The sequence below is a fragment of the Clostridium perfringens ATCC 13124 genome (assembly GCF_000013285.1).
Classification (GTDB): domain Bacteria; phylum Bacillota; class Clostridia; order Clostridiales; family Clostridiaceae; genus Sarcina; species Sarcina perfringens.
The window spans coordinates 576,716-1,038,088 of record NC_008261.1 but is presented as its reverse complement, the minus strand read 5'-3'; the positions used below and the strand labels follow the sequence as shown (position 1 = coordinate 1,038,088).

Sequence of the window (461,373 nt, the reverse complement as noted above, 5' to 3'; positions counted from 1 at the left end):
TCTATCTTTAAATGATAATGACTTGAAAAATTCTATAAATAGTTTAGAGAGAACCTTTGGAAATACATATTTATCCTTAATGGTTATTATATTTATTGCTTTCTCATACATTATAACCTTAATATTATCTATAATAACTAAAATTATATGTAGTATAAGAAATAACCCTATTAGATTTTTGGAAATAATAAAACTAAGTACTTATGGAATAACTCCATGCTTAGTATTATTAGCATTACTAAATTTATTAAGCTTAAATATGCTCATTACTCTTCCCCTAAGCTTCTTAGTATCAATAATATATGTTTACTTTGGAATAAATTATTTAAATAGAAATACTTTTTAAATATTATAAATAGATTCTATTTTAAATATTTATTATTATATAAATATTTAAATCCTAATTGTATATCTATGTGTTCTCCTATATCTATATAAAAAAACAAAAGTTTAAAACTTTAATATAAAAAATAACAAGGTGATTGATAAAAAATTATAAGACTTATAATTTTTTTATACAACCACCTTATTATTTTACCTTAAATTAATACAACTATAGTCTCAATATTTAATTAATATTTAAATAAATATATCAAAGTTATTACTTATTATTATCTGCTAAAAATTCATTAGCATATCTTACAACACCACTTATATTTTTTAAAGCTTCTTCATTTAATTCTATTGCCATAAAGTTTTCTTCTGGCACTTCAAAAGGAGCTTTTATTCCAAAATCTCCAGCTTTTTTAAATCCAAATTTAGGATAGTATTTATCATGTCCTAAAACTATTATTGAATCATATCCAAGTTCCTTAGCCATTCTCATACCTTCTCTTATAAGCTCTCCTCCAATTCCAATACCTTGATATTTAGGTAACACTGAAACTGGTGCTAAGGCTAAAGTTTCATATTTTTCTGTTTCATTTTCTATATTAGCTTTAGTTAATAATATGTGTCCTACTATTTCCCCTTCTCTTTCAGCAACTAAAGATAAACCATCAATAAAGTTTTCTCCCTTTCTAAGTTTACTAACTAAAACATGTTCCATATGATCACTGTACTCAGCATCTTTAAAGGCTTCTTCTACTAAAAGCTCTACTGTTTTATGATCTTCTTCTAACTCTTTTCTAACAATTACTTTCATAACTATAACATCCTTTCTCATATGTTTTATTCTTAAATTTAAAAATTAAGATATATTTTATATAAAATAATCACTTTTAAATTTAAGAACCATCTATGTATTTGCTTTCATTTATAGTATTTCAAATAAAAATAAATTTATATATATTAACCTTTTATTCATTTGAAGTTTTCTTACTATTAACAACAATATTTTAACCTTTCGGAAAACCTTGTAAAAATGAACACTTTAAAGAAAAACAGATGACCACAGAGGCTATTTATTTCTATTAAAGAATTACCTCTTTAATCCTTATTACTCTTATTTTATATAGTTTGCTCTTAATATTTATTAAGATTATAATTAAAATATACAGTAATTTACTATAAAATATAATTTAAAATTCATAATTTTTTATTTCTATATAGTAGACATATGAGGTCTGCTATTTTCTTTATAGCTAAATTACCTTAATTTTAGGAGATATTATTTATTTAATAAAAATATAATCAAATATAGTCTAATATGACATAATATAATCACAAAAGGAAGTGATTATATGAGCAAACATTATAAACCTAAAGAATTTGCAGAATTATTAAATGTATCAGTTATTACATTGAAAAGATGGGATAAGGATGGAAAATTAAAAGCATTTAGAACTACTACAAATAGAAGGTACTAAACTTATGAACAGTATCTTTAGTATATAGGAATAGGTAAAGAAACAGATAGTAGAAAAATAGTTATTTATACACAAGTTTCAACTTCTAACCTAAAATGTGATTTAAAAAATTAAATTGAATTTCTTAATAATATGCTAATACTAAAGGAATAATATTAGATGAAGTTATTAAGGCTTTAAGAAAAAGATTAGAGAGGATGAAGAAGTTGAAAAAGGCATACAAGATGGAGATTAATCCTACTGATAAGCAAAAATCTAAAATACACCGAACTATTGGTGTATCAAGATTTATATATAATTTCTACATTGCTCGTAATAAAGAAATTTACGAGAGAGAAGGAAAGTTTGTTAGTGGAATGGATTTTTCAAAGTGGTTAAATAATGAATATATTCCTAATAATCAAGAAATGAAGTGGATTAAAGAAGTATCTTCAAAAGCTACTAAACAAGCTATTATGAATGGAGATAAATCTTTTAGAGATTTCTTTAAAAAAGCTAAAGGCTTTCCAAAATTTAAAAAAAAGAAAAATCAAGATGTAAAAGCTTATTTTCCTAAGAATAATAAGACTGATTGGACTATTGAAAGGCATAGAGTCAAAATACCAACTTTAGGATGGATAAGATTAAAAGAATTTGGTTATATTCCTGTAAATTCAATAGTCAAAAGTGGTACAGTAAGTCAAAAAGCTGATAGATATTATGTATCTATATTGGTTGAAGAAACAGATATAAAAATATCTAATCCCAATAATGCAGGCGTAGGAATTGATCTAGGTATTAAGGAATTTGCTGTATGTAGTGATGGAATTAAGTTTAAAAATATAAATAAAACATCTACTGTTAAAAAAGTAGAAAAGAAATTAAAAAGAGAGCAAAGAAAACTTTCAAGAAAATATGAAAGTTTAAAAATAAGAAATAAAAATATAAAAGAAGGGAGAGCTACTCGTCAAAATATTCAAAAACAAATAATCAAAGTACAAAAACTTCATCAGAGATTAACAAATATACGAACTGATTATATAAATAAAATAGTATCTTCAATTATAAAGCAAAAACCAAGCTATATAACAATTGAAGATTTAAATGTTAAAGGAATGATGAAGAATAAGCATTTATCTAAAGCTATTGCAAGTCAGAAGTTCTTTGAATTTAAAACTAAGTTAACAGTTAAATGCAAAGAAAATCATATAGAACTTAGAATAGTGGATAGATTTTATCCATCATCAAAGACTTGTAGTCAATGTGGAAAGGTTAAGAAAGATTTAAAACTATCAGATAGAATTTATAAATGCGATTGCGGATTTACTATTGATAGAGATTTAAACGCAAGTATTAATCTTAAAAATGCTAAAGAATATAAGATAGCTTAAAATCAAAAGCACTTATATATGTACGGAGGGCTAATTTCGGAATTTAAGCCTTTGGAGAGCCATACAAAATCGTAGTAGCTTAGGCAAGGCGAGGCTTTATGAAGAAGGAAATTTCTCAATATGGATATGTTTGACCATATTTTGAGTAGCAGAGTGATATTTTGGAATCGAAAAAGAAGATCTTGAGAAGTGTTTTATTAATAGCACTAGGTTCAAGCATCTTAGCCTTTGGTAGCTATAACTTTAACTATCAAAATAATGTAACAGAGGGTGGAGTCTTAGGCTTATTACTTTTAGTAAAAAATGTTTTTGATATATCTCCATCTATAACAAACTTAATAATTGATTTTTCATTATTTGCAATAGGTTCTAAATTCTTTGGCAAAAAATTCTTAGCATGTTCAATATTTGCAACTTTTTGCTTCTCAGTATCCTATAGATTTTGGGAAAGCATAGGATTTTTAACACCTAACTTTACTAATAATATGCTAGTTGCTAGTGTTTTAGCAGGTATTGGAGTTGGTGTTGGTGCTGGAATAGTATTACGTGGTGGTGGTGCTTCTGGTGGAGATGATGTAATAGCCTTATTAGGTAATAAATTTACTCCTCTTAAGGTACAACATGTCTACATGTTAACAGATGCCATTGTTTTATTAATGTCTTTAGTTTATTTAGACTTTAAGCAAATATTCTTCTCAATAATAGCAGTATGTATAAGTGGTAAACTAATAAGCGTAATCTATGAATACAAAAATGATGGTATTGATACTAAAGATGAAAATAAAGAAGCTGAAGTTTTAGAGAAAAATGGTTCTCTTACAGTTTAATAATATATAGAATTTAAATTAAATAGTAAAAAGAGCATGTATTAATGTTTTAAACTTATTACATGCTCTTTTATATCTTCTATATTAAAATTTAACATATAGTATTATTTTAAATTTTTTAATTTCTATGTGTATTAAAATAATTTTAATTGTACACTAGATCTTCATTATTTAAAAATTTACTATTTTAACTTTTTTCTCATCATTATTAATTCCTTTGGAATTTCATACCCTCTCTTATTATAAAAGGCTTCAGCTGTGCTTCCTTTCATAGTCCAAAAGTGAATTACTCCCACTTCCTTTTCCATAAGTATATTCTCTAAAGCGTTTAAAAGTTTCTTTCCTGTTCCTTTCCCCTGTGAACTTGAATCCACAAAGAATTCCTTAACACAAAAATGCTCTCCATCATACCATTGCTCTAAATTTCCTAAGATAACGCCTTCTATTTTTTCATCATTTCTTAAAACAGCACCCCTAAATCCTGGAGTTAAAACCACATCATTAAGTCTTTTTTTAGCATTTTCAAAATCCCAAGGTTCATTCCATGGTTCCTTACTAAAGGTTTTAACAAAAAGCTCAGCACATTCATTTAAGTCTTCTTTTTTAAACTCATATATATTACTCATAATTCTTATACTCCCATTATTTTAAAATTCAACTAGAATTAAATTAGGAGATGAGTTTCTTCATCCCCTAATTTAATTATTATTCTATAATTTATATATAATATTAAAGATTATATTTTTCTAATATTTCTTTTTTAAACTCTCCATTTTCATAGAAAAGTTCTCCATCTGCATATATTCTTCCACCATTTCTCATGTCACAAAGCATGTCCCAATGAAGTGATGATCTATTTTTACCACCAGCCTCTGGCATAGAATCTCCTATAGCCATATGAACTGTTCCTCCTATTTTCTCATCAAATAGCATATTTCTAGTAAACTTCTTAATTCCATAGTTTGTACCTATAGCTACTTCTCCAAAATGGCTTGCTCCTTCATCAGTTTCTAATAAAGCCTTTAATAAATCTTCTCCTTTTTTAGCTTTATATGAAACAACTTTACCATCTTTAACTTCAAGTTCTATACCTTCTATTTCCTTTCCTGCATAAATCCCTGGGAATGAAAAAGTTATGTGTCCATTTATCTTATTTTCAACTGGTGATGTAAATATTTCACCATCTGGGAAGTTTACTCTACCATCACAATTTATCCACTTTCTTCCCTCTACTGAAACCTTAATATCAGTTCCTTCTGCTAAAATATGAAGTTCTTTTTTAGTATCTAAATATTTAACCCATCTTTCTTGTTCTTTGCTTACTCTATTCCATTCTGCCACAGGATCTTCATCGTCTAAAAGTCCTGCTCCATAAACAAAATCTTCATATTCACTAAAACTCATTGAAGCTTCCTGTGCATCTGCATATGTAGGAAATTGAGTTCCACACCATCTTAAAGAACCATCTCCCATTCTTCCTGAATAGAACTTTCTCCATCCCTTTTCTCCAGCTCTGCTATCTTTTATTTTTTCTGAATCTATATTGCTAAAGGCTCTAGTATTTCTAGCTCCCCATGCACTTAACCAAACATCTGCCTTTTCAAGCATAGTTTCCATCATTAAATTCCCTGATAATAATTGATCCTTTGTAGAAAATTTAAGTCTTGCCTCCTTAGCTTCTTCTGATTCTAAAATATACTCAACATGAGCTCCTACCTTAGTAGCTTCCTTTACTACTTCAGTAAGCCAAGGATTTGCAACCTCATTACAAGATACAAAAACAAAGTCTCCTTCCTTAACTCCTGTTGAATAATTTACAAGCAGTTTAGCTAACTTATTTAATCTTTGATCTGCCATATATATCCCTCCTAAACATACAAATTTATATATTTTAATTTTTGAACTCTATTTTAACTTACTATTTTTTATTAATAACAATAAATTTTTAAAACTAGTTTTCTAATTTTCGCCTAATCTTTTTCTTTCTTTAATATTTAAATTTAAAAAATAAAAATTATAAGTAATAATAATTAAAGGTGCTAAAAGTGCCGTAATATTAGAGTAATTTTTATAATATATATTTTTTAAAAGTAGTATTGCCATTATTATAGAAAGAATAATATTTAATACAAATAATACCTTTATTCTCTTTTTAGATAAAATCTTCCCTTTAGCCAAACCTTTTTCTCTCTCCATAAAATCACCAATTTGTTTCTATCTATTTCATAAGTTTTATCTATCAATTTTATTATACTCCTATAAAAATTTGTAAACTATATAAATATAAAAGAAGGTGGAAGAATTATTCCATCTTCTTTTATAAATCTATTCATATGTTAAATTATATTTCCCTTGTTTCATTCTTTAATAATTCTTTTTCCTCTTCATCTAAATATGGTGATAATAAATCATAAACCTTTTTATGATAATTATTTAGCCAATCCTTTTCCTCTTCATTTAATAAGCTTATATCTAATCCTTCTAAATCTATTGGACAAAGTGAAATAGTATCAAACTTATAAAATTCTCCAAACTCTTCTGAATAAGTATCTTTAACAACTACCATTGTATTCTCTGTTCTTATTCCATGTTTTCCTTCTCTATAAACTCCAGGTTCATTAGTTATAATCATTCCTGGCTCTAAGGCAACCTTATTTGGTACTGGACTTATGCTTTGTGGTCCTTCATGAACATTTAAGAAAAATCCAACTCCATGACCTGTTCCACATTTATAATCAATTCCTTCATTCCATAATGGTTCTCTAGCTTTTATATCAAGGGCTGATCCAGTTGTTCCCTTTAAGAATTTAGCTCTCATAAGGCCTATATGCCCTTTTAAAACTAGAGTATAATCTTTTCTCTCTTCCTCAGTTAATTCTCCTAAAACAAAAGTTCTTGTTATATCTGTAGTTCCATCTAAGTATTGTCCACCTGAATCTATTAATAAAAATCCTCTTGGTTCTAAAGTGTAATCACTCTCTTTAGTTGCTGAATAATGCATCATAGCACCATGTTCTTTATGCCCTGCTATAGTTTCAAAACTAATTCCTTTAAATAACTTATCTAAACTTCTAAGCTCTTCTAACTTATCTGAAGCTGATATTTCACTTATTTCTATCTTTCCAATGTTATCCTTAAGCCATTTCATAAACTTAACCATAGCTAATCCATCTCTAACTTGACACTTTCTTAAGTTATCTAATTCAACTTCATTCTTAATAGCCTTAAACTTAGTTGTTATGTTTCCAAATTCCACAATATTATTTTTATCCTTAATGCACTCGTATAAATAAGCACTTATCTTATTTGGATCAATTAAAATCTTTCCTTCTAAATTACTAATATCCTCTCCAATTTTCTCATATGATTTTAAAGTTACCCCTTCATTTAAAAGTTCTTCCTCCATTTTAGAAGTGAACTTTGATTTATCTACATAAAGATATGCTTCATTTTCTTTAACTAAGGCATAGCTTAAAACTACAGGATTGCATTTAACATCATTTCCTCTAATATTATAAAGCCAAGCTATGTCATCTAAAGAAGCTATAATATAATTATTAGCGCCTAGCTTTTTCATTTCCTCTCTAACTTCTCTTAATTTTTCTTTCGCACTTTTTCCACAGTACTTAACTTCATGTAAAAATGCCTTTTCCTTAGGAAGAGATGGTCTCTCTTTCCAAACCTCATCTAAAAGGTCCTCATCTATTTTTATATTAATATTATTTTCTTTCTCTAATTTTTTAAAATCTTTATATTCTCCTACGGAAAATACCTTTCCATCAAAAGCAATAGTTTCTCCTGCCTTTGCATTTTCTTTAAGCCATTCTAATAAGCTTGGCCATCCTGGAATTCTCATTTTAAACATTTCAATTCCAGAACCCTTTAACTCCTCTAAAGCTTGTATGAAATATCTACCGTCAGTCCACAAAATATCATTTTCTAAACCAACAAGTAAAGTTCCTGCTGACCCTGTAAAACCTGACATATATGCTCTCCCCCTATAATGTTCGCATACATATTCACTTTGATGAGCATCCTCACTAGGAATTATATAATAGTCAATTCCTTTATCCTTCATAATTTTTCTTAATTTTTCTAATCTTTCAGTCACCTTCATAATTATAGCCCCCTATTTTTTAATCTAAATTGTAATTTGATTTAACTTTTCAAACCTCAATTTAATTTTCTGCTTTCAATAATAGTAACACAAAAATATTCTCCTAAAAATACCAATTAATAAAAATTAATTAACTTTATAAGTATAACTTATTAATGTTATTAATAAGTTCTCTTAAAAAATTACATAATCCCTTATAAAATTACAATATAAAACATATATATTGGCTACATTATGAAAAAATTGTAAATATACCTTTAAAAAAGGAATTATCTTATGTAAATCAATTATTTTTTTATTATAATGTAAGCATATTACATTTATTTTAATGTTTATAAAAAATAGATAAGAGAGATTCTTTATGAGAAAATTTTTAAAATCTGCTATAGAGTATTTAGCAAAAGATCTTGACTTGGACAAAGAATTATTAGAGCAAATTCAATATGTTGTAATTGTATTGACCTTTGAATTTATTAAATGTATTTCTGTAATTCTAATTGCTGGAATACTTGGATATTTCAAAGAGAGCTTAATAGTAATTCTTAGCATGTGCTTTATAAAGCCATTTATTGGTGGATATCATGAAGATAGCCAATTAAAATGTTTTATTGCAACATTAATTATTACAACAAGTATAATCATGCTTGTTACTTTTAACAAGCTAAATCTATTTAGCATTGTTATTTTAAATTTGTTTAGTATTTTTAGTATTTATAATAAAGCTCCAGTAATAGATAGTAGATTTCCATTGACTAAAGAACATTTAATTAAAAAAAATAAAATATTAAGTGTTACAAACTCAAGTATTCTTTTTTTAATAACCTTAATATTTTTCAAAATTTCATGGATTTCTCAAACAATAACGTGGACTTTATTAATACAAACATTACTATTATTTAATAAGTATAAAAGGGAGGATTCTTAAAATGAGAAAATCAATATTATCAATGTTAGCATTATTAACTACATTAACTATCAACGCTTCAACTACTTCTTTTGCTACTATAGGATTAGAAGAAATGCCTGAGTCTATGAAAAAATCTAGATAAAAATGAATAAAACTATATTTTTAGCTGATACGATAAACACTTTTTTACAATGTGTATTATTTATAAGCACAATAAATTTATGTAGTAAAGAAGATTGCAAAAAACCAAAGTCAAAGATGTTATTTTATATATTTCTTTTGTGGACAATGATATCACTAACAACTTTTTTTATGGGAAATTCCAGTGTTGCAACATTAATTCTTCATTTAGTAATGTTAATCATTGGAGGTCTAATATATAAAGATGATTTTTTAGCTGCTGCTATTGGATTTAGTTTGATTTATTCATTCATTGTTATAACCTTAATAATTTCATCTTTTCTATATAATGTCTTATCCCAAAATATATCATTAATAAATAAAAGTAATATATTTTTCATAACTATAATGTATTTTCCACAGTATATACTTGCCTTTTTAGTTTTATATAAAAAGAAAGGTATATACTCACTTTACAAAACTATAAAGTCTAGGAATAGCTCAATTATCTATTTAATACTCTTTACAATAGTACTAGACTTTATAGCTTCATTTAATGCTATTATTAATGCAAAGGATAATCCTATATTTACAGAAATAATATTAACTTTATTATTCATATTTATAATATTTATAATAATATATTTTTCTAACATAGAGAAAAAATCCAAAGAAATTGAACTACTAAATTCAAATTTAGAACAGAATATTAGCTCATTAAGAAAATTAAAACATGATTATGGCTCTCAAATTTCTTATTTATATGGATTACATCTTATGGGGAACTATGAGAAATTAGGAGAATTATTAAAAAACATAATTGATGGTAATGATAATATTATTAATAATATTGTTGTATCTAATGACACTTCAATTATATCAATGATAGTAAATACTATTAATCTAAAAGATATTACTGTATTTATAGATGAAAATGCTGATTTATTAGAAACTAATGTAAACGAATTAGACTTTCAACGTATAGTTTCTAATATATTAAGAAATTCTATTGAAGCTTTAGATGGTAGTGGTTCAATAAAAATTAATACTTATTATAGTTTTAATTATTTTGTGTTAAAAATCCAAAATAATGGTCCTGAAATTCCAGATAAAATATTAAATAAAATATTTGATAGTGGATTTACCACAAAAGAAAATAAAGAAAGTAATAATGGATTTGGACTAGCTATAGTAAAGGAGTTAGTAGAATCATATAATGGAAAAATTCAAGTAAGTAGTACTGATGAATTCACTGAGTTTACAATATACTTACCTACAATAAAATAAGAAAAGAAACAGAGTTCTATCCTCTGTTTCTTTTTAAACTTTATTTTATAATTATATTAAGTTTTTTATTACTTTAATACCTTCTAGGGTTTCATTTTTAATTCCACCTGGAAACTTTTCTTCAGTTTCAAATTCAAACCCTGCCCATCTATATAACCTAATTGCTTTATAACTCCAAGTCTGAGTTGGTATGTACATATCACAATCTCCTTCAATAGCTATCATAAGTTTAACTCCTTCTGAGATAAGAGCTTTTCCTAATCCTTTTCCTTGATATTCTGGCTTCACAGCAACCCACTCCATAAATGGATGTCTTCTTTCCCCTGTATATCTCCACCAAGCTGTAAATGTAGCAATTTTTTCCTCATTATTATTTTCTATAAATATAGTTCTTCTTTCTAACTCATCTATATAAGGTAAATATTTGTTTTTAAAATATTCTTCTCCATCTTTAGCATTTTCAAATTCCAGTACAGATTTTTCTATTTCTGCCCAAGCTTTTTCATCACCTTTTTTAAACTTAACAAATCTAAAACCCTCTGGTAAAATTTCATCTTTTAATTCTTTTCCCTTTTCTCTCTTTAAAATTATTTTAAAAAATTCTATACTTTTATCTAACATTTATATCTCCCTCCAGATAAACCATATAACCTATTTAAACTTAATTTTTATCCTTATAGCTACTCATTAATAAGACTATAAGTAATTTCTTACACCTTTCTATATTTAATTTTATCATTAAACTTATAATTTTAATATTACACTACTTTTTTTCATTCTTTATATCTAGATATTAATTGATCCAAAGAAAATAATAATTTAATTAAGTAAATACCTCTTCAACTTAGTATTTGTATATCTACAGAAATCCATATTAATTTGTAGATATTAATTATGATATTATTGAACTCACTCATAAAAAAGTATTACAGATTCATAATATTGAAACCACTCCATATAAAAATTACAATTATGGTGGTTCTTCACTTTATGCTACAATATCTTATAATAGTATATGTAGTTAAGTTTTTTAATAAAAATATGGTGATTTATATGTAATACTTTATATGAGCATAATAATTTAGCTACGACTTATTAATTTAATGATTTAAGTTGAAATTAATTAAATAAAAGTAATAAAAGCTGTAATTAATTTGAGGTGTTTTAAATGGATATATGTGTTAGACCTGTATGGGCTGAAATAGATTTAGATATAATAGCAAATAATATGAAAGAAATAAGAAACCTAGTTGGTGAAAAGGAAATAATAGCCGTTGTTAAGGCTAATGCTTATGGTCATGGAGCTTTAGACATAGCTTCCACTCTTTTAGAAAATGGTGCTTCTAGATTGGCAGTAGCTATAATCACAGAGGCTGATGAACTTAGGGATGCTGGAATAACTGCACCTATTATGATTTTAGGTTATACTCCTATAAATTTTGCTGAAAATTTAATCAATAATGAAATTGAACAAACAGTTTATGATGTGGAATATGCTAAGGAATTATCTGACTTTGCCTTAAAGCTTGGCAAAAAAGCTAAAGTACACATTGCAATAGATACAGGAATGGGTAGAATAGGCTTCCTTCCAAATGAAGAGGGATTAAATAAAGTTTTAGAAATCTGCTCTTTACCTGGAGTTGAGGTAATAGGCCTATTTACTCACTTCTCAACATCAGATGAAAAAGATAAAACTTATACTTATGAACAATTTTCAAAATTAACTGCTTTTAATAAAGCTTTAGAAGACAATGGAATACACATTCCTTTAAAACATGCTTCTAATAGTGGGGCTATTATGGATTTACCAGAAACTTATTTAGACGGAGTTAGATGTGGAATTATTTCTTATGGATACTATCCATCTGAAGAAGTAAAAAAAGAAAACTTAAAACTTAAACCAGCACTTACATTAAAAACTAATGTAGCCTTTGTTAAAGAGTTAGATGAAGATATGTATGTAAGCTACGGAAGAACTTATAAAACTGAAAAGAAAAGTAAAATTGCCACTCTTCCAATAGGATATGCTGATGGATACTCAAGACTTCTTAGTGGGAAAGCCAAAGTTATAATAAAGGGTCAATTTGCTAATGTTATAGGAAGAGTTTGTATGGATCAATGTATGATTGATGTAACTCATATAGAAGATGTTAAAATTGGCGATGAGGTAATTCTTTTAGGGGAAGAAAATGGATTAAAATTTGATGCTAACGATATGGCTGAAATTATGGGAACAATAAACTACGAAATACTTTGTATGATCAGCCACAGAGTTCCTAGAATATATAAAAAGAATAATGAAATAGTTAAGGTAATAAACTATATTTAATAAAAATAGGAGTGTATTAAAAGTTATTTTAATACACTCTCTTAATTTAGTCATTAACATTTTAATGAACTATAACCTAATTTAATCATAATTATTTCTAGAACTAATTTTTTATTTTGTTTTTTCCTTATCATTAAACACTATTATCATTCCTAAAATAGCAAATATCACACTAGTGGATGTAACAAAACCATCTGCAGATATCCATGACATAAATGAAGCTAAAAAAACATATATTTCTGAAAAAATTAATCCTAAAATTGGACTTAATAAAATTATAATATACCCCATTAATCCTCTCCTATAATTAAACCGATTTTTCTAAAAATCTATTATTAAACAATTTTTTTCTTTTTATTATATCTTTAAAATAATTAATTTCTGTTTAACTAAACCTCCCCTATTATATATATGCTCCCTTAAAAAATAAAATTCTAATAAAAAACAAAAGAAGCTGTATAAATATAGTTAAATAAATTAAACTTAATTGTACTTAGCTTTTTAATACAGCTTCTTTTCATATAAAAAAATATAATTATTTAATTTTTATTTTATCTTTCAGTTCTTAAAGTTATGGATTCTTTTGAAGAAAGCTCTCCATTATTATATTTTGCTGCAATTTTAAAGTTATATATAGTATGTCTATTTAATCCTTTAAACTTATAGGTAGTCTCATCTTTTCCTAATTCAGCTACTTTTTTACCATCTTTATATAGTACGTATCCTTCTAATCCAAATGAATTTTCAGGTGCGCTCCACTGAACAGTTACAGTTTTCTTTGAAATATTAGTTGCTTTAAAATCTCTTACTGGGCATACTATAACTTCTGAGGAATCAATAGCTTTTAAAGCTTCTTCTATTACAATCTTTAATTCACCTAAAACTTTATCCACATCTACTTTTAATGAATTTTCATCATTTTTAACTCTTTCAGCCTCTAAAATAGCATCTTCTAACTTTATTTTTATTCCTTCAAGATGCTCAAATCCTTTAAGTTTTTCTAAAACATCATATGCTCTTTCTATCTCAGAATTTAATTCATCTTTATTAGGAACTTTTGAAAGTTCAAAATTAGCTTCTGCTTCAGTTAAATCAGAGATAGCCTTATTTATATCCTCTTCATTTGCACCTTCATTGTTTAATACCTCCTTAGCTTTATCTAAAGCTTTTTTAAGTTCTTCTATAGCATTAGGAATATATACTCCTTCTGCATTTTCTAATTTACTTTCTATTGAAGATATTATCTCTTCTAATTGTGCTTTATCAATTACATTAACTGATTCAACGAAAGTATCTATAGCTTCTTTTAAAGTCTTTGTTATATTTCTAATCTCTTCTAAGCTTGTAGAACTTTCAAAACCTTCCTCAGCAATTCTTATAGCTTCATTTAAAGCATCTACAGCTTCCTTAGGATACTGTCCATTTCCATTTCCCACTACTGCATTTTCTACTTTTTCCTTAGCTAAAAGTACCATTGATTTATATGCAGTTTCAGCACTTACAGCATCATAGTATGAATCTAATGTATTTTTTAACTCATCATAAGCTGTGTCTATTTCACTTTGTGAAACTTGCTTTTTATTGTAAACTTCTTTAGCCTCATTATTTTCTAACTTTAGCTTTTGAATTTCTGCATTTACTATAGCTTTTTCATTATAGTTCATGCTATTCATAAGACTTGGTAATATTTCATTTAGTAAAATATCAACATCACTTATTAAAGCTGCAAGTTTAGTTCTGTTTATTTGAACAAATCCCTTATAGAATTCATTTAAAGCTGATTTTAAAGTGCTCATAACTTCATTAGCCTCTTTTGAATTTATATCATTTCCTAAAGCTAATTTTGCCTCATTTATAGCATTTCCAAGGGATTCCTTAGCCTCTTCAGTATAGTTTCCAGCCATATCCCCAACTACTGCACTATTATATATATCTTCAACTACTCTTATATAAGAAGCTAAACTTGAAGTAGAATCTCCTTTATAAATTTTGATTTCTCCAATTTTAACATTCTCACTATTAAAATTAAATCTTACAAATCTTCCTATTTTTCCTGACTTTAATATATTAGAATATACAGCTTTATTCTCTTCATTGTTGTTCTCATCAACTATCTTTGTCCATTCTGTTCCATCATTAGAAATCTCTATAGAGTATTTTAATGGAGAATTTCCCTTGCTTACTATATCTATTGCGGATATATCCTTTTCCTTACTTAAATCAAAAGTTACAGACTTTTCCTCTTCTTGTCCTGGAACCCAAAGAGTATTTTCATTTCCATCTCTTAAATTATTTGCTTCAGAATTATTTGAAGTTACCTCAACCTTAGTTTCATCTTTCATAGCTAGGTTTTCTGGAATTGCAAATACATTTAATTCAGCAGCTGAAGCAAATCCTCCAACCCCTTCTAAAGCTACAAGTTTAACATGAGTTGCCTTTGTACTATTAAATTTTAATGTTTTTAAACTTCCACTATCATCCCAATTTCCTTCAGATATTTTTCTAAAATTATTTCCATCCTCACTTACATGAAGCTCATATTTAGTTATATTTCCATTTTTAGCACCACTTCTTGGTAAGTAAGTAAACTTATTAATTTCGTAACTCCCTCCAAGTTCTAAAGTAATACTTTGTGGTAACTCTTCTACAGGATTATATTTTGTATGCCATATAGTATTTTCCTTTCCATCAATAGCAAACTTAGCTAAGCCTTCATTTCCTACATCAGGATGCTCTGATGTTGCTGTAGCTTTCATATTTCCTTGAGGTAATGCTATGGAAGCTTGTTCAACTTTATTTATAGCCTCTTTACTCATAGCTTTAATTTCTGCAATAGCTGCCCAAGCTTGATCAAATGAACCACCTGGAGCTTTTCCTGTAATAGTAGCATGTATTTTACTTATTTCTTTTTTTACAGGAATATTATATGACTTTTTATTATCCTCTGTATTAGAAGTCATATCCAATACTGTTTCTCTATTTCCACTCTCATCTTCAACTTCCACTTTAAATTGGAATCTAAATCCTTCCTTTTCAAAATGAAGCTCTAAGAAATCTACAAAATTATTTCCTTCTAAGTCAATTGTGGCATTAGCTGGCATAGCTCCATTATCACTTATCCAAAGGGAACTTAAATCTCCGTCTGTAATATTAGATAAAGGATTTCCACTTTGAGAATTAGAACCACTTACATTTTTATTTTCTGCTATATTTACATAATTAGCTGGTTTTTCTTTTGACATGGCCTTTACTTCTGCAATAGCTGCCCAAGCTCCTGGATGTTGTCCACCTTCTGCTTTTCCTGTCATAGTAACATGAACTTTATTTATATCTTTTCCTACAGGTATTTTATATGATTTTTCATTATCTTCTTTATTTGAAGTCATATCTAATACATTTTCTTTATTTCCATTTGCATCTTCTACTTCTACTTTAAATTGGAATCTAAGTCCTGGCTTTTCAAAGTGAAGCTCTAAGAACTCAACATTTTCTGTTCCTTGTAAATCGATAGATGTAGTTGCTGGAGTTTTTCCACCATTACTAACCCAAAGAGAATTTAAATCTCCATCTGTAATATTAGATAATGATTTTCCATTTTCAGCCTCTGCTCCAGTAACTGTTTTTCCTAAAGCAACGTTAGTATACTCATCTTCCTTTTCTTTTCCTCCATATACCATTATTTCTGCTAATTCTGGTATTTTATATGATGGACTTAGGTTTAAATCTACATTAGTTAATGAAACCTTAACTTTTTGAGCCTTTCCAGTAAAATCAACCTTTTCAATGACTCCCTTACTAGAATAATCCTCAGATTTATCTGATACTATTTTCCACTGTCCACTTTCATCCATAACCTCTACTTTGTATGCTACAGCCCTATCACCAGCCTGATTTCTAAAAGCAAATTCTATTCCATCTACACTTTTAACTCCTTGTAAATCTACAGTTACACTTGCAGGATATCCCTCCCTATCAGCAATCCACATAGTTCCTGTATTTCCATCTGTAATGTTACTTAAAGGATCGGCTTCAGTTTCTTCATGAGTTTCACTACTTACAGGCTTTCCTAAAGCAATATTAACTCTTTCAACTGATTCATTTTCACCTAATATTTTATCCATATTAGTTACTGAATAACTTTCCATGGCTATCTTAGCAAGTTCTCCTAAGTTTTCATTAGAAGCTTCTGTAGGATAAAGCTTATCTGTATCACTCTTCTTGTTTACCCAGTCATACTCCATCTTAAACCAATCTATATTAGGGGCTTTAGCTCCTCCATCTAATTCAGCTTGTAATCCATTTATCCATTTTTCCCATCTAGCATAATAATAATCCTCAGTTAATCCTGACCATTGTCTATTAGAATAATCTTTAAGCCCACCACCGTCAGCATTATTTCTTGAACCCCAAGTTGTTACTAAAGCTCTAGCATTAAATTCAAATAAGTCCTTAGTCCAATCATCAGAGTCCTTAAGCATAGTTCTAGCATCTTCAATCCAATTTCCTATTAAGAATTCAGGTCTAGTTGATAATACTCTCTCTTGAAGCTTTATAAGTTCTAAAAACTTTCCTGAAACAAATTTAAATTTCTCTCCATTTCCATTATTATAAGCATTACACATAACCTCATAATATTCTTGAGCTGAGTTAGCTAATAATTGTTTTAATATATCAGCAAAGTCATAAAGGAATGCATCACTATCTTTGAATTCATCATAGTTCTTTGCAAATATTTCAATAGCTTTTTCAAATTCACTCTTATCATAAACTATTTTTGAATGTCCCCAAGTTGAAGCACTTTTTATTCCAAAGCCTGGTCTTGCATTTATAATAGACTCAGCAGCACCTTGGTAATAATCATTTCTCTTTTTGTAAGCAGTGTCTAATATAATATTCCAAGCCTCTAAAATCTCTTTATTAGTCTTACCATATCTTCTTTCAATATAATCTTCAGTCCATGTTCTAAAGTTTATTTGATCTCTAGTCCAAGCCATGTCAAATAAAAGTTCATACGCTAAAGGATTTGTATTTATAGCCTCTGGTGTAATACCTATACCAACCATATGCTCTGAATTAGCTAAGGCTTTAGGAATTTCTGTTGCAAGTTTTTCTGGTGCTGCATCCATTCCCATTCTTCCTCCAAAATTATGAAGCATATTCCAAATCCATGGTAAATCTCTTTCCTCTAATCTATTCCAGTCTGGACTTACCTCTGAGAAAAGATCTAATACCATAGCTTGGTCTTTTTTAGTTAATCCTTCTAACTTATTATTACTAGGATTTCCTTGCCAGTTTTGTATAACCCAAACTGCATCATTATCATGCTCTATCATCTTATTTTGAATTATTTCATATATCTTTCCATTATCTAAATCACCAGTATTTCCTCCCTCATGGAATGGATCTACTCCATAGAAGTTAGTTACATCTCCAAACACTTCTTTTTGCTTTTCATAGAAAACATCTGCAACCTTTTGGAAATAATCTGCCTCCCCTTCATTTACATATGTTTTAAGCATATCTGGTCTATCAAAGCCACACCATCCCCCTTGAGAAATAGTTTGTGCTTCTTGATTTTTTTCCTTAAAGTCTCTTGGAACCATACCTGAGTATCCTTGAAGAACAGGATTTATTCCAAAACTTTGCATTCTATCATGCATTTTTCTTCCAAGCTCTGCTCTTTGCTCAAACCAATCGTTAGGAAGTGGACCTCCAAATCCAGTCATATTTTGCATATAGAACCAAGCAAAATATGCAGGTCCTGAAATAAATTCTTTAACCTCTTCATCGCTATATCCAAATTCATTTAAGGTTCTTCTTAAAACCTCTTCTTGTCCAATTATATCTAAAACTAAGTTAACCCCATTCATAGCACACCAATCTAGGAATTCTTCATATTGATCCCAATCCCAGAAAGACATTGTATAAGAATAGGTACAAAAGTTTAATGCATATCTATGCTCATATGGAGTATCTATAACTACTCTCTCCCCAACAGAAGGCATTGTTTCAGGCATTTTTAAATTAGACCCCATTATTGGATTGTAACTTACATTACAATAATTTTTTAAATAATAGTTAAATCCTGATGCTAAGGAAACACCATTATTCCCCTTTATTAAAACCTTTCCATCTCCTGAATCAGAAACCTCAAAAACATCATTTCCATTTAATTGATCTCTTATTTCAAAAATAAACTTGTCTTTAAATTCTCTTCCTATTACTCTACCAACTAAATTCTTTATTTCATTTAAAGTTTTTTCATTGGCATAGGCACTATCACTATTAAACTTTTCATATTCAGTAGCCCAAGGGGTTTCACTAAAATTACTTGTAGCAATTTTCTTAACTTCCGGTAAACTCTCTCCTGTATTTTTACCAAATACATTTATTTCAGCTATATTCACCCTATCACTATTACTATTTTGGACTACATCAATTCTAATCTTTCCTGCCCTTACGTTATCAATGGTATGCATATTACCATTACTGTCTGATACATTATCATTATTTTTATATGCTATTTTATTAAAGTTTTCTCCATCTTCTGAAGCATATATATTATATTTATAAACAGCTTCATCCTTATTAAATATTTCAATTTTTGATAATTCGTAAATTCCACCTAAGTCAACTTCTATCCATTTATAATCATTTGAAGATTCCCAATAGGTAGATAAATCACCATCTATGGCTAAATCAGCTGTATTGCCCTCAGTATTTCCCTTTGCAGTTACAGTAACCCCTTCCGTAATTTCAACACCAGTTGATGCCCTTACCTTAATTGCACTTGGATTAACTAATCCAAATACAAAAGTACTTGCTAAAACATAAGCCATTTGCTTTTTAAATTTTTTACTAAACAATTTAAAATCCCCTTCACTATAATATATTCAATAAAACTACTTTTTGTTGTGCTTTACTATTATATTAATATGTTTAGTAAGTTAAAAAAATGTATGTTATTACAAAAAACTAGATGTTCCTACAAAAAATAACTAAATATTTAATTCTCATCTTAACCAAAATAAACAAAAAATATTTTTAATCCATAGTACTAAGCTTTTTTCATAAAAACTAAATTTTTAATCACTACCACTTAATTAAAAGTAATAGCAAAAATTAAAGCTTATAGCTAACTTTAAACTTATTAAAATTAGCTACAAACCCTAACTATTTAAATCAAAATATTTTATTATTTTTTAATTATTGTGGTCCCATATATGGGTTATTTCTAGTTTTATCTTTTCCAAGTTTTCTTGATTCCTTAGAGTATCCTATTTCATTAGCAGTTTCATTTTTCATTTTCTCTACTTCTTTTTTAGTTTTTTGACTAGTCTTTTTGTTATCTTTGCTGTTTTTATTATTTTTATGAGACAAAGTTAAACACTCCTTTCAAATTAAGTTCTTAATTAGTATTTAACTTTAATAACTCATATATCCTTAAAACAACTTTCCAAAACTGCTTACTATTTCCTAAAAACCACTAACACTTTACTTCCTTAAATTCATAATCCTTAGTTACATCATTTACCCATTTTCCACTAATTACCCTATATACACTAGTAAGAGATTTTAATATTTCATCACATTTTATAACTAAGAATACTAAGGCAACTGGAAGTTCTAAAACAAAGGCTACAAAAAACCCACCTGGAATAGCAACAAGCCACATAAAAATAAGATCATTTATCAAGACAAACTTAGCATCTCCACCACCTCTAAGTACACCCATCATAAAATTACTTGCAAGAGATTGAAATACTATTATTCCTGAAGTTACAGTCATTATTTCCATAGCTATTAATTTTGTTGAATAAGATACATTATAGAAATTAACAACAAATGGTTTTATAAGTAAAATCATAAGTCCTGATATACACCCCATAACAACACTGAAAATCCCTATGCTATAAGCATATTCCTTTGCTTTTTCTTTTTTCCCTTCTCCTATGGTATTTCCTATAATTACTGCTGTTGCATTAGACATACCAAATATAAAAACTGTTACAAATTGATGAGCAACTCCATTTATACTATTAGCAGCTACAACCTCTGTTCCCATTCTACCAACTATTACAGATATCATAGAAGCTCCAATTGCCCAAAGTAATTCATTACATAAGACAGGAGTACATAATCCAACATAATCTTTTAAAATCTCTTTATCTAGCTTTAATAAATGTTCTATTTTAAGACCAATCTTTCTTTCATATATAAACATAAACACTAAAACTATTGAAAACTCAGTAATTCTAGCACAGACAGTAGCTATGGCAGCTCCTCTTATTCCAAGTTCGGGAGCACCTAAATTTCCAAATATAAAAATCCAGTTTAATATTGAATTTACCACTAAAGAAGCAGTATAAACTATAATTGATATACTAACAGTTTTTACTGAACGAAGCATCATTATTGTACAGTTTGTAATAGAATAGAACAAATATCCTATGCACACAATTCTTAAATAACTTGCTCCAAAATCTATAACAGCCTTATCAGTTGTGAAAATTCCCATAAAGTATTTTGGTAAAAATAATGCTATAAATATGAAAATACCAGTTATTAATAAACACACCCTATACATTATGGCCAAAATCTTATGAATTGTTTTTACATTTCCCTTTCCCCAATACTGAGAAATCATAATATTAGATCCCCCAGCTAGTCCAAACATTAAAATTGTAAGTACAAAAAATAAATTATTAGCTATAGAAACTGCTGATAGTTGAATTTCCCCCAAAGCTCCAACCATCAAAGTATCTACCATACTTACCATAAAGGTTATTAAATTTTGTACTGCTATTGGCAAAGCAATACTAAAAAGTAACCTATAAAATCTTTTGTCTCTAGTTATAATCATAATTAGCCCCCTTACTAAAAATATATTCTTATAAAAGTCAATGTACATTATAGCATTCTGTACTAACTTATAATACGTGTTTAAATTTAACAATATATGAATATTAAAGCAATTTTATTAATATTTTTATTTTCAAATTAATTCTTAATTAAAAAAAGCCCTAAGTTTTAAACTTAGAGCTTTAAAATCTAAACTAAATTATCATTTGCATAATAATAATTTCCATTTATAACTTCCATATCTTTTAATTTTTCAGAATCGATATAAGTTCCTGGTATATAAGTATATTCTATTAGTTTGTTTTTCCCTAGCTTGTCAGAATATTTAGTAAAAGCTAGCATATACACATCATTTATTTCTGAGGTGTATGTTTTTTCTGGTGCATAAGCATTCATCTCTTTAAAAAAATCGCTTACATCTTGGTATGGAGCTATTAAATAAACCTCATCCCATTCAAAAGCTATATTTTTATTTAAAGAAATTAAATCTAGCTTTTTATCCTCTTCACCTTCTATAATACTTATAACTTCTTTGTTTAATGACTTATTTTCTCCAACATAGTCATTATGATACAACCCTAGATATACTATAGATATTAAAAATATTATTACTAAAGTTGTAATAGAGATAGCAACCTTTTTCTTCATACAGACCACCTCTCAAAAATAAAATTTCCTTTTAAAAAAAGTAAGATATATTTTACTATATCTTACTTTAATTTTACCACATATTACATAATCATTATATACTTCAAAATAATTTAATATTATAACTACTTTTATACTTAAATTAATAATAATTTTATTTTCTTGCTTTTTGTATTTTCACTTTTTTACCCTTTATAGTAACTTCCTTAAAGCTCTTTAAAACTTTATCACCTTTTCCATTTAATATGTCAACATAAGAAAAACCATCTTGAACATCTATTATTCCAATATCTTCTCCTGTTAAACCTGGTAAGTTACTAAAACATCCAACAATGTCAAAGGCTCTTATTTTCTTTTTCTTTCCGCCATTAACATGTATTTTAACTATATCAACATGAACTTCTTTCTTAGGTTTCTTACTCTCTTTTAATTGAACCTTTTGACTTTCCTTAAATATTTTTCTTCCAGCTTTAACTTCTTCATCAGAAGGAAGACTTGCTTTTCTTATTTCATAGCCAATATATTCTTCAACATTCTCTAAATATTTCTTCTCATAATGATTTACAAAGGTAATAGCCTTTCCTTCTCTTCCTGCTCTACCGGTTCTTCCTATTCTATGAACATAGCTTTCTGTTTCCATTGGAACCTCATAGTTTATAACAAGTTCTATGCTATCTACGTGAATTCCTCTAGCCGCTATATCAGTACAAACTAAAACTTTAAAGTGCTTATCTCTAAAGTTTTCCATAACCTCAATACGCTTCTTTTGCTCCATATCCCCATGAAGCTCATTACAAGTTATTCCCTCATCCTTAAGCATTTTGTAAACAGACTTAACCTTATTTCTTGTATTACAAAATACTATAGCACTCTCTGGATGATAAGAATAAAGGCATTTCCATAAAGCTTTACCCTTATTTTTCTCCTCTATTTCAATTGCACTTTCTTCTATTCTATCTCTATTGAATACTTTTGATTTAACCTCTAAAAGCATAGGATTTCTCATATACTCTTCACATATTTCCTCTATTTCCTTAGAAAATGTAGCAGAAAATAATGCAGTGGTTTTATTTAATCTTAATTCTCCTAATATGTCCTTTATTTGATCAATAAATCCCATTGAAAGCATTTTATCAGCTTCATCTATAACTACATAGTTAACTTCACTTAAGTCTAAAGTTCCTCTTTCCATATGATCAAATACTCTTCCTGGAGTTCCTACTACTATATGTACTCTTTGTTTAAGCTCTCTAATTTGCTCATTAAAAGGTTGTTTCCCAAATATAGCCGCACATCTAACCTTTTTTATTCTTCCTATATTAGAAAGTTCATCTTTAACTTGAATTGCTAACTCTCTAGTTGGTGTTAAAACTAGACACTGAACCTTTTTTTCTTCAATATTTATCTTTTCACAAACAGGTATTCCAAAACTTGCAGTTTTACCACTACCAGTTTGAGATTTAACTATTATATCTTCACCCTTTAATAATTTTGGAATAGAAGCTTCCTGAACCTCTGATGGATTTTTATATCCTAAATTATTAAGCGCTTTAATAATATCATCACTTAAATTTAATTCATTAAATTTCATATATTGTTTTTATCTCCTTTTTTAAAACTTTATTAGTCTTCTTATAGTTATACCATATATTCATTTTTTCTACTAATTTTAATTTTTAAAATCCTAAGAAAATAGGATAATACTACATTTTTCCATATATCATAAAGAGGGAAACAGTCAAAATTCTTAATATTAAAAAAATAACATAATACTATGTTTTCTCCTTTATTAACTTATATATTTTAAAATATCTTATTATAAAGATTTTTCTTTATAATAAAAAAGTGAACACAAACAATATATTTTTTATTGCTTATGTTCACTTTAAACTATCTATTGTAAGTAAGTATTAAATTTTATTTTCACTATATAAGGCTGTATCAAAATATAATAATAAAAATTATAAACAGTATGAAGAGAACATATAGATGAGCTTTAGAATTTAAATTATTACGTAGAAAATATCACGTAAAAAAGCTGAGACTGTTAATTCCTTAGGAATACAATCTCACAAAGTTCGATTGCATAAGTTCAAGAATCCAAATTCAAAATTTGGACTTTCACTTAAGTTTCGAAGCTTTAGTGATATTTTCGAAGTAATGATTATAAATTCTTAGCGAAATCTAGTAATTCTCGGAATATGTTTATAATTTTTATAAAAAGTTATTTTGATACACGCCCATAAACTTTATTTTAAAAGTCTAACTACATTTTCAGTTGTTAATTCTAAATTTCTACTTCCTTCTTTTAAAGCTTCATCTAAAGTTGAAACTCCAGTCATTATACTAAATATACTCTTTATGCCTATTTCATAAAGGTCTTCTATTCCCTCTCCAACTTTTCCTGAAAAGGCAATTGTAGAAACTCCATTCTCCTTAGCCACAGTAGCAACTCCCATTGGTGTTTTCCCGTATATAGTTTGATCATCTATACTTCCTTCACCAGTAAATACAAAGTCTGCTCCTTTTACCTTTTCAGCTAACTCTGTATGTTTTATTACAAGCTCTATACCTCTTTTTAATTCTCCACCTAATAGTAATAAAGCGGCACCTAATCCTCCAGCAGCACCAGAACCTTCTATATGTGAAACTTCTTTTCCTAGGTCTTTTTTTATTACTGAAGCGTAATGAGCTAAATTATTGTCTAATTCTTTAACAATCTCTTTAGTTGCTCCCTTTTGAGGACCAAATACTGCTGAGGCTCCTTTTTCCCCTACTAATGGATTAGTTACATCACAAGCTACTTCTATTGATACTTCCTTTAGTCTTTCATCTAAAGAACTTAAATCAATACTTTCTATATCCTTTAATGCTCCTCCTCCAAAGGCTATTTGATTTCCATCCTTGTCTAAAAGTTTTCCACCTAAGGCTTGAAGCATTCCACATCCTCCATCATTAGTGGCACTTCCACCTATTCCTATAACTAAATGTTTTATTCCTTGATCTAATGCAGCCTTTATAAGCTCTCCAGTTCCAAAAGTTGTTGTTATTAAAGGATTTCTTTCTTCTCTCTTAACAAGTTGAATCCCTGAAGCACTAGCCATTTCTATGACAGCAGTCTTTCCATTACCTAAAACTCCATAAAAAGCTTCCACCTTGTTTCCTAAAGGTCCAGTAACATTTACTCTTTCTATTCTTCCAAAGGTAGCATGAACTAAGGCTTCTACAGTTCCCTCTCCACCGTCAGCCATTGGAACCTTTATGCATTCTGCATCTTTAAAGACCTTTTTAATTCCTCTTTCCATAGCATTACAGGCTTCCATTGAAGTCATACTTTCCTTAAATGAATCTGGTGCTAATACAAATTTCATCTTTATTTCCTCCTACTAGATTTTATCTTAACTTTTCATTTTAAAATCCACTGTGCTTTTACTAAAAACTCTTTTTTAAATCATAATTCTTAAAAGTTAATAAATTTCATACTAAGTTTAAATTAAACCTTATTAAAAATTTTCTTTATTATAAAGTAACAAAATATTTCTACCTTAGTGATAATAATCATATAGTTAACACTTTTCTTTATTTATTAAATAACTATTTTAATATTATTCCAAATATTATAGTTGATACAATTGTCATTGTTAATCCAACTAAAGATTCATATGGTATAAGTTTAAGTCTTTCCTTCATGTCCATTGAAACACTTCCACCAGTAGCGTGGAAGAAGCTTCCATGAGGTAAGTGATCTAAAACTGTAGCCCCAGCATGTATCATAGCTGCTGTAGCAAGTGGTGCCACTCCTAATTGAACAATTGTTGGTCCAAATACTGATGTAGCCACCGCTGTTCCTGAAGTAGTAGAAGCAGTTGCCGCTGACATAAGTATTCCTGAAACTGGAGCTAACATAAAGCTTGGTAATCCTAAAGCGTTTATTCCACTTATAATAACATCCTTTAATCCTGAGTTAGCAATTATTCCCGCTAAAGTACCTGTACCTATTAAAAGTATAGCTACTCCACTCATCTTAGCTAGTCCATATGTTGCATATTTGTTAATATGCTTAATTTTTCCCATAGCTAGTATTCCGCATATACCACCTACTGGTAAAGCTATTAATGGATCTATAGCAATGCCTGCTATTGGTCTTAACATTAATAAGATTATTGCTACTAATGGTCCAACCATCGCTGGTAAAAATCCAGGCATATCTGTTAACTCTTTCATATGTTCATCAGATTCTACTAAAGAACCTTTTTGTTTTATTCTACTTGCTAATATACATGTAATTATAACTCCAAATATAGCTGGTACTATACCTGCTATCATAACGTTAGTTAATGAAACTCCTAAATTATCTGCTGCCGCAATGGTATTTGGGTTTGGAGACATTATATTTCCTGCCTTACCTCCACCAACCATGGCTAATAATATAGCTGGTTTACTTAAACCTGATTTGTGAGCTATTGCTAAAGCTATTGGAGATACTGTTATTACTGAAACGTCTACAAAAACTCCAACCATTGTTAAAACCATGGTAGCTATTGCTAAGGCTATAAGAGCTCTTGATTCTCCAATCTTCTCAACTATTGTCTCTGCAATCTTGGCTGCCGCTCCGGATTCAATTAAAACCCCAGCTAGTACCCCTGCTGTAAGTATTCTAAGGATAGCAGGCATCATATTTTTGGCTCCATCCATCATTAAATTAACTGTCCCTGTTAGTCCTGCTCCACCAACAAGTCCACCTATTAAAGCTCCTAATATAAGTCCGTATGCTGGATGAACCTTTTTTATGATAAGAGTGATTGCAATAACTAATGCAATTACTGCACCTAAAGCTGTAACTGTTACATTCACAATAAATTCCTCCTTCTTATTAAACTCATTTATTCTTATTTATATTGACGATTTTCATTGTATAAGTTTTCATATTCAAAATCATTATTTAATATCACTAAAATAAAAAGGTTTTCTTTATGCAAACGCACAAAGAAAACCTTTTTTTATTTTAATTGACTTACTATATATGCAATCAAAAATTGAAATAAATCTAAATAATTATCAAAGCTTAAGCCTGTTATTTCTTCAATTCTCTCTAGTCTATAATTCAATGTATTTCTATGTATATGTAAGGATTCTGCGGTCTTTTTTCTCTCTCCACTATGCTTCATATAAGATATAAAGGTTTCTAATAATTCTTCTCCCATATTTTCCTCTAATATCTTGTTTTTAATAATTTTCCAATCCTCTTCATCTAAAAAATTATCTAAGTAACTAAAAACCTTTACTTTTTTATAATCATAAAAGAACTCATTTTTATATAATTTACTTCCTATATCTACTGCTTCCACTGCCTCATTCATAGATTTTGATATAATTTTATGTTTTGAGCTTAATCCTATCTTAGAATTTGTGTCACTCATAATTTCCTTTAATTCTTTTAACCTCTTAAAGAGCAAATTATTATCTAACAAAATTACAACTATTCTATTTGAAGTTAAATTTATATAGTACTCATCTTCTTTTATGAACCTTTTTATTTTTTTAATTATTTCCTTAAATTGATCTTTCTGAAACTCCAATACAAGTATTATTCTATCTAATGATATATCAATACCTACATTGGCTCCCCTTTGAATAAATTCTAAGTCATAGGCCTCTTTTGAATACAGCCATTCATAAATAAATTCCTCTTTCAATCTTTCTTTAACTATATGTTTATTCAAAGTGTATTCTTGATTTATTAAAAGTTCAGCAGTAACAGTTACAAGCTGTGTAAATTGCCTAACATTTTTAGGATTTCCTGTTATACCAATAACCCCTATAGCTTTTTCTCTAAAAAATATAGGTGAATTAACTCCAGATTTCACCTTATCCCCATCCTTAGATATTTCAACCACCTTTTTTACCCTTAAGGCTTCTAAAGCACCATTATGTATCATTCCTATTCTACTTGAATCACCACTACCTATTATTACTCCCTTATGATTCATTATGTTTACATTGTAAGGAATAACCTCCATCATTTTATTAACTATATTTTGAGCTAGCTCCCTATTTAACATTATATTGCGCTAAGTATATCCCCTGCTTAAACTTAGCTCCTCCTCTCTTTGAATCTCCCATAATTACACCTTGGAGTATTCTCTATAAGCTTAGATAAACTGATACTAGCAAAATATTTAAACATTTACAATACTTAAAATAAAAAAGGATATGTATCAAAACTAGATAATAAAACTTATAAAAAATATAATCTATTAATTCTCATAATATACTTAAAAGTTTTATTAAAAGTTATTTTGATACATACCATACTATTTTACATATAGTTATTTTCCTACTTGCTATTATTTATTTTCTTAAGGGTAAAATATCCTATAAAGCTAATTTGTATATTTCAAGGATGTCCTCTGTGTTTAATTCTACAAAATGACCTACTGTATGCTCATCATTATCTGTGCATTTTTTAGCCATTTCTTCTAATCTATCTTCACCTATTTCTAACTCTTTTAAAGTTACTGGAAGATTTATTGATTTGAAGAATTCTTCAAGTTTCTTAATTCCTTCTAAGGCAACCTCTTCCTTAGTTTTATCTTCAACTTGAACATCAAATACTCTAGTAGCAAATTGATTGAATCTATCTAAATCATGTTTATAAACAAACTTCATCCAAGCTGGGAATATAACAGCTAATCCTGCTCCGTGAGTAACATCATATATTCCACTTAATTCATGTTCTATATTATGTGATGCCCAATCTGTTTCTCTTCCTGTGCTTAAAAGATTATTATGTGCTATTGTTCCAGCCCACATAACCTCTGCAAAGCTATCATAGTCTTCCTTATTTTTTAATACCTTAGGAACATTATTTATTACTGTTTTCATTGTTCCCTCAATTAATCTATCTATAAGTTCAACATTCTTTGTATTTGTAAAATATCTTTCCATTAAATGTGCTAAAATATCTGCACTTCCAGCTGCTATTTGATATTCTGGTAAAGTAACACATAGTTCTGGATTTAACATTGAAAATTTAGGATATAAAAGTGGTGATCCTGTTGATCTCTTATACCATCCATCTTCATTAGTTATAACAGTTCCTGAACTTGATTCACTTCCTGCCGCTGGTATTGTTAATACTGTACCTAATGGTAAAGCTTTTTCTATTTTAATATTCTTAGTAAAGAAATCCCATACATCTCCATCATAAGGAACACCAAGAGCTATGGCTTTAGCTGAGTCAATAACACTTCCTCCTCCAACTGCAAGTATAAAATCAACTTTACTATTTTTACAAAGTTCTATTCCCTTTTTAACTAAACTTAATCTAGGATTAGGCTTAACTCCTCCAAGTTCTATTACATGTAATCCTGCTTTATTTAAAGAGTCTAAAATTCTATCATATAACCCATTTTTTCTAATACTTCCTCCACCATAATGAAAAAGTACTTTACTAGCTCCTAAGCTTTTAATCTCTTCTCCAACAGAGGATTCAACCCCTCTACCAAAGTTAATTTTAGTAGGATTATAAAAAATAAAATTATTCATTTAACTCACCCTTTCTCTTTTTTCCATATTATTTAAATTAATTACGTTTACAATATTATATATCACTTTTTATTTTAAGTAAAAGATTCTATAAATATATTTTAAAACTCTAATTATGTTTAAAATATGTATATTCACATAAATTTAAAATAAAAACCAACAATATAATAGGAAAATATTGAAATATACATTTTAAAGTATATAATATATTTAAATTATTCTTATGAGAGGTGATTAATTTGATAAATCATAAAGGAACAAAATGCATTTCAACGGAAAGAATAACTCTTAGACCTTTTTGTTATGATGATGCTGAAAATATGTTTAAAAACTGGGTAAATGATCCTGAAGTTACAAAATATCTGTCTTGGACTCCTCACGGAAATTTAAATGTGACTAAGGAATGCTTAGATAATTGGATTAAAGCCTATGAATCTGATGAAAACTATCACTGGGCAATAACCTTAAAAGAAAATCCAAATGAGGTTATTGGAAGTATTGGTGCAGTATTTATTGACAATTATTTAGAACAAGCTCACATAGGTTATTGTCTTAGCAAAAAATATTGGAATAAAGGAATAGTAAGTGAATCTTTAAAAGAAGTTCTTTCTTATTTATTTCAATGTGGTTTCACAAGAATAGAAGCAATACACCATGTTCTTAATCCTGCGTCTGGACAAGTTATGAAAAAATGTGGCATGAAATTTGAGGGCATACTTAGAAAAGCTAGAAAGGATAATAAAGGTGAATTTTTTGATATAGCTCAATATGCTCTATTAAAAACAGATTTAGAGTAAGTACTATAAAAATTCAGTAATACAATTTTTAATCAAACAAAAAAGACAACCCTCCCTCAAAGGTTGCCTTTTCCTTATACCTAATTTCCCCCTTGGCAAGCTATGCTTACCATTTTCTTTAAGTAATTAGAAGTGTTTCTTTTAATTCCCTTATTATCTGTTAGTATTATCCTTCTATATAAATATTACTTAAATTCTTAATTATAATTTAAAGTTTAAAGTTTTTTAAAGGTTTTAATACTCTTTAAATTCTTAACTACTTTAATGTTACTTTTAAAGTATGAACCTCAAATGGTTTAAATGTAAGGTGCATTGTTTCTTTGTTTAATTCCTTTCCATCTATGCTATCTTCTATTAAGTTAACCATTTCTATATTTTCATATGGAACATTTATATTAACTTTAGCCTTAGCATCTTCTCCATGACACTCATATAATCTGATTATCATTTGGTCACCATCTTCAGCTTTTTTAATTGTATCAATTATTACATTTTCACAATCTATTGAAGCCATTGCTTCTTTAACTAGGTTTTCACCTAAGTTTTCACTATAAATTACTTGTATTGGAGCATTAACTTCATGAGCTTCATGAACAACATTTCCTTCAATATAGTCTCCTCTGTGTGGGAATAAGCAATAAGTAAATTCATGCTCTCCTCTATCAGCATTTGAATCTGGATATCCTGGACTTCTTAATAGATTTAAGTCTATTTTAGTTTCTGAGACATTGTGTCCATACTTAGAATCATTTATTAAAGCAACTCCATAATCCCTTTGTGATAAATCTATCCATCTTTGAGCACATATTTCACCCTTAGCCATATCCCATGAAGTATTTCCATGAGTAGGTCTCTTTATTGTACCAAATTGTATTTCACAATCTGCCTCTCTAGTATAAACATTAGTATTGAAAGATGTTCTAAGCATCTTACCATTTTCTTTCCAATCAACCTTTGTTTTAAAGTCGATTCTCTTACTACCTTCTAAAATGCTTATTTCTTGTACTAAAGTAGAATCTCCATATTTATAATTTTGCTTAATAGTTGCCTTTGGTCCATCTACAATAACTTCTGATTTTACTAACTCAAAAATTTCAGATGGTCTATCTTCATAAACTCCTGAGAAGTCCCAAGCATCTCCATTATCTTCATAAACTCTAAGTTCATTTCCTTTTTCATCTCTTAAGACTTCTTTATTTAATTCTTTATCAAAAATTCTTGCAATTGTTCCATTTTCATTAAACTCAACTTTAACTAATCCATTTTCTAAGTTATTTTCTGAAACTTTTAAAGTTGAAATTTCACAATATGGCTCAATTTCTTCTTTTCTGATTGTTTCTCCACTTAAAGAGTTTAAGTTAATCTTTGTCCATCTATCATAAAGCTTAATCCATTGCTCTCTACTCCATGATAAAGAGTTTACTAATATAGCTCCCTCTTCTTTGCTATCTGCACTTTCTAAAATATCTCTATATAACTTTTCAGTCATTCCTTCTACCTTAGCAAGCATCTTTTCATAGGCTTCTACTGACTCGTCATAAACTCTTCCTATTGATGATCCTGGTAAAATATCATGGAATTGATATAAAAGAACTTCCTTCCAAACTTTTTCTATTTCATCTTGAGGATATTCTCCCTTTCCTAAAACTTTAGCTTGCATTGCTGCTAACTCTAAGTTCTTAAGAGCTATTTCCATCTTTCTATTATATTTTTTATTCTTACCATGTGTAGTGTAAGTTCCTTGGTGTTTCTCTAAATATAACTCTCCACTCCACACACTGTATTTATCTATATCTTTTTCTATTCTCTTAAAGAAATTGCTTGAAGGTTCTTGCTTAACAGGAGCTATTCCATTTATATTTCTTTCTCTTCTTAATCTCTCTAAATGCTCTTCTCCTGGGCCACCGCCTCCATCACCAATTCCAAATAGCATTAAGCATTCATCTGATAAGCCTTTATCTAAGAAGGCTTTCTCTGACTTAGCAACAGCCCTTGGTGCAGCTGAACTATTATAAGTTCCCTCTGGTGGCATGTGTGATAATACTCTACTTCCATCTAATCCTTCCCAAACAAAGGTATGATGTGGAAATTGGTTATAATTGTTCCATGATAATTTAATTGTCATGAAATAATCTACACCACTCTTTTTAAGAATTTGTGGAAGAGCTGCTGAATATCCAAATACGTCTGGAAGCCATAAAGTATCCATTTCCTTTTTGAATTCTTCTCTAAAGTATCTCTTTCCATATAATAATTGTCTTACTAAAGATTCTCCTGATGGAACATTAGTATCTGGTTCAACCCACATACCTCCTTGAGCTTCCCATCTTCCATCTTCTATTCTTTCTTTAATTCTTCCATATAAATCTGGATAGTATTCTTTCATCCACTGATAAATTTGAGGTTGGCTTGCTCCAAATACATACTCAGGATATTTTTCCATATTAGCTAAAACTGTTGAATATGTTCTAGCTCCCTTTCTTATAGTTTCCCTTATTGGCCATAACCAAGCTAAATCTATATGAGCATGTCCAATAGCTGAAACTGAAAGTGAAGGATCTCCACCTTTTTTATCTAATTCTTTCTTTAAAATTTCTCTGGCTTTTTTAACTTCTTCTTCATTTAAGATTGTAACTTCTTGTTGAGTAACAACTCCGTCCTTTAAGAAATCACATCCACTCATTCCAGTTTTAATACTTAATACCTTTGATGCTTCATAAAGAGCATTTAATATAGTATTATATCTAGCACTATCTTCTGGTAATTGATTCATAAGTTCATGTAAAACCTCTACATCATAGTAAAGAGCCTTTACTTCTTCATTACAAGTTGCAATATATGCATCTTTTATAATTCCATTATCTCTATATTTACCAAACAAATCGTTACATGCACAATCTGCCCATATATCTATAACTTCTCCACCTTCAGCTCTCTCAAACATAGGAACCTCTCTCTTACCTGGCATTCCTAAGCTTAAATCAAACTCTGAATTTAAAGTTGTAAGCCCTCTCATAGGATTTCCATTCTTATCTACCACAAAGGCTTCCCCACTTATATCTATTAAAAGGACAATCTTTTCTCCTTCATAACTTTTAGGTACTTCTCCCTTAAAGTTAAACCAACCACAGTCCCAAAGTTCTCCCCAAGACTCTCCTATAATTCCTTTTTTATGCTCTCCAGTTAGTCTATTTTCATAACTTACTGGCTCCTTAGTTATATACATATCTATTTCTAAAGGCGCAACCACATTGTATATTGCCTTTTCTAGCTTCTCACACAAACCGTTTACAATATTCTTGCGTTCATTTATCTGAAATAACATTCATCTCACCCCTTGATAAATTTAAAAATCATAAAATAAATCTTTAGAATCCTACCTTAATAATTAAATTAATGGGCTTCTTTTCTTTCGATTCATCTAAATTCTCTATTTTAAAGATATCTTATAAGCAATTAAGTGTAAAGTGGACAAATATTAGTTTTATAGTTCATATTTTTAATAATTGAAATTCAATTTAAAATCTCTTAAATTATAATTTTAACTTTTAAATTTAGATTATATTTTTAACAGTTTAATTTCTATATTCTTTAAATAACTAAAATTAAATTCAAATAAAACTTTTTAATTTTATATTTTAAACTTTTCTTCTAAAAATAATTTTTATCCTAGAAATAAAAAAGGTATAAAATAAATAAGACCAAGGATAGGAAGAAATCTTAAAACCTAAACCTTGATCTCAATTTATTTAAAAAGGATTAAAATAAATCTTTTATAGGTAATATGCTAATTTGCGGAAGAAGTTAATTCTATAAAACAATATAATTTAATCCTTATTAAATACTATAATTAGAATTTATCGCAAACTAGTTCAAAGTATGCTTTTGGATGATGACAAACAGGGCACTTTTCTGGTGCTACTGTTGATTCTAAAATAAATCCACAGTTTTGACATCTCCATAATTGTTTTTCATCTTTTTTAAATATTTCACCATTCTTCAATAGATTATATAATTCTAAATATCTTTCTTCATGGTGCTTTTCTATTTCTCCTACTTTTTCTAATATGAATGCTATTTCATTAAAACCTTCTTCTCTTGCTTCCTTAGCAAACTCAGCATACATATCTGTCCATTCATAGTTTTCTCCACCAGCTGCATCCTTTAGATTATCTAAAGTTTCTCCAACTGTACCATCATTTAAAAATTTAAACCAAATCTTTGCATGAGCCATCTCATTATGAGCAGTTTCTTCAAAGATATCAGCTATCTTATTATATCCTTCTCTTCTAGCTTTCTCTGCATAGAAAGTATATTTATTTCTAGCTTGTGACTCTCCAGCAAAGGCTGTTAAAAGATTCTTTTCTGTTTTACTTCCTTTTAAATCCATGAACTCCACCTCAAAATTTAATTTTATAGTCTATCGATCTTATTTCTAATAAACATCAATACAATTTAATTTTTCCCTTTTTGAGGTTTTATATTCTAAATTTAAAGTTAAAATTTTTAGCTAAAATAAAACAAACTTCTCATTAATAAATACATAGTAAGGTTGAATTAAAAAATCTATAAATAATTTCAATTTATTAAGCTTTTATATAATACGTATTTCCTCTTTAGTTCTATTATTAATTAAATAAACTTCCATATTATCTCTATGGACTTCATTTAAGTTATAGAACATTCTTGACATATAAAACTGATCATGCTTTGAATCCTTATTATATCTTTCATCAATACTACTATATTTTCTTATGGCTAACTCAGTAAACCCAACCCATTTTTCTAAATCAAAACTTCTTTCATAATCTCCACTTATTAACTTTACGGAATATTGATTTGCAATTCTTTTACATTCCTCTTCATCCTTATTACCAACAAAAATATACAGTAATGAACCAAATTCAAAATTTGATAAACTACGAATTTCAAAATCAACATTATCAAAAGTAATTTTTTTATTTAAACTTAAATAATCTTCATCTGTTAAATAAACTTCTTCTTTTATGGATACAGACTTCGCTATATAACTACCATCAGCTGATCTAGCATTAATTGAAAAGCTTAAATTTGCAGGTGAATCCTTATTTTCTTTAGCAATTATTTGTCCAGTTGAAATAATACGTACACTAGAATATTCCCATCTTCTTTCAACATCATTTGAAGATATATAAAATTCTCTCCCTTTAAAGTTCACATTTCCAGTAATATTAACATCTGTACTGTTTATATATCCTCCATCAATCTTTTTTACTGAATAATCAAATAATGCATAGTCTTCAAATACTTTTACTGAATTTATGGTTATATTGTAATCTAAAAACTCTAGTGTGTATGGAAAACCTCCACTTAATTCATTTTCTTTTTCTAATTTTCTATTTACTTCTAAAATTTTTTCAAAGTTACTTGTTTTTTTATTTGATTCATCTTTTAACTTAAATCCAATAAAAATGACTATAGAAAATAAAACTATTCCAATTAATGAGTACACTATCACTCTCTTTGATTTCATTGAAAACTCTCCTTACTATTTCATTTTCTACATGATATCATTTTTTTATATCGTAACTTTAAATCTACTGTTAAATTTATACAAACATAAAAAATGCTTAATAAAGGTATAATATTTCCTTTATTAAGCACTTAAATACAAATTAATTATTTTAGTAAGACCTATTAAATATTTTCTATAAATAATTTATCTAATTGTTTTTCACTTGAAAAGCCTAAATCTTTTAAAGCCTTGTCTATAGCATTTAGGACATAGGTTATATCTTCTATATTTGCATTTTCCCCCATGTGTCCAATTCTTAATAATTTATTTTCATATTTATCTAAGGATGTTGAAATTAGTACATTATATTTTTTATTTAGATGATTTCTTAAGTTTAAAGCACCTATTTCTTCTGGTATTTCCACAGCTGTAACTGTATTTGAATATCCATTTTTTAAGAATAAATCTAATCCATATTCTTTTACTGCCTTTCTAGTTGCTTCTCCAATTTTTCTATGTCTTTCAATAACTTTTTCTTTTCCTTCTTCTAGAATATTGTCTATAGCAACCCTAAGAGAAATAATATCACTTATTGGCATTGTATATGGAAACCACTTATCTTTGTAATAATTTTTCCATATATTCAGATTGCAATAAAAACCTACAATAGGTGTTTCTCTATTTTCCATAACCTTTCTTGCATCATCACTTATACTAACCATAGTAAGTCCTGGCTCTGCTGAAAATGCCTTTTGAGAGCCACCTAGGGCTATATCAATTTGCCATTCATCAACTTTAAATTCTTCTCCTACCATAGCAGAGACAGAATCAACAACTGTCAAAATTCCATAACTCTTAAGTAATGGACAAATTTTATCAACAGGATTTAATACTCCCGTTGGAGTATCACAATGAACAACTGTAGCATATTTAAAATCATTATTATTCTCTAAAAACTTAGATAAAGCTTCAACATCAATCTCTTTAGTATAATCTCCTGAAAAATAAGTTACTTCTCCCCCATACATGGTTACAAAGCCATCAAACCATCTTCCATATAGCCCATTATCTAAAACTAAAACCTTATCTCCTTTTTCAGTTAAGGATGCACAGGCAGCTTCTAACCCTAAAATTCCTTCTCCAGAAAGTATATAGCAATCATTTTTAGTATTTATAATTTCTCCAAACCTATCACAAGTTTCCTTATAGAACTCAACAAAATCCACATCAACATCTGGATTTGTAGTTTTTAAAGCTCTTGCTCTTCTTACATTTTCTCTTAAATTAGTAGGCCCTGGTGTATAAATAGTTTTATTACAATTCATAATTCATTCCTCCAAACACTCTCATTTTTCTCTTGTATAAAAAAATAACACAACTATTCAAAATCACCAATAGAATCGATACAATACAAAAATTAAAAAGGGATGTATATAAAAGTAACTATTAAATAAAATTCAAAAATAAAAACTTTTATAAATTTTGATATTTCCCTTTACACCAAACTCTTAATTTCGTGTTTTTATTATAAAAGGTATTAGTATATAATTAATTTATAGAAATACATTTAAACTAGGAGATGATTTTATGATAAAGCATATAGTAATGTGGAAATTAAAAGATGAAGCTGAAGGAAACTCTAAAGATGAAAACGCTAAAATAATAAAAAACTCACTAGAAGATTTAAAAGGAAAAATTAATGAAATAGTTGATATTGAAGTAGGAATAGATGTTAATAAATCAGAGCAAGCTTATGATGTGGTTTTATATTCAACATTTAATTCTTTAGAGGATTTAGATTCATATCAAAAGAATCCTGACCATGTTAAAGCAGGTTCTTTTGTAAAAAAAGTAGCATCATCAAGAGTTGTTGTAGATTACGAAGTTTAAGTTCATAACATAATAATAAAGCTTACAAACAATATTAAGAGAATATCTAGATGAACTTTAGATTTTAAATTATTAAGTAGAAGATATTGCTTTAAAAAGCTGAGACTGTTAATTTCTTAGGAATACAATCTCTCAAAGTTCCACTTTATAAGTTCAAGAATCCAAATTAAAAATTTGAACTTTTACTTAAAATCTAGTAATTCTCTTAATATGTTTGTAAGCTTTATAAAAAGTTATTTTAATCCAATTTATTAATTTACTCTTTCAAAAATTAAAATCTCTTCTAAGGGTGAATTAAATTCTTTAATCCTTGGCCCTATAATAAATTCATCATTTTTATATTTCCATTTTCCCTTTGGAAAGTTTACTATTCTTTTTCTAGCTCCCTTTTTTATATTAGGTGCTATCATATATTTTTCTCCTAACATAAATTGGTCTTTAATTTCTTCTAAATTTTCATTTGGAAATTCATACTCCATATATCTAACTATTGGCTCTCCACTTCTACTAGATTCTTTTGCTAACTTATAAATATATTCTGAGTATTTAACATGCTCCCAAGCTGCTTTTTTACAAATTTCAAAATTTTCTTTAGATAATACTCTCCAAGGTGCTGCTGAAAATTGCATCATTGGCATAAGGGCTGCACATTGAGCATACCTTACAAACAATTCTTCATCTAAATTAGAACTATTTTCTAAAAAGTTAAGATATTCTCCCCCTCCAATCATATCAGGACAAGTATATGAATATCCTAAAATCCCCTGTGCTAGCTGATTAGGAATAAGTGATGAAACACCATTATATTCCCAACTATGATTTTTATCTGCTAACCTTTGTACTAAAGGTAATCCTGCACATTGAAAACAAGCTCTAAACTCATTAAATTCATAGTTTACTCCTAATAAAGCCCAAAGCTTACTATGTTCATTAGCCTCTATTTTCTTATATGTTAAGTCATTATTACTATAAAAACTAGCATCTCCAGCATCAAATTTAAATCCATCAACTCCATATTCTTCAATCAAAAAATCATTTTGATCTAAATACCATTTAACTGCCTCAGGATTTGTTAAGTCTAGTACTGCTGAATAACCATTCCACCATTTTTTTATTGAAACAGAGCCATCTTTATTTTTTACTAAACAATCTCTATCTCTTAAATATCTAAATTCTTGTGTATCAGGAGTAATAAAGGGACATGTCCATAGCATTACCTTAAAACCTAACTCATGTAATTTATTTATCATTCCTTTAGGATTTTTAAACTTTTCACCATTAAATTTCCATCTTCCATAATAATCACTCCATCCATCATCAATCATTATTATTCCCTTAGGCATACCATTTTCTATTATAGAATTAGCATACTCTAATATTTTTTCCTCTCTTTGATCATATAAAAGTTCAATCCAAGTATTATATTGTGGTTTAGTGAAAAAACGCTTAGGTGGTACTTTACCATTAGGCTTAAAAAATTTATTTGCTGCATGTAAAAAAGCTTCTTTTAAAGTTTCTCCCTCTTCATACAATTGTGGAACAGATTTTTCACTTAAGATTTCTATAACCCCACTATAAACTTTTAAAACAAATCCTGAATCACACCATATATATCTTCCTTTATTAGAAAGTAATATTGTATTAACCTTATTAGGACTCTTATTTGGATAGATATCCACTTCATATTTAGAATTAAAATTAAGTGGATATTTTATGCCATCATTAACCACAGGCCCATACCAATATTCATTTTCATACATTTTAAAAATATAACTTTTTAACTTCCCCATATAACCTACCCTCTCAATTTATTGAATTATACTTTTATAAAAACATAATTTGTAAAATTTATCAATAATTATATTTTAGCTTTTCTTTTCATTTTAAGTTAATTTATATCTAGAAAATATAAAGTTATTTTTTATTAATTTATACAAGGAGTTTAATATGAATAATAGGGTAAATATAAATTATATTTTAAATAGAATATAATTTAAGGAGCTTGATTAAATTCAAGCTCCTTAACTATTTTTATTATATTATTTTTGCTTTAAAGCATTTTTTACTGTTGATTTATATCCAGTATATGTTGCATAGAAATATCCACCATAAACAATTACCATTATTAAGGCAGTTACTAAGGATGAACCCCCTATATCTGGTCTATTAAACATAGTTAGGAATCCATTTACAACTTTTATTGCTACTACTGAGTGAACTAAAGCTACAACTAATGGTAATCCAAAATAAATACTAACCTGTGTAAATATTGATTTATTTATCATCTTTTGAGATACACCAATTCTTCTTAAGGATTTATATCTATCAATACTATCGCTAGCCTCTGATAATTGTTGAAGAGCAAGGACAGCAGTACTTGATATTAAGAATATAACTCCTAAATATATTCCTATAAACAATACTATATTTGTCATTCCATTATTATCTTCATAAATACGTGCTTTTGTATATCCATTTACAAAACCATATTTACTTGAATCAACAACTCCATCTCTATATTCATTGAATAATTTTTGTACTCTTTCTTCCTCATTTGAATTTTTAGGGAAGTTTAGATTAATTTTATTTGCAATAGGCTTTAAATTAGAAACAATATTATCTGGCACTATTAAAGTGAAAAAGTTATTTGTCATTCCAGTACTTTCAAATGCCTCTTTTATAACTTTTTCCTCTCCAATTAAGGCATTATTGGCAACCTTATATTCCTTACCATCAATTTCTATTTTCTCATTGTTTTTAAGAATATTTTTTAAAGTATTCTCTACTTCACCTAAGTTAGATGAAATTAATACTTCGTTATTAGCTAAACTTACTGGTTTTTCACCACTTAAAGCTCTTATATCATTATATGAACTTATACTTATGGCATTTGTTCCCTTATAAGTCATTGCTTCTACTATATCTTTTATATTTTTACCTTCTGCATTTTTATTTAATAAGCTTTCTAAATTAGTTTTTTCTAATTTATATTCATTATATGAAACAATTTTATCCTCTGGATTAAATTTAAATCCTAACTCTCTTATTGATTCTTCAGCAGTTTTTATTTTACTATCCTCATCAATGTAATAAGTAGCAGATGCATCAAAAGGAGTTGTATTTTCTAATCCTTTTTCTAAGGCATTTTTAAAACTTAAACCAGTTGCTAATGTACTTATTGTTAAGAATAACATAAGACATATTACTGTCATTGATAAAAAGTTAGTATTTATCTTGCTATTCATTTGTCTTAATACAAAAATATTTAATCCTTTTAAGTAAACATTCTTATTTCTTTGTAAAACATATAAAACAAATCCTGCTAAACTAAAGAATAAAAGTAATGTTCCTAAAACTCCTAATACTATTGACCCTAAGAACATACTATTTGTAGGATCTAATCCAACTTTAATTACTAATTTATACGCAACTCCTAATAATCCTAAAGATATAAAGAAGATTATTGCTGTTAATATTGGATTTTTTATTTTTATATCCTCATTCTTCTTTGCAGCTGTTAACATATCTATAAGTTTATACTTTGAAATTACAAAAGTATTAAAGATCATAACTAAGATAAAAATTATACCAAAGTATAAAACAGTTTTTAAAATAGCATCAGTTTGATAATAAGAATTTATAATTACTTAGAGATACTTCAAATAATTTAGATGCAAAGGCAGATATTCCTTGAGAAACTATTATACCTACTCCTAAGCCTACAACTAATGATATAATTCCTACTAGAGCTGTTTCATATGTAAGTATTTTTGAAATTTTGTTTTTTCCCATACCAAGGGTCATATATATACCTAATTCTTTTTTACGCTTTTTAACTAAAAAGTTATTTGCATAAAGAATTAATCCACCTAAAACACAAGATATAAATACAGATATTCCAGATATTAACCTTTGTAATATGTTTATATATTCAGCCTGTCTTTTTCCAAGTTCTAAAAAGGCTTTTTGATCTCCTATGGAGTTAAATGCATAGAATATACATACTCCAAGAGTTAATGTTAGAAAATATATTGAATAATCTTTAAAGCTCTTTCTAACATTGTTTAAAGCAATCTTAAAATACATCCCTATCATCCCCTCCAAGAAGTGTTATAACCTCAATAATTCTATCGAAAAATTCCTTTCTTGAATCTGTTCCTCTTACTAATTCATTAAATATTTTTCCATCTTTTATAAATAAAATCCTATGAGCATAGCTTGCTGTAAAAGCATCATGAGTTACCATAAGTATTGTAGCTTCTAAATCCTTATTTAAACTTTCAAAAGAATCTAAAAGCATTCTAGCTGACTTTGAATCTAAAGCTCCTGTTGGCTCATCAGCTAAAATTAATGATGGATTAGTAACAATTGCTCTAGCTGAAGCAACCCTTTGTTTTTGTCCACCTGATATTTGATATGGGAACTTATTTAATATTCCATCTATTCCTAAACTCTTTGCAACTTTTTTAATAAGAGCATCTATTTCCTTAGGCTTTTTACCTTGTATTGTTAATGCTAAAGCTATATTTTCATAAGCTGTTAAGGTATCTAATAAATTAAAATCTTGGAATATGAATCCTAACTCATCTCTTCTAAACTTCTCTAGTTCCTTTGATTTTAATTTTGTAATATCCTTTCCATTAATAACTATACTTCCTGTAGTAACATTATCTATAGTTGATATACAATTAAGCAATGTTGTCTTACCACTTCCTGATGGTCCCATTATTCCAACGAACTCACCCTTATCAACCTTAAAGTTAATATTGTCTATTGCTTTTGTTATGTTATCTTTGTTTCCATAATACTTTTCTATATTTTCAACACTTAAAATATTTTTCATATCCTGTTCCTCCTCGTTTCATCTTACAATGTTATTTTATCCTCTTTAATAGAAATCACATATTTATTTATCTTTCATGAACCTTACAATGTTGTAAGATTTCCTTAGAAGAAAATATTTAATAAATAATAGAAGTTAAAATAAAAAATGATTATGATATTCAATATATTATTATAAAAATTACACAAAAAGAAATAACTCTACTTAAACCTTATAAGTAGAGTTATTTCTTAACTTAATTTCTTTTATATAATCTTAAGAAATCATCTTTTAATATCTATATCTATTATATCCACCAAGTGAAGTATTATCTTTATCGAACCAAGAATCTAAAAGTTCAAACCAGTTACCAACTTTATTTATTTTTGGATCTAATCCATCTTTACACCATGATAGTTTTCCATATCCACTTCTTAATCTATAAGCATTAGTGTCTAAAGGATTGTACCATCTTTGAATAGCCCAATGTGGTATCGCTTGTCCAGAATATTGATCATAATAATTTCTATTACCATCAGGAAGGAAAATACTTATACCATTTTTCCCTTCTTTGAAGCCTTTAAAGTCATTACCTGCAAATGAATATAAAATTAATTGGTCAACATTTTTCATAACATTCTTTGATAATTTTTTAGTAGTTTCATTAAATTCATCACTTAAACTAATTTTTTCACATAAATCATATAAATCAAAGTATGGATATTCAATCCATTCATATTCATCATAATTCTTAAAATAGTGCATAGTTGGTGCATTTTTTCCTGTACCTCTTAAGCTTTCAATAGCATCTTTTTTATTATTTTTACTTAAATTTCTAGCTAAAGTATCAACTGATTTTTTAACTTTTTCAATTTTTGAAAGATCGTAGCAACTTAGTTGTTGATCTGTTACTCCACAGCTATTTACAGAATCACGCTGCTCTTCTACAAATAAGGCACCAAGTTCATTATTTGTAACTGTAGATGGATCAAATATTTTTTCTTTTCCTCCTAAAGTAGAATCAACTTCTCCATTGTCACCTTTAGTAGATCTTAAACGAGAAAATATTTTGTCATAAGGATATCCAAAACCCCAAACAACTGGTGCTGATGCTACAAGTGTTTTAGCTTCAAAACTTCCATTATTAGGTCTATATTGATAAGCTACCTCTGAATTTCCCATTAGACAAGCATCAAATACTAAAACATCAACAGATTCATCCTTAGTTAAAACATCTGAAATTTCACCAGTATAAAGACAATCTTTGTTGTTACTATCATCCCAGCATATTGCCTTATTTACAGTACTAGCTCTATCTTTATCATCCTTAGCCCCACCACCATGGTTAGACATGATTAACATATACTTATCAGCTTCATAGTTCTTTTTACAGAATTTAATGAATTTTTTTAAAGTATTAGCATCTCCCATGTTAGCTTCATAATTACTTGTAGTAGTTATCTCTGGAAATTCACTTTTCCCACTAATTCTTTCAGCAGAATTTTCACCTATTTTATAAAGTCTTGTGTCTTCAAAATTAGAACCTAACACTTTTGAATCATTAGAATAACCAGGAATTCTATCAACTAATACTATAATATTTAGATTAGGATTATTTTTATAACCCTCTTTCATTTCTTCAATATCATTAAGTATGTACTCTTCTAGGTTATTATCACAATCAGCATATACCATAACCGTTAGTTTTTTATCACCTTCAGTCTTTTCGGCCTCTTTAATTTTCTCTGATACAGTTTTATGCTTTTGTCTTGGAGCAGCACTTACTGTTGAAACTCCTCCTAATAGAACGCTACCAATGGTAATAGTAGCCATCAATAATGATAACTTTTTCTTAAACATATACATCCCCCTCTGAAAATTAACATTAAGTTAACATTAAGTTAATACTAATTTAATATTAATTTAATATATGAAATTTTCAATACAATTTGCATAACTGGTCAAAATTTATACATAACTGGTTATAATAATCTATTATTTAAGTTTATAAATATACAAAAAGCATTTAATTTTTGGGGATATTATGAATAGCAAAAAATTCATAAATAATTTTTTAGCTATTCAGTAATATATTTATTTACTAAAACTAAATAAAAGACTAGAGTTTTATCTAGTCTTTTATTTTTATTGATATTTACCTTATATATTAAAATTTAATAAGTTAATACAGTATCTTTAATTTTTAAACTTTGTCTAAACTGCTCTGCTTCTGGTTCTTTTTTAAATTCTACAGTTTTATCAAAATTTTCTTTAACCACTTTTTCTATTTCCTCTAAAGTAACATTGAAAAACTCCCTTCTTTGATTCACCATATTTAATTTCTTATAACAACTTATTTTTAATATAATTATATAAAATAAAAAATACCGCATACTCAATTTGAATAGTACGGTATAAATAATTCTTAATTTATTAAAACATATTCCTATTATCTTCAATAAAATCTTTTTGTTTATTCAAATATTCAATTAATGGTCTTACATTATCATTTGTAGATTCACCTAAAGCTTTTTTATATTCAGTTGAACTTTCGCCATTCATATATTTAAATGGTAATCTATTATCAAGCAATTGTTTTAAGAATATAAATCTACCAATTCTCCCATTACCATCTTGAAATGGATGTATTCTTTCAAATACCAAATGAAATTTTGCTATTTCTTCTAAAGTTGCTTCTTTTAAATTATTAAATCTATTTATTAAAACATTAAGTTTATCTTCAACTTCCCAAGGATTCGCAGTTTCAAAATTAGCTCCTAATATTTTATTAGCATATTTTTTAAAAACTCCTGCTAATCCTAAATCATATAATCTAGTTCTATACATTAAACTAGCATGCCACTCTTTTAGCATTTCTAAAGTTAAAGGTTTATCTAAACTATCAATAACTAAATCAAATGTATAAAATGAATTAACAGTTTCCTGTACATCATCTAATGTATGAGTTCCTGTAACTATATTTTTTTCCATAAGCATTTGTAAAGCTTCTTTTGTAAATGTACTTCCTTCTATTTTATTAGAATTATAAATAAAATCATATTTTAATATCTCATTTAATGAATTATGAATTCCCTTAGTTTCCTTTAATATTTTTAGAAATTTCTCATAATGTTCATTATTCATTTTAATCTCTACACCTCCATTAACTAAATTCTCATATGTTCTTTCATTTTAAAGTTTATAATACATCCATTAATAATTATAATGCTATTATCTTACTCAATTACTTTTACTAAACTCTTGAGATTATCTAAGTTTCTAATATCTAAATATCATATTTTATTTATAGTATTTCGGACTCTTTATTTTTAGGTTTAAGAACACTAAATATCATATAGTTAATCTAAAAATACAATTAGTTTTCATTATTTAAACTAATTGTATTTTTAAATTCAAATTTATTTCATTAATTCGCTATTATGGCATCTCCTATTGGGAAAATTATGCTAACTTCTGTTCCTTCATTCTCTTTTGAAGTTATTTTTAAGCCTAACCCTAATTTATCACAAAGATTTTTGCATAGGTATAACCCCATGCCTGTAGATTTAGTAAATCTTCTTCCATTTTCTCCAGTAAAGCCTTTTTCAAAAACTCTACCTAAGTCTTTATTAGGTATTCCAACACCACTATCTTTTATTTTAAGAGTTATGCTGTTTTTAGATTTATTTGCAAATATTTTGACTCTACTATTTTTGGAACTATATTTTATTGAGTTATTTATAACTTGATTTATTATAAATTCAACCCATTTTTCATCACTATAAACCTTGTAATCTAAATCTTCTAAGTATATAGCTATTCTCTTATTTATGAAATCCCTAGAATTTTTCTTAATTACATTTCTTACACTTTTCCCTAAGGAAAATTCTTTTACAATATAATCTTTGCTAACATCTGTACTTCTAGCATAATATAAAGCTTGATCTATGTATTCTTCAATTTTCTTTATTTCCTTTTTGATATTTTCACTAGACTCACTCTCATTATTTTCTAAAATAAGCCTAGTAGAAGCTATTGGAGTTTTTATCTCATGAACCCATGTTTCTATATATTCTCTATATTCTTTTTGCTCAAGTATATATTTTTTAACATGCTCATGCATATCTTTATCAGTTTCTTTTAAAACCTCATATAAAAATTTACCATGATAGAAATTTGGTTCTTCTATTACCTCAGGTAATAGGTACTTTCTGTCTAATTTATCTAAAGTAATGCTTATGTTATCATAAAATTTTTTACTCTTGTAAAAATCTAAAATTATATATGTAAAAAGAGGAATAAACCAAAAGCATCCTATTAAGAATATTATTCCTGAACCAACATTGCCTATGAACAATAAAACTGCTATAGTAGCAAAAATTATAAAGTTTACAATTAAAAAGAATATTTTTTCCTCAAAGTAATCCCTTAGTTTCATGGCATAATATACCCTAATCCCCTTCTAGTTTCTATAGCACCTTTTACTCCAACCTCTTCTAATTTTTTTCTAAGTCTAGTTACATTTACTGAAAGTGTGTTATCATCTACAAAAATATCTGAGTTCCACATATAATCCATAAGATCTTCCCTTGAAACAACATTTCCTTTATTTTTTAAAAGATGTGATAATATCTTAAGTTCATTTTTAGTTAACTCTTCTTCTTTTCCTCTGCAAGAAATTGTTCCATTAGATAAATTAAGCTTTAAATCACCATATGTTAAAACTTCTTGCTCTGATAAAGAATAGGTTCTTCTAAGTAATGAGGCTATTCTAGCTAATAAAACTTGAGTATTATAAGGCTTTGTTATAAAATCATCAGCTCCTAAATTCATGCTCATAATTTCATCCATATCACTATCTCTACTTGTAACTATTATTATAGGCACATTAGAATCTTTTCTTATTTCTCTACAAATATGATATCCATCAAAATAAGGTAAGTTTATATCTAATAGGATTAAATCTGAATTATTTTCTTTAACATACTCTAATATATTTTCAAAATCTGTTGGAGCTAAAACTTCATATCCATATCTAGTAAGAAGTTTTGTAAGTTCTTCTCTTATGGTATCTGTGTCTTCAATTATAAGAATTCTCTTCATACTAACCAGTCCTTCCATTATAATTAATTTTATAATATTCTTTCTTAACAGATAAAATTTTAAAGCTATATATTAAGCTTTCTTAAAGTATTACGATTTTATTGTCTTTAATTTATTATATAAAAAAAACTGTATTAAAGCACTTTTTAATTTAAGTTACCTAATACAGTCATAATGAAAAATACTATTAATTACACAATATAGTTTCTATAAATTTTTAATCTATAAATTATACAAGATGTGCTTCCTTTTAATATGTTTGATATTGCAATGCTCCACCAAACTCCATTTATCCCTAAAAACTTTACTAAAACTAAGGCCATAGGAATTCTTAACATAGTAAAGATTATACTTATGGCTGATGGTATTTTAGGAAGTCCTAATCCTGAGAATACCCCATTTGATATCATCTCAAAACTACTAAATATCTGAACTATTCCAAGTACTCTTAAATAACTGCTTCCAATTATTATTGTAGCCTCATCCTTAACAAATAATCCTACTAATAATCCTGGAATACAAATAAATAAGGCTGAAACAAGTACTGAGTATATAGCTCCTAAAAGCAAGGCTTTCTTATACCCTTCATTTACTCTATTTAGTTTCTTTGCTCCATAATTTTGTCCTGTAAATCCTGCTATAGCCCCGTTTAATCCTCCAATTACCATAAAGCTTACAGATTCTATTTGAAGCCCTATTTTCTGAGCTGCTATAGCATCTGCTCCAAAGCTAGCTATAATTCTAGCTAATATAATATTCACTAAGGTAAAAAGTACCCTTTGAGATGCCATAGGAAATCCTAATCTAGCTATTTCTCTTACTTTTTCATAGTTTATTTTCTTTTTTAAATCTATTTTAAATATTCCTTTTCCATAATATATATACATAAAAAACATAAGTATATTGGCAAGTAAGGTTGCCACTGCTGCTCCAAAAACACCAAGTTTAAAGGTATATATTAATATTGGATCTAATATCATATTTAAAATTATACCTGTAGCACTTATTTTTAAAGCTAATTTATTATTACCAAAGCTAGCTAATATTCTAGTAAAAAGATAATTAAAAAAGCTAAAAAATAATACTGGAGCACTTACAGCTAAATATATATAAGAATCTCTTTCAACTAAGGGATCATTTAAATTTAAAAATCCTATGAATCCTTTTCCAAAAACCACTAATACTAATGCATATATTAGTCCTATAAGAAAATTCATTATAATACCATTTCTTATATAATCCTCTGTCTCTATTTCATTTTTTCTCCCTACTTCATGAGAAACCTTAATTCCAGTTCCCGTAACTACTAAGGCATTTATAGAATATCCTAGTCCTAAAAAAAAGCTTGAAGAGCCAATACTAGCCACTGCACTACTTCCAAGACCTCCAACCCAAAACATATCTATAAGCCCATAAGCAAACTGAAGGAATGAACTTCCCATAATAGGAAGAGCTAAGGTGGTAAGGACACTTAGTACCTTACCCTTGGTTAAATCTATTTTCTTCATTTACCCTTTCTCCTATTTAAATTTGCCCATTTTTTATACGACTTACTAAATCTTCTACCTTTTCTTTTATTTTATCTCTTGTGTATATAAACTCTTCATCACTCTTTCCACTTGGATCCTCCAACCCCCAATCTTCCCTATGCTTGCAAGGTAATGTTGGACAGGAAACATTACATCCCATAGTTATAACTATATCCACCTCTGGAATTTCTCTTAATAATTTTGGTTTTTGAGTTAATTCCATATCCACTCCAATTTCTTTCATTATTCTAACAGCATCTTGATTTATTTTATCTCTTTCCTCAGTACCTGCGGAATAACTTTCAAAGACATTTAATCCTAGTATTTTCCCAAAGGCTTCTGCCATTTGTGATCTACAAGAATTGTGTACACATATAAAGGCTACTTTTTTCATAATTCTTCCCCTTTTACTAAACTATTTTTCATAATAAACTAATATCTTTTTAAACATTTTAATTCTAATTAACTTAAACTAAGTTTCACCATTTATCATATTTCCTAAATAATTCATACTAATCTAAGCATGTTATTATTTCCATAAAAAATAATATAGATTTATTTGCATTATTTAAATTTAAACTATAATGATTCCAAGTTCCTTCTTTTCTACATTTAACAAGTCCACATTCACTTAAAATCTTCATGTGATGTGATAAGGTAGATTGAGATATATCGAAAAACTTCAATATTTCACAAGCACACTTTTCTCCACTTGATAACAAATCTATTATTTTTAATCTATTTGAATCTCCCAAAGCTTTAAAAACCCTTGAATTTATTTCAAACTTATCCTCCATATTTCTTCACTTCCTAATACTAAAACTTTTTATAACTATATTTCATTATAATTATATATCGACAATTGTCAATGTTATATATTTTGAACTTAGGGATAATCCTCAAAATATATTTATAGTTTTTATTTCATTTTTAAATCTCCAATTTAAAAACAACTAAAAAAGGTTGCAAAGTTAAATTAACTTATACAACCTTTTTATTTCTTCTTTTATGGATTTTTTAGAAAAAAGATTACTAGGAGTTATTATCTCTGACACATTATATAAACTGTTGTTTCCTTATTTATTGAATATAAATGAACTTGTCTTACTTGATTATGAAGCATTACCTATGGTGGTATTTACTTATTTTGTAGTTACATTTTTTATTATCTTCTATGCATAATTCCTTTAGAACTATTTAATAATACTTCTACATACTTCTTATTCATATAAGGTAAATTTATTTCCTCTGAATTTTCACTATAATAATCAATTACAATTTTGCCTATATTATTTTTTTCTTGTATGGGATTTGTATTAAAGCCTACAGCTTGTATGTCCTTCCCCTTAAGAATATGTATTGTTCTAAAGAATCCTCCTGTTACTGCACGAACTTTATTTTCCTTAATCTTAAGATTTATATTTCTTCCTTTTAAAATTGATGAAGGAATTGTTATAAGACTAATTATATTAATAAGCAATACCCATTTTACTTTTAATATTAAATAGGCTACTAAAGATATAATAAATACTATTAAAACTGGTTTTAGAATCATAAATATCTTTCCATGTCTTATTCCTTCTCCATCACCTTCTATGCTCCACTGAGGTATAAATTCTCTTATTATATTTTGAACTTCTTTGTCATTTCCTATGGGATACATTATTATCTGCTCTTTTCCTTCTCCAGAATAGCCTTTTATAACTACATTTATTTCATATCTTTTTAAAAGTTGTCTTAAAGGATTTGATTTTAATTTTATAAGCTTTATGCTATTTTCCTTAAAAGAAAATTCCTTTGTGCTAAAGAATCCATATTTTATTTTTATATTTTCTCCTTCTTTTAAAAGGGTAAAATTATAATATTTTATAAAATAATATACTGTAGCTATGGCTTTTAATATAATTAAAGCTACGATTAATCCAACTATTGCAAATATAATCCCTATTTTTGAAGCCTCATTTGCAATATACCCATTTATAACACTATCAACATACTCTGAATTTATAAATTTTTCAATCTTACCCCAAGCATTAAATATAAAAATAATAGCTATAAATAAATTAAAGCTTGTAAATCCATATAAAATTAAATCTTTATTGCTTATTTTCTTTTCTTTAATATTTACTTTTTCACTCTTATTTATATGTACCTTTTCACTCTCATTTATATTTTCCCTATTATTTAAAGTAATATCATAATCCTCTTTTAACTTTTCAACTTCAGAATCTAAAAAACTTTCTCTAAATATATTCTCCTTCAAGTCAAAGCCTTCATTTACTTCATTATTAAGCTCTTTATTAAATTCTTTGTTAGTTCCAAAGGCAAAACTCTTAAGCAAAGCTATATCTTCATCACTTAAGCTCATTTTAATATCTTCTTCTCCAACCTCTCTAGAGGGACTTTCAATTTTTACAATCTTATATCCTAAAATTCTCTCTATTAAATTTTGAGAAATATCCATAGATTTAAAGCTCTTCTTTGGAATTATTGTAGTATTTTTAGAAAAAACTCCCTTATGATAATGAGCTTCATCTCCTTTTAAAAGCATATACTCTTTCTTCCAACTAAGAATTGAAATTGCAATTCCTAAAAGTACTAAAACTATTATTAAGATGTAAACCCATTGTTTTAAAAATACTACAAATATAAGACCTAATCCAAAATCACTTATCATTCCCTTAACTATATTATAAAGTAGACTTCTTACACTATTTTTTATTTCCCTGTTATTAAGGCTCTCTTTTTCATAATTACATTGACTTATTTCTTTATTAGCTAATTTTTCATTCATAATTATGCCTAAAGCTCCTCTCTAACGTTTTCATTAATCTTAATCCTTAAAAACTCTCTAATCTTTTCAACTTCCTCTTTATCAAGATTAGGAATCTTATAGCTTCCCCCAGCAGTTCCTATCTTTACATCTGCCAAATTAAACTTTCTATTTACTGGCCCTTCACTTAAGTTTATATTCTGAATTCTAACTATAGGAATAGTTACACTTCTTTTGAAAAAAACTCCCTCAGTGAAGAATATCTCTTCCTCATCTATTCTGTAACTCCACTGTTTGTATTCAAAAAAAGGCTCAATATAAGCACTTAAAACTGTTATCCCTATAATTATAAAGCTTAAAATATTCACTATTCTCATGTGATTATTCAAAATATAATCAGCCCATTGGATATCCATCTTAGGTAAAACAAATATAATTCCTAAATAAATAATCACTAATACAATTAACCCTATTGTTCTCCCTAAAATCCATGACTTAATAGCTTTATTGCTTAGCTTTTTGTCCATTAGTCCATCCCCCATTCAAATTTTGTTAACTTTTCCTTAAAATATCATAATTAGTCTTATTAAGTCAATTTAAAACCTAAGAATTAAGCAAAGTTTAAGAAAGAATCTATTGTAATATAAAAAATCACTTTCCTAAGTATTTATATAGAAGCTTTTTTCTTCTATCTACCTAAGAAAGTGATTAAACTCTATCTTTTTGTCTTCTAAATATAAATATTAAATATAATATTGTGCTTGAGCACTATACATAGTTTCATACTCATTGCCTTTATCTTTTACAAGTTCATCATGAGTTCCATATTGAATAAGTTTTCCTTTTTGAAATACTGCTATGTTATCACAAAATCTACAGCTAGATAATCTGTGAGAAATATATATTGTTGTCTTTTTTCCTATAAGTTCATTAAACTTACTATATATTTCATACTCAGCTTTTGGATCTAAAGCTGCCGTTGGCTCATCAAGGATTACTATTGGTGCATTCTTATAAACTGCCCTAGCTATGGCTAATTTCTGAGCTTGTCCCCCAGAAAACTCTATTCCACCTTCATCAAAGTTTTTATATATAGGAGTATTTATTCCCTTTGGTAACTTTTCTAAGTCTTTTCCAAAGCCACTCTTTATTAGAACCTCTTCTATTTCCTCATCCTTAACCTTATTAAAATCATTTAAAGCTATATTTTCCTTAATTGAAAAGGACATTAGTTTAAAATCTTGAAATACTACTGATAGAAGTTTCATATATTCATCATAATCATATTCATTTATATTAACTCCATTTAATAGAATTTCCCCCTCTGTTGGCTCATAAAGTCTTGCTAAAAGCTTTATAAAAGTGGTTTTTCCAGCACCATTTAATCCAACTACTGATAATTTTTCACCCTCATTTATTTTTATTGAAACATTTTTTAAGGTGAATTCTTTACTTCTTGGATATTTAAAGGATACATTTTTAAACTCAATATTAACCTTTTCTAAATTTCCAATCTTCTTACCTTCTTTAGTGTGTTTAGATTCTATATTTTCAAACTCCATAAAAGCCTGAAGATATCTACACATTTGTCTTATAGTTACATAACTTCCAAAAAGATTAGATATGGATTTACTAAAATTTATGGCAGCATTTGTGTACATTGTAAAGTCACCAATTCCTATACTATTTATTAAAACTTTATAAGTTATATATCCATAAACTATAACCATTTGTAATTGTAATACTATTTCATTTAATCCCTCATACACACCTAATTTGCTAAACATCTTAATAAATGCATTGGTACTATTTATATTAAACTCATCTAATTTCTTTACAAATAAAGGGGCTACATTATAAAGTCTTATATCCTTACCTGCTGAAAAATCATTTATTGTATTAATATAATACCCAAACTCTCTATTTAGTGGAATTAAGGAATCAAAAAATTTATGCTGTAACCTTTGAGATTTCTTATACATAAATGAACTTAAAAGAACAATTAAAATTATTAGGGCTATAATAATCCAATCAAGAGTTAAAATAACTCCTATTAATCCAATTATTTTAAGTATTTCAGTTAATCCCTTAGATATATTGTAAGTAAGTTGCCAAATAGCTCCCTGATTTCTTATGGGAAATAAGGCTCTTTCCTTTAAGTTTAAAATCTCTGGATCTTCAATATTTTCAAAATCTAAGTCCATAACTTTCTTTCCTATAAGCAAATCAAAACCTGCTACTACCTCTTCGTTTTTAATATTACATTTTTTATCTAAAACTCTATTTATTAAGTTTAATACTCCATTACCTATTACAGTTAATAAAACTAACAAAATAAGAACCTTTATTCTTCTCGCTCCTAAAAGTTCATCTATAATATACTTTGGCATTATTATATTTAAGAAAGGAACTGCTGCTGCAAATAAAGATGAAAAGAATAATGTTGGTATATAGGTCTTTGATATTCCATGAGCTAACTTTAAAAAATGCTTTATTATATATAAATCACTTGTGTACTTTTCTTTATTCTCCATTATGCTAAAGCCCCACTTTCTTCTTTATAATATTGTGCTTGTATATTAAACATATCACTATACTTGCCATTTTTCTTTAATAATTCCTCATGAGTTCCATACTCAACAATTTCACCATTTTCAAAGAAAGCTATAACATCACAGAACTTTGTACTTGCAAGTCTATGAGATATATAAATTGCTGTTTTATCTCCAATTAGCTCGTCAAATCCCTTATAAATATTATATTCAGCTACAGCGTCTAAAGCTGAGGTTGGTTCATCTAAGATTACTATTTTTCCATTCTTATATAAGGCTCTAGCTAGGGCTAACTTTTGATTTTCTCCTCCTGATAATTCAACCCCTTCTCCATCTAAAATTTTTAAAAGAGAGGTATCTATTCCCTTTTGAAGAGAATTTATTTTATCTCCTACTCCAGCCTTTTCTATGCAATGTAAAACTTTTTCTCTATCAACATCTTCTAAATTCTCTAGAGAAACATTTTCTGCCACAGTAAATGCAAAGGTTTTAATATCTTGGAACACTACTGATAAGATTTTATAATATTCTTCCTTAGAAAAGTCTTTTATATTTACCCCATTTATTAAAATCTCTCCGCTTGTTGGCTCATAAAGTCTACATAAAAGTTTAACAAAGGTTGTTTTACCTGCTCCATTAATTCCAACAATAGCAAGTCTTTGCCCCTTTTTAATCTTTAATGAAAGATTTTTATAAATATATTTATCTGTTTTTGGATATTTAAATGATACATTTTTAAATTCTATTTCATAAGAACTATCAATAGGTATATCCCTAGTTTTTTCTTTATCTTCACTCTTAATTTCTAAAAACTCTCTCATATCATCTAAATACATATTTTGTGCCTTAATATGGGCTAAATCATCTAATATACCTTTCATCCAATCTCCAAAACCATTTATTGTTGAAAAATACATTGTGAAATCTCCTATGCCCATTCCAGTAAAAAGCACATTATATATTAAATATCCATAAACTACACATTCTCTTATTACAAGAAGTATTACATCAACAATCTTAACCTTTAATTGTTTTTCTTGGACATCATTAGATATATCTATTCTCTCTCCCCTAAATTTTTTAAATTTATCAATAAGTATATTTTTTAGGTCATATATTCTTATATCTTTACCATAAGCAAAATCATACATTGTATCAAATACATAGAAAGTTCTTCTATCCTTATCAGCCGCCTTTTCTTTTTGACTATACTCATACTTTTTAACCCTCATAGTTAAAGCATAGCTTATTAAAACATTTATTATTAAGAATAATAAAATCCACGGACTTAAAAATAATACTATAGATATATATCCTACAAAGGCAGTTAACCTTCCAAAGAGTCCTAAAAGTGTATGATATACTCCTTCAACCCCTGTATTATTGCTCATAACTGCATTCATAACACTTTTTATTTTATTTAAAACCTCAGGATCCTCAGTATTTTTAAAATCCATTTTCATTATTTTATCACTTATCATTGTTATATAATCAGTTCTAATCTTTGTAACCCTAGGACTATATGCACATCTAAGCCAAGCTATAGAATAATTCACAACTGAAGATAAAAGAAAAAATCCAATTAAAGTCATTAAAATTATTTCTATTCTTCTCTGTCCTAAAAGTTCATCAATCAAAAATTTTGGTAAAAAAATCCCTATAAAGGGTGCAATAGATGCCAAAATAGTATAAACACCACACTGCGCAAACAAAACCTTGTCCTGACTCCAAGCATATCCCATAATATACTTGAGATTACTTAAAAGAGTACCCTTTTTCTTATTACCCCTCATAAATTACATCTCCTAATTCCAATTAAACCCACTTATTTCTCATCTTTAGCTCTAATTTATTAAACTATATTTTTTAACCCTCTCCTTTACCCTATCTAAATTTATTTTTAATACCATAGCTATTCCATATAGATTAACTATAAACTTTAAAAATATTATTACTAAAAAAATAAAATAAAACCTATTTACATTATACACAATATACCAAAAACCCCATAAAAATTCATATTACTTTTTATAAAAAATTAATTTATTAAGCTAAAAACCCTTATAAAAAAGGCGTATATCAAAAAAACTTTTGATACACGCCTTTTAAAATTCTTATTCTATTTCATAAACTCTTGTGTAGCGTAATATGTATTTCCTATTTTATAAACTCCTACCCCAATAGAAGTAAAGTTAGGAGAAAGTATATTAGCTCTATGTCCTGATGAGTTCATCCAATTAGTCATAAATTGGTTAGCTATGTTTGAATCTCCTGAATATCCACCTAAATAAGCTATATTCTCTCCCCATGCATTATATGAAACTCCATCAGCTTTCATTTTAGCTGTTATTAATTGTCCATTTGGATCTTCATGTGAAAAATATTTTCTCACTCCCATATCCTCTGACTTAATACGAGCATATTTTTGCATAGTGTTACTATAACTTAAAGGTGCAACCCCTGCCTTAGCTCTTTCTTCATTAACCTTATTGAATATCATTTGTTCAATTTGAGCTATATAAGAACTACTATTATTTGATTGTTCTACTGGTTTCTCAACTTGATTTTCTACAGGCTTATTTTCTTGTTTTTGCACAGATTCCTTATTAGTTTCTTTCTCTACTTTATTATTTTCAACTGGCTTTTCTTCTTGTTTATCCTTTGAAGGATTTGCCTCTTCATTGTTACTTTGTGAAACTTCTTTATTTTCATTATTTGATTGAATAATCTCTAACTTTCCATTTTCATAATTAGATTCTACCTTTGCCTCTTCATCTTGTGGAGTATTTTTAACACTCTCTTCTTTTTTAGTAGTATCTGTTACTTTATCCTTAGAAAAATTCTTACTTATATTCTCAAAAACTTTAGTAAAAGGATTACTGCTTAAAATATTAGTTTCTTCCTTGGATTTCTCTCCTTGTTGTGCTTCTACCTTTTCTGAACTTTCATTTGAAACACTTTGGTTAGCTTGTACATTTTTATGAGATATATTATTACTATTAAAATATCTCACCCCAGCACCTCCAGAACATAATCCTAAAGATAATAATATAGAAATTAAAATTTTACTCATGTTTTTCCCTCCTAGTTATCCTTTGTTTTTCCTAATAAGTATAACTAAAATCCTTTTAGTATTTCTTTGTAGAGGCTATTACTACTTAAAAAATTTATTATATTTAAGTAAGAATACAACTTAAAAATCATTTAGCTATTAAATAAAAAAGTGTTCTATCTTAACTACCTCTATATGTATAAGTCATCTTGGCTTTTACATCTTCTTGTAACCTTTAAGATCAACACTTTTTTCTAACTTAGGAATGAATAAATTATAAAGTCTTGTCCATAGACTTTAAATGAATTATATATGAATATTTAATCGATCTCCAGTTTTTCTCCTAAAACTTCCCAATATTATTACTGGTTATACAGTAATAATAACTCTACAATAATAAATTATTCACCTCCCCCCTATTTTTCCCTATTAATTCCTATATAAATTATAAGGATATTTGTTCTTAATTTAGCTAATAATATTAATGGACCCTCTTACTCTTAAAAATTATAATTTCGACAGTTGTCGTCCTTTCAAAAGTTACATAAAAAGGAGTTATATCAATTTAAACTTATAAATAAAAATTATAAATTCTTAGTGAAATTCACTAACTCTCTAAATACATTTATAATTCTTATATCTAAGTTTTGATATAACTCCCTCTTTTTATTTTAAATTCCTTAACTAAATTCTAAATTTCAAATATATCTTTAATTCTAAATTAATCTAAAGCAAAACTTCACTTTAAAAAATAATCTATTTCTTTAATTTAAAATTACTTAAGTCTTCCTATAAAAATACTAATAAGTTAACTCTACTTAACTTCTATAGAAATTTCTTCTTCAAAGTACATGCTCTTAACCTTTATTTTGCAAAGTCCAGTTTGCCCTTGAGTTCTTACCCAGAAAGCTGTTATTCCACCAGAGATTCCAAACTTACTTGGTCCCATTATACTTAAAGGTCCATCTATTTCTACTTCAATAAAATCATTATTTAAGAAAAGAACCTCTCCTAAGTTATCTAAAAGTTTAACCACAATTCTAGTAGCATCATAACTTGTTTTATCTAATGAAAGTTCTAAATCATCTGGTGTAACTTCTAACTTATTCATGCTTCTAAGCTCACCTATTTCTTTTGAAGCAACCTCTTTATTATCTATAAAGCCTTTTATTATTAAAGAGTTTTCCTTATCTCCCCAACCTCCAGCTAATTTATAAACTAAAGACATTATTTTAAATACAGGTATATTTACTCTTTCACTAAATTCTTCAATATATTTAAAATCTTCTTCAGCTAAATTAGTTAAATTAGAATCTTTTAATTTATTTAATACAAAGTCTTTAATTTCTTTTTTTGCTTCTTCAGTAAGAGGTATTTCTGAATCCATAGATAAAATATGTGAAACCTCTATTGGTGGATGTGGTAAATTAGGGAACTTTTCTTTGTTAGGATAATAAGTATCTATATATATTCCATCTTTAAATATTTTAATATAATCACAGTTTGTAAGCACTGTAAATGGAAGTATTGCTCCTCCATCTCTTTCTCCCTTAGCCCCTAAAGTAATAGGCTCTAAAACAACACCATCTTCTACTTTCTTTTGGCTAGCATATGAATAAGCTGCATACTTAGGATTTCTGAACATATCAGAAACTCCATGGTAACAAATTTTATCTCCTGAACCAAAGGAACTATGTGTATTATAATCAAAAGCACACCATCCTATGGCTCCACTTATTTCATCTAAGCCAAAGGATTCATTAATAACTCTCAAATGTCTATAAGCATGTTCAACTTTTTTACACTCTTGATCAAAGCTTTTTGTTGGATACATATGCCCATTATACTCAGTTACTAAATAAGGAACTTTATCAGCTTGTCCTGTTACTTCACTTTGAGTTCTTAATACTTTTTCTCCCCCACTGTGTATAAAATCATTCATGGTATAAACATCTTCTAGGAAATCACTATTTTCTAAGTATCTAACCCCACCAGTTTGTCTAATAGGATCTAAACTCTTTGCCATAGCATTAGTTTTCACATAAAAATCATGACTATCTTGAGACTCATTTATTCTAACGCCCCATAAAACTATGGAAGGTCTATTGTAATCTCTTTTTATCATTTCCTCTACATTTTTAATAGATTCTGCCTGCCAAGCTTCATCACCTATATGTTGCCAACCAGGTATCTCTTCAAAAACTAATAATCCAATCTCATCACATTTTCTTAAGAAATGTACTGATTGTGGATAGTGAGATGTTCTAACTATATTAAGTCCTAATTCATATTTTAAAATCTCAGCATCCTTTTCTTGAACCCTTTGAGGCATAGCATATCCTACATATGGATAAGCCTGATGACGATTTAATCCAACAAGCTTTACTCTTCTTCCATTTAAATAGAAACCATCTTGTCTAAATTCAGCTTCTCTAAATCCAAAGGTATCTTTATATTCATCTATAACTTCTGAATCTTTTAATAACTTAACTTTTATTTCATAAAGATTAGGATTTTCTATATCCCATAACTTAACCATATTTAATTGGTCTATTTCTATATTTTTAATACTTGTTCCTTCTTCAATTGGTAACTTTGTACTTAAAGTTTCTTCAAAAGTATCATCACCAAACTCTACAACAATTTCTAAATCATCTCTATATTTTTCAAAATTATTTATTTCTATATCAAGTTCTAATCTTTTTTCTTCCTTTAAGCAATCATATGCCCTTGCATATAAATTATTTATAAATATAGGTTCAACTATTCTTAAGGAAACCTCTCTATATATTCCTCCATAGGTTAAATAATCAACAACATATCCATGAGGAGGTATATCAGGTCTTTCTGTGGAGTCAACAACAACCTTTAATACATTATCTTCATTAATTTTTAAAGCCTCAGTAATATCTATTGAAAAATTAGTGTAACCACCCTTATGTCCACCAACATGAATTCCATTTAAATATACCTCTGCAGCTATCATAACTCCTTCAAAATCTAAAAATACTTTTTTGCCTTTAATGCTATTATCAAACTTTAAAGTTTTAACATAAGTAGAAATAAACTGATATGATTTTTCATCAAAATAATTATATGGTAACTCTATATTTGTATGAGGTAAATCTACCCTTTCAAAATTACTAAAATCAAACTCATTTTTTAAATATTCATCTTTGTAATCATTTGCATAAAACCATTGATCATTGATATGAATTATTTTCCTCATAAATTCTCCTCCTAATTTTACGATTAATTCCATATAAATTTTAAGTTAATTATTACCATATATTAATTATACATGTTTTACTATGAACTTTCTTTTAACAAATTACAAACTTGAATAAAAACTAAAATTTTTCCAAAATAAAAACACTTTAACCACATTAAGATAATTCTTAACTTTAAGTTAAAGTGTCTTTATTTAATCATTTATTTAAACTTAAAATCTATTCTAATATTTTAAATTAAAATTTATACTAAATATAATATAAAAGGCTAATTTAATTTTCTTCTATTAATCTTTCTAATTTATCATTTAATAGATTTACCTTTAGACCTACACTATTTTCTTTTTCTTCTAGTTTTCTTATTAAATTTAAAACCTTATTTCTAAAATCTTCAATCTTATATAGGGAATCATTGATTTCTCCTTGAACTGAAAAATCACTAAATATATTGTCAAAGAAAATATCAAAGGTATAAGAAAATCCACTTATATTTAAGCCTTCATTAAATATAGAGGTATCTACATCCCCTAACTCCTTATTTAATCTATCTACTGAATAACTAAGCCTCTCCATATAAGTTTTAGCATCATCTATTCTATTATGTTTGATTGCTGAAGAAATCATTCCTCCTCCAACAATATCATATATTCCCCAATTCTTAGCACTCCTTAAGGATTTTAAGGTTTCTTCACTAATCATTAAGCAATTATTAGCTTCTCTTAAGGCTTCTGAAATTTCTGTCTTATTGCTTAGTAAGTCCTTTATTTCATTTTCTATTTCAATTATTTCATCTCTTATATTTAGATTAAACTTTTTAACTAACTCTCTCTTTTCACTTATAAGATCTTTATACTTACCTTCAATATTAATTAACTGCCCTAATCTGTTGTTATTTTCTTCTACATCATACCTTAACTTTTCCACCTTAAACTTAAAGTTATCATACTTAAGTTTTGCCTCTAAATACTCTCTTTCTTCTTTTTCTAGTTTTTCATCCTTATTTCTTAATATATTAGATATTAAATTAGAAAAAGATAAACTCTTTAACTTTTGAACATCCTTAAGCTCCTTATTTAACCTCTTTTCAAGCTCTCCTAATTCCTTCTCCTTACTATTCAATTCATTTTCAAGTGATAAATTTCTCTTTTCAAGAATTTCCTTTAAGGCTATATTTTCTCGACATTCTTTTATTTTTTCATTTAAATCTTTAAGCATAACTACTTTTAGGGTACATAAAAATAAATCTTATAAAAAATCTTCAGATAATATATTCATAAATTTTATATAAGACCTTTAATATGCCCCTTTTCACCTCCCTAAAATCTTATACATATATTTAATACATTTTCAAATAAACCCCTAATATACTTATATCTTAAATTTTACTTAGCTTAGTATTATAATTCTTTCTAATATATATTAAATTAAAATAATCAAACCCACATTATTTATATAAATTTCTTTAGTAAGCTTAATATTTAATTAAGGAACATTCAAACAAGCTATCTTTTTTATAATCACTCATATTAAATGGCAAATACATAATGAATATTCCTAATACAAAAATAAAATATGCAAAAATTGATGTTGTAATAATATTACTTTCAACATTTATAATATTAAGTATTTCATATCCATTTGGAGGATTTAAAAAGGCATAATTTGCATCAAATAAATAATTTGCTATAAAAGCACAAATTGCAAATATAAAAGAAAAAATAAGTGCCTGTTTTACATTCTTACTTTTCACTTTAAATTCCTCTATTAATATTAGATATAATGAAGCTATTAATAAAAAATAATGTCCTATAAAAAATGTATAGTAAGTTATATGTGGAAAAATATAAGAATTAGTTATAGGTATCATTAATGCTCCTATAGCTCCTATTGTTCCCCAAAAATAAGCTATTGATTTTGCAAAATCATTCTTCTTCCATATCAATCCTATTGCTGCCATAATTATTGCAATTCTACATGGATACAAAGGTAAACTTTCCTTCAAATAAAAATTAGGGAATCTAGAATACCATATTGCTAAAAAAATTTGAGTTGATAACAAAATAAGTGCTGTAGTTACTTCAAATGTTCTTCTATATTTCCACTTTTTTATTTTTTCTTTAAATATAATTGCTATAAATATGGTTATTACTACACATAAAATAATCTTAAAATGTAAAGATGAAAATAATGGGAAAGTATAATCATCTGTTTTTATCCTAAATATTTCATTGCTAAGCTCTAACAATCTATTCAAAGTATTCTCCCTACTCAAAAATATTATGCTGAGTAGTTTCCTCCTTTTTAACTTTATTCTTAAACCTATTCTAAAACTCTATAAATTTATATACCTTTTAGAATTTATACTCATATTCTTAATAATCCCTTATATAATCACATCCTTATTTAATAAACTTATTTTTTTTTATTATATTATCTATTTTATCATATAAAAAACAAATTATTTCTTAATTTATTCTTTAAAATATCTTCTTTATTATAAAAAATTAAAGCTACTAATTTTATTACTTAAATCATATGTGCATAAAATTAGTAGCTTTTTATTCCTATTATTTGCTTATTTTTAATATTATTTTTATTTATATACTTTATTAAATATTATCTTTTAAATAAAACTTACAATATATTTATTTAATAATTCTTTTAGAATTTTTATTAAATAATTAATTATTGTTCGTAAAAATTATAATATATTTATTTAATGCTCTTAAATTCAAAGCCTTTACTTTGTAAGTACTCTATTATTCTTGGTAAAGCCTTAACTGTTTCTTCTTTTCCATAAGTATCATGCATTAAAACTACTACATTGTCTGCATTAGGGCCTAAGCCTTCTACACTTTTCTTAGCAAATTCAACTAATTCATCTGCATTTTTCTTTTTCCCTTCTGCATCTCCATTTAAGGCATTCCAATCAATGTTTTGTATTCCCTCTTGAATCATTTTTTCCTTCATAGGTGTTCTATCTTGCCAAGACCAGTATCCACCTGGGAATCTAACTACTTTTGTTGAGAAATCTTCACCTAAGACTTCTTTCATTAAGTTTTCATTCTTATTTATATCTGACATTATGTTATTTACATTCATCTTTCTATTAGGATAAAGATATTTGTAATCGTGACTATATGTATGATTTCCTATAGCATGTCCATTTTTAACAATCTGCTTTAATAATTCTTTTGATTTATCTCCAGCACTTATAGAATTTCCTGTTACAAAGAAAGTTCCTTTTATATTATATTTATCTAAAATCTTTAAAACCTCTGGTGTATTAGTTGTTGATGGACCATCATCAAAAGTTAAATACGCTATCTTTTTACCATCTTTTCTAACTGGATATTGTAATGTCCCCTTTAAAAGACCATTAGTGTACTCTGATACAACTTTCCCATCCTCAGCATTTGGATCTTTATCAAAAGGTAAATACTCTAATTCATTTGTCTTTGCCTTATCTTTACCTTCTGTATTTTTTTCATCTGTTGTATCTTTAGCTTCTACAGCTTCTTTATTTTCTGTGGCCTCAACCTGCTTTTTGTTTAGTGAATTACATCCTACAAAAGATCCTAAACATATTAACACACTAAGAATAAGACCCATTTTCATTATTTTCTTCATATATTTATCCCCCGTATAATTGATTATCGCAAATTTATTATATAAAAATAAAAAATATAAAAAAATACAAAATAGAAACAAACAGTTTAAATTTTTTTTACTTTTTAATGTTATTTTAAAGAATAAAATATTTAAAATAAAAATTTAATACTCAATTAATATCTTAACATACTTTCCTAAAATAAATTAAATAAAAAATAAAAAGCCACTAATTTAAGCAGCTTTTTAGACGGTTGCCCATGCCATGTAATAGTCATCTTCATTATCCTTATTAAAATTGACCTTAACAACCTTATAAGAACTATCATTACAGCAACAAGTCATTTTATTACCATATTCATCATAGGTTCCTTTTTCGTAATATTCTTTTAAAGAAATAAAATCATATCCTAAGGAATGTACTATATCTTTTAAATTTTCTACTCCAGTTCCTCTTATACCTAGCTCCCTTATTACATCGCATTGACACTCTTTACATAGTGTCATGGCATACAAGTTTAGCTCATCATCATAAAGAACTAACTCTACAGTACCATATTTAGTTAATAAATTTTTAAGGTTTTCTTTAAACATAAAATTCTCCCCCTTAAGTATAAACATATCATTACATTTATATCCTATAAGTAAAGATTTCATACATTAATTAACTTATGTATCTTAAAATTTATTATACTCCTCTACATTTTCTCAATCAAACCTACATAGAAAGCTTAAATCAGTAAAATTAATCAATATTCTTATTCAAACTAATATTTGTTTACTTTTATACTAAAAATACAAATTTTCTTTTAATAACTCTTTTATTTACTTTAAAATTAAATATTTAAACATATTTATTTACTTTTATAATAAACTTTATTAATTTTCTTGGGTAATTTAAAGAATATTAAAACATATTTGCTTTTATACTTAATTTTCTAAATTTATATAGAATTTATTACACAAAAAACTTTAAATTATTTCTTCTTAAATAGTGCTTTTACCTCTCTTTTTACAACATCAAAGAAACTTAATGACTTAACTATACGATTTGCATCAACATATTTTCTAACAGTACGAAGTACTTTCTTTGTGTCTTTAGAAGAAAATGAATATGTACCATTTTTCTTAGTTTTAATTGCATATCGTGGAATCCACTTTCCTTTGAACATAACTGATGCAATTACATAGTCAACTTCTTCCCAAGGAATTTGAATGAACTTTCTATAATCATTAGAATTATAAAATTCAAATCCTTTATCACCAATCATTATTTGTCCATAATCAGCAAGACCTGAAAAAGATGTTGCATCAACTACTAAATCCACTTTTGTATTAAGTGATTGAACCATAGATCTACCTCTTTTCTAATTAAATATATAAACTTATTTTACTTAATTATTTCTTTTCAAAATAAATAGTTCTTATGAAAATTTTTTATAAACACTCTTTTAGCCTTTTTATTTTTAAGAAAAGCCTAGGCTAAGTAAAATATTATACTAACCTAGGCTAAATAAAAATATTACATTAATCCTATTACGTGGAAAACAATACCGATTGCGAATAAAGCAAGAATAATTACAATTGGAGATACTTTCTTCTTAAGTAACCACATACAAAGGAATGTTAATAATAATCCTGCAAGTCCAGGAATTAATGAATCTAAGTTTCCTTGTAATGTTGTAACTTTCTCAGCAGTTAAAGATAATCCAGCTGATTGTTGTAATAAGGCTTCCTTAATACCTTCTGCACCTGCTGGAAGGCTATTCCAATCAATATAAGCACCTGGGCTCAATTGAACTGTTGATACTACTGGAGCAAATTTAATAGATACCCATCTATTAACTAGTGATCCTAATATAAACATACCAAGTATAGATGCACCTTTTGTAATATCTTGTAATAAGTTTCCTGATAAGTCCTCTGTAATACGAGAACCAGCTTTATAACCAAATTCTTGTGTGTACCAAGTAAATGCCATACGGATAATATTCCAACCTAAGAAGAATATTATTGGTCCTAATATGTTACCAGCCATAGCAAGTGAAGCACCTAATGCTCCTAATATAGGTCTAACAGTAAACCAGAATACAGGGTCTCCGATACCTGCTAAAGATCCCATCATACCAACTTTAACCCCTTGAATAGTTACATCATCTACTTGAGCTCCATTTGCACGATCTTCTTCTAATGCTAATGTTACACCAATGATAGGTGAAGCTACATATGGGTGAGTGTTGAAGAATTCTAAGTGACGTGTTAATGCCGCTGATCTTTCTTCTTTAGTTTTGTATAATTTTTTGATTGCAGGAATTAATGAGAATGCCCAACCACCATTTTGCATTCTTTCATAGTTCCAAGATCCTTGAATGAAAGTTGAACGCCACCAAATAGAAAGACGATCTTTTTTTGTTAATTTTAAATTTTTCTCCATTTTCGTCTTCTCTCCCTTCTTAGTATCTATCGATAATATCGCCTACTGGATCTCCTATGTTTGATCCACCATTACCTGAGCCACCTTTTTTGCTAAGTGCTAAGTAAATAAGAGCTAAAGCTACACCAATTGCACCTAATCCTATAAGTGTAAGTTGAGAAATAGTTGCTAATACAAAACCGATTGCAAAGAATGGCCATACTTCTTTTGTTGCCATCATGTTAATTACCATTGCGTAACCAACAGCTACTACCATTCCACCACCTACTGCTAAACCATCTGTTAACCAAGCAGGCATAGAAGCAAGTAATGCGCTTATTGGACCAGCACCTATTAATAAAATTAATGCAGCTGGTAATGCTATACGTACACCTTGCATAAGAATAGCAATGAAATGCCACATTTCAACTTTTCTTATATTACCTTCTTTAGCAGCAGCATCCATAAGGTGTACAAATGCTGTAGCTATTGTACGACAAATAATTGTTAATAATAATCCAGCAACAGCTAGTGGAATTGCTATAGCGATAGCTGAAGATATTCCCGCTTGCCCTTCTCCACTAAGAACTAAGATAATTGCAGCTGCAACAGATGCTAATGCTGCGTCTGGTGCTACGGCAGCACCTATGTTTGCCCAACCTAAAGCGATCATTTGAAGACTACCGCCTAGGATTAAACATGGTATTAAATTACCTGTAACTAAACCTATTAAAGTACAAGCAACTAATGGTTGATGAAATTGGAATTCGTCTAGGATCCCTCCCATACCAGCTAAGAATGCAATAATAATAACTAATATTATTTGAATTATATTTAAATCCACTGTTATTAATCCTCCTTTTCATTAAAATAACTTATTTATATTAAATCAAATTATTTTAATTTATTTAATTCCTCTTGTGCTTTTTTAAGAATTTCATCCATATTTCCTTTTGTATCATTTGGAACTTTACGAACATCAAAATCTAATCCAGCTTCTTTAAGTTTATTAAAAGTGTCAATATCTTCTTGATTAAAAGCAAGTACTTTATTTGGTTGAACCTTACCTGGAGAGTGAGCCATAGAACCAACATTAACTGTCTTTATAGGTACTCCTCCCTCTACTGCTCTAAGTACATCTTCTGGGTTTTCAAAAAGAAGTAATGCACGCTGTCCTCCAAAGTGTTGATCATCTTTTGCAAGCTTAATCATTTGACTAACTGGAACAGTATGCGCTTTAACTCCAGGAGGAGCTGCTTGTTGAATCAATTTCTTACGAAGTTCATCTTTAGCTACATCGTCTGATACAACAATAATTCTTGTTGGTTTTACAGTTTTTGTCCAAGCAGTTGCTACTTGACCATGAAGTAAACGTGAATCAATACGTGCCAAAACGTATTCAAAAGAGCCAGGCGCACCTACATTGTTAGATTGTTGAGCAGAATCTGTAGTAGCTTTAGTAGATTCTTCAGGTTCTAATGATTCAGGCTTAACTTTAACTCCTTCTCTAGCTGACTTTAGAATATTAGCAGCAATTTCTTGTGCTGATTCCATTGAGAAACGAGAAGCATAAGCTTCAATAACCATTGGTAAATTCATACCAGCTACGATTGCCCATTTGTCTTTATGTTCTTCAACTAGGCTATCTGCTTGGTTAAATGGTGTTCCACCCCATAGATCAACTAAGAATAAAACCTCATCTTGATTATCAAAGGAAGCGATTGCTTCTTTCATTTTTGCTCTAATATCATCAGGTCCTTCACTCGGCATTAATGTAACAGCTTTTACATTTTCCTGTTCTCCAAAAATCATTGAGCCAGATTGTAATATGCCTTTAGCAAATTCCCCATGACTAGCAAGAATAATTCCTACCATATGTATACCTCCTATTTTTTTATTCTTTAAGACAAATTTTTCACTTTATCTTACGTTAATTTTACAATTTTTACATCAGTTTTACAAGCCTTATGTAAATTTTAAACATATATATATTTTGCAAAAATACAAATTCTATTAAATAAATAATACCTCTTTAAGCAAGTATTTATCTATATAAAGGACATTTTTCTTATTTACAGCAATACCTTAAACCATTTTAAAAAATTTTCAAAAAATTCAAACTTTATTTTGACAAATTATAAAAGAAGTACACCTATTAATTATACTTCTTCTATATTTTTTCTATTCATTTTACATTTTTTCTATTTTAATCTTTCAATCAAAAATCTAACCACTGCATCATCATTATTATTGCCAATAATCCCCGTAGCTATGGCCTTTAACCCAGCTGAAGCATTTTCTAAAGCATAACATTCATCTGCAATTTCAAACATAGGAACATCATTTTCTCCATCACCAAAAGTTATAACTTTACTATGTTCTACATAATCCGCCAAAAATTTTATTCCATTAGCTTTTGAAGCCTCCTCATTATATACATCTAAGAAAAAAGCTCCTTCGTTATATATATCTTTATAACAATTACCAGTAACACCTTTTACTTTCAGTATCTTCTCAAATAATTCATGAGCTATAAGTTTATTATCTTCAAAAAACACAAAATTTATTATTTGATTATCATCTAAAATATCTAAATAATTTTCAACTTTTTTAAAAGACTTAAGTTTTTTATTGCATCTTTCCTCATAATATTCTCTCTCAAAATCATAAGTAAAATCTTTATGATAAACCCATAGATAATCATCTTTTATCCCATAAAGAAAGAATGTTTTGTTATATTCTTGAAGTATTTTGATAATCTCTTTGACACTTTCTTTGTCTATTTCTTTAACATCTATATATTTTTTCTTTTCAATATCAAAAATTATAACTCCATTCATAAGAACAACAGGTGTTTTTATATCTATTCCATCTAAAATATCTGAAACAGTAGCTGGACTTCTAGCTGTTGCAATTGCAAAATTAATCCCTGTGCTTATAAGTCTATTTAATTCCTTTTTAGAATAATCTGATATAACTTGATCCTTATTTAGTAAAGTTCCGTCTAAATCTGAAACAAATAACTCCATTTAATACCTCTTTCTCTAATGTCCTAAACATTAATTACCTTTTTTTATCTAATATACAATATATCTAAATATTATTCAAAGGAGTATATGAAAAGCCATTTATTAAAATAATTATCTTTAAATAAATGACTTTTGAAAACTTCTATTTATTTTATTTTCTTATTTAATGATGTTTCTATTATTAAATCTATAAATTTTGAATATGATATTCCTCTAGATTCTGCACTTTGTGGAAATAAACTTGTAGCTGTCATACCAGGTAATGTATTTACTTCTAGTATATATGGAACTCCTTCTTCTGAAATTATCATATCCACTCTAGCATAAACTTCACATTTTAATACTTCAAAAGTTTTTAAAGCCATTTCCTTAACTTCATCATATAAAGATTTTTCTAACTGAACTGGTAAATGTTCTGCTCCATTAGCTGCATACTTTTGCTTATAATCATAAAAATCTGCTTTGCTCTTTATTTCAAGAATAGGGAAAAGCTCTCCATTAAATATAGGACAAGTAATTTCTCTTCCTTTTACAAAGGATTCAATTATTACTTCTTCATAATATTTTAATCCTTCCATAACAGAATTTTTTATATCTTCTTTTTTATAAACCTTAAAAGTAGCCACACTCGATCCTCCATTATTAGGTTTAACAAAAACTGGATAGCCAATTTCCTCAATCTTGTCATAATCTATTTCCTCTATAGACTTCACAGTTATCCATTTTGCTGTTCTTATGTTTTCAGCTTTTAAAACCTTCTTACTTAGATTTTTATCCATACATAAAGAACTACTTAAAGCTCCACATCCTGAATATGGTATATCCATTATATCTAAGAAAGCTTGAACTGTTCCATCCTCCCCAAATTTACCATGTAGTGCTAGTAAAGCAAAATCTAACCCTTTAACTTTTTCTAAGATATCTCTTTTATTATTTATAATTATTTTACTAACTTCATACTTTTCTTTATCTATATGATTAAAAATTGATTCTCCACTTGCTAAAGAAACTTCTCTCTCTGAAGAAATTCCTCCCATTATTATTCCAACCTTCATATTATTGTCCTCCAACTATAATTATTATAAGTAAATCCAAATTTAACTCTATAATATTATTATAGAATTTTTGCATATAAAGGTAAGAACCACATAGGCTTTAATTTTATATAATGTTGGTCTAATAAAAAATGATATTAGATAGAATATAAAATATTTAAATCTATCTAATATCATTTATAATTAATTATTTAGTTTATCTATCTAGCTGTTCTTACTGTTATTGTATCTCTTTTTGAAATTTCTCCATTAGAATACTTAGCAGCAACTTTAAAGTTATAAATTGTATGTCTGTTTAACTTTCCAACTGTAAATTCAGTTTGATCTGCTGAAACTTCTCCAACTTTCTTGTTATCCTTATAGATTATATATCCATCTAATCCATAAGTATTTTCTGGTGAATCCCAAGCAAGACTTACACTCTTCTTTTGAACATCTACTGTTCTTAAGTTAGTAGGTGCTTCACTTTCTATTTTCATTTCTATTTCTCCAAAACCTGAATATGGAACTTCAATTCTTCTAGCCTTCTTGCCTTCTGATTTAACTTCTAATGTTAGTACTCCACCCTCTGGATTAATAGATATTCTATCTAAAATAGCTGTATCTCCCCCTTTGGCTACTGGAACACTAACCTTCTCTGGGAATATTGAATCCTTGTCATTAAATATGCTTACAATATCTCCAGCTTCTAAATCATTTATTTTTAAAGTACCATAATTATGATTTTCTCCATTCATTCCTGGTGCCTTGTAAGGAGTTAATTCAAATCTTTCTGGAACCTTTGAATATTCCCAATTTTCTCCTTCAAAAGCAGCACTCATTCTTAAACTTTCTCTCTTACCTTCTTCAACTGTTCCATAGTAAACTCTTCCACCATCTTCACCAAAATCTAATCCTTCAAATTTAGCTTCTCCATTAGAGTCTATAGTAGCTGTAGCAAAAGGAGTTTCAGCATTTAATCCCTTATAAAGATTAACAGTTTGTCCTTCTTTACCTCTTGTAAATAATACAGAGTCATTAGCCCCTTTATTATTTTTAGCATTTACAAATCTCATTGGAATCTCAGTTGTTTGATCTTTAAATGTTTCCTCATATAATTGGAACTCGTATATTCTTATAGCTGCCCAAGGTGAACTTCCTGAATTATCAATTCTAAGTCTTAAATGTTGTGCAACTATTGGATTTTCTAGATTTCTATCAGTAATAGCATCCTCATTTCCAGTTACAACATCAACCTCTTGATAAGTTTGTCCTCCATCATATGAAACTTCTAAAGCAAAATCTTTTGTATTCATATCTTTTGCTTCTCCACCAGCTTCAGCATGTTTAACAACCCATCTTTGAATATTTTTTGGCTCTCCTAAGTCAATTGTTAACCAACCATCCTTAGCTCCAGCGGCACACCACTTACTATTATTATCTACTTTTCCATCAACGGCTTTAAGACCTGGTTCTGCAGCACCTTCTGCACTAGTTTGAACTGATTTATATAAGGCAAGGTTTTCATAAACCTTTTTATCTGGAATTTGTGTAGCATCATGAGGAATTCCCCAATTAAATGTTACTCTCTTTCCTTCTCCTCTATTATAATTTACATCTACAGGAACTACTTCAATGTCAAACTCCATTTCTTCTCCATATCTCTCAAACTCTTGAACATAGTAAGCATCATTTGGAGTTGCTCCCATAAGCTCTCTAGATCCGTCTGGCTTAATTCTATATATTTCATAGAATGCTAAATCATCTTCATTTCCTGATTCTAATCCATTCCAGTAAATTCTAGCCTCTGCACTATTTGAATTATGAACCATTGTTTCTTCTAAAATAACATCACTATTTTTTAACCCTTTATTATTTTCAGCAGTTTCTTCTATGGAGATTTGTCCTACATTTATCTTAAAGTTTTCAACATCTTGACCACTTTCAAACTTTAATGATATTGCAGAAATTGTTTTTCCAACATGGTCACCTAAAGGTATTTTAACCTCTGTCCATTCTCCATTACTATTTTTATTTACATCAAAGAATGTAAAGTTTTCTTCATCATAATTTTCTCCAAAACATAATCCTACTTTCATGTTTGGAGCTGATTCTGTTTTATAAACAATTGATAATTCTGTTGAGTTATTCTCTATATTTAAATCAGTGCTGTATAACTTAATGTGGTTTGGATTTGCAGCCTCTAACTTACCTTCAACCTTTAATGAACTTCCTCCATTGTATGCAGTTTTAAAGTCAAAATCTGGAGTAAGTTTTGAACCATTTGATTCAACTATCCATCTCCAAGTTGGTAAATATTCTTGCATTGCTCTATTGTTCCACTCTTCATCCCTTGAAAGTGAACCATCTATATAATAATCTTCCCCATGTCCTAAATTAAAGTTTGTCACAAATGGTAAATCATTTATTGCTGATCTATCTGGAACATAGTTAGCTAATCCTGTCCAATCTTGCTCTGTATCTGATTTTGATGGGTCTCCTGTTGGTCCTACCCAGAATTTTTGATCATGTTTATAGAAATCATAAACATCCTTAGCCATTGAGAATGTTGAGTTTGGAGTATACATAGCTAAAGAAAGTCTAAGCTTTCCATTCTCATCTAATAAGTAATCATCATTAAATGGAGTATTATATGCATTTTGTTGAACATCTAATCCTGCATAAACATCAAAAGGACTTCTTCCTAATGATTTAGCAGTATTAACTGTAGTCTCTATTTTTTCTGGAGTCCAATTATAATTTAAAAAGAATTCGTCAGTTGTTCTATTTTCTCCATTTTGGAAGAAAGCAGCATTCTTATCATTTAAAGCATCTTGCCACTTAACATTTCCATCAACAGTCATAGAATCATACCAACCTATAACCATATTTGGAGCTTTCTTTTTGATATACTCAAGCATTTCTACCATTCTATCTGCATCATCTTTTACACAGCCATAGGATTCTTGGTTAAAGAAATATCCATCAAATCCATAATATTCAGCTATTTCAATCATTTTGTCTGCAACTGGGAAGTTTCCATTCTTATCTTTTTGAAGGAATGCTCTTACTTGTTCAACATACCCTTCTCCTGGCCCCCATGGAAATCCTATTGTAGCTAAAACTGGAACACCATTTTTATGTGCATTATCAACTACATCTGGTGTTGGAAGTGCAAATATTCCTCTACTTGATCCTCCCCAATAAACATATGAATTTACATACTGCCAATATGAAAACACATAAGCATCCATTGAATCACTACCTTGTGATGGTGCTCTATCAACATATGGATTAGTTAAAGCAACATTCATTATTTTAGCTTCTGGATTAGCATTTTCATTTACAATGTCTCCCATAAACCTATCTTGAAGCTCAATGCTTGCTCTATTATACTTAGCATCTGGATCACTTTCCGGTGTCCAATTTAATAAAGTTTCAATGCTATAAACTTCTCCTAATGGTGCTAATGATTCTTTTTGATCATATGGCACATTTGGTGAAGCCTTAACTTCTAATCCTCTAAAACTAATTAATGATGTTGTTACTGATGCCATGCACAAAACCGCTAGCAAACGTTTACTCATAATGCCTCTTTTTCTCATTTCCCTTTTCCCCCTAAAATCTAGTGTTAATTTTATGACTTTATATTTATATTCGGTAAAATCATATAATATGACAAAAAAATAAAACTTTTTTTAGAAAAATTTTATTTTTTCAAATTCATTCCCTCTTTATTGGAAAATATTGTTCTAATATGTTTAAATTGGTTCAAAATAGTAATATAATTATAAATATATTATTGTTTAAATATTACTTGTTATTTAATATTCCTAAAATTAAATTTAAGTTTTTATTTAATATGTAGATTTATAACAAAGCAATATTGTTATATTTAATCTTTATTAACTAAAAAATAATATTTCATATACGCTTATTTTTTATTGCTAAAGTTTTCTATAATAAAAGTTTAGTAATAAAAAGTAAGTGTGAAAGGAGAAAATATTATGGTTTTAATTCTTATTCTTATAGTTGGATTAATATTTTTATTTGTAGGTCTTTATGTATTTAAAAATAAGAAATTTAAACTTGGATATTATCTTTTCTACTTCAAAAGAATTGAAAACTACTATGATGTGAACCAAATAAAAAATAAAGATCATATTGCAGACTTAATAGGTATAACATTTATAATTATTGGTACCATTTTAGTTTTAACAGAGTGTGTATTTTTTGTTTTTAAATTTGAAGATGCTTATTTATTAATACCTCTTGTAGGTTGCTTTATATACTATGTATCAGAAATGTTTGAAATCAATAAAAAAATCAGTTAAGTAATATTTAAATAAGCAAAAATAGTTGCTTTTATTTAGCAACTATTTTTGTTATCAATCTAGATTTCATATAATTTATATTAATATCAAATACGTTTCTATAATGTAATTACCTACAAAGAATATAGTAATACAATCTTTAAATGTTTTATTTAAGAAACTTCGCCAATAACTTTATTAATATATAACTATCTATATTTTTAATTACAATCTACTTACTTAAATTATTTACAATACTATCTATAAGAAAGAAATAATAAAAATATATAATAAAGAACATAAAATTAAATAATTTGTAATTTAATATTCTTCTTAATCTTTTATAAAATCCACTTATAGCCACTACCCAATAAGGTCCTAATATTAAAAATGAAATTCCTATTTTCTTAATAATAGATATTTTTTCTTTTCCCATATCACTAAACCATATTGCAGTTAAATTGGTTCCCCATATAAAAATAATAAAAAGAACTACAGCTAAAATTATAGTTCTTAAATTTCTCTTATTAAAAAGTTCTTTATTAAGCATAATTTTCTACTTTTCTTTCAAAGATTATTTCATAAGCATAAATAATATTAACACCTGACTTTTCATTAATTGGAGTAACAATCTGCTTTAACCTCCATCCATTTTTAGCTTCTTCTTTTATAATGTCTTTACATTTTTCAAAGGAGTCTTCCCTTTTGCACTTAAATGATTTATCAACAGGCACATTTATAAATTTATATTCATACATATAACCTCTCCCCCTTTATTCTCTAAACCTATTTATACTATAAATATATATTATCCCTAAATTAACTCTACAAGCTTATCCTTGCCATAATAATTTCATCAGCATATTCTCCATTTTTCAAAGCTGACTTTATCTTTATTCCCTCTTCTTTAAATCCAAACTTCTTATATAAGTTTATTGCTTTATAATTATCCCTAAATACACATAATTCCAACCTTATAATATTAAGACTTTCGCTTAAATTTATTAACTTATCCATTAATAAACTTCCTATGCCTTTGTTTTGATAATCACTATTGACCATTAATGTTATTACTCCAACATGTTTTTTTCTTAAATTTCCATGATTCATTAATATTCCTAACCCTAAAACTTTTCCATCTTCTTCAGCAACATACCAATACTGATTATTTCCTCTATTTATAATCTTTTCCTTAATTAATTCATCTTCTTCATCTTTATTGGACAATATATTCTCCATAACTCCAGGCATTTTTCTAATTTTACTAATTTCTTTATAATCTTCTATCTTAATATCTCTAATCTTTAAACTCATAAATTACCCTCTCTACTTTTTATACTAAATCAACTTAAAAATTATTTAATATATTTATACCTTTATTTCATAATAATTAATAAATAATACTTTTGTATAAAAATCCTTTTTAATATATATTTATAGATATTACACCTTATTTAAATTCCAATTTATATCAGTTAAGTTTTATTATACCATATTAAAGATTTCATTAATTATAAAAGCTTGAATAAATAAAATAAATCTTAGAAAATAAAATATTCCCTAAGATTTATTTTTATTAAACTATAATATTATTAGAATTATATTTATATTTGAGATATTATCATCTTAATTTTATAACATATCATAAGTCACACAGACTGGTCTTTTATTTATTGGATCCTCTATAATTTCTGCATCTATATTAAACAACTCTTTAAGATTTTCTTTTGTCATAACTTCATATGCTGTACCTTCACAAGCTATTTTTCCTGCTTTCATACCTATCATATAATCGGCAAATCTAGCAGCATTATTAAGTTCATGAATAACCATAACTATAGTTGTCCCATGCTTCTCATTCAATTCCTTAAGTAAATTTAAAATCTCTAATTGATGGGCTAAATCTAAATAAGTTGTTGGCTCATCAAGTATTAATATATCTGTTTGCTGTGCTAAGGCCATAGCAATCCAAGCTCTTTGTCTTTGCCCTCCAGATAAATCTTCTATGTCTCTTTCCCTAAATTCAATTAATCCTGTAACCTCTAAAGCCCATTGAATTATATTTTTGTCCTCTTTTTTTAATTTACCGAATCCTTTTTGATGAGGGAATCTTCCATAGGCTATTAACTCTTCAACAGTAAGCCCATTAGGTGCTTGAGGACTTTGAGGTAAAACTGCCATAACCTTTGCTAACTCCTTAGCTCCCTGCTCTTTTATGTTTTTTTCATTTATATATATTTCCCCACTTTTAGGAGTTAAAATTCTAGCTATTGTTTTTAGCACTGTAGATTTTCCACATCCATTTGCACCTATTATTGTAGTTATTTTCCCCTTTGGTATATTTAAGTTTAAATTTTTAACTATATCTAAACTTCCATATGAAATATTTAAATTATCAGTAGTTATACAATTCATAATTATCTCCTTCTACTTTCGTGAAAACTTTTAATTATAAGATTTTAAAATACTTGTTACTTTAATTCTTATATCTTATTTAAAATCAATTTATCTAAGATGAAATTTAATTGCCTTTTATTTATAAATATTAATTTATGTCTAGGTATATAAATATCTATTTTGATAACATTAAATAAATAAAATATGGAACTCCTATTATAGATACGATTATACCTACTGGCATTTCCATTGGTGCAATTAAATTTCTTGCTATAGTATCTGACACTAATAATATTAAACTTCCAATAAGGGCTGCTACAGGAATTAATTTCTTATGCTTTGGCCCTATTAATTTTCTTGCTATATGAGGAGATACTAAACCTAGGAAACCTATGCTACCTGCAACTGATGTAGCTACCCCTGCTAATATAACTGCATATATAATTAGTTTTCTTCTTTCTTTTTCTACTTCAATCCCTATACCTGTGGCAACTTCGTCTCCTAAATTTAATCCATCTAAATATCTTGATTTATATATAGTTAAAGCCATAAATATAATTATAAATGGTAATATTGCTAATACATATTTCCAACTTGCTCCCCATATGCTTCCTGATATCCAAGCCATAACTCTATTAAATTCTTGAGTAGTAAATCTTAACTGAAATATTGTTAATAAGGATGTAAAAGCTATATTTATACCTATACCTATTAATAATAGTCTTGATGAATTTATTCCATTCTTCCATGCTAATATGTATATTAAAAATGCTCCAAATATAGCTCCACTTAAAGCTACTATAGGCATAGTAAAAATAGTTAAATTACTTACACCATCATATACATTTCCATTCATTATATATATATAAACTACAACAAATAAGGCAGCTCCTGAATTTATTCCAAGTATTCCTGAATCAGCTAAATCATTTTTAGTAACCCCTTGCAGGATTGTACCTGCAGTTGCTAAAGCTGTTCCTACTAATATTCCTATGACTATTCTAGGAAGTCTAAGCTTAAATATAGCTATTTCATTACTTTTTGTACCTTGTCCAATTAAAGTTTTAATAACTTCTCCTGGCTCAATTGAAAGTGAACCCATATTTAAACTTATTAAGAAGGTAATAAAAATTAAACCTATTAAAATTCCCGTTACCCATATAAATTTATGGTTCTTTTTTATATTCATAAATTACTTACCTCCCTTTCTAACTAAGTATATAAACACTGGAACTCCTAATAAGGCAGTTAAAGATCCTATTGGTGTTTCATAAGGAGGGTTTATAATCCTTGCTAATATATCACTATACACTAATAAAACAGCACCTAATATCATTGAACTAGGTATTATATATCTATAATCAGATCCTACTATTCCTTTGCATATTTGAGGAATTATTAATCCTACAAAGACAATATTACCAGCTACCGAAACAGAAGCACCTGTTAGACATATAACTATCATTATGGATATAAATCTTACAAGATTGGTTTTTTCTCCAAGTCCTATGGCTACTTCTTCTCCTAAACTCAAAATTGTTATTCTAGGTGACATAATCATGGCCCCAATAAATGCTATTCCTCCAATTAAAGATAATAAAATTACCCCTTCCCATTTAGCACTTACTAATCCACCTGATACCCAGAAACTTAACTGTTGAGATAAATTAAAATACATTGATATTCCCATTGCTAAGGATATAAGTAAAGTTCCTAAGGCTGTCCCTGCAAGGGCTAACTTAACAGGATCAACTTTTCTAGATGCTCTAGAGCTTATAAAATATACTAAAAGACCACTTATACTTGCTCCTAAAAATGCAAAAATCATAAGAGCAAAGCTATTTATGACTAAATTAGGATATATTCTTTGTAAAACAAATGCTACAGCTATCATAAATGTAGCTCCTTGAGTTATACCCATTACAGAAGGTTCTGCAATTGGATTTCTAGTTATTCCTTGCATGATGGCACCAGCTACGGCTAAAAATCCTCCTACTAAAGCTGCTGCAAGTGCTCTAGGTATTCTTACATCCCTAATTATATTAGTATTTATATCTGCATCATTTGTAAAAATAGCATTTATTATCATAGAAAAATCAATTTCTTTTGCCCCTATAGATATAGATAGAATGATTCCACTAAGCAAAAGTAATAAACCTATAAACATTAATCCATAAGCCAAGGTCCTTTTCCTTCCTATTTTCATAAGTTGTCCTCCTTAAAGTATCACCAAAATTTCTATTTTAACTTAAATAGTGGGGCTGTATCTTTATATTTTGATACAGCCCCTACTAAAAATTTTAATTATTTTACAAGTTCATTTTTTATTGACTCTAATAAAAGTTCTCTTCCCATTGGGTTATAAGCTTGGCTAAAATATGGACTTACATCAAGTATTGTTACATTTCCATTCTTAACAGCTCTCATTTCATTCCAAACACTATTTGACTCTAAATCAGCCTTATCTGATTCTGTTCCTAAAACTATAATATGATCTGCATCTATTTCAGTAAGTCCTTCAAGTGTAACTGTAGGTAATGTTATGCTATCTTGTTCTGGCATTTTACTTGGTTGAGGTAATCCCATATCACTCTTTAAAACTGTTCCTATTCCACCTTCAGTAAATACCATGAATTGACCTGAAGAAGCTAAAACAGATAAATAAGTTCCATCACCATTTGCTTTCTTTATTTCCTCTCCAACTTCTTTTGCTTTTTTATAATAATTATCTAACCAATTTTGTGCTTCCTCTTCTTGATCAAATAATTTTGCTACCTCTTTAAACTTAGCTTCCCAATCATTTGCATTATCATTAATTATAACTGTTGGAGCTATTTCTGCTAATTGATCATATATTTTCTCTTGTCTAGGTGACATTATTATTAAGTCTGGCTCTACTGATAATATCCCTTCTATATCAGCAGTATCCATCATAGAATGACCAACTATTTTTGTATCTTTTAACGTCTCAGCCATATATTCTGGTACTTGATCAGTTTTATATGAGTCTACATTTGCCGTAGCTACAGGAGTATGTCCTAATAAAACTAACTCTTCTGAACTTCCTGAAATGTCTACTATCTTTTTAGGATTAGCTGGTATCTCAACTTCTCCTTTTACAGATTGAACAATCCTTTTTTCATTACTAGTGTTGCCCTCTTCACTAGTTTTACTACTAGAACATCCTACAAACATTCCAACCGTAAGTGTTGCGATCCCTAAAATCGCTAATTTTTTAAGTCCTTTCATCTTTAGTCCTCCTAATTTCCTTATTAGATTACCCTCGTCTCCCCATCAATGATAATCATTTTCATATGAACACGATTTATTATATCATCAGATTCTGCCTAGTCAATATAATTATCAAAAATTTCACAACTCCAATTTTTACCTACATATTATTGTAATAGTTCCTTAACATTTAAATCATAATTATGTAAGTTATATATGAGATAATAAGCTTAAGGATAAAATTTATATTAATTCAAAGAATAAACATAGGAAGTGATTATTTGCTAAAGAAGAAAATTTTAGTTGGAATATCTATTTTAATAGGGCTACTTATCCTAGTCTTCCTTATTTTTGAAGTTTTTTTGACATATAAAATGATGAATTTTAAAGATATAAAGCAACTTAAGGATGTAGAATATGAAATAATTTTAGGTGCAGGATTATATGGAGACAAGCCAAGCCCAATTTTACAAGAAAGATTAGAGGAAGGCTTGAAATACTTAGAATTACACCCTAATACTAAAGTAATAGTTTCAGGTGGACAAGGAAGTAACGAGCCAATACCAGAATCTGAGGCTATGAAAAATTTTCTTGTTAATAAAGGAATTAATCCTAATAGAATTATAGAAGAAGATAAATCTAAATCAACCTTTCAAAATTTAGAATTCAGTAAAAAAATTCTTGAAGAAAGACATGCTGATAAAGATGAAGTGTTAATAGTAACAAGTGATTTTCATTTATTTAGAGCTAAGGAAATCGCAGATTACCTTAATATTAAAAATGAAGGACTTCCTTCAAAAACTCCTATATCTTTAAGAGTTCAATATATGATTAGAGAGTTTCCTGCTATGATTAAATTACTTATGCAAGAAGCTTTTCTAGATACAAAAGATATTGTTTAAAAAAATCAGCCAAATAAATATCAAGAGTACTCTTGATATTTATTTGGCTGATTTAAAATTCTCTATTTTCATATTTAATATATTTATTTCTGTACTTTCACTATCTACTTTTTCAATTTTAGCTATAATATACTTTGCTCTTTCTATATCTCCTCTTTTTATAGCCTTATCTGCTTTATTTGAAAAATCATCTATTATACATTTTTTACAAACTTCTATTTCTTTATGACTATTTATTTTTAAATCATTTGAATCATCCTGAATTTCACTAAAAACATTTATAGCTTCTGAATACCTTTTCATCTTTTCCAATCTTAATCCTTGATCATAAAGTTCCTGCTGTTCTTTATGAAACTCTAAATTCTGTATCTTTTTACATATTACATTGGTCTTATTGTTCATAAGTTTAGCTTTTTCTAATAATACCTCTGCTGTCTTATATTCTTTATTTTCAATAGCTTTATTAGCATTTTCTATAATATTATTAAACCTTTCTTCTTTTAAACTTGTATAATGATTAGCTATTAATAAGCCTCCTAATCCTAGACATATAATAACTGATAAAATTGTAATAAATTTTTTCATGCAAATCTCCACCTTTAAAGCTACAAAATACATTTACATTTTATTCATCTTCATTATAACATCTATGAAAACGTTTGTATATAAAGAAATATTTATATACCCAACTAATATTTGATATTATTTTAAATTCACTAAAGTTGCTTTTTTATTCTTATATAAAATTAAATATAAAAATTTCTATTTAATCCTTTACTTATGTTTACAAAAAGTTTATATTAGTATAGAGTTAGTTAACATTTTGTTCATTTTTGTAGTAATTTAAATTTAATGATAAGCTATTTCACATTCACTATTTACTTATATTAAGGAGTTGAAAAAATTGAATACAACAAACAAACTTAGAAATAATATCTCAACATTAATTATGATTGCTTTATCATTTTTAATAATCTACTTATTGCATGATATTTCAAAAGCTGTGGTTGGATTATTATGTGGAGGAAAAATAGAATTTAATCATGGCATAACAATAGTAAATGCTAATTATGGCAATTTTTCTTATGCCCTTAATCTTATACTAGGAATATCAATACCAGTATTATTTTTATTTGCACTAGTACTTATATTTAATAATTCATTAAGAAATGGCTTATATCATAAATTTACCCTTATATTTTTTATGTGCTCAGTATTAAGTATTTCAGTATGCTTAATTTTCTATCCATTGGTATCATTATTTACTGATCTTGGATTACATACTGAACTAGATGAATTAATAGAAGTAACAGGACTAAGTCCCTTAGTCATATTAGTACTCTCCTTATTAATAACAACTTTATTAGTAAAAATAGCTTCTAAGAAAAACTTATTTAAAAATTTATAAGGTTCTAGATAAAAATTTTTAAAACTTATTTTAAGTATCTAAACTTATCTAAAAAAATATATAGTTATTATTTTATTAAAGTATATAAAAAGATTGCATTAAAAACTTTGAATAATAAAACTTATAATTTATAAAAATATATTTAAAAGTTTTATAAAGTAAATTAATACAATCTTTTTTCATTTATATTTTTATTTATTCTTTCTTTTTACAGATTCTAAGTAATATATTAACTTTAGCTAGGCTCTTAAGCACTTTTTAATTATTAATATTAACCTTTTATCTTTATTACTTATTATTCTTTTTCTTTTCAAGCATTATGTTAAGTATAGTATCATCAACATTTTTAAAGCCATTTTGTATTAATGTTTCTATACTTTCAATTGTTTCTTCTACATCTTTTGCTACTATTCCATCATTGGCTGTTGCTGATATGCCATTTATAGCCAAGTTTGCACATTGTATTGCGGCATTAGTCCCTGTGGCAATCTTTAAAGCACAGGTTTCCTTTGCTCCATCACATATCATACCTGAAAGATCTGAAATCATATTATTTATACAATAATTTATATTTTCTAAATCTCCTCCAAGAAGATAAGTTATTCCACAAGAAGCCCCTGTTGCCCCTGCTATTCCTGCACCGCATAGAGGAGAAAGTCTTCCCATGTGTTTTTTTATTCTTATTGTAACTAAATTACTTAAAACTAAAGCTCTTGCTAATTCCTCTTCAGACTTATCTAAAAGTCTAGCAGTTTGAGCTACTGGTATTGAACAAGCTATTCCTTGATTTCCACTTCCTGCAGTGGTCATTATAGGCATTGCACATCCATCCATTCTTGCATCTGAGGCTGCTGCTGAGGCTGCAATTATCTTATTAGATGCATCATTAGAAAATAAATTAAAATTACCCTTTTGAATTATTTTACTTCCAACTTGAAGGCCATAATCTCCTTTTAATCCTTCTTCTGATACCTTTTCATTCATTTTTGCACTTTCTAAAATAAATTTTATGTGATCAAAATCTACTTCTTTAGCAAAGTTATATATATCAGCTATCTTAAATAATTTATAGTCTTCCTCTAAATCTTCACTTACCTCACTATTGTTATCCATTATTATTTCATCATCACATTCAATTAAGGTTACATTAGTATGAGTATCCTCTATAATAACTTTAGCTTTTGAAGTTTCAGATAAAAGTTCTACCTCTATATAAAGAGCTTTATTGGTATTTTTTTGCTTTATATTTATTATATTTTTATCTACAATTTCCTTAGCTTTTTTAAGTTCATCCTCTGTGAAATTAGATAATATGGTTAACTTTTTATAGGATTTTTGAATTGAGATTCCTAAAGCTGCTGCTATTTCTATTCCAACTCCACCAGTCCCAGGTATTCCAACTCCTAAGGCATTTTTTATTACGTTTTTACTTAAATAGATATTTACTTCTTTTATTTCTCCCTTTAAATGTTCTGCTGCTATAGATGCTGCATAAGCTATTGCTATTGGCTCTGTACAGCCTTCTGATGGTACTACTTCCTTTTTTAATGTTTTTAAATATAACTCTCTCATCTTCTCACCTTCTTATAAATTCCTTTATATTTTTATTATAACACCATATCCCACCTCGTGTAATCATTTACAGGAAAAATTCAAATTTATTTATTATAATGTTTTAATTACACTTTTAATTATTGCTTACAAAACACCTTAGAACTATAGTGATTTTATCCTTTCTAAGTATAAATAAAAAGAGTAAAAATTATAAAATATAATACATTCTAAAATTCTTACTCTTTTTTTAATTTATTAAATATTAAAGCTTTTTATAAACTTTAAATGCAAAAGGCTTTAAGCCTATATCTTCTTTTAAAGGTTCAATTTTTTCTTCAAATAAATCCTTAACCTTATTATTTTTAATCTCTTTAGGTAAATATATCTTTTCTTCATTCTCTGAATTGTTCATAATAATAAATATATTTTCCTTTGAATATATAAGTATATTTTCAGCTCTATTAGCTCTTATCCAATTATTATCTAATAAATTTAATTCCTTATTTTCTTTTCTTATTTTTATTATTTGTTTCATAAACTTAAGCATATCTTTATCTTGTTTATTTTCATCCCAAACCATACATCTTCTATGGAATTCCATACCCATTCCTTGATTACCTTCCATACCAACTTCATCCCCATAATATATACATGGAGAACCAGCTTGAGTAAACATAAACAGATAAGCTAATTTCATCTTATCCTTGTTTCCTTCAGCTACAGTTAATATTCTTGGAGTATCATGACTATCTAACAAGTTAAATATTGTTTCTCCTATTTGTCTTAAATAACTAACCTTATTAGCTTCTATCATATATTTAAAATCTTCTGTATTAGATTGATTTAAACAAAAATATTCTTTTACTGCATCTGTAACAGGGTAATTCATAACTGCATCAAACTGATCTCCCATAAGCCATGGAAGTCCATCATGCCAAACTTCTCCTAATATATAAACTTCTTTATTAGTTCCCTTTACTACTTCCCTAAATTTTCTCCAAAATACATGGTCTACTTCATTACATACATCAAGTCTCCAACCATCTATATCCATTTCTTCAACCCAGAACTTAGCCACTTTTAATAAATATTCTACAACCTCTGGATTTTCTGTGTTTAGTTTAGGCATTGTGGCTATTCTTCCAAAGGTTTCATAATTTAAATTATTTCCGTCAACATTTTCTAAGCCATTTTCAAGTACTGGAAACTTCTTTATACAAAACCAATCCTTATATCTTGATTTTTCATTATTCTTTAATACCTCTTGCCATTGAGGTGAAAAATAACCTATATGATTAAATACTGCATCTAACATTATTTTCATTCCTCTTTTGTGAGCTTCACTTACAAGTTTTTTAAAGACTTCATTTCCACCAAGGGCTGGATCTACTTTAAAATAATCTATAGTTTCATATCTATGATTTTCAGTAGCTTCAAATACAGGACAAAAATATAGTCCATTAATTCCAAGATCGCATAAGTAATCTAATTTATCTAAAACTCCCTGTAAATCTCCTCCCATAAAATTATCCCTAGTAGGCTCTGTCCCCCATGGCTCAACATTTTCTGGATCTATTGATTTATCTCCATTGCAAAATCTATCTGGGAATATTTGATACCAAACAGTATCTTTTACCCATTTTGGTGTTTTAGCAACATCTATGGCATTTAAATATGGAAAACAATAAAAGTTTCCTATATCACTTAATTTTGCTTCATCATACTTTCCATCTAATTCCTCTATTCTTTTTTCTGTGAATAAAAGAGTTTCTTCATCTCCATATAATATAAATCCATATCTTGAACGTTTGGTTAATGGTTTATACTCAACTATCCAGTGATCAAAGTATTTTGTTTCGCATTCCTTTCTCATAGGATAACTTTTTCCACCTGTCCATCGTCCTCCAGTGGCATTCATATTTCCTCCATCACAACCACCTTCATCCCATATGTAAGGATCTCCAATTCTTATTTCCACTTTATTAACTTCACCTTTTTTAGTCTTAACTCTTAAATGCAAAGTTTCATTATCATATCCATAAGAATAATTGCTTTGAGCTATATGATGTATTGCCTCTCTTGTAATTTTACCCATAAATTTAACCCTCCATAATATTATAATCATAAATTGTTATAAATAATTTTGGTAACGGTACCAAAACGAATCAAAAAAATATTAATATGTGTATCTTCTCTGTATGTAATTATAATCCCCTTTATGAAAACGTTCAATATTTTTTAATATTTTTATTGTATAAGTCCCCAGAAAAGTTTTAAATTTTATATTTAAATGAAATTAAAAATTACTATAAGATTTTGTTTTAGGTAAGTGTTTAGTTTAGATATATAATTACTATCTAAACCAAACACTACTTTAAATCATATCTTGTTTATAAGAATTCTTTTATACATTTTATATATTTAGCAGAATGAGAATCACTTCCTAAAACCATAGGTACGCCTTTCTCAATTGCCATTTCTAGAACTTTTCCTTCTATATAGAATTCATTACACTCTTTTTTTCTTAAACCTGCAATGTTAAAATCAAGTTCATATCCTTTTTCTTTTATAAGATCTAATATTTCCTCTATCTTTGAAATATGTTTTTCGTAGTTATAGGGAAATTCCTTATTAAACCTTCTTACTAGATTTAAGTGTCCTATTCTTTTTGGTTTGTATGGTCCTAAATCACTTTTTAAGGCCATAATTAATGTATCGTAATATTTATTATATACTTTCTCTAAAGAACCTAAATCATCTATGATTTTTTTAAATTCCTTTTCGCTAAAATCTATACAATAATATCTTTTATTTCCTTTTATCATATGAACGGATAAAATCCCATCATTTAAGTATTTGCCATATTTATTTAAAAGCAATTCTGTTTCAATCTCGTAACCTTCTATATAGTCTACTTCTACTCCAATATTTACTTTTATCTTATCCTTATATTTTTCTTGTAACTCGTGTCCTTCTTTTAAATAGGATTCCATTTCTTCTAATTTCATAGCACTATCTTTCAAAGGCGAAGGATCAATAAAATTTTCAGGAAGAGGAAGGTGCTCAGTAAAACTTATTTCATCTAACTTATATTTTATAGCTTCTTCAATATAATCTTCAATATTATCGTCACTACCATGAGGGCAATATTTTGTATGGACATGACCATCTTTATTTTTAAAGTTATATTCTCTAATCATATTATTAAAAAATCTATATCCTCCCTTTTCTCTATTTTTTACTTTATACATAGCCTTATCAGAATTTCTCATAAGTACTTCTATTTTTTCTCCATCCTCTGGAAATATTGTTATACCTATGGATGAGTCAATATTACATGTAACATCTCCTATTTTTATTCTTTTTCTTAAGGAGTTTTGAATATCTTTAACTATTTTTTCAATTTCTTCTCTATCACTTATATCCTTTAATATAGCTGCGAATTCATCTCCACCTATTCTTCCTAGAATATCGCCCTTCCTTAAACATTTGTATATTCTTTTAACTGCACAAACTAGAACTTCATCCCCTACATCATGTCCATAATTATCATTTATTTCCTTAAACCAATCTAAATCTATAAAAAGAACTGCAAACTTCTTGTCCATCTTTTTGCTTTCGTTTATGGTATTTCTGAAAGATTTAAAAAATAATCTCATATTAGGAATATTAGTTAATTCATCATAATTAGCCATTCTGTCTAACTCTATTTCCATTTCTTTTCTCTTTGTAATATCTTCTCTTGAACCTACTATGAAAACTCCATCATCCTCATCAACAATAGGAAGTAGTTTCGTTAAGAACACTCTTTTCTTCCCATTTAAAAACAAGTCATCTTCAAATACAACTACTCTTTTACCTTCTATACAATTTTTATAATAATTACAGAATCTTTTCCCAAGCTCTTCCCCAAATACATCCTTTGGAGTTTTATTTATAATCTCTTCTCCTTTAAGTCCAAATTCCTGAAGATATGCATTGTTATTTCTTACATATTTAAAATTTCCATCTTTAAGCATTTCAACTAAAAATAATGCATCTTGAGTTCCATTAAAAACTATATAATATTGTTTTAATAAGCTTTTTATATTCTTTATAGCCTCATATAGGGTATTTTTTCTTTTACAATTGCCACATAAATTTTCTATAATCTTCAATTCATTTTCTATCTTAAGACTTAAGATATCCATTTTTAATTCTCTATTTTCTTTGCCTTCTTTATAGTAAATTTCATCCACAACCTCTTCTAAATAGTAGTTTTTCATATCTTACCCTCACTTGTGAAGTCTGTTATTTAATAATAATATTAAATAAATTTTAATGTTTCGATAAAAAATTAACATTTTATCCATATACAGTATATAATATTAATTAAATAATTTCTATCTTATTAATTATAAAAATACTAAAATTATCCTTTATATTAATTTTAATACTATTTATTCCTATCATATATCCATTATAATTCCATTTTCTTTTAACCACATTTTTTGTTCTTTATAATTTGAAATAATTTTTGAAACAAAATTCCAATAATTTTTTGAATGATCCTTATGAACCATATGTGTCATTTCATGAACAACTATATAATCAACTACTTTTAAAGGTGCCATGATGCATCTCCAATTAAAAAGTAAATCATTATAATATGTACAGCTACCCCATCTTCTTTTTTGCTCTTTAACCTTTATGCTTCTAGGCTTTACAGGATAAAACTTCAAATAATGATTAACTCTATCTTTAATTATTCTTAACCCTTCCTCCCTATACCATAATTCAATTGCTTTTCTTAATCTTTCCTTATTATATTCTGTCATACAAACCACTAATTCTTTTCCTATTATCCTAACAGAAATCCTCTTTAAAAATGGACTAAACTTTATTTTTAATGAATATTTATTTCCTAAATACATAAATAAATCTCCATCTTTATAGTTTTTTTCAACCTTTTTAGAATTACGCTTATAAGCCTCTTCTCTCTTTTCAAGAATCCACTTTCCTTTTTCCCTAACCTGACTAATAATTACATCCTCTGAAATGCCCATAGGGGCTCTTACTTTTACTTCTCCCTCAGCTGAAATCTCTATACTCATAGTTTTTCTTTTACTTAATATTAATTCAAAATCTATAATTTTATTTTCATATTGAAATTTTAATATCATAAAAACCTCTCTGTAATTTTTCATATTTTAACAAAATTAATTATACCAAATAATGCTATTTTAATTTTATTTCTTTATAAAAAATCATATAAATAAAAAATGCTTCACAAAATTGTGAAGCATTTTTTTATATTTCTTTATTTTCTTCCATAATTCTTACTATACCAGCCATACAAAATACTATAGCTTCTGTCATTCCTAATGAAAAAGCTAAAGACATTCCTATGTTTATAATATACTTTATAAATGAAGTATTTAAAACCTCTGTATTAATTACATTTAAAGCAACTAATACCATACCTAATATAATTATTATACTTGTACCGTATTTAAACATTTTTGTGTAGATTCTACTAAAATACTTAAGTCCTTTAATTCTATCAGTAAAACTTTTAATACCATCTGTTAAAGTTAATCCACGCTTTTTTAAATCCCATATATGGTATCCTAAAGCAAAAATTGTCCATAAAAGAGCAATTCCTGCAAGTACTGATTCTTCTATCTCACTACTTGCCCTTCTTATCATAAGTATATAATCAATCATTACCAAAATAGTAATAATCTCAATCTTTAGTTTTCTCTCGTAACTCTTCATGCTCCCCTCCAAATCTTTTAAATCCTATATAAATATTATCAATTTAAAGTTTCTTTGTAAATAAGTTTTAAACTGTTAGCTATATATACTTTAATTTATCCTTTTTAACTAAATCATAAAGTTCTAAATTAAAACTTTCTTTCATAAAATAAAATAATATGCAATTTAAAGTTAATAATATAACTCTCTTATTTTACAATATACTATTAACTTAATCCTAACAAACCTTTTAAAACTCCCATTTTAAAATTTTTCAAATTATTTAATATTTAAGGAAGTGACTATTACTATGGATTTATTAGTATTTTGCTCAGTAATTCTTTGTTATTGCATAATCCTATTAACTGTATCATGATATAAAAATAAATTTATATAAATAAAATCATATTAATATTAAACTTTATAAAATTATAAAAACCTATAATAACTATAAATAAATCAAATAAGTGAATTTATTTTAGTCTAAACTAAAAAATGATATACTTTAGGAAAGATTCTTAAAGTGAGGTGAATATTTATGTTTACAATTAATAATTTCGCTTTTGATTCTATAAAAAAATTAGATGAATTAAAATTATATAACTGTTTAGATATAAGATCCTATAAGAAAAATAGAAAAGTGATTATAGAAAAACTTGAAAATACTTTTAATGTATATGAAGATGGATATGAAAAAAGAGAATTCCTTAATATTTCAAAAGAAGAATTAAAAAAGCTTTTAAGAACTATAGAAAAAATTGAATTTCCTAGAAGTAATAAACTTAGAGTATATGTTTTAGAAACAAAAGATCAAAGTACTTGTAGAGCAAACTATAGGGATGAAAGTATTTCTGAAGATGAAGAAGAAAAACTTTCTATCTTCATAGAAACATCGTATAGTTCATATGAAGCAATAAAAAGCTTAATTGAAAGCAGTAATGATTTAATTATAGAAGTAAACTTTGCCCAAAATGTAACAATAAAATCAAAAGTTTCAGCTGAAACATACTTAACTTTAAAAAACTACTTAAAAGATAGACAAGATACCCATATCTTTGCATATTAGTTTGTATTATAAATTATTAAAATAGGAAATAAATTATTGCTTTAAGCTTTACCTATATTTTTAATCCTAATGTAATAAAAAACTCCATCCTAAATATAAATAGGACGAAGTTAAATTTACATCTATCACTTTAATTAAGGTAGTAAAGTTTTCACAAACTCTAAATTATTAAAATCATGCTCTTTTATATAATTTAATAAGTCAATTAAATAAGTTTTATGATGTTCTACAACCTTTGAGAAACACTGAATAAATCTTACTACTTCTTCTTTTGAAAGAGCTTTATTTAAGACCTCTTTATTTTTCTTATGATATATATATATGCCAACTAAATAAAATCTTATAAATGTATATCTTATAAGCAACATAATATAGCTATCAAATATTGATTCTCTCTCACAGAATGGGAATAAATTGCTATAAATAAAATTAACTATGTAATTTTCAAATATATAACTATTTTCTTCTATAAATTCTTTTTCATATTCTTCAAAAACCTTTATATACATTTGAGCATTTTTAGCTAAATAATTTTCTTCATCTAAATTAAGCCCAATTTTAACTTCCTTTGAGTACTCCTTAAATCTATCACTATCTATATCTTTTTCTACCCTAAGCATAGTAAGTAATTTCTTAAAGAAATCAACCTGAATAACGTAATTCATAGAGTTTTCTTCGTATGAATCTTTAACAGTATCTATATCATATTCCCTTATAAAACTTAAAGTATTATGGTAATTATACTCATACTCATCCTCTAAAGCATTTATAAATTCACCTAATATGTAAAGCCTTTTATCTAATGAAAACTTTCTATTTTTCATTATCTTTATACTAGTCTCTCTAATTTCCTTAAGAAACTCTACTGGAAGATATGACTCTTTACTTACTTTAGTATTAACCTCACTTGATATTATATGTTTCCCTAAGTTTTCGTCACTTTCTGAAAACTCAATACCATTCTTCTTAAGTAAAAGGATTCTAGCAGCCTCTGGACATGCTACAGCAAGAGACATTTCATAAATTCCATCAATCTTATTAGTTACCCTAGGAAATGATGTACAAACATTTGAAAGATATTCTTCTCCAAGATTAGAATGAATAACACAGTAGTTATCACACTTTAAAAATGGACATCTTTTACTTTCCCCTAGCTTCACTTTAGCAAAATCAATTTCATCACATTGACACTTCTTATTTTTAATAAGATTGCTTTCAAGTATATTCTTCATATCACTATCACTTACACTTTCATATTGATAAAAAGTAAACTTATCAATATCAACATCCCAGCCTATACAACAGCTATCTTCACATTCTCCCCCAATACACTTAAACTCTTTAAGATATATTGGATATCTCATTTTAATATTCTTCATTATATACTTCCCTCTTAGATAAAATAATTTAATTCACTTAATTATTTTATCACACCATATTATCCCATTGAAAATTTAAATTAAAGCTTTTTATATTAAAGACTATTATAAGTAAATTTTCAAAATTAAATATAAAAGTGAAATCTCCATAGGAATTTAATTAGTGTAAGTTAATAAAATTCTTTAATTTTTTTAATCATACTTTCTTTATTTTCCTTTAATTGAGGTATTCTATTTACATTTGCACCTGATGGATGTGGAAATCCCTTAAGTATTTGTCTCTCGCTTATAAATCCCTCTTCCTTAAGCTTAAATAGTACTTCCTCAACTGCTTTTCCTAAAGGTATTAATAATATATTTTCAAAATCATCTAAACTCTTAATTTCCTCAATAAAGTTCTCATAAACATACTTCATTAAAAAATCACTCTTTATAAGTTTTGGAGTATGGCCTGTATAATTGGCTTTCTTAAGAAAAACAGAGTAAGGAATTAAAGATACCGTATGTAATAGATAATCCTTTTCTTCAAAAAGGTCTCCACAATCATTTATTTTCAAAGCCTTATTAAGCTCTATCTCATTTAACATGCTAATTATATTTTTTCTTAAGGTTCCACTAAAACGCCCTGCCACCTTGCATTTATATTGAATTTCTTTAATATTATCTCCACTCTCTAATTCCTTTCTTGCTGTAGCTATAGCTGTACTCATTTGATTAAAACCTGGAGTTATACCAATTATAAACACTTTAGCATTAGGATTTATATATTCATTATGTGGAGCATAATAAATTTCTATATTCCCCTCTTTATTAACAAGAAAATCATCTGTTAAAAGTTCTTCTTTTGTATATTTATCTTTTAAAGGCAGTTTTTTAATTGCTTCTTCATAATCGTATAAAGTCTTTTTCATATTAACATCTCCAAATAATATTCTTATAAAATAAATATAGTCATAATATAATCTTAATTCAACATATATTATTGTTTATTTTTATATAAAAATTCATTTTTTGTAACTTTTGTGTAGTTTCTTTTAAAAATAAACTATGTATAATTAATTTTAAATTTTATGTACAAGCATCATAAAATTTTATAAATATAACTTAAGAAGAAATTATTAAGGAGAACCACATATGAATTTTTGGAATGACATTTTTAACTCTATTAATGGGTTAGCAGGAAAAAATCACTTATTAGATTCAATTATGCTTTTTAGTTCAAAAAGACTTCCCTATATTCTTTTTGCTACAGTGATTGTTGTTTATTTAATAGGAATTATAAGTAAAAATAAAAAAGCTAGAGGAATAGCTGTAGACACCATTGTGTTTACTGGAATTAATTTAATTCTAGCAGTTATTGTAGGTCACTTTTTTTATGCTCCAAGACCTTTTGTAAATGATCCTAATGCAAAGCTATTATATCCACACAAGCCAGATTCATCTTTTCCAAGTGGTCATTCAGTTGGTAGTATGAGTATAGCTTTAGGATTAAATAGATATAATAAAGCGCTTGGAACAATTTGCGTAATTTTATCTATATTAATGGGAATTTCTAGAGTATATGTTGGACACCATTATCCACAACACGTTGTTGCTTCATTCTTAATTGTAATTATACTAAACGTACTTTACATAAAATTCTTAAGTAAAAGCGTTCAAAAACTTTATTTTTCAATTGAAAAACATATACCAATTTTAAATAAATTAGTTAAATAATCTAAAACTCTAAAGTTTAAATAAAAGCTAATTTTTAAGTGAATTTTAATTTGTATACTATATAATCTTTAAATTAAAAATCTGTACAAATAAAAATACTTTATCAAAAATTTTAATATCTTTTTGATAAAGTATTTTTATATTTAGAACTAATTTTCATTTAAATATTCTTTAATCTTTTTAAGTACAAAAGTTTCTCTTTTCACCCATGGATTAATTTTTTCTCTTTGATTAAGTATATTTTCATTCTCTCTAATTACCTCATCTAAAGAAATCCATATAGGAGTAAAACCTAGCTCTTCCTCATACTTATCTAAATGTTGTTCTCCTCTTTCTTCAATAACACTGCAAAGATAATAATGAGAAGTCATTTCAAAAATTGTACAACCCATTCTCCTTCTTCTATCTCTTTCAATTAAAACTCCAAATTTTTCTTTAACTTCATTTAATATGTATCCTGTTTCTTCTTGAACTTCTCTTCTTAAGGTTTCCTCTGGAGTCTCCCCTTTTTCAACTCCGCCACCTGGGAACTTATAATCTCCTGTATTAGATTTTACCATAAGTATTTTATCACCCTGTAAAATAATTGCCCTTATGGCAACTCTATAAAACACCTTTTCATCTTTTCCAAACTCTTTCATACCTAGAACTTTATTAAAATACATATCTTCACCCCTTTAATGAAATTAATATATCCATAAATACAAAAAAGAAGGGAGTTTATTCCCTAAACTCCCCTAATAATCATCTGCATTTTAATATTATAATTTTATTCTACATCTAAATACTTTATATGTAAATCAAATTTCCTTACTTTATCTCTTTATATCTCATATTTATGAATTATATAATTATCAAGAAGTCTTCTATTTAAATTTACTATTTTTTATGTTCTAATATTTAGCTTTAACTTAAAATTTCTTTGCAAGTGAAATAGCCTTTTCTATACCTTCTTCTACCTTTTCCTCAACATTTACGCCCATAACATCTAAATTATCTATGGCAATAGTTTCTATATCCTTAATTCCAAAGAAACCTAATATAGTTCTTAAATATCTATCTCCCATTTCATATGGTGAATTATCATATCCACCACCCCTAGATACTATATGTACTGCCTTTTTGTTATTTAATAAACCAACTGGTCCTTCAGCAGTATATTTAAACGTAATTCCAGAAACACTTACATAGTCAATATAAGCTTTTAGTATAGCTGGAAAACTTAAATTCCACATAGGTGCTGCAATTATATATTTATCAGCATCAGCAAATTGATATGCATATTTTAATATTGAATTATTCTTGCTTTCTTCATCTTTAGGTCCAAATAATTTCCCTAAATCATCAGCTCTTAAAAAGTCTATATTCTCTTTATATAAATCTAATGTTATTATTTCATCCTCTGGATTATTTTTCTTATACTCTTCTACAAAACTATCAGATACTTTAAAAGTTCTTGATTCTCCCTCATTTTTTATATTTGCTTTAATATATAATACTTTACTCATTGTATTCACTCCTTCTAATTTATATATAAATTATTAAAAATTCTCTGTTCCAAACTTATTGTTTCTAAAATCCTCATATGCATCAAGTATTTCTCCTAGTGTATTCATAACAAATGGTCCATGTGAAACAACAGGCTCATTTATTGGTTCTCCACTAAGAACTAAAAATAGTGACTCTTCAGTCAAAGACTCTAGTAAAATCTCTCCCTCAACATTTTCAAATACGATAAAATCTCCTTCTTTACATATTTTATCTTCATTTACTTTAGCTTCACCTTTTAATATAAGAATTGCAGTATTAAAATTTTTTGGTTCACTTAATGTAGTATTACCATAATTCTTTAAATTTATATTATAAAGATTTATATTAGTAAAGGTATTAGCTGGCCCCTTTACCCCATTAACTTCCCCTGCAATTATACTTATTTCTCCTTTATCATTATCAAGTTTTAAAACTCCCATTTCTTCTTTTAATAAAGGTTGATATTTAGGTTCTATCATTTTTTTATCTTTAGGTAGATTCACCCAAAGTTGAACCATATGAAAGATACCACCATTCTTACTAAATTCAGTTTCATGATATTCTTTATGCATAATACCTGATGCTGCAGTCATCCACTGAACATCCCCGGGTCCTATAATCCCATGATTTCCTTTATTATCATGATGCTCAACCTTTCCATCATAAGCAATTGTTACTGTTTCAAATCCACGATGAGGATGAGCTCCAACACCTAATCTAGTCTCTGAAGGCTTAAAATAATATGGTGCATTATAATCTAATAATAAAAATGGTGATAAACGCTCCATACTTTTTATTCCTGTTGGTATATATTGAGATACTCTAAATCCATCTCCAACCATATGTGGTTCTGGCGCTTTAAATATATTTTCTATAGTTCTGAACTTCTTCATTTACTTTGCCCCCTTTTTATCTAAAATAATTTTTATCACTAATTAGTGATAAATACCTAAAAATTTTTTATTTTATATTGATGACTATACATTTTTAAATTTTTTTAATATATTCTTCAATGTGATTTTCTCTTCATCAGTTAAGACTTCAAAAATATTTTTAATATTATTAATATGACTAGGTAAAATATTTTCTATAACCTTTCTACCTTCATCTGTTAATGATATTATACAAGATCTCTTATCTTCTGGATCTGCATTTTTTTTCACTAGCCCATCCTTTTCTAGATTTTTTATAACAACTGTTATATTTCCTGATGTTGTTAAGATTTTTTCGATTATTTCACATATTCTCAAGTCACCTTTATTGTATAGAGCTTCCAAAACTCCAAATTGAGCTATGGTTAATCCACTTTCCTTGATTGTCTGAAATTCTTTTTTATGAATAGTATGCTCTGCTCTTGTAAAGACAACCAATGTTGATAATTCTAATTCATTTTCTTTAATTAAATCTTTTATCTTATCCATGCTTTAAATTTATCACTAATTAGTGATATTGTCAACATTAAATATAATTATTTAAATAAAAAAGCTATATCAAACCAAGTAAAGATTTGATATAGCTTTCTCTTATAATCCGCAGTCTATTTCTACTTCATTTTCAAAATTATATTCTTCATTACCAAATACACCATTTAAGAAGTCTGGCATAAAGTATTTTTTACTCATTTTCTTTAATTGGTCTTTATCAACTATATTATGTCTATTTAAAATTTCTTTAGCTGATTTTATATTATTATTCATTGAAACTTGAATAGCTCTAGCCTCTTCTGAATCTAATTTTCCATTTCCATGATATAAAAACTCTCTTAAGCTTATTAAAGAATCTCTAAATTCTTCATTTAATTTTTCTATAGTTTCAATCTCCTCTCTAGAAAGTTCTCCTTCCCCTATAGCTTTCTTTGGCTCAGCATATAATTTATCTTCAATTAAGAAATAAACATCTTCAGATGAATTCTCAAAAAGATTTCCTAATTCACTTACTTCATAAGCTGAAATATTTTCTATATTATCTAAGTTAAACTTATTTTTAAATTCTTCTACAGTAAATTTCTTTATTCTTAATTCTTTCATATATGTATATCTCCTTTTTGAATATTTTAAATCATTAAATCAATATTCTAATCTCTTATTAAAAATAATAAGTTTATTATATCATTATTAATCTAAAATAAGTACTTATATATATAATAATGCACAGCTTCTTATAATTAAAATTGTAAGAAGTTGTGCATTACTACTTGTTTTCAAATAAGTTTAAACCTTTAAAATTTAACTATTAAGCACATCTTTTATTCAGACTCTAATATTCTTGCAGAATCATTTGTTAGTTTAGTTAAAAAATTATATTCCTCTTCTCCAAGTATCTCTTTATAACGATTATGTAACTTTAATCTGTATTTTTTAATATCCTCTTGTATCTTTTCCCCACTCTCAGTTAGATATATATGAGATAATTTTCCCTCTGATCTTCTTTCCACCAATCCATTTATAACTAGTTTATCTATAAGTCTAGTTATTGTAGAGGGCTTCAAATGAAGTTCTTCACATAATTCTTTTTGAGTTATTCCTGGTTTAAATTTCACCCCAAGAAGTATATATACATATGTTGGAGACATTCCTAATGGTTTTAATTCATCTTCAGCTATTTTAGCTGCTATTTTTTTCAATCTGGTTACAGTAAAAAACAAGCACTGGCAAAAATTTTCTTCAAGCATTATATCAGTCCTAACCTCTTAAAATTTTGTCTATATATTATATTAAATATAAATTTTAAAATTTGCAACTGAGTTCATTCCATTATTTTCAAATAAATAAGGTTTTACTACGCTAATATTTAATAATATATCTATAAAATATAAAAGATTGATTTCTATATTAGAATAAGTTCATACCAAGTTAAATTATAAAATATAAAAAGTTGATTTCTATAAAACATAAAAATCAACTTTTAAAAAACTATATTTATTGTATATTCTTATTTAATAAGTAATTGCTCTTTTGCATGAACAAGAGTAGTAAGTAAGTCATTATATGGTGTATTTATATTAAACTCTTTACCTTTTCTTGATACATAACCATTTATATAATCTATTTCTGTAAGACGATGATTTTGTATTAAATCTTGATGCATTGATGGATAGTGAGCGCCAGCTTGGCTTGGATCATATATTGCCTCTATACCTCTTGCAACCTCTTCAACATCTAATTTTACTCCATATTCAGCTGCAATATCAGCAAATTCTTTTATAATATTACGTATAAGTTGTGGAGCTTCCTTTAATTCACCAAATTCTTTAATATTACAATCTAAAATTGTACATCCACTATTTAAAGTTCCATTTACGCAAGCTTTACGCCATATTGAAAATAATACATTTTCACTATAGTGAGCTTTTAATCCAGCATTACTTAATATATCGCAAATTTCTTTTGCCTCTTTTTCCATACTTGGATCAATATTTTGAACTTCTAGGCTTCCACTTCCTGTTAATACAACATGTCCTGGACCTTTTAACCCAGCTGTCCATAAAGTTACTCCCATAAGTATGTTTTTGTTATCAACATATTTTGCTACAGTTTCATTATGTCCTAATCCATTTAATAGGCATAATACTTTTGTATTTTTTCCTAATATACCTTTTATAGATTCTAACATTGGTTCTAATCCCATAGATTTAGTAAATAATATTATTAACTCTGGAATTTCTTTAGCATCTTGAGGTAGCATTGCTGGTATCTTTACTTTTTTAATTTCTCCATTTTCCTCAACAGTTAATCCATCTTTGTTTATAGTATCTACATGATCCTTCCACCCATCTATTAGCATAACTTCATTTCCAGCTTCATGTAGCATATATCCATAACGTGAGCCCATTGCTCCTGCTCCAACAATTGTGATTTTCATTTCAATCAACTCTCCTCTTTTATCTTTCTTGTAAATTAAATATATTTAAAAATTTTTTCATCATATAAATGTATAACTTTTCTACAGAACCATTCAATAATAAATGCTCCTACAAAAGGTATTACAAAGAATGCCATTATTACTCCAAATATAGCATTTGTAGCCCCTGGAGTATTTATAGCTGCTAAAGGTCCAACTAATCCAACTATACCAAATCCTGCACTATTAGGTGTACCTAATATATTAAATAAATAAGCTCCTATTCCACTTAGGATTCCATTTGCTATTATTGGAACTGCTATTATTGGGTATTTTACTAGGTTTGGCATCATCATTTTCATAGCTCCTAATAATACTGATAAAGTAACTCCACTTTGATTTACTCTTCTTGATCCTGCAACTAAAACTGCTGTACAAGCAGTAACTCCTATAGCTGCTGCCCCAGCTCCTAAGCCAGTTATTCCAATAGCTATACCTATTGCCACAGTTGAAATTGGTGAAATAATTAATATTGAGAATGAAACACTTATTAAAATACACATTAATAATGGCTGTAAAGTAGTAAAGTTATTCATTATATCTCCAATTACTATGGTAATCTGTCTTACATAAGGTAACATAAACATTCCTATAATACCAACTCCAGCGCCAGCTATAATTGGTAGTAATAATATAGTTAAAGATCCTAATTTATTTCCTATTAATCTAATAACAAATACAGCTATACAAGAAACTAACATTATATTTATTAAGTCTCCAATACCAACCATTTGTACGCCAGCTTCAGTAACCTTAAATGCCCCTGAACCTAAGAATACTGCTGCTCCAACTATAACTGATTGCATAGCATTTAATTCAAACTGTAATCCAACTAATACTCCCACAAGCACAGGTACTATAAACTGCATAATATTCACGGCATTATAAAAAGTAGAAAATATAGGTGAAACCCCTATTAGCCCTTTAAAAATTGATCCTAATATTGCATTAGGAATTAACCCTACAACTATCCCTGTTGCAGTTCCTGCCAAAACTTTATTTAAATAATCTTTTGGTGTTAACTTATCTTTCTTTGAAACATTCTTTTGTGTCATATCTCTCTTCTTCCTATTATAAAATTTTTTGTTAATTAAAATCTATAACAATACAAAATTCATTAAATATTATTTCTTTAAAAATATTTATTATTCAAAGTCTTTGTTTATTTTTTATCATTTATATTTTTATAGATTCTCATGTCAAACTCCACTTTTTTATAAATTACTAGTAATTTTTTTAAAATTAATTGTTTTAATGTATAAATACATACAAATTTAAGTTCATTTGTATGTACAACTAATTTTTCTGCTATAAATATATCATAATATAAATATAAATTGCAATACATTTAAGACATAAAAGTTAAAAATATAACAAATTATTTTGCAAAATTCACATTTTAAAAATATTTTCTGCACTTTATATAGTATTTAAAGAAAATTACTAAATTTAAAATGAAAATAGAAATTAATAAAAAATATAGCTGTATGAAAATAATTTATAAGTTACTTTCATACAGCCTTTTGTGGTGTTTTATAATAAAATTATTTTATTATCTCTAAAATTTCTTCTATTTTTTTACTTCCAAAGTAAACATCCTTATTGTTTACTATTAGAGCTGGTACGCTCATTATTTTAAATTCATCTTTTATATCTTTAAAATTAGCTAAATCAATCATTTCAGCTTCTATATTTTTATTTTCTTTTGCTATTCTTTGTGCACTAGCTACAACATCAGGGCATAAATGACATGATAGTGATACACAAACCTTAATATTAGTCTTTTTATCTAATTTCTTTATTTCATCAAGTACTCCTTCATTAATACCTTGACCTGGACCACCTAAGTTATATATAGCTAAAATAAATGAATTTAACTCATGTCCTCCTGGAACACCATGAAACTTAATTCCACTATAATTTTCATTTTCGTCTAAAAGTGCAACTATAGGATATTTATCAGCATTTATCTTCTCTTCAATCTCTTTATTTTCGCCTTTATTAAATATCTTAGCATTAATTTTTTCTCCTAAATCTGATATATCTAGTACTAAGTCTCTAAGTTCTATAGATTTTGTATTATTTCTATCAACTATAGAAACTAAAGTTACTTCATTTTCTATTTTGCTTAAAATTCCTTTTAGCTGAGCTCTTAATCCATCATTTAATAGTGAACTTTTTCTTGATATATTTCCTAAATCATTATTTTCATCACTATTTTTTTCTTCTTGAATATTTTCCTCTTCTTCTAAATATTCATCTTCTATACCAAGCTTTTCTTTTAGCTCTTTAACGTATCTCTCTGCTGTAGTGGCAGCAATAGCCCCATCTGATACAGCTGTAACTATTTGTCTTAAAGATTTTGGACGTAAATCTCCAGCAACATAAACCCCATTAATATTAGTTTCCATATCTTCATTAGTTATAATATATCCTTGCTTGTCTAACTCTAAAATATCTTTAAACAATTCACTTTTAGGGGCATAACCAACGAATACAAATATTCCAAAGGCTCCATCCTCTTTTTTTGCTCTGTATTCAAAAATTTCTCCTGTTACATTATTCTTGAACTTAGCATAGTTTACCATGTCTTTGCCCTTAGCTTCAATTATTTCAGTATTAAATTTCACCTCAATTTTAGGGTTAGAAAGAACCTTATCTGCTATAGATTTTGCACAAGTAAATTCTGGTTCTCTAGCTATTACAGTTACCTTTGATGCAAATCTAGTTAAGAATATTGCTTCCTCAGCCGCTGCAAAACCAGCTCCTATTACAAATACCTCTAATCCTTCAAAAAACTGACCATCACAAGTTGCACAATATGCAACTCCTCTTCCTGTAAATTCTTCTTCCCCTTTAAATCCAAGTTGTCTAGGTGCTGCCCCAGTAGCAATTATTACAGATCTTCCCTTAACTAAACCTTTGTCAGTTTTTATTTCCTTAATATCTCCCTCTAAACTTACTTCAAGGACTTCTCCATTCATAAACTTAACTTTAAAATCCTCTGCCTGAGCTCTCATTTCACTCATAAGTTTAGGACCATTTGTATTTCTAGATCCAGGATAATTAGATATATCAAAGGTTTTATTGACTTGTCCTCCTAATTCTCCCTTTTCTATTATCAAGGTATTCATCTTAGCTCTTCCTGCATATATACCTGCTGAAAGTCCTGCAGGCCCTCCCCCAATAATAACCAAATCATATATTTTACTCATAAATTTACGCCTCCTCCTTAGTCCTTACTATTCAAAATATTTTTAAACTATCTACTTTGAAATAACTTAAAAATATTTTAACTTCAATTGATTAGCATTGAAAATTTGCCTAAAACAAATTATTATAAAACTTACAAACAATATGAAGAGAATATCTAGATAAGCTTTAGAATTTAAATTATTACGGAGAAGATATTACGTTAAGAAGCTGAGACTGTTAATTTTTTAGGAATACAATCTCATAAAATTCGATTGCATAAGTTCAAGAATCCAAATTAAAAAATTTGACTTTCACTTAAGTTTCGAAGCTTTAGTAATATCTTCGGAGTAATAATTATTCAAATGACTCCAATGTAACTAAAGTTCCATTGGATAAGTTCAAGTTTCCAAATTAAAATTTGGACTTTCACTTAAAATCTAGGAATTCTCTGAATATGTTTGTAAGTTTATTGTTATATTTTTACAAAACCACTTTATTTATTTTTATTAAAGTTTTCCTATTAAATCTAAACTTGGTGCTAATGTTTCTTCACCTGGTTTCCATTTAGCTGGACAAACTTGATCTCCATGTTCTGCAACAAACTGAGCTGCTTGAACCTTTCTTAATAATTCTTCAGCATTTCTTCCAATTCCGTTATCATGGATTTCATATGCTTTTATCTCTCCTTCTGGGTTAATTACGAAAGATCCTCTTAATGCTAATCCTTCTTCTTCTATCATAACTTCAAAATCTCTTGCTAATTTTCCTGTTGGATCTGCTAACATTGGATATTTAATCTTTCCTATAGTATCTGAAGCATCTGCCCATGCTTTGTGAACAAAGTGAGTATCTGTTGATATTGAGTAAACTTCACATCCTATTTCTTTAAAGCTTTCATAATTGTCTGCTAACTCCCCTAACTCAGTTGGACAAACAAAAGTAAAATCTGCTGGATAGAATACGAATACTGACCAGTGTCCTTTTAAATCCTCTGATGTAACTTCTTTAAATTCTCCATTTTGATATGCTTGCACTTTAAAATCTGAAACTTTTTTGTTTATTAATGACATTTGCATTTCCTCCTTGATATTTATTTTCAATTGATTCTATTTATCATTTATTTCTTATAATCAATAATAATTATTATTTAATAAAAAGTCAATACTTTTTAGAAAAATTTTTATATTATTTTTATCATGTGTGTGCAATCACATTCAGATATTTTATTATGTTTTAAACTAAGGTTGTAGATTTTCACAAAAGAAATTTAATAAGGAGGGTACTTATGAATAAAGAAATTAAACTAAGAAATGATATTTACTCAGTAGGAGTAATTGACAATAGACCTGTTCCATTTCACAGATTAATATTAGAAAAAGGAACTACATACAATAGTTATTTATTAAAAACTAAAAAGCCAACAGTTATTGATACTGTAGATTTAATATATACAAAAGATTTTTTAAATAATTTAAAAGAGATTATTGATTTAAAAGATATAAGTTACATAGTTATTAATCATACAGAACCTGATCATTCAGGTGCATTAGGTGGACTAGCTAGACAAGCTACTAATGCTAAAATAGTTTGCAGTGAAAAAGCCGTATATCATCTAAAAGAATTATATAAATTACATGATAGAGATTTTATAGTAGTAAATGATGGGGATACCCTTGATATAGGAGGAAAAACATTATTATTTAAAATGACTCCTTATCTTCACACTGAGGAAACAATGATTACATATGATGTAGAAGATAAAATATTATTCCCTTGTGATATTTTTAGTACTCATCTTACTGCCAAGGAACACTTCTCAAGTAAATCAAATGAAGATATTACAGAGGACTTTTTAACTTACTATAAACTTATAATGGAACCACATAGAAAATACATTAGGCCACTGATTGATATATTAAAAGATTTAGATATAGAAGTTATTGCTCCATCACATGGTTATATACTAGATGAAAATATTCAATCATATATTGATATATATGATAAATATAGTAAAGAAACTAAAAAAGGGAAAAAAGCTACTATAGTTTACACTACAATGAGAAATGCAACAAAAAAAATAGCTGAAAAATTCAAATCTGAATTAGAAAATGAGGATATTGAAGTTTATATATTTAATGCAGATAAAAGTACTAAAGAAGATATATTAGCTTCAATAAAAGAATCAGATTCAATACTATTTGGTACTTCAACTAAATATGGAGATTTAATAGGTTCTATTGAAGATATATTAAAAGAATTACCTAAATTAGATTTAAGCAATAAACTTTTAGGTGCTTTTGGTTCATTTGGATGGAGTGGTGAACCTATAGAAATAATTCAGGATTACTTAAACTCTACAAATGGTAATGTTTTAAATACCTCATCAATAATAAAATCTACTGGTATGATTGATGTTCATTTCCCAGTAAGAATTAGATTCTCACTAAATGAAGAATCAGAAAAAGAAGTTGTAAGAGCTGCTGATTATATCAGTTCAATAATATAATCGTTAAATTTTAGGAGGAATTAATTATGAAAAAATTTATATGTGATGTTTGTGGATACATTTATGATCCAGCTGTAGGAGATCCTGATAATGGTGTTGAACCTGGAACTGAATTTAAGGATATACCTGATGATTGGGTTTGTCCTCTTTGTGGAGTAGATAAATCTCAATTCTCTGAAACTGAATAATATTATATTAGTAAAAAGCCTAATAAATCATATAGATTTATTAGGCTTTTTACTTTACTCTGCTAAATCTAATAAAGCTTCTATATCCTTAATTATAATTGCCTTATTTCCATGTAAATTTATTATTCCTGTTTTATCAAATTTAGATAGTTTCCTACTTACAGTTTCTCTAGTAACACCACAGTAGTTTGCCATTTGTTCTCTATTAAGTGGTAACTTTACATATATTCCTTCTTCCTTTTCAATTCCATATCTATTCATAAATTCTACCAACACTGATGCTATTCTCACTTCTACATCCTTAGTTGCTAAATTTTGTGCTAAATTCTCTGCTAAGTTTATTCTATTAGCCATCTCTTCTATTATTTTTATTGATATTTCTGGATTTTCTAAAAGTATTTTATCTAAACTTTTTTTATTTAATACACACATCTTACCTGAAGTTATTGCATAAGCTGAAAAATTACTAATATTACTATTAACAAAAAGATTATTTTCTCCAAAGAAATCTCCTTTGGATAATATATATACTATTTGCTCTTTTCCTTCTTTAGTAATTTTACATATTTTCACTTCTCCCTCTCTAATTAAAAAAAGCTTGTCTGATATTTCACCTTCCCTACATAATGTATCATTTTCATCAAATTCCTTATGTTCTGTCATATGGACTATTTTGAATAGTTCCTCATCTGATAATGATGAGAAAATAGCTATATTCCTAGCACATGGTCCTTTATCTGATGCACAATTACATAATCTAATCACAAATTTATACGCTCCTTTTATCTTTTGGTATTTCATATCAATTTTAACAAATGCTATTAATAACTATCAATACATCATAAGTTTTTAAAAATATAGGCATATAATATTATTAAAAACAAAAGTAGTTAATTCTTAAGAATTAACTACTTTTTATAACATTTTAAATCCAAATTTTTAATATACTAAGTGTTATTATATTAAAATCTAAAAAATAATTATTAAAACTCTTCTTTTCCAAAGAATTCAAAATTAATATTATCTTCTTTAACGCCTAAATCTTTTAAACTATTTCTTATACTTTTCATAAATAAAGTTGGGCCACAAAAGAAAAATTCTCCATTTAAAGGCAAGTTATTTTTTATCCATTCTTTTGTTATAAATCCCTCTTCATCAAAATCTTTACCTTTTATATCACTTTCTAATGGCTCACTAAATATCTTTATTTCCTTAAAATTCTTTACTTTTTTAATTCCTTGAACATCTGAATTTAAAGCTAGATTATCTGAGTTTAATACAGCCTCCACAAAGTATACATCTCTACTTTGTTCCTTAGCTCCATATAGCATTGATAAAATAGGTGTTATTCCTATACCTCCTGATAGTAAAACTAAAGGCTTATTACTATCTTCTGTTAATGTAAATTTCCCAAATGGAGGCATTGCTAATATTGTATCACCTACATTAATAGATTCATGAAAATATCCACTTACCTTTCCATTAGGCACCCTCTTTATTGTTAATCTATAATAATCCTTTTTTGGATCACCTGATAAACTATATCTTCTCATTTCTTTTTTTATAACTTCATCATCAGTTTCTATTTTAAGAGGTAAAAATTGACCACATTTATATTCTTTTAATGGTTTACCATCAGTAGCTCTTAGGTAAAATGATTTTATATCCTTTGCCTCTTCTTCTATTTTAAATATTTCTAATTGTCTAAATCCATTCCAAACATTTTCCATATTATCACCTCATTACACTTATCATAAGTTTATAATTATTAAATAAGTAACAATATATGACTTAAATTAATACTTAATAAAACTTCATATATTGTTACTTACAGTTAAACCTATAATTTTTAATTTATATTTTTATATAAATTTAATAGAGTAAGTAGAAACTAATTTATATTTGTACACCGAAATTCTTAATTTATAGGTTTTATATATTACTTTAGGGTTTTATAAAAATAAAAACGAAAATTATAAGTTTATTTAAATATTATATATATCAAGCTATTAATATTAACATCTTAGTCTTTACCTCTCTATTATAAAGTTATTATATCTACAATAATTGCTCTAAAATATGACTGGCATCACATTTAAAAATTATATTTACCCAAAACAAATCTTTGACTTTAATAATATACTATCCAAATACAAAAATTCTAATTCTTCTATACTCATTGGGATTTTTTAAATTAAATATATTATAATTTCTAATAAATCTAATACCAATTAATATTTTTAGACATAATTTATTTAATAATTAAACATAATAAAATAACATATCTATTAATTCTAAGGAGGTTTTAATAATGGAAAAGTTTGTATGTGATGTTTGCGGATATATTTATGATCCAGTTGTAGGAGATCCTGATAATGGTGTGGCTTCTGGTACCGAATTTAAAGATATTCCAGATACTTGGGTATGTCCACTTTGTAAACTAGATAAAACTCATTTTTCTAAAGTTGAATAATTTAGAAGTCTATATAAGACTTAAGAATACATTCTTAGACTAAAACAGTATATCTAATTAGTTCTATTATAAAAATCAAAAGTTTTATAAAGATTATTATTTATTTAAAGGCTATATTTTAAAGTAAATTTGATTGAAGCTATAAACCACTTATTAATAACTAAATCATTAAGTGAGTCTAAAATCAAATCCGACTTAAAAATATAGCCTTGTTAAAAAATTTTAACTTACTAATATATAATACCCTTTTAACTATTCAGCTAAACTAAATAAAGCTTCTTTGTCCTTAACAATAAGACCCTTATTCCCCTGTAACTTTATTATTCCTAACTTATCAAATTTTGAAAGTCTTCTACTTACAGTTTCTCTTGTTATACCACAATAATTTGCTATCTGTTCTCTATTTAGAGGTAAACTTATGTATATTCCTTCTTTATTTTTCTCACCATACTTATCCATAAATTCTATTAATACAGTGGCTAATCTTGCTTCTACATCCCTAGTAGCTAAAGTTTGTGCCAAATTCTCAGCAGAATTTATTCTATCTGCCATCTCTTGTATTATTTTTAATGATATCTCTGGATTTTTTATGAGTATTTTTTCTAAATTCTCCTTTTTTAAAATACATAACTTTGCATCTGTTATTGCATAAGCTGAAAAGTTGCTAATATTATTACTAGTAAAAAGATTATTTTCTCCAAAGAAATCACCTTTAGATAATACGTAAACTATCTGTTCTTTTCCCTCTTTAGTTATTTTGCATATCTTTACTCTTCCTTCTCTAATTAAGAAAAGCTTATCTGATTTTTCTCCTTCTCTACATAAAACATCATTTTCTTCAAAACTTTTATGTTCAGTCATATTAACTATTTTCAACAACTCCTCAGTGGATAATGTTGAGAAAATAGATATATTTTTAGCACAAGGTTCTTTACATGATCCACATGTACATGTTTTTTCCATTTCTATCTTCCTCCTTACTATTTTATTTATCCTTTTTCTTTATTTAATATTCTACTATAAAACTTAACATTTAATAAAAAAAGAAACATAAAATAGTTTCTATGTTTCTTTTAAACTTAAAATTTATAAAATTATACTAATGTTTATAACTGCTAATATCTTGGGAATAATATATTATTTTCTTTATGAATATGTATGAATAAATCTTTTTCTAAGTCGTGTAAATAATCATATAGTAGTTTAAAACTTATGCATCCCCATTCTGGAACTTTATAATCATCAGTTACTTCTGCTAATTCTTTTAATATATCACCAGCAGCTTCATGTTCATTAACTATGATTCTTATATCCTCTTCTATTTCTTTCTTTTCTTCTTTATCCTTTGCTTGGTCATACTTAATCATTAATGGAAATAAAATATTCTCTTCTTTAAGTAAATGTTCTTCTAATTCACATTTTAGCTTTCCAAAAAGGCTATGAACTTTCATTAAAAGTTCTGGACCATGTGAAAAATGTACTCTAAATACCTTAACCATCAATGGATCTATTTCTTTTAATAATCTGAAAGTCTCTGCATGATGAGTTTCAACTATATGATTAATTAAATCTTCTGAAGATTTTTCTCTCCAATCTACATATTGAGAGTTTTCAAATTTAAACTCTTTGAATTCTTTATTTAAATCTTCAACAAATTTATCAACATCAACACCTTTTTCCTTAAGTGCTAATTCTAAACTCTTACTTCCACCACAACAATAATCTAATTCCATATCATTAAATTTCTTAACAACTGCTGGGTAAACAGTAACAACTTCTCCTAAACTATAATCTTTTCTAATTAACTTTTCCATAGTGCTTTCCTCCTAAACTTTTAATTAAATATTTATAACAAACTATTTTTCTATACATTCTTTTGGAGTAAATGGACAATATCCTATGTCATCACATTTTTCTCTCATATTCTCCCAAAGTTTTTCATCTTTTATAGCCTCTAAAGCTGTTGGATATAAAATATAATTTTCTTTAAATATATGATCCTTAAGTTCAAAACAAATTTCTTTAGATAAAGATTGAAGATTATCTTTAAAGTCTTCAAAATCAAGATATTCAACTACTTTTATTAATTCCTTTAATCTTCTCTTTTTTTCTCTTAATTGATCATGTTCTAATCTCATTATTCTTGTTGGACCAGTAATCTCTCTCTTTTCTAACTCTGGAAATAATACATCTTCTTCTCTCTTATGATGAAGTTCTGCATCTAAAATACCTTGTACTATTTCTAAAGCCTTTGAAAATTCTTCCTTTTCCTTATTATACTTATCCATTTTTACTATCTCATTAGTAACTGCTTCAAGATCTTCTAATAATGCTAATATCTTTGTATGCTCTTCAACTAAAGTATCTAAGACATGCCCCCTTGATATATTGCTTTTTAATTTTTCAAGTTCATCCTTAAGAATCTCCATATGTATATCACATAAATGTCTTAATTCACTAGGCTCCATACCATCATCTATTAAATTTTGTTCTGCAATTGATAATTCTAACGGATCAATTGACTTTACAATATCTAATCCTTCTTCTCTTAATTCTTTAGTTATACCTTCTTTATTTATTCTTCTTAAAAAGTCAGTTAACATTTTGATTCTTTCAGAATCAATAACCTTTGCTTGTCCATTTTTTAATATTACTTTTTTATTTTCCATATATAAATTTCAATAGCATAATAAATTTATGCTAACTACTTCCTCCTATAAATAAAAATTTCTTATTATTTATTTGGCTTATCGCCTCTCTCTTATGATGCTATTATAATTTCAAAGTGCTTATCTTAAATATGACCGGGGTCACATTGAAAAAATTAAATAAAAAAACTGTAGAATATTTAATCTACAGTTTTACCTTTTATCTTATTTTCGTCCATACGTAATAAATAATGATGGAACCTTCAAAAATGATTTTCTTAAATTATCCTCTTTAAAAAATTCTGATATTTTTGATTGAATTTTTATATAATTCTCTGCATAAACTTTGTTAATACTCCTATTCATAATTTTAGTATTCAATACTATTATCAATTTCTTTTAATATTTCTACAATATTATTTAAATCATATTGTTCATCTAAATTTGTGAAAAAATACATTCTTCGGTAGTTATTAGATAATTTATCAGTGTTCGAAACTATATTTGATAATACTAAATCATAATTTTTGTTTTTATTATATATCTCTATATTTATATCGAATTTTTTTCTTAAATAATCATTTAAGTTAATAATTTTAGGTATTAAAACTAAATCTTCATTATATGATAATATACCTATAGTTATTGAATTTTTAATTTTTCCATTTATATAACTTAAAGTAATAATTATTACAAATTTAAAGAACTCATCATTTGTCTTATCATAGCCATCTAAATTATGTAATTTTAATAATAAATTTTCAACAAACTTTATCCTAGACTGATTTGAAAATTTATTTAAATAATATTTTCTTGTTATATAGTCATTTGAATAAAAAATTCCTTTAAAGAAATAAAATCTATAACATATACTTAGTATATTTTCTTTTAAAATATTATTTATGTGTATAGGATTTACATATAATTGTTTAATTTCATTAATTATAAAATCATATATTTTATAGGACTTACTATTTTTAAACTCGTAATTTTTGTAAATAAAATCAATGGGTAAAATATTGAAGCTCAATAAAAAACATGTTGTTATATAGGCTAAGTATTGATTTAAACTTTTATTCAAATAAATTTCTTCAAAAAATTTTCTAAAATCTAAGAACAATCTAGTATTATTTAAGCTTTCTATAACTTCTTTATGAAGATTAACAAATTTATAATCTTTTTTAAAAAAGGAAAATCCTTTATTAATGGTAAATAACCATATACTTAACCGATATTTTTGTTTTGAATTTAAAGAGATATTAAATTTTTCATAAAAAAAAACAACTAAATTATTACATAAAAAACTTTCACCATTTAAAATTACTCCAGTATTTATAAAAAGCAAATAAAAAAAATATATAATTTGAATCGGTGATCCTATAAATTTAAATTTTTTTATACATATATCAAAGTTATGTAAAATGTTATTACATTCAATAATATTTTTATTTAAAGTAGATTTACTAATATTCAATTCATTACATATTTTTATAGTACTTAACAGTGATGAATTTTTTTCAAATAAATATTTAAGAAGCCTAAACTTTAAGGAGTTTTCTATTAATTTTGATGTTAATTTATCTAAATTAAAATGTTTATCACATTTTAATAAAATATAATTTTTAGTACATATTATCTGAGTATTTTTACAATTATTACTCTTTAATAAGAATTCGATTTCCTTTATATATGATCTTAATGTAGGGAATGAAATATTTAAATTGTTACACAGATCATTTTTAGATATTTTTCCATTATTAAAACAAATTTTTTTTAATATACTTAATTGAATTCTTTTTGACCTTTCTAATAATTCCTCTTTAAACATTTATACTCCTTTCATAAAGTATTAAATTTTCATTTTTAAGAATCTTTTTAAATTTAAAGTGCTTCTCAAATTTAAATTGTATTGAAAATTTATTTCGCACACAAAAATTTATTTAATCTTATCTAATTACAAAAAAAATTTATGATATTATATACAATTTTTTGTAACTAATTTTATAAAAGATTAAGATATAATATTTTATAACTTAGAATGAAAAGAGCAAATCAAAGTATTAATTTTTGATTTGCTCTTTTCAATTTATTTTAAATAACATCTAACATATTTAAATTAAGTATTTTATTTCCTTTTATTTAAAACCTTACTATTAAAACTATATATTAAACTTAAAGCCATACATAGTGTCCCTATAAGTAAGAAAGGGTACACTCCGATACCGCCAGATGACGGAAGCTTATATATTTTAGCATTTTTAATACTAATAACTTGTCCATTTATACTAGCAAGTGCTTTTACATCATTCTCATTATCTATAACAACAGTATTATCTTTAAAATGGAATAATATTTCTTTTCCACTTACAGTATATCCCTTTGGTGCCTCAGTCTCCTGAATAAGATATTTATATTCTTGTCCTGAATTAAGATTATCCCATTCAATTCTACCTTCATAATTTGATACTTTTTCACTTATTAAATAATAATTTACACCATTTCTTACTAGCTTTTTATCATTTTTATAATTTTCATCATTAGTATAAAGTGAAAATTTTGCTCCACTTAACTTTATTCCTTGATTTATTGCATCTACTTTATCTATGTATACAGCCGATTTCAACTTTTTATTTTTTATACGAATAATCTCTTGATTATTCCACTTTTCTACATCGTTGCTTTTTAATTTATCCCAAGGAATTGTTACTACACCAGTATTATCAACTACAATTGGTCCTATGTCTTCCTTAATTTGTTCATATCCATTAGGAGCAAGAACTTCTTTTAAATAGTAAGTACCAGGTTCAATCTCATTAAATTCTATTTCTCCCTTATCATCAGTTTCTTTTACTAAAGGTTTGAAATTTTTATCATTAGCTTTATTTAATTCAAATTTTGCTCCACTTAAAAATTTAGCATCAGCTTCTAACTTTGCATCATCAGTTTTCTTTATACATATACTATTAACTTTATTACTTACCGTAATAAATTCTACTTCATTTCCATCTTGTATAGCCTTTCCATTATTAATCTTAAAATTAATAAAGTCTTTAGATAAAATATATCCTTTTGGTGGGGTTATTTCTTTTAACTTATACTCACCTTCTGGTAAATACCCAAGACTTACCTCCCCATTTTCTTTTGTTGTAAAAGAGCCTAATTTTTCATTTATAGAATTATAAAGTTCAAATTCTGAATTAGCTAATGGCTTTGATGTTTCACTTGATATCTTCTTTAATTTAACTTCTATTGATGGTCTTTTTCCACTAACAGAAGGTATTACAAAGTCACGAAAAATATTTGGTTCTTTATTATTAGGGTTTAAAACAGTTCTTTTATTAGCTTGATACCAAAAATCCCCATTAAAGTCAGGGTTGCTTGTATTTAATCTTACTTTATAATTTAATTCAACCCATTCATTTTCACCTAAATTTAGTCCTGTAAGAACTATCTGTCTATTTTTTTCGTTATATCCTACTTTTACACCTTCTAATAACTTATTATTAGATGCCGTTAACTTATAATCCTCATTATTAAATTCTCCATTTTTAACAATATAAACCATATCACCCATAGGATCTATAACAGTACCATCATTTATTGAATTCTTTATTTTATCAATAATTTTATTAATAATCTCATCAATATCATCAACATTTTCATTAACAAAAGCCTCAGCAGGACTAGAAGAAATTGATTCTAAGAATTTTTTTATTTCTGGAAGTTCAACAACACCTTCAGCATTATAATATTTTCTATAATCATCCCATTTATATACTTCTTTTTTAAGTTCTATCCCAATAGTGTAAATATTAATGTCCGGATTTTCCTTTTTAATATTCTCTGCTTCTAAAGTAGTTGGAAAACCATTATTCCATATTGATTCATTTTTATTTATTGAACGATTTAAAGCAGAATATACTTCTTCTCTAGAATATATATACGGCTTTTGAGTTTTAGTATTAAAAAAGTATGATGTCCCAAATCCACGTACACCAATACCATTATATTGAGTGTTATAGTCAAAAATAGCTTTTTCATTTCCTCCAAACTCTTTTAAAAGAAAAGAAAATGTTGGTAACCCATCAGTAAGATGAATAATAATTTTTTCATCAGCATCACTATTTTTTAAAAGTTCTATTGCTTTCAATAATCCTTCTTGAGTAAATGTTCCCCCTACATAACCATTATTTCTCTGATTTGGAACAGTAGTAGGTATTTTATTATAAATCTCTTGAATATTACTAGTAAAATTTAGATAACACTGGTTACTTGTATAACCTTTATAAACTGTATATTTATTATCCCCTATAGATCTATCAATTAAATGATAATACCTTCCATCTAAAATTGTTGAGGCATAAGTAACAAGCGCATAACGTGTATTATTAGTATTTAGCTTATCCATAACATTTTTAATTTGTTCTTTAATCTTTATTGCACGATTATTTGTTGTCATAGAATTTGAATTGTCTAAAAGGAAAACCACATCTTTTTTTAAAGATTGATTTTTTTTCCCCTGAATCTTTAGATTAATGTCAAATACATTATCTTCATCTGTTGTATAAGCTTTCTTTGTTAAATATCCTTCATTATATTCTAATGGTTGATTCTTGCCATATACACTTTTGTTTATTTTATTTTTATTGCTTACATTTCCATACTCCCAATTTACTGGCCATGTACCTTGATTATTATCAGTAGTGTAATTAATACTACTTTTATTGTTTAATATTTCATTATTGAAATTATTATACATTTCTGAATTTAATACTTTTTCAACAGACATGCTATCAGACTTTTCTTCTGCTTTTGTTAAATTAGTAGGCAATAAAATACTTAAAAATATAACTGTCATTATTAAGCTTATAATTGACATTAATTTTTTGGTATCTATACCCTTACTATTCATAAATTAACTCACCTCCATATTTACTCCACTTATTAATGAAAGTATAGACAAAATTGTTAAACCTAATATTAAGACACTCCTTGAATAAAATTAAGTTAAGCTAAATAACATATTTTTTAATTTATAATTGTTTTAGCTTAGTAAAAATATTATCACTCTTTTCTTTTTTTAGATTTATCTATTACTATCTTATTAACAATAATAATTGCTATTAAGCTAACTAATATTAAGAGTATATAACTATAAATTTTCTTATTTTTATTAGAATTGTCTATGTCTATATCCCTATTTTTTATCTCTTTGGAATTATTAAAATGGTTCATTCGTTTCCCCCTAACCAATAACCTATGACTATTTACTCCATATGGTGTACATGTAATTAATGTAACAAGGTCTTCTCCTTTTTCTATAGATAGCTGAGAAAGATCTGATGGTAATACAACTGAAATTTTATCAACTTTATATTCAAGCTTTTTATCTAAAACTTGAATATAAAATAAATCATCTTCTTTTAACTTATCTAAATCAGTAAATAAACGTGCATTTGTAAAACCACTATGTGATGCTAAAACTGCATGGGTTCCTTCTCCACCAACAGGAAGCGAAGTTCCTTCAATATGTCCACACCCATTTTCAAGAGCTTCCTTTCCAACCCCATGCCAAATAATTAGTTTTTGATTTATTTTAGGTATTTCTAGAATCCCCATAACGCCATCATTATTAGGATTAAGTAATGAATAATATACATTATCTTTTGAATATTCATTATTACTAAATACATCTTTAACCGTATTGACTAAATGCTGTTTATTATACTCTATTGCTTTATTTAAAATTCTATCTTTTTCAACAGTATTTTCTTTGGAGATTTTATCACTATACTTTACTTCTAATTGATTATTTACATGTTTATTCCACAAGTCGCTAATAGTTGGATAAAAAAATATACTAGCTCCAATAAAGAAAATTAAAAATGAAAAAATTAAACTTAATTTATTATTTTTTTTGCTCATAAAATTAATCACTCTTTTCGTCTTTTTTTAATAAAGTCAAGTAATTTAACTAAAATTAAAGCTAATAATATTCCTCCAATAATACATGCAATTTCTACTATTAAGAAATACGGTTGTACATTTTTTACTTTTTCTTTCTCTTGAATTTCTTCTTTTTTATCGTATGGAACTCTATGACCACGAACTAATAATCTATGTGAGTTAATTGAGTACGGTGTACATGTAAATAAAGTAGCCAAATCTTCACCTTCCTTAATTGCTAATTCAGAAGTTTGCTCTGGTTCAACAACTAATATTTGATCTACTTTATATGCAAAAATTTCACCACATACATGAAAATAGAATAAATCTCCTTCTTTAAGTTGATCTAAATCAGTAAATAACTTAGCACTTGGCAATCCCCTATGAGCTGAAATAACAGTATGTGAGCTCTCTCCACCTACAGGTAACGAACTACCAAAAAGATGACCAGCCCCCTTAGCCAATACTTCATCTGTAGTATAATGATAAATTGGTATGTTAACATCAATTGATGGGATTTCAACACTTCCAATTATTCCATCATTATTTATATTTAGTAATGATTCATACTCCTTATCTTTAACACCATTTCTAACGGAAAAAGCATCTGGTACAACCCCACCAATTAATGTTTCATTGTACTTTCTAGCATCATCTATTTTCTTTTTAATTTCATCAGGTTTTATTTCTTTAACAACATTATCATAATTAGCAATTAATTTATTAGCCCTATATTTATTCCATTGATCACTTATCAATGGATAAAAAGCTATGCTTAATCCAAGTATAAATATTAAAACAATATAAATCTTCTTAACGCCTTTCAATATTTCCTCCTATAGAAAAAATTCGTACTAGAATTACCTAGTACGAATTTATTTAATTACCTAAGTAATATTAATTACTCCATGTAACTCTATACTCTTGATTTTTTCTTACCAAATAAGAAGTGGCTTCCTATAGCACCAGCCATTAAGGTAACCCCTACAAAAGTGAATATATATGTACCCATTCCACCTGTAGATGGTAATTGACTTAATTTTGTATTTTTGATTATTGAAGTTTTTGTATCATCTTTAATTTCTTTAATACTTCCATCTTGTTCATAGGTTGCTGTATATGTCGATGTATTTTGATCATTAATTGTTATACTATAAGTTTTTAAAGTACCTTCTGGATTATATGTAGCAGTAATCTTTACTTTTTGAGGTGTGTTATTTAAAGCATATCCTTCTGGTGCTTTAGTTTCCACTAACTCATACTCACCAGTAGCTAAACCAGTAAATTTTAATTTACCACCATTATCTGAAATTGCAGTAAGTACTTTTCCCGGAGTTCCATTTTTAGGTGTTAATGTAAATTCAGCTCCAGATAAAGGCCCTTCTACCTTTTGACCAGTTTCCATTAAATTTTCTGTTTGTTGATCTAAAACTTTACCAGTTTCATCAACTTTTATAATTTCTCTTGTCACCTTATTTTTATCTTGTCTTGAACCAAATAAATCAGCATCTATACCAAATGTATATTGATAAGTACGATCATGTATCTTAGTACTATCTTTTGTTGTATCTGGATTATTACTATATTCTAAAGTAACATCATTTGTATTTGGATCAAAGTTGTATTTTGCATTATTGTTTAATTTTGCACTATATGTAACAATAACTTCTTTTCCACCATTTTCAAGAATATAATTAGAATTGAAATTTATTTTTATGTTTTGAGCATCTGTTTTTATAAATTCAAAAGTATTTTCTCCTTCTTGAACGACTTGTCCATTTACAGTTACCTTGATAGAATCATCATTGTAATCTAATCCTTCACTTAATTTATCTGTAATAATATATTTCACATTAGTATATTCTTTTGAATATCCTGGAATAAGTGCAGTTACTTTGAAATTAAAATTTTCACCAACAGCTTGGTCTGCACCTTTATTATTACCATTGTATGGATTTTCAATTTCCTTTTTTATAGTAGGCTCTATTTTTTTAGCCCATGCTTCAGTACTATTTAGGTTCCAATTTGTGTTAGCATCAATTAAGCCTTGTTCCATTGAATTATCGCTACCACCTTTATTGTAATAAATACCTAATAACATTGGATTATAAATAGTAGTACCTTTATCCTTAGGAGTAGCTATTACTAACCAATAACCTGCATTTAAATTTGCTGTATAATTTGTTTTATCTTCTCCAGGAGTCATTGTAATTTTTTCATTAGCTGGTAAACTATTTAAAGCATTAGTATCTTTTGCAATTGCAAGAATTTCTTCTTGAGTTGGTTTTGTTGGATCAGCAATTTTTAAATTCCCACCTAAAGCACTATTAAAAACGTAACCGATAAATCCATTCTCATTATAATTTCCTTTTACAATTTGATATGCAGTTACTGTACTTCCTTCTGCTACATTGTGTACTGTTCCTAATGCTGTATCATTATCACTAGGTACTTGTCCAGCAGCTTTTACTACTTTACTTGTTAATGGCGAGCCAAAGCTAAGAAACATAGCAAAAACAGCTAACAATGATATCATTTTTTTGATTAAAAAATTTCTTTTATCCATACTTAATAACCCTTTCTTATTTTTATTTAAATAGATTAAAAAATGTAACATTAAGAATTTGTAGGGAATATTCTAATGTACATTTTTTATACTACCTATTGACTAAACTCAAATAAAAATTTCTAAATAACATTATATATTAAACAATATTTACTATTTATACATATTATATTATTAATTTCAATTATAGTAAGTTCTTTTTTTTTTCTTAAAAAGAAAAAAAAAAGAACTTGAATTGAAATAAATCAATTAGATATTCTAATAAAATTTCTCATAAAAAAAGTATGCAGATTATTTAATTCGCATACTATAAAACTTATTTTTTCTTAAAATTTAATTTTAATATAATGAATTTTTAAAGCTAATATATTTTATTAAAAAGTAATATTCTTAAATACTTCTATTCTTTCTATGGAACAAGCCTTTTTCTATCTCTAGTTATTAAGGTTGCTTCTCTAACATTTTCTAACCCTAAAATTCTTGCTGTTATTCTTTCTAGACCAATAGCCAATCCACCATGTTTAGGCATCCCTAATTTAAATAACTCTAAATAACTTTCATAACTATTAGGGTTAAGCCCCTTATATTTCATATTTTCTACTAGCATTTCATAGTCATGTATTCTTTGCCCACCTGTTGTTATCTCTATTCCCCTAAACAATAGATCAAAACTATGAGTTCCCTTCTCTCCTTTAGGCATTGTGTACATTGGCCTTTTTTTTCTTGGATAATTAGTCAAAAATAGAAAATCACTATTTAGTTTTTCTTTTGCATACTTATATAAAAGTTTTTCTGCTTCTGGGTCTAAGTCACCATCTAAGTCATTTTTATTATACTGTTCTTTTAATATCTCTATTGCCTCATTAAATTCTATTTTAGGTATTTCCTCATATATAACAGGCAATTCAACTTGTAATAACTCTAGATATTCTTTTCCTTTAATTCTTAAAGAGTTTAATATAAATTTAAGTAAATTTTCTTCTAAATTCATAATGTCAAACTCATTTTCAATAAATCCCATTTCTAAGTCCATACTTACATATTCATTAAGGTGTCTATTGGTATTATGCTCCTCAGCTCTATATGCATGACCAATCTCAAAAACTCTTTCAAACCCTGCTCCAACCATCATTTGCTTATAGAATTGAGGACTTTGTGCTAAATATGCTTTATTTTCAAAATATTTCACCTCAAAAACTTCTGTTCCCCCTTCAGCTCCCTCTTTAACAATCTTAGGGGTATGAATTTCTGTAAAACCTTCTTTATTTAAAAACTCTCTAAATGAGTCTGTTATTATATTTTGAACTTTAAAAATAGCATTTATCTTTTTATGCCTTAAACTTAACATTCTGTTATTAAGCATAGTATCTAAATTTATATCTAAAGTTTCTTTATTTACTTCTATTTTTAGCTCTTCTTTTGCCTTATTTATAATCTCTATATTTTCTACTTGTATTTCAAAGGAATTTAATGAATTTTTACTCTCTTTTAATGCTCCTTCAATAGAAACTACAGATTCCACAGTTAAATTTGATAAATCAAGCTTTTCATTTTCAGCAACACACTGAACTAATCCAGACCTATCTCTTATAATAATAAACGTTATAAATTTTAATCTTCTAATTTTATATATCCATCCCTTAATACACACATTTTCATTCAAATGATTTTTTAATTCATTTATTAAACTTCTTTTCATAATTTTTACCTCCAAAAAAATATCCCCTTGAGTAAAAACTCAAGGGGCAAAATAATTTCGCGGTACCACCCTTTTTAATAATGTTTAATTGAATTAAAATAAAAACACTATATAGAATGAGCTCTTTTCTATATAAAAAAAGTACTCACTCCCATAATAGGAGCGAATGCATATATTAATTTATTTAATATTTACTTTATTATAAAAAAATTCTTTGCTTATTTTAATGAACTTCTCATAATTTGAAAACATTGCAGGATGTCCACCTTTTTCAAAAATGTAATATTCACCATGTCCTACCTTTTTAATAAGATCTTTATATGTATTCTCAAAAAAGTCTTTATTATTTAAGCTTAAAATATCATCTTCTCGACTTCCAGTCATAAGTATTTCAGCTTTTAATTCATTTAAAGGTTTATGAAAAAACTTACCTATTTTCTTTTCATGCTCTAAAGTAACTTCAGTATCTTTATCCACTATGCTTTCCCAATCATCTCCATTCATGTATTCATAGAACCCTCTAGCATTTTCATCATTTTTAGAAAGTTCTCTTTCTTTGACTATGTTTTCAGTATATGCTTTTAAAGGTACTTCTCCTTCAAAGCTATCAGTAATCAATTTATCAACTAGATCTGGTGCCTCTAAAGCGGCATTAATTGCTGCTAAGGCTCCCCCACTACTTCCTATTATGTAAACATCTTTATATTTCTTTTGTCTTAAAAATTCAATAACTTGCTCTCCTTGATCATACCAAAAATCTATTGGAAATTTATCAAGTCTATCTGATTTTCCATGTCCTAAAAAGTCTAATAAAATCACCTTATAATCTGATGAATACTTATCAACAATAAGAGAAAACATCTTTGAAGAAGCCGTATTACCATGTAAAAATAATAATGGTCTTCCTTCTCCTATTTCTTCATAATAACAAGATTGATTTTTATATTTAAAATATGCCATACTCAAATACCCTTTATAATACTTTCTTTAAAAATAAATCATTTATAAATAACTTTTATACAATAATATTATAACACAGTTTAGTAAACGATTAACAAAGAAGCTATTTGCCATTATTCACCTCTTAATTTTATTTAATATAAATTATTATATGATATAATATTTTATCAAATCAAAATTATTAATTTAATTTTATGAATTTATAAATATAAAAAAGAAAAAATAATAAATGAATTTAACTAAAGAAAGGAGATAGTGCTGTATAGAAATATAAAAATAAAACGCAAAAATAGTATGAAGAGAATATCTAGATTAACTTTAGAATTTAAATTCTTAGCAAAATCTAATAATTATCTTAATATGTTTGTTAGTTTTATAATAATTTATTTTTTAGATGCAGCTATTTAATCATAATGACAAATATCTTAGGTTTAATATTATCCTTAATACTTATAATGTATCTTGCTTATAAAGGGTACTCAACAATAATAACAGCTCCCATTGTAGCATTAGTAACTATACTTCTTACTACTGGATTAAATGCACATTTAATGGCTAGTTATACTGAAATATATATGTCTGGCTTTGCAAGTTTTATAAAAAATTATTTCCCTCTTTTTATGACAGGAGCAATTTTTGCAAAGTTAATGGAAGAGGTAGGTTATGCTAAATCTATAGCTCACTTTATAACTAAAAAACTTGGAAAAGAAAAATCAATATTAGCCGTTGTTCTTTCTGGAGCATTACTTACTTACGGTGGTGTTTCCTTATTTGTAGTGGCATTTATTCTTTATCCAATTGCCTCTACATTATTTAGAGAAGCTGATATTCCTAAAAGACTTATACCTGGAACAATTGCTCTTGGAGCATTTACTTTTACAATGACTGCTCTGCCAGGTTCACCAGAAATTCAAAATGTTATACCAATGAAATATTTTGGTACAGATACTTTTGCAGCACCACTTATAGGATTATTAGCAAGTATTATGATGCTAACGCTTGGCATGATATGGCTTACACGCCGTGCAAAATCAGCTAAAGCTAAGGGTGAGGGATATGGAAATCATAACGATTCAATGGTTAATGAAAACTATGAAAACTTACCTAGTATATTTAAAGCAATAATTCCTATAATAATAATTTTTATAGTTAACTTATTCTTTTCAAAAGTTTACTATGAAAATATAGATGGAAGTTATCTTAAAGAATTTAATACAACTTTAAGTAATGTTTCTGGAACTTGGAGTGTAATAATTGCTATAGTTTTAGCAGACTTATTTTTAATAATAACTAACTTTAAAAAAATAAAAAACTTAAAATCAGTATTAGATAAAGGAGTTACTAACTCATTTAAACCACTATTAAATTCTAGTGCCATAGTTGGATATGGAAGTGTAATAAAGTCACTAGCTGTGTTCACTCTTATACAATCAGTTATATTTGGCGTTTCATCAAACCCAATAATCTCTGAAGCTTTATCGGTTAACTTAATATGTGGACTTACAGCCTCAGCCTCTGGAGGACTTGGAATATCTTTAGATGCTCTTGCTCCAACATACTTACAGATGAGTCAGGCTATGAATATTTCACCAGAAATACTTCATAGAATAGCTTCTCTATCTTCTGGAGGGTTAGATACTCTTCCTCATAATGGAGCAGTTATTACTACTTTAGCAATTTGTAGTTTAACTCATAAAGAAGCATATAAGGATATGTTTGTAACCTCTGTCCTTATTCCTATATTTACAACAGCTGTAATAGTCTTATTAGTTTCTATGAAATTTGCTGTTTAATACTAAAATTTTAAATATTATTTTTTAAAACTTAACAATAAAACTTACAAATATATTTTTAAAATTACTAGCTTCATATAATAATTATATTAATTTACATATGTTCATAAATCTTAGCTAGAAATTCTGTTTATCATATTTGTAAGTTTTATTTTTATATTTTGATACAGCTCTTTTACAGTTTTTATTCTATTAAAAAAATGCTATTAAGTTCTTTAGGTAAATCTTTTACTATTATCATAATAGGTTTCAATTAGTTAAATATTAACCAATTAAAAACTATCCTTCACTTATCTAGCCCTTGAAGTAGTACCTTCTTGGTTAGTATTCTTATTTACATTCATAATATTATTAATCCTCTACAAGGTCTTTAGTAGCTGGACTTCCTATTAACCTTCCTTTATAATCAAATCTTGATCCATGACAAGGACAATCCCATGTTAATTCATCTGAATTCCAACTAAGTTGGCATCCTAAATGGGTACATTTTGTTGATACAAAAAATTCTTTTCCCTCTTTATTTTTATAAACACCAACCTTCTCACCATTATATTCAATAATTCCTCCATGCCCATTTTTAATATGCTCTATTTCGCTACTTGGAATATATACTTTTTGAGCAATAAAATTCTTAGCTGTTTCAATTAAATCATTAGCAATATTGTTTATTGATAAAGATAAATCAAATCTTCTTGGAGAAAATATTTCTGAAAAATCATTCTCTTTTTCTAATATCATATCTGATATTATCATAGCTGAAACCATAGAACTTGTCATTCCCCATTTATTAAATCCTGTAGCAACATATATATTTGGAGTTTCACTAGAATATCTTCCTATGTAAGGTATTCCATCTATAGTCATACAATCTTGAGCTGACCAATAATATTTTTCCTTTGCCTTTGGATATAACCTTTTAGCAACTTTTCTTAATTCATCATAACTTCCACCCTCTTCATTTTCTCCTGTTCTATGACTTATTCCTCCAAGTAATAATAAATTATTATAAGTTCTGAAAGAATATCCTTCTTTATTAAGGTCTATATACATTCCATCAATTTCACTTGTATTTTCCAAGGCTAAAACATAGGATCTTTCTTGATGCATTTTCATAAAATAATATCCAGGAGCATTCATTATTGGATAATGAGTGGCTACTACTATATTATTCGCAGTTATGTTTCCTCCACTTGTAACTACTAGATTTTCTTTTATTTCTAAAGCTCTAGTATTTTCATAAATAACTAATTCATTTGAAATACCTTTTAAAAATTTAAGTGGATTAAATTGTGCTTGATTATTGAATTTAACAGCTCCATTAATCTTAAAAGGTAAATTTGCTTCCTGAACAAATTCGGCATCAATGCCAAGGTTTTTAGCAGCTTCCACCTCTTCTTTAAGAACATCTACTTCATTTAAAGAATAAACATATGCTGGTTTTTCTTCAAAATCACATTCTATTCTCTTATCTTCAATGATTTCTTTATATTTTTTTATTGCAAGCTCATTTGCCTTTGCATACTGTCTAGCCTTTTCTTCTCCAAACTCTGCTATTAATTTACTATAGATTAAATCATGTTGAGATGTAATCTTCGCTGTGGTATTTTTTGTATTACCACTTGCTATTTCAGCTGCATCAATTAAAACTACATCTCTCCCCTTTTGCTTTAACATATATGCTGTCAATACCCCTGCTATTCCAGCTCCAATAACTAAAACATCAGTTTTTATATCTTTATTTAAAGCTTCTCTCTTTCTAAATTTACAACTTTCACTCCATACAGATTTCATAAGTTCACCTCATTTATTTTTATAATATATAAGATATATTTTGCATATTTACATAAATATATTTAAAATCCCACAAAAATTTTAAAAGATATTATCCCTTAAGAATTAAATTCACACATAATATAAACTAATAACTTATTCTGAAATTATCCTATGTGTTAATGTGATATGCTTTAAAAATAAGCTAAAATTTTTCATATAAACAATTACTAAAAATAAACTGACAACCATATTCAAATTTAATAATTTAGCTAACAAATTTAGAGTTCCTATGCAATTTTAAAATCTAGTTATTAATTAGACCTATATACGAAAATAAATTTAAATTTGGTATTAAGACTAAAATAAAAAATGCTATCTTATATAGTGTTTTAAGGCACTATATAAGACAGCAATTAATTTAAAACATTATATTTAATTATCCTTTATATTATCTTTTACAAATTTTAAGTAGAAATCATAAGAAAATTCTTTTTCATTTAGTCTATATTCTTCATCTAAATCAGGGCCACAACTATTTGATCCTATACCACTTTGTTTATAATCTACAATTAAATAAGTTGCCTCTTCTTCATTCAAATCAAAATTATGATTTGCATTAGTTAATTGATTTAAAGAAAAGTGTGAAACATTAAAGGCAAAGTCATTTTCTGATAAAACATAAACCTTTCCTTTTTCATTATTAATAGCTACTTCTCTACAATAATGATGACTTCCATTTTCTTGAGGTCTTATATAATCTTCATGCATTTCAGAAACCTTAGAATTAAATCTTCCTAAATAACAAGATGAATTTTTATCTACGTAATTTTCATATGGTCCAAATCCAAAGTAACTTACCTCTTCATAGGATTTATTCAGCTTAAGCTCTACACCAAACCTTGGTAAATAAGGTGTTTTCATATTTTTATCCCCTTTAACATGGCATTTAATTAACCCCTCTGAATAGATACTCCATGTTACCTTAAGATCAAGGACTCTTTCTCTATATGGTGGTATCAAGCTTAAATCGCTAGTTATCTCCACCCTATTTGAAAACTCCTTAATTTTACTATTATACACTCTTGTAGTAATTTGATTAAAGCCAGCTTCAATCCACAGATTTTTAATCTTTCTATCATTATCTGTAGGTGCTCTCCAAATAATAAATTTCATTGGATCATCTATAAATGTTTCTCCTAATGCTTGAATAAAATCAAAGGAACCTGTATTTTTATTATAATTATAAATAAACTCATTATTTATAACTTTAATCTTATTAACTGTTTCTTCTACATAAAATTTTTGTTCATTAATATTACCTTTTATGATTTTATCAACAGATGAGATATTATCTACCCCATTTTTTATGATAAAATTGTCAAAGCCTAGAACTTCACCTTTTTCATACAGATGATTATGATTTTTCACTTTATACTGAAATAATATAGTTATAATTTCCTTTGGTAATTCTGATATGCTTAAATCATACCATTTTTCTTCTTTTGCTTTTAAGCTTTCTAAATCTATATCATCTCCGAAAATTATTTCTCCATCTAAAAATACTTTATAGGTAACATCTAAGAATTCACCAGCATTCCTAAAATCAAACATATTTTTAAGCTTAACTCTTTTCTTAACTTCATCAAATTCTATGGCTCTTATAGGTCTATTGATATTTTTATATTCTAATAATCCAGTATGAGGAGTTCTATCTGGGTAAACTAAACCATCTACACAGAAGTTTCCATCATGATTTTCCTCTTCAAAATCGCCGCCATATCCATATGCTTTTTTATCATTAATATTTTCATTAATAAGTATTGCATGGTCACACCACTCCCAAACATATGCCCCTGCAAACTGGTCATACTTTTGTATCATTTCATCATAGTCTTGTAATCCACCTGGTCCATTTCCCATAGCATGTGCATACTCACATAATATTAATGGCTTGTCTATTCCTTTTTCAAAGTAATCCTTGATTTCCTCTATACTTATATACATACGACTAATAACATCAATATTTGTAAAGTCATTTTCTCTTTCTTTGCTAGCATAATAAGCACCTTCATAATGAAGTGGACGTGTAGGATCTAATGCCCTAGCATATTCTAATCCTCTTTCAAAGTTACATCCAAATCCTGACTCATTTCCAAGAGACCACATGAAAATACAAGATTTATTCTTAAAAGGAACTATAGATGAATCAACTCTATCAATAATAACCTTTTCATAAACTTTATCATCAGCTATCATATTATAATTATCTAAATATCCTAATCCATATAGTTCAACAACCCCATGAATTTCAATATCTGCCTCACTCATAACATAAAAACCATATTCATCACATAACTCATAAAAAATCGGAGATTTAGGATAATGAGCTGTTCTTATAGAGTTAACATTACACTCTTTCATTATTTTTAAATCTAGAATCATATCATCATATGTCATAACATATCCCTTAGTTGGATTACTATCATGATGATTAACTCCTCTTAACTTTATTTTTTTATTATTAATTTTTAAAATAGAATTCTCTATTTTAATTTCTCTCATACCTATTCTTTCTTTTATAACCTCATGCTCTGTTTCAATTAATAAGGTATATAAATTAGGTATTTCAGCACTCCAAAGTTCTACATTTTTAATATTGATTTGGATTTTATTATTATCTATATTTCCAGATGCTATCATGTGATTATTAGGATTTAACAAATAATATTTCCCTTTTGGATTTCCTATATTAGATAAAATTTCAAGGTCTAACTTTCCTTCTTTAGCTGAAAAATCTATACTTTGAGTTATTTTATAGTCAACTATTCTTTCCTTTGCTCTTCTTAATATATATACATCTCTAAAAATTCCAGACATTCTAAACTTGTCTTGATCTTCAAAATAAGTTCCATCACACCATTTTAAAACTAAGACTGTAATTGTATTTTTACCCTTTACTAAAAATTCTGTAATATCAAACTCAGATATGCTATGAGATATTTGGCTATACCCAACAAAGTTATCATTTATCCAAAAATAAAAGCAGGAATCAACGCCTTCAAAGTTTATATTATAATCATAATTTTCAGGAAGTATTTCAATTTCAAAATCTCTCTTATAAATTCCACATGGATTGTTTATAGGAACAAAAGGTGGATCAAAAGGAATTGGATATTTTACATTAGTGTATTGATTATAATCATATCCCTTTAATTGCCAAAGAGATGGAACATCAATATTATCTGAAAAACTAATTTGATTTATATCATCAAACTCTTTAACTTTTTGTAAGCTATCAAAGTAATTAAATTCCCATTTACCATTAAGTGAAAAGAAGTTAAGTTGCTTACTTCTATCTTTAATATTTAAAGCTTCATCAGTATCCACAAAAGGAACATAATAACTTCTTCTTGGCATCATATTTACATGCAGTTTAGAAATATCTTCATGGTATTCATTTTTTAATATCATTTTACCCTCCCAATACATTTAAAATAATTATGTATTCATGAAACATGATTATATATTTAAGAAACATACTTCCATATAAATCATTTTTCAAAATAGTTTTTACCCATAATTAAATGTTAATATGTAAATTAATCTTTTAAAATAGTTAAAAAGTTCTAAAATATGTTATAATGTTTCTTATAATCTTATAAATTTTAATAACTAATATATAAAGATATTTCTTTAAAATATTCTTATATTTAGAAGAATTTATTTTAAAATAAAAAGCTTTTATGTTGATAAACTGCTTTGCAAAGCTCTCATGTAAATGTTTAATATAAGACTACTATAAAATTAATTAATTTTATAGGTTAGGAGGTAGAAATGCAAATATTGTGGAAAAAGTATGTTAAAGAAAACTTTGAAATGAATGTAGATGAATGTGGTATAGAACAAGGTATACCAGGATTAGGATATAACTATGAAGTATTGAAAAATGCCGTTATTCATTACGTAACTAAGGGATATGGGACTTTTAAATTTAATGGTAAGGTATTTAACTTAAAACAAGGTGATATCTTTATACTACTAAAAGGTATGCAAGTTGAGTATGTGGCTTCTATTGATGATCCTTGGGAATACTACTGGATAGGCTTTAGTGGTTCAAATGCTAATGAATATTTAAATAGAACTTCTATTACTAACTCTTGTGTTGCTAATTGTGAAGAAAACTCAAAAATTCCACAAATAATATTAAATATGTGCGAAATATCAAAAACTTATAATCCTTCAAGATCTGATGACATACTATTACTAAAGGAACTTTACTCATTATTGTACGCACTTATAGAAGAATTCCCAAAACCCTTTGAATACAAAGATAAGGAATTACACACATATATTCAAGATGCCCTTAATTTCATTAATTCTAATTATATGCATAGCATAACCGTTCAAGAAATTGCTGATTATGTAAACTTAAGCAGAAGTTATTTATATAAAATGTTCATAAAAAATCTTGGAATTTCTCCTCAAAGATATTTAATAAATCTTAGAATGTACAAAGCCACTCTTTTACTAAAAGGCACTAAACTTCCCATAGGTGAAGTTGCAAGTAGTGTAGGCTATAGTGATTCACTATTATTTTCAAAAACTTTTTCAAAACATTTTTCAATGTCTCCACTAAATTACAGAAATAATCAAGTAAATAAAACAAGTATATAAATTTAAAATACAGCTTTAAAACAAAAAAATTTCAAAAATAAAAAGTATAACAGAGGCGTAAATTAAAACCTCTGTTATACTTTTTAAATCTTTTATAAGAATTAAAATTATATGAAATTTATTTTCTAAAATCTCAATTAGACTTTTAATATAATTACTATATTAATTTCACTTAATTTAGTATTAATATCTAAATTAGCTCTTATACTTTTCATATTAATGTTAACCTATTCTTGTAACACCATTTTTTAAATCATCAACTATAGCTTCATATTCTGCCTCAGATAAATTATATCTTCTTAGTAGCATAAAGCTTATTATTACAATGGCACATGGAACTAAAGTCTGTATTAAATGAATTCCGTTTAATGTAAAAGTAGATTGACTTTCATTTGCTGTATAACCAATATACGCTAAGATATATCCACATAAGGATCCCCCAATAGCACTGGCAATCTTACTTTTAAATATATTTAAAGAGAAGATCATTCCTTCTGATCTCTTTCCAGTTTTCCATTCACCATACTCAACACAATCTGCAACCATTGATGTTAAGGTAATATAACCTGCTCCATCAAAAATTCCACTTATGAAGTTTATAACTATCATTAAAGGTAATGAAGAATAGGATAATAAAAATACTAAAAATGATCCAGCTGCACCAGCTAATAATCCTAAAAGAGCTGTATTTCTTTTTCCTAATTTTTTTGTTAAAAATGGTGACATTATTCCACCTAATATACTAGCTCCCATACCAACTGAACTAACTACTGGAATCATCATTTCCGCATTAAAATTATACTTTACATAATATATAGATATTGTATTTTTTATTGATCCACTTAATTCTAAAACTAACATTGATAATAAAACTATTCTTAAAGGCTTATTTGTCTTTAATAGATTTATAAATTGTTTAAACCCTTGCTTTTCCTTTTTCTTTGCCACATTATCCTTAATTTCTCTAATTCCAAAGGCTGTAACCCAAGTAAATATAGTAGCAAAGCAAACATATATTATGGCCACAGTTTGCCAGTTTCCAATTATTGATACAAGCGGAATTGTTGAAGTTAAAATTATAAAATTACCTACATAGGCTACTGTTCTTGCTGATGTAACAATCTTAGTTTTTCCTGACGAAGATCTTGTAATATTGGCAGATAATGACCAATATGGTATATCCATTGCAGTAAAGGATATTCCCCAGAAAATATACGCTATGTATATCCATATTATTTTTCCACTATAACTTAAATCTGGTGCTGAAAAACACATGATTGTTGCTATTCCCATGAAAATAGGAACGATAAATAAATAGGGTCTACTCTTTCCGATTTTAGTATTAGTATTATCAACTATAACCCCCATTATAGGGTCTGTTATTGCATCTATAATTCTTGCCACCAAAAATAAGGTTCCTATGGCAGCTGCCCCTACTTTAAAACTATCTGTTAAAAAGATTAAAAGGTAGGAACTAATCAATGCGTATATCATATTGTTTCCTAAACTTCCCATACTATAAGTAATTAAAGTTTTTATAGAAACATCATCACTTTTTTCTACTTTTTTATTTATTAATGTATCCAAACCATCACCTCTATATTTAAATAATAAAATCTTATAAATACCCGTTTAATTAAACCTAAAAAAGAAATCGATTTCTTAATCTTCGTTTATATTATTGCAAAATTTTTCTATTAATCAAATAGAATTAAGTTTCTAAAATATTGATTTATATTTCCTAATTAAATGCTAGATAAATCAAAAAATTTAATTTTAAATTGACTTTTAAAGAAAATATGTAGTATAATCCTTAATGAAACGACACATGTAGTGCTTTGCACGTAAATCTGATTACGGTACAAAGGCATACATGTGTTTTTTTGTCGTTCAACAATACAAAAATAGTTATTTTTAGAAAATGGAGGAAGGTATTATATGCCAAAGACAAAATTTCAACAGTTATTTTTCGCTTTTTTAACAGTGCTAATAACTGTTCACTTATTCGTATTTTATAATCTTGCTATAGAGATGGGGGGTATGTGTAATCAAGTGTTTATAGACTCTATAAATATAGTCCCAATTGAATTTTTATTTGCATTTTTACTTGATATTTTTATTGCAGGTCCACTTGCATTTAAATTAGCTTTTAGCATTGTAAATCCTAAGGAGGACAAACCTTATATAGTAAATATAGCAATCACATGTTCAACAATTTGCTTAATGTGCCCTATGATGTCCTTTGTTTCAGCTTTACTTTTTAAAGGATTTAATTCAGAACTTATTGCGAATTGGCTACAAAACATTGTAATTAATTTTCCATTTGCATTTTTCACACAATTATTTTTAATACAACCTTTTGTAAGATTTGTTTTTAGAAATGTATTTAAAAATCAATTAAATAATGATAAGTGTATTGTTAATGAAGCTTAACTTATTAAAATATAAAAAAGGCTGTAGTTTAAAACTACAGCCTATAACACTTCAAAATTATCTTCTATTTTGTTGTTGTTTCTTAGCTCTTCTACAAGACATACATCTTGTTGGCTCGTTATCGAATCCTTTTTCTTTGTAGAATTCTTGCTCTCCTACTGAAAATACGAATTCACTTCCGCAATCTCTACATGTCATTATTTTATCTGTCATAAATATTCCTCCTGAAATTAAAGATTCTAAATCGATATAATAATCTCTAATTTACGAGAAACTATTTACCTAAATGAAACTTTTTTGTTAGCATCTTTGCTACTCTCTTATAGTAACATACTATTTACTTTAATGCAATTGTTTTTTAAAAATAATTATTAATAAAAAGTTTTTTGCCATTTTATATTTATCTAATATTATGTAATCTACACTGAATTCATTTAATAAAATCTTTAATTAATGTATAAAAAATACTATACTTAATAATGAAAATATATTAATTAGTTTAGATTGAGGAGTTTATATATGAGAAAAAAAGATATACTTGAATTAAAAAAACGTCTTAAAAAAGACCATTGCACCTTTACTAAAATGTGTGGATGCTATGTCAATGGAGAAAAAAATATTATTTTAAACTTTAGGGAAACTTTTCTTAACTTAGATGAAGATGAATACTTTAAGTATTTAGAAATTGCTAAAAAAGTAATGTCTGGAACTATTGGAAACAATATTTTAGAACTTAACTTTCCACTAAATGATTATCTTGTTAATGAGAGACAAGTTTCTCTTATGCAATTAAAAAATAGTCAATTAAAGGATGATGAACTTCTTAATGATTTTTATAAATTAGTAATAGATAATTATGATTACACAGGTAACTTTTTAATACTTCTTTTCCATGATGCTTATGATGTTATCACTAAAACTAAGGATAACCTTAAGGTAGATGAATCTGAAGAAGTATATGAATATATTTTATGTGCAGTATGTCCAGTTTCTCTTTCTGGTCCTGGTCTTAGATATTTTGAAGAAGAAAATCAAATAAAAGCACGTATTAGAGATTGGGTAGTTGAAGCCCCTGCCAATGGATTTGTATTCCCAGCTTTTATAGATCGTAGCTCAGATGTGAATTCTGTTATGTATTATACTAAAAATGCTAAGGATACTCATCCAGAATTAATGGAAAATGTATTAGGTTGTACTTCAAAACAAACTGCTACTATTCAAAAGCAAACCTTCCAATCAATTATTAAGGATTCTTTCTTAGATGAAGAAAAAGCAGAAAAAGTATTTATGGAAGTACAAGAAAATTTAAATAATATGATAGAAGAACATAACTCTATGTATGAAGATACTCCTGACTGTGAACCTATAGCTTTAACAGATAAAGATGTTCAAAATATATTAATAGAAAGTGGAATTCCTGAAGATATTACTAGCCAGATTGAAAAATCTTATGTGGAAAGCTTTGGAGAAGATCTTCCTTTAGCTGAAAACTTAATTGATAACAAAACTCTAAAAGCAAATGAACAGAGAAAAAAAGAAGAACATCTTGAAAAGCAAGTGGCAATACTAAAAACTAGACTTGAAGAAGTGAAAAAAGAAGCTGCCATGGACAAGGAAGAAGATTCTCTTACAGAAAATGATGATTTAGTTTCTGATGAAACTTTAGAAAGTAACTCAGAAGAAATCTTAGAAAGTAATTTAGAAGAATCTGAAGATAATACTACTATTAATAGTGAATATGATATTGTACTTCAAGTAAAACCTGAAAAAATACCTGAAATAAAATCTCAAATAATTGATGGTCAAAAATGCATAGTTATTCCTATTAATGATGATGAACAAACTACCGTTAATGGATTAGATGATTTAATTTAGATTAGTTGAAAATTTGGTTATATAACTGGAAATTTATTTCCAGTTATATTTTTATCCTTTTCTTCAACTATTATTTTTCACTCTAAATAATGTCATATATCAAAAGTTATTTTGAAATAGCCAATAATTCACTATCCTATAAACTTAAGTATATTCTTACAAAGTACTTTACTTCCTCTCTTTTTTTAGGCAAGTAAAATTCATATTCTATAAAGGCATAATTATCTTTATCCACTCTAAAATATTTATTCATGCTAAGTATATAATTATGAATTTCTTCTACAGTTCCATAAAAATCTACTAAAGCAAACTTTCCCTGTATGCTTTTAAAGGTAATTTTATCTTTGTTCTTTGATTTTTTTAAAAATTTTTCTATATCCTCATTAGATTTTATAAAAAGTAAGTTTTCTTCTTCTATAATGTGTTTATTATCCTTTATTTCATAGAAATAAAAATATGCTTCATCTTTTAATTCTATTAATTTTTTCTCTACCTTAGATTCATTCTCTAAGTCTAAAGCACTTCTTACCTTCACTTCATAGAGTTTTAAATCTAAATTTTCTATATTGACTTTAGAAAAATTATACTGATTTTTAAAATTCATTATTCTATTTATTACTTGTCCACTATTATCTAAGGATTCCTCTAATTTTTTAAGTTCTAGAATCCTCTCTTTTATTATATCTTTTTGCTTTTGCATCAAATTATAATAATCCTCTATGTCCCCATTTTCTATAATCTCTTTGATTTCACTTAATGAAATACCTAAATATTTTATTCCTAATATTAATCCTAATTGCTCTAAATGTCTTATATCATAAAATCTATAACCATTTTCTTTATTAACCACTGGTTTCAAAATTCCTATCTTATCATAGTATCTTAATGTATCTTTACTTATATTAAATAACCTAGCTACCTCACCTATAGATAACTTCATATTCTCACCTCTTATACTCACTATATATTCAATTATATCTCATTAAATTATCTATATGAATATATTTTCAAAATAAGCATTGACATTGGAGTTACTCCACTATTTATACTTTCTTATTGTAGATAAAATTTATGGAAAGGATGATATATTTATGAAAGATGTAATATATAGAGATGTAAAAAAAGAGGATTTATGTGAGTTTGAAAACTTAATTAAAGATGCCTTTAACTTTGATAAGTTTATCCATAATAAAGAGCTTTTAAAAGTAATAACAAGCTCTTATCTTAAGGAAAGTATTTATGAAAGTTCATTTATTAAAGTGGCATCTAAGGGTGATAAAGTTTTAGGATTTATATTGTGTAAAGCTGATGGAGATAAGGCTAATTATAACCATCTTTTCACCCCTTTAAATGAAGAAAAATATCCAACTACTCTTCCTATAGAAAATATTAAAGATGAAAATGAAATAGCTGAATTTATTAAAATAAAAGAAGCTTACTCAGAATTATTAAATGGAAAGGAAAATCTTTTTGATAGTTGCATTAATTTATTTATTGTATCTGAAGAAGCTAGAGGCCTTGGAATTGGAAAAACTCTTCTTAATTATTCTTTAAAATATATGAACTCTATGAACTCCTCTTCTCTTTACTTATTTACAGATGATAGATGTAACTATGGATTTTATAAGAGCCAAGGGTTTAATTGTTTAGATGAAGTAGATGTTTATTTAAAAACTGTAGACTCAAATTTTAAAACATTTTTATATACCTATTCCTATTAAAAGTTCTCTTAAAAATAAAAAAATACAAATGAGGTTAAATCCATTAAATATCTGATTTAAAGTCAAATAAATCCACCTTAAAATTTAGTGATGACTTATAAAAGCTCCTTAAAACTAAGGTGAAATAAAAATTTTATTAAATCAAAACTTACTAAAAAACCTCATTTGTATTTATGTTTTTATATAAATTATATTTTAATAAATTAATAAGTTTTTATTTACTAAGTATAAACCTTAATCTACATCTTCAAAATTCCTATTTAAATATTTAACTGAAGTAACTATTCCATTATCATTAAGAACTAGAGTCGTGTCATAATAATATATGCTATACTCATCTTCAGTATTAAATCTGTATTTCCTACCAATTCTAACATTTCTATTACCTTTTTCATCTAAAAATTCTTCATATATAGTACTGTCATCATGATCTTTCTCCGCTTTACTTATATTTTCTTTAATAGTATCAATATTTTCACCTATTATATTTACACCATCATACTTAACTATATTTCTTTCTATAGAAGCTTCTTTCACCCATGTTTCTTTTTTATTAAATTTAATTACTATACCACCAAAATCGTAAGTTTGATTTCCTAAATAATTAAACACTTCATGGCTAAATTTTTCCTTTGCACTCCATGGCTTTAAATCCCTAAAATCAGATTCTTCCCTTATATCAAAATCAGGATTTTCTAAAAAGTTAGATTTTCCATAATAATAACAATTGTTAGGAGCATTATGATGTACATCCTTAATATCACTATTCTTCATAACAATAGAATTTATAGGTTCATAAAAACTTATCCTTGAATCATGTAATCCATCACTAGAAGCAGCTACTACTAATCTTCCTTCTTTATATGCTAAAGCTTCCACTCTTGAAATTAAAATATATGGTGCTAAAACAAAAATAAACGTTATAATAGCACTTATAAAAAAAGATATAAGAGTAAAGAACAACTTCATTTCTTTTCCTATCTTTTTTCTCTTCATAATTATTCTAATAATTAATATATTCAACATTATTACAAATACAAACTTATCCCAAGCAATAAACTCTATAACACTTTCTCTAAACTCCATACCATAGTTTAATAAAATATTGCTTGAAACCAAATAAACAATATAAATTAAAAAACTTATTATTAAAATAACTCCTGAAGCACTTAATTTATTCCCCTTCATGTAACTCCTCCCCCTAAAAATATAAATAACTTAATATAGCTTAAGTGTTATATTTTACAAATATATTATTTTATTTATATAAATTTGTAAATATATATAAATAAAAAACTACTTTAATAATCATTCCTTTTAATGTAAAATATCATAAAAAGATAAATAAACAATCTCTTATTCAATTAATAATGAAACTATTTATATAAAAATACAAAAGCTGGAGGATATATTATGAAATATGAAGTTATACTATTTGATGCAGATGAAACCCTATTTGATTTTAAAAAATCTGAAAAGAAAGCCTTTAAAAATGCTATGCTTGACTTTAATATAGCATATGACGAAAACTACCATTTAAAAGTATATAAAGAAATAAATACTGCTATATGGAAAGAGTTTGAGCAAGGACTTATTACACAAAAGAAATTAAAAATAGAAAGATTTAAAAGATTATCAGATAAATTAAATATAAATTTTGATGCAGCTAACTTTGCTAAATCATATATGAATCATTTAGCTGATGCTTCTTTTCTATATGAAGATAGTACTGACCTTATAGAAAATCTTAATAAATCTTATAAACTTTCTATAATAACTAATGGTCTTATTTCTGTTCAAGATAAAAGAATAAGACAATCTACTATAGCAAAATATTTTGACACTATAGTAATTTCTGAAGAAATACTAATATCAAAACCTGATCCAAAAATCTTTGAGCATACTCTAAAACATATGAATTTTTCTGATAAGAGTAAAGTATTAATGGTTGGAGATAGCTTAACTTCTGATATACAAGGTGGTATAAACTTTGGTATAGATACTTGTTGGTACAACCCTAACAAGATAAAAAACGAAACATCAATAAAACCTACTTATGAAATTTCTAGCTTTGATGAACTAAAATCTTTACTAATTAATTCATAAATAATAACAAAAAGGTATAGAATTAGATCTAATTCTATACCTTTTAAATATTTGTAAAAGACTTATTCATTTATTATATGGTTAATAGTAGTTGATCCTATATCAACTCCTAAGTGTAATACTTCTTTCATAAACTTCTCACCCTAAAATAAATTATTAATATAATTGCAATTTTCTATATAATAAAACTGCAATTTCGTATTAAATATTATATAAAAACTTCATAAGTACATCCAATCAAAATTTAATGTTAAAGCGTATAAAATATTTATATTTTTACACAACATTCGTTATTATATTCTATTTATTAATGTAAAACTTGCATTTTTTTAAATCAGCGAAGGATTTCCATCAATTATTTTTATATCAATTTAATTTTCTTAAATTTTAATTAACAAATACATATATTAAATTAATTTTTTTTAAAAAATATAAAGCTAAGTTTATTTTTTTGTGATATACTATATGCTATAAAATGAAATTTCAATTATTCATTTCTTGCATATATTTAATTTAGCAAAGTTTCAAATAAATGATTTTCAAGTTATAAACTACTCAAGGAGGCTATTAAACAAATGAAAAAATTAGGACTAGCATTTCAAATTGTACTTGGACTTATACTAGGTATTATAGTAGGAGCTGTTTTTTATGGTAATCCAGTTGTTACTTCATATTTACAACCATTTGGAGATATTTTTATAAGATTAATTAAAATGATTGTCATACCTATTGTCTTTTCATCACTTGTTGTTGGTGTTGCTGGAGTTGGAGATGTTAAAAAATTAGGGAAAATCGGCGGAAAAACAATACTTTACTTTGAGATTGTAACTACATTCGCTATTATAATAGGTTTAGTTGTAGCTAATTTATTTCATCCAGGAAGCGGAGTAAACATTAGTACTCTTGCAACTACTAATATTGATAAATATATGAGTACAGCAGAAGCTGCATCTAACCATGGATTTATGGATACATTTATAAATATTGTTCCAACTAATATTTTTGAATCTCTTGCAAAAGGAGATTTACTTCCTATTATTTTCTTTTCAGTTATGTTTGGATTAGGTGTAGCTGCAATTGGAGAAAAAGGAAAACCTGTCCTTGCAATATGTCAAGGTATAGCTGATTCAATGTTTTGGATTACTAATCAAATTATGAAGCTTGCGCCACTTGGCGTATTTGGATTAATAGGTGTAACTGTTTCTAAATTTGGATTAGCTTCATTAATTCCTTTAGGAAAGTTAATAATTACTGTTTATGGCGCCATGTTCTTCTTTGTATTTTTTGTTCTTGGCTTTATTGCAAAAATATCTGGAACAAGCATTATATCACTTATAAAGCTTTTAAAAGATGAACTTATTTTAGCTTATACTACAGCAAGTTCTGAAGCCGTTTTACCAAAGCTTATGGAAAAGATGGAGAGGTTTGGCTGTCCTAAGGCAATTACATCTTTTGTTATTCCAACAGGATATTCATTTAACTTAGATGGATCTACTTTATATCAATCTATTGCAGCACTTTTTATTGCTCAAATATATGGAATTCACTTACCACTTTCTGCTCAAATTAATTTAGTGCTTGTATTAATGCTTACTTCAAAAGGTATGGCTGGAGTTCCTGGTGCATCTTTTGTAGTACTTTTAGCAACTGTTGGTTCTTTAGGAATTCCAGTAGCAGGAGTTGCCTTTATTGCTGGTATAGATCGTATCGTTGATATGGCGAGAACTCTTGTTAATGTACTTGGAAACTCATTAGCTGTTGTTGTTATATCTAAATGGGAAAAGGAATTTAATGCTGAAGAAGGACAAAAATATATTAAATCAGTTAGTGAAATAGCATAATTTTAATTTACTAAATTATGATTTTATTTAATTATAAAAATAGTCTTAGACAAGTTATATCAATATCTAAGACTATTTTAATATTTCTTTATAATACGGTTATCCCTATGGAAGACAAGGGCTTACCTTTCTGTAAATTTTTAATATTAAATACTATATTAATAAAAGATATACTTAAATTAATAAGTATATCTTTCAAATCAAAATTTATTCTTGGTATAAAAAATATCTATTTTTTATAATTGCAGCTCTTTATATCATTTCTAAACGTGGTTTGTTATATAATTAATATAAAATTGCTTGCTTTCTCCTTCACTAATCCGAATCATGTCTTAGATTATTATACCATCGAAGTGGTCCACTTCATGCTGAATAATCTGAGCAGTAAATCCTGAAAATGTTTCTTTGTGTTTCTTGAAATTTCTATCAAGATATTCTACCTCAATTATTTCATATCTTGTTGTTTTTCTGAAGCCAGTTAAAGATAAGCAACTCTCTTCAGTTTCATAACTTTTCTCTTTTTTTAATATAACTGGATTAACCATAGGAACTATAATATTTCCTATACTAAATACAAGTATGCGCTTTTTAACTCCTATCATATTGGCAGCCATACCAACACAACTCTCTAAATTTGCTCTTAGGGTATCAACTAAATCATCAATAATTCCTATATCTTCTTTAGTTGCAAGTTCTGATTTTTGCCCTAAAAATAATACATCCTTAACAATTGGTCTTATCATATTTATTCCAACCTTTCTAATTTATTGACCTTAATAAGGTCTAAAATTAACAATCTTTTTAAAAAATCATACTTAAAATATAAATGTAATAAACAAATATGTAAATATATTAATTAATATTTAATATATTTATAAAAAATGGTAAAATAAATAAGATGGAATGAAATGGGATTAAAAGGAGTGACTTTATGAGTTTTTGTTGCAAAGATTTATTTCAACTTAAGTATTTTTCAAAAGCAAAATTGTTAGCTGGAGAAAGTGGACTAAATAACCAAATTTCTTTGCCCTATGTAAGGACAACAGAATCTATTTCAAATTGGCTTTATGGAGGAGAGTTACTCTTTGTTATTTATAAAGATAATGATGAAAATCTCTCACTTTTACTTGAAGAATGTATTCAAAAGAAACTTGCAGGTATTGTTATTTTAATTGATGATAAAAATATAGATAAAATAACAGATACCATGGTTGATAGAGCAAATAATGAGGCTCTTCCCCTATTTATAATGCCTTGGGATATAAAATTAATTGATATTATACAGGAAATTTTTCTAAAAATAGAACAAAAAAGAGAGGAAGCAAAAAATGGTAAGCATTTTCTTGAATCACTTCTTTTTTCACAAGATCAATTAAGTGATGATATAAACGCCTTGGCAGAATTTTATAATATAAAGTTAAGACCCTTTCATTATATTTGCATACTGAAAATGAGAAAATCCTCAAATATTCCTTATGATACAGAGAATATTAGCAAGCACATAACTAATTCCTTAGATGATGGCTTAAAAGGGAAAAATTATACTTTAATCCATATGGAGTATGCAAATTATCTATTGAGTTTGGTATTTGCTAATGATTATGAAGAAGCAAAAAAATCCTTAGAATATATTGAATCTGGTTTTAACCTTATGTGTTCTAGATATTCAGAAAATATTGAAATGAACTTAAGTTTTAGCCGCATAAGAGAAACTAATTCTGATATTAAAGCAAGTTATAAAGAGGCCTTTAAAGCTTTGTCCATGATTGATATGTATGATAACGATTCAAAAGTTATTAAATATAACGAACTAGGTATTATAAGATTGTTTATTGAATTAGCTGAAATTAAGGATGTTCATCAATATTGTTATGAAAACATAGGTCCTATTTTAGAATATGATAAAAGTCATGGAATGAATTTATTAGAAACTTTAAAATGCTATTTTAAAAATAATAGACATTTACTAAAAACTTCCCAAGAACTTTTTATTCATAGGAATACTTTACTTTATAGATTATCAACAATAAAAAATCTTTTACAAAGAGATTTAGATGATGCTATGACTGATTTAGAACTTTTTAATAGCATATTGATTTTTGAATTTCTTAATTTACAAAACAAATTGTAAATGTGGACTACCCTTTAAATAAAGATTAATAATTATATATTTAAAATATTAAAATGGACTATATAAAAATTCTACAAACAATTTTTATATAGTCCATAGTTTATTGCAATTAATTGGTAAATTGTATTAATTGGTAACTGATTCTTTTATTTTTATATTAGACTTTGACTTTTCTTTTGCAAAGGATAGTATTAATACTCCTGCAAATATTAATGAACATGCAATTATTTTCATTAATGTTATTTCTTCACCTAAAAGTATTGCTCCAAAGATAACACTTGTTATAGGTTCAAATGTACTTATAACCGCAGCTTCACTAGCACCAATATATTTTATACCCACTTGTAATAATGATAATGCTACAACTGTACATAAGAAAGCAAATATTGCTGATAATCCCCATGCTTTATGTGTCAATGAAGATAATACAAGTTCCTTTGTAAGCATTCCATAGATAAACATACCTACTGTTGAAGCTATTGCTACATAGAATGTTATTTTAAAAGGTGGCTCACTTTTTAAACCACTTTTATCCATAAATATAATATAGAATGCATAGAACATTCCAGATGCAACGGCTAAAATTAATCCTAACAATGTACTTTTTCCAAAAGATGCTGAATTTAACGCTGTAATAAAGAAACATCCTATACCTGACATAGCAATAATTAATGCAAAGACTTTTTGTTTACTTAATTTTTCGTGGAAGAATATTACACAGCCTAATGTTACAAATATTGGGTAAGTAAAATGTATAGGTGTAACTATTCCAACATCTATACAAGCAAATGCCATATTTAACATTAAAGTTGTTATTGCATTCCCAACGAAACCAAGTATTATTAGATCTCTAAGTTGTTTCTTTGTTACTCTTAAATCTATTTTTAAAAGTAAAATAATTACTAATAAAAATGGCAAACTTAAAAAGTTTCTTAAAAAAGTTAATGTCACAGGGTTGCTTCCTTCAAGACCATAGGTCATTGGCCCAAGTGTAAAGGCAAAACCAAAGGTAATTGAAGATAGCATAGTTAAAATAATTCCTTTTAATTTCATAGTATCCCCTACTTTTTCTGCTTAAATTTATCAAATACTAATTTAATATTATTTAAAAGCTTTGTCAATAATTTCGATAATGTTTGGAATAACATCATCAACTATTATTTTTCCTCTTTCAGCTGATGAAGATTTAGCTGATGCAAGTATTCCAGTTTCAGGAACAATATCTTTTTCTATCGGGTATCTATAATAAGTTGCAGGGCTAGCATTTTCTGTATCCATGATCTTATCTTCTCTAACAAGTTCTGGTGCAAAATACATCATTAATGATGTTTCTGTAACTGCAGCGTGTTCTAAAGCCCAACCTGGGAATGGTACTTCATCAAATACCTTATCAATTACGTCAGGTGACATTGGATCCCACCAGTTAGTAAGAAGTAATTGTACTTTATCTCCATATTTTGCAGAACATAAATCCATAGCTTCTACTATGAATGCTTCATTTTCAAAGTGAGCACTTAATATAAATATTTTTGTAAATCCATCACGAACAAATTCGTCTATTATATCCATTACTAAAGCTTGTAATGTAGCTCCATTTAAATCTATAGTTCCTGGGAATAATGGGCCACCACCACTTAATGGTTTTGATTTATATCCATATGATAAAGCAGGAGCAACTACCCCATTTATTTTTTCAGCAATTCTATAAGCAAATCCATTTGCTATTACAGTATCTACACAAGTTGGAAGATGAGGTCCATGTTGTTCTGTAGATCCTATTGGTAATATAATTACATCATCTTTTTTCTTCGCAAATTCTCTCCATGTCATGTTTTCCATTTTTACATTTTCATACATAATAAAGTCCCCTTTTCTTGTCTTATTATTCAGCTTATCTTTATTAAAGATTGATTTTTAGCTAGAACTATAAGAAGCATTTCTACAAAAGTAATCCTTTGCAAAATTAAACACACCTAGAGATCTAGCTAAAAATCAAAACTTCATTAAATGTAGCTTTAATTGAAAATTCTTTATGTGAATTTTGCTATGCTCTCAGTATACAATGAGTATTTTTTGGTGACAATGTACTAAAAATACAAATCTATTTACCAAAATATGTTCTTTATGTGCACAGTAATCTTAAACTATTCTTGTATATTTGATACAATGACTAGATAAATCTTTCATGCTAAACTTTCCTTATTGACAAGTCATTACTAAAAATAATAGAAATTTCAATTTATTAATAATGATATAAGTAAATTTTTTTAGTAAAATACCAAAAACTGAAGGGAGATTATTTAAATGAAAGCTATTTTATTTAAAAATGCTAGATTAAAAGGAAATGAAACACTAGTTGATTTACTTGTTGAAAATGGAGTTTATAAGGAAATAGGTCCAAATCTTTCTGAAAAATATAAAGATGTAGAAACTTATGATTTAAAAGGAGATCTTGTTGTACCACCTTATGTTGATCCACATATTCATTTAGACTATGTATATACAGCTCGTATGCCTGGTGCAAATAATGGAACAGGAACTCTTTTTGAAGGAATTCAAAGATGGTCTGAAACAAAAGGAAACATGACAATAGATGAAATTAAAGAACGTGCAAGAATAGCTCTTAAAAAAGAGATTTTATATGGTACTCAATATATGAGAACACATGTTGACGTAACAGATCCTAAATTTACAGGATTAAAAGCTATTATGGAATTAAAAGAAGAATATAAAGATATTATAGATATTCAAATCATAGCTTTCCCACAAGAAGGAATGTATTCTTATAAAGGTGGAGATGAATTAGTAGAAGAAGCTTTAAAAATGGGTGCTGATGTAGTTGGTGCTATTCCTCACTTTGAATTCACAAGAGAAATGGGAGAAAAATCAGTTAAGAAAACTGTAGAGCTTGCAATGAAATATAATAAATTAATTGACGTTCACTGTGATGAAACTGATGATGACCAATCAAGATTTGTTGAATTATTAGCAGCAGAAGCTTATTTAAATGGAATTGGAGAACTTACAACTGCAAGCCATACTTGTGCTATGGGTTCATATAATAATGCTTATGCATTTAAATTATTCAAACTTTTAAAATTATCAAAAATGAACTTCATATCATGTCCAACAGAAAATATTCACTTACAAGGAAGATATGACACTTATCCAAAGAGAAGAGGTCTTACAAGAGTTAAGGAATTAAATGATGCAGGAATTAATGTTTGTTTTGCTCAAGACTCAATTTCAGACCCATGGTACCCATTAGGAAATGGTAACCTAATGAATATCTTAGATGCTGGTATTCATATATGCCATATGATGTCTGTTGATGAAATTAATAATGCCTTAGATTTAATCACAACAAATGGTGCTAAAACTCTTCATATACAAGATAAATATGGTATAGAAGTAGGAAAAGATGCTAACTTCATAGTTTTAAATGCTAAAAATGAATTTGATGCAATCCTTGAAAGAGTTGGAGTTAACTGCTCTGTAAGAAGAGGAGAATTCCTATTTAAGAGAGAACCAGAAGTAATAGACACAAAAATAACTCTATTAAAATAGTCACCATATAAATTAAAGATTACAAACATATTACGAGAATCTAGATATTCTCTTCATATTGTTTGTAATCTTTATAAAAAATTATTTTGATATATACTCTCATTTTTTCTATATATTCTTTAGAATTCTCTAACTCAGCAGCTTTCTTAATGTTATTTAAATATTATATGTAATTCATCTTTTTGAAGGCATATATTAAAAATTCCTCAGCTAAACTTTTGCTTTTAATATTTTTTAATGCCTCTTCAAAAGAAAACCATTCTGCTTTATCAACTTCCTCATTAATTTGACTTAAATCTTCACTATCTACCACACAAATAAAGTTGCACATTAATGTATTAGTCTTTTCATAATAACTACTCTTCATATATTGATAATCTTTAACATTAAGCCCTGTTTCTTCTTTTATTTCTCTTACTAAGGTCTTTTCTGCATTTTCACCTTTATTAATGTATCCTGCTACAAGTATATTATCTTTTCTTCCATACTGTTGTATAAGTAACACTTTATTTTTATCAGGATTTAAAACAATTGCACTTATAGCTGAACTAAATGTTGGGAAACGAAACATTTCACACTTATTACAATATGGAACCTCCCCCTCATTATTACATTGTTTATTTATTAATTTAGTGCCACACTGAAAACAATAATTCATAGTATTTACTCCTTATATCTAGTATATAGATTATACTAGTTTATTTATCTTTAGCCTCTTGTTCCCCACTACAGTGAGAATTTACCTTTTATTATATTTCTTTTCTATAGCTTAGTCAAAAATATATAGTATAAATAATATAAATCAAATATTAAATATATTTTCTCATATTATTTTTAACAAGATCTTCTTTAAAGAAAATATCAATTTATATGTCCCTAGTTAAAAATATTTTGTTAAAATAGTATATAATATTATATATTCAAATTCTTATTAATACAAAAATTTCAATATTATAGAAGTTAATTGTTGCTAAAAACAAATTGCCTACCATAATAATAATTTATATAATGATTATATTAAAAATTTTGTAGATTCAATTCAAAAATAAAATAACTAAAATGAATTTATAAAATAATAAAAACATATAGAAAGGATTTATTAATTATGATTTTTACTTTTTTCTCTAACTTAGTTCATATTATAAATTTATTAACTATTTTTTATATGATTTTTAAAGAAAATCGTTCTTCTAAAAGTATAATTTCTTGGACATTAGTTTTATTTATATTACCATACATAGGTCTTATTCTATTTTTAATGTTAGGAAGAAAGGTTAATAATAAAGATATTTTTATTATGAAAAAATCTGAACTTACCTTATTTGATAAACATATAAAAAAATTAAATAACAATTCAAATGATAAGTTTAAAATATCTAATCATTCTGATATGATTAAAGCTATTGAAAGTATGGAATACTCACCTTATAGAGATAATGTTGAAACTAAAGTATTTTTTGATGGCAAAGAATTATTTAATGATATTTTAGAAAGCTTAAAGAAAGCTCAAAAAAGTATAAATATAGAATTTTACATATTTAAAAATGATGATATTGGTTCAAAAATTTTAGATATTCTTAAAGAAAAGGCTAAAGCTGGCGTTGAAGTAAGATTATTATATGACTCTGTAGGAAGTAGAACTACCAATAGAAAAAAACTTCAATCTGTAATAGATGCTGGTGTAAAAGTTGGTGAATTCTTCCCTTCCCTACTTAGATTAATAAACATAAACATGAACTTTAGAAATCATCGTAAAATAATCGTTATAGATAATGAAATAGGCTATGTTGGCGGCTTTAACGTTGGAGATGAATATTTAGGTAAAGACCCTAAGTTTGGTTACTGGAGAGATACTCATATAAAATTCATGGGTGACTCAGTAAGAGACTTAGATTTAAGGTTTTGGGCTGATTGGAAATACGCTACAAAAGAAGATATTGATTTAATCCACTTAATGGATTATAAAAATGAACAAGCCCCTTCTAAAATGGCTAATTATTCAAAATGTGGTATGCAAATAATATCTAGTGGACCTAACCCTGATAATTTTTATGAAATTAAATTATCATATTTAGAAATGATTCAAAAAGCAAAAAAATATATTTATATACAATCACCATACTTAATTTTAGATGATAGTCTAACTGACAGTTTAAAACTTGCATCTATTTCTGGAGTTGATGTAAGAATAATGATACCGGGTAAAGGTGATCACCCCTTTGTTTATTGGGCAAATCTAAAATATGCTGGAGATTTACTAAACTTTGGAGTAAAAATATATCATTATGACAAGAATGCTTTCCTTCACTCTAAAACCTTAGTTATAGATGATGAAGTATGTTCAATAGGAACTGCCAATATGGATACAAGAAGCTTTGAACTAAACTTTGAAGTAATTGCTATGCTATACTCAGATGAAATAGCAAAAATACAACGTAAACAGTTTGAAAAGGACATGCTTATTTCAAAAGAATTGACTAGGGAAGAGTATCTTAAGAGAGGAACTTCAGTGAAAATTAAAGAATCATTTTCAAAACTCTTCTCAGCTTTACTTTAATATTAAATAAATTTACTCCCTTTACTTTTTATATCTTTTTACATAATAAGATATAAAAAGTAAAGGGAGTTTAAACATAACTATACTTCCAATGGAAACTTTTATTGAAGCCAAAATTTAGTTGCACACAAACCAATAGCTAAATTTTTCTCGAATAGTCCTGTAGTAGAAATGTCCATATAAAACTTACTAACTTCATCACTAAGTTTTTCTTTATGTTTAAACTTACGAAGTGCTAATTGTCTTAAATTCTCTGCTAATTTCATTGTTTCTAATTGAAAATCTTTTCCACTTTCAACTGCATTTTTAAATTCAACTAAGTTACTACGTTCTTCTTCAGAAGTTTGTTCGTTTAGAATTAAATCATAAACTCGTGCTAATAAATTATTTTCTACTAATTCTCTTTTTTCTTTTCTGCTTAATTTCTCTGAATTTCCCATAAAAATTCCTCCTAAAACTCCTTAGGATATTGCATCCTTAATGCAATATCCTTGAAATGTTTTTTTATACTCATAAAATCAAGATATTATAAAAAATAATCAGCATATTTATCATAATTGCTGATTATTTTTTTATATTTATTTATCAATCTTTCTTTTATTTGTTAATAAAATCAAAACATTTAACAGTATAATTTTAACATTAATTTCATATTTTTAGAAGTCTTGCGTTTTTGCACATTTATTGTATTAACTTTTAAATTTTAACTATACTATTCAAAACTTTTACCACTTAATTATTAATATGTTCTATTTATAGTCAGTCAACCATTAATAAAACTTACAAACATATTAATACTATTTGTAAGTTTTATTTTTATACCTTAATACATCTCATTTTCTTTTTTATTCATTTGATTTAAGTGCATCAATCATATTAACTTTTCTTAACTTAACATGCATAAGTATCATAACTATTACTGTGAAAAGTATAGTTATTAAAGCTGAGAATATATAACTTGATATATGTATCTTAGGATACATCATCATAGTATCTGTTTCTGATGTCCTTATTATAAAGGCATGTAAAATCTTTCCTAAAGCTGATCCTGCCAATATTCCTAATAAGGTTAAGATTATATTTTCTCTTAATATATACATTGTAACTTCATCATCAAAGAATCCAAGAACTTTTATGGTTGATAGTTCTCTTATACGCTCAGATACATTTATATTGTTTAGATTGTATAAAACTACAAAAGCTAATGATCCTGCTGATAATATTATTACTAACATTACTACATTCATGTTAGCCGCTGACTCTTTAGTTGTCTTTTCTATTTGTGATGTTATTGTTACATTAACAACGTCCTTGCATTCCATAAGTTTTGAGGATATTTCATCTTCATTGATCTTACTCTTGTCAAAGTTTATAAGATCTGTATTATAATTAGCCTTCTTCCCAAAGACTTTTTCATAATATTCTGGTGACATATACATTGAATGCATAAGGTAATTTTCAGCTATCTCCTTTACTTTCACCTCATGAGGATTATTATTTTCATCCTTAAAGGTTATTGTATCTCCAATGGATACCCCTAAAAGTTTTCCTAACTTTTCATTAATAATAACACCCTCATCTGGAATATCATATTTTTCTCCTGAAGTTCTATCATTTAAAAGTATAAACTCATCTAGCTCCTCTTTATTTTCAGGTACATATAGACTAACTGTTTGCTTATTCATTCCTTCTTTGCTAAAGGTTACTGATTCTTGGTGCATTCTTAAATTATTTTCATATCCAGGTAATTCTTTTAAAGTTTCATTATATTTTTCAATCTCTGTTTCTGTAGGATTATCTCCAAAGACTACCATAGTTTCATATTTCCATAACTTATCAAATTGCTTTTCAACCACTCCAGTATTTGAATCCTTAAGTCCAAAACCAGTAACAAGAAGTGCCATACATCCTGCAATGCCAAAGATAGTCATAAGCATACGCTGTTTATATCTAAATATATTTCTAAATGTTACCTTTTGATTGAAGTTTAATCTCTTCCAAATTGGTATAATTCTTTCTAATAATATCTTTTTGCCTAGTTTTGGAGCCTTTGGTCTCATAAGATTTGATGGCTTATTTTTAAGCTCAACTCTTACAACAAATAAGGCTGCTCCCACTGTACATAATATTGATATTACTAAAGCTTGAATTGTATAAGATGGATAGTAATAAGTATCTATACTAGGAAGAGCATATACACTTGTATAAGCATTGCTTATTATTTTAGGAAGAATGTTGCTTCCAACTAATATTCCAAGTAGACATCCTAGAATACTTGCTAAGGCTGCATATATTACAAACTTTAAGGAAATTTCAAAATCTCCATATCCTAAAGCCTTCATAGTACCTATTTCTATTCTCTTCTCCTCTACCATTCTTGTCATTGTTGTTAAACAAATTAAGACTGCCACTATAAAGAAAAACACAGGTAATACTGATGCAATACTATCTAAACTATTAATAGAATCCTTGTATCCTGAATATCCTGGATTATCAGTTCTATCAAATACGTAGTAATTACATTCATTCAAATCATTTAATGTTGATTTTTCTTTTTCTTCAATTTCTTTTCTTCCTTCTGCTAGTTTTTCCTTATTTTCTTCTATTGCTTTTTGGCCCTCTTTTAACTTTTCTTCTGATTCATCTAACTTCTTCTTTGCCTTTTGAAGTTCTCTTTCTCCTTTAGCTTTTCCTTTCTCAAGAGATTTTTTTCCCTCAGCTAATTCTGCCTTACCCTTTTCTAATTGTTTTTCAGCTTCATAAAGTTTACTTTTACCTGTATTAAATACAGCCACTTGAGTTTCATACTGATTTTTTCCCTCTTGATATTTAGTTATTCCATCTAACAATACTTGTAATTTTGAAGTATTATCATTAATTGACTTAACACTTTTATCTAAAGAATCTGAAAGTCCTAAAGCAATATTTTTATTTTCTGGATTTTTTTCTAAGCCCTCTATTGCTCCACCTAACTCATTTAATCCTAAGTTAGCTACTATACCTTTCCAGTACTGAATCTTTTCAGCTGGTATTTTTTCATTTTCTGAAAGATTATTAACTGTATTTTTTATATCATTAGATAGAGAAGTCATTGTTTTAGATAAACTTTTTAAATTTTCTATTTTCTCCTTTAATCCATTTGTACTTTCCTCTGGATTAATTCCCTGGTTTAAAAATTCTTGTCTACTATTATCAAGGGTAGTTTTTGCATCATTTAACTTTTCTTCGCCCTCTTCTATATTAGACTTTTGATTTTTAATTTCAGCCTGCCCTTCTTCTAATTGCTTTTCACCCTTTAGAATATTGGCTTCTCCTTCTTTAATTCCCTTTTCAAACTCTAGCTTTTTATCACTATATTGTTTTTTCCCTTCTGCTAATTGCTCTTTTCCTTTTTGTAATTCTTTTTCCTTATCTAAAAGTAACTTTTCATTTTCATTTAACTCTTCATAAGCCTTATTAAACTCTTTTTTGGCTTCCCCTTTTATCTCTTCAACTCTTTCTACTTCTCTATTAGAATATAAATCTTCAAGATATTTATTATTCTCTTCCATTAATTCCTTGTACTCATCTCCATAAGCATCAAGACCTTGTACATTCTTAAATCTTACATATATTTCAGTGTAAGCATCCATATTTATATCATTGCTATTTAATACACCAAAGTAATCAATAGTTCCTTTTCCAACAGTGGTTGATCCTCTTGACTCTTTTTCAATATACATTGGACTTTTTACAATCCCAACGATTTTAAACTTACTTTCTTTAAAGTTCTTCATTGTATTTTCATCAGTATCAATTATAAAATCATCACCGATTTTTAAGTTTTTATTAAGTTTAAAAGCTCTTTCATCTAAAGCTATTTCACCACTTTTTTCTGGTAACTTACCTTCTAATACAACTAAATTATTTATATTGTTCTTTCCATCATACTCCATAAACTTAACCACATTGCTCATATTAGTTAAGTTTGCATCTATACTATGAGTACCATAATAAGCTAAAATCTTAGGATTATTCTTAAGTAAATCCAAATCTTTATCGCTTAATCCTAAAGTTGAAATAATCTTGCTATCCATAAGATTTTCACTATTATAAAACTTATTTATGGTTTTATTCATATCTGGGCCTGCTGATTTTATTCCAGAATAAAAGGCAACCCCTAAAAATATAATTACCATTATAGAAAAGAATCTGGCTTTTGATGATAGAATTTCTCTTACTATGGACTTTTTATATGCCTTCATCTAAAACTATTCACTCCTACCACTCTATTTCTTCAACTGAGATTGGATTAGAATTAATCTCAATACTTCTAACTTTTGCATCATTAATCTTAATAACCTTGTCAGCCATAGGTGCTATTGCTGAGTTATGAGTTATTATTATTACCGTAGTTCCTATCTTTCTACATGTATCTTGAAGTATTTTTAAAATTTGCTTACCTGTACTATAATCTAAAGCTCCTGTTGGCTCATCACAAAGTAAAAGTTTTGGATTTTTTGCAATAGCTCTCGCAATAGAAACCCTTTGTTGCTCTCCACCAGATAATTGTGCTGGAAAGTTATCTTTTCTGTGCCCAAGTCCAACTAACTCTAAAGTTTTCTCAACATCTAAGGCATTATTTGAAATTTGAGTGGCAAGTTCCACATTTTCCTTTGCAGTTAAGTTTTGTACTAAATTATAAAACTGAAATACAAATCCAACATCATATCTTCTATACTTAGTGAGCTCTCTATTACTAAATTTAGATATATCAGTTTCATCAATTATTATTTTTCCCTCATCACAGCTATCCATTCCCCCTAAAATATTAAGAGTAGTTGATTTTCCTGCTCCACTTGGTCCTAAAATAACAACAAATTCTCCCTTATCAATAGAAAAATTAATTCCATTATTAGCAACAACTATGTTTTCCCCAATTTTATATCTCTTGTGAACATCTATCACATCTATATATGCCATCTTATTCCTCCCTAAACTAACAATTACATCATAAAAAATTTACTATATACTCAAAGTTATTAAATAGACACTTTGTTCGTTTAATTTTATAATAAATAGTATAAGTTAAGAAAATATGCTAAACAATAATCACATAATTTCTTAACGTTATTAAATGTACATTTAAAATTAATTTGTTGATTTAATAACATTTAACATTAAATTATCTAAATTATGTTTTAAGGTAAAATTTATTTTCAAATTTAGCTTAAAGACAAGTTTTAATATATAGTAAACACTCTTTTAAAAATTACGTAAGTCTAAAAATTTCTTTAAAATCAATAACTTTTTAAAATATATAAACTAAAGGAAATATATTGGTATTATATAAATGAGATGTTAAAAGGAGAGGTATATATGGCTGGTGTTAGTGGAAATCGTAGAACTTTATATACTAAGAAGGTTATTAAGGAAAGTTTAATAGAACTTCTTAAAACTAGAGAAATTCATCAAGTTACTGTTACTGATATTTGTAAAAAAGCTGATATTAATAGGGGAACATTTTATACTCACTATAAGGATGCCTTTGACTTATTTCAGTCTATGGAAGACGAGTTATTCCATCAAATTTTAAAATATATAAAAGAAATTCCTATAGAAGAATATAATAGTTTACTGCTTCTTAAGGTACTTGAATTAATTAAAGAAAATAAAGATTTGTGCAAAGTTCTATTTTGCAATCAGAGGGATAGTAGTATATTAAATCGTATTTTAAATATTGCAGATCAAATAGATGTAATGAAGCTATTTAATAATCATAATTTAATAAATAAAACCATTGCTAATTACTATATGAGATATTCTGTTGGAGGGTGTATTTCAATCATTGAAACCTGGTTAGAAAATGATCTTCCTGAATCTCCAGAGGAGCTTGTCCAAATAATTAATGGTATAAATCAAATGAGTAGCTAAAATATATTCAAAATAATTGAGACTATAGTAAGCTTTCCATAAAACAAAACTTTCTATAGTCTCAACTAATTTCTATATGTTCTTTATTTATCTGTAATATCCATACTCACAAAGAAGCTCATGGCAACTATTTACTTCATCATCAGTGAAAAGTTCGTTGTATTTACTTTCAACAATAGTAGCTTCCATGGTAAGATCTAAACGATTTGCCTTTTGTAATTTATCAAAACCATCTGAAACTCTACCTTTACGTAAAATTTCTTGAACTGTTCTCACTCCACCAAACTTCTCTATTGTTAATAAAAGTCTTTTTTGAGGACAACCACACTCTGTCTCTGCTATTTCACATTTCTTAATAAGCTCTTTTTCAAAATTCTTTTCTAATGACATAATCTTTACTCCATTAATTTAATTTCATTTCCCTTATAATACTATATTTATTTATATAATTCTAATACAAATTCAAAATAATAGAGGGAATTATGAGTTTTTTCATAATCCCCTCTTAGTTTTATTATTTACTTTACCACAAATCAACTAAATAGATAATTATATTCTTAAACGCAATAAATATTTATCTATTTCAATAGCTATTATACTAAAGGTGCATTAATTTGTGTTGTAAAAAGAAATTCATGAAAATGTCCATCATTAATACTAGTTCTTCCAACTACTAAATGAACATGTTTATTAGTGCCTGGTATTGGAATTGCAGGACCAGTAAAAATACATATTCTGTGAAAATGATCAAGAAAATCTGTCTTGTCATTATTAATCTTATGAATATGATTTGTTCCACCATTTATTGGTATAACTTCACCTGTAACACCTGCAACACGATGATTATGCCTATCATCTCCTTCTTCAGCCAATTTTACGCTTTCTCCATATTCATGAACATGTGTCTGTCTTTCTTCATCACAGCATTTCTCACAATGATATTTCATGTGACAACAATCATATTCATTATTGTCATGATAGTCTCTTCTACATTTATAATTTTGATAACCCATTTCAAATATCTCCTCTATACTATATATTTAAGAAATTAATCTAAAAATCTCTTAATATACAATATGTAAATATTAGCTGAATTTGTTCTTATTATTTGTAGAATTATAATATATTTAATTGTTTGGTGTCTTATTTATTTTTAATCACCTCTTCTACTTCCTCAATTTCTACAATCTCACAATTTTCATTATTTTCTTTTTTACAATACTTAATGAAAATTCCAAAAAGAACTAAGGCAAATACCACACCTGCTATATTAGAAAATGTTGCATTTAATCTAAATCCTTCAGGAGCTTGTAATATATATGAACAAGTAACTGCTGACATGAAAACTGCTGGCACTAAGGTTATCCAATAATTATTATGAGCTTTTAACATATAAGCAGATGCTGCCCAAAGCATTATCATTGCTAAAGTTTGATTTGACCATGAGAAATATCTCCATATTATGCCAAAATCAATAAAAGTTAATGCTATACCCACAACAAATAGTGGTATGGCTATCTTAAATCTATCAATAACCTTATCTTGTTTAAGTTTAAAAGCATCAGCAATTGTAAGTCTAGCACTTCTGAAAGCTGTATCGCCTGAAGATATAGGACAAGCTACTACCCCTAATATTGCTAATACGGCACCTACTTTTCCCATTACTGTATTAGAAATAGTATTAACTACAGTGGCTGGTCCTCCAGCTTTTAAAATTTCTTGTAATCCATTTGTATCACCAAAGAAGGACATAGCTGCCGCTGCCCAAACCAAGGCTATAACTCCCTCTGCAATCATTGCACCATAGAATACTTTTCTTGCCTCTGATTCTTTTTTTACACATCTAGCCATAATAGGTGATTGTGTAGCATGGAATCCAGATATAGCTCCACAAGCTATTGTTATAAATAAGAATGGGAATATTGGTGTTCCTTCTGGATGGAAGTTTGCTAATTGAATTTCTGGAATATTATATCCTTCAATTACAATTCCAGCACCTATTCCTACAGCCATTATTAAAAGGCAAAGTCCAAATATAGGATAAATTTTTCCTATAACCTTATCTACTGGTAAAACAGTGGCTGCTATATAATATACTACTATAATAACTATAAATATATCTCTGTCTATTCCTGTTAAAGTTTTTAAAAGATCTGCTGGGCCTGTTAAGAAAACTACCCCAACTAAAATTAATAATACTACAGAAAATATAACCATTATTTTTCTTGGTATTTCTCCAAGATATTTACCTACAAGTTCAGCAACTGATACCCCTTTATTTCTTATAGATAAAACTCCTGTGAAATAGTCATGAACAGCTCCTGCGAATATACATCCAAAAACTATCCATAAAAATGCTACAGGTCCCCATAATGCTCCAGCTATGGCTCCAAATATAGGTCCAAGCCCAGCAATATTAAGAAACTGAATTAAAAAAATTCTTGGCCAACTCATTGGTACATAGTCTACTCCATCTGCCATAGACTCAGCAGGTGTTTCAATTGAATCATTTGTACCAAAGGTCTTGTCCACAAATTTTCCATAAGTAAAGTAGCCCACAATTAATAATACTAATGATAATAAAAATGATATCATTTTTCTCATCCCCTTCGTTAATTGAATTAATTGTTACAATTTAATTATACCCCTTTTAGAAAACGTATTCATAATTCTTTTTTACCATAAAATAGCCTTTTCAGACTGAATACTCTTGAAATTTTAGGTAATAACTTTAAATTTTGACTATTTACTATTTTTTTCAAAGTTGCTTTTTAAAGTTAATTCATTCCTTGTTATTTATGCAGCTTTAATATAATTTCTATCTATATTATTTAAATTTAATATTATACTTTAAAACAAAATCATTTATAATCCTTTAAAATTCTCTATACTATTAGATAAAAATAACCATCTTAGTTTACAATATAATTCTAATAATAAAAAAGTGTATATTAAAAGCTTAGCAAACAAAACTTATTAATAGTCTTTAATAATCCACAAACCACTATAAGTTTTCTTGTAGCCTTTTAATACACACATTATTTTTATAACTTCAATTAAAATTTATTTCCTATAGTATCTAGAAACTCTTTTACAATTTCATTTATTGTATCTTCTGCTTGAGGGTATATTCCAAGGTTATCTAAAAACGCATGATTTACCCCTTCATATCTTATTATTTTTGTTTCTACTCCTGCTTTATGAATAAGCTTACCATAAGCTTCTCCCTGTACTCTTAAATAATCATATTCAGAAACTGCAATTAATGTTTTTTTAGCCTTTGAAAGATTTTTATTAAATATCGGTGATAAATCTTCTCTTCTAGGATCTAACTCTCTTTGTATGTAAAGTCTTTGTACTAAATCCTCACAATTTCTTAAAGAATTAATAAAATTATATATTTTTTCTTCATTATATGGATTCTCATATAAATCTATATCCCAATTAAAAAATGGATTTTTCTCTACAAAAGTAACTACAGGATATACAAGCCCTTGAAACTTTATATTTGAATTTTCATTAGCCACAATTGTTGCTAAATTAGCTCCTGCACTTTCCCCTACTATTCCTATTTTATTTTTATCTATTCCATATAAAAAATTATTTTCTTCAATATATTCAACAACTTTTCTACAATCATTTAATCCTAGAGGATATGGCTTTTCTGGTGCCAAGGAATAATCAACGCTTATTACAATCCCATTAATTCCCTCAGCTATAAGTTTACAAGGATTTTCAGAAACATCTAAGCTTCCTCCAATAAAGGCACCTCCATGTATATAAACTATGCATGGTAAATTTTCTTTTAATCCTTCTTTCTTATAAACTCTGCAATTAACTCCATTTATATTTTCTTTACTCATCAATATATTACTTTTGCAGAGATTTAAATTTAATAATCCCATATTATCTCTCATATCTCCAACTGCTTCCCCTGCAAATACATAAGGATTTCCTGATCTTTTAGGTCTTTTATACTCATCAAAATATTTAATTCTTCTATCTATTCTTGTCCCTTCAACTGGATCTGGTATTGGCTTAACTAAAATATCAACACCATCTTCATTAATAAATTTTGAATTCTCATTCATGGCTTTTATTAAATCGCTTTGGCTCATGTGGTCAAGCTCAAAAGGTTTAAGTCTTTCTACAATATAATCTAAAGAAATATTTTCTACCATATATTCTTCTAATTCTTTATCATAATTAATCTCTTTCTTATATTTAGAAACATCTAGTCTCTTTTCAACAATTTTGTCTAAATCTAAATATCCATCTAAAAATGTACTCTTTTTAATCCAAGAGTTTATTTCATTTCTTACATACTCTAAATTTTTATTTTCACCACTAAATGGAGGTATTGTTGTAAATATAATTCTCGCCCTATTTTTATGAGCAATCTCTATTAATCTCACAAATCTTTTTATAATTAGATTTAAATTTTCCTCATCTTCTTTTAATTTATTGCACTCTAACCTAATTAAGTCATTAATACTATTTACAACTAAAACTAAATTAGCATTATTCTTATTGAAAACCTCTTCATCAAATCTATCAGATAATACTTTTTCAAATTTTATTTCTGAATTATCAGTGCCATAATATTTATGAAATCTTTTTAAAATTCCTAGAGATAAATAAGAATTTTCATCTACTTCTTTTCCCCAAATTACTAAATTTCTAATTCCATGTTCAGTATTAAAATTTGCTTTAGCTATTCCAGTTAAGTTGTCCTCTGTTCCTTTAATACCATTAAAATCTTTTAAATTTTTGTCCATCTAACCTCATATCCTCTCTTTATAAATAAAACTATTAACCTTTTAATTATTTAACCATCTTAAAACCATTTTATTATACCCGTTTAGTTAAAGATGATTTTTTAGCACTATTACTAAGCTTACGATCAATTTATTATAATTAATCTTTATTTAAGTATAATAAAAAACTGTACCAAAACTCAATTATAAAACCTATAAATTAGTATTAAAAAATTTTTATTATCATAATATATAGGTTTTATTAAATTGTTTTGATACAGTACTTTTAAATGAAATATTGATATGAAAATTTTAAATTTGTATAACTATAAATTCTTAATATTTTTAACTAACTATCTAAATATAATTCTTTAGGATATAAGAAATTACTTAAACTCTTATAAATCCTATTTCCATATGAGATTTAATCTCTTTTATATAATTATCTTAAGATTTAATAACAATAAATTAATTAAGATATCCAAATAAGATTCTAAGTTCAATAAAGCAAACTTGAAACTTAATAATACTGTAATAATCCCATTGTTATCTTTCACTTTCAATTAAAGTTTTCATGGTTTCCTTTGTCATTGCACCTGGAATATATTTAGTTATATATCCTTCCTTATTTATAATGAAAGTTGATGGGAAAGCATTTATTCCATATTGATAAACCATAGCTCCATTTTCATCAAGTACAACTGGGAAAACATGATTTTCTTCTTTCAAGAAATTCTTTATATGTTCCTCTGAACCTTCTCTTCCTAAATTAGGTGAAGCTACTCCAAGAATTACAACATCATCTTTATTTTCATTGTATTCTTTGTAAAGCTCATCTATATAAGGCATTTCTCCTCTACATGGAGGGCACCAAGTTGCCCAGAAATTTAAGAATATAGTTTTTCCTTTATATTCACTAAGAGTATGTTTATTCCCATACTGATCATATAAAGTAAAATCTATTGGAGGAATTTTATTTCCCTCTTCTTGCTTCTTATTGTCACTTTCATTTTTACTATCTTTATTTGCACTTTCGCTCTTATTTATCTGAGGGTTATTATTAATCTTTATCTCATTATTCATATTTCTTATTCCACCTACAAGCATTATTAAACCAGCTATTATGATAAAAATTCCACTTATCTTCTTAATTAAGTCCATATGTTTCTTTATTCCATCGAACTTTTTAAATAATTTACCATAGAATAATGATGCTATTATAAATGGTAATATAAAACCAATTGTATAAACTAGTATTAATAAGTTAGACATTAATAAATTTTTTGAACTTGATGCCATTACAAGTACTGATGCTAATATAGGCCCTATACATGGTGTCCATCCAAAACTAAATGTAAATCCTAACACAAAGGCTGATAACGGTGACATATTTTTATATTTAAAATTCAATCTTTTTTCTCTATTTAATATATTTAAATTTATTACACCTAAATAAAATAAGCCCATAAATAATATAATAACTCCACCTAAAATCATTATAATATTCTTATTAGTATTAAAGAATGAGCTTAAAGCACTTATTGATGAACCTAATATAAAAAATGTAGTTGATATTCCTAAAGTAAAGAATAATGTGTTTCTTATTAAAACACCACTTTTAAAATTAGAATCCCTTATATCCTCTACACTACTATTAGATAACATACTTAAGTATATAGGTAGTATTGGTAATATACACGGCGAGAAAATTGATAAGATTCCCTCTATAAAAACAATAAAGAAATTAATATTTTCCACTAAACCTTTCCCCCTTTATTTCTACTTATCCCTCACAGGATAAATTTATGTTTCCCCAAGATATCATCTTCTCTAAAATAGGTAATAACAGCATCCCAGATTCACTTAAATAATAAGTTGATTCAATTATATTATTTATAGTTTTTTTATCATTAATTATTATGTTGTTTTCCATTAATAATTCTAATTGTTGACTTAGCATCTTTTTGCTACATCCTTTTAATAATCTTTGTAATTCTCCAAACCTAACCTTATTATCTTTAATTCCCCATATTATCTCAGCAACCCATTTTCTTCCTAAAATATTTGATAAGGCTTCAACTGGACACTCATAAGTATCATTCTCTACTTTATACATTTTTATCCTCCTCAATTCCTTATAAAACATAATTAAAATTTAACCTAAAATTACTAAAAGTATATGTAAATATTATGAATTTATTTTAAATAAGTCCACATATTACTTATGGCCTTATATTAGCTATTAGTTAAACTTAATAAATTAACTTTTTTCTAAAACAAAGCCATATTCCTAATTAAATCAATATCTTTATTAAATGTGGATTATATACCATATTTCAAAGTAGTTTCTACTAAACAAATGAAAAATATCTTAATATCTAAAAGACTATCCAAAATAAATATTTATATAACTTAATAAGTAATTACAAAGTTTTTTCTATCATCTCTTTTAATAAATTTTTAGGTACAAATCCTACATTTGTAGTAATCTCTTCTCCATTTTTAAATATTTTTATTGTTGGTATATTTTTAACTCCATATTCATAAGCCTTATCCAAATTTTCATCTATATCTATTTTAACTATTTTTACATTATTAATTTCATCTTGTACTTCATCCAAAACTGGTGCTAGCATCTTACAAGGTCCACACCAAGTTGCAAAGAAATCAACAACAACTACTCCTTCTTGATTTAGTACTTCCTTTTCAAATTCATCTTGATTTATATGTTTTACCATTTTCATACCCCCATTTTTAAATTCATATTTCATTTCTAAAACAGAATCTCTTTAATCTCTAGCTTAATTCTATCAACATATAATTTTTTAACAATTAGGCACTTTTTAGTTACCACTTAAATTTAATGTGATATAATACACATTAAATAAAGGAGGTGTTTTTCTTGAAGGTAAATAATACATTCAGTTATAAATCATCTTGCTCCTTGCAAAGATTACTAAGAGTAAGCTATGCTTTGTTTGGAGCCTAATGTATTGAGTTAGCTGAATATAAATTAGGTTCTGTGACACATAGCTTTTAGTATTCTTTGCTTCAATAATATTACGTAAATTAAAGGAGCAAGGAAATGAAATATGTAAAAGCACAAGATGTGTTACCAGAGGAAATCATTGAAATATTACAAAAATATGTGGATGGAAAATATCTTTATATTCCAAGAAAGAATGAAAATCAAAAAGCTTGGGGTGAAAATAGTGGAATAAGAAAAAGCCTTAATGCTAGAAATACTGAGATATTCAAAAAATATAAAGACGGAACCTCCATAAATACCTCTTGCAAAAGAGTACTTTCTTTCTGAGAAAAGTATAAGAAGAATTATAAGTGACAAAAAGAAACTATGCTCATAATCATTACAGAATTAATTATTAGATTGAATACTTATTTTAAAAGATGTTATTATCTCATTAAAGCAGTACTTAAAGTAATAACATCTAAATTTAAAACAAGCTATTAAATAATATGATTATGAATTCGTTACATTTTAAATATAGATGATTATTATTTCTCTACTTTGAGTAATAATAATCATTTTTTATTTTAGTTATTATTTAATTTTATCTATTAATTTAATAGCTAATATATAATATAAAAAAGCAAATTTCTAAAAGGAGGTATATTTTAATGAAACCTTTTATAAAAAAAGAAGATTTTAATTTTATAAAAAAATGCATCACTGATTTACATGGTACCCTAAGAAACTGTACTGATCCTAATATTATAGAAACAAATAAAGCATATATAAATGAAAAAATATTAAGTAGATTTTCAGAATTATCTAATGAAGAAAAAGAATTAATTGATATTATTAAAATAACTGACCCACTACATATTGATAAATATTTAGAGGATTTAAATGAATATGTCTATGGAATGACTGCTATTAAAAGCAATGAAATTACTAAATTATTTAGAAAAGAAAAAAAATTAAAAATTCCTAATTTAGACTTTGAAAACTCCAAAAAAGTTTACTTAGGATGGATTGATGAGGGAAGTAGAAAGTTATTTATAGCATATAACTTAAATGGTAAGCTTACTGGTATGGCATGTAAAATACCAAGCTATAATTCAAGCAATAATCACATTTGTACTCTTTGTAATCATATTGGAAATGATACTGAAGTAACATTTGTTTCAGCACTCTGCAAAACTTCTAATCCAGAGCAAGGAACTTATAGATCTATAGGTTTTGATATTTGCCTAGACAGCGAAAAATGTAATGAAAGAATTACCTCAACTGATAAGCTTGAAAAACTTTTGAAAGATGTTAATAATATAAAAGTATAGGCTAAGAAATCAATTCTCAGTCTATACTTTTTTAAACTCATATTAATTATAACACCTACTTAAATTGGTCTTCACTTTTAAAGCTTTATTTGCTTAATAATAATACTTCATCCCAAGTAGGAATTGACTCTAAAGCTCCTAACTTAGTTGTTGTTATTCCTCCAACTAAATTAGCTAACCTTACTATTTCTATCATGTTTCTATTAGTATTATTTAACATCTGTGCAAGTACAGCTCCCATAAATGCATCTCCTGCACCTGTTGCATCTTTCATTTCTAATTCCTTTGTAGGAACTATTAATTGATAATCTCCTGTGGTTAACATAGCTCCTTTTTTACCTAAAGTTATTATCAAATTTTTACATCCTAAACTTTTAATATAATCCGCTGCCTCTTTAATAGATGTTTTATTACTTATCAATAGAGCTTCTTCATCACTTAATTTTACTACGTCACTATCTTTTATAAAATCTTTACAACATTTTATAAATTCTTCTTTATTATCTTTAAAAAGATTGTCTCTATAATTTGCATCAAAAGATATTAACTTATTATTTTTTAAAGCATATTCCTTTAATTGATAGTATGTTTTCTTTAAACTTCCATCTAAAAATGCTGTAGCACTCCCAAAATGATATAAATCAAACTTTTTTAATTTGTTTTTTATCATATCTAACTCTAAACAAGCATCAGCATCTCTTGCAAAAGAAAAATCTCTCTCCCCATCTTCCATTAACGATACAAATGCTAAGGTTGTATTTCTATTATTTAGCTTAAACATTAACTCTGTATTTATATTATTTCTCTTTAAAGTATCTTCAAGAAAATTTCCAAAAGCATCATTTCCTACAGTTCCACAAAAGTAAGCCTCTGCTCCTAATTTTGATATAGCCGCGGCAACATTTGCTGGAGCTCCTCCTGCTTTTTTTAAAAATCCACTCGTTTCTTTTAAAGATTTTGAAACATCCATAGATATAAAATCTATTAAAGCTTCTCCTGGGCAAATGACTTTTTTCATGTTATTGCTTCCTTTCCAAATTAATTATTACTGCATGTTTTTCTGATATTAAGTTCGCTTATAATCTTGTTATAACTAGTTTTATTTAATTTATAAAATAATAGTACAACTCCTGTAATAACCCACAAAATACCTGGTATAGTTGTAAAAGAATGTTTCATTATTCCTATTACAGCACTATTTTGTTCTTGATTTGCTACATATCCAAAAGCTCCCAAAGCTAATGCTAAAATTGAAGTTCCAAGTGCCATTCCAATTTTATTTCCAAGTGATATAAATGCATACTGAAATCCATCATTTCTTATTCCTGTTTTCCATTCTCCATATTCTACACAGTCTGGAATTATTGCATAAATAGCAGTATTAAATCCTGAAAAGAAGAATTGTGATAATGCTGAAAATGTATAGAACATTACTGGTGAAGTTATTACACTAAATTTATATAAAATTATCATAGAAATTCCTGTAAAAAATGCAAATATTGATGCTGTTCTTCCTTTATTTTTTGTTAATTTAAATAATAAAGGAAAACAAGCAGCACCTATTATAGAAGGAATCATAATAGCTAATGAATAAGTACTAAAAAATTTCACATTACCTTCTACATAAGTAAAATAATATAATGCATTTGCATTTCTTCCATAAAGAGTAAAGCCAAATAGAAGTTGTCCTATAAATGCTAAAATATATGGTTTATTTCGAATTACAGCCTTTAGTTCATTTTTTAACTCTATTTTTTGTTTTTTAGGAATTTTAACTACTTCTTTAGTTTTAGCAAAGCAAAAGATATGACATAATGCAAATATTACTCCATAAAGAATCGCAATTAATAAATATCCTTTTCTATCATCCCCATTACCTAATCCATCAATCAATGGTACCGTTATGATATTTATAATACTAATTGCTATCATTGCACTTACTGAACGTGCAGTATTTATCTTAGCTCTTTCTTCAATATCCTGTGTCATAGCTCCACATAATGTACCATAAGGTATATTTACACAAGTATATCCAAGAACAAGTACACAATAAGTTATTACCATATATATTATCTTAGCTGTAGGTGACCATGCCGGATGGGCCCAAAATGTTAATACCAATATAATTGCTGTCAAAGGAGCTGCAATTAAAAGCCATGGACGATACCTTCCCCATCTAGTATTAGTTCTATCACTAAGTGTACCAATTATAGGATCATTTATGGCATCCCAAAATCTTGAAAATAACATAAGCATAGATACAGCTCCCATGCTTATTCCAAAAACATCAGTATAGAAAATCATTAAAAAATTTCCTACAAACATCCAACTAAAATTACACCCAACATCTCCCATACCATAAGCAATCTTACTTATTAAAGGAACTTTTCCTTTTTTTTCATCTATTTTTATATTTTCATTAACTTCTAACTCCATAAATAAGCTCCTCCCCCATTATTCATAGTTAAATACCACAAAGTTAAACATTTACATGTATATTTTAAAAGAGTGCACCAAGAAATATTTTTATTAATTTTTTGGCACAACTCTTATTATAATTATCTAATTTTTATAACTGCCTTTACTATATCCGCTTTGTTATTAACACTATAATCCATAGCTTTTTGTACATCATCTAAATCAAATTCATTTGTTATAATACCCTTTAAGTTAACTTTTCCACTTGCAACTGCTTCAATTGCCATATTATAAATATGACGATATCTAAATACAGTTTTAAATGTAAGTTCTTTATCTAGCACAAGACTCATTGGTAATGTCATTTCTCCACTCTTACTATATCCAACTAAAACTATATTACTTCCCTTTTTAGCCATATGAATTGCTTGTACTGTTGTTATTTCTGTTCCAGCTGTTTCTATTACTAAATCGCATCCATTATTATTTGTTATTTTCATTACTTCTTCTATAGCATTTTTTTCTTTAGCATTAATTATACCTGTAGCACCTAGCTCTAAAGCTTTTTCCAATCTTTTTTCCATAATATCTACGATATAGACATTTGAAACTCCCATAGCTTTTAATGCCATCATTGATACTAATCCTATACATCCTGCCCCCATTACTACAGCTGTTTGTCCAATGCGAGCACCACCTTGTATTGCAGCATGAAACCCTACTGCCAAAGGTTCAATTAATGCTCCTTCTAATGTTGATACATTTTCAGGAAGTTTAAAACATAAATCTGCTTCATGTGCTACATATTCTTGAAATACCCCATCTACTGGTGGTGTTGCAAAAAATATTACATCTGGACATAAGTTATATCTTCCTGTTTTACAAAACTCACAATGGCCACATGTTTTTCCTGGTTCTAATGCTACTCTATCTCCAATATTTAAATGTTTTACCTTATTACCAACTTCAACTACTACTCCACCTGGTTCATGACCTAATACAAATGGTGGTTCCACTATATAATCTCCAATACGGCCGTTCTCATAATAATGAAGATCTGATCCACAAATTCCAACATAATCTAATTTAACAAGAACTTCATTTTCCTTTACTATTGGAATATCTCTTTCAATCAAATCCATTTTACCTATTCCATTCATTACTGCTACTTTCATTTTACCTTCCATAAATCAAACACCTCTTACTTATTAAAATACTTTTATAAAACATTTTATTAAAGTAATTACATTATTGCATACCTTTTCATTTAAATCAATATTTTTTTGAGAAATTTTTTATAAAATATCTATTTGAAAATAATTTTAAATTATATAAAAAATAAAAAAGAGTTATGATATTAGATTCATAACCCTCTAATATCATAACTCCTAGCTATATTAATTCATAAAAAAATCTATCAATAAATTTCATTGCTATCCCTATTGCAGACGCTTCTTTTTTATATTTTCCAGTATAAATATAAGATGTATCCATATCAAAATTATTATATTTAGTAATACTTTTGTCTAATTGTAATCTATATTCATCTAAAAAGCCACCAATATAGCCACCTATAACAATATCACAATCAAAAATCATTCTTAAATTAGTAATTGTAATTGAAAGATATTCAAGATACTTTTCCAATATTTCTAAATATTTTTTGTCACCATTTCTCGTCATTTCAAAAAACAACTCTAAATCATCATCTGAGTATTTACTTAAAACTTTTGCAGAACAGTATGCATCAACACAGCCATTTTTACCACAATAGCATGTTCTCCCACCTTTTTCTATTATCATATGTCCAAATTCTGCACTTTTGAAAGTTTCTCCCATATATATACTTCTATCTATATAAATAGCTCCTCCAACAGTATCATTAATAGATAAATAAACTGCATCCTTCTTATAAGATGAAATTTCTGCATACGCAGCACTATTGGCATCATTATCAAAACATATATTGTAATTAATAAACTTTTCGAAATTTTTCAAGCTTATGTTTTTAACCTCTAAAATATGAGATCTTACTAAAAGCAGATTTTTTTCATCTATAATACCTGGTATAGATATTCCTACCCCTAATATTTTATCTTCTTCGATATTATTATCAAAAATAAATTTATCTATATAACCTCCAATTGATTTATAATATTCAATTGAATCGCTATATTTAATCCTTATTCTATTACTATTTATCATAATAGCTTTCATATCCAGTAAAACAATATTAATATGATTTTTAGTAATATCAACTCCAATAGAATAGTTCTTATCCCTAACAATAGCTAATACTTTCGCTTTTCTTCCACCTGTTGATTGATATTTCCCAACTTCCTCCACAATTCCTTCTTCGATTAATTCCTTTACATTTTGAAGTACAGTTGGATTACTAATTCCTAATTCCTTAACTATTTCTTGCTTTGATGTTTCATTTTTTTTATAAATAAAATTCGCTATTTTAGCTTTATTTGAAACCTTAATTTCACTATTTTTTAAATTTTTCATATAAATTACCCTTTAATTCTATAAATACTTTTATTAAAATAATTATAAAACTAAAGTATAATATGTTCAATATCAGGATACCTATTTAATAAATAGAAGTATCTATATTTACTCTATTATTAAATATAAAATTATCCTTTTAAATTTTGTAGTATGCAATAAAACCTATTATGCACCATACTATTAAAGCTATTAAAGATTCTTTAGACAAGGCTGCTGGTGAAATAGGTAAAATTAATAAAAGCATAAAAATTATACTTATTACCACTCCTATTCCTGCTAAAATTTTATCTTTAGTGTTTTTAGCTTCTTTTAAAACTATAAAGGAAACATAAAAATATGCAACTGATGCTCCTAAAGAGGACATATCTACAATCCAAATTATTGCTTGTCTCCCAAACCAAGGGGCTATTAAACTTACTATAGTTATGAAAATTATAGCATTGCTAAAGACTCCATTTTTATTTACCTTTCCCATCTTAGAAGGAAGCATTTTATAATTTGCTATAGATCCTAATAATTTAGAACTACAAATCATAAATCCATTTATTCCACTCCATACAGCGGCAGTTAAAGCTATTATAAGTAAAAAGAAGGCCCCTTTGCCTAAAGTACTCAATACAGCACTTCCTGCTGCCCATTCTAAAGAACTTGCTTGTTCTGGTGAATACGCTAAGGCAGTTATAATATTTAATATATTATAAATTAATGCACCCATAACTAAGGAAATCACTGCTACCCTTGATGCCTTTTTCTTAGAAAAGTTTAATTCTTTACTTAATTGTGGAATAGCATCAAAGCCTATAAAAGCAAAAGGTGTTATGGCAAATACTTTTATTATTTGACTTAAATCAAAAGAATATTTATTAATATATGTATTAATAAAATCTGTTCTGTTTCCTTTAATTATCATGCCAACTAAAACAATAAAAGTCATTGATATTAAGCTAAAAATTATTAAGTTCTGAACTTTACTTGTTTTCTTTATTCCATTTAAATTTAATGCTGCAAAAGCAATTATTATTATACTTGATGTTAATATTTCTCCTAGATAAATATTATATCCAGCTACATTATATAAATAACCAAATTCTAAAATCCCACCAAATATCTTCTTGATTACAAGTGGAAATGCAGTTGCATTTAATGGAATCATTGTAAAATAAGCCAAAGTTAAAAACCATCCCACAATAAATCCATGTTTTTTTCCTAAATTATTATAAGTAAAAGAGAATTCTCCTCCCTCTTCATCGTGAGTTTGCATCATTATTAAATAATTTTTTTCAATAATAATTATACATATTACCCCTAAAAAGAGACCTAAGAAAGTATTTATTACCCCAGACTCCTTTAAAAATTTAGTTCCAGGTAGCATAAATGATCCCCATCCAATTATGGCTCCTAAAACTATAGAAAATATATCTATTCTATTTAGTTTAATTTCTTTCATCATTATCTCCATTCATTTAAGAAAATAAAGCTATAATTAGTTTTATTTTATATTAACCAATTATAGCTTTTTAAACTACTTTTTATCTCTATTTATTATTAATTTCTACTTTGCAGCACTTATTTCCCATAATCTTTTTATAAACTATATTTCCTAAACATCCACTTGGTACTAAGAATACAAGGAATATCCAACCTGATAATGAAAGATTAGCTATTGGTGTATAAAGTGCTCCTACGTTACATCCATTTGATAATCTTGTTCCAAATCCCATGGCAAAACCACCAACTATGTATAATAAAGCTTCTTTAAAGCTTATTTGTAAACCAGCTTTGAAAGTTTTCTTGAAACTTCCAGCTAAAAGTAATGCAACTAATGTTCCTAATATTATACCAAAGTTTTGTACATTCATTCCATTTGAGAAAAATGGAGCCGTAAACATTTCTACTGGTTTTCCTGCAAAAGTTGCTACACTCTCTGGTGAAACTCCAACAGCTACAAGTGCTCTACCAAACCAGAATCCATAAGGTGTTGATGCTCCCCATCCGGCTTTAGTTACTCCCATTAATAGTATGAATATACCTCCTATTACTAAAGCTCCAGTAGCAAGAGTCCATGGTCTTACAAATAACTTTTCATATGTAGCTTCACTAAATAATTTAAATTCACCTTTTTCTTCATGTTTCTTTTCTTGAAGAATTTCTGTGTCAACTCCAGTATAAGTATTATTTGCTTTTCTCTTTTCTTCATATAACTTTGCTACCCAAATTGTTAAGCAAGCTAAGATAATAGTTACTATTATTGCTCCTAAATATCCTTCTAAACCATCCCATTTAAATAAGTCTGGTAAGAATACACCATTTTCAAATGTTCCTGTAGATATCATTGTATCTTTTACCCAAGATGCTGAATTTTGAACTGGGAATCCTAAATATACACCCATTCCAAAGAATATTAATGTTATGAAAGCACGTGGTAATCCTGTTACTACGTCAGTAAGAACCCCTGATGCACAACAACTAGAGAATGCCATACCAAATCCGAATAATAATCCACCTAATATAAGTCCTAAGTTAATTGGATTAACCCATAAGTCATACTCTGTAGGGTCTTGTCCTATAAAGAAACAAACACTTACTATTGCTGTTCCTACAAATAATATCATTAACATTCTCATTAATTTTGTAGATCCTGTCTTATAACTTCTGTTTACTCCACCAGCAAATCCAAAGAATGATCTTGTAAGAGCATATCCTAATCCTAAGCCTGCAAGTAATCTAAAAAATAGCATTGAACTACCAAGATTAATTTTACCTATTATTATAATTGCTGCTAGTAATATAAATCCAATAATATATTCCGTATATTTCTTCAACTTAATTCCCCCTATTAATTTGTTAATTAACAAACTATTTTATTTTTAATAATATTATTTTTTATCATGGTGTTTTAAAATTAATTAAAACACCATGTATTTACTTTAATTAAAATTATATTCTGTAACTATAGGCTCTCTATCTTGAACTTTATCATTATAGTATTCATAGAAGCTTATTCCCATGAATCCACCTGATACATTATAAATGTTATCAAATCCTAAATGTTGTAATGCTAAACATGCATTATAACTTCTTTGAGCACTTCTACAATGTAAATAAACTGGTCTATCAGTTGGTATTTCATCTAATCTATCTCTTATTTCACTTAAAGGAAGATTTTTGGCTCCTTTTATATGTCCTGCTTCATATTCACTTACTTCTCTAACGTCTATTATACATGCTCCACTTTCAACTAAATCCCTTACTTCATGTACATAAACTTGTTTAAATGTTCCTTCTAAAAGATTTGATGCAACTAATGCAGCATGATTTACTACATCCTTAGCTGTTCCGAAAGGAGGGGCATAACAAAGCTCTAAATCTTTTAAGTCTTCTACAGTTCCACCCATTTTTATTAAGGTAGCTATTATATCAACTCTCTTATCTGCATTTCCTTTACCAATTGCTTGTGCTCCTAAAATTCTTCCTGTTGGAACTTCAAATATTAATTTAAAGTGTAATGGCTCACTGCCTGGCATTAATCCTACCTTGTCTTGAGGTATAACCCTTACAACATCATAGTTTAAGCTTAAATTCATAGCTTTTATTTGACCTTCTGTTAAGCCTGTTGAAGCTCCGTTATAATCAAATATTTGAACACATGATGAACCTATATATCCACTATTTCTTGATGGTCTTCCATGTATATGATCTGCTACTGCTCTCGCTTGTTTTTGTGCGGGTCCCGCTAATGGTAATCTAGATATTGAGTTTGTTAATGAATTATAAACTTCCACAGCATCTCCAACTGCATAGATATCCTTATCATTAGTTAAATAATTTTGGTTAACTTTTATTGCTCCAGTTTGTCCAATTTCTAAACCAGCTTCCCTAGCTAAATCTGTTTCAGGTGCAACCCCTATAGCCATAACAACTGCATCTGAATTTATTTTCTTTCCTGATTCTAATACTACTTTTCCACTTTCAAAAGAGCTTACTTTATCTCCAACTATTAGATTTACGCCCTTATCATACATTTCTTTATGTAAAACTTGAACCATATCATAATCAAATGGCTTCATTATTTGATCCATTGCTTCTATTAAAGTTACGTTATATCCAGCTTCATGTAAATTCTCTGCAACTTCAACTCCTATAAATCCTCCACCTATTACTGATATGTTCTTACTATTATTATCCTTTATAAAAGAATCTAATTTTGCTATATCCACAACATTTCTAACTGTAAATACATTAACATCTTCAATTCCCTTTATTGGTGGTACTATAGCCTTTGCTCCTGGTGAAAGAACTAACTTATCATAGCTTTCAGTATATTCTTGTCCACTTACTACATTTCTTACTGTTACTTCTTTAGCTTTTCTATTAATTGATACTACTTCTGTATAAACTCTCGCATCAATTCTATATTGGCTATAAAATTTTTCAGGAGTCATAAGAACTAAATCTTCATGATTTTCAACTTTTCCACTTAAATAGTATGGTAGACAACAGTTTGAAAAGGATACGTGAGGACCTCTTTCAAACATTATTATTTGATTATTTTCATCTAATCTTCTAAGTCTTGCTGCTGTTGAAGCTCCACCTGCTACTCCTCCAACAATAACTATCTTTTTACTCATTATATTTCCACCTTTCTTAGTGAATATCTAAACAAATTCTCTTTGTTAAATTTTTATCTAATATGTGTGTAATTTAATTACCTCTACTTGATAGTATCATATAACTAGGTTTATACCATAATAAAAGTATGTTATACTTAATAACACTTTGTTATATACCTTGCTTTAAACAAAGAATTTACTTTAAAATTGACTTATATAATACTATTTATTTTTTAATGTTAATTATTTTAACAAACTAAACTTTTAAAATTATCTAGAAAACTTCATTATTTTTATATAAAAGTATGAAATAATAAAAAGACTACCTTTAATATAAATAGTAAAACAATATTTAGGAGGTGAACTCATGAATTTAACTTATCTTAGATCTTTCTATACAACAGTTAAGTGTAATAGTATTTCTAAAGCTGCAAAACAATTGCATTTAACTCAACCAGGAGTTAGTATGCAAATTCAAAAACTTGAAAATGATATAAATTTTAAACTTTTAAATAGAAGTAATACAGGAGTAAGTTTAACAAGTGCTGGTGAAATAATCTTTGAATTTGCTGAATCAATGTTATCCATAGAAGATAACCTACAAAAAAAATTAGATGAATTAAAAAATATTAATTCAAAACTTATTATTTCTTGTTGTAAAAGTTTAGGTGAGCATGTAATGCCTTGCAGTATATATACATTTAAAGAAATTCATTATAAGACTGATATCTCTATGGAAATAGATAATACCTCAGATATATTAAAAAAATTAACTAATCATGAAACAAATATAGGCATTATTCAAGGTAAACCTAGTGATTGTAAAAACTTAGAACTTATTCCATTGATGACTGATAAGCTAGTTTTAGTTGGTGGTAGAAATACTTCATTTAAATCAGTAAATGTTGAAGAACTTTATAAACTTCCTTTAATAACAAGAGAAGATGGATCAGCTAATAAATTATTGGTAGAATCAAGCTTAAAGAAAAATAAAATTAATATAGATAATCTTAATTTTGTTTTATCACTTAATTCTCCTCAATCAATAAAATCTTCTGTATCTTTTGGACAAGGATATTCATTTTTACCTGCAATTTCTTTAAACCATGAATTGAGAAGTGGTGAATTAAAGAAAATCGATATAAATGATTTAAAACTTCCTTTCCAATACTATATTGCACTTAGAAAAAACTATAAATTAGATTATTATGAACAAAAATTTGTAGATTTTCTAACCTCAAAAAAAAGGTGTTTTTGTTACTAATATTGTTTAATTATAAAGAGTCAAGATAAGTCTTATAAAACTTACCTTGACTCTTATTTACTAATATTATTAACTTTAATTAAAAAGCGAGATATAATTTTTTACTATTATAATTATTGAAATTCCTTTTAAGATAGGTTTATTATAACTTTTTTTACTCATTATTTTCTCCTTAGTAATAAATTATACCTCTAAATACTACTTCTCTAATAACTAAAGGTTCTCTAACTCTAAAGTTAAATACATATAGTTTCCCTCTGATATAATTTCTCCATGTTTAACTCTTAATTCTTTTTTAAAAAGTGGACCACCTATAACTGTTGAATGAAATTCACCTGCTTCACCACAAGGATCAATTCCTCTTTCTTCTAACTCTTTAATATAATCAAAGGTAAGAATCCTTCCAAGGTCTTCTTTTTTCATTCCTTTATTTAGGTTAACAGTAACAATTTTTGTTACAAAGCCTAAATTTACAAACTCTTCCACTACTTCTTTATGATTCTTTCTCCAAAGTGGCATACCTAGTCCAAGTCCAATACTATTAGTAACCCTTTCATGCCAACATTCCTCTTCTGGAACATCAATATCCCCTGTAACAAGCACTTCTGCCCCTAAATCTTTTGCTTCTTTTAATTTCTTCACAAAAACTTTTTCATAGTCATCCCAATTTGTAACTGCTGTAAACAAAGGTAATCCAATAGCCTCTGCTTGTGCTTTCAATACAGATGGAAATAGACTATGTGCTCTTGATCTCTCTCCATCTTCCTCCATCATTACAATTATCCCTATAGCTTTTCCTTCTTGCATAGCTTTATATAAAGCTAAAGTACTATCTTTACCACCACTATATGATGCTATAAATTTTTTACCTTTTGCACCATTACTCCATTTTTTCATACTTTACTAATGCTACTAAAAAAATATATTATCTATTAAGTAGCTTCTCCTTCCTTATAAAAAAATAGTTTTTTAAATTAAATTTCCTATAAACTCAAAATTCCTTTAAGTATAAAACCTATCTTTATTAATCATCACTACATACGCAGAAAGAGTTTTGAACTTCTATGTACTCTTCAGGAGTTAAGGAAAGTATGTATTTATCAAAATGATCTTCACTACAAAAATATCCTACTTTATTTTCTATATAATTTTCTTTTGGTTCTTTCTCTAAATCTTTTCCACAATATAAACATTTTTTCATTTTTCTCTCTCCTTTTTATATCTCATGTATTTCATAGCCTATTTATATATCATGCATTTCATAACCTAAGTCTGTATTTTACTTAATTTATACATAAATGCTTTATAAAAAATATAATAATAAGATTTATTTTTATGCATTCCATATAATTTTTCCTATATGTAAATTATTGCACAATTACACTACATATTTCTATATTCATATAAAAAGTTATCAATTAACCCCCTTAACTAATTAGTTTTATAAATTTTTAATTTCTACAAAATTTAACCTCTTTCTAAGTTTAACCTCTTTCTAAATCTAATTTCTTCATTATAAATACTAATAAAAAACACCTAAGCCCATTTACAATAAACTTAAGTGTTAATAATTTTTATTGGTTCTTACTACTATTTTTAGAATATGACATTAAATATTCTAAATGACCTGAATCTTCGTTTTCTTGCTCTTTTATTATTTTAAAATCATGTTTCTTATAAAATTCAACTGCCTTTTTATTATCTTTATAAACAGCTAATTCTATATTTTCATATTTATTTTTAACATATTCAAGTAAGCTTTTTCCTATTCCACGTCCTTGACTTTTAGTGTGAACAAATAAAGCACCTATAAAGTTACTATCTATTATACTTATAAATCCCTTTATTTTCCCTTCATCACAGTAAACAAAAGTTTTAGCCATTGGAATATAAATATCTCTTACAACTTCATAATTTTTCTTCCAATATTCTTCTTCAATAAAATAATGAGCTTCTATTGTACTCTCTAACCATATTTTCATAATATCATCTATTTCACAATTTTTAAGTTCTCTAATTTCCAAAACTCTTTCCCCCATACTATTCCTATAACCTCTTTAAATTATCTAGTTCTTTGTAAAAATATCTTTTTTATACTTTGTATCTTCATTTTATAAAAAATTTATTAGCTTATTCAATATCTTATCTAAAAAAAGTTTTAGCCATTAATTTATCTATTGCAGAATCTCCTAAAAATCTTTTTATTAATTTACATAACTTACAATCAATATTTATAGAGTACTGTTTTTTAGGGTTTTTCTTAGAAATTATTTTTGATACAACTTTAGCTACCTTTTCTGGAGATGGCGAACTAAGAATTAATTTAGTAGAACTCTTTCTAAAAAATTCAAACTCCTTCTTATAAGCCTCAGCATTTTTAGCTTTTGATGCTTTATTAAGTGAATTCATAAAAGGATTAATAAATTCTGTATTAATAAATGAAGGTTGTATTTTCACTATTTTAATTCCACTTTCCTTATTTTCCATTCTAAACCCATCTATCATTCCCTCTAAAGCATGTTTGGATGCTGGATAAAATGACATCATAGGTGTTGAAACTATTCCAACTAAAGAAGAAGTAACAATAATATATCCATATTTTTGTTTTCTCATTTGAGGCATTACAGCCTTAATCACTCTTGCTACTCCAAACAAATTAACATCAAATTCTTCCCTTGCATCATCTATATTTACAGTTTCTAATGCCCCAGCACAGGCATATCCAGAGTTAGCAAAAACCACATCTATTCTAGATTCCATTCTAATTATAGTATTTACAACTTTTTGTACTGCCCTTTCATCCTTAACGTCTAAAAATATTACCTTTCCACCTAATCTTTTAAGCTCTCTCATATTTTCTACTCTTCTTGCAGTACAATATACTATATGTCCCTCTTCTAATAATAATTTAGCAGTTGAATAACCTATCCCCGAACTAGCTCCAGTAATTAAAATAACTTTCTTATTCATTTTATCCTCCTACTAAAAATATTAAATATATAAATCTAAAACCTCACTAAAAATAACCTTTAATAACCATATTACTTACTTTATATAATGAAATTATTTTTCCTATAACAACAAATTCTATACCTATAAACTAAAAAACAATAAATGAATTTAATAAAGCTATCTAATACACCCAACAAAAAATTTAATTTTATTTATAAAAATTTTCCCTAAATTAAAATATTATCTTCTCTTAAGTTCTCCATTAGACTATAAAACATTTTAATTGAACGACTAAAAAGGCATGTATCAAATTATATTTTGATACACGCCTATTTTTTTTACTTTCTCAATCTCATTTTATTTACTTTTTATAGATTAATTCACCTGAGTAAATTTTATTTGTTCTAATTCCTGGTTTGATTTCTCCATTTATTGAGAAGATATTATCTCCATCTAATATTAATGCTTCTCCACATGGAGCATTAAATGGTACATCTCCAATTGACTTCCACTCGTTATTTTTTGAGTTATAAATTAGTACTTTTGTATTCCAAGCAAAATCTTGAGGGTCTCTTCCAAAATACTCTTTCTTGAATTCAGCTAGACTTTCATCTTTTAATGTATTTAAATTTTTTACAGCATCATCATAAACTGCTTTATTAAATCCACCTATAACAAGCATTTCATCTTCATTTAATTTAACTGAATTAGCACCTAAAAGTGAAATTTCTTCACTTCCTATCTTAACGTCAGCTACTTGAGTCCATGAATTATCTTTAATGCTATATTTATACCCATCTGTGTAAGCAATTTTATCTCCACCACTAAATACGTATATATCATCACCTAATAATTGAGCAACAGCTTGATTTCTAGTAGGTTCTCCTGGTATTTCCTTTAATTCTTCTGTTTTTCCTGTTTCAACATTAAATTTATAAACCTTATTACTAGCTTTTCCATCTTGTTTTCCAAGTCCTAAATAAATATCTTTATCTTTTTTAACTGCGAAGCCATCACTAAATGTAAAAGGTAAATCTCCAATATGCTTTAAACCAATTTTACCTTTTTCATCAGTTGTAATAAGAGAAACGTTATTTCCTTCTTCTTTATTAGGGCTTCCACCTACATAATAAATTCCTTCCTCAGTAGTTATGGAACTTCCATAACCTATTTCATAATCTAATGTTGTATGATCTACTTGCTTTAAATCTCCATTTTCATTTTTTAATACATATATATCAGGATAAAGCTTTTTAGCTCCTCCTTTTGCTACTGGCTCCTCTGGAAAGTTAGCTCCACCTCCAACAACTATATAATCTTTTGTTTTACCATAAAGTAAACCTGCTGTTCCTATATTTTTGCTTTGACCTTTTTGAGCCTCTAACGCTCCATCAACAGTCCACTTAATTGAAGTAATTTCTTTATTTTTATTACTACCCTCTGAAGGCTTATTCCCACATCCAGCTAAAACTAATGGTAGTGCAAGTAATACCCCATACTTCCATATCTTTTTCATAATCTTTTACCCCTTTCAAACCATAAAATAATATTTTTAATAATTTCTTATTTATTAGCTCCACTCTCTAAATATTTTAAATTCATTTCAATATAAGACATTTCTTCACTTGGTGTACCCTCATATAATAATCCAATATTTCCATTGCTTAATTCTGTTAAGCAAGAATAAGCATAATAACCTGGTTTAACTAATTTATTATATTTCCAATCAAATTCATATTTAGGTTCACCATTTTCGTATGTTCCAACTTGATTAATCAATCCAATTCTCACAGTACCATTTGATCTACTTCTTGCATTTGGATTTGAGAAAATAACAGCATCCTTTCCATCTATCTTTTGACTATAATTTATAACACTTAGTTGGCAATATGGCTCTAAAACATTAGTATCTTTCTCTACTGTCTCATCCCAAGTAGCTCCCCCATCAAAACTTGTAGCAATATTTAAATATCCACTTAAATTTCTCATAAATAATTTTAATTGACCATTTGGCATTTCTACTACTTGACATTCAGTTAATTGAGGTGCATCATCTGATAAGGTTTTAGAATTTATTATCTTTCCATTTTCTAATTTTCTATTATCATTTGGAGATTCTCCTATTGTCCAATTCTTACCACTATCATCACTATATATTACAGCACTAGATTGTTTACCTTTTTCATTTGTATAGTAAACAGGAACTACTATTCTTCCTTTATGTTCTCCATTTTTTATTTGTATTCCCCTACCTGGAGCTATTCCTAAAAACTTCATCCAATCCTTTTTAACTTGGAAATTAATATTTTGTGGCTCACTCCAAGTCTTTCCATCATCATCACTATATACAAGATTTATATAGCTTGTCCCTTTTGCTTTTAAAGGTGCTGTACTAGAATTTATATTATCTATCTTGGTTCCATTTCTAAATAAATCTCCTAAAGCATTTGTTGTATATTCTGTTTTATTGCCATCTTTGTCATATACTACATTTTCTCTTACAGTAAATTCTTTACCTGATGAATCGTAAAGACATAAATATTCTTTTCCATCAATATTTTTAAATCCACTTCCTAATCCAGCATTCCAAAAGCCATATTTTGAAGGGAAATGAGTTACTAACAAGAATATTCTTCCTGTTTCATCATCTTGAATTAAAGTTGTATCTATAACAGAGGATTTATCAGGATAGTCCATTATTATTTGTCCTTCATCCCAAGTTTTCCCTCCATCTTCACTTCTTCTAACTGCTGTATCTATGTCATTATTAGGCGCATCAGCTCCCCCTTGTCTTCTTGCATCTATTGAAGCTATTAAAGTTCCTTCTTTTGTTTTAAATAAGGCCGGTATTCTGTAATTACTAGAATTTAAAAATCCTGGATGAAATAAATCAACTGGCTCTGTCTTTACAGCTCCCTCTACAAGAACTTCTTCTTTAGCTTTTGTCTCTCCAGTCTTACTAAGTAAATAATCATCGCCTAAAGGTTCATTATATATATTCATAAAACCTATATTGCCCTTAAAATTATATTCATTAGATTGTCCATATCTATTAGTTTTTCCAATAAAAGCACTATCTAAATTTTCTATATTATTTAAAAACTTTGTATTTGTATCTTTAACTTCTTTTATCATTTTTCCATTAAGGAAAAGCTTATAACCTTTATTTTTTTCAATCTTTAAGGCAACAGTATTATCCCCATCATTTAAAGCAACATCTTTATACATATGTACTAGATTCTCAGTTCCATTTTGTGTATTCCCCTCATTTTTTTGATTTCTAAGCTCAAAACCAACTCTTGAATTAGTAACATAAAAATTAAAATATCCATTTTTAGTCTTGCTATTACTTATTCCTAATAAGCTTTGTATTTTAGAGTCCTTGGAATTAAATCTTACAACAATAGTACCTTCATCTAAATTTTTATATTTTTCTAAATCATAAGTAATATTAGAAGCATTTGAACTTTCTAAATTTATATCCTTATATTCTCCTAGTGAACTTAAATTTTCACTATTATTTACTTTAATCTCATACCCACTATTATTTTTCCCTGAGTCTAAAGTACTTCCTTTAACCAATACATAATTACCACCACTTATAACCATAGCAGCTGTTAAAATTAAAGTTATCCCTTTGTAATTCATTTTACATCCTCCCATAAATAATTTTTTATTATTTTGAAATAGTATTAATTTAAAATACTATGACATACGAAGTAAAATTTTTATTATTGTATTTGTAACTTTGGATTTATAACATAGAATATCTTAAATGCTTCTTTTAGTAGAATTTTGCCTTAATTTGAAAAAAGATTTTTACTCTTAGTTCTCCTTAAATCTTTTATGAATATACTTCTTGAAATGCAACGATTAAAATTTGAATACTAAAATATTTCATTTTTATGAAAAGTATTTTCAAAATAAGAATAATTTGAAAATATTTTTCTTATATTTAACATTGTAATCCTTTTCTAAAGAAATTTCAATATAATAAAGATATTTTTATGGTAAGTTTTTCTATAAAATTTTCTTATTCTTTCTTATTATTCTTTAATTATTGATACATAAACCTTATTTCAAAATACTTATTATCTAACCTTTACTGCTATACAAACAATTACTCTTGGAGTTACAGAAAGAAAATATTTCTTAACTCTAAATAAAAAGAAAATTATTTTCGCAAATAAAATTTATTGAAAATAATTTTCTTAAAACTTAAAGGTGTTTTTTTAATTTCTTTTAATTTTAGATACTTAAAAAAATTATACTAAACAAACTCATTTTAAAAACTCTAAGTGTACTAATTTTTTAAATAATATATTTTATTTCACTCATTGGAAAATATTTATCTATTATTTCCATAAAAAACTCTTTTATTTCATGTATATCTTCTTTTTTATAAACATATTTTCCATAACCAAATTGACCATATTTAAAAGTCCTCTTTTCATCATCCATAGGCAATTTATTATCTGGAAATATATCCATTATTATATTTTTAGCTCTTGTAGTATACCTATGGGAAATAACCTCAAAGGTTAATTTGTGTTGTAAATCCCTTGGTAATTTTTCTTTTAAATCCTTTAATAAGTTCTCATAATCCTCTTTCCATCCCTCATATATAAATACCGGAGCAATTATAAATCCTAATGGATAATTAGCCTTAGCTATTTTCACACTGGCATTTATTCTTTCACAAAGAGATGCTGTTCTTCTCTCATAATTATTTATTACAAAATCAGTATTTATAGTAAATCTTACTTCTGTTTTGCCATTATGATTTAAACCTAATAATGAATCAACATCTGTATATTTTGTTACGAACCTAAATCTTGCAAAATCATTATTTGCAAAAAATTCTATTGCTATCTTTAAGGAATTTGTATATGGCTCAACTGGTATAGGATCAGATGTGGCTGAACCTTCAAATATGGTGATATTAGGTTTTCTTTCATCAATATATTTCTGAGCCTGATTTAATATATCCTCTACATTAACATTTATTTTTACATAAGGTTTATCCCCTAAATTAGTATTTAAATAACAATATTGACAATTACCAACACAGCCACTTAGTAATGGTAATTGCCAATGTGCTGATGGTTTACAAGACTGAAATTTTCCTACTCTCTTAACCCCAACAACAATTGTACTCTTTCCTTCTTTATAAAATTCCTTTATATCATCTCCAGGTATATTTTGCTTTATTCTATTATTTTTAAGCTCAATAATCTCTATATCTTTATATTCCTTAAAATAATTATAGATATTTCTTCCCATTTCATAATTTAATGAATTTTTCTCAAATAAAATTCTTTTTGGCTTAAACATAAACATTATCTCCATTCATAATATTTTTTAATTTACTAAATATAAATAAAAAAAATAATAGTAGTAAACACTACTATTATTCTTAATTTTCATATATAAAATGTATTATATTTTAAATGACATATAGAAAATTTCACCTATGGAGTAAATACTATTAATAGTAATAAAAAAAGAGTTGATTTAATACAACTCTTTAATTTATTCTATAATCCTATAACTTCTTTTATTTGATGCATAACTCCATCTTCATCATTATTTTTATGAGTTATAAATCTTGAAACCTTCTTTAAATCTTCATGAGCATTTTCCATTGCATAACTATGATAAGCACTTTCCATCATTTCTAAATCATTTAAATAATCTCCAAATACCATAGTTTCTTTAAAGTCTATTCCTAAAAGATCTTGAATTTCTTTTATGGCCACTCCTTTATTAACTCCTCCAGCAGTTATATCTAACCATATATCCCCTGAAACAGTTACTTGAAGCTTCTCTCTATACTTATCAAAATATTTATTACTATTTTCTTCTGAACCATTAAAATCACACATAGTAACTTTTAAAACTGTATCATCTACTTTTTCTAAATCATCTACTATTTCGCATCTTTCATAGTATTTTCTAACTTCTCCTAAGAATCTTTCATCACTACTTTCAACATATGCTGAATTCTTTCCACATAAAACTACATTTGAATTTTCTATAGTTCTTCCTATTCTTATAAGTTCATTAGCTAATTCCCTGTCTAATCCATTAACAACAAGTTCTTTTTCTTTATAAACAACAAAAGTTCCATTTTCAGCAATAAATAGCATGTCCTCTTTTATATCATTAAACTCTTTAGCTAAAGTATAATATTGTCTTCCACTTGCAGCTGCAAAAAGTATATTTCTTTTCTTTAGTTCCTCAAATACATCATAGAATTCTGGACTTAACTCTTTCTTACTATTTAATAAAGTTCCATCCATATCTGTTGCTATAAATTTTATCATATATATATCCTCCTAAGTAAAAGTATAAATTAAAGTTAATTTTATATATTTAATATAAATTGTAAAATAATTTATTTAAAATAATCAAAGTATAAATTTAGATGTAAAGTATTAAGTCCTAGTATATTATAGAAATATTTCTTTCTTTTAAAAGCTTTAAAATTTCTTCATTAGGCTTTTTATCACTTATTATAAAGTCAATATCATCACATTTAGCAAATTCACAAACACCATCAATATAAAACTTTTCATTTTCAGCAACTAAATAAGTTTTTAAGCTAGATTTAATTATAGCATTTTTCATACTAGCTTCTTCTAAGTTAAAGTTACTTATGAAGTCTTCTACTAAATTTATTCCTCCAACCCCTACAAACGCCTTATGAAATCTATAACTTTTAACATCCTCTATAGCTTTACTTCCTATAGTTCCCCCTAAGTTTTTATTATAAATACCACCAATACAAATTACATCTATAGATGAATGTGAATCAAAAAGTATTGCTATCCTATTCATATTTGTTACTACAGTTACCTGCTTTTTTGTATTTAAAAGCATACTAGCAATTGAATAGTTTGTTGTTGATGCATCTAAAAATATAAAATCTCCATCTTTAATTTCATTTAATGCTAATTTTGCTATAATGTCCTTTTCACCTAAGTTTTTCATTAATCTAGGCTTTATATTATCATCATGAATAGTTTGTCTTTCTAATATAGCTCCACCATAAGTTCTTTTTAATAATCCTTCTTGCTCAAGTTTTTGTAGATCTTTTCTGATCATTCCTTCAGTAACATTAAATTTAACACTTAAATCTTTAACTAAAACTTTTCCATCCTTTTTTAATATTCTTAAAATCTCTTCTAATCTTTCTTCCATAAACATTACAATATACCGCTATTCCTTTACGCTTAAGTAACCCCTTATTAATAAGAATAATCTTTTATTATTTAGTATCTTTTATTATCATTTATTCTTATTTATTATTATATTCTTTTATTTTTAAAAAAGCAATAATGAATAAAAACCTCCGTTGAAATAGCTCTTTAAATCAACAAAGGTTTAAATTAATCTATATAAATAATAATAAACTAACTGCCATAACAACCATTCCTGCAATCAGACCATATATAGCCAAATGATGCTCCCCGTACTTTCTTGCTGTTGGCAATAATTCATCTAAAGATATAAAAACCATTATTCCAGCCACTGCTGATAATAATATTCCTAAAGTTATATCATTAAAAATATTTCTTAGTAAAGTATATCCTATTATCGCTCCTATTGGTTCTGACATACCTGATAAGAAAGAATATAAAAAAGCTTTCTTTTTATCTCCAGTAGCATAGAAAATAGGGACAGATACTGATATTCCTTCTGGTATGTTGTGAATTGCTATAGCAATAGTTATTGGAATTGCTAAGCTTGCTCCTTCTAGTGCAGAAACAAAGGTAGCTAATCCTTCTGGAAAATTGTGTATGGCTATAGCTAGAGCCGTAACTATTCCTGTTCTCATAAGAGTTTTATCTTTAATATCTACTTTTCCCTCTTTATTTTCACCATTATATTCCTCAATTTCATTTTCCACTTCTTCAACACTTCTAACCTCATGAGGATTTTCTTCTTCAGGTACAAATTTATCTATTAAAGCAATTATTGCTATACCAGCAAAGAATGAAATAACAGTAATCCAATTTCCTGCCTTAATACCCATAACCCCAACAAGGGATTCCTTAGCTGTTTGAAACATTTCTATCATTGAAACATAAATCATAACTCCAGCAGAAAAACCTAAACTTACACACAAAAACTTTTTATTAGTCTTCTTTGCAAAAAAAGCTATGCAACTTCCTATTCCAGTAGCTAATCCCGCTAATAAAGTTAATAGAAAAGCCATAAGTACATTATTCATATTATCTCCTCCTTTCATACTTACTCCGTAATCAATTGATAATTATTTTCAATTATAAACTATAACTCTGCATTTGTCCACTTATTTAATTGCTCTCTCCCATAAAACCTTATTTAAGATACTATATTCAAAAAAATAAAAAGAAGGAATTATATCTACTTTATAATAAAGTTTTGATAAAATTCCTTCTTTTATTATTTATACGTGAATTTTTCCACTGTCTTCTATTTCTTCTTCATCTATTTTTATACCTTTTTTGCTTAATCTCTTATTAGTAACACTTCCGAATACGCAGTATATAACAGCCGCTGTTGGAACTCCTACTAACATTCCAATAAATCCAAAGGCACTACCACCAATCATAATTGCAAGCATTACCCATAAGGATGATAATCCTACAGATCCTCCTACAACTCTTGGATAAATTAAATCTCCTTCAACTCTTTGAAGACAGAATATAAATACAATAAACCAAAATGCCTTAATAGGATTTATTATAAATATTAAGAAAAATGAAGGTATTGTTCCTATAAATGCTCCTAAAATAGGAATTAAGCTTGTTGTACCAACAAGAACACTTATTAAGAAAGCATATGGCATTCTTAATACTAACATACCTAAAAAGCATAAAGTACCTATTATCAGTGCTTCGGTACATTGGCCAATAATAAAGCCTGAAAATACTCTGTTGGTAGTTTGTCCAATTTCTAATATTTTATCTGCTATATCTCCTCTAAGATATGCATACATAACTTTCTTTATTTGACATATTAATTTTTCCTTACTTGAAAGCATGTATATAGCTAATACAAAAGCTAAACAAAAATCAATTATAGCTGTTGTTACATCTACTGTTAAGCCAACAAGGTAAGATGCAATTCCACCAAATAAATGAGTAACTGTTTTTAATATTTCTTGCCAAGTATTCATAACCTGATCCCAAACTTTACTTAAAAGTACTGTGGAATCAGCATAATTATTCATATTAACTTCAAAGGATTTTAAATAAGTAGGAATACTTTCTGTAAGTTTAACTACACTTGAAGTTAGTTGAGGAACAACAAATAAGATTATGGCACTTATGGCTCCAACTAAAACTATTATTGTTACTGTAATAGCTAAAGGTCTTTTTGCACTTCTAACCCATGATTTTTTGCTATTTTCTAAATTTCTAAATAACTTTCTCTCAAAAAACTTCATAGGTATATTTAATACAAAGGCTATTGCTATACCTAAAATTAATGGTTTAACAAGACTTGTAATATAACCTAGTCCCCCAAATACTGTAGAGTATTTCATAAATACAAAGTGTAAAATAATAGCATAAGTAACAACTATTAGGGCTCCTTTTAACTTTTTATCATTAAAAAACATATTTTCACTTCCTTATTTTAAGATATTTTTCATCTTTTCAAAAAAATAATTTTATTATTAATGAAAATAACTTATATCTACTTAAATATACCATATTGTTAACTTTTTGTTAATAATATTTTCTTTTATCCTTAATAGAATATGTACTTCTCTATTTTCCTGTATTTTTTAAATATGTTTTTATAAATAAATTTGGAAAATATGCAGCCATCTTCATATAAGTGTACATACTTCTTCCATATCTATTTGTTTTAATAGTTGCTTTTTTTAAGTACTTTTTAACATTTTTATTTTTAAGAACACTTAAAGTATCTTTCTTTGTTTCACTATTTAAATATCCTAATATTTGATACATAATATGCTCACAAGTAAATTCTTTTTCTATAGCTTCTTTAAGCTTTTTATCTAATTTATTTTCATCAATAAATTTAGCTACATCCTCCATTGATTCTACTACAGTTATATTCTTATATATGTCTGGATTATTAGTTAAAGAATCTCCCCTTTGACAATAAAATACTAAACTATCTTCTATTCCTCTAACCTTCTTTGAACTTAAAAGTGCTTTAAATATAAAATTTAAATCCTCTGCTCCATGAGCTCCTTCTAAAAATCTAAGTTTATTTTTATTTAAGAACTCCTTATTGTAGACAAGACTTCCAGTCCAAAGTCTTATTTTATTATCTTTATAAGCATTAAAGACTTCTTCCCCTGATTTTATTTTTCCAAACTCAAAGTTTTGAGCTATATTCACATTTACACTGTCATCCTCTTTGATTCTCTTATAATCAAAAAATACTATATCAGGTTCATTAAACATATTTCTTTCTAAAATCTGAACTAAATTATTCTCTGCAAAATCATCTGAATCTAAAAATAAGATATATTTTCCTCTTGAATAATTAATCCCAATATTTCTAGCAACACTCTGTCCCCTATTTTCTTCACATCTAATCACTCTATGATTTATTTTAAAGTTTTCTAAACAAGCTTCACTTACTTCACAGGTATTATCTGTTGAACCATCATCAACAACTATTACTTCAAAATTATTTGATGTTTGTCTTGATAAAAACATAAGATTTTTTTCAATATACTTTTCTGAATTATATGCAGGAATTACTATACTTAAAAACTTATCACTCATTAATGCCATCTCACTTCAACTCCATTATAGTTTTTAAATTAAGCTTATAAATAGTTTTAAAATTTAAAGTAAAATATTTCTTATTTTATTAGTAGCATAATCAATTGCAACTTCTGTATTTCCATTATTTTTTCCTCCACCTTGAGCTGCAAACTGATTTCCGCCACCTCTTCCATCAATTAAAGTTATGGTATCTTTTAATATATCACTCATATTAACTTTTTTCATATCTTTAGAACTATTAAAAATTAAATTTACTCTATCTCCATTTTTCACTGCAAATAAAACTATTGCTTCATATTCCTCAGTTATTTTATTAGCTAACTTTCCTATATGTTTTGTATCCTCACCATCAAAAATTTCATTAACTAAAGTTATACTTCCTATTCTTTCTGATTTATTTAACATCTCTTTTATCTTATAATCGCCTATTTCAGCTTTAACTTTTCTGTTTTCATCTACAAGATTTTTATTATTTTCTAAAAGATTCTTAACAGCGTTTAAAGTATCACCTTCTCCTGATTTTAAAAGCTTGCATATTTCTCCTAAAATTTCATCCTTAGTGAAAAAGTCAGATACAGCTCTATTTCCAGCTACATATTCTATTCTTGTAGCATTTTTATGCTTTTCCCATCTTCTTATCTTTATAACTTGAAGATCTCTAGTATTTCTTGGATGAACTCCACAACAAGCATTTAAATCTAATCCTACAATTTCAACAATTCTTATTTCTTCATCAGTTTTAGGCAATGCTCTTCTAGTTTTTACTTTCTTTAATTCTTTTTTGCTTGGAGCATAACTTTTTACTTCTAAGTTCTCAAAGATTAATCTATTTGCCTCTTTTTCAGCTTCTCTTATAGTTTTTTCATCTAAAAAACCTACAATATCAACTGTACTTATTTCTTTTCCTAAATGAAAACCACAAGTATTTGCACCAAATAAATCATAAAAACATCCAGAAAGTAAATGCTGTCCTAAATGCTGTTGCATTCCATCAAATCTTCTTTCCCAATCTAATTCACATTGTAGATTTTTCAATTTTTTAGGTTCTTTTTCAAGAACATGATATACTTTTCCTTCTTCTTCATAAACATCAAGGACTTTAATTCCATCAATAAGTCCTAAATCTCCCATCTGTCCTCCCCCTCCTGGGAAAAAGGCAGTTTGGTCTAAAAGAACATGGAATTTTCCATCAATTTCTTTAACCTCAATTATTTCTCCTTTAAACTCCTTTATATATTGATCTTCATAATAAAGTTTTGTCATTTTATATCAACACCTCAATTGTCTTCTTAATAATAAGAGCTTAAACTTAACTTTTATAAAAATTAGCTCTAAAATAAATTATATCATTTATTTATTAAATTAAAACTTATAAATATTTACTAAATTCAAACATCCAAACTAAAAAATTAATGATTATATTAATTCATAAAATTATGAAAAGCCAGAGAATTTTAAAAAACTCTCTGGCTATTTAATAAAATTATTTTAAATCTATTTTAATACTCTCACCATATGGCTCATAATTGCTTCTGTCTGAAAATACAACGGTATAATTATTTCCTACTAATTCTTCTTTGAAATCTATATAGAACTCATTTCCACTTACGTACTTAATATTATCTGTATATCCCCCTTCTTTATTTCCTATAGGTTCAATTTTCTCTCCAGTTTCATTATTTATAATATAACTAGGTGCTCCATATATTGAATACTTAGATTCATAATATAATCTTGTTCCCTTTTCAACACTTTCTATTTTTTTAATTTTAGAATAAATTTCTCCATTATCTAATCTAATCTCTGTTTCTCCATTTAAATTTAATTTTTCTTTAAATTCCTTAGGGAAAGTAACTTCATTAGAATCACCTTTCTTATTCATATCCTCTCTTTGAATATATGGAATTATAGTTAAACTCTTACTATCATCATAGACCTCTTTAAAATTATAACTTGTAAATAGCTTAGAATTTTCATTTTTTTCAATATCTCCAATTCCAGTACCACTTTTTGAATATAAGTATCTTCCTTTATCATCAAAAATAACAAAACTTAAGGTGCTATAATCATGTAAATCCCTTGTCTCTGTAACTTGCAGAACTGTATTTATAGGTGTTTGTATTAATTTATTTAATTCTACACCCTTTAATTCATCTCCTAAATTTATGTTAAGATTTTGTTCTTTTATATTTTCTCTAACTAACTCATCACTTATAGGTATATTAAAATTCCAATCTCCCTCTATCTTAACATCCTCTGTAATATTTCCTAAACTACTTATGTTTATGTTTAAATCAAAATTATTAGGAATTTTTATATCTTCTCCTAATATATTTTTCTTAAGCTCTCCTTTGGCAAACTCTTCATTAGCTATAGAGTAATCTTTAACACCAACATAGGTAAAGTCATCTACCTTTTCTCCTCTACCACCAAACCCAGAACTTATAAAATTATTATTTATTCCTAACTTAATATCTAATAAATCTAGTCCATCTTCTAAAGGCTTATCTGATTGAATAGTATAAAAAACCTCTAAATCTAAGGTATCATAAACAATTTTATTTATTGTAACTCTATACCCATTACTTTCTTTAGTAATATTTAAATCCGAAGCATATTTATCATAATTTTCATATATTCTGCTGTCAAATCTCTCAAATATTTTCCCTAAAATAGGGATGTTTTGTGCATATGTGGGCATTGTTACTCCAAAAATAATAGTTCCTGCTATACAAGCTGCACATATGCCTGAAGCTTTTTTATAATTTCTTTTTCTCTTTCCTAAATTATTTATGGTGTCATCTATCTTTTTATTAATTTCCTCTGGTACTTTCATATTTTCCATTTTTAATCTATTTCTAATATCTTTATCAAATAAATCATCATTATTTTTCATTAATTACCCCTCCATAAAATAAGTTGATTAAAATTTAGTCTAATCTATTAAATAGCTATTTTTAAATACAATTATGTTATATAAAATCTCTAAGCTTTTCTCTTGCCCTAGCCAGTCTTGATCTTACTGTTCCTTCAGCTATATTTAACATTTCTGATATCTCTTTAGTAGACATATCTTCAAAATAATATAATACTGTAGTTATTCTTAAATCCTCGCTTAATGAATTAACTACAGATGTTAACTCAATATTCCCATAGTCATCACTATAGGACTTTTCATTTTCTAACTTATCTAAAAATATGGTCTTTTTATTTCTTCTTAATATCAAATTACACTCATTTATTAAAATCCTTATTATCCAAGTTTTAAAGAATTCATCCTTTTTTAAAGTTCCTATCTTCTCATAAGATTTTATTATTGTATTATGAAGTGCATCTTCTATGTCTTCCTTGTTATTTAAAATTCCCCTAGCAACCCTATAGATACTTAATCTATTCTCATCTATAAGACTTAAAAAGGCATCCTTATCTCCTTTCTTTGCTTGAGAAACCATTGAAGTTTTTCTATGCTCTAAAAATGATAATAACTCCACAACTTTCCTCCTAAATTTTAATAACTTAGCTAAGCTTTATACTTATTAGATGGTTTAATTAATAAAAATGCTCCCTAAAAAAATAATTTTTTTATAATTTAAGAAACTTAACTCAATAAAAAAAGATAAAACTTATAAATATATTCTTAGAATTAATGAAATCTACTAAGAATTATAAGTTTTATCTTTATATTTTATTTTTTATATTATTTTATATATTCTAGTAATTTTGATCGTACTGAAGTCTATATCTAAACTTTTCTAATTTATAGTTTCCATTCTTATCTAGTTCTTTAAGATTATATTTATGATTAAATCCCATTTTCTTATAAAAATCACAGGCCATAGTTGATGATTTAACTTCAACTCTTCTTGCTCTTATATAATATTCATCCCTTTCTATGGTCTCTATAATTTTTTTGCCTATTCCCTTACCTTGAAATTCTGGTAAAACAAATATAGGTAATAATATACTTTCATCTTCTTCCCCTAAAAAACTAGCTATAGCTCCACAACCAACTATTTTATTTTTTAAAACTGCTACATACATATGTGAGTTTTTAGCCATATTCAAAATTTTATTTTCAGTATAGTTAGAAGCTAAATTTCTCATATCTTCTTTTGAATAACCTTTTATATTTGTATCTAAAAAATTTTTTTCAATAAGTTTAGAAACTTCTCCCCCTTCATTTTCTTCAAATCTTCGTATTTTTAAATCCTCCATTAAACAATTCACCTGACTTCCTAAATTAATAATTACCCTAAAATATATTAATTGAGTTTTTTAACTTATTTTAAAATTATACGTCTTTTAGATTTATTTTAATTTCAAACTGTTTTTAAAGTTAAGAAAACTCTCTATTAATACCCAATTTAATGTAAATTTATTACTTTTAGATAAATTTACGAACTTCTCTCTTATGATAAAATTTATTATACACCTTTTCTCTTTATTGTAAACATTATGAAACTAATAGTTTCATGCTACAAATTGAGTATTCATGCCAAATTCATTAACACATCTTATCAAAGATAATAATTTATTTATTTAAAGCTATAACCATAAAAATCTTTATAATATTTAAGCTTTAAATTTAACTGAATTGCTTTATTATTTATTCAAAATTTATTTACATTTTTAATATTTTCTTAATCTCCTAAGGAGATTTTTCTGTTAAAATTTATCAAAAGATAATTAAAAAGGAGGGTTCATTATGAAGGTTATAATTTTTTATGCAAAAACTGGTGGTGGACATTTATCTGCTTGTAAATCATTAGAGGAAAGTCTAAATTCACTGAATATACCTGTAGTAACTTTAGACTCTCTAGAATTTGCAGGTCATCTTGTATCTAAAGAAGTATGTTCTGCTTATACTTATATAGTTAAATCTGTTCCTGAACTTTTTGGTGCTCTTTATAATGCCGGCGAAAAAATTAGTGATCATAATAAAAAATCTATAATTTATAAATTAAATTCTTTTTATGCCGACAATATATTAACAGTCTTAGAGGAGGAACAACCTGATATAATAATCTCAACTCATATCTTTGCTACTCAAAGTATTAGTTATTTAAAGCAGAAAAACAAAATAAAAGCTTTAACAGCATCAATAGTAACTGATTATACTTGTGCACCATTTTGGGAAGAAACTGATTTAGATTATTATTTCTTACCACATAAAGATTTAATAAAAGAATTTGAAGATAAGGGCTTAGACTCTTCAAAACTAATAGCTTTTGGCTTACCTATTGATTCTAAATTTAAAGTAAAGACTCCTAAGGAAAAAGCTAAAGTTAGCTTAGGTCTTGAAAAAAATAAACCTCATATTTTAATAATGGGTGGAAGTATGGGAGCAGGCTCAGTTAAAGATACTACACTTTATATAAGTAAGCATCTTAAAGAATGTAATATAACTACTATATGTGGAAACAACAAAGAATTATTTAAAGAAATCTCTGAAATAGAAAAGTTAAATCCTAGAATTCACGCACTTCAATTTACTCATGAGATGAATGAACTTATGGATTCTGCAGATATATTAGTAACTAAACCAGGTGGCTTAACCTCTACAGAGGCTATGAATAAGTCACTTCCAATAGTAATGATTAATCCTATTCCAGGAGTTGAAAGCGCAAATTGTAACTTTTTTATGAAGCATAACTTAGGTGTTAAGTCTAACTCACTTCATGAAACTTTAAAAATTTGCGAAAAACTTATTTCTGATAAAAATTTCTATGAGAAAATCGTATCATCTCAAAAACTTAATTCTAATATAAATGCCGCAGAAGATATATGTAAATTTTTAATAACAAAATACCATGAAATTCAATACAACAGTGACAATAATAGTCTTTGACTCCTTGAAAAAATTATTGTAAACTTATAAATAAAATCTAAGAATACAGGTGATTCTATTGGCATTTATTATTTTAGGAATATATATTTTAATAAATATAGTTTTACTTCATGGAACAAAAAAAGCTAGAAAAGGCAAAAAGACCGTAACTATAAAAATAATGAGCCTTATTTCTATAATTATGTTTATATTGTCATTGCTAATACTTTTATTTGGTTGTATGTCTTATTTACATCATAAAAACATGCTAAATTTAATAATATCAATTATTTATTTATTTGTTTTAATTTTTATATCCTATAAATTATCATGTTTTTATATAACTGAAGATACTATAATCTATGGATATAATTGCTACAACTTTAAAGATATACAAAAAATAGAAATTGAAAAGGTTAAAAATAAATTTATTATAACAATATACATAAAGGGAGCAAATACATTATATTTTAAGCTAGATTATCTAAAGAAGAAAAAGCTTTTAAATGCTCTTCACGGTAAGGTTCTGTGTATAAATTTATAAACAAAAGACTATCTAAACACACTACAAATATTAATGTGTTTAGATAGTCTTTCTTATTAACTTACTCCTAAACTTAAATTATATAATTTTAATTTAGGCTCAACAAATCTTTCTTCCTTAAGATTATAATTGCAGAAATAATATAAAAATCTAGCTAACTGAATCTCTGCCATATTAAGTGCCTTAATAGCTGCTAAAGCTTGTTCTCTAGTATCATCCTTAAAGGCATCATGAATTAATTCTTTTGCATATTCTGAACTTTCATTACCTAAATATCTACAATAATCATCAAAATCAAGATTACTATTTTTATAATATATATCTAAAACCTTTTTCTTATCATCTTCATTGAAAACATTAATGCCTTCATCCTTTAGAATATAAGAAAAGATTTCACCTTTAGTAGGTACTCCTTTTAAAAGAATATTTTCATCTTTATCCTTATTTTTATCTAATAAAAGAGTTATATCTTCATCTCCCTTTATCCAAGCTTGTGCTAAGTTTTCAAACCTACGATGATTAGAAAAATTTCCTTTTCCTATTTTATTTATATCAAATCTTTTTAATACATTCATTATTTTTTCATTTGGGCTAGCAATGTGATGAGTAACATGATGTGGTTCACTCATATCAGCTAAATAGTGACAAGAATAACTTAAATACTTCATGCATTTTCTTCTCTTACCTTTATCTCTATACTTTAAGGCTTTTCGTCCGAAAAAAATAAATTTACACATTGCTGTTTTACCTTTTCCAATTCTTCCAAAGTAATTATCCTTATCTTCACCATGATAAAAATGAAAAGAAAATAAGGTTACTACTGACCTAAGCATTATATCTGGTTTTCTAGAATATGAGGGCCTAATCCATCCTAAGCTTTTACTGACATTGTAATTAAGTTCAAGTATATCCATACACCATTTAAGAGATTTAGAAAACCACTTATTATTTAAATACAAATTATTATCATTAATCACCATTCTATTTGCTTGTTCTAATAATACATCATGGGTATTAGATTTTTTAAAAGATTTTTTCATAACCTTTGGCATTTTCTTTAATATCTTTTTCATGTTATCCATGACCGTCGCCTCCCACCTAAATACAATTATAGCACCAGACATAGAAAATATTTAACGTTAAAAAAGGCAGTAAAAGCTAAATTTAAGCCTCTACTACCTATTAAAAAGATTTATCTATTTCCCTTGCATATTATTTCTTTCAACAAATCTTCTTATTCTCTTTATAGCCTCCATTATGTCTTCCATTGAAGCTGCGTAACAAGCTCTTATAAAACCTTCTCCACACTCTCCAAAAGCATTTCCTGGAACAGCTAGTACCTTCTCTTCAAGAAGAAGTTTTTCACAAAATTCATCTGAACTCATACCAGTTGACTTTATACATGGGAATACATATAAAGCTCCTAATGGTTCAAAACAATCTAATCCCATACTTCTAAATCCATCAACTAATACTCTTCTTCTTCTATTATATTCCCTTGCCATTTCAAAAACGCTCTCATCACCATTTTTAAGAGCCTCAATAGCAGCATACTGAGCCGTTGTTGGTGAACACATTATTGCATACTGATGTATCTTTTTCATAGCATCTATTAAAACTTTATGAGCACATACATATCCTAATCTCCATCCAGTCATAGCATAAGCTTTAGAGAATCCATTTATTACTATAGTTTTTTCCTTTACCTCCGGGAAACTAGCTATTGAAACATGGTCCTCATCATAGGATAATTCTGCATATATTTCATCAGAAATAATTATTACATCCCTATCCTTTAAAACATCCACAATCTTTTGAAGCTCTTCTCTATTCATTATTGCTCCAGTAGGATTATTAGGGAATGGAATTATTACCACCTTTGTTTTCTCAGTTATGGCCTCTTCTAAAAGTTCTGGAGTTAATTTAAAATCATCACAAGCTCTTAAATCTATTGTCTTGGCAGTTGCTCCTGTAAATGCTGTACATCCCTTATAAGCAACAAAGCTTGGCTCAGGTATTATAACCTCATCTCCAGGACCTACTAAAGCTCTAAGTGCTAAATCTATCCCTTCACTTCCCCCAACAGTAACAAGTATTTCATCCTTTGGATTATATCTAAGAGAAAATCTTCTATTTAAATACTTTGATATCTCTTCTCTTAATTCTATAAATCCTGCATTTGATGAATAGTGAGTATGTCCTTGCTCTAGAGAATAAATCCCAGCCTCTCTAACATTCCATGGAGTTACAAAATCAGGCTCCCCAACCCCTAAAGAAATAACATCCTCCATTTCATTTATTAAATCAAAATATTTTCTAATGCCTGAAGGTGGCATATTTTTCACATTATCTAATATCATATTCTCTAGTATCATATAAATAACATCTCCCTATCATCTGTTTTCTTTTCTCTAAATATTGTTCCATGATCTTTGTATTTTTTAAGTACAAAGTGAGTTGCTGTTCCTGTTACATATTCTTGAATTGAAAGTTTATCTGAAACAAACATTGCTACTTCTTTCATTGTTTTTCCTTCTACAATAACAGTTAAGTCAAATCCACCTGAAGACATTAAATAACAAGCTTTAACCTGTGGAAACTTATATATTCTCTCTGCAACCTTATCAAAACCAACACCTCTTTGAGGAGTTATTTGTACTTCTATCAAGGCTGTAACTGTCTCTCTTCCTGTATTTTCCCAATTTATAAGAGTAGTGTAACCAGCGATTATGCTTCTTTCTTCATAATCTCTTATGGCCTCTCTAACCTCTTCCACTGTTTTCCCTGTCATAACTGCAATTTCTTGATCTGTATACCTACTGTTTTTTTCTAAAACTTCTAAAATTTCTTCCATGACACATTGGCCCCCTTTGTTATTGCTTATTTTCTATTTAAATTGTTTGATTGTGTTTAAGCATATTAATAATAAAAAAGTTCCTTCATCCCTAAAAAGGGACGAAGGAACTACTTCGCGGTACCACCCTAATAAGTAAAATTACTTTTACTCACCTCAGTTAGAAATCTTTAATAGTATGGCTGAAATTTAATAAATTTATTCCTTACTTATTACTCAATTTCTATCCTCTTTAACGGGAGGAAATCGTCTTAATCTAATTAAAAGTTATGTACATCTTAATTTTAAAACATACTTACTAAAATACTCTATTTAACCTTTAGTTCTCAACAAGAAACTCCGAGACTGCTTCAATTAAGCTTTCTTACTAAATCTCACCAAACTTTAGCTCTCTGAAAAGTCCACCTAATTTACTCTTTCTCTTCACTGTTTTTCATGATTTTTTCGTTTTTTATAATTATATACACAAATTTTAATAAATTCAATATTTTTTTATAAAAATTAATGCAAATTTGTTTTTTTATATAAAAATAGGGCTGTATCAAAATAACTTTTAATAAAGCTTACAAACATATTCCGAGAATTACTAGATTTCACTAAGAATTTATAATTATTACTTCGAAGATATCACTAAAGCTTCGAAACTTGCTACGCTTCGAACAGTCTCAGCTTTTTTACGTGATATCTTCTACGTAATAATTTAAATTCTAAAGTTCATCTAGATATTCTCTTCATACTGTTTATAAGCTTTATTATTATGTTTTGATACACGCCCATGCAACAAACTAATTTACATGATTAATACTTAAAGTTTTGTTGTATTTATATGTTTTAATTTCATTTCCATCTAAGTTTTCTTTATTCATGTCTATTGCATTAATTTGATTATTTTCATAGGTATTATAATAATAAATTCCTTTTTCTAAGCACATGCAACTTGTATATTGAGTAAGATCACTTTTTTCTTCTACAGTTCTAGTTGATCCTCTTACCATAGCAACATTATTTAATATATGGAAAAATTCAATTAAGTCTATTGAATCTTTATCATTTTTTATCATTGCATCTCTTAAAAATGCTACTCTTATAAATCTAGATGCAGGTGTAAAGTCCCCTGGTAATCCTACTAAACCAGTTCCTTGACCTAGAGCAGTTAAAGATTGATCTCCTAACTTAAATTCTGGAACTTGATTATATCTCAAACCTACATATTGATTTAAATTTGCTACATGCCAATCAAAAGTAGGTGAATTAGTTAATACTCCAATATTATTATCAAAGACATTTAATTTTTCCTTTGTTTGTTCAACTACAATAGACTTTCCTGTTATATCGCTTATCATCCAATGAAGAGTTGTATTAGGAATATTTTCGCTAATAGGTATATCCACTATATTAGCATTTTTTAATGCTTCCTTTACCTCTTCTACCGAGCTAAAATTAGCTAAAACCCATAATAAGAAATTATATACTGGAATATTAGTTTTACCTTCTATATCTTCTTTAGAATAGCTAACATAAACAGGGAAATTTAAGCCAGCACATCCTAATCCCTTTTCATTCATACCATCTGCAAAGGTAGGATAATCATCAAAAATAGTTCCCATTCCAAGAACAGCATATTTTGTTGTTAATTCTTTTTTGTTTGATTTGTTTACACATTTAAAGTTTCTAGGAATAAATATAATAGATTGATTAAATGAATATTCAATATCCATATTTCTTCCAAATAAATGCAATCCATCTTTTGTTTCTAAGGCTAATCCTGTACACATAAAAACTCACTCCTCATTAGATTTTATATAAGTAAATAATACTATATTTATTTTCAAATTTACATTATACTCAATTATTATATTTCCAAGAATTTATGTTTTTTATTAAAAATTTTATTCTTTACCTCTTATAATTTTTATTAATGAAGCCTTTTTACCATAATGTAAAGTTCCTTTTTTATATAATTTACTACTAAAGAATCCAACTAAAATTATGAATCCAACATTAATAATAGTAGTTATTAAAATTTCCATAAAAGTAACTTTTGATAAAACTATTCTCTCAAACATTATTAAAGGAGAAGCAAATGGTATATAACTAAATACTTTAGCTAAGGTTGATTCAATATTAAACATACAGTTCATTGCAAGTAAGAAGACTCCAACAAAGACTAAGGTAATTGCTCCCATTGATGAATTGACATCTTGAGAACTTGTAGCTAAGGAAGCCACTGCTGCATAAAGCATTGAGAATGTTAAATATCCTAAAAGGAAATAGGCAACAAACGCAAATATTATACTAGCATTTAAATTTAATGAACTTAAAACTTCTAAACTTGTACCTGAAGTTTTAAGCATTATTAAGCCAGAGCCTAGGATTACTGCTATCTGTGTAAGCCCTACAGCACAAATTCCTAATACCTTACCAAAGAAAAGTTCCATTGGTTTAGCCATAGTTATTAAGGTTTCCATTATTCTATTACTCTTTTCTTCTATAACTGAATTAGCAACCATAGAACCAAAAGTAAGAGTTATTATATAAATTCCAAAAACAAGAGCATAAACTAAAGCCATTCTTTCATGTGAAGCATTTCCTGTTTGAACCACATCAAGCTGAGCTGGAGTCATTATATTAGCATACTCTTCTGGTGTTATATTAAACTTCTCCATTGAAAATACAAATTTAGTGTCATTTAAAATTGTATTTACTTTCTTCATTAAAGAATCTCCAGGTAGTTCATTAACATATAATTTTCCTGACACCTCTTTACCTGTTGAAACTTCAAGCAAAGCTTTATAATCTGACTTTCCATTTTCTATTTCCTTTTTAACCTTATTAGTTTCTTCTGAATCTTTGCTTAAAACAACTTTAAAATCATCATCATTTAAACTTTCTAAAGTATTAGAGTCAAAAAATTTATTATTAGCTTCTGTGCTTACCATTATTAAATCTTTAGAGCCTTCCCTATTAAAGAGCCCTACTATTTTATCCATATTAAAGAATCCTAGCATTACAATTAAAGTAATTATTGTTGATATTATAAGAGCTTTATTTCTAATAGTCTCTTTATAGGTAAAAGTAAAAATACTCCAAAACTTTTTCATACTAATCACCTAACCTTTCTATGAAAATATCATTTAAGGATGGTCTTTCAAAATAAAATCCCCTTATATCTAAATCTGTGTTAGTGATTTTTCTTAAAAGTTCTTTTCCTTTTTCTAAATCTTTAAGATTTACTCTATAACTTCCCTTTTTAAATTCTAAAGCTTCAAAACCTAATTCTTTTAAGAAATCTTGTACTTTTTCTTCTCCTTCAACTACAAGACCTTTAATTCCATAATCTTCTTTAATCTTATCAAGATTTCCTTGAAGCATGGTTTCTCCTTTTTTAAGCATTATTATATCATCACAAAATTCTTCCACATCAGCCATTCTGTGACTACTAAAAATTAATGTTTTGCCTTTAGCTAATAGTTCTCTTATTACAGTTTTAAATAATTCCACATTTACAGGGTCTAGTCCACTAAATGGCTCATCTAAAATTATAACTTCTGGATCATGCATTACTGCAACTATTAACTGTATTTTTTGTTTATTACCTTTTGATAGAGTTTCAACCTTTTTATTTAGATACTCACTTATTTCAAACTTTTCAAGCCAATACTCTATGCTATTTAATGCCTCTTTTTTCTTCATTCCATAAAGAGAAGCAAAATGCATAAGTTGACTCTTAACTGTGTATTTAAGATATAATCCTCTCTCCTCTGGTAAATATCCAAAAGCATTTTCATCAAAGCTTAGCTTCTTATTATCCACTAAAACCTTTCCCGTATCACTTGGTAATATTCCAAGTAATATTCTTATTGCAGTGGTTTTTCCTGCTCCATTTCTTCCTAATAACCCTAAAGCCTTTCCTTTTTCAATGACAAAGCTTAAATCTTTTAAAGCTTGTACCTCTCCAAAGGTTTTGCTTATATTTTGAGCCTCAACTCTCACTAAAAATCCCCCTTTTCATTTTGATAAACATGTTAAAATTTACTGTTACATAAAATATTACCATTTTTCACACTATTTTTAAACATATTAAATAATATAGGACTAAAGTATTACTTTTTAACTACTTAATAAATTTTTGTTTCTTCATTGGTATTTTTATTAACAACAAAAAGCTCAAAATTATTAAAATCAATTGAATCTACATCATATAATAAGTCAACTACAAAAAATTCTACAAGCTTAGTATCCTTATTTATTTTATTCCATTCAATAACAGCTTCTACAGCCTTCCCATCAAGCCCCATAATCTTTCTTATTTCATATGTTTTATTAAAATCATTTGATTTTAATTTAACACTATAATTTTCATGAAAATTTTCTATCTCTTCATCTTCTAAGTTTTCAGTAAATAAATTTAAAATAGATCCAAATTCAAAATTTCCTAAATTACTAACAGTTAAATTTATATCATCTATTTTAATTTTTTTTTTAAACGTATATAATTTTCATTACTTAAATTAACAACTCCTTCTTTTTTAATCTCCTTAGTTCCATCAATATACTTTCCAGCTAAGGCATGTCTAATTTTCACTTTTTCTAAGGGCTTTTCTATTGCAGCAACAAAATCTATACTTATTTCTTCTTTAATTTTATTATCAATTACTTTTGATGAAATAATATGTGGTCCAAAACTAAACGCACTATCATATTTAATTATGAATGTAGATAAATTTGCTTCATTTTCCCCTATATAAGACCCATCTTTTCTCCTTATCTTATATTTAGTCAACAAATAATTATCATAAAGCTTAGAATACTCAATTTCAATGTTGTAATTATCAACCTCAAACTCATAAGGAAAACTTATAGTTTCATTTTCTTCAACTAAATCAGTAGAACTAATTCCCACAAATATAATTCCAATAATCACAAATATCCAAATTACTTTTTTATTAATTTTAACCATTTTTAACCTCCTTTTTTCTATTTTAGCATCCTAATAAAACCCATAAATACCAAATAAAAAAAGTTAATACTTTATTCAAATCAAGAATAAAGTATTAACTTATACTTTTATTTTCAACTTTTTAATTTTCTCTAATCTATTTTAATTTATATCTAAAATTACTAATACATATTTAGTCTTACTTTTTATTTAAATACGCTCTATTAAAAATTTAAATATGTTTTTTAGCTATTGAATTATATAAAAAATAACCAAGTAAAACTCCAATTATACTTATCACCCAATAATCTATTCCAATATAAATTATTGGTACAGAAATTAATCCAAAACTTAATATTAATTCTAATATAGGAACTATAAAATAAACTATAGAAGCTATTAGTACACAACCAGCTATATTATTAAATTTTCCTTTTAGAAATGCTGGATAAAATCCTAAAGGTATAAATAAAATCAATCTAATAATTATCCATTTCATAAGATATCCTATAGTTATTCCCCTATTCATTAATTCAATATAACTTTTAAAAGGAATTAAGTCTACTTGAAGATTAACATTTGAGCTTCCTCCAACTTCTATAGGGAATATATACCACCCAACTAGAAATATAAAATAATTAGCAAATAAAAATTTATATAATTCCTTTTTCCAATCTATATTATATTTTATACCCTTTACTTTATAATATATTAAAACTCCACCTCTAATTATTATATACATTGGAACAGCAATAATTATTAAAGCTATCAATTTTATATAATCAAATCTCATAAATATTAAATGAGTAAAAAAGGCTATAAGTATTATTAATGAAATTCCCACTGTATATAGTAGTGGTTTTACCCCTCTTTCCACTACAGTTTTTAGTTCTCCTCTAATTTCATTTATTTCTCCAAATCGTTCTAAAGCAATCTTAATACTCTCTTTTTCACTAAATCCTTCTAATTTTAATTCTTCTACAGATTCTATTAAATGAGTTCTCATAGTTTCCTTTATCTCTTTATTTTCTTTTGAAATTCCATCAATATTCTTATATAAAGAGTCAATATAATTATCTATCTCTCTCATTTTATTCTCCCCCCAAAAAAATATTCATAATACTCTTTAGAAATTCCCATTCACTCTTTTTTTCTTTTAGATAATTAACTCCATCCTCTGTAATTTTAAAATATTTCCTTCTTCCACCACCACTTTTACAATCACCCCAGTATGATATTACAAGTCCTAATTTTTCTAACCTTTTTAAAACAACATATAAGGTTCCATCCTTGACCTCAAAGGCTTCTTTACTGTTTTCTCTAATTAATTTTGAAATCTCATACCCATATAAATCTTTTCCTTGTAAAAGTGATAATATTATACTTTCCACATGTCCTTTTATAATCTCTTTATTAAGTTCCAATATTATCCCTCCCAAGTATAATTATACCATAAAGTACTCTATAGTATAGAATACTCTATGGTATAATTTACAAAAACATAATAAAAAAAAGCTGTATTCCAAATAAGAATACAACTTCTTTTTATATTAACTATTAACTTTATCTGACTTTAAACTTTTCTCTAACTTTTTAAGAGTTATTTGATGAAGATAATATCTATACATTTGAATTATTTCTAAACTATTATATTGGCTTAAGTCATCAATTGTATCTTTATTATTACCATTAAAAAGTAGTCCTAAAGAATATCTTAAATAAACATTACAATAAACCTCAAAATATATAAATTCATATTTATATTTTTCTTCATCATAATCATATTTTGGATCATTACATAAAGACTTCGCTTCTTCTGATAAGCTTGACCATATTCCTACAAAATCATTATAATCTTTTGGAAAGTTTTTTTTCTTAAAAAATTCTTGAAATTTTTCTTCTACTAAAGCTCTTAAACATTTTAAATATCTTACTTCCCCATGTAAATTTTCTGATACAGACATTCTTAATCTTAAGGAATCTCTTAAATCACCCTGAATTTGATCATCTGTAGATGACAAAATATTTTTTATTATTCTCTGTAAATTCTCAATTCTCTCCTTCATAAAAATCCCCTTTTATCCTTATAATAAAATTTATATTCAACTTTAAACTATTCTAACTTCTCTATTCTCATTTGCTATTTTAACCAACTTCCTATATCTATCCCCTACAAACTTTACTATATACACAGCTAAATTTTAACTATTAACTAAACCCTTTTTAAATTCATTTTATAAATACCTATAAATTTTATAATATCTTCTTAAATAAATACAAATAACAAGTAAGTCAATATTTCTCACTATTTTCTATTCCTCAGATTTAAATAAGACGCCTTAGCATATGAACCTCCAATCAAAGTCCAACTATTGTTATCCTTATATATATCTTGCTAATACATAAAACTAAGTAATAATAATATTATTATTTAAAATGCTATTTAAATAAAAGTTTATAAAATTTATGGATTTTATATAGTTACTTAGAGTATATAAATACTTGTAAAACCTAATTAGTTATTTTATACCTAACAGCATGCAAAACCTAAATTTTCTCATATAAGCTATATTAAAATCCACAACTTTATAATATAATGATACCTCTTTCACCTTAAATATTCCTCCTAATTATTTTAACTTACTGTAAACTTATTCTAAATCTAGCTATAACTAAGTTTTTAGTACTATAATTAACCTCAAAATTCATATTCTAACTAAACTTTTTTACCTAAAAAAAGGTACATCCTATAATAAGGATTGTACCTTTTAATAAGTAATACTTCTTTATTTTTTAATTAATTTATTTAATATTGAAAATACATCTCTTTCCATAAGTTTTATAGCATTGATTACATGACTTACACTTAGGTTTCTTTAAATCTCCTGAATACCATTTATTTATTAAGTCTGGCTCTGCTGTTAAAGGTCTTGAAAGTGAAAAATATTCTATATTTGTATCATTTAATAACTCTTCCATAACATCAAAGTGTCTATTACCACCTGATAAAATTACAGGTTTGTTTATTCTTTCAGCTAGCTTTATAGCATATTCTTTAAAATAAGATTCTCTATCCTTTGAAATAGCAACTTTAGTTCTTGATGGTCCTAAGTTATTTTTCATAACTTCTTCTATGGATTCATTTCCTCCAGTAACCTCAATAGCATCAATTCCTAATTCAGCTAATCTTTCAGCTACATATAGACTATCCTCTATAGTTAATCCACCTTCTTTTACATAGTCTGAAGAATTTAATTTTATTAATATTGGGAATTTTTCTCCAACTTTTTCTCTTATTGCTTTAAATATTTCAAAAACAAATCTTCCCCTATTTTCTATACTTCCTCCATACTCATCTGTTCTTTTATTATAATAAGGAGATAAGAATTGACTTACTAAATATCCATGTCCTCCATGTATCTCAACTCCATCAAATCCTGATTTTTTAACTCTTAAAGCTGCTTCTGCATATGCATTAACTAAATACTTTATATCTTCCTTAGTCATTTCTCTTGATAAAGTTCCTGTAACTTCATTTTTAGTAGTAGAAGGTCCCCATATAACTCTTTCTCCTACATTAAATTCAGTCATAAATCCACCGTATACTATTTGCATTATTATATTAGATCCAAGTCTATGAATTTTATCTGTAAATTCCTTATATTCTGGTATAAAAGAATCATCATATATTCCCATCATTCTTGGATTTGGCTGTTCATTCTCGGTTACAAAAGCATATCCTGTTACTATTGTCCCTACTCCACCTCTAGCCAATTCTTCATATACGTCTGATAATTCATTTGTCATATGACCTTTCTCATCAGCTAAAGCTGTCCATAATGCTCCTCTTAAAAATCTATTTTTCATGTTAATTGTTCCTAAGTTAGTTTTATCAAATAATGTTTTCATATTTTCCTCCTAAAAATAATACTAAATTTTATTTTTTATATTAATAAACTCAGTTTTTCTTTTATTGGAATAATAGTTTATAAGCTTATAAATTTTTTCTCATTATATGAACATAGTATATAAAATTAATATTATTTATGTAAGTACGCACTTTTTAGTAAGTGACCTCTTATAATTATTTGAGTTATAAAAATCATTAATATATAATGTTATCATGGATTTTAAAATAGAAACAAATTTTGGAGATGATAAACTTTGTTGAAATATAAAGATAAAAACTATGTTTGCCTATTAGATTTAGCAATGGAACTTATACGCGGAAAATGGAAGGCAGTTATTTTGTGTCACTTAAATAAAGGGAAAAAAAGGTTTCTTGAACTTCAGAGAATTACATGTGGAATAAGTCATAAAGTATTAACTGAAAAACTTAAGGAATTAGAGGAAGATGAACTTGTTAAAAAGATAGTTTACGATGAGAATCCTCCAAGAGTTGAATATTATCTAAGTGAAAAAGGAAAAGAGCTTGCACCCGTCTTAGAATGTTTGGAAGATTGGTCTAGAAAATACTTTGGAAACTTAGAAACTCCTTCAAAGTAAAACTTTGAAGGAGTTTCTTTTTATTTAATCTTATTTTTTAATGCATTCATTGCCATAATATACCCATATTCACCAAATCCGCTTATCTGCCCAATACAAGCTGGGGCTGTAACTGATTTATGTCTAAACTCTTCTCTTTTGTGAATATTGCTTAAATGTACCTCAACAGTTGGTATTTCAACCCCTTTTAAAGCATCATAAATAGCTATGCTATAATGTGTGTATGCTCCAGGATTTATGATTATTCCATCATACTTTTCAAAGTATGCATTATGAATAAAATTAATTATTTCTCCCTCTATATTGCTCTGGAAGCAGTTTACCTCTAACCCTAATTCTTTTCCTTCTTCTTTTATATAATCAATGACCTGATTAAAATCTTTAGCACCATAGATTTCTTTTTCTCTAATCCCCAGAAGATTTAAATTAGGGCCATTTATAACCATTATTTTCATAATATCTCTAACCAAATTATTAATTTTTTCTTTGGTTAAAATCCACCTACTTTCTCTTTAGGATTTTTAATAGGATAATTCTGAAATAGCTTTAACTATTTCTCTAATAGCCTCTTTAGTAGTACCATCATTTATAATTTCTATATCACTATGCTTTTTATATAAATCAATTCTATCTCTATATAAATTAGTAAGTCTTTCTTTTCCATCCCATAAAAGAGGTCTTCCTTCTGTGTCTATATCTTCCATAATTAAATCTAAAGGTCTGTTTATAAAAACAGTTATAAACTCCTTAAAATTCCCCATATTTTCTTCTCTTGTAACTATTCCGCCACCAGAAGATATAACCACATTTTTTAAGGTTGATAAAAGTTCACAACTTTTACTTTCTAAATCTCTAAAAACCTCTTCTCCCTGAGCAAAAAGTTCTTTTATTTCTTTTCCTGTACTTCTTTCTATGAATTCATCCATGTCTAAAAAATTCATCTTTAATACCGTTGAAAGATCTCTTCCTATGGTTGTTTTTCCTGCTCCAGGCATTCCAATTAAAAGTACTCCTCTTTTTTTCATATCCTAATCCCCTTTTTGTATTTTACCCAACAATATTATTTAAACTTTTAAAATTAATTTTAGTTTTTATTCCTATTTTAAATCAGTAATCATTTATAATAATACCTAGAAATAATTACTGTTTTAAAAAGAAACTCTTAATTTATTAATTATAAAATTAAGTATAATTTAAAAATGTAATCTATACTTATTTTATATCATATTTGGCTAAATTTAGTATTCGAATTAACATTTTCTTATTACAAAATTAACTTTAAAATCTACATTTCAATTCTTCATATATATCTTCTTCTGTAGACTTATCTACTTTTATTCCATTCCAAATCTCTTCAGCTTTAACCCCTTGTCCAACTAACATAAATAATCCATCCACCGTTTTAAGACCATTGTCCTTAGCCATCTTTAAAAACTTAGTTTCTAAAGGATTATAAACTATATCCACAGCAACCTTAAACTTTTTAATTACCTTTTCTGAAACAGCTACTGAATTTATATTAGGATACATTCCACAGGGAGTTGTATTGATTAACGCAAACTCTTCATTAATTTCTTCAAGCTCACCATAACTCATAAAATTAATATTGAAATCTTTAAATTTTTTAAAAGCTTTCTCTCTATCCCTAGAAACCAAAACTATTTTTTTAGCTTTGCTGTCCTCTAAATATTTTAAAATACTTCTAGCAGCCCCTCCTGCTCCTAAAACAAAAAAGCTATTTCCTTCAATATTAACCTTTGCTCTTTCTAGCATTTTACCAAATCCATAATAATCAGTGTTATAACCATAGGATTTTCCATCTTTTATTAAAATAGTATTTACTGCTCCTATAGCTTTGGCCTCATGTGAAATAATATCTAGCTGATCCATAACCTTCTCTTTATATGGTATTGTAACATTGGCTCCCTTTACTCCTAAGCATTTTAGACTTTCTACAATATTATTTTCAAAATCTTTTTTTACAGAAAAAAGATTATATAATCCATCTATATTATTATCTTTAAAAACTTTATTATGTATCTCTGGAGATAAACTATGTCCTAACTTCTCACCTATTAATCCAAATAACTTCAAAACTCCACCTCCTTAATCTTTACAATTTAATTCTAACAAAAACATTGAATAAAGATAAAACTCTTACACTATACAATAATTAAGATTTAAACTTTAATAATAAAACTCCATAATTAATTCATAATTCTATGATTAAATTACCATACAAAACTTATAATAATCTTTTTACATCCCCTGTTGAAAGATTAATAATAATTTTAAGTTTTTGTTTAAATATCCAAAACCAAATACACAAGTTCATGTAAGACACTTAGTTACCCTACTAGGTGTCTTTTACATTTTAAATAGTATTTTATAAAAAGCTCTAGCTTTTTAATCATAGAATATTTACTAAGCAAATTATTTATATATTTTTTACCTTATAAAATATAATAATAAAAATCACTTCTACAACAATTAAAAATGCCCTTATGGCAAAATTAGTAGTAATTAACGTATATATAAGAGTTATTACCATTACCAATTTTAAAAATTTAATCAAAGCTTTAATTTCCAAATTTGATACCCTCTTTTTCTATAGTAATTATTTGTTGACAATCATTATTCTACTCTCTTATCCATTTTCTATAGGGTATTTCAAAAAAAGTTTATGCTTTATTAAAATAAATGGATGTCCTGTTAATTTGACACCCATTATTATTAACATTTTAAAATTACGCTTTTTTATAACATACTAAAATCCTATAATTGACTATTGAATCTCTTAACCCCTCTAAAATATATTTTCCCTCTAATTCCAATTAAATTATGCTCTATTATTTAATTAAGTCCTCTTCTCTAAATAATCCTTTTTCCCACTTAAAATACAATTTTATTTCATTTTACTTAATGAAATTTTCTCTCATACCTATTTTATATTGTTGATATTCTTTACTTATATCCATTAATGCATGAAGCATCTCCTCTGCATAAGGTAAAAGTTCTTTATTTTTTACTCGACTTAGATTTTTCTCTATAACTTGATTTTCCCTATCTTTATGAAAAATTTCCATATTATTTTCTTTTTTGTATCTTGCAACATTCAAAACAACATTCATTCTTTCTTCAAAAAGTTTCATAAGTTCCCCATCTATTCTATCGATTTCTTTCCTACATTGAGCTAACTTGTCACTCAAAATTTCACCTCTTTTCTTTTAACTTCTTTAATCTTTTTTAAGTAAATATTAATTTAATCTAAAACTTTGATAAAGTGAATCACTTTTAAATATTTTTAAATATAGTAGACAAAGATTAATTTTAATTAATATCCCATTCTCATAAAAGTCTACTATACTTTAAACTTTTTATTTTATTAACTCTAATATAGAAATAGCTGCAATGGCTTCTATAACAACTAAGGCTCTTTGAACTATACAAGGATCATGTCTACCATTTACACTTAGAACTTCCTCTGTCATATTTTTTATATTTATAGTTCTTTGTTCTTTAGAAATAGATGGTGTAGGTTTTATAACAACTCTGAATATAACTGGCATTCCATTTGATATTCCACCAGTTATTCCTCCATTATTATTAGAGTATGTCTTAACTTTTTCATATTCTATGAAATATTCGTCATTTGCTTCTGAACCTTTCATATTTGCAAAGTCAAAACCTGCTCCAAATTCAATTCCCTTTACAGCAGGCACTGAAAAAGCTAAATGAGCTATGGTACTTTCTAAAGAATCAAAGAATGGATTTCCTATACCAGCCTCTAATCCTACTATGGCGCACTCAACAATTCCTCCAATAGAATCTCCTTCCATTCTATATGAAGTAATCTCTTCCTTAATTTCTTCTATTTTATTTGTATCTATTACTGGAAGTTCTTTAGTTAAAAGTTCTTCTAAATCTTCTTTCTTTAAATTTAATGCATCAAAAGAAGAATCCTTAACTTTTCCAACTTGCTTAATATGAGAACCAATAGTTATATCTTTTTCCTTAAGTATTTCCTTAGCTAAGGCTCCAGCAAAAACTAAGGGCGCTGTTATTCTTCCTGAGAAATGTCCTCCCCCTCTATAATCATTAAAGCCATTATATCTTATGTATCCTGGGAAATCTGCATGGCCTGGTCTCATTACATCTTTTATTTTTGAATAATCCCTAGATCTTTTATCTGTATTTCTTATTATCATTGAAATAGGAGCCCCTGTGGTGATTCCATTAAATATTCCACTTAAAATTTCTGGTTTATCCCCTTCTTTTCTTTGAGTTGATAAACTATTTCTTCCTGGTGCTCTTCTTTCCATATCTTTTTCTATGTTATCCATATTTATTTTTATTCCAGGTTCTATTCCATCTATTACTATTCCTATTCCTTCTCCATGAGATTCTCCAAATATAGATAATTTTATTTTATTACCCCAAACTCCTCCCATTTCTTTGCTTTTAAAGCTTATTATCTCTAAAAGCTTCCTCCTTTCAGTTAAATATTTTATATATTATTCTCCTTTTAAAATTCCACCTAAGCTCTTAAAATCTTCCCAAAATCCTGGATAAGATTTTTTAACACAATCTGGTTCTTTTATAATAACCTCTTCCTTGCATCTTGTAGAAGCAATAGCCAAACTCATAGCTATTCTATGATCTTTATGACTATATACTTCTCCTCCTATTAATTCTTTAACTCCCTTTATTATAAGGCCATCTTTTAATTCCTTTATATCTGCACCTAGTTTATTAAGCTCTGTACATATAGCATTTAATCTATCACATTCTTTTATTCTAAGTCTTTCTCCGTTTATAATCCTAGTCTCTCCCTTACTTAAAGCAGCAACCACTGTCAAAACAGGAATTATATCTGGGCATTGTGAAGCATCTATAATTGTTCCATTTAAATCCCCATGAATTATACTTAAAGACTCTTCTTGATTTTCTATAAGCCTAGCACCCATACCCTCTAATATTTCAATGCATTCCTTATCTCCTTGATAAGAACTTAAATCTAAATCAAGACAATTTATTTCTGAGCCTAAAGCCCCTGCTGAAAAATAAAAAGCAGCCTGTGAGTAATCACCTTCAACCTTATAATTCATAGGCTTATAACTTTGATTACCCTTTATTAAAAATTCTCTATAATTATTATTTTTTATTGTAACTCCAAACTTTTCTATCATGTCTAAAGTTAAATCTATATATCCTTTAGATTCAAGTTCTGTAGTTATTATTATTTTAGAATCCTCTTTTAATAAAGGAAGAGTAAATAATAAACCACTTATAAATTGAGAACTTATATTTCCCTTAACTTTGAATTCTCCACCTTTTAAGCTTCCTTCTATATTCAAATCAAGATTTTCTTCCTCATAGGAATACTTAACTTCTTGCTCCTCAAAAATCTCATAATAAGTTTTTAATGGTCTTTTCCCTAAATTTCCTCTACCGATAAAATTAACTCTATTATCTTTTATTAAGGAAATCGGAACTAAAAATCTTAAAGTGGAACCTGATTCATTACAATCAATAACTTTATAATTAGAATCCTTTAAAATATTTTCTCCATTTATAATTAGTTTATCTTTTTCTACTTTTATATTTGCTCCTAAAGATTTCATACCTTCCATAGTTGCAATAATATCTTCTGAAAAATCTATGTTAGAAATAACACTTTCTCCTTTGCTTAAAGAAGCACAAATAATAGCTCTATGAGCCATACTTTTAGAAGGTGGTATTTTTACACTTCCCTTTAACTTACTAGGAGTTATAATTACCTTTTTCACTTTTACCCACTCCCTATACTTATTTTCAAATTACACTATAAATTTTATCCTCTGTTTTAAACCAATATTAATTCTAAATTTAAAAACTAGAGAAATAATTAAATTAGCTCTAAATTCCTTTATGAAGCCAAGTTGTTAAGTTATTTATAAAGTAATAACTTTAAATTAATATTCACTTAACTCCCTATGCCTTTATTCAAAAAATTCTACAGTTGTATTATATATATACCCTTCCCCAATATCTTTTAAAAGGATAACATTTAAATTTCCATTTAAATTCTTCTTATCTAATTTTATAGCTTCTCTAGCTAATCCATTATCTTCAATATTAACATCAGTATTTAATCCATACTTCTTTAATAAACTTTCAATTCTTTCTGCTGTTCCTTTTTTAGTAAGATCCTTTTCTTCTGCAATCTTGCTTATCATATTCATTCCTATGGCAACAGCTTCCCCATGAGAATAAGTTTCATAATTATAAATTTGCTCTATGGCATGACCTAAAGTATGACCAAAGTTTAGAATCATTCTTTCTCCTAAATCTTTTTCATCATTTTCAACCACTTCTCTTTTTATATTGCAGCATTCATAAATAATTTCTCCAATATTCTCTTTTAGATCCTCTTTATTTTCAAAGCCCTCTAACTTTTCAAATAACTCTTTACTCTTAATACATCCATATTTTATTACCTCTCCAAGGCCATCATTAAAATATTTTTCTGGAAGTGTTCCAAGCATATTGGGATCTATTAATACTAATTCTGGATGATAAAAGCTTCCTACTAAGTTCTTACCTCTTTCTAAGTCAACAGCTACCTTACCACCAACGCTAGAATCAACTTGAGCTAATAATGATGTAGGTATTTGTATAAAGCTAATTCCTCTTAAAAAAGTTGAGGCAACAAAACCTGCAAGGTCTCCAACAACACCTCCACCTAGAGCTATGATTAAATCGCTTCTAGTTAGTTTAAAATCTAAAAGTTTATTATATATTCCTGGTAATACGCTAAAAGATTTACTCTTTTCTCCTGGTGTAACAGAAATAACTTCAACTTCAAAACCTTCATTTTCTATATTTTTCTTTATAGCCTCTCCATATATATCATTTAAATTATCATCAGTTATAATAGCTACTTTTTTCCCATCAAATACAGTTTTTATGTATTCTCCAAAATAATCTTTTAAATCCTTTTGAATTACTATATCATAACTTTTTTCATCTAAATTTACTCTTAAAACTTTCATTTTTATCACTCCAAACCCTTTAATTTTATGTTTTATAAAAATATTAATTTTATTATGTTATTTCTATTTAAGTATAAATTTAATGGGAGTTTAAACACTCCCACTAAATTAAATAATATTCTATAACTCTCTACCAACAGCCTTTGCGATAGCTCTTAAATCTTCTAAAAGCTTTCCGTACTCTTCTGGTTTAATTGACTGTTGACCATCACATAAGGCATTAGCAGGGTCATTATGTACTTCTATTATTAATCCATCTGCACCTACAGCTATGGCTGCCTTTGATAAAGGGTCTACCATCCATGACTTTCCTGCTGCATGGCTTGGATCAACAATTACTGGTAAATGACTTAGTTTTTTAATAGCAGGTATTGCACTTAAGTCTAAGGTATTTCTTGTATAAGTTTCAAAGGTTCTAATTCCTCTTTCACAAAGAATTACATTTTCATTTCCACCGGCCATTATGTACTCTGCTGACATTATAAGTTCCTCTATTGTAGCTGACAATCCTCTTTTTAAAAGAATAGGTTTTTTTGTCTTTCCAAGCTCTTTTAAAAGATCAAAGTTTTGCATATTTCTTGCTCCAACTTGAATAACATCAACATCTTCAATAAACTTTTCTATCATACTAGTTGACATTATTTCTGTAACTATAGGAAGACCTGTTTTTGCCTTAGCCTTCTTTAGAAGCTCCAATCCTTCAAGTTCTAACCCTTGGAAACTGTATGGTGAAGTTCTTGGTTTAAATGCACCACCTCTTAAGAAACTTGCCCCTAATGCCTTAACTTCTTTGGCTATTTCAGTTATTTGTTCCTCACTCTCTACGGAACAAGGGCCAGCTATTAATGCTATTTTCTTATCACCAATTTTATTTCCTAAGACATCAATTATAGAGTTCTCTGGATGGAATAATCTATTTGCCTTTTTAAAGGGCTCTTGAACAGGCATTATTCTCTCTACATTTTTGTTTGCTTCTACTTTAGCAGGATCTATTTTACTTGTATCTCCAACTAAACCAATTACACACATTTCACTTCCAGAAATTCTTTGAGTCTCAACTCCAAGTGATTCTATCTTTTTTATCAATTTTAAAATCTCCTCTTCCTTTGTTCCTGGTTTTAATATAACTATCATAATTCGCCCTCCTTTTTTATTTTAACCTTTTTATCTAAAATAGTCTAAATGTAAAATTAAACTGTTTAAATTATACTATTGCAAAAAAATAGAACCCACTTTAATGAGTTCTATCAAATAAATTATAATACAATATTACTATAATATTAATATCTATCACGCTAATTATACAAACCCATTAGTTAAAAGAGCATAGTTTTTGTTGCACATAAAAGATCCAGCGCTAAAATGAAAGCCCCAGCTAGAGTAAAAGCTATAAAATTGTGCTACTAATCCCTTTACTAATAAATTTAGCATAACATCCTCCAAAAAATTTTTAAACAGTTATTTCTAAACTTTTTTAAATTTATTATACACTTTGTAATTTCAAAGTCAATAAAATTTAAAACAAAAGTAGTATAAGACTCTATATAAAATCTTATACTACTTGCTTAAAATTTACTTCAATCTAATTAAAATAATTAAAACTTATTATCTAGCAGTTCTAACAGTTATTGATTCCTTAGTTGAAAGTTCACCATTAGAATATTTAGCAGCAATCTTAAAGTTATAAATAGTGTGTCTGTTTAATCCCTTAAATGTAAATTCAGTTTTATCAGCACCTATTTCTTTAACTTTCTTACCATCTTTATAAAGAACATATCCTTCTAATCCATAAGTTTTTTCTGGCTCTTCCCAGCTTACAGTTACATTCTTCTTAGTCTTATCAGTAACCTTAAAGTTTCTTACTGGGTTTACTATAACTTCTTCCTCCTCAACTTCTGGATTTCCAACCTTAACTCTTACTGTATTTGAAGAAACTTTATTTCCATTAACAGTAATATTTACTTGGACATCAGTAAAGCCTTCAGAAGCTCCAGTCATCATTCCATTTTCAATAGTTAAAACTTCTGGTTTTGAAACTTTATATTCAACTTCAGCTTCTTCTAAGTTAACATTTGCACCATTATTCATTAATGCATTTATAGCAAATGGAACGCTTTGTCCAACTTCTAAGTCATGTTCTACTGTATTTAAGTTTACATGAGCTAATTCTGGTGATTCAATTGACTTATCTATTTCTTTAACATAAATATTATCTAATATTACTTCTTTAAATCCATCACCTTTTTCTAAAGTAATATAGTAGTCTCCAGCAAAATCTCCAGTTGTAAACTCGTGAGTTACAGATTTAGTTTTAGTGAAAATATCTTGTGCATAATTTGAACCAGTAGCCTCTAAAGGAATATTTACAATCTTTTCGCCATCTCTATTCTTAATATTTACAGAATATCCTGGAGCAGCATTTTCTAATGAATATAAGAATCCAAATTCATAAGTTTTATTTGGTTCTAATTTGAATGATGAAACATCTGTAGTTAACATTTCACCTATTTCCTTTGGTTGTTGGTTAGATTTTAATGAGAATCTTCCATCAAGTACCCAGTTCATTCTTTGATTAGCATCTATAGATATATCCTTCTCAGCTAAGTGAGATCTATTTGAATGTCCTCTTCCTGGAGATAAATAAAATGGTGATATACCTTCATCTACATTTTCAAAATCTTCGTAGAATACATATCCATCTCTATTAGTGTGTCCTGGGTGATCCCATATTCTAAAGTCATCAACTAGTACAACTGAGTCAGCATCTCCTTCTGAAGCCTTCAAGTAAACATCAGCTGAATTTACTCCTTTAGGTACAGTAAATTCTACTTCCATTCTCACGAAAGTATCGTCAATATACTTAACACCTTCTCCTTGTCTTACTTTACCACCACTTGTTATTACATTAGTGAAATCTTTTCCACCAACATTAACTCCTAGTGTAACTTCTCTATTATTATCATTTTTAACCCATGCAGATACTGAATAAGTTACTCCTTCTTCTAATCCACTTATGCTTTGAGAAATTTTAGCATCCGCGCCTTCATTTCCACTTATTTTAAGAACATCATTACCCAATCTCTTTTGAACACTTTCATTTTCAATAGTTATATGATCTGTATTTTCAGCAGTAGATTCTTTATTCCACTTATCAAAAGTTTGAGAATCAAATCCTGGATCAGCTATTTCTGAGCCATATCCCCAATCCTCTATTCTCTTCTCTTCAACCTTTTCCTTAGTAACTATATAAGGAGTATCTTGTTTTACTTCTAAATTAACCTTTCCATCTACAACTGGTACTTCCTTAACTAAAGTTCTTCCTAGATCTGATAATTCATATAAATAAACTTTGTCATTAGAAGTCCATCCTTCTGGTAAAGTCCATTCTGAAGTAGTTCCTAATGGATTCCAGTGATATATCTTTTCACTATTTGCCTCATCAACAGGATTCCATGGTAAGAATAATTGAGTATCTCCTATACCAGTATTTCCAATTGAATTTTCTGGAGTAGTAGCAACTAATCTATCATTTCTATAGTAATTTATATTAGAGTTTTCTCTAACAGCCTTAACTCCATTTTCAAATAATACTTCATTTTCGCTCATCTTAGTTATTTGGAAATGTTGTAAATACTTAGTAGGTAATACTTGATTATAGAATACTTCTGTACCATAAGCACCTTCTATATCATGTCTAGTTCCCCATCCACCTGATAATAAATGCTTATTACCTTTTACTAATGGATCTGCTAAGAATGAATCTTGAGTATCATTTTTCATAAATCTCATTATTTTACTTGCATTTCCCTTGTTTGGATATGCAGGATCTCCACCCCAGTGAGTCCATGGAACATGTTGCTCTAATGGTCCATTCATTTCTGTTGCAATCATAATTCCATAATCATTTATCTTTTCTCCTAATTGATGAGCATTCCATCCATTACCTGTATAAACGTCAACGTAAATCCATCCTAGCTCTGGTGCATCTTCCATTAACATATCAAGTCTTCTGAATAATTCACCACTAGTTATATCTCCTCTTTGATTTACATAATAAGCTTGGTCTAACCATCCCCATCCTGGAGCATTTTCGTTAACTAATTCAGTTGGATATTCAAACGCATCCATAGTATATTCAGTTGCATTTATATGAACACCTATTTTAGCATTATATTCCTTACCTTGTTCTATTAAGGTATTGAAGTCTTCCTTACCACCTTGTCTCATACCAATATGTCCGCCATAGTCTGGATGAGAGTCGTCATGTCCTTCTCCTTGATATCCTTTATGAAGAACTAATTGGCCAAATCCATCTGTGTAATTTGAAAGCTTTTTAATTGTATCTAATGATCTTAGGAATGGATTTTGAGTGTATCCAATATTAAAATCAATATATGACATTTGATTTTTTATTTCTTCTCCACCTACTGGAATTTTCATATTTTTTCTATATTGAATAGCACCATCTTGCCAATCTACTTGACCATCTTCATTCTCATCTCTTGCTATAATTACTTCTGACCATGGCTTTTCACCTTGATATAGCTTACTTCCTTGATCTGTTGTATCTTGAAGAATTTCTTTATAAGTCCAAGTACCGTTTGAAATTCCAACTTTTTTATAGTTTGTATTATCAGGAAGAGTATCCTTTTCTGTTGTTAATACAACCCTATTTCCACCTTCAATAGTATTATTATTTATAGTAACAGCAAACTTATCATCATTTATAAATGCATAAGTTTTACCCTTAACCCCTGGTTTTGCCTTAGCAACATCTGTAAACTCTTCATTTATGTTATTCCAGTCACCAGTTGTTAGAACAGAGGCTGTTTTACCATTATTTAAACTGCTTACTGAAGCTAAACTATGATTTGGGAAATTTAATGTTTGAAGTTTAACATCTCCTTCTTGAATATCAGTAACTTCCATTCTTAATTTATTTTCATTAACAGTCATCTTTAAAGTAATAGTCATTCCTATATCTTCAAAGTTTAATGTATATATACCTTCATTATTTGCAAATTCACTAGTTACTTTTGGAATTCTCTTCTCACCATTAATTTCAACCATATATTGAGCTTCTAAATCATCTACAGATGCCCCTGATAAAACATCTTCAGTTCCTTTCCACTCATATCTAATAACAGTTGGGAATCTATTATCTAAAACAACTTTCATAGAATCTGATTCTATACTTTGTTCTTGTAATGGACCTACTTCTGGTGCCATTATTCCACCTAATTCCTCAACAACAAGATTATCTAAAGTAACATTTTTATTTCCAAACCATCCAGTTAAGCCAACTTTTCCTCTTACATCTGGTAAATTAGATACTGCAACCTGACCTATTTTCTCTCCATCAACCCACATAGTAATATTTGTATCTTCTACTTTAAGCTTTATTCTGTAAGTTTTTCCTTGCTCTGGTGTAAATGTTCCTGGGAAATTACCATATTTGCCATCTCCAGTTTTCCATACCCAAGAACCATTATCATAACAAACAGCTCCCCACTCAGTTTCTGATACATATCTAAATAATAGACCTATTCTTCCTCCATTATTATCAACAGAAAAATCAGTTTCATAAGTAAAGTTCTTAACCTCTGGAGAATTCATATCAACAGCTATTGATACTCCATTCATAGGTATTTTTACTTTACCTTCTTCATAACTTGGAGATCCTCCTCCTTGTACAACTTGCCAATCTCCTCTTGTTTCTTCTGTTTCAAAATTAGTTTCATAATATGCTAAATCTGAACTTACAGTTACATTAGCTATTGCTTTTACATCTGTACCTTCAACTGTACCTTCAACTTTGAATGTACCTGGCTTTGAATAACTTTCCTTAGGTATATAATTCCAAGAAACATCCTTAATACTAGACATACCATTTTCATGATTTACTGTAACACTTGATGGTAAAATAGGCTTAACTCTTGGATAAGTTTCTACATTTACTTCATTTATTGATACTATAGGTCCCTTATCTATAGTCATAGGAGAATACTTAATATAATCAAATTTGGTAGTTTTAGCATTACCCCATCCTCTATATCCCACTTTACCAGCTTGTAATGGAATTAAATCTGATTCTTTATCATATATAGTTTCAAATTCTCCATCATTTACAGAAACATTAACAGTTAAATGCTTTTCAACAAAAGTAGCCTTAACTGTTACAACATCTCCATTATTTAGTCTTGGTCCTGTAATATCCTCCCAGTTACTTTTATTTTCTATAACCCAGCCAGTACCTGCGTTATAGTTGATCATTCCATAGTTTGACTCAGTTGCTCTGAATATTATTCCAGTTTGAGAACCTCCAACTGTAAATTTACTTTCTAACTCACCATTTTTTATATTAGGCGATTGATCTTCCATAATTCTATAATCTCCATTATTGGTAACTGATAAAAATCCATCAGTTACCTCAACACTTCCTGAGCCTGCTAATTTTGTCCAAGTAATCCCCTCTGGTCTATCATAGTTTTGAATATAAGCCTCAGCTTCTTCATCACTATTAGTTAAAATTTCAGCTGATTCACTATTAATCTCATCTCCAGCTTCATTAACAGGTGTAGCAAGTACTGAAATTGGTAATTGTCCTACAATAACGGCAGCTGCTATTATTGCGGCAATCTTCTTATTCATGCATTTTCTACCCATTTTTCTCCCCCCTAATTTCATGTTAAATGTTTACATTTATAATTTTATCCTTTAATACCAATAAATAACATGTATATTTTCTACTTTAGTATGTATTTTATTTACAGATACTTTATTTAAGATTAAATTATTTTTATAAATAAAAAGAGTTATCTATTCTTTAGATAACTCTTTTTCATATAATACTATTCTTCTTAAAATCCATAATATAAACTATGAACTTATGAAAATTAATAATAAAAATAACCTTAATATAATAGATACTAGATAATCTACCAAAATAAAAGAACTATCTAAATTAGATAGTTCTTTTAAGGGTTAATTGTTGACTATAAGTAAAATATATTCTTTTATAAATATAATTTAATGTATTAATTTATATTGTAAATGCAGATTATATTATTTATTGAAAGCTTTGTTATAATCTTCAATGAATTTTTTCATACCAGCATCAGTTAAAGGATGTTTTACCATTTGAAGTATAACATTATAAGGAATTGTTGCAATGTGTGATCCTGCCATAGCTGAATCTAAAACATGCATTGGGTTTCTAACACTTGCAGATATTATTTCAGTGTCTATTCCATGTAAAGCAAACATTTCAGCGATTTGAGTTACAATTTCAATTCCTGGATTTCCTATATCATCAAGTCTTCCTAAGAATGGACTTACGAATGATGCACCAGCTCTAGCTGCTAATAAAGCTTGTAATGGTGAGAAGATTAAAGTAACATTGGTTCTTATTCCTTCACTAGCTAATACTTTTACAGCTTTTAAACCTTCTTCACACATAGGTATTTTTATAACTATGTTTTTATGTATTTTAGCTAATTCTCTTCCTTCTCTAACCATTTCGTCGCACTCTAAAGCCATAACTTCAGCACTTATTGATCCATCTACTATGCTACATATTTCTTCAATTACTTCTTTAATATCTCTGCCTTCTTTTGCTATTAATGAAGGATTAGTTGTTACTCCAGCTAAAACTCCTAATTTACTAGCTTTTCTTATTTCTTCTACATTGGCAGTATCGATAAATATTTTCATTTCATAATCTCCTTTTCATTACTTTAAAAATATTAATTTGAATTCCATACTTTTCTATTAATCGTTTCCACAGATAGATATTAACATTACAAAAAGAATTATTCAATGTTTTTATTTAAAGTTTACATTTTGTTAATTTATTTTTTCTATATATTATGCTATAATATAATATTTTAGAAATTTAATGTATCATATTCAGTGATTAGAGTATTCCTTATGTAACCTTTATCATTTAAAGTATATACAAATAATACAATTAATCTTCCACTCTTTATTCTGTGTAAAAATCATAAATACTATTTAATATAAGCTAAATTAATCTTCAATTAAAAATCCCCATTCTTAAACCTATTTTCAAAATAACATCTTAAAAATAATATCTTAAAAATAATATCTTATATAATGTTTTAATATTTATCTAAAAATATATTTTAAATGTCCACTTTAAACTAACAAATTCTATTTACCACTCTCATACACCAGCTCCTTTTTGCATAATATTCATTATAAACTGCATAAAATACATGTTTTTATTTATTTTTTAAATAAATATTGCATAAATATACTTTAATATGTATAATTATTAACAAGCAATAAACAATAAATATTAAAGGTGGAATGTATATGAAAAAATTTAATAAAGTAATTTTAGCCTATTCAGGAGGATTAGATACTTCAATAATAATCCCTTGGTTAAAAGAAAATTATGGATGTGAAGTTATTGCAGTGGTAGGAAATGTTGGACAATCTGATGAATTAGTTGGATTAAAAGAAAAAGCTATAAAAACTGGGGCGTCTAAAATATATATTGAGGATCTAACTAAAGAATTTGTAGAAGATTACATCTTTCCTACCATACAAGCTGGGGCAAAATATGAAGGAAAGTATCTACTAGGCACTTCTTTTGCTAGACCTATAATAGCAAAAAGATTAGTAGAAATTGCAAAACTTGAAGGTGCAGATGCTATTTGTCATGGATGTACTGGAAAAGGAAATGACCAAGTTCGTTTTGAATTAGCAATTAAAACTTTTAATCCAGAAATGCAAATTATTGCTCCATGGAGAACTTGGGAAATTAAATCTAGAGAAGAAGAAATACAATATGCTATAGACAATGAAGTTCCTATAAATATTACTTATGAAACAAATTATAGTAAAGATAAAAATCTATGGCATTTAAGCCATGAAGGTTTAGATTTAGAGTTTCCTGAAAATGAACCTAAATATGATAAAATTCTCGAACTATGTAATACCTTAGAAAAGGCTCCTAATGAAGCTGAATATATTACTTTAGGTTTTGAAAAAGGAATTGCAACCTCATTAAATGGTGAAAAACTAGATGGAGTCACTCTTTTACAGGAACTTAATAAAATTGGTGGAAAACATGGTATTGGAGTTATAGATATGGTTGAAAATAGATTAGTTGGTATGAAATCAAGAGGAGTATATGAAACTCCTGGAGGATCTATTTTATATAAAGCTCATAAAGATTTAGAAGAATTATGTTTAGATAAGGAAACCTCCCATTATAAAGAAATAGTTTCCTTAAAATTCGCTGATTTAGTTTATAATGGTCAATGGTTTACCCCATTGAGAGAAGCCTTATCTGCCTTTATATCAAAAACTCAAGAAACTGTAACTGGCGAAATAAAATTAAAATTATATAAAGGAAACATAATAAATGCTGGAATGACATCACCATATTCTTTATACAGCGAAGAATACGCTACTTTTGGTGAAGATGGAATATATGATCAAAAGGACGCTGAAGGCTTTATTAATCTTTTTAGCTTACCATCTATCGTACAAGCTAAAATGGCCCAAAAGTTAAATTAAGGAGATAACTATGTACTTAATACATAGCTAATATTAAAATTAGAGCTAAATATTTTATGCTCTAACATACTATATAAATGAGGTGAATTTATTATGAAATTATGGGGCGGAAGATTCACTCACCAAGTTGATGATCTAGTTAACACTTTTAATTCCTCTATTTCTTTTGATTCAAGAATGTATAAAGAAGATATAATTGGAAGTATAGCTCATGTTACTATGCTTGGTGAAGAAAAAATTATTCCAAAGGAAGATAGCAAAAAAATTGCTTCTGGTTTATATGAAATATTAAATAAATTAAATCAAGGAGTATTAAAAATAGATAACTCTTCAGAAGATATACACAGTTTTATAGAAAGTACTCTTACAGATTACATTGGTGAAGAAGGAAAAAAACTACATACTGGTAGAAGTAGAAATGATCAAGTAACCTTAGACACAAAATTATATTTAAAAGGATATATTAAAATTTTAATATGTGAAATTTTAAACCTTGAAAAAACTCTATTAAATCTTTCTTCAGAAAATAAAGAAACTATTATGCCAGGATATACCCATATGCAAAAGGCTCAACCTATTACATTTGCTCATCATATTTTAGCATATAGTGAAATGTTTAAAAGAGATATATCTAGATTACTAGATTGTTATAAAAGACTTGATGAAATGCCTTTAGGCAGTGGTGCTTTAGCAACTACTACTTACCCTATAAATCGTGAAAAAGTTGCAAATCTACTAGGCTTTTCAAAAGTTACACTAAATAGTTTAGATTCTGTTTCTGATAGGGATTATGCTATTGAAACACTTTCTTGCCTCTCTTTACTTATGATGCATCTTTCTAGATTTTCAGAGGAAATAATCATCTGGTCTACTGATGAATTTAAATTTATTGAATTAGATGATAGTTATAGTACTGGAAGCAGTATTATGCCACAAAAAAAGAATCCTGATGTTGCAGAATTAGTAAGAGGAAAAACAGGACGTGTTTATGGAGATTTAATGACGCTATTAACTGTTATGAAGGGACTTCCTTTAGCTTATAATAAGGATATGCAAGAAGACAAAGAAGCTTTATTTGATGGGTTAGATACTACTCTACTTTCTATAAAAACTTTTAATGGAATGATAAAAACAATGAAAATTAATAAGAGTATTATGAAAACTTCAGCTTCTTCTGGATTTACTAACGCCACTGACGTCGCTGATTATCTAGTAAAAAAAGGGGTAGCTTTTAGAGATGCTCATGAGATTGTAGGAAATTTAATTCTTTATTGTATAGATGAAGGGAAATCTATTGATAACTTATCTTTATCTGAATTTAAAACTTTCTCAAATAAGTTTGAAAATGATATATATAAAGCTATTAATCTTTTAACTTGTATAGAAGAAAGAAAAGTAATAGGTGGACCAAGTATTTCATCTATAAACATTCAAATTGAACATTTAAATAATTTTATACAAGAAAGTAATGAAAAACTTAATCTTCTAAAATAGCACTAAAATATAATAATTAATTTTTATAAATTATAAGATAAATTTAACAAGTAATGCTAATCTATATTTTTAAATATAGATTAAAGTAAAAAAGATGATTTCTACAAATGTAGAAATCATCTTTTATTTTAATTATTCAAAATATCTTTTTAATAATCCTTCGAAAGCTCTTCCATGTCTAGCTTCATCTTTACACATTTCATGAACTGTATCATGTATTGCATCTAAGTTTAATTGTTTAGCTAAAGTAGCTAAATCTTTTTTACCTTGACAAGCTCCGTGTTCAGCATTTACTCTTGCCATTAAGTTAGCTTTAGTATCAGCTTCTACAACTTCTCCTAACATTTCTGCAAATTTAGCAGCATGTTCTGCTTCTTCGAAAGCTATTCTTTTATAAGCTTCTGCAACTTCTGGGAATCCTTCTCTATCAGCTTGTCTTGACATAGCTAAGTACATTCCTACTTCTGTACATTCACCAGTAAAGTTAGCTTGTAATCCTTCGATTATTCTTTCATCTACACCTTTAGCAACTCCGATTCTATGTTCATCAGCGAAAGCTAAATCTCCACTTTGTTCTACGAATTTATCAGCACCTGCTCCACAGATTGGACATTTTTCTGGTGCTTTTTCTCCTTCATAAACATATCCACAAATTGTACAAACAAATTTTTTCATAATAAAATCCTCCTAATATTATGTCTCCATATTTTTCATCCATAGGTTATTAAGAAAATTATCCTACTAAATCTCTTTCTTTATAATCTATAGATTTAATCTGTTAATTTTTTCTTAACCTTTATTAATATTATATAATAATAATTTTCCATTATCAACATATTTTAAATAATTTATACTTTTAATAAAAAATAATCCTTTATCAGTTTTTTTATATTAAAATTTAAGTTCAAACTATTATTTATTGTAATAAAACTATTCATATTTTATCATTTCAATTTTTCATACAAAAAGAAGGGATTTTTATAAAAATATAATAAGAAAACTTACAAACATATTTAGAAAATTAATAGATTTTGCTTCATAATGTTTGTAAGTTTTATAAAAATTTATTTTGATATAAGCCCTTCTCTTAACAAAATAATGATTAGTCTTAAGAATAAATTTTCTAATAAATTAACAACTTCAAAGTCCTTCACTATATTAATCATTTTAAGGAAATATTTTATAATATATTTCGTTAAAAGGCATATTATCTTACCACTTTACCAAAAGGCATAAGAGATAATTTAGCCAACTTTAGTGACTGTATTGCAAAAGGTATTCCTATTATTGTAATAGCAAACATAGCTGCACTTATTAAATTTCCTAGAGCTAATGTAAATCCACCAAAAACTATCCATAATATATTAAGAATAAGATTTCCTGCTCCATCGTCAACAGTTACTACTTCTTTACCAAAAGGAGCTAATTGTAACCCTGCTAATTTAAAACATTGTAATCCAACAGGTATTCCTACTATTGTTATGCACCATATACATCCCCAAAATAACCATCCTAAAGCATTAAAAAATCCACCAAATATCATCCAAATAAGATTTCCTAAACAACTCACTATTTTTCCTCCTTGTATAATAAATATTTAATTTTTATAATAATATTTACTTTGATTATATAAAAAAAATGTTCTATTCTTTCTTAATCTTTTTAAACAAACTAATTTTATATAAAATAAAAAAATCATCTTAATATAGTAATTATTTAAAATTAACCTACCTCCAAATACCCTTTTGATTTTAAACTCCATTTTATTTATATTTAAATTTTATATAATAAAATCAAAAAGTATTTTAAATAAAATATCATCTTTTTCTTTAGAATTCAACTAATTTTTATATATTTTTTAATGATTTATAATCTTTTTAAATTTATATACTAAATTTTTTAATTTTTTTGTTGACATTTTTCTTTTATGTATATATAATAGTTATTGTCAACAGGACATGCCGAAGTGGCGGAACTGGCAGACGCACAGGACTTAAAATCCTGCGGTGCTAACACACCGTACCGGTTCGATTCCGGTCTTCGGCACCAAAACTCTTAAACTTAGTTTAAGAGTTTTTTTATTTTTGACAAAACTAAAAAAGTCCAAACACAAAAGCTCTATTAGAGTATTTTTATTAGATATAGATAAAACAAACTAATTTCACTGCTGTTAGATTGTTTACCTATATCTAATATTTTTTTCTAATAAAGCCTTTTAGTTTCTATCAAATACTTTTTCTTATTAAGGAAATATTAAACCTTCTAAACACATTTTAAAGTAACTCTGTCTAAAGCTCCTTTATACTTATTAAAAAAATATTGAACCATCTAAACTTTAGATAGTTTATATTTAAATACTTAATTTTTATTGTAATTATAGTTATAAATTAAACTGTATTGTTTAAATTCTATCTAAAAATATTAAATACTAAATATATAACTTATGATTATAAATATATTCAAATTTGCTAATTTCTAATGGCTATTTAGCAGTACCTATGTCTTTTCTAAAATACATTCCCTCAAAATTAACTTTTTCTATATTTTTATATGCATTTTCTTTAGCTTCTTCTAAAGTTTTTCCTTTACCTACTACAGAAAGTACTCTTCCTCCACTGGTTACTAAGGTATCTCCTTCTTTTTTTGCTCCAGCTATAAAGTATTCTCCCTTAAGACTTTCATCTATACTTATTTCATAACCTTTTTCATAAGCCTCTGGATATCCCTTTGATGATAAAACAACATTAACGCAATATCCTTCATTCCATTTAATAGTTGTTTCATTTAATTTTTCATCTAGTGCATTTAGTATTATGTCTACTAAATCACTTTCCATTAAAGATAAAACACTTTGTGTTTCTGGATCTCCCATCCTAACATTATATTCTAAAAGTTTAGCCCCTTCTTCTGTTATCATTATTCCAAAGAAAATAACTCCTTTAAAGTCAAAACCTTCTTCTCTTATACCTATTAAAGTTTTCTCTAATATATTTTCATAAAAATCAGCTAAAACCTCTTCAGTAACATATTTATTAGGAGAAATAACTCCCATTCCTCCTGTATTCTTACCCTTATTTCCATCAAATATTTGTTTGTGATCCTTAGCAGATAAAAATGGTAATATTACTTTTCCATCTGTAACTGAAAGTATTGATGCCTCAATCCCTTGCAAAAATTCTTCTACTACTATTTTCTTTCCTGCTCCATTAAATACATCATCTATCATAAATAAATCTAGTGTTTCTATTGCTTGATTTTTATTTTCACATATTACAACACCTTTACCAGCAGCCAATCCATCAGCCTTTATGACCCTTGGATATTTGCAATTTTCTAAATAAATTTTAGCTTCTTCATAATCATAGAAAACTTCGTAATCAGCTGTCTTAACACCATACTTTTTCATAAAATCCTTAGAAAAACTTTTACTACCTTCAAGCATAGCTCCAGCTTTATCAGGCCCAAATATTTTTAATCCTTCCCCTTTAAAAGCATCAACTATACCATTAATAAGTGGCTCTTCTGGTCCTACAATAGTTAAATCAATATTATTATTTTTAGCAAATTTTAATAAATCACAAATCTTAGTAAGCTCTATATTTTCACATTTATTTTCATTAGCTGTTCCTCCATTTCCTGGAGCCACATAAATTTTTTCTACTTTAGAACTTTTTCCTAATTTCCATGCTAAAGCATGCTCTCTTCCACCAGATCCAACTAAAAGTATCTTCATATATAAAAGGTCATATAAATTAAACTTAGTTTAAATAGTTTTAACTTATATAATTAACTATTTAAAATTCAAATTAACTATATGACCTAATTCACCTCCTAAAATCTATTTATTTCTAATGTTTAAAATGTCTAACTCCTGTAAATACCATGCTTATTCCATGTTCATTACAAGCCTCTATAGACTCCTCATCTCTAATAGATCCACCTGGTTGAATTATTGCTTTTATTCCATTTTTAGCCGCTTCGTCAACACAGTCTCTAAATGGGAAGAAAGCATCTGATGCTAATACTGCTCCACCTTTTCCTCTTTCTAAAGCTTCTTTAGTAGCCCAAATTCTATTAACTTGTCCTCCACCAATACCAGTGGCAACTCCATCTTTTACAACTACTATAGCATTAGATTTTACATATTTCACAACCTTCATTCCAAAGATCATATCTCTTAATTCCATTTCTGTTGGCTCTTTTTCAGTTACAACTTTATACTCATTAGCAAGTTTATTATCTTCTCCTTGAACTAATATTCCACCATCTACTGTTACCATGTAATTTTTAGCCTGAGGAGTATTCTTACATTTTATAACTCTTAAATTCTTTTTAGTTCTTAATACTTCTAAAGCATCTTCATCAAAATCCGGTGCTGCTACCACCTCTAAGAAAATTTTAACCATTTCTTCTGCTGTAGCCTTATCTATCTTTCTATTTATAGCAACTATTCCACCAAATATTGAAACTGGATCAGCATCATAAGCCTTTAAATAAACCTCTTTAGAATTTTCTCCTACAGCTACCCCACAAGGTGTATTATGTTTTAATGCACAACAAGCTGTTTCTTCAAATTCACAAGCAACCTTCCATGCTATATCTAAATCCTTTATATTATTGTAAGATAAAGCTTTTCCATTTAAAATTTCAAAGCTATTCATAGCTCCATCAAATTCTGTTGAACTATAATAAGCAGCTCCTTGATGTGGATTTTCTCCATATCTAAGATCTTGAATTTTCTTATATGAAACTGATAGATATTCTGGATATTCCTCTTCTCCCTCTAGTAAGAAGTTAGAAATTGCAGCATCATAAGCACTCATTAAGTTAAATACTTTTCCTGCAAGAGTTTTTCTTAATTTAAATGAAACACAATTATTTTCTTTAATTTCATTCATTACTTTTTCATAATCTTTTTTATCTGAAAGAACTACCACATCTTTAAAATTCTTAGCTGCTGCTCTTAACATTGTTGGTCCACCTATATCAATAAATTCAACCTTTTCTTCAAAGCTTAAATTCTCTCTAACTTTTTCAAAGAAAGGATATAAATTTACAACTACATAATCTATAGTATTTATTTCTCTCTCTTCTAAAGTTTTCATATGCTCTTTATTATCTCTTATTGCTAATATTCCAGCATGAACTAAAGGATGTAGAGTTTTTACTCTTCCATCTAACATTTCTGGGAAGTCAGTTATTTCACTTATCTCTTTAACCTCTATGTTATTTTCTTTTAAATATTTATAAGTTCCACCACTTGATATTATTTCTACATCTCTATCTCTTAAAAATTTTGCAAGTTCTAAAACTCCATCTTTATCAAAAACACTTATTAAAGCTCTCTTTTTCATTAAAAGACCTCCCTAGTTTAATATTTTCACTTTTCCATTATGAATTTCTATTTTTTCTTCGCATAAGTACTTAACAATTCTAGGTAGCAATATATGCTCCTTCTCTAAAACCTTTTTTTGAAGACTTTCTGGAGTATCTTCAAAATTAACTTCAACTATTTCTTGTGCAATAATAGCTCCTCCATCAACCTCATCATTAACAAAGTGAACTGTACACCCAGAAAATTTCACACCCTTTTCTATAGCTGCCTTATGTACATTTATTCCATACATTTTATTTCCACAGAAAGAAGGAATAAGAGATGGATGGATATTAATTATCCTATTTCCATACTCTTCTAAAAGTTTTCCTTTTAATATTGAAAGATAGCCTGCTAGTACAATTAAATCAATATTATTTTCCTTAGCAAGTCTTAAGATTTCATCTGAAGTTTTATCTTCAAACTCTTTTTTAGAAACAACTGATGTTTTTATACCCTGTTTTTCAGCCCTTTCTAAGGCAAAAATACCCTCCTTACTTCCAATAACTAAGGAAACTTCTCCATTTATATTTCCATTGTCTATATTATCTAAAATTGATTGAAGGTTAGATCCACTGCCAGAAGCTAATACAGCTATTTTATACAAACTCCTTCACCTCCAGCATTTATATACCCAATCTCAAAAGCTTTTTCTCCTTGCTTTGAAAGTTCTTTTAAAACTTCCTCAACCTCATCTTCCTCAACACATAAAACAAACCCTATACCCATGTTGAAAGTATTATACATTTCCTCTTCTTTAACTCCAAGTTCCATAAGCTTTTTAAATATTTCTGGAATCTCATAGCTATTTTTATTTATTACTATACTAAGTCCTTCTTTACTTAACATTCTTGGAAGATTTTCATAAAATCCTCCCCCAGTTACATGAGCCATACCCTTAATATTAAATTTTTCTAAAAGACTTAATACAGGTTTAACATAAATCTTTGTAGGAGTTAATAATTCTTCCCAAATAGCTTTTCCATTAAAATCTTCATCTAAGTTTTTAAACACCTTTCTTATAAGAGAATATCCATTTGAATGAACTCCTGAAGAAGCAATTCCTATAAGCTTGTCACCACTCTTTATATCTTTACCATTTATTATTTTATCCTTGTCTACTATTCCTACTGCAAAACCAGCAATATCATAATCTCCTTCTTTATACATACCTGGCATTTCAGCAGTTTCTCCTCCAATTAAAGAGCACTGAGACTCAATACATCCTTCAGCCACTCCCTTTACTAAATCAGAAGAAACCTCAGCTTCAAGTTTTCCACAAGCTATATAATCTAAGAAGAATAATGGTTTAGCACCATGACATAAAATATCATTAACACACATTGCAACGCAGTCAATTCCAACAGTATCAAACTTTCTTTTTTTACAAGCAATATCAAGTTTTGTTCCCACTCCATCTGTTCCAGAAACTAAAACTGGTTTTTTATATCCCTCTGGAAGTTCAACCATGCCAGCAAAAGATCCTAATCCGTTTAATACATATTCACTCATTGTTTTTTTTGCATATTCTTTTATTAATTTTACTGATCTATATCCTTCTTCAATATTTACTCCTGCTTCTTTGTAAGTTAGCATTTAATTCTCCACCCTTTCAAGATTATCCTCTAAAGCTTCCATAGGCGCTGCAACTGGATAAACCCCACTAAAGCATCCTACGCAGAAATTTCTTCTACCTTCAAAACTTTCGTACATTCCTTCTAAACTTAAATATCCTAGAGAATCACAACCTATCATTTCTCTAATCTCTTCTACACTTCTACTTGCTCCAATTAACTGACTTCTGTATGGTGTATCAATGCCAAAATAACATGGATATTTAACCATTGGTGATGCAACTAGAAAATGAACTTCCTTAGCACCAGCTCTTCTTAAAGATTCAATTAAATGTTTGGAAGTTGTTCCTCTAACAATAGAATCGTCTATTAAAATAACTCTCTTTCCATTTACATTAACTTTTAAAGGATTAAGCTTTACAGCTACAGCTCTCTCCCTAATTTCTTGTGATGGTGATATAAATGTTCTTCCTATATATCTATTTTTCACAAATCCAACCTCATAAGGAATTCCTGAAGCCTTAGCATATCCCATAGCAGCTGGTATTCCTGAATCTGGTACAGCTACCACAATATCAGCATCTATTGGATATTCTTTAAATAATATTTCTCCTTGCTTAACTCTTGTCGTTTGAACATCTAAACCATCAATTACTGAATCTGGTCTTGCAAAGTATATATATTCAAAGGCACAGGTTTGACAAACAGTATTTTCTGAATATCTATAACTTTTAATCCCATCATTATCTATAACCACGATTTCTCCTGGTTTTATATCTCTCACAAACTCTGCTCCAATTGTGTCTAAAGCACAACTTTCTGAAGTTAATATATATCCTTCTTCAAATTTTCCTAAGCATAAAGGTCTAATTCCATGCGGATCTCTTATACCTATTAGCTTATCCTTAGTCATTATTACCATAGCGAAAGAACCTTTAACTGCTGATATAGCATCAATTACAGCCCTCTCAATCCCTTTTTTAGCTCCTCTAGCAACTAAGCTTGTAATTACTTCAGAATCAACACTAGTATGGAAAACTTGTCCCCCATCCTCTAAAAGACTTCTTATTACATCTGCATTAACTAAATTACCATTATGAGCAGTAGATATAGGACCAAGTTTAGTATTACTAACTAAAGGTTGTGCATTTTCAACAGTTTTAGCTCCTGCTGTAGAATATCTAACATGTCCTATTGATATATAACCATTAAATTCTCTAAGTCTCTTTAAATCTTCAGCTTCAAAGGCTTCTGTTAAAACACCTAACCCCTTATGAACTTTTATATCTTCTCCATTTGCTACTGCAATGCCAGCACTTTCTTGTCCTCTATGTTGAAGAGCATAAAGTCCATAATAATTTATAGAAGCAACATCTATTGGTTTATTTGCGAAAACTCCAAAAACTCCGCATTCATCTTTGAATTTATCATTTTGTGGATCCATAATATCAAAATTTGGCTTCACCATATTTTCTACTCCTCTTACTACCTAATTTCTTAGTCTATTTAAAACCTCTCTATAGCCATTGATTACATTACCCATATCTCTTCTAAATCTGTCTTTGTCCATTTTTTCTCCTGTTGTAGCATCCCAAAATCTACAAGTATCTGGTGAAATTTCATCAGCTAATAATATCTCTCCATTATATCTTCCAAACTCTAATTTAAAATCTATTAAGTTGATATTTTGTTTTTTGAAAGCTTCTTTTAAAATTTCATTTACTTTAGCAGTTATTTCATAAATTTTATTTAATTCTTCAAAAGTTGTAGCTCCAATTCCTACAGCATGATAGTCATTTATAAGCGGATCTCCTAAAGAATCATCCTTGTATGATAATTCAAAAACTGTAGTTTTTAATTCATATCCTTCTTCAAGACCTAATCTCTTAGCCATACTTCCTGCTGCCACATTTCTAACTATTACTTCTAAAGGAACTATTTCAACTTTCTTACATAATTGATCTCTATCATTTAACTTCTCTACAAAGTGAGTTTTTATTCCTTCTTTATTTAACATCTCAAAAATAAGACTAGTAATTTCGTTGTTTAATACTCCCTTGCTTTCTATTTGAGCTTTTTTTTCTCCATTGAAAGCTGTAGCATCATCCTTATAATGAACAATTACCATATCCTCTTTATCTGTTGCATATATTTTTTTAGCTTTTCCCTCATATAACATTTCTAGTTGATTTACCATTATAATTCCACTCCTTCTCCATTTTCTGCTATAAATTTATGTTTCATGTCGATTCTAAATTGAATTAATTTTTCTCTTAGTTCTGGATATTTTAATGAAAGCATTTGGACTGCTAACATTCCTGCATTATAACTATTATTTATTCCAACAGTGGCTACAGGAATTGATTTTGGCATCTGAACTATTGATAGTAATGCATCCATTCCCTCTACTGCTGCTCTCACTGGAACTCCTATTACAGGAAGTATAGTATGAGAAGCTATAACTCCAGGAAGATGAGCAGCTAATCCTGCTCCTGCTATAATTACTTCACAGCCTTCTTTCTCAATTTTTTCTAAAGTTTCAATAAGTTTTTCTGGAACCCTATGAGCTGATAAAATATAAGCATTATAAGGAATTCCAAACTCTTTAAGAGCATTTCCTGCTCCCTTCATAACATCTATATCTGATTTACTTCCAAAAAATATTGCTACCTTCATTAAAATTTCCTCCCTATATTTTAAAGTTTTAATAATACTTATTTTCTAGATAACCCTAAAGACCTAACTTAATTTTTTAAAGCTATACAGCTATATCATCACATATGAATATAAAGCTTAAAACTCAAGTGAAAATTTAATTTCTTAACTGGTTATACCTGTATTATGAAATATATGCTTTATGAAATTTTTAAGATAGAAATTTATAATCTTCTTAAAAAGTTAGAGATAATATATAATATAAAACCGTAATCTCTTAATTAAGCTAGTCCTTTAGTTCTATCTAAGAAATAATTTAAAACTTATAAACTTATTTTCTAAAATAATCTACACCTGATTTAAATAGTTTTTGATCAAATTCTCCTGGTATGTTTTTATAAAGATTGTCTCCAATTCTCTCTGAATGACCCATCTTACCTAGGATTCTTCCATCTCTACTTATTATTCCTTCTATTGCTAAAGATGAACCATTAGGATTATATGGCATATTCATAGCCATATTTCCTTCTAAGTCTACATACTGAGTAGCTATTTGATCATTTTCTACTAACTCTTTTATTAAAGCTTCTGGTGCAACAAATCTTCCTTCTCCATGTGATATTGGAATACTGTGTACCTCTCCAAGAGAAACCTCATTAAACCAAGGAGATTTCTTAGATGTAATTTTAGTTCTAACTATGGATGACATATGTCTATTTATATTGTTATAAGTTAAGGTTGCCATATCTTCTTCAATATCAATTATTTTTCCGTATGGAAGAAGTCCTAACTTAATTAAGGCTTGGAAGCCATTACAAATTCCAAGTATTAATCCATCTCTCTCATTTAAAAGCTTCATAACTGAATCTTTTATCTTAGGATTTCTAAATATTGTTGCTATAAATTTAGCTGATCCATCTGGCTCATCTCCTGCTGAGAATCCCCCTGGCAACATAATTATTTGAGATTTGTCAATTTCTTTTTTAAGCATATTTATTGAATCAATTAAGGCTTCCTTATTTAAATTTCTTATTATAACTTCACTTACCTCAGCACCTTCTTTTTCAAATGCCCTTCTACAATCATACTCACAGTTAGTTCCTGGGAATACTGGTATAACTACTCTTGGCTTTTCTACCCTTGTTATCTTTGATTTAAGTTTTTCTTCTATATGCATTTGTCCATTATTTAAAATACTAGCCCCATCTTTATCATTATTTATTAAGTCTGAAACGCACTCCTCTTTATCTTCAGTTTTAGATTTAAATACACCCTCAAGTTTTTCTTCATAAGCTTTTTCTAATTCCTTTAGAGAAACCTCAAAATCATATTCTTCACATTTTATAACCCCATCTTTTATTGTGCTTCCTATAACCTTATAATTAGTTCCTTTAAACTCATCCTCAAGGTTAACCCCTTCTTTAACCTCTAATATTAAACTTCCATAATTAAATCCAAAAAGCTCTTCTTTAGAAATATTATTTAATATTGCCCCAATTCTATTTCCTAGTGACATCTTAGTAATTCCCTCTGATACTCCACCAAACTTAAGAGAGTATGCTGAAACCACCTTTTCTTCTCCTATTAACTTATAAAGTTTTTCTAAGTTATTTTTAAATCCATCTATTTCTAAAGTTCCATCTTCTAATTTCTCACCTTTCATAAGAACTAAAGTTGATCCTATATTTTTAAACTCAGGTGAAATAATTCTTGAAGCTTTTTCAAGACCTACTGCAAAGGAAACTAAAGTTGGTGGAACATTTAACTCTCCAAAGCTTCCTGACATTGAATCTTTTCCACCTATTGCAGGTAATCCTAAATCCATTTGTGCCTTATAAGCTCCTAGTAATGCTGCAAAAGGCTTGCCCCATTTTTCTTCATCTCTTAATAATTTTTCAAAGTATTCTTGGAAAGTTAATCTAACTTTTTTATAATCTCCTCCCATAGCAGCTATTTTAGTTACTGATTCAATAACTGAATAAAATGCCATGTGGAATGGACTCCATACTCCTAAATAAGGATTAAATCCATATGTCATTAAAGAAGCATCCTTACTTTCTCCTCCTAAAACAGGGATTTTAGCAGCCATGCCCTCTGCTGGTGTTAATTGATATTTTCCTCCTAAAGGCATAAGAACTGTTCCTCCACCTATGGTTGAATCAAATCTCTCAATTAATCCTTTTTGACTACAAACATTTAAATTTCTTAAAGATTTTAGCCATTCTTCTTTAACGTCACAGTTTTTAACTTCATATGGATAAACACTTGGTGATTTTACTTTTAAAGAAATTTCTTGTTTTGCCCCATTTGTATCTAAGAAACTTCTTTTTATATCAACTATAGTTTTATCCTTCCAATTCATTCTCAACCTATCAGTATCTGTAACTTCAGCCACAATTGTAGCCTCTAAATTCTCATCTTCTGAAAGTTTTATAAATCTATCTGCATTTTCAGAGGAAATAACAACAGCCATTCTTTCTTGAGATTCTGATATAGCAAGTTCAGTTCCATCTAATCCCTCATATTTTTTAGGAACTTTATTTAAATCTATATCAATTCCCCTGCATAATTCTCCAATTGCTACTGATACTCCACCAGCTCCAAAGTCATTACATCTTTTTATCATTTGAGCTACTTCTTTGTTTCTAAAAAGTCTCTGAATTTTTCTCTCTGTTGGAGCATTTCCTTTTTGAACTTCTGCTCCACATTGATTTATTGATTCTTCTGTGTGTTCCTTTGAAGAACCTGTAGCCCCACCAATACCATCTCTTCCAGTTCTTCCTCCAAGAAGTATTACAATATCTCCCTTTGAAGGTTCAAGTCTTATTACATTTTCCTTTGGCGCGGCAGCTATAACTGCTCCTACTTCCATTCTCTTAGCCGCATAATTTGGATGATAAATTTCTGATACTTGTCCAGTTGCAAGGCCTATTTGATTTCCATATGAGCTATATCCATGAGCAGCTCCTAAAGTTATTTTTCTTTGAGGTAATTTTCCCTTTAAAGTTTCACAAATTTCAACTGTTGGATCTGCTGAACCTGTAACTCTCATAGCTTGGTAAACATAACTTCTTCCTGAAAGGGGATCCCTAATAGCTCCCCCTAAACAAGTGGCTGCTCCTCCAAAAGGCTCTATTTCTGTTGGGTGATTATGTGTCTCATTTTTAAACATTAAAAGATATTCTTCAGTTCCCTTATCTGTTTCTATTTCTATATTTATAGAACAAGCATTTATTTCTTCTGAAACATCTAAATCATCAAGTTTTCCTCTTTTTCTTAGCTCCTTCATGGCTATTGTGGCTAAATCCATTAACTTAACTTCTTTATTATTTAAGTTTTCCCCATAAACATAGGCTCTTGAATTTTTATAATCTTCATAAGCCTTTTTAATAGGTTCTGAATACTTTCCCTCTTCTATATAAACATCTTTTATTATTGTTTCAAAAGTTGTGTGTCTACAATGATCTGACCAATAAGTATCAATAACCTTAATCTCAGTTATTGTTGGATTTCTATCCTCTGATTTAAAATAATCTCTTATTAGTTTTAAATCTTCTAAACTCATAGCTAAAGATTTTTCTCTATGGAAATTTTTAAGTCCCTCTTCATTTAAACCTAAAAAGCCATTTAAAATCTCAACCTCATTAGGTTCCTCTAAGTTTTCTTCTAAGACTTTTGAAAGTGGACTAACTTCCCTTGAATCAACAGGATTAATGTAATAAGATTTTATTTTATTTATCTCTTCCTGATTTAAATTCCCTTTTAAAATAAGTACTTTTGATGATTTAACAGGAACTTTTTCCTCCTCAGTAAGAAGCATTATACACTCTGAAGCTGAATCAGCTCTTTGATCATACTGTCCTGGTAAATATTCAACACCAAAAGCTATTTCATCTTGTCCTATTTCAAAATTTTCCTCATATACTCTATCTACTGGAGCTTCTGACAAAATAGTATTTACAGTTCTTACATACTGTTCTTCTTCCATATCTCCTAATATGTATTTATTTAAAACTCTTACATCCTCCAAAGCTTCAATCCCTAAATTATCTTTAAAATCCTTAAGTAATATCTGACTTTCTACATTAAAACCAGCTTTTTTTTCTACAAATACCATTCTAATACCAGACATTTTAATCCCCCATTCAAAATACGAACATTATTAATGATTAAAAATTAATCATTCGTTAATTAAACATTACCACCTTAAATACGTATTGTCAATATTTAAAATTATTTAAAAATTCGTTTTTTAGATGATTTTAGACGTATTTATATTGTTTTTATTAATTAAAGTTCGTATTTAAGAATAAAAATAGAGATATATTAAAAGTCTCGAATAATATTTTTTAATATATCTCTAATATTTTTAGTCTTCTCTTAAAAGATTTATATCCTTTCCTTCTAGAATCTTATTCATATTTCTTATAGAGCACATTTTTCCACACATTGTACAACTATCTTTATGTTCAGGAGTAGATTCTTTTCTATATCTAATGGCTTTTTCACTATCTATAGCTAAAGAAAACATCTCGTCCCAATCTAGTCTTTTCCTAGCATCACTCATTTTATTATCTATGTCCCTTGCCCCAGAAATTCCTTTTGCTATGTCAGCTGCATGAGCCGCTATCTTTGTGGCAACTATTCCTTCCCTTACATCCTCTAAATTAGGAAGTCTTAAATGTTCTGCTGGTGTTACATAACAAAGAAAATCTGCTCCATAAGAAGCTGCCATAGCCCCTCCTATAGCACTTGTTATATGATCATATCCTGGTGCAATATCAGTTACTATTGGTCCTAAAACATAAAATGGTGCTCCATGGCATAATTTTTTCTCTAATAAAACATTAGCTTCTATTTCATTCATTGCCATATGCCCTGGACCCTCTATTATTACTTGTACATTTCTTTCCCAAGCTCTTTTTGTTAGCTCTCCAAGAGTAATTAATTCTTTGATTTGTACAGCATCAGTTGCATCAGCTATTGAACCTGGTCTACAAGCATCCCCTAAACTTAAAGTTAAATCATACTTTTCACATATATCTAATAATCTATCAAAATATTCATAGAAAGGATTTTCTCTATTATTTAATTCCATCCATGCAAAAAGAAGAGATCCTCCTCTAGAAACTATATTAGTAAGTCTTTTATTTCTTCTAAAAGTTTCAATTGTTTCTCTATTTAATCCAGCATGTATAGTAACAAAGTCAACTCCATCCTTTGCATGTTTTTCTACAACTTCAAAAAATTCATCAACAGTTATATCTTTAAGCTCTTTATCATAGAAACCTACTACATCATACATTGGTACAGTTCCTATCATAGCCGTAGAAACTTCTACAAGTCTTTTTCTAAAATCATAAGTTTTACCATAATTACTTAAATCCATTATAGATTCTGCATTCATATCTATTGCTTTTTTAACTTTTTCTAACTCTAATTCTATATTGGCACAGTCCTTTGAAATTCCTAGGTTAACATTTATTTTAGTTCTTAACCCTTGTCCAACACCTTCTGCACTTATACTTTTATGATTTTTATTAGCTGGTATTACAATTTTTCCTTCAGCCATTAAATTCATTAAAGTTTCAATATTAATTCCTTCTTTTTCTGAAACTACTTGCATTTCCTTTGTTATTATTCCTTTTTTAGCAGCATCCATTTGAGTTGTATAATTCATATTAGTTCTCCTTATTTTAATTTTTTAACTGCGCAGTTAAATTAATATAGGATCCTATTTTTTTATAAAAAATAAAAGCTTGCCATAAGGCAAGCTTAATAAACACTTATATAGATACATTTATAACTTTTTAAAGTATAAATATAAATAAACAACAGTTTATGCTTCCCTACGGTAGTACTAACTACATCAGGTTTTAAGGGTTAGATAGATATTATCCTCTCAGCATATAAAATGCACCCCTAGCACTTACGATTAAATATTCACTTTTTTTAAATTATACTATCAATTTTTTTCAATTTCAAGTAAATTTATAAAAATAAGTAATAATATACTTAATAATTATTTAAGCTAAATATAAAAAATATACTAAATTAAAACCAAGTAAAATATAAGTAGAAATTAAAAAAGCTTTAGAATAAGTTCCTATCTCATTCTAAAACTTTCCTAACTATTCCGATTTATATATTATAATTTAAGTTTTCTCTACAAAACAATGGAATTTTAAAAGCCTGTATGACCAAATCCACCGCCTCTATTTACACTTTTAAGTTTAGAAACATCATCTGTTTTTATAAAATTAGCTTTATAATATTTTGCTAAAACCATCTGAGCAATTCTATTTCCTTTTTTTATGTATATAGTTCCATATGGATTTCCGTTCTTATCTAAATAAATATATGTTTTTAATAACTTTTTATAAGCTTTTTTTCCTTCATCCTCATAAGAACTTATATCATGTCCTTTAGATTCTAAATAGTCGCTTAATCTTACTTCAGTATAATTATTTTTTAAATCATCTAATATACTTATATCATTAGCTATCTCATAAGGAAGATTGGCTATATTATAATTATTTTCTAAAATTACTGATATATCACTAACTGAATCAGCATCAATAGTTCCTATTGAGTTTGAAATTTTCAAGTTTGTTCTTAAAGAAAGTCCACTTCTAGCTCTAATTTGAAGCTCCATATTATCAGGAATTGCAAACTTTAACCCTAGTGGAATTGCAACCTTTTCAAAAGGTCTTATAACCATATCCTCTGCTGCAAAAAGGTCTGCTCCTGCGGCTAATGGTGTTTCATATTTAGGTGTTTCTCCATTTTTATCGTATTGAATATATACATCTCTCACTCTTTGTTCTCCCGCCATAAAATTCACCTCCATCTTTAGTAAAAATTATATTTTAAAATCCCCCTATTAACAAATGTGTAAATCATCCATATTCTTAATTGAAAGTTGTATTATTAACATTTTGTTAATATATTTTCTTTATTCTTACATTTACAACTTATTACTTTTATTAAGAATTTTTTTATAGAAAAACTTAATTTTCTATAAAAAAATAACAGGTTTAATCTCTCTAACCTGTTACTTTTTACTTATTTAAAATTATTTTTAAAAATTATTTCTATTCATGTTATATATACAAATTCCAGCAATAGCACCTGTTATAAATACAGTTGCTAAGTTCCATATCTTAAATATATAAACTCCAAAATAATGAACTAACACAATTAAAATTAAAGCTATAACTATGTGGATAATCCATTCCCACTTAGGCTCTATTTTAAAAGCTCCAAACATTTTATCAGTTAACCTTATTTTTTTATCAATTAATCCATATAAAACAGCAAATAGAATTGTTGATATAACAAACACTAATGCTTCCAATATATTTTGTAATAAAAGCATTCTATCCATAGTTTCTTCCCTTTCAATTCATCCTTAATAGCTATATTATACCATTTTAAAGAATAGTAAGTGAACTTTACAATTAAAATTAATATATCATTTAGACTTTAAATCCACCTAATCTATGGAGATAATACTATTCCTTATTTTTAGTCTAAACCTAAAGAATAAACTAATAAAAATATATCTTTTTACAAATTATTTTTTAAAGGAAGCAATTAAAATTCCAATAAAAATTCCATTTATACTTGAAACTACAAAATTTCCAATCCCATAAGGAATACTTAAGTATTTAAATATTATGTAACTTAAAACTAAAACTATTATTGCAGTTATTATAACTATTAAATCATATATAAACTTATCCTTAAAACTTTTATGTCCCCACAAAATTCTAGTATTACTATCCCTAAGTTTATATAAGAAAAATAACACTATAATTATTCCAATAACAGTACTTGTATGTTGAACTAACTTATATATATAAATTTCTTCTCCACCAAATAGTATAATTTTTTGTCTAAGCCAAGTGATATGACGCACAAAGAATCCAGTTTTATGAGTAAATCCATCCCACAAAACATGGGTAATCATTCCTAATAAAGCCGAATATATGAAAACAATTACTTCTTTCCATGAATGCAAGCCAAATTGTTCTGTTCTTAAGTAACCATACCAGTTATCTAAAGGTCTCGGCAAATGACTTATAAGTGGAGATTTTATAAAGTTATGAAAAATATACGCTAATAAAATACATAAAGGCAAATTTAATATAAAAAAGCCTAATATTTGGTGTCCTAAATTTCCATAAGGTCTAAAATTAAGAAAATATATAAAATCTGGAGCCATACTCCCTAAAATTAAAGCTGTAAAATTAAACTTTTTATTCTTTAAAAAAACCACAGCTGCTGGATGCGCTAGGGTAAAAGGCATACTTACTCCCCCTTATTATATTGAATATTATCCAATTATAACATATAAAAGACTAAGTAAAAACGACTAAAATTTTTCTTTTAACCCATTAACATGAAACCTATTTATTTGAATTATTTTTTTGTACTAAATAAATAAGAATATTATTCAAAAGAAATATTATAAAAAATATTATTTTATTTATTTGAGACTGTACTGAAGTTATTGCAAGAAACAAAATAACATTAATTATTAATAACCATAACTCATGCTTCTTTAAAAATTCCATTTTAATTTAAAACTCCTAATATTTCTTCCCCATATTTATTGACCTTCACCTTAGCCAATCCCTTAACTTTCATAAGCTCTTCTTTATTCTTTGGCATTTTATCTAAAAGATCATTTAGAGTCTCATCATTAAAAATGCAATAAGGAGGAAGTTTTTCTTTTATTGCAAAATTTATTCTTAATTGTTTAAGTTTTCTCCTCAGTTCTTCTTTATTTTTATTACTTAATATTTTACCTTCATAAGATTTATTATCTCTATTAAATAAAACCTCATCATTAAAATTATCATTGTTTGATTTTTCTTCACTGTATGCTTCTGACTCTTTTTTTATAAAATCCTCTTCACTTAAGGAGTATTTTTTATAATAATCAAACTCTATAGGTTTATTATTTTCTAATAAAAATTTACCTATTGAATATTCTACTTTATCTAAAACCTTAAAATCTTGCTTTATCTTATGATAGTTTAATTTCTCTTTTATAAAAGATGTTAATTGATCATATTTTATAATTTGTGATTTTATTTCCTTTGGTGCTTTATACTTATTTATTACACTTTTAGAGTTTGCAATTACTACACAAGAATATATAGGGTATTTTTTTATCATTTTATTTTTCTTTAAATAATCAGTTAATACTCTAACATGTCTTTCATTTTGAGCTACTGGACTATATATTCCTTCTTTTCTATAAACTTTTCCTTCTTTATTTTTAAAATATCTTATAAATTCTCCTGAATCATTTACAGTTATATCTCCACTTAAGGCCTTAGTTTCTAAGACTAAAATAAAACTTTTAGTTATTAGAATATAATCCATTTGGGCAACTGATTCCCCGTCCTCTATCCTAATATCATGTAAAGCTAACATTGGTATATAGGAATTTTTTATTTCATAACTAACATTTTTTTCTCCCTCAATACCATAAGTTAAGTACATAATATCTCTATCTATTAATTTCTTTTTCTCACTATAAACTTTTCCACTAAGAATTTTTAAATCTTCTAATTGTTTATTATTCTCATTGAATTCTTTAAGCCATGTAGGGCCCTTTATAGAAGAAATTCCGAAAATAATTTCTTTTAACATTTATATACTACCTCCTATTAACATTTCATTCATATTGTAGCATATTTTGTAACTTTTTGTTAACACTGTATTTTTAAGCTAAAAGCATGTATTTAAAAAGTGTTAGAAACATATTTAGAAATAGTTACTTCTAACACTCTTACTTAATTATTAAAATTACTTATTTAATGTTTTTACTGATACTTCACCTGAATTTAAGTATTCTATTTCACCATTTTCATACTTAACAACCAAAGCTCCCTCATCAGTAATATCAATAGCCAATCCTTTATTCAGCTTATTATTCTTTAAAAAACTTACTTCTTTTCCTAATACTAAAGATAAAATTCTATACTCTGTCATTATGCTTTTATCCTCTAAATTTTCACATAATTCAAAAAGTTCATTTAAAATCTCAGCAACTAACTGATTTCTAGTAATAGTTGGCTTTTCTCCTCCAAATACTGATCCTGCAATATTTTTTATATCTTCAGGGAAATCTTTTGAATCAGTTTTAAAATTCACTCCAATTCCAACAACAACATTCTCAACTCTTCCACTCTCAAAATTTCCTGTTGCCTCTGTTAATATACCGCAAATTTTTTTATCATCTAAAAATATATCATTAACCCACTTTATTTTAGGTCTTTTTTTAGTTAATGTTTCTATTGCCCTACAAACAGATATGGCTGCTGAGGTTGTTATATGTATAGCCTTTGAAAGTTCTATGTTAGGTCTTAAAATAACACTCATATATATTCCTTTGTTAGAAGGTGAAAAGAACTTTCTTTGAAATCTCCCCCTACCTGCTGTTTGTTCCTCTGCAATTAATATGGTTCCATGTGGTATATCATTATCCATTAAAAGCTTCTTAGCTTCTTGATTAGTTGAATCTATAGTTTTATACACCCTTATATAGTTTTCACGGTATTTAGGATTTAAAAATATTTTTATTCCCTCTGCTGATATTAAGTCATTATCCTTTGTTAATTGATATCCTCTATTGGTAACAGCAGAAATATTGTATCCCTCTCCCCTTAAAGATTTTATAGCCTTCCATATAGCTGCCCTAGAAACTGATAAATGTTTAGCCAATTCTTCTCCTGATATACTTCTCTCCCTATTTTCTTCTAGAATCTTAAGTACTGACTCTTTAACCGACATTTAACTAGCCCCCTAATTTATTTCTATTATTCATATTAAAATTACTTTTCTTTAATTAATACTCTCCTTGATTATATTTTTTATGCCTATTATTGACAACCTTTTTTAATATTTAAGTCTACAATATAAATCTCAAAATAATTTTCTATATAAAAAAGGCTAGCAACTTTTAATGTTACTAACCTTTCCATAAAAATTATTTAAATTCTATTGCTCTAATTTCTTTTAATGATTTTAAAACATCCTCATTAATATTTCCTTGTGCTTCTTCTAAGATAGCATAAATATTTCTAGCCTTTTCTAAGATGTTTTTTATGTTTTCATTTACTTCGTATTTTTTATAAACTGCAACAAAATCAAAAATTATTGCCAATGCTCTCTTTAAATTATCTCTTAAATTGTCTTTAAACCCTGGTGTTCCTAAAACATATTCATTTGAAAACACTTTAGGTTCCTCTAAGTATATATTTAATTTTTCTTTTACTAAAGACACAGCATTTAAATAATCATCATTACAAGTTGAAATTAAACCCTCATTAATTTTTATGTCTTTTTCCATTTAAATCATCTCCTTAACTCTTTCATTAGTTCTTTAAAGATAATTAATTATAGTGTTTGTGTGGTTTTTTTATTTATATAAAAAATTTTGGATTCTAATTGATAAAGTACTAAAAATAATAAAATATTTATTCTCAGTAATATGATTATATCCTACAAAAAGAAAAAAGAAAATAATTTTCCAGTTTTCATTTAAATTTTTCTTAACAATAAGAAATTTACTCTTTATTATTTAAGCTTATTTTTTTATTTTCATGTATAATTTAAATAAAAAAACTAGGTGGTGTTTAAGGTGAATTATATTGAAGATATAAAAAATTATATTCCTTTTAACGAACAGGAAGAAAGGGATAAAGAACTATTTTTAAGATGCTTAAATGATTTTCATGATATTTTAACAAGAGATAATACAATTGCTCATTTAACTAGCTCAGCCTTTGCTGTAAATAAAGAAAGAAATAAATTTTTAATGATTCATCATAACATATATAATTCTTGGGCATGGACTGGTGGTCATTCAGATAATGAAAAAGATCAACTAAAAGTTGCAATAAAAGAATTAAAAGAAGAAACTGGAGTTAAAAATCCTACTCCTCTTTTAGATAAAGCTTTTGCATTAGATGTGTTAACAGTAAATGGCCACATAAAAAGAGGAAAATATGTTTCATCCCATCTTCATTTAAATCTTACTTATTTAATAGAATGCTCAGAAGATGAAACTCTTATGCTTAAAGAGGATGAAAATAGTGGTGTTATGTGGATTCCTTTTAATGAAATAAGTAAATATTGCAGTGAACCTCATATGATTCCAATATATGAAAAGCTAATAAATAAGCTAAAAACTCAAAGTAAATTTTAAAGAAATAAAAAAATTTAAGCTATGTTTTAATTAAAACATAGCCTTTAAATTTAATATTTATTATAAAATTTAGATAACTTTTTTAACACTCTCTTCTTTATTTCCTCTTGAATCCCATCTTTTTAAGACATAAGCTGATAAAAATGCAGCTATTAACATAATCCATATTAAGGAGCTTGGGAAAAATAAAACTAATAAAAGTAAAGTAACTACAGCATTCCTTAAAACTGAACTTGTAAATGCGGTTGTAACTATAGTAACTGTGACAACTGGATCAATTGAGAATATTGCTGAAAGAGCATATCCCATTGAAACTCCTGAAAATACTACTGGGAATATATGTCCACCTCTCCATCCAGTAGATAGGCACACCTCTGTTAAGAATAATTTCACCAAACTAATTAATATAAGAATTCTTATTGATAAACTACTCCATTCTTTAACTAACACTTTTACTTCATGCTCTCCTGAAAATAGTGTATATGGTAACCATGTTCCCACTATTCCCAAAATTATGCCTCCAATTAATGCCCTTATTATTTTATAATTTTTTAAAGGTAAAAAAATCTTATGTAGAATTTTCCCATACCCACCATATAGTAATGCCATTAAAATTCCACAAATTATTAGTGAAATTATTGATATTATTTCACTCATTCCGAGATTAAAACTTCCAAAATGAACTATAAAAGATGGTCTATTGTCAATTTGTGATAATAATATTAAAACACCAAATCCAGCAGCCGTTGTTATTGAATAAACTATTGTTTTAATATTCTTTCTTACACTTGAATCATCATCTTCTATCAATGGAGTTAATCCTATTAATGGTGCATGAAATATAAGTCCTATCGTAGCTTCCATACTAAATTCTGTTACTAAACTATCATACTTTTCTAACTCTTTATCCTTAACAATCCACTTTAAAAAATCTCCAACTAAAGTAGAAAGTCCGCCTATAATATTAACAAGAGCAGCTTCAGGTCCTAAACTAGCTCCAAAAAATAGTGTAATTAAAGCAGATACACAAGCCTTTGGAACATTTTTGTAATCTACTCTCTTAGTTTCTTTAAATTCTGCCATAACTTCTGGCATAAGTTTTGGATATTCCCCTAAATATTTTTGACATAATCCTACTAAAATTCCACCAATACTACATACTAATATTGTCCAGTATGGTAAATTAAACTTTCCTGGTAGTTCATTCCACATAAAATGTATTCCTGAACTAACAACATACAAAAAGAGCCAACTAACAGCTCCTACTATCCCACCTAGAACTATTCCATAAAGAATTAAAATTCCTAAACTAAAATATTTTTTCATTCCTAAAGTTTCTCCTTAACTAATCCTTTGTTTTGTAATATTTAAGTATCCTTATTTATAATACCATATATTAATCCCAATAATGCAAATACCACATAATCCACATCAGTTGATATTTTTAATCTCAAAAGTTCATATACCGCATTTATAAACATATAATTAAAATTAAATATACTTAATATCCAAGCAATTAATAGACCCCATAATAATCCACCTAACACTTAATCCCTCCCATATCTCACCAATGTAAAAATATCAATATTTTAAAAGATAACTTATTAATCCTATTAAAGCAAAAATAACATAATAAAAATCTTTTGATGTTTCTATATCACAAACTTCATATATAGAATTTATAACCATCTTGTCAAAGTTAAATAAACTCAAAATTCATGCAACAAATAGTCCTCCTAATAATCTACTTAGCATCCCCTACCCCTGTAAAAATCCTAATTTAATTTTTCCTTTTAAATTTTAATTACTTATTAAAAGTTAATTTTTAATCATTGTATTAATAAAATATGGACTTAATTTAGAAAAATAATTTTCTAAACTAAGCCCATATTTTTACTATTTCATTGGATTTTTAGAAGTTGATGTCCATTGATTATCTCCTGCAGTTTTAGGCTGTCTGTCTTTTGCAGGAACCATGTTAGGATCTACAGTTGTTGATACCCATTGATTATTTGTTGCTGATTTTAATTTTTTTCCCATGACTAATTACCTCTTTCTATTTTTTATTGAAACTTGTTCAACCTTATTTTTTGTAATTATATTTTTTTCATCCTAGGTATTTATTAGAAACTTTAATTGACTTATTTTAAACTTTTGATATATAATATATAAAAACTGAATCATTAAAAGCTTTGATTAGGAGTAGTAATATTACCTCATAGCCTAAAGAGAGTTGTGGTTTGCTGTGACACAATGGTATGAAAATATGAACTTGCCTATGAGCATATGTGTGAAAAAAAGCACATACGGGAAAAACCCGTTATAAAATCGAGTGAGGAAAAGAAATTTTCCTAATAAGAGTGGTACCGCGAATATCCTTTCGTCTCTTAAATTTTAAGAGATGGAAGGTTTTTTTATTTGTTTTTATTTGATTCTAGCAAATAATATTAATTATATAGACTTAGAGGAGGATTAGTTAATGGGTAACTATAGTACTGCCATAGATAAGAAATGGCAAGAAAAATGGGCTGAATCAGGCCTTTATAAATTTGATCCAAATAAAGAAGGAGAGAAACTTTACGTTTTAGAAATGTTTTCATACCCTTCAGGTAGCCAATTACATGCAGGTCACTGGTTTAACTATGGACCAGTTGATTCATGGGCTAGATTTAAAAGAATGCAAGGATATAATGTATTCCAACCAATGGGATTTGATGCTTTCGGTTTACCTGCTGAAAACTTTGCTATAAAAACAGGAATACATCCTCAAGATTCTACAATAAAAAATATAGCTAAAATGGAAGAACAATTAAAAGCTATGGGAGCTATGTTTAACTGGGAAAACGAAGTTGTAACTTGCTCACCTGAATATTATAAATGGACTCAATGGCTATTCCTAAAATTATACGAAAAAGGATTAGCTTATAGAAAAAAAGCTCCTGTAAACTGGTGTCCATCATGTCAAACAGTTCTTGCTAATGAGCAAGTAGTTGATGGAGCTTGTGAAAGATGTTCAACAGAAGTTACTAAAAAAGATCTTACTCAATGGTTCTTTAAAATAACTGATTATGCTGATGAATTATTAGATAAATTAGATGATTTAGATTGGCCAGAAAAAACAGTTTCTATGCAAAAACACTGGATAGGAAGATCAACTGGTTCTCAAGTTAACTTTAAAGTTAAAGATAGCGATTTAAACTTTGATGTATTCACAACAAGAGTTGATACTTTATGCGGAGTTAGCTATGTTGTTTTAGCTCCTGAAAATCCATTAGTAGACGAAATAGTTTCAGCTGAACAAAAAGAAGCTGTTGAAAATTATAAAGAAGAAGCTAAAAAACAATCTGATATAGAAAGACAATCTATTTCAAGAGAAAAAACGGGTGTATTCACTGGTGCATATGCTATTCATCCATTAACAGGTAAAGAAGTTCCTATATGGGTTGGAGACTACGTTCTAGCAACTTACGGAACTGGAGCTGTTATGGCTGTTCCTGCTCATGATGAAAGAGATTTTGCTTTTGCTGAAAAATTCAACCTTCCAATAAATAGAGTTATAGAAGCTAAAGATGGTAGTGAAACTAACCTTCCATTCTGCGAGCACGGTATATTAGTTAACTCAGGTGAATTTGATGGATTAACTACAGATGAAGCTAAAGAAAAAATAGTTGAAAAACTAGCTTCAATGGGTCTTGGAGAAAAGAAAGTTAACTTTAGATTAAGAGACTGGTTAGTTTCAAGACAAAGATACTGGGGAGCTCCAATTCCTGTAGTTTACTGTGAAGAATGTGGTATAGTTCCTGTACCTGAAAGTCAATTACCAGTTGAATTACCATATGATGTTGAATTTGCTCCAGATGGAAAATCTCCACTAGCTAAGAGCGAAGCATTTGTTAATACAACTTGCCCTCACTGTGGAAAACCAGCTAAGAGAGAAACTGATACTTTAGATACTTTCGTATGTTCATCATGGTATTACTTAAGATATCCTGATAATAAAAATACTGAGGCTCCATTTAATCCTGAATTAATCAACAAAATGTTACCAGTTGATAAATACGTTGGTGGACCTGAACATGCTTGTATGCATCTTCTTTACGCAAGATTCATAACTAAAGCCCTAAGAGATATGGGATACCTAAACTTTGATGAACCATTTACTTCATTAACTCACCAAGGATTAATCTTAGGACCAGACGGATTAAAAATGAGTAAATCAAAAGGAAATACAATATCTCCTGATGATTATATAAAAGAATATGGTGCAGATGTATTTAGAATGTACCTAATGTTTGGTTTTGCTTACACTGAAGGTGGAGCTTGGAGTGATGATGGAATCAAATCTGTAAATAGATTCGTTGAAAGAATTGAAAGAATTATAGATACTGCTAGAGAAGCAATCTCAAAAGGTGAAAATAATAAAACTACAATGGATAAGGCTGAAAAAGAGCTTAACTATTGGAGACACAATACTATAAAATCTGTTACAGATGATACAGATAAACTTCAATTTAATACAGCAATAGCTAGAATGATGGAATTCATAAATGCTTTATCTAAATATACTCAAGAGAAAGAAATGAATCTTGATTTCTTAAAAGATGTAGTTTCTGATTATTTAAGATTATTAGCACCATTTGCACCTCACTTCAGTGAAGAACAATGGAGCTTACTTGGAAATTCATACTCAATCTTCAATGAAGCATGGCCAAAATTTGACCCTAAAGCTTTAGTTAAAGACGAAGTTGAAATAGCTATACAAGTTAACGGAAAAATCAAAAACAAAATAATGGTTTCTTCTGATTTAGATGAAGAAGGAATAAAAGCCGCTGCTTTAGCTGATGAGAAAATCATAGCTTCAACAGAAGGAAAAACAGTTGTAAAAGTAATAGTTATAAAAGGTAGACTTGTAAATATAGTTGTTAAGTAATATAATATTAACGTTGCAAATTTTTTAATTGATTAAAAGTTAATACTAATCTTAATAATTAACACTTTTAAATAACAAATTATATATTATACTATAAAAGGTATCTAAACGCTGAGATTTGACTCCGTTTAGATACCTTTAAACTTTACATTGTTATATGATAATTATTTTTATCAACCTTTATTTCTTTTTCAAAAACTTTATAATATTCTGATTCATGTCCTCTTAAATCAATATTGTCCATTAATTTTATATTTTTAACTATATTATTATCTATTGCTTCTAAAAACTCATCTTTATTTCTAACTAACTCTGTTTCCTTTGCAACATTATAATAAGTATATCCAAAGACTCTTTTTTCGTGGATTAACTGATTATTATCACAATTTAAAATTCCACCATCTCTAAATTGCCCCCTTATTTCAATTGGAGAATTTATTTTTATATCTCCTTTTAAATAAACCTTTGAATCTTTTCCTAAAATGTCAAGTCCAACTCCAGATTTATTTTGTAAATCAAGATTATTTAAGGTTACTACTCCATTTTCAACCTTTAATCCATTACCCTTTTCTTGATTATTTACTATTTTACAATCATTAATATGAATATTATTTCCCTCTAAAATGTTTACTGCTCTATTAAAGTTAGACTCTATGAAAACATTTTCTAAAGTTATGTCATCTCCTGATATAGTAATAAGGTTATTCTTATTATTTAAAGTTTCATCATCATCCTTACATACTATATTTAAATTTTTTAGCACAATTCCATCTCCCTGTAGTGTAAAAAAATCTCTATTAAGATTTTCAGCTAATTTAGGAACATAGATACTATATCCTTGACCATCTATTACAACATTTGAACTCTTAATATCTACTCCACTAGAAATTAAATTGCTAAGGTCAATGTCCCTTGATAATTTTATCTCTTCTAAGTTCCCATCATTTATTATTTTTAAGAATTCTTCTGTATCCCCTACTGTTTTTTCTATTCTAAAAATATTATTATATCTTTTACTATGACTTATACTTTGATTTATAACTGAATTATCTTTGTTTTTCTCTATTAAATTTACTTCTTTGCCTAAAACTACGCTACTGGAGAGGTTATTTACTACTATAGCAGTTGCTATTATTTTTGCCACCTTTTTATGTGCCATACTAAACTCACCTCTTCTTATTATTTTTCTTATATTTATATTATGAACTAATTATATCATTTTTTGTATAGGTTTTCAAAAAATAAATTATAGATTTTTTTGACATATCATAGATTTTTTTTAACTCTACTAAAATCTTATAAATTATTAATGTATATTTTATGTTTTTAAAACCATATATACTGAATAATAACATTTAAAATTATAAGAATTTGATCATTATTTCATTAATCAAATAAAATAAATACTATGATCTAAAATTTCTATATTAGTCTACATTATATCTTTTATCATAATTTAGAAGGTTAAAATTTAAATACAAAAAGGTTATAAAATGTTTCATAAATTAAAATCCTTATTACAATTAATATAAGATAATAATTTAATAATAAATCATATTATAACCTAACTTCAAAATTATGAATTTAAAATTTCTAACTAATTAGTAAATCAATTAATAAATAAAATAAATTTAAAACATCTATTTTTATGAATTAGTAATAAAGTTTAAAGAACTTTCCCAAATTCTTTAAGTACCTCTAATACCTTATTCTCCTCCATAGGTGAAAAATATTCAATATACTCACTGTGATTAAATCTTGTAAATAAGTCCTTTGACATATCCATCCACTCTTCTAATATATAAACCCATATTATTTCACTAGTTGGACAACTTAATATAAATGACTCAACTCCAAAAAAGCTATATTCTACAATATCATGAAGTTTTGTTAATTTAACATAGTCTTCAACAACTTTAGTAGTTAATTTATATTCATATATATCCACATAGAAAAAGTCAAAATTTTCTCTCTTAGCTTTAAATCCATCTCCTTTTACTATTCTTATCTTAGGATTTTCTCCAAAGTTTTCTAAGTATAAGTCAATTATTTCTTCACTCATTTCATAGACAACTATTTCTCTTACTTGATCCCTTTTTGCTATTTCCTGAACAAAGTATCCTAATCCTAATCCTAGAACCCCTACCTTACCCTTTGCTCTCTTTATACTTTCAAAAGCTCCTTGAATTTCCTGTGGTGAAATTCTCATCCAAAGCTTTTCTCCTTCATATAGTTCTATAGGACTTTCTTTTAATATCTGCTTATGCTCATATAAATAACCATCAAATTCTTTTTTTTTACTATACTTAATAGTAAAGTTACCCTTTTTGTTCTCTTTTATTTTTTCTTTATATTCTTTTATTTTTTCCTCACAATAATCTATGTTATATGGTATCATACTTTTTCCTTTCTAACCTTCTCAGAAAACAATTTATTTTATTAATATATATTTTAACACAATATCACTTTATATATATAAATATAGTTTTATGATTTAAATCATTAATAATATAAAACAAATTTAACTCTTTTATTTTAATTTGATGTAAGAAACTTCTCAACAGATTTTTCATGAAAAATTTCATATTATTACAAAAATATCACAATTATTTTCTACTTTTTACTATTTATATATAAAATAGAAATTTCCATTTTAAATTCCTACTAAAATAGTCTTGATTTATTTTGTTTAAAATTATATAATTTAATCAATTAATATTAATTATTAATTAATTGAAATTAAGTAGGTGATCAAATGAAAAAGGTAGCAATGAGCGATGATGCTTATATTGAATTTAAAGAGTTCCTAAAATCAAATGATATAGATAGTGATGTTATTAGAATAAACTTTGGTGGGAACGGACCTATGGGCCCTATGTTTTATGTAACTGCAGGAGAAAAAAATGAAGGTGATGAGGTTGAAGTAATAAAAGATTTAACTTTTGTTATTGATTCTTCTTTAATCGATGTATTTTTAGGTTTCTCAATACTTTCTGATGAAGAAAACTTTGGAGAAGGATTAACTCTTGATCCATTAATGAGCGACTATGAAGGTGGCGGTTGTAGTGGAAACTGTGGTAGCTGTGGTAGCTGTCACTAATTATAATATTTCTATTTTAGTGTGATATTATTTTAAAATATATTAATAATAAACTATATAAGGCAATTTTGCTTTAAATTAAAATTTAGGAGGAAATAGATATGTCAGTTGTTAAAATGAGCAATGAAGCTTATACTGAGTTCAAATCTTTTCTACAAGAAAACGGCGTAGAAAAATTTGACATAAGAATAAATCTAGCAGGAGTTGGCTGAGGCGGCCCAGTATTTAATATTGTTCTGGATGAACAATCAGATAATGATGAAGTTGTTAAAATTGAAGATATAACATTCTTCGTTGATAAAGAACTTGTTAAAGATTTTGAAGGATTCACTCTGCTTTCTTCAGATGAAAATGGTGGTAGAGGATTATCATTAAAACCAGTTAAAGAAAGCGAAGGCGGATGCTCTTCTTGCTCAAGCTGTCATTAATTTTACATATAGAGATGGATTTTATTCCATCTCTATTTTTTTATCTTCTCTTAAATTAAAACTCTAATAAAAAATAAATTTAACTTATATAAATATAAATTTTATTAAGTCTTTTAAAATTAATTTAGACTACTTAAAATACTAAGGAAATTTAATTCACTCTTCTTCACTTTATTCTTTAAAAATTTTTAAACTAAATTAAATTTCAATATTTTTACTAATATGGTTGTTTATGTTTAATTTTAGTATTATAATTTAATAAACGCTTTATTTTTAAGGAGGAGAGATAATGAATACAACTCTAGTAAACCTAACTCCAACTAAAGAACAAAGAAAATACCAAGAAGATGAACTAATAGCTTTTTTAGACCTCCAAATGAATACATTTACAGCTAATTCTGAAAATAATGATGAGGCTCCTTCTTTATTAAAAAAAGAGACTTCATTTAACACAGATATATGGATAGAAAATCTATTTAAATTTGGATTTAAGAAAGTTATTTTAACTGCTAAGCTTAATAATGGTATTTGTTTATGGCAAAGCAATTGTTCAAAGGTTAATATAAATACTTTTTCTTTAGAGAATAATTATGATGATTTAGTAAAAAAAGTTAGTAAATCTTGTAAAAAGTTTGGACTTAAATTTGGTATTCATCTTACTTTAAAAGATTATCTCACTTTAAACTTAACTCCTGAAGAATATGATAATTACTACACGTCTCAATTAAAAGAACTTATGACTAATTATTCACAAATAAGTGAAGTTATTATGGATATGACCTCTTTAGATGAATATTATGACTCCCTTGATTTTGAAAGATACTTTAAAGTAGTTAAAGAAATAAATCCTAAATGTATGATATCTAGCCCTATTGGACCTGATGTACGTTGGACATATTATTCTGATATAGAGTCATCTAAAAACTATTTCTACTCTTCTATAAATTTAGATCTTTTAAAAGAAGATTTTAACAACGAAGAGATTAGAAAAGGAAATATTTATGGAGACACTTGGATTGTTGGAGAAAGTATTTACTCTCTATCTGACTGCTTAAACCATAATAAAGATTCATTATCAAATTTAAAACATGTGTATAATAATTCATTAGGAAGAAATACAAACTTGGTATTAGTTTTATCTCCTAATACAGATGGATTATTAAATCATAATGAATTAAGTTTACTTTCTGATTTTTCTAAATATATAAAAGAAACTTTTTCTAATAATCTTATTAAGGGCTCTTCTATATTAGCTACAAATTCATCTTCTAGCGATAGCTATAATTTAATTGATGACTACAAAAAATCTTATTGGATAGCTAATGAAAATGCTGTTAACCCTTATATAGAGATAGATTTTAAAACTATCACTGAATTTAATATTTTAGAAATTAGAGAGTGGATTGCTGAAGGTCAAAACGTAGAAGAATTTAAAGTTTATGCATATAACAATGGTTGGTTTGAACTTTATAATGGTACTTCTATTGGATATAGACATATAGCAAAACTTAATAATATCAAAACTGATAAAATTAAAATTTCATTTACTAAATATAAAAACCCACCTATGATTAATCATATTGGTGCATATTTAGGATAATTTTAATAAATAACGTTTTATAAAATACAAAAATAAATATAAAAAGTGAAAGCTTAAAACTATCCTTAGTAGAGTTTTTTTTGCTTTTTAAAGAAAAAAAGGTTGTATCAAAACTTATATTTAAAACTTATAAATATGTTTTCTTTGTATTTTTCATAAGTTTTATTGATTTTTGTTTTGGTACAACCCTCTTTTATTTCACTATTAAATTAAAATAATTTTTTTGTAAATATAATTAAGTAAAGTTGTATTAAGAATAAAATTCCATTAAAATTATTCTTATAATATAATTGCAATATTTTGTATTTACTGGAGGCGTAAAAAATGAACATAGCTTATGACTTTATAATTGCTTTAATATTAGCATTTGTATTAGTAATGATGAAGCAATATGTTTTTGCATTAATTGTTGTAGTAATCTATGCTTTATACAAATATAATAAGAAAAAGCCTTATATTTTAGCTTACAAAGGTAATGTTTCCTTTAGAAATGGTGAAAGAGAAAAAGCTCTAGAACTTTATAAAAAAGCTTGTACATATAAAAATGCTAGTGATAGCATAAGACTTCAATATGCATACCTTACTCTTTACTTAGGAAATTTAGAAGAAGCCACTAAGCTTCTAAGTGATATTGATTATGATAAACTACCAGAGAGATTAAGAGCTTCTTATACAATGACAGATTCTCTTATAACTTGGAAAAATGGTGATTTAAAAAAGGCTATTGAAAACTTAAAAAATCTTCATACACAATATGAACACACAACTGTTTATGAGACTTTAGGTTATTTCTTAATATTAGATAAAAGATATGAAGAAGCCTTAGAATATAACCTTTTAGCTTATGAATATGATCAAGATAACAAAGTTATAATGGATAACTTAGCTCAATCTTATTACTTCACTGGAAATATAGAAAAGGCTAAGGAAGTATATACTAAACTTTTAGACGAAGATCCTGGAATACCAGAGCCATATTATTATTATGGCTTAATCCTAAGAGATGAAGGAGACACTAAAGGAGCTTTAGAATCTTTCGATAAAGCCTTAACTAAAAGAGAGTCTTATCTTTCAGCCCTTAATAAGGATAAAATTAGAGCTGCTATACAAGAATTAAACATATAGTAAAAGCGGGCTATATAAAAATATAATAATAAAACTTACAAACATATTCTGAGAATTACTAATTTCCCTTAATACTGTTTGTAAGTTTTATAAAAAGTTATTTTTATAAAAGCCCCTTTAATTTTACTTTTCTAAGGCTTTATTAAATTTTTCCTCTATAAATTTTCTTGAATTCTTTATCTCAACTCTGTAGTCACCAGTACCTGTGTACCAGAACTCAGTAACAAATCTTCTTACTCCCATATTATATGATTCTTTTATTATACTTTCAAAATCAACATGTCCAGTTCCAAATGGAATTTCTCTAAACTTACCTGGTTTTGTTTCCTTAAGATGAACAGCCATTATATGACCTTTACCACTTCTTAAATCTTCAATAACATTTTTATTATATTTAGTAGCGGCATTAGTTATATTTCCACAGTCAGGATAAACCCCTAAATATGGTGAATCAATCTTTTTAACATAATTCATGGCTTTTTCAACTGTGTTCATAAACTCAGTCTCCATAGTTTCAAAAGCTAAAATTATTCCTGATCTAGCAGCCATTTCAACAGATTTTTTTAGATTTTCATAAAATAATTTTCTTGTTTCTTCACTACCCTCTTCATAGTAAACATCATACCCTGCTAATTGAATTATCCTAATTCCTAAATCATCAGCTAGCTCTATGGCCTTCTCCATTATTCTCATACCACGATTTCTAGTTGTTTCATCTGCACTTCCTATAGGATATTTTCTATGTCCACTAAGACACATGGTTCTTATTGGAAGACCAACTTCATACATAAGGTCTACTAAAACCTGTCTTTCTTCTTTTGTCATATCAAGTCTTTTTAATTTTTCATCAGTTTCATCTATGCTAACCTCTAAAAAATCAAAATTATTCTCTTTTGCACATTGAAGCTTTTCTCTCCAAGTAAGTGTATTAGGCATAGCTTTCTCATATAATCCAATAAAATATTCCTTCATTTTAATCCGCTCCTTTTCTTAAGCTCCTGTTTGTCCATAGTAAGCATTTGGACCATGCTTTCTTGAAAAGTGTTTATTTAATAAGTCATCAGACATACTATCTACATTTTTATTTGCTAATATTTCTGTGTTATATGCCATCATTGCCACTTCTTCTAGAACAACAGCATTATGAACAGCATCTTTAGCATCCTTTCCCCAAGTAAATGGACCATGATTTTTAACAAGTACTGCTGGAATATTCTCTGGATTCATGTCTTTGAATCTTTCAACAATTACAACCCCTGTATTATATTCATAATTTCCTTCAATCTCTTCTCTAGTCATATCTCTTGTACAAGGGATTTCATCTGCAAAATAATCTGCCTGAGTTGTTCCATATGGCTTTATTCCTCTTCCTGCTTGAGCAAATATTGTTGCCCATCTAGAATGTGTATGAACTATTCCTCCTATATTCTTAAACTCCTTGTAAAGTTTCAAGTGAGTATCTGTATCTGATGAAGGTTTATATTTCCCTTCAACAATATTTCCCTCTAAATCAACCACAACCATATCTTCTGGTTTCATTGTGTCATACTCAACTCCTGATGGTTTAATTACAACAAGTCCTTTTTCTCTATCTATGGCAGAAACATTCCCCCATGTAAAAGTTACTAAATTATATTTTGGAAGAAGCATATTAGCTTCGTAAACTTCTTTTTTTAAGTTCTCTAACATATAAAAGATCCTCCTTAGACTCTTAATAACCCTTATAACAAAATTTATTCTTAAGTATTTAATATTAATTCACTTAATAAAATTTAAAATAAAGCTCTCTTATTAGTTAACAAAGTAAGACAAACTTATTATCTTCTATTAATCAGTAACAATATATAAGGCAGCTTGTCCTAACTCTCTATTTGCAGATATTATTATATCTCTATCATCTTCATTTAAAACGGCAACATTACTTGGTCCAACCCCAGACTCAATAACTACAGTTTCAAACTCTAATTTTTCTTTATCAGTACATTGAATATAAAATAAATCCTTATCGCATCTTCTATAACCACCTATTATAGTTGGAACTCCTCTTAGCTTGCCACCCCAAACAACATGTCCAAAATCCATTTCTTTTGGATACTCATAAATAATTTTATATTCATCTCCATACTTTTTATTTATTCTAAAATGTTTACCATGGAATTCTTCAATAGTAACTAATTCATCTTCACCATCTTCATCTATATCTACAACAGCTACATCACTTGTAGGTCTATCCATTATTTTTTCAACATTCCATTCCTCATCATCACTTTGAGGTGGTGTTACTCTAAATACTCCTTCTTGAGATGTTACTAAACCAACCATTTTTCCATTATGATATGCTCTACAATATCCATGATTTTTAGTTAATCCTTCTTTTATAACCTTAAGCTCAATAGGTTTATTTAAATCTTCTGGAATTTCTCCTACATATATCTTACCTGGATCGCTCCAATCATCTTTAAATTGCTTACTATTACATAAAACTGCTCCTAAAAAATATAACTTTCCATTAGCTTCTAAAATATCGAAACGATGTAAATATGGTAGCTTAAATAATGTTTTTATTTCCCACTTTCCATTTTCATATCTTCCCCATACTATCTCAGCATCTTCTGATTGAAATGTAGGGAAAAATCTTTGAACTGCTAGAAAATCTCCATTTTTTCCTGGGATAGGAATTATAGACATTGTTCCTCCTGGGCCATCCCAAACAGTTGATTGTTTAAAATCATCTCCCTCATACATGAAGCAAGGACCTTCTCCTTCAGTTGCTATAAGTATTTTTCTATCTCCATCAATAACAGTACTACTTGTTGCATAACATCTATGTAAGTCAGTTAAAAACTTCTTTTCTATTTTCATCTTATATTCCTCCTAGATTATAAATAATTAAAATAAAGTCTTATTTATAACATAGTACCTATCTCTTAACACTCTAAGAAATAAGTACTATATCATAACTTTTATATTTATTTGTTTACTATATTTTCTACAATCTTTTCTTCAATTTCTTTTTCTGATAAAAGGTTTTTAAGTCCTATAACGATAGTTCCTGAAGCCTTTGCTTTATCGAAATTTCCTTTTAATGCATCTGAACAGAATACTACATCATAACTTGAAGCTTCTGTTTTTGCTGCTCCTATACTTGTATGATGAATTGATACAGGAATATTTAACTTTTTAAATATCTTCTCTATTTTCATTTTTATAATTTGACTTGATCCCATTCCATTTCCACATGCTGCTATTACTTTTAACATAAATATCTCCTCCTAATTAACACCAATTATTTTTATCTATTTTATTTTGATAGTTAGTACTTAACAAAGTGGTACTAACTATCAATTGATTTAAATCTAATTTTGTACTCTTTCCTTTTCTTTGTCTTCTAAATATCCTTCATAATCTTCAACTAACTTGAAGTAACCCTTTTTATTTTTAAAATATTGAATTTGTGGTATTAAAAGCATTCCTACTACTGCTATTCCAACCCCTACATAAGCAAACTTGTCCATAAGAACTCCAACTACTGGCCATAATGTATCCCAGTCAAAGTTTCCATGCCATCCTCCAAATTGAGCTAATCCAAAATAGTAAGCGGCAAATGCTCCACCTAAAACTTGTATAACTCCTGAAACGAATGGAATTATCATGGCAGCCTTCAATCCACCTTTTCTGTTAGCGAACACTGCAAATGTAGCATTATCAAAGAATAATGGTACGAATCCACTTATTATAAGTACTGGACTTTGGAAAACTACAAGTCCTATTATTGCTATAAATTGACCTACTGCTCCAAATAAGAATCCAATAGTAACTGCATTTGGATGTCCAAATCCATAAGTTGCTGCACAGTCTACAGCTGGTACTGATCCTGGAAGTATTTTATTTGAAATACCTTGGAATGATTCAGTAAGTTCTGAAACGAACATTCTAACACCCATTTGTAATATACTTAAATAAACTGCAAAGTTAAGTGATTTTTCTAGTATGTAAAATAAGAAATTTGTATTTTGATCAAATCCCTTATCGATTGTATGCATTAAATCTGGTCCTAGTATTCCCATAATTATTCCGAAGAAAACAGTCATTAATATACCAGTTGCTACAACGTTATCACTAAATATAGATAAGAATCCTGGAAGTTCTAAATCCTCAATACTCTTTTTACTATTTCCTATTTTTCCAGCTATTTTATCAGTTATCCAAACTCCTAACATTTGTTGGTGACCTATTGCAAATCCACCACCTTCAGTAAGGTCTTGGCATGGTTCAACTGTAAGATTAGAAAATACTGCCCAGTATGTTCCAAGAAGTAATCCTAACATTACTACTACTCCCATATTACTTAAGTTTGGGAAACAGAAAAATACTAACCATAAAGCTGTAGCTGATTGTTGTACCATTACATGTCCTGTAATAAATACTGTACGAACCTTTGTAAATTTTCTAAGTAATACAAGCACTAAGTTAAATAAGAATGCTATAAGTAAAACTACCATCATCATAGAAAAAGATTTTCCTATATTCCCTATAGCCTCTTGAGCCGCCGTTTGTCCAAAATAAGGATCTATAACTGCCGCCTGTAAATTAAATCTATCTTTAAGGCCTGCAAGAATTGGACGGAAGTTACTAACAAGTCCACCTGCTGCAACATTTAAAATTAAATAACCGACTGTTGCCTTTATAAATCCTGCCAAAGCATCATAAAAAGGTCTCTTAAGTAACAAGTAACCAATAAGAACTATAAATCCAATGAAAAATGCAGGTTTTGTCAGAATGTTATTTTGGAAAAACTCCCAAATGTAGATTATAAAATCCATAATACTTCTCCTCCCATATCCCTTTTCTTAACTTGTTCCAATATTATGTAAACTGTTTTAATTTATAACTTAACTGAAAACTAAATAAGATTAGACTTAAATATTTACTATAATTTCTACAGTACTTTAGTTTAAAACCTATCTAAAGCACTGTAGAAACTTTAAAACTTATTTTTTCAAAATCTCTTATACTAATTTTTTAAGATCCTCAACTGATTGAGCTTCTAAAAGCTTTTCTACAATTTCTTCATCTGAAATTAACTCAACCATTTTAGTTAAATTCTTTAAATGTACTTCATTATCTACTGAAGCTAAAACAAAGAATAATTGAGCATCATACTCTTCCCCTTCACCAAAGCTCACTGGAGTATTCGTTTTCATAAAGCATATAGCTGTTTCATTAACTCCATGTCCTTCTTGTGCATGTGGTATAGCAATCTTTGGCGCAATTACTATATATGGTCCATGTTTTTTAATACTATTTATTATTAAATCCGCATACTCTTTTTCGATAACTTTTTCTTTTTCTAAGGGAGCACATGCAGCCTTAACTGCATCCTCCCAATTATCAAAGCCACCATGAAAAGAATATCTACCTTTTTCTATTAATTCTTTTAACATGATAATTTCCTCCACTCTTAAATCTTATAGGAATGAGTTATATGGTAAGTTTATATCTACAGAGAAACAATCATCGAATCCTCTTGGATAATGATATTCTCTCTTATCCTTATCTTCTGGGAATGTAAACTTTCCACCTACTTGCCATATAAATGGTGTAAATTTATATTGTAATCTATATTTTTTCATGTCATATAATGCTAAGATTTCATTTGTATCAGCTTGGAAGTTTGACCATATATCATGATGGAATGGTATTACTACTTGAGTGTTTAATGCCTCAGCCATTCTTAAAATATCTACTGATGTCATTTTATCTGTAATACCTCTTGGGTTTTCTCCATATGATCCAAGAGCAACATCTATTTTATAATCATTTCCATGCTTAGCATAATAATTTGAATAATGTGAATCTCCACTATGATAAAGATTTCCTCCTGGAGTTTCTATTAAATAGTTAACAGCCTTATAATCCATATCTACTGGCATTTTCCCTCTTAAGTCTCCTTCTGGAGGAGCTGTTATTAAAGCTGTTCTATCAAAAGATTCTAAAGCATGTAATTGAATATCTTTTATTTTTATTACATCTCCTGGTTTAACAACTATACATCTTTCCTTTGGTACTCCCCATCCTATCCATTTATCAACACATGCTTGTGGTCCTATAAATGGAACATCTTCTGAACAATTTTTTAAAACTGCAGCTGCAACATTTATATCTATATGATCGTTATGATCATGTGTTGATATTATTGCATCAACATTCTTTATTGCAAATGGATCTAATACAAAAGGTGCAACTCTTAAATTAGGTTGTAGTTTCTTACCTCCACACATTCTTGCCATTTGATGCTCTGGATTTATGTAAGGATTTTTCTTTGTTCTTTTTCCGCTTCCGCACCAAAAATCTATACATATGTTTGTATTTCCTTGAGTTTTAAGCCATATACCTGTACATCCAAGCCACCACATAGAAAATGTTCCTGGTTTAACCACTTCATTTTCTATCTCTTCATTTAACCAAGTTCCCCATTCTGGAAATGTATTTAAAATCCATGATTCTCTTGTTATTTCATTTACTTTACTCATAATTATACCTCCACCCATTTTGATTGTTTTGAACATTATTAAGTTCATTCAATCATTTTATGATTAAATTATATACTGTAATTGTTTTCTTTGCAAGTCTTTTTTGATTGTTTTTTGTTTATTCTTTATTTTTTTGTGCTATTAATCAAATTATTTTCTATTTTATGTTCTTTTTGATTATTTTTGTTCTATTTGCGTTGATTTATACTGTTCTTTTATGTAAAATTATTATAAATAGTAATAAGAAATTTAATGTTATCTATAATAAGCTTCTGTTTTTAATTATTAAAGTTAAATACAACTTCATATTTTTTTAAAATTACTATATACAAGTTTTAGTAACTTTTTCAAATTATCTATATATAACTTAATTTTAGATTTATAATATTCGGAGAGATATTTATAGAAAATAATACCAAACAATATCGGTTAGGAGGCATTTATAATGAAAAACGCAAAAGGCTTTGTTTTTAAAAGACAACAGGCAATATTGAAATATTTAAAAGAAAATAAATTTGCTAAAACAGAAGAATTAGCTACTTTATTAAAAACATCTAATATAACAATAAGAAGAGATTTTCAAAATCTAGAAAAAGAAGGGGTTATAAGAAGAAAATACGGTGGTGCTGAACTTATTGAAGGAGCTTTGAGTGAAGACCCATATTTTAATCATACCAACATTGAAAGAGAAAAAATTAAAGATTCTATAGCTAAAAAAGCTGCTGAATTTATAGAAGATGGAGATAGTATATTTATAAACTCTAGTTCAACTGCAATAAAACTCTTAGAATATATAGAAGATAAAAGAGTTATGGTAATTACAAACAATGGCAAAATATTAGGTATGAATTTATCACCTAATGTAGAGATAATACTTACAGGCGGTGAAGTATATGGAAGAAAACAATCTATGGTTGGTGATATAGCCACTCAGATAATTTCTAAAATAACTGCAACTAAATGTTTTATAGGGGTTAGTGGTATAAATGCTAATACAGGAATCAGTACATCTGTTCTCCAGGAAACCACAGTAAATATGAAGATGCTTGAAAATTGTAATGGGCCAACTTTTGTCTTAGCAGATAACTCAAAAATAGGAATACATCATAATTTTTCTAGTGGAGATATTTCTAAAGTTAATTATGTAATCACAAATGAAATTGAAGATGATAAATCTGAACTTGAAAAATTAAAAGAAAAAGGAGTAAAAATAATATTCTCGTAAAATACTATTTAAATATTTTTATTAAAATTTATAAAACTTAACTAAAAAAGATAAAAGCAATAAGTTGCTTTTATCTTTTTACTTATATAGCTATATATTTTTTAAAGATTTCATATTCTTTTCTATTCTCTAATACTTAATTTTTTATATTAAATAATCCTCTAATTCTAATAAATAAATATTAAGTTATTATTGTATCAACACATCCATTAGCTATAGATTTTTCTTTTAATTCATTCATATAGCTATCTTCTGAGCTTATAGTTCCATGAACCTTTATCCCCTCTTCTCTAACTCCAAAGGGTCTATATTTTATAAGTTTATATCTACATTTATCGCCAATGATTTTAGATACTTCATCCACTGTTTTTTTGCTATTTAGCCCTTTAGCTATAACAGTTCTAACTTCATAAATCTTGTCTAACTCTAATAATTTTTTTAAATTTTCTAAAACTAATTTATTTGATGATTTAGTTAGCCAAATATTTTCTTTTTCATCAATTGACTTAACATCAAGCATAAATTTATCTGTAAGATTTATAAGCTCATCATCTAACTTAGTATTACCATTAGTATCAACAAAGCAAGTCAATCCAAGTTTTTTAACTTCTCTAAAAAGTTTTATTAAAAATTCAGAGTTTAAAGTGCATTCTCCACCACTAACAGTTATTCCTCTTATAAAAAAACTATCTTTTTCTATCTTTTTTACAAGCTCTTCTACTGAATATTCCTTAAGTTTAGGAGAAGACATATGCTCGCATAGCTTTATACATTTATCACAAGAAATACATTCTTCCTCATCCCAAATAACTTTCCCCTCACTAATTGATAAGGCACCTACTTCACAATTTTCAACGCATTTTCCACAAGAGGTGCATTTATTTATAGTTTCAGGATTGTGGCAATACAAACACTTAAAATTACATCCTTGAAAAAATATAACCATTCTATTTCCTGGTCCATCAACACAAGAAAATGGAATTATCTTATTTATTAAAGCCATAATATCACTTACTTTCTAATTTTTCTTTCAAATGCATGACAATTATTCTTTGCTCCCATGGCAAATAAGTCTGTATTATTAAGAACAGCCTCTCCTCTTTCAAGTTTCTCCACCTCTGAACGCTTAGCTAAATATCCAGTTACCCTTACTACATCTGCTCCACTTCCATAAACAGACATGTATCTTATTCCTGAATTAAAGGCACCCTTTATAATATCAACTAAGGCTTCTGGATGATCATTATATGTATCTTCAAATACAAATATATCTCCTATTCCATTATAAAAATATTTATGGAATGGTGCTGATTGCATTATATGATTAAATAATTCTGGTTCTTCTCCAACTGGTATTCTACATCCTGGTGATACATTTTGATCTAAATCAATTCCTACTTGTGCATGAAGAACATAGTGTCCTCCAAAGCAATTTACATGTTTAGCTTCATGTTCTGATACTATTTTATTTAATTTCTCTATTATTCTTAATCCAAGTTTATTAGCTTTTTCTGAATACCCAAATCTATCACTTTGTTTCTCTGCTCCTAATAAAGTATTTACAGCCTCTGCTAGACCTACTACTCCAAACATTCCTGTAAATAATTTTTTCTGAATAAATCCTTCTTTTACTAAAAAATTAGAAGTAAAGAACTGAGTTTCCTCAACTAAAAATCTTATTCTTTCATCAATATACTGAATCATTTTAGTGCTTACATAAGGTAATACATTCTCTAAAAAGTCCTCTACTGAAGTAGCCTTCTTAGCTACCTCATTTAATTTTATTCTTACAAGGGTATATCCACCCCCACCAATATGAAATCCATTATAGCAACTTGCTATAGCATATCTATCTGTTCCAAAGCTTTTCACATCCATTTTATGATTTGCAAAACTAGGTTTAGCTGTACTTAAAGCAACCTTTGCACATAAATTTATAAAACTCTCTGGAGTATTTTCTAAATCATACTTCATACTTAAATTTGGAACTGCACATTGAAGTTCATCCATAGACTCTAGTATTAATCTTCCTGCTACAGTCTCTCTTGGCCCTATATTAGCATGTACAAAAGAATCAGTTAATGTTCTATCTATGTGCTTTAAAAATAATTTAATTGCTCTTTTAGCTTCCCTTTCATCTTCTATAAATGGCTCTAAAAGCTCATCTATATTTCCAAGGTAAACTGGAAATGTAGTTATTGAAGGCACATGCTTATAGAAAATTAATAGGTTATTAGTTGCTTCCCATATATCCTCTGGAACTGAAAGATTTAAAAATTCACATCCCTTTTCCATAAGTAAAGAATAATCTGGAATTATGTATCTAGGCCTAAATGGTGCATTCCCCTCAAAAAGAGTACATATACACCCTTCATCTATTAATTTTTTTGTTTCATCATCAATATTTAACACTTCAATTGTGCTTTCTGCATAAGCAGCTAAATCTTTAATTTGCTGATGATATGTTAATGACCTATCCTTTAGTATATCTAATACTCTGTTCATACTTTTCATCTCCCTTAAAACATACAAGTATATTAATTTAGTATTTTTAAATAAATTGTAAGAAAATCAAACTTAATTATAATTTAATATATTTGAATATAAATTAATTATATATCTTTTATGTAACCGTGTACACACAATGTACACTAAAATAAACTCAAAATAACCATTTGGAAATTTATTTGCATACTAAAAACTTCTTAATTTTATTATTCTTACATAATAAAATTCGACTAAAATACTAAGCTAGCAATTTACTATTCTTATATTTTAGTCGAATTTATTTAAACCTTAAAAAGTATCTATGTAAAAGATGGTATTTTAAAAGAATACATAATAAAAACTTTTACTATGTAATTTGATTGTTTAATTCATTAACAGTTATGGTTTTGCATCCTCTTTCTTTTAAAGCTGATATTACCTTTAATATAGGTGAATTTTCATTAAACTCATATATTTCCTCATTATTTGTGCTATTATTTTTATTCTCTATACTTCCTAAAAAAATATATGGATGTATGAAAAATGCCGTTAAAATTTCATTGCTATAATTTCTAATTCTTCTAGCTACAGTCTCTCCATTATCCTTAACATATCCTAAAGGAGCAGGTACATATAATGTAGACTTATTACTAAAACTTATTAATGGATTTAAGTTCCAATATCCTGCATAAGGTTCAAACATAACTGGGAAATATTGTTCTATTATTTTTTGCTGATTTCTATCTGCTTTATAATGTGGGCTTTCAAAGAAACCTATAGGTATATTTAAGGTCTTAGCTGTCTTTAATGAGGATTCAACAACCTTTAAAACTTTATTTTTATTACTATTAACATTCCATTTTAACTCTACTCCAAGTCCACTTATTTGCTTATTATGTTGATGAGTGTATCCATGAAGACCAATTATAGCCCCTCTATTTATTAAATGATCTAGCATATTTATAAAATGAACATTTTCAAAATTATTATTTTTAAGCAAATCATTATCTATGTTTTTTTCAGGGTTTATGTATCTAGGTATCCAAGCTATGTGAAATACTATATTATTAGCTTTAAAATAATCACTTAAATATTTCATTTTTTCCATATTATTATCTTCAGAAAAAACTCCCCCAGCACTAACATCCTCTATTCTTATTAAAGCAGCTTTTCCTTCATTAACTTTATAATTGCAGTTTATATTATTAGTTTTACCCTGAAACATATAAATTGAGTTTTTATTTTCGTACCAATCATCTCTAGCTTCAATAAGCTCTTTAAAATCATTTATAGAAATGTATTTTTTATGATCTAAATCTAAAACTTCTCCTCTTAAATCTAATTTATCCTTTTCTTTTAAAATCTCTTTTTTCTCTAAATCTATGTAATTTTTATTTGTCTTGCTTAAAACATTATTTCCATCAATTGATACTTGTCCATTTTTCTCTAAATCTTCTAAAGAAATATAATACCTTAAATTCTTTTCATAAATTTTATCACTTAAATTAACTTTACTATTATTTATAAATAAATTTAACCCTTCAATCTTATTTACTTGTCTATCCTTCTCTCCATCAACTTTTAAATACTCTATTTCTTCTCTTTTAATCTTAGAATTAAAAGTTATTTTATTTTCACAAGCTTTTATATCTGTCACTGTATTTTTTCTAAATTTAATTATTTTAAATGTTATAACAATTAAAGCTATCACAAAAATTATTAATAATACTAAAGCCATGTTCTTAATATTTTTCTTCACGGAATTCCCCCTTTATGGATTTTTAAAATATACCTTATAAATTTAATTAAGGATTTACTATTTAATTAAGTTATATTTTTTATAGTTAATAAACCATATAAAAACAATATAGCACATATTGATTTTCAATTAAATCAACATGTGCTATCTTTTTACTTTATCTAGCCCAATCATGAAGATTATCCTTCATATCTTGCAAACCATCCATAAGGGTATATCCATCCCCTTTTTCTTTTTCTAAATGTTTAACAGTTCCAAAAGATTTATTTAAACTTAATTGTTCCTTGCCTGTTAAGACCCAAAGAGTTCTATAATTTATAGGCTTAACCTCTAAATCTTTTTCTCCAACTCCATCTGTAAAATATACAAGAATATGATTTCTCATATTATTTTCTTTTATATATCTAAATACTGGAGAAAATCTTGTTGAGCCATTTTTCTTACTTCTTGGCTTTATATCTTTTATTCCTTTTAAATCATAAACTCTTCTTATTTCATCATCACATTCAATAACTTTTATTTCAGCATTTTTATTTCTTACTATACCTAAAACTTCTATTATTATATTTTCAAACTCTTTATCAGAGATGGATGCTGAAACATCTATTGCTATTAATATTTTTGGAATAGAATTTGGTAATTTTCCTCTAAGGTCTAATCTTTCTGGAAGACGCCTATCTTTTCTTGTTATAGTCTTTCTATAACTTCCCCTTGTTGTAGGAATTATATCCTTTAAAAATTCACTCCACTTTATCTCTGGTTTTTCTTTCATTAGTAAGATTATTTTTTCTAAATCCTTAGGAGCCTTGCCCTTATATGCGTTTATGGCTGTTTTCTTAGTTGTTCCCTCTAAACTATCTAAGCTTATAGAAACCTCTTCCCATACTTCATGGGATTTTTCTTGGCTTACTAAATCACTAGCATTTTTATCATCACCAGTAATACCATATTTTTTTCTTCTTTCAATTGCCTTTTGAATTTCTTCTGCATATTTTTCCATAGGCATATCTGGTTTTAGTTCTAGATTATATTCTAAATTTACATAATCTAGCCTTTTACTATATGGAGGTAAATTCTTTATATACTGATTTATTGCTATATCCATTGCTATACTAACAGCAAGTTTTGAATATTTTCTACTTAAAGCCTTTTCCCTAGCATAATGAGACATCATTATATGATATACTTCATGCTTTAAAAGAGCCTGAACCTCTTTTAAATCACATTCTAATATTATTCTTGGATTAAATACCATTGTGAAATATCCCATTTCTGGTTTAGTGGCTATAGGCCATTTAATATCAGTTCTTATTTCTCTCTTTACATGAATTAAAAACTGACCAAAAAATGAATTTTCTTTATCATAAAGGGAGATTATTACCTTCTCTATTAAGCTCCAAAATTCTCTCTTAAAATCATCTGTTAAAGGCTTATTCTCCTCTTCAGCTTCCATTACTATATTAAGAAGTTTCCTCCTAGTTCTTTCAAAATCCATAAGATTTCACCACCTAGCTATATATCTCAAAGAATGCTTCTAAGAACTTATCCTCATTTAATAAATTTCTATATAATTCTTCTGAGTGATCGCTTTTTATTTCCTTCATTATTCCTAGTCTTAAATCCTTAGGGTAACAAGATAATAAATCTGAGAACACTTCTAATTCTTTATTATAATCCTTTAATCCCTCAAGATAATATAAAGCACTCTTAGCTATTATATACATTCTTGAATGATTTTCACTCATTATTCTTTCTCTAATGTTAAATCCTAAAACATCACTTTCAAAAATTTCTTCATTAGAAATAATAGGCTTATTAAGATTACTTATATATGCTATAAATTCTTGTGCTATTGTTGAGCCTACATTTCCCTTTAAAGCATTATATAATATTTCCTTAGAAAAGTTCTTCTTATTTGATAAATACACTCTATAAGCCTTAGAAACCCTCTCCCAGCTTCTTGGAGTAGCTTTTATTGTTTCTAGTGAATTAGGAGTGTGGAAATATTCAGGGAATGTTGATAAAAACTCTATTATATGTTCATGGATGTTTCCATCTCCCATTGCCCAACTCATCCACTCTTTAAGATTTGAACTAATATCTATCCAAACAAATCTATCTTCTTGGGCTGGATCCATTTCAATAACCTGATAATCACTATCTTCATAGTTATCATATTTATTTGATGGATTCATAGCTGCTAATATATATACATCCTCATTTAACTTATATCCATTTATCTCTCTATTTAATATAAGATTCATAAGTTCTTGTTGCACTGCATGCTCACATCTATTTAATTCATCAATAAATAAAAGAACTTTTTCTCCCTTTTCAATATGATCATCAATTTCCATAAGTTTTACATGTGTAGCATATTTTGTTACACTTCTTTTTACTAAATCTCCTTTAAATAGGATTTCTTTCTTCTCTACCATTGGGAGACCACCTATTTCTCCCTCTTTAAGAAGATTTCCATCTATAGTAATCAAATGATAATTATTTATTCTACTAAGTTCCTTTGCTAAAGAAGTTTTTCCTATACCACTTTCTCCTATTAAAAGAGGTACTTCTCCTGTCATAAGAACTAAATTAACTGTACTTAACGCTTCTTTAAAATCCACTTTAGTGTCCCTTCTTTCTATAAATCTCTCCGTGAAACTTACCTTATAAACTCTCTTGTGAAAAATCTAAAATACTTTCTCAACTAAGCTATATTTTATATTTTTAAATCTCTATTTTTATATTGATAACATACTATCAACTAATATTATCTTTGCTCTTTTACTTCCATATTCTTTGATAAATTCTACTTTGTTCATCTCTAAGACTTCTAAATCGATAAAATCTAAAAGATAGCTTTCATCTACATTCTCTTCTGCAACTTTTTTTGTAAGTATATCAACAACCATATCAACATCTATACTTTCATAAAGATATTTAACAACATTTATATTGTCTCCTATAAAAGTTTCTAAATCTTCATAAGTATAGTTTGGTAAGAAGTTTATTGCCTCAGCATCTTCCTTAACTGAAGTTCTCATTGCTTCTAAAGTAGGATTTTTTATAAATTTAATTGCTGACCAATGATTTTTAACAGCTATAAGCTGAACTTTTGGTGATGGATCTTCTATATATTTTATTGCATCATAATCCTTAGAAACAGCTATTTGTTTTAACTTTTCTGAAGGATTTTTCACAAATTGTATAGCCCACCCCTTAGTTTTAACAGCCTCTTCAACTACCTTTTCTGAAGGTTCCTTAATAAGCTTTAAAGCATTCCATAGAGATTTTACTGCTAATATGCATATTTCCTCTGATGGATTTTCAACATACTCTATAGTAGTTGGATTTCTTCTTACAGCTTCCTCTTTACATTTTTCACATTGATTTTCAACATATTGAATTGTAAATGGATTTTTCTTAATAGCCTCTAGTTGCATCTCCTCTGATGGATTTTCTATTTCTCTTATATATAAAGGATTTTCCTTAATCTTTTTTAATTCTAAATTATCCATAGCATTCATAAATTACACTTCCTCAAATTTATTTTTCTCTCAATAAATGCTCAATCATTTTAAAACTCAAATAATGTGTTGCTCCGTTAAAGTTGAGTAATTTTCTCAACTTTCTAAATTACATTTATTATTATATAACAATTATTATTAAATATAAAGACATAAAACAAAATTTTAAAATAAACAATAAAAATTCTTTACCAAATTAATTTTCCCCTAAATATTTATATAAAAATCAACTTTCACTTAAAATAAAGTTTAAAAATAAAAATGCCACCTTTAAATAAGGTGGCATTAAAAACTACTTTTATTTAAATATTATACATTATACTTATCTATGTCTCTTTGGACAGCTCTTAATAAATTATTAAGTTCCCAAACTTCTCCCTCTTCAATAAGTTTATTTAAACTTATTTGATATCTAGAAGCCTCAGCCACTTTTCCTATTGAAATAAGATTTAATATACTATTCATTATAGTACTTATAATATCTGATTTAACCTCAAATAAAGTTTGAGCATCCTTTATTTCATCTTTTATTTCAAGCATTTCTTCATCTAAAGTAAATGCTGCATCAGCTGCACGTTTTAATTTAAATTGTATGTCCTTTGGCAGATTCTTTTTATACTTATAATTTAAAGAATGTTCTATTGTAGCCCAGAAATTCATTGCTAAAGTTCTTATTTGAAATTCAGCAAGTATATCTTTTTGTCCATCTGCCATATTTATAGGATATCTTATAACCACATGATAGCTTCTATAGCCACTTGGTTTTACATTGCTAACATAGTCCTTTTCATAAAGAACTTGCATATCTTTTCTATTCCTTATAATATTGACAACAGTATCTATATCATCAACAAATTGGCACATTATTCTTATACCTGCAATATCCTCCATCTCATATTGGATTCTATCTACAGGAATACTATATTTATTTGCCTTTTCTAATATACTAGATACCTCTTTCACCCTTCCAGTTACAAACTCGATTGGAGAATATTCATTTTTTCTTCTAAATTCTTTTCTAATACTTCTTAACTTTACCTTTAATTCACTTACTGCTTGATCATAAGGAGTTAAAAAGTCTTTCCAATTTTGTATAGCCATAGAACCACCTATTTCCTAACTCTCTTAGAGAGATTTATTTAACTCTCCTCGCTCATTATACCAAAAAAAGTATTAAAACTAAATATTTCAAAATCTTAATTTTACATGAAACAATGTCTTAATCTAAGATTTTTATTGGATCAAAATTTATAAAATCACAGCTTGTAAGCTTATAATCTATTCCATCTCTCTCTTCATTTAATACCTTGCCCTTAAGTGCCATACCATGAAGATGACCATAAATAACTTTATCAACACCAAACTCTTTAAATATATTGATAAAGGCTGAATCCTCAAATTTCTCATTTGTAGGTGGATAATGTACCATGCATATTATCTTTTCATGACCTGCCTTTTTAGCTTCTTCTAAAGATAATCTTAATCTTATCTGTTCCCTATCAAAAATCTTTTTATCCTTTTGTGTGAATTTATCAGAACCCTCACAAATCCACCCTCTGCTTCCACATATAGCCCAATCTTTATATGTAAAAAAATTATTTTGTATGAACTTTGTATTTTCATACATTTTATTCAATTTAGAAATACTTCCCCACCAATAATCATGATTCCCTTTAATTATTATCTTTTTACCTGGAAGTGCGTCTATCCAATCTAAATCATCTTTACTTTCATCTGATTTCATTGACCAAGAAATATCCCCTGCTATTAAAACAGTATCTTCCTCAGTAATTTTATTATTCCAATTTTCTTTTATCTTCTCATGATGATTACGCCACTTCTCACCAAAGATATCCATTGGTTTATCTGTATTAAGTGCTAAATGCAAATCAGAGATAGCATATAACGCCATATTTCATCACCTTTCATATATCTATTTAGTCTTACATGTAATTATTAGAGAAAATATTTTCTTTAGTAAATAAAATAAATCATCTAAACTAATCTACATTTTGTCAGTAATTTATTATACACTTTTATTAATTATATATACAAGTTTCAAAGTGGTAGAAATAAAACTGGAGATTAAAAATAAAAAGAGTGTAAATAGAATATATTACCTATAATAATTAGCTAATATATTCTAATACACTCTTCTAAAAAAGAATTATGCTAAAACTATTTTATTGTAGTTTTTCTTACCTCTTTTAATTAAAACTTCACCATTTTCAAAGTCAGCTTCTTCTAATGTCTTTTTAAAATCAGCAACTTTTTCTCCATTTAATGATAATCCACCTTGCTTAACAAGTCTTTTTCCTTCAGCTTTTGATGGAACTATTTCAGCTTCAACTAAAATATCTAAAAGTTCTGAACCTAACTTATCTTTTCCCATTTCATAAGTTGGAACATTACTCATGTCTCCACCTTTTCCAAATAAAGCTTCAGCAGCTTGCTTTGCCTTTGTAGCTTCCTCTTCACCATGTACAAGTTTAGTTACCTCAAATGCTAAAACTTTTTTAGCTTCATTTATTTGAGAACCTTCTAAACTTGAAAGTCTTCTAACTTCATCCATTGGAATAAATGTTAATAATTTTAAGCATTTTTCAACGTCTGCATCATTAACATTTCTCCAGTATTGGTAGAACTCGTATGGAGAAGTTTTCTCTGGATCTAACCATAATGCACCATTAACTGTTTTACCCATTTTTTGTCCTTCTGAGTTAGTTAATAATGTGCAAGTCATAGCATATGCACTTTCTTGTGATTTCTTTCTTACAAGTTCAACACCAGCTATCATGTTTGACCATTGGTCATCTCCACCTAGCTCCATTTTACAGTTGTATTTTTTATTTAAAACATAGAAGTCATATCCTTGCATTAACATGTAGTTAAATTCTAAGAATGAAAGACCTCTTTCAAGTCTTTGTTTAAAACATTCTGCTGAAAGCATTCTGTTAACTGAGAAGTGAACTCCAACCTCTCTTAAGAATTCAACATAGTTTTGGTTTAATAACCAATCAGCATTGTTAACAAGTATAGCTTTATCATCTGAAAAATCTATGAATTTCTCCATTTGCTTTTTGATACAAGCAACATTATGAGCTATAGTCTCATTTGTCATCATCTTTCTCATATCAGTCTTACCACTTGGATCTCCAATTGTAGCTGTACCTCCACCAATTAAAGCTATTGGTCTATGTCCAGCCTTTTGCATATGAGCCATAAACATCATTGCAATGAAATGTCCTACATGTAAACTATCAGCTGTTGGGTCAAATCCTATATAAAAAGTAACTTTTTCCTTCTCTAAAAGTTCTCTTGTTTCAGCTTCATGAGTAAACTGTTTTATGTACCCACGTTCCATTAACGTATCTAATACATTAGCCATTTGTTTATCCCTCCAAAAAAATTCTAATCCAGCTTACTTGCTGGTGCTATATTTAGCAATCATATAGTATATAGTATATCCTTTATTATATTAATTCTCAATTGATTTTAAAAAAAAGCTATTTTTTAATTAGATAAATCTAAATAACTAGCCAAAAGCAAGTCTGACTAAAAATATATAAAAAAATAAGAACCATAACTTTTAATTATAGTTCTTATTATACCCATAGTATTAAATATCATAAATCTATATAAAACAATTTATTTTCTAAACTAGCTAAAGCTTAAGCCACATATTTCTTGATATTTTCAGGCATTATTTTCACATCTCCATGAATAGTTACAAATACGTTTACATTAAGTTCTCTGCTCATAAGTTCTATTTTTTTCAAATAATTTTCTAAATCCTCTAATTTTATATCATCCAAAATATTTGCTATGCTATCAATATATATACTTTCTACATCATAATCTCTAGAAATTATCCCTTGTAAAAATCCATAAAATTGATCATAACTCTTTACACAATAATTGTCCATAGGTATAAGTCTAACCTTTTTATTTAACTGAAGCATTCTTTTATTATCATTATCAATAAAAATAATACTTCCTTTAGACTTTTCAATTTCTTCATTAGCTAGTTTAACTAAATTTTTGCTCTTTCCAGCGCCTCTTTGGTTAAAGAATAATTGAATCATCTTTACCACCCCTTAATAATATTTTATCAGGTAAAAACTTACTTTATATATAATATTCCTAATACCCTCAAAATATTAACCTATTGTTCTATATTTATTAAATATAAATTTAGTTATATTTTCTTCATTAACTGTTATAACTTTCACCTTATTAGTAAAGCTCTCCTTTACTTCTTTTCCCCCTAAATTGTAATTCATTTCCCCATCTCTACTGTCTAAGCTTATTATTTTTTCATATATCCACATATTTCTCTTTATATATCCTATACGTCCATCCCTATATCTTTTTACAATTTCTCCTGGACAATATACTGTTAATTCTTTCTTTCCTAAGACTACCTCAACAATCTTATTATATTGAGAGTAATCTCTGTATATCAAAATATTTCTTATAGTATCAATTATTAAGGCTACAGGATATTCATTAGGTACTATTTCTCTTATTTTTTTCTCCATATTTTTCATCATGTCTAAAATATTTCCTCTTATTATAAAGGTTTGTTCTCCACCTAATAAATTTCTTATTTTTATCATATTATGTGGTATATACATACTATTTACATCTGAAAAAACTAATAATCCACCTAGTGTACACATTGATTTTCCAGAGATATTATTTTTATGAATTATATTGCTACTACTAAGTAAAAACTCTCTATTTTCCTTAGATATCTTAATACCCTTTAGATAAAAATATCTTTTTACTAATTCCTCATTTAAAAAGTCTATATTACTATTTACTATGGGGCATGTCTCTAAATTAAAGCTTATACCTTTTTGAAATTCTGATAAAAGCTCTTGTTTTCTCATAATATCTGTAGTTGACCCTCTTCTTATATAAAAGGCTCCATTTTCTCTAATCTGATAAGGCTTTTGATAGCTATTAAATATTACTATTACCAATAATCTTTTTCCATCTAAAAAACATTCCTCTAAACTTATAGGAACAGGCGGTTCAATCCTTGAGGCAACTATTTGTTGAACTCTTTCTTCAGTAATATAATCTGCATCAACACCAACTATTTTCTTTGTTTTATCCTCAACTCCTATTATTATATAACCTCTTCCACCTCTAGAATTAGCTATAGCACATATATCCTTCGCAAGTTCTTTTTTCACACTTTCTGTAAAAAGCTCTATTTTTAATTTAAAATCTAATTTCTCATATTCATTTTTCTTTATTAATTTTCTCAGTTTATTCTCATTCATAATAACCCTCTTCTTCAATAAATATTATTGCCCTTATACCTTAAATAAAATATAGCATAAAATTAAAGCCCATAGAACATTATATTCCATAGGCTTTTTTAAATTGATTGTATTTATAATTTAAGAAACTATTTATTAAATTAGCTCTTAATCTGCATATTAAAAGCAATTTCTACTTAAAATATAGACTTATTTAAAGTGTATTTCCTGTAATTGTTGTGCCATCAATTTCAACATCAACATTAATCTTTAAATTTGTAATGCTTATAGGATCCTTTTCTAATACCTCGTCTGGATATTTTCTATAAAAAAGATTACCAACATTTACAATGTCTATATCACTCTCTTTAAAGCTTTCAAAGAAAAGTTCTAAGTATTGTTTTATTACTGCCTCTTCTTCTAACTCTAAAAGATTTAAAAGTTTTTCATCTACAATGAGTCTTGATTGTGATTCCCCAATTAAACATTTAACTTTTATATCCTTATAAAGAGTTATATTTTCTCCATCATAACTTATTGATGTCTTTGTTTTTGCATTAGATATATCTAATGTTATAAAAGTATTAGGGTCTTGAGGGTTCATAACTTCTAGAGTTCCTCTTTTTAAATCTCCCATTAAAAGATTATAGCTCATTCCTTCCTCTGCAGTTATTCTTCTCACTAAGACCTCATTTTTTAACAAGGCTCCTCCGCTTAACTCTAATCTTTTTTCTTCCATATCATCTCTTATACTTAATGCTCCTAAAACTAGTAGGTTTCCATAATTAGTTCTAAGCTCTAAATAATCATTAGCATCAATAGCTATAACTCTAGGGCTTTTATTCATCCTTTGAACTAAATCATCAATAAAAACACCTAAATATTCTTCATCAACAGTTACATCATTTAAAAGTTCTTCTGGAGAACCAAATAAAACAAACATATAAGGTCTAATCATGAATTCTTGATTTTTATTTATAATATCTATGTACTTTCTTATACCATTTTTAGCAGCCTTCTCTGTAAATATATATCCCTTGCATTGAGTAAAGTCTAACTTACTACTAGAATACATATTTATATCCTTAATAGCTTCTAAAACTGTTTTTCCAGTACCTTTATATAATACTCTTCTTCCTTTATCAGAACTTTCATTTGAACTTCTATAAGGTTTTACACAATCTAAATATATATCTATATTTCCCACTTCATTTTCATCAAATATTAAGCTTGTTACAAATGTAACTCTATTTATATCCTTATAATTATAGCAACCAATAAGCATGGTTGACATAATTATTATGCTTAGTAAACTAGCTATAACTTTCTTTAGGTTCATTTTTACCATCCTTACCGACTATATCTTTTGATATTTCGTCTAATCTTCCTCTCATAATAATGTCTTTAAATTTATATCTATTTAAAGTTCCTAGTGGGAATAAGTATTGATATTCACAACTTCTTAAATGTGCTAAGTGAGATAATAATACAACGCTTATTAAAATCACACCAGGAATTCCAAAAAAGGCAGCTGTAATTACTATTCCTATACTCCAAATCGATACTGCACCATAAAGCTTAGGAATTAAGAAATAACAAACGGCACTTAAGGCAACTACTACAATAGTTATTCTTGAAGCAATACCAGCTCCCACAGCAGCCTCTCCTAAAATAAGTCCTGATACTAAACTCATAGATGTTCCTATAGGTTGAGGCAATCTTAAACCTGCTTCTTTTATTATTTGGAATAATAACATCATTATTATTACCTCTGCTACTATAGGAAATGGAACCCCAGCCCTAGCAACTGCTAGTCTAAAGACAAATAAACTAGGTAAAACTGAAAAATGATGAGTAACTAATGCAACATATATTCCTGGTAAAAACATAGCAATAAAAAATGCTATCCATCTTAAAATTCTAGTAAAACTAGTAAAATACCTATTTAAATAATAATCATCTGGTGTTTGAAAGTTTTCTATAAAAAAGAAAGGTACTGTAAGAACAAAAGGAGTTCCATCTACTATTATTGCAACCCTTCCTTCTAATAGTTTTGCTGCTACCTCATCTGCTTTTTCTGTATATCCAACAGTATCAAATAAAGTTCTATCTTCTCTAAGTTTAGCCTCAATATAATTAGTATCTAATATAAACTTATAATCTAAATTTTTTATTTTTTCTCTGATTTCATCAATTAATTCCTTTGGAGCTTTATTTTTTATATAAGATATACATACTACAGTTTGAGTATCTTCCCCTACATATAAAGGCTCGAATTTCAAATTATGATTTTTTATCCTTCTTCTTAATAATGTAACATTATCCACAAAGGCCTCATTAAAACCTTCTCTAGGCCCCTTTATTACTGCTTCTGTTATTGGAATTCCAACACCTCTTCTTGTATAACCCTTTGTTTCGCAATAAATTACCTTATCAAACTTATCAAAGATTATTACTACATCCCCTGATAATACATGAAGTAATGTATCGTTTTTATCCTTTGACCAATTTGTTATGTTTATATCTATAACCTTAGTCATAATATCATTTTCATCTTTTATTCCATCCTTAACTAAGGTTAATGGTTTTACTATGTACTCACTTATGAACTGAGTAGAACATAAAACATCCATAAAAACAATTGTGGCCGGTCCTAAAGCTGTATCCACCTCCCTATACTTAACATCAAAACTATCTTTTAATTTGTCTTTTAAGAAATCTAATTGTTTTTGCATTCATATATCACCCAAAAATATTATCCGCTAGTATTATGTTTAATATTCATTTTTTTGAGAATACTAAAATTTGAAATTATAAAAGAAATGAGGTGATGTCTTTGGGAAAGCTAACTGCAAGACATTTTATATTTTTTATCATTGCTGCCATAAGTACATCTTTGGTTAACTATACATCCTTATTTATAAAAATAGGTGGAAGAGATACTTGGATTTTCACTATAATCTCTGGAATTATATTTTTCTTTGTAACTTCCTTTATTTTTAGTGTAATCTCAAAGATAGAATATTATGACTTTAAAGAAACTTGCTATATAGTTCTTGGTAAACCCTTAGGAAATATTTATATATTAATATTTTCACTTACTTTAGTCTTAATGTGCATAGAATCAGCTTCTGTAAGCTCATCTTCTATAAACGTTAATATTTTTGCTGAAAGTCCAATATGGTATTGTTTATTGTTTTTCATAATAACTGTATTTTTAATAGGTAAAAATAGATTTAATAGCATACTTATAATATGTATAGTTTGCGTAAGCATTGTACTTGCAATTAATTTATTATTAGCATTATTAAACATTAGATATATAGATTACACACTTCTTCTTCCTATATTTAAGGATAGAAGAATTTCAGAATATATTCTTTGTGCTTTAACTCAATTAGGCTCCTTATCAAGCTTAGCTATAGTTTTACCTATTCTTCCAAGAATAGATGATAAGAAAAACTTAAAAAAAATCTCAATAAACACAATACTTTTAACATCTATATTTTGTGCTTTGTGTGTTGTTATACTAATATCAACCCTAGGTTCTTTGAGGTCTGCAAATGTTTTTTATCCTCAATTTGTTCAAACTCAAAGAATTTATTTTGGTGGTTTTGTAGAGAATGGAAATGTTTTTGTAATGATTTCTTCTACTCTTTCTTGGGTTGTAAAATATTTAATAACTATTTTTTCATTGTATACAATTTGGAAAGATAGGGTAAAATATAAACGTAATTTTATAGCATTAATTTCAGTAATAGTATATGCCTTTTCTTACTTAGCTGCTAAGAATGCCTATACCCTTTTTATACTATTAAGATACTATCAATACATACTTCTAATAGTGCTGTTTATATGCCCTATAATCATATATACACTAGCTTATTTTAAGCGTCAGAAATTTAAATATTTGAAGTAAAAAGTATTGTATTCTTTTTTCTATATGATATAATCAATATATAAAATAAAATTTAGTAGATATGTACTTTATTTCTGTCCTGTAAAATTTATTTTATTAGTTTTATAGTATAGATCTCAAACGTACCTAGTAAATTTTACAGGAGGTAAAAGAAATGGAAGATAAAAATTTAGTTTGTAAAGACTGTGGAAAAGAATTCGTATTCACTGTAGGAGAACAAGAATTCTTCAAAGAAAAAGGATTTGAAAACGATCCAGTTAGATGCCCAGCTTGCAGAAAAGCAAGAAAAGCTCAAAAAATGAATAGATAATTGATAATTAACGCAAGTTTATTCATAAATTAAAAGTTCTGCACTTTGCAGAACTTTTTTCATTTCTATTTCATAAAATTAATCTTATTTGGAAATATTATATAGAGCAATCTAACTTATGATTTTTATACATAATTAAATATAATTTTATTAGAAAACTATATACTCATTTTTTTAATATATTATGGATAGATTTTGCTTTTTATGGTATATTTATGAGTATATAAAAATGAGAGAAAAGGGATGATAAACAATGTCAAATGCTGAGCACTCATCAAACTTTATAAGAAATATAATAATAGATGATTTAGATAGCAAAAAACATGATACAATAATAACTCGTTTTCCACCTGAACCTAATGGATATTTACATATAGGTCATGCAAAGTCTATAGTTTTAAACTTTGAATTAGGAAAAGAGTTTAACGGAAGAACTAACCTAAGATTTGATGATACAAATCCAACTAAAGAGGATACGGAATACGTTGAATCTATTAAAGAAGATGTTCATTGGTTAGGTTATAACTGGAGCGAATTACATTTTGCATCAAACTACTTTGATGAAATGTATAAAAGAGCTCTACTTTTAATTAAAAAAGGTAAAGCTTATGTTTGTGATTTAACTCCAGAAGAAATCAAAGAATATAGAGGTACTCTTACTGAGCCTGGTAAGGAAAGTCCATATAGAAATAGATCAGTTGAAGAAAACTTAGATTTATTTGAAAGAATGAGAAAAGGTGAATTTGAGGACGGTTCAAAAGTTTTAAGAGCTAAAATAGATATGAGCTCACCTAACATAAACTTTAGAGATCCTATAATTTATAGAATTGCTCATGCTAGTCACCATAATACAGGTGATAAATGGTGTATCTACCCTATGTATGACTTTGCTCATCCATTAGAAGATGCTATTGAAGGAATAACTCACTCTATTTGTACTTTAGAATTTGCTGATCACAGACCATTATATGATTGGTTCGTTAAAGAATGTGAAATGGAAAGTGTTCCAAGACAAATTGAGTTTGCAAGACTTAATATCACAAACACTGTTATGAGTAAAAGAAAATTAAAGCAATTAGTTGATGAAGGCATAGTTGATGGTTGGGATGACCCAAGAATGCCTACTGTTGCTGGACTTAGAAGAAGAGGTTACACTCCTAAGTCAATAAGAAACTTCTGTAAAGCTATAGGAGTTGCTAAGGCAGATTCTACTGTTGATTCTCAAATGCTTGAGCATTTCATAAGAGAAGATCTTCAAGAAACTGCTCCAAGAGCTATGGCTGTTATAAATCCACTTAAATTAGTTATAACAAACTATCCTGAGGGAGAATCAGAAATTCTTGAAATAGAAAATAATCCAAAGGATGAATCAGCTGGTAAAAGAGCTGTTACATTCTCAAGAGAAGTTTATATTGAAAGAGAAGATTTCATGGAAAATCCTCCAAAGAAATATTTCAGATTATTCCCAGGAAACGAAGTAAGATTAAAAGGTGCTTATTTTGTAAAATGTAACGAAGTAATAAAAGATGAAAATGGTGAAGTTACAGAAATTCACTGTACTTATGACCCAGAAACTAAGAGTGGAACTGGATTTACTGGAAGAAAAGTTAAAGGAACAATCCACTGGGTTGATGCTAATAACTGTATTCCTGCTGAATTTAGATTATATGAACCATTAATCTTAGATGATTGTGAAGAAAATGAAGGAAAGCACTTCCTTGAGCAAATAAATCCTAACTCATTAACTATATGTAAGGGATTCATTGAGCCAAGTGCTAAAGATGCTAAACCTCAAGATAAATATCAATTATTTAGACATGGATACTTCAATGTTGATCCTAATTTCACAAGTGATGATAATTTAGTATTCAACAGAATAGTTTCATTAAAGAGTTCATTTAAATTAAAATAATAAAAAATAATATTTAAGGGCATGTGTCAAAATATTTTTTAATAAAACTTATAACTCTATTCTATTTATACTGTTTATAAGTTTTATCATTAATATTTGATACTGCTCTTTTTCTTATTTAAATCTATTAATAAATTTTACTTGTATTTATTTTCTCTAATTTAAGTTAAATATTTTCTATGTTCCTTAATCCCCTCAAAAATCTATTATAAATTTCCCATACCTTTAATTTTCAAAGAAATATATACACTTTATTTCTCTTTATTCTTTTTCATAAAAAAATTTTCACCACTTATTGAAAATTATTATCATTTACTATTGACATTATTATCTTACTATTGTATTATAATGACATAAACTAATTGAAATTGATTTTCATTAATAATAAGAATTAAATTTACGAGGTGATATATATGAAAAAATTAAATATTATTTTTTGGTCAGGTTCTGGTAATACAGAAGCTATGGCTAACTTAATAGCTGAAGGAGCTAAAGAAAACGGATTAGAAGTAAAACTTTTAAATGTTTCTGATGCATCTACTCTAGATGTAGAAGGATGTGATGTATTAGCTTTAGGTTCTCCGGCTATGGGATGTGAAACTATTGAAGAAGGCGAAATGGATCCATTTGTTGAAGAAATTTCAGGACTTGTATCTGGAAAACCAACTTTATTATTCGGTTCATATGACTGGGGAACTGGTGAATGGATGGATACTTGGAAAGATAGAATGGAAGGCTACGGTGCAAATGTAGTAAATACATTAATAGTTAATAATACTCCAGAAGGAGAAGACATAGAAAATTGTAAAGCTGCTGGTAAAGCACTTTAAAATTTATTTGAAAGAAAGGTGGAAGAAGCTGAAATGAATAATGATTTCCTTAATCTCTTAGAAACTCTTAACAACGAAAAATATATGAGATCCTTTATATCATATTTAATTTCTCCTGTAATAACAGGGATTAAGCCTTCTTCCACCATTACTCTTTCAAAGCAAGGTCATAATTTATATAAGCTTTGGGATATGTATGGTGAAGATTTCTTAAAAGATCTTAATTTAAAGCACATATTGCTTAGAGAAACTGTAAATTCTAAGGTAGTATTAATTTATGATGAAATAAATTTAATGAATACTGTATATAAAAAATCTTCCATGGATTTTTTAGAAAAACTAGACTATAGATTAACTATGAGCATTGATGAAATATTAACTCATTTAGTTAATAGATATGATTCATTCCATTGTCCTCATGAATTAGGTATTTTTCTAGGAATTCCGGTTAAGGATGTAGAATGCTTTATGGAATGTACTAAGAGCAAATGCCTCCTTTGTGGATATTGGAAGGTATATGAAGAAGAGAAAAAAGCCCAAGAAATCTTTGAACTTTATGATAGTTCAAAAGAAATAATAATGAATCACTTGCTTTCTGGTAAGGATTTAAAGGAAGTTTATAACTTGACAAATAATGTATATAAATTTACTATTTGACTCTCATTGCTAATAAACCACTCAGATTTCTGCCATTATCTGAGTGGTTTTATTTTTTTCTTATTTTTGCTCTAAATTTACTACACCTATAAGTTGCTCTTCATATATGCAATTTATTTTTTAATATACTACTTTAATAAGTAATTATAAGTTTATCCTTTACATTGTAATTATTCATTGCTTGTAAACTTATATCCAACTCCTCTTATAGTTTGAATATATTGAGGATTTTTATCATCACTTTCAATCTTTTTGCGTAAATGTCTAATATGAACATCTACTGTTCTTGTTTCACCTATGTATTCATATCCCCAAATTTTATCAAGCAAAAGTTCTCTAGTTAATATATTGCCCTTATTCTTTATAAGAAGCTTTAATAATTCAAACTCCTTTAATGTTAATTCTACATTTTGAGTTCCTTTTGTTACTTCTCTTGTTTTAAAATTAACTACTACATCACCAAATTTAATTATATTTTCTTCTTTTTTAACATTACTTCTTCTAAGTAAAGCTTTTACTCTAGCCATAAGTTCTCTTATTGAAAATGGCTTTGTTATATAATCATCTGCTCCAAGTTCTAAGCCTAATACTTTATCAAACTCTTCCCCCTTTGCTGTAATCATCATTACTGGAATATCTGAAGTTTCTTCATTTCTTCTAATTTCTTTACATACTTCTAAGCCATCTATTTCTGGAAGCATTAAATCTAAAAGTATTAAATCAAACTTAATTTCTCTTATAAGCTTTAGAGCTTCAGTTCCATTAACAGCAACTTCTGTATCATATCCCTCTTTTTTTAAATTAAATTTTATAAGTTCTCTAATATGTTCCTCATCATCTACTATTAGGACTTTTTTATTTGTCATTCTTGTCCCTCCTTTACCCAAAACACTACCCTATTTTATAGCTTATCACAATATTGAAAACAAAAAAAGATATACCACTTATAGATATATCTTTAAATTATTATACTAATTAAGTCAGACCTAATAAGCTAAATTTTATCTTATTTATATTTTATGTTATTATCCTAGTTCAGTCATATCACCTTTTATGGCATAGACTATATTCTCACAAACATTAGTTATATGATCACCTATTCTCTCTAAATATCTAGCAACAAATATTAATTTAACCCCTTGATTTATATTATTAGAATCTTTGTGCATTGCAGCTAATAAATTTACATAAACATCATTATATAAATCATCAACTATATTATCCTCTAAGGCGGCATCATAAGCTAACTTTGTTTCATTACTATCTAATGCATTTTTTGCAGCATTTAGCATATTTAAACAAACTGATTTCATTTTAGGTATGCCTACCATTCCTGTAATATGCTCTTCATTATCTATTTTTATTGTTTCCATAGCTATATTAACTGAATAATCTCCTACTCTCTCAAGTTCCATAGCTATAGTTGATAAAGCATATACATTTCTTAAGTCTTTAGCCATAGGCTGCTTTAAAGCAGTAAGTTCAATAGATTTTTCAATTATTTTATTTCTTAAGTTATCTATATCATCATCCATTTTTATAACTTCTCTAGCTAGTTCTAAATCCTTATTAACTATTGAATCTACTGATTTTTCTATGGCCAATTCACATAATTCCATCATTTCTTTAGTTTCAGATTTTAATTCTTTTATACTTATTCTTAAATCATCTATACTCATTTACTCTAATCACCCCTTATAATTTTAGCCAAATCTTCCTGTTATATAATCTTCTGTTCTCTTATCTCTTGGATTTGTAAAGATTGTATTAGTATCACTAAACTCTACAAGCTCTCCATTTAAGAAGAATGCTGTTTTATCTGATATACGCGCCGCCTGTTGCATATTATGTGTTACTATTACTATAGTATATTTATCCTCAAGCTTTCTTATAAGCTCTTCTACTTTTAATGTTGATATTGGGTCTAAAGCTGATGTTGGCTCATCCATAAGAATTATTTCTGGATTCATAGCTATAGCCCTAGCAATACATATTCTTTGTTGCTGCCCTCCTGAAAGACCTAAGGCAGAAGATTTTAATCTATTCTTAACCTCATCCCAAATAGCAGCATCTCTTAAACTCTCTTCAACAATTTTATCTAAAACCTTTTTATCTTTTATTCCATGTACTCTTGGTCCATAAGCAACATTGTCATATATGCTCATTGGGAAAAGATTAGGCTTTTGAAATACCATCCCTACTTTAGTACGAAGTGCTATAACATCATCGTCTTTGTATATATCTTTTCCATCAACCTGTATTTCTCCTTCAATTCTAACTATAGGAATCAAATCATTCATTCTATTTAAAGTACGAAGGAAAGTTGATTTACCACATCCTGAAGGACCAATTAGTGCTGTAACTTCATTTTCTTTTATATCTATATTAATTTTCTTTAACGCATGATTACTTGCATAAAATAAATCTAAATCTCTTACTTGAATTTTTGTTTTCTTATCACTCATCTTAATACCACCTTAAATTAATAGTTTGCCTTATTAAATTTTTTAGCTATTAACTTAGCTGAAATATTTAATGCTAGTATTATAACTATAAGAACTATTCCAACTGCCGCTGCTGTTTCTATATCTCCTTTTTCCTTTGTTACAAGGTAAGCTTGAACTGTAAGTGTTCTTGCACTTGAAAAAATTCCTTTTGGCATTTGTGCAACAGTTCCAGCAGTAAGTAATATAGCTGCTGATTCCCCTATTATACGTCCTATTGATAATATTACTCCTGAAAGTATTCCAGGCATTGCACTTGGTAATATTACTTTATATAAAGTTTGAAACTTTGTAGCACCTAATCCTAAGGATGCTTCTCTATATGATTCTGGCACAGTTTTTAAAGCTTCTTCTGTAGTTCTAATTATTACAGGTAAAATTATTATTGATACTGTTAATGAACCTGCTAAAATTGAATACCCCATTTTTAAAGCTACTACAAAGAATATACCTCCAAATAATCCATAAACAATTGAAGGAATACCTGCTAAACTTTCAGTAGCAAATCTTATAAACTTAACCATCTTTCCTTGTTTAGCATATTCTTGTAAATATACAGCTCCCAAAACTCCTATTGGAGTAGCCACTGCTAAGGAAAGTAAAACAGTCCATAAGGTTGTTACTATCATTGGCAATATTCCACCACCGCCACCAGCTGAATAATTACTTGTTAAGAATGTTAAATTTATTTTTCCTATACCCTTTATAAATATGAATCCTAAAATAATTACAAGAATTCCTATTGTAAAGATGGCTGATAACCAAACTAACCCATTTAATATATTATCTTTAACTTTTCTCATATTTATTTACCGCCCTTGTTAGAAAGTTTACTAAGTACTAAGTTTAGTATTAATATGAATGTAAATAATACTACCCCTGTTGCAAATAGCATTTCTTGGTGAGTTCCAAATGCATAACCCATTTCTAAGGCTATATTAGTTGTAAGAGGTCTTACACTATCCATTATAGAACTTGGAATAACAGGTGTATTTCCCGCTACTAATATAACTGCCATTGTTTCTCCAATTGCTCTACCTATTCCTAATACTACCCCTGTCATTATTCCTGATTTGGCTGCTGGTACAATAACTTTAAATATTGTTTCAGTTTTTGATGCTCCTAAGGCTAATGATCCTTCTTTATATGCATTAGGTACAGCCCTTATAGCAGTCTCTGATACTGTTATTACCGTTGGTAACATCATTATTGCTAATACTATTATTACAGCTAGCAAACTTTGTCCTTTAGGTAAATTAAATACCTCTTGTATTGTAGGAACTATTATTGCTAATCCAAATACTCCATATAAAACAGAAGGGATTCCAGCTAAAAGTTCTACTGCTCCTGACATAATTTTTGCTATTTTCTTTGGTGCTATCTCTGCTATGAATATTGATGTTAATATTCCCACAGGAACACCTATTAATAAAGCTCCTATTGTAGCACCTAAAGAAGCCACAATCATAGGTAATATTCCATATTTATTTGCACTTGGTATCCATTGTGTACCAAATATGAAATCCCAGAAAGAATATCCTTCTATTATGAAGGGTCTTAATCCCTTATAAAAAACAAATCCTATTATTAAAAGTAAACTTATTACAGCTACTGAGGCACTAATTAAAAATATCTTTTCAGTTAAGCTTTCTATGAAATATTTACTCTTATTATTCTGACTTTTAGCTTCCATATTTACCTCCACCTTAAATTAATCTCCAATAAATATATCTTTGACATTTTTCTTAAATTAATTCTCTTTAATAAATAAGTATTAAGTTACACTTATTAATCCATCTTCTTCAACTATTTCTTGTCCTTCTTTACTCATTATGAAATCTATAAATTTCTTCGAATTTTCATTTAAATTTTCCTCTTTATATACTAATAAAAATGGTCTTGATAGCTTGTACTTTTTATTTTGTACATTTTCAGCTGTAGGCTTTACTCCATCAATACTAACAGCGTGCACTGAATCATCTACATAACTAAAGGATATATATCCTATTGCATTCTTATTTCCTGCTACCATTGTTTTAATACTTCCAGAACCATCTGAAATTTGAGCCTGTGGACTTATTTCTTCTGAATTGAATCCAACAATTTCTTGGAAGGCATCTCTTGTTCCTGATCCATCTTCCCTTGAAACTAATACTATTGGAGTATCTTCTCCACCAACCTCTTTCCAGTTTGTTATTTTTCCTGTATATATATCTCTAATCTGCTCCATTGTAAGGTTTTGAACTGGATTTTCATTGTTAATTATTACTGACATCCCATCATAGGCAATAGGTTTTTCTTTAATTCCAGATTCTAATTCCTTTTCCTTTAAATCTCTTGAAGAAATTCCTATCTCTACAGTTCCATTTATAGCATCTTTTATTCCTGCTGATGATCCTAATTGATTTACCTCAACAGTAATATCTGGCATCTCCTTTTTAAAAACTTCTGCTTCAGCCTCTACTAATGGTCCTACTGAACTTGAGCCTGAAATTTTTATTATATTAGCTCTTGATCCTCCACCACATCCTGTTAATAAAAAGCCCATTGCTAAAATACTGCTTAATGCAATTACTACTCTTCTCCTATTCATTTTTTCCTCCGCTTATATAAATTTAATATACATTTTAAAATCTAATAATTTATTTTTATTTAATTTTATATTTTTGTTTCGCTTACAAGATTAATCTTATTTCTCTTAGGTTAAGTTAATATTATTTCTATGTTAAATCTATGTAAAAAAATATAATAAAAAAATCCTAAGAATATAAATAATCTATTCTTAGGATTAAATGTATATTAAATATATAAGCGAACTATTTTACTTTTATTAAGTGTTCTTTAGCTACTATGTCTTGCCCTTCTTCACTTAATATGAAATCTATAAAACTCTTACCTGATTCTGTTAAATTTTCTTCCTTATATACTGCTAAGAAAGGTCTTGAAACTTTGTAAGATTTATTTAAAACATTTTCCGGTGTTGCTTCAACTCCATCAACCTTTACTGCACTTACACTATCATCAACATAACTAAAAGATATATATCCTATTGCATTTTCATTACCTTGAACTAAGGACTTGATATTTCCTGATCCATCTGATATCTGAGAATTAACAGTTAACTCTTCAGCCTTAAATCCTACTATTTCTTGGAAAGCATCTCTTGTTCCAGATCCATCCTCTCTAGAAACAACCACTATTGGAGCATCATTCCCTCCAAGTTCTTTCCAATTTGTTATTTTTCCTGTATATATGTCTTTTATTTGAACTAATGTTAAATCCTTCACTGGATTATTTTTATGTGTTATTAAAGCTATTCCATCATAAGCTATTTCTACTTCTTTAAGTCCTGCTTGTTTTTCTTCTCCCTTAAGGTCACGGGAAGCCATTCCTATTTCTGAAACTCCCTCCATAGCATTTTTAATACCTGCTGATGATCCTATTTGATTTATTTCTATAGATACATCTGGTTTCTTAGTCTTAAAAGCCTCCGCCTCTGCTTCCATAACTGGCCCCACAGAAGTTGATCCAGATATACTAACTGAATTTGTAGATTTTGCTTCGCTTCCTCCAGAATTACATCCAACCATGGCTGTTGCACCTATAAATATAGTACCTATAATTGCTATTAATCTCTTTTTAAACATATTTAAATTACCTCCAAAATCTCAGTTAATATTGAGTACACTCTTATATTATCTTCTCAATGTTAAAAGGAAATTATGCTAAGGTTAAGTCCATGTTAATAAAAAAAATAAAAAGACTATATAAAGAGTTATTTTTATACAAGTCCTTTTATAATCATTAACACTTATAATAAAAGTTATGAATTAAGTGGTAAAACACTACCTTAATTATTATTTAATATTGTTGGCAACATTTATTAGCCTTGGAAAGGCATATTCAAAGAATTCCTTGTAGCTTTGACAATAGTAGTTTAACTCTAAAGCTGAATCTTCCTTTGAATCTCTGCACCTTCTACATCCACCTTTACAAAGTCTAAACCACTTGCACTTTTTGCATTCTTCATGAACTTTAAATGATAATTTTATAAACTCATGATTTTTATTGGTTTCAAATAATTCTTTCATTGTCATATCCTGTATGTTGCCTAGTCTCCATTTATCTAAAACATAAAAATCACAAGGATAAACACTCCCATCACTTTCCACAACAAACTGACAGGTACATGTCCCATTCATTCCACAAGATGATGACTTTCCTAATAAAATTGTTTCTAATAAACCATCAAAATATCTAATGCTTACTCTATTTCCATTTAGAAAATCTTCATACCAAAAGTCGAATAAATTCTTTAAAAACTTAGTATAATCCTTTGGCTTTAAAGAATAATTATATTTACCTTTTTCCTCGTACAATGGGTCAAGACAATTTATAAATTGAAGAAATTTAAAATCTTTTTCCTTAAAATATTTATATACTTTATTTACATGCCTAGCTGTATTAGAGGTCACAACGCATAATATATTAAATTCAACCTTATACTTTTTAAATAACTCCGCTGCCCTTTCTACCTTACTAAAGGTATCTAAACCACAACAATCTTTTCTATTTAAATTGTGTATTTCCTTAGGTCCATCCATAGATAGTCCCACAAGAAATTTATTTTCACTTAAAAACTTTGCCCAACTTTCATCTATTAAAGTTCCATTGGTTTGCAAACTATTATATATTTTTAAATTTTTATAATTATGTTTTCTCTGAAGCTCCATTAACTTTTCAAAAAATTCTAATCCTGCTAAGGTAGGTTCTCCTCCCTGAAAAGCAAAACTGCAATGTCCATTAGCTTCATTCAAAACCCTTTTGACCATGCTTTCTAAAACTTCATCTCTCATAATTCCGTAGCTCTTAACATTTCTATTATCACTTAAAGAATGATAAAAACAATAAGTGCATTTTAAATTACATCCACTAGAAGCTGGCTTAATAAGCAAACTTAATGGTGGCATCCCAATTCCCCCTCTTACTTTTCCCAATTATAATAAACCTTCTAATAAAGTTTATCATATATACTAATTTCCATTAATAATATTAAGCTTTTGCTAACTCTTCTTTCAAAGATTTATAACCAATCTTTTCATTAATTAATCTTACTACCTTATTCATTTCATATTGATCTCTTCCTTTAATACTATATTCTCTACCATCTTTTAAGAATATAGTAATTAAGTAAACATACTTATTAGCTGTATTAATTATATTAATTTCTTTAACATCATGAAAATTAATCTTTTCCTCTCCATTTACAAAAAGGATAAAATCATTTTTTCTTATAATAAAAGTACTTTTAATACTTTCCTTTGTAACATATATAAACATTCCAAAACAAAAAATAATAGTTAATACTCTCCATATAGTTGATGTAATATTATTAGCTTCTCTTGCCATAACTCCAATTACCATATCAAAAGCGGAAAATATTAATAATACGTTTGATAGCTTATCATATAATAAACTAATAACTTTTGAATCTGTTTTTTTCTTTTCTAACTTAATAGTTTTTAATTTATTATTCCTATAAATAATTAAACCACCTAATATCAAAATACATACAATCAATCTAATAATCATAAATCCTCCTTTGTTCACCCTGCTCAAAGCAAATTATCCATAAAATCACTTAACAAATTATTAATTTTCTTTATTGTATCATTTTTACAAATTAAAGGAAATAACAACTTTATTGTATAAAAAAGTTCACTAGATATAAGCGAAGTAATATTTGAATAAGTGATTAGAATCTATTATTTTCCATATAACTCTATAAAAAAATTCATCATATATAAGCGAAATGATATTTGAATGAATGATTAGAATTTAATTGTTTTTGGAATGAATTTATCCTTAAAAATCTGAAACTGTTTGAAGCGAAGCGAGTTTTTCAGATTTAGATAAATTCATGTAAAAAACAATAAAAATTCTTCATGAAATTCAATAATCTTTAAGCTATATATGATGAATTTTCTATTTTAGAGTTTTAACTCCTATCTTGGGATTAATCCTATTTTCTTTTGCATTTTTCTAAGAGTTTTCATTGCAGCATAATTTGCTTTTTCTGCACCCTTTTTGTATATTTCCTCTAAAGCTTTTTTATCTCCTAATAAAGCTTTAACCTTTTCTTGAACTGGAGCTAACTCTTCAACTATAGCTTCTGCTACATCATTTTTAAATTCAGCATATCCTTTGCCATCATACATTTTTACAACTTCCTCAGGAGTATATCCTTTTATTGCACAAAGAATATTTATTAAATTCTTAACGCCTGGCTGTTCATCAGTATAATTTACAACACCAATACTATCTGTTACAGCTCTTGAAATTTTCTTTCTTATAACGTTAGGTTCATCCATTATTAATATGAAACCATTTGGATTAGCATCTGATTTAGACATCTTTTTGCTTGGATCTTGTAAATCCATTATTTTTGCTCCCTCTTTTGGAACATAACCTTCTGGTATAGTGAATGTTTTGCTATAAGAATTGTTAAATCTAGTACCAATATCTCTAGCAAGCTCTAAATGTTGCATTTGGTCTTTTCCCACTGGAACAAGATCTGCATTATATAAAAGTATGTCAGCTGCCATAAGAACTGGATAATTAAATAATCCTGCCCCTATTGAATCTCCCATTTTCTTTGATTTATCTTTATACTGAGTCATTCTGCTTAATTCACCCATATAAGAATTACATGTTAAAAGCCATGAAGCTTCTGAATGAGCTGGTACATGTGATTGTATAAATAATGTATTTTCATCTGGATTTATTCCTGATGCTATATATATAGCTAAAACTTCTAAAGTTCTTCTTCTTAAATCTGCTGGTAATTGTTTTACTGTTATGGCATGTAAATCAACAACGCAGAAATAACAATCATATTCTTCTTGTAATTTAGTCCAGTTTTTTATAGCGCCTAAGTAATTTCCTAATGTTAAATCACCTGATGGCTTTATTCCACTAAAAATAATTTTTTTCTTATCTTCCATTAGTTTTTCTGATGCTTCTAAAAATCAAATGAAGTATCAGATACACCTCCTTTATAAAAATTTAATTAATCTTTTTATTTCTTAAATAGCTATTTTCTTTTAAAATAAAAAAGTCCTATAAGTCATAAGACTTATAGGACGAATATATCGCGGTACCACCTAATGTTACAAAGAAAATTCTTTGTATCTCTTTCTTGTAACGTAAGAATTACGATTTAGAATACTAAAATTCCTCTAAACATCTCGAAGATCCATTCAACTTAATCATAACTATCATACTCCCAGCAAACATATGACTCTCTTAAAGTTTGTTTTTAAGTTTACTAATTCTTGTCATTGATATTTTATATTAAACTTTAATGTTATTTTATCATTTTTTACTCTTTAGTCAAGATTATTTATTTCTTTTACTTATTATTAAGATGAATTCTATAATTATCCCTTTAATATCCATTTTAACATTAATTTAATATTACAGCTATTTTTTTATCAAATTATCAAGTTTATATTTCCACAATTTTATATATAAAATATTTTTGTTGATTTTTCTTAACATTATGATAATATAGTATTATAACTTTTAAAAATAAAATAAAAATTTAATAAAAGAATATTAGCAAAATACTATATAAAAATTTTTTAAATCAAATTATAAATCAATATATTTTAAAATTATTTATCTCTTATATCTTAAATAATAATTTTAAATGTAAATATTAATTTGATTGTTTAAGAAAGACGGGGTGTATATTATGAATAACAAAAGATCAGATTTTTTAGTAATCGGCTTTGCACTATTCTCAATGTTTTTGGGGGCTGGTAACCTTATTTTCCCACCTTTATTAGGAAGAAATTTAGGTGCAGATTACTATTTAGGGATTATAGGATTTATAATAACTGGAGTTGGAGTACCACTACTTGGTATATTATCTTCAATGAGAGTTAACGGTAAGTTTGAATTATTTGGAGATAAAGTAGGTAAAAAATTCTCATTAATATATTCAATAGCATTATTTATACTTATTGGACCATTATTAGCTATTCCTAGAACAGCAGCTACTACATTTGAATTAGCATTTGCTCCTAACTTTGCAAATATAAATTACTTTGCAGTAATAGTTGTTTACTTTTTAGTTAATTTAATCTTTGTATTAAAGCCATCAAAAGTTATAGATGTTTTAGGTAAATTTTTAACTCCTATATTATTAGCTATATTATTTTTCTTAATAGCTAAGGGAGTTCTTAGTCCAATAGACGCTTTAACAAAATCATATACTCCTGATGCCCTTTCTACATCATTACTTGAAGGATATCAAACAATGGATGCAATTGCAGCTGTTATATTCTCTTCAATAATATTAGGTTCAATAAAAGCTAAAGGATATACTGGTAAAGCTAGCTTTAAATTACTTATTAAAGCAGCAGTTATTGCAATCGGAGGACTAGCAATAATTTATGGTGGATTAATCTTCCTTGGTGCTCATACTGGGGATTTAGCTTTAGATTTATCAAATTCTCAATTATTACTTTTTGTTGCTGAAAGTATTCTAGGACATGCAGGTGCAATATTAATAGGTGTATCAATGGCATTAGCTTGTTTAACAACTTCAATAGGATTACTTTCTGCTGGTGGAAGCTTCTTTGAAAGAGTTTCTAATGGTAAATTACCATATAAATTTAACGTTTTATTAATGACAGTAACTAGTATATTAGTTGCTAGTATGGGATTAGATAAAATAATATCATTATCAGCTACTTTACTTGGTGTAATCTACCCAGTAACAATAGTTCTTATATTATTAAATCTATTCCATAAGAGAATAACTAACCCACTTACTCATAAGGTTACTGTATATGTTACTTTAGTAGTTAGTATATTAATAACACTAGGTAACTTTATACCTGGAGTAGAAAACTTAGTTTCTCTTCTTCCACTATACTCTAAGGGATTTGGTTGGGTAGTACCTGCTTTAGTAGGATTTATAATACCAAGCATTATTCCTACAAGAGAAACTGCTACAGCTTAAAATATAATATCTTATAATATAAGAATATTTATCAAAATTTATATTTGATAAATATTCTTTTTTATTTATAAATCTTTTTTTCACTTTAAACTCTATAAAAAAATATTATTTTTTAACTATAATTTTATGCGCTTTATCTTAAGCGAAAATAACCTTTCTTTAATTTTAATATTTTAAAAATAACATTAATATTATTTTTAAATTTTAACAATCTTATCCATAACTTTACAACTTATGCAATAGAATGCTACAATTGTTTTGTAATTTTAAAAAGGGAGGATGCTTACATTGGCAAGAAAAACTAATAAAAAAAGGAGTTCAAAAAAGCCTGCTAAAAATCGTAAATTAATAATTGCACTTTCAATTATAGGGCTTTTAATAGTTGGTTTAGTAGGAGGGGTAGCTACTTATGGACTAACTATGCTTGGAAAAGTGAACAAAGTTGATTTAAATGAAGACAATTTAGGAATTGATAAAGCGGTAGACGAAAAGCTTTCTAAATACGATGGAATAGCTAACATAGCTTTATTTGGAATTGATGCTCCTGAAGGTACTGATGGTAGATCAGATGCTATAATGATAGCTACAGTTGATAAGATACATAATAAACTTAAATTAACTTCAATAATGAGAGACTCTTATGTGGATATTCAAGGGCATGGAAAAGATAAAATAAACCATGCCTATGCTTTTGGTGGACATGAATTAGCTTTAAAAACTTTAAATGAAAACTTTGACTTAAATCTTAAAGATTTTGCTACAGTTAACTTCTCATCATTACCTAAAATAATTGATTCTGTTGGTGGAATGGATCTAAATATAAGACAAGATGAAATTGATGCAAGTCCTGGTATAAACGATCATATAAAAGATTTAAATAGACTTAGTAATACTGATTGTCCTTTAATAACTTCACCTGGTGTTCAACATGTAAATGGTACACAAGCCCTAGCTTACTGTAGAATAAGATACACTGCTGGTGGAGATGGTGAGAGAACTGAAAGACAAAGAATAGTTTTAAGCAAATTATTTGAAAAATTTAATCAAGTTTCTCCAGCTAAATACCCAACAATCTTAAACGAACTTATGCCTATGGTAACTACTAGTCTTTCATCTGGTGAAATTCTAAATCTTGCAAAAATAGTTGCTTCTATGGGTGGTTCTGGATTAGAACAAGAAAGATATCCTATGGATCAGTATTCTAAAGGTGAAATGATAAATGGTGTTTATTATTTAGCATTTGATAAAGATGTTACTGTTAAGCAAATTCATGATTATATTTTTGAAGATAAAAAATAAAATTTTTTATATACTTCTATATATTTATAGAAGTATTATTTTTGCTTAATACTATTGATTTAAATTAAAATATACTTTTTTTAATTCTATAATATTGATATAAAAATTGGAGGTTATTATGAAAAGAAGGAGAATTATTACAACCCTTATACTAACGCTTACTTTATCCTTGCAAAGCATATCAGTTTTTGCTCAGCCAACTAAAGAAGTATCTAACATTTCTTCAGAAAAGACTGATATAAATAATGGCTGGGTTCATGAAAATAATAATTGGTATTATATATTAAACAATGAAAAAATAACCGGTTGGAAAGAGATTGATGATAATTGGTATCATTTCAATAGTGAAGGAATCATGGAAACTGGTTGGCAATTTATAAATGGTGATTGGTATTATTTAAAATCTAATGGTCCTATGGCTACTGGTTGGCAATTTATAAATGATGATTGGTACTATTTAAAACCTAACGGTCCTATGGCTACTGGTTGGCAATCTATAAATGATGATTGGTACTATTTAAAACCTAATGGACCTATGGTTACTGGTTGGCAATTTATAAATAATGACTGGTATTATCTAAAGTCTAATGGGCCTATGGCTACTTCATGGCAAAAGATAAATGATGATTGGTATTACTTAAAACCTAATGGGCCTATGGCTACTGGTTGGCAAAAGATAGATAACAATTGGTACTATTTAAATTCTAATGGGCCTATGGCTACTGGCTGGAGATTCTTAGATAACAATTGGTACCACTTAAGTGAAAATGGACCTATGACTATAGGTTGGAAAATTTCAGATGATAAATGGTATTATCTTGATGATAATGGTGCAATGGCTCAAGATTCTGAAAAAACAATTAATGGAAACATATATAAATTTGATTCAGATGGGGTAATGATAACTGATAAATGGTTTGAGTCTACTTATGTAAATAAAGATGGAATTGTATTGCACGGTTCTCCATCTAGATCTCATTCATATACTCAATACAAGTTATTTAATTATATGAGTAATGAAGATAATAGGGAATCTGTTCATTATGCGGCTATAGACCTTCACGGTGGAGAAACAACTAATAACTGTGTTTATTTCACTTCTGAAGCCTTAAGAAGAGCTGGAGTTAAAATCCCTCTATATGTAGCTAACACATATCAATTAGAAAGAGAATTACTTTCTAGAGGATGGATAAGATCAACTAACACAAGTGATCTTAGACCTGGAGATGTAGTATTTTCAGGATATAAACATTCATTTACATTTATGAATTGGTATGATGATGATTATGCTTATATAGTTGATAATCAAAAAAAATATTTTGATTCTGTTCTTCATAGAAGACTAGTCTCAGTAGATGACCCTGTTAACGGTACTATAAGAGCAACTCATTTCTTCTATTTACCAGAATAATATGTATAAAAATTTATTTTTAATTTATAAAATTATTAGTAATTATTAAAGTCTATTTTAATTTATATAAAAAAGAGACAAGCTATTAGCTAAAACTTAAGCTAATAGCTTGTCTTTATTATTTCTCTACTACTGATTTAACATAGTCTAATTCTTCTAAATTATCAATTTCATAAATACTATTTTCTGAAATCTTTTCAATGCGAATATCTAACTTAGAAATATTATTCTTTACAATATCATCCCAATATAACTCACTAAAATCGCCATTTTCAACCATGTCTTCAAGTTCCTTAACTATTATATCTGTATCTTTCTTATCCCAATAAGATACTCCACATAATATATAACCTTCATCATCTCCAACTTCTATATCATTTACCTTTAAATCCTCATCAAAGCTAAGTTTCCATTCTCCTTTAAAACCTTGTTTATTGGCAGAAAAATACATTGATGTTTCTGGTTTTTCTAATAAGAAATTTTCTGATATGTAAACATCAGCATCAACCACATAGGTATTCTCTAAATATTCTCTAACTAAATACATAGTATATATATTGTTATATATATCATATTTATCATTATTAACTAGTTTTACTCCGTATTTATCCTTTAAATAATCAAATTTTTCTGCAAGATAACCTGTAACTACAATTATTTCTTCTACTCCTCTTTCTCTTAAAAATTCTATCTGTCTTTCTAAAAGAGGTCTTCCATTAACTTCTATAAGTGACTTAGGTGTATCTAAAGTTAGGGGTCTTAATCTAGTTCCCATTCCTGCTGCTAGTAATATTGCTCTCATTTATTAATCTCCTTTATTATTCTCTCAAAACTTACTTTATATTTCTTTTTCTTTAAAACAATCTAATATTAAGGTATTTACAATCCCATCTTAATTAGTTAAATATTATTGATTTCCTTTATTATATATTTCATATCTATTAAGAACTACACTGCTGTATTAGTAACATTAGTTAATTCTTCTTCATGTGCTGGTTGAGTTGCCACTACAAATGAGCCTATCATAACCATTAAAGCACATATTACCATTTTAATAGTTATATTATGACCTAATAGTACTTTATCAAAAATCATTGCCCATACAACATAAGTTATATTAAGTCCCATTGCTCTTGTTGGTCCTAATTTATGAATAGCTGTATAATAACAAACGTAAGAGATTGTTCCCATTAAAGCTGTTCCTATTATAACAAAAGTAACATTTCCTTTTAAAACTTCAAATACTAATGGATAAGCTTTTAATAAAGGAAGAATTATTACTCCTGAAAAAAGAGCAGATATAAACTGTCTAATTTGTAAAGCTTGCTTAGGACTTATATCTTCATCTTTCATACCATAAGAGCATATTACAGATTCTGAACCCCATCCTAAAACGCTTAACCCAGCAAATAAAAATCCTATTAAGCTAGCTTTTCCCCCATCATTTCCAAATCCTAAAAGAGCTATTCCTAATATACTTATTGTTAATCCAATATACCCTTTTCTACTAATTTTTTCTTTTAAGAATATTGCTGCTAAAACGGCTCCAACAGCAGGATATATTGATGATATAGTAGCTGCATATGATGGTCCTATATAGTTAACAGAAAGTAAATATCCAGTCATACCCATAGGTCCACCAAATATTGATGCTAAAATAACATATTTTGTACTTGGAGTTTTTAATGACTTAAAAAGTTTTCCAACTTGTCTTGTAAAAATCATATAAATAAACATCCATAAAGTTGAAAAAAAATCATGTAAAAATGTACTTACAAAAGGAGCTAACATTATAGCTGACTCTGTATTTATAAATGGAGCCATGGATAATATAACTCCAACTAAAACAGTATCTAGCCCCCAAGCCATAGCAGATATAATTCCACTACCATATCCCTTATAATTACTTTTAAACATACTGCCTCTCCTTTAAATTCATACTTTATTGCCCCATTAAAATTTTATCTAATAAATCTAAGTTTTTCTTTCCTCTATTATATCTATCTATACCATAAGTTCCAAAATCATCGCCTTGAGCCTCTTTTAAAATAGTCCATATGCTCCATAAAAAGTCCTGACATATTTTATAAACAAGAATTCTTATCTTATGCTTATCTTCAATTAAATTGTTAAAATATAGATTTAAGAATAATTCTTCATCATCCTCTGAAAAATCACATTCAATTGAGTGAGCCGCTAAATCCCACATAGGATCATTTAATCCACTGTACTCCCAGTCTATTAGATACATTCTTTCATTAATATCTTTAACAAAATTCTCTGGAACAGTATCATTATGACATGGTTTTATTTCCATTCCATTATCTTCTAAAACTTTTTCTAACTTTAATACTCTTGTTTTTATTTCATAATAATCTTCAAAAAGAGTACCATTAACCTTTTTAACAAGACTCTCATAATCCTCAATTTTCTCAAAAACATTAAATCTATTTTCCATTTTTATCTCTGAATTATGTAAAGTTCTTAATGCCCCTACCACTAATTCCATATTTTCTTTCTTTTTAGCCGTTGCAGGATTAAGAGTTTCCGCTCCCTCTATAAGTTCTGCAATCTTTACTCCAGATTCTTCATCAAAGAAAAGTATTTTAGCATCTATTCCTTCATCTGCTGCTAGTTTAGAGTTTATCATTTCATCTCTTCTATTAATCATAGAGCTTGTACCTAATCCTGGTATTCTTACTATATAAGCTTTGTCATTTACAAAAGCCTTATAGTTTTTATTAGTCATACCTCCTACAGGTACTATTTCTTTAACTTCCTCTTCTGAAACCTTTAATCCATTAACTATAGCACTTTTTACTTGATCTATTTTATATTGCATTTCTTTTCTTCTTATCATAGGTATAATGTGTTTCTTTACTTTTTCATATTGATCTTTATTGTCAATTTCTCCCCAAACAAGGTCATTTATCTTTTCATAACCAACCTTATAATTTCTAGCAACATCTAACATAGTGTACTCATAATTTATATATGGATTTATATTATGTTTAAATTCTTCTAACATCATTTTAAATAATTTATAAGATATTTTGCTTATACCAATCATTTCTCCATCAATCTTATTAAATTGGTGTACATCTTTTGACATTTTAAAAAGATAGCCATCTCTTATTTCAACGAAGGCCTCATCCCCTGATCCACTTTCATTGGTAATTAAAACACAATCTCTATTATCATTTTTAATAATTTGTTCTACAGCTCTACTTTCAAAAACAAGATCATTTTCTACCAATATAAAATCATCATCTATATATTCCTTAGCTAAAGCTAAAGAACTCATTGTTCCTGTCCATTTATAATTTGAATTAGTTACACAAAAAATTGTTGAATCTTTTTCAGCTAATTCTTCATAGTATTCTTTCTTATATCCATTTACTATAACAATCTTCTCTATACCATTTGATTTTAAAATATCAATTATTCTATCAATTATTCTGAATTCTTCAAGCTCTAAAAAACCAGATGGCTTTCCAAAATCACCTTTACCACCAGCTCCTAAAATAACAGCTTGTTTAACTTTATGATATTTATGCTTATGTATTGATAACTTTGTACTCTTAACTTTATCTAATGAATTTTCTAGTAATGCAATTCCTGCCTCAGTTAATTCATATTTAACATTTCTCTTATCTATATCAATTTTAACTATGTATTCTTTAGTCAATAGTTCCTTAAGTAAAGAATTTATTTTACCTAAAGAAATGTTTAGCATTTCTGCTAATCTTCTTTGACTTATATTGTATTCATCATTTATAATCTTTAAAACTTCAATATCATATGATAACATCCTCAACTCTCCCTTCGTTCATTTTTTGAACATTAATATAATATCACAAAATTTTCCTTATTACAATAAAAAAAGTATTAACTTATACTAGATAAGTTAATACTTCTTAAAACTATTTAATAATATTAATTTTAAAATTACTATTTAAATTTGATATTATTGCTAGATATATACTTCTTATTTAAGATTATTTTATATTAAGTATTAATACCAATAATCATCTAAATCATCTTTAGGAATAACTAAAATTTTAGGATTTTTCTTAGGATCTATCCACTTTAATATTTCAATCATTTTTTCTCTAGGCATCGAAACACATCCTCCAGTAGCCCCTCTTCCTAGACAATGTACAAAAATTGCTCCTCCTTTATTTGGAACCTGATTGTGATTATAATCAGTTATTAAAGAATATTCATATTGTCTAGGATAAGAAATTAAATGCTCATAATCTCCACCTGGATTATAATTAATCAATCTATTATATGTAGAATTTTCGCTATTTAAATCCCAATACATATTATTATTAACCTTTATATAATCTAATTTTGTTCCAGGATTATTCTTAACTCCAAAAGCGCCTGTTATGCTCATAACACCAGCTGGAGTAGTATTAGTTGATTGAACTCTATTTTCAATGTAAGCAAGTCCATTAGCTCCTACTCTTCCAGTTGTACTATCAATATTATTCCATTCACCAGAATCATTCTTTTCATAAATTTCTATATTACAATAACTTGTACTCATATTATTTGTCGTTACAACTATTATTTGATTACTATTTTCTAACTTTGGATTTCTAAAAGCTTTTTCATAATGAGCTACCCCATTATTATCTATTCTCCATCCATCAATATATTGGTTATTTATCATTTTCCCATCATAATTAAAGTAATACCAATAATCATTTATTTTGTTCCATTTTGTATCCATAACTCCATTTTCTTTAAGATGATACCATGTATCATTTATATTTTGCCACCCAATTTTCATCTCTCCATTATTATTAAAATAATACCAGTCGTTATTTATCTTTTTCCAACCTATATCCATAGGTCCATTTTCATTTAAGTGATACCATTCATTATTTATATATTTCCATCCATTTTCCATAGCACCACTTTCATTTAAATGGTACCATGCTCCCCCTAGTTCTCTCCATCCAATATCCACTACACCATTATCTCTTAAATGGTACCAACTTCCATTAATATTTTGCCAACCAGTCATCATAGATCCACTATTATTAAAATAATACCAATCTCCATTTATTTTTCTCCAACCAGTATCCATTACGCCATTCTCTCTCAAATGATACCAAGTTTTATTTATATACTTCCATCCTATTTCCATTTCTCCCTTTGAATTAAAGTAAAACCAATCCCCCTTTATATTCTCCCAATCCTTACTTCTAAGATTATTAGAATCAACATAGCTCCACTTATTATTTTCAAATTTCCATTCCTTATTATTAGCTGCTTGTACATTTTCTCCTAATACAAATCCACTACATAAAGTAGTAATTGCACAAGTTAAACTAAATAATTTTATTTTTCTTTTTGTAAATTTCATTATAGACTCCCCTTACAATAATTATTAAAACATGAAAAATTAATTATATATTCATAATTTTAACATAAAATAAATGCTTTGTTAATTATTCTTATAACCATTTATCTAAATTATGTATAAATTAAAATTTAAACAACATAAAAAAACTATATGATAAAATTACTTTTAAAATTCTATCATATAGTTTAGTTATACTTATTTTTAGTTATTTAAAAGAATATTTACTAATCCATTAGCAAATTTACCTGAAAAATCTCTTCTTAATATATCTTGATGTGAATAAGGAACTGGAAATTCTACTAAAACTGATTTAGCTCCTATAGCATTTCCATAAGTTATTACAAATCCACCTGGATATTTATTTATATTTCTAAAGCCAAATTCATTATCAAAATATCTAGCAATGCTAGGATTACCTATTGTTTTGTTTTCCCATCCATGTACATCTAAAAGAACTTTTTCAGTTGCTCCTTCCATAGTTTTATTTATGAAACTATATAAAGCCTTTGCCTCTGGAGAACCTAATGCTGTTGGTCCTGTATAGTTTCTAGCACTATAAAAAGGAGAAAATCCTGTAGGGAATGATCTATTTATATCATTCTTAGTTGTTACTGTAGTTCTACCTGGTCCATTGTTTGTCCATCCATCAATTCTTCCATCTGGATTAGCTGAAGGTATAATATATACACTCCATTCACTTAAATCTATTCCTTTAGTATTATATTCACTTCTTAATCTATTTACTGACTTTTCAGCTATTATTTTAAGTTCTTGTGAATCACCACTCCAAGCATCTTCATATCCATGTACTCCAAACACTGAGAATAATACCTTTTTACCATGTCCTATTCTATAATATTCTAAATCTCTACCCTTTCCACTCTTTCCATATACACCTTCAGTTACAATCTTATTTCCTACTCCATTTTTATCTAAATACCAATCATCTATAACTTTGTTGCTTTCTTTTTCTCCACTATTATTAAAATAATACCATTCACTTTCTATAGTTCTCCATCCAATACTCATAACTCCATTATCATTGAAATAATATGTTGAGTTATCAATATCTTGCCAGCTTGTCTGCATTTTACCTATATTATCAAAGTAATACCAGTCATTATTTATTTTTCTCCAACCAGTATCTGCAGGTCCATTTTCTCTTAAATGGTACCATATATCATTTATATATTGCCAACCTGTTTGCATTTCGCCGCTATTATTAAAATAATATTTGTCTCCATTTATATCTTGCCATCCAGTATTCATTTTACCGTCATCTTCAAGATGATACCATATATTATTTATATGTTGCCAACCTGTCTGCATTTCTCCATCTGAGTTTAATAGATACCAATCACTTCCTAATGATCTCCAACCAGTGTCCATTACTCCATTATCTCTGAAATGATATCTTTTATTTCCTATAGACTGCCATCCTGTTTGCATTTCTCCATCATTATTAAAATAATACCAATCATTATTAATCTTTCTCCAACCAGTATCCATAGGTCCATTATCTCTAAAATGGTACCATATATCATTTATATATTGCCAGCCAACTTGCATTTCTCCATTATTATCAAAACGATACCATTCATCATTTATTTTTTTAAACCCAGTAGCTAAACTTCCATCACTTTCATGATAATACCACTTATCATTTATAATTTCCCATCCATTTTTTATCTCTTTGTTTTTCTTGTCACTTAATTCTACCTTATTGTCAACTTTTACTTCACTAATATTAGTTGTGTTCTTATTTCCTTCAGCATAAACTGTTTCAATGCTACCTAAAGTAACAGAACCTAACAGTCCTAAAGAAAGAACTAATGCAATACTTTTTCTCTTCACTTGTCCACCTCTTTTTTTGAATTAGCGTATAAACTTGCTTATACTTAAATATTACCTTATTACGTTATATTTATCAATATTAGAAATTTATTCTATAATAAAAAGACTGAATTTAATCAGTCTTTTTATTACTGTTTCCATATTCCTTTTTCATCGAAATAATAACTATTTCCATTTATATATTGCCAACCTGTTTGCATTTCTCCATTCTCATTAAAATAATGCCATTGTCCATCTATTTCTCTCCATCCAATGTCCATTACACCATTATCTCTAAAATGATATTTTGGAGTACCAATATTTTGCCATCCTGTTTGCATTTCTCCATTTGAATTAAAATAGTACCAATCATTATTTATTTTTTTCCATCCTACAGTCATTGAACCTGTAGTTTCAAAATGATACCATATATTATTTTCAAATAACCATCCTGTTTGCATTTCTCCATTTATATTAAAATAGTACCAAATATTATCTATTTTTCTCCAGCCAATATTCATTACTCCATTATCATTGAAATAATACTTATATTTACCTATTGTCTGCCAACCCTTTTGCATTTCTCCATCATTATTAAAATAATACCAATATCCATCTATTTCTCTCCAACCTATGTCTATTGTTCCATTATCTCTAAAATGATACCATATATTATCTATACATAGCCAACCTGTTTGCATCTTACCTGATTGATCAAAATAATACTTGTTATTATCTATATTATTCCACCCAGTAACATATTTTCCGTCTATATAATAGTACCATATGCCATTATTTAATTCCCATTTTCCCATAACATTTTCAGAATACTTACCTTCATTTATAAGCTTAACTTTTGATGCATCTACAAAGCCTTTATCATTCCAATCGTATGGACCTGGGAATGCTACTGGTGATCCATTTGATATTACAGGAGTTGTTCTAACTGGATTTATTTCATAACATTCTTTTCCATTGTGATTAATCTTTTCTTTGCTAGTTAAAATTGTTGTAGCTCCTATTTTTTCTACTCTTTCAGTATATAAGCTACCTACATCATATAATTTTTCATTATCTTTATTTGTAACACTACTAGCCCCTGTATAAATGCCTAGCTGATAGTAATTATAATCTTTTAAACCTGCTATTCCTTTTCCACTTGTCCAGTAATCAGCTATATAAGCATTTTGTCCTGCTTTTTCTCCCCAGAATGGATCTGAAGCATATTTAACATTAGCTCCACTACCCTTATTTCCAAGGTATCCTCCAAAATATCTCCAATCTTCTGGATCTGAATATCCTCTAGAAATATAATATTTTGCAAAATCATTTATACAGCCTTCAACAGTTTCAAATGAATTTGCTGATGCTCCTGGACTTGAATCAATAGCATTTATTCCAAATAAATTATTTTTTTGTTGAGCTATTTGAGATGTTCCCCAAGCTGATTCATTAGCCGCTAGTCCTAAAAGTAAAAGAGCATTTGCTCCATATTTATTTTGTGCATCTATAAAAGCTTGTCCAGTTCCTCTTAATTTGCTATATGATTTTGTCTTTTTAGCAATAAAATTATTTAATTCTTCAGCAGTAAATGTTGTTTTACTTCTAAATGGTAAATGCATATAATATGGATAAAAAGGATTATTTGCATTTACGGAATTATTATGATTATCATTTTGTAAATCACCTATTAATGTACTTAAATCTTTATAAAAATATTTGTTATCATAACTATAATATTTTACATTTTCACTTAAGAAATTAGGTGCTGGTCCTATAACAACCTCATATCCACCTTCAGAATAATTGGTAAGATCACTACTTATATAATGGATTAACTCTCCATCTCTAACTATATAATAACTTGGATTTTTTACTTGGTTTAATGGTACTATGACTAAATCATAATTTCCAGAACTAGTATCTTTATTTACCCAACCTTCATATCCTCCAACTTCTATTTTTGCAACATTTCCTCTATCCTCAATTATTGGAACATCATCTACATAACCATGATTAATATATGTAAAGTCATTTGTTAAATTAGGATTAGCATATATATTAGTTATTTCTCCATATCCAGCTGGACTTCCATTTTTATATTTAACTAATCTTCCCATTGATTTTTCTGAATAAGCTACTTGTCCACTATCATTTAAAACAACAGGCATTGCTGCAAAAGTATTATATTTTTCACTTGCATTTTCAACCTTTTTCTCTGCTTCTTCCTTTGTGTTTGCAGAATCTAAAAATGTATATTTCCCATTTTCATGAGCTAATGCTATCTCATACTTACTCTTAGTCTTTGTAACAAGTCTGTTTATAGATTCTTGACCTTCTTTATCCTTTTTAAATTCTTCTCTCTCAATTCCATTTTCATCTTTATAGCTTTCTACATTATCACCTGGAATTGAAAAAAACATATTTGGCTCTTTTACAATTTCATAAGTTTCTCCAACTAAAGTAGAAGACTTATTTTCATCAGACTTATCATTTACATTCTCTGAAGCTAGAACATTAATTGAAGTTACACTTAAAGTAATAACTGTAGCAAGAATAAACTTTTTAATCAATGAAACTCCCCCTTTTATTTTTTATCTTTTTAATTTTTTAGTAAATTTATTTATTATTTCTAATAAACAATCATCTTTAATAACTAGTAAAATCAAGAAATAAACTAATGGGTTTATAATCATTACTGCTAAAGTAAATAGTATAACTCCACTTATAAATTTTCCTATAAAATAAGTTATAGGTATAAATAATAATGATATTGCTAGATACTTCATCTTATCTAGGCTAAAAATGTTAAAATCTAAGTTCATAACAAATTTTATATATAAGTATTCTAATATAATAACGACTATATTAGCTAGCATTGTTGTTATTACTGCATTTGTTCCATTGAAATAACCTGTCCATAATAATGTTACATTTAATATTAGGTTTACTGCTCCCCCTATAAATGTTATCTTTACTTGTTCTTTCTCTTTTCCTCTTATATACATAACCTGATTACTTAATATGGTCTCAAATCCTAAAGTAATTATATATATAGCAAAAACCTTAAGCATTGGTATAGCATCTAAATACTTACTACCACCATATATAAGAATTACCTCTTTAGCTAAAACCAACATACCTATAGCAGCTGGGAAAAGAACTATAAAATACATTTTAGAAATTTTATCTAATAAACCTTTATATTCATCATGATTTTCATTTGCTATATAATTTGACATTCTTGGAATAGTTGCATAAATAACTGTAAGCAACAAGGTATTTATTATGTTACTTATATTTTGCGCTGTTGTATAATAAGCAACAGAATCCATATTTATATACTCTCCTATAAAATATCTATCAAGTTGAGTGTATAATACATTGGCATTTGATAATATAACAACTAAAAACATAGGTTTTATATGCCTTAATAATTTTAAGTCAGAAAAATCAAAAGGTATTCTTTTTCTTATGTATATAAAACTTACAATATTATTTAAAAATGTTGATAAAACTAAAAGAATCATATATTCTTTTAAGTCATTTGCACTTCTAACAAGTATAAATAAAAATACTACATAAACAATTCTAATTATAATAGTTTTTATTGTTATGAAGTCATAGTTTTCTAATCCTTCATTTACCCATTCAGTATAAAAGATATTAGCTAATAAATTAAAAGTTAATATCATACAAGCAACATATATTTCTGTTCCAGAATAGTTAAACTGAACAAATAATACATACCCAATTGTTGTAAGTATATTTGTTATAAAGGTTAGAGTAAATAGACTGGTATATACCTGTGAGAGCTTTTTTTTATCGTCTCTAACTCTACTTATTTCTCTTAAACCATATTGATATACTCCAAAACCTGCAAATATGAAAAAGTATCCATATATTGTTTGGGAGAAGTTTATTGTTCCCATTAAGTCTGGTCCTAAAACTCTTAATACATAAGGACCTATAATTATTGGAACTACTACATTAAAAATATTTAATAAGAATTTAAATATTATATTTTTCGATATTGATTTACTCATAGTTCCTCCTAATTATAATATTCTATCATTACTATGTCTCCACCCTTTAACTTTTCTTGATTTGTTGGTGCTTCTACATAATCCCATTCCTTTATAGGTGTCATATAATTTGGTCCATAATTTTCTCTTAAATAACCATCTGGATTTTCAGGAACTGTATATTCTTTTCCTTTAAACATGATTTTTTCAAGGCCTCTCTTCTTAACAAAATACTTCATTCCTTCAAAGCCAGTTGATACATCCTTATCTTTATAACTAACTTTATTTAGTTTATTATTTTTAAAAGTAAATCCATATGTCCACATAAGATTTTCATCTTTAAAATAGTAAAATATATCAAAGTATAACCCTTTATAGCTATATGTTTGCTCTACTACCTTACCATCTAAAGTAAATTCACGAACTTTTTTTATATTAGCTTCTTTAAAAGCTTTTTCTACTTCTTCAACTTGATTTTCGTAAAACATTCCTAAATCTATATCTAAATCGTGTGCTATAAAATCCTTTTCTCTCATAGCTCCAAGCAAAGTTCCATAATCAAGCCAAAAATGAAGATTATTCTTATCTAAATTTTCCTTTATAGTTTCTAAACAATCTTTAGCATGCTCTTTAAATAAAACTCTTCTTCCTTCTTCTAATTTCTCTTTATGATTTTTCCTCATATTTTTTACTAAATTTGTATTTGCAAAAGTTTCACTCAACATAATATTTCTTACTATGTTCTTTAATTTTCTTTTCACTTTACTCATAACTATCTCCTAAAAATCTCTTATTTCATAAGCAAATTATATTATAAATGCATAAAAGAATTTTATATTTCAAAATTCTTTTATGCTTTATGGTTAATTTTTATATTCAAAAAATCCTTTTATTCTACTTTTAAAAGCAAGCCAACTTCTTTTTGACTTAGTTGTCTTAAATGTTATTAAATATATTAATGATTTTAAGAAATGATATCCCTCAGCCTTAATAAATAATATTAGCATAGAAAAATCAAAATTTGATTTTACCATTGCACCAAATCCTAAACCATAACTATATATTTTCTTATCATCCATATTGCTATTTGAATCATAATGTGGATGATATATTTGAAGTTCTGGATTATATATTATTTTTAGACCCTTTTTACAGTTTTTATATATCAAATCTGCATCTTCACAAGCTCCAAAATATTTACCTGCTCCTAATTGATCATTAAATTTTACAAAGCATTTTTTACTATCTAAAAACATAGTTACTGAAGAACACTTTGTATAAAAGTTATTTTTATTTATTTCTATCTTCTCTTTAGGCCACTCCCTAAGTGAATCTTCACCATTACGCTCAACAATTCTTCCCATTAATAAGTCACAATGTTCATTTTCAAAGTAATTATTAACTATATTAAGGGTATCTACTAGATATTCACAATCATCATCTGGAAAAGCTATTATATCTCCAGTTGCTATCTCTAACCCCTTATTTCTATTTAAAGCTAATCCTCTTTCATTAGATTTTATGTGAACCACTTTTATTTTTTCTTTATATTTACTAATTATGGGCTCTAAGTCTATTTCTTTATTTTGATCAACAATGATTACTTCAACTTTATCCATTGGATAATTTGAATTCATTAGACTTTCAAGAAAACACCCTACTTCATCTTTTCTCCCATAGGTAGCCATTATCAATGAAAATTTTCTAATCATATTCTTTGCTCATCTTTCTTCATAATCATATTTATTATAATTAATAGTGTTAAAGTTACTACTAAATCATTATCATATCCTAAGTATTGTAAACAAACTATGGCTAACATAGGAAATATTATCATAAATAAATTTTTCAATATATTTTTTCTTGTAATAAAATCTTTAAAAAATTGAATTATAAAGGTAATATAAAGAACAATTCCTATTATTCCAAGTTCAAAAAATATATTAAGAAATACGTTATGAAGATTTGATTCAAACCTTCCTAATATATCCTGAATGAAATAAGCACTATATCCTATACCATTACCTACTATAAAATGAGTATCAAAAACGCTTATAATAAATTCTTTCCATATATATAATCTTGTAAAGCCACCATCTGTCATATTAAACTCTAAGTGGAAAAATTTATCAAAAAAGACAAACAGTGCTCCCAAGAATAAAATTCCACTTACTGCATATATACCTATTCTATATTTATAATTTAAATTTCTCATACTATAAAAAGCTAAAAATACTATCGGTATTATTATAGCTACTTGAGCAGTTCTGCTTAATAAAAGTACAACTGTTACTATCCCTAAAATTATAAAACTTATTTTTTCAATTAAATTTATATTAAAATTATCGAAGGCACATATGTAAAGGTATATCATATATATTAATGCAAACTTAGTAGCCCAAATATTCTTATTTTCTGCTCCAATTATATTATGATAACTACTGATTGTATAAGCTGCATCAGAACTTTCTGTTAGTGCGCCACTAAAAAAATCATTAAATAACTTGCCATCAAAATAAATATATATAATTTGTATAAAATTAATCAATATTATAAACTCTAAAAATCTAACTAAAGTTTTCTTATGGAACTTCATATTTGTTCCATCTACAACAAAATATGTTGATAATAGAAAACTCATATTAAGCAAAAGTTTTATAACATTTGAATAATATACAGGATGTTTAAAAATAAAACTTGCTATTATAGTATTTATAACTGTCCATATTATAAATAAAGCTAAAGTAATATTCCATTTTTTTAAATTTATATGTATCTCTTTTTTAAAAATAAGATATATAACATATAATATATTTAGTACAAATAGAGGTATATATATTTTAAAGTCTCTAATAAATATTGAGAATAGCACAAAATATATAAAAAGTTCATACTTTGTGTTTGATTTATTTCTTAAATTCATATATTATCTCCTATATTCAATTTATTATCTATACATCTTCTCATAATATTTTTGATAATCTCCTGATGTTACATTTTCCATCCATTCTTTATTATCTAAGTACCATTTTATTGTTTTCTTTATTCCAACTTCAAAAGTTGTTTCTGGATACCATCCTAACTCTTCTTTTATCTTTGTTGGATCTATTCCGTATCTTCTATCATGACCTTTTCTATCTTCAACATACTTTATTAAGTTTTCAGTTATTTCTTCATCTACATTATCATGTAAGTATTCTATAACTGTTTTTACTATTTGTATGTTAGTTCTTTCATTATGTCCACCAACATTGTAAACTTCTCCAAGTCTTCCCCCGTTTATTACCATATCGATTGCTTTTGCATGGTCTTCAACGAATAACCAGTCTCTTATATTCATTCCATCTCCGTAAACTGGTAAATCCTTATGATTTAAACAGTTATTTATTAGAAGTGGTATAAGTTTTTCTGGGAATTGGAATGGTCCATAGTTATTTGAACATCTTGTTATGTTTACTGGCATTTTATATGTATCTGCATAAGCCTTAACCATTAAATCTGAACTTGCTTTGCTTGATGAATATGGACTATGTGGATCTAATGGTGTTGTTTCCATGAAATATCCTGTTTCTCCTAATGAACCATAAACTTCATCTGTTGAAACATGCAGGAATTTAACTCCTTCTTTCCATCCTTCTTCTGTTTCCCATGCATTTTTAGCACAGTTAAGTAAATTTACTGTTCCTAATACATTAGTTTTAGCAAATACTTCTGGCTCTCTTATACTTCTATCAACATGTGATTCTGCTGCAAAGTGAGCTACATAGTCTATCTCATATTTTTCAAATAAACTTGAAACTAATTCTTTATCACATATATCTCCTTGAACGAATATATGTCTTTCATCATTTTCTATTGATTTTAAGTTTTCTAAATTTCCTGCATAAGTTAATTTATCTAAGTTTATTATTTTTATATCTTTGTATTTCTTTAACATATATAATACAAAGTTAGATCCTATAAATCCTGCTCCACCTGTAACTAAGTAAGTTTTCATTTAATTCTCTCCTAACTTTAATAACTTTTATTGATTTTGTTGATTTTCAAAAAAGCTTTTTAAAGCTTCCTTCCAATCTCTCATTTCATCACCAATTGTACATCTAAGCATCATATTATCTAATGATGAATATTCTGGTCTTTTAGCTGGTGTTTTATATTCTTCTGAAGTACATGGGTTAACAATGCACTTATTGCCAGCTAACTCCATTATTTCTTTAGCAAAATCATACCAAGTACATTCCCCTTTTCCTGTACAATGGTATATTCCGTATTCTTCTGTTTCTATAAGCTTTAATATATGATATGCTAAATCATTTGCGTGAGTTGGATTTCCTTTTTGATCATTAACTACATTTAATGATTCTTTTTCTTTTCCAAGTCTCATCATTGTGTAAACAAAGTTATGTCCCACATATCCATATAACCAAGCGGTTCTAACTATATAATATTTTGAACAAAACTCTTTAACATAATTTTCACCTAAAAGTTTTGTTTTTCCATAAACACTATAAGGTGCAGTTAAATCAAACTCAGTTAATGGTTTTTCACCAAAACCACTAAATACATAATCTGTTGAAACTTGAACTAATTTAGCTCCAATTTCTTCACAAACCATAGCTAAATTTCTTGCTCCTAAAGAATTAACTTTAAATGCAAAATCTTCATTACTTTCACATCCGTCAACATTTGTTGCCGCTGCACAGTTTATTACTACATCTGGTTTTTCTTCATTAAGTACATTTTTAACATTTTCTAAGCTAGTTATATCTAATTTATCAACATCTAAAGCAATAACTTCTGAGTTTTTTATATTTTCACTAACTGAACCTATTTCTGCTTTTCCACTTTTTATTATTGATTGAAGTTCATTTCCTAATTGTCCATTTGAACCTGTTATTAATATTTTCATAGACTTCCTCCTATTAACCTTCATATATAAAAGGAATATCTAATTCTTTTAAAGTTTTTTGTTTCTTATCTTTTTCTGATAAGATTATTTCTTCTATTCCTTCTAAAGGCCATTCTACATTAACATATTTATCATTCCAAAGAAGTCCACTGTCATATTCTGGAGCATAAAAATCTGTACATTTATAGTTAAATACAGCTTCATCAGATAAAACTACAAATCCATGAGCAAATCCTTCTGGAACGTAGAATTGTCTTTTATTTTCTGCACTTAAATGAACACCTTCCCATTGTCCAAATGTAGGTGATCCTTTTCTTAAATCTACAGCTACATCCCAAACCTCTCCTTGAGTTACTCTAACAAGCTTTCCTTGAGTATGTTTAGTTTGGAAATGTAATCCTCTTAAAACACCTTTTTTAGATTTTGATTCATTATCTTGAACAAATTTCATAGTAAGTCCAGCTTCTTCAAAAGCTTTTTGACTATATGTTTCCATGAAATATCCTCTTTCATCTCCAAAAACTTTTGGTTCTATAATATATAAATCTTTTATTTTTGTTTCTATAAATTTAAAGTTACTCATCTTTTCACCACTTTCAATAAATTGTATATAAAGTTCAAAAAAATTTACATAATATAAGAATTTGTTATATTATGTAAATTTATATAATCGTCTAATATCTCTCTATTATTTTTTTTGTTCTAACTCTTCAACTATATCAACTAAATACTTACCATAACCAGTTTTCATTAATGGTTTAGCTAAGTTTAATACCTTCTCTGAAGAAATCCATCCTTTTCTATAAGCAATCTCTTCTAAACAAGCTATATATGTACCTTGAGTATTTTGAACAGCTTCAACAAAGTTAGATGCTTGTAACATTGAAGCATGAGTTCCTGTATCTAACCAAGCCATTCCTCTACCAAATAAATTAACTTTTAAAGTTCCTTCTTCCATATATAATCTATTTAAATCAGTTATTTCTAGTTCTCCTCTTGCAGATGGCTTTAATCCTTTTGCCTTTTCTATTACTGTATTGTCATAGAAATAAAGTCCTGGAACTGCATACTTTGATTTTGGATGTTCTGGCTTTTCTTCTAAAGAAATTACCTTTCCATTCTCATCAAATTCTACTACTCCAAAGGCCTTAGGATCTTGAACATAATATCCAAATACCATAGCACCCTTTTCTAAAGCAGCGGCTTCCTTTAAATTACTTGAGAAGTTTTGTCCATAGAATATATTGTCTCCTAGAATCATAGCTACATTGTCATCTCCTATGAATTCTTCTCCAATTATAAATGCTTCTGCAAGTCCATTTGGTGCTTCTTGAACTTTGTATTCTATATTTAAACCTAATTCACTTCCATCTTTAAATAACTCTTTAAAATTAGGTAAATCTCTTTCTGTTGATATTATTAATACCTCTCTTATTCCAGCTAACATTAATACTGACATTGGGTAATATATCATCGGCTTATCATATATTGGTACCATTTGCTTTGACATTGCCTTTGTTACTGGATATAATCTTGTCCCACTTCCACCAGCTAATATAATTCCTTTCATCTTCTCACCTTCTACCTTAATCCTAAATTTGACTATATACCTTTTTACTCATTGAAGAAGCCATAACAAAACTTCTAGGTAAACTTTCATATTTCTTTCCTAAGAAACTTCCAATAAATCTCGCTCCAAAATTAGGTAATATATTTAATGTAACCTTAAAGTTTTTATCTTCTAATGATCTTTTTAATACATGAATAGCTAAATCTTTACCACTCTTATTCCCTTTATAATTTAGGAACTGTGAGTTTTGTCTAAAGAAAACTCCAGTATCAAAGTATCTTTCATACAATGATTTAAGAGTAAATACATGAGAATGATAAACTTCAGAATCTGAGCAATACTTTATTCTATATCCAGCTTGTATAAGCTTTTCAGCAAAATACATATCTTCATTTATTAAAAGTCTTTTATTGTCATATCCATTTAACTCTTTATATACACTTGTTTTAACAGCTGATGATGCATCTGAATAGAAAAATGTTAATAATCCATATTTATTAATATCCTTTTTAGAAACCACTCTTGATTCTTCAGGATAATTCTTTTCTCTTATATATTTTTCTATAGTATTATTAGTACAAAGTTGTCTACTAAATGAAGCTTCACACTCCCCATCTATAATAGGTTGTACTAAATTTTTAAGCCAAAAGTTATTCTTCATCATTACATCTTGTGATATAAAAACTATAATATCTCCTGTTGACTTAAAAGCCATCATCTCCCTAGTTTTTGAATGTGAAAAATCCTTTGGTTCTATAAGTGTATATTGTAAATTCATATTTTTTAACATTTCTTCTGTTTTATCCTTACATCTAGTTAAAACATATGAAACTTCGACTTCTGTACCCTCTGGTTTTTCTTGTTCTAATATTTTATTGTGTAAACTCATTATATAATTTTCAGCATTATACAATGGACAAATTATAGATATCTTCATCTATACAGCTCCTTCTTTTTTTATAACTGATATAACCGTCTTAAATATTATTTTAATATCAAGCCATAAAGATCTATTATCTATATAGTACATATCCATTTGTACTCTTTCTTCATATGTTGTGTCACTTCTTCCATTTGCTTGCCAATAACCAGTTAATCCTGGTGTAACACTGAAAAGCTTGTCTGCATATTCACCATACTTTTCAACTTCTTTATCTACTATTGGTCTTGGTCCAACAATGCTCATATCTCCTTTAATAATATTTATTAATTGAGGTAATTCATCTAAACTTGTCTTTCTTAAAAAAGCTCCACATTTAGTTATTCTTGGATCATCATCTAACTTGAAATTCTTTTCAAATTCAGCTTTTTGCTCTGGTGTAAAATTATCAAACACCTCTTTTGCATTAGAAACCATAGATCTAAATTTATAAACATCTATATATTTTCTGTCTTTACCAATTCTTTTATGCCCAAAAAATGCTGGTCCTTTAGAATCAACCTTCACCCATATATATAAAATCAAAAATATTGGTGAAAATAATATTAACGCAATTAACGAACATATTAAGTCAAAACATCTTTTTGCAACATTATAAAATAGATAGCTTTTTTCCTTACTACACTCTGATTTAATTGGAATATCATTTATGTTTTGCATAAAATCCCCCTTAACTTTAATCATATTTTTATATTAAAATCTATAAAACAAATTTTTCAAAAACAAAAGCTACGCCATCTTCCTCATTACTTTTTGTAATAAAGTCAGCTTTTTCTTTTACTTCTTCAAAAGCATTTCCCATAGCAACTCCAAGGCCTGCATACTCTATCATATGAAGATCATTTCCAGCGTCTCCAATTGCTATAACTTCTTCTCTTTTTATACCTAAGCTTTCAGCTAGAGATTTAACCCCTTCTCCTTTATTACAAGTCTTACTTAAAAACTCTAAGAAATAAGGAGCACTTCTTACTACAGTATATTTTTCATATACTTCTTCTGGTAACTTCTTAATTCCTTCTTCTAGAACTTCTGGTTCATCAATCATCATTATCTTTATTATTTCTTCATCTTCTTTTATGTCATTATAATCAGCTTCACAAACTTCTATTCCGTTTATTCTACCTTCTAATTCTGTATATTTATTCATCTTAGGAGTTACACAGCCAAAATTAGAAAAAGCATGTATATTAACTCCAACATTTTTGCTTATTTCATATAAATATTTTAAATCGCTACCTTTTAAAGTATCTCTACAAATTACTCTATCAGGTCCAACTTCCTTAACTATAGCTCCATTAAAAGTTAAAACATACTCATCATCATGACATAAATCTAATTCTTCTAAATATCTTTTTACTCCATCTACTGGTCTTCCTGTTGCTAAAACTACTTTTACATTTTTTTCTCTAGCTTTCTTTATTGCTTCCTTAGTTTTTTCAGATACAGTTTTATCTTCTTTCAATAAAGTTCCATCCATATCTATAGCTACTAATTTATACATTAATTCACCTCTTAAACTTTATTTACAAATATATGTTAAATTTTTCTTTATTTTATACTAGGTAATTATATCAAAATTATTATACTATTTCATTATTTTTTGACATATACATTTAAGATTATATCATATCATTGCTTTTTTTCAAATTATTGCAAATAAATTGTAATAATTTGTTTGTATCATTAATATATTATAAAGTTTTTATTAATTATTTTAAGGAATTTAAAATATTGAAATACTTCTATCATGTTGATATAATGAAATTTGTCATTTATTTAGAAATTTTGATTTAATGTATATAATAAATTAATTCTTAAAAACAAATTATTTCTCTATTTTACTTACTGTAAATATATAATTTAATGGGGGGTCAATATGCCAGTTAGAATTGCAATACTTGGTGGTCCAAGATGTGGAAAAACTACTTTAATACAACAACTTTATGTTGAGTTTAAAATCAGAGGCTTAGATGTTGGAGCCGCAACTGAATATAGTACAGAATATCTTAAAGAAAAAGGTATGATAGAAACTATTTCTGAACAATACGGTATTTATTTAGGACAACTTCGTTTAGAAGAATCATTAAATCAATTTGATTATGCTTTAACAGATTATGCAACTTTTGTACCATATATATATGGAAGATTTATGCTAGGTGATAAAAAAAGATCTGAAAAAGAAATTGAAATACTAAAAGATCTTTACCATTTAGCTCTTAAAGATCTTCAAAAGTATGATCATATCTTCTTTGTTCCTAGAGAATTTGGTTATACTCAAGATGGTGTTAGATGGCAAGATGAATCAACTGCCTCTGCAGTTGATAATGCATTAAAGCAATTCTTAGATAGTGAAAATGTTAAATACACAACTATAGAAGGTTCAACTAAAGATAGAGCTAAACAAATACTATCTATTGTTGGATTAGATAATAAAGACGCACTACCTACTATGAGAGAACTTAAAAAGAAAAATTCAAAATAAAATATATAAAATAGGTCATATTAAAGATTAAGAATATGACCTATTTTTTTACTTAAAAGTATTTATTAATTTGATAGTTATTTTATGATATAATAGTCTAGGCTATTTAAGAGATAAAACAATTATTTTCTTAATCTTTCATATTTATATATATTAATGAAGGAAAATAGTTAATATTTTAATATACATAAAAAAATTAAGGAGGAAATTAGATTGAGCGATTTAATTAAGGAAATAGAGAAAAGAAGAACCTTTGCCATCATATCTCACCCTGATGCTGGTAAAACTACTCTTACTGAAAAATTCTTACTTTATGGAGGAGCTATTAGAATGGCTGGTTCTGTAAAGGCTAGAAAAGCTGCTACACACGCAGTTTCTGACTGGATGGAAATAGAAAAGCAAAGAGGTATCTCTGTTACTTCATCTGTTATGCAATTTAACTATGGTGGATATTGTATAAATATACTAGATACTCCTGGTCACCAAGACTTCTCAGAGGATACATATAGAACACTTATGGCTGCCGACTCAGCTGTTATGGTTATAGATGGAGCTAAAGGGGTTGAGGATCAAACAAGAAAATTATTCCAAGTTGCTTCATTAAGAGAAATTCCTATATTTACTTTTGTAAACAAAATGGATAGAGAAACTAGAGATCCATTCCAACTTCTAGAAGATATTGAAAGTGAACTTGGTATAAAATCTTACCCAATGAATTGGCCAATAGGATGTGGAAGTCACTTTAAAGGTGTTTATGATAGAGCTACAAACACAATCCACTTATTTGATGGTGGAAACCATGGACAAAGCGAGGTTTCAACTATAACTGGTGACTTAGAAGATCCTAAATTTAAAGAACTTCTAGGTGAAGATTTACATAATAAGTTAATGGAAGATGTTGAACTATTAGATATAGCTGGTGACGAATTTGATTTAGAGAAAGTTAGAAAAGGAGAATTAACTCCTGTATTCTTTGGATCAGCTCTTACAAACTTTGGAGTTGAGCCATTTTTAAATGACTTCTTAAAACTAACTACTTCTCCACTTCCAAGAAATTCATCAATAGGTGAAATAGATCCAATGACTGAACCATTCTCAGCTTTCGTATTTAAAATACAAGCTAACATGAATAAAGCTCATAGAGATAGACTTGCTTTCATGAGAATATGTTCTGGTAAATTTGAAAAAGGAAAAGATGTTTTCCACGTTCAAGGTGGTAAGAAGGTTAAACTTGCTCAACCTCAACAATTCTTAGCTCAAGATAGAGAGGTTGTTGAAGAAGCTTACGCTGGAGATATCATAGGGGTATTTGACCCAGGTATATTCTCAATAGGAGATACTTTATGTTTAAATCCTAAGAAATTCAAATTTGAAGGTATTCCTACATTTGCTCCTGAGCACTTTGCTAGAGTTAAACCTGTAGATACTATGAAAAGAAAACAATTCATAAAAGGTGTTACTCAAATAGCTCAAGAAGGTGCTATTCAGGTATTTAAAGAATTACACATCGGTATGGAAGAAATCATAGTTGGTGTTGTTGGTGTTCTTCAATTTGAAGTTTTAGAATATAGATTAAAAAATGAATACAATGTTGATATAAAAATGGAAAGACTTCCATTTAGATATGTTAGATGGATTGAAAATGATAATATAGATGTAGATTCACTAAACTTAACTTCTGATACAAAGAAAGTTAAAGATTTTAAAGATAGAAATCTACTTATATTCCAAAATGACTGGGGTATTTCATGGGCTATAGATCATAACCCTGGAATAATACTTTCAGGTGTTGGTAAATCTAACGACTAATACATTATTTTAAAGAAAACACATGATTTTAAGAAAACTCTTAAAGAATCATGTGTTTTTTTGCATTTAACAAGTTAACATTTAGTTCATATTTAAACTAAATATGTGCTATGATAAATTTATAGCAACATTACTTTTAATTAAATAATATCTTATATCTTAAGTGAAATTTAATTTAAAACAAATCTAAAAAACTTAATGAAATTATTAATTTTTTATTAACTAAGTTAATTAAAGTGGTAAAAGAAAGAAGGGAATATATGAAAGATAATATACTTAAAAAGATTAAACTTAATAAACCACTTAGCTTTTTTATTTTAATAATATGGTGTGCAGTTGTAGCATTTTTATTTTTAACTGCCCCTTCCCTATCAAAGCTAGTTAGTGAAAAAGGAGGAATACAATTACCTGATGATTATTCTTCTAAAATTTCAGACATACTCCAATCAGATAATAAATTTAATAGCAAAGATAGCTATATAGCTGTTTTTCACTCAAGTAATAAATTAACAGATGAAAATCTAAAAAATATAAAGGATACTATTGATAGATTGAAATCAAAAGAAAATAGTGATTATATTCAAAGTATAAATGATAGTTTTGATACTCCTCAGCTAAAAAATCAACTTAACTCTGAAAATGGTAAAACTATTATAGCCTTAATGACAGTAAATCCAAAGGATTCCTCTGTAAGTACAATAGAAAAAACTTTAAATGATGAATTAAAAACTCCAGGGGTTGAAACCTATGTTACAGGACAAAGTCTTATAGAGAATGATGTTAATGTGGCTGCACAAAAAGGACTAAATAAAACTCAAACAATAACTGTAATATTTATATTCATAGTCCTTATATTATTGTTTAAATCAGTAGTTACTCCATTTATTCCTTTACTTACTGTAGGAATAAGTTATTTAGGAGCTCAATCTGTTGTTGGGATTTTAGCAGATAAGTTTAATTTTCCTCTTTCAAACTACACTCAAATATTTATGATTTGTATAATGTTCGGTATTGGAACTGATTACTCTATTTTGCTACTTAATAGATTTAAAGAGGAATTAGCTAATGGAAATAATAGACTTGATTCTGTAAAAATAACCTTTAAAACTGCTGGTAAAACAGTTTTATCTAGTGCTACTCCAGTGTTTGTTGTTTTTGCATCCTTAAATTTTATTGGATTTAATTTATATAGAAGTGCCGTAGCTGTAGCAATTGGTATATTATTTTTAATTGCAGCCTTATTTACAATTTTCCCAGCAGTAATGATTATATTAGGAAAGAATATTTTTTGGCCTGTTAAAGGAACCTTTAAAGCAGAAGAAAATAGACTTTGGGCTAAGTTAGCTAATAAAGCATTTAGTAAACCAATTCCTATACTTGGAGCTATATTCACCATACTTTTACTTCCTATTTTATTTAATAACTTTCATCAATCATTTAACAATTTAAATGAAATTGGGGATACTTACTCTGCTAAGGAAGGATTTAATATAATAGCAGATGACTTTGGTATAGGACAAGCATCTCCTGTTTCAATATACATAGAAAATGATGATGATATGAGAAAGCCTGAATATGTAGCCTTAATAGAAAAACTTTCTAATAATCTACAAAACTCTAGTAATGATATAAAATCAGTATTAAGTGTTACTAGACCAACAGGAGTTCGTCTTGATGAAATTTATGTAAATGACCAAGCTGGTCAAGTTTCACAAGGTATAGATAAAGCAAATAATGGATTAAACAAAATAAATGACGGATTAAGTGATGCTAGTAAAAAGATAGATTCATCAAAGAGCAAGTTAAAGGGGGCTGAAGAAGGTACAGCTAAGCTTCAAGAAGGTACTAAAAAAACTGAAACTGGAGTTTCTGAACTCCAAAGTGCTCTTAATAAACTTGTGGAAAGTATTCGTGAGGAACATAATGGAGCTACAGAGTTAAAAGATTCCATAGATGGAGCTTTAAATAAAGTTAATTCTTTAAAACTAAGTAAATCTCAACTTGAAGAAGATTATAGTGCCATAGTTAATTCTGCTAATGATGTTCTTGATAATTTAAACAAAATTGGTTCCTTAACAGGTAATCCAAATTCAGTTAATGTAGATACTAGTAAACTTAAAGAATCTCTTTCATCATTAAATTCTCATTTAAGTGAATATTCAAAGTCACATCCAGAGGTTTTAAATGATGAAAATTTCAAAAAATTCTCTGATGATATTAATAATTTAAATAATAACTCTAATAATTTACAAGGAACTTTTAATAATACTCCAGAGATTAAAGCAATTAACGAAAGCATAGGCGCATTAAAAGTTCTAATAAATACTTTAAATAGCAAAAAGGATACTGTAATAAATGATTTAGATAAATTTAATTCTGGAATTTCTGAAATTGAAAATGGATTAAAGGCTTTAGATAGTGGTCTTGGCAAATCCTTAGCAGGGGGAGAAGAAATTTCATCTAAAGTTCCTGAAATTTCAAATGCCTTAAACCAAATAGCTAATGGTCAATCTAAAATCCAAGATGGTTTCAAAGAATTTTCTGGCCAAATAAATGAATTATCTAATGGACTTGAGGCTGGTTCTAATGGACTAACTGAAATTCAAAATGGACTTAAGTATGCTAACGGATTTATAAATGATTGGTCAAATCTATCTTATAATCTTTCAGGAATTTGTGTTCCAATTGAGGTATTTAGTAATGATGAATTTAAAAAATCCCTAAATCAATATATGAGTTCAGATGGTAAATTAGCAGTAATAAATGTAATTACTACAAAGAATCCTTATTCCAATGAAGCAGTTAATGAAATTCCTAATCTTAAGTCTCTTGTTCAAGATGGAGTTAAAGGAACTAAGTTAGAAAATGCTAATATAGGTATTGGTGGAATGGCTAGTACAACATACGAAACTAAGAGAATGGCTGATTCTGATTATGATAAAGCTTTAATATTTGTAATAGTTGGAGTATTTATTACCTTAATTATTATATTGAGATCTTTAACAATGCCAATTTACTTAATGATTTCTTTATTACTAACTTATTTTACTTCAATAAGCGTAATACAATTTGTTGTCACTAAAATTATGGGCTATCCAGGTATATCATGGATAACATCATTCTTTGGCTTTGTAGTTTTAATGGCTTTAGGTATAGATTATTCAATATTTATAATGACAAGATTTAACCAAGATCTTAATGGTTCTATAAAAGAACGTATAATAAGAACAATGAAAAGTATGGGTGGAGTAATAATATCTGCCGTAATAATCCTTAGTGGTACCTTTGCAGCCTTACTTCCATCTGGAGTATTATCCTTAATTGAAATTTCCATGGTGGTTCTAACAGGCATACTTTTATATGTTGTCTTTGTTCTTCCTCTATTTATTCCAGCAATGGTAAAAATATTTGGAAGGGCAAATTGGTGGCCATTTAAACCAGCCTTATCAAAAGAAGATAAAGCTTTAGATGATTCCACTACTATTGTTACAACAGTGGTCACAACTACTACCACAACTACCACTACAACTAAAAATGGTTCTTCTACCATAACAAAAAAAGAATCCAAAACAACTACAACCAAGGAATAAAATAAATAATATAGAGAAATTTATAGAAAGCTTCTACTTTGCAAAATAAATTTTTATGAAAATAAAGAGACTAAAATCCTAAATTTTACGATTTTAGTCTCTCTTTATTTAAGAAAATATTTTTAAAATACTAAATAAAAAAACTTACCTTTTCATTTAATCTTGTATAAAATTAATATCTTCTATATTATAAAAAATATGGTTAAATTAATCTAATACAAACTTTTCTATAGCTTTAGCTACTCCATCATTTTCATTTGTATCTGTTATGTAATCAGCTTTTTCTTTTAAAAACTCTTCTGCATTTCCCATAGCTACTCCAAGACCTGCAAACTCTATCATACTAAGATCATTTTCACTATCTCCTAAACACATAATCTCTTCTCTGTTTATATTTAATATATCAGCTAAAACTTTTACTGCACGTCCTTTTGAAGTACCTTTATTCATTACTTCAAAGTTACTTGGTGAAGAACTTACAACTTCTAAATCTTCATATTTTTTCAATTCTTCTTTTGCCTTAAATAAATCTTCAAGCTTATTACTATCATTTTCTATACAAATAGCCTTAAGTATATGTTTCCCATAAGTTTTAAAAGCTTCTTTAAAATCTATTCCTTCTGAAAACATTACCTTTTCCTTTGATTCTCCCATCATTTTATTCATAACCTTATAGCCATGCTCTTCTGGAACAATCTTTTCAGAGATTACAGTGTTTGGTGTATTAAAATAGGCCATATTAATATCATATTTTTTTATGACATCATATATTCTATCTAGTTGATCCTCATTTAAAACAGATTCATATATTACTTTATCTTCATCCTTTTCTCTTATAAAAGCACCATTACATGATATTATAGGTGTTTTAACTCCTAAAAGTCCTGCATAATATTTAGCTGATGCAAATAATCTACCTGTTGTTACAGCTACCTTTACGCCTCTCTCTGTAGCTTTTTTTATAGCCTCTTTATTTCTTTCACTAATTTCATGTTTATTATTTAATAATGTTCCATCCATATCTATACATATTAATTTATATGACATAATTAAATTCTCCCTCCAAACTTCCAACTGTCTATTATCTATTTTTTCTTCTTATTATACCATCCTAAAGTATAGTATTTCTTTTTTCAACTTTATTAATTCCACTTTAGATAAATATAAGCTACTTAAAACTTATTAATAATAGTTTTAACAAAATAACACATAGGTTTCCTAAAACTATACTAATTACCAAGCAAAATCTAATTTTAACTTAATAACTAAATTTATTTTGGGAAAAATAAATTTAAGCTAAAAATTTAGAGATTAAAACTCTAATTTATGGCTATATTAATAATTTGTTTTTATTAATGTAACTTTAATTTATCTAATTTAAATTAAATCATTAATCTAAAACAAAACTCAAAATTAAAATTTGAAAGGGGAAATAAATATGAGTAAAAAATATCCTCCAAGAGATAGAGACTTTTATAGTCCAGAAAAACATGATTTAGTTTCTTATTCTAAAACTGGTAAAACTTACACTAAATTGCCAAACCCATTAGAAGATGACATAGTTTGCAACAATATATCCTATAGTGAATTTGACTATATAGAAGGCGATATGCTAGACGACGATGATATTTAAATATAAAAAATGGGATGTAAATTTCTACATCCCACTTTTGTTATAATTAATAAAAATTATATTAACTAAATATATTGAAAATTATTAATAGACTAAATTCTAAAGAATTCAGTGAATGACTTTATACAATCAAAATGATCTTTAACAGCACCAAACTCTCTTATTGAATGCATTGCTAATATTGGAGTTCCCATGTCAACTGATCTTATTGGTAAATGAGTTGATGATATTGGTCCTATAGTTGAACCACCTCTCATATCTGATCTATTAACAAACTTTTGAACATTAACTCCTGCATTTCTACATATCATTTCATAAACAGCTGATGAATCACTATCACTTGTATAGCTTTGTGATGCTGCTATTTTTATTACAGGTCCTTTTCCTAAAACAGGTCTAACTACAGGATCGTGTTTTTCTCCTAAATTTGGATGAACAGCATGAGCTAAATCTGCTGAAATCATAAATGATTCTGATAATGATCTTAAGAAATCCTCTCTATCTTTACCTAAAGCTAGGACTATTCTTTCTAATATTGTTTTTAAGAAATCTGAATCTCCACCTTGTTTAGTAGCACTTCCAACCTCTTCATTATCAAAACATACCATTACATTAGTAGCTTGTGATACCTCAGCATCCATTAATGCTTTAATACCTGCATGAACCATTGATAAATCATCTAATCTTCCTGAAGATATAAACTCTTCATTTAATCCCATTAAGCAACCTTTTTCATATTCATATGGATATAATTCAAAATCAAGAATATCCTCTTTTTCACAATATAATTCTTTTGCTAAAAGTTCAACTAAATAATTACCTTTTTCTAAAGTTTCATTAACAAGTGATAATAAAGGTAATGTATCCTTTTGTCTATTTATTTTATATCCCTCATTAACTTCTCTATTCATATGAATAGCTAAGTTTGGAATTATAAGTATAGGTCTATTTATATTAACTATCTTATTTACTGGTTTTAATGGATTTTTACTTACTAATGATACTCTTCCAGCTAAAGCTAGTGGTCTATCAAACCAAGTATTTAGTATTGGTCCTCCGTAAACTTCTGTATTTAATTTTACATAAGTATTTTCAACTGTAATCTCTGGATTTGGTTTTATTCTAAATCCTGGTGAATCAGTATGAGCACCAATTATTTTAAATCCATTTTCAGCAATATCACCTTTACCAACTCTAAAAGCAATTAAAGCTGAATCATTTTTACTTACAAAATACTTTCCTTCCACTTCTAGATTCCATCTATCAGCCTCTTTTAATTCTTTAAAGCCTTCAAATTCTAAAGTGTCCTTAACATTCTTTACTGCATGAAAAGCTGTTGGACTTTCATATAAAAAATTAATTAATTCATTTGCAATAACTTTTTCCATATGTATCTCACCTTTCTGTATAAAATAGATACTTTTAATTATACTTTACCACAAAATCCATAATTAACAAAATCTTAAAGTTATCCAAAAAGCACTTCCTTTATTCAAAAATTTACACTATTTAAATATATTCACAACTAATTAAACCTTAATGTAATCTTTACTTACATATCCATTCTTAGTACCTGTACTAGCATTAAATTGAACCTTATACCAACCATTTTCCTCTTCTAAAATTTTAACTTTATCTCCTGATAATAAGTATCCAATAACTTGATATGAAGTTCCTGGACCAGTTCTAACATTTAGATTTGTACTTACCCCATATACAGTTCCTTCTTTAATTACACTATCAGTTCCATTATTAGATCCTTCATTGACTATAGTTATATATGACTTTGAAGCATATCCAACCTTACCGTTAAATCTTATTTCATACCATCCATCTACTTCTTTAATTATCTCTACCTTATCATTATTACGTAAAGTTCCTATTACTCCGTAATTACTTCCTGGACCGCTTCTCATATTTAAAGCACTATTTACCTTTACTACCCCTTGTTTATTTACTGATACAGATGGTTTTTCTGGCTCTACTGGTTTCTCTTCATTTGACTCGTTATCTACTACTTTTATGTATTGGCTTGATACATATCCACTTTTTCCATTAAACTTTATTTCATACCATCCATCTACTTCCTTGATGATTTCTACTTCATCATTATTACGTAAAGTTCCTATTACTCCGTAATTGCTTCCTGGGCCGCTTCTCATATTTAAGGCACTATTTACTTTTACTATCCCTTTCTTATTTACTGATACAGATGGTTTTTCTATTTCAATATCCCCATTAGTTTCTTCGTCCTCAGGATTTTCATTAATTATTGATATATAATCCTTACTTACATATCCATACTTCTTTTTAACTCCATCTATATAGTCAATTTTGTACCATCCATTTAACTCTTCATATATTCCTACCACTTGATTTCTATTTAATTTATGTACTATTCTTCCTGAAGTACTTGGACTCTCTCTCACATTAAGAACAGAAGCATTAGTAACTTTTCCCTGCATTTTAGGCTTTAACCCGTCATCTTCTAAGCTTCCATCTCCACCAGAAATTCTATCTTTAAAATAAGGCCATAAACTTGGTCTATCTTCAATCATCATCCTTGAACATGTTTTTCCACTTGCATCTCTATGCATAACAACGTTTTCTGCTGGTATGTTGTATTTATTCATTAGATATTTTGTTAATTCAATTCCATTTTCTAAAGTTTTATCAAAATCATTTCCTTTATTAACACATAGTTCTATAGCAATAGTTGTAGAATTATTTATATTTGGATTATTACCATCTCCAACATGCCACCCCTTCCAAGTATCTTCTAAAGCTTGAATAATATTGCCTTCATCAATTATATAATGTACTGATGCTTTAGCATTTGGATGATTTGCAAAGTAATTTCTATTAGCCATAGCATTAGCACCAGCTTGTCTATTATCAGTATCATGTATAACTATATATTTTGGATTTATAGTAATTCCTTGAGAGTAATTTATATCTATCAATTGTTTGTTTACTTTTATTCCATTTATAACAGGTGTGTTCTCTGTATTTTTTGCATTTCCATTATTAACTTCATGGTAATCCCCAGCTATACAATTACTTTCATTATGACTTTCCTTTTGAACTTCTTCTCCCTTATTTTCATCTGCTAGAACAATTTCATTAAAGCTTGAAATATTCATAGCTAAAGTACACGACAGTAATAAAGCACTTATTTTTCTTCTATTCATATGTCTTTTTCTCTCCTATATTTCATAATTTCCCTATATTAAAAATTCCCCAATTTGCTTATTATTTTATATTCTATTTCAATATTTTTCAATATAAAATATTATGATATAATATAATGAGATTTAGTTGAATAAATTTATATAACTTCTAGGTTTTATTTTTTTTAATCAACTATAATAATTATTTTTTAATTTAATATAAACTTAATTTAAAACTTAATAAAAATGGAGAGATGATTAATATGTTTTCAAATCTTATAATAAAAACCTTCATTAAGGATTACAAAAACACAGAAAATGAAAGTGTTAGAAGTTCTTATGGGTACTTAGCTAGTATAGTTGGAATAATTGTTAATATAATTTTATTCTTAATAAAATTTTCTGTAGGATTAATTTCAGCAAGTATAGCTATAACAGCAGACGCCTTTAATAACTTATCTGATGCTGGCTCTTCTGTAATAACCATGATAGGTTTTAAATTAGCTAAAATGCCAGCAGATAAAGAGCATCCATTTGGACATGGTAGAATTGAATATATTTCAGCTCTAATCGTAGCATTCATGGTAATGTTAGTAGGTTTTCAATTTACCAAATCATCAATTGAAAGAATTCTTAATCCAACACCTGTAACCTTTGAAGTAATTCCTTTTATTCTACTTGTAGTATCAATATTCTTTAAATTTTGGTTAAGTAGATTTAATAAATTAACAGGTAACAGAATAAATTCTTCAGCTCTTAAGGCTGCTTCAGTTGATGCTTTAGGGGATGTATTTACTTCAACATGTGTTGTTATATCATTTTTAGCTGCAAAATTTACTACTTTCCCTATTGATGGATATATAGGTGTTATTGTTTCACTAGCTATTCTATATGCTGGATTTACTTTAGTAAAAGAGACTATAAATCCACTTTTAGGAGAAGCACCTGATCCAGAGCTTGCTAAAAATATTAGAGAAATGGTTTTATCATATGATCATATAATAGGAGTTCATGATCTTATAATTCATAACTATGGTGTAGGTAAATGTATGGCTTCAATTCATGCAGAAATACCTTCTGACATAAATGTTATGAAAATACATGATATCATAGATATGGCTGAAAGAGAAATTTCTAACAAACTAAAGATTTATTTAGTAATTCACATGGACCCTATTTGTCTAGAAGATGGTGAAATAAAACAAGCTAAAGAAGAAATAGACAAAATAATTAAATATAACCCACTAATAGAATCAATGCATGATTTTAGAATTGTTGGTCATGGAAATAAGAAAAATCTTATATTCGATATTGTTGTTAACCCAGAAAAACTAAGAAAAGTTATGTCTGAAAGTGAGTTAAAAGAAGAAATTATAAAGGCAGTAAAAGAAACTCACCCTCAATATAACTGCATAATAACTATTGATAAAGATTTTACTTGTTAAAACAAAAAGTAGCTATGAATTCTCATAGCTACTTTTTTATACAAACTTGAGAACTTATATTAAAAATATTTAAAACTTATTTTTTCACAGTCCCCTTTTTATTAATTATTTTTAAAGTAATCTGATCTTATTATCTTAGTTGATATATCATAAGATTGTTTAACATGATTTAATTCATCTTGAGATTTAGCCTCTCCTACTACTTCACCACCTGGAAGTGCTACTATATTTCTATTTGTATTTAAAAGATTTCTTCCTATTACATTTCTTAAGCTACCATCATTAACCCCTAAAAGATATGAAACTGTTGGCATAACATCTATAAGTCCACCTTTAGTTTCTATTGTTTTTCCTTGTATTGATGGATTATAGATTATAAGTGGTACTTTTTTCTCATTAAGCTTCCAATAGTTACCATCAAAATTAACATCTTTTAATTGATCTTTATAATATTTATTTGGACCGGCATGATCACCATATATAACAAATACAGTATCATCAAATCTACCTTCTTCTTTTAGCTTGTCCATAAACATTTTAATAGCTTCATCTGTATATCTTACTGTTTTAAAGTATTGTCCTATAAGAGTTCCTTCTATTTCACTAGGTATTTTTATTGTTGTATGTGCATCATCAATCTCAAAAGGACCATGATTTGTTAAAGTAACAGTAAATAGATAGAATGGTTGTTTTAAATCCCCAGCCTTAGTAGCTAATTGAGTTAAGTAACTCTTATCTGAAATTCCTAATCCAATTATTTCATCTTCATTAAAGTCATATAATGTATATGAATTTTGGAATTTTAGTAAACTGTGGTGTACTTCCCCCCAATTCCAACTTCCCGCTACTTCTGGATGAGCTGAAACTGTAGTATAACCATTCTTTTCTAATATAGATGGCAATGTTGTTAAAGTTCTACTTGGATAAGCAAAAGATGTAGCAGTATTAGTTATTGGTAACATACCTGTATTAACCATTAAATCTGCATCCGAACTAAATCCAGTTAAGTTTTCTTCATAAATATTAGGGAAATAATATGAATTCTTTAGTATTGAATTTAATGTAGGAGTTATCTCCTGTCCATCAATTTTTTTATTTATAACAAAATCTTCTAAAGATTCAATTTGTAACACAACTAAGTTTTTGCCTTTTAATTCCCCTTTATATTGATTGTCTGGTAAGTTTTCATAATTTGCATCAAGCCAATTTTTAACTTCTTGTTTTTCTTCATTGCTTAATTTTATATCCTTATCAAGAACTAATGTCTTATAAATATCAAAGAAATGATATCCTAAAGGAGTAGCTCTGAAAATTCCACTAGTTGGTGTCCAAGCAACCCTTAAAAATCCTTTTTCTCCATTAGTTATATCCTTAACATCATATAAATAGTATTTTCCTAAAACACATCCACTTGGTACTAAGAATGTTAATAAAAATGCTATAACTCTATATTTTACCTTTCCAAAATACCAATCCTTAGTGTACTTTCTAAATAATATGTAAAGTATAGGTAATAATACTAAGTCTATTATAAATAATAGCATCCTACTTCTAAAGAAGATAAGATCCTTATTTAAAGGATTAAATAAATCTGGGTAAATTAAAAACTTTATTGATGGAAAAGTTCCATACAGTCTGTAATAAAGTAAATCAAAAATTAAAAGTGCTGAAATTCCTAAGTCTACAATATATAGATAAATAAACTTTCCCCATCTTTTAAATAAAAATCCAAAACTTATGAATATTAATGGGAATAAAAGATATATTATCTTATAATCTATTAATCCATATACAAATCCTAAATTCAGCTCCATTCCACTATTGCTTTTTAGCATTGTACAAAAAACAGTTATCTTAAATACAAGTAAAATATAAAATAAAATTTCTAAAGGAAACTTTTTAAAGAATCCACCTATTTTACTTAAAAGTCCATTACTTTTAGCCATAAATCTTCTCCTTTCTAATATAATTATTAAATAAATATTTAGTTATTACTCTATTATTATTGCATTTTTTGAATCTATTACCAAGTAAACTTTTTACATTTTAATAGAAATAATATATTAAATATTTTAATTAAATCAAAATAATTGTTATCTTTTTAATAACTTACCCTCCTAATATTAAAACTAATAAAACATATGTAAAGCTATTAGCTAAATCCTAATAAAAATATAGCTAATAGCTTTAAATTTAATTAATTATTTTTAAAATAATTTCCTTGTATAATCATATCTGCAATATTAAATGATTTCTCTAAATGAGCTTTTTCTTCAGGTGTTGGATTTCCAACTATTTCTCCATTGTTTAATATGCTTGCATTTCTATTAGTATTTACTAATACTCTTCCCATTGCTGTACTATCAAAAGTATCTCTATTAAATCCTAAAAGGTATGCTATAGTTGGTAAGAAATCTATTTGACCACCTTCTTTTGATATAGTCTCTCCATTAATACTTGGATTGTATATTAAGAAAGGTATTTCCTTTTCATCATCTTTCCACCAATCTCCCTCTAAAGGAGCATCTTTTATTTTATCTTCGTAGAATTTATGAACTCCACCATGATCTCCATAAATCATTATTACAGTATTGTCTAAAAGACCTTCTTCTTTTAATTGATTTATAAATTCTCCAATAGCTTCATCTGTATATCTAACACTTTGGAAATATGCACCTAACATATTTTCATTTAAATCTTCTGGTAAATTTAAATATTGTTTATCCTTAGGCATATCAAATGGTCCATGACTTGTTAATGTTACTAAGAATGTATAGAAAGGTTGTTTTTGACTCTTTAATCTTTCTCCAACCTGTCTTAAATAAGATTCATCTGACATTCCAAGTCCTATGATTTCACTTTGATCAAACTGATGAGCGTCCCATATTTCATCAGCTTTAAATGCCTTATGAACCTCTGCCCAGTTCCAATTTCCAGGAACCTCTGGATGTGTTGAAACTGTTGAATATCCCTTACTCTTTAATATTTTCTGTAAAGTATTATATTCAGCCCATGGATACCCAAATACTGTAGTTCCTTCTCTAACAGGAAGTATTGATGTATTAACCATTATATCGCAATCTGAACTTGTTCCTGAATTGTTTTGTTCTTTTATATTATCAAAATATAAACTATTCTTTAAAAGTTTATTTATGTTTGGAGTAATCTCTTGACCATAAACTTTTTTACCTATAACAAAGTTTTCAAGAGACTCAACCTGCAAGGCTATAACATTTTTTCCTTGAAGCATACCTTTATACTTGTTATCTGGTAAATCTTCTTTGTTTTCATCAAACCAAGTTTTAATTTCATTTTTTTGAGCATCAGTTAAAGTTTCTTTTCTGTTAGCATAATAATAAATATCATATCCATGATATCCTAATGGACTTGAATCACTAATTGTTTGAAAAGGCGCCCATGATATTCTTAAAAAACTTTTATCTGATTTTCTTTGAATATCTATATAGTAGTGTGATACCCCTATTACTGTTGCACTTATTCCAAAAAGGCATATAAATGCAATTAATCTAGTTTTTATATTATTTTTGTATTTAACATTTTTTAAACCTGTAAAGTTATAAACTAAAAATAATATTATAAAATCAACTATGAACACTACATCTACTTTAGCTAAATTAAATAAGCTCTTTCCTACAGGATTAAATATTCCTGGCTCAATTATATGTCTTATTGATAAAAACGTTCCATTTACTCTGTAATACCAAATATCAGCTACGAATAAAATTGTTACTAGAATATCAATAACTATACCTGCCCACATTCTTCCTTTACCTTTAAATAGATAAACAAAACTCGCTATTAACGTAACTATTGCTATATGAGCCCACCAAGCAGGGGGAGTAAAATACATTAAGTCAAAATTAATTCCTCTAGACCCTGGGGTTCTAAGCATAGATAAAAGTAACATTGATTTTATTTGAAGTGTTATCACTAAGAAAATAAAAACCCAGTTACACTTAAAAAAGCTTTTTACTTTTTCCTTCATAAAATTTCCTCACTATCTTTTTATATAATATTTACTTAAATATTATAACATTTACAGTAAAATTTTCATTAAAAAATAATTAATATTTATTCAATAATCAATTTTTATTTTAAAATACAAAAGAGGACATAAAGATTTTTGTCTTTACATCCTCTTTTTGTACTAATTAATTTATTTAAAAGAGTAAATCTATTAAGATTTAATCTCTTAAAGGCATTTATAAAACTTTTGATAAAAAATCTTTAGTTCTTGAATTTTTAGGATTTTGAAATATCTCCTCTGGAGTACCTTCTTCAATTATTCTTCCTTCATCCATAAATAATATTCTATCTCCAACTTCCTTTGCAAAGCCCATTTCATGGGTTACTACAACCATGGTCATTCCATCTTTAGCTAAAGATTTCATAACTCCTAAAACTTCTCCTACCATTTCAGGGTCCAAAGCAGATGTTGGCTCATCAAAAAGCATAACATCTGGTTCCATAGCTAAAGCTCTTGCTATAGCTATTCTCTGTTTTTGTCCTCCTGAAAGTGAATTTGGATAAACATTCTTTTTATCTAAAAGACCTACCTTTTCTAATAATTCACTTCCTTTTTTTACAGCGTCACCATTAGAAATATTTTTTATTTTTGTTGGTCCTATTGTTAAATTTTCCATAACTGTTTTATGTGGGAAAAGATTAAATTGTTGAAAAACCATTCCCATCTTTTCTCTTATTTTATTTATATCAACATTTTTATCTGTTATATCTTCCCCTTCAAAATTAATTACCCCTGAAGTGGGTTCCTCTAATAAATTTAAGCATCTTAAAAATGTGCTTTTTCCTGATCCTGAAGGTCCTATTATAACTACTACTTCTCCCTTTTTTATTGTTTCATTTATATCTTTTAAAACCTCATTTTTACCAAAACTTTTATATAAATTTCTAACATTTATCATGATTTACTCAACCTCTTTTCTACATAAGACATAACTCTTCCTAAACTAAAGGTCATAACAAAATAAAACATTGCTATAACAATAAGTGGTTCAAAACCTTTATAAGTAGCCCCTGTAACTATTTTTGATGAATACATAAGTTCTGCTACTCCAATTGTAGATGCCATAGATGATTCCTTTATTATGGCAACAAACTCATTTCCTATAGCAGGAAGTATATTTTTTATAGCTTGAGGAAGTATTATAAGTCTCATAGCCATTCCTTCTGCCATTCCTAAACTTCTAGCGGCTTCTAATTGTCCCTTATCAACAGCATCTATCCCTGCTCTTATTATTTCTGAAACATAAGCTGCTGAATTTAAGGAAATAGCAATAATACATGAAGGTAAAACCTCTAATTGAATTCCAAAGGAAGGTAATCCAAAATAAACTATATATATTTGTAATAAAAGAGGTGTTCCTCTTATAACTTCTACATAAGCAGTAGAAATAACCCTTAAAATTTTAACTTTAAATATTGAAAATTTGGAACGTTTCATAAAGCATAAAATTGTTCCTAATAAAGCTCCCAAAATAACTGTTATTGCTGAAATTATTAATGTCCATTTAGCACCTTCCAAAAATACTGGAAAATACTCTTTTAAAAAACTGAAGTCTAATCCCCCCATAGTATTGCCCCCTAATTATTAAAATTAATTTTATTCTTCTTTCTTTTGATATGGAACTAATTCAATAGCATCATTTGTAAATTGATCTATCTTTCCACTTTCTTTTAACTCTTTAATTGTAGAATTGACTTCATCAACTAAGTCTTTATTTCCTTTTTGTATTGCTATGGCTGAACCACCCTCTGAGTTTTTAATCACCTCATCTGCAACAGCTAACTCAGAATTAACCTCTGAAGCTATTTTAGCAACAGGAAGTTCAGTAATTACAGCATCTAACTTACCAGTTTTTAATTCTAAAATTAAAGTATTTACATTATCTAAAAGCTTAACATCGGCTCCTTCTATTCCTTTAGCTATCTCTGCTTGAATAGACCCCATTTGAGCCCCAACTTTTTTTCCTTTTAAATCCCCAATTCCTTTTATAGATTCTTTATTATCTTTATTTATTAATATTCCTTGCTCTGCTTCATAATAAATATCTGAAAAATCTACTGCTTCTTTTCTTTTTTCATCAGGAGTTATTCCTGAAATCCCCATATCAATCATTCCATTTTTAACAGATTGAATTATAGCCCCAAATTCCATCTCTTTAATTTCTAAATCAACCCCAAGATTTTTAGCAACCTCTTTTGCAATGTCTATATCCAACCCAACGATTTGGTCTTTTCCATCTTTAATTATATGGAATTCATAAGGTGCATAATCAGCACTAAGACCAACTACTAATTTTCCACTTTCTTTTATCTTAGCTACCTTATCATTAGATCCATTTTCTTTAGCAGTTTTTGCCCCACATCCTGCTAAACTTAAAGTCAATCCTCCAATCATAGCCACTGACAATATCTTTTTAAATATATTCTTTTTCATATATATTCCCCCTAATATTTATTCGCTCATTGCTCTCTTCTTGAATAATTATACATTATTAATGAATAAAAATGCAATATATTTTTTTAATATAAATATATTGCAAAGGTTGATTTTTAATATAAAATTATTTTTAATAAGCATTTTATAACTATATACTCATATAGAAAACATATTCATTAGTTATTTAATTAATTTTAATATATTTTATTTTCAAATTTATTATTTGATTCTAGATATCCCTTTTGTGTTTTTATACATTTTATTCTTATGTTAAACAAATTTTATACAGCAATAAAACTTAATCTCCTTTAGTAAAACAAAAAGGATTTTATAAAAGTTTAATAATAAAAGTTACAAAGAGTATAATGAAAATATCTAGTTTAAAAACTCTCAAAATATGCTTGTAACTTTTATTAAAATCTATTTTTATAAAATCCTTTTAAAAAGTAAAATTATTTAAATTGTATTTCTTTTAATCTATGAAGCGCTCTAGTACTCATTATATATTTTATTAGATCTTCATTTTCATCCTTTAATGATCCATTATCTACAATAATAACCCCATCAAATTCTAATCCCTTTGCAAAGTAAGATGGTATTATAACATTTCCACCTTTATATAATACATCTTCGTTATCAAACTTAACTAAATGCACTTTATTACTTATAAGATTATACACCTTTTCTAACTCTTCTTTGTCCCTTGTTATAATAGCAATACTTTCTAAGCCTTCATTTGAAAATTCTTTTAAAGACTCAATAATGCTTTCTGAAAGTTCTTCATCATTATGGAATTCAATTTCCTCAACTGGTTTACCATGTCTAACTATAGGAATTATTCTATCTTCATCAAGATATTTATTTGCATATTCCATTATTTCATAAGTACTTCTATAACTTTTATTTAGGTTATAAATATCTGGATTTACATCATCAAATATTTTTCCTAGTTCCATCATAGGAGCTAAGTCTGAATATTTAATAAGTCTTTGATTTACGTCTCCTACAACAGTAAAATACTTAGTTCCTGTTAATTCTCTTACAACCTTAAATTGAAGTGGTGAATAATCTTGAGCTTCATCTATAACCACATGTCTATAATCTTTTGTTGCTTTTTTACCTTCTAATTTTATTGCTAAGTATAATATTGGTGCTAAATCATTTATTGTATATTCTTTTTTATTTCCATTAAATCTATCATAGATATCTAAAACATCTTCTCTTGAAATCCAACTATCTAACTTAGCTCTTGAATCCATTACTTCCTTAACAATTTCTCTTATTCTTAATTTTCTTCTAAATTCTAAGTTATTTTCTTCAATTAAAAGTTCTTCAGGAGTTAATTTTTCCTTTTCTTTTCTTAATTCTTCATTAAGCTCCCAAACTTTTTCGTCTCTCTTATCCTTTATCTTAGATAATATTATTCTCTTAATTTTTTCACTTCTTCTGAATAAAGGCATATACTCATAATGTTTATTAAACATTTCTTCTATTTCTTCTTTTGAAATAACTAAATCACCAAAGTATTTTACATCTTCAACATGGAAATAATCCTTATCCATTTCTTTTACTAGGTTATCTAAATCTTTAATTATCTCATATGAATTTTTATATTTAGCATCCTCTATAAACTCTTTATCCTCTGAAAGTATTTTTTCTAAATACTTATCAAAACTCATTATGTATAATTCACTATCCATTTCTTTTAAAGCAAAACTAGCAAAAGTCTCCTGTTTTACTCCTACTTCCCCAAGACTAGGTAATACTTGTGAAATATACTCCATAAATATACCATTTGGTCCTAAGATAAGAACTTTATCTTCTAATTCTTTTCTATAGTTATATAAAAGGTATGCAACTCTATGAAGAGCTATTGTAGTTTTACCACTACCTGCTACTCCATTTACAACTATATTAGAAGTTCTCTCTTTTCTTATGATTTCATCTTGCTCTTGTTGGATTGTCATTATTACATCTTTAAGCTTATCAGAACTGTTATTACTTAGAACCATTTGTAAAATATCATCTTTTACATCTATGGCTGAATCAAAAACTCCCTTTAATTCTCCTTTTTTAACTATAATCTGTCTTCTACCTTCTATATCACATTTTATAGGTCCATCTGGTGATGTATAACTTGCTTCTCCTAAACTACCATGATAAAAAAGTGAAGCCACAGGGGCTCTCCAATCTACTATTACAGGCTCATAGCTTCCCTCTGGAGTTACTCCAAATCTACCAACATATAAAGTATCCTTTTGATCAAACTCTAAATCATTAAAAGTAACTCTTCCAAAGTAAGGTGATTCCTTTAAGATTGTTAATTCCTTTAATTTTTTATCTATTGTAGTAAAGGCTTGTTCTTTTACATATCTTTCATGGTCAAAGTACTCTATTAATTTATCTTCATCATCTTTATATTCTTCAACTGCATTTTTTCTATAATCTAATATATATTGTGTTACAAATTTTCTTTTATTTATATATGAAAGCATTTCTTCATTTAATATATTAGAAACTTCCTCTAATTTTTTCTCTTCAACTAAAAATTCTATATCTTTTTTATCAGTCATTAGAATCTTCCTTTCTTACTTTCTCTATTACATTATACCCAATTATAACATTAACTTTCCTCTCATTAAAAATACAAATGAAAAGTCAAAAAGTGCATGAAGCATTTTTAACTTCATGCACATTTTATCATCTTATAAAATTATAGTGTATATTATTTTAAACTAACACTAAAAGTGAAATAGAAAATATTTTTTTCTATATTTTTATGCGCCTTATTTCTATTCACCGTCAACTTTATTATTTGTAGAGCTATCATCTTTCTTTTCTTCTGTAGCTCCATCATTAACATTAGATTTAACTTCTTCATTTTCTTTAGATGAATCTAAAGCATCATTGTTAGCTTCATTATTAGCTCTTGCTAATTTTGCAGCCTCTTCTTGAGCTTCGATCATAGCTTTTAATTCATCTTGTTTTCTTTGCTCTTCTTCTAATCTTAATGCTTCTTCTCTAGCTTTTTTGATTGCTTCTTCTTTTTCTTTTCTCTTAGCTAAAGCTTGCTCTCTTAGACTTTGAATTTCTTTCTTAGCCTTTTCATCAGCTTCTCTCTTTTCTGGATATTTACCATAAACTATTTCCATGAATTCGTCACCCATGATAGTTTCTTTATCTAAAAGAACACCTGTTATCTCATCTAATAACTCTCTATTTTCAATTAAAATCTTAATTGATTTTTCATGAGCTTTTTTAATAACTTGTAAAACTTCTTCATCAGCTATGGCAGCAGTAGTTTCTGAACAGTTTCTAACTGGTCTTCCATCTAAGTATCTATTACTCATAGCTTCTAAAGCCATCATATCAAATCTCTCACTCATACCATAAATAGTTATCATATTTCTAGCTGATTGAGTAGCTCTTTCAATATCATTTGATGCACCAGTAGTTATACTATTAAATACTACTTCCTCTGCTGCTCTACCACCAAGCATAACTGATATTTGATCTATCATTTCTTCCTTAGATACTAAGTATTTTTCTTCCTCTGGAAGTTGCATTGTGTATCCTAAAGCTCCCATTGTTCTAGGAACTATTGTTATTTTATGAACTGGGTCAGTATTATTTAATAAAGCTGCAACTAATGCGTGACCTACTTCATGATATGCAACTATTTTCTTTTCTTTTGGTGAAAGTATTCTATCTCTCTTTTCTTGACCCGCTATTATAACTTCAACAGCTTCGTCTAAGTCTTCTTGAATTACAAACTTTCTACCATGTTTTACGGCTCTTAAAGCAGCCTCATTAACTATGTTTGCTAAGTCTGCCCCAACAGCACCTGGAGTAGATTTTGCTATTTCTTCTAAAGATACATCATCTGATAATTTAACGTCTCTAGAGTGAACCTTTAATATTTCCTCTCTACCTATTAAATCTGGTCTATCAACAATTATTCTTCTATCAAATCTACCTGGTCTTAATAAAGCTTTATCTAAAACTTCTGGTCTATTTGTAGCTGCTAAAATAACAACTCCTTTTGAAGAATCAAAACCATCCATCTCAGTTAATAATTGGTTAAGAGTTTGTTCTCTTTCATCATTTCCTTGAATAGCACCATCTCTACTCTTACCAATAGCATCAATCTCATCTATGAAAACTATACATGGAGCTTTTTCTTCTGCTTGCTTGAATAAATCTCTTACTCTCGCAGCTCCCATACCTACAAACATCTCAACGAAGTCTGAACCTGACATAGAGAAAAATGGTACTTTTGCTTCCCCTGCAACAGCCTTAGCAAGTAAAGTTTTACCTGTTCCTGGAGGCCCTACTAATAAAGCACCCTTTGGAAGCTTAGCTCCTATTTCTACGTATTTTCTTGTATCATGTAAAAAGTCTACAATTTCTACTAAGGATTCTTTAGCTTCATCTTGACCTGCAACATCTTTAAATGTTATTCCAGTCTCATTTTCAGCATAAAGCTTAGCATTATTTTTACCAAATGACATTACTCCGCCACCCATTTTATTATTCATTTTAGAGAACATCATTCTACCAACAAAGAATATAAGTATTAATGGGAAAACCCATGACATTAATAAACCTAAAAGTTGATAGTTTTCTGGTTTAGTTACATTGAATTCTACCCCAGCTACAGTTAAATCTTTAATTAACTCTGGTTGAGTAATACCAGCAACTGCTGGATTAGTTGTATATAAGATTTTCCCTTTTAAATTACTGCTATCTGAAGGTGTTATCTCAATTTGATTTCCTGAAAAGTTTACTGATTTAACTTCTTTTTTATCTAACATTTGCATGAAAGTACTATAATCTACTTTTTCGTATAGCATTTCATCTTTAACCATATTAAAGGTTAATAATATACCAAACGCTATAATACTATATATGACAATATATTTAAGCATTTTTTTATCTTTAAACATACATCATTCCTCCTTCTCTAACGTTTATTTTACAAATCCTATTCTATCAAAAGGATATACTGTTAACTGTGCCTTTGCTTCTATGTCTTTTCCATCTATATAAGGATTGCTCCAATATCTAGCATCATCACTATTATTTCTATTGTCACCTAACATTAAAAACTTTCCACTTGGAACATCAAAAGACATATCAGTTTTTCCACCTTGATATTTTACATAGTCTTCTTCAAGTTTATTTCCATTTATATAAACTGAACCATCACTTTTTATTTCAACATGCTCACCTGGTAATCCAATGACACGTTTTAAAAGTGGTTCTTTTAATTCATCAGAATTAAAAACTACTATATCTCCTCTTTTGATATTATTAGGATTATATATTTTAGTAACAAATAATTGATCACCAATCTCTACTGTAGGCATCATTGATCCTGTAGGAACTTTTATCTTAAACAATAAAAATTGATGAATCAAAGCTGCTAATAGTAAAGCTGCTAAAATTGGTATAATCCAATCTAAAAAGAATGATTTCTTCTTTGTATTACTAGAACTCATTACTATTCCCACATACCTTTCATCAAATCTTCTATTTCTTTTTTTCTTTTTTCTGTAAGCGCTTTATCCAAGCAAAACTTACCATCTTTGCCTTTAACTAAAACATCCCCCTCTTTTACGTCACCTATTACGTCATCTTTTTTTAATTCTAAAATATTTTCTTTTTCATCTTCACATACAATAAAATGTCCTTCTATTCTATCTACTATTATTTTTTTCATTTTATACTCCTTGCTCCGAATATTAGTATGAGAAATCTTTAAACTCAATTTAAAATTATTCCTCAATAATTTTAGAATTTTTTACCTTTAATAATCTTAAAGTATCAAGTATAAGTATATCATAAATTACCATAACTTTGTAAACTTTAATTCATACTTTTTCCCTCAAGTTTCATAAATATTTCAATATTATTTTATCAACTTATTGTGTCTTTTTTATGTCTTTCATTATTAAATATTTTTCACTTTTAAATAGTAATATTTTGAAACAATCTAATTTATTAAATAATTTTTGATTCTTAATTTTATTAAATAAATTTATATAATTCTAAAAAAATTATATTCTACTATATTCATTATTATCCTTCACTTTTATTATATACTTTAATACATTATTCTAAATACTTTTAATAAAAAAAGTTGTATAGTTTTTTTACCATACAACTTTTATATTAATTAAAAACATTCATTTCTAAGCAAATCTTCATAAGTTTCTCTTTTACACATAACTTTTGAAATTCCATTACTTACACTTACAACTGCCGCCTTAGGAATTCTATTATAATTATTAGCCATTGAATGTCCATATGCTCCTGTAGACATTATAGCTAATATATCTCCAGTTTCCATTCTAGGCATCTCTATGGAATTTAAAAGTACATCCCCTGATTCACAGCATTTTCCCGCTACAGTAACTATCTCCTTAGAATTATCAAAAACTCTGTTAGCTATTAATGATTCATAATTTGCACTGTATAAGGCTGGTCTTATATTATCACTCATTCCACCATCTACACTTACATATTTTCTTATATTAGGAATTTCTTTTATAGCTCCTACAGTATAAAGAGTTAATCCTGCATTCCCTACAATACTTCTTCCTGGCTCTATACTTAATATAGGAACATTCATATTTAACTTTCTGCATATTTCATCAGCTTTATTTATTATAACTGAACAATATTCTTCTATTTCTTTTGGCTTATCTCCTTCAGTGTAATATATACCAAATCCTCCACCTAAGTCTAATTCTTTTATTTCATATCCTAAGGTTTCTTTTATATCATTTATAAGATTTAGCATAATTTCTGTTGTATCTTCAAAAGGTTCTAAGTCAAATATTTGCGAACCTATATGACAATGCAATCCATTAAGTTCTATATACTCTAATTCCATTGCTCTTTTAATAGCGTCATAAACTGTATCACCAATTACAGGGAATCCAAATTTTGAGTCCAATTGACCTGTTTTTATATATTCATGGGTATGGGCCTCTACTCCAGGAGTTATTCTCAAATAAACTTTTTGAACTCTTCCATATTCTTGAGCTATAGAATTAAGAACTTCTAGTTCATGAATATTATCAACTATAAATCTTCCAATTCCTAATCTTACTCCTAAATCTATTTCATAATCAGATTTATTGTTACCATGGAAATATATTCTTTCTAATGGGAAACCTGCTTTATAAGCAGTATAAAGCTCTCCACCTGAAACAACATCTAAATATAAATTTTCTTCATTAACTAAATTGCACATGGACATATTTATAAATGCCTTTCCTGCATAGGTAACTCTGTTTCCTCTTTCTTCACACTTCATAGCATTATAGTATCTTCTACAATTGCTTCTCACTAACTCTTCATCAATAACATATAAAGGAGTTCCATATTCCTTGCTTAAAGCACTTGCTTTTACTCCTCCAACATATAACTCATTTTCTTCTACTTTCATTGATCCAAATAATTTCATATCTTTTCCCTCCACAAACTTTTTTAGTGGCAGAGTATAAAAGTATGCAAAGCTACCGACTCTCCTGGCATTTAATTCCAATAAATAAAAACAGCAAAGGAACACCTTTGCTGCCTTAATCGCAACTTAGCGTACCTTGTAGCACTCCACTTTTTTCAAAGTGACAGTTATATGCATATTATACATATACCCAGAAATATTAATCACCATTAATATCTCTTCGGCCATAATCCCTTTCATCATACATAAAACACTTGTCAGCTACTTATGACTACTCTTAATTACGGCACCTCTACTTTGGTCCTATTTTCAAATTATTTATGCTTTTATTATATTAATTATTGTTTATAATGTTACTAAAAAATCTCAAATAATGCAATAGTATAAACTAAAATTATTAATAAAAAAATTTATACATTACAATTATTTCCTTCACATCTAAATGCATTAGTACCTTCATAACCTATTTCTTTTAAAACTTTTTTTACCACTCTTTTTCCTATGCTATCCTCATTTAATTCACAAAGAGCATCCTCTATATTGTACCAAGCAGCTCCTTCTACTTCAGTTGATTTCTCTATTTCTCCTGATTCATAATATGCTAAATAAGTTAGCATAAGTAATTCTTTTCCCTTTACAAAATCACTACCTAAATATTTTATATCTTTAACTGTTATTCCTGTTTCTTCTTTTACCTCTCTATAAACAGTTTCCTCTGCACATTCATCTACACCTACATATCCAGATATAAGAACTTTAGAATTTTCATATATATAACTTTGCTTTAAAAGAATTATCTCATCACCTTTTATTACAGCAACAACAATACAAGGCTTAGGTAAATCAAAAAACATCATATCATGTTTACTGCAATAAGGTATCATTCCCTCATCCCAGCTATTCTTTAACTCTAATTTTTCACCACATAACGGACAATATTTAAATTTCATAATTAATTTCTTTAGTAAAGCAAATATATTACCTTCTATAATTTTTTATTTCAAATTTATCTGATTCTAAGTTAAAACAAATATATTTTCTTCTGTAATTTCTTAAAATCACCATCTATAACTTATAAAAATTCGCTATTTTAGATAAGAATAGTAATATATAAATTAAGCTAACTAAAGTTCACCACCTTTCATATTCTCAAATACTTATCATATCTTTTCTATAAATTCAACTTTAAATAATAAATTCTAACTTTAAATAATAAATCCACTAACATTAACTTAATATTTAATATTTTGTGTTTTATATTTTACATATATTTATAATTTTAATTCTATAAACTAAAATTATGATAATAGATGCCTTAACTTATGCTATTTAGACTTCTACCTTTCAATTCTATAAATTAAACTTATAAAACTATTTCTACAGGATTAAGTAACTCAATTTCCTCTTCAGTAACTTTGCAATTATATGCAAAGATATCTACTCTTTCTTTTTTAGCTAATCTCAATGCTTCCCCAAACTTAGGATCTGTTTCATCATTAGGAGAAAACTTATTTACATTATCTATCTGTATTAAAAAAATTATTCCTGCACCCATTCCTAATTTTTTAATTTCAATCAGTTCTAATATGTGTTTCTTTCCTCTTTCAGTTGGAGCATCTGGAAACCTAGTCTCTCCATTTTCCTCTAAAGTTACCCCTTTTACTTCTAAAAAGTATGTATTTTCATTATCATCTTGTAATTTAAAATCAAATCTAGAATTTCCAAAAGTTTTTTCTCTACTTATATTATTAAAATTTACTAACTTTTCTATCTTTTTATTTATTAATGCCTCTTCTACAACTTTATTAGGAATCTGAGAATCTATATTTATTAAAACCTCACCCTTATAAGCTGCAATTAAATCATAAGGAGTTTTTCTATTTGGAGTAGTTCCTTTTCTTAAAAGAACTGTACATCCTTCTTTTAAAATCTCTCTACACCTTCCAGTGTTAGGAACATGAACTAATAACTCCTCATCATCTAAAACTACATAAGCTTGAAATCTATTTGGTCTTCTTAAAAAAATAGCTTTTCTGATAACACTATTGTACTTCATCTATGGTAACCTCTTCATATATTATTTAACTTTTAATTTTAGTTATAAATTAATAATTTTTTTATTCCTTATCTATGTTAATTAAAAACATGAGTCTTTTTCAGTTAATAAAAAAACATAAACATTTCCCTTTTATGAATTAATAAAATATCTTTTTTTCTACATTCCTTGTTATTATATTCTACATAAAAATACTTTTATTAACAAGGTTGAAATGAAGAAGATATGTAATTTGATTCTCTTAGATCCATTTAAAAACATTATTTTGTTTCTCAAATTGACTGAGAACTTATTTTTATTTGAACAAAAAGATTTTTTCTTATATGTCTAAAACTTATTTAAACACACTGTCATAGCCAGTTATTTTCATCAAACAAAAAATTTTATAAATAAAAAACTCGATAAGCATTGCTTATCGAGTTAATGGTGACCCCTAGGGGAATCGAACCCCTGTTACCACCGTGAAAGGGTGGTGTCTTAACCGCTTGACCAAGGGGCCAAACTAACCTGGCGACCACCTACTCTCCCACACAGTCTCCCGTGCAGTACCATCGGCTTCTAAAGGCTTAACCGTCGTGTTCGGAATGGGAACGGGTGTTACCCTAAAGAACATCATCACCAGATGTTTGAAAAAACTTTGTTCTTTCAAAATTGCACATATTTAATTTACTATATTTGGTCAAGCCCTCGATCTATTAGTATCGGTCAGCTGAACATGTTACCATGCTTACACCCCCGACCTATCAACCTTGTGTTCTTCAAGGGATCTTACTAGCTTACGCTATGGGAAATCTCATCTTGAGGTTGGCTTCACGCTTAGATGCTTTCAGCGTTTATCCATTCCCGACTTAGCTACCCAGCTGTGCTCCTGGCGGAACAACTGGTACACCAGAGGTCAGTCCATCCCGGTCCTCTCGTACTAAGGACAGCTCCTCTCAAATTTCCTACGCCCGCGACGGATAGGGACCGAACTGTCTCACGACGTTCTGAACCCAGCTCGCGTGCCGCTTTAATGGGCGAACAGCCCAACCCTTGGGACCTACTTCAGCCCCAGGATGCGACGAGCCGACATCGAGGTGCCAAACCTCCCCGTCGATGTGGACTCTTGGGGGAGATCAGCCTGTTATCCCCGAGGTAGCTTTTATCCGTTGAGCGATGGCCCTCCCACGAGGTACCACCGGATCACTAAGCCCGACTTTCGTCCCTGCTCCACTTGTGGGTGTCGCAGTCAGGCTCCCTTCTGCCTTTGCACTCTTCGAACGATTTCCGACCGTTCTGAGGGAACCTTTGGGCGCCTCCGTTACTTTTTAGGAGGCGACCGCCCCAGTCAAACTGCCCACCTAACAATGTCCTGTGACCAGATTCATGGCCGCCAGTTAGAATTTCAGTACTGTCAGGGTGGTATCCCAAGGTTGACTCCACCAAGGCTGACGCCCTGGTTTCCTAGTCTCCCACCTATCCTGTACAGACAATACCAAAACTCAATGCTAAGCTACAGTAAAGCTCTACGGGGTCTTTCCGTCCAATCGCGGGTAGCGAGCATCTTCACTCGCACTACAACTTCGCCGGATTTACAGTTGAGACAGTGCCCAAGTCATTACGCCATTCGTGCGGGTCAGAACTTACCTGACAAGGAATTTCGCTACCTTAGGACCGTTATAGTTACGGCCGCCGTTTACTGGGGCTTAAGTTCACACCTTCGCTTGCGCTAAGTGTTCCCCTTAACCTTCCAGCACCGGGCAGGCGTCAGCCCCTATACATCAGCTTACGCTTTAGCAGAGACCTGTGTTTTTGCTAAACAGTTGCTTGGGCCTATTCTCTGCGGCCTACTCTCGTAGGCACCCCTTCTCGCGAACTTACGGGGTCAATTTGCCGAGTTCCTTAACTGTAATTCTTCCGCCGGCCTTAGGATTCTCTCCTCACCTACCTGTGTCGGTTTGCGGTACGGGCACTACTTCTCTCTCTAGACGCTTTTCTTGGCAGCGTGGAATCATGTACTTCGGTTCCGTAGAACCTTCCCCATCACGCCTCAGCATTATGAGAGCGGATTTGCCTACTCTCACTGCCTAAACGCTTAGACTAGCATCCAATAGCTAGCACACACTATCCTCCTGCGTCACGCCATCGATAATAACGATGGTAGTGGTACTGGAATATCAACCAGTTGTCCATCACCTACGCCTTTCGGCCTCGGCTTAGGTCCCGACTAACCCTCAGCGGACGAACCTTCCTGAGGAAACCTTAGGTTTTCGGCCTGTGGGATTCTCACCCACATCTCGCTACTGATGCCAACATTCTCACTCGTAACCAGTCCACCGCTCCTTACGGTACGACTTCAGCCCGGTTACGACGCTCTCCTACCGCTTGAACTTAGTTCAAGCCCGTAGCTTCGGTGGTAAGTTTAGCCCCGTTACATTTTCGGCGCAAGATCTCTCGACTAGTGAGCTATTACGCACTCTTTTAATGAATGGCTGCTTCTAAGCCAACATCCTAGTTGTCTTAGAAATCTCACATCCTTTCCCACTTAACTTACACTTTGGGACCTTAGCTGACGATCTGGGCTGTTTCCCTTTTGACCACGGATCTTATCATTCGTAGTCTGACTGCCGAGCTCAAAGTATGTGGCATTCGGAGTTTGATAAGGTTCGGTAAGCGCTATGCCCCCTAGCCCATTCAGTGCTCTACCTCCACTACTCATACTCGACGCTAGCCCTAAAGCTATTTCGGAGAGAACCAGCTATCTCCGGGTTCGATTGGAATTTCTCCGCTATCCACAGCTCATCCCATGCTTTTTCAACAGCAACGTGGTTCGGTCCTCCACGAGGTTTTACCCTCGCTTCAACCTGGCCATGGATAGGTCACCCGGTTTCGGGTCTACGGCATGCAACTAGTCGCCCTATTCAGACTCGGTTTCCCTTCGGCTCCGTACCTTAAGTACTTAACCTTGCTACATACCGTAACTCGTTGGCTCGTTCTACAAAAAGCACCTCATCACCCTCATAAGGGGCTCTGAGCGGTTGTAGGCACACGGTTTCAGGTTCTATTTCACTCCCCTCCCGGGGTTCTTTTCACCTTTCCCTCACGGTACTGCTTCACTATCGGTCATCAGGTAGTATTTAGCCTTGGGAGGTGGTCCTCCCTGCTTCCCACAAGGTTTCACGTGTCTCGTGGTACTCTGGATCATAACTCGTGGTCTTCTCGTTTCACTTACAGGACTATTACCTTCTACGGTGGAACTTTCCAGTTCTCTTCAGTTACAATAGCCTCCACTTTTATGTTATGTCCACAACCCCGGAAACAAGTTTCCGGTTTGGGCTCTTTCCCTTTCGCTCGCCGCTACTAAGAAAATCGATTTTTCTTTCTCTTCCTCCAGGTACTTAGATGTTTCAGTTCCCTGGGTTACCTTCATTAAGCTATGTATTCACTTAATGATACATGGGGTTTCCCATGTGAGTTTCCTCATTCGGAAATCTTCGGATCTCAGGCTATGTGCGCCTACCCGAAGCTTATCGCAGCTTATCACGTCCTTCATCGGCTCCTGATGCCAAGGCATTCACCATGCGCCCTTTGTAGCTTGACCTATATTAGTTATAGTTCTCATTTTACAAAGAATAGAAATTGGTTTTGCCAATTTGGCTTGTTGTTTCTATAAATTAAATTATGTGCAATTTTCAAAGAACAATTTTGAGAGATAGTCTCTCAAAATTAAACAGAGATATTATCCAGAATTCATTATCATCTTAGTTGTCCTAAGATGTATTCCTTAGAAAGGAGGTGATCCAGCCGCAGGTTCTCCTACGGCTACCTTGTTACGACTTCACCCCAATCGCTGACCCTACCTTCGGCCGCTGCCTCCTTACGGTTAGCTCACGGACTTCGGGTATTGCCAACTCTCATGGTGTGACGGGCGGTGTGTACAAGACCCGGGAACGTATTCACCGCGACATTCTGATTCGCGATTACTAGTAACTCCAGCTTCATGTAGGCGAGTTTCAGCCTACAATCCGAACTGAGACTGGTTTTTAAGTTTGGCTCCACCTCGCGGTATTGCATCTCTCTGTACCAGCCATTGTAGCACGTGTGTAGCCCTACACATAAGGGGCATGATGATTTGACGTCATCCCCACCTTCCTCCTGGTTAACCCAGGCAGTCTCGCTAGAGTCCTCAACTTAATGGTAGTAACTAACGACAAGGGTTGCGCTCGTTGCGGGACTTAACCCAACATCTCACGACACGAGCTGACGACAACCATGCACCACCTGTCACCTTGTCCCCGAAGGGATTTCCTCGATTAAGAGTAATGCAAGGGATGTCAAGTGTAGGTAAGGTTCTTCGCGTTGCTTCGAATTAAACCACATGCTCCGCTACTTGTGCGGGTCCCCGTCAATTCCTTTGAGTTTTAATCTTGCGACCGTACTCCCCAGGCGGAATACTTAATGCGTTAGCGGCGGCACGGAGGTGTTGAAACCCCCACACCTAGTATTCATCGTTTACGGCGTGGACTACCAGGGTATCTAATCCTGTTTGCTCCCCACGCTTTCGAGCCTCAGCGTCAGTTACAGTCCAGAGAGTCGCCTTCGCCACTGGTGTTCTTCCTAATCTCTACGCATTTCACCGCTACACTAGGAATTCCACTCTCCTCTCCTGCACTCTAGATAACCAGTTTGGAATGCAGCACCCAAGTTGAGCCCGGGTATTTCACATCCCACTTAATCATCCGCCTACGCTCCCTTTACGCCCAGTAAATCCGGATAACGCTCGCCACCTACGTATTACCGCGGCTGCTGGCACGTAGTTAGCCGTGGCTTCCTCCTTGGGTACCGTCATTATCTTCCCCAAAGACAGAGCTTTACGATCCGAAAACCTTCATCACTCACGCGGCGTTGCTGCATCAGGGTTTCCCCCATTGTGCAATATTCCCCACTGCTGCCTCCCGTAGGAGTCTGGGCCGTGTCTCAGTCCCAATGTGGCCGATCACCCTCTCAGGTCGGCTACGCATCGTCGCCTTGGTAGGCCGTTACCCCACCAACTAGCTAATGCGCCGCGGGTCCATCTCATAGCGGATTGCTCCTTTGGTTAAATGATGATGCCATCTTTCAACATTATGCGGTATTAATCTTCCTTTCGGAAGGCTATTCCACTCTATGAGGCAGGTTACCCACGTGTTACTCACCCGTCCGCCGCTAATCCGTTTCCCGAAGGAAACTTCATCGCTCGACTTGCATGTGTTAAGCACGCCGCCAGCGTTCATCCTGAGCCAGGATCAAACTCTCAATTTAAAAGTTTAATCTATACTCATATTACTTATAAAAGAATTGCTGGTTTATGTTAATATCTTCTGTTTAATTTTCAAAGACCATTTCTTCGTCGCCCTCAAGCGACTTCCTTAGTTTATCATCACTTCGAAATCTTGTCAACAACTTTTTTCAAAATATTTTTTTAATTTTTTAATTAAATTTAATTTTGAAAATGAATTGTTTGTGTGTCTCTCAACGACGAGATTTATCTTACCATATATAACCCCATAAATTAAGCTTTTTATAGTCATTTATACAAATTAAATATGTTTTTCTTGTTTTTTCTAAATAATTCTTTCAAATAACTACATTGATACACTTGGGTAAGTTTTCTTTTATTTATTGTCTTATTATGTAGAAAAAAACTACATTTTCATAAATATCAAATTATAAAGCAAAGTATTAAATTTATTTTTTCTTTATTTTAATTACAATAAATCATTATTATATGTCATTATATTCACTTATTTTTATAATTCCATCATTTATACTTAATTTATTTATTATTTCACCAACTTCTATATAGTTAGGTAATTCAACTCTATATATAGCATTTTTATATTGTGCAGCTTCATTGTTATTTCTCCCCAAAAACTCTATGCTTTTTATCTTTACACCTTTTTGAGTGAAAATCTTATCTATAAACTCTAAAACTTGTGAATCTTTCTCATATATTATTTCAAAACATTTTTCTCCAGCCTTGGTTATAAATTTAGATTGAAACTTCTTTAAGCTTACTAAGGTTAAGAATATAAATAAAAACCCTAAAATGCCTAAGTTATAATACCCCATACCAATAGCTAAACCAAGACAAGCCACAACCCATAGTGATGCAGCAGTTGTTAACCCTTTTACTGATCCTTTGTTTTGTAATATTGTTCCTGCGCCCAAAAAGCCAATTCCCGAAATGACCTGAGCTCCCAATCTAGCATAATCAATTTTTATTACACTTCTTATATAATAATTATCTTTTATGGCTTCGAACACATCCTGACCTAATCTTATTTCTATTAAAGAAACTATAGCTGCGCCTACACAAACTAATATTTGTGTTCTAAATCCAGCAGCTCTATTGTGATACTCTCTTTCATAACCTATAACCCCTCCAACTATTGTTGCTAATAACAACCTTATAATTATATCTTTAAAACTTAAAGTTAATCCCATAATAAACTCCTCAAATACTTTAAATGAACTTATTATAAGATATGCTAAATAAATGTTAAAATATTTAGTCTTAATTCATATTAGAATATTTTTATTTTAGAATTAATTTAAACAACATATTTATATAAAGTATGTTATTAAATATAAAATAAATATTAACCTACTTATTAATCTCTACACTATTAAATATTCTTTAACCTATAAAATAGTTGTTAAATTCTAAAAAATATAGGCTTAAATATATTTAGATTTTTAATCACTCTAAACATACTTAAACCTAATTTACTTATTTAAAAACTTCTATCTAAATATATCTAATTTTAATTTATCTGCTATTTCCTTTAGAAGTTTCATACTAGCAACACTATTTCCTGGTACATCTAAGGCTGGACTAAATAATCCTATACCACATTTATTAGGAACTGAAGATAGTATTCCTCCTCCTACACCACTTTTAGATGGTAGTCCAATATGAACTGAAAAAGCTCCTGATTCATCATATAATCCGTAAGTAGTCATTAATGATTTAACAACAGTAGCTGTTTCTACAGAAAATAATCTTTCACCATTCCAAGGCATAACCCCTTCATTAGCTAATACAGCACCTAATCTTGCTAAATCCTTAGCTGTAACTAAAACTGAACATTGTTTAAAATATGAATCTAAAATATCAGTAACATCACCTTCCATGATTCCATTACCCTTCATATAATAAGCAAGAGATCTGTTTATATCACCTGTTTCTCTTTCTGATAAATATATTTCAGTATCTAAAGTAATTTCATCATCATTCATAATCTTTCTATAAAAATCTAAAATTCTTTTAAAACGTTCTTCATCATTTTTCCCTTTAAGTAAGGATACTACTTTAATAGCTCCTGCATTAATAAATGGGTTTGATGGTTTATTTTTATGATTTATTTGCATATTCATAATTGAATTAAAAGCAAATCCAGAAGGTTCTGTTCCAACTTCTGAAAATACTTTTTCTATTCCATTATCTAATATAGCTAATATTAATGTAGGAACCTTTGATATGCTTTCAATTGCAAACCTAACATCATATTCTCCAGCTGAAAATTCTTTATTTTCTTTTAAATCATAAATACAAACACCTAATTGATCTGGATTTACCTTTGCAAGGGCTGGAATATATGTAGCTACATGTCCTTCTTTTGTATATCTTCTATTAGCTTCTACTAAAGCATCTAAATTTATATCCATATAAATCACCTCTAAATTTATCTTCTAAAAATATTATAAACAGTTAATAATTTCAAAATCAAAACTCAAAAATTTTACTTCATATAATTTTTCTATAGGTTATTTACGAATTTAATTTTAAAATTAAGTTTATTTTAAAACAAAGTAGCTTTTAACTTATACCTAATCCTAAAAGTGTATTTTTTATGAATTTATTTACTTTTTATTAACTTATAGTATTCTTTAGAAAAACTTCAAAGAATACTATAAGCTATTTATAAAAATACTCTTATAAAAAAATTAGAAAGTGACTTATTTGATTGACTATAGTTTTACCTCTTCCCTTTTACTCAATGATGCGAGAGTTGAATCATGAGAAAAATTTATTAAATTACTCTTACTTACTCCTATTTTTTGAGAAGTATATATTCCTGTATGCCCTGAGAAGATATAACTTATTGCACACGCCATAAATAAATATGGTGCACCTCCTACTCCAAACATCTCTATTCCTAAAACAAAAGAAGCAATAGGCGTATTAGTTGCTCCTGCAAATACACCTACTAACCCTAAAGAAGCTAAAAATGAAGGTGATAAATTTAATATTCCTGATAATGTATTTCCTAAGGTTGATCCAATAACAAATAAAGGAGTTACTTCTCCCCCTTGATATCCAGCACCTAAAGTTATTGATGTAAAAATAAGTTTCCCTAAAAAATCAAAAGGTGATACATGTCCATCAAAAGCTTCTGATAATAAAGGAAGACTTAAACCTAAATATTTTCTACTTCCTACTAAATAAACTAATAATATTACAATACATCCTCCTACAAAGCTTTTTAATGAGGTATTCTTAAACTTATTAGAAAATAGACCTTTTAATTTATGTGTAAGTTCACTAAATAATCTACTAGCTAGTCCAAAACAAATTGCTGAAATTATTACTTTTAAAATAATAAGAACTGAGATATCTGGCACTCCCAAAACCTTATAATGAGAATGATGCACTCCTAAGATTTTAACAACCTCATTTCCAACAATACTAGCAAAGAAACTTGGTATTAAAGCTTCATAACTCATTTTACCTAATACAGAGACTTCTAATCCAAATATAGTTCCAGCAAGCGGTGTACCAAATATAGCTGAGAATCCTCCACTTACCCCTGCCATAAGCATTATCTTTGAATCTTCCTTATTTAATTTTAATAACTTTCCTATAGTTTCTGCTATACTTGCACCAATCTGTACTCCAGTTCCTTCCCTACCTGCTGATCCTCCAAAAAAGTGAGTTACAACTGTTCCAAAGAAAACTAAGGGAACCATGCGAAGTGGTACATCTCCACAATAATTATTTATATTTTCAATAATTAAATTATTACCTTTTACTGAGTTCCTTCCAAACTTATAGTATAGAAAGCTTACTAAAGCTCCACCAATAGGAAGTAAAAATAAAACAAAGCCATGATTAACTCTGTAATCAGTTGCCCATTCTAAAGATTTTAAAAATATAGCTATTACTCCTCCTATAAAAATTCCTATTAAACTTCCTATTAATAGCCACTTTAAAAATGTCTTTCCTAGAAGAAAGGTATTATTTCTACTTATATACTTTAAATATTTCTTAGATTTTTGCTTCATTTATATTCTCCCTTCATTGATATTAATAATTTTTGAGCAAAAAATAACTCCTACAAAATATAAGCTATATAAACATATAACTTGTATTTTGTAGGAGTCATTAGCATAAAGCATTTAATGGCGAACTCCATCGCCTATAAAAATTACTTAAAAATAGTAACATAATTATAAATAATTGTCCATATTCAATTTCAAATCATACTAAGTTAATAACTGGTCATTAACTAATTTACTTAGAAAATATACATTGATAATAAAAAACTCTTATAAGGATTAAAATTTTTTTCAAATTCTAACTAAGATATAAAATTTCAACTTATAAAAAACTTATAATTACTTAAAACTACTTATATTAATTTACTGAAGAAATTATATTTCTAATCTAAAATAATATCCTCAATAACCTTCACACCATTATCAAGCATAGAGTTTAAAAATACATAATTCATAAAATTAGCTTTATGCATAGGCATATCAAATGTATCTACAAGTTTTTTTGGTACATATATCTCTCCATCTTTATTAACTCTATTAAACTCTGCTCTTAAGCTTATAGCTAATTGATAAATACATATATCTGTACAATCTCCTACTATTATTACATTGTCTATCTCTTCTTTATTTAATATGAAATTCTCCTCTAAAAATCCATTTGTTGAATTTTTCTTTATAACTTCTATTCCCTCTAAGTTCAACTCATCAACAAGTTCCCATTCATCTGTATCTTTCATACAATGCTTAGGATATGCTTTTAATTCTATTGAGTCTTCTGTATGATAATCAGTAAAGGCTTTAACTCTTATTCCACTATTTAAAGCATAATTTGCTAAATTGCTTATTGGACTTATTAACTTCTCTATTCTATCACTATATAAAGCTCCTTCTTTAGCAAATCCTTTATTTATATCAACTATTAAAAGCATTGTTCTATTCTTATCTAAACTTTTTAAATCTAAACTTTCTAAAGATTGAAGTCTTTCATAAATTCCACTTATCATTTCATTACTTTCACTTAATAATAGTTCTTTAGTATCCACGATTTAAATCCCCCTATATTTTTTTATATTTATTTTATTATGTAACCAATTCATATCTTTATCAATAATTATAGATATTTTTAACATTTAATTAAAGAATTGATTCTTAAGAAATTTTTAAAAATTACATAAAATAATTTCCTTTATTATATTTATATAACATGAACTCTCATTTGATAAATTGATTTTAAACCCATATAATCAAAGAGTAATTTATATTATCAAATGTTAAATCTTAAAGAGAAGGAGGGTACATATTGAATAATTTTTTTAGAAACAATAAATCATATATAAAAATGGTATTAGTAATAATAGTATCTTATCTATCAATAAAGTTAATAGATAATATTCCTAGTGTTATGTCTGCTATTCATACAATTTTAGCAGTACTATTACCTTTTTTATTAGCATTTATTATTGCCTATATATTAAATCCAATTGTAAATTTATTTAGCAAAAAATTTAAATTATCAAGAGGAATTAGTATAGTAATAACTTACTTAATATTTGTAACATCAATTTCACTAGCAGCAACTTATTTATTACCTAAATTATATACAAGTTTAATTGAGTTAATAGATAATATACCTGCATTTACTAATTATGTACAAAACTTATTTACAGAAATAATGGCAAGCTTTAAAGTTCCTGAAGGAATAAACTCTTATTTACCTTATGGAGATACTAATAAACTAATAACATTTATTGGTTCTATGGTTACAGTGTTATCAAACTGGTTACTAGATGCTGCCATAAGCTTAACTAGTTCTATAATAAACTGGATATTTGGATTCTTAATTTCCATATATGTTTTAGTAGATAAAGATAAATTCTTAGCTCATAGTAGTAAGGTTACAAGAATCGTTTTTGGTAAAAATCTTGGAAACGAAATATTAGAATTTGTAAAGATACTTAATGAAAAAATAGGAACTTATGTTGGAATAAAAGCAATAGATTCCTTAATAATAGGTGTACTGGCCTTTATTGGATTAACAATAATGAAATCTGAGTATGCACTTTTATTATCAGTAGTAGTTGGTATAACTAATATGATTCCTTACTTTGGACCATTTATAGGTATGGTTGTAGGATTCTTTATAAATGTATTTATAAGCCCAATGAAAGCAGTTATTGTTTTAATATATCTTTTCATATTACAACAATTTGATGCTTGGTACTTAGATCCAAAACTTATAGGAAACAGAGTTGGTCTTAGCCCATTTTTAGTAATCCTTGGAGTTACCCTTGGAGGAGCTATCTATGGTCCTATAGGTATGATACTTGGAAGTCCAGTTATGTCAGTTATTAGAATCTATACTTTAAAATTAATTAAAAAATTTGAATATAGAGCAGAATAATAAAAAGAAGTTGTATTTAATACAACTTCTTTTTATTACTTAAATATATTTTAAATCAAATTTAATTTCATTATATACTCATTTATATTTATATTCCTATTTGTTGATTTTATAGATTTTTTTATTAAATTAGATTTTTTTATTGCTACAGTAATTGGCATATGACAGTCATTATCCTTTTCAAAATACATAAGTATTTGACCAGTTAAAACATTTCCACCAATATCAACCATAGGCTCAATAGCTTTTATATTCTTATTTATATGAGTGCTTACTATTATATTAACTCCCTCTTTCATCCCAATCTCTATAAATCCATAATCCTTTGAAATATTAATAACTTTCCCCTCAATTGGAGAAAATAAAAATTCATTATGTGAATTTAAACTAATTATTTCTTCTAAATCCTCTAAATTAAAAGCCTTGTTTAAAACAATATAATCTAAAACATTTCCCTCACTTGGCGCCATAATATAAATTTCATTATCTGATTTATTTAACATATATAAACACCTCTTGTTTTTAAAATATTTAGACCTTATTAATTTATATGTTTTCAACTTTTAAATTATAATTCTATCTACACTTATCTTAATTAAAGAATATCTTAATAAATTATCTTTTTCCTTTATAATAAGTTATAGAATATATAATTCATAAAAAGCCAAATTCAATCACAAAATCTTTTATAATTAAAATTTTTGATATAATACCTTGTAATTTTTGAATGTTTTTTATTGATTTTGATTGTTTTTGGTTGTATAATTTAGTTACAAGGTTTTAGGAGGTTATTATGTTAAGTGAAAAAAGACATGAGATAATATTAAACTTATTAAAACTAAAAGGTTTCGTTAGCCTAACTGAATTGCTTGAAGCTACTGAAAGCTCTGAATCAACTATAAGAAGAGATTTAAGTTATTTAGAATCTATAAATCTATTAAAAAGAGTTCACGGTGGCGCTAAATCATTGGCTAATGTTTCAAAAGAATTAAGTTACAACGAGAAATCATCCAAAAGCATTCACGAAAAAAGAGCTATAGCAAAATATGCAGCTTCTTTAATAGAAGATGGCGATTGTATTTTTGTAGATGCAGGCACTACAACATATGAATTAATCGATTACTTAGAAGGAAAAGATATACTTGTTGTAAGTAATGGCTTATCTCATATAGATACATTAATCCAAAAAAATATTAAGTGCTATGTAATAGGTGGAAATATTAAAATTTCTACAAAAGCAATAACTGGATGTGATGCATTAATGTGTCTTTCAAAATTTAGATTCGATAAATGCTTTATTGGTGCTAATGGAGTTCATCATACCTATGGACTTACTACTCCAGATACTGAAGAAGCAATATTAAAAGAATGTGCAATAAATAATTCTAGAAAAGCTTATGTATTAGCTGACGACTCTAAATTTGGAGAGATTTCAACAATAAAATTCTCTGATATTAACAAATGTGTAATAATAACAAACGAAAAACCTAAAGATAATACATATGATAAAAAAACTGATATAAAGGTGGTTGATATTTAATGATTTATACTCTTACTCTTAATCCATCTATTGACTATGTAATAGATGTAGAAAACTTAGAGCTAGGAAAAGTAAACAGAACAAGTAAAGATTTTAAATTTCCTGGCGGAAAAGGAATTAATGTTTCAAGAATTTTAGGAAATCAAAAAATAGATAATATAGCCCTTGGATTCCTTGGTGGATTTACTGGTAAGTTTATTGAAGATAATCTAAAGGCTTTAGGGGTAAAAACAGAATTTATAAAAGTAAAAGGTGATTCAAGAATTAATGTAAAAATTAAATCTAACAAAGAAACAGAAATAAACGGAGCTGGTCCAATGATAACATCTGAAGAATTAGACTCACTGTTTAATAGATTGGATCAATTAGTAGAAGGCGATATATTAGTTCTTGCAGGTAGTATTCCATCTACTCTTCCTAAAGATTTATACCTTCAAATACAAAAGAGAGTTTCTAAGAAAAATGTAAAGGTTGTAGTTGATACTTCTGGAAAAGCTCTTTTAGAAGCTATAAAAAATAAACCTTTTTTAATAAAACCAAATAATCATGAAATTGAAGAAATATTTGATGTAAAAATAAATTCTGAGAAAGAACTTATTAAATACGGAAAAGATTTAGTTTCCCTTGGAGCAGAAAACGTAATAATCTCTATGGCTGGAGATGGTGCTCTATTAATAAATAAGGATGGTGTATTCAAAGGAAACGCACCTAAAGGAGAAGTTAAAAATTCTGTAGGAGCTGGCGACTCTTTAGTAGGAGGTTTCTTAGCAAAATATGTTGAAACTAAAGATTTAATTGCTTCCTTCAAAAATGGAATAGCCTCAGGAAGTGCTAGTGCATTTTCTCTAGATTTAGCTCTTGCTGAAGATGTCAATAAATTATTACCAATTATAAAAATTGAAAAATATGAGGAGGTTTAAAATATGAAAATTTCTCAATTATTAAGTCTTGACACAATAAAACTTAACCTTGCTGCATCTAATAAAAATGAAGTTATAGATCAATTAGTTGATGTTTTATGGGATGCTGGAAAGTTAACTGATAAAAATCTTTATAAAGAAGAGATTTTAAAGAGAGAAAGTTTATCTTCTACTGGTATTGGCGAAAGAATAGCAATTCCTCATGCTAAAACAAAGGCAGTAAAAAATGCATCTTTAGCTCTTGGTATATACAAATACGGTGTAGATTATGATTCACTTGATGGTGAACCTGTTAATATAGTATTTATGATTGCTGCTCCAGCTGGAGCAAATGATGAGCATTTAGAAACTCTATCTAGACTTTCAGTACTTTTAATGAATCCTGATTTCAAAAATGGACTTTTAAATGCTAAAACACCAGAAGAAGTTATTTCTCTTCTTGATAAATTTGAAGAAAATGAAGAATCTGATGAAACTCAAGCTTCTAATGAAGCAGAAAATAATTCAAATAAGAAATATATCTTAGCTGTTACAGCATGTCCAACTGGTATTGCTCATACTTATATGGCTGCTGATTCACTTAACAAAACTGCTAAGGAAATGGATGTACATATAAAGGTTGAAACTAATGGTTCAACAGGAGTAAAAAATAGATTAACTCAAGAAGACATAGATAAGGCTGACGGTATAATAGTTGCAGCTGATAAACAAGTTGAAATGGCTAGATTCAATGGTAAAAAGGTCGTAATAGTTCCTGTAGTTCAAGCTATGAAAAGACCTCAAGAATTAATAAACGAAGCATTAAGTGGCTCTGCTCCAGTTTATTCTCATTCTGGAGATTCTTCTAATCAATCTTCTGGTAAGACTGAAAGAAGAGGATTTTATAAACACTTAATGAATGGTGTTTCAAATATGTTACCATTCGTTGTTGGTGGTGGTATATTAATAGCTATATCATTTATGTTTGGTATTCACTCAGCTGAAATAAATGATCCTACTTTTAATCCAATAGCTAAATTATTAAAAGATATTGGTGGGGGAAATGCTTTCTTCCTTATGATTCCTGTTCTTGCTGGATTCATTGGATCAAGTATAGCTGATAGACCTGGATTTGCACCTGCTATGGTTGGTGGTTTAATTGCTGCTAACAGTGGCTCTGGTTTCCTTGGTGGATTAATCGCTGGTTTCCTTGGTGGATATGTAGTTGTATTATTAAAGAAAATATTTAGTAAATTACCTCAATCATTAGAAGGTATTAAACCTGTTTTACTATATCCTCTATTTGGTATCTTAATAACTGGTGCCCTAATGTACTTAGTAATTGTTGGCCCTGTAACTGCTTTAAATAATAACATAGCAATATGGTTACAAAACATGGGAACTGGAAACTTAGTTCTTCTTGGAATAGTATTAGGTGGAATGATGGCTATAGATATGGGTGGTCCTATAAATAAGGCTGCATTTACTTTTGGTATAGCTATGATAGCTTCTGGAAACTACTATCCACATGCTGCTATAATGGCTGGTGGTATGGTACCTCCTTTAGCTACAGCTTTAGCAACTACTTTCTTCAAAAATAAATTTACTAAAGATGAAAGAGATGCTGGTACTACTAACTATATAATGGGATTAACTTTCATAACTGAAGGAGCTATTCCATTTGCTGCGGCTGACCCATTCAGAGTTATTCCTGCTTGTGTTATAGGTTCAGCTATAGCTGGAGGATTATCAATGGTATTTAAAATAGGTTTACCAGCTCCTCATGGTGGAATATTCGTAGTTCCAGTAGTTGAAGGAAATCCTCTTTTATATCTTCTATCAATATTAGTAGGCTCTATTGTAGCTGCTCTAATAATCGGCTTCTTAAAGAAACCTGTAAATGAAATAAATAAATAAGTTAATATATAAAATAAGTCTTAATAAAACTTACAAACATATTCCGAGAATTACTAGATATTCTTTTCATACTGTTTGTAAGTTTTATTTTTAACTTTTTATAACTAACCTTTGGATTTTAAGTAATTAAAATTTAACTACTAAGCAATAAGTTAAAACCACCTGAAAATAGGTGGTTTTATTTTTTAATAAATAAAAAAAGATTAGATAGAAATTCTTTTTAGAATTCTATCTAATCTTTAATTAAAATTTTCTATTATATATATACTTACTTTTTCAAACTATAATACAAATTTAAATATTTCAACTACTATAGCAGCTATGCATGCGCTTATTGGGATTGTTAATATCCAAGCCCAAACTATATTCTTAGCAACTCCCCACTTAACCGCTTTAGGATTTTTAGAAGCTCCAACACCCATTATGGTAGTTGTTATTATGTGAGTTGTACTTACAGGTGCATGGAACATAGTAGCTATTCCTATAACTCCAGCTGCCCCAGTTTGTGCTGCAAATCCATTAACAGCGTTTAATTTAGCAACTCCACTTCCCATTGTTTTAATTATTTTTTGACCACCTATTGAAGTTCCTGTTGCCATTGCAATTGCACATAAAGCTATAACCCAAGTTGGTACTTCAAAAGTAGATAAAAATCCTCCACTTAAAAGTGCCATAGTAATTATACCCATTGATTTTTGAGCATCATTACCACCATGGTTTAAAGCCATTAATGCTCCTGAAACCACTTGTAATTTTGAGAAAATTCTATTTACAGGTCCTGGTTTGCATCTTCTTAGTGCCCAGTTTAATAAAATCATAAATATGTATCCAACTATTAAACCTATAATTGGTGATAATATAAGCCAAAGAATTACTTCATCAAAAAGAGTTCCCCAACTTACTATGTTTATTGAATGTGAATAAGCTATTCCTCCACCTATTAATGATCCTATTAAGGCATGAGAAGAACTACTTGGAATTCCAAAATACCAAGTAATAAGATTCCATATAATAGCTCCTAATATAACTGCTGCAATAACCCATAGAGGTATTTTATTTTGATCTACTATACCATCTCCCACAGTTTTAGCAACTTCAGTTCCTAAAAATGCTCCAACAAAGTTAAATACGGCACATAAAGCTATGGCAGCCTTAGGTGAAAGAGCTCTTGTGGAAATTGATGTAGCAACTGCCGTTGCAGTATCATGAAATCCATTTATAAAATCGAAAGCTAATGTTAAGAGAATAATAACAACTGTTACAGCTAAAGTACTAGACATACTTCATCACTACTCCCTCAACTATATTGGCTACAGCCTCACAACTATCTAAAGTTGCCTCTAAGAATTTATATATTTCTCTCCATTTTATTATATCAAGAACTGGAGTTTTTCCATCTTCAGCAAATAATTCTGATATCATTTGTCTATAGAAAATATCTCCTTTGTTTTCTATTTTATTTATTGAAATTACTCTCTCTGTAATTTCTTTATTTTTCTTTTTCATATGCTTAAATTCTTCCATTAGAGATACTAATTCTCTTGATGCATCAACTATTAAGCTTCCTAAAACTTTAGCACCTTCTTTAGATTCATTTATGTTGAACATAGTGAATCTATGCATAGTACTTTCTATTGAATCTAAAATATCATCCATTCTTTTTGTTATAGAAAATATATCTTCTCTATCAATAGGAGTTATAAAAGAATTGTTTAGTTCTTCTATAAGTCTATGAACTATTTCATCTCCTTTATGTTCTAACTCTTCAACTCTAGCCACGTGGCTTGTTTTATTTTCAAGATCCCCTAAGGCTTCACTTAATATTACTGCTGCTTTTTCTACATTTTTTGCTTCATCGATAAACATATCATAAAATTTATCGTCTTTAGGATTTAAATTAAACATTCGTATTTCATCTCCTGGTTCTCATTATGAATTTTTATTGAACAAATCTAGTATATCATAATATTTTTTTAAATTTAACATTCAATTGATTAATTAACTTACACTTAACACAGAATGTATCTTTATCCATTTATTATACAAATTCATCTTATTTTATTTAATTTAATTAAATAAATTCTTTTAAATACCTATTATATTATTAATTATATGTAAATCCACTTAACATTGTATTATATATAGCTCAGCACTTTATTAATATTTTATTAAAAACATGTAATTATATTTTATTTTAAAAGCCTTTTAGCCTCTAAAGCTCTTTGTATTATGGTTATAAATATTATTAAGGAAAATATATTTGTAACTAAATTTAATTTTATAGATGATAGTAAAATCATAAGTGAAAAACAAATAAATCCTTCTGACCTTTCTGCAAGTCCTGCTTGGTATCTAAAAGACTTCATACCATTATTTTGAGCTAAGGCTCCTACTGTTAAAAATATGGTCATAGATATTAAAATCATCATTGTTAATATTAAAAGATATAATCTACTATTTTGAAATTTTAAAGCTAAGACAAATATTATGCTAAGTTCAACAATTCTATCAAAGGTTATATCTAAAAGTGTTCCAAAAGGGCTAGTTAAATTCTTTTTTCTTGCCATAGCACCATCAACAGAATCTAAGTATCCTGATATCCAAAGAAAAACTACTGATAAAATCAATTTATCGAAATAAAGAAATACAGAACTTAAAACTCCTATAATTAGAGCTATTATACTAACCCCATTTGGTGTTAACCTTAACTTTAATAATGTATTAGCACCTAAATCTATTATTGGATTTACATACTTTCTTCCATAAGTATCTAACATTATTTTTTTCTCTCCCTCTATTTTAAACTTTCATTTGCTTTTATTTTTATTAGATAAGTATGTGAACTACTCTCCACTTATAAAGATGGGATCTCCTTAATGAATATACCTAAAAATACAAGGTTCCCTAAGCTTATATGGTAGTTCCTACCCCAATTTTAAATTAACTCTCTTTTCCTACTTTATTTGCTAATTTAATTCTATTTATCCATTGATTAATTGTGCTTATATTTTTTTGACTTTTAGCCTTGCCATTAATAACATCCTCATTAAAAATAAAGTCTAATATGTGTAGTGCATTTTTATCTGAAGATTTAAAGGTATTTACGCAGGATTCACAGTAAGAAACTATATTTTCACATTCTGTAGAATTAGCTCTTTTATTTTTTTGACTTAGCCATAATTCCTTATTTGTAACTCCTACCATTCCTCCACAACCACAGCATTCAGTTTTACTTCTATTCTTCTCAAATTCTACTATTTTAATTCCTAAATCTTTAAGTATGCTTCTAACAGCTTCATGAATCTGTTCTTCTTTTTTTATAGGACATGGATCATGCAAGGCAAATTCTTCTTTTAAATCTGAATATTTGTTTTTTAGTTCCTTTGGCACTCCAAATTCATTTATAACTTCCCAAAGTGTTATTACTTTAATATCTTTAAAAGCTGATCCAAAAGTCTTATAACAATTTTCACAGGCTACTATTATTTCATCAACTTCCTTGATTTTTAGATTATTCTCTATATCATTTAAATTGCTTTCAAATAATTCTAAGTTTCCAATATCCTTTGAAGGTTTTCCACAACATTTTAGAAGTATCTCTACTTTCCCTAAATTTTCTATTAAGTAGTCCTTTATTTTAAAAATAATTTCATTGTTATATCCACTTAAGCTACAACCTGGAATAAACACTCTTTTTATTTTCTTATGATTATTTTTTGATGTTAAAAACTTAGAAAAACTACCTTTTTGATGGTTTTGAACAACCTTTAAATTAAATTTCTTGCTAGTATTTTTTAAATTCTCTCTATAAGATTTTATTCTTAAATTTTGAAACATCTCTTTTAAGTTTATATCTTTTGGACATGCTTCAGTACATGCATTACAAAGCATACAAGAATATGCAATTTCATCATAACTTATTTTATTCTTATCTATATCTCTTAATATATTTTTAGGACTCTCTCCAAAAGTATTCATCATTGGACATACCTTGTAGCAAAGTCTACAATTAACACAGTCCTCTAAATTTTTCTTTAGTTCCTTATTTGTCATTTTTACCTCTTTTCTCATTCCAAACTTTTTTCCCTACATATATTGCTATACTTAAAGCAAATAAAATTAAAAGTCCACTCATAAGTAATTGTGCTCCCCCAGTAAGCATACCACCAACATAAGAATATACTATTGTGGCAGGTAATTGACCAATACCTGTAGCAATGAAAAATGACCAAAAATTCATTGATGTAAGTCCTGCAGCATAACTAACTAAGTCAAAAGATATAAAAGGTAGCAATCTTGCTATTAGTATAGTATGTTTACCATACTTTTCAAAGAAACCATCTATATCCTTTAAAGCAAATTTACTAGTTAACTTTTCAACGGCATCTCTTCCTAAGCCTCTTGCTATATAAAAACATAGTGCTGCCCCAGCCATGGCACTACTCCATGATAATATAGCACCCTTAACCCATCCAAATATAGCTGCATTACTTAAGGTTATTAAAAAAGCTGGTATTGGTGCTATTACAGATTGAAGTACCATTAATAAAAATGATGTTATAGGTGCCCATATTCCAAAAGATAATATATATTCCTTTATCATATCTAAATTCATACTACTTAAGTAAAATATCATCTGATTTATTTTACTATTAGCAGTTGGAACAAAAAAATACACCAAAAAAGCTACTATTAAAATAATTAAGGTAGCAACCCAAGGTTTAACTATTTTCTTCAAATTATTACCTCCATTTAAATCAAAATTTCATTATTAAGTTTTAAGTCTAATTGGCAAACCTTAAATTCTTAGTTTAAAGTCACTAATTAATTATATAGCAAAAATTCTAAATAACTATACTGATTATTGTAAATTTAAATTTTAATTTTATTTTAACTAAAAAAGCAGACCTCACTAATAGTGACATCTGCTCTTATTTTAATAATCTTATTTTCTTTTTTAAATGCTAATAAATTTAGCCCTTAACTCCACCAATGTTAACACCTTCTGTTAACTTCTTATGAACTAGTGAGTATATAACCATTGTAGGTACCATTACTATAACTAATCCTGCAAATAATGCTCCCCAGTCAGTTGCAAACTTTTGAACTTCCATTAAGTTTTGTAACCCTACTGGTAATGTCTTTTTATCTGCATCTGTTATGAAAGTCATTGCCATAGCATATTCATTCCAATAATTCATAAAGTTGAATATCATTATAGTTATAATACCTGGTTTAGCTAATGGAACTACTATCTTTGTTAATATTTGAAGATTAGTACATCCATCTATCATTGCTGCCTCTTCATAATCCTTTGCAATCCCCTTCATAAATCCACTCATTATATAGATTGAGAAAGGTAAGCTTAGCACTGCATATACAAGAGCTAATGCAAATAAATTATTTAACAGTTTCATTTTTTCTAATATTGTAAATAAAGGTACTATAATATATACTGGTTGAATAAATAATCCTGCCATAAATAGATTCTTTATAAAACTACATCCAAAGAACTTTTGTCTAGCTAAAACATAAGATGCTGGTACACTTAAACATAGGGATAAAACCATAGCTATTATAGTAACTAATATTGAGTTGAAGAAGTAAGCTCCCATGTTAGCTTCTGTAAATGCAGTCATATAGTTAGCAAACCCAAAACTTTTTGGTAAGGCCCATGGACTTGCATAGAATTCTTTAGTAGTTTTAAAAGAAGACATTATTGTCCATATAATTGGCACTATAACTAAAATAGTTGCAGCTATTAATATAATCCTTAATAATGTATTAGATATTACTTTTTTAGTTTTGTTCTCAGTATCTAAACCTACATTTTTTCTCTTTTTAGTTTCTAACATGTTATATCACTCCCTTCTGTTGTAATCTTTTTACTCTCTTTTCTTCCCTTGCATCAGAGTCACTTAATTTATTGATTATTAATGCAAGGATCATAGCAAAGGCAAATATAGTTACCCCAACTGCCATAGCATATCCATATTGAGAATTTGTAAAGGCTTGTTTATACATATATGTCAATAAAACCTCTGATTTTCCATTTGGTCCACCCTTAGTCATTACAGTTACAAAGATAAAGCTTAGATTTAGTGCCCCTGTAATAAAGAATGCAAAGGTTACTCTAACTACATCCCATAAAAGTGGTAATGTTACATATCTAAACTTTTGCCAAGCTGAAGCTCCTTCTAAATAACAAACTTCATAAAGTGAAGGTGATATTCCATCTAATCCAGCTATATAAATTACCATATAATAACCAACAGCTTGCCATACCATAGTTATAACTAATGCCCATAGAACTAATTTTGAATCTCCAAGCCATGCCAGACCTGCTAACTTATCTAGTCCTATCATTTCAAAAAATGCTTTAAGAATTCCTATTGATGGGTCATAAACATATGTAAATAAAACCCCTATAACAACCATTGATAATATATTTGGGAAAAATAGTATAACTCTGTAGAAATTCTTTTCTTTTAACTTACTTTGAGTTATTACTACAGCTAAGAATAAAGAAAGGGTTATTGTTATTGCTGGAAATAAAACTATTATGAAAAATGTATTCCCAAATGCTTCCTTAAAATATCTATCATTTAAAAGTGCTTTAAAGTTATCTAACCCCACAAATACTGGTTCTCCTGAAATCCCACTCCATTCATATAAAGACATCATGAAACCTTTTCCAATTGGGTATAACATAAATATTGTAAATAGTATAAGTGCAGGCAACACACACATTGCTAAAAATATTTTTCTTTTATTACTGTTCATGAAATTTCACCCCCTATAATTTTAAAGAAGGAGAAGAACCTCCTCTCCTTCTCAATAAATTTTATTTTATCTTAATAATTATTCAACAACTTCTTTAGCAAGAGTTTGTGAATCAGATTCTAAGTTATTAATCCATTCATCAACTGTTAATTCTTTATTTATAATACTTCCTACTGGTCCAAATAAACTATCATTTCTAAAATCTAGTTTAGAGTTTGTTGGTTTAAATGAAAGTGGAATTGGTTTAGCACCTTCTTCAACAAACTTATAAGACTCATATCCTGATGCATCTAATGAAGATTTAGCTTTTTCAACTGCTCCCTTAACTGGAACTACAGCCTTAGCTATTTCAGCATTCTTTTGAACCATAGCATCTGTATATTGGAATGCTAAGAATTCTTTTGCTAATTCAACTTGATCTGATTTAGCTGGGATATACATTTGCTCTATTGTAGTAGTTACATATGGAGTATCCCCTTCTTTAAATGCTGGTGGAGCCATAAATCCAAACTCAAATCCTTCTGGTATAGCATCTTTCATTTCTCCTTCTAACCAGCTACCACATGGTAAGAATAATGCTTTTCCATTTAAGAATTCAACTTGTGCTTGAGTATGAGTCATACCAACTGTTCCATTAAGAACCATGTCCTCATCAGCCATTCTTTGGAATACATCTAATGCTTTTTTAACATTTGGATCTTTCCAAGCACCTTCTTCATAGTTGAATATCTTTTCTACAGCTTCTTCTCCAGCTGCACTAGCTAACATTGGGAATATTACAGCCTCGTTATATCCTGGCGCTTGTCCTTGATAAGTATAAAGAGCTATTCCCTCATCTTTTGCCTTCTTACCTAATTCAAAGAACTCATCCCAAGTTTTTGGAACTTCCCATCCTTTTTCTTTGAATAATGCTTTGTTATACCACATACCTGTAACATTATAGTAAAGTGGTGCTAAGAATACTTTTCCATCTCCATATGGAGTTGTAAGTGGTGTATCTAAAAATCCTGGTAATATTTTATCTTTTAATTTTTGTCCTGGATTATCTGGATCTTCTCTATCAAATACATCACTTAAATCTACTAAAGCTTTATCCTTTATTAAAGCATTAGCTATACCTGATTGGTCATTTGTACTTAAGTATATAAAGTCAGGTGTATTTTCTGATGATAATTTAGGTCTTATAATATCACCTATTTTAGGATTAGCTTCCATCTTAACTTCTACATCTGGGTGCTCAGCTTCAAAGGCATCTATACAAGCATCCCAGTAATCCTTACCAAATCCACCTTCAAAAACAGCTATTTCTAAAACCTTTTTCTCTCCTGAACCTTCAGCTTGTTCAGTTGATGGCTTTTCATTATCTTTTGGTGCCTCTTCTTTATTTCCACATCCAACAAATGCAGAGGCAGCTATAGCGGTAACACATGCAACAGTTAGCATTTTAACTAATTTTCTTTTCATAAACTCTCTCCTCCAATACCCTTACTCATTTCTTGTAAACATTTTCTTCTCATATTTATAATACTTCTTATTGGAATTTTTTTGAATATAAGGATTTTACTTAAACATGTACTTTTTTTACAATATCAATCCAAAATAAAAATAATCTATATTTATGACAAAACTTTATTACTATAATCCTTTTTAAACTTAGATGGACTTACCCCATAAAACTTCTTAAAAACCCTGTTAAAATAAAACTGATCTGTCATTCCAATACTGTTAGCAACCTCTTTAACTAAAGTATCTTGCTGTTTTAATAATTCCTTAGCCTTTTTCATCTTTACTTCATTTATAAAGTACATAAGATTTTTTCCTGTTTCATTTTTAAAAATTCTACTTAAATAACTTTCATTTAAATTCACAGCATTAGCTACCATAACTAATGTTATTCTCTTATCAATATTCTTTTCTATAAACTTTATAATCTCATTAACCTCTTTTTTATAACTAAGCTCTTTGCTCTTTATATATCTTTGATTGATATAATCTATTAAAATAGTTGAATTATTTATTAATTCCTCTATATTATCACTCTTTAATATCTTTCCTTTTAATTCTTTTATACAATTTAAATCATCTTGTACATACTCATGATTCTCTATTAATTCGCACATAAAATTTACATAATTTATTAAAGCCGAAGGTTTTACATTCATATTAGAACATCTTCTAGCAAATTCTTTTATAAGTTCCTTATTAGCAGAAATTTCTCCTAACTCTATATTCTCTAAAATTGCATCGGTTACTTCCTTTCTGAGCTTAATAGCATCACCAAACCCCAAAAATTCTTCACTTATTATTAAAAAGTTTTCTTTTCCATAAAACTTTAGACTAAGAATTTCCTCAACCTTTTTAAAGCTCTCTTTTAAGCCTTTTACACTTTCTATCCTTTTTATTAAGACAGCACTAACTTTAATATTTAAATAAAGCATTATTAAATTCTGTATATTTATTGTTTTTATCTTTAAACTATTAAAATCCATCTTAGATATAAAAATATACTTATGATTATTTATTGGGATAATCTTAACTCCATTTACACTAAATTCTTCTTTTATTATGTTTTCTATAGTAATAGCCAATTTATTTTTATCCTTAATTTTTTCCTCATAAATCTTTTTATAATTATCTATATAAATACAGGCACCAGTATAATATTCACAATTATCATCTAAAAAATTAATCTTTGGAAACTCATTTAAAAGTTCTTCATAAGATAGATCATCCTTTAAGTATTCCTTTAATAAAGAAATCTCGGCTAATTTTTTTGTTTTATCAAATTCATTTTTAAACTGAGCTTCTTTCTCTTCTTCCTCTTTCCTCTCTTCTAAACTCTCCCTAAATTTATCAATTATATCTTCTAGTTCCTTTGGTCTTAAAGTTATTTTTAATAAATAATCATCTGCCCCCTTTTTCATTGCTTCCCTAACTAATTCATACTCCCCATGATTGCTAAGAACAAGTATCTTACCCCTAAAATTCTTTTCTTTAAGCTTATCAATTAATTCAATTCCATTTAATCCTTTCATTTTAAGGTCCGTTATAATAAGATCAGCACCATTTTCATTTAGTATATTAAGAACTTCTGAGCCATCTTGAGCTAATCCAACTATATTAAACCCATGAGATTCCCAGTCTATTATATTTCTCATAGCAATTCTAACTATTTTTTCATCATCAGCAATAATAACCTTGAACATAAAAAATTCCCCCTATATACTCTTAGGAATTACTATTTTAACAATAGTTCCTTTATTCACCTCACTGTAAATAGTTGTCCCATAACCTAAGCCAAATGTTAACTTTATTCTCTCATCAACATTATTCCATCCAATACCTGAAAGTTTATTATCTTTAACCTTTTCTTTACTATTAAACCCCTTTCCGTTATCCTTAATCGATATTAAAATATTTTCTTCCTCTGACATAATTTTAATAATAATCTTTTGATTCTCCTTATTTTCATCAATTCCATGAATTATTGAATTTTCTACTATTGGTTGTAAGATAAACTTTATAACTTTATTTTCTAATAAAAGTTCATCTACTTCATACTGAACATCAAAGGAATTACCGTATCTTATCTTTTGAATAACAACGTAATTTTTTATATTCTCTAGTTCTTCTCTAATAGTTACAAGTTCATTTTTATCTATAATTGTATTTCTTAATAATTCTGCTAGGGAACTAAGCCCCTCGCTTACTGTATAATCTTGATTCATTAAGGCTGTCCACTTTAAAGAGTTCAATGTATTAAAGAGAAAATGAGGATTAATTTGTGCCTGTAACATCCTTATCTCTAAATCCCTTTTCTCAACTTCTTGTAATTTAGTCTTTTCAATTAATTCATTTACTCTTTTTAACATAGAATCAAAATTATCAGAAATAACACCAATCTCATCTTCATAAGTATCATTTACTAAAACCTTTAAATCCCCCTCAGATACTCTTTTCATCTTATTTAAAAGGTTATATAAAGGTACTTTAATACTTGAATATAGAAAATATGAAAATATTAATACCACTAAAGTGAAAAGTAATCCTATTATAGTCATTTCCTTCCTTAAACTTTGAATATCAGCATTTATAAAATCATAAGGGGTCATTGAAGCTATATACCAATTAAATCCCTTTAATTTTCTATATGTAGCTACATAATTTTCTCCATTTACCACTATACTCCTTGCTGTATCCTTAGCCCCTTTATCTTTAAGGAACTTATTTAAATCTGTCTCCTCTAATATAAAATTACTATTTAAATTATTTTCAGAAATTATTATGTTATTCTTATCATCTATTATAAAAATTTCACTGCCTTTACCAATATTAAAAAGAGAAAAAGAAGAAGCAAAAACTTCACTTTTTATAGCCATGAAAACATATCCCACAATACTATTATCCTGCTTCACTGGAGTTACTATGCATATGTGAGGTTCATTATTTAAAATTGTAGAAAACCAAAATAGTCCATTTTCAGATTCATCTGCATACCTTTCTATATCTTCTCTCTTAAAATATTTAAAACCTTGCATATAAGTGACTTCATAATCCTTTGATATTATTTCAACCTCTGCTAGATTAGGTAAAAGAGAAAGTTTTTTAGACAAGTAATCATTCATATACTTTAAAAATCCATTCTTTTCTTTTCCATCCATAAATTTGTAATTTATAAGATTATTAGCTATTTCTTCATTCATTGATAATTCAATAGATGCTCTTTCTAAGAATTCTTTATTTTTGTAAATGTCTTCACTCATGATAGAAAGCATATTTTCCGAATAATTTATTGCATTATTCTTCAATGCATTGGTAGCCTTTTTATATAGGAGTATGCCTAAAATACTACTACAAAAAATTATTCCTACAGAAAATGATGCTATAAGTCTATTTTTAATAGAAGTTTTTCTAAGAAAATTTGATATTCCTCTTAAGGTATTTGTTATTTTCTTTATTATTTTCCTCACTCCTTAGTATAATTTCTATATTCTTTTTTAACATTTTATCATATATGGTATTTTTTTGAAACTAACTTCCTAGGCTAAATATTTTATTTTACTAATTTTTACAAAAATTATATAAAATTTAAAAAGACCCTTAGTGAAAAACTCACTAAGGATCTATATATATAAGGGAATTAAAAGAAAAAGCTTATTTATTTATATTTAACCATCTTATTTCCATTGGAGCTAAAGTTAAAGTTTCAACCTTAACACCATTTATATATGCATCTGTAATTTTTTCTTCTTGAGTATTATTTATTACAGCCATTTTTCCTACTTCTAAGAAGGCAGCACACTCAGTATCTATATTAGTTACATAGAATTTTTTCATCTCATCTTCTTTACTTGCAGCCCAATAAATTGCTCTTAATAAAATTCTGCAATTCTCTGGAGTATATGGGAATCCTGCAAAATAAACGCTTCTACCTTTTCCATATGTGTTTACAGCACAAGTAGTATCTCCTCTGAAGTTATTCTTTAAGCAATGGCAATTACCAAAGTCCATTCTTAAAACTTGGTAACTATCCCCCTTTCCATAAACGCCTTTCATCCCCTCACCAAAATCAATAGCTTTTTCACCAATTTCTTCTGTTATAAAATGATGTGGATTTAATTCATTATATTTTCTAGTGCTTAAACTAAATCCAACTTCCTTGTCAACTCCTAAAACATCTGCTAACTGGAAGAATTTGTTTTCATAATGTATTGCAGTTGGTTCTCCAACTCCTATAAATCCTCCACCATTATGAACCCATTTTCTAATCATAGAAACTAATTTAGGATTTTTCCAATACTCTCCACCACTCCAAGCAGTATAAGCATCTCCAGCATTTATAATAACTCCAGTATCCTCTGGAATTCCATTTTCTAATATATCATCAAAACTAATAAATTCTACCTCTACAGGCATACCACTTAAACATTCAACAATTCCAGCGTATGAATATATTTCCTTATACCAAAGAGCATGAGCTACTTGTTGAGTTTGCCAGCTTCTTAATTTACCCCAACAGTTTAATACACAAATCTTAAATGGGGCTACATACGCCTTAGTTCCTTTTATAGTTTCATGAATTTCTCTAAACTCATCACATATTTTTTCAACTTGCTCAACAAACTCTGGGAATTTAACTGCAAGTCCTAAATATCCACCATATCCTATTCTATCTAGTGGACTTCTTAAAATAGCTCTTCTTGCTTGTAACCAATTCTCCCTTGCTTCCCCAACAGGGTCTCCTGTTTCATTAAATACATCTGGGAAAAAGTATGGTAAAAATCTTCCTTCTGTATATTTAACTCCTGGAATATCAGCTATCATTCTCATAGTTGTTCCATTACCTACTGAACCAACCACTGCATCTAATCCAATGCTTGGGAAATACTTTCCATAAGGCTCTGTACCTATCCAGTTATCCCCTAAAAACATCATTGCTTCTTTTCCATTTTCATGACATAAATCCACTAACTCTTTAGCCATTTTTGAAACATGTTTACATTGAAAATCTATGAAATCTTTATATTGTTTTGTTGGAACCCTAAATGTTGAATTATAATAACCAGCATCAACTATATCTTCTGGTCTTAATTTATATCCTTTTTCTTTTTCGAATTGCTCTAAAGCTAAAGGACTCACTGATGAACTATATCCAAACCAATCAACAAATTTCTCCTTAGCAACCTCGTTAAAGCATAATGTAAAGTGATAGAAGAAAGTAGTAAATCTAACTACATCTACTTCTGGATTCTCATCAATCCATTTTTTTAAAGCTTCTTTAACATGTACCCTAGTCTTAGCCTGTCTACAGTCATATGGCATTTCATGAGGTTTATCTCCCCAATCATTAGTTATATGATTATACATTTGAGTTGGATCCCAAATCATATAAACTAAGAAATTTACTGTATATTCATGATAAGGTGTAGTTTCTTCTACTGTTAAGATTTCACTCTCTTTATTAAAATTCCATTTTGAAGGATCTACAACTTCACCAGTAGTTCTATCTATAACTTCCCACCATTCTTTTTCATCATGAACCTTATCTATTTCAAATTGCTCAGAATAATATCCAGCTAATATTTTTATTTCAGTTTTTTCTGATTTAGCAATAACAGGCTCTGACATTAAGTAAAGTTGTTGTAATTCATCTTTATTTTCACTAGCCCATTTTTGATCACTTCTAACTGTTAGGTATGTAGAATATAGCTTAACCCCTAAGTCAACTATATCCTTAGAAAGCTTAGTACCATCACAATCTCTTAAGGCATCAGCTCCCCATCTATCTATAATACTCTTTATTTCTTCTTTCATGTTAGAATCAGTTGGTATTGTAACTCTTCCCTTTAACTCTCCCATAAATTTCTCCTCCATTTCCCTCAATCTAAACATTTAAAGTCATGTATATTAATATAACCTTTTTCTTACAGTTTAATATTAACATTTGTCAATTAACGTTTACATGTAATTTATTTACTAAATCATTGAAAATTTTGAGTATATTATTTTTAATGATAATTTATAATTAAAAAGTACTTTATTAAAACAAAAAAACTTACAAACCTATTCTAAGAACTCCTAAAAGTTCTCTTCACATGGTTTGTAAGTTTTATAGACGGTTATTTTAATCCATTTCCTTTTTAATCTTATTAAAGGTTTAATAATTTAGCTGTTACATCTTCTAAAGAATTTAATTCATTATCTAAATTTTTTATTTCTTCCTCAGCACTTGGTGTAAGGTTTAAAAGAATAAGACCTGAAGTTGAACATGTATTTTCAGTAGCTTCGTGTAAGCCTATTCTAGTATGTATTATACAACCATATTTAGTTAGTATTTCTTGAACTCTTGGTGCTGCAACAGTTCTAGGTGATATTTTGATAGCCATTATAGTGTACATAATAAATCCCTCCATAAATAATAATCTTAATTACATATTAGCATATATTAGTAAATTTTTCTTGCATAATCTTTAATTATTATTTACAAAAAATAATTACAATATACTATATTTCTTATTATTACTTCATTTAAAAAATTTCAAATAAATAATTATTTTATAAATACATCTGTGAAAGAAACAACACTATAAAATTTCTCTCATCTAAAAAGTTTCTCCCCTTAATCTTTTTATCCTCTTTATCAAATATGAAATCAAACATACTACTTCCTCCAATATAAGTTCTTCATATGCCATTCTATCCACATTTATTAATATTAAACCTAAGAATATTATGTTATTTCAAATAAAAAAATATTATATAATGTTTATATATTAAGATTTAAAGGGGTGTTTTTATGAATAATTTTTTTAAACATACACTAGAAACTCATACACCTCAAAGTATGAGTAAAATTACATCTTATATAAGAGAGGATATTAAAAATAGTAATATTGAAAATGGAATTGTGGTTGTTTATTGTCCACACACTACTGCAGGTATAACAATAAATGAAAATGCAGACCCTGATGTTGTTAAAGATTTAATTTATGGATTTGAAAAAGTTTATCCAACTAATGATCATAAATACAGACATTTTGAAGGCAATTCACATTCACACCTTAAAAGTTCTACAGTTGGAGTATCTCAGCAATTAATATTACATAGAGGTAGATTAATCTTAGGTCAATGGCAAGATGTATATTTCTGCGACTTTGATGGCCCAAGAAACAGAACTTTTTATGTTAAGATTCTTGAGGGATAATATTTAATTAATTTATTATTAATTATATTTTCAATAATATTCATCCAAAATTTTCTGTTTTTTAGTATAATTTACTTAAATAATTTGTTTTAGGGGGAATATTATGAAAATCAATCACAAAATAACATCGATTGTATTAACACTTGGACTAATATCTTCAAGCATATATACAATCAATGTAAATGCAGAAACACTTAATTCGAAAATCCAAGTATCAAACTTAAATTTATCTAACTCATATAACATAAAAAATGAAAATTTAATTAAATCTTCTAAAGAAGGTTGGATTAATACAAATGGAATATGGTACTTCTATAAAAATGGAATTATACAAACTGGTTGGCTAAATGATAATGGTATTTGGTACTATTTAAATGAAAATGGCTCTATGGCTACAGGTTGGTATAAAGTTGATTCTAACTGGTATTATTCAAATTCTAACGGAGTTATGCAAACTGGCTGGCTAAATGATAATGGCAATTGGTACTATTTAAATGACAATGGTTCTATGGCTACAGGTTGGTATAAAGTTGATTCTAACTGGTATTATTCAAATTCTAGCGGAGTTATGCAAACTGGCTGGCTAAATGATAATGGCAATTGGTACTATTTAAACGACAATGGTTCTATGGCTACATGTTGGTATAAAGTTGATTCTAACTGGTATTATTCAAATTCTAATGGAGTTATGCAAACTGGTTGGTTAAATGACAATGGTACTTGGTACTATTTAAACGACAATGGCTCTATGGCTACAGGTTGGTATAAAGTCTATTCTAAATGGTATTATTCAAATTCTAACGGAGTTATGCAAACTGGCTGGCTAAATGACAATGGTACTTGGTACTATTTAAATAGTTCTGGTGAGATGGTTACTAACACAATTATTGATGGTTGGAAAATAGATTCTAACGGTATAGCAACGCCATTAAAAGATGAAAACCATTCTATTGTATATGTAACTCCAAACGGTAAAAGCTATCACTATAGCAAAGATTGTACAGCCTTAAAAAGAAGCTCTTCTATCCTTAGCATGAGCCTTAATGAAGCTATAAATAAAGGAAAATCTGATCCTTGTAACTTGTGTGTTAAATAAACAAACTTTAACACTAAGTTTATTTAAATAGTTATTCTTAATTTTAAGATAAATACTTTTAATTATAAGTTCAAGCTATAGAATCTTTAATTTTATAACTTGAACTTATATGCTTAACTTGGAAAGTTATATATTCTCTAAAAGATTTGCCATTTCAATGGCTGCCATAGCTGCATCAAACCCTTTATTCCCAGCTTTAGTTCCGGCTCTTTCTATAGCTTGTTCTATATTCTCAGTTGTTACTATTCCAAAGATAACTGGTACTTCAGTATCTAAGCTTACATTAGCTATTCCTTTTGATACCTCTCCACAAACATAATCATAATGACTAGTAGCTCCTCTTATTACTGTTCCTAAACAAACAACTCCAGCATATTTTCCTGACTTAGCTAACTTTTTAGCTATTAATGGTATTTCAAAAGCTCCTGGAACCCAAGCAAGGTCTATATTATCTTCCTCTACTCCATGTCTTTTAAAAGCATCTAAAGCTCCATCTATAAGCTTTGATACAATGAATTCATTAAATCTTCCTGCAACTATAGCAAACTTTTTATCTTGACCTATTAAATTTCCTTCTAAAATCCTCATTCTAATCTCTCCTTTAAACATTTTTATACTTCAAGTATTTTTTTAATTCTTCGTATCTAATATTGATACTTTTTTATCCACTTTTAATCTATCTTTAAATCTAAAATTTTAAATAACTCTATAAAATTACTGCATTATTAAATGGTGCATTTTCTCTTTCTTAGTTTTCAAATAAAACTCATTTTCCTCATTACACTTTATTTCTATAGGTACTCTTTCTACTATTTTAAGTCCATATCCCTCTAAGCCAGTTATTTTTTTAGGATTATTAGTCATTAACCTGATTTCCCTTACACTTAACTCTTTTAAAATTTGTGCTCCAACGCCATAATCTCTAAGATCTTCTGGAAATCCTAAAGCTATATTAGCTTCTACAGTATCTAATCCTTCATCTTGAAGCTTATAAGCTTTCAACTTATTTATAAGACCTATTCCTCTTCCTTCTTGTCTCATATAAAGTAATATCCCTTTTCCCTCTTCATTTATTTTTTCCATAGCCCTATGAAACTGCTCTCCGCAATCACATCTTCTTGATCCAAAAACATCTCCAGTTAAGCATTCTGAATGCACTCTTAATAATACTGGCTCCTCTGATTTTATCTCTCCTTTAACTAAAGCCACATGATGCTCTCCTGTAAGTTTATCTATAAACCCAATAGCCTTGAACTCTCCATATTTAGTTGGCATATTAGTTTCAACAACTCTATAAACAAAATTATCTCTTTCTGTTCTATAAGCAATTAAATCTTCTATAGTTATTATTTTCATATTATGACTATTTGCAAATTCTAATAATTCATCAGTTCTAGCCATAGTTCCATCATCTTTCATTATTTCACATATTACCCCAACTTCTTTTAATCCAGCTAACTTTGCTAAGTCAATTGCCGCCTCTGTATGCCCAGCTCTCTTTAAAACGCCACCATTCTTAGCTATTAAAGGGAATACATGTCCTGGTCTTCTAAAATCCTCTGCTTTACTTTCTTCATTTATTAATTCTTTAATTGTATGAGCCCTTTCAAAGGCTGATATTCCTGTAGTTGTATCTTTATAATCTATAGATACTGTAAAGGCAGTTTCATGATTATCTGTATTATTTAAAACCATAGGATTCAATCCTAAATTTTCAGCTATCCTCTCACTTACTGGAGCACATATTAAACCCTTTCCATAAGTAGCCATAAAATTTATTTTTTCTCCAGTAACAAGTTCTCCAGCCATAACTAGATCCCCCTCATTTTCTCTTCCCTCATCATCAATAACAATAACCATTTTCCCATTTTTTATATCTTCTATTGCCTCTTCTACTAAATTAAACTTCTTCATATTTTTAAGGAGATAAAAATCCCCAACACCACCTTTCAAGAATTTTTAAAATTATTAGATATTGTTTTTTGTAACTAATACATCTACTTTGTAAAATCAAACTTAATCTAAAACAATATATAAAAATAAATATTAAATTTTAAAATACAATTTAAATAAACCCATTAATAGTTAAAAACTCTTCTGTTAAAACAGACTTTTTCTTTCTACTATCTTTTTTAAATCCTAAAAGCTTTTCAACATACTTACCAATAGAGTCACATTCTATATTTACTAAATCACCAATTTTTCTTTTAGTTAATGTTGTCTCTTCCTGGCTATGAGGAATTACTGAAACTTTAAAACTTTCCCCTTTAACCTCTGCAATAGTTAAACTTATTCCATCAATAGCTATAGAACCTTTATAAACTATATATTTGCTTAATTCATATGAAACTTTAATTTCTACCCATATTGCTTCCCCCTCATCTTTAAAAGAAATTATTTCTCCAGTGGAATCAATATGGCCAGTTACTATATGTCCATTAAATCTGCCATTAATACTCATGGCTCTTTCTAAGTTCACCTTACTTGATTTTTTTAAGTTTCCAAGATTACTTTTTCTTAAGGTTTCTCCCATAACATATGCAGTAAAATAATCTTTTCCCTTAGTTGTTATAGTTAAGCAAACTCCATTTGTTGATATACTATCACCTATCTTTGTATCCTCTAAGACCTTATTAGCTCTTATTTTCAGTAAAGATGATTTTTCATTTTTATCTATGCTTATAACTTCTCCTATTTCTTCTACAATACCAGTAAACATATTATTCACTTCCTTTTTCTATTAACTAAGGCCACATTCAATTAAAATATCCTTATCAAAATTCTTCAAATTTACTTCAGGAAATTCAAAGGCGTCTAAAACATTTCTTATTCCTTCCCCTTCAACAGGAGTAATAGCATTTTTTCCTCCAAAAACTTTTGGTGCAACAAAGGCATATATCTTATTTACTTTTTTATTTTCTAAAAAAGTAAAATTTAAATTTCCTCCTCCTTCAATAAGAACTGAATCAATATTTTTTTCTTTTAAACACTCTAAAACCTGATTAATATTAATTTTTCCTTCATCTAAATTTACTTCTATTACCTCTATACCTATATCTTTTAATTTTTCATTTTTTATCTTATCTTTTTTATTTGTTGTAAAAATTAAGGTTTTTGACTCATTTTGATTTTTTAATATTTCTGAATCTAAAGGAATTCTTAATTTACTATCAAGTACTATCCTAAAATGCTTTCTTTCTAACTCTTTATTTTTATTAAGTCTACATCTTAAATCTGGATTATCCTTTAAAACAGTATTTATTCCAACCATTATTGAGCTATATTTATTTCTTAAGGAATGAACAAACTCTCTTGATTTTCTATTAGTTATCCATTTTGATTTAAATTCCTTAGTTGCTATTTTTCCATCTAAGGTCATTGCCCATTTAAGTGCAATAAAAGGTCTGTTTTCCTTAATATAAAAATTAAATATCTCATTTAATCTAATACATTCCTTTTCTAAAACTCCTACCTTAACCTCTATGCCTGACTCTCTTAAAATTTTAATACTCTTTCCTGATACTAAAGGATTTTGGTCTAAGGTTCCAACTACTACTCTCTTAAATTTATTTTTAATTATGGCTTCTATACATGGAGGAGTTTTACCATAGTGACAACAAGGTTCTAAGGTAACATATATTGTTGCTCCCTCAGTAGATTTAATAGAACTATTAATAGCATTAATTTCAGCATGATTTCCTCCAAAAAACTCATGATATCCTTGTCCTATTATTTCTCCACCCTTAACAATAACAGCTCCTACCAAAGGATTTGGATTTACATATCCCTCTCCTTTTCTAGCTAATTCCAAAGCTTTTTTCATAAAAAATTCATCCAAGTTATCCTCTCCTTCCAAATTCTTCTTTAGAAGTACCTAATAAAAAATAAAAGCTCTGAGTAAATTTAAACTCAGGGCTTTTATTAGTTATCCAAGTAATTGAAGTTATTTAAATAGAATCTTAAAATTTTAATTAATATATCTAAAAATATTAGGCTTAATAAAATTTAAAACTGGTTTAAATAAATCCTTTAAATATATTTCTATATTTCTAAAAATAAAAATTTTAACCAATTCAAAATAATTAATAACGATATAAATAGTATAAAAAGTAAAGCTCTGAACAAAAAATGTTCAGAGCTAAAGATTCTAAAGCACAACAATCCATTTAATATGCATATAAAACATAATAAAAAGATAACTTATTAGATATTCTTCTTTCATCCAGACTTTACTGTCGGCCTCGGAGTTTCACCGAATCATGCTAAACTAGCTCGCGGGCTTTACCGCCGGTAGGGAATTTCACCCTGCCCTGAAGAATTTTTATTAAATTATATCTATAAATTACCATTTAAACTTTTTCATGTCAATTCAGTATTAAGTTTATAAAATCTAATTCTCACTATATAATCATCACATATTCTTTATTTCCTCAATAATGCTACTTTTTATATTATCCATTGGAAAAAGTGTGCCTGGACATAAAGTATCCACAACTTCCCTGTGTGGAAGTATATCTTTTATTGGATATTTTAAGCTTAAATAAGTTCCTAGTTTAACAAGTGAATTTTTTTGTGCCTCTTTTAAACCCTCTTTTTCAAAGTTTCCTTCAATGCATATTCCTAAGGTATTATAATTTGCATTTTTTGCATGAGCTCCTATTACATTTTCATCTCTACCTTTATAAATTGTCCCATCCTCCCTTATATAAAAATGATATCCTATTCCACTCCATCCATTATCTAAATGAAACTTATGAATATCTTCTGGAGTTTCTGGTGAATCTGTTGCTGAATGATGAATAATTAATCTTTTAGGTGAATTCCCCTTTTTAAGCCCGCTTCCCCATTTATAATCAACTTCTTTTATATCTAATTCCTGCCTCATTTTTTCTAACTCTCTACTTGAAATATTCTTTTTATAAGCATCTCTATAACTCTCATCTTTATTCATTTTAGAAAAAACAAAGAAAATACTTCCACCAATAATCAATATAATACTAATTAAAAATATAAGTCTTCTTCTAAAAATCTTTTTTCTTCTCTTTGATAAATTAATATTCTTAATTTTAGTATGCTCCAACTCTGCTCTTCCCCCTTTTATTTTTTTAATATAGCACCCCAATATTTCAGTTCCTATTTTAAAATATTAAAAAACACCATAGTATTTAAAAACCTTATATGTAAATAATAAACAAAATCCTTTTTAATCTCTACCTTATTTTTAATAATTTACATTTTGTTGCCTCTATAATTTTTTATTTCATACTTAAAATATTTTAAATCCTAACCTTAAATTATTATGAATCTTACTATACACATAAAAATAAACTTTTATTTTAAATAAGCTTTTTTTTAAATTTTATAATTAATTTCTTATTTAACTAATATTATGTATAGATAAGTTTTTTTGGAGGAGGTATTTAATATTGAAAAGATCATATAGAGATATGGCCATAATAAGAAAAAGACTTTCGTTTATCCTAGCATTTATTATAATTATGTGTTTTATACTAAGCATTAGATTATCTTATGTAATGATAGTTAAAGGACCTGAATATGCAGAACTAGCTGTTGAACAATGGACAAACGAAGTTAAAATATCTGCAAGAAGAGGAAAAATACTAGATAGGGATCTAAACGAGCTTGCTGTTAGTTCTAATGTTTATAGAGTTGACTTCAACCTAAATGCAATTAGATCTTATACAAAGAAAACTGGAAAAACTAATGAAGAATTAGCTTTAGAAATTTCTAAGGTTCTTGAAATGGATAAGGATACAGTTTTAAAAAAATTAGAATTTAAACTTCCTTCTGGAGCTCCTGCTGGTGCTGCAATCCTTGCTAGAAGAATAGAAAAGGAGAAAGCTGATAAAGTTAAAGAATTAGAAATACCAGGAGTAATGGTTTCTCCAGATACTCAAAGATACTATCCTAATGATAATTTTCTTTCTCATGTACTAGGTACTACTAACTCTGACGGTGTTGGACTAAATGGTATTGAGCTAAAATATGATAGAGTTTTATCTGGAAGTCCTGGATTAAAAATAACTGAGATGGTTAAAGACGGTGCTGAATATCCTTATACTATTTCTAGATTTACAGCCCCTGTAGATGGCAAAGATGTAGTCTTAACAATTGATGAAAAATTACAATACTTTGCTGAACAAATCGCTGAAATAGGTTTAGTACATCATAATGCTGATGCAGCATCAGTAATAATAATGAATCCAAACAATGGTGAAATCTTAGCTATGTCTAACAAACCAGACTTTAATCCAAATAAACCTTATGATGGGGCTGAAAATTTTTCTGGAAATACTTCCTCAGATAGAATTCAAAAAATGTGGAGAAATAGATCTGTTTCAGACTCCTTCGAACCTGGTTCTATTTTTAAGATAATAACAGCTTCCGCCGCAGTCCAAGAAGGGGTAGCTGGTAAGGATGAAACCTATACCTGTAGTGGTGGTCTTCAAAAAGGTGATAGATTCATTAAATGCTGGAAAAGAGGTGGCCATGGCACTCAAACCTTTGAAGAAATAATACAAAATTCATGTAACGTTGGATTTATGAATTTAGGAGAAAAATTAGGTGCTGAAAAATTAAATGAATATATTAAAAAATTTGGTCTTGGAAAAAAATCCGGTGTAGATTTACCTGGTGAATCTCCTGGAATAGTTAAGAAAACAGAAAATATAACAGATATGGACTTAGCAACTATTTCTTTTGGTCAAACTAATACTGTTAACCCAATTCAATTCATGACTGCAGTTAATGCCGTTGCCAATGGTGGCACATTAATTCAACCCCATGTTGTTAAAGAAATAAGTTATATAGATGAAAATAATGATAGAGTTATAGATGAAACCTTTGTCCCTAAAAAAACAGAAAATTTAATAAGCAAAGAAACTGCTGATCAAATAAAATTAGCCCTAGAAAACGCAGTAAAAAATGGATCAGCAAAAGGAGCTTATAAAGAAGGATATGGAGTTGCTGGTAAAACAGGTACTGCCCAAAAAGTTAATCCTGAAACTGGTGGATATGGTGGAGGATATGTAGCTTCCTTTGTTGGTTTTGCTCCTTATGATAATCCACAAATATCTGTTATGGTATCTGTTGATAATCCTAAAAATGGAGAATATTATGGTGGTAGAGTTGCAGCACCTTTAGCTGGAATGCTACTCCAAAATATATTTAACTATATAGATTTAACAGAATTCCACTTAGATGAAAAACTTCCTGAAAAAGAAACTGTTATAATTCCTGAAGTTCGTGGATTACCTATAAATGATGCTACAAGTATGCTAAAAGAATTAAGTATATCTTACGAAATAGAAGGTGAAGGTGAATTTATAGTTGAAAGTAATCCTGCTCCTGGCTATCCAATATCTCCTGATACAAAAATAACTTTAATAGCTGGTGATAGTTCAAACTTAAATAGTGATGTTATAATTCCAGACTTTAAAAACTATTCTAAAGAATCTGCTGAAAAACTTCTTAATCAGTTAGGTCTTATAGGAGAATTTGTTGGTGAAGGACCATCTGTAACTAAGCAAAGTATTTCACCTGATGAAGTTGTAAATGGAAATTCAAAAATTACATTAACCTTAGGATATTAAAAAATTGTTAATGTAAAATGTATACATTCCTTATTTAAATAATTATTTAATGGTTAAAATTATTTAATTTCAAAATATAGGCTTAAATATTAAAATTATTTAATTCCATTTATTTGACATTAAATGCAAAAAGTTTTATAAATATTTTGTAAACATTATTAACTTTTTTTAAAAACTGTTTGATACTTAAGTGGCTTTCCTAAATTAGCCTTTACTACATCGAAACTTTTTCCTTTGCTATTTTAGGTGTTAAACATTATTCAGTCAATGAGAGTACATAAGTGCTCTCATTTTTTTATTTAAAATAATTAGTAATTCTAAAAGAGGCTTATATCAAAATAACTTTTAATAAAACTTGCAAACATTCTAAAGCTCATCTAACTACTCTTTTTATAATGTTTGCAAGTTTTATTATTATATTTTGATACAGCCTCATCACCATTTTAAAGCTATCTTCTTGCAAAATCTACAAACTTAAATTTATCTGGTCTATGTCTTGACTCTGTATATTGAAATAATTTTCTTCCTTCTAAATATGTATAACTTTTAACCACAGCTACCATATCATATCCTCTTAAATCTAAAAGTCTTTGATCTTCCTCAGTAGCAGTTTGTACTGTTATCTCTTTTTCAGCATAGGCTATTTTTAACCCTAATTCTCCCTCTATATATTTATATAAAGAATCCTTGCATATTTCTTCTGTAAGTCTTGGAACAAACTCTGCATTTAAATAGTCCTTATCTAAAATTATCTTTTCACCATCAATATTTCTAACTCTTACTACACTCCAAACATATTTATTAGGAGAAACCTCTAATTTTTTCATAAGGCTATCACTAGGACTTTTTAATGTTAATTCCTCTAATATAGTTTCGCACTCTTTTCCTAAGCTATTTTCAATCTCTTTAAAGCTCTTTATACCTGACACAGGAAAATCAAATTTATTCATATCAAGTACAAAGGATCCCTTACCTTTAGATTTTTCAATATACCCATTTTGCTCTAATAAATTTAAGGATTTTCTTACAGTATCCCTAGATACATTATATTCATCCATAAGTTGTGATTCTGAAGGCAATTTAGTATTTGCTTCAAAAATTCCACTATCTATTTTTCCAACAATATCATTATATATTTTTAAATACTTACTAGACATATTTTAAACTCTCCCCAACCTATAATTATAACTTTTACTACTTTTAAAACTTTGTATAATAAATAACTCAATATTTATTATTACCTATAAATATTAAAATTCAATTATATTTTAACATAATAGTAAGTTTTAAGTGAATTTCAAAAAAATAAAGGAGTTGCATCTTATTTAAAATACAACCCCTTCTTAATTTGTAATATATAATTGATGCGCAAAGTATATCTTTTATACTATTGAAATCTCAAATTTTTCAATTATTATATATTACTTTTCTAATTTATAAACTATTGATTCATATGGTCTTAACTTTAAACTTAATAAATCTAATGTACTATCCTTATAATTAGATATTAAAATACTCTTATTGTAATTTTCTAGCCCTTCAATTTCCTTTGATAAATCTACTAAGCACTCTTCTCCATAGAAGTTATTTATAACAAGTAACTTTTCACCATTATAATTTCTTTCATAAGCATAAACTTTAGGATGATCTTCTAAAAACTGAATGTAATCTCCATAGGCTATTACATCTTCATTCTTTCTTAATTCAATAAGTTTCTTATAATGATAAAATACAGAATCCTTATTTTCTAAAGCTCTTTCAACATTTATTTCTCTATAATTATTAGCAATATTTATCCAAGGAGTTCCTGTAGTAAACCCAGCATTTTTTTCTTCATTCCATTGAACAGGAGTTCTTGAGTTATCTCTTGATTTGCTCTTAAGGATTTCCATTATTTCTTTTTCATCAATTTCCTCTTCTTTTAAAATATTGAAATAGTTTATTGATTCTACATCTCTATATTCTTCAATACTTTCAAAACCTGGATTTGTCATTCCAATTTCTTCTCCTTGATATACATAAGGAGTTCCACTCATCATATGAATTGAAGTCGCTAGCATTTTTGAAGATTCATTAAAGTATTTCTTTACATCTCCAAATCTTGAATTAACTCTTGGTTGATCGTGGTTACACCAAAAAACAGCATTCCAGCCTCCTCCATTAATCATTCCTCTTTGCCAATTATTAAAAAGTTTTTTTAATTCAATAAAATCAAAATCCATTAAAGACCATTTTTGACCATCTTTATAATCAACCTTTAAATGATGAAAATTAAATACCATTGATAATTCTTTTTCCTTAGGATTAGAATATTTTATACAGTTTTCTATAGTTGTTGATGACATTTCACCAACAGTTACTATTTCTACATCTTTACCAAAAGTTCTTTCATTAAGTTCTTTTAAATACTCATGTATTCTATGCCCATCAGTATAAAATCTTCTTCCATCTCCTTCATAATCATTTTCAAATTTTTCTGGCTTAGAAATAAGGTTTATAACATCTAATCTAAATCCTTTAACCCCTTTATCTATCCAGAAATTCACCACTTTATAGATTTCTTCTCTTAATTCTTTATTATCCCAGTTTAAATCAGCCTGTGAAACATCAAATAAATGTAGGTAATACTCTCCTAGCTCCTCAACATACTCCCAAGCATTCCCTCCAAACTTTGAAATCCAATTTGTTGGTGGTTCTCCTTTTTTTCCTTCTTTAAAAATGTAATAATTTTTATATTTTTCTTCGCCCTTTAAAGCTCTTTTAAACCATTCATGCTCTGTAGAAGTATGATTAAAAACCATATCAAGCATAATATCTATATTTCTGCCTTTAGCTTCTTTAACCAATTCTTCAAAATCTTCCATAGTTCCATATCTAGGATCAATTTTATAATAATCTGCTATATCATATCCATTATCTTTTTGAGGAGATACATAAAATGGAGTCATCCAAATATAATCTACTCCTAAATTTTTAAGATAATCTAATTTTTCAATTACTCCTCTTAAATCTCCAAGACCATCTCCATTTGAATCCTTAAATGATTTTGGATATATCTGATAAACAACACTTTTCTTAAAATCTTTCATAATTCACACCTCACACAACTTGTACGTATAAGTTATTTTAAATATATTCTAATTCACTCTTTCTGTCAACACTTGTTAAATTTTAAATATAATTTCTAATTATATTTAAATCCGTAATTTAATAGATCTTACCTAGTATTTCATGTGTTATTTCACCTAAAATCTATATAAGCAAAAGGTGGAGTTACCCCCACCTTTTTATATTATTTTGAAGCCATATTAGCTAATTTTGTCTTTGAGAACACTATTGTTAAGATGAATGGTACAACTATTGCTATTCCCATTGCAACTAAATACATTAACATACTAGATGATTGCATTGATAAGATTGCTGGTAATCCACCAACTCCTACTGAGTTTGCCATACATCCCATTGCCATTGAGAACATACCAGAAACTCCTGCTCCAATCATAGAAGCTATGAATGGATATAGATATTTTAAGTTAACCCCAAACATTGCAGGTTCAGTTACCCCTAAATATCCTGAAATACATGCTGGTATTGATATTTGTTTTTCATCTTCATCTTTTCTATTTACATATATCATAGCTAAAACTGCTGATGCTTGAGCTATATTTGATAATGCAATTATTGGCCATAAGAATGTTCCACCTATATCACTTATAAGTTGTAAATCAACTGGTAATAAAGTATGATGTAATCCTGTTATAACTAATGGTGCATAAATCATTCCAAAAATTCCTGCAAATAACCATCCAAATGATGATGTTAAGCCTGCCACTATAGCTCCTGATATTACGCTACCTATTTTCCAACCTATAGGTCCTAAAACAGTGTGTGCTAATAATACTGTTGGAATTACTGAGAAAAATGGTACTATTATCATTTGTATAGGACCTGGTGTAATCTTCTTAAATAATCTTTCTAAGTAAACAAAAGTGAATCCAACCATGATTGCTGGTAAAACTTGTGCTTGATATCCTATCATTGGAACTTGAGCAAATCCAAAGTCCCAAACTGGAGCAGCGGCTCCATTACCTGCACTATATGCATTTAATAATTGTGGAGATACTAAAGTTATACCAATAACTATTCCTAGCATTTGATCTGCTCCCATTTTCTTAGCAATTGACCAAACAACTCCTACAGGTAAGAAGTGGAATATTGCCTCTCCTATTAACCATAAGAAACTATGTGTTCCTGCCCAGAATTGAGAAATTTCAACTAAACTCTTAGTTCCATCTTCAAATAATTTCATATCTCCGATTACATTACGGAATCCTAATATAAGACCTCCAACTATGATAGCTGGTATTAACGGAGCAAATATTTCTGCTAAGCCTGCAACTGCTCTCTGAACTATATTCATATTCTTCTTAGCAGCCTTCTTGACTTCTTCCTTACTTTCTCCAGATACTCCAGTCTGTCCAACAAAATCATTATAAAAAGTTGCAACTTCTGGTCCAATTATTACTTGAAACTGTCCTGCTTGTGTAAAAGTTCCTTTTACACAAGGAATAGCTTTTATTTTTTCAACATCTGCTTTGCTTGTATCATTTAAAACGAATCTCATTCTTGTAGCACAGTGAGTAACTGCAGCTACGTTTTCTTTTCCGCCTATGTACTCTGTTAGTAACTTTGCATCTTTTTCAAACTTACTCATCTTTTTCCCTCCATAACTTGTACGTATATCTTATGGCTTTATACTAACATATACGTATATGTTGTGTCAACCTTTTCATTAATCCTTTTCAAAAGTTTTTTATTTACTATTTTTATCATTAAATAATAAAATATTTAACTTATAGTTAGTAGTTTAAAAATAATTAATATACAAGTTACTAAAATATTTATAAGATGAAATTAAACTTTAAAATTTAAAACTATCAGAAATAAAAAAGAAGCCAATGAAAATTACTATAAACTCTCATTTAACTTCTCTTTATAAAACTATTTTAGGTTAATATATTTTTTATTTTAAACTTAATAAATTAATATTATAAACCTTGTTTATTCTAAATTTATTTCCTTAGAATATAATATAGTTTCTCTAGGATCATGAAAATAATCTTTTCCATTTTCATCTACAAATGGTTTATAAATTTCAACTTTTATTTTTTTAATATCTTCACCTTCCTTAGCAATAGTTGATAAGTATTCTCCATAACTAGATAATTCTTCTCCACTGCTTGTTCTTAATATATTCCCTTTTTCATCATAAACTCTTACCCAGTAATTATTCTTTTCTCTGTCATAGCCAGTAGTAACTAATTTTAATTTAATTGGAGTTGCTATTACTTCTTTAATACCAACACCCTCCTTATTCATATCATTAACTTCTATACACTTAGATAAAGATTTATCAACTTTTACTGGCACTTTAAAGTTCCAAGTTCCTTCTAATACATTATCTTTATCTCTCTCACTATTCCATCCTTCTTCAACTATTGAATTGAAATTTATTATAAATTCAAATTCATCTGGAATCCTCATGTTTAAGCTTGTTAAATTGTACTCTTCTACTCCAACAAAAGTATGATCATCTATGAATCTTCCTTCTAATCCTGAAACTCCACTATTATCTAACTCACTATCTGTAAAACTTACTTTAGCTTCAGCTCCGTAATCTAATTGCATTTGTTCAATTTTTTCTGCTTGTTCTTTAGTTATGTCATAATCTTTCACAGGATCATATTTATATTTTATATATTTAAAAGGTTCTTTACTTTCAATTACATAGCTTACATATAAATTCTGTCCATCACAAAGAATCTCTGACAAAGTTATTCCTACCCCATTATTAGAGACAGTCTGATTAACTTCTGTTGCATATTTTGAGTAATCCCCTTTATTCCATATTTCCTTTTGTATTCTTTCAAAAGCATTCTTGATTACTGGAACCCCATAAGCCAAGGTGGTTGTACCAACACCAATTCCAGTAATTATTGCAAGTCCTGCTGCAATATTTTTAAATACTTTCTTATACCCTTTACCTTTTATTTTATTTTTCTTTTTATCCTCATGAGCCATATTTATTGCCTCATCTATAATATCATCTAAATTATTTGGTAAATTTATCTTATCTAAGTCTTTTTTATTCATTTAAATAGCCCTCCTTTAAAACCTCACCTAAAGCTTGTTTTGCTCTTCTTAAATAAGTTTTAACTGTGTTTTCTGGAATTTCCATAACCTTTGAGATATCTTTTATTTTCATATCATTAAAGTACATCATGATTATTACTGTTTTATAATTATCATTTAATAAATCTATTGCATTATATAAATCTAACTTTTCCTCTGTAGATATTTCACATTTTTCTTTTCTTATCGGTGTACTTTCATCCAACATTTCATTTTTTCCTTTTTTCTTTAGAAAATCAATTGATACATTTATTAAAATTCTTGTAATCCATGTGTTAAAAAACTTTGCTTTTTTTAATTTTTCAATATTTAAAAAGGCTCTATATACGGTTTCATGTATAACTTCAAGAGCATCTTGCTCATCTTTAACATATAGAAACGCCATTTTATATAAGTATTCTTTATTGTTTTTTATAAGGATTCCAAAGGATTCTTTATTTCCTTTCATTGATTCTTTTATTAACTTAATTTCATTTAATTTATTTTTTCTATCTATATCTAGATATGATATACTCATAGTTTTTTCCATCTTTCCCCTCCTAGCAAAAACTTTAACATCGATGTCTACATACATTAGTCTTTTTAAGTAGCTAAAAAGTTTCAAAAATTTTCATTTTTTATTTAAGTTAGGTTTTATTTAAAAAACTTTCTAAAATAATTTTCTTTAAACATACTCTCACTAAAAACTATAATAATTATAAATTAAGCAATAAAAAAAGCATATTAAGACTTATATAGATCCTAATATGCTTCTTATAATTTTTATTTAACATATAATAAATACTCACTATTGTTCTATTAAACCTTCTCTAATTAAGAAAGCTTTAGCAACCTCTTCTGGTGATTTACCTAATACATCTACTTCATAGTTTAAGTCAATCATTTTTTCTTCATTGATCTTACCACTTAAAGAGTTTAAAACATCCTTTAATTGTGGATATTTTTCTAAAGTCTTATTGTTAACTATAGGTACTGCACTATAATTTACAAAGAATTTCTTATCATCTTCTAAAGTTTTTAAATCAAACTTTTTAAGAAGTCCATCTGTTGAGAAAGCATCTATAGCCTGTGATTCCCCATTTGATAATGCTGAGTATCTAAGACTTCCATCTAAAGATTTAACATTTTTGAAATCCATGCCATAGTAATTCTTTAATCCAACTAAACCATCTTGTCTATTTTGGAACTCAATAGTTGGAGATAATACAAAGTCATTACTGTACTTTGATAAATCTGATATTGTATTTATCTTATACTTATCAGCTAATTCTTTTGATATAGCTATATTATAAGTATTATTAAAACCTAGGGGTTCCATTACTGTTAACCCATGTTCCTTGTTCATATTTTCTTTTATGCTATTATAATAATCTACACTATTATCAATATTATTTTCTTTCATAACATTAACAAGTAATGTTCCAGTATAATCAACATACATGTCAACATCACCTTTTTCAAGTGCTCCAAAGGCAACTGATGTTCCTCCTAGATTTAGCTTTTTTTCAACTTGTAAATCTGTTTTATCCTGAACTAAATCTGCATACATATTTCCTAAAATAAGTTGCTCAGTAAAGTTTTTTGATCCAATAACCACTTTATCTTTTTTACTTGATATAAATGATGAAATTCCCATAAATAAAATAGCTATTATCATTATTACACTTATTATTTTAAGAACAAAAGTATTTTTCTTTTTGTTATCATTACTTAATCCCTTTGGTGTAACAGCTACCTCTATTTTTCCGAAAATAAAGTCAACTATTAAGGCTAAAATACAAGCTGGTATAGCTCCTGCTAAAATCATATTATTATTTACCGTTTGAACTCCTGAGAATACTAAGTATCCAAGTCCACCGGCACCAATAAAGGCTGCTAAAGTCATAAGCCCTACGGCTGTAACTGCTGATATTCTTATACCAGACATTATTATTGGCAATGCTAATGGTAATTGTATCTTAAATAAACTTTGGTTCTTAGTAAGTCCAATTCCCTTAGCAGATTCTAATACTACTGGGTCTATGCCAGAGATTCCTGTGTAAGTATTTTTAACTATTGGAAGCAATGAATATACTACAACCATAAAGATTGCAGGTGTACTTCCTATTCCTAATATGGGAATAAGCAATCCTAGTAAGGCCATAGAAGGCACAGCTTGTACTAAGTTTACAAATCCTATTATAGGCTTTCTTAAAAACTTAACCCTTGAAACAAGAATTCCTAAAGGAACTCCTATTAATATAGCTATTCCTATAGCCGTAATTGTTAAATATATATGTTGAACTAATAAATCTAATATTTGAGTTTTCTGTGAAATTACATATTGTAATAAACTATTCAAATATATTCACCTCCATGTCTAAAAATTGGTCGCTTAATATTGAAAGTAAACTACTTCTTGTTATAAGCCCTACCAATTTTTCTTCTGAGTTAACAACAGGTATAAATCCTACTGAGTTCTCATTCATTACAGTTAAAATATCAACTAAACTATCATCTTCATTAACTCTTAGTGGATTTTCACTCATAATTTCTGAAAGTGCTCTTGATTTTTCATTTGTAATTTTTATATCTTTAAAAGTAACAATACCTTTAAGTACATTTTCTTTATCAATAACTAATAAACTATCAACCTTATTACTTCTCATTATTTCGATTCCTTGTAATATGGTTCTAGCACCTTTAACAGATACAGGATTTTTTATCATTATATCCTTTGCTTTTATGAAGTCAGGATTATTCCAAACCCTATCTGATCCTATAAAATCTCTAACAAAATCATTTGCTGGATTTCTAAGTATATTTTCTGGAGTATCATATTGAGCTATTTTTCCTCCATTCATTATGCATATTTTATCTGCTATCTTTAAAGCTTCATCCATATCATGAGTAACAAAAATAATTGTCTTTTTAAGTTCCTCTTGAATATTAAAAAGCTCTTCCTGAAGTGAAGTACGAGTTATTGGATCTAAAGCACTAAAGGGCTCGTCCATTAAAATTATCTCAGCATCTGTAGCAAAGGCTCTTGCAAAACCTACTCTCTGTTGCTGTCCTCCACTAAGCTCTGATGGATACTTATTTAAATAAATTTCAGGATCCAATCCAACCATATTTAAAAGGTCTAAAGTTGTCTTCTCTATTTTTTCAACATCTTTGCCTTTCTTTAGTCTTGGAATAAGCTCTATATTTTCCTTTATTGTTAAATGTGGAAATAATCCATTATTCTGAATTACGTATCCAATATTTCTTCTTAATTCAATAGGGTTTTCCTTGGCTAAAGATTTCCCATTTATAAATATTTCACCAGAAGTAGGTGTTATTAACTTATTTATAAGTTTTAAAGTAGTTGTTTTACCGCATCCACTAGAACCTATTAAAACAACTAGACTTCCTTTATCAATAGTTAAAGAAATATTATCTAGTATCTTTCTGTCCCCTATTTGTTTAGATACATTTTTTATTTCTATCATAAAAATCCCCCTTTTCTTCTGACAACTTTTATTTTTTAAAAAGTTGTTAGTTCATTGTAACACGATTTTAAGTTAAATTCAAATTTTAATTTGTTTAACCTAAAATTTATTTCATATAATTTATTAAATACTAAATACTATGTTAGTCTCTATTAATGGCTATATTACTATATTAATAAGCTTTTAAAATAGTATTTAAAATAATAAAAAAACACCATTATATAAAACAGTGCTCTACATAATAAAATCTATTTATTTTTTGCCTCATTTAAAATATTCTTTACATCTGTACTAGTTCTTCTTTTATTCTTTTTACTTTTACTAAATTCATTACAAATATTATATATTAACAAATTTGTATCCTCCTTTTAATTTACATTTTAAATTAATTCTCCCTATATAGAGAATTGAACTTTCACTTAAATTATAGACATAATTTAATATTTATATATCAAAATTTTTATTTTTTTCCTTTAATTCACAGGTTTAATTATAAGTATTAAAAATCATCTAGTTTCTCTTTTGAGTTAACAACTAGTATGAATATATTCTATTTTTTCAACAAAAATTAAACTAATCAAATATCACTCTAAATCAACTTTAATTAGCTATAATATATGAAAATACATATTATTAATTTTTCCCGTAGTAACTTTTTTATAAATCTTAAATAAATAGTCCTATGATGTAAAACTATCCTGAATTAATAATATACTTTTAAATTTTTTACTGGATTTATTAAGAATATTTTAGGTGTTATGTTTTTATACCATTTATCATGTTTTTAGAAATTTTAAAACATTAGTATAAAATAATTTTGTACCTATTGAAGTGAAAATCCTCTTTACGAAGTGAATTACAATTTACCGTTATTGTAATTTAAATATTTTATCTCTCTTCTATACCTTTTTAAACCTGAGAATAAACTCTAAACTTTATTTTATTATAAAAATAATTTATTTCTATATTCTAATTTCAGCATTTAAACCCACAAGCTGAGAGTTAAGTATAACATATAAAAGTAAGAAATACAAACATTCGTTCTCTTTTTAATTTATAATACTTGTGTAAAAAATATTTTTTCTTATATTTAAAATATTTTTTTCTTATATTTAAAGTAAAAGAATTTATCAAAGATCATGAATAAAACTTACAATTAATATGTTATGTACAGGTAAGTTTTATTAATAAATCATTTTGATAAATTCTCTTAAAAATATTTATGAACCTAAAAATCAATCTTTAAATATAACCAAATTTAATTTTCATATAAAATTTTCTTAACCAAATAAAATACTTTTATTTTAACCTTTATTACTAAAATGTATGTCTTTTATTACATTATCTATTTTTTCAACAGCCTTATCTTCAGCCTTAAATTTTTCTTCTATGCTAAAACCTGTTCCATCCACTAATAATTGATGGAATTTTTTTATTCCTAAGAATTTCATTATATCTTCAACATAATTTAAGCCTTTATTAAATATCCCTTTAGTAAGCCAAGGAATTTCTCCCCCTGAAGATTGTATATACACCATTTCTCTTTGTTTATCATCTAACAAGCCCTTAACCTCTTCTGGTGTTACTTTAATTGTTATTTTGTTTTGGACAACACAATCTATATATTCTTTTAATGGTGCTGGAAAAGATAGTGTCCATAAAGGGGCTGCTATTACGTATAAATCTGCATTTTTAAATTGCTCACTTAACTCTATTATTCTTTTTACTTCTTCCTTTGTCTTTGCATCTATACTAGCAGTCTCACAATCCACCACAGAACTTCTTCCTGAAAAATGCTTATGCTCTAATCTAGGAATAAAGTCTTTGTATAAGTCCACTTCCTCTATTTCAAACTCTGGATTTAGTTCCACAAATCTACTTATGAAAGCTCTTCCAATAGTCTTACTTGATGAAAGCTTCTCTGGCTTTGAGTTTACTGTAATATAAAGTAACTTTTTCATATACTCACCTCATTTAATTTTTCTAAATTAACTTCTTTTTCTTATCTTGTGATTTTTTTAGTTTTTTATTAATAATTATCTAATTTTAAATAAGTTTTTATTTTTTAGCCAAAATAAGTTTATATTATTAAAAATACTTACCCTAAATCTTAAATTTCATTGATAATACTTATCACTTTATTATTGACAAAAGAAAAATCAAAGAGTATATTTGAATCACAACCACCCCCTAGGGGAGGTAAAAATTTAAAAGGAGGAAAACTGTTATTCCTTTCTTTATAACAAGGGAATATGTCAGCTATAATTTTTATGATAAATAAATCAATTAAAATAAAAGGTATGAGTTGTGCCGCTTGTGCTGCTAGAATCGAAAAAGTTCTAGGTAAAATGGATGGCATATCAAAAGCTAATGTTAATTTGGCAACTGAAAAATTAAATTTAGAGTTTGATGAAAATAAAATATCCTTCAAAGAAATAGAAGAAAAAATAAATAAGCTAGGTTTCTCAGTAGTTAGAAACTTAAAGAAAGAATCTTTCAAAGTTTCTGGAATGAGTTGTGCTTCCTGCGCATCTAGAATTGAGAAAGTTTTAAATAAATTATCTGGAATATATAATGCTACTGTTAACTTTGCTAATGAAAGCCTTCAAGTTGAATATGATGAAGATGAAATTTCCTTAAAAGAAATTAAAGAAAAAGTAAAGAAACTAGGCTTTGAACTAAAAGGAAATAATAAGTCTACTTCCTTTAAGGTAGAAGGAATGACTTGTTCAGCCTGTGCAGCTAGAATTGAAAAGGTAACAAGTAAAATGGATGGTGTTGAAAGTTCTAATGTTAACTTCGCAAATTCTACTCTTAATATTTCTTTCGATAAAGATAAAGTTTCTGCTAATGATATAAAAGCAAAGGTAGAAAAATTAGGATATAAACTTTTAGATGCATCTCAAGAAGATGAACATGAAAAAGCAAAAGAGAATGAAACTAAAAGAATGAAAAATAGACTTATTGGCTCAGCAATATTCACAATTCCATTATTCATAATATCAATGGGACATATGGTTGGCCTTCATTTACCTAATATAATAGATCCGATGCATAATCCCTTAAACTTTGCACTTATTCAATTACTTCTTACAACTGTGGTTATATTCATATGTAGAGATTTCTTTATACATGGTTTTAAGAATTTATTTATGAGAAGTCCTAATATGGATTCCTTAATAGCTATAGGAGCTGGTGCTGCATATGTTTATGGATTATTTGCAATATACCACATTTATATGGACGATAGTAACTATGCTATGCAGTTATATTTTGAATCTGCTGGAACAATACTTACATTAATAAGTTTAGGTAAATACTTAGAAACTTTAACTAAAGGTAAAACTTCTGATGCAATAAAAAAACTTATGGGATTAGCCCCTAAAACAGCCACTCTACTTGTAGATGGAAAAGAAAAAATTGTATCTATTGATGAAGTTAAAGTTTTTGATTTAGTACTTGTTAAGCCAGGTGAGAAATTGCCTGTAGACGGTAAAGTTGTAGAAGGATATACATCAATTGATGAAAGTATGCTAACTGGAGAAAGTATTCCTGCTGAAAAAAAAGTAGGAGATACAGTCTTTGGAGCTAGTATAAATAAAAATGGAAGAATAATTTATGAAGCTACAAAGGTTGGTAAGGATACTGTAATCTCTCAAATAGTTAAATTAGTAGAAGATGCCCAAGGATCAAAAGCTCCAATTGCCAAATTAGCTGATACTATTTCAGGTTATTTTGTACCTATAGTAATATCTTTAGCAGTAATTGCAAGTTTAGCTTGGTATTTCTCTGGTGAAAGTAAAACTTTTGCACTTACAATCTTTATATCTGTATTAGTAATTGCTTGTCCATGCGCTTTAGGTTTAGCTACCCCAACAGCTATTATGGTTGGTACAGGTAAGGGAGCTGAAAATGGAATACTTATTAAAAGTGGTGAAGCTTTAGAAAGCACACAAAACTTAAATACTGTTGTCTTCGACAAAACAGGAACTATAACTGAAGGAAAACCTAGGGTTACAGATATTATTTGTGAAAATATTTCAAAAGATGAACTCCTTTTATTAGCAGCCTCAGCAGAAAAAGGTTCAGAACATCCTCTTGGAGAAGCTATTGTTAGAGATGCTGAAGAAAAAAATATCAAACTAAAAAATGTTTTAGATTTTGAAGCAATACCTGGTAAGGGAATTAAGTGCTCTATTGAAAATAAATCAATTTTATTAGGTAACTATAAACTTATGAAAGATAAAAATATAAATCTTAAAAATTTATTAGAGACTTCTGAAGAACTAGCTTCAAAGGGAAAAACTCCTATGTTTATTGCTATTAATGAAAAAATAGCTGGTATAATCGCCGTTGCTGATACTGTTAAAGAAACAAGTAAAAAAGCTATAGAAACCCTACAAAAAATGGGACTTGAAGTAGTAATGTTAACAGGAGATAATTTAAAAACAGCTAAGGCTATTGCAAAAGAAGTAGGTGTAGATAGAGTTATCGCTGAGGTTCTTCCTCAAGAAAAGGCTGAAAAAATTAAAACCATTCAAGATGAAGGCAAAAAAGTCGCTATGGTTGGTGATGGAATAAATGATGCTCCTGCTTTAGCTATTTCTGACATTGGAATGGCTATAGGTTCAGGTACTGATATAGCTATGGAGTCTGCTGATATAGTTCTAATGAAAGGTGATATATTACATGTTGTTGGTGCTATTCAATTAAGCAGGCAAACAATGAAAAATATAAAGGAAAACTTATTCTGGGCCTTTGGATACAATACTTTAGGTATTCCAGTAGCAATGGGAGTTCTTCATATATTTGGAGGCCCATTACTTAATCCAATGATAGGTGCCTTTGCCATGAGCTTTAGTTCAGTATCAGTATTATTAAATGCCTTAAGACTAAAAAAATTCAAACCAAACTATAAATAAGCTTTTAATTTAAATATATTATATTTAAATTAAAATTATAAACCTTTAAAATCCTTAATCACAAAATAAAAAACAGAGTCTAATGGACTCTGTTTTTTATTTTAAATTAATATTATTTATTAACTTGTTCTGCTTCAACAAGTACTAATGGAACTGATTTATCTTTTAAGAAGTCAAATATTTCAACGAACTTATTTCCATCATGGTTAAATCTATTATCCATAGCATCTTTATCTACTTCTAAAGTAACTTTTAAATCTGCAGCACTTGTAACTTTATCAGAATCTTCAGCTTCAGTATAAAGTGAGTCTAACTCAAATTCAAAAGTTTCATTTTCATTGATCTTCATTGGTAATTCAAGCTCACCTAATTCAAATTTTAAATTAAATAAATCATCAAAAAGAACAGCTTGGTCACCAATTGTAGTAACAACTTTTCTAGCTACCTCTGGATTTAATTTAACTGATACTTTTTGCTTTAATGTACCTGAATTAGCTATTACAAATTCTCTTTGGAAACTATCTCCTGGTCTAACATTTTTAAAATGTTTAGTTGATTTTTTATTTATTATTTCTGATGTTTCATCAACAATATTCCATCCATCAGAAATCTCTTTTACATCAACATCTAAAGTACCCATTGTTAATTTAATTCCTGAATCAACTTCTGCTTTATCTGAGAACCAAGCATATGATCCAACTGCTCCTACCATTAATGTTCCGGCTAATAACATACCTAATAATTTTTTCTTCATAAAATTTCTCCCCCAAACATTTCAAATTTTTTATATATACAAAATGTATGATTACTTTAATAATCTACATAAATATTTATATTCGTTTACATTACATAATATTACTTATTTTTTACTTATTTACATTTATTTTTAAATTTATTCATTACCTAGCAGTTCTTATAGTCTTACTTTCTTTAGCTGAAAGTTCTCCATTTGAATATTTAGCTGCCACTTTAAAATTGTAAATAGTATGTCTATTTAATTTTGAAACCACAAACTCTGTAGATTCAGCTGGAACTTCTGATAATTTCTTTCCATCTTTATATATTACATATCCCTCTAACCCCTCAGTTGTTATTGGAGCATTCCATGTTAATTTAACATTTTTCTTATTTATTTCTGGAATTTCAAAATTTTGTACTGGATTTACTACTATCTCTCCTGAAGCTTCTTCATTAATTTTAACTTCCTTACTTGAAAGTTCTAAGTCATGAGTATTTCCATCTCCAGCTCCTACTAAAGCTGTTGTTAATCCTAAAACTTCTAATTCAGAAGAAATCTTTGGAGTTAAGTTAACTTTTACTAGATCTGAATCTTTTTCTATTTCATTCCCTAAAGAAGCTACTAATATTCTAACTTTTCCTGGTTCAACTTCTTTACTCTTTACAAATAAAGAATCATTAAATGAAGTAATTTCATTTAATATAAATGCTTCTGCATTATACTCAAATAAATATTCTGCTGAATACACTTCTGTATCTCCATTTAATCCTTCAATTCCTAATATAGCTTCAAATGCTGAGCCAACTTGAACTTCATCATTAACCTTTATGGTTGAATTTCCAACAGTTGTTTTTAATTCACCAATCTGTACATTAATTCCTGTATTATCTAATCCATTGAAAGTTGAAACTTTATTATAAACAGTATTAAGTTCTAAAGTATTATTTTCTTTAAGCTTTATTTCATAATTTCCTTGATTAATTCCTTCTGGTATAGTTCCTTTAAATATAGCTGAGCTCTTCCCTTCATAATTAACCATATTTAGTGGTACATCTACTCCACCTATATCTAAAGTTATCTTTCTATCTCCTATGATACTAACTAATTGATTAAAGTTTACTTTTATTGAAACTTCCTCTCCAGAATTGTAAGCTAAATCTTCATCTAAAACTTCAATTGATTGAACTGAAGCTGATGGTGAATCTTCAGAAGCATTAAACTTAAGGTAATTTAAATCAAATTCAGTATATGCCATTCTGCCTGCCCCTTCACCCTCATAAAATAATCCTAGGTTTCCATCTGGTAACTCTGTTAAACAAGAATAAGCAAATGAACCTGGCTTAACTGTCTTATTATAAATCCAATCAAATTCATATCTTGGTTCTCCATTGTCATAAGTTCCATTCTCATTTATTAAGCCAACCTTAACACTTCCATTTACTCTACTACTTGCGTCTGGGTTTGAGAATATAATTGCATCTTTACCATTTATTTTTCCACTATAATTTATAACACTTAATTGACAATAAGGCTCTCTTAAAGAAGTATCTTCTGGAACTTCATCATGCCATGTTGCTCCTCCATCAAAACTAGTTGCAATTCTTGTATATGAACCAGTATTTCTCATAAATAATTTTAGTTGTCCATTTGGCATTTCAACTACTTGGCACTCTGTCAACTGTGTTCCTGAAGAAACTGTTTCAGAGCTTACAGAAGCTGTATCTATTGGAGATTCTCCCAACTTCCAAGTTTCACCAAAGTCATCACTATAAATTACAGCACTTGATTGGAAATTATTTTGATTAGTATAGTATATTGGGAATATTAATCTATCTTTATGCTCTCCATTTTTTATTTGAATTCCCTTTCCTGGTGCAGTTCCAAAGAATTTCATCCATTCTTTCTTAAGCCCTGGATTTAAATCCTCTGGTTCACTCCATGTCTTACCATCATCATCACTATAAATCATTTCAATATGAGCAGTTCCAACTGCCTTAAGTGGAGAATTGCTTAGTAAGGCATTTCCAACTTCTTCTCCATTTTGAATAAGGGTTTTATCATTTTTCATTACATAATCAGTTTGATTTCCTTCTGAATTATAAACAATTCCATCTTCTCTAACTGTATATTCATTATTTTGAGCATCTTTTAATATAAAATAATATTTTCCATCAATTTCTCTATATCCACTTCCACCCTCTGTATTAGGGAATCCATAACCTTCTGGGAAATGAGTTACTATAAGAAATATTCTCTCTTTTTCAATTCCATTCTCTTCTATGGTAGCTGACATAAGAGAAGTATCTATAGCTGCTGATTTACCTGGATAATCTAATATTACTTTTCCTTCTTCCCATTCTCCATTTACTTCTTTTCTTCTTATACCTACATCTATGTTATTATTAGGAGCATCATGATCTCCGTTATTTCTAACATCTATAGAAGCTAAAACCGTTCCTTTTTTAGTTGTTTCTAAAGCAGGAATTCTATATCCTCTTGATTCTAAATATCCAGGATAGAATAATTCTACTGGTTGTGTTTTATAAACATCATCTGGCAATAAACTATCTTCTAATGGTGCTTTAGTTTCTCCTGTTTTTCTTAACAAATAATTATCACTTACTGGTTTATCATAAATATTCATAAAATCTATATTTCCTCTAAATAAATACTCATTATACCCATTTGCTCTATCAGTTTTACCAATAAATCCACTATTAAGATTTATTGCATTTAAAAATTTAATATTTGGATCTGATACCGTTTTAACCAGAGAACCATTTAAAAATATCTTAGCTCCTATTCCCTTTTCTATTTTTAAAGCTAAAGTATTTATTCCTCTATTGAAAGTAACATCTGCACTGTGATGTACATTAAAATCTCCATTTCCTTCTTGTCTTCTAAGCTCATATCCTACTTTTCCTCCACTTACATAAAGTGAAAAATAGTTATTTGCTTTATTTCCATCACTTAAACCAATTAAACTTTGAATTGAGGTATCATTCATATTAAATCTAGTGACTATAGTTCCTTCTTCTAGTGAGGAGAATTTTTCTAAATCACCTGTTATATTTACCCTTTCTTCCTCCTTAGTTATTTTTAAGTTTCCATAGTTAGCAATTTCATCTACTTCGCCTTTGATTTCATAAACATTTAACTCTGCTATTGAAGCAAATCCACCAACACCTTGAATTGCAGTTATTTTTATCTCTTCTGCATCAATAGGAGAATCAAAAGTTACAGTTTTAACTAAATTATTTTCTTCCCAGGTTCCCTCTGCAACTAAAGCTTCCACTCCATTATTAATAGCATGAATTTCATACTTAGTTATAAATCCATTGTTTCCACTTGTTCTTGGTGTAATAGCTATAGAACTAACTTTTCTAGAACTTCCTAAGTTTACTGATAAACTCTGTGGAAGCGCATCACTCCCATTCCATTTTGTATGCCACATAGTATTTGTATTTCCATCAATAGCACTTGAAGCTGGATCTTGGCCCTCTTCTGAAGTTGCACTAGCTGTCATTTCTGATTGTGGAATAGCAGTTTCAATAATAGCTTGTCTATCTTCTATAATAACTGCCTTATGATTTACATTAGGATTAGCTTTTACTAAATATCCTCCCATATTAGAAATAACTAAACTTGCAACAAGCGTAGCTATAATTTTTTTACTTTTCATTAGCTCTCCCCCTTAAAATAAAATGACCTTATATTATGTATACGTTTAAATAAGCTTTAATATTACTAAAATTGTATGAAATACAATTTATACTACCCAAATTTTATATTTATCTACTAATTAATAATAACTTTCCCTAGAAATAAGTTATAATTAAGTTAAGAACCATATAATAAATACTAATGAAATAAATTAGGAGGGGTAATTATTGAAAGAACTTTTTGTAGGTTATTTGATTGTAATAAATTTAGTGGCAATAATTCTAATGTATATAGATAAACAAAAAGCTAAAAAACATCAATGGAGAATAAGTGAAGATACCTTAATAGGCGTTTCTATAATAGGAGGAGGAATTGGAGCATTATGGGGAATGCATGTTTTTCGTCATAAAACAAAACATGCAAAATTTACTATAGGTATTCCTTTAATAATAGCAATTCAAGCACTTTTAATTCTTTACTTTATTAGATAAATACACAAAAAGAACTGTATCAAATTAACCTTTAAAAAATTCTAAAACTATTTTTGAAAGAGTTACTAAATACTCTCTCATTAATTTAAGAAATTTTTTATTAGCTTTTGATACAGTTCTATTTTCTTATATTTAAATATCTAAGAATTCTAAATTAAATTTAACTTAAAGTATATTTTGCATAAATTGCAATTAACTTTAAAAATCTCTAAATATACCCTTAACTAAATTGATTAAGAACTAGTTTTAATTTTAACTAGTTTTTTAATACATATCCTAAATTTATCTAAGGCTAATCTAGCTTAAAATCATTTTATTTGTTATTTGCTACTAATAACATCTCTCTTAAAACTTTACAAGCCACAGCCGTTGATGCTCCTGTTTGGTCATACTGTGGTGATAATTCATTAATATCAAATCCCACAATATTTAACCCTCTAAGTTTTAATATTGAATTTAGAAGCTCATTAAACTGAATTCCACCTGGTTCTGGTGTTCCTGTACCTGGGAATACAGATGGGTCTAAAACATCTAAGTCTATTGTTACATAAACAGGTTTATCTTTAACCATTTCTAAGGCATAATCTAAAGTATCACAATTAAACTTATTTGTATAAACGTGATCCTTTGCCCATAAAAATTCTTCTTTTTCACCAGAACGTATTCCAAATTGGAATATTTTATTATCTCCTACTAAATCCCAAACTCTATGTATAACAGTAGCATGAGATAGTTTTTGACCTAAATAATCTTCTCTTAAATCTGCATGAGCATCAAAGTGAATTACATGAACATCAGGATATTTTTTAAATACTCCTTTAAATGCCCCTAAAGTTACTAAATGCTCTCCACCTATCATAGCTGGTATTTTCCCATCTTCAACAACCTTAGTTGAAAAATCCTCTATTAAAGCTAATGCTCCCTCTGAATTTCCGAAAGGAAGCTCTATTTCTCCTCCATCGAAAATATTAAAATCATAAAGATCTAAATCTTGATATGGACTATAGCTTTCTAATCCCCAAGATTCTCCTCTCATCACTTGGCTTGCAAACCTAGTACCTGGTCTAAAAGAAGTTGTTGAATCAAAAGGAGCTCCAAATACAACTATGCTTGATTCATCATATTCAGCTTCACACCCTATAAAAGTGCTTACATTTCTATTCATCAACATTCTCTAGCATCTCCTTAACATAATTAGGTAATGCAAAACATCCTTTATGCAACTCAGTGTTATAATATTTAGTTTTTAATCCTAAATCATTCCACTTTTCTATATCAGCATTTAGTGGATCATATTTTTTTGATGCAAAACCAAATAGCCAATGTCCTGATGGATAAGTTGGTATATGAGCTTGATAAACTCTACATACTGGGAAACATTCTTTTATTCTCTTATGAGCTCTCTTCATTCCCCTTGCATACTCTTCATAGTATGGGCTTTCATGTTGATTTACAAGTATTCCATCTTCTTTTAAGGCCTTAAAGCAATTTCCATAAAATTCTCTTGTGAATAAACCTTCTCCAGGTCCAAATGGATCTGTTGAATCAACTATTATTAAGTCATATTTATTTTCAACTGAGCGTACAAATTTTAATCCATCTTCAAAGAATAAACTTACTCTAGGATCATCTAATTTATTAGCTGTTTGAGGTAAATATTCTCTACAAACATCAACAACTAACTTATCAATTTCAACCATGTCTATTTTTTCTATAGTTTCATATCTTGTAAGTTCTCTTACAGTTCCACCATCTCCAGCTCCTATAACTAGTACATTTTTTATATTAGGATTTGTAGCCATTGGAACATGAACTATCATGTCATGATAAATAAATTCATCCTTTTCTGTTACCATCATAAGTCCATCTAATGTGAAGAAAGTTCCAAACTCTTGAGATTTAAAAACATCTATTCTTTGGAAATCGCTCTTTCCACTATAAAGTTGTTCATCTACTTTGATTGAAAAACGTACCTTGTCTGTATGTTCTTCTGTGTACCATAATTCCATAATTTAAATTCCTCCTAACAATCTAAAACATTTATATATTCAATTTCCATATCTTCAGGGCCTGTAACTAAACTTCCCTTTTTCTTAGAATACTCAATATAGTCTATAGTCTCCTTAGTTATAAGCTCTCCTGGGGCAAGTATTGGAATTCCTGGTGGATAACACATTACAAATTCTCCAGAAATTAATCCTTCACTTTCTCTTAAAAGAACCTTCTTCTTATCAGCATAAAAAGCCTCTTTTGGCTTAACCTTAACTATAGGATCTATATATTCGTGGTCAAAAATATCTTTTTTATCTTTTTCATGAATTCTCTTAATCTCACTTAAAGCTGAAACTAATCTCTCAATGTTATATCTAGTATCTCCAACTGATATTATGGCAAGAATATTAGCCACATCTCCAAGCTCTATTTGAATTCCATAATCATCTCTTAATATGTCATAAACTTCTATTCCAGCAAGTCCAGTTTCTAAAGTGTTTATAGTAAGTTTAGTTACATCAAAATCATAAATATCATCACCATTATTTATTTCTTTTGAGAAAGCGTAATAACCACCTATCTTATTTATTTCTTCTCTTGCATATTCAGCTATTCCAACAACCTCTTCAAATATTTTTTCTCCATTTAAAGCTAAATTTCTTCTAGCAATATCTAAAGAAGATAAAAGTAAATAAGAACCACTAGTTGTTTGTGTTAAGTTTATTATTGTTCTCACATAATCTGGCTTAATTCTATTACACTTCATAAGTAACATAGAACTCTGAGTTAATGAGCCTCCTGTTTTATGTATGCTAACTGCTGCCATATCTGCCCCTGCCTCCATAGCTGATACTGGAAGTCTTTTATCAAAATAAAAATGAGTTCCATGAGCTTCATCAACTAAGACATACATATTATTTTCATGAGCTAACTTAACTATTTCTCTTAAATTAGAGCAAATTCCATAGTATGTTGGGTTATTAACAAAAATAGCCTTAGCATCTGGATTTTCCTTAATGGCTTTTTTTATATCTTCCATTGCCATTCCTAGAGAAATTCCAAGTCTACCATGAATTCCTGGATTTATATACACAGGAGTTACCCCTGTTATTATTAAAGAATTTATTGCAGATCTATGCACATTCCTAGGCATTATAATCTTATCTCCATCTTTGCAAACACTCATTATCATGGCTTGTACAGCTGATGTAGTTCCATTAACCATGAAAAATGCCTTATCAGCACCAAAGGCCTCAGCTGCTAATTCTTCTGCATCCTTTATTACAGAAGTTGGATGACAAAGATTATCTAAGGGTTTCATTGAATTTACATCTACTGAAACACAATCTTCACCTAAAAATTCTCTTAATTCTGTATTTCCTCTTCCTTGTTTATGACCTGGTACATCAAAAGGAACAATTCTTTGATTCTTGTACCATTTTAATGCTTCATAAATAGGAGCATTTTCTTGAGAAAGTCTTTTCACAGAAATCCCTCCTTTTCTTAATAAATATTTACACCACCGTATATTTCAATCATCTCTTTTGATATTCTATCTCTTATTTCTCTTCTATCATTTGGAGATAATTCATATGGATCAGAATTAAATAAATAGTTATTTAAAACTATATCCTTAAGCATCATCTTTGTATGGAATATGTTAGATTGATAAACATTAACATCCATAGCATCGTATTTTTTTAGGGTCTCTCCATCTATATAATCTTGAATAGATTTTATATCATGGTCTATGTAGCATTTTCTACCATCAACATCTCTAGTAAATCCTCTAACTCTATAATCAATAGTTATTACATCTGAATCAAAACTTCCGATTAAGTAATCTAGAGCATTTAATGGAGATATTTTTCCACAAGTAGATACATCTATATCAACTCTAAAAGAAATTATATCGTTATTTGGATGAAATTCTGGATAAGTGTGAACTGTAAGATGACTTTTATCTAAATGTCCAACTACACTATCTCTAAGCTCCAAATATGAAAGTTCTCCTTTATTACATGATGGGTCAATTAGTGCTACTGGTAATGCCTCCTCTGTTATAAGAACATTTACACTAGCTCCCTGAGGTTCATAATCTTGTTTTGAAATATTTAGGACATGAGCTCCTATCATTTCTGTAACATCACAAAGAATCTTTGTAAGACGTTCAGAATTATACTGCTCGTCTATATATTTTATATAGTCTTCCTTTTCTCTCTCTGTTTTCGCATAACAAATATCATAAATATTAAAACTTAGTGTCTTAGTAAGATTATTAAAACCATAAAGGCATATCTTTTCTTTCAACCCTAACATCAATCCTTTCTTTAAACAACTTATTTAACCGCATAAATATAAATTTTGAATTTATTATATATCACCATTTTATTTTTTTCTATAGCAAATTCTTTCTAACCCTTATCTCAAGCTAGCTTCAAAGGGCATCGTTAATATTTCGGTAACAAAAACTAAGTAAAATACTTAGTATTACTAAACCTAATATTTAATAAAACAAGCTAAAAAAGTATTTAAATATGCCCCTTGAAAGGAATTTTTAGTAAAAATCAAAAAATCCAAAAAAACCTATTTATTAAGTTTTTTTGGATTTTGTAAATATTTTGTTAACAACTATACATTATATTCTTCAACTATAGCTTTAAATTCTTCACTATTATCCTTAATCCACTCTTCAAAAGTTGAATTTTTAGCTTCTACAGCCTTTGCAACCTTAATTAAGAATTCTGGAACCTTGTCTTGAAGTATATCTCCATAGTAATCTCCTAAACGAGTTTCGCCTATTCCTAATTTTCCACCAAAATGTAATTCAAATACATTTGATAAAGCATCACAAACTTTTTTCTTTTTACCAGCGAATCCTATATCTCCTATTTCATGCATACCACAAGAATTTGGACATCCTGAGAAACGAACTCTTGGTAATGTTCCTTCCTTAATTGAATTTTCTTTTAATAATTCTACAAACTCTCTTAAAGTTTTTTGGCTTTCTAATACTCCCATTTGACATATTGGTGTACCTATACAAGAAACACTTCTTTCAGCTAAAGTCTCTCCTCCTTTACCTTGAGTAAAGTCTAAGATAGCCTCTGCTTCTTTTCCATTTAAATTTCTAACATATAGATTTTCATCCATACCTAATCTTACTTCTACTTCTTCTATTTTCTCTATTTTTTCTATTAATTCTTTTAATACATCTAAGCTTAATTGTCCTCCAACTGGGTGGAATAAAACAGTATATAATCCTTCTTGTTTTTGAGGTATTAATCTTTCATGTTTTATATTAGTTTTTTCACCTTTTTTACTATATTTTATATCTTCAACCTTAAGGTCTAATCCACCTTTAGCTTTCACTTCTTCTAAGTGTTTTCTAAAGCAATTTTTAAACTCTTCTTCGCCCATTCTCTCAACAATATATCTTATACGAGCTTTTCCGTGATTTTTATAATCTCCTTCAGCTACAAATAAATTAGTCATAGCTTCAAGACAATATAATACGTCCTTTTCATCTATTAACTCATCAAATTCAACAGATGTTCTTGGATTTCTTCCTAATCCTCCACCTATGTAAAGTTTAAAGGCTCTCTTACCGTTATTGTCCACAGCTAAAAATCCTAAGTCTGTAACTGTGCAATGAGCTGAATCCTCCTCTGTATTTGAAAATGCAGTTTTAATTTTTCTTGGTAAATTATAAGTATATATTTTACTCATATAATGTGCATTAGATGCTAGTGCATAAGGAGTTACATCAAAAGTTTCTCCTATTTGAACTCCTGATAAAGGATTTAAGGCTACGTTTCTTGGGAAGTTTCCACCACCGCCTCTAGTGTATATTCCTTTAGTTAACCCTTCTTGCATTATGTCGCATACAGCATCTATTGATATTCCATGTAATTGTATTGCTTCACGAGTTGTTAAATGTATTTTTTCTAAGTTATATTTCTTAGCCCAGTTATATGCTTCTTCTAATAAACTTAATCCAGCAACTCCTGATGGAACTCTTAATCTCACCATGAATTCTTTTCCTCCACGGTGCGCATAAACTCCCATGCCTCCTGATGCCTTTTTAAATTCACCAACAGTCATTTCTTTATTTAAAAACTTATGTCCTTTTTCTCTAAATTCTTCAATTTCTTTTGATAAAATATCATTTAATGTATTCATTTTATATCACCTCACTAAAATTTTATGCCTCTAAATTCCATTAGTAAACAATTGTTTCTTTATATATAATATAAGTAATTACTTATATTAAAACACCTTTTAAATCAAATTTTTTCTCAAAACTATTTTTTTTACTAAATTAAATTTTATGCTTTTTGTAAACAAAAATCTTTCTTTATTTACAATATTTTAAAATTTATTTTTTTATTATATAATATATTTATAAAATTTATAAGGAGTTGAATTTTATGGGAGAGGAAAAAATAAAGAAGGAGTTATTAGATCTCTATAGTAAATGGAGAGTTTCTGAAAAAAGCTTTTTTGAAAAATTAAAATTAAATCATGATTTTAAAAAGTTAGAAAAAGAGCAAATAAAACTTATAACAAAGAAATTTTCTGAATTCGCTAAAATTGATACACCATTGACAGAAAAAGAAATACTTGAATTAGAAGAATATTATAATAATACATTTATTTAAGGAGATGTTTTTCATGAGCGATAATAAGTTAAAAGAAGATTTAGTAAAAGTTTATAAAGAGTGGAAAGACCTTGAAAAGAAAGCTGGCAAAAAAATTAAACATCATCACGAGCTAAAAAAAGAAGAAAAAGAAGATGAGATCCAAAGATTTTCAGACTATGCAGGATTGTCAGTTCCTATAACTGAAGAAATGCTTTTATACTTAGATGAAGAATATTTTAGAGTTTAAAAAATACTTAACTTAAATTAACTAAAATAAATTTAAAATAAAAATTTTTAAGATACAAAAAAGACACATTATTTTATTAATGTGTCTTTTCTTATATAAAACTTAAATATCCTAATTTAATTATTCAAATCTTCTTAAAGAGATTTAATTTTAATATCATTTTATTCCATCATAGCTGTAATCTTTTTGCTTAATAGTAATAGTACTAAACCTAATACTATACTTACTCCAGCTATTGAACCAAATAGTTCTAAAGCTCCTAGTTTTTCAACAAATGATGCTATGAATCCTGATAAGTAGTTTGCTACTCCGTTACTAGCAAGCCATACACCCATTAATAATGAAGCGTATTTAGCTGGTGCTAATGAACTTACCATTGAAAGTCCTATTGGTGATAAACAAAGTTCTCCCATTGTGTTAAATAAGTAAGTTCCTACTAACCAGAACATACTAGCTTTAACTGCTGGATTTTCAACATTTCCACCTAATGACATAGTTGCGAAAACCATTAATAAGAATCCACATCCTAAAACTATCATACCCATAGCCATTTTAGTTGGGATTGATAAATCCCCTCTTTTACTGTTAGCAAGTGTAAACCATAATTTTGAGAATAATGGTGCTAATATTAGTATAAATAATGGGTTTATAGATTGGAAGAATGCTACTGGTACTGTCCATCCAAATAAACTTCTATTAGTTGCATTTTCAGCAAATAATGTTAAAGTTGTACCTGCTTGTTCAAATCCTGCCCAGAAGAATACAACGAATGATGCAAGTATTAATATAACTGCAACTCTCTTCTTCTCTTGCTTAGTTAAAGGTTTCTTTTCTTTTGCAACATCTTTTTTATTTTTTTCTCTTTTAATTTCACCAACATGTGCTAAGTATTTTGGAGATAAAGTTATAAAGATAATTTCTCCTAATATTATACCTATACCTGCTGCTAAGAATCCGTATCTAAATCCATAGTGAAGTATTACTTCTCCTGATTTTGTAGCAAAAAAGTTTTCTGCTAATAATCCACATATTATTGGTGCTATTAAAGATCCTAAGTTTATTCCCATGTAGAATATTGTGAAAGCTGAATCTTTTCTCTTGTCACCATCTTCATATAATTGACCAACTATTGTTGATATATTTGGTTTAAAGAAAGCATTTCCTACTATTATGAACCCTAATCCTAAGTATAAAGCCCATCTAGTTTGCCATCCAAATAAAGTTAAGTTACCTAAAATCATTACTGCTGCCCCAAGCATAATTGATTTTTTCTGTCCTAAAAACTTATCTGCTATTTCTCCACCAATTATTGGTGTAAAGTAAACTAAAAAAGTATAAGCTCCATATATTCTAGCTGCACTAGGTACATCATATCCTAATCCGCCAGTCACAAATGATGCTGTTAAGTAAAGCATTAATAAAGCTCTCATTCCATAGTAACTAAATCTTTCCCACATTTCTGTGAAGAATAAAAGGTATAGTCCTGCTGGATGCTTTAATCGTCCATTGCCTTTTTCTACCTCAAAATCAGTAGATTTAATTGCCTCTGCCATTTTATATTGATCCCCCTCTTTTAATTATGACCTCATTCAAATTATCAATTTATATGAATTTATCATTAAACTTATTATTTCGTTAACACATTTTTAATTATAAATACATTTTTACTTGTAATCAAACTTACTCTTAACAAATTATTGCAAGTTTCTTAATAATTTGATTATATTTCCTCTTAAATACTCCATTTTTCTATGTGTATCATAACAACACAATTGTTTTTTATAGAAAAACATATGCTTAAAACTTCTATATCTAATAGAAACATTTTAACAAACTACCAAGTTTAATTGTCGAATTTTATCACTTTATTAATTTTCCTTATTATACCTCCTTAAAAAAATCAAAATAAAAAAGCAGCCTATTTATAATAAACTGCTTTAAAATGAATATCTTAAATTATCTTCTTTCAATTCCCTTTTCATTTATCTTCCTATTAGCTACTCTCTTTAAGATTTTAAAGACTACACCAAAGATAGGAATTCCTATTAACATTCCTATTATTCCAAATAAACTTCCTCCAACTATCATAGCAAACATAACCCACAGGGCAGATAGTCCTATAGAACTTCCAACAACCCTTGGATATATTAGATTTCCTTCTAATTGCTGAAGAACTATTATAAATATAATAAACCAAAGAGCCTTAATAGGATCTATTATTAGTATTATAAATGCTGAGGGTATTGTACCTAAAAAGGCTCCAAAAACAGGTATTAATGCTGTTACCCCAATTACTACGCTTATTAATAAGGCATATGGCATTTTTAAAATTATCATACCTATAAAGCATAAGACTCCTATAACTAGTGCCTCTGTGCACTGCCCTAATATGAATTTAGAAAACATTTCATTACACATATTACCTAGTTCTATAATTCTATCTGCCTTATTTTTACTAACAAAAGCATATATTATAAGTTTTAGTTGACTTATTAAGATTTCTTTACTTGCTAGCATATATATAGCTAAAATTAAGGATAAAAAGAAATTTATTACTCCATAAGTTATTCCTAGGGTAAAGTCTAATAAATAACCTAAGGAGGTTCCTACTATTTGACTTGTTACCTTTAATATTTCTTTCCACATATTTAGTAACTCATTAATTATATTTTGCATCATAACTTGTGACTGTGAATTATTTATTGCATTCACCTCTAAAAACTTTTCAAATTGAGATAAGTATTCTGGAATACTATTCATTAAAGTTGAAATACTACTTAATAATTGAGGAATTACAAATAATATAAATAATGTTATAGCTAATATAAAGAAAAGAAATGTTAAAGTTATTGAAAAACTTCTTTTCATTCCTTTAAAGAACTTACCATTTCCTAAGTTTTTTTCTATTAATTTCACTGGAATATTAAGAATAAAAGCTATGGCTATTCCCCATATAAAAGGCTTTAGTATTCCTAAAAACTTATAAAGAAAGTTCATAATATCCTTTATATTTATAAAAAAGAATATTAAAAGTATTATATATGTTGATAAAAAAATATAATCTTTAATTTTATTATTTTTAAACTCCAATGTTTTTCCTCTCCTAAATAAATTTATAAATATGTTATAGTAATTTTTTACTATTTTATCCTTATATTATTAACTTAATTAAAAAATATTAATCTTTTCTACATTAAACTTTGAAAAATATTATTAAAAAAGTATATTTTCATATGTATAATGATTATATGATTTAAATAAGAAATATATAGTTTACTTATAAACCAATTTAAGGTATAATTTATATAAAGTTTACAATTGAACTATTCAAGGAGGAAGGTTAATGGATTTAAAAGCTCTTAATCCTAATGGAAATGCTTTTTTAGTTTCTTTTACTAAAGCCAAAAAAACATATAAAAAATTTATTTCACCAACATTAAATGATTTGGGATTAACGCATAATGAATTTGAAATATTAGTTTTCTTACAGGAAAATTTAGAATATAATACTGCAAAGGATATAGTTGAATTTTCTGGTCTTTCTAAGGGATTAATTTCAAGATCTATAGAAAGCTTATTAAAAAAAGAAATGCTATCAATAAAAAAAGATGACAAAGACAAAAGAATATTTAGATTATACATATCTCCCTCTGCCAATGAAACACTTAATGTTTTAAACAAAGTAAGTAATAGATTTTTTAAGTTACTATTAGAAGATTTAAAAGATGAAGAACTTATGTTTTTTGATGAAGTTTTAAATAAAATGATTAAAAATCTAAATAACTTAAAAATCTAATTAGGCTATAAATAATTTTAAAAATGGGTCTGTATCAAAATATAAAAAATAAAACTTACAAACAATACTGTTTGTAAGTTTTATAAAAAGTTATTTTAATATACGCCCATTTTGTTATTTAACTTCATTTATATGCTTAAACATAGCCTTTATATTTTTTACATTACCATACACTGTTACCTTATCACAAACTTCAAAAGTATAATCAGGAGTTGGGAAATTAACAAACTTGTCTCCTTTATCTATATTTAAAACTTCTATTTCATTTGCTTTAAGATCACTATCTCTTATGCTCTTTCCAATAAGTGTTGCCTTGTTTGAAAGATATATTTCATAAACTCCAAAGCCTTTAGTGTTAGTTATTAAAGTTAAATGCTTTGAATTAATCTTGTCCCAAATTTTAGATTGAACAATAAATTTCTCAATTTTATTTTCAAACTTTTCTAATAAAGAACTTTTATGAAAGAACAAAACAAATATAATAAAAAGAACAATTACAGCTATGGAACCTACATCTATAACACTACTAGTTATTATATTTACTGCAAAAGATATAATAGTTGCTGTACTGGCATAACTAAATCCCATAAGCCAAATAGCAAGCTTTCTTCTAGTAGGATGTTGAACTATTATCTCACTTTCTTTTGTTGTGAAACCTGTTCCTGTCAAAAGAGATGTAACTTGAAATCTGGCTTTTTCTATTGGCACCCCTGTAAGTCTAAATAATATAGCAAAGAAATCTACTATTATTAAAAATATCATTAAAAATAAAATAAATGTAAGTACTAAAACCACAAGTACCTCTCCTTCCCATTAACTATTTAAAATTATTATCTGATAATACTACAATATAGTAATTTTTCTTGTTGTTCATCATCCAATTTAATATGTTGTTCTTTAATATTACTTAAACTTTTATCCTTCTTTTCACATTCAGCTACTTTAAACACAATACCTAAAAGCAACAAAATTACAAGCAAAACTTCTCCAGCAATTAAAATCATCCTAAAAAATTTCATAATGCCTCCTAATATAGAGATTTATAAATTTCCTCCATATCTTTTATTTCCATAGATACATAATTATTTTTAAGTAATCTTTGTTGATTTTTCATTACACTATGAGAAAATTTTTCAATTTCATCAATTGTCATACCATATTCTTTTAAATTTTTTCTTCTAATAAGATTATTTAATAAGTTTTCTAACTCTAAATAACAATCCTCTTCCTTTGCATTTATAATACTGCTTATTAATTTTGTTAATTCGCTAATTTTTCCATCACCATTGTTTTTCTTGTAGAAATTTAATACTGCCATTAAAAATTGATAATTTGCCTCTCCATGAGGAACATGATATTTTCCTCCTAAAGGATAAGATAAGGCATGAACTGCACCAACTCCTGCATTTCCAAAGGCTATTCCTGCATAATTGCTTGCAATTAAAAATTTATCCATTATAGTATTTCTATACTCTTCACCTTTTTCTATTATCTCTTTATATCCACTTAAAATCATTTCAATTGCTTTAAAAGCAAATAAATCTGTGTAAGGAGTAGAGTTTGGAGATAAAAATCCTTCTATACTATGTATTAATGCATCAATAGAACTATAAACAAAAGCTTTATAAGGCATTGTTTTACAAAGTTCAGGAATTAAAACTCCTTTATCTGCATAAAGTTCATCTACTGCTAAACCTAACTTAGTATTTTCACTCTTTATTTCCACAATAGATATGTTTGTTACCTCACTACCAGTACCACAAGTTGTAGGAACTATAATAAGCTCCTTATCTCTTATTATAGGAAGTTCTCTTTTAAATAGTTTCTTTGTACTATCTACATCTTTTAAAGCTAAAAGTTTACCTACATCTAGAATTGATCCTCCACCAATAGCTATAACTCTATTAAAATCTATATTTTTTATATCTTTAAAAATTTCATCTATAATTTCATCATTAGGTTCATTGAAATTATATTTGTCCTTTAAGACATAATTACATTTTAAATCTAAAGATTTAAAACTTCCTTCATATATTCTTCTGTTTGTAAAAACTAGGTCTTTTTCATTTAAATTTAATTCTTTTGCAAATTCAGAAGAAGTATCAAAACCTAGTATTTCCGTATTTAAACTTAAAAGTTTCATCTTAATCACCTACTAAATCACTAAAATATTTTAACTAATCGTACCTATAAAAATTACATGAATTAAAACATTCATTTATTCTTTAATTTTTATTCACAACAAATTAATAATTTTATTATACTAAATTTTATATTTTTTCTACAACCAAAAGTATTTCCAATAAATATTTCATAAATTTCTTTATTAAAAACACACTAAAAAAATCTATAAATGTTAGAAAAACAAATAACATTTATAGATTTTAATTATCTAATTCATATAAAACTTATTTTATAAAAATTAATTTAAAAGTTTATTTCACCATTTAAAATTAATCTACTTGTCTTAATAATCTCTTCATAACATCATTAACCTTAGCTATTCCAAGATCTTCATGAGCCATTACCATTATTAATTTTACATCATTGTAAGACATATCCCATTTATATGATCTTATATCTAATATAGCATCTTCTGGCATGTATTCAAATATCATTCCAGCAACCTCTTCTGCTAAATCTAAATAATCTTCAAATAACTCTTCATCATTTAAATCTTTAAGATCAGAATTCTCTTTCATAAGACCTCTTAAAATATCCATATCTATGCTTAGTTTAAAAGCAATTATATCTTCTCTTTTTGAGCTCTTACATAAATCACTTACAACTTTAGCATCAGTATTAAGTTCTATTTCTTTTTTTATTTCTTCACTATCTAACACTCTGTTTCCAAATGCAACGTACATGTAAATTACCTCCTTAGTTGTTTATAACTCTAAACCATATTTAACACAAATATATTTAATTAAAATTATTATTCTAAAATCTACCTATATATTTATATCACTTGTTAATGTATTATTACAAGTAATATTTTTTTCTCTTGTTTAAAAAATAGTGATTTTAAGTTTCAACCTAAGATAAAGTTATATATGTATCCTTACCTTAATTATGATACTAAGAAAATAACTTTTCAATAATTCCTGTATGTTCTAATAATATATTTATACCTATAAGAATTAATATAACTCCACCTACTATTTCAGCATAGTTTTTAAATATATCTCCTAATTTTTCACCTATTATTACCCCTAAAAAACATAAAACAAAAGTTATAATACCAATTATTATTATAGTTTGAACTATAGAAATACCTAAGAATGCAAAACTAACCCCAACTGCTAAGGCATCAATACTAGTTGCAATAGCTAATACTGTAAGATTTTTAGCACTTAGCTCCTCTTTGCGTTTCATATTAGCAAATTCTCTCTCTTTATTTTTGCTAACTTCCATTGATACTGCAACCTCAGCTTTTTCTTCATCATCTTCTTTTAAAGCTTCAAAAATCATTTTTCCCCCTATGAAACCTAATAATATAAATGCTATCCAATGATCAAAGGCTTTTATATAATCAGCGAAATATCTCCCAGCTCCCCATCCTATTAAAGGCATAAGTGCTTGAAATCCTCCAAAGAATAAAGCAACTTTTAATGCATCTTTAGCTTTTACTCTAGTAAGGGTTATTCCCTTAGCAACTGATACGGCAAAAGCATCCATAGCAAGGCCAAAACCAGTTAAAACAATAGATAAAATACTCATAATATATCCTCCTACTTATAAAAACTTTATAAAAAAAGACCTATATGCAGCAAAAAACTGCATATAAGTCTCGCTATTTAAGATTAAGCCAGACCAAAGCTCTTTGGTCAATTTGTTGACTTAATCACTCATTCAACTTGAGCTAACTACTCCCTCATATGGAAACAAAGTTTGTTAAACACTTTAAAACTTTATCATAAATATTTGCATAAATCAATGGTATATTACTATTAAAATTTATTAACATAAATATGTTCTTTATATTTTACTCCAATTTAAGTAAATTTATTTCACTAATTTTATATTTATTTTTATATAACATCTTAAAATATCCATAACAAAATTTTATGAAAATTATAATTTCAATTAGTGTAATATTGATTTTTTATATGAAAAGTTAAATTGACTAACTCTTAAAAATTCATTTCTTATTAAGAAAATTAAGGATAGAGATTAATTTACTATTTAATAAATTTATCTCTATCCTTACATAACATGCTTTGACTTTTAGGTTTATGAACTTAATTATTTGCCACAAGATTTTTTATGGCATTTAACTTTATTAGCCATTTTTTCTTCTTCTTTTCTTACTTCGGCCATTTTTTCTTTTTCTATTTTCATTGTATGTTCTGCATCACAATGACTTATTCTATGGTGTTTTGACATATAAAATCCTCCTTATTTTTTATTGCATAGGTAAATTTTTATATTAAAGATATTGGATTAAATTTATCCTTACCTTTACCACCATGTTACTCTGAAGCTAGGTCTTTGTAAAAATTAATAAAGTCTCATTTATTATGATTTAAAGTTGAAATTTCTTATTTTACCTAATACTCAATATATTTTCTATGTATTAAGCCATATCCTGCACTATTTTTAAAAACCCTCTAAAATAAAAATAATTCTAATAAACTATTATTTATTTTATTAGAATTATTATCTTTAAAGCATAAAAAAATTAAGAAATTTATAGTCTAAAACTATAAACCCCTTAATTCTCTACATTTCTACCATAATTTTATTTTAGGTTTTATTTTAGATAGCTCTTTACTTCATACTTAAAGTTCTATCTAAAATCAATACTGATATATGCTATTCTTATTTTTAAATATTAAAAATGAAATAAATTAAATAGCACTCTTATTTACAGTGATTATAGTTTCTTCTCCAACTTGTGAAAGCTTATATTGGTATCCATCTTTTTCCCATGAATAAACTTTAGAATCACCATTTTCCTTATCCTTGCTAATTTTCGGCTCACCTAATACCTTCTTTATGTTTTCTAATATATTTTCTGGCTCTATTCCTTTAAAGTGAACACTTACTGCACTTATATTTTTTGAATCATCAAGTTCTAGTATTAAGTTTGCATTATAATTAAACATTCTTGTAGAATAGCTTGAGGAAACAATAACTTTTTTTCCTGCAACCTCTTCTATATTTTCATTTCCAGTTCCCTTATTTTCTGAAACCTCATTGTAAGTCTTTCCTACATAAGTTCTTAAATCATTAAAATCACTTTGATTTTCAACACTTTCTTGAACTTTTGAATCATTACTACTTGTATTGGCCTTATTATTTGATCCAACACACCCAACCAGCGATGTAACTAATAAAGAGGTCGTTAAAATACTAGCAACAATCTTTCTTTTATTCATTTTTTTCTCCCCCACCTATTTTTCATGTGTTTTTTTAAATGCAAATGTGTATGATTTGCATCTTCATCTAATTATAGTATAGTTTCCCCAAGGAAAAATTACAAAACTTATTTTTAAGCTCTTTTAATTAAGAAAATATACTATAAACAAAAATATTTTATTTATTAAACTTAAAGGGAGCTCCTACATATAACCAACTGTTCTCATAAAAAAGTGTAAACCATAAGAAATTAAGAAAGAAAATATACCATAGGGCATTTCCTCCTGTAAATCCCTTAAGTCCAATTAGTGAAAGTAATCCTAAAAATCCTAAATATCTATGCTTGTTATATTCCACACTATCCCCTCCTAATAAGTATTTCTAATATAATTATACTATACAAATCAGGAAATATTTTCTATGAAACTATTTATTTATTAGCCTAGAGTATATTTATATTCAGGTCTCCCAACATTCCCGCTAGTTAGTGTTACATTTACCTTTTTAACATCCTCTAAGTAATCCATATATTTTTTTATTGTTACATTGCTTATTTTTAACTCATAGGCTATTTCTCTTAGTGTCCAAACCTTCCCTTGGTTTTCTTTTAAAAACTCCATTATCCTATCTAAAGTTTTTTGATTTAATCCCTTAGGTAATTCAATCTTTTCCTCTAAAGATTTTGAAATAACATCTATATCCTGCTGACTTAAAGCCTCTCTCTTATTTAAAAGATTATTTTTTTGTTTATACTTATTTATAGCCTCCTCAAACCTCTCAAATTCAAAGGGCTTAACTAAGTAATCAGTTACCCCATAAGCAAAGGCTCTTTTCACCTCTTCAACACTATTGGCAGCAGTTATCATTATTACATCAGTTAAATACTTCTTGTATCTTAAACTTTTTAATATATCAATACCATTTTTCTTAGGAAGATATACATCTAAAAGAATTAAATCAATATTTTCTTTATCTAATACCTTTATTATTTCCTCTTCAGTTTGTACTGGTCCTAATATATCTTTAAAGCCCATATTTTCTAAAAATCTTTTATTAATAAGAGCCACCATTGGATCATCTTCTACTATAAGTATTTTCTTTCCCATTATTTTTCTCCTTTTAAAATAGTTATAATAAATATTTTCTCTTCATTGAATTCCTCAATATCAATACAACCATCATAAAGCTCAACTCTATTCTTAACTAATGATAATCCTGTTCCTCTTCCTTCTCCCTTTGAGGAAACTCCTAATTCAAATATTCTTTCCTTTATATTATTATCTATAGGTTTCCCATTATCCCTAACTTGCAATTCTATCTTTTCATCATCTTCATATAAAGTAACCTCAACTTCCTTGTTATAACTACTTGAACATACACAAGAATCAAAAGCATTTTCTATTAAGTTACCTAAAATAGTAACAATATCATAGGAATCAACATAATTATGATTTCCAAATAAAAATGATTCCTCTGTTAGAATAAAGTTTACTCCTCTTTCTTTAGCAACTAACTCTCTACTTAAAAGTAATCCTCTCACGTAATAATCCTCTACGTTTGAAAATTTTAAAGAGTTATTTTCATGAACCTTTTGAGTTTTTAATATGTATTTTCTAGCTTCTTCATATTCACCTAGTTGAATTAATCCTAAAATTACATGTAGATTATTTCTAAATTCATGGACATTAGCTCTTAGATTCTTAACAACCTCATCAACTCCAGTTATCTCTTTTGCAATTTTTCTAATATCATTTCTATCCATTAAAGTTATTACAGAACCTAAATATTCACCCTTTTTCATAATAGGTTGTATAGTTACAAATACCTTCTTCCCCTGAAGTATAATTTCTTTCATTTCTACAGGTTTATTTTCTTCTATATAAGGTAATAATTTTTTCAATACCTTATACTTTGAAAACCCATCTATAAGCTTATAGCAATTATCATTTATCTCTGTTATTTCATTATTTTTATTTAAGGCAATAATACCTTCGCTTACTGTATTTAATATTATCTTTTTTTCTTTATATAAGGCAGCAATTTCTTCTGGTTCCATTCCCAAAATTGCCTTTTTAACCTTTCTAGCAAAAAGTTTAGATATTAATATAGTAATTAAAAAAACTAAAATAAAAAGTCCCATATATTTTATTAAAGTCTTATGGGTTAAAAGTTGAATCTCATTATAATATTTACCTACCATAATAAAACCAACTTGTTTTCCATTGTACATTACAGGTTGAAACCACCTTAAAGTTTCTCCCATAGAGCCCTTCATCAAAGAATAATAACTACTTCCTTGTGTTAAAACCTCTTTCTTATCCTCATTAACAAATACCTGTCCTATTTGCTTCTCATCTAAATGAGAATACTTAACCCCTCTCATATCAGCAACAACAATAATATCAACATCATTTATGGCTTCAATAAAATGTTTGGTATATTCTTGTATTCTTGAGTTTATTTCTCCATTACTAAGATCCTCCTGAATAAAAGGAATCTCACTTATACTAAAAGCAGTCTCTTTTAAGGTATTTCTTACATCTTCATCCATATATGAAAGCTTATCTTCTATAAATAAAGTAAAAGATAATGCTAGTGGAATGAAAGTTATAAGTATAGCCCATAATAATATTTTATTTTCAAATTTTACTTTCATATTTTTCACCACCGTGAAGGAATTATATCATATTGTAAAGATTACTCCAATTCTATTTTTAACTTTTCACTAATCTTTTTTCTAAACCCATATTTTCAACTTTTTTAATTTTTAAATATATTTTAGATTTAAATTAAACTTAGGAAATCTCATAAAAAAAGAGTATATCATAATTTATAGCTCTAGAAAATATAGATTATATTTTCTTAAGAACATAATTATTGATATACTTCTTTTGTTAGTAAACTTATTTAATTTTAACCTTAATTAAAGTAATTTAAAGATACTCTATTTATTATGCTATTGCATTTTTACAAGTATTTCCCTCTAAATACTCCTTTAAGTTTTCATATGATATTCCTATCATATTTCTTAAAGCCTCATCTGTATATGAACCCATATGAGGAGTTACTAAAGCTCTTGGGTATAAGCTTATTAATTTTTCATATGATTCATTTTCTAACTTTTGTCCCTCTAAGTTTTTGAAGAATACTGCTGACTCACCTTCTAAAACGTCAGCTCCAAATCCACCTAATCTTCCTTCTTCAAGAGCTTTTACTATAGCTTCTATATCTTGTAATTCTCCTCTTGCAGTGTTGATTATAATAGCATCATTTTTCATTTTTGATATGAATTCTTCATTTATCATGTGATAATTTTGCCCTTTTATATATGGCATATGTACTGATATTACATCAGAAACTTTTAAAACTTCATCTAAAGGCATAAATTCAACTATTTCCTTAGCAGCATCACTTTGGAATACATCATATGCTACAACCTTAGCTCCTAGCCCTTTAAATAATTTAGCAGTTGTTAATCCGATTCTACCTGCTCCTAATATTCCAACTGTACAGTTTCTTATTTCTTTACTAAACATAAATCCATCTACTACAAAGTTTTTATTGCTTGTTCTATTAGTAGTGTATGCTGTATGTCTTAAAAGCATCATAGCTAAACTCACAGCTAATTCTCCTATAGCATTTGGTGAGTAACCTGGTACTCTAGCAACTTGTAATCCTAAATCCTTAGCAGCATCTAAATCAACATGGTCAAATCCAACAGTTCTAGTTAAAACATATTTAAGACCCTTACTCTTTAATAGTTCTAAGTTTTGTCTATCAGCCATACAGTTTCCTCTTACCATTATAGCCTCAGCCCCTATAGCTTCCTCTACATTTTCATGGTTTAAGTTTTTTTCAACTAAAGTTAAATCATATCCGAACTCTTCATTTAACTTATGGAAGTATGGTACCTCTGTTTCTCTAACTCCATAACATACTAATTTTATCATACGAAAAACCTCCTCTTTTCCCCATCTTTTTATTTTATTTAAATCTCTATTTATCCTTTTAATTTAAATTTCTAATTAAATTTTTCATATTAAATATAAGTGAAATAATATTTGAATGAGTGCTTAGAATTTCATTTTTTATGGAATAGATTCAGCGTTAAAAAGCGAAAACTGTTTGAAGCGAAGCAAGTTTTTGAGCTTTAGCTGAATCTATGGAATAAAGAATAGAAATTCTCCACGAAATTCAATAATTATTGAACTATATTTAATATGAAAAATATGTTTTTAGTTTTAAAAAGTTTGTTAGTTTTTAAATGCTTATATTATTAAGCGAATAATCCTATGTTTTTGATTATTTGTAATATTACTATCCAGAATGGCATTGCTACTACGGCAACCACTGTTGATAGTAATGAACAGTTTGATGTTAATAAAGCTTCCTTATCAAAACTTATTGCGTAAGCTGCTGCCACTGTAGCAGTTGGAGTAGCTAACATTATAACTGTAGTAGCCATTCCTTCAAATGAAACTGGTAATATACCTGTTTTATTTAATACTACTAATAATCCTAAGTTTATAACTGGAACTAATATTATTTTTATTAAACTGTAAACCCAAGGTTCTTTTTGTCCTACAGCTTGCTTAAATGGTACTTCTGCTAAAGTAATACCTATAGCTAACCATGCAAGTGGTGAACATAATTTATCTAAGTATGTAAGTGGTTTATATAACCAAGGTAATGTTTGATCTATTCTTAAGAATGCATAACTCTTATCACCTATTTGAACTTGTGGTAACATACCTTGGAATAACCATATAAATAATCCTAAGAATGTAGCTATAATTACTGGATTTAGTAACATTTCTTTTAAGTTTTTCTTTAAGTTTTCTTTGTCCATTTTTACACCTGACATTTTGATGTATCCATATGAATATAAGAAAACTCTATATGCTATGTTAAATATTGATGAGTACATAGCTCCAACTGAACCATAAACTGCTTTAACTATTGGAACTCCAAAGAAAGTTGTTGATCCAAATATAGTAAGTACTCTAAATACGTCTTGCTTGTCCCCTTTAACTCTTGCAAATATAAACTTTGTTAATACAATTAATAATATGTAAATTACAAATCCCCATATTAGAATATTAATACCTTCATGTAATTCTTTTTGATTAATATCTTTCATGAATGAAGTAAATGCTAATGCTGGAATTGCAACTGTTAATACAACCTTAGTTAATATTTTAGATGCAGCCCCTGTTAATATATTTCTTTTTCTAATATAAAATCCTAAGAATATAATTGCTATTGATGAAAATATTGCACCTATGATTGCATTATCAGTAAGTGTTTTTTGAATGATTTCTAACATTACTAACCTTCCTCCTATTTTGTGTTTTTTTTAACATTTAAAGTTGTGTTGATTTTTGTCGAAATTTCTTCTCACAAGAATTATTGTACAAGCCTTGCCCTTTTCAAACAATTTATTTAAGTTTTTAAATAATTATTTAAGTTATTTAAGTTAAATATTTAACAAAATCAAAATTTATTAAAAGCTAAAAAAAGTCCTCAAAACAGCTTTATAAGCCATCTTAAGAACTTTTAACTATAAAATTATTATTCTTTTTATTTAGAAAGAAGTATGTATCTTACTTCATCATTAAAAAAATCCTTTGTTAATTGTTTAATTATCAACTTAGAATCTAAGGATATGTATTCTTTTAAAGCATCCTCTATAAGAGCTATCTCATTTAAATTTATTCCTTCTTTGCTCATTAATATTAATTTAAATAAATTATCTCTCTGTATTTTAGAAAACTCCCCTAAAATCCTCATAATTACATCTCCTGAAAAATCCTCTCCCTTAACCTTTCCAAGAGTTAATTTAGAGTTAGCTATTTTTTTTCTATATTCAGTCCATTTATCTCCTAAATCATCCTTTAATAATAGGAAATCTATTAAAATATGAATAAACTCATTTAAATTAACATCATAATTATTTAATACTAAAGAGCACTCCCTAAATCTTGAATCTATATTAGTAACTTTATTAAATATAATCTCTTCATTAAATATTATTAATATCTTGTCCCAATTTATATACTTTAAAATTTCACCTAATTTATTCATGAATGAAGTTATAAACAATTGATCCTTATTAGCATCTTTATTAAATAAATCAAAAAAAATTATTTTAATTTCTTCATTTTCACTATTTTTATTTAAATCAAGTAAATCCTTAAACCTATTTGTATCATTTAAATAAGTTTCATTAAATTCTTTACTTCCTAATGAATAAAAGTTAATTACAGAACCTCTTTTACTTAGATAAATCCTATTAAACTTCTCTTCACTAAATCCATTTTTATATTTTTTTCTATTACAAATTTCTTTATAATCTAAAACCTTTTTATTTAAAGAATATTCCTCACAATTTAAAACCCTAAAAAGCCCCTCTTCTCTATGACTTAAGATTTTATCACCAACATATAAAAACCTAAACTTCATAAAAAAACCTCACAAATTTCACTTTTAATACCTTATTTTCATTAAAATTATTTAATAAAAACCTAGGCAATAAAAGCTATTAATAATTATTTTATCTCAGCTAAATATAATTATATCATATTAGATTCTTTGCATTATGTAATAACTAAAATTATATCTATCAAACTAAATCTTTAAAAAGTTATCTTAAAATAAATTTCTTTAAATTAAATAAGTTACTTTAAATTAATATCTTACTTTAATTACTTTTAATTTATTAACTTACTTTCAATTAAATAAGCTACTTTAAAATAAAAAAAATATAGCTGATACAAATTTAAAATTCTTAAAATTCATATCAGCTACATTATTCATATATTTTATTTATACTATTTTTAAGAAAAAATACTTTTTAACACTATTTAACCAAAATAATTTATTACATACTTCTATAAAACTCTAATTTAAAATAACTTATTCTAAAATCTCATAATCTTAAATTTTAAGTTTATATTTCTTATGAAGCACTACTTTGTTCAAATTGGCTATTGTAAAGGCTTGAATAGAATCCACCTTTTTCTAGAAGCTCTTCATGATTTCCTTGTTCAACTATATCTCCATCCTTCATAACAAGGATTAAGTCTGCATCGCGTATAGTAGAAAGTCTGTGAGCTATAATAAAGCTTGTTCTTCCTTCCATAAGTTTTTCCATAGCTTTTTGTATTAAAAGCTCTGTACGAGTATCAACTGAACTTGTAGCCTCATCAAGTATTAATAGCTTAGGGTCTTTTAAGAAAGCTCTAGCAATTGTTAAAAGCTGCTTTTGTCCTTGTGATATATTACTTGCTTCTTCGTTTAAGACCATATTATATCCATCTGGTAAAGTTTTTACGAAATGATCAACATGGGCAGCCTTAGCAGCTTCTTTAACTTCAGCATCTGTTGCATCTAGTCTTCCATAACGTAAATTCTCCATTATAGTTCCATTAAATAGCCATGTATCTTGAAGAACCATACCAAATAAGTTACGTAAATCAGCACGCTTAAAGTCTCTTATATCATGACCATCAATCTTAATACTTCCACTGTTTATATCGTAGAATCTCATTAATAATTTAACTATTGTAGTTTTACCTGCTCCTGTAGGTCCAACAATAGCCACCTTTTGCCCTGGTTTAACATCTACTGAGAAATCATTTATTATTATCTTATCTTCATTATATCCAAAATGAACATCTTCAAATTCAACTTCTCCTCTTATTTCTGAAGGATCTACTGAATTAACTGGATCTTTAACCTCATCCTCTTCATCTAAGAATTCAAATACTCTCTCAGCAGCAGCCGCTGTTGATTGCATTATATTTGCAACCTGAGCCATTTGAGATATTGGTTGGTTAAATGAACGTACATATTGGATAAATGCTTGTATATCCCCAACTGTTATAACACTTTTAATTGTTAACCATCCACCAAGTATTGAAACTAAAACATATCCTAAGTTTCCTACAAAAGACATGATTGGCATCATCATACCTGATAAGAATTGAGATTTCCAAGCTGATTTATATAAAGTGTTATTTAATTCATCAAAGTCTTTAGTTGAAGCTTCTTCTCTATTGAAAGCTTTCATTATATTGTGTCCACCATAAACCTCTTCTACTTGACCATTAAGATGACCTAAGTATTCTTGTTGAGATTTAAAGTATTTTTGAGATTTCTTAACAACTAAAGATATAAGAACCATTGAAACTGGAAGTATTATAAATGTTGCTAAAGTCATAATCCAACTTATTGAGAACATCATTATTAATACTCCAATTAAAGTAACCACTGAAGTTATTATCTGTGATAAACTTTGATTTAAAGTTTGGTTCACTGTATCAACGTCATTTGTAATTCTTGATAAAACTTCTCCATTTGTTCTTGTATCAAAATAATTAAGAGGTAAAGTATCCATTTTTTCTGATATTTGCTTTCTTAAATTATAAGAAACCTTTTGAGCAACTCCTGACATTATAAAAGATTGTATAATCCCAAATAATGAACTTACTAAGTATAGAGCTACTAAAATCATTGCTATATTTCCAATGTATCCAAAATCTATAGAAGCATTTGGTACCCCTGTTATCTTTTGAACTAAACCTTCAAATATTTTAGTAGTGGCTTTACCTAAAATCTTAGGTCCTACAATTGAGAAGGCAGCACTTCCTATAGCAAATAATATTACAATAGCTATAGATAAACTATAAGGTTTTAAATAAACCCCAAGCTTTTTCATTGTTCCTTTAAAATCTTTTGCTTTTTCAACGGCTCTTGGGCCTCCGCCCATTCTACCCATTTGGCCGCCCATTCCGCCTTTTCTTTCTTTACTCATTACTTAGCTCCTCCTTTGAAAGTTGAGATAAAGCTATTTGCTTATAAACCTCACAATTTTCTAGAAGTTCTTTATGAGTTCCCTTACCAACAATCTTACCTTCATCAAGTACGATTATTTGATTAGCTCCCATAATTGTGCTTATTCTTTGTGCAACTATAAGCATTGTGCTATGTGATGTTTTCTCATTAAGAGCTTTTCTAACAGCTGCATCTGTTTTAAAGTCAAGAGCTGAGAAACTATCATCAAAAATATATACATCAGGATTTTTTACTAAAGCTCTAGCAATTGAAAGTCTTTGTTTTTGTCCACCAGATACGTTAGTACCACCTTGTGAAATTTCCTCTGCATATTTTAAAGCTTTAGTATTTATAAATTCAGAAGCTTGAGCAATATTTGCAGCCTCTTCTAATTCTTCTAAAAGTGCATCCTCATTACCATATTTTAAGTTACTTTCTATAGTACCTGAGAATAATATTCCCTTTTGAGGAACATAACCTATTTTTTCTCTTAAATCATGTTGAGAAACTTTTCTTATATCTGTTCCATCAACTAAGATTTCACCTTCTGTAACATCATAGAAACGTGGTACTAAATTAACTAAAGTAGATTTACCACTACCAGTTCCTCCAATGAAGGCAGTTGTTTCCCCAGGCTTTGCAGTAAATGAAATATCTTTTAAAACATATTCCTCTGCACCAGGATATTTAAATGAAACATTTTTAAATTCAATATATCCTTTTTTATTTTTATTAAACTCATCATTCTTTTCAGGGTCTTTTATGCTTTCTTTAGTTTCTAAAACCTCAGCTATACGTTGACCTGAAACTGATGCTCTTGGAAGCATTACTGATACCATAGATATCATTAAGAATGCCATTATGATTTGCATTGTATATTGAATAAATGCCATCATGTCCCCAACTTGCATAACTCCATCATTTACATTATGAGCACCAACCCATACTATAAGAATAGTTATAAGATTCATTATAAGCATCATAAGTGGCATCATTCCACCCATTATTCTACTAACAAAAAGATTTGTTCTAGTAAGATCTTTATTTACTCCATCAAACTTATTCTCTTGATATTTTTCTGTATTAAAGGCACGGATTACTAACATTCCTGTAAGTGATTCACGAGCTACTAAGTTAAGTTTATCAACAAGCTTTTGAACTAACTTGAATTTTGGAATAGCAAGTCCAAATAAAACTATTACTAAAGAAAGTATAGCAGCTAAGGCTACAGCTATTATCCATGACATTCCAGTATCTGTTTTTACAACTCTAAAAATACCTCCTAGGCCTAAGATAGGTGCATAGAAAACTATTCTAAGAAGTAGAACCATAAGAGTTTGTATTTGTTGAATATCATTTGTACTACGAGTTATAAGGGAAGCTGTTGAAAATTTATCAAATTCTGCATTTGAAAATCTAACAACTTTTCCAAAAACTTTACTACGAAGATTTCTTCCAAATCCTGCTGCCACTCTTGCGGCTATTAATGTTACTGATACTGCTGCAATCATACTTCCAAAAGCTAAAAGAATCATTATTCCTCCAGTTTTTAGTATGTATTGACTTTGTATCTTCTCTATATTCATGCCTAAATCAGTATATTGAGCTTTAATAAAAGTAGCCGCTGTTTGAGTAACCATACTCTCTGGCATACTTTCAAATTTCTCATTAATTTGCTTAAGCATATCATTCTTTTGTGCCTCTGGCATATTCTTAATCATAAAGAATGGATCTGTATTAGCAGGCATTCCTTGTATTTGTCCTTCTTTAGGAGCACTTTCTTCCATATTAGCCTTGGAATTATCAGAAGCTCCTGTAAGAGATGAATTTCCCATTACTCCTTGTAGGCCTTTTTCTTCAATTCCACCTACAACTATCATTGCTTTACCCATAATAGGATTTAATTCATTAATTATCTCTTTATCTTTAGTATTTAATTTACAAATATTCTCCTTCTCTAAAGCTGGATAATCTTTTACATATTCATCATACTCACTTTGAGAAAGGTTACCTTTATCTAACAATGTATAATTGCTTTCTACTTTTTCTTTTTCATCTTTGCTCATAAAAAGTGTCAGTTTATCAAATTCTGATTTACTAATTACTTTTGGAACAGCATTTTCTATACCACCTTGCTGAATTCCTACATTGACTATGTTTGACATGTAATCTGGTAAAGATAAATCAAACATTGCCTGAGCAAAAAGAAGTACTATAACAGCTAAAATTGATGCCGTAAATGGTTTTAAGTATTTAATTAGCTTTGACATGTATTTCCCTCTTTTCTTTTTTTAATTTATAATGTTTTAAATTTATATTGTCTTTGATATTAAGTTAATTCTAAAAATATGTTTAAAAATAAATACTCACTAAAACAAAGTTTTCAAATCTATTTCTTTATAAATAGTTATATTTTAATATTAATTATATTTTCATAACTATTCTATGTCAATAACTATTTTTGGTGTATAATAGTTATATATGGTTATAATATAAAGTGTTTTGCTACAATACTAAAAACTTTTAAAATTTATTCATTTATTATATTATACATCAACTAAAATTTATAAACTTAATACAATAGGAGGTAAAAAATGAATACCCTAGAAAATTTAATGGGAGCTACAGAAGAACTTTACACATTATTATTGTGTTTAAATAGAAAAGTATTTAGTCATGATGATATTATTAAAAGATTGTCTATTCCTCCATCACATGCCAAAGTTATATTTCATTTACATTGTGGTGGGGAAGCTTCTGTTTCAGAAATAGCCAAAAATTTATCTATATCAAAATCAAATATGACTCCAATTATAGATAAACTTATTCAAGAAAATTTAGTTGAAAGATTTACAGATCCTAATGATAGAAGAATCATCAGAGTTAGAGTAACGGAAAAAGGGCATGAATTTTGTTTAAAACAAAGAGAAAAAACTAAAAAGCATCTTGAAGAAAAAATATCATCCCTTTCACCAGAGGAATTAGAAAGAATTAAAGATTTAGCCAAAGAACTTAATAGCATTTTTTCTAAAATAGAATAAAGTGGCTGCTAGAGCTATATCAAAATATAAAAATAAAACTTACAAACATATTCAGAGAATTACTAGATTTCTCTTCATACTGTTTGTAAGTTTTATTAAAAGTTGTTTTGATACACTCACTTCATAATTTTTATTATATTAAGCCTAATTCTAATAAGGCCTTATATATTCCTTCATTTGGAACATTTTCTGTTTGCTTATATGCATGTGGTATTAAAGTTTCATGGGCATCTCCCATTGCTATTCCATATTTAACTCTTTGGAACATTTCTATATCATTTTCTCCATCTCCAAAGGCATAAGTATCCTTATCACTTAATCCTAGCTCCTTTATTAAATGTTCTATTCCATGAGCCTTTGTGCACCCTCTTCTATACATATCATAAGATGAATGTCCTGGATGTTGCATAAATACAAATTCATCCTTAAATCTTTCAAATATGTCTTTAAAATCATCCTTATTATTATCAACAATAACAAGCTTATTTGCTGAAAGCTCCTCTTCTGTCCAATCACCAGTAAAACTTTCCTCTGGAAGAGAAAAATTTTCTACCATTTTTTTAGCCACATCATTATTTAAAACATAACTTGTTTTTTGTCCTTCTAAAATAAAGTTAATATTATGTTCAACGCAATAATCCATTATCTCTTTTAATTTCTCTAATTTTATATCATCATTAAGAATGACTTCATTATTTAACTCTATATATGTTCCATTAGATGCTATATACCCATCTAACTCTAATTCCTTTAATCCATCATCAACAAAGCTCATTGGACGTCCTGTTGCAAGAATTGTTAAATATCCATTTTCTTTTAATTTTTTAATTGCCTCTTTAGTTTTATTTGAAGGTTTATATAGCCCTTTGCCGCAATCAATTAATGTACCATCTACATCAAAAAATACTATTCCTTTTAAATTCTCCATAAATGCACCCTCCTCCTTTTAATAATTACTATGATAACATACTTTTTTTCATATTATAAATCTTTTCAACACAATTAAATGAAATATAACCCTGTATAAAAATATAAAAATAAAACTTACAAACATATTCTTAGAATTACTAGATTTTAAGTGAAAGTCCAAATTTTAATTTGGAACCTTGAACTTATAGAGTGGAACTTTAGTTACATTTGAGTCATTTGGATAATTATTACTCCTAAGATATTACTAAAGCTCATCTAGATATTCTCTTCATACTGTTTGTAAGTTTTATAAAGGCCTATTTATTTGTTACCTATAATAAATATTATATATTAATCTCTAAATTAAACTCTTTTATTATATGCTAAAAATCTTTCCTACTAAGTCACTTATTATTACCCATATTGAGAATTCGTTTCCTCCATATGTTTGAATGAAGTTTCCTACAGTTCCACTTACTAAATTTAAGGAAATAGCCGCTAATACCATTAGGATTATTCCTCCTAAAGCACTTGTAATTATAGCTGCTGGCCATCCACCTCTTGCATTGGCAAAAATAGCTCCTGGGGCAACATCAAAATAACATGCAACTACTAGTGGTATAAGAGCAAAGGTTAATACTCCTGATGCTCCTAATAAGAATAAAGTACCTATACTTGTTATAAGTGCTATTATGAATCCAATTAATAAAGCATTTGGTCCATATGGGAATATCATAGGAATATCTAAAGCTGGAATTGAACCCTTCGCTAATTTATCTGCTATACCTTTAAATGATGGTATTATTTCTCCTAAAATCATTCTTACCCCTGTTAAAAGTATTATCATACCTGCTGCAAAAGTTATTCCTTGAATTAAAGAATAAGTAATAAGTGGCTCACTTCCATATATAGCTATTCTACTTTCTTTTCCTATAAATAAACCAACTATTATATAAACTATAAACATAACTATTGCCGCTGTTATATTTGTATCTCTAAAGAAACTTAAAGACTTTGGAAGATTTAAATTTTCTATATTTTTATCTTTTTGTCCAACAAGTTTTCCTATATAAGAACCTAATAAACAATATATTGAGGCAGTATGTCCAATAGTAAAACTATCATTTCCAGTTACATACTTAACATGTTTTCTTAGTATATATGGGAATATTGTTATAACTAAAATATACATAATTAATGTGAATATGAATAACTTTAATCCACTTACATTATTTTCAATACCAACAGCTAAGAAAAGCATTGGATACCAAAATAATATATTTCCTGTTAAGTATATAGTCTTAAATCTTGTATATCTAGCAATAATTATGTTGATTACAAATCCGCAAAGAAGTATTAATCCAACATAGCTTCCATACTGACCTAAAAATACATTAAAATCTCCTAATGTACTATTACTTTGAGTGTTAAATAATCCTGAAAAGGCATTAGCTAAAGGAGTAATTGAAGAAACTACTATATCTACTCCCTTAAGTAGAATTACCATTCCTATTATTCCTTTAAATATGCCTTTTAAAATAGCATCTATTGGTTTTCTTTGAAGTATTAAACCAATTGCTACTACAAGCCCCATAAATAAAGCTGGATTTCTAAAAAAACTTACACAAAAATCTAATATTTCTTTCATTTTTAATAATTCCTTTTTATTTAATCTAATTTAATTTTTCTTAATTTCTTATAGCTTTTAAAATCTTTTCCTTTACTTCTTCTTTATCCATAAAGTTTGATATATAAACAAGTTTTCCACTTACTTGCCCTTCTATCTCTTTTCCAATTTCTTTTGATGTTAAAATTAAATCTGCAGAATTTCCACATGCTGAAGTCATATCAATAGCTTCAACCTCACCATTTATTCCTTCCTCTTCAAGAATTGAATCAACTGTCATTTTTAAAAGTAAACTTGTTCCAACTCCAAATCCACATACAGTCATAATTTTCACCTACATCCCCTCCTCTCCATAATAGTATATAGATAGCTTTAAATTTCAAAAGATCCTTTTAATACTTATCCCTTAGAAGTCAATTCATCTCTTAAAACTTATCTACAAATAAATATTACTTATAAAATATCCTAATTTAAAATATTCTATAAGTTACTTTTTGAAAAGTTTAATAAATTACATAAAAAGCTCCATTATCTCTTCTTTATTTTGAGCATTTTTAATTTTATTAACAGAATCCTCATTTATTAAAACCCTTGCCAAATCTTGTAAAGCATCTAAATGACCTGTATTTTCCTTTGCTCCAATAACAAAAATTATTTCTATTGGATCATTATCCTCATGACCAAATTCAACTGGATTTTCTAAAGTAAGCATGCTAATACAATCTTTAAGAACATAATCACCTGGTCTAGAATGAGCAATAACTACCCCTGGCATAATTGCCATATATGGTCCTAAGTCATTGATTTTCTCTAAAATGTCTTTTACATATTCCTCTGTTATACTTCCATCTTTTAAAAGAGGCTCCGCAGCCAATCTAACTGCCTCTTCTTTGTTAAAAGCTTTAGCCTTGAGAATTATATTATTCTCATTTAATAAATCCCTAATAAAATTCACCAACTTTCCTTACGTTAATTTAACATCATACAAACAAAAACCCCTAATTACTTTATAAATATGTTAAATTTACCTAAGTATATTATCATTCCAAAGCATTTAAAGTCAATTTTAAAGTATATTTAAGTAAAATAACCCTTTTACATACAAAATAAAAAGGTAAATATTTAACCATCTTAAATTTAATATCCCTATAAAATTAAATTTTACTTAAATAAAAAAATATCACATTTATATACCAACTATTCTTTATTAACTAGAATAATTAATATACTATAAATGTGATATTTATAATTCACTTAATAAAAGATATTTTACTTTCTTAAATTCCCCTCTAAACTTAATCTTTTCTAAAATATAAATTATATTAATTTAAAGCTGCTATATTAGCTTCTATTAAAGATTTTATGTTAGAAAAATATAAGCTATATCCTACATTATTTGGATATATTCCACCCTTAGTTGTTAATTTAGCATAAGGGGCTGGGTCCTTTGTAAATACTGTAGCCATATCTAAAACCTTTATATCATTATCTTTTCCAATGTCTTCAATTAAATTTGTGTATTCATTTTTCTTTCTAAGAGAATTCTCTATTATAGGAACTATAGAGATATTTTTATTTCTTTCCTTTAAATTCTTAATTATTTTTTCATAATCTTCTTTGAATTCATTAGGTTTAATTTCCTTTTGATCATTTTCACCAAATATTATGTAAGCTAAATCAAAATTATCTTTATTTTTCTCTAGTTCCTCTAAACCTACTTTAACTGTAGCTTTATCTTGTGATAAATTTGTTATATTAGCCTTTGATTTATATGTTTCTTCTAACCATTTAGAAAGACTACTTGTCCAATTACCACTTTCATCTGTTTTTCCTTCACTAATTCCTACACCATTACCTAAAACTAAAATATTGACTTCTTCACCTTTTTTAATTTTTTCATAAGGATTTGATGTGGTCGCTTGCTTTTTATTATCTTCAGAGTTATTACTTGAATCTGAGCTATAAATTTCCATATTTTTAGCTAAAGTCTTCTTATCCCTTATGGTTCCAACAGCTATAACTAATGCTAAAGCTATTATTAAAATTATTATTGAAATATCTAGAACCTTAGATTTACTTCTACTAGAAGAATTTCTTTTAGGATTTTTAACTCTTCTTCCATTCTTCATATTTTTCCTCCATATTTTTATTTGTGAGATAAATTGTTATATACTATATATTTTACATAAAAATTGGTCTTTTTTACAGTATAAATTGCAATTTATATTTATAATTTATGAACTTTAGCCAAAAATTTCTAAAATAATCTTATAAATATTCTTGCTTATTTTATCTAAAATACAAACTTAACATTTCATATATAAACTTACTTCAAAAGTATTCTTTGAATCTTTAATTTCAATATCTCCATGATTTTTATGCACTGCTTCTTTTACATTTTCTAAGCCTATTCCGTGATTTTTCTTATCCTTTTTACTAGTTAAAAATTTGTTGTTTCTCTTTTCAACTTTATTATTCTTTGAATTAATTACCTTAATATAAATTTGATTTAGATAAATTCTAGCACTAACCTGAATAACCTTTTGAATCTCTTTATCATTTATTTTTTCACAAGCTTCTATAGCATTATCAATTAAATTTCCTAGGACAATGCATAAATCTAAGTCATCAATCTTTAGCTTCTTGTTTATAATAGTATCAAATCTTATATTAATTCCTTCTTTTTTACACCTCTCACATTTATCAAGACATATAGCATTTATAACCTTATTGCTACATATATTATTATCCTTATTTGTAACAATCCTCTCACTTAAGGATTGTATATAATCATCCATATTCTTATAATCTTTGTTTTCTAAAAAATACTTAATAACACTCATATGATTATTCATATCATGAAGAGCTTTTCTCGCCTCACCATAGTTATTAATTACCTTCTCATAATAATTTTTTTGATAATCTAATTGTTTCTCCAAAATATTTATTTGAGAATTAGCCTTATATTCCTTAAACCTCTTGTATGTAATAAAGTGTATTATTGCTAAATTAACAGCTATACTAATTGTACTTATATTAACTCTATATACTAAACCTGCATTTAATGCAATATTATCAAAAACTTTTTCAGATAATAAAACAGCTATTCCAATTGCAAATACCAGTTTAGTTTGTTTTTTTATTGTTAAGTCATTTACATTTATAATGCACTCTTTAAAGAAGTTTACTATAAATACAACTACTGTAATCATTAATATTAAAAGTATTATGAAGCAAAGAAACATAATATTATTCATGATTTTCAACACTTCTAAATCAAAAATCATAACTGAATATATAAACATTAGTATGTATTTTCCCAATGAAAGATTTAATAAATATATGGAAGACATTAATATAGAAGTTGTATTTTTTTTATATAAATATACATAGTATATATATATAATTAAAGCTTCAAAAAAACAGGAAAGCTCATTAATATAAAAAATATAATTAATAAGTAAAAGAAAAAAATTTAAAATAATTGTAGTGAACACTCTCTTTTTCAGATCAATTTTCTTGTCTAAATAAAAAAAGCTAGAAATACCAATAAAAGAAATATATATTATATAAAATAATTCTATAACATTCCGTACGTACATAAAATTACATATCGCCTATTCTATTCATTAAGAATGTTTTTAACTCTTTTTTATAAACTCTTCCAACAGGTATTTCAACGCTATTTTTTAATATAATTTTATTTTGCAAAATAGAATCTATATGTGAAATATTAACTAAATAACTCCTATGGCATCTTAAAAAATTTCTACCTTTAAGTTCTTCTTCTAATGTTGCTATTTTCATATTGAAATCTATACTCTCTTTTTCTAAATTGGCAGTAATTGTCTTGTTATTAACCTCAAAAAATAATACCTCTGATAGGTCTATAAAATTAGTTTTTCCATTTATATTTATTGCATATCTAGATGGGCTAGTAAAATTTAAACTCTTTATAGCTCTTAAAAATTCTTTTTCTAATTTTTCAAAAGAAACAGGTTTCATTAAATAATTTAATGCTCCCACATCATACCCTTGAAAAACATACTCCTCACTTCCAGTTATCAAAATAGCTTGTATGAACGCATCTAATTCTCCAATTTTTCTTAACAATTCTATTCCATTCATTTCATCCATGAGTATATCGCAAAAAACTATACTATATTTTTTTGTATTTCTTTTATATACATTTAACAAATCTACTCCTGAGCAAAATTCATCAATGATGACATCCATATTATTTTTATTGCATATTTTATATAACATATCCTTTAATATATTGCGCTGGACTTTTTCATCATCGCATATTGCTATATTTAACATAATTTTACCTCCATAACATTATATTACATATAAATTATAATAATTATTCAAAATTTATTCAATTATTTCACAAAAAATATATATTTTCAAATTATTATTTAAATTAATATTGGTAAAATCACATTGATTTTTTAAATTTCTTTAAAATCATCAATGAAATTTAAATTTCTCACTATATTAATTTTTAATTATTATTCTAAAATCATATTTTAAACAAGAAAAAATTCTATTTTAATTTAAATAATTAAAATAGAATTTTAAATTATTAATAGTATTTAACTTACCCTTCAAAAACTCCAAATGAGTTTTCTATTTTATCCTCATCATAAAAACCATTATTATTTTTCATTTTATTTTTTATCACTATATTTATGTCATTATTATCTTTGTCTAACGTAAATTTATAATTATTTTTTTCAAGTTTAATACCATTTACCTCTATAGTACTTAAATCAGAATTTAAACTATCTAACTCTTCAATCTTATATTCTCCGGCTACTAAATAATTTATAGATAAATCTTTATTATTAGATATATCTGTTTTCATATCTTTTATATAAAATTTCATAACTGAAGACTCTCCATTTGGAAATACCTTCAAATAATATTTACCCTTTTCGCCACCATTAAGACATATAGTGAACGTTTCATTATTATATTTATCTTTTAAATCACTATTACCATCAAATTCTTTACTTACACTAATAGTTCCTTTTTGATAAGGAATAGTTACTTTAGGTATATTAAATTCTTCATTTTTTCTAGTTTTTTTAGAATCTAAAGGATCATAAAAACTTATAGCTGCTTTTGTATTTGTAGGAATATTTTCACCACCATAATACTTATCTTTTAATCTTATTTTAAACTTTACCTCCATACCACTATAATTCACTGTACCTAAATTCCATGTTAACTTTTCTTCTGAATTTTCGCTTGTAACTTTAGGTTGTCTAATATTTAACTCTTTTTTAAACTTAGAATCATTATCATCATTTAAATTAGTAGCTATAGATGTTTTCCCTTGTCCATAAGCATTCTCTACTATTTCAAAATTATTAGGAACTATATCAGTAAGAACTGCATCATCCATAATTCTATTTTCATTAATGATATTCATTGCTATGTCATTATAAACCGAATCTAACCTATTACTATCATCTGTGATAAAATATGATCCAGAATTATTTATGCTTTTTATAAAATCTTTAGCTATTTTTTTTTCAGAATCGAATCTTCTTCCAGTAAATAATCCAATAGAATAAAAATTAACTTTATTTTTATCCAAAAATCCTTTTTCATAAAAGTATTCCTTGGTATGAGGAATTATGTACTTCTCTATATAATCAAGGCTTGGATATTCTCTAGTTTCTATGTTCAAAAGTTGAATTGGCAAACCATCTGTAAAAAAAACAACATATTTTTTATTATTTGAATTTCTATCATCTAATTTTTTTTTAACAAGCTCTAAAGCAGCTTCAATATCTGTTCTTCCATAAGCTGTAATTTTATCAATTTTACTTTTTACAGTTGAATACTCACTAGTGTAATCACATAAAACTTTAGCATCATCAATGGATCCTTTAATAAAGTATTTTTCATAACAATTAAATCCATTAAAATCACAATATCTCCCTATATAAGTTTTATTTTCTCCTGAAAATTCTATTAATGATATATTCGCTCTATCTCCAAATGAACTTTCAATATCATCTAAAAAATTTTTCATAGCTCTTTTTAAAGTTGGCATTTCATATTCCATACTTCCGGATTTATCAGCTACCATAATAATATCTACAGGATTTACTATTGATCTCTTATTTCCTTTAAGTTTTAATGATATTTCATACTCCTCATTTCCTAAATCTGTAGCTGTTTTAAGTAAATCAACTTTACTTTTAGTCTGCACCCAATTTGAATCTCTCTCTGACTTATTTACATTTACTGCCTTAGTTACTTTATAAGGGAAATTTAAACTTAAAAACATTGCAACTAAAATCAATATTATCTTCTTACTTATCTTCATATTAATTCACCTTACTTTTTTAATTACAAATTGATTCCAAATAATTTTTAACATCATTATTTATCTCATTCCATTTTGATGAAATTTCTGATTTCTTTGGTGCAATTGCTTCTACATTTACATCTACCACTAATCTTTTTCCCTTATATCTCCCTCTTTCATATTCACTTAAACCATTTAATTTTAAACTTACTGAACTTAATATTTCTGAACTATAGTTACTTTTATTATTAGTAGTTAATGAATCCTCATATCTACTTGCTGCATCAAATTTATTATTTTTTTCTGCATCAATATCATCTTTGCTTCCATTAGGCAAAACACTTGAATAATAATAATACCCGTCTTTTCCATCTATCCAAAGATTACCTTCATTCTTATCTTTATTACTTGAGTCTACTATATTTTTTAAATTTAAAGTAACTAAATTAGTATCTCCAGGCCAAGGATTTCCATCTTCATCAATCCATCTAGGGGTTATACTAACTCTGACAAGCTCACCATTATCTCCAGTATTCTTCACTTTTACATTTTTACTAATTTCATTTCCATTCCAAGTTTCATTTTGTTTAAACCTCTCAGCAATCTTAACACTAATACTTCCAGTTCCAAAGTTGTTTACAACATTATCTGAAGAAGTAAAATATTTAGCAAATACTGTAATAGAAAATATACTGGTAATAATAATAAATCCTATTAAAACCTTAAAAAATCTATTTTTCTTCACATCAATTACCTCATCTATAAATACTAATTTTTTTCTTTTCTCTTACTATTTACTATTGCTAGTAGTAAAAAAGAAATTATTATTAATACTAAATATATTCCAACACCAGTATCACCAGTATTTGGAACAATTGTTTTTTTATCTATCTTATCCTTAATATTAATTACATCATTTTCTTTACAGTTCTCTATATATAGTGAACTATCTTCTTTTCCATAACTATCCTTGACAGCAGTAAAAATCCAATCAACTTGCGCTTTCTTATTTTTGTATTCATTTCCTGCTTCTTTTCCAGGAAACTCTGCAAAAGCCTCAAGTTTTTTAGACTCACCTGGCTTTACTTCTCCTAAATAAATGTTATTTTCTAATCCATTCTGCCCACTAACAAATCCATCATATATACAATTCCCATCATATATTACCTTAAGTTCTATCTTCTCTAATAAATCATAACTTTCCTTTTTATTGATTCTTTCAGCTCTCATAAATATTTTATAAGAATCCTTATGCTTGTTATTTAATAAAATATTTCTTTCAAGCTTATCTCCTGGAAGAATATTATCTGACCATAAAAAGGGCTCATCCCCCTGAATGAATACTATACCATCAGCATTTCCTTCTAATTCAACATTAGGGGTTGCAAATGTACTTGCAACCCCTGGCTTACATATTATTAAAAGAAATACCATAGTAAATAAAAAGGATTTTATTAGATTCTTCATCCTTTTCACTCCTTGCATCATGGTTATAACTTAATTTAAAATATTACTTATTTATGTGCATTAGTGCCTGCACCTAAATCTTTTATAACTTGTGGTGCATCTTTCCAAGAATCATTTACTGCACCATTAGCAGCTTGTACACCTTCTGAATCAACAACTACATCAAATTTTAATCCTTTAAATTCATTTGTAGTATCTTTTGATAATGTAACACTTTCTAATAAGTTTGCAGTTTGTCCATCTGGATTAACTATTCCATTATAGTAATAATATCCATCAGAACCTTCTATCCATTTTCCTTCTTCAGGCTTATTAGAATCAGTTAAGTTATTTTCAAAGTTTAAATTTATATTCTTTGTATCTAAATCAGGCTTTTCCTCTCCCTTAGCATCTTTCCATACTTTTTTTATCTTAACTCTAATTAATTGATCATATGTAGCTTTATTAATTACATTAACTTGTTTTGTTACCTTATCTCCTGGTAATGTATTATCAGCATCTTCCTTATTGAAAATTTCATGTATTTTTATTCCTGAATTTGGATTGCTAGGATTATCTGTACTTGCTGTTGAAAATGGGTTTGTTACAGAATCACTTGATGTAAACCAAGCTAAAGATCCTCCTATACTTCCTACTGCTAAAACACCGGCTATACATAAGCCTATTATTTTCTTCTTACTCAATTTAAATTACCTCCCAGTTTATAAATTATTTATATTATTCTTATAATTTAAATCTAACTTTTCTTTCTTGCTCCTAAAGATTTATTGAATATAAAATCAATTAAGATAATAACTACAAGTAAACCTATAAATATTAACTTGTTTTTTTGTAAGCTAATCAAAAAGCTACCTAAATGTGGCACTTGAAAAATAACCTTCCCAACAAGTAATTTTTCATCTAAAGGTACAGGATCTTGAGTATTATTTGCATCACCTTTTGTTATAAATTCAGTTTTTCCATCACTATTAACTATGTCTATAGCTCTATGAGTTGTAACATTATTAGTTATGTCACTTTTAAAAGTTATAACATCATTTTTCTTCACCTCATTTGGTAATGTTTCCTTTACAACTACCAAATTTCCTGGCTTTATAGTAGGACTCATACTTCCAGTTAAAATATCATAAACTCTATATCCTCCTATACTAATTCCAGAATCACTTTTCTTAGCAAAAAAGCCTAGAAGTAAAAATGCTATAAGTATAGTTAAAAAACTATAAAATAAAATATTATAAAAAATTTTTATACCTTTTTTCATAATTATTCCTTTTCTTCCTTTTCAACTTTACAGATATGTAAAATATTGTTTGCAGATTATTTATAACATCTTAAGTAAATCATCTCAATACATATAGCGTGAATTGCATGTTTTATTACGTAAATGTAAATTTTTAAATATAAAAATCTATTGTTGTATTAACTAATAAATTGGTGTAATATTGAAATTATCGTAGTTTTATTGGGAAAATTTAATTCGTTGTTTAGAGGTGAGTATTATGAAAAATTCATTAAGAATTAAAAAAATAATAAGTTTAATTCTATTAATTATAATTTTCTTTTGTGCAATGAAAATATATCAAAAACGTTTAGGATATTACACTGATTCAAGAGATTATGATAACTTAAGAAGTCTTTCTCCTCTATCTGATTCTTCTGTTAATAAAAGTCCAGAGGAACATAAGCAGGATGCAGAAAGTGAAAAGAACTTAAAAAATATTAATCCAGACTATAGATTTTGGATAAAAGTTGAAGGAACTAATATAGATTTTCCAGTGGTTCAAGGAAAAGATAATGATTTCTACTTGCATCATAACTTTAACAAAGAAAAAAGCTTCTCAGGTTCAATTTTTGTTGACTCAGAAAATAATTTAAATGATGATTCTAATATAGTTGTTTATGGTCATAACATGAGAAATGATACTATGTTTGCTCAAATTAAACATTTTAAAAATGAAAATTTCTTCAATGCAAATAAATATGTAACTCTTTATAGAGAAGGAAAAAAATCAACATTCGAAATTTTTTCAGTTTACCAAGAAAATGCTAAGGACTTAGAATCTGAAATAAAAACAAAATTTTCAAACAAAGAAGATTATGAAAAATATTTAAAAGAACAAGAAGCAAAATCACTATTTAAAAGAGAGGGCATAGATTTAAATTCTAATGATAGAATCTTAACTCTAATAACCTGTGGATATGATTTTGTTAATGCTAGAATAGTAGTGGTAGCAAAAGAAATTGATTAAAGGCCTATTAAGGTGATATATCAGAATATAATAAAACTTACAAACATATAAAGGGAATTACTAGATCTAGATATTCTCTTCATACTGTTTGTAAGTTTTATAAAAAGTTATTTTGATACACGCCACTTATTAGTTATTTTAAAGTTTTTCTCTTTAATCTCCAAAGTTTTGAAACATAATCTCCATAAAGTTCTGGAATATTTAAACCTATATACATAAGCTCATCTCCACTAAGGATTGTGTCTTCTCCTATTATTTCATACTCTGAATCCTTATCTAAGGCTGTAAGTTTTAAATTGCTAAAGCTTTCATTTACTAAAGCCCACTGTCTAACATAGCTTACAACAACCTCATTCTTATCTTCTGAAATCATCATCCATGCAACTTCATTACTATTAAATGGACTCTTTAATCTATACAAAGCTCCAAATTGCACAGTTTCTCTAATTTCTTTATATAAACTTATTTGTTCCTTTAATTCTTCCTTTTCTTCCTCACTTAACTTAGTTATATCAAGCTCATATCCAAAATTACCTGCCATAGCAGATACCCCTCTAGTTTCAAGTGGAGTTGTTCTATTAGCTTGATGATTAGGAATTGCTGAAACATGGCATCCCATGGAAATTGGAGGATAAATCATAGAGGTTCCAAACTGTATTTTTAATCTTTCTATGGCATCTGTATCATCGCTTGTCCAAGTTTGAGGCATATAATAAAGTATTCCTGGGTCAAATCTTCCACCACCACCTGAGCAGCTTTCAAATAATACATTAGGGAATCTACTTGTTATTTCCTCCATAACCCTATATAATCCCAAAATATATCTATGAGCTGTTTCTCTTTGTCTCTCTGAAGTTAATCCTAAAGAACCCACCTCTGTCATATTTCTATTCATATCCCACTTAACATAAGATATATTAGAACTTTCAAGAATTTTGCTAACAGATTCTATTATATAATCACATACTTCTTTCATTGATAGGTCTAATATTAACTGACTTCTTGCCTGTGATCTAGTTCTTCCTGGAATATGAATACACCAATTTGGATGTTTTTCATAAAGTTTACTAATAGGTGAAATCATCTCAGGCTCAAACCATAATCCAAACTCTAACCCCATATTATTTATATCTTTAGCAAGTTTACTAAGTCCACCCTTTAATTTTTCCTCATTAACAAACCAATCTCCTAAGGAACTTTTATCATCATTTCTATTTCCAAACCATCCATCATCAAGAACAAAAAGTTCCATTCCTAGCTTTGAAGCTTCCTTAGCTATTTCCTTTATCTTAACCTCATTAAAGTCAAAATATGTGGCTTCCCAGTTATTTATAAGCACAGGTCTTACCTTATCTCTATAATTTCCTCTACACAATCTCTTTCTATAAAGATTATGATAAATTTGAGACATGCCATTTAGTCCCTTTGAGGAATAAACTAAAACTACCTCTGGTGCTTGAAACTCTTCTTTTGACTCAAGTAACCATTTAAAATCGAAAGGATTTATTCCTATTTGAGCTCTTGCATTTCTATACATATCAACTTCCACATTTGCTAAGAAGTTTCCACTATAAACTAAGTTAAAGCCATAAACATCTCCATATTCTTCATTGGCATCCTTACTACATAGAGCCATGAAAGGATTTTGAGCATGGCTACTTGCCCCTCTTCTACTTTCAATAGCTTGGCTTCCACTTCTTAAAGGATTTCTAAGAATATGTCTCTCTCTTCCCCAAGATCCTGAAAGCTGAATAAAATCAAATTCATCAGTTGTAAAGTCTACATTGGCACTTAAAACTCTCTCTATATTTATCTTTTCATCACTATTATTCACTATCTTTAAACTTCTTGTAATAGAATCAAAGTTTTCAAAAACATTATATGTTAAGATAACCTCTAAGTTTTTTAAAGAATCAACTAAAGTTATTTCTAGGGAAGTAGCCTCTTCCTCACTTTCAACATACACAGCTGGTAAACCTGAAAGTCTTTGCTTTCCTTCGTAAATTCTATGTGACTTATATCTTAAATCAGTAGCTGATGTACCATCTTCATATTGAAACTCTAAGCTTGGACTTCTTAAATCAGTAGCTCCAAAGGTTGGACACTCTTGAGGTATTAACTCTAACTGAAATCCACTTATATTATCAGTATCAGCTGCAAAGCTTCCAAAACCTCTTCTTCTAACAAAATACTCTAAGTTATCAGCTTTTAACTTTCTTCCCCAATACAAATGACTTAAATGTCCTGTCTCCATAACCTTCAAAACATAACTTGTATTCTTTGTCCTTAGATGAAAAGTTTTAAAATTCTCATTATAATTTATACTCATAATTCTCATAAAGTTATCTATTAACTCTTTCCCCCTATATTAATACTAATATTTTGTATGAACTCTTCTAAATTGATTTTAACTTTTAAAGAAAATTTAACCTTTTAAGAAAACCTTAACAATAGCTGTTAAAGGCTATACATAAAAGTCTTAATTAAACTAAATTCATTATAAAAAGTTAAAGCAAAAATCTAAATAGTCTACATACAAATTATCCTTTAATAGCATTATATAGGTAATTTTATTAAATTTAAATATATAACTTTTAATAATTTAGATAACATTTAAAATATTAAAAAGGAGTTATATCTAAAGTTAATAAACTTACTTTAAATATAACTCCTCACTTTACTAAATAAATATTTATTTAGTAATATTAGATCCCTGTTTTACAGAATTTCTTTTATTTAAATATTATTTAAAACAGCCCTATAATTAATTTTTTAAAGTACCATTAGAATTAAATTCATAAAACTTACCATCAATATATCTCTTTTCTGTAACCATGAAACCATTACCTTCATCAAAATAATACCATTGTCCACCAATCATCTTCCATCCAGAAGCTAATCTTCCATTTGATTCAACATAAGCCCATTGTAAATCTGGTGAGTATTCTAAATTCTTAAATGACTTCCATCCTTCTGAAGCATCCCAAGATCCATCTTCATTAAAGAAATGTTGAATATATGGTTTATTAGTTTTATAATCCCATTCCTTAATAGCACCTTTAGCCATAACTTTATTTTCTTTGTAGAAATAATACCATTTATTATTTATCTCTTTCCATCCTTCAGCCAAGCTTCCATCATTATTTATATAAGCCCAACATGTCTTATTACCTTCATCTTGCCATGAATGCCATCCTGGATTAGTAACCCATGCTCCACTATTATCAAAACAATAATATCTTTTATCACCATTTGAATAAGTAACTGCAGTTGAACCTTTTGCCATTTTTCCATTTTCATAGAAATAATACCATGTTCCATTTATATTTTGCCAACCAGTTGATAATTCATTATTTGAGTTTATATAGTACCAGTCATTATTATATTTCCCAATATGATTAACCCAACCTTTTTTATATTGTAGAGCTCCACTATTATCAAAATAATATAGTTTTGTGTCATAAGTGTTTTCATCAAACATATATTTAGGACCAGTTGCCATTACTCCACCGTCATTAAAATAATACCAAATTCCATTGATTTTTTGCCATCCTTTTTGAATAATACCATTATTATCTGTATAGTAATATTCTCCATCTTTATTCTGGCTCCAACCTTTTGCTATCAATCCAGATTCATTAAAGTAATATTGGTTTCCCTCTATTTCAGTCTTTCCTGTACTCATAACTCCACTCTCAAAGTAATATTTGTTTCCATTTATTTCTTTAAATCCCTCTGCCAATTCACCATTATCATCAATATAACACCAAATATAATGAGAATTATATCTATCTTTGCACTTATGCCATCCTTTTGAAGTATTTAATGCTCCACTTTCATCAAAGAAATAATTTGCTTCCTTATTTCCATTAAACCCATATATAGAAATTACTCCAGTTTCCATTAAACCATTATGAGGTTCAAAATAATAATATTTATTATTTATCTTTTCTAATCTTTTTTTACATAATCCAGTGTTATCTGTATAACACCACTTCTCTCCATCATATAAAGTAACCTTATGCCATCCTTCACTAGTTACTAAAGCTCCACTTTCATTAAATAAATATGTTGGTAAATCTACTTTATAACAACCATCTTCGACTTCATTTTCAAAAATAGTACTAGTTCCTTTACACATTATTCCATTAGGTGCAAACCAATACTTATTTCCATTTATTGTTTGCCAACCTGTTTTAGCTAAACCATCTTCTCCAAAGTAATACCAACATGGCTCTCCATCTACAGGTTTAAGTTCATACCATCCTGAATATCTTCTATATGCACCATTCTTATCAAAGAAGTAAATCTTCTCTTTTGAACTATCTTTATCAAATATTCTAGTTGGAGCTGTAACCATTTTTGCATCACTATTAAAATAGTACCAAGTTCCATTGATTTTATTCCATCCTAATGCTGCCTTTCCACCATTCTCAACATAGTACCAATCACTAAATTCTCCATTTATATGGTTAATCCATCCAGTTCTATTAGTTAATCTTCCATCTTCTTCAAAATAATATACATTAATACCTAAACACATATCATCTTGGACTTTTGTAGGACCAATAGCCATTCCATAATTAGGATTTAAATAATACCAATCACTTCCTGATTTTTTCCATTCATTAACTAAAGACCCATCTTCATTTAAATAATACCATTTTTCATTTATTTTTTTCCATCCCTCTTTTTTAAATAAATCTCCATTATTATCAAAATAATAGAACTTAGGGTTTCCTGTAACACCTTCAACATTAACTATTCCAGTAGCCATTTTTCCATCACAATAAAAATAATAATCCTTACCATTAATTGTTTGATAATCTGTTTTTAAAACTCCATCTTCATCTATATAGAACCAAACTTTTTTATAATTATTATATTCATCATATTTACTAAACCAGCCTTTTCCTTTTAACAAGGATCCATCAGAAGTAAAACAGTATATTTTTTCCTCATGATTAAAGTAATCATAAGTAGTTTTTTGACCAGTTGCCATAGCCCCTGTTGTTTCATTAAAATAATATGTCTTTCCACCTATTGTTTGCCACTTAGTTTTTAATGAACTATCATCATTGAAATAGAACCAGTCATCATTTAATTTTGCCCATCCTTTTCTATTTATTAATTCTCCATCTTCTCCAAAATAATATAAATCTAATTTTTCTGGTCTATTACCTTGTATTAAAGTTGGTCCTATACTCATGTGAGAACTAAAATAATATGTCTTTCCATTAATAGTCTTCCACCCATTTGCTAAACTATTATTATTGTTGAAATAATACCACTTACCATCTATCTCTTTCCAACCATTTCCTGTTACTAAACTTCCATCTTCATTAAATAAGTAAACTTCATAATTATCCCCGTTACTTATACAACTTACTCCCTTTGCCATTCCATTATGTTCATCAAAATAATATGTTTTACCATCTATTATTTGCCATCCACTTTGGACTTCACCTTTATTATTTATGCATATTTTTCTTTCACCACCCCAAGTTTCATGATAAGTATGAATACCTGGTTCAGTTATAAGGACTCCATCTTCATTAAAGAAATATACTTTGTATTTTTCATGATTTAAATCATCATATACTCTTACACATCCTCTTAACCTACCGTCATACTTATTAAAATAATATGTTTTGCCATCTATTATTTTCCAGCCATTTTCTAAGCTATTATCACTATTAAAGTAGTACCATGTACCATTTACTTCTTTTAAACCATTGCCTTTTACCAAGGATCCATCTTTATTAAATAAATAAGTTTCCTTTTTATCCCCACTATTTACTTCATAAACCCCATTTACCATTCCATTATATTTATCAAGATAATATGTCCTGTCATCTATTGTTTTCCAACCTTCTAATAAACTATTATCATTATTAAGATAATACCAATTTCCATTTATCTCTTTCCATCCAGAACCCTTTACTAAAACTCCATCTTTATCAAATAAATATGATTTATTTTTATCATTCTCATTTATTTCATGTACCCAAGTTACCATACCATTACTTTCATCAAAATAATATGTCTTACCATCTATTATTTGCCATCCACTTTGAACTTCACCTTTATTGTTTACGTATATCTTTCTTTCTCCACCCCAATTTTCATGATAAGTGTGAATACCTGGTTCAGTTATAAGAGCTCCATCTTCATTAAAAAGGTACACTTTGTATTTTTCATGATTAGAATCATATATTCTTATACTTCCCTTTGCTCTACCACTATACGTATCAAAATAATATGTTTTACCATCTATTGTTTTCCAACCACTTGCTAAGCTATTATCCTTATTAAAGTAATACCACTTCCCATCTATTTCTTTTAATCCAGTGCCTTTTCTTAAAACTCCATCATTATCAAATAAATATGCCTCTTTTTTATCACCATTATCTATTTCATGAACATTAGTTAACATACCATTATATTGATCAAAATAATATGTCTTACCATCTATTGTTTTCCAACCATTTTCAACTTCACCTTTATTGTTTACATAGACCTTTCTTTTTCCTCCCCAAGATTCACAATAATCATGAATTCCAGTATCAGTTACAAGAGTTCCATCCTCATTAAAAAAATATGTTTTATAATATCCATTCTTAGTATCATATACTTCTTTCTTTCCAGTTGATACCTTTCCATTTTCAAAATAATATGTTTTACCACCTATTGTTTGCCATCCATCCTTTTCATTTTCATCAGTTACACTATTATTTTGGCTTTCTGTACCTACTGTTAATGCTTGTCCAGATTCATTAATATTTATGTAATCACTTTTTAAAGCTTTATTTTTATCTAACTTACTTTCAGATTCCTTATTTTCTCCTTTTATTTTCTTGCTTTCTTCATCTCTTTTAGAAGTTTCATTATCTTTACTTTTTACTTCTACTTTCTTATCTGTATTTATTTTATCTTCATTATTTTGATCAGATTTATTTTCTACTTCTTCTACAGTATCCTTTTTATTATGAACTTTTTCTACATTTTCATCTTTAACTTCTTTGGAATCTTTGTCTTTACTATCTTTATCACTTTTAATTTCCTTTACATCTTTATCACTAGACTCTAATTTAGTAGACACCTTGTTATTATTATTCTCTAAACTTTTATCTTCATTGATTTTTTCTGTTTTATTTTCAGCATTCTTTACAAAGTTACTTTCAACTTCTTTTATATCTTTTTTTTCATCAGTTTTTAAATCTTTATTCTTAACATTTGTATCTTCTTGCGTATTTGCCTTAGGGCTTTCATTTTTTAATTGTTTTCCATTATCCTTAATATTATCTACATTAGCAGTAGCTGTAACCCTTACTTCTTCAGCATAAACTTTCTTTCCATTGCTTATTACAAAGCTAGATATAGTAGTTATACTTGCTATAGCTACGGCAATAGCTACTTTCTCTCTTACTTTTTTCATAAAACACCTCTATTAATCCACTCAATTTAACTAATATATTAAAAATTTCCAAATATTATTTTAACATTTTATTTAAATATTGTAAATAAAGTTAATTATATAGATATTTTCCGTTAATATTATTATAAGTAATATTATTACATATAAATTCAATAAGAAATATATTATGATATTCATTTAAAGTAGATATATAAAAAATTCTCTCTAAAAAATCTTCTAATTTATAATCAAACAAAGTCATAAATATCTGTAAAACTGGTGGATTGCAATAATTTTATAAGAACTTATTGTCCCCCCCCATAGCAGGTAGTTTTATTTATTCTAAATAAAAAAAGTTCTACTTAAAAAAGTAGAACTTTTTGTGGTTGCGGGAGCAGGACTTGAACCTACGACCTTCGGGTTATGAGCCCGACGAGCTACCAGCTGCTCCATCCCGCGTCATTAAATTGTCTCTCTGACTTGTATTAAGTATATTCCTAATTCTCTAATAAGTCAAATGTTATTTTAAGAAAATATTTTTTATTTCTATATTAAATACTCTTAGCCTACTTATAGCCTCAATAAAAAAATTACTTTTTATTTTATAACTTAAATATCTTTCTTGGTATTATATCTAATTTAATAATTTTAATATAAATATAATATCACCAAACTCCACTTAAAGTATTACACATAAGATCATTTACTTCAAAAAATCTTTTTGTATTAGGAAAAACTAAGGATAATATAACCTGGGAACTCTCTATGAATAAAGACATAAAAAAGCAAAATTTCAACACTGTATTTAATGAAGGTACATATAAATCCTCTTTCAGCTTCTTTTTATTATGTAATTCAAAGCTTTCTAAAATTTTATTGATTTTATCTATAATACCTTTTCCTAAAGTTAATTTTTCTTCATCTATACTATAAAAATAGCAAAGAAAAAATGCCATTGGACTTAACATAATTGAATTCCCTATCAGCTGATAAATAACATCTCCCAATCCTCCTTGATGGTATATTTGCTTTATGCTCCACAAAGGACTAAGCCAAACTTCTGGTGGATTATAAACAAGCTTATTTCCCCAAGCTATGGTAAGTGGAAAATAGACCTTAGAGGCAACTCCAATTAAGTAAATACAAAATAAATCAAAAATAAATTCTTCATTAGAATATATTTGCTTATATATGTATTCTTCCTTAATTATTCCTTTAATTTTAATTGCTCCTCTAAATAAACAAAAGAGTAAAATTCCTACTACTAAAAATGTGTTTTGGGAAATAATAATCATAAATTCTCCTTTTAATTCTAAGCTTTAATTAATATATTATTTAAGTTAATGTTGATTTCTAAATACAGTATTAATGCTAAAAAACTTCTATTATTCATTAATATAATCTTATAAATATTCTTTAGAAATCAGAATCTCATAAAATAAATAGCTTTATATTACTTTATTAAGTATAGCCTCTTTATTTTTATTTTAATCAAATTAATCACAAAAATAAGCTGTATCAAAACTCCTTAAACCTCTTACAAATCTAGCTAAAAAATAAATGAAATTAATTAGGGATTTATAAGTTTATTTATAAGTTATTTTGATACAGCTTTCTAAAATTAAGCTTCTGTTACAAGCTCTTCTTCTTTATCCTTTTTTTCTTTACCATTTGCTTCAGTAAAGATATTTTCTGTAGCAGATAATTCTCTTAAGTAATCAATAAACCCATCTCTAAGATCTGGTCTTCTTAAAGCATACTCAACAGTTGCTTCTAAGAATCCAAGTTTATCTCCCACATCATATCTTCTTCCTTCAAAGTCATAAGCATACATAGCTTCTTCGCTCATAAGCTCTAAAAGTGCATCTGTTAATTGGATTTCTCCACCTTTACCAGGTTTTGTGTTTTCTAATATATCAAATATTCTTGGAGTTACTATATATCTTCCTAATATAGCAACATTTGAAGGTGCTTCTTCTGGTGATGGCTTTTCAACTAAGCCTTTTACTTTATAAACTCTACCTTCAATGTGTTTTCCATTAACTATTCCGTATTTAGAAACATTTTCTTCTGGAACAGTTTGAACACCTAATACACTAGTTCTATATTCGTTATAACAATCAATTAATTGCTTTAAGCATGGCTTTTCTTCATTATAAACTACATCATCACCAAGTAATATGGCAAAAGGCTCATCCCCTACGAAAGTCTTAGCACAATAGATAGCATGTCCAAGTCCTCTTGGTTCTTTTTGTCTTATATAATGGATATCAACCATATCTGATATATCTCTAACTAAATCTAAAAGTTCAGTTTTCCCTGACTTTTCAAGTTCCATTTCAAGTTCAACATTACGGTCAAAGTGATCCTCAATTGATTTTTTACTTCTTCCTGTAATAACAAGTATTTCCTCTATACCTGAAGCTATAGCTTCCTCAATTATGTATTGAATAGTTGGCTTATCAACTATTGGAAGCATCTCCTTAGGCTGTGCCTTTGTTGCAGGTAAAAATCTAGTACCAAGACCTGCTGCTGGTATTATAGCTTTTCTTATTTTATTGTTCATCCTCTTATCCCCTTGTAAATCAAAATTTTAATATTAAGTTCTAATTTAAAGTGCCTTTGATTTTGAAATAGACCTGTAAGACCATCTTAATAAGCAATTAGTGTTGCATTATATACGTAAGAATAATAGCGTTAAGAAGCTTTTATTGTTTGAGCATAGCGAGTTTAAAAGCTTTAGCTATTATTCTGAAGTAGCTAATAGCAACTCTTTACGAAATTAAGTTAGGTCTTTAAGGTAATTTCAAAATCAAAACTAGCTAAAAATAAATCTTAATATGAAGTTTATTTAAAGTTTTTCATTCCAACGCATTGCCATTTCCAGAAGTCTTTGCACATGTCCTCTAAGTTTTTCTCAGCCTTCCATCCAAGTTCTTTTTCTGCCTTTGATGGATCTGCAAAACTTATAGCAATATCTCCTGCTCTTCTATCTACTATTTTATAAGGTATTTCCTTACCTGATGCCTTTGAAAAGGCTTTTATTATATCTAATACAGAATAACCTTGTCCAGTTCCTAAATTATATGTACTAATCCCAGAACCATCCTTTAACTTTTTCATAGCAGCTACATGTCCTCTTGCTAAGTCTACAACATGTATATAATCCCTTACACCAGTTCCATCTGGAGTGTTATAGTCATCTCCAAATACTCTTACGTAGTCTAATTCACCATCAGCCACCTTTGAAACATAAGGCATAAGATTATTTGGTATTCCATTAGGTAATTCTCCAATTAATCCACTTTCATGAGCTCCAACTGGATTAAAGTATCTAAGAAGTACAATATCCCATGAATTATCTGATATATATATATCTCTTAAAATCTCCTCTATTATAGCCTTACATCTACCATATGGATTTGTTGCAAATCCTGCTTGAAGACCTTCATGTACAGGTACTATTTCACTTTCTCCATAAACAGTAGCTGAAGAACTAAATATAAATTTCTTAACATTATGATTTCTCATACTTGTTAAAAGATTTAAAGTCCCAATAATATTGTTATTATAATATTCTAAAGGTTTTTCTACTGATTCCCCTACTGCCTTAAGAGAAGCAAAGTGTATAACAGCATCTATTTTTTCATTTTTAAAAACCTTATCTATATCTTCAAAATTTACTAAATCGCCTTCATAAAACTTTATACTTTTTCCTGTTATTTTTTCAACTATATCCTTAACTTCTTTTTTACTATTTATTAAGTTGTCAATAACAACTACAGAATTATTATCGTCCTTTAATAATTCTATTACTGTATGACTCCCTATATAGCCAATTCCACCAGTTAATAATATATTCATTAACACTTCTCCCTCACCAAAAAATTACAGCTTAAATTATAGCATAAATTTATTTAAAAATTCAAATTATATACTATTTATATAGCAAATTCCCCCTTTATTGCTTTAAATATACTATTATTTTTTAATACCTCTTTTATTATTTTTAATACTCTATCTTCTCTAAAAATATCATTACTTACTACAAATGTCTCTTCTATTATCTCT

At 27.7% G+C, this 461,373-nt stretch carries 373 protein-coding genes, 3 tRNA genes, 3 rRNA genes, 5 pseudogenes, 4 riboswitches and 3 other annotated features (2 of these 391 only partly in view); of the genes and pseudogenes, 73 read left to right on the top strand and 311 right to left on the bottom strand.

Annotated features, from left to right (window positions below; genetic code table 11):
- On the top strand, window positions 1–346 hold the 3' portion of the coding sequence (locus CPF_RS04310) for a DUF1189 domain-containing protein (protein ID WP_011590414.1). It extends 410 nt beyond the left edge of the window; 346 of the gene's 756 nt are visible here — the last part of the coding sequence; the start codon falls outside the window, past its left edge; the stop codon is at window positions 344–346.
- A 255-nt stretch (window positions 347–601) separates the two neighbouring features.
- Here CPF_RS04310 and CPF_RS04305 read toward each other — a convergent pair whose 3' ends face one another.
- Window positions 602–1,144, bottom strand: coding sequence for a GNAT family N-acetyltransferase (locus CPF_RS04305; RefSeq protein ID WP_003455744.1), 543 nt, complete (start codon window positions 1,142–1,144; stop codon window positions 602–604).
- Between the two features lie 538 nt (window positions 1,145–1,682).
- On the opposite strand from CPF_RS04305, the gene CPF_RS14835 reads away from it, so the two are divergent.
- The 3 genes from CPF_RS14835 to CPF_RS04290 all read left to right on the top strand — a co-directional run bounded on the left by CPF_RS14835 (window position 1,683) and on the right by CPF_RS04290 (window position 4,005).
- The gene (locus tag CPF_RS14835) at window positions 1,683–1,808 is read left to right on the top strand and encodes a MerR family DNA-binding transcriptional regulator (RefSeq protein WP_110003030.1); all 126 of its coding nucleotides are present in this window, start codon (window positions 1,683–1,685) and stop codon (window positions 1,806–1,808) included.
- Window positions 1,809–2,014: 206 nt separating this feature from the next.
- Window positions 2,015–3,178 carry an RNA-guided endonuclease InsQ/TnpB family protein gene (locus CPF_RS04295; RefSeq protein WP_003455805.1) on the top strand — a complete coding sequence of 388 codons (1,164 nt, stop codon included), beginning with the start codon at window positions 2,015–2,017 and terminating at the stop codon, window positions 3,176–3,178.
- A gap of 161 nt (window positions 3,179–3,339) precedes the next feature.
- On the top strand, window positions 3,340–4,005 hold the full coding sequence (locus tag CPF_RS04290) for a YitT family protein (RefSeq protein ID WP_003455751.1): 666 nt from the start codon (window positions 3,340–3,342) through the stop codon (window positions 4,003–4,005).
- A 182-nt stretch (window positions 4,006–4,187) separates the two neighbouring features.
- Here the strand turns inward: CPF_RS04290 and CPF_RS04285 are convergent, their stop codons facing one another.
- The 3 genes from CPF_RS04285 to CPF_RS04270 all read right to left on the bottom strand — a co-directional run bounded on the left by CPF_RS04285 (window position 4,188) and on the right by CPF_RS04270 (window position 8,122).
- On the bottom strand, window positions 4,188–4,631 hold the full coding sequence (locus CPF_RS04285; protein ID WP_003474296.1) for a GNAT family N-acetyltransferase: 444 nt from the start codon (window positions 4,629–4,631) through the stop codon (window positions 4,188–4,190).
- Between the two features lie 103 nt (window positions 4,632–4,734).
- Complete coding sequence (locus CPF_RS04280; protein ID WP_011590412.1) at window positions 4,735–5,862, bottom strand: aminopeptidase; 1,128 nt, start codon at window positions 5,860–5,862, stop codon at window positions 4,735–4,737.
- Between the two features lie 484 nt (window positions 5,863–6,346).
- Window positions 6,347–8,122 carry an aminopeptidase P family protein gene (locus CPF_RS04270; protein ID WP_011590410.1) on the bottom strand — a complete coding sequence of 592 codons (1,776 nt, stop codon included), beginning with the start codon at window positions 8,120–8,122 and terminating at the stop codon, window positions 6,347–6,349.
- A gap of 361 nt (window positions 8,123–8,483) precedes the next feature.
- Between CPF_RS04270 and CPF_RS04265 the strand changes: the two genes are divergently transcribed.
- From CPF_RS04265 to CPF_RS15095, 3 genes are all read left to right on the top strand, one after another.
- A complete protein-coding gene (locus CPF_RS04265) occupies window positions 8,484–9,047 on the top strand; it encodes an accessory gene regulator AgrB (RefSeq protein ID WP_003455702.1) in 564 nt (187 codons plus the stop codon).
- Between the two features lies 1 nt (window position 9,048).
- A complete protein-coding gene (locus CPF_RS15190) occupies window positions 9,049–9,171 on the top strand; it encodes a hypothetical protein (protein WP_003453910.1) in 123 nt (40 codons plus the stop codon).
- Between the two features lie 170 nt (window positions 9,172–9,341).
- Window positions 9,342–10,436, top strand: coding sequence for a sensor histidine kinase (locus CPF_RS15095; RefSeq protein ID WP_233419463.1), 1,095 nt, complete (start codon window positions 9,342–9,344; stop codon window positions 10,434–10,436).
- 51 nt (window positions 10,437–10,487) lie between these two features.
- Here CPF_RS15095 and CPF_RS04255 read toward each other — a convergent pair whose 3' ends face one another.
- On the bottom strand, window positions 10,488–11,057 hold the full coding sequence (locus CPF_RS04255; protein WP_011590408.1) for a GNAT family N-acetyltransferase: 570 nt from the start codon (window positions 11,055–11,057) through the stop codon (window positions 10,488–10,490).
- 547 nt (window positions 11,058–11,604) lie between these two features.
- Here CPF_RS04255 and alr point away from each other — a divergent pair.
- Window positions 11,605–12,765 (top strand): alanine racemase, encoded by a 1,161-nt coding sequence (gene alr, locus CPF_RS04250; RefSeq protein ID WP_011590407.1) that lies wholly within the window; start codon window positions 11,605–11,607, stop codon window positions 12,763–12,765.
- Between the two features lie 111 nt (window positions 12,766–12,876).
- Here the strand turns inward: alr and CPF_RS04245 are convergent, their stop codons facing one another.
- The 10 genes from CPF_RS04245 to CPF_RS04205 all read right to left on the bottom strand — a co-directional run bounded on the left by CPF_RS04245 (window position 12,877) and on the right by CPF_RS04205 (window position 29,823).
- Window positions 12,877–13,056 (bottom strand): hypothetical protein, encoded by a 180-nt coding sequence (locus CPF_RS04245; RefSeq protein WP_003455738.1) that lies wholly within the window; start codon window positions 13,054–13,056, stop codon window positions 12,877–12,879.
- 260 nt (window positions 13,057–13,316) lie between these two features.
- Entirely contained in the window at window positions 13,317–19,631 is a 6,315-nt protein-coding gene (locus CPF_RS04240) for an alpha-N-acetylglucosaminidase TIM-barrel domain-containing protein (RefSeq protein WP_041702633.1), read from the bottom strand.
- A 340-nt stretch (window positions 19,632–19,971) separates the two neighbouring features.
- Window positions 19,972–20,145: a small, acid-soluble spore protein, alpha/beta type gene (locus tag CPF_RS14740; RefSeq protein WP_003454088.1), complete on the bottom strand. Its 174-nt coding sequence runs from the start codon at window positions 20,143–20,145 to the stop codon at window positions 19,972–19,974.
- Between the two features lie 106 nt (window positions 20,146–20,251).
- Window positions 20,252–21,628 (bottom strand): MATE family efflux transporter, encoded by a 1,377-nt coding sequence (locus CPF_RS04235; protein ID WP_011590405.1) that lies wholly within the window; start codon window positions 21,626–21,628, stop codon window positions 20,252–20,254.
- A gap of 188 nt (window positions 21,629–21,816) precedes the next feature.
- Window positions 21,817–22,275, bottom strand: coding sequence for a hypothetical protein (locus CPF_RS04230; RefSeq protein ID WP_003454082.1), 459 nt, complete (start codon window positions 22,273–22,275; stop codon window positions 21,817–21,819).
- Between the two features lie 154 nt (window positions 22,276–22,429).
- Complete coding sequence (locus CPF_RS04225) at window positions 22,430–23,866, bottom strand: DEAD/DEAH box helicase (RefSeq protein ID WP_003455781.1); 1,437 nt, start codon at window positions 23,864–23,866, stop codon at window positions 22,430–22,432.
- Window positions 23,867–24,524: 658 nt separating this feature from the next.
- Window positions 24,525–25,646, bottom strand: a complete 1,122-nt coding sequence (locus CPF_RS04220; protein WP_004456183.1) for a glycerate kinase — start codon at window positions 25,644–25,646, stop codon at window positions 24,525–24,527.
- 223 nt (window positions 25,647–25,869) lie between these two features.
- Complete coding sequence (locus CPF_RS04215) at window positions 25,870–27,129, bottom strand: GntP family permease (RefSeq protein ID WP_003465956.1); 1,260 nt, start codon at window positions 27,127–27,129, stop codon at window positions 25,870–25,872.
- 146 nt (window positions 27,130–27,275) lie between these two features.
- Window positions 27,276–28,337: a CdaR family transcriptional regulator gene (locus tag CPF_RS04210; protein ID WP_003449241.1), complete on the bottom strand. Its 1,062-nt coding sequence runs from the start codon at window positions 28,335–28,337 to the stop codon at window positions 27,276–27,278.
- A gap of 313 nt (window positions 28,338–28,650) precedes the next feature.
- Window positions 28,651–29,823 (bottom strand): iron-containing alcohol dehydrogenase, encoded by a 1,173-nt coding sequence (locus CPF_RS04205; protein WP_003455707.1) that lies wholly within the window; start codon window positions 29,821–29,823, stop codon window positions 28,651–28,653.
- 239 nt (window positions 29,824–30,062) lie between these two features.
- Between CPF_RS04205 and CPF_RS04200 the strand changes: the two genes are divergently transcribed.
- On the top strand, window positions 30,063–30,620 hold the full coding sequence (locus CPF_RS04200) for a GNAT family N-acetyltransferase (protein ID WP_003480605.1): 558 nt from the start codon (window positions 30,063–30,065) through the stop codon (window positions 30,618–30,620).
- Between the two features lie 256 nt (window positions 30,621–30,876).
- On the opposite strand, the gene CPF_RS04195 is transcribed toward CPF_RS04200, so the two are convergent.
- The 4 genes from CPF_RS04195 to CPF_RS04180 all read right to left on the bottom strand — a co-directional run bounded on the left by CPF_RS04195 (window position 30,877) and on the right by CPF_RS04180 (window position 37,439).
- A complete protein-coding gene (locus CPF_RS04195) occupies window positions 30,877–33,945 on the bottom strand; it encodes an alpha-mannosidase (RefSeq protein WP_011590402.1) in 3,069 nt (1,022 codons plus the stop codon).
- A gap of 525 nt (window positions 33,946–34,470) precedes the next feature.
- Entirely contained in the window at window positions 34,471–35,010 is a 540-nt protein-coding gene (gene rbr / locus CPF_RS04190; protein WP_003477208.1) for a rubrerythrin, read from the bottom strand.
- Window positions 35,011–35,214: 204 nt separating this feature from the next.
- Window positions 35,215–36,132 (bottom strand): hypothetical protein, encoded by a 918-nt coding sequence (locus tag CPF_RS04185; RefSeq protein WP_003477206.1) that lies wholly within the window; start codon window positions 36,130–36,132, stop codon window positions 35,215–35,217.
- A gap of 164 nt (window positions 36,133–36,296) precedes the next feature.
- Window positions 36,297–37,439, bottom strand: coding sequence for a pyridoxal-phosphate-dependent aminotransferase family protein (locus CPF_RS04180; protein WP_011590401.1), 1,143 nt, complete (start codon window positions 37,437–37,439; stop codon window positions 36,297–36,299).
- A gap of 262 nt (window positions 37,440–37,701) precedes the next feature.
- Here CPF_RS04180 and CPF_RS04175 point away from each other — a divergent pair, with 262 nt between their 5' ends.
- The gene (locus tag CPF_RS04175; protein ID WP_011590400.1) at window positions 37,702–38,004 is read left to right on the top strand and encodes a Dabb family protein; all 303 of its coding nucleotides are present in this window, start codon (window positions 37,702–37,704) and stop codon (window positions 38,002–38,004) included.
- Between the two features lie 251 nt (window positions 38,005–38,255).
- Here CPF_RS04175 and CPF_RS04170 read toward each other — a convergent pair whose 3' ends face one another.
- The 28 genes and pseudogenes from CPF_RS04170 to CPF_RS04040 form a co-directional block, all read right to left on the bottom strand.
- Window positions 38,256–39,794: a glycoside hydrolase family 31 protein gene (locus CPF_RS04170; RefSeq protein ID WP_041702632.1), complete on the bottom strand. Its 1,539-nt coding sequence runs from the start codon at window positions 39,792–39,794 to the stop codon at window positions 38,256–38,258.
- Window positions 39,795–40,043: 249 nt separating this feature from the next.
- A pseudogene (locus tag CPF_RS04165) lies at window positions 40,044–42,090 on the bottom strand (FtsX-like permease family protein).
- Window positions 42,080–42,847, bottom strand: coding sequence for an ABC transporter ATP-binding protein (locus CPF_RS04160; protein ID WP_011590398.1), 768 nt, complete (start codon window positions 42,845–42,847; stop codon window positions 42,080–42,082). Before CPF_RS04160 ends, CPF_RS04165 begins: the two are co-directional and overlap by 11 nt.
- Before the next feature lie 270 nt (window positions 42,848–43,117).
- A complete protein-coding gene (gene cloSI / locus CPF_RS04155) occupies window positions 43,118–44,686 on the bottom strand; it encodes a clostripain (protein ID WP_011590397.1) in 1,569 nt (522 codons plus the stop codon).
- 314 nt (window positions 44,687–45,000) lie between these two features.
- Window positions 45,001–45,159, bottom strand: a complete 159-nt coding sequence (locus CPF_RS14825) for a hypothetical protein (RefSeq protein WP_206527629.1) — start codon at window positions 45,157–45,159, stop codon at window positions 45,001–45,003.
- A 100-nt stretch (window positions 45,160–45,259) separates the two neighbouring features.
- The gene (locus CPF_RS04150; RefSeq protein WP_011590395.1) at window positions 45,260–45,970 is read right to left on the bottom strand and encodes a Fic family protein; all 711 of its coding nucleotides are present in this window, start codon (window positions 45,968–45,970) and stop codon (window positions 45,260–45,262) included.
- A 283-nt stretch (window positions 45,971–46,253) separates the two neighbouring features.
- The gene (locus CPF_RS04145) at window positions 46,254–47,264 is read right to left on the bottom strand and encodes a sensor histidine kinase (RefSeq protein ID WP_011590394.1); all 1,011 of its coding nucleotides are present in this window, start codon (window positions 47,262–47,264) and stop codon (window positions 46,254–46,256) included.
- Window positions 47,261–47,929 carry a response regulator transcription factor gene (locus CPF_RS04140; RefSeq protein ID WP_003449171.1) on the bottom strand — a complete coding sequence of 223 codons (669 nt, stop codon included), beginning with the start codon at window positions 47,927–47,929 and terminating at the stop codon, window positions 47,261–47,263. Before CPF_RS04140 ends, CPF_RS04145 begins: the two co-directional genes overlap by 4 nt.
- A 191-nt stretch (window positions 47,930–48,120) precedes the next feature.
- A complete protein-coding gene (locus tag CPF_RS04135) occupies window positions 48,121–49,437 on the bottom strand; it encodes an MATE family efflux transporter (protein WP_011590393.1) in 1,317 nt (438 codons plus the stop codon).
- 16 nt (window positions 49,438–49,453) lie between these two features.
- Complete coding sequence (locus CPF_RS04130) at window positions 49,454–49,852, bottom strand: arsenate reductase ArsC (RefSeq protein ID WP_003455733.1); 399 nt, start codon at window positions 49,850–49,852, stop codon at window positions 49,454–49,456.
- A gap of 118 nt (window positions 49,853–49,970) precedes the next feature.
- Window positions 49,971–50,255, bottom strand: a complete 285-nt coding sequence (locus CPF_RS04125) for an ArsR/SmtB family transcription factor (RefSeq protein WP_003449190.1) — start codon at window positions 50,253–50,255, stop codon at window positions 49,971–49,973.
- Between the two features lie 368 nt (window positions 50,256–50,623).
- On the bottom strand, window positions 50,624–52,252 hold the full coding sequence (locus tag CPF_RS04120; protein WP_011590392.1) for a PH domain-containing protein: 1,629 nt from the start codon (window positions 52,250–52,252) through the stop codon (window positions 50,624–50,626).
- Window positions 52,253–52,260: 8 nt separating this feature from the next.
- Window positions 52,261–52,758, bottom strand: a complete 498-nt coding sequence (locus tag CPF_RS04115; RefSeq protein WP_003455803.1) for a PH domain-containing protein — start codon at window positions 52,756–52,758, stop codon at window positions 52,261–52,263.
- A gap of 216 nt (window positions 52,759–52,974) precedes the next feature.
- The gene (locus CPF_RS04110; protein ID WP_003455695.1) at window positions 52,975–54,765 is read right to left on the bottom strand and encodes an ABC transporter ATP-binding protein; all 1,791 of its coding nucleotides are present in this window, start codon (window positions 54,763–54,765) and stop codon (window positions 52,975–52,977) included.
- The gene (locus tag CPF_RS04105; protein ID WP_003455858.1) at window positions 54,765–56,576 is read right to left on the bottom strand and encodes an ABC transporter ATP-binding protein; all 1,812 of its coding nucleotides are present in this window, start codon (window positions 56,574–56,576) and stop codon (window positions 54,765–54,767) included. Before CPF_RS04105 ends, CPF_RS04110 begins: the two co-directional genes overlap by 1 nt.
- A gap of 326 nt (window positions 56,577–56,902) precedes the next feature.
- Window positions 56,903–57,856: a CAP domain-containing protein gene (locus CPF_RS04100; protein ID WP_003455787.1), complete on the bottom strand. Its 954-nt coding sequence runs from the start codon at window positions 57,854–57,856 to the stop codon at window positions 56,903–56,905.
- Between the two features lie 793 nt (window positions 57,857–58,649).
- Entirely contained in the window at window positions 58,650–61,064 is a 2,415-nt protein-coding gene (locus CPF_RS04095; protein ID WP_004456165.1) for a glycoside hydrolase family 2 protein, read from the bottom strand.
- Window positions 61,065–61,338: 274 nt separating this feature from the next.
- Window positions 61,339–62,280 carry a hypothetical protein gene (locus tag CPF_RS04090; protein WP_011590390.1) on the bottom strand — a complete coding sequence of 314 codons (942 nt, stop codon included), beginning with the start codon at window positions 62,278–62,280 and terminating at the stop codon, window positions 61,339–61,341.
- A gap of 256 nt (window positions 62,281–62,536) precedes the next feature.
- On the bottom strand, window positions 62,537–63,319 hold the full coding sequence (locus tag CPF_RS04085; protein ID WP_011590389.1) for a YwaF family protein: 783 nt from the start codon (window positions 63,317–63,319) through the stop codon (window positions 62,537–62,539).
- Between the two features lie 458 nt (window positions 63,320–63,777).
- Window positions 63,778–64,695: a polysaccharide deacetylase family protein gene (locus CPF_RS04080; protein ID WP_003455717.1), complete on the bottom strand. Its 918-nt coding sequence runs from the start codon at window positions 64,693–64,695 to the stop codon at window positions 63,778–63,780.
- Between the two features lie 225 nt (window positions 64,696–64,920).
- Window positions 64,921–65,268, bottom strand: a complete 348-nt coding sequence (locus tag CPF_RS04075; RefSeq protein ID WP_011590388.1) for a hypothetical protein — start codon at window positions 65,266–65,268, stop codon at window positions 64,921–64,923.
- A 383-nt stretch (window positions 65,269–65,651) separates the two neighbouring features.
- Window positions 65,652–66,026, bottom strand: a complete 375-nt coding sequence (locus CPF_RS04070) for a DUF956 family protein (RefSeq protein ID WP_003449204.1) — start codon at window positions 66,024–66,026, stop codon at window positions 65,652–65,654.
- Window positions 66,027–66,196: 170 nt separating this feature from the next.
- On the bottom strand, window positions 66,197–67,108 hold the full coding sequence (locus CPF_RS04065) for a PTS system mannose/fructose/sorbose family transporter subunit IID (protein ID WP_011590387.1): 912 nt from the start codon (window positions 67,106–67,108) through the stop codon (window positions 66,197–66,199).
- 19 nt (window positions 67,109–67,127) lie between these two features.
- Window positions 67,128–67,931, bottom strand: coding sequence for a PTS mannose/fructose/sorbose transporter subunit IIC (locus CPF_RS04060; protein ID WP_003455721.1), 804 nt, complete (start codon window positions 67,929–67,931; stop codon window positions 67,128–67,130).
- A gap of 50 nt (window positions 67,932–67,981) precedes the next feature.
- On the bottom strand, window positions 67,982–68,962 hold the full coding sequence (locus CPF_RS04055; protein ID WP_003455841.1) for a mannose/fructose/sorbose PTS transporter subunit IIA: 981 nt from the start codon (window positions 68,960–68,962) through the stop codon (window positions 67,982–67,984).
- Window positions 68,963–69,288: 326 nt separating this feature from the next.
- Window positions 69,289–70,116 carry a Cof-type HAD-IIB family hydrolase gene (locus CPF_RS04050; RefSeq protein ID WP_004456191.1) on the bottom strand — a complete coding sequence of 276 codons (828 nt, stop codon included), beginning with the start codon at window positions 70,114–70,116 and terminating at the stop codon, window positions 69,289–69,291.
- Window positions 70,117–70,262: 146 nt separating this feature from the next.
- Window positions 70,263–71,171: a D-alanine--D-alanine ligase gene (locus CPF_RS04045; protein WP_011590386.1), complete on the bottom strand. Its 909-nt coding sequence runs from the start codon at window positions 71,169–71,171 to the stop codon at window positions 70,263–70,265.
- 200 nt (window positions 71,172–71,371) lie between these two features.
- Window positions 71,372–74,755: an endo-beta-N-acetylglucosaminidase gene (locus tag CPF_RS04040; protein ID WP_011590385.1), complete on the bottom strand. Its 3,384-nt coding sequence runs from the start codon at window positions 74,753–74,755 to the stop codon at window positions 71,372–71,374.
- A gap of 402 nt (window positions 74,756–75,157) precedes the next feature.
- Here CPF_RS04040 and CPF_RS04035 point away from each other — a divergent pair, with 402 nt between their 5' ends.
- On the top strand, window positions 75,158–75,484 hold the full coding sequence (locus CPF_RS04035; RefSeq protein ID WP_003449181.1) for a hypothetical protein: 327 nt from the start codon (window positions 75,158–75,160) through the stop codon (window positions 75,482–75,484).
- A gap of 211 nt (window positions 75,485–75,695) precedes the next feature.
- Here the strand turns inward: CPF_RS04035 and CPF_RS04030 are convergent, their stop codons facing one another.
- The 7 genes from CPF_RS04030 to CPF_RS04000 all read right to left on the bottom strand — a co-directional run bounded on the left by CPF_RS04030 (window position 75,696) and on the right by CPF_RS04000 (window position 81,109).
- Window positions 75,696–76,013, bottom strand: coding sequence for a hypothetical protein (locus CPF_RS04030; RefSeq protein WP_011590384.1), 318 nt, complete (start codon window positions 76,011–76,013; stop codon window positions 75,696–75,698).
- Window positions 76,006–76,221, bottom strand: coding sequence for a DUF4177 domain-containing protein (locus CPF_RS04025; protein WP_011590383.1), 216 nt, complete (start codon window positions 76,219–76,221; stop codon window positions 76,006–76,008). The genes CPF_RS04030 and CPF_RS04025 overlap by 8 nt, the downstream gene beginning before the upstream one ends.
- A gap of 67 nt (window positions 76,222–76,288) precedes the next feature.
- The gene (locus tag CPF_RS04020; RefSeq protein WP_011590382.1) at window positions 76,289–76,777 is read right to left on the bottom strand and encodes a GNAT family N-acetyltransferase; all 489 of its coding nucleotides are present in this window, start codon (window positions 76,775–76,777) and stop codon (window positions 76,289–76,291) included.
- Window positions 76,778–77,095: 318 nt separating this feature from the next.
- Window positions 77,096–77,878, bottom strand: a complete 783-nt coding sequence (locus tag CPF_RS04015; RefSeq protein ID WP_011590381.1) for an ABC transporter ATP-binding protein — start codon at window positions 77,876–77,878, stop codon at window positions 77,096–77,098.
- Window positions 77,879–78,035: 157 nt separating this feature from the next.
- A complete protein-coding gene (locus tag CPF_RS04010; RefSeq protein WP_003455696.1) occupies window positions 78,036–79,049 on the bottom strand; it encodes a FecCD family ABC transporter permease in 1,014 nt (337 codons plus the stop codon).
- A gap of 3 nt (window positions 79,050–79,052) precedes the next feature.
- Window positions 79,053–80,066, bottom strand: coding sequence for a FecCD family ABC transporter permease (locus CPF_RS04005; RefSeq protein ID WP_003455759.1), 1,014 nt, complete (start codon window positions 80,064–80,066; stop codon window positions 79,053–79,055).
- 98 nt (window positions 80,067–80,164) lie between these two features.
- Window positions 80,165–81,109 carry an iron-hydroxamate ABC transporter substrate-binding protein gene (locus CPF_RS04000; RefSeq protein WP_003477145.1) on the bottom strand — a complete coding sequence of 315 codons (945 nt, stop codon included), beginning with the start codon at window positions 81,107–81,109 and terminating at the stop codon, window positions 80,165–80,167.
- A 263-nt stretch (window positions 81,110–81,372) separates the two neighbouring features.
- Here CPF_RS04000 and CPF_RS03995 point away from each other — a divergent pair, with 263 nt between their 5' ends.
- Window positions 81,373–81,993 (top strand): YdcF family protein, encoded by a 621-nt coding sequence (locus tag CPF_RS03995; RefSeq protein WP_011590380.1) that lies wholly within the window; start codon window positions 81,373–81,375, stop codon window positions 81,991–81,993.
- Between the two features lie 39 nt (window positions 81,994–82,032).
- Here CPF_RS03995 and CPF_RS03990 read toward each other — a convergent pair whose 3' ends face one another.
- Window positions 82,033–82,578 (bottom strand): hypothetical protein, encoded by a 546-nt coding sequence (locus tag CPF_RS03990; protein ID WP_011590379.1) that lies wholly within the window; start codon window positions 82,576–82,578, stop codon window positions 82,033–82,035.
- 319 nt (window positions 82,579–82,897) lie between these two features.
- Between CPF_RS03990 and CPF_RS03985 the strand changes: the two genes are divergently transcribed.
- Window positions 82,898–83,401, top strand: coding sequence for a hypothetical protein (locus tag CPF_RS03985; protein ID WP_003449220.1), 504 nt, complete (start codon window positions 82,898–82,900; stop codon window positions 83,399–83,401).
- Between the two features lie 288 nt (window positions 83,402–83,689).
- Here CPF_RS03985 and CPF_RS03980 read toward each other — a convergent pair whose 3' ends face one another.
- The 5 genes from CPF_RS03980 to CPF_RS03960 all read right to left on the bottom strand — a co-directional run bounded on the left by CPF_RS03980 (window position 83,690) and on the right by CPF_RS03960 (window position 90,712).
- A complete protein-coding gene (locus CPF_RS03980; RefSeq protein ID WP_011590378.1) occupies window positions 83,690–84,973 on the bottom strand; it encodes a serine dehydratase subunit alpha family protein in 1,284 nt (427 codons plus the stop codon).
- A 244-nt stretch (window positions 84,974–85,217) separates the two neighbouring features.
- Window positions 85,218–87,050 carry a glycoside hydrolase family 13 protein gene (locus CPF_RS03975; RefSeq protein WP_011590377.1) on the bottom strand — a complete coding sequence of 611 codons (1,833 nt, stop codon included), beginning with the start codon at window positions 87,048–87,050 and terminating at the stop codon, window positions 85,218–85,220.
- Window positions 87,051–87,345: 295 nt separating this feature from the next.
- Window positions 87,346–89,220: a histidinol-phosphatase HisJ gene (hisJ, locus tag CPF_RS15210; RefSeq protein WP_003455757.1), complete on the bottom strand. Its 1,875-nt coding sequence runs from the start codon at window positions 89,218–89,220 to the stop codon at window positions 87,346–87,348.
- A gap of 183 nt (window positions 89,221–89,403) precedes the next feature.
- Entirely contained in the window at window positions 89,404–90,117 is a 714-nt protein-coding gene (locus tag CPF_RS03965) for a M48 family metallopeptidase (RefSeq protein WP_004456177.1), read from the bottom strand.
- A gap of 127 nt (window positions 90,118–90,244) precedes the next feature.
- Window positions 90,245–90,712 carry a hypothetical protein gene (locus CPF_RS03960; protein ID WP_003455849.1) on the bottom strand — a complete coding sequence of 156 codons (468 nt, stop codon included), beginning with the start codon at window positions 90,710–90,712 and terminating at the stop codon, window positions 90,245–90,247.
- Window positions 90,713–91,229: 517 nt separating this feature from the next.
- Here CPF_RS03960 and CPF_RS03955 point away from each other — a divergent pair.
- A complete protein-coding gene (locus CPF_RS03955; RefSeq protein ID WP_011590376.1) occupies window positions 91,230–91,757 on the top strand; it encodes a hypothetical protein in 528 nt (175 codons plus the stop codon).
- 134 nt (window positions 91,758–91,891) lie between these two features.
- On the opposite strand, the gene fliB is transcribed toward CPF_RS03955, so the two are convergent.
- Together fliB and CPF_RS03945 are read right to left on the bottom strand one after the other, a co-directional pair.
- Entirely contained in the window at window positions 91,892–93,136 is a 1,245-nt protein-coding gene (gene fliB / locus CPF_RS03950; protein WP_011590375.1) for a flagellin lysine-N-methylase, read from the bottom strand.
- Between the two features lie 170 nt (window positions 93,137–93,306).
- Complete coding sequence (locus tag CPF_RS03945) at window positions 93,307–94,047, bottom strand: hypothetical protein (RefSeq protein ID WP_011590374.1); 741 nt, start codon at window positions 94,045–94,047, stop codon at window positions 93,307–93,309.
- A 223-nt stretch (window positions 94,048–94,270) separates the two neighbouring features.
- Here CPF_RS03945 and CPF_RS03940 point away from each other — a divergent pair, with 223 nt between their 5' ends.
- Window positions 94,271–94,852 (top strand): phosphatase PAP2 family protein, encoded by a 582-nt coding sequence (locus CPF_RS03940; RefSeq protein WP_011590373.1) that lies wholly within the window; start codon window positions 94,271–94,273, stop codon window positions 94,850–94,852.
- A 149-nt stretch (window positions 94,853–95,001) separates the two neighbouring features.
- Here the strand turns inward: CPF_RS03940 and CPF_RS03935 are convergent, their stop codons facing one another.
- The 10 genes from CPF_RS03935 to ahpC form a co-directional block, all read right to left on the bottom strand.
- Window positions 95,002–95,517: an NUDIX hydrolase gene (locus CPF_RS03935; RefSeq protein ID WP_003466481.1), complete on the bottom strand. Its 516-nt coding sequence runs from the start codon at window positions 95,515–95,517 to the stop codon at window positions 95,002–95,004.
- Window positions 95,518–95,763: 246 nt separating this feature from the next.
- Complete coding sequence (locus CPF_RS03930) at window positions 95,764–96,360, bottom strand: NAD(P)H-dependent oxidoreductase (RefSeq protein ID WP_004460381.1); 597 nt, start codon at window positions 96,358–96,360, stop codon at window positions 95,764–95,766.
- A gap of 33 nt (window positions 96,361–96,393) precedes the next feature.
- Window positions 96,394–97,275 (bottom strand): pirin family protein, encoded by an 882-nt coding sequence (locus CPF_RS03925; protein WP_011590372.1) that lies wholly within the window; start codon window positions 97,273–97,275, stop codon window positions 96,394–96,396.
- Window positions 97,276–97,359: 84 nt separating this feature from the next.
- Complete coding sequence (locus tag CPF_RS03920; protein ID WP_003480535.1) at window positions 97,360–97,803, bottom strand: MarR family winged helix-turn-helix transcriptional regulator; 444 nt, start codon at window positions 97,801–97,803, stop codon at window positions 97,360–97,362.
- Window positions 97,804–97,905: 102 nt separating this feature from the next.
- The gene (locus tag CPF_RS03915) at window positions 97,906–98,409 is read right to left on the bottom strand and encodes a hypothetical protein (protein WP_011590371.1); all 504 of its coding nucleotides are present in this window, start codon (window positions 98,407–98,409) and stop codon (window positions 97,906–97,908) included.
- Window positions 98,410–98,627: 218 nt separating this feature from the next.
- Complete coding sequence (locus tag CPF_RS03910; protein ID WP_003461590.1) at window positions 98,628–99,053, bottom strand: MarR family winged helix-turn-helix transcriptional regulator; 426 nt, start codon at window positions 99,051–99,053, stop codon at window positions 98,628–98,630.
- A gap of 260 nt (window positions 99,054–99,313) precedes the next feature.
- Window positions 99,314–100,243, bottom strand: a complete 930-nt coding sequence (locus tag CPF_RS03905) for a 2-dehydropantoate 2-reductase (protein ID WP_011590370.1) — start codon at window positions 100,241–100,243, stop codon at window positions 99,314–99,316.
- A gap of 35 nt (window positions 100,244–100,278) precedes the next feature.
- Window positions 100,279–101,337 carry a PTS transporter subunit IIC gene (locus tag CPF_RS03900; protein WP_003480523.1) on the bottom strand — a complete coding sequence of 353 codons (1,059 nt, stop codon included), beginning with the start codon at window positions 101,335–101,337 and terminating at the stop codon, window positions 100,279–100,281.
- A 489-nt stretch (window positions 101,338–101,826) separates the two neighbouring features.
- Window positions 101,827–103,497 carry an FAD-dependent oxidoreductase gene (locus CPF_RS03895; protein ID WP_011590368.1) on the bottom strand — a complete coding sequence of 557 codons (1,671 nt, stop codon included), beginning with the start codon at window positions 103,495–103,497 and terminating at the stop codon, window positions 101,827–101,829.
- Window positions 103,498–103,983: 486 nt separating this feature from the next.
- The gene (gene ahpC / locus CPF_RS03890; RefSeq protein ID WP_003453100.1) at window positions 103,984–104,547 is read right to left on the bottom strand and encodes an alkyl hydroperoxide reductase subunit C; all 564 of its coding nucleotides are present in this window, start codon (window positions 104,545–104,547) and stop codon (window positions 103,984–103,986) included.
- 215 nt (window positions 104,548–104,762) lie between these two features.
- Here ahpC and CPF_RS03885 point away from each other — a divergent pair, with 215 nt between their 5' ends.
- Window positions 104,763–105,983, top strand: coding sequence for an FprA family A-type flavoprotein (locus CPF_RS03885; protein ID WP_003453014.1), 1,221 nt, complete (start codon window positions 104,763–104,765; stop codon window positions 105,981–105,983).
- A gap of 26 nt (window positions 105,984–106,009) precedes the next feature.
- The gene (gene rd, locus CPF_RS03880; RefSeq protein ID WP_003452884.1) at window positions 106,010–106,171 is read left to right on the top strand and encodes a rubredoxin; all 162 of its coding nucleotides are present in this window, start codon (window positions 106,010–106,012) and stop codon (window positions 106,169–106,171) included.
- Window positions 106,172–106,225: 54 nt separating this feature from the next.
- On the opposite strand, the gene CPF_RS03875 is transcribed toward rd, so the two are convergent.
- Both CPF_RS03875 and CPF_RS03870 read right to left on the bottom strand, forming a co-directional pair.
- Complete coding sequence (locus CPF_RS03875) at window positions 106,226–106,936, bottom strand: Crp/Fnr family transcriptional regulator (RefSeq protein WP_003461384.1); 711 nt, start codon at window positions 106,934–106,936, stop codon at window positions 106,226–106,228.
- A 218-nt stretch (window positions 106,937–107,154) separates the two neighbouring features.
- Entirely contained in the window at window positions 107,155–107,901 is a 747-nt protein-coding gene (locus tag CPF_RS03870) for an FAD-binding oxidoreductase (RefSeq protein ID WP_003477104.1), read from the bottom strand.
- Window positions 107,902–108,482: 581 nt separating this feature from the next.
- On the opposite strand from CPF_RS03870, the gene CPF_RS03865 reads away from it, so the two are divergent.
- Window positions 108,483–108,644 carry a rubredoxin gene (locus tag CPF_RS03865; protein ID WP_003453030.1) on the top strand — a complete coding sequence of 54 codons (162 nt, stop codon included), beginning with the start codon at window positions 108,483–108,485 and terminating at the stop codon, window positions 108,642–108,644.
- Window positions 108,645–108,896: 252 nt separating this feature from the next.
- Here the strand turns inward: CPF_RS03865 and CPF_RS03860 are convergent, their stop codons facing one another.
- The 11 genes and pseudogenes from CPF_RS03860 to CPF_RS03815 all read right to left on the bottom strand — a co-directional run bounded on the left by CPF_RS03860 (window position 108,897) and on the right by CPF_RS03815 (window position 122,463).
- A complete protein-coding gene (locus CPF_RS03860; RefSeq protein ID WP_003468866.1) occupies window positions 108,897–109,607 on the bottom strand; it encodes a Crp/Fnr family transcriptional regulator in 711 nt (236 codons plus the stop codon).
- A 152-nt stretch (window positions 109,608–109,759) separates the two neighbouring features.
- Window positions 109,760–110,458, bottom strand: coding sequence for an iron-sulfur cluster repair di-iron protein (ric, locus tag CPF_RS03855; protein ID WP_011590367.1), 699 nt, complete (start codon window positions 110,456–110,458; stop codon window positions 109,760–109,762).
- Between the two features lie 42 nt (window positions 110,459–110,500).
- Window positions 110,501–111,313, bottom strand: a complete 813-nt coding sequence (locus tag CPF_RS03850; protein ID WP_011590366.1) for a DUF438 domain-containing protein — start codon at window positions 111,311–111,313, stop codon at window positions 110,501–110,503.
- Window positions 111,314–111,662: 349 nt separating this feature from the next.
- On the bottom strand, window positions 111,663–112,373 hold the full coding sequence (locus CPF_RS15080; RefSeq protein WP_233419479.1) for a hypothetical protein: 711 nt from the start codon (window positions 112,371–112,373) through the stop codon (window positions 111,663–111,665).
- A gap of 267 nt (window positions 112,374–112,640) precedes the next feature.
- Window positions 112,641–113,120, bottom strand: a pseudogene (locus CPF_RS15075) (helix-turn-helix domain-containing protein); the annotation flags it as partial.
- 297 nt (window positions 113,121–113,417) lie between these two features.
- Window positions 113,418–116,204: a vWA domain-containing protein gene (locus tag CPF_RS03840; RefSeq protein ID WP_011590364.1), complete on the bottom strand. Its 2,787-nt coding sequence runs from the start codon at window positions 116,202–116,204 to the stop codon at window positions 113,418–113,420.
- A 152-nt stretch (window positions 116,205–116,356) separates the two neighbouring features.
- On the bottom strand, window positions 116,357–117,217 hold the full coding sequence (locus CPF_RS03835) for a class C sortase (protein ID WP_011590363.1): 861 nt from the start codon (window positions 117,215–117,217) through the stop codon (window positions 116,357–116,359).
- A gap of 8 nt (window positions 117,218–117,225) precedes the next feature.
- Complete coding sequence (locus CPF_RS03830) at window positions 117,226–118,065, bottom strand: class C sortase (protein WP_011590362.1); 840 nt, start codon at window positions 118,063–118,065, stop codon at window positions 117,226–117,228.
- Window positions 118,066–118,154: 89 nt separating this feature from the next.
- On the bottom strand, window positions 118,155–119,804 hold the full coding sequence (locus tag CPF_RS03825) for an isopeptide-forming domain-containing fimbrial protein (protein WP_011590361.1): 1,650 nt from the start codon (window positions 119,802–119,804) through the stop codon (window positions 118,155–118,157).
- A 409-nt stretch (window positions 119,805–120,213) separates the two neighbouring features.
- Complete coding sequence (gene aspS, locus CPF_RS03820; RefSeq protein ID WP_011590360.1) at window positions 120,214–121,503, bottom strand: aspartate--tRNA(Asn) ligase; 1,290 nt, start codon at window positions 121,501–121,503, stop codon at window positions 120,214–120,216.
- A 180-nt stretch (window positions 121,504–121,683) separates the two neighbouring features.
- The gene (locus tag CPF_RS03815) at window positions 121,684–122,463 is read right to left on the bottom strand and encodes an alpha/beta fold hydrolase (RefSeq protein WP_011590359.1); all 780 of its coding nucleotides are present in this window, start codon (window positions 122,461–122,463) and stop codon (window positions 121,684–121,686) included.
- A gap of 413 nt (window positions 122,464–122,876) precedes the next feature.
- On the opposite strand from CPF_RS03815, the gene CPF_RS03810 reads away from it, so the two are divergent.
- Window positions 122,877–124,256: a GntP family permease gene (locus CPF_RS03810; protein WP_003476373.1), complete on the top strand. Its 1,380-nt coding sequence runs from the start codon at window positions 122,877–122,879 to the stop codon at window positions 124,254–124,256.
- A 351-nt stretch (window positions 124,257–124,607) separates the two neighbouring features.
- On the opposite strand, the gene CPF_RS03805 is transcribed toward CPF_RS03810, so the two are convergent.
- Both CPF_RS03805 and CPF_RS03800 read right to left on the bottom strand, forming a co-directional pair.
- Window positions 124,608–126,047, bottom strand: coding sequence for an FAD-dependent oxidoreductase (locus CPF_RS03805; protein WP_011590358.1), 1,440 nt, complete (start codon window positions 126,045–126,047; stop codon window positions 124,608–124,610).
- Window positions 126,048–126,461: 414 nt separating this feature from the next.
- Entirely contained in the window at window positions 126,462–129,500 is a 3,039-nt protein-coding gene (locus CPF_RS03800) for a glycoside hydrolase family 2 TIM barrel-domain containing protein (RefSeq protein ID WP_011590357.1), read from the bottom strand.
- Window positions 129,501–129,863: 363 nt separating this feature from the next.
- Between CPF_RS03800 and CPF_RS03795 the strand changes: the two genes are divergently transcribed.
- Window positions 129,864–130,703, top strand: a complete 840-nt coding sequence (locus CPF_RS03795) for an AraC family transcriptional regulator (RefSeq protein ID WP_003468880.1) — start codon at window positions 129,864–129,866, stop codon at window positions 130,701–130,703.
- A 222-nt stretch (window positions 130,704–130,925) separates the two neighbouring features.
- Here the strand turns inward: CPF_RS03795 and CPF_RS03790 are convergent, their stop codons facing one another.
- Window positions 130,926–132,290 (bottom strand): MFS transporter, encoded by a 1,365-nt coding sequence (locus CPF_RS03790; RefSeq protein WP_003468848.1) that lies wholly within the window; start codon window positions 132,288–132,290, stop codon window positions 130,926–130,928.
- Between the two features lie 351 nt (window positions 132,291–132,641).
- On the opposite strand from CPF_RS03790, the gene CPF_RS03785 reads away from it, so the two are divergent.
- Window positions 132,642–133,136 carry a DUF2798 domain-containing protein gene (locus CPF_RS03785; protein ID WP_003460841.1) on the top strand — a complete coding sequence of 165 codons (495 nt, stop codon included), beginning with the start codon at window positions 132,642–132,644 and terminating at the stop codon, window positions 133,134–133,136.
- A 57-nt stretch (window positions 133,137–133,193) separates the two neighbouring features.
- Here CPF_RS03785 and CPF_RS03780 read toward each other — a convergent pair whose 3' ends face one another.
- Window positions 133,194–133,349, bottom strand: a complete 156-nt coding sequence (locus tag CPF_RS03780; protein WP_003452954.1) for a zinc-ribbon domain-containing protein — start codon at window positions 133,347–133,349, stop codon at window positions 133,194–133,196.
- A 306-nt stretch (window positions 133,350–133,655) separates the two neighbouring features.
- Here CPF_RS03780 and CPF_RS03775 point away from each other — a divergent pair, with 306 nt between their 5' ends.
- Window positions 133,656–135,011 (top strand): DUF4317 domain-containing protein, encoded by a 1,356-nt coding sequence (locus tag CPF_RS03775; RefSeq protein WP_011590356.1) that lies wholly within the window; start codon window positions 133,656–133,658, stop codon window positions 135,009–135,011.
- Between the two features lie 136 nt (window positions 135,012–135,147).
- Here CPF_RS03775 and CPF_RS03770 read toward each other — a convergent pair whose 3' ends face one another.
- Window positions 135,148–135,951 carry a MerR family transcriptional regulator gene (locus tag CPF_RS03770; RefSeq protein WP_011590355.1) on the bottom strand — a complete coding sequence of 268 codons (804 nt, stop codon included), beginning with the start codon at window positions 135,949–135,951 and terminating at the stop codon, window positions 135,148–135,150.
- Between the two features lie 151 nt (window positions 135,952–136,102).
- Between CPF_RS03770 and CPF_RS03765 the strand changes: the two genes are divergently transcribed.
- The gene (locus CPF_RS03765) at window positions 136,103–136,732 is read left to right on the top strand and encodes a GNAT family N-acetyltransferase (RefSeq protein ID WP_011590354.1); all 630 of its coding nucleotides are present in this window, start codon (window positions 136,103–136,105) and stop codon (window positions 136,730–136,732) included.
- 234 nt (window positions 136,733–136,966) lie between these two features.
- On the opposite strand, the gene CPF_RS03760 is transcribed toward CPF_RS03765, so the two are convergent.
- A complete protein-coding gene (locus CPF_RS03760; RefSeq protein WP_011590353.1) occupies window positions 136,967–137,920 on the bottom strand; it encodes a hypothetical protein in 954 nt (317 codons plus the stop codon).
- A 225-nt stretch (window positions 137,921–138,145) separates the two neighbouring features.
- On the opposite strand from CPF_RS03760, the gene CPF_RS03755 reads away from it, so the two are divergent.
- Together CPF_RS03755 and CPF_RS03750 are read left to right on the top strand one after the other, a co-directional pair.
- Entirely contained in the window at window positions 138,146–138,838 is a 693-nt protein-coding gene (locus CPF_RS03755) for a YjjG family noncanonical pyrimidine nucleotidase (protein WP_011590352.1), read from the top strand.
- 575 nt (window positions 138,839–139,413) lie between these two features.
- The gene (locus tag CPF_RS03750; RefSeq protein WP_003461701.1) at window positions 139,414–140,679 is read left to right on the top strand and encodes a cation:dicarboxylate symporter family transporter; all 1,266 of its coding nucleotides are present in this window, start codon (window positions 139,414–139,416) and stop codon (window positions 140,677–140,679) included.
- Between the two features lie 332 nt (window positions 140,680–141,011).
- Here the strand turns inward: CPF_RS03750 and CPF_RS03745 are convergent, their stop codons facing one another.
- A complete protein-coding gene (locus tag CPF_RS03745) occupies window positions 141,012–141,422 on the bottom strand; it encodes a peptide deformylase (RefSeq protein WP_003477074.1) in 411 nt (136 codons plus the stop codon).
- Window positions 141,423–141,610: 188 nt separating this feature from the next.
- Between CPF_RS03745 and CPF_RS03740 the strand changes: the two genes are divergently transcribed.
- Complete coding sequence (locus CPF_RS03740; RefSeq protein ID WP_011590350.1) at window positions 141,611–142,810, top strand: PucR family transcriptional regulator; 1,200 nt, start codon at window positions 141,611–141,613, stop codon at window positions 142,808–142,810.
- Between the two features lie 126 nt (window positions 142,811–142,936).
- Here the strand turns inward: CPF_RS03740 and CPF_RS03735 are convergent, their stop codons facing one another.
- Window positions 142,937–143,863 carry a DMT family transporter gene (locus CPF_RS03735; RefSeq protein ID WP_003457034.1) on the bottom strand — a complete coding sequence of 309 codons (927 nt, stop codon included), beginning with the start codon at window positions 143,861–143,863 and terminating at the stop codon, window positions 142,937–142,939.
- A gap of 48 nt (window positions 143,864–143,911) precedes the next feature.
- Window positions 143,912–144,667 carry a creatininase gene (locus CPF_RS03730; protein WP_003453056.1) on the bottom strand — a complete coding sequence of 252 codons (756 nt, stop codon included), beginning with the start codon at window positions 144,665–144,667 and terminating at the stop codon, window positions 143,912–143,914.
- Between the two features lie 447 nt (window positions 144,668–145,114).
- On the opposite strand from CPF_RS03730, the gene codA reads away from it, so the two are divergent.
- Window positions 145,115–146,377 carry a cytosine deaminase gene (codA, locus tag CPF_RS03725; RefSeq protein ID WP_011590349.1) on the top strand — a complete coding sequence of 421 codons (1,263 nt, stop codon included), beginning with the start codon at window positions 145,115–145,117 and terminating at the stop codon, window positions 146,375–146,377.
- Window positions 146,378–146,540: 163 nt separating this feature from the next.
- Here codA and CPF_RS03720 read toward each other — a convergent pair whose 3' ends face one another.
- On the bottom strand, window positions 146,541–147,035 hold the full coding sequence (locus CPF_RS03720; RefSeq protein WP_011590348.1) for an NAD(+) diphosphatase: 495 nt from the start codon (window positions 147,033–147,035) through the stop codon (window positions 146,541–146,543).
- 447 nt (window positions 147,036–147,482) lie between these two features.
- On the opposite strand from CPF_RS03720, the gene cls reads away from it, so the two are divergent.
- A complete protein-coding gene (gene cls, locus CPF_RS03715; RefSeq protein WP_011590347.1) occupies window positions 147,483–148,934 on the top strand; it encodes a cardiolipin synthase in 1,452 nt (483 codons plus the stop codon).
- Between the two features lie 101 nt (window positions 148,935–149,035).
- On the opposite strand, the gene CPF_RS03710 is transcribed toward cls, so the two are convergent.
- The 3 genes from CPF_RS03710 to CPF_RS03700 form a co-directional block, all read right to left on the bottom strand.
- Window positions 149,036–149,374, bottom strand: a complete 339-nt coding sequence (locus CPF_RS03710; RefSeq protein ID WP_011590346.1) for a bacteriocin immunity protein — start codon at window positions 149,372–149,374, stop codon at window positions 149,036–149,038.
- A 405-nt stretch (window positions 149,375–149,779) separates the two neighbouring features.
- Entirely contained in the window at window positions 149,780–153,178 is a 3,399-nt protein-coding gene (locus CPF_RS03705) for an FtsX-like permease family protein (RefSeq protein ID WP_011590345.1), read from the bottom strand.
- 16 nt (window positions 153,179–153,194) lie between these two features.
- Window positions 153,195–153,896, bottom strand: coding sequence for an ABC transporter ATP-binding protein (locus CPF_RS03700; RefSeq protein ID WP_003457044.1), 702 nt, complete (start codon window positions 153,894–153,896; stop codon window positions 153,195–153,197).
- Window positions 153,897–154,292: 396 nt separating this feature from the next.
- On the opposite strand from CPF_RS03700, the gene CPF_RS03695 reads away from it, so the two are divergent.
- The gene (locus tag CPF_RS03695) at window positions 154,293–154,847 is read left to right on the top strand and encodes a TetR/AcrR family transcriptional regulator (RefSeq protein ID WP_003457091.1); all 555 of its coding nucleotides are present in this window, start codon (window positions 154,293–154,295) and stop codon (window positions 154,845–154,847) included.
- A gap of 87 nt (window positions 154,848–154,934) precedes the next feature.
- Here the strand turns inward: CPF_RS03695 and CPF_RS03690 are convergent, their stop codons facing one another.
- The 7 genes from CPF_RS03690 to trxA all read right to left on the bottom strand — a co-directional run bounded on the left by CPF_RS03690 (window position 154,935) and on the right by trxA (window position 162,342).
- Complete coding sequence (locus CPF_RS03690; protein ID WP_003457097.1) at window positions 154,935–155,237, bottom strand: hypothetical protein; 303 nt, start codon at window positions 155,235–155,237, stop codon at window positions 154,935–154,937.
- A 203-nt stretch (window positions 155,238–155,440) separates the two neighbouring features.
- The gene (locus CPF_RS03685) at window positions 155,441–155,860 is read right to left on the bottom strand and encodes a YmaF family protein (protein ID WP_003456940.1); all 420 of its coding nucleotides are present in this window, start codon (window positions 155,858–155,860) and stop codon (window positions 155,441–155,443) included.
- A 130-nt stretch (window positions 155,861–155,990) separates the two neighbouring features.
- Entirely contained in the window at window positions 155,991–157,442 is a 1,452-nt protein-coding gene (locus tag CPF_RS03680) for a carbon starvation CstA family protein (protein ID WP_003457086.1), read from the bottom strand.
- 461 nt (window positions 157,443–157,903) lie between these two features.
- Window positions 157,904–159,625 (bottom strand): alpha/beta hydrolase fold domain-containing protein, encoded by a 1,722-nt coding sequence (locus CPF_RS03675; protein ID WP_011590344.1) that lies wholly within the window; start codon window positions 159,623–159,625, stop codon window positions 157,904–157,906.
- A gap of 525 nt (window positions 159,626–160,150) precedes the next feature.
- Window positions 160,151–161,362, bottom strand: a complete 1,212-nt coding sequence (locus tag CPF_RS03670; protein WP_011590343.1) for a cytochrome c biogenesis protein/redoxin — start codon at window positions 161,360–161,362, stop codon at window positions 160,151–160,153.
- A 25-nt stretch (window positions 161,363–161,387) separates the two neighbouring features.
- On the bottom strand, window positions 161,388–161,720 hold the full coding sequence (locus CPF_RS03665) for a winged helix-turn-helix transcriptional regulator (protein WP_011590342.1): 333 nt from the start codon (window positions 161,718–161,720) through the stop codon (window positions 161,388–161,390).
- 307 nt (window positions 161,721–162,027) lie between these two features.
- On the bottom strand, window positions 162,028–162,342 hold the full coding sequence (gene trxA / locus CPF_RS03660) for a thioredoxin (protein ID WP_011590341.1): 315 nt from the start codon (window positions 162,340–162,342) through the stop codon (window positions 162,028–162,030).
- A gap of 347 nt (window positions 162,343–162,689) precedes the next feature.
- On the opposite strand from trxA, the pseudogene CPF_RS03655 reads away from it, so the two are divergent.
- Both CPF_RS03655 and CPF_RS03650 read left to right on the top strand, forming a co-directional pair.
- A pseudogene (locus CPF_RS03655) lies at window positions 162,690–162,969 on the top strand (CD3324 family protein).
- Window positions 162,970–163,243: 274 nt separating this feature from the next.
- Window positions 163,244–163,906, top strand: a complete 663-nt coding sequence (locus CPF_RS03650) for a FusB/FusC family EF-G-binding protein (RefSeq protein WP_011590340.1) — start codon at window positions 163,244–163,246, stop codon at window positions 163,904–163,906.
- 85 nt (window positions 163,907–163,991) lie between these two features.
- On the opposite strand, the gene CPF_RS03645 is transcribed toward CPF_RS03650, so the two are convergent.
- The 7 genes from CPF_RS03645 to CPF_RS03615 all read right to left on the bottom strand — a co-directional run bounded on the left by CPF_RS03645 (window position 163,992) and on the right by CPF_RS03615 (window position 173,466).
- On the bottom strand, window positions 163,992–164,924 hold the full coding sequence (locus CPF_RS03645; protein WP_003461370.1) for a carbohydrate kinase family protein: 933 nt from the start codon (window positions 164,922–164,924) through the stop codon (window positions 163,992–163,994).
- A gap of 20 nt (window positions 164,925–164,944) precedes the next feature.
- Window positions 164,945–166,342, bottom strand: a complete 1,398-nt coding sequence (locus CPF_RS03640) for an MFS transporter (RefSeq protein WP_011590339.1) — start codon at window positions 166,340–166,342, stop codon at window positions 164,945–164,947.
- A 122-nt stretch (window positions 166,343–166,464) separates the two neighbouring features.
- The gene (locus CPF_RS03635; RefSeq protein WP_011590338.1) at window positions 166,465–167,511 is read right to left on the bottom strand and encodes an NAD(P)-dependent alcohol dehydrogenase; all 1,047 of its coding nucleotides are present in this window, start codon (window positions 167,509–167,511) and stop codon (window positions 166,465–166,467) included.
- A 205-nt stretch (window positions 167,512–167,716) separates the two neighbouring features.
- Complete coding sequence (locus CPF_RS03630) at window positions 167,717–168,835, bottom strand: ROK family transcriptional regulator (RefSeq protein ID WP_011590337.1); 1,119 nt, start codon at window positions 168,833–168,835, stop codon at window positions 167,717–167,719.
- A gap of 139 nt (window positions 168,836–168,974) precedes the next feature.
- Entirely contained in the window at window positions 168,975–170,285 is a 1,311-nt protein-coding gene (locus CPF_RS03625; protein WP_011590336.1) for an APC family permease, read from the bottom strand.
- An 88-nt stretch (window positions 170,286–170,373) separates the two neighbouring features.
- The gene (locus CPF_RS03620; protein WP_011590335.1) at window positions 170,374–171,660 is read right to left on the bottom strand and encodes a YeeE/YedE family protein; all 1,287 of its coding nucleotides are present in this window, start codon (window positions 171,658–171,660) and stop codon (window positions 170,374–170,376) included.
- 105 nt (window positions 171,661–171,765) lie between these two features.
- Window positions 171,766–173,466 carry an FAD-dependent oxidoreductase gene (locus CPF_RS03615; RefSeq protein ID WP_003472186.1) on the bottom strand — a complete coding sequence of 567 codons (1,701 nt, stop codon included), beginning with the start codon at window positions 173,464–173,466 and terminating at the stop codon, window positions 171,766–171,768.
- A gap of 349 nt (window positions 173,467–173,815) precedes the next feature.
- Between CPF_RS03615 and CPF_RS03610 the strand changes: the two genes are divergently transcribed.
- Window positions 173,816–174,712: a LysR family transcriptional regulator gene (locus CPF_RS03610; RefSeq protein ID WP_003457094.1), complete on the top strand. Its 897-nt coding sequence runs from the start codon at window positions 173,816–173,818 to the stop codon at window positions 174,710–174,712.
- 213 nt (window positions 174,713–174,925) lie between these two features.
- Here the strand turns inward: CPF_RS03610 and CPF_RS03605 are convergent, their stop codons facing one another.
- The 16 genes from CPF_RS03605 to CPF_RS03535 all read right to left on the bottom strand — a co-directional run bounded on the left by CPF_RS03605 (window position 174,926) and on the right by CPF_RS03535 (window position 192,639).
- The gene (locus tag CPF_RS03605) at window positions 174,926–175,609 is read right to left on the bottom strand and encodes a diphthine--ammonia ligase (protein ID WP_011590334.1); all 684 of its coding nucleotides are present in this window, start codon (window positions 175,607–175,609) and stop codon (window positions 174,926–174,928) included.
- A gap of 127 nt (window positions 175,610–175,736) precedes the next feature.
- Window positions 175,737–175,913, bottom strand: coding sequence for a hypothetical protein (locus CPF_RS14730; RefSeq protein ID WP_003452895.1), 177 nt, complete (start codon window positions 175,911–175,913; stop codon window positions 175,737–175,739).
- 373 nt (window positions 175,914–176,286) lie between these two features.
- A complete protein-coding gene (locus CPF_RS03600; RefSeq protein ID WP_011590333.1) occupies window positions 176,287–176,751 on the bottom strand; it encodes an N-acetyltransferase in 465 nt (154 codons plus the stop codon).
- 103 nt (window positions 176,752–176,854) lie between these two features.
- On the bottom strand, window positions 176,855–177,682 hold the full coding sequence (locus CPF_RS03595) for an SDR family oxidoreductase (RefSeq protein WP_011590332.1): 828 nt from the start codon (window positions 177,680–177,682) through the stop codon (window positions 176,855–176,857).
- A gap of 343 nt (window positions 177,683–178,025) precedes the next feature.
- Window positions 178,026–179,180: a cyclically-permuted mutarotase family protein gene (locus CPF_RS03590; protein ID WP_003468923.1), complete on the bottom strand. Its 1,155-nt coding sequence runs from the start codon at window positions 179,178–179,180 to the stop codon at window positions 178,026–178,028.
- A gap of 47 nt (window positions 179,181–179,227) precedes the next feature.
- Window positions 179,228–181,312: an exo-alpha-sialidase NanI gene (nanI, locus tag CPF_RS03585; protein WP_011590331.1), complete on the bottom strand. Its 2,085-nt coding sequence runs from the start codon at window positions 181,310–181,312 to the stop codon at window positions 179,228–179,230.
- Between the two features lie 663 nt (window positions 181,313–181,975).
- Window positions 181,976–182,998 (bottom strand): spore photoproduct lyase, encoded by a 1,023-nt coding sequence (gene splB, locus CPF_RS03580; RefSeq protein WP_011590330.1) that lies wholly within the window; start codon window positions 182,996–182,998, stop codon window positions 181,976–181,978.
- Window positions 182,999–183,201: 203 nt separating this feature from the next.
- Window positions 183,202–183,990 carry a Cof-type HAD-IIB family hydrolase gene (locus CPF_RS03575; protein ID WP_011590329.1) on the bottom strand — a complete coding sequence of 263 codons (789 nt, stop codon included), beginning with the start codon at window positions 183,988–183,990 and terminating at the stop codon, window positions 183,202–183,204.
- A 118-nt stretch (window positions 183,991–184,108) separates the two neighbouring features.
- Window positions 184,109–184,873: a DeoR/GlpR family DNA-binding transcription regulator gene (locus CPF_RS03570; protein ID WP_011590328.1), complete on the bottom strand. Its 765-nt coding sequence runs from the start codon at window positions 184,871–184,873 to the stop codon at window positions 184,109–184,111.
- Window positions 184,874–185,060: 187 nt separating this feature from the next.
- Window positions 185,061–185,900: a zinc transporter ZupT gene (zupT, locus tag CPF_RS03565; protein WP_003456958.1), complete on the bottom strand. Its 840-nt coding sequence runs from the start codon at window positions 185,898–185,900 to the stop codon at window positions 185,061–185,063.
- A 198-nt stretch (window positions 185,901–186,098) separates the two neighbouring features.
- On the bottom strand, window positions 186,099–187,274 hold the full coding sequence (locus CPF_RS03560) for an AI-2E family transporter (protein ID WP_003453008.1): 1,176 nt from the start codon (window positions 187,272–187,274) through the stop codon (window positions 186,099–186,101).
- Window positions 187,275–187,425: 151 nt separating this feature from the next.
- The gene (locus CPF_RS03555) at window positions 187,426–188,430 is read right to left on the bottom strand and encodes a glycosyltransferase family 2 protein (RefSeq protein ID WP_003457045.1); all 1,005 of its coding nucleotides are present in this window, start codon (window positions 188,428–188,430) and stop codon (window positions 187,426–187,428) included.
- A gap of 54 nt (window positions 188,431–188,484) precedes the next feature.
- On the bottom strand, window positions 188,485–189,687 hold the full coding sequence (locus tag CPF_RS03550; protein WP_004458224.1) for an alanyl-tRNA editing protein: 1,203 nt from the start codon (window positions 189,685–189,687) through the stop codon (window positions 188,485–188,487).
- Between the two features lie 220 nt (window positions 189,688–189,907).
- Window positions 189,908–191,320, bottom strand: coding sequence for a DUF4179 domain-containing protein (locus CPF_RS03545; RefSeq protein ID WP_011590326.1), 1,413 nt, complete (start codon window positions 191,318–191,320; stop codon window positions 189,908–189,910).
- A gap of 76 nt (window positions 191,321–191,396) precedes the next feature.
- Window positions 191,397–191,915 (bottom strand): RNA polymerase sigma factor, encoded by a 519-nt coding sequence (locus CPF_RS03540; RefSeq protein ID WP_041702629.1) that lies wholly within the window; start codon window positions 191,913–191,915, stop codon window positions 191,397–191,399.
- A gap of 220 nt (window positions 191,916–192,135) precedes the next feature.
- The gene (locus CPF_RS03535; RefSeq protein WP_011590324.1) at window positions 192,136–192,639 is read right to left on the bottom strand and encodes a GNAT family N-acetyltransferase; all 504 of its coding nucleotides are present in this window, start codon (window positions 192,637–192,639) and stop codon (window positions 192,136–192,138) included.
- Between the two features lie 490 nt (window positions 192,640–193,129).
- Between CPF_RS03535 and CPF_RS03530 the strand changes: the two genes are divergently transcribed.
- Window positions 193,130–194,272: an MGDG synthase family glycosyltransferase gene (locus CPF_RS03530; protein WP_011590323.1), complete on the top strand. Its 1,143-nt coding sequence runs from the start codon at window positions 193,130–193,132 to the stop codon at window positions 194,270–194,272.
- Window positions 194,273–194,321: 49 nt separating this feature from the next.
- Window positions 194,322–194,795 (top strand): hypothetical protein, encoded by a 474-nt coding sequence (locus CPF_RS03525; RefSeq protein ID WP_011590322.1) that lies wholly within the window; start codon window positions 194,322–194,324, stop codon window positions 194,793–194,795.
- 56 nt (window positions 194,796–194,851) lie between these two features.
- Here CPF_RS03525 and CPF_RS03520 read toward each other — a convergent pair whose 3' ends face one another.
- The 12 genes from CPF_RS03520 to CPF_RS03465 all read right to left on the bottom strand — a co-directional run bounded on the left by CPF_RS03520 (window position 194,852) and on the right by CPF_RS03465 (window position 206,497).
- Window positions 194,852–195,877 (bottom strand): phospholipase C, encoded by a 1,026-nt coding sequence (locus CPF_RS03520; protein ID WP_003471891.1) that lies wholly within the window; start codon window positions 195,875–195,877, stop codon window positions 194,852–194,854.
- Between the two features lie 114 nt (window positions 195,878–195,991).
- Window positions 195,992–197,170 carry an aminotransferase class I/II-fold pyridoxal phosphate-dependent enzyme gene (locus CPF_RS03515; protein ID WP_003471875.1) on the bottom strand — a complete coding sequence of 393 codons (1,179 nt, stop codon included), beginning with the start codon at window positions 197,168–197,170 and terminating at the stop codon, window positions 195,992–195,994.
- A complete protein-coding gene (locus tag CPF_RS03510) occupies window positions 197,167–197,649 on the bottom strand; it encodes an Lrp/AsnC family transcriptional regulator (protein ID WP_003453052.1) in 483 nt (160 codons plus the stop codon). Before CPF_RS03510 ends, CPF_RS03515 begins: the two co-directional genes overlap by 4 nt.
- A gap of 94 nt (window positions 197,650–197,743) precedes the next feature.
- Window positions 197,744–198,085, bottom strand: a binding site (T-box leader).
- Between the two features lie 349 nt (window positions 198,086–198,434).
- Window positions 198,435–199,424 (bottom strand): choloylglycine hydrolase, encoded by a 990-nt coding sequence (gene bsh, locus CPF_RS03505; RefSeq protein WP_003461725.1) that lies wholly within the window; start codon window positions 199,422–199,424, stop codon window positions 198,435–198,437.
- Between the two features lie 114 nt (window positions 199,425–199,538).
- Window positions 199,539–200,750: an ABC transporter permease gene (locus tag CPF_RS03500; RefSeq protein ID WP_011590321.1), complete on the bottom strand. Its 1,212-nt coding sequence runs from the start codon at window positions 200,748–200,750 to the stop codon at window positions 199,539–199,541.
- A gap of 1 nt (window position 200,751) precedes the next feature.
- Window positions 200,752–201,642 carry an ABC transporter ATP-binding protein gene (locus CPF_RS03495; protein ID WP_011590320.1) on the bottom strand — a complete coding sequence of 297 codons (891 nt, stop codon included), beginning with the start codon at window positions 201,640–201,642 and terminating at the stop codon, window positions 200,752–200,754.
- A 125-nt stretch (window positions 201,643–201,767) separates the two neighbouring features.
- Window positions 201,768–201,947, bottom strand: coding sequence for a hypothetical protein (locus CPF_RS03490; protein ID WP_011590319.1), 180 nt, complete (start codon window positions 201,945–201,947; stop codon window positions 201,768–201,770).
- A gap of 167 nt (window positions 201,948–202,114) precedes the next feature.
- Window positions 202,115–202,609 carry a hypothetical protein gene (locus tag CPF_RS03485; protein ID WP_011590318.1) on the bottom strand — a complete coding sequence of 165 codons (495 nt, stop codon included), beginning with the start codon at window positions 202,607–202,609 and terminating at the stop codon, window positions 202,115–202,117.
- Window positions 202,610–202,820: 211 nt separating this feature from the next.
- A complete protein-coding gene (locus tag CPF_RS03480; protein WP_011590317.1) occupies window positions 202,821–203,678 on the bottom strand; it encodes a permease prefix domain 1-containing protein in 858 nt (285 codons plus the stop codon).
- 1 nt (window position 203,679) lies between these two features.
- Window positions 203,680–204,012: a PadR family transcriptional regulator gene (locus tag CPF_RS03475; protein ID WP_011590316.1), complete on the bottom strand. Its 333-nt coding sequence runs from the start codon at window positions 204,010–204,012 to the stop codon at window positions 203,680–203,682.
- 126 nt (window positions 204,013–204,138) lie between these two features.
- Window positions 204,139–204,654 carry a hypothetical protein gene (locus CPF_RS03470; protein WP_011590315.1) on the bottom strand — a complete coding sequence of 172 codons (516 nt, stop codon included), beginning with the start codon at window positions 204,652–204,654 and terminating at the stop codon, window positions 204,139–204,141.
- A gap of 736 nt (window positions 204,655–205,390) precedes the next feature.
- Window positions 205,391–206,497, bottom strand: coding sequence for an NADH:flavin oxidoreductase (locus CPF_RS03465; protein ID WP_004459980.1), 1,107 nt, complete (start codon window positions 206,495–206,497; stop codon window positions 205,391–205,393).
- Window positions 206,498–206,752: 255 nt separating this feature from the next.
- Here CPF_RS03465 and CPF_RS03460 point away from each other — a divergent pair, with 255 nt between their 5' ends.
- Complete coding sequence (locus CPF_RS03460; RefSeq protein ID WP_003457038.1) at window positions 206,753–207,094, top strand: winged helix-turn-helix transcriptional regulator; 342 nt, start codon at window positions 206,753–206,755, stop codon at window positions 207,092–207,094.
- A gap of 20 nt (window positions 207,095–207,114) precedes the next feature.
- Here CPF_RS03460 and aroQ read toward each other — a convergent pair whose 3' ends face one another.
- The 10 genes from aroQ to fsa all read right to left on the bottom strand — a co-directional run bounded on the left by aroQ (window position 207,115) and on the right by fsa (window position 221,841).
- The gene (gene aroQ, locus CPF_RS03455; protein WP_011590314.1) at window positions 207,115–207,549 is read right to left on the bottom strand and encodes a type II 3-dehydroquinate dehydratase; all 435 of its coding nucleotides are present in this window, start codon (window positions 207,547–207,549) and stop codon (window positions 207,115–207,117) included.
- 66 nt (window positions 207,550–207,615) lie between these two features.
- On the bottom strand, window positions 207,616–208,119 hold the full coding sequence (locus CPF_RS03450; protein ID WP_003476990.1) for a shikimate kinase: 504 nt from the start codon (window positions 208,117–208,119) through the stop codon (window positions 207,616–207,618).
- A gap of 253 nt (window positions 208,120–208,372) precedes the next feature.
- The gene (gene aroE, locus CPF_RS03445) at window positions 208,373–209,188 is read right to left on the bottom strand and encodes a shikimate dehydrogenase (protein ID WP_011590313.1); all 816 of its coding nucleotides are present in this window, start codon (window positions 209,186–209,188) and stop codon (window positions 208,373–208,375) included.
- Window positions 209,189–210,009: 821 nt separating this feature from the next.
- Complete coding sequence (locus CPF_RS03440) at window positions 210,010–210,303, bottom strand: chorismate mutase (RefSeq protein ID WP_011590311.1); 294 nt, start codon at window positions 210,301–210,303, stop codon at window positions 210,010–210,012.
- 168 nt (window positions 210,304–210,471) lie between these two features.
- Window positions 210,472–211,545, bottom strand: coding sequence for a chorismate synthase (aroC, locus tag CPF_RS03435; RefSeq protein WP_011590310.1), 1,074 nt, complete (start codon window positions 211,543–211,545; stop codon window positions 210,472–210,474).
- 63 nt (window positions 211,546–211,608) lie between these two features.
- On the bottom strand, window positions 211,609–212,883 hold the full coding sequence (gene aroA / locus CPF_RS03430; protein WP_011590309.1) for a 3-phosphoshikimate 1-carboxyvinyltransferase: 1,275 nt from the start codon (window positions 212,881–212,883) through the stop codon (window positions 211,609–211,611).
- 192 nt (window positions 212,884–213,075) lie between these two features.
- Entirely contained in the window at window positions 213,076–214,128 is a 1,053-nt protein-coding gene (aroB, locus tag CPF_RS03425) for a 3-dehydroquinate synthase (protein WP_011590308.1), read from the bottom strand.
- 120 nt (window positions 214,129–214,248) lie between these two features.
- Window positions 214,249–215,262: a 3-deoxy-7-phosphoheptulonate synthase gene (gene aroF, locus CPF_RS03420; protein ID WP_003457101.1), complete on the bottom strand. Its 1,014-nt coding sequence runs from the start codon at window positions 215,260–215,262 to the stop codon at window positions 214,249–214,251.
- 471 nt (window positions 215,263–215,733) lie between these two features.
- Window positions 215,734–220,794: an endo-alpha-N-acetylgalactosaminidase family protein gene (locus CPF_RS03415; protein WP_011590307.1), complete on the bottom strand. Its 5,061-nt coding sequence runs from the start codon at window positions 220,792–220,794 to the stop codon at window positions 215,734–215,736.
- A 399-nt stretch (window positions 220,795–221,193) separates the two neighbouring features.
- Complete coding sequence (fsa, locus tag CPF_RS03410; RefSeq protein WP_011590306.1) at window positions 221,194–221,841, bottom strand: fructose-6-phosphate aldolase; 648 nt, start codon at window positions 221,839–221,841, stop codon at window positions 221,194–221,196.
- Between the two features lie 624 nt (window positions 221,842–222,465).
- Here fsa and CPF_RS03405 point away from each other — a divergent pair.
- Window positions 222,466–223,677: an argininosuccinate synthase gene (locus tag CPF_RS03405; protein ID WP_011590305.1), complete on the top strand. Its 1,212-nt coding sequence runs from the start codon at window positions 222,466–222,468 to the stop codon at window positions 223,675–223,677.
- A 93-nt stretch (window positions 223,678–223,770) separates the two neighbouring features.
- Window positions 223,771–225,171 carry an argininosuccinate lyase gene (gene argH, locus CPF_RS03400; protein WP_011590304.1) on the top strand — a complete coding sequence of 467 codons (1,401 nt, stop codon included), beginning with the start codon at window positions 223,771–223,773 and terminating at the stop codon, window positions 225,169–225,171.
- 132 nt (window positions 225,172–225,303) lie between these two features.
- On the opposite strand, the gene CPF_RS03395 is transcribed toward argH, so the two are convergent.
- Complete coding sequence (locus CPF_RS03395; protein ID WP_003453016.1) at window positions 225,304–225,846, bottom strand: NADH peroxidase; 543 nt, start codon at window positions 225,844–225,846, stop codon at window positions 225,304–225,306.
- A 532-nt stretch (window positions 225,847–226,378) separates the two neighbouring features.
- Window positions 226,379–226,741: a YccF domain-containing protein gene (locus CPF_RS03390; RefSeq protein ID WP_003476972.1), complete on the bottom strand. Its 363-nt coding sequence runs from the start codon at window positions 226,739–226,741 to the stop codon at window positions 226,379–226,381.
- A 390-nt stretch (window positions 226,742–227,131) separates the two neighbouring features.
- On the opposite strand from CPF_RS03390, the gene CPF_RS03385 reads away from it, so the two are divergent.
- Window positions 227,132–227,220, top strand: a tRNA-Leu gene (locus CPF_RS03385).
- 433 nt (window positions 227,221–227,653) lie between these two features.
- Here CPF_RS03385 and purD read toward each other — a convergent pair.
- The 15 genes from purD to CPF_RS03310 form a co-directional block, all read right to left on the bottom strand.
- Window positions 227,654–228,904, bottom strand: coding sequence for a phosphoribosylamine--glycine ligase (gene purD, locus CPF_RS03380; protein WP_011590303.1), 1,251 nt, complete (start codon window positions 228,902–228,904; stop codon window positions 227,654–227,656).
- A 115-nt stretch (window positions 228,905–229,019) separates the two neighbouring features.
- The gene (gene purH / locus CPF_RS03375) at window positions 229,020–230,525 is read right to left on the bottom strand and encodes a bifunctional phosphoribosylaminoimidazolecarboxamide formyltransferase/IMP cyclohydrolase (protein WP_011590302.1); all 1,506 of its coding nucleotides are present in this window, start codon (window positions 230,523–230,525) and stop codon (window positions 229,020–229,022) included.
- A 12-nt stretch (window positions 230,526–230,537) separates the two neighbouring features.
- The gene (purN, locus tag CPF_RS03370) at window positions 230,538–231,152 is read right to left on the bottom strand and encodes a phosphoribosylglycinamide formyltransferase (RefSeq protein WP_003468450.1); all 615 of its coding nucleotides are present in this window, start codon (window positions 231,150–231,152) and stop codon (window positions 230,538–230,540) included.
- A complete protein-coding gene (purM, locus tag CPF_RS03365) occupies window positions 231,140–232,141 on the bottom strand; it encodes a phosphoribosylformylglycinamidine cyclo-ligase (protein WP_003468449.1) in 1,002 nt (333 codons plus the stop codon). The genes purN and purM overlap by 13 nt, the downstream gene beginning before the upstream one ends.
- Complete coding sequence (gene purF / locus CPF_RS03360) at window positions 232,142–233,587, bottom strand: amidophosphoribosyltransferase (RefSeq protein ID WP_011009969.1); 1,446 nt, start codon at window positions 233,585–233,587, stop codon at window positions 232,142–232,144.
- 21 nt (window positions 233,588–233,608) lie between these two features.
- Window positions 233,609–234,316 carry a phosphoribosylaminoimidazolesuccinocarboxamide synthase gene (gene purC / locus CPF_RS03355; protein WP_003456948.1) on the bottom strand — a complete coding sequence of 236 codons (708 nt, stop codon included), beginning with the start codon at window positions 234,314–234,316 and terminating at the stop codon, window positions 233,609–233,611.
- Window positions 234,316–234,795 (bottom strand): 5-(carboxyamino)imidazole ribonucleotide mutase, encoded by a 480-nt coding sequence (gene purE / locus CPF_RS03350; RefSeq protein WP_003453078.1) that lies wholly within the window; start codon window positions 234,793–234,795, stop codon window positions 234,316–234,318. The genes purC and purE overlap by 1 nt, the downstream gene beginning before the upstream one ends.
- Window positions 234,796–235,105: 310 nt before the next feature.
- A complete protein-coding gene (locus CPF_RS03345; RefSeq protein ID WP_011590300.1) occupies window positions 235,106–238,906 on the bottom strand; it encodes a phosphoribosylformylglycinamidine synthase in 3,801 nt (1,266 codons plus the stop codon).
- A gap of 237 nt (window positions 238,907–239,143) precedes the next feature.
- Complete coding sequence (gene thiC / locus CPF_RS03340) at window positions 239,144–240,454, bottom strand: phosphomethylpyrimidine synthase ThiC (protein WP_003456962.1); 1,311 nt, start codon at window positions 240,452–240,454, stop codon at window positions 239,144–239,146.
- A 149-nt stretch (window positions 240,455–240,603) separates the two neighbouring features.
- A riboswitch (TPP riboswitch) is annotated at window positions 240,604–240,708 on the bottom strand.
- Window positions 240,709–240,958: 250 nt separating this feature from the next.
- The gene (locus CPF_RS03335) at window positions 240,959–241,609 is read right to left on the bottom strand and encodes a dUTP diphosphatase (protein WP_003457021.1); all 651 of its coding nucleotides are present in this window, start codon (window positions 241,607–241,609) and stop codon (window positions 240,959–240,961) included.
- A gap of 246 nt (window positions 241,610–241,855) precedes the next feature.
- Window positions 241,856–242,161 (bottom strand): hypothetical protein, encoded by a 306-nt coding sequence (locus CPF_RS03330; RefSeq protein WP_003457108.1) that lies wholly within the window; start codon window positions 242,159–242,161, stop codon window positions 241,856–241,858.
- 189 nt (window positions 242,162–242,350) lie between these two features.
- Window positions 242,351–243,085, bottom strand: coding sequence for a DUF4184 family protein (locus CPF_RS03325; RefSeq protein WP_003456936.1), 735 nt, complete (start codon window positions 243,083–243,085; stop codon window positions 242,351–242,353).
- Window positions 243,086–243,354: 269 nt separating this feature from the next.
- Window positions 243,355–244,440 (bottom strand): NERD domain-containing protein, encoded by a 1,086-nt coding sequence (locus CPF_RS03320; RefSeq protein ID WP_003457087.1) that lies wholly within the window; start codon window positions 244,438–244,440, stop codon window positions 243,355–243,357.
- 156 nt (window positions 244,441–244,596) lie between these two features.
- Window positions 244,597–245,583, bottom strand: coding sequence for a biotin--[acetyl-CoA-carboxylase] ligase (locus CPF_RS03315; protein ID WP_003457103.1), 987 nt, complete (start codon window positions 245,581–245,583; stop codon window positions 244,597–244,599).
- 196 nt (window positions 245,584–245,779) lie between these two features.
- Complete coding sequence (locus CPF_RS03310) at window positions 245,780–246,142, bottom strand: hypothetical protein (RefSeq protein ID WP_003456924.1); 363 nt, start codon at window positions 246,140–246,142, stop codon at window positions 245,780–245,782.
- Window positions 246,143–246,433: 291 nt separating this feature from the next.
- Between CPF_RS03310 and CPF_RS03305 the strand changes: the two genes are divergently transcribed.
- Complete coding sequence (locus CPF_RS03305) at window positions 246,434–247,000, top strand: NUDIX hydrolase (protein WP_003456967.1); 567 nt, start codon at window positions 246,434–246,436, stop codon at window positions 246,998–247,000.
- 69 nt (window positions 247,001–247,069) lie between these two features.
- On the opposite strand, the gene CPF_RS03300 is transcribed toward CPF_RS03305, so the two are convergent.
- The 3 genes from CPF_RS03300 to CPF_RS14945 all read right to left on the bottom strand — a co-directional run bounded on the left by CPF_RS03300 (window position 247,070) and on the right by CPF_RS14945 (window position 249,040).
- A complete protein-coding gene (locus tag CPF_RS03300) occupies window positions 247,070–248,326 on the bottom strand; it encodes a chloride channel protein (RefSeq protein ID WP_011590299.1) in 1,257 nt (418 codons plus the stop codon).
- 41 nt (window positions 248,327–248,367) lie between these two features.
- Window positions 248,368–248,547 carry a hypothetical protein gene (locus CPF_RS03295; protein ID WP_003457032.1) on the bottom strand — a complete coding sequence of 60 codons (180 nt, stop codon included), beginning with the start codon at window positions 248,545–248,547 and terminating at the stop codon, window positions 248,368–248,370.
- 349 nt (window positions 248,548–248,896) lie between these two features.
- Window positions 248,897–249,040 (bottom strand): hypothetical protein, encoded by a 144-nt coding sequence (locus CPF_RS14945; RefSeq protein WP_003453032.1) that lies wholly within the window; start codon window positions 249,038–249,040, stop codon window positions 248,897–248,899.
- A 143-nt stretch (window positions 249,041–249,183) separates the two neighbouring features.
- Window positions 249,184–249,391: a binding site (T-box leader), on the top strand.
- 88 nt (window positions 249,392–249,479) lie between these two features.
- Between CPF_RS14945 and leuS the strand changes: the two genes are divergently transcribed.
- A complete protein-coding gene (gene leuS, locus CPF_RS03290) occupies window positions 249,480–251,930 on the top strand; it encodes a leucine--tRNA ligase (RefSeq protein WP_003457020.1) in 2,451 nt (816 codons plus the stop codon).
- Window positions 251,931–252,075: 145 nt separating this feature from the next.
- Here leuS and CPF_RS03285 read toward each other — a convergent pair whose 3' ends face one another.
- Both CPF_RS03285 and CPF_RS03280 read right to left on the bottom strand, forming a co-directional pair.
- Window positions 252,076–253,089, bottom strand: a complete 1,014-nt coding sequence (locus tag CPF_RS03285) for a pectate lyase-like adhesive domain-containing protein (RefSeq protein ID WP_003457081.1) — start codon at window positions 253,087–253,089, stop codon at window positions 252,076–252,078.
- 507 nt (window positions 253,090–253,596) lie between these two features.
- Entirely contained in the window at window positions 253,597–254,328 is a 732-nt protein-coding gene (locus CPF_RS03280; protein ID WP_041702627.1) for a hypothetical protein, read from the bottom strand.
- A 357-nt stretch (window positions 254,329–254,685) separates the two neighbouring features.
- Here CPF_RS03280 and CPF_RS03275 point away from each other — a divergent pair, with 357 nt between their 5' ends.
- The 4 genes from CPF_RS03275 (at window position 254,686) to CPF_RS03260 (ending at window position 258,183) form a co-directional block, all read left to right on the top strand.
- On the top strand, window positions 254,686–255,030 hold the full coding sequence (locus CPF_RS03275) for a HesB-like protein (RefSeq protein WP_003453095.1): 345 nt from the start codon (window positions 254,686–254,688) through the stop codon (window positions 255,028–255,030).
- 101 nt (window positions 255,031–255,131) lie between these two features.
- Window positions 255,132–255,458, top strand: coding sequence for a HesB-like protein (locus CPF_RS03270; protein ID WP_011590297.1), 327 nt, complete (start codon window positions 255,132–255,134; stop codon window positions 255,456–255,458).
- A 289-nt stretch (window positions 255,459–255,747) separates the two neighbouring features.
- Complete coding sequence (locus CPF_RS03265; protein WP_011590296.1) at window positions 255,748–257,058, top strand: alpha-L-fucosidase; 1,311 nt, start codon at window positions 255,748–255,750, stop codon at window positions 257,056–257,058.
- Window positions 257,059–257,382: 324 nt separating this feature from the next.
- Window positions 257,383–258,183 (top strand): tetratricopeptide repeat protein, encoded by an 801-nt coding sequence (locus tag CPF_RS03260; protein WP_011590294.1) that lies wholly within the window; start codon window positions 257,383–257,385, stop codon window positions 258,181–258,183.
- A 123-nt stretch (window positions 258,184–258,306) separates the two neighbouring features.
- On the opposite strand, the gene CPF_RS03255 is transcribed toward CPF_RS03260, so the two are convergent.
- The 7 genes from CPF_RS03255 to ulaG form a co-directional block, all read right to left on the bottom strand.
- Entirely contained in the window at window positions 258,307–259,155 is an 849-nt protein-coding gene (locus tag CPF_RS03255) for an L-ribulose-5-phosphate 3-epimerase (protein WP_003456954.1), read from the bottom strand.
- Window positions 259,156–259,173: 18 nt separating this feature from the next.
- A complete protein-coding gene (gene araD / locus CPF_RS03250) occupies window positions 259,174–259,872 on the bottom strand; it encodes an L-ribulose-5-phosphate 4-epimerase (protein ID WP_003456978.1) in 699 nt (232 codons plus the stop codon).
- A 138-nt stretch (window positions 259,873–260,010) separates the two neighbouring features.
- Window positions 260,011–261,045: a hypothetical protein gene (locus CPF_RS03245; protein ID WP_003457100.1), complete on the bottom strand. Its 1,035-nt coding sequence runs from the start codon at window positions 261,043–261,045 to the stop codon at window positions 260,011–260,013.
- A gap of 107 nt (window positions 261,046–261,152) precedes the next feature.
- A complete protein-coding gene (locus CPF_RS03240; RefSeq protein ID WP_003457096.1) occupies window positions 261,153–261,443 on the bottom strand; it encodes a PTS sugar transporter subunit IIB in 291 nt (96 codons plus the stop codon).
- A 96-nt stretch (window positions 261,444–261,539) separates the two neighbouring features.
- Window positions 261,540–263,006 carry a PTS ascorbate transporter subunit IIC gene (locus CPF_RS03235; RefSeq protein ID WP_003456976.1) on the bottom strand — a complete coding sequence of 489 codons (1,467 nt, stop codon included), beginning with the start codon at window positions 263,004–263,006 and terminating at the stop codon, window positions 261,540–261,542.
- A 186-nt stretch (window positions 263,007–263,192) separates the two neighbouring features.
- Window positions 263,193–263,627 carry a PTS sugar transporter subunit IIA gene (locus tag CPF_RS03230; RefSeq protein WP_011590293.1) on the bottom strand — a complete coding sequence of 145 codons (435 nt, stop codon included), beginning with the start codon at window positions 263,625–263,627 and terminating at the stop codon, window positions 263,193–263,195.
- 24 nt (window positions 263,628–263,651) lie between these two features.
- Window positions 263,652–264,716 (bottom strand): L-ascorbate 6-phosphate lactonase, encoded by a 1,065-nt coding sequence (gene ulaG / locus CPF_RS03225; protein WP_003457064.1) that lies wholly within the window; start codon window positions 264,714–264,716, stop codon window positions 263,652–263,654.
- A gap of 445 nt (window positions 264,717–265,161) precedes the next feature.
- On the opposite strand from ulaG, the gene CPF_RS03220 reads away from it, so the two are divergent.
- Window positions 265,162–265,941 (top strand): DeoR/GlpR family DNA-binding transcription regulator, encoded by a 780-nt coding sequence (locus CPF_RS03220; protein WP_003456934.1) that lies wholly within the window; start codon window positions 265,162–265,164, stop codon window positions 265,939–265,941.
- A gap of 181 nt (window positions 265,942–266,122) precedes the next feature.
- Here CPF_RS03220 and CPF_RS03215 read toward each other — a convergent pair whose 3' ends face one another.
- The 13 genes from CPF_RS03215 to CPF_RS03155 all read right to left on the bottom strand — a co-directional run bounded on the left by CPF_RS03215 (window position 266,123) and on the right by CPF_RS03155 (window position 281,722).
- The gene (locus CPF_RS03215) at window positions 266,123–266,944 is read right to left on the bottom strand and encodes a YjjW family glycine radical enzyme activase (protein ID WP_011590292.1); all 822 of its coding nucleotides are present in this window, start codon (window positions 266,942–266,944) and stop codon (window positions 266,123–266,125) included.
- 8 nt (window positions 266,945–266,952) lie between these two features.
- Window positions 266,953–268,446 (bottom strand): YjjI family glycine radical enzyme, encoded by a 1,494-nt coding sequence (locus tag CPF_RS03210; protein WP_011009953.1) that lies wholly within the window; start codon window positions 268,444–268,446, stop codon window positions 266,953–266,955.
- Window positions 268,447–268,795: 349 nt separating this feature from the next.
- Window positions 268,796–270,187: a polysaccharide deacetylase family protein gene (locus tag CPF_RS03205; protein WP_011009952.1), complete on the bottom strand. Its 1,392-nt coding sequence runs from the start codon at window positions 270,185–270,187 to the stop codon at window positions 268,796–268,798.
- Window positions 270,188–270,344: 157 nt separating this feature from the next.
- Window positions 270,345–271,682, bottom strand: a complete 1,338-nt coding sequence (locus CPF_RS03200) for a vWA domain-containing protein (RefSeq protein ID WP_011590290.1) — start codon at window positions 271,680–271,682, stop codon at window positions 270,345–270,347.
- Window positions 271,683–271,695: 13 nt separating this feature from the next.
- Window positions 271,696–272,811, bottom strand: a complete 1,116-nt coding sequence (locus tag CPF_RS03195) for an AAA family ATPase (RefSeq protein WP_011590289.1) — start codon at window positions 272,809–272,811, stop codon at window positions 271,696–271,698.
- A gap of 117 nt (window positions 272,812–272,928) precedes the next feature.
- A complete protein-coding gene (locus tag CPF_RS03190) occupies window positions 272,929–273,714 on the bottom strand; it encodes a hypothetical protein (protein ID WP_011590288.1) in 786 nt (261 codons plus the stop codon).
- A gap of 309 nt (window positions 273,715–274,023) precedes the next feature.
- Window positions 274,024–274,815 (bottom strand): GTP pyrophosphokinase, encoded by a 792-nt coding sequence (locus tag CPF_RS03185; protein ID WP_003453085.1) that lies wholly within the window; start codon window positions 274,813–274,815, stop codon window positions 274,024–274,026.
- Between the two features lie 118 nt (window positions 274,816–274,933).
- Window positions 274,934–275,626, bottom strand: a complete 693-nt coding sequence (locus CPF_RS03180) for a metallophosphoesterase (protein WP_011590287.1) — start codon at window positions 275,624–275,626, stop codon at window positions 274,934–274,936.
- A 255-nt stretch (window positions 275,627–275,881) separates the two neighbouring features.
- The gene (gene tyrS / locus CPF_RS03175; RefSeq protein ID WP_011590286.1) at window positions 275,882–277,102 is read right to left on the bottom strand and encodes a tyrosine--tRNA ligase; all 1,221 of its coding nucleotides are present in this window, start codon (window positions 277,100–277,102) and stop codon (window positions 275,882–275,884) included.
- A 283-nt stretch (window positions 277,103–277,385) separates the two neighbouring features.
- Window positions 277,386–277,799 carry an ATP-binding protein gene (locus CPF_RS03170; protein ID WP_003453091.1) on the bottom strand — a complete coding sequence of 138 codons (414 nt, stop codon included), beginning with the start codon at window positions 277,797–277,799 and terminating at the stop codon, window positions 277,386–277,388.
- 75 nt (window positions 277,800–277,874) lie between these two features.
- The gene (locus CPF_RS03165; RefSeq protein WP_011590285.1) at window positions 277,875–279,008 is read right to left on the bottom strand and encodes an AlbA family DNA-binding domain-containing protein; all 1,134 of its coding nucleotides are present in this window, start codon (window positions 279,006–279,008) and stop codon (window positions 277,875–277,877) included.
- A 193-nt stretch (window positions 279,009–279,201) separates the two neighbouring features.
- Window positions 279,202–280,326 (bottom strand): Ger(x)C family spore germination protein, encoded by a 1,125-nt coding sequence (locus tag CPF_RS03160; protein WP_003460753.1) that lies wholly within the window; start codon window positions 280,324–280,326, stop codon window positions 279,202–279,204.
- Window positions 280,301–281,722: a spore germination protein gene (locus tag CPF_RS03155; RefSeq protein WP_003461569.1), complete on the bottom strand. Its 1,422-nt coding sequence runs from the start codon at window positions 281,720–281,722 to the stop codon at window positions 280,301–280,303. Before CPF_RS03155 ends, CPF_RS03160 begins: the two co-directional genes overlap by 26 nt.
- Before the next feature lie 95 nt (window positions 281,723–281,817).
- Between CPF_RS03155 and CPF_RS03150 the strand changes: the two genes are divergently transcribed.
- The 5 genes from CPF_RS03150 to CPF_RS03130 all read left to right on the top strand — a co-directional run bounded on the left by CPF_RS03150 (window position 281,818) and on the right by CPF_RS03130 (window position 286,615).
- On the top strand, window positions 281,818–282,906 hold the full coding sequence (locus tag CPF_RS03150; protein WP_011590284.1) for a GerAB/ArcD/ProY family transporter: 1,089 nt from the start codon (window positions 281,818–281,820) through the stop codon (window positions 282,904–282,906).
- A 154-nt stretch (window positions 282,907–283,060) separates the two neighbouring features.
- A complete protein-coding gene (locus CPF_RS03145; protein ID WP_003452998.1) occupies window positions 283,061–283,216 on the top strand; it encodes a zinc-ribbon domain-containing protein in 156 nt (51 codons plus the stop codon).
- A 253-nt stretch (window positions 283,217–283,469) separates the two neighbouring features.
- Complete coding sequence (locus tag CPF_RS03140; RefSeq protein WP_003453104.1) at window positions 283,470–285,128, top strand: glutamine--tRNA ligase/YqeY domain fusion protein; 1,659 nt, start codon at window positions 283,470–283,472, stop codon at window positions 285,126–285,128.
- Between the two features lie 413 nt (window positions 285,129–285,541).
- Window positions 285,542–285,958, top strand: a complete 417-nt coding sequence (locus CPF_RS03135; RefSeq protein ID WP_003480361.1) for a flavodoxin — start codon at window positions 285,542–285,544, stop codon at window positions 285,956–285,958.
- Window positions 285,959–285,991: 33 nt separating this feature from the next.
- Window positions 285,992–286,615, top strand: a complete 624-nt coding sequence (locus CPF_RS03130) for a DUF3793 family protein (protein ID WP_003464415.1) — start codon at window positions 285,992–285,994, stop codon at window positions 286,613–286,615.
- Between the two features lie 170 nt (window positions 286,616–286,785).
- On the opposite strand, the gene CPF_RS03125 is transcribed toward CPF_RS03130, so the two are convergent.
- From CPF_RS03125 to trpS, 10 genes are all read right to left on the bottom strand, one after another.
- Window positions 286,786–287,481 carry a response regulator transcription factor gene (locus CPF_RS03125; RefSeq protein WP_011590283.1) on the bottom strand — a complete coding sequence of 232 codons (696 nt, stop codon included), beginning with the start codon at window positions 287,479–287,481 and terminating at the stop codon, window positions 286,786–286,788.
- A 159-nt stretch (window positions 287,482–287,640) separates the two neighbouring features.
- The gene (gene phoU / locus CPF_RS03120; protein WP_004460437.1) at window positions 287,641–288,294 is read right to left on the bottom strand and encodes a phosphate signaling complex protein PhoU; all 654 of its coding nucleotides are present in this window, start codon (window positions 288,292–288,294) and stop codon (window positions 287,641–287,643) included.
- Window positions 288,295–288,318: 24 nt separating this feature from the next.
- Window positions 288,319–289,080 carry a phosphate ABC transporter ATP-binding protein PstB gene (pstB, locus tag CPF_RS03115; RefSeq protein ID WP_003453508.1) on the bottom strand — a complete coding sequence of 254 codons (762 nt, stop codon included), beginning with the start codon at window positions 289,078–289,080 and terminating at the stop codon, window positions 288,319–288,321.
- 17 nt (window positions 289,081–289,097) lie between these two features.
- Window positions 289,098–289,922: a phosphate ABC transporter permease PstA gene (gene pstA / locus CPF_RS03110; protein ID WP_003460575.1), complete on the bottom strand. Its 825-nt coding sequence runs from the start codon at window positions 289,920–289,922 to the stop codon at window positions 289,098–289,100.
- A gap of 2 nt (window positions 289,923–289,924) precedes the next feature.
- Window positions 289,925–290,812: a phosphate ABC transporter permease subunit PstC gene (gene pstC, locus CPF_RS03105; protein WP_003453504.1), complete on the bottom strand. Its 888-nt coding sequence runs from the start codon at window positions 290,810–290,812 to the stop codon at window positions 289,925–289,927.
- A gap of 81 nt (window positions 290,813–290,893) precedes the next feature.
- A complete protein-coding gene (locus tag CPF_RS03100) occupies window positions 290,894–291,712 on the bottom strand; it encodes a phosphate ABC transporter substrate-binding protein (protein WP_011590282.1) in 819 nt (272 codons plus the stop codon).
- 223 nt (window positions 291,713–291,935) lie between these two features.
- Window positions 291,936–292,766, bottom strand: a complete 831-nt coding sequence (locus CPF_RS03095) for a phosphate ABC transporter substrate-binding protein (RefSeq protein WP_011590281.1) — start codon at window positions 292,764–292,766, stop codon at window positions 291,936–291,938.
- Between the two features lie 210 nt (window positions 292,767–292,976).
- On the bottom strand, window positions 292,977–294,089 hold the full coding sequence (locus CPF_RS03090; RefSeq protein ID WP_011590280.1) for an anaerobic sulfatase maturase: 1,113 nt from the start codon (window positions 294,087–294,089) through the stop codon (window positions 292,977–292,979).
- An 82-nt stretch (window positions 294,090–294,171) separates the two neighbouring features.
- Window positions 294,172–294,711, bottom strand: coding sequence for a hypothetical protein (locus tag CPF_RS03085; RefSeq protein WP_011590279.1), 540 nt, complete (start codon window positions 294,709–294,711; stop codon window positions 294,172–294,174).
- Window positions 294,712–295,124: 413 nt separating this feature from the next.
- The gene (trpS, locus tag CPF_RS03080; RefSeq protein WP_003476922.1) at window positions 295,125–296,123 is read right to left on the bottom strand and encodes a tryptophan--tRNA ligase; all 999 of its coding nucleotides are present in this window, start codon (window positions 296,121–296,123) and stop codon (window positions 295,125–295,127) included.
- Between the two features lie 131 nt (window positions 296,124–296,254).
- Window positions 296,255–296,469: a binding site (T-box leader), on the bottom strand.
- A gap of 406 nt (window positions 296,470–296,875) precedes the next feature.
- On the opposite strand from trpS, the gene brnQ reads away from it, so the two are divergent.
- The 3 genes from brnQ to CPF_RS03065 all read left to right on the top strand — a co-directional run bounded on the left by brnQ (window position 296,876) and on the right by CPF_RS03065 (window position 300,860).
- Entirely contained in the window at window positions 296,876–298,150 is a 1,275-nt protein-coding gene (gene brnQ, locus CPF_RS03075) for a branched-chain amino acid transport system II carrier protein (protein WP_003453506.1), read from the top strand.
- Between the two features lie 288 nt (window positions 298,151–298,438).
- A complete protein-coding gene (locus CPF_RS03070) occupies window positions 298,439–299,449 on the top strand; it encodes an LCP family protein (protein WP_003453510.1) in 1,011 nt (336 codons plus the stop codon).
- Between the two features lie 118 nt (window positions 299,450–299,567).
- The gene (locus tag CPF_RS03065; RefSeq protein ID WP_011590277.1) at window positions 299,568–300,860 is read left to right on the top strand and encodes an N-acetylmuramoyl-L-alanine amidase family protein; all 1,293 of its coding nucleotides are present in this window, start codon (window positions 299,568–299,570) and stop codon (window positions 300,858–300,860) included.
- Window positions 300,861–300,978: 118 nt separating this feature from the next.
- On the opposite strand, the gene CPF_RS03060 is transcribed toward CPF_RS03065, so the two are convergent.
- The 17 genes from CPF_RS03060 to yidA all read right to left on the bottom strand — a co-directional run bounded on the left by CPF_RS03060 (window position 300,979) and on the right by yidA (window position 321,018).
- Window positions 300,979–301,662, bottom strand: a complete 684-nt coding sequence (locus tag CPF_RS03060; RefSeq protein WP_011009940.1) for an NTP transferase domain-containing protein — start codon at window positions 301,660–301,662, stop codon at window positions 300,979–300,981.
- A gap of 146 nt (window positions 301,663–301,808) precedes the next feature.
- Window positions 301,809–302,777, bottom strand: a complete 969-nt coding sequence (locus CPF_RS03055) for a DMT family transporter (RefSeq protein ID WP_011590276.1) — start codon at window positions 302,775–302,777, stop codon at window positions 301,809–301,811.
- Window positions 302,778–302,802: 25 nt separating this feature from the next.
- On the bottom strand, window positions 302,803–304,671 hold the full coding sequence (locus CPF_RS03050) for a phosphocholine cytidylyltransferase/choline kinase family protein (RefSeq protein WP_011590275.1): 1,869 nt from the start codon (window positions 304,669–304,671) through the stop codon (window positions 302,803–302,805).
- 204 nt (window positions 304,672–304,875) lie between these two features.
- Window positions 304,876–306,240: a L,D-transpeptidase family protein gene (locus CPF_RS03045; RefSeq protein ID WP_011590274.1), complete on the bottom strand. Its 1,365-nt coding sequence runs from the start codon at window positions 306,238–306,240 to the stop codon at window positions 304,876–304,878.
- A 201-nt stretch (window positions 306,241–306,441) separates the two neighbouring features.
- Window positions 306,442–308,094 carry a cell wall-binding protein gene (locus tag CPF_RS03040; protein WP_003460499.1) on the bottom strand — a complete coding sequence of 551 codons (1,653 nt, stop codon included), beginning with the start codon at window positions 308,092–308,094 and terminating at the stop codon, window positions 306,442–306,444.
- A gap of 128 nt (window positions 308,095–308,222) precedes the next feature.
- Complete coding sequence (locus CPF_RS03035; protein ID WP_003460505.1) at window positions 308,223–310,646, bottom strand: glucosaminidase domain-containing protein; 2,424 nt, start codon at window positions 310,644–310,646, stop codon at window positions 308,223–308,225.
- A 21-nt stretch (window positions 310,647–310,667) separates the two neighbouring features.
- The gene (locus CPF_RS03030) at window positions 310,668–312,119 is read right to left on the bottom strand and encodes a flippase (protein WP_011590273.1); all 1,452 of its coding nucleotides are present in this window, start codon (window positions 312,117–312,119) and stop codon (window positions 310,668–310,670) included.
- Window positions 312,120–312,127: 8 nt separating this feature from the next.
- Window positions 312,128–312,868, bottom strand: a complete 741-nt coding sequence (locus tag CPF_RS03025) for a LicD family protein (RefSeq protein ID WP_003448712.1) — start codon at window positions 312,866–312,868, stop codon at window positions 312,128–312,130.
- Window positions 312,869–312,961: 93 nt separating this feature from the next.
- Window positions 312,962–313,810: a glycosyltransferase gene (locus CPF_RS03020; RefSeq protein ID WP_003460503.1), complete on the bottom strand. Its 849-nt coding sequence runs from the start codon at window positions 313,808–313,810 to the stop codon at window positions 312,962–312,964.
- A complete protein-coding gene (locus tag CPF_RS03015; protein ID WP_003448723.1) occupies window positions 313,807–315,021 on the bottom strand; it encodes an O-antigen ligase family protein in 1,215 nt (404 codons plus the stop codon). Before CPF_RS03015 ends, CPF_RS03020 begins: the two co-directional genes overlap by 4 nt.
- A gap of 24 nt (window positions 315,022–315,045) precedes the next feature.
- Window positions 315,046–316,095, bottom strand: coding sequence for a dTDP-glucose 4,6-dehydratase (gene rfbB, locus CPF_RS03010; protein ID WP_003460529.1), 1,050 nt, complete (start codon window positions 316,093–316,095; stop codon window positions 315,046–315,048).
- 27 nt (window positions 316,096–316,122) lie between these two features.
- Entirely contained in the window at window positions 316,123–317,007 is an 885-nt protein-coding gene (gene rfbD / locus CPF_RS03005; RefSeq protein WP_011009934.1) for a dTDP-4-dehydrorhamnose reductase, read from the bottom strand.
- Window positions 317,008–317,020: 13 nt separating this feature from the next.
- Window positions 317,021–317,590 carry a dTDP-4-dehydrorhamnose 3,5-epimerase gene (gene rfbC, locus CPF_RS03000; RefSeq protein WP_003460494.1) on the bottom strand — a complete coding sequence of 190 codons (570 nt, stop codon included), beginning with the start codon at window positions 317,588–317,590 and terminating at the stop codon, window positions 317,021–317,023.
- A 105-nt stretch (window positions 317,591–317,695) separates the two neighbouring features.
- A complete protein-coding gene (gene rfbA, locus CPF_RS02995) occupies window positions 317,696–318,577 on the bottom strand; it encodes a glucose-1-phosphate thymidylyltransferase RfbA (RefSeq protein ID WP_011009932.1) in 882 nt (293 codons plus the stop codon).
- A 22-nt stretch (window positions 318,578–318,599) separates the two neighbouring features.
- Window positions 318,600–319,514, bottom strand: coding sequence for a glycosyltransferase (locus tag CPF_RS02990; protein ID WP_003460502.1), 915 nt, complete (start codon window positions 319,512–319,514; stop codon window positions 318,600–318,602).
- Entirely contained in the window at window positions 319,515–320,177 is a 663-nt protein-coding gene (locus tag CPF_RS02985; RefSeq protein ID WP_003476898.1) for a sugar transferase, read from the bottom strand.
- A 40-nt stretch (window positions 320,178–320,217) separates the two neighbouring features.
- Window positions 320,218–321,018: a sugar-phosphatase gene (gene yidA, locus CPF_RS02980; RefSeq protein WP_003460506.1), complete on the bottom strand. Its 801-nt coding sequence runs from the start codon at window positions 321,016–321,018 to the stop codon at window positions 320,218–320,220.
- A gap of 375 nt (window positions 321,019–321,393) precedes the next feature.
- On the opposite strand from yidA, the gene CPF_RS02975 reads away from it, so the two are divergent.
- From CPF_RS02975 to CPF_RS02965, 3 genes are all read left to right on the top strand, one after another.
- Window positions 321,394–321,999 carry an AAA family ATPase gene (locus CPF_RS02975; protein WP_003448743.1) on the top strand — a complete coding sequence of 202 codons (606 nt, stop codon included), beginning with the start codon at window positions 321,394–321,396 and terminating at the stop codon, window positions 321,997–321,999.
- 213 nt (window positions 322,000–322,212) lie between these two features.
- Window positions 322,213–323,808, top strand: a complete 1,596-nt coding sequence (locus CPF_RS02970; protein ID WP_003448736.1) for a peptide chain release factor 3 — start codon at window positions 322,213–322,215, stop codon at window positions 323,806–323,808.
- Window positions 323,809–324,068: 260 nt separating this feature from the next.
- Complete coding sequence (locus CPF_RS02965; RefSeq protein ID WP_011590272.1) at window positions 324,069–327,398, top strand: MMPL family transporter; 3,330 nt, start codon at window positions 324,069–324,071, stop codon at window positions 327,396–327,398.
- Between the two features lie 207 nt (window positions 327,399–327,605).
- Here CPF_RS02965 and CPF_RS02960 read toward each other — a convergent pair whose 3' ends face one another.
- Window positions 327,606–328,445 carry a Cof-type HAD-IIB family hydrolase gene (locus CPF_RS02960; RefSeq protein ID WP_003460189.1) on the bottom strand — a complete coding sequence of 280 codons (840 nt, stop codon included), beginning with the start codon at window positions 328,443–328,445 and terminating at the stop codon, window positions 327,606–327,608.
- Window positions 328,446–328,836: 391 nt separating this feature from the next.
- Here CPF_RS02960 and CPF_RS02955 point away from each other — a divergent pair, with 391 nt between their 5' ends.
- On the top strand, window positions 328,837–329,031 hold the full coding sequence (locus CPF_RS02955; protein ID WP_003448762.1) for a hypothetical protein: 195 nt from the start codon (window positions 328,837–328,839) through the stop codon (window positions 329,029–329,031).
- Between the two features lie 92 nt (window positions 329,032–329,123).
- Here the strand turns inward: CPF_RS02955 and CPF_RS02950 are convergent, their stop codons facing one another.
- Both CPF_RS02950 and CPF_RS02945 read right to left on the bottom strand, forming a co-directional pair.
- Window positions 329,124–330,425: a M18 family aminopeptidase gene (locus CPF_RS02950; RefSeq protein WP_370867105.1), complete on the bottom strand. Its 1,302-nt coding sequence runs from the start codon at window positions 330,423–330,425 to the stop codon at window positions 329,124–329,126.
- Window positions 330,426–330,560: 135 nt separating this feature from the next.
- Window positions 330,561–332,222: an SH3 domain-containing protein gene (locus CPF_RS02945; RefSeq protein ID WP_011590270.1), complete on the bottom strand. Its 1,662-nt coding sequence runs from the start codon at window positions 332,220–332,222 to the stop codon at window positions 330,561–330,563.
- Window positions 332,223–332,464: 242 nt separating this feature from the next.
- On the opposite strand from CPF_RS02945, the gene CPF_RS02940 reads away from it, so the two are divergent.
- The gene (locus tag CPF_RS02940; RefSeq protein WP_011590269.1) at window positions 332,465–333,646 is read left to right on the top strand and encodes a cation diffusion facilitator family transporter; all 1,182 of its coding nucleotides are present in this window, start codon (window positions 332,465–332,467) and stop codon (window positions 333,644–333,646) included.
- Window positions 333,647–333,747: 101 nt separating this feature from the next.
- On the opposite strand, the gene CPF_RS02935 is transcribed toward CPF_RS02940, so the two are convergent.
- The 20 genes from CPF_RS02935 to CPF_RS02840 all read right to left on the bottom strand — a co-directional run bounded on the left by CPF_RS02935 (window position 333,748) and on the right by CPF_RS02840 (window position 360,003).
- Window positions 333,748–335,592 (bottom strand): LTA synthase family protein, encoded by a 1,845-nt coding sequence (locus tag CPF_RS02935; RefSeq protein ID WP_011590268.1) that lies wholly within the window; start codon window positions 335,590–335,592, stop codon window positions 333,748–333,750.
- Between the two features lie 251 nt (window positions 335,593–335,843).
- Window positions 335,844–337,652, bottom strand: a complete 1,809-nt coding sequence (locus tag CPF_RS02930; protein WP_003460224.1) for an LTA synthase family protein — start codon at window positions 337,650–337,652, stop codon at window positions 335,844–335,846.
- Between the two features lie 217 nt (window positions 337,653–337,869).
- Complete coding sequence (locus CPF_RS02925; RefSeq protein ID WP_011009923.1) at window positions 337,870–338,592, bottom strand: amino acid ABC transporter ATP-binding protein; 723 nt, start codon at window positions 338,590–338,592, stop codon at window positions 337,870–337,872.
- The gene (locus CPF_RS02920) at window positions 338,589–339,260 is read right to left on the bottom strand and encodes an amino acid ABC transporter permease (RefSeq protein ID WP_011590267.1); all 672 of its coding nucleotides are present in this window, start codon (window positions 339,258–339,260) and stop codon (window positions 338,589–338,591) included. Before CPF_RS02920 ends, CPF_RS02925 begins: the two co-directional genes overlap by 4 nt.
- Before the next feature lie 30 nt (window positions 339,261–339,290).
- Entirely contained in the window at window positions 339,291–340,127 is an 837-nt protein-coding gene (locus tag CPF_RS02915; protein ID WP_011590266.1) for an ABC transporter substrate-binding protein, read from the bottom strand.
- A 455-nt stretch (window positions 340,128–340,582) separates the two neighbouring features.
- Window positions 340,583–342,703 (bottom strand): HelD family protein, encoded by a 2,121-nt coding sequence (locus tag CPF_RS02910; RefSeq protein ID WP_011590265.1) that lies wholly within the window; start codon window positions 342,701–342,703, stop codon window positions 340,583–340,585.
- A 219-nt stretch (window positions 342,704–342,922) separates the two neighbouring features.
- Complete coding sequence (ftsH, locus tag CPF_RS02905; RefSeq protein ID WP_011590264.1) at window positions 342,923–345,076, bottom strand: ATP-dependent zinc metalloprotease FtsH; 2,154 nt, start codon at window positions 345,074–345,076, stop codon at window positions 342,923–342,925.
- Window positions 345,077–345,100: 24 nt separating this feature from the next.
- Complete coding sequence (gene lepB, locus CPF_RS02900; protein WP_003460206.1) at window positions 345,101–345,631, bottom strand: signal peptidase I; 531 nt, start codon at window positions 345,629–345,631, stop codon at window positions 345,101–345,103.
- Between the two features lie 2 nt (window positions 345,632–345,633).
- Window positions 345,634–345,852 carry a DUF3006 domain-containing protein gene (locus tag CPF_RS02895; protein WP_003460209.1) on the bottom strand — a complete coding sequence of 73 codons (219 nt, stop codon included), beginning with the start codon at window positions 345,850–345,852 and terminating at the stop codon, window positions 345,634–345,636.
- Between the two features lie 456 nt (window positions 345,853–346,308).
- The gene (lysA, locus tag CPF_RS02890; RefSeq protein WP_003460208.1) at window positions 346,309–347,604 is read right to left on the bottom strand and encodes a diaminopimelate decarboxylase; all 1,296 of its coding nucleotides are present in this window, start codon (window positions 347,602–347,604) and stop codon (window positions 346,309–346,311) included.
- A 131-nt stretch (window positions 347,605–347,735) separates the two neighbouring features.
- Window positions 347,736–347,907, bottom strand: a riboswitch (Lysine riboswitch).
- A gap of 107 nt (window positions 347,908–348,014) precedes the next feature.
- Window positions 348,015–348,554 carry an NAD(+) diphosphatase gene (locus tag CPF_RS02885; protein ID WP_003460223.1) on the bottom strand — a complete coding sequence of 180 codons (540 nt, stop codon included), beginning with the start codon at window positions 348,552–348,554 and terminating at the stop codon, window positions 348,015–348,017.
- A 413-nt stretch (window positions 348,555–348,967) separates the two neighbouring features.
- Window positions 348,968–349,660 carry a DNA/RNA nuclease SfsA gene (gene sfsA / locus CPF_RS02880; RefSeq protein ID WP_003460225.1) on the bottom strand — a complete coding sequence of 231 codons (693 nt, stop codon included), beginning with the start codon at window positions 349,658–349,660 and terminating at the stop codon, window positions 348,968–348,970.
- A 424-nt stretch (window positions 349,661–350,084) separates the two neighbouring features.
- Window positions 350,085–350,159: transfer RNA gene (locus CPF_RS02875), tRNA-Glu, on the bottom strand.
- A gap of 6 nt (window positions 350,160–350,165) precedes the next feature.
- A 5S ribosomal RNA gene (gene rrf, locus CPF_RS02870) occupies window positions 350,166–350,283 on the bottom strand.
- 52 nt (window positions 350,284–350,335) lie between these two features.
- Window positions 350,336–353,240, bottom strand: a 23S ribosomal RNA gene (locus CPF_RS02865).
- 187 nt (window positions 353,241–353,427) lie between these two features.
- Window positions 353,428–354,940, bottom strand: a 16S ribosomal RNA gene (locus CPF_RS02860).
- Together the 16S, 23S and 5S rRNA genes with 1 tRNA gene alongside form the textbook arrangement of a ribosomal RNA operon.
- Window positions 354,941–355,402: 462 nt before the next feature.
- Window positions 355,403–356,125 carry an MgtC/SapB family protein gene (locus CPF_RS02855; RefSeq protein WP_003480305.1) on the bottom strand — a complete coding sequence of 241 codons (723 nt, stop codon included), beginning with the start codon at window positions 356,123–356,125 and terminating at the stop codon, window positions 355,403–355,405.
- 300 nt (window positions 356,126–356,425) lie between these two features.
- Window positions 356,426–357,349 carry a glutaminase A gene (gene glsA / locus CPF_RS02850; protein ID WP_011590262.1) on the bottom strand — a complete coding sequence of 308 codons (924 nt, stop codon included), beginning with the start codon at window positions 357,347–357,349 and terminating at the stop codon, window positions 356,426–356,428.
- Window positions 357,350–357,652: 303 nt separating this feature from the next.
- Entirely contained in the window at window positions 357,653–358,966 is a 1,314-nt protein-coding gene (locus CPF_RS02845; RefSeq protein WP_003480303.1) for a voltage-gated chloride channel family protein, read from the bottom strand.
- Between the two features lie 84 nt (window positions 358,967–359,050).
- Window positions 359,051–359,110: riboswitch (Fluoride riboswitch) on the bottom strand.
- A 233-nt stretch (window positions 359,111–359,343) separates the two neighbouring features.
- Complete coding sequence (locus CPF_RS02840) at window positions 359,344–360,003, bottom strand: isochorismatase family cysteine hydrolase (RefSeq protein ID WP_041702615.1); 660 nt, start codon at window positions 360,001–360,003, stop codon at window positions 359,344–359,346.
- 257 nt (window positions 360,004–360,260) lie between these two features.
- Between CPF_RS02840 and CPF_RS02835 the strand changes: the two genes are divergently transcribed.
- Window positions 360,261–361,361, top strand: coding sequence for an AI-2E family transporter (locus CPF_RS02835; RefSeq protein ID WP_011590260.1), 1,101 nt, complete (start codon window positions 360,261–360,263; stop codon window positions 361,359–361,361).
- Between the two features lie 50 nt (window positions 361,362–361,411).
- Here CPF_RS02835 and CPF_RS02830 read toward each other — a convergent pair whose 3' ends face one another.
- Window positions 361,412–361,864, bottom strand: a complete 453-nt coding sequence (locus CPF_RS02830) for a hypothetical protein (RefSeq protein ID WP_011590259.1) — start codon at window positions 361,862–361,864, stop codon at window positions 361,412–361,414.
- Window positions 361,865–362,154: 290 nt separating this feature from the next.
- Between CPF_RS02830 and CPF_RS02825 the strand changes: the two genes are divergently transcribed.
- Genes CPF_RS02825 through CPF_RS02815 form a run of 3 tightly spaced genes read left to right on the top strand, consistent with a single transcriptional unit; the run spans window position 362,155 to window position 365,717 of the window.
- The gene (locus CPF_RS02825) at window positions 362,155–362,901 is read left to right on the top strand and encodes a DeoR/GlpR family DNA-binding transcription regulator (RefSeq protein ID WP_003465612.1); all 747 of its coding nucleotides are present in this window, start codon (window positions 362,155–362,157) and stop codon (window positions 362,899–362,901) included.
- Window positions 362,901–363,821, top strand: a complete 921-nt coding sequence (gene pfkB / locus CPF_RS02820) for a 1-phosphofructokinase (RefSeq protein ID WP_011590258.1) — start codon at window positions 362,901–362,903, stop codon at window positions 363,819–363,821. Before CPF_RS02825 ends, pfkB begins: the two co-directional genes overlap by 1 nt.
- Before the next feature lie 3 nt (window positions 363,822–363,824).
- Window positions 363,825–365,717: a PTS fructose transporter subunit IIABC gene (locus CPF_RS02815; RefSeq protein ID WP_011590257.1), complete on the top strand. Its 1,893-nt coding sequence runs from the start codon at window positions 363,825–363,827 to the stop codon at window positions 365,715–365,717.
- 281 nt (window positions 365,718–365,998) lie between these two features.
- Here the strand turns inward: CPF_RS02815 and CPF_RS02810 are convergent, their stop codons facing one another.
- The 12 genes from CPF_RS02810 to CPF_RS02755 form a co-directional block, all read right to left on the bottom strand.
- Window positions 365,999–366,997: an inorganic phosphate transporter gene (locus tag CPF_RS02810; protein WP_003450180.1), complete on the bottom strand. Its 999-nt coding sequence runs from the start codon at window positions 366,995–366,997 to the stop codon at window positions 365,999–366,001.
- Window positions 366,990–367,622: a DUF47 domain-containing protein gene (locus CPF_RS02805; protein ID WP_003450071.1), complete on the bottom strand. Its 633-nt coding sequence runs from the start codon at window positions 367,620–367,622 to the stop codon at window positions 366,990–366,992. Before CPF_RS02805 ends, CPF_RS02810 begins: the two co-directional genes overlap by 8 nt.
- Window positions 367,623–367,906: 284 nt before the next feature.
- Window positions 367,907–368,494 (bottom strand): CDP-alcohol phosphatidyltransferase family protein, encoded by a 588-nt coding sequence (locus tag CPF_RS02800; RefSeq protein ID WP_003457789.1) that lies wholly within the window; start codon window positions 368,492–368,494, stop codon window positions 367,907–367,909.
- 163 nt (window positions 368,495–368,657) lie between these two features.
- The gene (locus CPF_RS02795) at window positions 368,658–369,770 is read right to left on the bottom strand and encodes a (Fe-S)-binding protein (protein ID WP_003471256.1); all 1,113 of its coding nucleotides are present in this window, start codon (window positions 369,768–369,770) and stop codon (window positions 368,658–368,660) included.
- Window positions 369,760–370,455 (bottom strand): TVP38/TMEM64 family protein, encoded by a 696-nt coding sequence (locus CPF_RS02790; protein WP_003450082.1) that lies wholly within the window; start codon window positions 370,453–370,455, stop codon window positions 369,760–369,762. The genes CPF_RS02795 and CPF_RS02790 overlap by 11 nt, the downstream gene beginning before the upstream one ends.
- A 235-nt stretch (window positions 370,456–370,690) precedes the next feature.
- Window positions 370,691–371,572, bottom strand: coding sequence for a carbohydrate ABC transporter permease (locus CPF_RS02785; protein WP_003449831.1), 882 nt, complete (start codon window positions 371,570–371,572; stop codon window positions 370,691–370,693).
- 1 nt (window position 371,573) lies between these two features.
- Complete coding sequence (locus CPF_RS02780) at window positions 371,574–372,500, bottom strand: carbohydrate ABC transporter permease (RefSeq protein WP_011590256.1); 927 nt, start codon at window positions 372,498–372,500, stop codon at window positions 371,574–371,576.
- Between the two features lie 78 nt (window positions 372,501–372,578).
- Window positions 372,579–373,964: a carbohydrate ABC transporter substrate-binding protein gene (locus CPF_RS02775; protein ID WP_011590255.1), complete on the bottom strand. Its 1,386-nt coding sequence runs from the start codon at window positions 373,962–373,964 to the stop codon at window positions 372,579–372,581.
- A gap of 152 nt (window positions 373,965–374,116) precedes the next feature.
- Entirely contained in the window at window positions 374,117–375,706 is a 1,590-nt protein-coding gene (locus CPF_RS02770; protein WP_011590254.1) for a response regulator transcription factor, read from the bottom strand.
- A gap of 12 nt (window positions 375,707–375,718) precedes the next feature.
- Window positions 375,719–377,470 carry a sensor histidine kinase gene (locus CPF_RS02765; RefSeq protein WP_011590253.1) on the bottom strand — a complete coding sequence of 584 codons (1,752 nt, stop codon included), beginning with the start codon at window positions 377,468–377,470 and terminating at the stop codon, window positions 375,719–375,721.
- 184 nt (window positions 377,471–377,654) lie between these two features.
- On the bottom strand, window positions 377,655–379,859 hold the full coding sequence (gnpA, locus tag CPF_RS02760; protein WP_011590252.1) for a 1,3-beta-galactosyl-N-acetylhexosamine phosphorylase: 2,205 nt from the start codon (window positions 379,857–379,859) through the stop codon (window positions 377,655–377,657).
- Window positions 379,860–380,149: 290 nt separating this feature from the next.
- Window positions 380,150–380,398 carry a hypothetical protein gene (locus CPF_RS02755; RefSeq protein WP_003457734.1) on the bottom strand — a complete coding sequence of 83 codons (249 nt, stop codon included), beginning with the start codon at window positions 380,396–380,398 and terminating at the stop codon, window positions 380,150–380,152.
- Window positions 380,399–380,796: 398 nt separating this feature from the next.
- Here CPF_RS02755 and CPF_RS02750 point away from each other — a divergent pair, with 398 nt between their 5' ends.
- The 3 genes and pseudogenes from CPF_RS02750 to CPF_RS15065 all read left to right on the top strand — a co-directional run.
- Window positions 380,797–381,204 carry a secondary thiamine-phosphate synthase enzyme YjbQ gene (locus CPF_RS02750; protein WP_003457667.1) on the top strand — a complete coding sequence of 136 codons (408 nt, stop codon included), beginning with the start codon at window positions 380,797–380,799 and terminating at the stop codon, window positions 381,202–381,204.
- Between the two features lie 103 nt (window positions 381,205–381,307).
- Window positions 381,308–381,595, top strand: a pseudogene (locus CPF_RS15250) (cell wall-binding protein); the annotation flags it as partial.
- A 3-nt stretch (window positions 381,596–381,598) separates the two neighbouring features.
- Window positions 381,599–382,120: pseudogene (locus tag CPF_RS15065) on the top strand (cell wall-binding protein); the annotation flags it as partial.
- A gap of 306 nt (window positions 382,121–382,426) precedes the next feature.
- Here CPF_RS15065 and ribE read toward each other — a convergent pair.
- The 5 genes from ribE to CPF_RS02720 form a co-directional block, all read right to left on the bottom strand.
- Window positions 382,427–382,888 (bottom strand): 6,7-dimethyl-8-ribityllumazine synthase, encoded by a 462-nt coding sequence (gene ribE / locus CPF_RS02740; RefSeq protein WP_003471176.1) that lies wholly within the window; start codon window positions 382,886–382,888, stop codon window positions 382,427–382,429.
- Window positions 382,889–383,014: 126 nt separating this feature from the next.
- Window positions 383,015–384,214 carry a bifunctional 3,4-dihydroxy-2-butanone-4-phosphate synthase/GTP cyclohydrolase II gene (locus CPF_RS02735; RefSeq protein WP_011590250.1) on the bottom strand — a complete coding sequence of 400 codons (1,200 nt, stop codon included), beginning with the start codon at window positions 384,212–384,214 and terminating at the stop codon, window positions 383,015–383,017.
- Window positions 384,215–384,365: 151 nt separating this feature from the next.
- A complete protein-coding gene (locus CPF_RS02730; RefSeq protein WP_003471205.1) occupies window positions 384,366–385,019 on the bottom strand; it encodes a riboflavin synthase in 654 nt (217 codons plus the stop codon).
- 21 nt (window positions 385,020–385,040) lie between these two features.
- On the bottom strand, window positions 385,041–386,138 hold the full coding sequence (gene ribD / locus CPF_RS02725; protein ID WP_003471179.1) for a bifunctional diaminohydroxyphosphoribosylaminopyrimidine deaminase/5-amino-6-(5-phosphoribosylamino)uracil reductase RibD: 1,098 nt from the start codon (window positions 386,136–386,138) through the stop codon (window positions 385,041–385,043).
- A gap of 368 nt (window positions 386,139–386,506) precedes the next feature.
- Window positions 386,507–386,622: riboswitch (FMN riboswitch) on the bottom strand.
- 89 nt (window positions 386,623–386,711) lie between these two features.
- Window positions 386,712–387,380 (bottom strand): peptidoglycan recognition protein family protein, encoded by a 669-nt coding sequence (locus tag CPF_RS02720; RefSeq protein ID WP_003471344.1) that lies wholly within the window; start codon window positions 387,378–387,380, stop codon window positions 386,712–386,714.
- A gap of 346 nt (window positions 387,381–387,726) precedes the next feature.
- Here CPF_RS02720 and CPF_RS02715 point away from each other — a divergent pair, with 346 nt between their 5' ends.
- Window positions 387,727–389,913 (top strand): stage V sporulation protein D, encoded by a 2,187-nt coding sequence (locus tag CPF_RS02715; RefSeq protein WP_003471431.1) that lies wholly within the window; start codon window positions 387,727–387,729, stop codon window positions 389,911–389,913.
- Window positions 389,914–390,362: 449 nt separating this feature from the next.
- Here the strand turns inward: CPF_RS02715 and treR are convergent, their stop codons facing one another.
- From treR to CPF_RS02675, 8 genes are all read right to left on the bottom strand, one after another.
- Window positions 390,363–391,070, bottom strand: a complete 708-nt coding sequence (gene treR / locus CPF_RS02710; protein WP_003471465.1) for a trehalose operon repressor — start codon at window positions 391,068–391,070, stop codon at window positions 390,363–390,365.
- A gap of 264 nt (window positions 391,071–391,334) precedes the next feature.
- Window positions 391,335–393,002 (bottom strand): alpha,alpha-phosphotrehalase, encoded by a 1,668-nt coding sequence (gene treC, locus CPF_RS02705; RefSeq protein ID WP_011590246.1) that lies wholly within the window; start codon window positions 393,000–393,002, stop codon window positions 391,335–391,337.
- A 203-nt stretch (window positions 393,003–393,205) separates the two neighbouring features.
- Entirely contained in the window at window positions 393,206–394,627 is a 1,422-nt protein-coding gene (gene treP, locus CPF_RS02700) for a PTS system trehalose-specific EIIBC component (protein ID WP_003471351.1), read from the bottom strand.
- Window positions 394,628–394,974: 347 nt separating this feature from the next.
- Entirely contained in the window at window positions 394,975–396,066 is a 1,092-nt protein-coding gene (locus CPF_RS02695) for a DUF4179 domain-containing protein (protein WP_003471460.1), read from the bottom strand.
- Entirely contained in the window at window positions 396,059–396,634 is a 576-nt protein-coding gene (locus CPF_RS02690; RefSeq protein ID WP_003471190.1) for a sigma-70 family RNA polymerase sigma factor, read from the bottom strand. Before CPF_RS02690 ends, CPF_RS02695 begins: the two co-directional genes overlap by 8 nt.
- A 258-nt stretch (window positions 396,635–396,892) precedes the next feature.
- Window positions 396,893–398,446 carry a glycine betaine ABC transporter substrate-binding protein gene (locus CPF_RS02685; protein WP_011590244.1) on the bottom strand — a complete coding sequence of 518 codons (1,554 nt, stop codon included), beginning with the start codon at window positions 398,444–398,446 and terminating at the stop codon, window positions 396,893–396,895.
- Window positions 398,439–399,575 (bottom strand): betaine/proline/choline family ABC transporter ATP-binding protein, encoded by a 1,137-nt coding sequence (locus CPF_RS02680; protein WP_003461046.1) that lies wholly within the window; start codon window positions 399,573–399,575, stop codon window positions 398,439–398,441. Before CPF_RS02680 ends, CPF_RS02685 begins: the two co-directional genes overlap by 8 nt.
- Before the next feature lie 1,304 nt (window positions 399,576–400,879).
- On the bottom strand, window positions 400,880–401,536 hold the full coding sequence (locus CPF_RS02675) for an FMN-dependent NADH-azoreductase (protein ID WP_003455358.1): 657 nt from the start codon (window positions 401,534–401,536) through the stop codon (window positions 400,880–400,882).
- Between the two features lie 309 nt (window positions 401,537–401,845).
- Here CPF_RS02675 and CPF_RS02670 point away from each other — a divergent pair, with 309 nt between their 5' ends.
- Entirely contained in the window at window positions 401,846–404,497 is a 2,652-nt protein-coding gene (locus CPF_RS02670) for a heavy metal translocating P-type ATPase (protein WP_332831006.1), read from the top strand.
- 112 nt (window positions 404,498–404,609) lie between these two features.
- Here the strand turns inward: CPF_RS02670 and CPF_RS02665 are convergent, their stop codons facing one another.
- Together CPF_RS02665 and nanJ are read right to left on the bottom strand one after the other, a co-directional pair.
- Window positions 404,610–405,251, bottom strand: a complete 642-nt coding sequence (locus tag CPF_RS02665) for a TasA family protein (protein WP_011009887.1) — start codon at window positions 405,249–405,251, stop codon at window positions 404,610–404,612.
- A 145-nt stretch (window positions 405,252–405,396) separates the two neighbouring features.
- On the bottom strand, window positions 405,397–408,918 hold the full coding sequence (gene nanJ / locus CPF_RS02660; protein WP_011590241.1) for an exo-alpha-sialidase NanJ: 3,522 nt from the start codon (window positions 408,916–408,918) through the stop codon (window positions 405,397–405,399).
- Between the two features lie 208 nt (window positions 408,919–409,126).
- Between nanJ and CPF_RS02655 the strand changes: the two genes are divergently transcribed.
- Window positions 409,127–409,390, top strand: a complete 264-nt coding sequence (locus tag CPF_RS02655; RefSeq protein ID WP_003450079.1) for a DUF1294 domain-containing protein — start codon at window positions 409,127–409,129, stop codon at window positions 409,388–409,390.
- A gap of 313 nt (window positions 409,391–409,703) precedes the next feature.
- Here the strand turns inward: CPF_RS02655 and speB are convergent, their stop codons facing one another.
- The 5 genes from speB to CPF_RS02630 all read right to left on the bottom strand — a co-directional run bounded on the left by speB (window position 409,704) and on the right by CPF_RS02630 (window position 415,564).
- On the bottom strand, window positions 409,704–410,561 hold the full coding sequence (speB, locus tag CPF_RS02650; protein ID WP_003455394.1) for an agmatinase: 858 nt from the start codon (window positions 410,559–410,561) through the stop codon (window positions 409,704–409,706).
- A complete protein-coding gene (gene speE / locus CPF_RS02645; RefSeq protein WP_003455287.1) occupies window positions 410,548–411,399 on the bottom strand; it encodes a polyamine aminopropyltransferase in 852 nt (283 codons plus the stop codon). Before speE ends, speB begins: the two co-directional genes overlap by 14 nt.
- Before the next feature lie 14 nt (window positions 411,400–411,413).
- Window positions 411,414–412,868, bottom strand: a complete 1,455-nt coding sequence (locus CPF_RS02640; RefSeq protein ID WP_003461164.1) for an aminotransferase class I/II-fold pyridoxal phosphate-dependent enzyme — start codon at window positions 412,866–412,868, stop codon at window positions 411,414–411,416.
- Window positions 412,869–412,885: 17 nt separating this feature from the next.
- Entirely contained in the window at window positions 412,886–413,701 is an 816-nt protein-coding gene (gene speD / locus CPF_RS02635; protein WP_011009885.1) for an adenosylmethionine decarboxylase, read from the bottom strand.
- A 312-nt stretch (window positions 413,702–414,013) separates the two neighbouring features.
- Entirely contained in the window at window positions 414,014–415,564 is a 1,551-nt protein-coding gene (locus CPF_RS02630) for a nitrite/sulfite reductase (RefSeq protein ID WP_011590240.1), read from the bottom strand.
- Between the two features lie 248 nt (window positions 415,565–415,812).
- On the opposite strand from CPF_RS02630, the gene CPF_RS02625 reads away from it, so the two are divergent.
- Together CPF_RS02625 and CPF_RS02620 are read left to right on the top strand one after the other, a co-directional pair.
- Entirely contained in the window at window positions 415,813–416,043 is a 231-nt protein-coding gene (locus CPF_RS02625) for a hypothetical protein (RefSeq protein ID WP_003450005.1), read from the top strand.
- 13 nt (window positions 416,044–416,056) lie between these two features.
- Window positions 416,057–416,272 carry a hypothetical protein gene (locus CPF_RS02620; RefSeq protein WP_003449914.1) on the top strand — a complete coding sequence of 72 codons (216 nt, stop codon included), beginning with the start codon at window positions 416,057–416,059 and terminating at the stop codon, window positions 416,270–416,272.
- Between the two features lie 161 nt (window positions 416,273–416,433).
- On the opposite strand, the gene CPF_RS02615 is transcribed toward CPF_RS02620, so the two are convergent.
- Both CPF_RS02615 and CPF_RS02610 read right to left on the bottom strand, forming a co-directional pair.
- Complete coding sequence (locus tag CPF_RS02615) at window positions 416,434–417,825, bottom strand: peptide MFS transporter (RefSeq protein ID WP_003450292.1); 1,392 nt, start codon at window positions 417,823–417,825, stop codon at window positions 416,434–416,436.
- Between the two features lie 403 nt (window positions 417,826–418,228).
- Window positions 418,229–419,362: an AI-2E family transporter gene (locus CPF_RS02610; RefSeq protein ID WP_003478759.1), complete on the bottom strand. Its 1,134-nt coding sequence runs from the start codon at window positions 419,360–419,362 to the stop codon at window positions 418,229–418,231.
- A 253-nt stretch (window positions 419,363–419,615) separates the two neighbouring features.
- Between CPF_RS02610 and CPF_RS02605 the strand changes: the two genes are divergently transcribed.
- Window positions 419,616–420,068: a MarR family winged helix-turn-helix transcriptional regulator gene (locus tag CPF_RS02605; protein ID WP_003455298.1), complete on the top strand. Its 453-nt coding sequence runs from the start codon at window positions 419,616–419,618 to the stop codon at window positions 420,066–420,068.
- A 114-nt stretch (window positions 420,069–420,182) separates the two neighbouring features.
- On the opposite strand, the gene CPF_RS02600 is transcribed toward CPF_RS02605, so the two are convergent.
- The 15 genes from CPF_RS02600 to CPF_RS02535 form a co-directional block, all read right to left on the bottom strand.
- Window positions 420,183–420,863, bottom strand: coding sequence for a TrkA C-terminal domain-containing protein (locus CPF_RS02600; RefSeq protein ID WP_003449949.1), 681 nt, complete (start codon window positions 420,861–420,863; stop codon window positions 420,183–420,185).
- Between the two features lie 35 nt (window positions 420,864–420,898).
- Window positions 420,899–421,087, bottom strand: coding sequence for a hypothetical protein (locus CPF_RS02595; protein ID WP_003449870.1), 189 nt, complete (start codon window positions 421,085–421,087; stop codon window positions 420,899–420,901).
- Between the two features lie 8 nt (window positions 421,088–421,095).
- Complete coding sequence (locus tag CPF_RS02590) at window positions 421,096–422,211, bottom strand: 4-hydroxybutyrate dehydrogenase (protein ID WP_003474476.1); 1,116 nt, start codon at window positions 422,209–422,211, stop codon at window positions 421,096–421,098.
- Between the two features lie 310 nt (window positions 422,212–422,521).
- Window positions 422,522–422,935, bottom strand: a complete 414-nt coding sequence (locus tag CPF_RS02585; RefSeq protein ID WP_003471360.1) for a hypothetical protein — start codon at window positions 422,933–422,935, stop codon at window positions 422,522–422,524.
- 211 nt (window positions 422,936–423,146) lie between these two features.
- Window positions 423,147–423,788, bottom strand: a complete 642-nt coding sequence (locus tag CPF_RS02580; protein ID WP_011590238.1) for a manganese efflux pump MntP — start codon at window positions 423,786–423,788, stop codon at window positions 423,147–423,149.
- A gap of 525 nt (window positions 423,789–424,313) precedes the next feature.
- The gene (locus tag CPF_RS14940) at window positions 424,314–424,454 is read right to left on the bottom strand and encodes a hypothetical protein (protein ID WP_011590237.1); all 141 of its coding nucleotides are present in this window, start codon (window positions 424,452–424,454) and stop codon (window positions 424,314–424,316) included.
- Window positions 424,455–424,918: 464 nt separating this feature from the next.
- A complete protein-coding gene (locus tag CPF_RS02575; protein ID WP_003461219.1) occupies window positions 424,919–425,449 on the bottom strand; it encodes a hypothetical protein in 531 nt (176 codons plus the stop codon).
- A gap of 157 nt (window positions 425,450–425,606) precedes the next feature.
- Complete coding sequence (locus CPF_RS02570; protein ID WP_003450214.1) at window positions 425,607–425,786, bottom strand: hypothetical protein; 180 nt, start codon at window positions 425,784–425,786, stop codon at window positions 425,607–425,609.
- Between the two features lie 80 nt (window positions 425,787–425,866).
- Complete coding sequence (locus CPF_RS02565; RefSeq protein WP_003471331.1) at window positions 425,867–426,535, bottom strand: response regulator; 669 nt, start codon at window positions 426,533–426,535, stop codon at window positions 425,867–425,869.
- Entirely contained in the window at window positions 426,535–428,085 is a 1,551-nt protein-coding gene (locus CPF_RS02560; RefSeq protein ID WP_011590236.1) for an ATP-binding protein, read from the bottom strand. Before CPF_RS02560 ends, CPF_RS02565 begins: the two co-directional genes overlap by 1 nt.
- 295 nt (window positions 428,086–428,380) lie before the next feature.
- Window positions 428,381–429,379 (bottom strand): 2-hydroxyacid dehydrogenase, encoded by a 999-nt coding sequence (locus tag CPF_RS02555; protein ID WP_011009879.1) that lies wholly within the window; start codon window positions 429,377–429,379, stop codon window positions 428,381–428,383.
- Between the two features lie 326 nt (window positions 429,380–429,705).
- Window positions 429,706–430,755, bottom strand: coding sequence for an AEC family transporter (locus CPF_RS02550; protein ID WP_003449992.1), 1,050 nt, complete (start codon window positions 430,753–430,755; stop codon window positions 429,706–429,708).
- 254 nt (window positions 430,756–431,009) lie between these two features.
- Window positions 431,010–431,891, bottom strand: coding sequence for a hypothetical protein (locus CPF_RS02545; protein ID WP_003478774.1), 882 nt, complete (start codon window positions 431,889–431,891; stop codon window positions 431,010–431,012).
- Between the two features lie 496 nt (window positions 431,892–432,387).
- Window positions 432,388–434,244 carry an ABC transporter ATP-binding protein gene (locus tag CPF_RS02540; protein ID WP_011590235.1) on the bottom strand — a complete coding sequence of 619 codons (1,857 nt, stop codon included), beginning with the start codon at window positions 434,242–434,244 and terminating at the stop codon, window positions 432,388–432,390.
- A complete protein-coding gene (locus tag CPF_RS02535) occupies window positions 434,237–436,534 on the bottom strand; it encodes an ABC transporter ATP-binding protein (protein ID WP_011590234.1) in 2,298 nt (765 codons plus the stop codon). The genes CPF_RS02540 and CPF_RS02535 overlap by 8 nt, the downstream gene beginning before the upstream one ends.
- A 324-nt stretch (window positions 436,535–436,858) precedes the next feature.
- Here CPF_RS02535 and CPF_RS02530 point away from each other — a divergent pair, with 324 nt between their 5' ends.
- A complete protein-coding gene (locus CPF_RS02530; protein WP_003478780.1) occupies window positions 436,859–437,305 on the top strand; it encodes a MarR family winged helix-turn-helix transcriptional regulator in 447 nt (148 codons plus the stop codon).
- A gap of 133 nt (window positions 437,306–437,438) precedes the next feature.
- On the opposite strand, the gene CPF_RS02525 is transcribed toward CPF_RS02530, so the two are convergent.
- From CPF_RS02525 to CPF_RS02470, 12 genes are all read right to left on the bottom strand, one after another.
- A complete protein-coding gene (locus CPF_RS02525) occupies window positions 437,439–438,233 on the bottom strand; it encodes a Cof-type HAD-IIB family hydrolase (RefSeq protein WP_011590233.1) in 795 nt (264 codons plus the stop codon).
- Between the two features lie 357 nt (window positions 438,234–438,590).
- Window positions 438,591–439,862 carry a PTS ascorbate transporter subunit IIC gene (locus CPF_RS02520; RefSeq protein ID WP_003455659.1) on the bottom strand — a complete coding sequence of 424 codons (1,272 nt, stop codon included), beginning with the start codon at window positions 439,860–439,862 and terminating at the stop codon, window positions 438,591–438,593.
- Between the two features lie 40 nt (window positions 439,863–439,902).
- Window positions 439,903–440,175: a PTS sugar transporter subunit IIB gene (locus tag CPF_RS02515; RefSeq protein WP_003455220.1), complete on the bottom strand. Its 273-nt coding sequence runs from the start codon at window positions 440,173–440,175 to the stop codon at window positions 439,903–439,905.
- A 177-nt stretch (window positions 440,176–440,352) separates the two neighbouring features.
- Window positions 440,353–440,796 carry a PTS sugar transporter subunit IIA gene (locus tag CPF_RS02510; protein ID WP_003449981.1) on the bottom strand — a complete coding sequence of 148 codons (444 nt, stop codon included), beginning with the start codon at window positions 440,794–440,796 and terminating at the stop codon, window positions 440,353–440,355.
- A 367-nt stretch (window positions 440,797–441,163) separates the two neighbouring features.
- Window positions 441,164–441,970 carry an SGNH/GDSL hydrolase family protein gene (locus tag CPF_RS02505; RefSeq protein WP_011590232.1) on the bottom strand — a complete coding sequence of 269 codons (807 nt, stop codon included), beginning with the start codon at window positions 441,968–441,970 and terminating at the stop codon, window positions 441,164–441,166.
- A 177-nt stretch (window positions 441,971–442,147) separates the two neighbouring features.
- Window positions 442,148–443,146 (bottom strand): sensor histidine kinase, encoded by a 999-nt coding sequence (locus tag CPF_RS02500; RefSeq protein ID WP_233419462.1) that lies wholly within the window; start codon window positions 443,144–443,146, stop codon window positions 442,148–442,150.
- 301 nt (window positions 443,147–443,447) lie between these two features.
- The gene (locus CPF_RS02495; RefSeq protein WP_011590230.1) at window positions 443,448–444,164 is read right to left on the bottom strand and encodes a LytR/AlgR family response regulator transcription factor; all 717 of its coding nucleotides are present in this window, start codon (window positions 444,162–444,164) and stop codon (window positions 443,448–443,450) included.
- Window positions 444,165–444,444: 280 nt separating this feature from the next.
- Window positions 444,445–446,187, bottom strand: a complete 1,743-nt coding sequence (locus CPF_RS02490; protein ID WP_011590229.1) for a vWA domain-containing protein — start codon at window positions 446,185–446,187, stop codon at window positions 444,445–444,447.
- A 19-nt stretch (window positions 446,188–446,206) separates the two neighbouring features.
- Window positions 446,207–446,914, bottom strand: coding sequence for a hypothetical protein (locus CPF_RS02485; RefSeq protein WP_011590228.1), 708 nt, complete (start codon window positions 446,912–446,914; stop codon window positions 446,207–446,209).
- Window positions 446,915–446,937: 23 nt separating this feature from the next.
- Window positions 446,938–447,636 (bottom strand): LPXTG cell wall anchor domain-containing protein, encoded by a 699-nt coding sequence (locus tag CPF_RS02480; RefSeq protein WP_011590227.1) that lies wholly within the window; start codon window positions 447,634–447,636, stop codon window positions 446,938–446,940.
- Between the two features lie 47 nt (window positions 447,637–447,683).
- On the bottom strand, window positions 447,684–448,319 hold the full coding sequence (gene bsaA, locus CPF_RS02475; RefSeq protein WP_011590226.1) for a SipW-dependent biofilm matrix protein BsaA: 636 nt from the start codon (window positions 448,317–448,319) through the stop codon (window positions 447,684–447,686).
- 53 nt (window positions 448,320–448,372) lie between these two features.
- Window positions 448,373–448,897: a signal peptidase I gene (locus tag CPF_RS02470; RefSeq protein ID WP_011590225.1), complete on the bottom strand. Its 525-nt coding sequence runs from the start codon at window positions 448,895–448,897 to the stop codon at window positions 448,373–448,375.
- 238 nt (window positions 448,898–449,135) lie between these two features.
- On the opposite strand from CPF_RS02470, the gene srtB reads away from it, so the two are divergent.
- Window positions 449,136–449,885, top strand: coding sequence for a class B sortase (gene srtB / locus CPF_RS02465; protein WP_003455633.1), 750 nt, complete (start codon window positions 449,136–449,138; stop codon window positions 449,883–449,885).
- Window positions 449,886–450,018: 133 nt separating this feature from the next.
- On the opposite strand, the gene CPF_RS02460 is transcribed toward srtB, so the two are convergent.
- From CPF_RS02460 to CPF_RS02430, 7 genes are all read right to left on the bottom strand, one after another.
- Window positions 450,019–452,223: an alpha-galactosidase gene (locus CPF_RS02460; RefSeq protein WP_011590224.1), complete on the bottom strand. Its 2,205-nt coding sequence runs from the start codon at window positions 452,221–452,223 to the stop codon at window positions 450,019–450,021.
- A gap of 426 nt (window positions 452,224–452,649) precedes the next feature.
- Window positions 452,650–457,323 (bottom strand): cell wall-binding protein, encoded by a 4,674-nt coding sequence (locus CPF_RS02455; protein ID WP_011590223.1) that lies wholly within the window; start codon window positions 457,321–457,323, stop codon window positions 452,650–452,652.
- 362 nt (window positions 457,324–457,685) lie between these two features.
- Window positions 457,686–457,761 (bottom strand) — tRNA-Met (locus CPF_RS02450).
- A 206-nt stretch (window positions 457,762–457,967) separates the two neighbouring features.
- Window positions 457,968–458,597 carry a VanZ family protein gene (locus CPF_RS02445; RefSeq protein ID WP_011590222.1) on the bottom strand — a complete coding sequence of 210 codons (630 nt, stop codon included), beginning with the start codon at window positions 458,595–458,597 and terminating at the stop codon, window positions 457,968–457,970.
- Between the two features lie 326 nt (window positions 458,598–458,923).
- On the bottom strand, window positions 458,924–459,868 hold the full coding sequence (gene galU / locus CPF_RS02440) for a UTP--glucose-1-phosphate uridylyltransferase GalU (RefSeq protein WP_003455278.1): 945 nt from the start codon (window positions 459,866–459,868) through the stop codon (window positions 458,924–458,926).
- Window positions 459,869–460,149: 281 nt separating this feature from the next.
- The gene (gene galE / locus CPF_RS02435) at window positions 460,150–461,166 is read right to left on the bottom strand and encodes a UDP-glucose 4-epimerase GalE (protein ID WP_011590221.1); all 1,017 of its coding nucleotides are present in this window, start codon (window positions 461,164–461,166) and stop codon (window positions 460,150–460,152) included.
- A 77-nt stretch (window positions 461,167–461,243) separates the two neighbouring features.
- Window positions 461,244–461,373, bottom strand: the 3' portion of a protein-coding gene (locus CPF_RS02430) for a hypothetical protein (protein ID WP_011590220.1). It continues 2,099 nt past the right edge of the window; only the last 130 of its 2,229 coding nucleotides appear in the window; the start codon falls outside the window, past its right edge; the stop codon is at window positions 461,244–461,246.

What these genes read in the sequence shown, in the direction of transcription:
- CPF_RS04305 (WP_003455744.1), bottom strand. Translation starts at nt 1,144, where the DNA reads ATGAAAGTAATTGTTAGAAAAGAGTTAGAAGAAGATCATAAAACAGTA.
- CPF_RS14835 (WP_110003030.1), top strand. Translation starts at nt 1,683, where the DNA reads ATGAGCAAACATTATAAACCTAAAGAATTTGCAGAATTATTAAATGTA.
- CPF_RS04285 (WP_003474296.1), bottom strand. Translation starts at nt 4,631, where the DNA reads ATGAGTAATATATATGAGTTTAAAAAAGAAGACTTAAATGAATGTGCT.
- CPF_RS04280 (WP_011590412.1), bottom strand. Translation starts at nt 5,862, where the DNA reads ATGGCAGATCAAAGATTAAATAAGTTAGCTAAACTGCTTGTAAATTAT.
- CPF_RS04270 (WP_011590410.1), bottom strand. Translation starts at nt 8,122, where the DNA reads ATGAAGGTGACTGAAAGATTAGAAAAATTAAGAAAAATTATGAAGGAT.
- CPF_RS04265 (WP_003455702.1), top strand. Translation starts at nt 8,484, where the DNA reads ATGAGAAAATTTTTAAAATCTGCTATAGAGTATTTAGCAAAAGATCTT.
- CPF_RS15190 (WP_003453910.1), top strand. Translation starts at nt 9,049, where the DNA reads ATGAGAAAATCAATATTATCAATGTTAGCATTATTAACTACATTAACT.
- CPF_RS15095 (WP_233419463.1), top strand. Translation starts at nt 9,342, where the DNA reads ATGGGAAATTCCAGTGTTGCAACATTAATTCTTCATTTAGTAATGTTA.
- CPF_RS04255 (WP_011590408.1), bottom strand. Translation starts at nt 11,057, where the DNA reads ATGTTAGATAAAAGTATAGAATTTTTTAAAATAATTTTAAAGAGAGAA.
- alr (WP_011590407.1), top strand. Translation starts at nt 11,605, where the DNA reads ATGGATATATGTGTTAGACCTGTATGGGCTGAAATAGATTTAGATATA.
- CPF_RS04245 (WP_003455738.1), bottom strand. Translation starts at nt 13,056, where the DNA reads ATGGGGTATATTATAATTTTATTAAGTCCAATTTTAGGATTAATTTTT.
- CPF_RS04235 (WP_011590405.1), bottom strand. Translation starts at nt 21,628, where the DNA reads ATGATTATAACTAGAGACAAAAGATTTTATAGGTTACTTTTTAGTATT.
- CPF_RS04230 (WP_003454082.1), bottom strand. Translation starts at nt 22,275, where the DNA reads ATGAAGAAAAAGGTTGCTATCTCTATTACAACTTTAGTAATAATATTT.
- CPF_RS04225 (WP_003455781.1), bottom strand. Translation starts at nt 23,866, where the DNA reads ATGAAATTTAATGAATTAAATTTAAGTGATGATATTATTAAAGCGCTT.
- CPF_RS04220 (WP_004456183.1), bottom strand. Translation starts at nt 25,646, where the DNA reads ATGAAATTTGTATTAGCACCAGATTCATTTAAGGAAAGTATGACTTCA.
- CPF_RS04210 (WP_003449241.1), bottom strand. Translation starts at nt 28,337, where the DNA reads ATGTTAAATAGGGAGCTAGCTCAAAATATAGTTAATAAAATGATGGAG.
- CPF_RS04205 (WP_003455707.1), bottom strand. Translation starts at nt 29,823, where the DNA reads ATGAATAATTTTATTTTTTATAATCCTACTAAAATTAACTTTGGTAGA.
- CPF_RS04195 (WP_011590402.1), bottom strand. Translation starts at nt 33,945, where the DNA reads ATGTTATTTCAGATAAATGAACGCAAGAATATTGTAAACGGTTTGTGT.
- rbr (WP_003477208.1), bottom strand. Translation starts at nt 35,010, where the DNA reads ATGGATTTAAAAGGAAGTAAAACAGAAAAGAATCTTTTAACAGCCTTT.
- CPF_RS04185 (WP_003477206.1), bottom strand. Translation starts at nt 36,132, where the DNA reads ATGAAATCAAAGAGAGTGATAGTGTACTCATTAATTGGAATAGTTTTA.
- CPF_RS04180 (WP_011590401.1), bottom strand. Translation starts at nt 37,439, where the DNA reads ATGAATTGTAATAAAACTATTTATACACCAGGGCCTACTAATTTAAGA.
- CPF_RS04175 (WP_011590400.1), top strand. Translation starts at nt 37,702, where the DNA reads ATGATAAAGCATATAGTAATGTGGAAATTAAAAGATGAAGCTGAAGGA.
- CPF_RS04170 (WP_041702632.1), bottom strand. Translation starts at nt 39,794, where the DNA reads ATGGGGAAGTTAAAAAGTTATATTTTTAAAATGTATGAAAATGAATAT.
- CPF_RS04160 (WP_011590398.1), bottom strand. Translation starts at nt 42,847, where the DNA reads ATGAAAAATATTTTAAGTGTTGAAAATATAGAAAAGTATTATGGAAAC.
- cloSI (WP_011590397.1), bottom strand. Translation starts at nt 44,686, where the DNA reads ATGTTTAAGAAAAAGTTATCATTATTGATGGCTACTATTACCATTGGT.
- CPF_RS14825 (WP_206527629.1), bottom strand. Translation starts at nt 45,159, where the DNA reads ATGGTGAATCAAAGAAGGGAGTTTTTCAATGTTACTTTAGAGGAAATA.
- CPF_RS04150 (WP_011590395.1), bottom strand. Translation starts at nt 45,970, where the DNA reads ATGAATAATGAACATTATGAGAAATTTCTAAAAATATTAAAGGAAACT.
- CPF_RS04145 (WP_011590394.1), bottom strand. Translation starts at nt 47,264, where the DNA reads ATGAAACTAAGGGATTACTTTGAGGAAAAAATATTCTTTTTAATTGTA.
- CPF_RS04140 (WP_003449171.1), bottom strand. Translation starts at nt 47,929, where the DNA reads ATGAAGAGAATTCTTATAATTGAAGACACAGATACCATAAGAGAAGAA.
- CPF_RS04135 (WP_011590393.1), bottom strand. Translation starts at nt 49,437, where the DNA reads ATGAAGAAAATAGATTTAACCAAGGGTAAGGTACTAAGTGTCCTTACC.
- CPF_RS04130 (WP_003455733.1), bottom strand. Translation starts at nt 49,852, where the DNA reads ATGAAAAAAGTAGCCTTTATATGTGTACACAATTCTTGTAGATCACAA.
- CPF_RS04125 (WP_003449190.1), bottom strand. Translation starts at nt 50,255, where the DNA reads ATGGAGGATAAGTTTGAAATAAATTCAAGGGTTTTTAAAGCTTTGGGA.
- CPF_RS04120 (WP_011590392.1), bottom strand. Translation starts at nt 52,252, where the DNA reads ATGAATGAAAAATTAGCTAATAAAGAAATAAGTCAATGTAATTATGAA.
- CPF_RS04115 (WP_003455803.1), bottom strand. Translation starts at nt 52,758, where the DNA reads ATGGACAAAAAGCTAAGCAATAAAGCTATTAAGTCATGGATTTTAGGG.
- CPF_RS04110 (WP_003455695.1), bottom strand. Translation starts at nt 54,765, where the DNA reads ATGGAGAATAAAGAAAAGTACACAAGTGATTTATATATAATAAAGCAT.
- CPF_RS04105 (WP_003455858.1), bottom strand. Translation starts at nt 56,576, where the DNA reads ATGAGGGGTAATAAGAAAAAGGGTACTCTTTTAAGTAATCTCAAGTAT.
- CPF_RS04100 (WP_003455787.1), bottom strand. Translation starts at nt 57,856, where the DNA reads ATGAGTAAAATTTTAATTTCTATATTATTATCTTTAGGATTATGTTCT.
- CPF_RS04095 (WP_004456165.1), bottom strand. Translation starts at nt 61,064, where the DNA reads ATGAGGAAAATAATTCATATCAATGATCAATGGTTTTATGCAAATGAT.
- CPF_RS04090 (WP_011590390.1), bottom strand. Translation starts at nt 62,280, where the DNA reads ATGCTTAAAGATTTAAATGAAAAAATAAAAGAATGTCGAGAAAATATA.
- CPF_RS04080 (WP_003455717.1), bottom strand. Translation starts at nt 64,695, where the DNA reads ATGAAGAAAATAATGAAAATGGGTCTTATTCTTAGTGTGTTAATATGT.
- CPF_RS04075 (WP_011590388.1), bottom strand. Translation starts at nt 65,268, where the DNA reads ATGTTTAAAGAAAACCTTAAAAATTTATTAACTAAATATGGTACTGTA.
- CPF_RS04070 (WP_003449204.1), bottom strand. Translation starts at nt 66,026, where the DNA reads ATGGTTCAATCACTTAATACAAAAGTGGATTTAGTAGTTGATGCAACA.
- CPF_RS04065 (WP_011590387.1), bottom strand. Translation starts at nt 67,108, where the DNA reads ATGGAGAAAAATTTAAAATTAACAAAAAAAGATCGTCTTTCTATTTGG.
- CPF_RS04055 (WP_003455841.1), bottom strand. Translation starts at nt 68,962, where the DNA reads ATGGTAGGAATTATTCTTGCTAGTCATGGGGAATTTGCTAAAGGCATA.
- CPF_RS04050 (WP_004456191.1), bottom strand. Translation starts at nt 70,116, where the DNA reads ATGGAGTTATTTGTTTCAGATTTAGACGGAACTTTACTAAATAAGGAT.
- CPF_RS04045 (WP_011590386.1), bottom strand. Translation starts at nt 71,171, where the DNA reads ATGAAGGTTGGAATAATAATGGGAGGAATTTCTTCAGAGAGAGAAGTT.
- CPF_RS04040 (WP_011590385.1), bottom strand. Translation starts at nt 74,755, where the DNA reads ATGAGAAAAAGAGGCATTATGAGTAAACGTTTGCTAGCGGTTTTGTGC.
- CPF_RS04035 (WP_003449181.1), top strand. Translation starts at nt 75,158, where the DNA reads ATGGTTTTAATTCTTATTCTTATAGTTGGATTAATATTTTTATTTGTA.
- CPF_RS04030 (WP_011590384.1), bottom strand. Translation starts at nt 76,013, where the DNA reads ATGCTTAATAAAGAACTTTTTAATAAGAGAAATTTAAGAACTATAATT.
- CPF_RS04025 (WP_011590383.1), bottom strand. Translation starts at nt 76,221, where the DNA reads ATGTATGAATATAAATTTATAAATGTGCCTGTTGATAAATCATTTAAG.
- CPF_RS04020 (WP_011590382.1), bottom strand. Translation starts at nt 76,777, where the DNA reads ATGAGTTTAAAGATTAGAGATATTAAGATAGAAGATTATAAAGAAATT.
- CPF_RS04015 (WP_011590381.1), bottom strand. Translation starts at nt 77,878, where the DNA reads ATGAATTGTATAACTACTGATAATTTAAATATTTCATATGGAAGTTTA.
- CPF_RS04010 (WP_003455696.1), bottom strand. Translation starts at nt 79,049, where the DNA reads ATGAATATAAAAAAGAACCATAAATTTATATGGGTAACGGGAATTTTA.
- CPF_RS04005 (WP_003455759.1), bottom strand. Translation starts at nt 80,066, where the DNA reads ATGAAAATAGGAAGGAAAAGGACCTTGGCTTATGGATTAATGTTTATA.
- CPF_RS04000 (WP_003477145.1), bottom strand. Translation starts at nt 81,109, where the DNA reads ATGAAAGGACTTAAAAAATTAGCGATTTTAGGGATCGCAACACTTACG.
- CPF_RS03990 (WP_011590379.1), bottom strand. Translation starts at nt 82,578, where the DNA reads ATGAAAAAATTTATTACAATTTTATCAGTTATTATATGTCTAGGATTA.
- CPF_RS03980 (WP_011590378.1), bottom strand. Translation starts at nt 84,973, where the DNA reads ATGAGAGAGTTATATTTAAAAACATTAAAAAAGGAAGTAGTACCATCA.
- CPF_RS03975 (WP_011590377.1), bottom strand. Translation starts at nt 87,050, where the DNA reads ATGGGTAAAATTACAAGAGAGGCAATACATCATATAGCTCAAAGCAAT.
- hisJ (WP_003455757.1), bottom strand. Translation starts at nt 89,220, where the DNA reads ATGAAAAACTACTATTTAGAAGAGGTTGTGGATGAAATTTACTATAAA.
- CPF_RS03965 (WP_004456177.1), bottom strand. Translation starts at nt 90,117, where the DNA reads ATGATATTAAAATTTCAATATGAAAATAAAATTATAGATTTTGAATTA.
- CPF_RS03960 (WP_003455849.1), bottom strand. Translation starts at nt 90,712, where the DNA reads ATGAAGAGTTACGAGAGAAAACTAAAGATTGAGATTATTACTATTTTG.
- CPF_RS03955 (WP_011590376.1), top strand. Translation starts at nt 91,230, where the DNA reads ATGTTTACAATTAATAATTTCGCTTTTGATTCTATAAAAAAATTAGAT.
- fliB (WP_011590375.1), bottom strand. Translation starts at nt 93,136, where the DNA reads ATGAAGAATATTAAAATGAGATATCCAATATATCTTAAAGAGTTTAAG.
- CPF_RS03945 (WP_011590374.1), bottom strand. Translation starts at nt 94,047, where the DNA reads ATGAAAAAGACTTTATACGATTATGAAGAAGCAATTAAAAAACTGCCT.
- CPF_RS03940 (WP_011590373.1), top strand. Translation starts at nt 94,271, where the DNA reads ATGAATTTTTGGAATGACATTTTTAACTCTATTAATGGGTTAGCAGGA.
- CPF_RS03935 (WP_003466481.1), bottom strand. Translation starts at nt 95,517, where the DNA reads ATGTATTTTAATAAAGTTCTAGGTATGAAAGAGTTTGGAAAAGATGAA.
- CPF_RS03930 (WP_004460381.1), bottom strand. Translation starts at nt 96,360, where the DNA reads ATGAGTAAAGTATTATATATTAAAGCAAATATAAAAAATGAGGGAGAA.
- CPF_RS03925 (WP_011590372.1), bottom strand. Translation starts at nt 97,275, where the DNA reads ATGAAGAAGTTCAGAACTATAGAAAATATATTTAAAGCGCCAGAACCA.
- CPF_RS03920 (WP_003480535.1), bottom strand. Translation starts at nt 97,803, where the DNA reads ATGGATAAGATAAAAGATTTAATTAAAGAAAATGAATTAGAATTATCA.
- CPF_RS03915 (WP_011590371.1), bottom strand. Translation starts at nt 98,409, where the DNA reads ATGAAAGAATTAAGAATAAAGAAATTTACTGTAGAAGAATTTAAAAAT.
- CPF_RS03910 (WP_003461590.1), bottom strand. Translation starts at nt 99,053, where the DNA reads ATGCTTGAAGAAAATTTTTGCCAGTGCTTGTTTTTTACTGTAACCAGA.
- CPF_RS03905 (WP_011590370.1), bottom strand. Translation starts at nt 100,243, where the DNA reads ATGAAAATCACAATTGTTGGAGCAGGAGCAATGGGCTCACGTTATGGA.
- CPF_RS03900 (WP_003480523.1), bottom strand. Translation starts at nt 101,337, where the DNA reads ATGACACAAAAGAATGTTTCAAAGAAAGATAAGTTAACACCAAAAGAT.
- CPF_RS03895 (WP_011590368.1), bottom strand. Translation starts at nt 103,497, where the DNA reads ATGAGTAAAATATATGATTTGGTTATTATTGGGGGAGGGCCTGCAGGA.
- ahpC (WP_003453100.1), bottom strand. Translation starts at nt 104,547, where the DNA reads ATGTCATTAATAAACAAAAAAGTTTCAGATTTTAAAGTGCAAGCATAT.
- CPF_RS03885 (WP_003453014.1), top strand. Translation starts at nt 104,763, where the DNA reads ATGAATAAAGAAATTAAACTAAGAAATGATATTTACTCAGTAGGAGTA.
- rd (WP_003452884.1), top strand. Translation starts at nt 106,010, where the DNA reads ATGAAAAAATTTATATGTGATGTTTGTGGATACATTTATGATCCAGCT.
- CPF_RS03870 (WP_003477104.1), bottom strand. Translation starts at nt 107,901, where the DNA reads ATGGAAAATGTTTGGAATGGATTTAGACAATTAGAAATATTTAAAATA.
- CPF_RS03865 (WP_003453030.1), top strand. Translation starts at nt 108,483, where the DNA reads ATGGAAAAGTTTGTATGTGATGTTTGCGGATATATTTATGATCCAGTT.
- CPF_RS03860 (WP_003468866.1), bottom strand. Translation starts at nt 109,607, where the DNA reads ATGGAAAAAACATGTACATGTGGATCATGTAAAGAACCTTGTGCTAAA.
- ric (WP_011590367.1), bottom strand. Translation starts at nt 110,458, where the DNA reads ATGGAAAAGTTAATTAGAAAAGATTATAGTTTAGGAGAAGTTGTTACT.
- CPF_RS03850 (WP_011590366.1), bottom strand. Translation starts at nt 111,313, where the DNA reads ATGGAAAATAAAAAAGTAATATTAAAAAATGGACAAGCAAAGGTTATT.
- CPF_RS03840 (WP_011590364.1), bottom strand. Translation starts at nt 116,204, where the DNA reads ATGAATAGTAAGGGTATAGATACCAAAAAATTAATGTCAATTATAAGC.
- CPF_RS03835 (WP_011590363.1), bottom strand. Translation starts at nt 117,217, where the DNA reads ATGAGCAAAAAAAATAATAAATTAAGTTTAATTTTTTCATTTTTAATT.
- CPF_RS03825 (WP_011590361.1), bottom strand. Translation starts at nt 119,804, where the DNA reads ATGGATAAAAGAAATTTTTTAATCAAAAAAATGATATCATTGTTAGCT.
- aspS (WP_011590360.1), bottom strand. Translation starts at nt 121,503, where the DNA reads ATGAAAAGAAGTTTAATAAATGAATTAAAAAATCATTTGAATGAAAAT.
- CPF_RS03815 (WP_011590359.1), bottom strand. Translation starts at nt 122,463, where the DNA reads ATGGCATATTTTAAATATAAAAATCAATCTTGTTATTATGAAGAAATA.
- CPF_RS03810 (WP_003476373.1), top strand. Translation starts at nt 122,877, where the DNA reads ATGACAAATATCTTAGGTTTAATATTATCCTTAATACTTATAATGTAT.
- CPF_RS03805 (WP_011590358.1), bottom strand. Translation starts at nt 126,047, where the DNA reads ATGAAATCTGTATGGAGTGAAAGTTGTAAATTTAGAAAGAGAGAAGCT.
- CPF_RS03800 (WP_011590357.1), bottom strand. Translation starts at nt 129,500, where the DNA reads ATGATATTAAAAAATGAATACCATGAAGATATTTCTAAACTGCATGTA.
- CPF_RS03795 (WP_003468880.1), top strand. Translation starts at nt 129,864, where the DNA reads ATGCAAATATTGTGGAAAAAGTATGTTAAAGAAAACTTTGAAATGAAT.
- CPF_RS03785 (WP_003460841.1), top strand. Translation starts at nt 132,642, where the DNA reads ATGCCAAAGACAAAATTTCAACAGTTATTTTTCGCTTTTTTAACAGTG.
- CPF_RS03780 (WP_003452954.1), bottom strand. Translation starts at nt 133,349, where the DNA reads ATGACAGATAAAATAATGACATGTAGAGATTGCGGAAGTGAATTCGTA.
- CPF_RS03775 (WP_011590356.1), top strand. Translation starts at nt 133,656, where the DNA reads ATGAGAAAAAAAGATATACTTGAATTAAAAAAACGTCTTAAAAAAGAC.
- CPF_RS03770 (WP_011590355.1), bottom strand. Translation starts at nt 135,951, where the DNA reads ATGAAGTTATCTATAGGTGAGGTAGCTAGGTTATTTAATATAAGTAAA.
- CPF_RS03765 (WP_011590354.1), top strand. Translation starts at nt 136,103, where the DNA reads ATGAAAGATGTAATATATAGAGATGTAAAAAAAGAGGATTTATGTGAG.
- CPF_RS03760 (WP_011590353.1), bottom strand. Translation starts at nt 137,920, where the DNA reads ATGAAGGGGAATAAATTAAGTGCTTCAGGAGTTATTTTAATAATAAGT.
- CPF_RS03755 (WP_011590352.1), top strand. Translation starts at nt 138,146, where the DNA reads ATGAAATATGAAGTTATACTATTTGATGCAGATGAAACCCTATTTGAT.
- CPF_RS03750 (WP_003461701.1), top strand. Translation starts at nt 139,414, where the DNA reads ATGAAAAAATTAGGACTAGCATTTCAAATTGTACTTGGACTTATACTA.
- CPF_RS03745 (WP_003477074.1), bottom strand. Translation starts at nt 141,422, where the DNA reads ATGATAAGACCAATTGTTAAGGATGTATTATTTTTAGGGCAAAAATCA.
- CPF_RS03740 (WP_011590350.1), top strand. Translation starts at nt 141,611, where the DNA reads ATGAGTTTTTGTTGCAAAGATTTATTTCAACTTAAGTATTTTTCAAAA.
- CPF_RS03735 (WP_003457034.1), bottom strand. Translation starts at nt 143,863, where the DNA reads ATGAAATTAAAAGGAATTATTTTAACTATGCTATCTTCAATTACCTTT.
- CPF_RS03730 (WP_003453056.1), bottom strand. Translation starts at nt 144,667, where the DNA reads ATGTATGAAAATGTAAAAATGGAAAACATGACATGGAGAGAATTTGCG.
- codA (WP_011590349.1), top strand. Translation starts at nt 145,115, where the DNA reads ATGAAAGCTATTTTATTTAAAAATGCTAGATTAAAAGGAAATGAAACA.
- CPF_RS03720 (WP_011590348.1), bottom strand. Translation starts at nt 147,035, where the DNA reads ATGAATTATTGTTTTCAGTGTGGCACTAAATTAATAAATAAACAATGT.
- cls (WP_011590347.1), top strand. Translation starts at nt 147,483, where the DNA reads ATGATTTTTACTTTTTTCTCTAACTTAGTTCATATTATAAATTTATTA.
- CPF_RS03710 (WP_011590346.1), bottom strand. Translation starts at nt 149,374, where the DNA reads ATGGGAAATTCAGAGAAATTAAGCAGAAAAGAAAAAAGAGAATTAGTA.
- CPF_RS03705 (WP_011590345.1), bottom strand. Translation starts at nt 153,178, where the DNA reads ATGAAGGCATATAAAAAGTCCATAGTAAGAGAAATTCTATCATCAAAA.
- CPF_RS03700 (WP_003457044.1), bottom strand. Translation starts at nt 153,896, where the DNA reads ATGGCATATATAGATGTGATAGATGTTCACAAGAGATATAAAATTGGG.
- CPF_RS03695 (WP_003457091.1), top strand. Translation starts at nt 154,293, where the DNA reads ATGGCTGGTGTTAGTGGAAATCGTAGAACTTTATATACTAAGAAGGTT.
- CPF_RS03690 (WP_003457097.1), bottom strand. Translation starts at nt 155,237, where the DNA reads ATGTCATTAGAAAAGAATTTTGAAAAAGAGCTTATTAAGAAATGTGAA.
- CPF_RS03685 (WP_003456940.1), bottom strand. Translation starts at nt 155,860, where the DNA reads ATGGGTTATCAAAATTATAAATGTAGAAGAGACTATCATGACAATAAT.
- CPF_RS03680 (WP_003457086.1), bottom strand. Translation starts at nt 157,442, where the DNA reads ATGATATCATTTTTATTATCATTAGTATTATTAATTGTGGGCTACTTT.
- CPF_RS03675 (WP_011590344.1), bottom strand. Translation starts at nt 159,625, where the DNA reads ATGGACAAAAATTTAAAAGATTTTAATGGTATTAAAGGAACAGAGGAC.
- CPF_RS03665 (WP_011590342.1), bottom strand. Translation starts at nt 161,720, where the DNA reads ATGTATAAAGTAGAGAATGATACTTATGAGTGTCCAGTTGAAGCCTTA.
- trxA (WP_011590341.1), bottom strand. Translation starts at nt 162,342, where the DNA reads ATGGTAAAACATATAAATCAAGATGAATTTGAAAAGGAAGTACTAAAT.
- CPF_RS03650 (WP_011590340.1), top strand. Translation starts at nt 163,244, where the DNA reads ATGAAACCTTTTATAAAAAAAGAAGATTTTAATTTTATAAAAAAATGC.
- CPF_RS03645 (WP_003461370.1), bottom strand. Translation starts at nt 164,924, where the DNA reads ATGAAAAAAGTCATTTGCCCAGGAGAAGCTTTAATAGATTTTATATCT.
- CPF_RS03640 (WP_011590339.1), bottom strand. Translation starts at nt 166,342, where the DNA reads ATGGAGTTAGAAGTTAATGAAAATATAAAAATAGATGAAAAAAAAGGA.
- CPF_RS03635 (WP_011590338.1), bottom strand. Translation starts at nt 167,511, where the DNA reads ATGGAAGGTAAAATGAAAGTAGCAGTAATGAATGGAATAGGTAAAATG.
- CPF_RS03630 (WP_011590337.1), bottom strand. Translation starts at nt 168,835, where the DNA reads ATGAAAAATTTAAAAAATAGTGAAATTAAGGTTTCAAATAAAGCTAAA.
- CPF_RS03625 (WP_011590336.1), bottom strand. Translation starts at nt 170,285, where the DNA reads ATGAAAGAAATTAAACTAAATAGAATAGATATATTTTCTATAGTTTTA.
- CPF_RS03615 (WP_003472186.1), bottom strand. Translation starts at nt 173,466, where the DNA reads ATGAGTAAAAAGATAGTTATTGTTGGAGGAGTAGCAGGTGGAGCTTCA.
- CPF_RS03610 (WP_003457094.1), top strand. Translation starts at nt 173,816, where the DNA reads ATGAATTTAACTTATCTTAGATCTTTCTATACAACAGTTAAGTGTAAT.
- CPF_RS03605 (WP_011590334.1), bottom strand. Translation starts at nt 175,609, where the DNA reads ATGAAAAAATGGAGTAATGGTGCAAAAGGTAAAAAATTTATAGCATCA.
- CPF_RS14730 (WP_003452895.1), bottom strand. Translation starts at nt 175,913, where the DNA reads ATGAAAAAATGTTTATATTGTGGAAAAGATTTAGAGAAAGAACCAAAA.
- CPF_RS03600 (WP_011590333.1), bottom strand. Translation starts at nt 176,751, where the DNA reads ATGGGGGAAAGAGTTTTGGAAATTAGAGAACTTAAAAATTGTGAAATA.
- CPF_RS03595 (WP_011590332.1), bottom strand. Translation starts at nt 177,682, where the DNA reads ATGAATAAGAAAGTTATTTTAATTACTGGAGCTAGTTCGGGGATAGGT.
- CPF_RS03590 (WP_003468923.1), bottom strand. Translation starts at nt 179,180, where the DNA reads ATGAAAAAGATATGGAAGTATGGGGTATTACTTGCACTACCATTAGTT.
- nanI (WP_011590331.1), bottom strand. Translation starts at nt 181,312, where the DNA reads ATGAATTACAAAGGGATAACTTTAATTTTAACAGCTGCTATGGTTATA.
- splB (WP_011590330.1), bottom strand. Translation starts at nt 182,998, where the DNA reads ATGTTTAAGCCAAAAAGAATTTTATTTGAGAAAAATTCATTAAATTAT.
- CPF_RS03575 (WP_011590329.1), bottom strand. Translation starts at nt 183,990, where the DNA reads ATGATAAAATTTATAGCAACAGATATGGATGGAACTTTATTAAATAGT.
- CPF_RS03570 (WP_011590328.1), bottom strand. Translation starts at nt 184,873, where the DNA reads ATGTTTATGGAAGAAAGATTAGAAGAGATTTTAAGAATATTAAAAAAG.
- zupT (WP_003456958.1), bottom strand. Translation starts at nt 185,900, where the DNA reads ATGAATAATGTACTTATGGCTTTTCTATTAACTTTATTAGCGGGATTA.
- CPF_RS03560 (WP_003453008.1), bottom strand. Translation starts at nt 187,274, where the DNA reads ATGTTTTTTAATGATAAAAAGTTAAAAGGAGCCCTAATAGTTGTTACT.
- CPF_RS03555 (WP_003457045.1), bottom strand. Translation starts at nt 188,430, where the DNA reads ATGGCATTAATGAGTGATAAGTTTTTAAGTATAGTAATTCCTGCATAT.
- CPF_RS03550 (WP_004458224.1), bottom strand. Translation starts at nt 189,687, where the DNA reads ATGACAAAACTTTATTATGAAGATCAATATATAAAGGAGTTTAAAGGA.
- CPF_RS03545 (WP_011590326.1), bottom strand. Translation starts at nt 191,320, where the DNA reads ATGAAAAATAATGATGATTTATTTGATAAAGATATTAGAAATAGATTA.
- CPF_RS03535 (WP_011590324.1), bottom strand. Translation starts at nt 192,639, where the DNA reads ATGGAGGATTTAAAAATACGAAGATTTGAAGAAAATGAAGGGGGAGAA.
- CPF_RS03530 (WP_011590323.1), top strand. Translation starts at nt 193,130, where the DNA reads ATGAAGGTTATAATTTTTTATGCAAAAACTGGTGGTGGACATTTATCT.
- CPF_RS03520 (WP_003471891.1), bottom strand. Translation starts at nt 195,877, where the DNA reads ATGGATAACATGAAAAAGATATTAAAGAAAATGCCAAAGGTTATGAAA.
- CPF_RS03515 (WP_003471875.1), bottom strand. Translation starts at nt 197,170, where the DNA reads ATGATACTAGAGAATATGATATTAGATAATGTGAAAAATATGCCACCT.
- CPF_RS03510 (WP_003453052.1), bottom strand. Translation starts at nt 197,649, where the DNA reads ATGGAAGAAATTTTAGAAGTTTTAGAAAAAAACAGTAGGTATACAGAT.
- bsh (WP_003461725.1), bottom strand. Translation starts at nt 199,424, where the DNA reads ATGTGTACAGGATTAGCCTTAGAAACAAAAGATGGATTGCATTTATTT.
- CPF_RS03500 (WP_011590321.1), bottom strand. Translation starts at nt 200,750, where the DNA reads ATGAAAAAGTTTTGGAGTATTTTTACTTTTACCTATAAAGAGACTATT.
- CPF_RS03490 (WP_011590319.1), bottom strand. Translation starts at nt 201,947, where the DNA reads ATGGGGCTTGATGGGAAGGCTGTAGAAGCTGTTATTGAATGGAATAAA.
- CPF_RS03485 (WP_011590318.1), bottom strand. Translation starts at nt 202,609, where the DNA reads ATGGTTAAAATTAATAAAAAAGTAATTTGGATATTTGTGATTATTGGA.
- CPF_RS03480 (WP_011590317.1), bottom strand. Translation starts at nt 203,678, where the DNA reads ATGAGAGAGATAGATAATTATATTGACTCTTTATATAAGAATATTGAT.
- CPF_RS03470 (WP_011590315.1), bottom strand. Translation starts at nt 204,654, where the DNA reads ATGAAGGAGAGAATTGAGAATTTACAGAGAATAATAAAAAATATTTTG.
- CPF_RS03465 (WP_004459980.1), bottom strand. Translation starts at nt 206,497, where the DNA reads ATGAAAACATTATTTGATAAAACTAACTTAGGAACAATTAACATGAAA.
- aroQ (WP_011590314.1), bottom strand. Translation starts at nt 207,549, where the DNA reads ATGAAAATAATGGTTATAAATGGCCCTAATTTAAATCTTCTGGGGATT.
- CPF_RS03450 (WP_003476990.1), bottom strand. Translation starts at nt 208,119, where the DNA reads ATGAAAAAAAGAGGAGTACTTTTAATTGGAATGCCTGGAGCAGGAAAA.
- aroC (WP_011590310.1), bottom strand. Translation starts at nt 211,545, where the DNA reads ATGGGAGGAGTTTGGGGTAATAAAATAAAATTATCTATATTTGGAGAA.
- aroB (WP_011590308.1), bottom strand. Translation starts at nt 214,128, where the DNA reads ATGAAAGTTTTAAGAGTAAATTTAGATGAAAAAAGTTATGATATAGTA.
- aroF (WP_003457101.1), bottom strand. Translation starts at nt 215,262, where the DNA reads ATGATAGTTATATTAAAACCAGGAACAAAGGAAGAGGAGATTTTAAAA.
- CPF_RS03415 (WP_011590307.1), bottom strand. Translation starts at nt 220,794, where the DNA reads ATGGGTAGAAAATGCATGAATAAGAAGATTGCCGCAATAATAGCAGCT.
- fsa (WP_011590306.1), bottom strand. Translation starts at nt 221,841, where the DNA reads ATGAAAATATTTATCGATACTGCCAATGTAGAAGAAATAAGAAAAGCT.
- CPF_RS03405 (WP_011590305.1), top strand. Translation starts at nt 222,466, where the DNA reads ATGAAAAAATTTAATAAAGTAATTTTAGCCTATTCAGGAGGATTAGAT.
- argH (WP_011590304.1), top strand. Translation starts at nt 223,771, where the DNA reads ATGAAATTATGGGGCGGAAGATTCACTCACCAAGTTGATGATCTAGTT.
- CPF_RS03395 (WP_003453016.1), bottom strand. Translation starts at nt 225,846, where the DNA reads ATGAAAAAATTTGTTTGTACAATTTGTGGATATGTTTATGAAGGAGAA.
- purD (WP_011590303.1), bottom strand. Translation starts at nt 228,904, where the DNA reads ATGAAGATACTTTTAGTTGGATCTGGTGGAAGAGAGCATGCTTTAGCA.
- purH (WP_011590302.1), bottom strand. Translation starts at nt 230,525, where the DNA reads ATGAAAAAGAGAGCTTTAATAAGTGTTTTTGATAAAGATGGAGTTTTA.
- purM (WP_003468449.1), bottom strand. Translation starts at nt 232,141, where the DNA reads ATGCTAACTTACAAAGAAGCAGGAGTAAATATTGAAGAAGGATATAGA.
- purF (WP_011009969.1), bottom strand. Translation starts at nt 233,587, where the DNA reads ATGGTGAAGCCAAATTTTGATATTATGGATCCACAAAATGATAAATTC.
- purC (WP_003456948.1), bottom strand. Translation starts at nt 234,316, where the DNA reads ATGGTAAATCAACTAGAAATGTTATATGAGGGAAAAGCTAAAAAAATA.
- purE (WP_003453078.1), bottom strand. Translation starts at nt 234,795, where the DNA reads ATGAAGGTAGCAATATTTTTTGGAAGTAAATCAGATATAGATGTTATG.
- CPF_RS03345 (WP_011590300.1), bottom strand. Translation starts at nt 238,906, where the DNA reads ATGTCTGGTATTAGAATGGTATTTGTAGAAAAAAAAGCTGGTTTTAAT.
- thiC (WP_003456962.1), bottom strand. Translation starts at nt 240,454, where the DNA reads ATGAATTATACAACTCAAATGGATGCTGCTAAAAAAGGAATAATAACA.
- CPF_RS03335 (WP_003457021.1), bottom strand. Translation starts at nt 241,609, where the DNA reads ATGGCGGGAGAACAAAGAGTGAGAGATGTATATATTCAATACGATAAA.
- CPF_RS03330 (WP_003457108.1), bottom strand. Translation starts at nt 242,161, where the DNA reads ATGGATAGAATGCTTTTATTACAAAATATATTGGAAGCATTAGTGTTT.
- CPF_RS03325 (WP_003456936.1), bottom strand. Translation starts at nt 243,085, where the DNA reads ATGCCTTTTACCCTAGCGCATCCAGCAGCTGTGGTTTTTTTAAAGAAT.
- CPF_RS03320 (WP_003457087.1), bottom strand. Translation starts at nt 244,440, where the DNA reads ATGTTAAAAGAAATTATTTTCGGAATTTCTTCTATAAAGGGCCCTACA.
- CPF_RS03315 (WP_003457103.1), bottom strand. Translation starts at nt 245,583, where the DNA reads ATGTCGGTTAAAGAGTCAGTACTTAAGATTCTAGAAGAAAATAGGGAG.
- CPF_RS03310 (WP_003456924.1), bottom strand. Translation starts at nt 246,142, where the DNA reads ATGGAAAAAGACATAAAAATTAATGAGGGTTTAATTTCAACTTGTAAT.
- CPF_RS03300 (WP_011590299.1), bottom strand. Translation starts at nt 248,326, where the DNA reads ATGAAAAAATATTTTAGTTTAGGAATTTTAATTCTTTATGGAATAGTT.
- CPF_RS14945 (WP_003453032.1), bottom strand. Translation starts at nt 249,040, where the DNA reads ATGGGAAAAAAATTAAAATCAGCAACAAATAATCAATGGGTATCAACA.
- leuS (WP_003457020.1), top strand. Translation starts at nt 249,480, where the DNA reads ATGGGTAACTATAGTACTGCCATAGATAAGAAATGGCAAGAAAAATGG.
- CPF_RS03285 (WP_003457081.1), bottom strand. Translation starts at nt 253,089, where the DNA reads ATGGCACATAAAAAGGTGGCAAAAATAATAGCAACTGCTATAGTAGTA.
- CPF_RS03280 (WP_041702627.1), bottom strand. Translation starts at nt 254,328, where the DNA reads ATGATACCATATAACATAGATTATTGTGAGGAAAAAATAAAAGAATAT.
- CPF_RS03275 (WP_003453095.1), top strand. Translation starts at nt 254,686, where the DNA reads ATGAAAAAGGTAGCAATGAGCGATGATGCTTATATTGAATTTAAAGAG.
- CPF_RS03265 (WP_011590296.1), top strand. Translation starts at nt 255,748, where the DNA reads ATGAATACAACTCTAGTAAACCTAACTCCAACTAAAGAACAAAGAAAA.
- CPF_RS03260 (WP_011590294.1), top strand. Translation starts at nt 257,383, where the DNA reads ATGAACATAGCTTATGACTTTATAATTGCTTTAATATTAGCATTTGTA.
- CPF_RS03255 (WP_003456954.1), bottom strand. Translation starts at nt 259,155, where the DNA reads ATGAAGGAATATTTTATTGGATTATATGAGAAAGCTATGCCTAATACA.
- araD (WP_003456978.1), bottom strand. Translation starts at nt 259,872, where the DNA reads ATGTTAGAGAACTTAAAAAAAGAAGTTTACGAAGCTAATATGCTTCTT.
- CPF_RS03245 (WP_003457100.1), bottom strand. Translation starts at nt 261,045, where the DNA reads ATGAAAATAGAAAAGAAGTTTTTAACTGACTTACATAGATGTTATGCA.
- CPF_RS03240 (WP_003457096.1), bottom strand. Translation starts at nt 261,443, where the DNA reads ATGTTAAAAGTAATAGCAGCATGTGGAAATGGAATGGGATCAAGTCAA.
- CPF_RS03235 (WP_003456976.1), bottom strand. Translation starts at nt 263,006, where the DNA reads ATGGATTTTATAATCTACATTTGGGAGTTTTTCCAAAATAACATTCTG.
- CPF_RS03230 (WP_011590293.1), bottom strand. Translation starts at nt 263,627, where the DNA reads ATGTTAAAAGAATTAATAGAAAAAGGTAGATATTCTTTTCATGGTGGC.
- ulaG (WP_003457064.1), bottom strand. Translation starts at nt 264,716, where the DNA reads ATGAGTAAAGTAAATGAAATAACAAGAGAATCATGGATTTTAAATACA.
- CPF_RS03220 (WP_003456934.1), top strand. Translation starts at nt 265,162, where the DNA reads ATGAAAAACGCAAAAGGCTTTGTTTTTAAAAGACAACAGGCAATATTG.
- CPF_RS03215 (WP_011590292.1), bottom strand. Translation starts at nt 266,944, where the DNA reads ATGGCTTTAATAAATAAGATAATTCCATTTTCTTGTGTTGATGGACCA.
- CPF_RS03210 (WP_011009953.1), bottom strand. Translation starts at nt 268,446, where the DNA reads ATGAACAGAGTATTAGATATACTAAAGGATAGGTCATTAACATATCAT.
- CPF_RS03200 (WP_011590290.1), bottom strand. Translation starts at nt 271,682, where the DNA reads ATGGATTTTGAAAGAACTAGGAGGAAACTTCTTAATATAGTAATGGAA.
- CPF_RS03190 (WP_011590288.1), bottom strand. Translation starts at nt 273,714, where the DNA reads ATGAATGCTATGGATAATTTAGAATTAAAAAAGATTAAGGAAAATCCT.
- CPF_RS03185 (WP_003453085.1), bottom strand. Translation starts at nt 274,815, where the DNA reads ATGGCTATACAAAATTGGAAAGACTTTTTAACTCCTTATGATCAAGCA.
- CPF_RS03180 (WP_011590287.1), bottom strand. Translation starts at nt 275,626, where the DNA reads ATGGCGTTATATGCTATCTCTGATTTGCATTTAGCACTTAATACAGAT.
- tyrS (WP_011590286.1), bottom strand. Translation starts at nt 277,102, where the DNA reads ATGGCTAATGTATTAGATACGTTAATGGAACGTGGGTACATAAAACAG.
- CPF_RS03170 (WP_003453091.1), bottom strand. Translation starts at nt 277,799, where the DNA reads ATGATTCAATTATTCTTTAACCAAAGAGGCGCTGGAAAGAGCAAAAAT.
- CPF_RS03165 (WP_011590285.1), bottom strand. Translation starts at nt 279,008, where the DNA reads ATGAATGAGAATAAACTGAGAAAATTAATAAAGAAAAATGAATATGAG.
- CPF_RS03160 (WP_003460753.1), bottom strand. Translation starts at nt 280,326, where the DNA reads ATGAACCTAAAGAAAGTTATAGCTAGTTTACTAAGCATAATAATTATG.
- CPF_RS03155 (WP_003461569.1), bottom strand. Translation starts at nt 281,722, where the DNA reads ATGCAAAAACAATTAGATTTCTTAAAAGACAAATTAAAAGATAGTTTT.
- CPF_RS03150 (WP_011590284.1), top strand. Translation starts at nt 281,818, where the DNA reads ATGTCTTTGGGAAAGCTAACTGCAAGACATTTTATATTTTTTATCATT.
- CPF_RS03145 (WP_003452998.1), top strand. Translation starts at nt 283,061, where the DNA reads ATGGAAGATAAAAATTTAGTTTGTAAAGACTGTGGAAAAGAATTCGTA.
- CPF_RS03140 (WP_003453104.1), top strand. Translation starts at nt 283,470, where the DNA reads ATGTCAAATGCTGAGCACTCATCAAACTTTATAAGAAATATAATAATA.
- CPF_RS03135 (WP_003480361.1), top strand. Translation starts at nt 285,542, where the DNA reads ATGAAAAAATTAAATATTATTTTTTGGTCAGGTTCTGGTAATACAGAA.
- CPF_RS03130 (WP_003464415.1), top strand. Translation starts at nt 285,992, where the DNA reads ATGAATAATGATTTCCTTAATCTCTTAGAAACTCTTAACAACGAAAAA.
- CPF_RS03125 (WP_011590283.1), bottom strand. Translation starts at nt 287,481, where the DNA reads ATGACAAATAAAAAAGTCCTAATAGTAGATGATGAGGAACATATTAGA.
- phoU (WP_004460437.1), bottom strand. Translation starts at nt 288,294, where the DNA reads ATGAGTATAGATGATTTAAGAATAAGTATAAAAGAATTAAAATCTGAA.
- pstB (WP_003453508.1), bottom strand. Translation starts at nt 289,080, where the DNA reads ATGAGTGATAAGAAAACAAAAATTCAAGTAAGAGATTTAGATTTATTT.
- pstA (WP_003460575.1), bottom strand. Translation starts at nt 289,922, where the DNA reads ATGAGAAAAGTTAAAGATAATATATTAAATGGGTTAGTTTGGTTATCA.
- pstC (WP_003453504.1), bottom strand. Translation starts at nt 290,812, where the DNA reads ATGGAAGCTAAAAGTCAGAATAATAAGAGTAAATATTTCATAGAAAGC.
- CPF_RS03100 (WP_011590282.1), bottom strand. Translation starts at nt 291,712, where the DNA reads ATGAATAGGAGAAGAGTAGTAATTGCATTAAGCAGTATTTTAGCAATG.
- CPF_RS03095 (WP_011590281.1), bottom strand. Translation starts at nt 292,766, where the DNA reads ATGTTTAAAAAGAGATTAATAGCAATTATAGGTACTATATTTATAGGT.
- CPF_RS03090 (WP_011590280.1), bottom strand. Translation starts at nt 294,089, where the DNA reads ATGCCACCATTAAGTTTGCTTATTAAGCCAGCTTCTAGTGGATGTAAT.
- CPF_RS03085 (WP_011590279.1), bottom strand. Translation starts at nt 294,711, where the DNA reads ATGATTATTAGATTGATTGTATGTATTTTGATATTAGGTGGTTTAATT.
- trpS (WP_003476922.1), bottom strand. Translation starts at nt 296,123, where the DNA reads ATGGAAGATAAGAAAAAAATTATTTTTAGTGGAATAAAGCCATCAGGT.
- brnQ (WP_003453506.1), top strand. Translation starts at nt 296,876, where the DNA reads ATGAATAACAAAAGATCAGATTTTTTAGTAATCGGCTTTGCACTATTC.
- CPF_RS03065 (WP_011590277.1), top strand. Translation starts at nt 299,568, where the DNA reads ATGAAAAGAAGGAGAATTATTACAACCCTTATACTAACGCTTACTTTA.
- CPF_RS03060 (WP_011009940.1), bottom strand. Translation starts at nt 301,662, where the DNA reads ATGAGAGCAATATTACTAGCAGCAGGAATGGGAACTAGATTAAGACCC.
- CPF_RS03055 (WP_011590276.1), bottom strand. Translation starts at nt 302,777, where the DNA reads ATGTTTAAAAGTAATTATAAGGGATATGGTAGTGGAATTATATCTGCT.
- CPF_RS03050 (WP_011590275.1), bottom strand. Translation starts at nt 304,671, where the DNA reads ATGTTATCATATGATATTGAAGTTTTAAAGATTATAAATGATGAATAC.
- CPF_RS03045 (WP_011590274.1), bottom strand. Translation starts at nt 306,240, where the DNA reads ATGAAATTTACAAAAAGAAAAATAAAATTATTTAGTTTAACTTGTGCA.
- CPF_RS03030 (WP_011590273.1), bottom strand. Translation starts at nt 312,119, where the DNA reads ATGAGTAAATCAATATCGAAAAATATAATATTTAAATTCTTATTAAAT.
- CPF_RS03025 (WP_003448712.1), bottom strand. Translation starts at nt 312,868, where the DNA reads ATGAGTAAAGTGAAAAGAAAATTAAAGAACATAGTAAGAAATATTATG.
- CPF_RS03020 (WP_003460503.1), bottom strand. Translation starts at nt 313,810, where the DNA reads ATGATTAGAAAATTTTCATTGATAATGGCTACCTATGGGAGAAAAGAT.
- CPF_RS03015 (WP_003448723.1), bottom strand. Translation starts at nt 315,021, where the DNA reads ATGAATTTAAGAAATAAATCAAACACAAAGTATGAACTTTTTATATAT.
- rfbB (WP_003460529.1), bottom strand. Translation starts at nt 316,095, where the DNA reads ATGAAAACTTACTTAGTTACAGGTGGAGCAGGATTTATAGGATCTAAC.
- rfbD (WP_011009934.1), bottom strand. Translation starts at nt 317,007, where the DNA reads ATGAAAATATTAATAACAGGTTCAAATGGACAATTAGGAAATGAACTT.
- rfbC (WP_003460494.1), bottom strand. Translation starts at nt 317,590, where the DNA reads ATGAGTAACTTTAAATTTATAGAAACAAAAATAAAAGATTTATATATT.
- rfbA (WP_011009932.1), bottom strand. Translation starts at nt 318,577, where the DNA reads ATGAAAGGAATTATATTAGCTGGTGGAAGTGGGACAAGATTATATCCA.
- CPF_RS02990 (WP_003460502.1), bottom strand. Translation starts at nt 319,514, where the DNA reads ATGAAGATATCTATAATTTGTCCATTGTATAATGCTGAAAATTATATA.
- CPF_RS02985 (WP_003476898.1), bottom strand. Translation starts at nt 320,177, where the DNA reads ATGCAAAACATAAATGATATTCCAATTAAATCAGAGTGTAGTAAGGAA.
- yidA (WP_003460506.1), bottom strand. Translation starts at nt 321,018, where the DNA reads ATGTATAAATTAGTAGCTATAGATATGGATGGAACTTTATTGAAAGAA.
- CPF_RS02975 (WP_003448743.1), top strand. Translation starts at nt 321,394, where the DNA reads ATGCCAGTTAGAATTGCAATACTTGGTGGTCCAAGATGTGGAAAAACT.
- CPF_RS02965 (WP_011590272.1), top strand. Translation starts at nt 324,069, where the DNA reads ATGAAAGATAATATACTTAAAAAGATTAAACTTAATAAACCACTTAGC.
- CPF_RS02960 (WP_003460189.1), bottom strand. Translation starts at nt 328,445, where the DNA reads ATGTCATATAAATTAATATGTATAGATATGGATGGAACATTATTAAAT.
- CPF_RS02955 (WP_003448762.1), top strand. Translation starts at nt 328,837, where the DNA reads ATGAGTAAAAAATATCCTCCAAGAGATAGAGACTTTTATAGTCCAGAA.
- CPF_RS02945 (WP_011590270.1), bottom strand. Translation starts at nt 332,222, where the DNA reads ATGAATAGAAGAAAAATAAGTGCTTTATTACTGTCGTGTACTTTAGCT.
- CPF_RS02940 (WP_011590269.1), top strand. Translation starts at nt 332,465, where the DNA reads ATGTTTTCAAATCTTATAATAAAAACCTTCATTAAGGATTACAAAAAC.
- CPF_RS02935 (WP_011590268.1), bottom strand. Translation starts at nt 335,592, where the DNA reads ATGGCTAAAAGTAATGGACTTTTAAGTAAAATAGGTGGATTCTTTAAA.
- CPF_RS02930 (WP_003460224.1), bottom strand. Translation starts at nt 337,652, where the DNA reads ATGAAGGAAAAAGTAAAAAGCTTTTTTAAGTGTAACTGGGTTTTTATT.
- CPF_RS02925 (WP_011009923.1), bottom strand. Translation starts at nt 338,592, where the DNA reads ATGATAAATGTTAGAAATTTATATAAAAGTTTTGGTAAAAATGAGGTT.
- CPF_RS02920 (WP_011590267.1), bottom strand. Translation starts at nt 339,260, where the DNA reads ATGGGGGGATTAGACTTCAGTTTTTTAAAAGAGTATTTTCCAGTATTT.
- CPF_RS02915 (WP_011590266.1), bottom strand. Translation starts at nt 340,127, where the DNA reads ATGAAAAAGAATATATTTAAAAAGATATTGTCAGTGGCTATGATTGGA.
- CPF_RS02910 (WP_011590265.1), bottom strand. Translation starts at nt 342,703, where the DNA reads ATGACTGATAAAAAAGATATAGAATTTTTAGTTGAAGAGAAAAAATTA.
- ftsH (WP_011590264.1), bottom strand. Translation starts at nt 345,076, where the DNA reads ATGTTTAAAGATAAAAAAATGCTTAAATATATTGTCATATATAGTATT.
- lepB (WP_003460206.1), bottom strand. Translation starts at nt 345,631, where the DNA reads ATGAGTTCTAGTAATACAAAGAAGAAATCATTCTTTTTAGATTGGATT.
- CPF_RS02895 (WP_003460209.1), bottom strand. Translation starts at nt 345,852, where the DNA reads ATGAAAAAAATAATAGTAGATAGAATAGAAGGACATTTTATTGTATGT.
- lysA (WP_003460208.1), bottom strand. Translation starts at nt 347,604, where the DNA reads ATGAAATTATTTGGATCAATGAAAGTAGAAGAAAATGAGTTATATGTT.
- CPF_RS02885 (WP_003460223.1), bottom strand. Translation starts at nt 348,554, where the DNA reads ATGAAATTTAAATATTGTCCGTTATGTGGTGAAAAATTAGAGTTAAAG.
- sfsA (WP_003460225.1), bottom strand. Translation starts at nt 349,660, where the DNA reads ATGAAGTACAATAGTGTTATCAGAAAAGCTATTTTTTTAAGAAGACCA.
- CPF_RS02855 (WP_003480305.1), bottom strand. Translation starts at nt 356,125, where the DNA reads ATGGGATTAACTTTAAGTTTTAAAGATATAATTATAAGGTTGTTATTA.
- glsA (WP_011590262.1), bottom strand. Translation starts at nt 357,349, where the DNA reads ATGGATATAAATTTAGATGCTTTAGTAGAAGCTAATAGAAGATATACA.
- CPF_RS02845 (WP_003480303.1), bottom strand. Translation starts at nt 358,966, where the DNA reads ATGAAGCAAAAATCTAAGAAATATTTAAAGTATATAAGTAGAAATAAT.
- CPF_RS02830 (WP_011590259.1), bottom strand. Translation starts at nt 361,864, where the DNA reads ATGTTAAATAAATCAGATAATGAAATTTATATTATGGCGCCAAGTGAG.
- CPF_RS02825 (WP_003465612.1), top strand. Translation starts at nt 362,155, where the DNA reads ATGTTAAGTGAAAAAAGACATGAGATAATATTAAACTTATTAAAACTA.
- pfkB (WP_011590258.1), top strand. Translation starts at nt 362,901, where the DNA reads ATGATTTATACTCTTACTCTTAATCCATCTATTGACTATGTAATAGAT.
- CPF_RS02815 (WP_011590257.1), top strand. Translation starts at nt 363,825, where the DNA reads ATGAAAATTTCTCAATTATTAAGTCTTGACACAATAAAACTTAACCTT.
- CPF_RS02810 (WP_003450180.1), bottom strand. Translation starts at nt 366,997, where the DNA reads ATGTCTAGTACTTTAGCTGTAACAGTTGTTATTATTCTCTTAACATTA.
- CPF_RS02805 (WP_003450071.1), bottom strand. Translation starts at nt 367,622, where the DNA reads ATGTTTAATTTAAATCCTAAAGACGATAAATTTTATGATATGTTTATC.
- CPF_RS02800 (WP_003457789.1), bottom strand. Translation starts at nt 368,494, where the DNA reads ATGTTAGATACTTATGGAAGAAAGTATGTAAATCCAATAATAGATTTA.
- CPF_RS02795 (WP_003471256.1), bottom strand. Translation starts at nt 369,770, where the DNA reads ATGACAAATAAGGAACTAAAGAAAAATTTAGAGGACTGTGTTAATTGT.
- CPF_RS02785 (WP_003449831.1), bottom strand. Translation starts at nt 371,572, where the DNA reads ATGTTAGAAACTAAAAAGAGAAAAAATGTAGGTTTAGATACTGAGAAC.
- CPF_RS02780 (WP_011590256.1), bottom strand. Translation starts at nt 372,500, where the DNA reads ATGAACAGTAATAAAAGAAAAATATTTTTAGCAATGTGTGTGTTGCCT.
- CPF_RS02775 (WP_011590255.1), bottom strand. Translation starts at nt 373,964, where the DNA reads ATGAAAAGAAAATTAGTTAAAATGCTAACTGTTGCATGTGTTACCGCT.
- CPF_RS02770 (WP_011590254.1), bottom strand. Translation starts at nt 375,706, where the DNA reads ATGTTCAAGGTTATTATTGCTGATGATGAAAAAATAGTTAGAATTGCT.
- gnpA (WP_011590252.1), bottom strand. Translation starts at nt 379,859, where the DNA reads ATGGGAGAGTTAAAGGGAAGAGTTACAATACCAACTGATTCTAACATG.
- CPF_RS02755 (WP_003457734.1), bottom strand. Translation starts at nt 380,398, where the DNA reads ATGTACACTATAATGGCTATCAAAATATCACCTAGAACTGTTGCAGCA.
- CPF_RS02750 (WP_003457667.1), top strand. Translation starts at nt 380,797, where the DNA reads ATGAATAATTTTTTTAAACATACACTAGAAACTCATACACCTCAAAGT.
- ribE (WP_003471176.1), bottom strand. Translation starts at nt 382,888, where the DNA reads ATGAGGATTTTAGAAGGAAATTTAATAGGTCAAGATAAAAAGTTTGCT.
- CPF_RS02735 (WP_011590250.1), bottom strand. Translation starts at nt 384,214, where the DNA reads ATGAAGAAGTTTAATTTAGTAGAAGAGGCAATAGAAGATATAAAAAAT.
- CPF_RS02730 (WP_003471205.1), bottom strand. Translation starts at nt 385,019, where the DNA reads ATGTTTACTGGTATTGTAGAAGAAATAGGAGAAGTTATAAGCATAGAT.
- treR (WP_003471465.1), bottom strand. Translation starts at nt 391,070, where the DNA reads ATGTCTAGTAAGTATTTAAAAATATATAATGATATTGTTGGAAAAATA.
- treC (WP_011590246.1), bottom strand. Translation starts at nt 393,002, where the DNA reads ATGAAAGATTTTAAGAAAAGTGTTGTTTATCAGATATATCCAAAATCA.
- treP (WP_003471351.1), bottom strand. Translation starts at nt 394,627, where the DNA reads ATGAGTAAGTTTGAAAAAGATGCAAAGTTACTAACAGAGTACATAGGC.
- CPF_RS02695 (WP_003471460.1), bottom strand. Translation starts at nt 396,066, where the DNA reads ATGAATAAAAAAGACTTAGATAAGATAAATTTACCAAATAATTTAGAT.
- CPF_RS02690 (WP_003471190.1), bottom strand. Translation starts at nt 396,634, where the DNA reads ATGGAAAAAACTATGAGTATATCATATCTAGATATAGATAGAAAAAAT.
- CPF_RS02680 (WP_003461046.1), bottom strand. Translation starts at nt 399,575, where the DNA reads ATGATAGAAATAAAAAATGTATCTAAACAAATAGGGGACAGAAAGATA.
- CPF_RS02675 (WP_003455358.1), bottom strand. Translation starts at nt 401,536, where the DNA reads ATGAAAAAGTTACTTTATATTACAGTAAACTCAAAGCCAGAGAAGCTT.
- CPF_RS02670 (WP_332831006.1), top strand. Translation starts at nt 401,846, where the DNA reads ATGATAAATAAATCAATTAAAATAAAAGGTATGAGTTGTGCCGCTTGT.
- CPF_RS02665 (WP_011009887.1), bottom strand. Translation starts at nt 405,251, where the DNA reads ATGAAGAAAAAATTATTAGGTATGTTATTAGCCGGAACATTAATGGTA.
- nanJ (WP_011590241.1), bottom strand. Translation starts at nt 408,918, where the DNA reads ATGAAAAGTAAAAAAATTATAGCTACGCTTGTTGCAAGTTTAGTTATT.
- speB (WP_003455394.1), bottom strand. Translation starts at nt 410,561, where the DNA reads ATGTTGATGAATAGAAATGTAAGCACTTTTATAGGGTGTGAAGCTGAA.
- speE (WP_003455287.1), bottom strand. Translation starts at nt 411,399, where the DNA reads ATGGAATTATGGTACACAGAAGAACATACAGACAAGGTACGTTTTTCA.
- speD (WP_011009885.1), bottom strand. Translation starts at nt 413,701, where the DNA reads ATGTTAGGGTTGAAAGAAAAGATATGCCTTTATGGTTTTAATAATCTT.
- CPF_RS02630 (WP_011590240.1), bottom strand. Translation starts at nt 415,564, where the DNA reads ATGAATACATTAAATGATATTTTATCAAAAGAAATTGAAGAATTTAGA.
- CPF_RS02625 (WP_003450005.1), top strand. Translation starts at nt 415,813, where the DNA reads ATGGGAGAGGAAAAAATAAAGAAGGAGTTATTAGATCTCTATAGTAAA.
- CPF_RS02620 (WP_003449914.1), top strand. Translation starts at nt 416,057, where the DNA reads ATGAGCGATAATAAGTTAAAAGAAGATTTAGTAAAAGTTTATAAAGAG.
- CPF_RS02615 (WP_003450292.1), bottom strand. Translation starts at nt 417,825, where the DNA reads ATGGCAGAGGCAATTAAATCTACTGATTTTGAGGTAGAAAAAGGCAAT.
- CPF_RS02605 (WP_003455298.1), top strand. Translation starts at nt 419,616, where the DNA reads ATGGATTTAAAAGCTCTTAATCCTAATGGAAATGCTTTTTTAGTTTCT.
- CPF_RS02595 (WP_003449870.1), bottom strand. Translation starts at nt 421,087, where the DNA reads ATGAAATTTTTTAGGATGATTTTAATTGCTGGAGAAGTTTTGCTTGTA.
- CPF_RS02590 (WP_003474476.1), bottom strand. Translation starts at nt 422,211, where the DNA reads ATGAAACTTTTAAGTTTAAATACGGAAATACTAGGTTTTGATACTTCT.
- CPF_RS02585 (WP_003471360.1), bottom strand. Translation starts at nt 422,935, where the DNA reads ATGTACGTTGCATTTGGAAACAGAGTGTTAGATAGTGAAGAAATAAAA.
- CPF_RS02580 (WP_011590238.1), bottom strand. Translation starts at nt 423,788, where the DNA reads ATGAGTATTTTATCTATTGTTTTAACTGGTTTTGGCCTTGCTATGGAT.
- CPF_RS14940 (WP_011590237.1), bottom strand. Translation starts at nt 424,454, where the DNA reads ATGTCAAAACACCATAGAATAAGTCATTGTGATGCAGAACATACAATG.
- CPF_RS02575 (WP_003461219.1), bottom strand. Translation starts at nt 425,449, where the DNA reads ATGAATAAAAGAAAGATTGTTGCTAGTATTTTAACGACCTCTTTATTA.
- CPF_RS02565 (WP_003471331.1), bottom strand. Translation starts at nt 426,535, where the DNA reads ATGGGAAAGAAAATACTTATAGTAGAAGATGATCCAATGGTGGCTCTT.
- CPF_RS02560 (WP_011590236.1), bottom strand. Translation starts at nt 428,085, where the DNA reads ATGAAAGTAAAATTTGAAAATAAAATATTATTATGGGCTATACTTATA.
- CPF_RS02555 (WP_011009879.1), bottom strand. Translation starts at nt 429,379, where the DNA reads ATGATAAAATTAGTATGTTATGGAGTTAGAGAAACAGAGGTACCATAC.
- CPF_RS02550 (WP_003449992.1), bottom strand. Translation starts at nt 430,755, where the DNA reads ATGTTAGAAATCATTCAAAAAACACTTACTGATAATGCAATCATAGGT.
- CPF_RS02545 (WP_003478774.1), bottom strand. Translation starts at nt 431,891, where the DNA reads ATGAAGTTTAGGTTTTTATATGTTGGTGATAAAATCTTAAGTCATAGA.
- CPF_RS02540 (WP_011590235.1), bottom strand. Translation starts at nt 434,244, where the DNA reads ATGAGTAAAGAAAGAAAAGGCGGAATGGGCGGCCAAATGGGTAGAATG.
- CPF_RS02535 (WP_011590234.1), bottom strand. Translation starts at nt 436,534, where the DNA reads ATGTCAAAGCTAATTAAATACTTAAAACCATTTACGGCATCAATTTTA.
- CPF_RS02530 (WP_003478780.1), top strand. Translation starts at nt 436,859, where the DNA reads ATGAATACCCTAGAAAATTTAATGGGAGCTACAGAAGAACTTTACACA.
- CPF_RS02525 (WP_011590233.1), bottom strand. Translation starts at nt 438,233, where the DNA reads ATGGAGAATTTAAAAGGAATAGTATTTTTTGATGTAGATGGTACATTA.
- CPF_RS02520 (WP_003455659.1), bottom strand. Translation starts at nt 439,862, where the DNA reads ATGAAAGAAATATTAGATTTTTGTGTAAGTTTTTTTAGAAATCCAGCT.
- CPF_RS02505 (WP_011590232.1), bottom strand. Translation starts at nt 441,970, where the DNA reads ATGAAGAATGGAAGAAGAGTTAAAAATCCTAAAAGAAATTCTTCTAGT.
- CPF_RS02500 (WP_233419462.1), bottom strand. Translation starts at nt 443,146, where the DNA reads ATGTTTATATATTCAGTTATGATTTTTGATTTAGAAGTGTTGAAAATC.
- CPF_RS02495 (WP_011590230.1), bottom strand. Translation starts at nt 444,164, where the DNA reads ATGTTAAATATAGCAATATGCGATGATGAAAAAGTCCAGCGCAATATA.
- CPF_RS02490 (WP_011590229.1), bottom strand. Translation starts at nt 446,187, where the DNA reads ATGAAGATAAGTAAGAAGATAATATTGATTTTAGTTGCAATGTTTTTA.
- CPF_RS02480 (WP_011590227.1), bottom strand. Translation starts at nt 447,636, where the DNA reads ATGAAGAATCTAATAAAATCCTTTTTATTTACTATGGTATTTCTTTTA.
- CPF_RS02470 (WP_011590225.1), bottom strand. Translation starts at nt 448,897, where the DNA reads ATGAAAAAAGGTATAAAAATTTTTTATAATATTTTATTTTATAGTTTT.
- srtB (WP_003455633.1), top strand. Translation starts at nt 449,136, where the DNA reads ATGAAAAATTCATTAAGAATTAAAAAAATAATAAGTTTAATTCTATTA.
- CPF_RS02460 (WP_011590224.1), bottom strand. Translation starts at nt 452,223, where the DNA reads ATGAGAATTATGAGTATAAATTATAATGAGAATTTTAAAACTTTTCAT.
- CPF_RS02455 (WP_011590223.1), bottom strand. Translation starts at nt 457,323, where the DNA reads ATGAAAAAAGTAAGAGAGAAAGTAGCTATTGCCGTAGCTATAGCAAGT.
- CPF_RS02445 (WP_011590222.1), bottom strand. Translation starts at nt 458,597, where the DNA reads ATGATTATTATTTCCCAAAACACATTTTTAGTAGTAGGAATTTTACTC.
- galU (WP_003455278.1), bottom strand. Translation starts at nt 459,868, where the DNA reads ATGAACAATAAAATAAGAAAAGCTATAATACCAGCAGCAGGTCTTGGT.
- galE (WP_011590221.1), bottom strand. Translation starts at nt 461,166, where the DNA reads ATGAATATATTATTAACTGGTGGAATTGGCTATATAGGGAGTCATACA.